The 457,737-nt window shown below is 71.2% G+C and carries 430 protein-coding genes, 3 tRNA genes, 2 pseudogenes and 1 riboswitch (1 of these 436 running past the window's edge); of the genes and pseudogenes, 170 read left to right on the forward strand and 265 right to left on the reverse strand.

What is annotated here, in order from left to right; all coding sequences use genetic code 11:
* The 3 genes in view from ASF37_RS01605 to ASF37_RS01615 are tightly spaced (at most 58 nt apart) and all read left to right on the forward strand, a layout consistent with a single transcriptional unit that may run on beyond the window.
* Positions 1–253, forward strand: the 3' portion of a protein-coding gene (locus tag ASF37_RS01605; protein ID WP_056578702.1) for a hypothetical protein. 143 nt of this gene lie to the left of the window's left edge; the window shows 253 of its 396 coding nt (coding positions 144–396); its start codon lies off the left edge, out of view; the stop codon is at positions 251–253.
* 37 nt (positions 254–290) lie between these two features.
* A complete protein-coding gene (locus ASF37_RS01610) occupies positions 291–662 on the forward strand; it encodes a DUF2256 and DUF3253 domain-containing protein (protein ID WP_056578705.1) in 372 nt (123 codons plus the stop codon).
* 58 nt (positions 663–720) lie between these two features.
* Complete coding sequence (locus tag ASF37_RS01615; protein ID WP_056578708.1) at positions 721–1,260, forward strand: hypothetical protein; 540 nt, start codon at positions 721–723, stop codon at positions 1,258–1,260.
* 1 nt (position 1,261) lies between these two features.
* Here the strand turns inward: ASF37_RS01615 and ASF37_RS01620 are convergent, their stop codons facing one another.
* Positions 1,262–1,909 carry a dihydrofolate reductase family protein gene (locus ASF37_RS01620; protein ID WP_056578711.1) on the reverse strand — a complete coding sequence of 216 codons (648 nt, stop codon included), beginning with the start codon at positions 1,907–1,909 and terminating at the stop codon, positions 1,262–1,264.
* A gap of 7 nt (positions 1,910–1,916) precedes the next feature.
* Positions 1,917–2,999: a hypothetical protein gene (locus tag ASF37_RS17320; RefSeq protein ID WP_162239930.1), complete on the reverse strand. Its 1,083-nt coding sequence runs from the start codon at positions 2,997–2,999 to the stop codon at positions 1,917–1,919.
* Here ASF37_RS17320 and ASF37_RS17325 point away from each other — a divergent pair.
* Positions 2,976–3,416, forward strand: a complete 441-nt coding sequence (locus ASF37_RS17325) for a hypothetical protein (protein ID WP_162239931.1) — start codon at positions 2,976–2,978, stop codon at positions 3,414–3,416. The genes ASF37_RS17320 and ASF37_RS17325 overlap by 24 nt on opposite strands.
* A gap of 376 nt (positions 3,417–3,792) precedes the next feature.
* On the opposite strand, the gene ASF37_RS01630 is transcribed toward ASF37_RS17325, so the two are convergent.
* The 6 genes from ASF37_RS01630 to ASF37_RS17685 form a co-directional block, all read right to left on the reverse strand.
* Complete coding sequence (locus tag ASF37_RS01630; protein ID WP_056578717.1) at positions 3,793–4,428, reverse strand: DUF4352 domain-containing protein; 636 nt, start codon at positions 4,426–4,428, stop codon at positions 3,793–3,795.
* A 223-nt stretch (positions 4,429–4,651) separates the two neighbouring features.
* Positions 4,652–5,386, reverse strand: coding sequence for a hypothetical protein (locus tag ASF37_RS01635; protein WP_156364771.1), 735 nt, complete (start codon positions 5,384–5,386; stop codon positions 4,652–4,654).
* A 20-nt stretch (positions 5,387–5,406) separates the two neighbouring features.
* On the reverse strand, positions 5,407–7,050 hold the full coding sequence (locus tag ASF37_RS01640; RefSeq protein WP_056578720.1) for an NERD domain-containing protein: 1,644 nt from the start codon (positions 7,048–7,050) through the stop codon (positions 5,407–5,409).
* A gap of 31 nt (positions 7,051–7,081) precedes the next feature.
* Positions 7,082–7,570, reverse strand: coding sequence for a hypothetical protein (locus tag ASF37_RS01645; protein WP_056578723.1), 489 nt, complete (start codon positions 7,568–7,570; stop codon positions 7,082–7,084).
* On the reverse strand, positions 7,567–8,799 hold the full coding sequence (locus tag ASF37_RS01650) for a hypothetical protein (protein WP_056578726.1): 1,233 nt from the start codon (positions 8,797–8,799) through the stop codon (positions 7,567–7,569). The genes ASF37_RS01645 and ASF37_RS01650 overlap by 4 nt, the downstream gene beginning before the upstream one ends.
* Before the next feature lie 94 nt (positions 8,800–8,893).
* Entirely contained in the window at positions 8,894–9,391 is a 498-nt protein-coding gene (locus ASF37_RS17685; RefSeq protein WP_056578730.1) for a helix-turn-helix domain-containing protein, read from the reverse strand.
* A gap of 74 nt (positions 9,392–9,465) precedes the next feature.
* Here ASF37_RS17685 and ASF37_RS01660 point away from each other — a divergent pair, with 74 nt between their 5' ends.
* The 10 genes from ASF37_RS01660 to ASF37_RS01705 all read left to right on the forward strand — a co-directional run bounded on the left by ASF37_RS01660 (position 9,466) and on the right by ASF37_RS01705 (position 20,576).
* Entirely contained in the window at positions 9,466–10,755 is a 1,290-nt protein-coding gene (locus ASF37_RS01660) for a VWA domain-containing protein (protein WP_162239932.1), read from the forward strand.
* Positions 10,756–10,796: 41 nt separating this feature from the next.
* Positions 10,797–11,330, forward strand: coding sequence for a hypothetical protein (locus ASF37_RS01665; protein WP_156368101.1), 534 nt, complete (start codon positions 10,797–10,799; stop codon positions 11,328–11,330).
* A 52-nt stretch (positions 11,331–11,382) separates the two neighbouring features.
* Positions 11,383–11,497: riboswitch (SAM riboswitch) on the forward strand.
* 30 nt (positions 11,498–11,527) lie between these two features.
* Entirely contained in the window at positions 11,528–11,833 is a 306-nt protein-coding gene (locus ASF37_RS01670) for a hypothetical protein (RefSeq protein WP_056578739.1), read from the forward strand.
* Positions 11,830–12,867, forward strand: a complete 1,038-nt coding sequence (locus tag ASF37_RS01675) for an N-formylglutamate amidohydrolase (RefSeq protein ID WP_082506334.1) — start codon at positions 11,830–11,832, stop codon at positions 12,865–12,867. Before ASF37_RS01670 ends, ASF37_RS01675 begins: the two co-directional genes overlap by 4 nt.
* 14 nt (positions 12,868–12,881) lie before the next feature.
* Positions 12,882–13,844, forward strand: coding sequence for an RNA polymerase sigma factor RpoD/SigA (locus tag ASF37_RS01680; RefSeq protein ID WP_056578742.1), 963 nt, complete (start codon positions 12,882–12,884; stop codon positions 13,842–13,844).
* Between the two features lies 1 nt (position 13,845).
* A complete protein-coding gene (locus tag ASF37_RS01685) occupies positions 13,846–14,370 on the forward strand; it encodes a hypothetical protein (protein ID WP_056578745.1) in 525 nt (174 codons plus the stop codon).
* A gap of 43 nt (positions 14,371–14,413) precedes the next feature.
* Positions 14,414–17,884: a bifunctional RecB family nuclease/DEAD/DEAH box helicase gene (locus ASF37_RS01690; protein WP_056578747.1), complete on the forward strand. Its 3,471-nt coding sequence runs from the start codon at positions 14,414–14,416 to the stop codon at positions 17,882–17,884.
* Positions 17,885–17,895: 11 nt separating this feature from the next.
* Entirely contained in the window at positions 17,896–18,417 is a 522-nt protein-coding gene (locus ASF37_RS01695) for a hypothetical protein (protein ID WP_056578750.1), read from the forward strand.
* 103 nt (positions 18,418–18,520) lie between these two features.
* Complete coding sequence (locus tag ASF37_RS01700; RefSeq protein ID WP_056578753.1) at positions 18,521–19,048, forward strand: hypothetical protein; 528 nt, start codon at positions 18,521–18,523, stop codon at positions 19,046–19,048.
* A 4-nt stretch (positions 19,049–19,052) separates the two neighbouring features.
* Entirely contained in the window at positions 19,053–20,576 is a 1,524-nt protein-coding gene (locus ASF37_RS01705; RefSeq protein ID WP_056578756.1) for an SIR2 family protein, read from the forward strand.
* A 3-nt stretch (positions 20,577–20,579) separates the two neighbouring features.
* Here ASF37_RS01705 and ASF37_RS01710 read toward each other — a convergent pair whose 3' ends face one another.
* A complete protein-coding gene (locus ASF37_RS01710; protein ID WP_056578761.1) occupies positions 20,580–21,251 on the reverse strand; it encodes an NUDIX hydrolase in 672 nt (223 codons plus the stop codon).
* Between the two features lie 99 nt (positions 21,252–21,350).
* Here ASF37_RS01710 and ASF37_RS01715 point away from each other — a divergent pair, with 99 nt between their 5' ends.
* From ASF37_RS01715 to ASF37_RS01725, 3 genes are all read left to right on the forward strand, one after another.
* Positions 21,351–22,202: an ARPP-1 family domain-containing protein gene (locus ASF37_RS01715; protein WP_056578766.1), complete on the forward strand. Its 852-nt coding sequence runs from the start codon at positions 21,351–21,353 to the stop codon at positions 22,200–22,202.
* A 23-nt stretch (positions 22,203–22,225) separates the two neighbouring features.
* Complete coding sequence (locus ASF37_RS01720; RefSeq protein WP_082506336.1) at positions 22,226–23,785, forward strand: ADP-ribosylglycohydrolase family protein; 1,560 nt, start codon at positions 22,226–22,228, stop codon at positions 23,783–23,785.
* 286 nt (positions 23,786–24,071) lie between these two features.
* Positions 24,072–24,410 carry a hypothetical protein gene (locus ASF37_RS01725; RefSeq protein WP_056578770.1) on the forward strand — a complete coding sequence of 113 codons (339 nt, stop codon included), beginning with the start codon at positions 24,072–24,074 and terminating at the stop codon, positions 24,408–24,410.
* A 20-nt stretch (positions 24,411–24,430) separates the two neighbouring features.
* Here the strand turns inward: ASF37_RS01725 and ASF37_RS01730 are convergent, their stop codons facing one another.
* The gene (locus ASF37_RS01730) at positions 24,431–25,951 is read right to left on the reverse strand and encodes a hypothetical protein (protein ID WP_156368103.1); all 1,521 of its coding nucleotides are present in this window, start codon (positions 25,949–25,951) and stop codon (positions 24,431–24,433) included.
* An 89-nt stretch (positions 25,952–26,040) separates the two neighbouring features.
* Between ASF37_RS01730 and ASF37_RS01740 the strand changes: the two are divergent.
* Positions 26,041–27,230 (forward strand): annotated as a pseudogene (locus ASF37_RS01740) (IS3 family transposase).
* An 87-nt stretch (positions 27,231–27,317) separates the two neighbouring features.
* On the opposite strand, the gene ASF37_RS01745 reads toward ASF37_RS01740, so the two are convergent.
* From ASF37_RS01745 to queC, 4 genes are read right to left on the reverse strand one after another with little or no spacing between them, the layout of a single operon-like run.
* Positions 27,318–27,884 (reverse strand): VUT family protein, encoded by a 567-nt coding sequence (locus ASF37_RS01745; protein ID WP_082506337.1) that lies wholly within the window; start codon positions 27,882–27,884, stop codon positions 27,318–27,320.
* Complete coding sequence (queD, locus tag ASF37_RS01750) at positions 27,881–28,255, reverse strand: 6-carboxytetrahydropterin synthase QueD (RefSeq protein ID WP_056578780.1); 375 nt, start codon at positions 28,253–28,255, stop codon at positions 27,881–27,883. Before queD ends, ASF37_RS01745 begins: the two co-directional genes overlap by 4 nt.
* Entirely contained in the window at positions 28,252–28,887 is a 636-nt protein-coding gene (queE, locus tag ASF37_RS01755; RefSeq protein ID WP_056578783.1) for a 7-carboxy-7-deazaguanine synthase, read from the reverse strand. The genes queD and queE overlap by 4 nt, the downstream gene beginning before the upstream one ends.
* Positions 28,884–29,582: a 7-cyano-7-deazaguanine synthase QueC gene (gene queC / locus ASF37_RS01760; protein WP_056579152.1), complete on the reverse strand. Its 699-nt coding sequence runs from the start codon at positions 29,580–29,582 to the stop codon at positions 28,884–28,886. The genes queE and queC overlap by 4 nt, the downstream gene beginning before the upstream one ends.
* Positions 29,583–30,134: 552 nt before the next feature.
* Here queC and ASF37_RS01765 point away from each other — a divergent pair.
* The 12 genes from ASF37_RS01765 (at position 30,135) to dpdD (ending at position 51,976) form a co-directional block, all read left to right on the forward strand.
* Positions 30,135–30,554, forward strand: coding sequence for a hypothetical protein (locus ASF37_RS01765; protein ID WP_156368104.1), 420 nt, complete (start codon positions 30,135–30,137; stop codon positions 30,552–30,554).
* Positions 30,551–31,687 (forward strand): DGQHR domain-containing protein DpdB, encoded by a 1,137-nt coding sequence (gene dbpB, locus ASF37_RS01770; protein ID WP_056578790.1) that lies wholly within the window; start codon positions 30,551–30,553, stop codon positions 31,685–31,687. The genes ASF37_RS01765 and dbpB (ASF37_RS01770) overlap by 4 nt, the downstream gene beginning before the upstream one ends.
* Positions 31,684–32,916: a tRNA-guanine transglycosylase DpdA gene (gene dpdA, locus ASF37_RS01775; protein WP_056578792.1), complete on the forward strand. Its 1,233-nt coding sequence runs from the start codon at positions 31,684–31,686 to the stop codon at positions 32,914–32,916. Before dbpB (ASF37_RS01770) ends, dpdA begins: the two co-directional genes overlap by 4 nt.
* Positions 32,909–34,012 carry a DGQHR domain-containing protein DpdB gene (gene dbpB / locus ASF37_RS01780; RefSeq protein WP_056578795.1) on the forward strand — a complete coding sequence of 368 codons (1,104 nt, stop codon included), beginning with the start codon at positions 32,909–32,911 and terminating at the stop codon, positions 34,010–34,012. Before dpdA ends, dbpB (ASF37_RS01780) begins: the two co-directional genes overlap by 8 nt.
* Positions 34,013–34,336: 324 nt before the next feature.
* Positions 34,337–37,528 (forward strand): protein DpdE, encoded by a 3,192-nt coding sequence (dpdE, locus tag ASF37_RS01785; protein ID WP_235499934.1) that lies wholly within the window; start codon positions 34,337–34,339, stop codon positions 37,526–37,528.
* A 1-nt stretch (position 37,529) separates the two neighbouring features.
* Positions 37,530–40,127 (forward strand): protein DpdF, encoded by a 2,598-nt coding sequence (gene dpdF, locus ASF37_RS01790; protein WP_082506339.1) that lies wholly within the window; start codon positions 37,530–37,532, stop codon positions 40,125–40,127.
* Positions 40,127–41,047 (forward strand): protein DpdG, encoded by a 921-nt coding sequence (gene dpdG, locus ASF37_RS01795; RefSeq protein ID WP_156368106.1) that lies wholly within the window; start codon positions 40,127–40,129, stop codon positions 41,045–41,047. Before dpdF ends, dpdG begins: the two co-directional genes overlap by 1 nt.
* Positions 41,044–44,100 carry a protein DpdH gene (gene dpdH, locus ASF37_RS01800; protein ID WP_056578808.1) on the forward strand — a complete coding sequence of 1,019 codons (3,057 nt, stop codon included), beginning with the start codon at positions 41,044–41,046 and terminating at the stop codon, positions 44,098–44,100. Before dpdG ends, dpdH begins: the two co-directional genes overlap by 4 nt.
* Positions 44,097–44,807: a hypothetical protein gene (locus ASF37_RS17040; protein WP_056578811.1), complete on the forward strand. Its 711-nt coding sequence runs from the start codon at positions 44,097–44,099 to the stop codon at positions 44,805–44,807. Before dpdH ends, ASF37_RS17040 begins: the two co-directional genes overlap by 4 nt.
* Positions 44,804–49,300: a protein DpdJ gene (dpdJ, locus tag ASF37_RS01810; protein WP_056578814.1), complete on the forward strand. Its 4,497-nt coding sequence runs from the start codon at positions 44,804–44,806 to the stop codon at positions 49,298–49,300. Before ASF37_RS17040 ends, dpdJ begins: the two co-directional genes overlap by 4 nt.
* Positions 49,297–49,821, forward strand: a complete 525-nt coding sequence (dpdK, locus tag ASF37_RS01815) for a phospholipase D-like domain-containing protein DpdK (RefSeq protein ID WP_082506342.1) — start codon at positions 49,297–49,299, stop codon at positions 49,819–49,821. The genes dpdJ and dpdK overlap by 4 nt, the downstream gene beginning before the upstream one ends.
* Complete coding sequence (dpdD, locus tag ASF37_RS01820) at positions 49,796–51,976, forward strand: protein DpdD (protein ID WP_156368107.1); 2,181 nt, start codon at positions 49,796–49,798, stop codon at positions 51,974–51,976. The genes dpdK and dpdD overlap by 26 nt, the downstream gene beginning before the upstream one ends.
* Positions 51,977–52,201: 225 nt before the next feature.
* Here the strand turns inward: dpdD and ASF37_RS01825 are convergent, their stop codons facing one another.
* Together ASF37_RS01825 and nrdR are read right to left on the reverse strand one after the other, a co-directional pair.
* A complete protein-coding gene (locus ASF37_RS01825) occupies positions 52,202–55,147 on the reverse strand; it encodes a vitamin B12-dependent ribonucleotide reductase (protein WP_056578823.1) in 2,946 nt (981 codons plus the stop codon).
* A 106-nt stretch (positions 55,148–55,253) separates the two neighbouring features.
* A complete protein-coding gene (nrdR, locus tag ASF37_RS01830; RefSeq protein ID WP_055967602.1) occupies positions 55,254–55,742 on the reverse strand; it encodes a transcriptional regulator NrdR in 489 nt (162 codons plus the stop codon).
* Between the two features lie 391 nt (positions 55,743–56,133).
* Here nrdR and ASF37_RS01835 point away from each other — a divergent pair, with 391 nt between their 5' ends.
* On the forward strand, positions 56,134–56,547 hold the full coding sequence (locus tag ASF37_RS01835; RefSeq protein ID WP_056578826.1) for a VOC family protein: 414 nt from the start codon (positions 56,134–56,136) through the stop codon (positions 56,545–56,547).
* A gap of 10 nt (positions 56,548–56,557) precedes the next feature.
* Here ASF37_RS01835 and ASF37_RS01840 read toward each other — a convergent pair whose 3' ends face one another.
* Both ASF37_RS01840 and ASF37_RS01845 read right to left on the reverse strand, forming a co-directional pair.
* Entirely contained in the window at positions 56,558–57,304 is a 747-nt protein-coding gene (locus ASF37_RS01840) for a type 1 glutamine amidotransferase (RefSeq protein WP_056578829.1), read from the reverse strand.
* A gap of 25 nt (positions 57,305–57,329) precedes the next feature.
* Positions 57,330–57,719 carry a LysM domain-containing protein gene (locus tag ASF37_RS01845; RefSeq protein WP_082480785.1) on the reverse strand — a complete coding sequence of 130 codons (390 nt, stop codon included), beginning with the start codon at positions 57,717–57,719 and terminating at the stop codon, positions 57,330–57,332.
* 377 nt (positions 57,720–58,096) lie between these two features.
* On the opposite strand from ASF37_RS01845, the gene lexA reads away from it, so the two are divergent.
* On the forward strand, positions 58,097–58,873 hold the full coding sequence (gene lexA, locus ASF37_RS01850) for a transcriptional repressor LexA (protein ID WP_055968558.1): 777 nt from the start codon (positions 58,097–58,099) through the stop codon (positions 58,871–58,873).
* A 99-nt stretch (positions 58,874–58,972) separates the two neighbouring features.
* Here the strand turns inward: lexA and ASF37_RS01855 are convergent, their stop codons facing one another.
* The 6 genes from ASF37_RS01855 to miaA all read right to left on the reverse strand — a co-directional run bounded on the left by ASF37_RS01855 (position 58,973) and on the right by miaA (position 68,174).
* The gene (locus tag ASF37_RS01855) at positions 58,973–60,886 is read right to left on the reverse strand and encodes a hypothetical protein (RefSeq protein ID WP_056578832.1); all 1,914 of its coding nucleotides are present in this window, start codon (positions 60,884–60,886) and stop codon (positions 58,973–58,975) included.
* A gap of 73 nt (positions 60,887–60,959) precedes the next feature.
* The gene (locus ASF37_RS01860; RefSeq protein WP_162239933.1) at positions 60,960–62,813 is read right to left on the reverse strand and encodes a carboxypeptidase-like regulatory domain-containing protein; all 1,854 of its coding nucleotides are present in this window, start codon (positions 62,811–62,813) and stop codon (positions 60,960–60,962) included.
* Positions 62,814–62,934: 121 nt separating this feature from the next.
* Positions 62,935–64,878, reverse strand: coding sequence for an ATP-dependent DNA helicase (locus ASF37_RS01865; protein WP_056578837.1), 1,944 nt, complete (start codon positions 64,876–64,878; stop codon positions 62,935–62,937).
* 81 nt (positions 64,879–64,959) lie between these two features.
* A complete protein-coding gene (hflX, locus tag ASF37_RS01870; protein WP_056578839.1) occupies positions 64,960–66,381 on the reverse strand; it encodes a GTPase HflX in 1,422 nt (473 codons plus the stop codon).
* The gene (gene dapF, locus ASF37_RS01875; protein WP_056578842.1) at positions 66,378–67,208 is read right to left on the reverse strand and encodes a diaminopimelate epimerase; all 831 of its coding nucleotides are present in this window, start codon (positions 67,206–67,208) and stop codon (positions 66,378–66,380) included. Before dapF ends, hflX begins: the two co-directional genes overlap by 4 nt.
* A gap of 9 nt (positions 67,209–67,217) precedes the next feature.
* Entirely contained in the window at positions 67,218–68,174 is a 957-nt protein-coding gene (gene miaA / locus ASF37_RS01880) for a tRNA (adenosine(37)-N6)-dimethylallyltransferase MiaA (protein ID WP_056578844.1), read from the reverse strand.
* 66 nt (positions 68,175–68,240) lie between these two features.
* Between miaA and ASF37_RS01885 the strand changes: the two genes are divergently transcribed.
* Positions 68,241–68,489 carry an antitoxin gene (locus tag ASF37_RS01885; protein WP_056578847.1) on the forward strand — a complete coding sequence of 83 codons (249 nt, stop codon included), beginning with the start codon at positions 68,241–68,243 and terminating at the stop codon, positions 68,487–68,489.
* A gap of 7 nt (positions 68,490–68,496) precedes the next feature.
* On the opposite strand, the gene ASF37_RS01890 is transcribed toward ASF37_RS01885, so the two are convergent.
* On the reverse strand, positions 68,497–69,177 hold the full coding sequence (locus ASF37_RS01890) for a hypothetical protein (protein ID WP_056578850.1): 681 nt from the start codon (positions 69,175–69,177) through the stop codon (positions 68,497–68,499).
* A 64-nt stretch (positions 69,178–69,241) separates the two neighbouring features.
* Between ASF37_RS01890 and ASF37_RS01895 the strand changes: the two genes are divergently transcribed.
* Complete coding sequence (locus tag ASF37_RS01895) at positions 69,242–69,811, forward strand: hypothetical protein (RefSeq protein ID WP_055967572.1); 570 nt, start codon at positions 69,242–69,244, stop codon at positions 69,809–69,811.
* Between the two features lie 27 nt (positions 69,812–69,838).
* Here the strand turns inward: ASF37_RS01895 and ASF37_RS01900 are convergent, their stop codons facing one another.
* On the reverse strand, positions 69,839–70,405 hold the full coding sequence (locus tag ASF37_RS01900; RefSeq protein WP_056578853.1) for an HhH-GPD-type base excision DNA repair protein: 567 nt from the start codon (positions 70,403–70,405) through the stop codon (positions 69,839–69,841).
* A 46-nt stretch (positions 70,406–70,451) separates the two neighbouring features.
* Entirely contained in the window at positions 70,452–71,090 is a 639-nt protein-coding gene (locus ASF37_RS01905; protein ID WP_162239934.1) for a TetR/AcrR family transcriptional regulator, read from the reverse strand.
* Positions 71,091–71,141: 51 nt separating this feature from the next.
* Here ASF37_RS01905 and ASF37_RS01910 point away from each other — a divergent pair, with 51 nt between their 5' ends.
* Both ASF37_RS01910 and ASF37_RS01915 read left to right on the forward strand, forming a co-directional pair.
* Entirely contained in the window at positions 71,142–74,042 is a 2,901-nt protein-coding gene (locus ASF37_RS01910; RefSeq protein ID WP_056578859.1) for an MMPL family transporter, read from the forward strand.
* Positions 74,042–76,120 (forward strand): YhgE/Pip domain-containing protein, encoded by a 2,079-nt coding sequence (locus tag ASF37_RS01915; RefSeq protein WP_056578861.1) that lies wholly within the window; start codon positions 74,042–74,044, stop codon positions 76,118–76,120. Before ASF37_RS01910 ends, ASF37_RS01915 begins: the two co-directional genes overlap by 1 nt.
* A gap of 126 nt (positions 76,121–76,246) precedes the next feature.
* Here the strand turns inward: ASF37_RS01915 and miaB are convergent, their stop codons facing one another.
* Positions 76,247–77,755, reverse strand: a complete 1,509-nt coding sequence (gene miaB / locus ASF37_RS01920) for a tRNA (N6-isopentenyl adenosine(37)-C2)-methylthiotransferase MiaB (protein WP_056554263.1) — start codon at positions 77,753–77,755, stop codon at positions 76,247–76,249.
* A 100-nt stretch (positions 77,756–77,855) separates the two neighbouring features.
* Here miaB and ASF37_RS01925 point away from each other — a divergent pair, with 100 nt between their 5' ends.
* On the forward strand, positions 77,856–78,167 hold the full coding sequence (locus tag ASF37_RS01925; RefSeq protein ID WP_056578864.1) for a hypothetical protein: 312 nt from the start codon (positions 77,856–77,858) through the stop codon (positions 78,165–78,167).
* Positions 78,168–78,242: 75 nt separating this feature from the next.
* Here ASF37_RS01925 and ASF37_RS01930 read toward each other — a convergent pair whose 3' ends face one another.
* Both ASF37_RS01930 and ASF37_RS01935 read right to left on the reverse strand, forming a co-directional pair.
* Complete coding sequence (locus ASF37_RS01930) at positions 78,243–78,665, reverse strand: VOC family protein (protein ID WP_056554257.1); 423 nt, start codon at positions 78,663–78,665, stop codon at positions 78,243–78,245.
* Between the two features lie 77 nt (positions 78,666–78,742).
* Positions 78,743–79,438: a DUF305 domain-containing protein gene (locus ASF37_RS01935; protein WP_055967540.1), complete on the reverse strand. Its 696-nt coding sequence runs from the start codon at positions 79,436–79,438 to the stop codon at positions 78,743–78,745.
* A gap of 122 nt (positions 79,439–79,560) precedes the next feature.
* Between ASF37_RS01935 and ASF37_RS01940 the strand changes: the two genes are divergently transcribed.
* From ASF37_RS01940 to ASF37_RS01960, 5 genes are all read left to right on the forward strand, one after another.
* Positions 79,561–81,120, forward strand: coding sequence for an LVIVD repeat-containing protein (locus tag ASF37_RS01940; RefSeq protein WP_056578867.1), 1,560 nt, complete (start codon positions 79,561–79,563; stop codon positions 81,118–81,120).
* Between the two features lie 222 nt (positions 81,121–81,342).
* Complete coding sequence (locus ASF37_RS01945) at positions 81,343–82,071, forward strand: amino acid ABC transporter ATP-binding protein (protein WP_156366949.1); 729 nt, start codon at positions 81,343–81,345, stop codon at positions 82,069–82,071.
* A gap of 58 nt (positions 82,072–82,129) precedes the next feature.
* Positions 82,130–83,008: a glutamate ABC transporter substrate-binding protein gene (locus tag ASF37_RS01950; RefSeq protein ID WP_235497756.1), complete on the forward strand. Its 879-nt coding sequence runs from the start codon at positions 82,130–82,132 to the stop codon at positions 83,006–83,008.
* Positions 83,009–83,092: 84 nt separating this feature from the next.
* Positions 83,093–83,737, forward strand: coding sequence for an amino acid ABC transporter permease (locus ASF37_RS01955; RefSeq protein ID WP_055967528.1), 645 nt, complete (start codon positions 83,093–83,095; stop codon positions 83,735–83,737).
* Positions 83,734–84,609 carry an amino acid ABC transporter permease gene (locus ASF37_RS01960; protein WP_056578870.1) on the forward strand — a complete coding sequence of 292 codons (876 nt, stop codon included), beginning with the start codon at positions 83,734–83,736 and terminating at the stop codon, positions 84,607–84,609. The genes ASF37_RS01955 and ASF37_RS01960 overlap by 4 nt, the downstream gene beginning before the upstream one ends.
* Positions 84,610–84,615: 6 nt before the next feature.
* Here the strand turns inward: ASF37_RS01960 and ASF37_RS01965 are convergent, their stop codons facing one another.
* A complete protein-coding gene (locus ASF37_RS01965) occupies positions 84,616–85,077 on the reverse strand; it encodes a hotdog fold domain-containing protein (protein WP_056578873.1) in 462 nt (153 codons plus the stop codon).
* An 82-nt stretch (positions 85,078–85,159) separates the two neighbouring features.
* On the opposite strand from ASF37_RS01965, the gene ASF37_RS01970 reads away from it, so the two are divergent.
* Positions 85,160–85,717, forward strand: a complete 558-nt coding sequence (locus tag ASF37_RS01970; protein ID WP_156368023.1) for a PadR family transcriptional regulator — start codon at positions 85,160–85,162, stop codon at positions 85,715–85,717.
* Positions 85,718–85,756: 39 nt separating this feature from the next.
* Here ASF37_RS01970 and ASF37_RS01975 read toward each other — a convergent pair whose 3' ends face one another.
* The 12 genes from ASF37_RS01975 to dapA all read right to left on the reverse strand — a co-directional run bounded on the left by ASF37_RS01975 (position 85,757) and on the right by dapA (position 97,089).
* On the reverse strand, positions 85,757–86,287 hold the full coding sequence (locus ASF37_RS01975) for a regulatory protein RecX (RefSeq protein ID WP_235499935.1): 531 nt from the start codon (positions 86,285–86,287) through the stop codon (positions 85,757–85,759).
* Positions 86,288–86,325: 38 nt separating this feature from the next.
* A complete protein-coding gene (gene recA, locus ASF37_RS01980) occupies positions 86,326–87,411 on the reverse strand; it encodes a recombinase RecA (RefSeq protein ID WP_056576972.1) in 1,086 nt (361 codons plus the stop codon).
* Positions 87,412–87,717: 306 nt separating this feature from the next.
* Complete coding sequence (locus ASF37_RS01985) at positions 87,718–87,912, reverse strand: DUF3046 domain-containing protein (protein ID WP_055968556.1); 195 nt, start codon at positions 87,910–87,912, stop codon at positions 87,718–87,720.
* Positions 87,913–87,994: 82 nt separating this feature from the next.
* Positions 87,995–88,495 carry a GNAT family N-acetyltransferase gene (locus ASF37_RS01990; protein ID WP_056576969.1) on the reverse strand — a complete coding sequence of 167 codons (501 nt, stop codon included), beginning with the start codon at positions 88,493–88,495 and terminating at the stop codon, positions 87,995–87,997.
* A 215-nt stretch (positions 88,496–88,710) separates the two neighbouring features.
* Entirely contained in the window at positions 88,711–89,007 is a 297-nt protein-coding gene (locus ASF37_RS01995) for a helix-turn-helix domain-containing protein (RefSeq protein ID WP_055967504.1), read from the reverse strand.
* Between the two features lie 53 nt (positions 89,008–89,060).
* Positions 89,061–89,573 carry a CinA family protein gene (locus ASF37_RS02000; RefSeq protein WP_056578880.1) on the reverse strand — a complete coding sequence of 171 codons (513 nt, stop codon included), beginning with the start codon at positions 89,571–89,573 and terminating at the stop codon, positions 89,061–89,063.
* Between the two features lie 10 nt (positions 89,574–89,583).
* A complete protein-coding gene (gene pgsA, locus ASF37_RS02005) occupies positions 89,584–90,222 on the reverse strand; it encodes a CDP-diacylglycerol--glycerol-3-phosphate 3-phosphatidyltransferase (protein WP_055967498.1) in 639 nt (212 codons plus the stop codon).
* A 29-nt stretch (positions 90,223–90,251) separates the two neighbouring features.
* The gene (locus ASF37_RS02010; protein ID WP_156368109.1) at positions 90,252–90,731 is read right to left on the reverse strand and encodes a hypothetical protein; all 480 of its coding nucleotides are present in this window, start codon (positions 90,729–90,731) and stop codon (positions 90,252–90,254) included.
* A gap of 8 nt (positions 90,732–90,739) precedes the next feature.
* Entirely contained in the window at positions 90,740–93,244 is a 2,505-nt protein-coding gene (locus ASF37_RS02015; protein WP_082481897.1) for a DNA translocase FtsK, read from the reverse strand.
* Between the two features lie 318 nt (positions 93,245–93,562).
* Complete coding sequence (locus ASF37_RS02020) at positions 93,563–94,261, reverse strand: sirohydrochlorin chelatase (protein WP_156364761.1); 699 nt, start codon at positions 94,259–94,261, stop codon at positions 93,563–93,565.
* A 209-nt stretch (positions 94,262–94,470) separates the two neighbouring features.
* Positions 94,471–96,150: a ribonuclease J gene (locus tag ASF37_RS02025; protein ID WP_056578886.1), complete on the reverse strand. Its 1,680-nt coding sequence runs from the start codon at positions 96,148–96,150 to the stop codon at positions 94,471–94,473.
* Between the two features lie 21 nt (positions 96,151–96,171).
* Positions 96,172–97,089, reverse strand: coding sequence for a 4-hydroxy-tetrahydrodipicolinate synthase (gene dapA / locus ASF37_RS02030; protein ID WP_056576962.1), 918 nt, complete (start codon positions 97,087–97,089; stop codon positions 96,172–96,174).
* A 162-nt stretch (positions 97,090–97,251) separates the two neighbouring features.
* Between dapA and ASF37_RS02035 the strand changes: the two genes are divergently transcribed.
* Positions 97,252–98,058 (forward strand): thioesterase family protein, encoded by an 807-nt coding sequence (locus ASF37_RS02035; protein WP_056578889.1) that lies wholly within the window; start codon positions 97,252–97,254, stop codon positions 98,056–98,058.
* Between the two features lie 43 nt (positions 98,059–98,101).
* Here ASF37_RS02035 and ASF37_RS02040 read toward each other — a convergent pair whose 3' ends face one another.
* Together ASF37_RS02040 and ASF37_RS02045 are read right to left on the reverse strand one after the other, a co-directional pair.
* Complete coding sequence (locus tag ASF37_RS02040) at positions 98,102–98,575, reverse strand: DUF2306 domain-containing protein (protein ID WP_056578892.1); 474 nt, start codon at positions 98,573–98,575, stop codon at positions 98,102–98,104.
* Complete coding sequence (locus ASF37_RS02045; protein ID WP_056578895.1) at positions 98,572–99,006, reverse strand: MarR family winged helix-turn-helix transcriptional regulator; 435 nt, start codon at positions 99,004–99,006, stop codon at positions 98,572–98,574. The genes ASF37_RS02040 and ASF37_RS02045 overlap by 4 nt, the downstream gene beginning before the upstream one ends.
* A gap of 97 nt (positions 99,007–99,103) precedes the next feature.
* Between ASF37_RS02045 and ASF37_RS02050 the strand changes: the two genes are divergently transcribed.
* Positions 99,104–102,070 carry an EAL domain-containing protein gene (locus tag ASF37_RS02050; protein ID WP_056578898.1) on the forward strand — a complete coding sequence of 989 codons (2,967 nt, stop codon included), beginning with the start codon at positions 99,104–99,106 and terminating at the stop codon, positions 102,068–102,070.
* Between the two features lie 25 nt (positions 102,071–102,095).
* Here ASF37_RS02050 and ASF37_RS02055 read toward each other — a convergent pair whose 3' ends face one another.
* The gene (locus ASF37_RS02055) at positions 102,096–102,599 is read right to left on the reverse strand and encodes a dihydrofolate reductase (protein WP_056576951.1); all 504 of its coding nucleotides are present in this window, start codon (positions 102,597–102,599) and stop codon (positions 102,096–102,098) included.
* An 8-nt stretch (positions 102,600–102,607) separates the two neighbouring features.
* Positions 102,608–103,420 carry a thymidylate synthase gene (locus ASF37_RS02060; protein ID WP_056578901.1) on the reverse strand — a complete coding sequence of 271 codons (813 nt, stop codon included), beginning with the start codon at positions 103,418–103,420 and terminating at the stop codon, positions 102,608–102,610.
* Positions 103,421–103,471: 51 nt separating this feature from the next.
* Here ASF37_RS02060 and ASF37_RS02065 point away from each other — a divergent pair, with 51 nt between their 5' ends.
* The 4 genes from ASF37_RS02065 to ASF37_RS02080 are packed head-to-tail and all read left to right on the forward strand — an operon-like array spanning position 103,472 to position 105,487.
* Positions 103,472–103,972, forward strand: a complete 501-nt coding sequence (locus ASF37_RS02065; RefSeq protein ID WP_055967467.1) for a hypothetical protein — start codon at positions 103,472–103,474, stop codon at positions 103,970–103,972.
* On the forward strand, positions 103,966–104,484 hold the full coding sequence (locus ASF37_RS02070; protein WP_055967464.1) for a GNAT family N-acetyltransferase: 519 nt from the start codon (positions 103,966–103,968) through the stop codon (positions 104,482–104,484). The genes ASF37_RS02065 and ASF37_RS02070 overlap by 7 nt, the downstream gene beginning before the upstream one ends.
* A gap of 44 nt (positions 104,485–104,528) precedes the next feature.
* A complete protein-coding gene (locus tag ASF37_RS02075) occupies positions 104,529–105,188 on the forward strand; it encodes an AzlC family ABC transporter permease (protein WP_235492948.1) in 660 nt (219 codons plus the stop codon).
* Positions 105,185–105,487, forward strand: a complete 303-nt coding sequence (locus ASF37_RS02080) for an AzlD domain-containing protein (RefSeq protein ID WP_055967458.1) — start codon at positions 105,185–105,187, stop codon at positions 105,485–105,487. The genes ASF37_RS02075 and ASF37_RS02080 overlap by 4 nt, the downstream gene beginning before the upstream one ends.
* 7 nt (positions 105,488–105,494) lie before the next feature.
* Here the strand turns inward: ASF37_RS02080 and ASF37_RS02085 are convergent, their stop codons facing one another.
* From ASF37_RS02085 to ASF37_RS02110, 6 genes are all read right to left on the reverse strand, one after another.
* On the reverse strand, positions 105,495–106,097 hold the full coding sequence (locus ASF37_RS02085) for an alpha/beta hydrolase (RefSeq protein WP_056554208.1): 603 nt from the start codon (positions 106,095–106,097) through the stop codon (positions 105,495–105,497).
* Entirely contained in the window at positions 106,097–106,846 is a 750-nt protein-coding gene (dapB, locus tag ASF37_RS02090) for a 4-hydroxy-tetrahydrodipicolinate reductase (protein WP_055967452.1), read from the reverse strand. Before dapB ends, ASF37_RS02085 begins: the two co-directional genes overlap by 1 nt.
* Before the next feature lie 9 nt (positions 106,847–106,855).
* Positions 106,856–108,067 carry a kynureninase gene (gene kynU / locus ASF37_RS02095; protein WP_055967449.1) on the reverse strand — a complete coding sequence of 404 codons (1,212 nt, stop codon included), beginning with the start codon at positions 108,065–108,067 and terminating at the stop codon, positions 106,856–106,858.
* A gap of 114 nt (positions 108,068–108,181) precedes the next feature.
* Entirely contained in the window at positions 108,182–110,434 is a 2,253-nt protein-coding gene (locus ASF37_RS02100; RefSeq protein ID WP_055967446.1) for a polyribonucleotide nucleotidyltransferase, read from the reverse strand.
* 266 nt (positions 110,435–110,700) lie between these two features.
* Entirely contained in the window at positions 110,701–110,991 is a 291-nt protein-coding gene (rpsO, locus tag ASF37_RS02105; RefSeq protein ID WP_055967444.1) for a 30S ribosomal protein S15, read from the reverse strand.
* 126 nt (positions 110,992–111,117) lie between these two features.
* Positions 111,118–112,092 carry a bifunctional riboflavin kinase/FAD synthetase gene (locus tag ASF37_RS02110; protein WP_235499150.1) on the reverse strand — a complete coding sequence of 325 codons (975 nt, stop codon included), beginning with the start codon at positions 112,090–112,092 and terminating at the stop codon, positions 111,118–111,120.
* Positions 112,093–112,205: 113 nt separating this feature from the next.
* On the opposite strand from ASF37_RS02110, the gene ASF37_RS02115 reads away from it, so the two are divergent.
* From ASF37_RS02115 to ASF37_RS02125, 3 genes are read left to right on the forward strand one after another with little or no spacing between them, the layout of a single operon-like run.
* Complete coding sequence (locus ASF37_RS02115; protein ID WP_055967441.1) at positions 112,206–112,505, forward strand: hypothetical protein; 300 nt, start codon at positions 112,206–112,208, stop codon at positions 112,503–112,505.
* 39 nt (positions 112,506–112,544) lie between these two features.
* The gene (locus tag ASF37_RS02120; RefSeq protein ID WP_056578906.1) at positions 112,545–114,002 is read left to right on the forward strand and encodes a cell wall metabolism sensor histidine kinase WalK; all 1,458 of its coding nucleotides are present in this window, start codon (positions 112,545–112,547) and stop codon (positions 114,000–114,002) included.
* On the forward strand, positions 113,999–114,658 hold the full coding sequence (locus ASF37_RS02125) for a response regulator transcription factor (protein WP_055968550.1): 660 nt from the start codon (positions 113,999–114,001) through the stop codon (positions 114,656–114,658). Before ASF37_RS02120 ends, ASF37_RS02125 begins: the two co-directional genes overlap by 4 nt.
* A gap of 734 nt (positions 114,659–115,392) precedes the next feature.
* Here the strand turns inward: ASF37_RS02125 and ASF37_RS02130 are convergent.
* The 9 genes from ASF37_RS02130 to rimP form a co-directional block, all read right to left on the reverse strand.
* Complete coding sequence (locus tag ASF37_RS02130) at positions 115,393–116,247, reverse strand: serine/threonine-protein kinase (RefSeq protein WP_056578909.1); 855 nt, start codon at positions 116,245–116,247, stop codon at positions 115,393–115,395.
* The gene (locus tag ASF37_RS02135; protein ID WP_055967432.1) at positions 116,247–116,696 is read right to left on the reverse strand and encodes a hypothetical protein; all 450 of its coding nucleotides are present in this window, start codon (positions 116,694–116,696) and stop codon (positions 116,247–116,249) included. Before ASF37_RS02135 ends, ASF37_RS02130 begins: the two co-directional genes overlap by 1 nt.
* A 110-nt stretch (positions 116,697–116,806) precedes the next feature.
* A complete protein-coding gene (locus ASF37_RS02140; RefSeq protein ID WP_055967429.1) occupies positions 116,807–118,039 on the reverse strand; it encodes a phosphatidylserine/phosphatidylglycerophosphate/cardiolipin synthase family protein in 1,233 nt (410 codons plus the stop codon).
* Between the two features lie 50 nt (positions 118,040–118,089).
* Positions 118,090–118,974, reverse strand: coding sequence for a tRNA pseudouridine(55) synthase TruB (gene truB / locus ASF37_RS02145; protein WP_056578913.1), 885 nt, complete (start codon positions 118,972–118,974; stop codon positions 118,090–118,092).
* Positions 118,971–119,432 (reverse strand): 30S ribosome-binding factor RbfA, encoded by a 462-nt coding sequence (gene rbfA / locus ASF37_RS02150; protein ID WP_055967423.1) that lies wholly within the window; start codon positions 119,430–119,432, stop codon positions 118,971–118,973. The genes truB and rbfA overlap by 4 nt, the downstream gene beginning before the upstream one ends.
* Before the next feature lie 86 nt (positions 119,433–119,518).
* Entirely contained in the window at positions 119,519–122,281 is a 2,763-nt protein-coding gene (gene infB, locus ASF37_RS02155; protein WP_055967420.1) for a translation initiation factor IF-2, read from the reverse strand.
* Positions 122,282–122,426: 145 nt separating this feature from the next.
* Positions 122,427–122,720: a YlxR family protein gene (locus ASF37_RS02160; protein WP_056576927.1), complete on the reverse strand. Its 294-nt coding sequence runs from the start codon at positions 122,718–122,720 to the stop codon at positions 122,427–122,429.
* Positions 122,717–123,904 (reverse strand): transcription termination factor NusA, encoded by a 1,188-nt coding sequence (gene nusA / locus ASF37_RS02165; protein WP_056578916.1) that lies wholly within the window; start codon positions 123,902–123,904, stop codon positions 122,717–122,719. The genes ASF37_RS02160 and nusA overlap by 4 nt, the downstream gene beginning before the upstream one ends.
* Positions 123,904–124,461 (reverse strand): ribosome maturation factor RimP, encoded by a 558-nt coding sequence (rimP, locus tag ASF37_RS02170; RefSeq protein ID WP_082480782.1) that lies wholly within the window; start codon positions 124,459–124,461, stop codon positions 123,904–123,906. The genes nusA and rimP overlap by 1 nt, the downstream gene beginning before the upstream one ends.
* A 106-nt stretch (positions 124,462–124,567) precedes the next feature.
* Between rimP and ASF37_RS02175 the strand changes: the two genes are divergently transcribed.
* Entirely contained in the window at positions 124,568–125,023 is a 456-nt protein-coding gene (locus ASF37_RS02175) for a hypothetical protein (protein ID WP_156366934.1), read from the forward strand.
* A gap of 10 nt (positions 125,024–125,033) precedes the next feature.
* Entirely contained in the window at positions 125,034–125,441 is a 408-nt protein-coding gene (locus tag ASF37_RS02180) for a DUF4439 domain-containing protein (RefSeq protein ID WP_056578919.1), read from the forward strand.
* 33 nt (positions 125,442–125,474) lie between these two features.
* On the opposite strand, the gene ASF37_RS02185 is transcribed toward ASF37_RS02180, so the two are convergent.
* Complete coding sequence (locus ASF37_RS02185) at positions 125,475–127,220, reverse strand: proline--tRNA ligase (protein WP_200931171.1); 1,746 nt, start codon at positions 127,218–127,220, stop codon at positions 125,475–125,477.
* Positions 127,221–127,297: 77 nt separating this feature from the next.
* Positions 127,298–127,660: a MauE/DoxX family redox-associated membrane protein gene (locus tag ASF37_RS02190; protein WP_055967404.1), complete on the reverse strand. Its 363-nt coding sequence runs from the start codon at positions 127,658–127,660 to the stop codon at positions 127,298–127,300.
* A 76-nt stretch (positions 127,661–127,736) separates the two neighbouring features.
* On the opposite strand from ASF37_RS02190, the gene ASF37_RS02195 reads away from it, so the two are divergent.
* On the forward strand, positions 127,737–128,027 hold the full coding sequence (locus tag ASF37_RS02195; protein WP_055967401.1) for a putative quinol monooxygenase: 291 nt from the start codon (positions 127,737–127,739) through the stop codon (positions 128,025–128,027).
* An 11-nt stretch (positions 128,028–128,038) separates the two neighbouring features.
* On the opposite strand, the gene ASF37_RS02200 is transcribed toward ASF37_RS02195, so the two are convergent.
* A complete protein-coding gene (locus tag ASF37_RS02200) occupies positions 128,039–128,926 on the reverse strand; it encodes a DUF4081 domain-containing GNAT family N-acetyltransferase (RefSeq protein WP_055967397.1) in 888 nt (295 codons plus the stop codon).
* A gap of 88 nt (positions 128,927–129,014) precedes the next feature.
* On the opposite strand from ASF37_RS02200, the gene ASF37_RS02205 reads away from it, so the two are divergent.
* Positions 129,015–129,503: a universal stress protein gene (locus tag ASF37_RS02205; protein WP_055967394.1), complete on the forward strand. Its 489-nt coding sequence runs from the start codon at positions 129,015–129,017 to the stop codon at positions 129,501–129,503.
* Between the two features lie 17 nt (positions 129,504–129,520).
* Here ASF37_RS02205 and ispG read toward each other — a convergent pair whose 3' ends face one another.
* From ispG to ASF37_RS02230, 5 genes are all read right to left on the reverse strand, one after another.
* Positions 129,521–130,672: a flavodoxin-dependent (E)-4-hydroxy-3-methylbut-2-enyl-diphosphate synthase gene (gene ispG / locus ASF37_RS02210; protein ID WP_055968544.1), complete on the reverse strand. Its 1,152-nt coding sequence runs from the start codon at positions 130,670–130,672 to the stop codon at positions 129,521–129,523.
* 2 nt (positions 130,673–130,674) lie between these two features.
* Positions 130,675–132,003 (reverse strand): RIP metalloprotease, encoded by a 1,329-nt coding sequence (locus tag ASF37_RS02215; protein WP_056578924.1) that lies wholly within the window; start codon positions 132,001–132,003, stop codon positions 130,675–130,677.
* The gene (dxr, locus tag ASF37_RS02220; protein WP_056554174.1) at positions 132,000–133,247 is read right to left on the reverse strand and encodes a 1-deoxy-D-xylulose-5-phosphate reductoisomerase; all 1,248 of its coding nucleotides are present in this window, start codon (positions 133,245–133,247) and stop codon (positions 132,000–132,002) included. Before dxr ends, ASF37_RS02215 begins: the two co-directional genes overlap by 4 nt.
* Before the next feature lie 66 nt (positions 133,248–133,313).
* On the reverse strand, positions 133,314–134,114 hold the full coding sequence (locus tag ASF37_RS02225) for an ABC transporter permease subunit (protein ID WP_055967388.1): 801 nt from the start codon (positions 134,112–134,114) through the stop codon (positions 133,314–133,316).
* Positions 134,111–135,037: an ATP-binding cassette domain-containing protein gene (locus ASF37_RS02230; RefSeq protein ID WP_055967386.1), complete on the reverse strand. Its 927-nt coding sequence runs from the start codon at positions 135,035–135,037 to the stop codon at positions 134,111–134,113. Before ASF37_RS02230 ends, ASF37_RS02225 begins: the two co-directional genes overlap by 4 nt.
* A gap of 131 nt (positions 135,038–135,168) precedes the next feature.
* Here ASF37_RS02230 and ASF37_RS02235 point away from each other — a divergent pair, with 131 nt between their 5' ends.
* Genes ASF37_RS02235 through ASF37_RS02245 form a run of 3 tightly spaced genes read left to right on the forward strand, consistent with a single transcriptional unit; the run spans position 135,169 to position 138,013 of the window.
* Entirely contained in the window at positions 135,169–136,329 is a 1,161-nt protein-coding gene (locus ASF37_RS02235) for a sensor histidine kinase (protein WP_235497746.1), read from the forward strand.
* Complete coding sequence (locus ASF37_RS02240) at positions 136,326–136,976, forward strand: response regulator transcription factor (protein WP_200931158.1); 651 nt, start codon at positions 136,326–136,328, stop codon at positions 136,974–136,976. The genes ASF37_RS02235 and ASF37_RS02240 overlap by 4 nt, the downstream gene beginning before the upstream one ends.
* 56 nt (positions 136,977–137,032) lie before the next feature.
* Complete coding sequence (locus ASF37_RS02245; protein ID WP_056578927.1) at positions 137,033–138,013, forward strand: SDR family NAD(P)-dependent oxidoreductase; 981 nt, start codon at positions 137,033–137,035, stop codon at positions 138,011–138,013.
* A gap of 725 nt (positions 138,014–138,738) precedes the next feature.
* On the opposite strand, the gene ASF37_RS02250 is transcribed toward ASF37_RS02245, so the two are convergent.
* Positions 138,739–139,179, reverse strand: a complete 441-nt coding sequence (locus ASF37_RS02250) for an AMP-binding protein (RefSeq protein ID WP_056578930.1) — start codon at positions 139,177–139,179, stop codon at positions 138,739–138,741.
* Entirely contained in the window at positions 139,179–139,913 is a 735-nt protein-coding gene (locus ASF37_RS02255) for an enoyl-CoA hydratase (protein WP_055967374.1), read from the reverse strand. The genes ASF37_RS02250 and ASF37_RS02255 overlap by 1 nt, the downstream gene beginning before the upstream one ends.
* A gap of 104 nt (positions 139,914–140,017) precedes the next feature.
* Between ASF37_RS02255 and ASF37_RS02260 the strand changes: the two genes are divergently transcribed.
* A complete protein-coding gene (locus tag ASF37_RS02260; protein ID WP_056554164.1) occupies positions 140,018–141,718 on the forward strand; it encodes a TIGR03767 family metallophosphoesterase in 1,701 nt (566 codons plus the stop codon).
* Between the two features lie 10 nt (positions 141,719–141,728).
* Here the strand turns inward: ASF37_RS02260 and rlmN are convergent, their stop codons facing one another.
* The 10 genes from rlmN to rpsB all read right to left on the reverse strand — a co-directional run bounded on the left by rlmN (position 141,729) and on the right by rpsB (position 154,891).
* Entirely contained in the window at positions 141,729–142,844 is a 1,116-nt protein-coding gene (gene rlmN, locus ASF37_RS02265; RefSeq protein ID WP_200931172.1) for a 23S rRNA (adenine(2503)-C(2))-methyltransferase RlmN, read from the reverse strand.
* Positions 142,845–142,920: 76 nt separating this feature from the next.
* Positions 142,921–143,919 carry a putative zinc-binding metallopeptidase gene (locus tag ASF37_RS02270; protein WP_056578936.1) on the reverse strand — a complete coding sequence of 333 codons (999 nt, stop codon included), beginning with the start codon at positions 143,917–143,919 and terminating at the stop codon, positions 142,921–142,923.
* Between the two features lie 53 nt (positions 143,920–143,972).
* Complete coding sequence (locus ASF37_RS02275) at positions 143,973–144,845, reverse strand: transglutaminase family protein (protein WP_056578939.1); 873 nt, start codon at positions 144,843–144,845, stop codon at positions 143,973–143,975.
* The gene (locus tag ASF37_RS02280; RefSeq protein ID WP_056578941.1) at positions 144,842–147,310 is read right to left on the reverse strand and encodes a circularly permuted type 2 ATP-grasp protein; all 2,469 of its coding nucleotides are present in this window, start codon (positions 147,308–147,310) and stop codon (positions 144,842–144,844) included. Before ASF37_RS02280 ends, ASF37_RS02275 begins: the two co-directional genes overlap by 4 nt.
* The gene (locus tag ASF37_RS02285) at positions 147,307–150,684 is read right to left on the reverse strand and encodes a DUF2126 domain-containing protein (protein ID WP_056578944.1); all 3,378 of its coding nucleotides are present in this window, start codon (positions 150,682–150,684) and stop codon (positions 147,307–147,309) included. The genes ASF37_RS02280 and ASF37_RS02285 overlap by 4 nt, the downstream gene beginning before the upstream one ends.
* 70 nt (positions 150,685–150,754) lie before the next feature.
* The gene (locus tag ASF37_RS02290) at positions 150,755–151,636 is read right to left on the reverse strand and encodes a phosphatidate cytidylyltransferase (RefSeq protein ID WP_056554150.1); all 882 of its coding nucleotides are present in this window, start codon (positions 151,634–151,636) and stop codon (positions 150,755–150,757) included.
* Positions 151,626–152,180 (reverse strand): ribosome recycling factor, encoded by a 555-nt coding sequence (frr, locus tag ASF37_RS02295; protein WP_200914550.1) that lies wholly within the window; start codon positions 152,178–152,180, stop codon positions 151,626–151,628. Before frr ends, ASF37_RS02290 begins: the two co-directional genes overlap by 11 nt.
* Entirely contained in the window at positions 152,180–152,959 is a 780-nt protein-coding gene (gene pyrH / locus ASF37_RS02300) for a UMP kinase (RefSeq protein WP_200914549.1), read from the reverse strand. The genes frr and pyrH overlap by 1 nt, the downstream gene beginning before the upstream one ends.
* Positions 152,960–153,068: 109 nt before the next feature.
* Entirely contained in the window at positions 153,069–153,884 is an 816-nt protein-coding gene (gene tsf / locus ASF37_RS02305; protein WP_055967346.1) for a translation elongation factor Ts, read from the reverse strand.
* A gap of 80 nt (positions 153,885–153,964) precedes the next feature.
* Positions 153,965–154,891 carry a 30S ribosomal protein S2 gene (rpsB, locus tag ASF37_RS02310; RefSeq protein ID WP_055967343.1) on the reverse strand — a complete coding sequence of 309 codons (927 nt, stop codon included), beginning with the start codon at positions 154,889–154,891 and terminating at the stop codon, positions 153,965–153,967.
* 333 nt (positions 154,892–155,224) lie between these two features.
* On the opposite strand from rpsB, the gene ASF37_RS02315 reads away from it, so the two are divergent.
* Entirely contained in the window at positions 155,225–156,151 is a 927-nt protein-coding gene (locus ASF37_RS02315; RefSeq protein ID WP_056578947.1) for a M23 family metallopeptidase, read from the forward strand.
* A gap of 1,126 nt (positions 156,152–157,277) precedes the next feature.
* Here ASF37_RS02315 and ASF37_RS02320 read toward each other — a convergent pair.
* The 14 genes from ASF37_RS02320 to ASF37_RS02385 all read right to left on the reverse strand — a co-directional run bounded on the left by ASF37_RS02320 (position 157,278) and on the right by ASF37_RS02385 (position 168,318).
* On the reverse strand, positions 157,278–158,189 hold the full coding sequence (locus tag ASF37_RS02320) for a tyrosine recombinase XerC (RefSeq protein ID WP_056554138.1): 912 nt from the start codon (positions 158,187–158,189) through the stop codon (positions 157,278–157,280).
* A complete protein-coding gene (gene dprA / locus ASF37_RS02325; protein ID WP_055967335.1) occupies positions 158,186–159,397 on the reverse strand; it encodes a DNA-processing protein DprA in 1,212 nt (403 codons plus the stop codon). The genes ASF37_RS02320 and dprA overlap by 4 nt, the downstream gene beginning before the upstream one ends.
* On the reverse strand, positions 159,394–160,971 hold the full coding sequence (locus ASF37_RS02330; protein ID WP_056578950.1) for a YifB family Mg chelatase-like AAA ATPase: 1,578 nt from the start codon (positions 160,969–160,971) through the stop codon (positions 159,394–159,396). Before ASF37_RS02330 ends, dprA begins: the two co-directional genes overlap by 4 nt.
* Positions 160,971–161,333, reverse strand: a complete 363-nt coding sequence (locus ASF37_RS02335) for a YraN family protein (RefSeq protein ID WP_055967329.1) — start codon at positions 161,331–161,333, stop codon at positions 160,971–160,973. Before ASF37_RS02335 ends, ASF37_RS02330 begins: the two co-directional genes overlap by 1 nt.
* 112 nt (positions 161,334–161,445) lie before the next feature.
* A complete protein-coding gene (locus ASF37_RS02340) occupies positions 161,446–161,754 on the reverse strand; it encodes a DUF2469 domain-containing protein (RefSeq protein ID WP_055967326.1) in 309 nt (102 codons plus the stop codon).
* Positions 161,751–162,491, reverse strand: a complete 741-nt coding sequence (locus ASF37_RS02345; protein ID WP_055967323.1) for a ribonuclease HII — start codon at positions 162,489–162,491, stop codon at positions 161,751–161,753. The genes ASF37_RS02340 and ASF37_RS02345 overlap by 4 nt, the downstream gene beginning before the upstream one ends.
* On the reverse strand, positions 162,488–163,168 hold the full coding sequence (gene lepB / locus ASF37_RS02350) for a signal peptidase I (RefSeq protein ID WP_235492941.1): 681 nt from the start codon (positions 163,166–163,168) through the stop codon (positions 162,488–162,490). Before lepB ends, ASF37_RS02345 begins: the two co-directional genes overlap by 4 nt.
* Before the next feature lie 56 nt (positions 163,169–163,224).
* Complete coding sequence (gene rplS, locus ASF37_RS02355; protein ID WP_055967319.1) at positions 163,225–163,575, reverse strand: 50S ribosomal protein L19; 351 nt, start codon at positions 163,573–163,575, stop codon at positions 163,225–163,227.
* 286 nt (positions 163,576–163,861) lie between these two features.
* Positions 163,862–165,118, reverse strand: a complete 1,257-nt coding sequence (locus ASF37_RS02360; RefSeq protein ID WP_055967317.1) for an ammonium transporter — start codon at positions 165,116–165,118, stop codon at positions 163,862–163,864.
* 191 nt (positions 165,119–165,309) lie between these two features.
* Complete coding sequence (trmD, locus tag ASF37_RS02365) at positions 165,310–165,993, reverse strand: tRNA (guanosine(37)-N1)-methyltransferase TrmD (protein ID WP_056554878.1); 684 nt, start codon at positions 165,991–165,993, stop codon at positions 165,310–165,312.
* A gap of 32 nt (positions 165,994–166,025) precedes the next feature.
* Positions 166,026–166,571 (reverse strand): ribosome maturation factor RimM, encoded by a 546-nt coding sequence (gene rimM / locus ASF37_RS02370; RefSeq protein ID WP_056578953.1) that lies wholly within the window; start codon positions 166,569–166,571, stop codon positions 166,026–166,028.
* 10 nt (positions 166,572–166,581) lie between these two features.
* On the reverse strand, positions 166,582–166,833 hold the full coding sequence (locus ASF37_RS02375; protein ID WP_055967311.1) for an RNA-binding protein: 252 nt from the start codon (positions 166,831–166,833) through the stop codon (positions 166,582–166,584).
* Positions 166,834–166,835: 2 nt separating this feature from the next.
* Entirely contained in the window at positions 166,836–167,336 is a 501-nt protein-coding gene (rpsP, locus tag ASF37_RS02380; protein WP_055967308.1) for a 30S ribosomal protein S16, read from the reverse strand.
* Positions 167,337–167,526: 190 nt separating this feature from the next.
* Positions 167,527–168,318: a crotonase/enoyl-CoA hydratase family protein gene (locus ASF37_RS02385; RefSeq protein ID WP_056578954.1), complete on the reverse strand. Its 792-nt coding sequence runs from the start codon at positions 168,316–168,318 to the stop codon at positions 167,527–167,529.
* Positions 168,319–168,378: 60 nt separating this feature from the next.
* On the opposite strand from ASF37_RS02385, the gene ASF37_RS02390 reads away from it, so the two are divergent.
* Entirely contained in the window at positions 168,379–168,738 is a 360-nt protein-coding gene (locus ASF37_RS02390) for an ArsC/Spx/MgsR family protein (RefSeq protein ID WP_056554126.1), read from the forward strand.
* A 9-nt stretch (positions 168,739–168,747) separates the two neighbouring features.
* Here ASF37_RS02390 and ASF37_RS02395 read toward each other — a convergent pair whose 3' ends face one another.
* Positions 168,748–170,658 carry an ABC transporter ATP-binding protein gene (locus ASF37_RS02395; RefSeq protein WP_235499937.1) on the reverse strand — a complete coding sequence of 637 codons (1,911 nt, stop codon included), beginning with the start codon at positions 170,656–170,658 and terminating at the stop codon, positions 168,748–168,750.
* Positions 170,655–172,388: an ABC transporter ATP-binding protein gene (locus tag ASF37_RS02400; protein WP_056578957.1), complete on the reverse strand. Its 1,734-nt coding sequence runs from the start codon at positions 172,386–172,388 to the stop codon at positions 170,655–170,657. The genes ASF37_RS02395 and ASF37_RS02400 overlap by 4 nt, the downstream gene beginning before the upstream one ends.
* A gap of 98 nt (positions 172,389–172,486) precedes the next feature.
* Here ASF37_RS02400 and ASF37_RS02405 point away from each other — a divergent pair, with 98 nt between their 5' ends.
* A complete protein-coding gene (locus ASF37_RS02405) occupies positions 172,487–173,293 on the forward strand; it encodes a hypothetical protein (RefSeq protein WP_056578961.1) in 807 nt (268 codons plus the stop codon).
* Here the strand turns inward: ASF37_RS02405 and ASF37_RS02410 are convergent.
* From ASF37_RS02410 to ASF37_RS02455, 10 genes are all read right to left on the reverse strand, one after another.
* Complete coding sequence (locus ASF37_RS02410; protein WP_056578964.1) at positions 173,277–174,125, reverse strand: MBL fold metallo-hydrolase; 849 nt, start codon at positions 174,123–174,125, stop codon at positions 173,277–173,279. The two genes, ASF37_RS02405 and ASF37_RS02410, sit on opposite strands and share 17 nt — an antisense overlap.
* Before the next feature lie 10 nt (positions 174,126–174,135).
* Positions 174,136–175,722 carry a signal recognition particle protein gene (gene ffh / locus ASF37_RS02415; RefSeq protein ID WP_055967288.1) on the reverse strand — a complete coding sequence of 529 codons (1,587 nt, stop codon included), beginning with the start codon at positions 175,720–175,722 and terminating at the stop codon, positions 174,136–174,138.
* A gap of 57 nt (positions 175,723–175,779) precedes the next feature.
* Complete coding sequence (locus ASF37_RS02420; RefSeq protein WP_056578967.1) at positions 175,780–178,059, reverse strand: [protein-PII] uridylyltransferase; 2,280 nt, start codon at positions 178,057–178,059, stop codon at positions 175,780–175,782.
* Positions 178,060–178,162: 103 nt separating this feature from the next.
* Positions 178,163–178,501: a P-II family nitrogen regulator gene (locus tag ASF37_RS02425; protein WP_055967282.1), complete on the reverse strand. Its 339-nt coding sequence runs from the start codon at positions 178,499–178,501 to the stop codon at positions 178,163–178,165.
* Between the two features lies 1 nt (position 178,502).
* Positions 178,503–179,771 (reverse strand): ammonium transporter, encoded by a 1,269-nt coding sequence (locus ASF37_RS02430; RefSeq protein WP_082480779.1) that lies wholly within the window; start codon positions 179,769–179,771, stop codon positions 178,503–178,505.
* A gap of 155 nt (positions 179,772–179,926) precedes the next feature.
* Positions 179,927–181,102, reverse strand: coding sequence for a signal recognition particle-docking protein FtsY (gene ftsY, locus ASF37_RS02435; RefSeq protein ID WP_055967280.1), 1,176 nt, complete (start codon positions 181,100–181,102; stop codon positions 179,927–179,929).
* Positions 181,099–182,739, reverse strand: a complete 1,641-nt coding sequence (cydC, locus tag ASF37_RS02440; protein ID WP_162239209.1) for a thiol reductant ABC exporter subunit CydC — start codon at positions 182,737–182,739, stop codon at positions 181,099–181,101. The genes ftsY and cydC overlap by 4 nt, the downstream gene beginning before the upstream one ends.
* A gap of 2 nt (positions 182,740–182,741) precedes the next feature.
* On the reverse strand, positions 182,742–184,400 hold the full coding sequence (gene cydD, locus ASF37_RS02445; protein WP_056578970.1) for a thiol reductant ABC exporter subunit CydD: 1,659 nt from the start codon (positions 184,398–184,400) through the stop codon (positions 182,742–182,744).
* A 6-nt stretch (positions 184,401–184,406) separates the two neighbouring features.
* Positions 184,407–185,447 (reverse strand): cytochrome d ubiquinol oxidase subunit II, encoded by a 1,041-nt coding sequence (gene cydB / locus ASF37_RS02450; protein ID WP_056578972.1) that lies wholly within the window; start codon positions 185,445–185,447, stop codon positions 184,407–184,409.
* Between the two features lie 25 nt (positions 185,448–185,472).
* A complete protein-coding gene (locus ASF37_RS02455; protein ID WP_056578975.1) occupies positions 185,473–186,891 on the reverse strand; it encodes a cytochrome ubiquinol oxidase subunit I in 1,419 nt (472 codons plus the stop codon).
* A 113-nt stretch (positions 186,892–187,004) separates the two neighbouring features.
* Between ASF37_RS02455 and ASF37_RS02460 the strand changes: the two genes are divergently transcribed.
* The 3 genes from ASF37_RS02460 to ASF37_RS02470 all read left to right on the forward strand — a co-directional run bounded on the left by ASF37_RS02460 (position 187,005) and on the right by ASF37_RS02470 (position 189,469).
* Entirely contained in the window at positions 187,005–187,385 is a 381-nt protein-coding gene (locus tag ASF37_RS02460; RefSeq protein WP_082481891.1) for a BlaI/MecI/CopY family transcriptional regulator, read from the forward strand.
* Between the two features lie 44 nt (positions 187,386–187,429).
* Positions 187,430–188,326: a M56 family metallopeptidase gene (locus tag ASF37_RS02465; protein ID WP_055967260.1), complete on the forward strand. Its 897-nt coding sequence runs from the start codon at positions 187,430–187,432 to the stop codon at positions 188,324–188,326.
* 72 nt (positions 188,327–188,398) lie between these two features.
* Entirely contained in the window at positions 188,399–189,469 is a 1,071-nt protein-coding gene (locus ASF37_RS02470) for a DUF222 domain-containing protein (protein ID WP_056578978.1), read from the forward strand.
* A gap of 230 nt (positions 189,470–189,699) precedes the next feature.
* Here ASF37_RS02470 and ASF37_RS02475 read toward each other — a convergent pair whose 3' ends face one another.
* The gene (locus tag ASF37_RS02475) at positions 189,700–190,983 is read right to left on the reverse strand and encodes a sensor histidine kinase (protein ID WP_156366933.1); all 1,284 of its coding nucleotides are present in this window, start codon (positions 190,981–190,983) and stop codon (positions 189,700–189,702) included.
* A gap of 71 nt (positions 190,984–191,054) precedes the next feature.
* A complete protein-coding gene (locus ASF37_RS02480; protein WP_055967252.1) occupies positions 191,055–191,666 on the reverse strand; it encodes a response regulator transcription factor in 612 nt (203 codons plus the stop codon).
* 109 nt (positions 191,667–191,775) lie between these two features.
* Between ASF37_RS02480 and ASF37_RS02485 the strand changes: the two genes are divergently transcribed.
* From ASF37_RS02485 to ASF37_RS02495, 3 genes are read left to right on the forward strand one after another with little or no spacing between them, the layout of a single operon-like run.
* On the forward strand, positions 191,776–192,816 hold the full coding sequence (locus ASF37_RS02485) for an iron ABC transporter substrate-binding protein (protein WP_055967249.1): 1,041 nt from the start codon (positions 191,776–191,778) through the stop codon (positions 192,814–192,816).
* 2 nt (positions 192,817–192,818) lie between these two features.
* Positions 192,819–194,372, forward strand: coding sequence for an iron ABC transporter permease (locus tag ASF37_RS02490; protein WP_235499938.1), 1,554 nt, complete (start codon positions 192,819–192,821; stop codon positions 194,370–194,372).
* Positions 194,363–195,361, forward strand: a complete 999-nt coding sequence (locus tag ASF37_RS02495; protein WP_200931159.1) for an ABC transporter ATP-binding protein — start codon at positions 194,363–194,365, stop codon at positions 195,359–195,361. The genes ASF37_RS02490 and ASF37_RS02495 overlap by 10 nt, the downstream gene beginning before the upstream one ends.
* Here ASF37_RS02495 and ASF37_RS02500 read toward each other — a convergent pair.
* Genes ASF37_RS02500 through ASF37_RS02510 form a run of 3 tightly spaced genes read right to left on the reverse strand, consistent with a single transcriptional unit; the run spans position 195,354 to position 199,658 of the window.
* The gene (locus ASF37_RS02500; protein ID WP_082480777.1) at positions 195,354–195,806 is read right to left on the reverse strand and encodes a thioesterase family protein; all 453 of its coding nucleotides are present in this window, start codon (positions 195,804–195,806) and stop codon (positions 195,354–195,356) included. The genes ASF37_RS02495 and ASF37_RS02500 overlap by 8 nt on opposite strands.
* Positions 195,803–199,399: a chromosome segregation protein SMC gene (smc, locus tag ASF37_RS02505; protein WP_055967241.1), complete on the reverse strand. Its 3,597-nt coding sequence runs from the start codon at positions 199,397–199,399 to the stop codon at positions 195,803–195,805. Before smc ends, ASF37_RS02500 begins: the two co-directional genes overlap by 4 nt.
* Before the next feature lie 58 nt (positions 199,400–199,457).
* Positions 199,458–199,658, reverse strand: coding sequence for a hypothetical protein (locus tag ASF37_RS02510; RefSeq protein ID WP_055967237.1), 201 nt, complete (start codon positions 199,656–199,658; stop codon positions 199,458–199,460).
* A 162-nt stretch (positions 199,659–199,820) separates the two neighbouring features.
* Here ASF37_RS02510 and ASF37_RS02515 point away from each other — a divergent pair, with 162 nt between their 5' ends.
* Together ASF37_RS02515 and ASF37_RS02520 are read left to right on the forward strand one after the other, a co-directional pair.
* Entirely contained in the window at positions 199,821–200,333 is a 513-nt protein-coding gene (locus ASF37_RS02515) for a PH domain-containing protein (protein ID WP_055967234.1), read from the forward strand.
* Complete coding sequence (locus ASF37_RS02520; RefSeq protein ID WP_055967231.1) at positions 200,320–201,741, forward strand: PH domain-containing protein; 1,422 nt, start codon at positions 200,320–200,322, stop codon at positions 201,739–201,741. Before ASF37_RS02515 ends, ASF37_RS02520 begins: the two co-directional genes overlap by 14 nt.
* Here the strand turns inward: ASF37_RS02520 and dusB are convergent.
* The 3 genes from dusB to ASF37_RS02535 all read right to left on the reverse strand — a co-directional run bounded on the left by dusB (position 201,682) and on the right by ASF37_RS02535 (position 205,376).
* Positions 201,682–202,863, reverse strand: a complete 1,182-nt coding sequence (dusB, locus tag ASF37_RS02525) for a tRNA dihydrouridine synthase DusB (protein ID WP_055967228.1) — start codon at positions 202,861–202,863, stop codon at positions 201,682–201,684. The two genes, ASF37_RS02520 and dusB, sit on opposite strands and share 60 nt — an antisense overlap.
* 517 nt (positions 202,864–203,380) lie before the next feature.
* Positions 203,381–203,962: a hypothetical protein gene (locus ASF37_RS02530; protein ID WP_055967225.1), complete on the reverse strand. Its 582-nt coding sequence runs from the start codon at positions 203,960–203,962 to the stop codon at positions 203,381–203,383.
* A gap of 25 nt (positions 203,963–203,987) precedes the next feature.
* Complete coding sequence (locus tag ASF37_RS02535) at positions 203,988–205,376, reverse strand: glycine--tRNA ligase (RefSeq protein WP_056554083.1); 1,389 nt, start codon at positions 205,374–205,376, stop codon at positions 203,988–203,990.
* A 156-nt stretch (positions 205,377–205,532) separates the two neighbouring features.
* Between ASF37_RS02535 and ASF37_RS02540 the strand changes: the two genes are divergently transcribed.
* The 6 genes from ASF37_RS02540 (at position 205,533) to ASF37_RS02565 (ending at position 209,960) form a co-directional block, all read left to right on the forward strand.
* The gene (locus ASF37_RS02540) at positions 205,533–206,546 is read left to right on the forward strand and encodes a metal ABC transporter substrate-binding protein (protein WP_056578981.1); all 1,014 of its coding nucleotides are present in this window, start codon (positions 205,533–205,535) and stop codon (positions 206,544–206,546) included.
* Positions 206,543–207,316, forward strand: coding sequence for a metal ABC transporter ATP-binding protein (locus ASF37_RS02545; protein WP_055967214.1), 774 nt, complete (start codon positions 206,543–206,545; stop codon positions 207,314–207,316). Before ASF37_RS02540 ends, ASF37_RS02545 begins: the two co-directional genes overlap by 4 nt.
* The gene (locus ASF37_RS02550; RefSeq protein ID WP_055968532.1) at positions 207,316–208,149 is read left to right on the forward strand and encodes a metal ABC transporter permease; all 834 of its coding nucleotides are present in this window, start codon (positions 207,316–207,318) and stop codon (positions 208,147–208,149) included. Before ASF37_RS02545 ends, ASF37_RS02550 begins: the two co-directional genes overlap by 1 nt.
* Before the next feature lie 8 nt (positions 208,150–208,157).
* Positions 208,158–208,547: a Fur family transcriptional regulator gene (locus ASF37_RS02555; protein WP_055967211.1), complete on the forward strand. Its 390-nt coding sequence runs from the start codon at positions 208,158–208,160 to the stop codon at positions 208,545–208,547.
* On the forward strand, positions 208,544–209,443 hold the full coding sequence (locus ASF37_RS02560) for a hypothetical protein (protein WP_056578984.1): 900 nt from the start codon (positions 208,544–208,546) through the stop codon (positions 209,441–209,443). The genes ASF37_RS02555 and ASF37_RS02560 overlap by 4 nt, the downstream gene beginning before the upstream one ends.
* 73 nt (positions 209,444–209,516) lie before the next feature.
* Positions 209,517–209,960: a GNAT family N-acetyltransferase gene (locus ASF37_RS02565; protein ID WP_055967205.1), complete on the forward strand. Its 444-nt coding sequence runs from the start codon at positions 209,517–209,519 to the stop codon at positions 209,958–209,960.
* Between the two features lie 3 nt (positions 209,961–209,963).
* Here ASF37_RS02565 and ASF37_RS02570 read toward each other — a convergent pair whose 3' ends face one another.
* Positions 209,964–210,725 carry a hypothetical protein gene (locus ASF37_RS02570; protein WP_056578986.1) on the reverse strand — a complete coding sequence of 254 codons (762 nt, stop codon included), beginning with the start codon at positions 210,723–210,725 and terminating at the stop codon, positions 209,964–209,966.
* Positions 210,726–210,737: 12 nt separating this feature from the next.
* On the reverse strand, positions 210,738–212,315 hold the full coding sequence (cimA, locus tag ASF37_RS02575; protein WP_156366932.1) for a citramalate synthase: 1,578 nt from the start codon (positions 212,313–212,315) through the stop codon (positions 210,738–210,740).
* 41 nt (positions 212,316–212,356) lie between these two features.
* Here cimA and ASF37_RS02580 point away from each other — a divergent pair, with 41 nt between their 5' ends.
* Positions 212,357–213,073, forward strand: a complete 717-nt coding sequence (locus tag ASF37_RS02580; RefSeq protein WP_156364757.1) for a hypothetical protein — start codon at positions 212,357–212,359, stop codon at positions 213,071–213,073.
* An 859-nt stretch (positions 213,074–213,932) separates the two neighbouring features.
* On the opposite strand, the gene ASF37_RS02585 is transcribed toward ASF37_RS02580, so the two are convergent.
* From ASF37_RS02585 to ASF37_RS02595, 3 genes are all read right to left on the reverse strand, one after another.
* Positions 213,933–215,381 (reverse strand): aspartate ammonia-lyase, encoded by a 1,449-nt coding sequence (locus ASF37_RS02585; protein WP_055967195.1) that lies wholly within the window; start codon positions 215,379–215,381, stop codon positions 213,933–213,935.
* A 153-nt stretch (positions 215,382–215,534) separates the two neighbouring features.
* Positions 215,535–216,632: a branched-chain amino acid aminotransferase gene (locus ASF37_RS02590; RefSeq protein WP_055967192.1), complete on the reverse strand. Its 1,098-nt coding sequence runs from the start codon at positions 216,630–216,632 to the stop codon at positions 215,535–215,537.
* Positions 216,633–216,717: 85 nt separating this feature from the next.
* On the reverse strand, positions 216,718–217,815 hold the full coding sequence (locus tag ASF37_RS02595; protein WP_056578989.1) for a 3-isopropylmalate dehydrogenase: 1,098 nt from the start codon (positions 217,813–217,815) through the stop codon (positions 216,718–216,720).
* A 541-nt stretch (positions 217,816–218,356) separates the two neighbouring features.
* On the opposite strand from ASF37_RS02595, the gene ASF37_RS02600 reads away from it, so the two are divergent.
* Positions 218,357–218,920 (forward strand): O-methyltransferase, encoded by a 564-nt coding sequence (locus ASF37_RS02600; protein ID WP_055967188.1) that lies wholly within the window; start codon positions 218,357–218,359, stop codon positions 218,918–218,920.
* On the opposite strand, the gene ASF37_RS02605 is transcribed toward ASF37_RS02600, so the two are convergent.
* Positions 218,901–219,575, reverse strand: a complete 675-nt coding sequence (locus ASF37_RS02605; protein WP_056578992.1) for a YitT family protein — start codon at positions 219,573–219,575, stop codon at positions 218,901–218,903. The genes ASF37_RS02600 and ASF37_RS02605 overlap by 20 nt on opposite strands.
* 260 nt (positions 219,576–219,835) lie before the next feature.
* Between ASF37_RS02605 and ASF37_RS02610 the strand changes: the two genes are divergently transcribed.
* Positions 219,836–221,266 carry a PLP-dependent aminotransferase family protein gene (locus ASF37_RS02610; RefSeq protein WP_056578995.1) on the forward strand — a complete coding sequence of 477 codons (1,431 nt, stop codon included), beginning with the start codon at positions 219,836–219,838 and terminating at the stop codon, positions 221,264–221,266.
* Between the two features lie 55 nt (positions 221,267–221,321).
* Here ASF37_RS02610 and ilvC read toward each other — a convergent pair whose 3' ends face one another.
* From ilvC to ASF37_RS02645, 7 genes are all read right to left on the reverse strand, one after another.
* Positions 221,322–222,347, reverse strand: coding sequence for a ketol-acid reductoisomerase (ilvC, locus tag ASF37_RS02615; RefSeq protein ID WP_055967181.1), 1,026 nt, complete (start codon positions 222,345–222,347; stop codon positions 221,322–221,324).
* A gap of 38 nt (positions 222,348–222,385) precedes the next feature.
* Positions 222,386–222,919, reverse strand: coding sequence for an acetolactate synthase small subunit (gene ilvN / locus ASF37_RS02620; RefSeq protein WP_055967178.1), 534 nt, complete (start codon positions 222,917–222,919; stop codon positions 222,386–222,388).
* Positions 222,919–224,706: an acetolactate synthase large subunit gene (locus ASF37_RS02625; protein ID WP_055967176.1), complete on the reverse strand. Its 1,788-nt coding sequence runs from the start codon at positions 224,704–224,706 to the stop codon at positions 222,919–222,921. Before ASF37_RS02625 ends, ilvN begins: the two co-directional genes overlap by 1 nt.
* 360 nt (positions 224,707–225,066) lie before the next feature.
* Positions 225,067–226,089 (reverse strand): hypothetical protein, encoded by a 1,023-nt coding sequence (locus tag ASF37_RS02630; protein ID WP_162239935.1) that lies wholly within the window; start codon positions 226,087–226,089, stop codon positions 225,067–225,069.
* A 130-nt stretch (positions 226,090–226,219) separates the two neighbouring features.
* Complete coding sequence (locus ASF37_RS02635; protein WP_056576807.1) at positions 226,220–227,680, reverse strand: SDR family NAD(P)-dependent oxidoreductase; 1,461 nt, start codon at positions 227,678–227,680, stop codon at positions 226,220–226,222.
* Between the two features lie 5 nt (positions 227,681–227,685).
* Complete coding sequence (ilvD, locus tag ASF37_RS02640) at positions 227,686–229,404, reverse strand: dihydroxy-acid dehydratase (RefSeq protein ID WP_056554059.1); 1,719 nt, start codon at positions 229,402–229,404, stop codon at positions 227,686–227,688.
* A 57-nt stretch (positions 229,405–229,461) separates the two neighbouring features.
* Positions 229,462–230,061 (reverse strand): hypothetical protein, encoded by a 600-nt coding sequence (locus ASF37_RS02645; protein WP_056579001.1) that lies wholly within the window; start codon positions 230,059–230,061, stop codon positions 229,462–229,464.
* A gap of 111 nt (positions 230,062–230,172) precedes the next feature.
* Here ASF37_RS02645 and ASF37_RS02650 point away from each other — a divergent pair, with 111 nt between their 5' ends.
* A complete protein-coding gene (locus tag ASF37_RS02650) occupies positions 230,173–230,772 on the forward strand; it encodes a Pycsar system effector family protein (protein WP_056576801.1) in 600 nt (199 codons plus the stop codon).
* Here the strand turns inward: ASF37_RS02650 and ASF37_RS02655 are convergent.
* Positions 230,766–231,446, reverse strand: coding sequence for a transcriptional regulator (locus tag ASF37_RS02655; RefSeq protein ID WP_056576798.1), 681 nt, complete (start codon positions 231,444–231,446; stop codon positions 230,766–230,768). The genes ASF37_RS02650 and ASF37_RS02655 overlap by 7 nt on opposite strands.
* A gap of 56 nt (positions 231,447–231,502) precedes the next feature.
* Between ASF37_RS02655 and ASF37_RS02660 the strand changes: the two genes are divergently transcribed.
* Both ASF37_RS02660 and ASF37_RS02665 read left to right on the forward strand, forming a co-directional pair.
* The gene (locus ASF37_RS02660) at positions 231,503–232,354 is read left to right on the forward strand and encodes a RimK family alpha-L-glutamate ligase (RefSeq protein ID WP_056554047.1); all 852 of its coding nucleotides are present in this window, start codon (positions 231,503–231,505) and stop codon (positions 232,352–232,354) included.
* A gap of 74 nt (positions 232,355–232,428) precedes the next feature.
* The gene (locus ASF37_RS02665; protein WP_056576792.1) at positions 232,429–233,325 is read left to right on the forward strand and encodes an alpha/beta fold hydrolase; all 897 of its coding nucleotides are present in this window, start codon (positions 232,429–232,431) and stop codon (positions 233,323–233,325) included.
* 12 nt (positions 233,326–233,337) lie between these two features.
* Here ASF37_RS02665 and ASF37_RS02670 read toward each other — a convergent pair whose 3' ends face one another.
* Genes ASF37_RS02670 through gatC form a run of 4 tightly spaced genes read right to left on the reverse strand, consistent with a single transcriptional unit; the run spans position 233,338 to position 237,364 of the window.
* Entirely contained in the window at positions 233,338–233,997 is a 660-nt protein-coding gene (locus tag ASF37_RS02670; RefSeq protein ID WP_056579003.1) for a vancomycin high temperature exclusion protein, read from the reverse strand.
* 39 nt (positions 233,998–234,036) lie between these two features.
* A complete protein-coding gene (gene gatB, locus ASF37_RS02675; protein ID WP_056576786.1) occupies positions 234,037–235,572 on the reverse strand; it encodes an Asp-tRNA(Asn)/Glu-tRNA(Gln) amidotransferase subunit GatB in 1,536 nt (511 codons plus the stop codon).
* Positions 235,569–237,065: an Asp-tRNA(Asn)/Glu-tRNA(Gln) amidotransferase subunit GatA gene (gatA, locus tag ASF37_RS02680; RefSeq protein WP_056579006.1), complete on the reverse strand. Its 1,497-nt coding sequence runs from the start codon at positions 237,063–237,065 to the stop codon at positions 235,569–235,571. The genes gatB and gatA overlap by 4 nt, the downstream gene beginning before the upstream one ends.
* Positions 237,065–237,364 (reverse strand): Asp-tRNA(Asn)/Glu-tRNA(Gln) amidotransferase subunit GatC, encoded by a 300-nt coding sequence (gene gatC, locus ASF37_RS02685; protein WP_055967141.1) that lies wholly within the window; start codon positions 237,362–237,364, stop codon positions 237,065–237,067. The genes gatA and gatC overlap by 1 nt, the downstream gene beginning before the upstream one ends.
* A gap of 89 nt (positions 237,365–237,453) precedes the next feature.
* Here gatC and ppk2 point away from each other — a divergent pair, with 89 nt between their 5' ends.
* Together ppk2 and ASF37_RS02695 are read left to right on the forward strand one after the other, a co-directional pair.
* On the forward strand, positions 237,454–238,350 hold the full coding sequence (ppk2, locus tag ASF37_RS02690; protein WP_200914534.1) for a polyphosphate kinase 2: 897 nt from the start codon (positions 237,454–237,456) through the stop codon (positions 238,348–238,350).
* 100 nt (positions 238,351–238,450) lie between these two features.
* Positions 238,451–239,179: a cutinase family protein gene (locus ASF37_RS02695; RefSeq protein WP_056554032.1), complete on the forward strand. Its 729-nt coding sequence runs from the start codon at positions 238,451–238,453 to the stop codon at positions 239,177–239,179.
* A 27-nt stretch (positions 239,180–239,206) separates the two neighbouring features.
* Here the strand turns inward: ASF37_RS02695 and ASF37_RS02700 are convergent, their stop codons facing one another.
* Entirely contained in the window at positions 239,207–239,452 is a 246-nt protein-coding gene (locus tag ASF37_RS02700) for a DUF1272 domain-containing protein (RefSeq protein WP_056554029.1), read from the reverse strand.
* Positions 239,453–239,454: 2 nt separating this feature from the next.
* Positions 239,455–241,644, reverse strand: coding sequence for an NAD-dependent DNA ligase LigA (gene ligA / locus ASF37_RS02705; RefSeq protein ID WP_056579009.1), 2,190 nt, complete (start codon positions 241,642–241,644; stop codon positions 239,455–239,457).
* A gap of 84 nt (positions 241,645–241,728) precedes the next feature.
* On the opposite strand from ligA, the gene ASF37_RS02710 reads away from it, so the two are divergent.
* The gene (locus ASF37_RS02710; protein ID WP_156364755.1) at positions 241,729–241,905 is read left to right on the forward strand and encodes a hypothetical protein; all 177 of its coding nucleotides are present in this window, start codon (positions 241,729–241,731) and stop codon (positions 241,903–241,905) included.
* Positions 241,906–242,635: 730 nt separating this feature from the next.
* Here ASF37_RS02710 and ASF37_RS02715 read toward each other — a convergent pair.
* Genes ASF37_RS02715 through ASF37_RS02725 form a run of 3 tightly spaced genes read right to left on the reverse strand, consistent with a single transcriptional unit; the run spans position 242,636 to position 245,950 of the window.
* A complete protein-coding gene (locus ASF37_RS02715; protein WP_235492938.1) occupies positions 242,636–243,598 on the reverse strand; it encodes a methionine synthase in 963 nt (320 codons plus the stop codon).
* The gene (gene mnmA / locus ASF37_RS02720; protein WP_056579012.1) at positions 243,595–244,704 is read right to left on the reverse strand and encodes a tRNA 2-thiouridine(34) synthase MnmA; all 1,110 of its coding nucleotides are present in this window, start codon (positions 244,702–244,704) and stop codon (positions 243,595–243,597) included. The genes ASF37_RS02715 and mnmA overlap by 4 nt, the downstream gene beginning before the upstream one ends.
* A gap of 28 nt (positions 244,705–244,732) precedes the next feature.
* A complete protein-coding gene (locus tag ASF37_RS02725) occupies positions 244,733–245,950 on the reverse strand; it encodes a cysteine desulfurase family protein (protein ID WP_056579015.1) in 1,218 nt (405 codons plus the stop codon).
* A gap of 62 nt (positions 245,951–246,012) precedes the next feature.
* Between ASF37_RS02725 and ASF37_RS02730 the strand changes: the two genes are divergently transcribed.
* Complete coding sequence (locus ASF37_RS02730) at positions 246,013–246,483, forward strand: DUF3995 domain-containing protein (protein WP_055967120.1); 471 nt, start codon at positions 246,013–246,015, stop codon at positions 246,481–246,483.
* A 27-nt stretch (positions 246,484–246,510) separates the two neighbouring features.
* Here ASF37_RS02730 and ASF37_RS02735 read toward each other — a convergent pair whose 3' ends face one another.
* The 5 genes from ASF37_RS02735 to ASF37_RS02755 are packed head-to-tail and all read right to left on the reverse strand — an operon-like array spanning position 246,511 to position 252,031.
* On the reverse strand, positions 246,511–247,626 hold the full coding sequence (locus ASF37_RS02735; RefSeq protein WP_055968522.1) for a cysteine desulfurase family protein: 1,116 nt from the start codon (positions 247,624–247,626) through the stop codon (positions 246,511–246,513).
* Positions 247,623–248,504 carry a carboxylating nicotinate-nucleotide diphosphorylase gene (nadC, locus tag ASF37_RS02740; protein WP_056554019.1) on the reverse strand — a complete coding sequence of 294 codons (882 nt, stop codon included), beginning with the start codon at positions 248,502–248,504 and terminating at the stop codon, positions 247,623–247,625. Before nadC ends, ASF37_RS02735 begins: the two co-directional genes overlap by 4 nt.
* Positions 248,498–250,045, reverse strand: a complete 1,548-nt coding sequence (gene nadB / locus ASF37_RS02745) for an L-aspartate oxidase (protein ID WP_056579019.1) — start codon at positions 250,043–250,045, stop codon at positions 248,498–248,500. The genes nadC and nadB overlap by 7 nt, the downstream gene beginning before the upstream one ends.
* A 1-nt stretch (position 250,046) precedes the next feature.
* Positions 250,047–251,351, reverse strand: coding sequence for a quinolinate synthase NadA (nadA, locus tag ASF37_RS02750; RefSeq protein WP_082506348.1), 1,305 nt, complete (start codon positions 251,349–251,351; stop codon positions 250,047–250,049).
* On the reverse strand, positions 251,348–252,031 hold the full coding sequence (locus ASF37_RS02755; protein ID WP_055967111.1) for an NUDIX domain-containing protein: 684 nt from the start codon (positions 252,029–252,031) through the stop codon (positions 251,348–251,350). Before ASF37_RS02755 ends, nadA begins: the two co-directional genes overlap by 4 nt.
* A gap of 104 nt (positions 252,032–252,135) precedes the next feature.
* On the opposite strand from ASF37_RS02755, the gene eis reads away from it, so the two are divergent.
* The gene (eis, locus tag ASF37_RS02760) at positions 252,136–253,266 is read left to right on the forward strand and encodes an enhanced intracellular survival protein Eis (RefSeq protein WP_056576760.1); all 1,131 of its coding nucleotides are present in this window, start codon (positions 252,136–252,138) and stop codon (positions 253,264–253,266) included.
* A 50-nt stretch (positions 253,267–253,316) separates the two neighbouring features.
* Here eis and ASF37_RS02765 read toward each other — a convergent pair whose 3' ends face one another.
* The 13 genes from ASF37_RS02765 to ASF37_RS02825 form a co-directional block, all read right to left on the reverse strand.
* Complete coding sequence (locus ASF37_RS02765) at positions 253,317–254,561, reverse strand: YeeE/YedE family protein (RefSeq protein ID WP_055967106.1); 1,245 nt, start codon at positions 254,559–254,561, stop codon at positions 253,317–253,319.
* A gap of 84 nt (positions 254,562–254,645) precedes the next feature.
* Positions 254,646–258,134, reverse strand: coding sequence for an error-prone DNA polymerase (locus ASF37_RS02770; protein WP_056579021.1), 3,489 nt, complete (start codon positions 258,132–258,134; stop codon positions 254,646–254,648).
* 24 nt (positions 258,135–258,158) lie between these two features.
* Positions 258,159–259,691 (reverse strand): DNA polymerase Y family protein, encoded by a 1,533-nt coding sequence (locus ASF37_RS02775; protein ID WP_055967101.1) that lies wholly within the window; start codon positions 259,689–259,691, stop codon positions 258,159–258,161.
* Positions 259,688–260,389 (reverse strand): hypothetical protein, encoded by a 702-nt coding sequence (locus tag ASF37_RS02780; RefSeq protein WP_235499939.1) that lies wholly within the window; start codon positions 260,387–260,389, stop codon positions 259,688–259,690. The genes ASF37_RS02775 and ASF37_RS02780 overlap by 4 nt, the downstream gene beginning before the upstream one ends.
* Before the next feature lie 64 nt (positions 260,390–260,453).
* A complete protein-coding gene (locus ASF37_RS02785) occupies positions 260,454–262,214 on the reverse strand; it encodes an ABC transporter ATP-binding protein (RefSeq protein ID WP_056579024.1) in 1,761 nt (586 codons plus the stop codon).
* Positions 262,211–263,197, reverse strand: a complete 987-nt coding sequence (locus tag ASF37_RS02790; RefSeq protein ID WP_055967095.1) for an ABC transporter permease — start codon at positions 263,195–263,197, stop codon at positions 262,211–262,213. The genes ASF37_RS02785 and ASF37_RS02790 overlap by 4 nt, the downstream gene beginning before the upstream one ends.
* Entirely contained in the window at positions 263,190–264,116 is a 927-nt protein-coding gene (locus ASF37_RS02795; protein ID WP_055967092.1) for an ABC transporter permease, read from the reverse strand. The genes ASF37_RS02790 and ASF37_RS02795 overlap by 8 nt, the downstream gene beginning before the upstream one ends.
* A gap of 147 nt (positions 264,117–264,263) precedes the next feature.
* Positions 264,264–265,889, reverse strand: coding sequence for an ABC transporter substrate-binding protein (locus ASF37_RS02800; RefSeq protein ID WP_055967088.1), 1,626 nt, complete (start codon positions 265,887–265,889; stop codon positions 264,264–264,266).
* A 204-nt stretch (positions 265,890–266,093) separates the two neighbouring features.
* Positions 266,094–267,041: an electron transfer flavoprotein subunit alpha/FixB family protein gene (locus ASF37_RS02805; protein ID WP_055967085.1), complete on the reverse strand. Its 948-nt coding sequence runs from the start codon at positions 267,039–267,041 to the stop codon at positions 266,094–266,096.
* Between the two features lie 17 nt (positions 267,042–267,058).
* The gene (locus tag ASF37_RS02810) at positions 267,059–267,841 is read right to left on the reverse strand and encodes an electron transfer flavoprotein subunit beta/FixA family protein (protein WP_055967082.1); all 783 of its coding nucleotides are present in this window, start codon (positions 267,839–267,841) and stop codon (positions 267,059–267,061) included.
* Between the two features lie 201 nt (positions 267,842–268,042).
* The gene (locus ASF37_RS02815) at positions 268,043–269,416 is read right to left on the reverse strand and encodes a hypothetical protein (RefSeq protein ID WP_056579027.1); all 1,374 of its coding nucleotides are present in this window, start codon (positions 269,414–269,416) and stop codon (positions 268,043–268,045) included.
* A 61-nt stretch (positions 269,417–269,477) separates the two neighbouring features.
* Positions 269,478–272,363, reverse strand: a complete 2,886-nt coding sequence (locus tag ASF37_RS02820) for a hypothetical protein (RefSeq protein ID WP_156368111.1) — start codon at positions 272,361–272,363, stop codon at positions 269,478–269,480.
* Positions 272,364–272,482: 119 nt separating this feature from the next.
* Positions 272,483–273,262 carry an enoyl-CoA hydratase/isomerase family protein gene (locus ASF37_RS02825; protein WP_082481880.1) on the reverse strand — a complete coding sequence of 260 codons (780 nt, stop codon included), beginning with the start codon at positions 273,260–273,262 and terminating at the stop codon, positions 272,483–272,485.
* A gap of 135 nt (positions 273,263–273,397) precedes the next feature.
* Here ASF37_RS02825 and ASF37_RS02830 point away from each other — a divergent pair, with 135 nt between their 5' ends.
* Both ASF37_RS02830 and ASF37_RS17410 read left to right on the forward strand, forming a co-directional pair.
* Complete coding sequence (locus ASF37_RS02830; protein ID WP_082506349.1) at positions 273,398–275,077, forward strand: maltotransferase domain-containing protein; 1,680 nt, start codon at positions 273,398–273,400, stop codon at positions 275,075–275,077.
* Between the two features lie 63 nt (positions 275,078–275,140).
* A complete protein-coding gene (locus tag ASF37_RS17410) occupies positions 275,141–276,019 on the forward strand; it encodes an NUDIX hydrolase (RefSeq protein WP_056579035.1) in 879 nt (292 codons plus the stop codon).
* Positions 276,020–276,023: 4 nt separating this feature from the next.
* On the opposite strand, the gene ASF37_RS02840 is transcribed toward ASF37_RS17410, so the two are convergent.
* From ASF37_RS02840 to ASF37_RS02885, 11 genes are all read right to left on the reverse strand, one after another.
* The gene (locus tag ASF37_RS02840; RefSeq protein ID WP_055967071.1) at positions 276,024–276,986 is read right to left on the reverse strand and encodes a hypothetical protein; all 963 of its coding nucleotides are present in this window, start codon (positions 276,984–276,986) and stop codon (positions 276,024–276,026) included.
* Positions 276,983–278,002, reverse strand: a complete 1,020-nt coding sequence (locus ASF37_RS02845; RefSeq protein ID WP_056579038.1) for a hypothetical protein — start codon at positions 278,000–278,002, stop codon at positions 276,983–276,985. Before ASF37_RS02845 ends, ASF37_RS02840 begins: the two co-directional genes overlap by 4 nt.
* Positions 278,003–278,076: 74 nt before the next feature.
* Positions 278,077–278,982 (reverse strand): tetratricopeptide repeat protein, encoded by a 906-nt coding sequence (locus ASF37_RS02850; RefSeq protein WP_056579041.1) that lies wholly within the window; start codon positions 278,980–278,982, stop codon positions 278,077–278,079.
* Positions 278,983–279,051: 69 nt separating this feature from the next.
* On the reverse strand, positions 279,052–279,606 hold the full coding sequence (locus ASF37_RS02855) for a PH domain-containing protein (protein WP_055967061.1): 555 nt from the start codon (positions 279,604–279,606) through the stop codon (positions 279,052–279,054).
* 5 nt (positions 279,607–279,611) lie between these two features.
* On the reverse strand, positions 279,612–279,770 hold the full coding sequence (locus tag ASF37_RS17415; protein ID WP_164468778.1) for a hypothetical protein: 159 nt from the start codon (positions 279,768–279,770) through the stop codon (positions 279,612–279,614).
* A gap of 76 nt (positions 279,771–279,846) precedes the next feature.
* On the reverse strand, positions 279,847–280,806 hold the full coding sequence (gene meaB, locus ASF37_RS02860; RefSeq protein WP_055967057.1) for a methylmalonyl Co-A mutase-associated GTPase MeaB: 960 nt from the start codon (positions 280,804–280,806) through the stop codon (positions 279,847–279,849).
* 31 nt (positions 280,807–280,837) lie between these two features.
* Positions 280,838–282,028, reverse strand: coding sequence for an acetyl-CoA C-acetyltransferase (locus ASF37_RS02865; RefSeq protein ID WP_055967055.1), 1,191 nt, complete (start codon positions 282,026–282,028; stop codon positions 280,838–280,840).
* A gap of 83 nt (positions 282,029–282,111) precedes the next feature.
* Positions 282,112–282,291: a hypothetical protein gene (locus ASF37_RS02870; protein ID WP_055967052.1), complete on the reverse strand. Its 180-nt coding sequence runs from the start codon at positions 282,289–282,291 to the stop codon at positions 282,112–282,114.
* Positions 282,288–282,929 carry a hypothetical protein gene (locus ASF37_RS02875; RefSeq protein ID WP_082506350.1) on the reverse strand — a complete coding sequence of 214 codons (642 nt, stop codon included), beginning with the start codon at positions 282,927–282,929 and terminating at the stop codon, positions 282,288–282,290. The genes ASF37_RS02870 and ASF37_RS02875 overlap by 4 nt, the downstream gene beginning before the upstream one ends.
* Before the next feature lie 193 nt (positions 282,930–283,122).
* Positions 283,123–283,431, reverse strand: coding sequence for a LysR family transcriptional regulator (locus tag ASF37_RS02880; protein WP_055967048.1), 309 nt, complete (start codon positions 283,429–283,431; stop codon positions 283,123–283,125).
* Positions 283,432–283,539: 108 nt separating this feature from the next.
* On the reverse strand, positions 283,540–283,878 hold the full coding sequence (locus tag ASF37_RS02885; protein WP_055967045.1) for a LysR family transcriptional regulator: 339 nt from the start codon (positions 283,876–283,878) through the stop codon (positions 283,540–283,542).
* Between the two features lie 90 nt (positions 283,879–283,968).
* On the opposite strand from ASF37_RS02885, the gene mce reads away from it, so the two are divergent.
* From mce to ASF37_RS02900, 3 genes are all read left to right on the forward strand, one after another.
* On the forward strand, positions 283,969–284,445 hold the full coding sequence (gene mce / locus ASF37_RS02890) for a methylmalonyl-CoA epimerase (protein WP_055967042.1): 477 nt from the start codon (positions 283,969–283,971) through the stop codon (positions 284,443–284,445).
* A gap of 136 nt (positions 284,446–284,581) precedes the next feature.
* A complete protein-coding gene (ccrA, locus tag ASF37_RS02895; protein WP_055967040.1) occupies positions 284,582–285,922 on the forward strand; it encodes a crotonyl-CoA carboxylase/reductase in 1,341 nt (446 codons plus the stop codon).
* A 273-nt stretch (positions 285,923–286,195) separates the two neighbouring features.
* Positions 286,196–287,359 carry a DivIVA domain-containing protein gene (locus ASF37_RS02900; RefSeq protein WP_056553974.1) on the forward strand — a complete coding sequence of 388 codons (1,164 nt, stop codon included), beginning with the start codon at positions 286,196–286,198 and terminating at the stop codon, positions 287,357–287,359.
* 336 nt (positions 287,360–287,695) lie between these two features.
* On the opposite strand, the gene ASF37_RS02910 is transcribed toward ASF37_RS02900, so the two are convergent.
* The 3 genes and pseudogenes from ASF37_RS02910 to ASF37_RS02920 form a co-directional block, all read right to left on the reverse strand.
* Positions 287,696–288,079 (reverse strand): hypothetical protein, encoded by a 384-nt coding sequence (locus ASF37_RS02910; RefSeq protein ID WP_156366930.1) that lies wholly within the window; start codon positions 288,077–288,079, stop codon positions 287,696–287,698.
* Positions 288,080–288,453: 374 nt separating this feature from the next.
* A pseudogene (locus ASF37_RS17545) lies at positions 288,454–288,532 on the reverse strand (Hsp70 family protein); the annotation flags it as partial.
* A gap of 39 nt (positions 288,533–288,571) precedes the next feature.
* Entirely contained in the window at positions 288,572–289,765 is a 1,194-nt protein-coding gene (locus ASF37_RS02920; RefSeq protein ID WP_056553965.1) for a 3-hydroxyacyl-CoA dehydrogenase NAD-binding domain-containing protein, read from the reverse strand.
* A gap of 82 nt (positions 289,766–289,847) precedes the next feature.
* Here ASF37_RS02920 and ASF37_RS02925 point away from each other — a divergent pair, with 82 nt between their 5' ends.
* Positions 289,848–290,243, forward strand: coding sequence for a lipocalin family protein (locus ASF37_RS02925; protein WP_055967022.1), 396 nt, complete (start codon positions 289,848–289,850; stop codon positions 290,241–290,243).
* Positions 290,243–290,920 (forward strand): endonuclease NucS, encoded by a 678-nt coding sequence (gene nucS, locus ASF37_RS02930; protein WP_055967019.1) that lies wholly within the window; start codon positions 290,243–290,245, stop codon positions 290,918–290,920. Before ASF37_RS02925 ends, nucS begins: the two co-directional genes overlap by 1 nt.
* Before the next feature lie 139 nt (positions 290,921–291,059).
* On the opposite strand, the gene ASF37_RS17425 is transcribed toward nucS, so the two are convergent.
* Both ASF37_RS17425 and ASF37_RS02940 read right to left on the reverse strand, forming a co-directional pair.
* Complete coding sequence (locus ASF37_RS17425; RefSeq protein ID WP_200931160.1) at positions 291,060–291,494, reverse strand: SSI family serine proteinase inhibitor; 435 nt, start codon at positions 291,492–291,494, stop codon at positions 291,060–291,062.
* Complete coding sequence (locus tag ASF37_RS02940) at positions 291,487–292,011, reverse strand: ferritin (protein WP_055967017.1); 525 nt, start codon at positions 292,009–292,011, stop codon at positions 291,487–291,489. The genes ASF37_RS17425 and ASF37_RS02940 overlap by 8 nt, the downstream gene beginning before the upstream one ends.
* Positions 292,012–292,066: 55 nt before the next feature.
* On the opposite strand from ASF37_RS02940, the gene ASF37_RS02945 reads away from it, so the two are divergent.
* Both ASF37_RS02945 and ASF37_RS02950 read left to right on the forward strand, forming a co-directional pair.
* Positions 292,067–292,366: a hypothetical protein gene (locus tag ASF37_RS02945; protein ID WP_156366929.1), complete on the forward strand. Its 300-nt coding sequence runs from the start codon at positions 292,067–292,069 to the stop codon at positions 292,364–292,366.
* A gap of 60 nt (positions 292,367–292,426) precedes the next feature.
* Positions 292,427–293,200, forward strand: coding sequence for an isocitrate lyase/phosphoenolpyruvate mutase family protein (locus ASF37_RS02950; RefSeq protein WP_056553954.1), 774 nt, complete (start codon positions 292,427–292,429; stop codon positions 293,198–293,200).
* Positions 293,201–293,254: 54 nt separating this feature from the next.
* Here ASF37_RS02950 and ASF37_RS02955 read toward each other — a convergent pair whose 3' ends face one another.
* Positions 293,255–295,246: a protein meaA gene (locus ASF37_RS02955; RefSeq protein ID WP_055967008.1), complete on the reverse strand. Its 1,992-nt coding sequence runs from the start codon at positions 295,244–295,246 to the stop codon at positions 293,255–293,257.
* Positions 295,247–295,352: 106 nt separating this feature from the next.
* On the opposite strand from ASF37_RS02955, the gene ASF37_RS02960 reads away from it, so the two are divergent.
* Positions 295,353–295,925: a cob(I)yrinic acid a,c-diamide adenosyltransferase gene (locus ASF37_RS02960; protein ID WP_055967005.1), complete on the forward strand. Its 573-nt coding sequence runs from the start codon at positions 295,353–295,355 to the stop codon at positions 295,923–295,925.
* Between the two features lie 173 nt (positions 295,926–296,098).
* On the opposite strand, the gene ASF37_RS17050 is transcribed toward ASF37_RS02960, so the two are convergent.
* The 27 genes from ASF37_RS17050 to ASF37_RS03090 form a co-directional block, all read right to left on the reverse strand.
* Positions 296,099–296,263, reverse strand: coding sequence for a hypothetical protein (locus ASF37_RS17050; protein ID WP_156364749.1), 165 nt, complete (start codon positions 296,261–296,263; stop codon positions 296,099–296,101).
* A gap of 164 nt (positions 296,264–296,427) precedes the next feature.
* The gene (locus tag ASF37_RS02965; protein WP_055967002.1) at positions 296,428–296,874 is read right to left on the reverse strand and encodes a DUF2550 domain-containing protein; all 447 of its coding nucleotides are present in this window, start codon (positions 296,872–296,874) and stop codon (positions 296,428–296,430) included.
* A gap of 35 nt (positions 296,875–296,909) precedes the next feature.
* Positions 296,910–297,284, reverse strand: a complete 375-nt coding sequence (locus tag ASF37_RS02970) for a F0F1 ATP synthase subunit epsilon (protein ID WP_055966999.1) — start codon at positions 297,282–297,284, stop codon at positions 296,910–296,912.
* The gene (atpD, locus tag ASF37_RS02975; RefSeq protein WP_056579051.1) at positions 297,284–298,726 is read right to left on the reverse strand and encodes a F0F1 ATP synthase subunit beta; all 1,443 of its coding nucleotides are present in this window, start codon (positions 298,724–298,726) and stop codon (positions 297,284–297,286) included. Before atpD ends, ASF37_RS02970 begins: the two co-directional genes overlap by 1 nt.
* Before the next feature lie 7 nt (positions 298,727–298,733).
* Positions 298,734–299,666, reverse strand: coding sequence for a F0F1 ATP synthase subunit gamma (locus ASF37_RS02980; RefSeq protein WP_056553950.1), 933 nt, complete (start codon positions 299,664–299,666; stop codon positions 298,734–298,736).
* A gap of 5 nt (positions 299,667–299,671) precedes the next feature.
* Entirely contained in the window at positions 299,672–301,312 is a 1,641-nt protein-coding gene (atpA, locus tag ASF37_RS02985; protein WP_055966991.1) for a F0F1 ATP synthase subunit alpha, read from the reverse strand.
* 59 nt (positions 301,313–301,371) lie between these two features.
* On the reverse strand, positions 301,372–302,172 hold the full coding sequence (locus ASF37_RS02990; protein WP_055966988.1) for a F0F1 ATP synthase subunit delta: 801 nt from the start codon (positions 302,170–302,172) through the stop codon (positions 301,372–301,374).
* Positions 302,172–302,711, reverse strand: a complete 540-nt coding sequence (locus ASF37_RS02995) for a F0F1 ATP synthase subunit B (protein ID WP_055966985.1) — start codon at positions 302,709–302,711, stop codon at positions 302,172–302,174. The genes ASF37_RS02990 and ASF37_RS02995 overlap by 1 nt, the downstream gene beginning before the upstream one ends.
* A gap of 22 nt (positions 302,712–302,733) precedes the next feature.
* Positions 302,734–302,946: an ATP synthase F0 subunit C gene (locus tag ASF37_RS03000; RefSeq protein ID WP_055966982.1), complete on the reverse strand. Its 213-nt coding sequence runs from the start codon at positions 302,944–302,946 to the stop codon at positions 302,734–302,736.
* Between the two features lie 77 nt (positions 302,947–303,023).
* The gene (atpB, locus tag ASF37_RS03005; RefSeq protein WP_082481874.1) at positions 303,024–303,830 is read right to left on the reverse strand and encodes a F0F1 ATP synthase subunit A; all 807 of its coding nucleotides are present in this window, start codon (positions 303,828–303,830) and stop codon (positions 303,024–303,026) included.
* Between the two features lie 137 nt (positions 303,831–303,967).
* Complete coding sequence (locus tag ASF37_RS03010) at positions 303,968–304,363, reverse strand: hypothetical protein (protein WP_156368112.1); 396 nt, start codon at positions 304,361–304,363, stop codon at positions 303,968–303,970.
* Positions 304,364–304,401: 38 nt separating this feature from the next.
* Positions 304,402–305,529 carry a glycosyltransferase family 4 protein gene (locus ASF37_RS03015; RefSeq protein WP_055966977.1) on the reverse strand — a complete coding sequence of 376 codons (1,128 nt, stop codon included), beginning with the start codon at positions 305,527–305,529 and terminating at the stop codon, positions 304,402–304,404.
* Positions 305,522–306,166 (reverse strand): L-threonylcarbamoyladenylate synthase, encoded by a 645-nt coding sequence (locus tag ASF37_RS03020; RefSeq protein ID WP_055966975.1) that lies wholly within the window; start codon positions 306,164–306,166, stop codon positions 305,522–305,524. The genes ASF37_RS03015 and ASF37_RS03020 overlap by 8 nt, the downstream gene beginning before the upstream one ends.
* Before the next feature lie 85 nt (positions 306,167–306,251).
* The gene (locus ASF37_RS03025; protein WP_056579055.1) at positions 306,252–306,737 is read right to left on the reverse strand and encodes a VTT domain-containing protein; all 486 of its coding nucleotides are present in this window, start codon (positions 306,735–306,737) and stop codon (positions 306,252–306,254) included.
* A 72-nt stretch (positions 306,738–306,809) separates the two neighbouring features.
* Positions 306,810–307,337: a hypothetical protein gene (locus ASF37_RS03030; protein ID WP_055966969.1), complete on the reverse strand. Its 528-nt coding sequence runs from the start codon at positions 307,335–307,337 to the stop codon at positions 306,810–306,812.
* Positions 307,334–308,425 carry an MCE family protein gene (locus tag ASF37_RS03035; protein ID WP_082480768.1) on the reverse strand — a complete coding sequence of 364 codons (1,092 nt, stop codon included), beginning with the start codon at positions 308,423–308,425 and terminating at the stop codon, positions 307,334–307,336. Before ASF37_RS03035 ends, ASF37_RS03030 begins: the two co-directional genes overlap by 4 nt.
* Positions 308,422–309,627 carry an MCE family protein gene (locus tag ASF37_RS03040; RefSeq protein WP_056576708.1) on the reverse strand — a complete coding sequence of 402 codons (1,206 nt, stop codon included), beginning with the start codon at positions 309,625–309,627 and terminating at the stop codon, positions 308,422–308,424. Before ASF37_RS03040 ends, ASF37_RS03035 begins: the two co-directional genes overlap by 4 nt.
* On the reverse strand, positions 309,624–310,688 hold the full coding sequence (locus ASF37_RS03045) for an MCE family protein (RefSeq protein WP_056579057.1): 1,065 nt from the start codon (positions 310,686–310,688) through the stop codon (positions 309,624–309,626). The genes ASF37_RS03040 and ASF37_RS03045 overlap by 4 nt, the downstream gene beginning before the upstream one ends.
* Positions 310,685–311,659: an MCE family protein gene (locus ASF37_RS03050; RefSeq protein ID WP_056579058.1), complete on the reverse strand. Its 975-nt coding sequence runs from the start codon at positions 311,657–311,659 to the stop codon at positions 310,685–310,687. Before ASF37_RS03050 ends, ASF37_RS03045 begins: the two co-directional genes overlap by 4 nt.
* Positions 311,656–312,660, reverse strand: a complete 1,005-nt coding sequence (locus tag ASF37_RS03055) for an MCE family protein (protein ID WP_056553934.1) — start codon at positions 312,658–312,660, stop codon at positions 311,656–311,658. The genes ASF37_RS03050 and ASF37_RS03055 overlap by 4 nt, the downstream gene beginning before the upstream one ends.
* Positions 312,657–313,886 (reverse strand): MCE family protein, encoded by a 1,230-nt coding sequence (locus tag ASF37_RS03060; RefSeq protein ID WP_056579059.1) that lies wholly within the window; start codon positions 313,884–313,886, stop codon positions 312,657–312,659. Before ASF37_RS03060 ends, ASF37_RS03055 begins: the two co-directional genes overlap by 4 nt.
* Positions 313,887–313,893: 7 nt before the next feature.
* Complete coding sequence (locus ASF37_RS03065; protein ID WP_056553928.1) at positions 313,894–314,733, reverse strand: ABC transporter permease; 840 nt, start codon at positions 314,731–314,733, stop codon at positions 313,894–313,896.
* Positions 314,730–315,581: an ABC transporter permease gene (locus tag ASF37_RS03070; protein WP_082481872.1), complete on the reverse strand. Its 852-nt coding sequence runs from the start codon at positions 315,579–315,581 to the stop codon at positions 314,730–314,732. Before ASF37_RS03070 ends, ASF37_RS03065 begins: the two co-directional genes overlap by 4 nt.
* A 198-nt stretch (positions 315,582–315,779) precedes the next feature.
* Positions 315,780–316,637 (reverse strand): peptide chain release factor N(5)-glutamine methyltransferase, encoded by an 858-nt coding sequence (gene prmC, locus ASF37_RS03075; RefSeq protein WP_369815216.1) that lies wholly within the window; start codon positions 316,635–316,637, stop codon positions 315,780–315,782.
* Positions 316,634–317,701, reverse strand: coding sequence for a peptide chain release factor 1 (prfA, locus tag ASF37_RS03080; RefSeq protein WP_055966941.1), 1,068 nt, complete (start codon positions 317,699–317,701; stop codon positions 316,634–316,636). Before prfA ends, prmC begins: the two co-directional genes overlap by 4 nt.
* 115 nt (positions 317,702–317,816) lie before the next feature.
* The gene (gene rpmE, locus ASF37_RS03085; RefSeq protein WP_055966938.1) at positions 317,817–318,023 is read right to left on the reverse strand and encodes a 50S ribosomal protein L31; all 207 of its coding nucleotides are present in this window, start codon (positions 318,021–318,023) and stop codon (positions 317,817–317,819) included.
* Positions 318,024–318,195: 172 nt separating this feature from the next.
* Positions 318,196–318,678 carry a glutathione peroxidase gene (locus ASF37_RS03090; protein ID WP_055966935.1) on the reverse strand — a complete coding sequence of 161 codons (483 nt, stop codon included), beginning with the start codon at positions 318,676–318,678 and terminating at the stop codon, positions 318,196–318,198.
* Positions 318,679–318,843: 165 nt separating this feature from the next.
* On the opposite strand from ASF37_RS03090, the gene ASF37_RS03095 reads away from it, so the two are divergent.
* Together ASF37_RS03095 and ASF37_RS03100 are read left to right on the forward strand one after the other, a co-directional pair.
* A complete protein-coding gene (locus tag ASF37_RS03095; RefSeq protein ID WP_055966930.1) occupies positions 318,844–319,029 on the forward strand; it encodes a DUF1059 domain-containing protein in 186 nt (61 codons plus the stop codon).
* The gene (locus ASF37_RS03100; protein ID WP_056579061.1) at positions 319,029–320,102 is read left to right on the forward strand and encodes an EAL domain-containing protein; all 1,074 of its coding nucleotides are present in this window, start codon (positions 319,029–319,031) and stop codon (positions 320,100–320,102) included. The genes ASF37_RS03095 and ASF37_RS03100 overlap by 1 nt, the downstream gene beginning before the upstream one ends.
* Before the next feature lie 48 nt (positions 320,103–320,150).
* Here ASF37_RS03100 and rho read toward each other — a convergent pair whose 3' ends face one another.
* The 5 genes from rho to ASF37_RS03125 all read right to left on the reverse strand — a co-directional run bounded on the left by rho (position 320,151) and on the right by ASF37_RS03125 (position 327,037).
* Positions 320,151–322,073: a transcription termination factor Rho gene (gene rho / locus ASF37_RS03105; protein WP_056579063.1), complete on the reverse strand. Its 1,923-nt coding sequence runs from the start codon at positions 322,071–322,073 to the stop codon at positions 320,151–320,153.
* Between the two features lie 186 nt (positions 322,074–322,259).
* The gene (thrB, locus tag ASF37_RS03110; RefSeq protein WP_055966921.1) at positions 322,260–323,150 is read right to left on the reverse strand and encodes a homoserine kinase; all 891 of its coding nucleotides are present in this window, start codon (positions 323,148–323,150) and stop codon (positions 322,260–322,262) included.
* A gap of 7 nt (positions 323,151–323,157) precedes the next feature.
* Complete coding sequence (gene thrC, locus ASF37_RS03115; protein ID WP_056579065.1) at positions 323,158–324,222, reverse strand: threonine synthase; 1,065 nt, start codon at positions 324,220–324,222, stop codon at positions 323,158–323,160.
* 13 nt (positions 324,223–324,235) lie between these two features.
* The gene (locus tag ASF37_RS03120) at positions 324,236–325,555 is read right to left on the reverse strand and encodes a homoserine dehydrogenase (RefSeq protein WP_055966917.1); all 1,320 of its coding nucleotides are present in this window, start codon (positions 325,553–325,555) and stop codon (positions 324,236–324,238) included.
* A gap of 81 nt (positions 325,556–325,636) precedes the next feature.
* The gene (locus ASF37_RS03125; RefSeq protein ID WP_082480766.1) at positions 325,637–327,037 is read right to left on the reverse strand and encodes an MFS transporter; all 1,401 of its coding nucleotides are present in this window, start codon (positions 327,035–327,037) and stop codon (positions 325,637–325,639) included.
* A 55-nt stretch (positions 327,038–327,092) separates the two neighbouring features.
* Here ASF37_RS03125 and soxR point away from each other — a divergent pair, with 55 nt between their 5' ends.
* The 4 genes from soxR (at position 327,093) to ASF37_RS03145 (ending at position 329,301) form a co-directional block, all read left to right on the forward strand.
* Entirely contained in the window at positions 327,093–327,533 is a 441-nt protein-coding gene (soxR, locus tag ASF37_RS03130) for a redox-sensitive transcriptional activator SoxR (RefSeq protein WP_056579067.1), read from the forward strand.
* A gap of 176 nt (positions 327,534–327,709) precedes the next feature.
* Positions 327,710–328,177 (forward strand): hypothetical protein, encoded by a 468-nt coding sequence (locus ASF37_RS03135; protein WP_156368113.1) that lies wholly within the window; start codon positions 327,710–327,712, stop codon positions 328,175–328,177.
* A gap of 81 nt (positions 328,178–328,258) precedes the next feature.
* Complete coding sequence (locus ASF37_RS03140; protein WP_235499940.1) at positions 328,259–328,990, forward strand: AzlC family ABC transporter permease; 732 nt, start codon at positions 328,259–328,261, stop codon at positions 328,988–328,990.
* Positions 328,987–329,301 (forward strand): AzlD domain-containing protein, encoded by a 315-nt coding sequence (locus tag ASF37_RS03145; RefSeq protein ID WP_055966904.1) that lies wholly within the window; start codon positions 328,987–328,989, stop codon positions 329,299–329,301. Before ASF37_RS03140 ends, ASF37_RS03145 begins: the two co-directional genes overlap by 4 nt.
* A 4-nt stretch (positions 329,302–329,305) precedes the next feature.
* Here ASF37_RS03145 and lysA read toward each other — a convergent pair whose 3' ends face one another.
* From lysA to ASF37_RS03160, 3 genes are all read right to left on the reverse strand, one after another.
* Positions 329,306–330,718, reverse strand: coding sequence for a diaminopimelate decarboxylase (lysA, locus tag ASF37_RS03150; RefSeq protein WP_369797011.1), 1,413 nt, complete (start codon positions 330,716–330,718; stop codon positions 329,306–329,308).
* Positions 330,715–332,379 (reverse strand): arginine--tRNA ligase, encoded by a 1,665-nt coding sequence (gene argS, locus ASF37_RS03155; protein ID WP_056579071.1) that lies wholly within the window; start codon positions 332,377–332,379, stop codon positions 330,715–330,717. Before argS ends, lysA begins: the two co-directional genes overlap by 4 nt.
* Positions 332,380–332,444: 65 nt before the next feature.
* Positions 332,445–332,837 (reverse strand): response regulator transcription factor, encoded by a 393-nt coding sequence (locus tag ASF37_RS03160; protein ID WP_156368114.1) that lies wholly within the window; start codon positions 332,835–332,837, stop codon positions 332,445–332,447.
* Positions 332,838–332,918: 81 nt separating this feature from the next.
* Here ASF37_RS03160 and ASF37_RS03165 point away from each other — a divergent pair.
* Positions 332,919–332,990: transfer RNA gene (locus ASF37_RS03165), tRNA-Arg, on the forward strand.
* A 31-nt stretch (positions 332,991–333,021) separates the two neighbouring features.
* On the opposite strand, the gene ASF37_RS03170 is transcribed toward ASF37_RS03165, so the two are convergent.
* The 3 genes from ASF37_RS03170 to ASF37_RS03180 form a co-directional block, all read right to left on the reverse strand.
* Positions 333,022–334,344: a cytochrome P450 gene (locus ASF37_RS03170; protein ID WP_056579075.1), complete on the reverse strand. Its 1,323-nt coding sequence runs from the start codon at positions 334,342–334,344 to the stop codon at positions 333,022–333,024.
* Between the two features lie 337 nt (positions 334,345–334,681).
* The gene (locus tag ASF37_RS03175) at positions 334,682–335,809 is read right to left on the reverse strand and encodes an EAL domain-containing protein (RefSeq protein WP_255353920.1); all 1,128 of its coding nucleotides are present in this window, start codon (positions 335,807–335,809) and stop codon (positions 334,682–334,684) included.
* The gene (locus ASF37_RS03180; protein ID WP_056576677.1) at positions 335,806–336,243 is read right to left on the reverse strand and encodes a DUF952 domain-containing protein; all 438 of its coding nucleotides are present in this window, start codon (positions 336,241–336,243) and stop codon (positions 335,806–335,808) included. The genes ASF37_RS03175 and ASF37_RS03180 overlap by 4 nt, the downstream gene beginning before the upstream one ends.
* A gap of 67 nt (positions 336,244–336,310) precedes the next feature.
* Between ASF37_RS03180 and ASF37_RS03185 the strand changes: the two genes are divergently transcribed.
* The 4 genes from ASF37_RS03185 to ASF37_RS03200 all read left to right on the forward strand — a co-directional run bounded on the left by ASF37_RS03185 (position 336,311) and on the right by ASF37_RS03200 (position 339,466).
* Positions 336,311–337,327 carry an LLM class flavin-dependent oxidoreductase gene (locus tag ASF37_RS03185; protein ID WP_055966875.1) on the forward strand — a complete coding sequence of 339 codons (1,017 nt, stop codon included), beginning with the start codon at positions 336,311–336,313 and terminating at the stop codon, positions 337,325–337,327.
* A gap of 88 nt (positions 337,328–337,415) precedes the next feature.
* Positions 337,416–337,790, forward strand: a complete 375-nt coding sequence (locus tag ASF37_RS03190; protein WP_056579077.1) for a hypothetical protein — start codon at positions 337,416–337,418, stop codon at positions 337,788–337,790.
* Between the two features lie 96 nt (positions 337,791–337,886).
* Entirely contained in the window at positions 337,887–338,930 is a 1,044-nt protein-coding gene (locus ASF37_RS03195; RefSeq protein WP_056579079.1) for an N-acetyltransferase, read from the forward strand.
* Between the two features lie 89 nt (positions 338,931–339,019).
* The gene (locus tag ASF37_RS03200) at positions 339,020–339,466 is read left to right on the forward strand and encodes an OsmC family peroxiredoxin (RefSeq protein ID WP_056579081.1); all 447 of its coding nucleotides are present in this window, start codon (positions 339,020–339,022) and stop codon (positions 339,464–339,466) included.
* An 18-nt stretch (positions 339,467–339,484) separates the two neighbouring features.
* On the opposite strand, the gene ASF37_RS03205 is transcribed toward ASF37_RS03200, so the two are convergent.
* The gene (locus ASF37_RS03205; protein WP_055966863.1) at positions 339,485–340,768 is read right to left on the reverse strand and encodes a glutaminase; all 1,284 of its coding nucleotides are present in this window, start codon (positions 340,766–340,768) and stop codon (positions 339,485–339,487) included.
* 131 nt (positions 340,769–340,899) lie between these two features.
* Between ASF37_RS03205 and ASF37_RS17330 the strand changes: the two genes are divergently transcribed.
* From ASF37_RS17330 to ASF37_RS03230, 6 genes are all read left to right on the forward strand, one after another.
* Positions 340,900–341,226, forward strand: coding sequence for a hypothetical protein (locus ASF37_RS17330; protein ID WP_055966860.1), 327 nt, complete (start codon positions 340,900–340,902; stop codon positions 341,224–341,226).
* A gap of 62 nt (positions 341,227–341,288) precedes the next feature.
* The gene (locus ASF37_RS03215; RefSeq protein WP_056579083.1) at positions 341,289–342,350 is read left to right on the forward strand and encodes a winged helix DNA-binding domain-containing protein; all 1,062 of its coding nucleotides are present in this window, start codon (positions 341,289–341,291) and stop codon (positions 342,348–342,350) included.
* Positions 342,351–342,531: 181 nt separating this feature from the next.
* Complete coding sequence (locus ASF37_RS03220; protein WP_055966855.1) at positions 342,532–346,314, forward strand: multifunctional oxoglutarate decarboxylase/oxoglutarate dehydrogenase thiamine pyrophosphate-binding subunit/dihydrolipoyllysine-residue succinyltransferase subunit; 3,783 nt, start codon at positions 342,532–342,534, stop codon at positions 346,312–346,314.
* A 3-nt stretch (positions 346,315–346,317) separates the two neighbouring features.
* Positions 346,318–346,494 (forward strand): DUF6104 family protein, encoded by a 177-nt coding sequence (locus ASF37_RS17430; RefSeq protein ID WP_156364744.1) that lies wholly within the window; start codon positions 346,318–346,320, stop codon positions 346,492–346,494.
* Between the two features lie 36 nt (positions 346,495–346,530).
* A complete protein-coding gene (locus tag ASF37_RS03225) occupies positions 346,531–347,262 on the forward strand; it encodes an AAA family ATPase (RefSeq protein ID WP_056579085.1) in 732 nt (243 codons plus the stop codon).
* Positions 347,255–348,388, forward strand: a complete 1,134-nt coding sequence (locus ASF37_RS03230) for an SLC13 family permease (RefSeq protein WP_056579086.1) — start codon at positions 347,255–347,257, stop codon at positions 348,386–348,388. Before ASF37_RS03225 ends, ASF37_RS03230 begins: the two co-directional genes overlap by 8 nt.
* 19 nt (positions 348,389–348,407) lie before the next feature.
* Here the strand turns inward: ASF37_RS03230 and ASF37_RS03235 are convergent, their stop codons facing one another.
* The 3 genes from ASF37_RS03235 to ASF37_RS03245 all read right to left on the reverse strand — a co-directional run bounded on the left by ASF37_RS03235 (position 348,408) and on the right by ASF37_RS03245 (position 351,176).
* A complete protein-coding gene (locus tag ASF37_RS03235) occupies positions 348,408–349,376 on the reverse strand; it encodes a zinc-binding dehydrogenase (RefSeq protein WP_056579088.1) in 969 nt (322 codons plus the stop codon).
* 21 nt (positions 349,377–349,397) lie between these two features.
* Entirely contained in the window at positions 349,398–350,597 is a 1,200-nt protein-coding gene (locus ASF37_RS03240) for an NADP-dependent malic enzyme (RefSeq protein WP_055966842.1), read from the reverse strand.
* A 129-nt stretch (positions 350,598–350,726) separates the two neighbouring features.
* The gene (locus ASF37_RS03245) at positions 350,727–351,176 is read right to left on the reverse strand and encodes a hypothetical protein (protein ID WP_056579090.1); all 450 of its coding nucleotides are present in this window, start codon (positions 351,174–351,176) and stop codon (positions 350,727–350,729) included.
* Positions 351,177–351,373: 197 nt separating this feature from the next.
* Here ASF37_RS03245 and ASF37_RS03250 point away from each other — a divergent pair, with 197 nt between their 5' ends.
* The gene (locus ASF37_RS03250; RefSeq protein ID WP_055966837.1) at positions 351,374–351,625 is read left to right on the forward strand and encodes a WhiB family transcriptional regulator; all 252 of its coding nucleotides are present in this window, start codon (positions 351,374–351,376) and stop codon (positions 351,623–351,625) included.
* A gap of 142 nt (positions 351,626–351,767) precedes the next feature.
* Here the strand turns inward: ASF37_RS03250 and ASF37_RS03255 are convergent, their stop codons facing one another.
* Positions 351,768–353,201, reverse strand: coding sequence for a sensor histidine kinase (locus tag ASF37_RS03255; protein WP_056553870.1), 1,434 nt, complete (start codon positions 353,199–353,201; stop codon positions 351,768–351,770).
* 77 nt (positions 353,202–353,278) lie between these two features.
* Between ASF37_RS03255 and ASF37_RS03260 the strand changes: the two genes are divergently transcribed.
* From ASF37_RS03260 to ASF37_RS17705, 6 genes are all read left to right on the forward strand, one after another.
* Complete coding sequence (locus tag ASF37_RS03260; protein WP_055968505.1) at positions 353,279–354,223, forward strand: DUF2785 domain-containing protein; 945 nt, start codon at positions 353,279–353,281, stop codon at positions 354,221–354,223.
* 10 nt (positions 354,224–354,233) lie between these two features.
* Positions 354,234–356,030, forward strand: a complete 1,797-nt coding sequence (locus ASF37_RS03265; protein ID WP_082506381.1) for an acetolactate synthase — start codon at positions 354,234–354,236, stop codon at positions 356,028–356,030.
* A 60-nt stretch (positions 356,031–356,090) separates the two neighbouring features.
* Positions 356,091–357,827, forward strand: coding sequence for an ABC transporter ATP-binding protein (locus ASF37_RS03270; RefSeq protein WP_056579092.1), 1,737 nt, complete (start codon positions 356,091–356,093; stop codon positions 357,825–357,827).
* Positions 357,824–359,641 carry an ABC transporter ATP-binding protein gene (locus ASF37_RS03275; RefSeq protein WP_056579094.1) on the forward strand — a complete coding sequence of 606 codons (1,818 nt, stop codon included), beginning with the start codon at positions 357,824–357,826 and terminating at the stop codon, positions 359,639–359,641. The genes ASF37_RS03270 and ASF37_RS03275 overlap by 4 nt, the downstream gene beginning before the upstream one ends.
* A 14-nt stretch (positions 359,642–359,655) precedes the next feature.
* Positions 359,656–360,006, forward strand: coding sequence for a thioesterase family protein (locus ASF37_RS03280; RefSeq protein ID WP_235499145.1), 351 nt, complete (start codon positions 359,656–359,658; stop codon positions 360,004–360,006).
* A 102-nt stretch (positions 360,007–360,108) separates the two neighbouring features.
* Positions 360,109–360,183 (forward strand): 50S ribosomal protein bL37, encoded by a 75-nt coding sequence (locus ASF37_RS17705; protein WP_369797015.1) that lies wholly within the window; start codon positions 360,109–360,111, stop codon positions 360,181–360,183.
* Between the two features lie 102 nt (positions 360,184–360,285).
* Here ASF37_RS17705 and rsrA read toward each other — a convergent pair whose 3' ends face one another.
* The 4 genes from rsrA to ASF37_RS03300 all read right to left on the reverse strand — a co-directional run bounded on the left by rsrA (position 360,286) and on the right by ASF37_RS03300 (position 363,061).
* The gene (rsrA, locus tag ASF37_RS03285; RefSeq protein WP_055966818.1) at positions 360,286–360,573 is read right to left on the reverse strand and encodes a mycothiol system anti-sigma-R factor; all 288 of its coding nucleotides are present in this window, start codon (positions 360,571–360,573) and stop codon (positions 360,286–360,288) included.
* Positions 360,570–361,289 carry a sigma-70 family RNA polymerase sigma factor gene (locus ASF37_RS03290; RefSeq protein WP_235497726.1) on the reverse strand — a complete coding sequence of 240 codons (720 nt, stop codon included), beginning with the start codon at positions 361,287–361,289 and terminating at the stop codon, positions 360,570–360,572. The genes rsrA and ASF37_RS03290 overlap by 4 nt, the downstream gene beginning before the upstream one ends.
* A 180-nt stretch (positions 361,290–361,469) precedes the next feature.
* Positions 361,470–362,201: an SOS response-associated peptidase gene (locus ASF37_RS03295; protein WP_055966815.1), complete on the reverse strand. Its 732-nt coding sequence runs from the start codon at positions 362,199–362,201 to the stop codon at positions 361,470–361,472.
* 209 nt (positions 362,202–362,410) lie between these two features.
* Positions 362,411–363,061, reverse strand: a complete 651-nt coding sequence (locus tag ASF37_RS03300) for a hypothetical protein (RefSeq protein WP_056579096.1) — start codon at positions 363,059–363,061, stop codon at positions 362,411–362,413.
* Positions 363,062–363,231: 170 nt separating this feature from the next.
* Here ASF37_RS03300 and ASF37_RS03305 point away from each other — a divergent pair, with 170 nt between their 5' ends.
* The 4 genes from ASF37_RS03305 (at position 363,232) to rsgA (ending at position 367,928) form a co-directional block, all read left to right on the forward strand.
* The gene (locus ASF37_RS03305) at positions 363,232–364,968 is read left to right on the forward strand and encodes a sigma-70 family RNA polymerase sigma factor (protein WP_056579097.1); all 1,737 of its coding nucleotides are present in this window, start codon (positions 363,232–363,234) and stop codon (positions 364,966–364,968) included.
* A gap of 86 nt (positions 364,969–365,054) precedes the next feature.
* Entirely contained in the window at positions 365,055–365,540 is a 486-nt protein-coding gene (locus tag ASF37_RS03310; RefSeq protein WP_055966807.1) for a DoxX family protein, read from the forward strand.
* 61 nt (positions 365,541–365,601) lie between these two features.
* Positions 365,602–366,879, forward strand: a complete 1,278-nt coding sequence (gene aroA, locus ASF37_RS17060; protein ID WP_056554836.1) for a 3-phosphoshikimate 1-carboxyvinyltransferase — start codon at positions 365,602–365,604, stop codon at positions 366,877–366,879.
* On the forward strand, positions 366,876–367,928 hold the full coding sequence (gene rsgA / locus ASF37_RS03320) for a ribosome small subunit-dependent GTPase A (RefSeq protein WP_056579161.1): 1,053 nt from the start codon (positions 366,876–366,878) through the stop codon (positions 367,926–367,928). The genes aroA and rsgA overlap by 4 nt, the downstream gene beginning before the upstream one ends.
* A gap of 6 nt (positions 367,929–367,934) precedes the next feature.
* On the opposite strand, the gene ASF37_RS03325 is transcribed toward rsgA, so the two are convergent.
* Positions 367,935–368,261 carry a hypothetical protein gene (locus tag ASF37_RS03325; RefSeq protein WP_056553857.1) on the reverse strand — a complete coding sequence of 109 codons (327 nt, stop codon included), beginning with the start codon at positions 368,259–368,261 and terminating at the stop codon, positions 367,935–367,937.
* A 114-nt stretch (positions 368,262–368,375) separates the two neighbouring features.
* Between ASF37_RS03325 and ASF37_RS03330 the strand changes: the two genes are divergently transcribed.
* The 4 genes from ASF37_RS03330 to arfB all read left to right on the forward strand — a co-directional run bounded on the left by ASF37_RS03330 (position 368,376) and on the right by arfB (position 371,098).
* Positions 368,376–369,317, forward strand: a complete 942-nt coding sequence (locus ASF37_RS03330; RefSeq protein ID WP_056553854.1) for an inositol monophosphatase family protein — start codon at positions 368,376–368,378, stop codon at positions 369,315–369,317.
* Positions 369,318–369,436: 119 nt separating this feature from the next.
* The gene (locus tag ASF37_RS03335; protein ID WP_056553851.1) at positions 369,437–369,868 is read left to right on the forward strand and encodes a CBS domain-containing protein; all 432 of its coding nucleotides are present in this window, start codon (positions 369,437–369,439) and stop codon (positions 369,866–369,868) included.
* Positions 369,869–370,065: 197 nt separating this feature from the next.
* A complete protein-coding gene (locus ASF37_RS03340) occupies positions 370,066–370,671 on the forward strand; it encodes a PadR family transcriptional regulator (protein ID WP_056576641.1) in 606 nt (201 codons plus the stop codon).
* Positions 370,664–371,098, forward strand: a complete 435-nt coding sequence (gene arfB / locus ASF37_RS03345) for an alternative ribosome rescue aminoacyl-tRNA hydrolase ArfB (protein WP_056553844.1) — start codon at positions 370,664–370,666, stop codon at positions 371,096–371,098. Before ASF37_RS03340 ends, arfB begins: the two co-directional genes overlap by 8 nt.
* Positions 371,099–371,124: 26 nt before the next feature.
* Here the strand turns inward: arfB and ASF37_RS03350 are convergent, their stop codons facing one another.
* Both ASF37_RS03350 and ASF37_RS03355 read right to left on the reverse strand, forming a co-directional pair.
* Complete coding sequence (locus ASF37_RS03350) at positions 371,125–371,412, reverse strand: hypothetical protein (RefSeq protein WP_055966789.1); 288 nt, start codon at positions 371,410–371,412, stop codon at positions 371,125–371,127.
* 115 nt (positions 371,413–371,527) lie between these two features.
* Positions 371,528–372,766: a Fic family protein gene (locus ASF37_RS03355; RefSeq protein WP_235492929.1), complete on the reverse strand. Its 1,239-nt coding sequence runs from the start codon at positions 372,764–372,766 to the stop codon at positions 371,528–371,530.
* A gap of 158 nt (positions 372,767–372,924) precedes the next feature.
* Here ASF37_RS03355 and ASF37_RS03360 point away from each other — a divergent pair, with 158 nt between their 5' ends.
* The gene (locus tag ASF37_RS03360) at positions 372,925–373,224 is read left to right on the forward strand and encodes a hypothetical protein (protein WP_056579099.1); all 300 of its coding nucleotides are present in this window, start codon (positions 372,925–372,927) and stop codon (positions 373,222–373,224) included.
* 45 nt (positions 373,225–373,269) lie between these two features.
* On the forward strand, positions 373,270–373,764 hold the full coding sequence (locus ASF37_RS03365; protein ID WP_056579100.1) for a DoxX family protein: 495 nt from the start codon (positions 373,270–373,272) through the stop codon (positions 373,762–373,764).
* Between the two features lie 38 nt (positions 373,765–373,802).
* Here ASF37_RS03365 and ASF37_RS03370 read toward each other — a convergent pair whose 3' ends face one another.
* Positions 373,803–374,807 carry a nitronate monooxygenase family protein gene (locus ASF37_RS03370; protein ID WP_055966782.1) on the reverse strand — a complete coding sequence of 335 codons (1,005 nt, stop codon included), beginning with the start codon at positions 374,805–374,807 and terminating at the stop codon, positions 373,803–373,805.
* A gap of 162 nt (positions 374,808–374,969) precedes the next feature.
* Between ASF37_RS03370 and ASF37_RS03375 the strand changes: the two genes are divergently transcribed.
* Positions 374,970–375,365 carry a nuclear transport factor 2 family protein gene (locus ASF37_RS03375; protein ID WP_056579101.1) on the forward strand — a complete coding sequence of 132 codons (396 nt, stop codon included), beginning with the start codon at positions 374,970–374,972 and terminating at the stop codon, positions 375,363–375,365.
* On the opposite strand, the gene ASF37_RS03380 is transcribed toward ASF37_RS03375, so the two are convergent.
* Complete coding sequence (locus ASF37_RS03380) at positions 375,362–377,596, reverse strand: MMPL family transporter (protein WP_055966778.1); 2,235 nt, start codon at positions 377,594–377,596, stop codon at positions 375,362–375,364. The two genes, ASF37_RS03375 and ASF37_RS03380, sit on opposite strands and share 4 nt — an antisense overlap.
* Before the next feature lie 91 nt (positions 377,597–377,687).
* Between ASF37_RS03380 and ASF37_RS03385 the strand changes: the two genes are divergently transcribed.
* Genes ASF37_RS03385 through ASF37_RS03400 form a run of 4 tightly spaced genes read left to right on the forward strand, consistent with a single transcriptional unit; the run spans position 377,688 to position 381,088 of the window.
* Positions 377,688–378,278 (forward strand): TetR/AcrR family transcriptional regulator, encoded by a 591-nt coding sequence (locus ASF37_RS03385; RefSeq protein ID WP_055966776.1) that lies wholly within the window; start codon positions 377,688–377,690, stop codon positions 378,276–378,278.
* A gap of 21 nt (positions 378,279–378,299) precedes the next feature.
* On the forward strand, positions 378,300–379,247 hold the full coding sequence (locus ASF37_RS03390; RefSeq protein ID WP_056579102.1) for a hypothetical protein: 948 nt from the start codon (positions 378,300–378,302) through the stop codon (positions 379,245–379,247).
* Entirely contained in the window at positions 379,244–379,528 is a 285-nt protein-coding gene (locus tag ASF37_RS03395) for a DUF2470 domain-containing protein (protein ID WP_056553826.1), read from the forward strand. The genes ASF37_RS03390 and ASF37_RS03395 overlap by 4 nt, the downstream gene beginning before the upstream one ends.
* A gap of 24 nt (positions 379,529–379,552) precedes the next feature.
* The gene (locus ASF37_RS03400) at positions 379,553–381,088 is read left to right on the forward strand and encodes an acyl-CoA carboxylase subunit beta (RefSeq protein WP_200931162.1); all 1,536 of its coding nucleotides are present in this window, start codon (positions 379,553–379,555) and stop codon (positions 381,086–381,088) included.
* A 93-nt stretch (positions 381,089–381,181) separates the two neighbouring features.
* Here the strand turns inward: ASF37_RS03400 and ASF37_RS03405 are convergent, their stop codons facing one another.
* From ASF37_RS03405 to ASF37_RS17065, 4 genes are all read right to left on the reverse strand, one after another.
* The gene (locus tag ASF37_RS03405) at positions 381,182–382,456 is read right to left on the reverse strand and encodes an RtcB family protein (protein WP_082506353.1); all 1,275 of its coding nucleotides are present in this window, start codon (positions 382,454–382,456) and stop codon (positions 381,182–381,184) included.
* Between the two features lie 53 nt (positions 382,457–382,509).
* A tRNA-Arg gene (locus ASF37_RS03410) sits at positions 382,510–382,586 on the reverse strand.
* A 38-nt stretch (positions 382,587–382,624) separates the two neighbouring features.
* A complete protein-coding gene (locus ASF37_RS03415) occupies positions 382,625–382,984 on the reverse strand; it encodes a WhiB family transcriptional regulator (RefSeq protein ID WP_055966767.1) in 360 nt (119 codons plus the stop codon).
* A gap of 161 nt (positions 382,985–383,145) precedes the next feature.
* On the reverse strand, positions 383,146–383,286 hold the full coding sequence (locus ASF37_RS17065; protein ID WP_156364742.1) for a hypothetical protein: 141 nt from the start codon (positions 383,284–383,286) through the stop codon (positions 383,146–383,148).
* Between the two features lie 166 nt (positions 383,287–383,452).
* On the opposite strand from ASF37_RS17065, the gene ASF37_RS03420 reads away from it, so the two are divergent.
* From ASF37_RS03420 to ASF37_RS03435, 4 genes are read left to right on the forward strand one after another with little or no spacing between them, the layout of a single operon-like run.
* Entirely contained in the window at positions 383,453–384,220 is a 768-nt protein-coding gene (locus tag ASF37_RS03420; protein WP_055966762.1) for a histidine phosphatase family protein, read from the forward strand.
* Positions 384,221–384,269: 49 nt separating this feature from the next.
* Entirely contained in the window at positions 384,270–384,830 is a 561-nt protein-coding gene (locus ASF37_RS03425; protein ID WP_055966760.1) for a DUF3090 domain-containing protein, read from the forward strand.
* The gene (locus ASF37_RS03430) at positions 384,827–385,633 is read left to right on the forward strand and encodes an SCO1664 family protein (protein ID WP_255353921.1); all 807 of its coding nucleotides are present in this window, start codon (positions 384,827–384,829) and stop codon (positions 385,631–385,633) included. The genes ASF37_RS03425 and ASF37_RS03430 overlap by 4 nt, the downstream gene beginning before the upstream one ends.
* Before the next feature lie 12 nt (positions 385,634–385,645).
* Positions 385,646–386,461, forward strand: a complete 816-nt coding sequence (locus tag ASF37_RS03435) for a hypothetical protein (protein ID WP_200931163.1) — start codon at positions 385,646–385,648, stop codon at positions 386,459–386,461.
* 4 nt (positions 386,462–386,465) lie between these two features.
* Here the strand turns inward: ASF37_RS03435 and ASF37_RS03440 are convergent, their stop codons facing one another.
* Positions 386,466–386,828, reverse strand: coding sequence for a VOC family protein (locus tag ASF37_RS03440; protein WP_056579103.1), 363 nt, complete (start codon positions 386,826–386,828; stop codon positions 386,466–386,468).
* Between the two features lie 130 nt (positions 386,829–386,958).
* Here ASF37_RS03440 and ASF37_RS03445 point away from each other — a divergent pair, with 130 nt between their 5' ends.
* Complete coding sequence (locus ASF37_RS03445) at positions 386,959–387,645, forward strand: SDR family oxidoreductase (RefSeq protein WP_055966754.1); 687 nt, start codon at positions 386,959–386,961, stop codon at positions 387,643–387,645.
* Between the two features lie 22 nt (positions 387,646–387,667).
* Here ASF37_RS03445 and ASF37_RS03450 read toward each other — a convergent pair whose 3' ends face one another.
* Complete coding sequence (locus ASF37_RS03450; RefSeq protein ID WP_056579104.1) at positions 387,668–389,605, reverse strand: primary-amine oxidase; 1,938 nt, start codon at positions 389,603–389,605, stop codon at positions 387,668–387,670.
* 213 nt (positions 389,606–389,818) lie between these two features.
* Between ASF37_RS03450 and ASF37_RS03455 the strand changes: the two genes are divergently transcribed.
* Positions 389,819–391,786 (forward strand): hypothetical protein, encoded by a 1,968-nt coding sequence (locus ASF37_RS03455; RefSeq protein ID WP_056579105.1) that lies wholly within the window; start codon positions 389,819–389,821, stop codon positions 391,784–391,786.
* Here ASF37_RS03455 and ASF37_RS03460 read toward each other — a convergent pair.
* Positions 391,744–392,442: a TetR family transcriptional regulator gene (locus tag ASF37_RS03460; protein WP_082506354.1), complete on the reverse strand. Its 699-nt coding sequence runs from the start codon at positions 392,440–392,442 to the stop codon at positions 391,744–391,746. The two genes, ASF37_RS03455 and ASF37_RS03460, sit on opposite strands and share 43 nt — an antisense overlap.
* 187 nt (positions 392,443–392,629) lie before the next feature.
* Between ASF37_RS03460 and ASF37_RS03465 the strand changes: the two genes are divergently transcribed.
* The 3 genes from ASF37_RS03465 to ASF37_RS03475 all read left to right on the forward strand — a co-directional run bounded on the left by ASF37_RS03465 (position 392,630) and on the right by ASF37_RS03475 (position 395,372).
* A complete protein-coding gene (locus ASF37_RS03465) occupies positions 392,630–393,742 on the forward strand; it encodes a ferredoxin reductase (RefSeq protein ID WP_056553808.1) in 1,113 nt (370 codons plus the stop codon).
* Positions 393,743–393,783: 41 nt separating this feature from the next.
* Positions 393,784–394,935 carry an acyl-CoA desaturase gene (locus ASF37_RS03470; RefSeq protein ID WP_082481862.1) on the forward strand — a complete coding sequence of 384 codons (1,152 nt, stop codon included), beginning with the start codon at positions 393,784–393,786 and terminating at the stop codon, positions 394,933–394,935.
* Positions 394,936–395,024: 89 nt separating this feature from the next.
* Positions 395,025–395,372, forward strand: a complete 348-nt coding sequence (locus tag ASF37_RS03475) for a DUF2200 domain-containing protein (RefSeq protein ID WP_056553804.1) — start codon at positions 395,025–395,027, stop codon at positions 395,370–395,372.
* 169 nt (positions 395,373–395,541) lie between these two features.
* Here ASF37_RS03475 and ASF37_RS03480 read toward each other — a convergent pair whose 3' ends face one another.
* Positions 395,542–397,281: a CocE/NonD family hydrolase gene (locus ASF37_RS03480; protein WP_056579106.1), complete on the reverse strand. Its 1,740-nt coding sequence runs from the start codon at positions 397,279–397,281 to the stop codon at positions 395,542–395,544.
* Between the two features lie 87 nt (positions 397,282–397,368).
* A complete protein-coding gene (locus tag ASF37_RS03485; protein WP_082506355.1) occupies positions 397,369–398,214 on the reverse strand; it encodes a sigma factor in 846 nt (281 codons plus the stop codon).
* Positions 398,215–398,324: 110 nt separating this feature from the next.
* Here ASF37_RS03485 and ASF37_RS03490 point away from each other — a divergent pair, with 110 nt between their 5' ends.
* Positions 398,325–398,567 carry a hypothetical protein gene (locus ASF37_RS03490; protein WP_055966737.1) on the forward strand — a complete coding sequence of 81 codons (243 nt, stop codon included), beginning with the start codon at positions 398,325–398,327 and terminating at the stop codon, positions 398,565–398,567.
* A 13-nt stretch (positions 398,568–398,580) separates the two neighbouring features.
* Here the strand turns inward: ASF37_RS03490 and ASF37_RS03495 are convergent, their stop codons facing one another.
* Positions 398,581–399,252, reverse strand: coding sequence for an NADPH-dependent F420 reductase (locus ASF37_RS03495; RefSeq protein ID WP_056579107.1), 672 nt, complete (start codon positions 399,250–399,252; stop codon positions 398,581–398,583).
* Complete coding sequence (locus tag ASF37_RS03500; RefSeq protein ID WP_082506383.1) at positions 399,249–400,367, reverse strand: LLM class flavin-dependent oxidoreductase; 1,119 nt, start codon at positions 400,365–400,367, stop codon at positions 399,249–399,251. Before ASF37_RS03500 ends, ASF37_RS03495 begins: the two co-directional genes overlap by 4 nt.
* Positions 400,368–400,678: 311 nt before the next feature.
* On the opposite strand from ASF37_RS03500, the gene ASF37_RS03505 reads away from it, so the two are divergent.
* A complete protein-coding gene (locus tag ASF37_RS03505) occupies positions 400,679–401,422 on the forward strand; it encodes a nuclease-related domain-containing protein (protein WP_235499941.1) in 744 nt (247 codons plus the stop codon).
* A 10-nt stretch (positions 401,423–401,432) separates the two neighbouring features.
* On the opposite strand, the gene ASF37_RS03510 is transcribed toward ASF37_RS03505, so the two are convergent.
* From ASF37_RS03510 to ASF37_RS03530, 5 genes are all read right to left on the reverse strand, one after another.
* Complete coding sequence (locus tag ASF37_RS03510; RefSeq protein WP_156368115.1) at positions 401,433–402,212, reverse strand: MFS transporter; 780 nt, start codon at positions 402,210–402,212, stop codon at positions 401,433–401,435.
* A gap of 48 nt (positions 402,213–402,260) precedes the next feature.
* The gene (locus tag ASF37_RS03515) at positions 402,261–403,427 is read right to left on the reverse strand and encodes an XdhC family protein (RefSeq protein WP_235499942.1); all 1,167 of its coding nucleotides are present in this window, start codon (positions 403,425–403,427) and stop codon (positions 402,261–402,263) included.
* A 2-nt stretch (positions 403,428–403,429) separates the two neighbouring features.
* A complete protein-coding gene (locus tag ASF37_RS03520) occupies positions 403,430–403,912 on the reverse strand; it encodes a (2Fe-2S)-binding protein (RefSeq protein WP_055966728.1) in 483 nt (160 codons plus the stop codon).
* A gap of 10 nt (positions 403,913–403,922) precedes the next feature.
* Positions 403,923–406,322 (reverse strand): molybdopterin cofactor-binding domain-containing protein, encoded by a 2,400-nt coding sequence (locus ASF37_RS03525; RefSeq protein ID WP_235499943.1) that lies wholly within the window; start codon positions 406,320–406,322, stop codon positions 403,923–403,925.
* A gap of 133 nt (positions 406,323–406,455) precedes the next feature.
* A complete protein-coding gene (locus ASF37_RS03530) occupies positions 406,456–407,043 on the reverse strand; it encodes an NTP transferase domain-containing protein (RefSeq protein ID WP_235499944.1) in 588 nt (195 codons plus the stop codon).
* Between the two features lie 161 nt (positions 407,044–407,204).
* Here ASF37_RS03530 and ASF37_RS03535 point away from each other — a divergent pair, with 161 nt between their 5' ends.
* Both ASF37_RS03535 and ASF37_RS03540 read left to right on the forward strand, forming a co-directional pair.
* Entirely contained in the window at positions 407,205–408,104 is a 900-nt protein-coding gene (locus tag ASF37_RS03535; protein ID WP_082481858.1) for a bestrophin family protein, read from the forward strand.
* A gap of 43 nt (positions 408,105–408,147) precedes the next feature.
* On the forward strand, positions 408,148–408,390 hold the full coding sequence (locus ASF37_RS03540; protein ID WP_056579109.1) for a hypothetical protein: 243 nt from the start codon (positions 408,148–408,150) through the stop codon (positions 408,388–408,390).
* Between the two features lie 20 nt (positions 408,391–408,410).
* Here the strand turns inward: ASF37_RS03540 and ASF37_RS03545 are convergent, their stop codons facing one another.
* The gene (locus tag ASF37_RS03545; protein ID WP_055966720.1) at positions 408,411–409,256 is read right to left on the reverse strand and encodes an alpha/beta fold hydrolase; all 846 of its coding nucleotides are present in this window, start codon (positions 409,254–409,256) and stop codon (positions 408,411–408,413) included.
* A gap of 167 nt (positions 409,257–409,423) precedes the next feature.
* On the opposite strand from ASF37_RS03545, the gene ASF37_RS03550 reads away from it, so the two are divergent.
* A complete protein-coding gene (locus tag ASF37_RS03550) occupies positions 409,424–410,323 on the forward strand; it encodes an ABC transporter ATP-binding protein (protein ID WP_056579110.1) in 900 nt (299 codons plus the stop codon).
* Positions 410,320–411,123, forward strand: coding sequence for an ABC transporter permease subunit (locus ASF37_RS03555; RefSeq protein WP_055966715.1), 804 nt, complete (start codon positions 410,320–410,322; stop codon positions 411,121–411,123). The genes ASF37_RS03550 and ASF37_RS03555 overlap by 4 nt, the downstream gene beginning before the upstream one ends.
* A gap of 89 nt (positions 411,124–411,212) precedes the next feature.
* Here ASF37_RS03555 and ASF37_RS03560 read toward each other — a convergent pair whose 3' ends face one another.
* Positions 411,213–411,869 (reverse strand): response regulator transcription factor, encoded by a 657-nt coding sequence (locus ASF37_RS03560; protein WP_055968473.1) that lies wholly within the window; start codon positions 411,867–411,869, stop codon positions 411,213–411,215.
* Positions 411,866–413,011: a sensor histidine kinase gene (locus ASF37_RS03565; RefSeq protein ID WP_056579111.1), complete on the reverse strand. Its 1,146-nt coding sequence runs from the start codon at positions 413,009–413,011 to the stop codon at positions 411,866–411,868. The genes ASF37_RS03560 and ASF37_RS03565 overlap by 4 nt, the downstream gene beginning before the upstream one ends.
* A gap of 137 nt (positions 413,012–413,148) precedes the next feature.
* On the opposite strand from ASF37_RS03565, the gene ASF37_RS03570 reads away from it, so the two are divergent.
* Positions 413,149–414,141: a hypothetical protein gene (locus ASF37_RS03570; protein WP_056579112.1), complete on the forward strand. Its 993-nt coding sequence runs from the start codon at positions 413,149–413,151 to the stop codon at positions 414,139–414,141.
* A gap of 122 nt (positions 414,142–414,263) precedes the next feature.
* Here ASF37_RS03570 and ASF37_RS03575 read toward each other — a convergent pair whose 3' ends face one another.
* Positions 414,264–414,839, reverse strand: a complete 576-nt coding sequence (locus ASF37_RS03575; RefSeq protein WP_056579113.1) for a DapH/DapD/GlmU-related protein — start codon at positions 414,837–414,839, stop codon at positions 414,264–414,266.
* 143 nt (positions 414,840–414,982) lie between these two features.
* On the opposite strand from ASF37_RS03575, the gene ASF37_RS03580 reads away from it, so the two are divergent.
* From ASF37_RS03580 to ASF37_RS03595, 4 genes are read left to right on the forward strand one after another with little or no spacing between them, the layout of a single operon-like run.
* Positions 414,983–416,020, forward strand: coding sequence for an alcohol dehydrogenase catalytic domain-containing protein (locus tag ASF37_RS03580; RefSeq protein WP_055966704.1), 1,038 nt, complete (start codon positions 414,983–414,985; stop codon positions 416,018–416,020).
* A gap of 22 nt (positions 416,021–416,042) precedes the next feature.
* The gene (locus ASF37_RS03585; protein WP_056576600.1) at positions 416,043–416,456 is read left to right on the forward strand and encodes a cupin domain-containing protein; all 414 of its coding nucleotides are present in this window, start codon (positions 416,043–416,045) and stop codon (positions 416,454–416,456) included.
* Positions 416,453–416,977, forward strand: a complete 525-nt coding sequence (locus ASF37_RS03590) for a cyclophilin-like fold protein (RefSeq protein WP_056576597.1) — start codon at positions 416,453–416,455, stop codon at positions 416,975–416,977. Before ASF37_RS03585 ends, ASF37_RS03590 begins: the two co-directional genes overlap by 4 nt.
* A 44-nt stretch (positions 416,978–417,021) precedes the next feature.
* Positions 417,022–417,897 carry a helix-turn-helix transcriptional regulator gene (locus ASF37_RS03595; RefSeq protein WP_056553757.1) on the forward strand — a complete coding sequence of 292 codons (876 nt, stop codon included), beginning with the start codon at positions 417,022–417,024 and terminating at the stop codon, positions 417,895–417,897.
* Between the two features lie 357 nt (positions 417,898–418,254).
* Here ASF37_RS03595 and ASF37_RS03600 read toward each other — a convergent pair whose 3' ends face one another.
* Positions 418,255–419,760, reverse strand: a complete 1,506-nt coding sequence (locus ASF37_RS03600) for a serine hydrolase (protein WP_200931165.1) — start codon at positions 419,758–419,760, stop codon at positions 418,255–418,257.
* On the opposite strand from ASF37_RS03600, the gene ASF37_RS03605 reads away from it, so the two are divergent.
* A complete protein-coding gene (locus ASF37_RS03605) occupies positions 419,759–420,616 on the forward strand; it encodes an alpha/beta hydrolase (protein ID WP_235499949.1) in 858 nt (285 codons plus the stop codon). The genes ASF37_RS03600 and ASF37_RS03605 overlap by 2 nt on opposite strands.
* A 28-nt stretch (positions 420,617–420,644) precedes the next feature.
* Complete coding sequence (locus ASF37_RS03610) at positions 420,645–421,691, forward strand: helix-turn-helix domain-containing protein (RefSeq protein WP_056553754.1); 1,047 nt, start codon at positions 420,645–420,647, stop codon at positions 421,689–421,691.
* 170 nt (positions 421,692–421,861) lie between these two features.
* Here ASF37_RS03610 and ASF37_RS03615 read toward each other — a convergent pair.
* Positions 421,862–421,938 (reverse strand) — tRNA-Met (locus tag ASF37_RS03615).
* A 110-nt stretch (positions 421,939–422,048) separates the two neighbouring features.
* On the opposite strand from ASF37_RS03615, the gene ASF37_RS03620 reads away from it, so the two are divergent.
* Positions 422,049–423,545: a serine/threonine-protein kinase gene (locus tag ASF37_RS03620; protein ID WP_056579114.1), complete on the forward strand. Its 1,497-nt coding sequence runs from the start codon at positions 422,049–422,051 to the stop codon at positions 423,543–423,545.
* A 16-nt stretch (positions 423,546–423,561) separates the two neighbouring features.
* Here the strand turns inward: ASF37_RS03620 and ASF37_RS03625 are convergent, their stop codons facing one another.
* Genes ASF37_RS03625 through ASF37_RS03635 form a run of 3 tightly spaced genes read right to left on the reverse strand, consistent with a single transcriptional unit; the run spans position 423,562 to position 426,258 of the window.
* Complete coding sequence (locus ASF37_RS03625; RefSeq protein WP_156368116.1) at positions 423,562–423,957, reverse strand: hypothetical protein; 396 nt, start codon at positions 423,955–423,957, stop codon at positions 423,562–423,564.
* A gap of 17 nt (positions 423,958–423,974) precedes the next feature.
* Entirely contained in the window at positions 423,975–425,162 is a 1,188-nt protein-coding gene (locus tag ASF37_RS03630; RefSeq protein ID WP_056553748.1) for a fatty acid desaturase, read from the reverse strand.
* 10 nt (positions 425,163–425,172) lie between these two features.
* Positions 425,173–426,258: a ferredoxin reductase gene (locus ASF37_RS03635; protein ID WP_156364740.1), complete on the reverse strand. Its 1,086-nt coding sequence runs from the start codon at positions 426,256–426,258 to the stop codon at positions 425,173–425,175.
* Positions 426,259–426,506: 248 nt separating this feature from the next.
* Here ASF37_RS03635 and ASF37_RS03640 point away from each other — a divergent pair, with 248 nt between their 5' ends.
* Together ASF37_RS03640 and ASF37_RS03645 are read left to right on the forward strand one after the other, a co-directional pair.
* Positions 426,507–427,328: an alpha/beta fold hydrolase gene (locus ASF37_RS03640; protein WP_056579116.1), complete on the forward strand. Its 822-nt coding sequence runs from the start codon at positions 426,507–426,509 to the stop codon at positions 427,326–427,328.
* 233 nt (positions 427,329–427,561) lie between these two features.
* Positions 427,562–430,957 carry a S8 family serine peptidase gene (locus ASF37_RS03645; protein ID WP_082506359.1) on the forward strand — a complete coding sequence of 1,132 codons (3,396 nt, stop codon included), beginning with the start codon at positions 427,562–427,564 and terminating at the stop codon, positions 430,955–430,957.
* A 3-nt stretch (positions 430,958–430,960) separates the two neighbouring features.
* On the opposite strand, the gene ASF37_RS03650 is transcribed toward ASF37_RS03645, so the two are convergent.
* From ASF37_RS03650 to ASF37_RS03675, 6 genes are all read right to left on the reverse strand, one after another.
* Positions 430,961–431,359, reverse strand: a complete 399-nt coding sequence (locus tag ASF37_RS03650) for a hypothetical protein (protein ID WP_056579117.1) — start codon at positions 431,357–431,359, stop codon at positions 430,961–430,963.
* Positions 431,356–432,111, reverse strand: a complete 756-nt coding sequence (locus ASF37_RS03655; protein ID WP_056579118.1) for a cyclase family protein — start codon at positions 432,109–432,111, stop codon at positions 431,356–431,358. The genes ASF37_RS03650 and ASF37_RS03655 overlap by 4 nt, the downstream gene beginning before the upstream one ends.
* 138 nt (positions 432,112–432,249) lie before the next feature.
* Positions 432,250–435,177: a UPF0182 family protein gene (locus tag ASF37_RS03660; protein ID WP_056579119.1), complete on the reverse strand. Its 2,928-nt coding sequence runs from the start codon at positions 435,175–435,177 to the stop codon at positions 432,250–432,252.
* A 63-nt stretch (positions 435,178–435,240) separates the two neighbouring features.
* Positions 435,241–435,804: a PPA1309 family protein gene (locus ASF37_RS03665; protein WP_200914528.1), complete on the reverse strand. Its 564-nt coding sequence runs from the start codon at positions 435,802–435,804 to the stop codon at positions 435,241–435,243.
* Positions 435,795–436,916 (reverse strand): PDZ domain-containing protein, encoded by a 1,122-nt coding sequence (locus ASF37_RS03670; protein ID WP_055966672.1) that lies wholly within the window; start codon positions 436,914–436,916, stop codon positions 435,795–435,797. The genes ASF37_RS03665 and ASF37_RS03670 overlap by 10 nt, the downstream gene beginning before the upstream one ends.
* Before the next feature lie 55 nt (positions 436,917–436,971).
* The gene (locus tag ASF37_RS03675) at positions 436,972–437,394 is read right to left on the reverse strand and encodes a molybdenum cofactor biosynthesis protein MoaE (RefSeq protein WP_055966669.1); all 423 of its coding nucleotides are present in this window, start codon (positions 437,392–437,394) and stop codon (positions 436,972–436,974) included.
* 108 nt (positions 437,395–437,502) lie between these two features.
* Between ASF37_RS03675 and ASF37_RS03680 the strand changes: the two genes are divergently transcribed.
* The gene (locus ASF37_RS03680; protein WP_056579120.1) at positions 437,503–438,972 is read left to right on the forward strand and encodes a zinc-dependent metalloprotease; all 1,470 of its coding nucleotides are present in this window, start codon (positions 437,503–437,505) and stop codon (positions 438,970–438,972) included.
* A complete protein-coding gene (locus ASF37_RS03685; protein WP_055966662.1) occupies positions 438,969–439,523 on the forward strand; it encodes an NUDIX hydrolase in 555 nt (184 codons plus the stop codon). The genes ASF37_RS03680 and ASF37_RS03685 overlap by 4 nt, the downstream gene beginning before the upstream one ends.
* Here the strand turns inward: ASF37_RS03685 and ASF37_RS03690 are convergent.
* Positions 439,477–439,968 carry a M48 family metallopeptidase gene (locus tag ASF37_RS03690; protein ID WP_235499945.1) on the reverse strand — a complete coding sequence of 164 codons (492 nt, stop codon included), beginning with the start codon at positions 439,966–439,968 and terminating at the stop codon, positions 439,477–439,479. The two genes, ASF37_RS03685 and ASF37_RS03690, sit on opposite strands and share 47 nt — an antisense overlap.
* A 484-nt stretch (positions 439,969–440,452) precedes the next feature.
* On the opposite strand from ASF37_RS03690, the gene ASF37_RS17435 reads away from it, so the two are divergent.
* The 3 genes from ASF37_RS17435 (at position 440,453) to ASF37_RS03700 (ending at position 442,905) form a co-directional block, all read left to right on the forward strand.
* Complete coding sequence (locus ASF37_RS17435; RefSeq protein WP_164468777.1) at positions 440,453–440,611, forward strand: DUF5679 domain-containing protein; 159 nt, start codon at positions 440,453–440,455, stop codon at positions 440,609–440,611.
* Positions 440,612–440,802: 191 nt separating this feature from the next.
* Positions 440,803–441,492 (forward strand): hypothetical protein, encoded by a 690-nt coding sequence (locus tag ASF37_RS03695; RefSeq protein WP_056579122.1) that lies wholly within the window; start codon positions 440,803–440,805, stop codon positions 441,490–441,492.
* 24 nt (positions 441,493–441,516) lie between these two features.
* Positions 441,517–442,905, forward strand: coding sequence for an AarF/ABC1/UbiB kinase family protein (locus ASF37_RS03700; RefSeq protein WP_082506361.1), 1,389 nt, complete (start codon positions 441,517–441,519; stop codon positions 442,903–442,905).
* Positions 442,906–442,960: 55 nt separating this feature from the next.
* Here ASF37_RS03700 and ASF37_RS03705 read toward each other — a convergent pair whose 3' ends face one another.
* Positions 442,961–443,608: a LysE/ArgO family amino acid transporter gene (locus tag ASF37_RS03705; RefSeq protein WP_056579172.1), complete on the reverse strand. Its 648-nt coding sequence runs from the start codon at positions 443,606–443,608 to the stop codon at positions 442,961–442,963.
* A 70-nt stretch (positions 443,609–443,678) separates the two neighbouring features.
* Here ASF37_RS03705 and ASF37_RS03710 point away from each other — a divergent pair, with 70 nt between their 5' ends.
* Positions 443,679–444,596 carry a LysR family transcriptional regulator ArgP gene (locus ASF37_RS03710; RefSeq protein ID WP_056579123.1) on the forward strand — a complete coding sequence of 306 codons (918 nt, stop codon included), beginning with the start codon at positions 443,679–443,681 and terminating at the stop codon, positions 444,594–444,596.
* Here the strand turns inward: ASF37_RS03710 and ASF37_RS03715 are convergent.
* Complete coding sequence (locus ASF37_RS03715; RefSeq protein WP_055966642.1) at positions 444,554–446,596, reverse strand: ATP-dependent DNA helicase UvrD2; 2,043 nt, start codon at positions 446,594–446,596, stop codon at positions 444,554–444,556. The two genes, ASF37_RS03710 and ASF37_RS03715, sit on opposite strands and share 43 nt — an antisense overlap.
* Positions 446,597–446,769: 173 nt before the next feature.
* Here ASF37_RS03715 and ASF37_RS03720 point away from each other — a divergent pair, with 173 nt between their 5' ends.
* The gene (locus ASF37_RS03720; protein ID WP_055966639.1) at positions 446,770–447,015 is read left to right on the forward strand and encodes a mycoredoxin; all 246 of its coding nucleotides are present in this window, start codon (positions 446,770–446,772) and stop codon (positions 447,013–447,015) included.
* A 179-nt stretch (positions 447,016–447,194) separates the two neighbouring features.
* On the opposite strand, the gene nudC is transcribed toward ASF37_RS03720, so the two are convergent.
* The 5 genes from nudC to moeZ form a co-directional block, all read right to left on the reverse strand.
* Positions 447,195–448,070, reverse strand: a complete 876-nt coding sequence (gene nudC, locus ASF37_RS03725; RefSeq protein WP_056579124.1) for an NAD(+) diphosphatase — start codon at positions 448,068–448,070, stop codon at positions 447,195–447,197.
* 32 nt (positions 448,071–448,102) lie between these two features.
* Positions 448,103–451,222 carry an ATP-dependent DNA helicase gene (locus tag ASF37_RS03730; protein ID WP_056579173.1) on the reverse strand — a complete coding sequence of 1,040 codons (3,120 nt, stop codon included), beginning with the start codon at positions 451,220–451,222 and terminating at the stop codon, positions 448,103–448,105.
* Between the two features lie 2 nt (positions 451,223–451,224).
* The gene (locus ASF37_RS03735; RefSeq protein ID WP_056579125.1) at positions 451,225–454,512 is read right to left on the reverse strand and encodes an ATP-dependent DNA helicase; all 3,288 of its coding nucleotides are present in this window, start codon (positions 454,510–454,512) and stop codon (positions 451,225–451,227) included.
* A 31-nt stretch (positions 454,513–454,543) separates the two neighbouring features.
* Positions 454,544–454,855, reverse strand: coding sequence for an MGMT family protein (locus ASF37_RS03740; protein WP_056553730.1), 312 nt, complete (start codon positions 454,853–454,855; stop codon positions 454,544–454,546).
* Positions 454,856–455,733: 878 nt separating this feature from the next.
* Positions 455,734–456,906, reverse strand: coding sequence for an adenylyltransferase/sulfurtransferase MoeZ (moeZ, locus tag ASF37_RS03745; protein ID WP_056579126.1), 1,173 nt, complete (start codon positions 456,904–456,906; stop codon positions 455,734–455,736).
* A 181-nt stretch (positions 456,907–457,087) separates the two neighbouring features.
* On the opposite strand from moeZ, the gene ASF37_RS03750 reads away from it, so the two are divergent.
* The gene (locus ASF37_RS03750; RefSeq protein ID WP_055966618.1) at positions 457,088–457,720 is read left to right on the forward strand and encodes a TetR/AcrR family transcriptional regulator; all 633 of its coding nucleotides are present in this window, start codon (positions 457,088–457,090) and stop codon (positions 457,718–457,720) included.
* Positions 457,721–457,737 lie beyond the last annotated feature (17 nt).

Consider the following 457,737-nt stretch of genomic DNA (forward strand, 5'->3'; position numbering starts at 1 on the left):
CTACACCTGGCACCCGGGCGATGGGACCTCCAAGACCACCACCAAGCCCGGACGCCCCTACCCGGCGAAGGACGTCACTCACACCTATCGCCGTGTGGCCGACGAGGTCCGGCCGCGGGTCGACACCACCTACTCGGTCCGATACCGGGTCGACGGCGGCGCCTGGACTCCCCTCGGCCAGACCCTGACCGCGACCGGCGAGTCCACGTCTCTCGAGGTCGAGGAGGCCGCCCCCGTCCTCGTCGCCCGCTGAACGGGCGAGAACGTCCCGGTCGACGGAGACTAGGACGGTGCCACCCGAACCGAAGACCTGCGCCTCCTGCGGACGGACGATCGAGTGGCGCAAGAAGTGGGAGCGCGACTGGGACCAGGTGCGCTACTGCTCCACCGCCTGCCGCAAGCGCGGGGTAACCAAGACCGACCAGGCATTGCAGGACGCGATCATCGAGCTGCTCGACCAGCGGGCGGCCACCTCGACGATCTGCCCGTCCGAGGCCGCGAAGCAGGTCGATCCCGACGGCTGGCGCGACCTCATGGAACCGGCCCGACGTGCTGCCCGCCGACTCGTCGACCAAGGCAGTGTCGAGATCACACAGGGTGGTCACGTCGTCGACCCGTCGACCGCGAGGGGGCCGATCCGGGTACGGAAGGCGCGCAGCTAGTCATCTCGTCGGCACCAGCCGACGGTCCGTCAGGACCGATCGTCTAACGTCGGCAGACGTGGCCAAGATCCTCCCCCAGTTCGCCCGGTGGACCCCCGTAGCACTCGACGTCCTGCGCGAGACCGCGTCGCGCTACGGCGCCGTGATCACCGTCTCCGACCTCGCCGACGAGGTGCTCAAGCGCACGCGTGTCGAGAGCCCGACGTCGCGCCGCACCTGGCTCGGTGACCTCATGGAGATCACCGCCCTCGCAGCTGCCCGCGCGGGCGACCCGCCGCTCACGTCTCTCGCCGTCCAGCGCGACGGCACGGTGGGCGACGTCTACGGTCGCGCCGTGCTGGCCGCGACCGGCGACGTCGTGAAGGACGTCGAGCAGCGCGCCGCCGAAGACCGTCTGCTCTGCTATCGGGCTCTCGCCACCGACCTGCCCGCCGACGGCGGCACTGCCCGCCCGGCCCGGGTCCGCTCCACGCGCGCAGCGTCCGGATCAACCACCACCGTCAAGCGTGCCGTGAAGCCGGAGGACCGGCCCGCGAAGATCTGCCCCACCTGCTTCATGGCGCTGCCCGCGACGGGCATCTGCGACAACTGCGACTAGCTCAGGGCGTCTTCTTCTCGAAGGTCAGGTGCGTGACGCCGCTCGGCGACGCGACGACCTCGACGTCGTAGTCGGCCTCGAGTCCCTCGAGACCGCTCCACAGGTGCGACCCGCGGCCGAGCACGATCGGCACCTGCACCACGTGCATGTGGTCGACGAGTCGCGCGGCGAGGAACTGCCGGACCACGTCGGCACCGCCGCCGATCCTGACGTCGAGGTCACCGGCCGCCTCCTTCGCGAGATCGAGCGCCTTCGCAGCGGACGCGTCGACGAAGTGGAACGTGGTCCCGCCGTCCATCACGATCGAGGCCCGCGGCCGGTGCGTAAGCACGTAGACCGGCGTGTGGAAGGGCGGGTTGTCGCCCCACCACCCGCGCCAGTCCGCGTCGTCCTGCCAGCCGGGCGGCCCAAACTTGTTGGCGCCCATGATCTCCACGCCGAAACCGTGCTCGTGCTGCTGCGCAAAGGCGTCGTCGATCCCCGTGCTGCCGGAATCGCCGCCCATCATCGCGGCACCGAATCGTGTTCCGAACATCCACGTGTGCAGCTGCTGACCGGCGTGCCCCATCGGCGTCTCGAGCGACTGCGGCTCCCCTGCGGCGAACCCGTCGAGGGAGATGGACAGGTTGTGGACGCGGACGCGGGTCATGAACCGATCATGGCCGCATCTCGTCGTGGAGCGCCACCCTCGACAGCTGCACCTGGGTGCCCCGTCGCCAGAAGTGCAGACGCCGCGCACTCGGGGTGTGCTGCTGCAGCGCCACTCGCCAGCAGTACTCCCCCGGATGCCGCTCCACCCACGGGTCGTCACCGCCGGGACCCATCCTCAGACGATGCATGTCGCGGCCGGGCAACGAGTCGGCGAGTCCGGTGAGCACGTGGACCACGACCTCAGCGACCTTCGATCGCGCCACCCCGTCGACCGACGCCAGGGAGGGGAGGAAGTCGGGCCCGAGCGTCCAGTCGTCCGGCAGCGGACGCTGCGCCTTCTCGGCAGCCGGTATCGCCTCGACCCACGCGAGGTACACGTCGTGACGGAACGCCGACTCCGCATCGATGAAGCGCTCCTCGCTGCTGGCCTCGCCCCGAGCCACGGACCTGGAACGCTGCAGTTTCTTGCGGAGGTCACGAGTCTCCGTCCTCTTGCGCTCCACCTCCCCCACCGCCCGGTCCCGCTCGTGCTCGAGCCGTTGAAGACGGGAGACGAGCTGAGCCATCTCTTGCCTCAGGGCGTCCACTTGCCGCTGGGCATGAGCACGCGCTGCCCGTTCCAGGTGCAGGTCCTTCCGAGCGGACGAGGTAGCCACCGGCTCGTCGTCGGGCGACGTCGACGGCGGACGGGTGACATCGACGGCGCCTCGCCGCCCAGGATCGAGATCGAGAGGGGACGGTCGAACAGGTGTGGGGACGTCGGCCGCCTCTGCGATGGCCCGTGGCGGTGTGCCTGCCGGTTCGAGCGCGACGACCGGCTCGACGTCGACCTGCGGTGGCGACCAGGGTGCGTCCGGTCCCGGCCGAGCGGCAGGCGCGGAATCCTCGACCGCGAGCCACGCAGGACCGCCCGGAAGCAGCGACGGAACCTCCCGCACCGGTTCGTCGTCGTCGACATCGACGAGCGAGAGGAGCCACCTTCCGGCGCGCACCACATGCGCCACCACCACCTCACCGACCGTCATCAGGTCGCGCGGGTCGTCCAAGGGATTGCCGGTGATGCCGTGGACCCCGATCTCGACGCGCACGCCCGGGTACGGCTCGACGACGGCGCGGTCGCGCCCCACGTCAGCGACACGGACCAGCACCGCGTCTCCAGGCGCGTAGTGCTCGAGCGCTTCGGTGGCGGGGCGTACCTGGTTGCGCACGTCGAGCAGACCGTCGGCCGTGACCCACTCGCCGGTGACCTCCTGACCAGGTCGCACGACCCGTTCGATCGGCACCCCAGGGACTGCGAGCTCCTCGCGCAGCGCTGCTCGGCCGAAGTCGCCCTCGACGATGCCTCGACCAGCCAGCACCCCGACGACACGTCCCGTGACGGTTCTGCGCTGCACGGCCCGCCGTTCGAGCAGACCGGCCTCGAGCGCAGCCTGCATGGCGTCGGCCTCGAGCAGAGCCTCGATCCGTGCGCCCTGGTCCGGGCCGAAGCACAGGTAGAGCCGTGACGAGCGAGGTCGCGACACCCACGTGAGATCGGTGGAGTAGACCCGTGCTGCGTCACCGTAGACCTGCGTCTCGGGCGGCAACGACGAGCTCAGCGCCCAGGTGACCTCCCCCGTGGGCACGACGTGGACCTCGGCGTAGTCACCGACGCCGGCAGCGACCTGTTCGGCATCGATCCACGGCTGGTCGCCACGTCCGACCCCGTTGGACACGACCACCACAGGATGGGTGCGACGCGCATCGAGCAGGTGGGAAGCGAGGTGCTGCGCAGCCTCACGCGTCTTGACGAACGTCACCGCACCCACGACTGCTCCCCTCGGTCGTTCCGGCCACCCTGCCACCGAGAGGTGACAAGGGTGGCCGGAACGGTTGACTCGGTCAGAGTCCGAGGTCGACGTACGCCTTGCCGCGACCGAACAGGTCGCTCACTTCGAGCTGTCCACCCTTCACTGCGGCCTCCGGGACGTCGAACACGAGGATGCCGGTCTTCGGGACGTCAGGCTGCATGTCCTCGAAGATCAAGGTCTCGCCGTCGTCACCGCTCGCCGCGATGGTGCCGTCGCTGTCCGTCGAGTACTTCTTGCCGTTGGATCCCACGAAGACCGCCGCGGAGTCGAGGAAGGTCTTCGTCTCGTCCTTCGTGTTCTCGATCGTGATCTCGACGATGACGTAGGTGCCGCCGGCCTCCTCGGAGAAGAACTCGCTACCGACGCTGCCCTGCGTCTTCGCGCTGTTGACCGTGTAGGTCGTGCCCTCGAGCTCGACCGACTCGCCGATGGCCACGGGGTCGGCCTGCGTCACCTTCGCGCTGTCGTCCGACCCGCCGGACCCGCCACCGCGGGTGGCTCCTTCCTCACCGCCGCTGCCGAGCGCCGCGGCCACGATGATCACGCCGACGACGATCGCGGCGATCCAGCGCTTCTTCTTGTACCAGGGCCGCGAGGCCTTCGCATAGGCCTTCGCCGCCTTGGCTGCGGCCTTCGGGTTCTGCTGCTCGTGCTGAGTCTCGGACATGGTCGATCCCCCGTCTTCGGTGATGTGGAGTCGTCACCGTAGGGCGGATCCGCCTGAGTTCTCAGCGATTCCTGTGGCTCGAAAGGACTAGCCGAACGGGCTGGATCGGATGGTCAAGACGCACATACGTGGCGTGCCACTCAGTCCCCTGATGACGGCTCATCGGAATCATCGAGACCTTCCGGTGGATGCGGAGTTGGATAGGGATCGACGAGCATTCGCCTCATCGACCGCCCAGACGTTTTGCGCCTTGTCTCTTCGGCTTACTGGGCTCCGGACTGTCCTTCTCGACCTGCTTCTCCAGCGCTGCACCCTTGAAGGCCGCCTCGACCAGGAAGGTTCGGAGCTCAGACTTCTGCACGCTGGCGCCCAGATTCAGTCCGGCCTTCTTGAGCGCCAGTGCGATCTCGCCGTCAAGCGAGAACTGGGACTCGCGGATGATCTCGATCCGGATGGTCCGTGCACCGTTGACCAGCACCGCGTCGCATGCTGACTCGAAGCCGGGCTCACCCGGATAGCGCAAGGGCCGGGGATCCACGGGCGAGCTTCCGGTGCCACGCTGCTCGTACGCAACCTTCCGCTGAACGGTCGAGCTGCGACGTAGCCCGAAGTTCAACTTCTTGATCGGGACGTTCAAGGACGACACTGACGTCTCGGTCCTCTCCTCGCGCGCGACGACTTCCGCTGCACCCAGGCTGTTCAGGACTCGCAGAGCTTCCTGCAACTTGTCCCGAGCCACCTGCTCGTCGTAGTCAGCGAAGGCGACCAGTACGTCCTTGCGGACGGGATGGCTCACGTAGACGACGTTCGCCAAGGCAGTGCCGTCCTGAATCTCGTACTGCGCCGATCGATCGATGGGAAGCAGCTCCAGACCGAGGTTGCGAGCCTTGCGGGGCAAGGTGTCTCCGAAGACGACCATCCGTTGGTCCTTCAAAGCGGCACGCAGATCTTCATTCATGGCTCGTCCCTCGTTCGGCATCACGGGTTTCCCTTGATCTTCTTCAGCACCGCAGGTCCCCCGACCGCCTCGATGTGCTCCGGGTCCCCGCACACGACGAGCAGGTCGCGGGCGCGGGACAGGCCGACGTAGAGCCGCTCCATGGCGCGCTCGCGGTCTGGCTGCTCGTTGAGGGCGAGCACGACGGCGGGGCGCTCGAGTCCCTTGAAGCCCATGACGTGCCCGTAGAACACCTGGTCCTTGTCCCAGAAGGAGTCCCAGTAGGCCTGCCAGCCGTCCTCCTGCCGTGCCTTCTGCTCGGGGTGGCGCGGGCCGGTGGCGACGAGCGCGAGATCCGAGGGCTGCCAGCCCTCCTCGAGCAGCTGCTCGACGACGTCGTCGGCGTGCTCGATGGCCTGCTCCCAGTCACACGGGACGAACCGCACCTCGGGACCGTCGTGCTGCGAGATGCGCATCTTGTTGGGCGCCATGGACGAGAACGTCGACGAGATCTGCTTGGTGTTGCGCAGGTTCTGGTCGAGCACGAGAGTCACGAGGTCGGCGGGCGGGCCGCCGAAGCGGGAGAACACCCGCTGGCCCTCGTCGGAGAAGACGTAGAGCCCGTCGTCCTCGTACTTCAGCGCCTCCATGACCACCGGCCACCAGAGGTCGGCGAAGTCCTGCGCCTCGTCGATCACGATCGCGTCGTAGAGGTCTGCCGTCGCCTGCTTGCCGGCGAGGTCGAGCATGATCTCCGGAAGCTCGACCTCCCAGAAGTTCGAGTCGTCGTCGCTTCCCTCGGGCGCGCCCCACTCCTGACCGATGCCGTGGAAGGTGCCGACGTACGCGGGCTGCTCGCGGTGGTCGAAGGTGGCCACGCGCCGCTGCATCCACTGGGAGAGACCCCGGGAGTAGCAGATGAGTGCGACACGCTTGCCCTGCCGCGCAAGACGACGCGCCTGCTCCACGGCCAGCCACGTCTTGCCGCTGCCGGCTCCCCCACGCACCTCCACGCGCGTGATGAGGCTCGTGACGTCGAGGATCCGACCTTGCTCGGCGCTGAGCCGCTCGACGACGTCGTCGCGCTCGGCGATCCGCGCCTCGATGGAGAGCTGACCTTCGCGCTGCGGGAGGAACCGACCGCTGAGTGCCGCGTGGATCGCGACGGCGTCGTCGACGTCGCTGGCCCGCTTGTCGTTGTCCTGCACGTCGAGCAGGCTCCGCAGCCGGTTGCCGATGTCGGCGAGGTCGCCCGCGTCGACGACCATCGACCGCTCGCACTCGGGGTGGGAGAACTTGGGGTCGACATCGCTCACCGGCAGCACGATCGCGTGCGCCCAGCGGATGGGCGTGCGACCGGCCCAGGCCATCGACTCCTCGACCCACTCCTTGAGGACGTACTTGTTGTTGAGTGCCTGCTCGACGGGACGGATCTTCTTCGGCGCCGGGTTCCACTCCTGCCACCACGTCTCGCCGTCGTGCCAGACCTTGTTGCCCTTGACCTCCAGGACGACGACGCCGTGCCCGTGCAGCACCACGGCGAAGTCGAGCTCGTGGTCTGCGCCGCGCTTGGTGAAGCGTTGGTTGGCGATGATCAGGTCGCGCTCCCCCAGCTGCGCGACGAGGGCGGCCCACACCCGCCGTTCCGAGGCGTTGACGAACGACGGCTCGGACGGCCAGGTCATGGGGGAAGTCGACGGCATGGGTCGGATCCTCTCAGCGTCCTGGATCATCGTCCAGGTCTTCCGGCGTGTCGATCCAGCGGAACCGACGCAGGTCCTCAGCGTCGAGCACGACGTCGCTCATCACCCGTGCACCCCACAGGTCGCGCAGCACCCGAACGATGCGGTCGACGCCCGCCTCCGCCCAGACCATCTCGACGTCGAGGTACCAGTTCGGAGAGGCGGTGCGATCGTCCGGATCCGGGCGCAGCCAGCCCATCGCGACGAGGAGGTGCTCCTCGGACGCGGTCCAGTGGTGCCCCTCGGGCAGGTAGGTGTTCGAGACGACCTCGCAGCGCAGCATCGCCGCGTCCCAACGGCACACCTGCACGTACTTCGGTGTCCTTGGAAGGTCGAAGTCGTCTCGCTCCCCCTCGTCGCAGTGGAGGATGAACGACCCGTCGGCCGGCAGCCGCCGCGCCATGTCGGCCAGAGAGGCCGCGAAGGACGCCCACGGGATCGCGGCGGAACGCCCCGTGGTCATGAGGCCTCCTGGCGCCGAGCCCCGTCCGCGGACTCGCCGAGGACGGTCTTCAGTGCGGTCACCGTCCGACGCCAGCGGCGCCAGTCGTGCATGTGCACCGCACGCATGGAGCCCTCGCTAGCTCGAGCAGCGACGAGCGCAGCGTCCCGTGTGAGCCTGGCAGTGCCCAGCCACGTCACCGCCACCGCGCGTGGCCCTGCAGCCTTCTCCAGCAGGGTCACGAGGTCCTCGAAGGGCAGGCGCGCTGCGTCCGCGACCAGCGCGGAGAGTACGGGGTCGACGGGCTTGAGCTTCGACTCGGGCTGAGGGAGACGGCGACGCTTCAGCTCGTCGTCGAGGTGGGCGAGCCGACCACGCAGGGTCGACAGGTGGCCGACGGCCTCGTGGAGGTGCTTCGCCACGAACGGATCGGCGTGGACCGCGACGACGGCGAGCAGCGAGTCGCGCTCGAGGAAGAAGCGGACCCGACGGTGCCGACGGCTCAACCGGTCGATCTCGCGGTGTGCCTTCTTGAAGCGCACCTCGGTCGCCAGGACGGTGTAGACCTCGACGAGCCCTCGACCCCGCGCCGACACGACCACCACCCCGCGGCGGTCCCGGATGCGGATGGATCCGTCGGGGGCCACCTTGAGCGGAGCGGTCACCCGCTCCTGCATCGTCACCTCGACGAGCTCCTGGAGGTGCTCGACCGACGTGGGCTCCGCGACGTCCGGGTGCGGCGGCGGGGCGAAGTGGACGTCGACGTCCTCGACGGGGTGGAGGTCGGTCCACTCGAGCAGCTCGGCCTCCTCGTCCTCCGCGAACGTGTCGAGGCCGAGGAACGCGGGCGACACCACGCCCCACAGCTCGTGCAGCACCACGGCTGCGGCGTGGGCCAGCCGATCGACCTCGCTCTCCTCGACCGTGAGCACCGGGTTCCCCCCGCCCTTAAGGGGCGCGAAGCCCAGCTCCGTCAGGCGTGCGGCGCCCGCCGGGCTCAGGGCGTAGGGAGGGCGGAGGTCGACGGCCTCGTCCTCCGCGTCCATCACGCTCTGCACCAGACCGAGGAACCGGACGCCGAGGTCGACGCTGACCTGCAGCGTGGGCGCGCGGGGGTCGTCGAGGTCGGGGTCAATGACGAGCACGTTGTCGTCGGGAGCCTCGATCATCCACTCGGCGAGGTCCAGCCGGAATCCCATCCAGGCGTTGTCGACCCACTGGTCAACCACCCGCTCCTCGTCACTGCTCATGGTCACGACCTCCGTCCCGCCGGCCCGTCGCCGACAGGCCCCACGCTAGGAGCGGACACCGACAGAAACCGATGCACCATGCATAGACAATCGATCAGGCCTCGCGCGAATGCTCCTCCAGCATGCGCTTCAGCACGAGCTTCTGCACCTCGCCGAGAGCGTCGAGACGCTCCTCCGGTGGCAGCTCCTCGATGAGGTCGACGGCCTGGCCGACGAGGTCTTCGCGGCCGGTGCGCCGGGGTGCTGACCGACGGGTCGGAGCTCCCCCCATTGGCACGTCATCGAGGGGCTCCATGGCAGAGACGACCTGACCCTCCCCCGACAACAGCGCAGCCTGAGCAGCCAGAGAGCGCTGGAATGACGGAGAGCTGATGTCATCGGGCGGAAGTGCGGCCTCGAGCGCCAACGGCTCGATGCCCAGCGCCTCCGCCAGCTGCGCCGCCGCCTTGCGCGACGGCTTGCGCAGGCCCGTCTCCAGCTGTGACACGTAGGGGTAGGACAACCCCGACCTCTCGGCCAACTGGGACCGCGACATGCCTTGCCGCTTGCGGAACTCCGCCAGCACTCGTCCGAACGAGGAATCCGTCGACATCTCGATGCTCCTTGCATAATCTGTCTGCAGTCTGCATTATGCTCATTGCACACCCTACCTGAGAGGAGATGATCATGAAGCTCTCGACACACCTGAGCCGCGATCGCTTCGACTGGATGCAGGACTCCCTGCGCCGTCGCGACCACGCCGTCATGCTCGTCCGCGTCGCCGGCACCCTGCCCGAGGGATACGCCGCCCGCCCCACCGACCGCGCCGCGTCGCACCTGGTGGTAGTGCTCGACCGCAGCGGCTCCATGTCCGGCGGACGTCTCGAGCACGCCAAGCGGGCGCTGGTCGACGTCGTCGGCAGGCTCTCCCCCGACGACTCGTTCGGGCTCGTCACCTTCGACAACCGGGTCGAGGTGGTGGTGCCCGCCGGACCGGTCACCGACCCCGCCGCCGTCATCCGGCACATCGAAGGGGTGCACGCCGGCGGCAGCACCGACCTCGGCGCCGGGCTGGTGCGGGGGCTGGAGGAGGCGCGCCGGCTCGACGTCGGGGCGGGCGTGCGGGTGCTGCTGGTCAGCGACGGCCACGCCAATGTCGGCGTCACGGACCCCGAGGCGCTCGGGGGGCGCGTCGGGGCCATGCGGGCACGCGGCATCACGACCTCCACGCTCGGCGTGGGGCTCGGGTACGACGAGACGCTGCTCTCGACCATCGCCCGGGCCGGTGCCGGCAACGAGCACTTCGCCGCCGAGGCCGACGCCGCAGCAGCAGCGATCGGCGAGGAGTGCGGGGAGCTGGCCGCCCAGCGGTTCCTGTCGGTCCGCCTCACCATCGCGGCTGCGTCCGGCATCCGCGGCCTCGACGTGGTCAACGACCTTCCCGTGGTGCCGGTGCCCGGTGGGATCCAGGTCGACCTCGGCAGCATGCGGGTCGACGAGACTCGCTCGCTCGTGGTCGAGTGCGCACCGCACCCGGCCACCCGGCCGGGGCGGCGGAAGATCGGGAAGCTTCGCGTCGACTACGTGCTCGCGGACGACCTGAGCGACCAGCACACGTCCACCACGGTGTGGACGCACGTGAGCCGGCCCGACGAGCGCGAGGCGGGCTCGGACCGCCAGGTGCTCGGCGAGTGGTACGTGCAGCGGGTGCTGCGACGGCGACGCAAGGCGCTGGCCCTGCTCGCCCGCGGCGACGACGTCCGCGCGGCTCGCGAGTTCGCGAAGCTGGCGACGCTCGCCCACTCGGCGGCGGCGAAGGTGCCGGCGGCGTTCCGTGCCGAGCTGCTCCGCGAGGCCCAGGAGGCCGAGCGGATGGCCGAGCCCGAGCTGTTCCTGGCGATGGCGCCGGACGACCGGCAGTTCATCAGCAAGAACATGACGGCCGATGGTGGTCGCCGTTCCCGGAGGCGCTCGTGAGCGCCGAGCAGACCGGCCCCGAGGGGCAGGAGGAGAGCCGCATGAGGCGAAAGGTGATCGTCGTGCTCGTCACGACGCTGGTGGTGGCACTCGTGGCCACGGGGACGGTGCTGTTCGTGCAGCACCGCGCCGAGGCCGAGCGCGTGGCGGCAGCTGCCGCCGAGGAGCGCGCAGCCGAGAAGGAGCGGCGCGAGGCGATCGCCGCGGCCCAGGCCGCGCACGAGGAGTGCGTGACCGCCACGGCCGACTACCTCGCGGCGGTGCAGGACATCGACGCCGTGGTCTCCGTCGGCGTCAACTACGAGGACTACAGCGACCTCGTGCGCGACGCTGCCATCTCCCAGCGGCGTCTCGGCGACGTCTCGGCGCGATGCGCCGGCGGTGTCGTCGAGCCGCTCGACGAGGCGCTCGGCGAGTACACGGACGCCTCGACGAAGTGGGACGACTGCATCTTCGACGACACGTTCTCGTGCGACGTCGACGACCTCGACCTCTCCAGCGGATGGCTGCTCGCCGGAGCGTCGCTGATGACGGCGGAGGAGTTCGTCGACGGTGCCGGCGGTGACACGGCGTGACCGCCTCGCACTCGGGGCAGCTCTGTCGGAGCCCGCGGCTAGCGTCGGAGCAGGTCAAGAGAGCCACCCACGCCTTCGGACAGTGGTGGCCGGCAACCGCGTCGCCCGACACGGTGCCTTCCGAAGAAGACCTGGGCTGCACCGTCCGGTGCGGCCAAGCGGGCACTCGCGGTGCCCCTGAGCCATCAGGAGGACCCATGGACGTCGATCTCGCTGCGTACGCGCACCACCTCGACCCGGACGACCTGCGAAAGCTGTTCCACCACGGTCACTGGATCCCGGTCCGCCGAGGCATCACCACGGCCTTCGTCGACCAGCACTACCCCGGTTGGTCCTGGAACGGGCTGATGGACCTACTGGAAGTTGCAGGTGTGGCCCACCGCCGAGGACCGGGCCTAGTGCACCCGCCCTACTGGCCCGACCGACTCGTCGCGAGCGTCCACGTGAACACCCCGGACGACTTCTGCATCGTCTGGATCGACGGGTCGGTGACGGTGCGATGAGCTTCCAGATCGTGCCGGGCGACCCGGCATCCACGGTCATCGTCCACGTGCCGCACGCCTCCCGCGAGATCCCGGACGAGGTCCGTGCCGGTCTGCTCCTGGACGACGAGGCCCTCGAGCGGGAGCTCGACGCCATGACGGACGCCTTCACCGACGTCGTCGCTCAGGTCGCCGCGGACTCCGCAGGGGTGCGCCCGTGGCTGCTCGTCAACGAGTTGTCGCGTCTCGTCGTCGACCCCGAGCGCTTCCCGGACGAGCGGGAGGAGATGAACGCGGTCGGCATGGGTGCCGCATACATCCGCACCTGCAAGGGCTTCAACCTCCGGCACGACCCGACCGGACTCGTCGAGACGTACTTCGACCCGTACTCCCGCGCGTTCGCGGAGCTGCTCGACGAGCGCATGGACGCCGTGGCCTCGGTGACGATCATCGACCTGCACTCGTTCCCCGTCGAGGCGCTCCCCTACGAGCTGCACCGCGACGGCCACCGACCCGAGATCTGTCTCGGCACGGACCCCTTCCACACCCCCCGTGCGCTCCTCGACGAGGCCCGCCGAGCCCTGTGGCCGGTGGGCGTCGAGGGCGACATCGCCGTCGACACGCCGTTCTCGGGCTGCTACGTACCCCTGCACGCCTACCGCCTCGACCGCATGGTGCAGGCGATCATGGTCGAGGTTCGGCGGGACCTGATCACACTCTCGCCTGCGGAGCGCGACGACCGAGGCATCGGCCGCGTCGCGCACGGCCTGGCCACGCTGATCGACCGTGCCGCCACCTTGGCACCGACCTTCGAGCACCCGCACGGGGAGAGCCTCGCCCGCGCGGTCGGCGTGTCCGACCCGTCGATGCTCAGCGACACGTTCCGCGTCCGCTTCGGAGGCGACCTGGCAGCGCCGCTCGAGGTCGTCGACCAGGGCGACCATCTGCTGCTGCGCTACGACGACATGACGTCGCGCCACCCGTACCCCATCAGCGTCCACGAGATCGAGAACGCCATCGAGCTCCTCGACGACCCCACGCTTCACACCGACTGACCCGGAGGTCCGCCATGAAGGCCATCCTTGATCCCTCGTCCCTGTCCGACGAGTACGCCGCCGTCCTCGCCCGTCTCGACGCGCTCGCCGCCATCACGGCCGAGTACACCGAGCGCCGCCTCCTGCTGGAGGGGCTGCTCGACGACGAGCGCCTCCCCGCGTTCATGGCGCACCCCTACGCCCTGCTCTCCGCCGAGGAGGAGGTCGAGCTGGCCGGCTACGTCGTCGCCGGACTGGCCGCCGCAGGTGACGTCGGCCCCGATGCCACCCGCGCCGTGCGGCTCGGCTCGCTGGCGCGCGAGCGGTTCGTCCTCGCCAATGTGCGCCTCGTGATCTCGATCGTGCGGGTGACGAACCGGGAAGGTCTCCCGTTCGACGACTGCATGCAGGCCGGGCTGATGGGGGTCATGCGCGCCGCCGAGAAGTTCGATCCCTCGTTCGGCACGAAGTTCTCCACCTACGCCACCTGGTGGATCCGCCAGCACGTGCAGCGCTCGATCGCCGACACGGCGCGCGTGGTCCGACTCCCAGTGCACGTCCACGAGGACCTGCGACCGGTCCGGGCGGCGCGGAGGGCGCTGCGCGAGTCCCTCGACCGCCTCCCCACCCTCACGGAGATCTCCGACGCGACCGGCCGCCCCGTCGCCAGGGTGGAGCAGGTGCTCGCGTTCGACCGCGACGTCATCGATCTCGACGCCGCCGCCGAGATCACCGGCGACGACGTCCGCTGGGCCCACCGCCCAGACGTCGACGTCGAGGAGTCGCTGGACCGCGCACGCCTGTGCGACCAGGTGCTCTCGCTCCTCACCGACCGCGAATCGGCAGTCCTGCGCCGCCGCTGCGGCTACGACACCGGTCGCGAAGAGACGCTCGAGGAGATCGGCCAGTCGTTCGGCGTGACGCGCGAACGGATCCGCCAGATCGAGGCGAAGGCGAAGCGCAAGATCGTCGAGGCGCTCGCCGAGCAGGCGGGCTGACGTGGCGGACACCGCGAAGCCTCTCTGGTTCCTCGACATCGACGGCGTGGTCAACGCGCTGCGGCCCCGCGACGGACTCTCTGCGACGAAGGCCCGCACCAGCGGCGAGACGTGGCCGATCCACTGGTCGGTCGAGGTGGTCCAGTTGATCAACACCTGTCACCGGTCCGGGTTGGCCGAGGTGCGATGGCTGACCACCTGGGAGCAGGACGCCCACCTCTCTCTCGCCCCGGCAGTCGGCCTCGACCCGTTCCCGTCCTACGACATCCCGAGCGGCAGCTCGCGCCACGGCTGGTGGAAGGCCGATGTCGTCGCTGACGTCATCGGCGCCGAGCGGCGACCGTTCGTCTGGACCGACGACGACCTCGCCCTCGAGGACGTCGCGGACGTGGTCGACCGTCTCGGGGTCGACCACCTCCTCGTCGCTCCAGACCCCGACCTAGGTCTCACGTCGGCTGATCTGCGTAGCGTCGTCGACTTCCTCTCCCGGTTCGCACCTGCGCGACCCTCAGGGCAGGCATCATGACCATCGTGGGCAGAACGTCCAAGATCAGTTACAGGGGGCTCTCATGGTGATGCTCGTCGACGACGGCTCGTTCGTCCTGAGTCCGTCGGACTTGACGGCGTCGGCCGGCTGCGAGTTCGCATGGCTCCGCACGGTCGACGTGCGTCGCGGCCTGGTGACTCCACCGACGAGCGAGCCCGACCTCATGATGGACCGGCTGGCCGAGCTCGGGGACGAGCACGAACGTCGCTACGTCGAGCAGCTCCGGTCCGAGGGCAGGAACGTGGTCGAGATCGCGCGTCCGGAGCCGTACGACCCCACGACCCTCGCGGCGGCCATGACGAAGACGCTGGAAGCGCTGGAGTCAGGCGTCGACGTCGTCGCGCAGGCCGTGCTGACCGACGGCGGCTTCGGCGGCCAGGCCGACTTCCTCGTCCGCGACGCCGACGGCCGGTACGAGGTATGGGATGCCAAGTTGGCCCGGCACGCGAAGGTGACCGCTCTGCTGCAGATCGCCGGCTACGCCGACCTGCTCGACCAGCACGGCATCCCCCGGTCGCCCATCGGACGCCTCATCCTCGGAAACGGCGAGTTTCACGACCAGGACCTTGACGACGTCGTCGCCGTGTACCGGCATCGCCGCAGCAACCTCGAGGCGCTCCTGCAACGCCACCTCGACTCGGGAGCCCCGGCCGACTGGAACGCGGCAGACATCGCGCAGTGCGGATCCTGCGAGCACTGCGCCCCTGAGGTCGAGGCTCATCGCGACCTGCTGCTCGTCGCTGGGATGCGTCGGTCGCAGCGTGAGTACCTGCGTGCGGCAGGCGTCGAGACCATCGATCAGCTCGCCGCGACGACGATCACCGTCCACGGACTGGCCGAACGCTCCTGGCAGAAGCTCCAGTCTCAAGCCGCTCTGCAGGTTGCGTCGGCGTCCGCCGACGGCGTGGTGCACCAGGTCTTCGACCCCACGCCCATCCAGCAGCTGCCCGCAGCCAGCGCGGGAGACATCTTCTTCGACTTCGAGGGAGACCCCCTCTGGGCCGACGGCACCAGTCACGACGCCGGACTCGAGTACCTCTTTGGGTGGGTCGAGGACGACGGAACCGCCGACGGCGCGTTCACCGGCCTGTGGGCGGACGACCGCGCCGAGGAGAAGGCAGCGCTCATCTCCTTCCTCGGCTTCCTCGAGGACCGGTGGACGCAGTACCCCGACCTGCACGTCTACCACTACGCGCCGTACGAGGTCACCGCTCTGAAGCGTCTGACCGCGCGACACACCGTCGGTGAGGACTTCCTCGACGAGCTGCTGCGGGCGGGCGTCTTCATCGACCTCTACGCGACCGTCCGGCAGTCGGTGCGCGTCTCCCAGCCGTCGTACAGCATCAAGTATCTCGAGCCCCTCTACATGGGCGAGTCGCTCCGAGGCGAGGTCTCGAACGCGACGGACTCGATCGTGCAGTACGAGCACTACCGAGTTCTGCGAGCTGACGGCAACGACGAGAAGGCGCAGGAGGTGCGCGCAAACGTCGAGGCCTACAACGCCTACGACTGCACGTCGACGATGCGGCTGCTCGGGTGGCTGCGTGACGTCGGCGGATGGTCGCCTGCAACACACGACCAGGCCTCCCGGTCGACCGACGACGAGTCCGCCGCACGGGAGACGACCCTCGGCGACGCTGCGGTCGTCGCGGAGAAGCTTCTGGCACACCTGCCCGACGCCGACCGCACCGCCGAGGAGCAGGCCGTCGCCCTGCTCGCCGCTGCGTTGGGCTACCACCGCCGCGAGAAGAAGCCGTCTTGGTGGGTGTACTACTCGAGACTCTCGGAGCCGGTCGACGAGTGGATGGACCTGCGCAGCACGCTCGTGGCCGAGGGACCGGTCGAGCTCGTCGAGGACTGGGCGCCGGTCAAGAACAGCGTCGGACGGGTGCTGCGCATGCGCGGACGGCTGGAGCCGGGAAGCACGATCGTCGAGGGCGCCTCCGTCGCTCTGTTGTTCGACGAGCTTCCTCCTGGCGTCGAGTTGGGCCCGGGCGCCGTGCGCGCATATTGCGGGAAGGCGGACGTCCTGTCTGTCGAGGCGGACCTCGACGGCGTTGTCGACGTGACGCTGCTGCACAAGCACGGCAAGTCGGTGCCGACGTTCTCCCAGCTCCCGATGGCGGCCGTGGAGCAGGGGTTCGTCCCCGACGGACCTCTGGAGAAGGTGATCCAGGCACTGGCGACGTCGATCGATCCATCCGCTTCAATCCCCCTGCCGGCGACGGCCGCTCTGGACGTGCTGGCCAGGCGGTCCCCCCGACTCGTCGACGGGACGTTCGTCGGCGGCCAGGCGACGTCCAGCGACATCGACCTCGTGCTCGACTCCATCCGTCGTCTCGACCATTCCTACCTTGCCGTCCAGGGCCCGCCCGGCACGGGGAAGACCTACCTCGGCTCCCAGGTCGTGCGGCGGCTCGTGGAGAGCAGGTGGAAGGTCGGCGTCGTGGCGCAGGGCCACACCACGGTCGAGACCTTCTTGCAGAAGACGATCGATGCGGGACTGCAACCTTCGTGCGTCGCGAAGGAGAACAAGAGCGGTGACACGTCCGACAAGCCCTGGACCGTGCTGAAGGACAAGCCTGGCCACGCCAAGTTCGCCGCCGAACAGGATGCCGGGTTCCTCGTCGGAGGCACCGCCTGGGCCTTCGCCAACGACAAGGCGTTCGACGCCGCAGAGCTCGATCTGCTCGTCATCGACGAGGCGGGCCAGTTCTCCCTCGCCAACACGATCGTCGTCGGTCGCGCCGCGAAGTGCTTGCTGCTGCTCGGCGACCCTCAGCAGCTCCCACAGGTGAGCCAGGGCACTCACCCCGAACCCGTCGACGGCTCCGCCCTCGCATGGCTCACGGAGGGTTCGGCGACGATGCCGCCGGAACGGGGCTTCTTCCTCACCAAGACCCGACGGATGCACCCGGTGCTCACGACCGCCGTCTCGCGCCTGTCGTACGCGGGTCGTCTGACGTCGGTCGCCGAGGTCACGACCGACCGAAACCTGCCGGGTCTTCACCCAGGCATCCACCCGATCCCGGTCGAGCACGTCGGCAACGGCGTTCACGCGGTCGAGGAGGCCGATGCGATCCTGGCCAGCATCTGCGAGCTGATGCGGCTTCGGTGGCAGCCCAGCCGATCATGGGGCACCAGGCCGATGCTCCCCCAGGACGTCATCGTCGTCGCGCCCTACAACAGCCAGGTCGCGATCATCCGACAGCGGCTCGACTCCGTGCAGCTCTTCGATACTCGCGTCGGCACCGTGGACAAGTTCCAGGGTCAGGAGGCACCCGTCGTGATGGTCTCGATGACTGCGTCGTCGCCTGCAGATGCACCGCGCGGCATGGACTTCCTTCTGAACCGCAACCGCCTCAACGTCGCCGTGTCTCGAGGTCAGTGGGCGGCCTACGTCTTCCACTCTCCTCGTCTGGCCGACCACCTGCCGACCACACCTGCCGGCCTCGCCGAGCTCGGCTCGTACCTCCGCCTCATTGCCGACTGAAGGAAGACAGCGTGCTCACAGTCGAACAGCTCACCTCGGCCACGCCCAAGCAACTCCTTGCCGGCTACGCGGCAGTTCTACGAGAGCTACGCTCACGCGAGATCGTCCGGACCAACAACGCGCCTGCAGGTGATTACGCCGAGTGGCTCGCTCAGCGTGTTCTCGGCGGCGTTCTCGCCCCCAACTCGGTCAAGTCCTACGACCTGACGCTCGAGGACGGTACGCGGGTTCAGGTCAAGGCTCGAGTCGTCGGTGATCCGATCAGTTCTTCCCAACGTCAGATGTCGCCCTTCAGATCATGGGACTTCGACCTGGGTGCGCTCGTGCAGCTTTCCGCCACCAACTACACCGTCGTGCGCGCCGCCCTCGTGCCAGCCGACGAGATCCGGAACCGAGCGACGTACCGCGCACATGTCAACGGGCACATCGCCTTCATGACGGAGGACCTCCTCGGCGCGCCCGGCGCACAGGACGTGACGAGGCCGTTCAACATTGCTGCCTCCGATCGAGAAGGCCCAGCAAGCGTCCGCTGATCAGACGCGCACACTGATCGAGGCACCCTGACGTTGCACACTCACGCGATCTAGCCGAAGGCGTGGCCGTCGAACTGGCCCAGTGTTCTGACAAGCTCGCGCCATGGAGACCCTCCGACATGTCTACAGCCGGCCGGACGCAGAGACGTTCGCGGAAGCACAGCGGGTGCAGGAGGTCAGCGACGCCCTGCTCGATCACCTGAACTTGACAGAAGCGCGGGATCTCCTGGACCGCGCGAACCTGCCGGGAATGTCGAGTGCCATGGTGCAAGCGACTTTCGATCGATTCTCCAGCGGGTTGGGGTTCACCAGTGAGGCAAAGGGACTCTTCAACGAGTACCCCAACAAGGCCCTTCGGCCTGATTTCTATCTCGACCTGGGTCGCACCGGCATCCTCATGGAGGTCGAGCGCGGAAAGACGACCACGAACAACATGGACCTGCTGGACATGTGGAAGACGCACCTCTGCACACAAGCTGACTACCTGTTCCTGATGGTTCCGCAGGCCCTCAAGCACAACCCGACGATGACGCCGAAGAAGGAGTACGCGTCGGTGATCAAGCGCCTTGGATCGTTCTTCATGCCGGGGAACGAGACCAATGTTCGCGAGCTCCACATCTTTGGATACTGAACCCGTGAGTCTTCACCGCGATGGTGAATCGCTCGCGTACGGAGGCGGTGCCGGCACCGGGCATCTCTTCATCGTGCACGGCCGCCTTGGCGACCTCACGTGCGACGCCGTCATCGTCACCAACGACGACCGTGGCATCCTCGGTGAGCATTGGCAGGCCGCCATCGGCGTCGAAGAGCAGACGCTCGACATGTCGACGGGCTGGACAAGGATCGATGCGGCCACGTATCCGGCGTTCGCGGTGAGCATCGAAGCCGAGTACGGGGTGGTGCTCGAGCGGATCGAACGCTGCTTGGGCGAGATCGCTCGGTACTTCGAAGGTCGTGAATCGAGCCGCGGGCGAGGCGCCCTGCCACTCGTCGTCTTGCCGGTCGTTGGCATCGGCGAGGGCGGTTTGAGCGACCACCGCGGAGATGTCGTCCGTGACCTCGCCGCCCATCTCACTACGGTGGCCGACGACCAGTGCATGGACATTGCTCTGGTCACGCCGGATCCTGCCGTCTGGTCGGCTGCCCAATACGCACGCCGAGGTTCGCCGTCTCCACTCCCCGCGGACCTCGAGGATCAGGCCAGACGGCTTGGCGATCTGGCCCGCCAGCGCCGGCTGGCCTTATTCATGGGAGCCGGAGTATCGATACCGAGCGGTCTACCGAGCTGGCACACGCTCCTGGAACGTTTGGCCGAGGAGTTCGACGTCGCAGAGGAACTCCGGTCCGCGAACGACTTCTCGTCGACAGACAAGGCCGGTCTCATCGAGAAGACCAGCGACGGTGGCTTCAAGGAGGTCGTGGCTACGCAGTTTGCTGGTGAACACCGGCCCTCTCTGCTGCACACCCTGATCGCAGCCCTTGACCCTCGAGAGGTCATCACCACCAACTACGACCTGCTCTACGAGAAGGCAGTCAGAGCGACCGGCCGCGGCATCGCGAGCGTCATGCCCTGGGAATCGGCCCTGGAGAAGCACCGGTGGATCCTCAAACTGCACGGCGACATCCAACACCCCAAGCAGATCGTGCTGACCCGCCACCACATGGTGCGATACGACGCGGCCAATCGTCCGTCTGCGTCGATGCTTCAGTCACTATTGCTGACGAGGCACACCTTGTTTGTCGGAGTCTCGATGACGGACGACAACGTGATCAGGCTGATGCACGAGGTCGATGAGTACCGCTCGGTGCACGAGGCCACGTCCTCCGAGACCTTCGGCACGGTCCTCGACGTTGCCGGCGACGTTTCTCGAGCCCGTCTGTGGAACGACCAACTGACCTGGCTCGATCTCGAGCATGCGAGTGAAGACCGCGGGACCCGAGTCCTGGAGTTGTTCCTCGACAGGGTCGCGCTGCATGCCTCCCAGGACTCATCCTGGCTCCTCGACGAGCGATTCGCCCCATTGCTCGGCGCCGACGACAAAGATCTCGCCCAGCGTGCACGCGATCTCTACGCCGACATCGCGCAGCGCGGAGGCGAGGCGTGGCTTCCGCTCGTGGAGAAGATGCGCGACCTCGGCGCGAGATCGGACCGTACCTGACCTTCAGCGAGACTCCAGTCGCGGCAATCTGACGTGCCGGGGCGTCTCGTCGATACCCGCGACCGTCCACGTCCGCGCCGGCCGCCCACCGCTGCTGCGCGACGTCTGACGTCCACCCTGGACGTGCGGCAGCAGCAGCGGCTCCATGCGTCGTCGGAAGCTGTCGCGTTGCAGCGATTCTCCTAGCACCGCCTGGTGGACCTCGCGCAATTCGGCAAGGGTGAACGGATCGGTGAGGATCCCGTCCGGGTCTGGTCGCAGTTCGTAGCGGAGCCGCACCCGCCGCACCGCCTCCTCGACGATCGCCGCATGGTCGAAGAGGAGTTCAGGGAGCTCCTCGACGGGGACGGTTCGCCCCTGAACCTGCCGCGTGGGCAGCACCACCGCGTGTCCGAGCGATACGGTCCAGCCGCGCGGATCGCGTCCCGGGGCGTCGAACACGCCGACCAGCTCGGGCCGACGTTCGCCGACGTCGACGGCAGCCTTGGTGCGCAACGCCGCGCTCAACGCATCGACCACAGACTCGCCCTGTCGGATGAACCGGCCGGGCAAGGCCATGCCAGCAGGGTCGTCCATCCGCTCCAGGACGAGGGCGTGCAGTTGCATTCCCTTCAGCGTCAGGACGGCGATGTCGACAGCGACGTTGGGTCTCGGGAAGCTCGCCAGATCGGTCATAAGGACCAACTTAGACGGTTTCCGCTGAAAGTGTCCGACGCGTGCCGTAGTCTCACGACATCGAGTTAGCGCAGTTACGCGCAAAGAGGAGATGGTGGCATGAGCGAGCTGCACGTGGGACACGGGACCACCCGGGACGCGATGACGATCTTCCCGATCTGGGGCGAGTTCACCTCAACGCTCTCGGGCACCGCCGACGTGGTGGTTGGCGAGTGCGCCAGAGGCGTTCAGGTCGGCACCCTCCAGGTCGTCAACCGCGGCGCGGGACCCGCTCTCCTGCTGGAGGGGCAGGTCCTCGAGGGCGGCTGGCAGAACCGGATGCTCGCCCGATCCGTCGTGGTCGAGCGCCACGCGCGGGCGGACGTCGACGTCGTGTGCGTCGAGGAACAGCGCTGGAACGGAGAACCGACGCACCGCCACGCCGGCCGACGCGCGAGTCTGCGGGTTCGCGCCGGTCTGCGACAGGACGCCGACCGCCAGTCCGCGGTCTGGGAGCGAGTTCGCCACTACGAGGACCGGCACGGCGCCACGCGCACGCGGTCGTTCACCGACCACGCTGACCGGCGCGCATCCCAGGTCGAGTCCCTGATCACCGATCTCCGCCCGCTGCCTGGTCAGATCGGCGTCCTCGTCGCCCTGGCCGGCCAGCCGACCGTGGCCGAGGTGTTTGGCAACGACCACCTCCTGCAGCGCGAGTTCGACTCGATCCTGCGGGCGGCCGCGCTAGACGCCCTCGACCTGGCGCCGACTCCCACCCCGTCACGACGCGCCCGCCGCTTTCTCGAACGGGCCGCGGTCACGTCGGTCCGGCGCTCCCGACCCGTCGGGGCCGGTTGGTCCGTCGAGGGTGCCAGCCAGTACGCCCAGATCAGCGGCCTCGACCACGACGACGGCGCCGTCCACCGGGTGCTCACCAACCCCCGCCACGAGCTCGCGCTCGCCGGTGCCTGAACCGCTCAGCGAAAGGACACGACATGACCCTCCACCTCACCCACGCCCAGGTCGACCGAGCCTGCGGCGTCATCCTTGGTGCCGCTGCCGGCGACGCTCTCGGCGCCGGCTACGAGTTCGGCTGCGCTTCCCTCTCTCCCGACGAGCCGCCACAGATGATCGGCGGCGGGCTGGGCAACTTCGCTCCCGGCGAGTGGACGGACGACACGTCGATGACGCTCGGCGTCCTACGCGTCGCGGCGACCGGCCAGGACCTTCGGGGCGACGACGGGCTCACGGCCGTCGCACGCGAGTTCTCCGCGTGGTTCGCGACCCACCCGCCCGACGTCGGCACCAACACCAGTGCAGTGCTGGGCGCTGCGGGACCCGAGCCGACCGGGGTCCAGATGACCGCGGCTGCCCGGGCCCGCCACGAGCGCACAGGGCGCACCGGCAGCAACGGGTCGCTCATGCGCACCTCCCCCGTCGCCCTCGCCTACCTGGACGACCCGGACGGACTCGTCGAGGCGGCGCGTGCCGTCGGCGGTCTGACCCACCCCGACCCCGACGCCCAAGATGCGTGCGTGCTGTGGTGCCTGGCGATCCGACACGCCGTCCTCACCGGCGAGCTCGACCTCCGCACCGGCGTCGCCCGCCTCCCGGAGGACCGGCGCGATCTCTGGTCGGAGCGCATCGACCGCGCCGAGTCGCAGCGCCCGACGACCTTCCGCCCGAACGGCTGGGCCGTCGCGGCGCTGATGGCCGCCTGGTCGTCGATCGTCTCGACCCCCGTACCAGCCGGTGACCGCTTCGCGTGCGAGCACCTCGTCGACGCACTCGGCACGGCCGTTCACGTCGGCGACGACACCGACACGGTCGCGTCCATCGCCGGAGCCCTGTTGGGCGCTCGCTGGGGCATGAGCGCGATCCCCGCCGCGTGGCGACGGATCCTCCACGGCTACCCGGGTCTGGACTCACGCGATCTCGAGCGCCTCGCGTTCCTGGCCACCCAGCGCGGCGGCACGGGCAAGTACGGCTGGCCGCTGGTCGAGCACATCGACTACGAGCCGCTACAGTACGGCCGCCCGGCGCTCGCGCGCCACCCCTTCGACGACCGCGTGTGGATGGCCTCGGCCACTGAACTCGACCGCCTCCCCGACGACATCGACGCCGTCGTCACGCTGTGCCTCACCGGCACGGAGCAGGTCCCGGACGACGTGGAGCAGGTGTCGTTCCGCCTGCAGGACCTCCCCGACCCGGCCGCCAACCCCAACCTCGACTTCGTCATCGTCGACGCCGCCCGCACCGTCGCGTCCCTGCGCTCAGAGGGGAAGACTGTGCTGCTGCACTGCGTCGCGTCGCACTCCCGCACCCCGACGGTCGCGATCGCCTACGCGATGACGCTCGGCGTCCCGCTGCATCAGGCCCTCAGCGAGGTCTGCGCCCCGCTCCCCTGCGCACGCCCGAATCGTGGCTTTCGCGCAGCCCTCGCGCGGCTCGACGAAGCAAGCACCCTCGGTCCCGAGGAAAGAACGACGAATTCGCCGATCCTGCACCCCCGTCCGAGTACGGTCTCGGTATCGATCTCGGGAAGGACCACCTAAGCAAGTCCTGCGAAGCGTCGGGGATGCCCCGGCCAGCGACAGCAAGCGCATCCCCACGTATCGGCGACTGCAGTCCAGGTACCGCGAGGTCCAGCTAAAGACCCCGGCCGGCCCGCACCCGAAGGACAGCCCGCTCGGGCAGCTACTCGTCTCCAGACGCCGTCTCGAGCAGCCGGACCTCAAGGTTTACGAGTGCGTTACCGCGCAATCAAGCTGGTTCTCGGTCACTTCTGGCTCGATTGAGCGCCTCAGTTTAACCGCGACCCATCAGCGCTGACGCAATGTCATGCTCGCCTGCCGGCTCGAGCAGCACGGCTCGGAGGGCCGGTGCCTGGTCGCCGTCGTTGCCCTGGCCGACGACATGGGTGCGGCCAAGGCGATCGACGGCGTGCGTGCCGAGATGGCTGCCAACCACCATCGGCGACTACTGAGCGTCTTGATCGAGAGCATCCTCGACGAGGTCGACGAGCTCGCGCCCGACCTGTCATCGTGGGCCACCAGCTTCCACCGCTGCTACGTCGACCGGGGCCTCGCCGCCTCGCATCACGCGTCGCACGATGAGGTCGGTCCCCGCTTCGGTCGCACTCTCGGGCAGACGGCTGCCGTCGCGCGAGCACAGAGCTAGGACAAAAGCGCGCCCGATCCTCAGAATCCGAGCAGCTTCCCTAATGCAGAGAACACGGAGTTGAACGCTCGCGCGACCGGATTCGCTGGGCCGTCCGAGTTCGACTTCTGCCAGAAGAAGGGCGCTTCGCCGACGAAGCGGTCGTCCACCAACGAGGTCTTGCCCCGCAGGTACGGCCAGAACACCTCAGTTCTGTCGACCCCCACCGTGAGACGGGTGTCGAACCCCATGACGAGATGCTGGTCCATACGTGACGACCCCCCGTCCGGATTCGTCGCATTGACGTCCCCGCTGCCCTCGACGATAAGGCTGCCAGTGCCGGAGAACAGGATGTATCGCACCTGCCATCGCGCGAGCGCAGTCAGGCCCCAACGCCATGCTGTTCGCAACTCCGGATCGCCCACCACTCCCACGACATGCTTCGGATGCATGACGAGCCCCGGGTGGTCGACGAAGTCGATGCGCATCAGGTAGCTATCTGGGTTGTCAGGCGTCGACAGTGTGGCGGACGTCAAGCTTCCGCCACCGGTCACTCGGCTCATGCTGTAGAGGCCAGCGCCAAAACTGATGAAGGGCGACGACCAGTCGTAGAGCAGCCTGCTCCGCACCTTGCCCTGCACTGGTCGCACGTGTTCGGACCGCGCCGTCATCACCTGTCCTTCGCCGAGCTGAACCTCGAGCGTGCGTTCTGCTGGCGCTAGAACCAATGCGGTGTCCTTCGCGGCCGGCTCGCTCCACAGATCGATGGGACGTGCTCTCGATCTCACGAGCGGCATCAGAAGGAAGTAGTTGAGGACCCTCAGGATCGGAGGGACGACGAGTACGAGGACGGCGATGGCTAGGAAGATCTTCCACACCCTCGACCATTGCGCGACTAGGAAACCTGCAGGAGTCGACTCCTTCTCCGCGAGACTGGCCTGCTCCGCGCGGAACTGCTGCAGCTGCTGCTCGGTGGAATCGATGTTGCGCTCCTCTGGCGTCGCGCGCCCACCCTCACGCAGCCGTTCAAGTTTCTCCTGGTTTGACAGATCCGGATCGCGAAGGGTCGCGGCGTCCTTCTGCGCCTCCCCGAATTTCGCCTCAGCATCATCCAGTGTCTTGTCAGCCTGCGCGACCGCGGCCCTCGCCGTCTTGCACGCATTCCCGGGCAGCGCCCACGCCACCACCTCACGGACAACGCCGCAGACATCGTCTTCCTTGTTCCGCAGACGCTCAAGATCGGCCTTGCGGTTCGCCACATCACGGCGGCCGTTCGCAACTTGGGCGTCAACCACCCGCTGCGTCGAGTCGAGCCCAGCATTCACCTTCGTCTCGAGGTCGTTCAGCCTGGTCTCCAGCGCGGATCGCTCTGCAGCAAGCTCTTCAGACCTCTCGCGGTCGGCCATCGCATCGCGAACGGAGGGCACAGCCACCTGGACAAGCAGCCACGCGAGGAACAGCGACAACATGACTGCGGCAATCAGAGCGACCGTCTTGAGGAAGAAACCGAGAACAACGGAAATGAGACGCACTTGCCGGATCGTAGTGGAGTCGGCGCTCACACCAGGCCCATCACACGAAGGGGGGCGTGATGCAGCGATAGGTGACAACTGACTTCTGGTGCGCAGCATCAGGAGGAGAGGATGTCTCCATGCCTGCTCCCTATCCGCAAGAGTTCCGCGATGACGTGGTCGCGGTCGCCCGTGGTCGAGATTCGAGGACCACGTTGAAGCAGATCGCTGATGACTTCGGGATCGCCGAGGCCACGCTCACGAACTGGCTGAAGGCCGCCGATGTCGCTGACGGCACGCGTCCAGGTGTGAGTGTCGAGGAAGCCGCCGAGCTCCGTGAGTTGAAGCGCCGCAACAGGTTGCTGGAGCAGGAGAATGAGGTCCTGCGCCGTGCCGCGGCCTACCTGTCCCAGGCCAACCTGAAAATGGGCGGCTCGTCAAAATGATCTACCCGCTCGTGAGCGAGCTGGCCGACGACGGGATCCCCGTCACGGTCGCGTGCCGGGTCCTGAAGCTTGCGCGTCAGCCGTACTACCGCTGGCTCGAGGAACCCGTCACGACCGCTGAGTGGGTCAAGGCGCACCGGCTCAACGCCCTGCACGACGCCCATGTCGAGGACCCCGCGTTCGGCTACCGGTTCCTCGGCCACGAGGCCAAGAAGGCGGGCTGGTCGATGAGCCGGCGCACCGCGTGGTCGTTGTGCTCGCAGGCGGGCATCCTGTCGGCTGCTCAACGTCGCCGCCGAGGCAAGGGCACCAAGGCAGGCCCGCCGGTCTTCGACGACCACGTGCAGCGAATGTTCACCGCCGATGCCCCGAACCGCGTCTGGTTCACCGACATCACCGAGCACTGGACCACCGAGGGCAAACTCTACTGCTGCGCGATCAAGGACGCCTGCGGACACCGAGTCGTGGGCTACTCGATCAGCGACCGGATGCCCGCCTCGCTCGCCGTCGACGCGCTCAACAACGCTGTCGCTCGCCGCAAGGCTGAAGGGCACGACGTCGCCGGCTGCATCCTGCACGCCGATCGAGGATCGCAATTTCGTTCGCGGAAGATGGGCCACGCGCTGAACCGTCACGGCATGGTCGGCTCGATGGGACGTGTCGGGGCGGCTGGGGACAACGCGGCCATGGAGAGCTTCTGGTCGCTGCTGCAGACCAACGTGCTCAACCAGCGCCGCTGGGCCACCCGACAGGAGCTCCGTCTGGCGATCGTGGTCTGGATCGAACGCAAGTACCACCGTCAACGCCCCCAGGACTCACTCGGCGGGTTGACCCCCATCGAGTACGAGGACAAGATCACCACCAACGCAGCAGCCGCTGCCTAAACAACACCTGTCACCTGCCGCTGCATCACGCCCCCTGTCACCTGCCGCTGCATCACGCCCGACCAGTATCCGGGAACTGCGTACAGGTCAGGACCGGCTAGACGAATACCGGCGCCATAGCCAGTACAGCGATAGAGGAAGGACCGTGGCCCACAGCACCTTACCGACAAACTGACCACCGACCGTCTCCAGAGTCAACGGGAACCCCGCGAGCGACAAGAACACGAAGGTGTCGATCGGCGCCGAGACAAGGTTTGACACGAGCGCCCCCTGAATGAACCCCTTGGCTCGCCTGATCGGTTCATAGATGACCAAGTCGACCAGTTCGGCGCTCACGAACGCGACCGTCGACGCAACGGCAAGGGCTGGCGAAGAGAGAGCCCACGATGTAACGCCGCCAATCGCAATCGCGGCGAGGGCCCACCCTCGGCCACCGAATCGGTGGACAAAGTCGCGAGCAAGGAGTGCGAAGCCAGCAGCGTACGTACCTGCCGTCACGAGCAGTCCAAAGCCTACAGACACGAGGCCGAGGCGTTCTGTGACTACGTTGGCAAGCACTACTGCCGCGATGTAAGCAGCAACAGCAACCGCCAGCGCGGCCGTCGACCTCTCAGCACTCTTTACCGATTGTTCCTGCTGGAGTTGTGTACTCATCGGGCCCCTCCTCGATAGATGCAACCGGAGGTGCAGGTCTCGCGGACCCGTACCTCCTTGAGGTTTGGCAGTTTCGGGACGAGGCGATCCCAGATCCACTTGGCGAGCACCTCGCTAGTCGGATTGTCGAGCCCGGCTACATCGTTGAGGTAGTGGTGATCAAGTTGATCCTCGAGCGGCTTGAAGGCGGCCTTAATGTCGCCGAAGTCCTGAACCCATCCGGTCTGCTCCCCCACCGGCCCAGAGACGTGGACGGCGGCGAGGTAGGAGTGACCGTGCAGCCGGGCACACTTATGGCCTTCCGGCACGTGAGGCAGCTGATGCGCGGCCTCGAAGGTGAACTCGCGGTAGATCTCAGATTCGTAGTTCATGGGATTCCTAGGTGCTTGTGGGTCTGCAGGCTGAGTTGCCAAAGCGGGTGGTCGAGACAGAATTTGACGGCCAGTTCCGTGTTGGCGGCAACGTCGGGGCCATCCATCGGCTGAACTCGGAAGCTCTCGAACTCAAGGTGCTCGAACGCAGTCGGGTCAACACCCCCCTGAGGCACTACGAACTTAAGCTCGTGGCCCTGTCCAACGACGAGTTGCGAACCGATCTTGGGACTCACGCAAAGCCAGTCGATGCCCGATGGCGGGGAGATTGTCCCGTTCGTTTCGACTGCGACGTAGAAGCCGAGTTCGTGGAGCGCATCCACGGCCGGCGCATCCAACTGAAGAAGCGGCTCCCCACCGGTGCACACGACCATAGGCCGGCCGCCACCGCCGGCAGGCCACTTTGCCGCGATCGCTGCAGCAAGTTCGTGGGCGTCCGCAAACTTGCCTCCGCCTTCCCCATCAGTCCCGACGAAGTCGGTATCGCAGAACTTGCAGACGGCGCGCGAGCGATCGGCTTCCCTACCAGTCCACAAGTTGCATGAGCTGAAGCGGCAGAACACGGCCGGGCGACCGGCGTGGGTGCCTTCGCCCTGCAGCGTGTAGAAGATCTCCTTGACCTTGTACGTCACTCAGTCCCCTCCTGATAGCGGACTGGGTCAGCGAGGCCCGCGTCCGCGAAACCGCGCAGTCGCAGGAGGCATGAGTCGCAGTGACCACATGCGCGCCCCTCCACGTCGGGGTCATAGCACGACAGTGTGAGCGAGTAGTCGACGCCGAGACGCATCCCAAGTTCGACCGTCTGCGCCTTCGTCAAATCGATGAGCGGCGTGTGGATCTTGACTTCGTTGCCTTCGACGCCCGCTCGAGTAGCCAGATTCGCCATTTGCTCGTAGGCCGCGATGTACTCCGGGCGGCAGTCCGGGTAACCCGAGTAGTCCAGCGCGCTGACACCGATGAAAATGTCAGTCGAGCCGATGACCTCGGCGTACGCGAGCGCGAATGAGAGGAACACGGTGTTACGCGCGGGGACATACGTGATCGGGATCTCGCTGTCCGAGAGTTCGTCCGCCGACCCGTGCTTCGGCACGTCTACGTCGGCGGTGAGCGCCGATCCGCCAAAGACGCGGAGGTCGATGTCACAGACCACGTGCCCCGCGGCGCCGACTCCGGCAGCAACCCGCCGAGCCGACTCAAGTTCGACCACATGCCGCTGGCCGTAGCGGAAGCTGATTGCGTACGGCTCGAAGCCCTGGTCCTTCGCGACGGCCAGGACTGTTGTCGAGTCCAGACCCCCACTGAGCAGCACCACTGCCTTGCGGCCCATCAGATCCACCTCTCCACTACGCGCCGGCCATGTGAGCTCCGAACGCGGAAACTGCAAGATAGAGTAGTCGCAACCTAACCGCAGTTTCACCTTCGAGGGGTCATGTCGCACCGAAAACTGACGATCGTGGTCACGTGCACAGACCGCAAAGTGGTTGCACCGCCCGAGACCTTGACGGCCAGCACCCTACCCGCCGGCACCGTCCGCGAGAGGGCTGCGGAGTGGCGTGCACGGTTGGAGGCCGAACCGCCGGTCGGGCGTCTGCTCGATCTCTATAAGGGCGAAACATGGACTCAGTCAAAACGCCTGGCAGCAACGGCTCGGTCCATGGGATGGGAGCCTGAAGTTTTCGTGGCGTCGGCGGGCCTGGGCTTGCGTCGTGTGGACGACACCGCCCCCAGTTACGCGGCGACCTTTGCTCGACGTCAGTCGGACTCGGTCGCCACGCGAACCAGCGATGCAAGGGCTTGGTGGGATCTCCTCCCTCACGGCAGCGAACCCGCCTCCGGCCGTCCGGCGATCTGGGTACTATCCGAGACTTACGCGTCTGCCATGTCGCAGCATGTGCAATCTCTCGACCCCGGACTCGCAGTGGTGATCGGCGGAGCAGCGGACACACCAGATACTTTGCGCGTAGCCTCCGATCGCAACCTGCGCGCAGCGCTCGGCGGTACCGTGTCTAGCTTGAACACCCGAATGGCCATCCGATGGTTGGAGTTGGCCGACGGCCAGTCGGTTACTTCGCACGTGGTGCGTCAGGCTTGGGCAAACTGGGCTCAGGACGCAAGCCAGGTCGAGCGCTACGACCGCCGTCCTGTCTCGGACGACACCATCCGCGTGCTGATTCGCGAGATGCTCGCTCAGCACCCGCGTCTGTCGAAGACCGGCGCGCTGAGGGACCTGCGTACATCGGGCATCGCATGCGAGCAGCGCAGATTCTCCGGACTATTCGAGGAAGCTCTCACAGCATGAGTGAACTGAAGTGGCTGGAACGACGAGCGCTGAAGGTGCTCCAAGGCGGAGACATGCCGCTGTACCTGTTCACGCTTGCTGCCGAAGAGATCGACCTCGTTGCCGACGTAGCTCGGATAGGCCGCGATGAGGCTGGGAGACTGATTGGCTACCAGCGGCCAGAGAAACAGAAGCACGTGAAGCAGATTCAGGAGTATCTGGACTCGGAGGATCCCTTGTTCCCAAACGGTCTGATCCTTGCCCTTCCGCCAGAGGTCCGGTGGAAGTCAAGTCGCGGGCCCTCAACGAGCGACGGTCTCGCTGTGTCCGGAACTCTGGAGATCCCGATCGCAGCAGACGTTGACGGTCCGCGTCCGGCCTGGATCGTCGATGGACAGCAACGCAGCTTGGCGCTCGCGCGGACCAAGAACCGCCGGCTTCCGGTCCCTGTCGCCGGGTTCGTCGCGCCGACACTGGAACTGCAGCGCGAGCAGTTCCTTCGGGTCAACACCGTGCAACCCCTCCCTACCGGCCTCGTCACCGAACTTCTGCCGGAGATTGCACGCGTGCCGTCGGCCCGCATGGCCACGCGCCAACTCCCATCAGCCCTCGTTGACATGCTGAACCAGGACAGTGAATCGCCATTCCAAGGGATAATCCGGCGGGCGTCCACGGCTTCCGACGACAAGAAGTCCACTTTCGTCACTGACACCAGCCTAATCGAAGCAATTCGCGAATCCATCGAGTCGCCCTCCGGCGTCCTCTTCCCCTACCGCAACATCGCCACCGGCACGACCGACACGGAAGGCATCCGGCGCGCGCTGATTGCCTACTGGGGAGCCGTCCACGATGTCTTCCACGACGCATGGGCGAGACCCGCAACTGAAAGTCGCCTGATGCACGGCGTAGGGATCAGAGCGATGGGTCGGCTGATGGACCGCGTCATGACGCACGTTCGCGACGACGATCCCAACGCCAGGTCGGCTGCAGAGGCGGAACTCACCCTCATCGTCAGTCATTGCGCATGGACCGAGGGGTCCTGGGAAGCGCTCGGGCTTGCGTGGAATGACTTGCAGAATACCCCCCGCCACATCAGCGCTTTGTCCAACTTCCTGGTGAGGACCTATCTCGCAGAGCGGACCCAGCGCCAGTGAAATTCTACTTCCCCGACAGTCAGGACCTCGTTAGCCCGACATACGACTTCCTGCGAGATGAATACGCGGCTCATAGGGTGCGCCTCCGAGACGACCAATACGCGCACGAGGTTCTAGACCAACCTCCTTACGACGGCATTCTCGTCAGCAAGTCGATCGTGGATGGATCAGTCAAGGGTTCGGGGAAGTACACAACCGCTCAGCGGGCTCGGCTTCACCGCATGGGCGTGCAACGATTCTTCCGGCTCCCACCTGGCGTCGAAGCCCTCGGCGATAACGGAGCGTTCAATTACATTGACGAACCGGTGCCCCCCGTCACGCCTGCAGAGACCCTCAACTTCTACGAAGAGTGCGGCTTTGATGCTGGGGTAAGCACCGACCATGTGGTGTTTGGATTCAGCGACATGTCTGAGGGTTCCGTTGAGGTCGATCCGGACTGGGAGGCCCGTCGACGGCTCACGCTGCGACTCGCCGAGGAGTTCATCGCATTGGCACTCGATCGGAAGAGTCCCGTCGAGCCCGTTGGTGCTGCCCAAGGCTGGAGCCCCGCAACCTACGCTCAAAGCGTCCTCGCGTTGCAAGACCTCGGCTACCGCCGGATCGCGCTAGGCGGAATGGTTCCGCTGAAGACGGGTCAGATCATCGCGTGCCTGGCCGAGGTTGCATCTGGACTCAAACCAGAGACTCAACTCCATCTTCTCGGCATCACCAGAATCGACTCCATGGACGACTTCTCGGCCCTCGGTGTGACAAGTTTCGACAGCACGTCTGCCTTCCGCCAGGCCTTCATGGACGATCGCAACAACTTCCACACAGCAAAGCGCGCCTACGTGGCGCTCCGCGTGCCTCAGGTCGATGGCAACCCCACGCTGAAGCGCGCGATCCTCGCCGGCACAGTCAGTCAGAGGGAGGCGATCGCTTCAGAGCGCGAGACACTCCGCGCTCTCCGTGCCTTCGACGGCTCTCCGCGTTCACAGAAGGTCTGCATCGACCGGCTGAGCGAGTACGAGAGCATCTGTCAGTCGAAGAAGTCGTACCTCTCTTCCTACGAGGAGACTCTCGCCGACGCTCCATGGATGCGTTGCATGTGCCGGGTTTGCAAGGAGCACGGGATCGAAGTCGCAATCTTTCGAGGTACGGAGCGCAACAAGCGCCGTGGATTCCATAACCTGTCCGTCCTCCGCGCAAAGATGGCGCAACTCAAGTCACACAGGAGCACTGATGGCTGACCGTTACGATCTGCGCCTCCCGGCGCTTCGCATCCGTCAAGGCGAACAGTTCATTTACGCGTTCGGCGTAGATGGCAAACGGATCCATGACTTCGCAACGGTGAGTCGGGTCCACCGTGATGACCGAGCCCTGCAGGGCTATCAACGCCCCGAAGTGCTCAATCACATCAAGGCAATCCGTCGCTACTTGGAGTCTTCGGGTGCCATGTTGCCAAACGCCATCGTCGTGGCGTTCGACGAACGAGTTCGGTTCGAAACGTCCGTTACCGCAAGCCCTGTGGAGTACGTGGCCGCGGGGGAACTAGTCATCCCCATCAACGAGTCCCTCCCCGAAGACGAGAAGCCGGCTTGGCTGGTGGACGGACAGCAGCGCAGCGCCGCGATCCGCGACGCGGACCTGGTCGAGTTTGGCGTCGCCGCCGTTGGCTTTATTGCGCGAGGCGAGGCGGAGCAACGAAGCCAATTCATCCTGGTGAACAATACGAAGCCGCTTCCCAAGGGCCTCATCCATGAACTGCTGCCGTCGACTCAGGGCCATCTTCCGCTTGCCTACGCAAGGAAGCAGTTGCCGGCAGAAATCCTCACACGGCTTAACATCGGCAACAAGGTCGCTGGCTCCCCCTTTAACGGAAGGATCTCGACTCCGACCGTTGCAGGCGGTTACATCAAGGACAACAGCGTCATGAAGATGATCGAGAACAGTCTCTACGAAGGCGCGCTGTACCAGTACCGGAACCCTGAGGACGGTAGCGGCGACGTCGAGGAAATGGTGGTGCATCTGAACTACTTCTGGAGCATCGTGAGGCTCACCTTCCCGACGGCTTGGGAACTTCCGCCGACGAAGTCGCGACTGACTCACGGTGCTGGGATTCAAGCGATGGGCTACGTCATGGATGCCCTAACTGATGGCGTGCCCGCTCATCGGCTTGTCGACATCAACCTGCCCGAAACCTTGCGCCGCCTCGCCGAAAACTGCGCATGGACGAGCGGCACCTGGGACCTCGGCGGTGAGCAAGTACGCCGTTGGAAGGATATTCAGAACACGCCGAACGACGTCAAGCTACTAACCAGTCACCTACTTCGCGCGCTGGGGTAAGTCTCGAGTTTCCCAAGTCTTCCAACTTCGAGTGGTGCGGCGACTACGATCTGTCAGGTGGTTGAAGCCGGGAACGCAAATGCTGTGGTCAACCCAGCTTGCCCGATCTGCGGGTCGGAGATGGTCGAAAGGTTGGCGTCGCGCGGGCGACGGGCTGGCCGCGCGTTCTGGGGTTGCTCGAGGTTCCCGATGTGTCGGGGATCGCGCAACTCAGACGTAACGTCGGCGACCTTGGAAGACCCGATCGCAGATTCAGCCACCGAACCCCGACTCGTAACTTCGCCTAGTGGTCGAGGTAAATCCCTGAGCCGGGGCGATTTGCTCGTGTCTTCCGCGAACTCGCTCGGCCCCGGGAAGCTCGTAGGCCGCGAGGGGGACGCTCTCGTACTCGAATACTTCGACGCGCCCGGCCCCGCCGCAATCGACCGCTACCGCGAATCAGTGCCCCGCGCCAGTCTGACCCGATTGACCCTTCTCCCAGAGCATCGCGTCTTCTGGCTTGCGAAGGACGGGCGATGGCGCTCCGGACGGATCATCGAGACGAATGAGCACAACGACATTCATGTTCGAGGACACGAATGGGAGGGCTTCGTTCCCGAGGAGCGACTCTATGTTCGCTGGAACAAGCCCCTGGCGGATCCGGCTGGATTTGGGGAAGCCGGCATGCTCGAGTCGCCGATGCTCGCCGAACTACGGCTCCCCTTCTTGCGCAGCATTCTTCGGCAGCGCTCTGCGGCTCATGGCATGCGGGCCGTGCTGTCGAGCTGCATCGAGCTTCACGCACACCAGGTCGAGACCGCCTGGCGCGTCCTGCAGGACCCGGTCCAGCGCTATCTCCTGGCCGATGAGGTCGGCCTAGGCAAGACCATCGAGGCGGGGATCGTCATCCGCCAGATGCTGCTGGACAATCCCACCCTGCGCGTCCAGTTGATCCTGCCTCCGTTTTTGGTCGATCAGTGGCAGCGAGAGCTGACGCAGAAGTTCCGCGTGCAGGACTTCACCCGGGCTCATGTCCGCCTCAGTCGCGATGATGAGCCGGCGGAGTGGGATGCAGCAGATCTCGTCGTAGTCGACGAGGCACACAACCTTGCACGAATGTCAGTCAGCAAAGATCCCGACCTCGCCCTCCGCTTCCAGCGGCTTCGTGAGATCGCACTTGCAAGTCCGCGCCTACTGATGCTCTCCGCGACACCAGCGCTGCATAACGAGGACGCCTTCCTCGCGATGCTCAAACTGCTAGACCCGGCGGTTTATGCCGACACCACTGCGGGAGAACTTCGATCGCGCTTGGAGGCTCGTGCGGGCTTGGGCCGGGTCTTTCTCGGGCTGCAACCCAGCCTCCCAGGGGTCCTTCTGAAGGGGCGCCTGACGGAGATCGAAGCCTCGTTCCCCGACGACGCCGAGGTCCGCGATCTGGTAGCGCGCGCCCGCGAGTCGGTGGCCACTCAAGACAGGGACGAGACGGCATCCCTGATCCAGGCGCTGCGCACGCACATTGCCGAGGTGTACCGCGTACACCGACGAATGCTCCGGACCCGGCGTACAACGGCGTTGGAGGGCACCTATCGGGTCTCTGGTCGTCGCGCGCCTGAGCCACTTCCCCTGGAGTCGACCCTGCGCGACGACGTTGCAGAGGCTCTCGACCGATGGCGGGAACAGGCTCTTGCGTCGGCAGAAGGCAACCCGGCAGCGATGACCCTAGCCGGGCGCGCATTCGCCGAGGCCGCAGCAGTGAGCCTAGACCCGAGCGCCCTGCAGAAGTGGGCACTGGAGCGGGCCGCTGCGCCGCTAGCCGCTGACGAAATCGCGGCGCTAAAGCGCATCGTGCAGGACGTGGCCTACGCGGACCGACGGGCAACCGTCAGCCGCCCGTTCGCTGACGCGCTCAGCGAGGTCATGACGTCCAACGAGCGTGCTGTCGTCTTCTGCCCCACAGCTGAAATGGCAACCGAACTGGCTGAGGAGCTCAAGGATCTCTTCGGCGCCAAGTCTGTCTTCTGCCATGTGACGACCCAAAGTAGCCAGGAGAACGACCGCTCGGTGCGCTCGTTCGAGGCGATCCATAATGCCGCAGTCATGGTCGCAGATTCATCGGCCGAAGAGGGTCGCAACCTCCAGTTCGCGGATGTTCTGGTGCATCTGGGACTTCCGGGATCAGCAAACCGTCTCGAGCAGCGCATCGGCCGTTGTGACCGGTGGTCGCCCGAAGGGTCCGGAGGGTGGCGGTCATATGTCGTTTCGGGACACGCGGATGACGCCTACTCCGGCGCCTGGGAGCGCATCCTCACGGACGGTTTCGGGATCTTCGACAACTCGGTCGCCAGCCTTCAGCAAGCCGTCGACAACGCAACGGACGAGGCGTGGCACATCCTCCTTCAAATGGGACTCGACGGTGTCCCCTCCGCGGTGGCGCGGGTTCGAGAGATGCTGGACGCGGAGATCGAGCGCGTCCGCGAACAGGACGCGCTCGACAGCCTGGAGACGAGCGTCGACGAGCGCTCCGTGTACGCGCGGATCGCGGACGTGGAATCCGATGCGTCAACATTCGCCAACGTGAGCGACAACCTTCTCGCAGCGAATGGCGCGGCGGGCAACCTTAGATTCGAGCGGAGAGGCCACCCTGCCACTGGCTTGGGCGGATACGAGTCGCTCGGCCGTCTGCCGGGGAAGCAAGCGCAGATTCCGCTGATCCCGGCATCGCGCCTCGTTCGCGACTTTCTTCCGTTGAAGGACCACGTCGGAACCTTCGTTCGAGAGTTTGCCCTCTCGAGCGAGGACGTCCACCTCTACCGCTACGGAGACCCGTTCATCGACGCCGTCAGCGACTTCCTGTGGCACGACGATCGTGGCCGAGCCTTCGGCATGTGGCGTTGGATGCCCGAATGGCCCCGTGAGGACACTCCGCTCTACCGATTCGACTACGCCGTCGAGGCGAACCCCCTTGATGTTCCCTCCTCAAGGGACCCGCGTGGTGAACTCGTGACAGTCAGTGCGGGCATCGACCAGCCCGCCTTTACGCGGCGGGCCGATGGGATCTTCCCTCCCATCATCGTCAGCGTCTGGATGACAGCCAGCGCGCAGGAGTTGACCGCGCGGACGCATCTCGACGCCCTCGACGCCCCATACGCGAAACCGGGCACCACTCGTGCCGGCGGCGACTACTCGCTAAACCGTGTGAGGATCCAGCACGCCTACGACCTCATTCCCGCACAACACTGGGGCGAGTCTTGGCGATCCGCGGAAAGAGCGGCTCAGCATCTCGTCCGCAGTCGCGAGGACGTTCGTTCGGCGGTCGAGCGAGCTTCTGCCATCGCCGATCGCGACGCGGCAACAAGGCTCTCCCAGTTGCGACTCCGAGCCATGCGCACTACAGGATCCGAACTCGTGCGTTTGCAGGAGGAACTCCATCGCGAGGAAGTCATTGCCCGCGCCATGTCCGCCGCCGTGACCGCGCCCTCACTTCGGCTTGACAGCACTGGGCTTGTGGTTCTCTCCGGCCGAGCACTGACGAGCTGACATGACGGATCAGTGGAATTTGGCGACAGCCAACTTGGCTGGAGCCACAAACAACCGCGACCTTCTCATCGGGCCCCACCGCCGACTGGTAGATGCATGGTTCTCAGATGTTCCGGGGCCCGAGATCGCGGGTGACGTTGCCGCGCTTCTAGGCCAGGTACTGCGTCATCGCCGAGGGACTACAGGGCATTCCAACAGCTACCTGATCCTTCGCCTCTACGACCGCGGCCTTCCGCTCGAGACGCTTTGCCGGGCAAACCTCGACGTCGCCACGTTCGGGCTGCACGAGCACCGCGTCACCCTTGGCCCAGACTGGGCGCCCGACTGGCTCCGCGGCGACGGGCGTTGGATCGATATGGCCTGCACAAGCCCCGACAATTTCGAAGGTCCGGAGGGCGTCGTATCCACCTTTGCCCGGCACGACATGGCAGTGCCGGTAGACCCGTCCGTGGCTGCGATTGCTGGGATTGACACCTACCGTTCGCGAAGCCAAGCGAGCGCCGTCCGGGCTGCTGCGCTTGCACCTGCAGGCAGCACACTCCACGTGGTCCTACCCACCGGAACAGGTAAGTCCTTGGTCGGCATCGCCCCTGGACTACTCGCTCGTACCGGCGTGACAGTCGTCGTGGTGCCGACCATTGCGCTGGCGCTTGACCAGGAGCGCCAACTTCATCAGCGGTTTCCAAACCAGGGCCTTCCTCAGGAATTGGCCTACTACGGCGATCGTGCCGCGACCGAAAAGGAAGCGATCAAGGAGCGCCTGCGCGAAGGGACGCAAAGGGTTCTCTACACCTCGCCCGAGGCTCTGGTCACCGGTCTGGCGCAGACTCTGCGGCGCCTGGCTGCCCGGGGCGAACTGAGCCACGTTGTGATCGATGAGGCGCACCTCGTACGCACCTGGGGCCTGAGCTTCCGACCCGAGTTTCAAGTCGTCGCCTCCCTGATCGCCGAACTGAGGGAGGTCGCCCGGGCTCAAGGGGTAGCACCGCCCCACGTAGAACTGCTGACTGCGACACTCTCCCGACAGGGCCTCTTGCTGAACGATGAACTGTTCGCCGGGGCCGACACTTCGCTGTTCGTAGGTTCCACGTACCTGCGCACGGAACTCCGTTACCTATTTGCGCCGCCCGTCCCTAACGAAGCGCGCCTCGACCGGGTTGTCGAAGCACTCCACCACCTTCCGCGGCCGGCGATCGTTTACACCACCAAGAAGGAGTCGGCCGACACGCTTGCAGTTCGACTCCGAGAGGCGGGATTTGGCCGCACGGCGGTCTTCCATGGCGATGTGCACGCGGACGACAGGCTCGAAATCCTGAGGGCGTGGTCTGGCGATGCTGGCCCAACGTCCGTCGACGTGGTCGTGGGGACCAGTGCGTTCGGGCTTGGTGTGGACCAGAGCGACGTTCGTTCTGTCATCCACGCCTGTGTGCCGGCCTCAGTCGACCGCTTCTATCAAGAGGTTGGCCGCGGTGGCCGCGACGGTCACGCAGCCGTATCGGCCTGGATGCCGAGCACCGCCGATGCCCAGGAAGGTCGCAGCATCGAGAATGCCACCGTTCTTGGCGATAAGAAGAGTTGGGGTCGATGGGACGCGATGCGTACGGCGCGCATCTCGGCGGACCCAACGCGCCGCGAACTCGTCGTGGACACCAGCACCGTCCCTCCCTGGCTCTCCCACGCCTCCGACAGCAACCAACTGTGGAACCGCAACACCCTGGTCCTGCTGCAACGGGCCGGGGTGCTCGACATTGTCGACACTCCCCCGCCGACCCTTGAGCGCGCCGAGTACGAATCTGAAGCCGATTGGCAGAAGCGAGTCGATACAGCCTGGTCCGCGTACGTGACGCGTGCGACCGTGCGCATCCGCTCGGGCATTGCGAATGTCGATGAGGCCACCGTCCTGCGTGCGATCGACAAGGTCCGACGTGAGATCCGTTATTCAGAAGCCGGCTCGCGCGACCGCATCGAGCGCATGTTCAGGCTCGATGAATGCTGGGGTTCAATCCTGAGCGAGGAATATGCGTACGACGAGGTGGGCGCGATGCGCGCTCACCAGGTGGTCGCACCCGCGTGTTCGGGATGTCCCGCTGCCGCGCATGTCCATGAGCCGTCTTTGCGGGCTGCACGACCAGTGGTGCAAGAAGCACCGCTCCCCCTGTTGCACCGCGGAGTAAGTCCCACGCTTGCGTCGATGGCCGCCAGCGGCCGGTCACTGGTGGTGACCTATCCCGAGGGAGATCTTCGGATCCACCTTGCCGAACTCGTCACAAAGGCAGTGACACACGGGGTCCGAGGAATCTTGGCATCTGCAAGTCTGACCGGCTTGCCCGCAGTGGTGGGGGCAGGTCGCTCTGCACCCGAGGGACTGGTCGCTATCGATCCGATCATCGCGGGTCCGCCCCGAACCTTCCCGATCCCCACGCTCGTCCTATTGGACCGGACCGATCCACCTCAGTTGAGTTGGCTTGCTGGGGAGGCGGGTTCCCTTCGGATCGTCGTACTCCCGGAAGACACGCCGGACCCTCAGTATCCGGGCCAACCCGTGAAGGCCATTCGCTTCCCGCATTGGACGCTGTCGTACTTCCTAAGGAGCCTTTGATGGCAGTACTCAACCCGCCGCGCACATTGCCAGGCCTCGGCCGCGCCATCGTGAACTACCTTCTCGACGCACGACGTTCGTCAACCGAGGACGATCTCGTTGCCGCCTTCAAACCGGAGGGGCTGAACTCCGGCAGCGAGGCCGCCGGCGGACTGAAGAACACGATCTCCTCCCTGCGCGCCATCAACGTGCTCGAGACGAATCCCGACGGAACTCTTCAACTAGGCGCTCAGGTTCCGACGCCGAAGGCACCCTTCGACCCTCCGGAGTTTCGACGACTCCTTCAAGCCCGCGTGTTCGACCTCGGCCGGGATGGCGATGTTTGGGCGACGCCGCTCGGCGATGGACACACGAGCGGCGCCCGTGACCTCAACCGAGCCCTGACCTGGGTGTTGGCACAGGACGCGTTGGGGCAACCGCTGTCGTGGACCGAGAATCTGCAAACACTCCAGCCTGAACAGTTCGGCACAACCGATCGTGAATCGTGGGCCATCGTCAATGACACGCGTTGGGTTGCTGCGTCGCGTTGGATTGTCGCGCTCGGTTTGGCGACCCCGTCAGTCATGAAGGACCGGACCGGCGTGGTTCCACTGCCGGTGCCCGCGGTAGAGGACGCCCTACGAGCGATGCCCGCCGAACGTCTCTCGATCCACGACCTGTTGGCACGCATCGGACAAGCGCTCCCCGTCCTTCATGGTGGGTCAATGCGGTTCGGACTCGTGGCCCTCCTTGGAGCCGATCCCGACCCAGGCATCGTCGCCGAGTGCGCGGACAGTTCAGTCGGACAGGCACTGCGCATCCTCGAGGAACGCGGACGGATCCGATTCGAGACGCTCCCAGACGCACAAGGCATCCGCCTGTCCCGTTTCGACGCCGCGCGCCAAACGCACGCCATCGTGAACCATGGAGGAAAGAAGTGAGTTGGCGCGGCAACCTCCCAGCGGCCTGCTGGGACGCACACGAGGCTTCAGCCATCATCCCTGTCGAGGCGGAAAGCACGTCGGACGGCGTCTTCCTTGCCACACACAGCACCATCCCCATCACGCAGCGCGATCAAGTAGACAGCGCCCGCGGCGGCGCCGTTGTTGACGAGCAAGCCCTGCTTCGCGCTGTCCAGGACCAGCCTGCGGACCAGCCGATCATTCCGATCCTGGGTAAGTCCGGTACGGGCAAGTCCCACCTCGTTCGGTGGCTGCGGGCTCACTTGGAAACCAAGGAATCGACCCGCCTAATCTTCGTGCCCAAGCACCGCATGTCCTTGCGCGGGATCCTCGAACTGATCCTTGAGCACGCGAGCGGCGAGCGAGCCGACGAACTCCGGACGAAGGTAGCGACCGCGGTCGATGCCGCCGCGGACGAAAAGACTGCGCAACTGAAACTGCGCAACGCCCTTGCGGTGAACATCGAGACGCGCGGCAACCGCACCGACGGCTCCCCCGAGGAGATCGAACTCCGGTCTTATCTCGCCTCTCCCGGTGGCCTTCCTGCCCTCTTTGGCGACGACGTCTTTCGGAGCCGACTGCTCGACCAGAACGGGCCAATCGCCCGCCTGGTGCGCGAAAAGTTGTCCGGGAAGGGCGACGAGGACAAAGAGGACGCCTTCGGGTTCACCCCCGACGACCTGAATCTTTCTGTGGACGACGTCAACCGGGCCGGCCAAGCGGCCCGCGAGGTCGCTGGAGCACTCACGAGTGAGCACTCGTTCCGTGAACTCGCCGCCAAGATGATCAACGAGCAACTCGGTCCATCTGTGAGCGAGGTCTTCGGCGTGGGCGGTGACGACCTCAAACAGATCCTCGTCGACGTTCGCGTCGAGTTGGACAAACAGGGCCTTGAACTGCTTGTGCTCATCGAGGACTTCTCGATCTTCCAAGGGATTCAGGGTGGCCTCATTGATGCCATCACGCTCATCTCGACCGAGGCGCAGAAACTCTGTCCAATGCGCGTGGTCATGGCCGTCACGACCGGTTACTTCATCAACCAGATGCCAGAGACGGTCTACACGCGGACGTACCGAGTGTTCGACCTCGACCTACCCGATGGAATGAACGCGTCCTTCCAGCCGACGGGATTCGCCAGCCGATACCTCAACGCTGTTCGAGTCGGGGCATCGGAGCTTGATGCAGCGCATGCACGCGAAGAGGAGGTGCCCAATGCGTGCGAGCAGTGTCCTGTCAACGCGGCATGTCACTCATCGTTCGGCCAGGTTGACGGTTACGGCCTCTTCCCGTTCAACCAAGCCGCCCTCGATCGTGCAATCAAGAGTCACTCCACCGACGGCAGCTTCGTCGCTCGCAACGTGCTGACGCGTGTCCTCCGCCCGGTCCTGCATCGTGACCAGGCTGAGATCAACAACGGTCGATTCCCGAGCGAAGGCTTTGCCAACGACTTCCGGGGCGGCGCAAGCGACCGCCTCACGAACATCGAAGACCAGTTCAAACTGCGGTCGCCCGGAGACGAGGAGCTTTCCGAGCGTCGCATCCGCCTCGTACGCTTTTGGGGCTCGGGGCCAGGCGCGGAGAATCTCGCTCCGACGATCCATGACGCCTTTGATGTCACACCGATCGACGATCTCGGCGACGCAAGACCACCTACTCCGGACTCCCGTCCGACGCTGCCCACCAAGCCTTCGGCTACCTCCACCCCGACTCCGCAGCCAGTCGCTCCGGACCCGCCGCTCGTCAAGGCTGTCGATGGCTGGCTCGCAACGGGCAACATCCTGCAAGGTGAGATCAACGATCTGCGAAACATCGTCTTCCAGGCGGTTCGACAGCGCCTCGCGTTCGAGGACGGATATGGCGGCGACAGCTTGTGGGGCAACGACAAGGCCCTCGCGCCAGGGTTCGAGGCGAAGATGGTCGAGTTCAGCCAAGCGAAAATCGCCGACGCTGTGTTACCGATGGACCGATCCAACCCCGACGACATGCGAGCCCTTCGCGCACTCGCGTGGGCAAATCATAAGAACAACTGGGCAGACGTGCCGGATGGAGAGCGACTGCAGAGGCTCACCGAGACTGCCATCGATAGATGGGCATCCAGAGTGGGCATCAAACTGCTCCCTCCGCAGCGCCCCGACAACGACACCGAGTTGGCTCGGCTCGTAGAAGTGCTCCTCAGCATCGCGCGAGGGCTCGGAATCGCCGACGCCTTCAAGTCGGACACCACTAGTCGGATCCGGGCCATGTTCGCCCCGGTCCCAGACCGCCCGGATCTCGAGTCGCGGGCCGGTCTCCGGGCCCTCCACAGCTTCCTGGAGGAAGGTGCTCGTAGCGGCAGCACCGTCACTCGTGTCGGCCGCGGCCAACTCCAGCAGCGACTGCTCCGGCACGCTTCATTCAGCCAAGGCTCCGGCAAGCCGCTTGCCTTGGACCTCAGCAAGGTAGCCAAGGTCGTCCGAAGTGGGGTCACGGGCGCACCCTGGCCGGCCTCGACGCCCGACCTGATCAGATCCTCGGTCTCGACAATCGAGGCGCGGCTCGCGTCGATCGACTCCTTGCACGCGGAAGCTTCAAACCTAGTACCCGATCTTTCCGACCTCGGAGGTGAGCTCGCCGACGTCGCCTCGGAACTTCTCGTCCTCGTCAACGAGCGCGCTGCCGCCGGTGCGCTGCCAGGCGGAATCAACCCTGCCGAACTCCAGGCCGCAGTCAAGTCCGTCAAGCCCGGTGACCAACGCAAGGTCGAGGCGGCCTTTGCCGAGCTGAGTCGCTGGGATCAACTCACACACGACGAGAAACTGAAGGTCCTCAACGGCGACTGGGATGAGCCCGCACGGCGAGTAGGTGCCTGGCTCCAGATGGCAAGGCAAACGGTCCGACTGCTTGAGCACAGCCTCGACAACGGCAGTCCCTCTGACGTCCAGCGCGAATACGCTGAGGCCCGTGACCAACTGGTCGCCGACCTCACGGCCATGGCCGACTCGATCTGTCCCCCAGCATGTGACGATTCGTCCGGAGCAGAGGAACTCGCATGACCCTGCGCAGCACAATCCAGGATCTGCGTGCCCACGCCGAAGTCGCCAATGACGAACACCAGGTCAAAGTCCGAACAGGACAATTTGCAGATCTCAGTGCACGCCTCGCCCCGGCGTTGGCGGAACTGCCCGCGCTCAACGTCGCGCTGAGTGAGGTCGCGCAACTCGATATCGACCTTCCGGCGGGCCGCGAACAGGACGCGGCCCAGGTGGCCGAAGGTCTCCGTGCGCTGGCAACCGAGGTGCCTGCTCTGGGAATGGATCAGAATCTCGACCTCGCCAAGGAACGTGTCCGGTCGGCGGAGAAGTACACCAGGGAACTACGCGCGGTCGTCGCCGGCGCGTGGCAGACGTATGTCAGTCAACCCCCGCCCGCGATCAACAGCGATCTCATTGACGCACTCGCGCAAGGTGGCGTCGACGTGGAAGAGCTTCGCAACGCGCTTGAGACCGCGCGCGCCCACTTGCTCGCCGTCACCTTCAGGCAGATCCCGGACCGCGGCGCGGTCCAGAAGTACCGTGACGCCATCGAGTCGATCCACCGCTGCGGCGAACAAGTCGGAGACGTCGTAGATCCAGATATCGCTGAGGGCATCGTTGGATCTCAAGAGCCACCTGGCGTCCCGCTCACATGGTTTACGCCAGAGCGTCTCGAGAAACTCCGGGCCCTCGGCATCGTCGATCGATTCCAGGTGAGGCTGCAATGAATCCGGTCCTGCTGACCCGAATCCTTGACCGGCTTGAGTCGCTCGAGGATCCACTCTTGTGCTGGGGCGTCGTCGACGGTGGTTTCAGCACAGATGAACTTCGCAAGGTGATCAGCGATGAACTCGCCGCAAGTCATGAGTGGGACCTGGGACCCGACGACATCATCGAGGCGATGACCACGCAGGCACTGCTGGTTCACGATTCCAGTTCGTCACCCGCGCGTTGGCGTACCCGCAATGGCGAGACCATCCGCTTGGTGGCGCGGCTCCGGCAGACCTTCCTCGGCCAGACCTGGCAATCCGGAACCAACCTGATCTCCGACTTCCGGTACGCACGCCGTCCCCGCTTCTATCCCAAGCGAGATCAGCCTTGGACCACTGCCGTCGACGGGGTCGTCGGCCCCGTCGATGCCTATCGCGATGTCCTCGGGGTCATGACTCAACGCGACGGCAAGCACGACCTCCTCGGTGGGTTCCAAGTCCGCGCTACGAGGCACATCTTGACCTCGTTGCAGAGTCAGACCACGACGGCCACTGTCGTAGCTGCTGGAACCGGAAGCGGGAAGACCAACGCGTTCTACCTCCCCGCCTTCAGCTATCTGGCCGGTATCACAGACCAGTCCGCGTGGACGCGCGCGCTAGCCGTATATCCCCGGACCGAACTACTGAAGGATCAGTTGGACACGGCGTTTGCCCACGCCTGCCGACTCGACGATCTGTGGAAGCGGTCCACTGGACGATCGATGACGATCGGCGCCCTCTACGGCAGCACGCCCACCAACGCTAAGAACGTACGGCTCCCCTATCGGGGTTGGGGAAAGCGCCCCCATGGCATGGCTTCCCCGCAGATGCGCTGTCCCGGTGATGGCGTCGGCCAATGTGGAGGCGAGCTCGTTTGGCCGAACGAAGACATCGATGCGGGGGTCGAGCGCCTGGTTTGCGCGAACTGCCGGCGCGCATTCGGGCAGGACCAGGTCGTCCTTACCCGGCAGTCCATGCAAAGCTCGCCTCCCGACCTGCTCTTCGTGACGACCGAGATGCTCAATCGCGGACTCTCCGATCTGAACCTCACACGGCCTTTGGGCGTCGACGTACCGGTCGGCAAGAAGCCTCGGATGATGCTCCTCGATGAGATTCACACCTACGACGGGACCACCGGCGCGCAGGCCGCCATGGTGCTCCGCCGATGGCATCACAGCGTTCAAGCCCCTATTGCGTTCGTCGGTCTTTCTGCGACTTTGTCGAACCCGATCCGCCACATGGCGGACCTGACCGGGGTCGATGACGACCTCGTCACCAGTATTTCGCCCGATGCCGAGGAGTTGGAGTACGAGGGCGCGGAGTACTTGCTCGCACTCCGCAGCGATCCCACCAGCGGCGCGTCCGTACTGTCCACGACCATCCAGACATCCATGCTGCTCCCGCGAGCGCAGGATGAGCCGGCGAGTCGGATCTCATCCGGCGTCTACGGAACAAAGGCCTTCGTCTTCACGGACGACCTCGATGTCACCAACCGTCTCTTCTCGTACCTCCTCGACGCGGAGGGGCAGCGGTACGCATTCGGAAAGCCCAAGTCGTTCAAGGCTCCTCTCGCATCAGTGCGCGCCAACTCCAACGGCGGCGATGTCACGCAACAGCGTCGGGCGGGTCAACTTTGGGATCTGCCCACTGCCATCGGCCACAAGTTCGCGGCTGCCGGCGAAGGCTTGCGAGTTAGTCGAACCACGTCCCAAGACTCGGGCGTTACCGCCGACAGCCAGTTGATTGTTGCGACCGCCTCACTCGAAGTCGGCTTCGACGACCCCGACGTCGGTGTGGTCATTCAGCACAAGGCGCCTCGCGGGGTAGCCGCTTTCCTTCAGCGGAAGGGTCGCGCGGGACGCAAGCGGACCATGCGGCCGTACACAGCAGTCGTGCTCTCCGACTACGGCCGCGACCGTGCGACCTACGAGTCGTGGGACACCCTGTTTGATCCCGTACTGCCTGATCTCGTGTTGCCCATTCGCAACCGTGCCGTACTGCGCATGCAAGCCACCATCGCGATGATCGATTGGCTAACGAGTCAACTTCGGCAGCACGGCGTGCCTAAAACGACCATCGGGTGGACCGCCCTTGGCCAGAAGCCGTCCGACAGTTTCGCCAAGCCGGGCCGCGAGACCCAACTCAAGGCCGTTGAGATCTTGAACGATGCTCTCCGCGACCCAGACCTTCAGCGAAGCCTGCGCGCGTGGGTGCAGAACGCACTCGGCCTGTCCGACTCAGAGGCAAACGAGGTCCTGTGGCATCCCCCGAGGCCACTGTTGCTTCAGGCGATTCCGACATTGCGTCGCCGCCTCCTCCATAACTGGGGAATGGCAGATGCCACCGTCATCCACGAGTTCCGCGATCTCATGGGTGGCAATCCCCTACCCGACTTCTTCCCGATGAACCTCTTCAGTGAACTCGCTCTGCCCGAGACCCTCGTAAGCATTCCGCCCCAGTCGGATCGGGAGACCGACCGCGAACTCCAAGCGATGGGTCTCGGCCAGATGCTCCGCGAGTACGCACCAGGTCGCGTCTCACGCCGCTTCGCCACAAGGAATCTCGACCACCGCCACTGGATTCCCGTTCCGATCGGCGTTGCTGAACCCGTGCTTGAACTCACAACGCTTCTGCCCGTGTTCGGGGTCGAGGAACCTTGCACCATCGACATCGACGGCACACCGACGATCACGACATTGGTACGTCCAGATCGGGTGTTGGTCGAACTACCGCCGAAGGCCGTGAAGGACTCGTCCAACGCAACGATGCAATGGCGGTCGCAGTTCATCGAGACGGGGAATGGCCTGATCATCCGCGTGCCAACGGCCGACCCTGTCGGGCGCCTGATCAAGGACGCTCGCTTCTTCCTGCATGCTCAGAACGCTCACGTCAACGTCCATCGTGCGGCAGTGAGCGCTGATGCCACGCTGAACCTCGAGGACGGCACTGAGCAACGTGTGCGATCGCATTTCGCCCTTCATGGCGAACCGGCAGCGATGGGCTCCACCTTTGACGTAGACGGGTTGCGCATCCGGGTCGACCTGCCGGCGGACATCGACATCCCTGCCGAGCACCTTCCGGGCCTGCGCAGTGCCTGGTTCAAGCACGTCCTGCTCAATGACGATGAGTTGTTGGGCTTCCTGAATAGCTTCCGGATCGACTGGCTGCACCAATGCCTGGAGGCCATGCTGCTCACCACGGCAGTTCGTGACCAGAGCACCGTCGCGCAGGCCTACGCATCGATCCACGAATCGTTCGACGACAAACTCGACGAAACCCTCGACGCCATGTTCAGGGCGTCGAGCGTGATCGAGTCAGAGTCCGCGGTGCTGTCACGCATGGGCGCCCGGCTCAAGGAGGCACTCAAGAACCCAGCCATTGCGTCCCGCCTCGACGCCTTGGCACCGCAGTACTGGTCTCCTGAGCCCACAGCATTCAATCGGTGGCTCCGCCAGCGGACGCTTTCGACGCTTGGACACGCGACTCTTGCTGCGGCCAGACAGATCTGCCCGGAACACGATCCTGACAGCGTCATCGTTGACGTCGAGCCTGGATACAACGCCGACGGCGGGCCGCGGACCGGCGAGATTTGGTTGTCAGAATCCTCGATCGGCGGTGGTGGATTCATCGAAGCCCTCGCAGCACGCGTACGCCCCGATCCCCGGCGGCTCCTTCGGCTCATCCTTCGAGCTACTCAGCCCAGCACGTACGAACTCGTTGACAGCCACCTTCAGCGGGTGATCGACCTAGTGACAATGGACGCAACTTGGTCCGGTCTCGTCAACGACTTTCGATCTGCGCCTGATCAGGCCACGCGCGTCGAGGCGCTCGGGCGGATCCGGGGCGGCCTTCGCCAATCAGGCATCTACGGCGCCGAACAGTCGGTCGTGTCATCGCTTGCGAGTCGCGTTCTGCGGCCAGGATCGACACCAGCGACGGACAGGGCGTTGTCCACTGTGACGACCGAGTGGAAGGCGGAAGAGCGGCGACTCGGTGTCGAGATCCCACCTCGTACCTGGGCGTATTTGATGCGCGCACGCGCCGACTTGGATCCTGGACTGGTCCTCGCGGGTGGAGGCGGCGAGCGCCAGCGAATGGATGCGGTCCAGAGCATGCTGTGGCCGCGTGGCTGGCAACTACGTGCGGAACAATTGAACGCGTGGAATCCGTTCGCCGAGAGCCTGCCCGCGGCGCCCGAGGTGCTGCGGTCTCTCGCTGCCGCGGGTGATCCCCCTCTCCCCCTCAGCGGCGACTTCCGTGCACGCGTCCGGCACGCCCTGGCGTCTACGGGCTCTGCACAGGTTCTAGCCACCCCGGATCAGGCCGGAGAACTTGCGGATCTGCTCGTGGACGTCAGCGTTGAGCCGGTGGTGACGGAATACCTCAATGTCTATCCGCGGGTTGTGGAGATCGACCACCGGGCGAACGGCGACGTCGTCGTCGCCCTCGAACTGGCCGAGGTGTCGGCATGAGACGGATTACGACTGGGGGTCGCGGGCAGACGCGGATTCTCAATGACCTCATGCAGAACCTGCTTGTCACAGAACTTCTGGTCCCTTCCGGACAACTGTGGGTCCTATCTCCCTGGATCTCCGATATTGATGTCATCGACAACACGGCGGGCCAGTTCAAGACCGTGCTGCCAGGTCTCCCATCACGAAGGATCCGCCTCACCGAGGTCTTGATCGAACTGGCCCGCCGTGGGAGCGACGTCCGCGTCCTGACTCGCGACGTCGAGAGCAACATCGTGGCGCGGCAGCGACTCGACAATGTCGGCGGTCTAGGCGCCAAACCGACGGTTCGAATCCATCCCAAACTCCACGACAAGGGCATCCTGGGCGACCGGTTCCACCTCCAAGGCTCGATGAACTTCACCTACTTCGGACAGGCCGTCAACGCAGAAGGCGTGACGTTGACGCGCGATCCCCACGCCATCGCGGAGACGCGGATCGCGTACAACGCTCTCTATGAAGGTGCCGGACATGCAGGATGACGAGTTCTTTGGCTCGGGCAACGACATCAAGCCCGCTCGCCTGCAACCGGAACACGAGACATCGATCGAGAACTGGCGCGATGCCATCCGACGCGGGCAGATCGCGTTTCTCCCGAGGTCGACCAAGGGCAACCTGTACTGGTACGCGTTCGCTCCCACGAAGCGAGAGCAGAGGGAACTGCTCACGCTTCTAGACGCCTGGGTAGGGCCAACTTTCAGTGACCTGCCGAGGAGCCGAGGGCGGCTCTACCCGCAGGATCCGTTTGACACGGCGCTGGCCGCCCAAGCCGTGCCGCCGCTTCGCTTCGAGGTGCTGCCTCGCGGCAACGGGACGGCTCGCGACGAGGTACGCCAAGCACTCCTCGTTCTCTCCAAACTGGTGTGGAAGCGTCCCCGCTCTGAGTTCGACGCCCCTCGGACCACGGTCGAGGTTCTCGACGACTTGGGCCACGCGATCGGTGCTCAGGATCGACGAATTGCCCTTGAATGCCTGCGTGACCTCGAAGCCTTCGCCGATCTCGACCACTCGAACCTCGCGTTCCTACGTTTGCGCGTTCACGCCGGGCTTGGCGACACGACCGCGATCTTCGCCGACCAGGACTTGGAACATGTCCTCCAACTGCGTCGCCCACTCGGGATCACTCGACTGCTTCAGAACGCTCTCTACGAACACTACCTAGAAGTGGCCGACGCAATTGGCGATGGAGCATCACTACTCGAAGCTGCCGACCAAATTCCAGCCGCCCTCCGGATGCTCACGGCAGGAGGCACGCCAGAAAGCCGTCCCGCGCTCGTCGTCGAGTTTGTGCTCTCCAAACTGAAGGGCGCCGCAACAGCCACGCTTCAGCGCTTGGCCGATGGAGCACAGTCCATTTCACCGGCGTTAGCGGACTCTCTCCGACTGATCATCTCGACTGAAGCCGGAACTGCTCAAGCGCCCGAGACAGAACCGTCGACGTCGAAGAACGTAGAGCCCCCCGACGAACTCCACCGACTGATCGAAGAAGGCGAGTTCGCCGCCGCGATCAACGCTGGTCTGGTCGGGACGCCGTCAACGGGTACGGCTGCCCTACTGCTCGGATGCATCCGGGAACTCGAGGACCCGAGACTCGCCGCTGGCGTCGCCGCGTTCGTGAAAGCTTCCGGACTTGAGGGAGAGGCCCTCGGAAACGACATCGTCGTCCGAGCCGACTTGGCCTGGCTCGCAGACTTTCTAACCCCGCAGCGGAACCTGGGATGGCTCGGATGGTTCGAGGCCCTCCGATCAAATGATCGTGTAGGGATGAACGCTGACTTCAGCATCAGCGCCGACTGGACGCCGCTTGACCATCCGACGGTGGCCGATCGCCTCGCCTCACTGGATGAAGAGACTCTTGCTCGACTCGGAGACCACGGCGGCGCGTTCATGGCCGCCCATTCATCGCTGTTCGCAGGCCCGGAGGGCGCCGAGTTGTGCGAACGGGTTCTGGCGGGCTTCGCTGTCAGCGAAAAGAACACTGCGGGTATCCGCCTTCAAACCGTTGCGCTCCATGAGTACATGGCGACTGCCGGTCCCAGTCCGGAACTCCTGGCCTCGTCCCTTATCTGGACAGAGGACATCCTTCGGGTCGGAACCTCGGCAGTCACAGCGAGCTGGACGGTCGATGTGCTCCAGGCTGCTACCGCCAGCCCACAAGCGGTCGCCCTCGATGCCAAAGCTAGGCTGTTTTTCGGTGCGCTGGACGTGCTGAGGCCGGTGCACTCCAGCCTGGGCCTCGCCGAGCTTGAAGGACTGCGGTTGGTCGCAGATGAACTGGCAACGGGCCTCCCCGACGACTTCCAGATCGATCCTTCGAACGCGGACCCGGCTGCGCCTTACCGGCACCTCAGGAACTCCGTCATTGTGCTGTACTCGCTAACCGAGTCCGCGACCACCCGGGCAGCTCAGGTGCTCAGACGCCTCTTGCCAGGCATCGACGTACGAACGAACTCAGAGCATGACGGCAGTCAGCAGTTGGCTGCCCTTAGTTCGAATGCTGATGTGTTCGTCGTAGTCGCCGCCTCGGCGAAGCACGCAGCCACTGATTTCATCAAGCATCACCGCGGTAATCGACCGATTGTCCAGGTCAACTCGCGCGGGTCTTCCGCGATCCTCCGGGAATTGGCGGAAGGTTGATGGCGAACCGGAGACGTCTCCCGCGAGCCACTGGATTGGGCGGCCACGACCTCTGACCGCTCGGCTTCGAGGAGGAAAAGATTCAGCAGCGCTGAACGTGCACCACCCTCGAGGTGCGCGGCTCGTCGAATTGGCCCTTCCCGAGGGTGCGGGAGCCGATCACGGCACAGCCAATCGTCGTTCCGCCTCGGGGGCGGACCTTCGCCCGCCCCCGAACGTCGCAATTCAGCTGCAGCCGCTGGTGCTGCCGCAGCCCTCGCAGACGTGGCAGGAGCCGGCGGGGCGCATCTTGGTGCCGCAGGTCATGCACAGGGGCGAGTCGACCGCGGAGCCGGTGATGGCCTCGAGGAGCTCGGCCGACGTGTGGGCCTGCTGGGGGGCGGGCTTGGCCGTGTCGGCCTGGGCCTGCTCGGCGGTCACGTCGTTCGACACCTCGACAGGCTCGGTGAGCGAAGAAGCCTCGGCGGTCGCGGCCTCCTTGAGCGTCTCCGGCTCGGTCTCGACGAGCTCGGCGGCCGTCGATCCCTTGCTGATCGGCTGGTGGCTGCCCGTGTCGAGGTAGCGCTGACGCTCGTCGGCCGAGTGGATCCCCAGAGCCGAGCGCGTGTCGAAGTCGATGTAGTCCAGCGCCAGGCGGCGGAAGACGTAGTCCATGATCGACTGCGCCATGCGGACGTCGGAGTCGTCGGTCAGACCCGCCGGCTCGAACTTGAGGTTCGTGAACTTCTGCACGAACGTCTCGAGCGGCACGCCGTACTGCAGACCGATCGACACGGCGATCGAGAAGGCGTCCATCACGCCGGCCAGGGTCGAGCCCTGCTTGCCCAGCTTGAGGAACAGCTCGCCCAGCTCGCCGTTCTCGTGCGCACCGGAGGTCATGTAGCCCTCGGCGCCGCCGACGCTGAACGACGTGGTGATCGACTGGCGCGACTTCGGCAGACGACGACGGATCGGCTTCTCGACGACGACCTCACGCACCTCGACAGGCTCGGTGGCCGAACCCTTGCTCGCGGCGCTCGTCTTGTCGTCCTGGCTCTTCTGCGAGGACAGCGGCTGGCCGACCTTGCAGTTGTCGCGGTAGACCGCGAGCGCCTTCAGGCCGAGCTTCCAGCCCTGGAAGTAGACGTCGGCGATCTCCTCGACCGTGGAGGTCTCGGGCATGTTGACCGTCTTGGAGATGGCGCCGGACAGGAACGGCTGAGCCGCAGCCATCATCCGCACGTGACCCATGGGCTTGATGGCCCGGTCGCCCACGGCGCAGTCGAAGACCTCGTAGTGCTCGGGCTTCAGGCCGGGCGCGTCGACGACGTGACCCTTCTCGGCGATGAACTCCATGATCGCCTCGATGGTCTCGCCGGTGTAGCCGAGCTTCTTGAGCGCGATCGGGACCGTCTGGTTGACGACCTGCATCGAGCCGCCGCCGACGAGCTTCTTGAACTTGACCAGCGAGAAGTCCGGCTCGATGCCGGTGGTGTCGCAGTCCATCATGAAACCGATGGTGCCGGTGGGCGCGAGCACGGACGCCTGGGCGTTGCGCCAGCCGTTCTTCTCGCCGATCTTCAGGTTGTCGGCCCACTGCTTGGTGGCCTCGCGCTGCACGGCGATGTCCATCGAGTGCAGCGTGCGGATGTCGTCGTTGGCGGCCAGGTGCTTGCGCATGACCCGCGTGTGCGGCGTGGCGTTCTGCTTGAAGCCGTCGTACGCACCGACGACGCCGGCCAGCTCGGCCGAGCGACGGTAGGAGGTGCCCGTCATGAGCGACGTGATCGAGGCGGCCAGCGCGCGGCCACCCTCGGAGTCGTACGCCAGCCCCGAGGCCATGAGCATCGCGCCGAGGTTGGCGTAGCCGATGCCCAGCTGGCGGTAGGCGCGCGTGGTGTCGCCGATCGCCTCGGTCGGGAAGTCGGCGAAGCAGATGCTGATGTCCATCGCGGTGATGATCAGCTCGACGCTCTTGACGAACTTCTCGACGTCGAACGTCGTGCCGTCCTCGGAGAGGAACTTCATCAGGTTGAGGCTGGCCAGGTTGCAGCTGGAGTTGTCCAGGTGCATGTACTCCGAGCACGGGTTGGACGCGGTGATGCGACCCGTCTCCGGCGTGGTGTGCCAGTCGTTGATCGTCGAGTCGTACTGGATGCCCGGGTCGGCGCAGGCCCAGGCGGCCTTGGCGACCTTGCCCCACAGCTCGTTGGCGTCGATCTCCTCGATCACCTCGCCGCTGGTGCGGGCCCGCAGGCCGTAGGAGGTGTGCTCCTCGACGGCGCGCATGAAGGCGTCGTCGACACGGATCGAGTTGTTGGCGTTCTGGTACTGAACGCTGGTGATGTCGTCGCCACCGAGGTCCATGTCGAAGCCGGCGTCGCGCAGGACGCGGATCTTCTCCTCCTCGCGCTCCTTGGTCTCGACGAACTCGACGATGTCGGGGTGGTCGATGTCGAGCACGACCATCTTGGCCGCACGACGCGTGGCGCCACCGGACTTGATGGTGCCGGCGGACGCGTCGGCGCCGCGCATGAAGGAGACGGGGCCCGACGCGGTGCCGCCGGAGGAGCGCAGCAGCTCCTTGGACGAGCGGATGCGCGACAGGTTGAGGCCGGCACCGGAGCCGCCCTTGAAGATCAGGCCCTCCTCGCGGTACCAGTTGAGGATCGAGTCCATCGAGTCGTCGACGGCGAGGATGAAGCAGGCGCTGACCTGCTGCGGGCTCGACGTGCCGACGTTGAACCACACGGGGCTGTTGAAGCTGAAGACCTGGTGCAGCAGCATGTGCGTCAGCTCGTGCTCGAAGACCTCGGCGTCGGCGTCGGTGGCGAAGTAGCCGTGCTCCTTGCCGGCCGCGGTGTACGTGAGCACGACGCGGTCGAGCAGCTGGCGCAGGCTCTGCTCACGCTCGGGCGAGCCGACGGCGCCGCGGAAGTACTTGGTGGTGACGATCGTGGAGGCGTTGACGCTCCAGAAGTCGGGGAACTCCACACCGCGCTGCTCGAAGACCGTCTCGCCGGTCTTCCAGTTGGTCTGCACGACGTCGCGACGCTCCCACGTCACGGCGTCGTACGGGTGCACGCCCTCGGTCGTGTACACGCGCTGGATGCTCAGGCCCTTGCCGGCCTTGCTCCCGCGCGTCTTGCCGGACTGTGCCCGGCCCGTCGATCCGTCGACCGTCTCCGTCATGTCGTGCTCCTGTGTCGCTGCTGGTGTGTGAAAGGTCGTGCGTCCCGCCCCGTGGCACGGGACGAGGTCGTTCAGGGTGCCGGTGCCGCCCGTGGGCGGCGGGTGGTCAGGGAAGCTGTCGTGCGGTGTGCTCGGCCAGCTCGCCGTCTGCGGCGCGGGCCATGAGGACGGCGATCTCGGCGGCGAAGTCGTCCACCGAGTCGAACGCCTTGTAGACACTCGCGAAGCGCAGGTACGCCACCTCGTCGAGGCTCTTGAGCGGGTCGAGGATGGCCAGGCCGACCTCGTGGGCCGCGATCTCGGCCGCACCGCTCTCGCGCAGTGCGTCCTCGACCTGCTGGCCGAGGCGTGCGAGGTCGTCGTCGGAGACCGGACGGCCCTTGCAGGCCTTGCGGACGCCGGAGATGGCCTTGTCGCGGTTGAAGGGCTCGGTGGCCCCCGACCGCTTGAGGACCGTCAGCTGCATCTGCTCGATGGTCGTGAAGCGCTTCTCGCACGCTCCGCAGACCCGACGACGCCGGATGGCGCCGCCCTCCTCAGCCACCCGGGAGTCGAGCACGCGGGTGTCGGGGTTCTTGCAGAACGGACAGTGCACGGTGCTCTCCTCTCGGGCTGATTTCTTCGCGGGATCTGGGGACAACCTGGGGATGCAGAGGTGGATGGCCCGGGATTCCTGTGGGTAAGTCCCCCGTCCCTGTGGGACTAGATGTGGAGAACTACATCGGTGTAATCACTAGATGTAGTGGCTACCGTACGCCTGCACACCAGGTCATGCAAGCAAGTCTGACGAGTTGCTCAGACAAATCTGAGAGCTCGATGTTTGCGCAGGTCAGCGGCCTCTCGAGTCACACGAGCCTCAGGTGTCACGGCGTGTCCCGGCGCCACCGAGGTGGAACCACCCCCTCCTCGACCAGGACGTACCCGGTCCCGAGGGGCTCTCACCGAAGCCTCTTCCTCTCAGGAACAAAAGGGAGCACGATGACCGCATGACCATGCGACTGAACCCCTACCTGAACTTCCGCGACGAGTCCCGCGAGGCGCTCGAGTTCTACCAGTCCGTCTTCGGCGGGACGATCGAGGCGATGACCTTCGGCGAGGCCGGCATGAGCGACGACCCCGCCGTGGCCGACCGGATGATGCACGGCCACCTCGTCACCGACGCCGGCTTCGACCTGATGGCCTCCGACACTCCCCCGGGCGGCGACCAGCCGTCAATGGGCACGGCCATCAACGTCACCCTCAACGGCGACGATCCCCGCATCCGCAACTACTGGGCCGGACTCAGCGAGGGCGCCGAGATCGTGGCACCGCTCGAGCGTGCACCGTGGGGCGACGAGTTCGGCCTGCTGAACGACCGCTTCGGCGTGGCCTGGCTGGTCAACCTCGCCGCGAGCCAGTAGCGGCCGACCCTCACACGGGGCGGGGCACCGCCACGCCGAGGTGGTCGAGCGCAGCGTCGACGAGCGCGAAGGCCGCAAGACGGCTGCGCGTCGCGTTCGCGAGCGCCTGACGCTTCAGCTCGCTGGGCTCCGACCCGCTCACCCGCACGAGGTCGGCGCTCTCGTCGACCCAGCGGCTGAAGGTCTCCGGAGTCACCTCGGGGTGGAACTGCCAGGCGATCACGCGGGCACCGAAGGCCTCGTCGACGAAGCACTGCGGGCCGAACCAGGAGCTGCCGATCACCCGCGCCGTGGGCGGCGGGCTCAGCACGTCCTGGTGGAACTGGCCCCACGGCCCCTCCGGGCAGAGGACGTCGTCGAGCGTGTCGACGCGGCGCCACCCGATCTCGGCACCGTCGCCGCGGTACGACGTGCCGCCGAGGGCACGGGCCACGAGCTGGGCGCCGTAGCAGATGGCCATCACGGGGACGCCGGAGCCGAGCGCCACCCGCACGACGTCGGACTCCGCCTCCACGACGTGGGCCCAGCGGGGCTCGTGCGCCGAGCGCTCCGAGCCGAGGCTGAGCACCAAGTCGACGCCGGTCGCCGACCACGGCGAGTCGATCGTGTCACGGTCGATCCAGGTCAGCTCGGCGCCGTGCTCACGCAGCCGCTCCGTGACGTAGCCACCGGAGCGGTCGGTGTCGTCGGCCAGCACATGCACCTGCAGAGGGCGGTCCGCCGGCGTCGGGCCCGGGTGCGTGGAGGCGTCGTTCATGCCCCCATGGTGCCGGACGGGCCCGTCACTCGTAGACGGGCACCGCGAGGTCGGAGCCGAGCTGCAGCGCACCGGCGCTCGGCAGCGAGTTCATGCGCATGATGTCGTCGACCGTGTCGCGCACGTCGCCCTCGGGGTTGGCGTCGGCAGCGATCTGCCAGAGCGTCTGCCCCTCCTGCACGGTGACGACCGTGGTGGCCGGGACCGCGCCGGCGTCGGAGGTGGCGACGGTGGACGAGCCGAGAGCGACGACCGTGACCGCCAGCGCCGCGATCACGGCGAGCAGGAGCACGAGGCGGCCCCGACGGGTCAGCCGGACCGCAGCCGGCTCGGTGGTACTGCGCGGCGCCGAGGCGATCCCGCGGGAGAACGAGGGGGCGAAGCGGCTGGTCTCGTAGACGGTGATGGTGCTCATGGTGACCTCCGGGGAAGGGAGAGGAAGGAGTCTTGGTGTGTCGATCGAGCACCTGTCGATGTCATTCGAACGTCGATGCTCCGGGGGCGGTGGTGCTCCGCGGATCCGACGAACAGATGTTCGATCGAACACGTGTACGACAGTAGGGGACGGCGCCGACAAAAGCAGCCCCCTTTCGAACAGGAATCCGAACAGGACGGTCACTCGCCTGCCATTCCAGCGAAAGAATCTTCGACACGGTGTTTGACTGTGACGCGTCGCACGCGCGTGACCGCTCCCAGGGCGTTTGCGGGACCGTCGAGCGCGCCGTTCGAACGCGCGACACGCTGTCGAACATGTGTTTGTAAACGTCCCCGCAGAGGTCTAGCGTGGGGACCATGAGCGACGACAGCACCCTCGACCCCTCCGCCGACGCGCCGCGTCGGGGCCGCCCGAAGGGTTCACGCAACTCCGTGCGTGAGCTGCCCGACGGTCCCGTCGACGAGATGACCGGCCTCACCGGCCGGCAGCAGAAGATCCTGCACTTCATGCGCGACCAGATCGAGCAGCGCGGCTACCCGCCCAGCATGCGCGAGATCGGTGGCGCCGTCGGCCTGGCCAGCACCTCCTCGGTCGCCCACCAGCTGCGGGTTCTCGAGCGTCTCGGCTACGTCAAGCGCGACCCGAACCGCCCGCGCGCGATCGAGATCTTCCTGCCCGAGGTGGTCAAGGCGCGGCGCACGCTCAGCTCGGCCGACGACTCCGAGGTCGACGAGACCGGCTTCGGCGACCAGCGCCCCGAGGCCACCTACGTGCCCATGCTCGGTCGCATCGCCGCAGGCGGTCCGATCCTCGCTGAGGAGCAGGTCGAGGAGATCTTCCCGCTCCCCCGCTCCCTCGTCGGCGACGGCACCCTGTTCCTGCTCGAGGTGCGCGGCGACTCCATGGTCGACGCGGCGATCTGCGACGGCGACTACGTGGTCGTCCGCCAGCAGCCGGTCGCCGAGAACGGCGAGATCGTCGCCGCCATGCTTGACGGCGAGGCGACGGTCAAGACGTTCCAGCGCAAGGACGGTCAGATCTGGCTGCTGCCGCACAACGACGACTACTCCCCCATCGACGGCAACCACGCCACGATCCTGGGCAAGGTCACCACGGTGCTGCGCCGCCTCTGACACCCACCGTCAGCGCTCATCACCCACGAGGCCCTCTCCCGTTCACGGGAGAGGGCCTCGTCGCGCGTCGGCGTCCGAGCGATGCCGGGCGAGCTGAGCTCAGCTGCGGAAGTTGAGCGTGCCCACGCTGTAGGACTTGCCGGCCGTGACCCGCTTGGTCTGCGTGCCCTTGTGGGTGCGGCCGATTCCGCGCCACGAGTCACCGTTGACCAGGACCCGGTAGTTGCCCGACGCGAGGCCGCGGATGACGAACCGGCCCGAGGAGCTCGTGTACGCCGAGCGCATCACGAGCACGCCCTGCGTGGAGTACACCGAGACCAGCATCTCCTTGTTGCTCTTGCCGCCGATCCGCGAGACCTTGCCCGAGATCGTGGCGCCCTTGCGCAGCCTGGAGGTGTTCGACGTGGCGTCGCCGTTGTTGATGGTGACGAGCTTGTAGTCACCGGCGCTCTGCGCCACGCAGGCGTCGCGGTACATCCAGCCCTTGTAGCCGCTCGGCGGCTTCTTGGCCTTGAAGCCGTAGCGGTACGACGTCTCGTACTCGGGGTAGGCGCCATTGACGGTCTTCCAGCGCTCGCTGCCGCGCTCGCCACCCTTGTGGTAGAGGTAGTTGTCCTTGTAGATGCTGGGGTACCAGGCAGAACAGCCCGTCCGTCGCCCGACCTCGACCCAGTACTTGCCGTTGCGCAGACCCTCGAACTGCTTGAAGCCCGAGGAGTTGGCGTGGCCGGCCGTGATGATCGGGCGGTCCAGGATCTTGGTGCCGGGCACGTACTCGCGGACCGTCGTCCAGGTGTCGTGGGGCTTGATCGACGACGTGTAGGTCGCGTCGGTGTCGAAGCCGAGCGCGTGCTTGCCGGAGTCGAGGTTGGCGGAGATGGTGGCCGACAGGCCGCCGGTGCCGTAGGAGATGAGGTCGTCGTCGCTCGCGGAGTAGGTGTACTTCGTGGCGGCGTTGCAGCTGGCGTACTGGCGCCCGCCCGTCGTGATGACGCCGGCCCGGTTGGTGCCCTCGTGCGAGACGAGGTAGCGCGAGTCGCCGTTCTGGCTCACCGGGAGGAACGTGATGTCGTAGCCGCCGGACCCCGACGTCGTGTCGGCGCCGTACTCGTTGGCACAGAAGGGCACGTCGAGACCGCGCAGGTCCGAGGCGCGCGTCGGCCGGGTGACGGGCGGGGCGATCACGCGCACGTCGGTGCCGGTGGACCCGGCCCCGCTGAGCGTGCCGGCGATCCGGCCGAACCGGAAGTCGGCCACGAAGTCGTTGTACTTGGTCACCGAGGCCGCGTGCGCCTCGCTGACGCGCTTGCCGCCGCCAGTGGGCCGTCCGTCGGTGCCACGCCAGAACCACTCGCGGACCGTGCCGTCGACCCGCGCCCGGATGCTCAGCCGGTAGCCGTAGGACGCGGCGTTGTTGGTGCCGAGCGAGACGGCACCGAAGTCGTAGGTGCCGTTCGACGCGACGTCGACGGTCTTGAGACGACGCGAGACGAGTCCGCTGACGTTCCAGCTGGTCACCTGCACGTCGGTCACCCGGCTGCCGAGGCCGGGGCCCGACACGGTGCCCTTGAGGTTCCGGCTGGCCTGGGTCCGCTCCAGCGTGATCGTCTTGTCACGCGCCGAGGCACCCGAGGGGTAGACCCGCAGCGTGCGCTCGAAGGTGGTCCCCTGCTGCCCGGGGGCGGACCCGAGGCCCGTGGGCGCGGTGTTGCCCTCGTCGCCCAGCCAGTAGACGGTGATGTAGCCCGCGCTGTTGCCCTTGATGCTGTACGGCCAGTTGACGTACCGGGTCTGGCCCAGGATCGCCGCACGACCGGAGCAGGTCTTCGACCCGTTGCAGCGCGCGTAGATCTTGACCGGACGGTGTCCGGCCGAGTTGGGCGAGCCGACGGCGACGATGTTCGACCGCGCCTCGATTCCGGTCGCGGCCTGGGCGGTGGAGGCGCTCAGCCCGACGAGGGCGCCCGTCGCGACGAGCACGGCAGACAGCAGGACGGCGGTACGACGGAACATCAATTCCCCGAGAACTTCGATGGCAGGACCGCTGCACTGTACCAAGCCCGGGCCTGGTAGCCCGGTTCCGTCGTCAGCCCTTGAAGCGCAGCGTGCCGGCCGAGACGTTCTTGCCCGCCTTGGCCTTCACCGACTTCTTGCCGGAGAACGAGCGGCTGATGCCGCGCCAGGAGTCCGCGTTCACGACGATCTTGTAGGAGCCGCTCGCCAGGCCGCGGATCACGAAGCCACCGCTGCGGCTGCTGTAGGCCGAGCGCAGCACCTTCTTGCCGTCGGTGGAGTACGCGGTCACGAGCATCTCCTTGTTGGACTTGCCGCCCACCCGGGTGACCCGCCCGGAGATGGTGCCGCCGCGGGGGTTCGTGACGTCGACCGTCCGGTCGCCCGCACCCACCGTGATCAGCACGTACTTGCCCGCGCCCACGGCCTTGCACACGTCGCGGTACATCCAGCCCTTGTAGCCCTTCGGGGGGTTCCGCTTCACGTAGCCGTAGCGGTAGGACGTGGAGTACTCCGGCACGCTGCCACCCACGGTCTTCCAGCGCTCACTGCCTCGCTCGCCACCCTTGTGGTACAGGTAGTTGTTGGAGTAGATGCTGGGATACCAGGCCGAGCAGCTGGTCCGGCGACCCACCTCCACCCAGTACTTGCCGGGGCGCGCGGCGAACGTCTTGTTGCCGCTGCTGTTGGCGTAGCCCTCGGCCACGATCGGCGACTCGAGGATCTTGCGGCCCACGGAGTACTCGCGCAGCGTGGTCCAGCGGTCGTGGACCGAGCCACCCTTCAGCGTGTTGCCGTTGATCGTGAGGCTGCGCTGGTCCGCCGACGTGCTCACGTCGCCCACCGGGAGCGTCTCGGATCCCGAGGGGAAGCCGAGCAGGTCGGACATGTCCCGCGTGTACTTGATGGCGGCCTGGCAGCTGTCGACGACGTTGCCCTCAGAGATGATCACGGCGCCGCGCAGTGCGCCGGCCGGCTCGAAGTCGACCATGTAGCGGTACCGCACCGCGTCGGGGCGCGGGACGAACGTGACCGAGTAGCGGCCGGCGTCGTCGGTGCGCACGCGCCCGAACTCGTTGGCGCAGTAGGGCACGTCGAGACCGCGCCGGTCCGACGAACGACTCGGGTAGGACGGCGGCGGGGTGAGCACGCGGACGTCCGCACCCGCCGAGCCGGTGCCCGTGAGGCGCCCGCTGACCGTGCCGTAGGCGAAGTCCGCCTGGAAGTCGCCGGCCTTCTGCACACGCACGACGGCGGCGTCGCGGATCCAGCCGCCACCGCCGTCGGCGAAGCCGGACCCTGTGGTGCTCCCCCGCCAGAACCACTCGCGCTCGGTGCCGTCGACCACGGCCGAGACGCTCAGGCGGTAGGCCGCACCCGGACTGTTGTTGCGGCCGAGGGCCGAGGAGCCGATGTCGAAGCGCCCGTCGGAGCCGACGGGCGCCGTGCTGACCCGGCTGCTGCGCAGGCCGCTGACGACCCACTTGGAGACCTGCAGGTCCTTGATGCGCGACGACGCGGGACCACGAACCTGGCCCTGGATCCGACGGCTGTAGATGCGCGGCTCGAGCCAGATCGACTTGCTCTTCTTGGACGCACCCTTGGGGGTCCAGGTGAAGGTCCGCTTGAACGCGTCGACCTTGCCGAGCTCGGTCGGCTGGGCCGCCGCCTTGTTCCAGTAGGCCTTCAGGTAGCCGCTCTTGCCGCCCTTGATCGAGTACGACGTGGTCTTGACCAGACCGCCCTGCACCAGCGTGGCCGTGCCCGAGCAGGTCTTGGAACCCTTGCAGACCGCGTAGAGGTAGAGGGGGTGGTGACCCGTCGAGTCAGGGCGCTCCACGGCCACGACGTTGGAGCGGACCTCCAGACCGGTGGCGGCCTGGGCCGTCGACGGCACCGCCACGACGAGGGTGGAACTGACGATCAACGCGACAGACGCGGCAAGACGGCGCATGGAGCCCCGAGCCCTTCATACGTGGGAATGACGGCTCAGCGTACCCCGCGCGGACCACGTCCGGGTGCCGACTGGGCGAACGGCCGACGCGTCGTCAGTCGTCGAGTCGACGAAGCGCCCCGAGCACGGCGTCGCGGTCGGTCGTGCGCCACAGCGGAGGCAGCGAGGCGGCAAGGAACGACCCGTAGCGTGCCGTGACGAGTCGGGGGTCGAGCACCGCCACGACGCCCCGGTCGGTGGTGCGCCGGATCAAACGCCCCGACCCCTGTGCCAGCAGCAGTGCGGCATGGCTGGCCGCCACGGTCATGAACCCGTTGCCGCCCCGCTTCTCGACCAGACGCTGACGGGCGCTCATGAGCGGGTCGTCGGGCCGCGGGAACGGGACCCGATCGATGATCACGAGCCGGCAGGTGTCGCCCGGCAGGTCGATGCCCTGCCACAGGCTGAGCGTGCCGAACAGGCTGGTGCGCTCCTCCTCGGCGAAGCGCCGCGTCAGCTCGGACAGCTGCGCGTCGCCCTGGCAGAGGATCTCGTGGTCGGGAAGGCGCGTGCGCACTCCCTCGGCTGCGGCCTCGGCCGCACGTCGCGACGAGAACAGCCCCAGCGTCCGTCCGCCTGCGGACTCCAGCAGGGCCGCGATCTCGTCGAGCTGGGCGTCGGTGATGCCGTCGCGACCCGGCGGCGGCAGGTGCTTGGCGACGTAGAGGATGCCTTGGCGTCGGTAGTCGAACGGTGAGCCGACGTCGAGGCCGGTCCACACCTCGGTGTCCCCCGGGCGGAGCCCGACGGCCGCGGCGACGGGGTCGAATCCACCGCCGACGGTGAGCGTGGCGCTCGTGAGCACCACCGTCTTCTCCTCGAAGAGCTTGTCGCGCAGGCTGGCCGAGACGTCGACCGGAGCGACGTGAAGCACCGGACCGCGGGTGTCGGAGAGCCACAGCACCTCCGTCTCGCGCAGGCTCGCCATGCGGTCGGCGACGAGACGCACCTCCTCGAGCCCGGCCTTCGCCTGCTGGCGGGAGGCGTCGGCCTCGCCGTCGGACTTCTCTCGCGGGAAGGCGGACAGGCAGGCGCGGGCCATGTCACGGACCCGCGCGAGCGCCTCGGCCAGCTCGTCGTCGAGCACGTCGATGCGTCCGACGTCGACGCGGGCCAGGGCGGCCGCCAGGGCGTCGGCAGCCTCGTTGAGGTCGTCGGTCTCCCCGTCGGTGTGGGGGCGGGCGCGCCGGGCGGCGCGCTCGATGCCCGCCGGGTCGAGGTCGGACGTGGCGGCCTGCGTGACGCGGGCGGCGAGCTCGTGCGCCTCGTCGACCACCACGGCGTCGTACTCGGGGAGCATCGGCACGCCGTCGATCGCGTCGATGGCCAGGAGCGCGTGGTTGGTGACGACGACGTCGGCGTGCTGGGCGGACTCGCGGGCCAGCTCCGCGAAGCACTCCGCGGCGTGCGGGCAGCGCGTGGCACCCACGCACTCGCGGTGGTTGACGCTGACCTGCCGCCAGGCGCGATCGGTGTGCGACGGCGCGGACTCACGGTCGCCGTGCGCACCGTCGCCGCTTCCCGGCTTGCCCGCAAGGTCCTCGGCCCACTCGCGCAGCGCCAGCACCTCGGCGCCGAGGCTTCCCTCGGGCAGGTCGACGAGAGCACCCTGCTCGTCGGGCACGCCCTCGCGCACGCGGTGCAGGCAGGCGTAGTTGGCGCGACCCTTCACGACGGCGTACGACGGCGTGGTGCCCATGGCCTCGCGTGCACCCGCGACCAGGGCCGGGAGGTCACGTTGGACGAGCTGGTGCTGCAGTCCGAGCGTCGCGGTGGAGACCACCACGCGGTCCTGGTGGAGCAGGCTGGGCACGAGGTAGCCGAGCGACTTGCCGGTGCCCGTCCCGGCCTGGACCAGCAGGTGTCGACCCGAGCCGAGGGACTCGGCGACGGCCTCCGCCATGGCCACCTGACCTGGGCGTTCCGTGCCGCCGAGGGCGCCGACCGCGGCGTGCAGGACCTCGCGGACGCTGGGCTCGGCGGAGGGGCTGTCGGACATGGTGGCGAGCCTAGACGGACGCCCCGCGCCGGTCCGGCCCCCGTCCACAGCCGAGTGCGCCGGCGCCGGCGTCGCCCGGCCTCAGAGCTCGTTGAGCTGGTGCGCGAGCTCGTCGGAGACGCGGGCGACGAGGTGCGTGCCGTCGGACGCGTGGTCGAGGGTCTCGATCTCGCCGGTCTGGTGCACGAGGCTGAGCAGGTCGCCCCGGTCGTAGGGCACCACGACGTCCACCCGGGCCTCCGGGCGAGGCAGGTCCGCCTCGACCGCCGCGAGCAGCTCGTCGATGCCCTGGCCCGTGCGGGCACTCACCAGGACCGCGTGCGGCTCGCGGGCGAGCAGCTGATTGACCATCATCGGGTCGGCGGCGTCGGCCTTGTTGAGCACGATGATCTCCGGGACACCGGTCGCGTCGATCTCGGCGAACACCTCGCGCACCGCAGCGATCTGCCCCTCGGGGTCGGGATGGGACGCGTCGACGACGTGGAGCACCAGGTCGGACTCGGCCACCTCCTCCAGCGTGGAGCGGAACGCCTCGACGAGCTGGTGCGGCAGGTGGCGCACGAAGCCGACGGTGTCGGACATCGTGTACACACGTCCGTCGCTGGCCTGGGTCTTGCGGGTGGTGGGGTCGAGGGTGGCGAACAGGGCGTCCTCGACGAGCACGCCGGCGCCGGTGAGCCGGTTGAGCAGGCTCGACTTGCCCGCGTTGGTGTAGCCGGCGATGACGACGGCGGGCACGGCGTTGCGCCGACGCTGGGCCTTCTTGATGTCACGCGTGGTGCGCAGCGCCTTGAGCTCACGGCGCAGCTTGGCCATCTTGGCCTGGATGCGGCGGCGGTCGGTCTCGAGCTTGGTCTCACCGGGGCCACGGCCACCGATGCCCTCACCGCCGGCGGCACGGCCACCGGCCTGGCGCGACAGGTTGCCACCCCAGCCGCGCAGACGCTGGGTCTGGTACTGCAGCTGGGCCAGCTCGACCTGCGCCTTGCCCTCCGCCGACTTCGCGTGCTGGGCGAAGATGTCGAGGATCAGGGCGGTGCGGTCGACGACCTTGACCTTGGTGCGGTCCTCGAGGTTGCGCAGCTGGCTGGGGGCGAGCTCGCCGTCGCAGATGATCGTGTCGGCGCCGGTGGCCTGCACCGCCGCCGTGAGCTCCTCGACCTTGCCGCTGCCGATGAAGGTGGCCGCGTCGGGCCGCTGACGACGCTGGAGCAGCGCGTCGAGCACCTCGGAGCCCGCGGTCTCGGCGAGCAGCTTGAGCTCGGCCAGCGAGTTCTCGGCGTCCTCGGCCGACCCGTCCGTCCACACACCCACGAGGACGACGCGCTCGAGCCGCAGCTGGCGGTACTCGACCTCGGTGATGTCCTCGAGCTCGGTGCGCAGACCGGCGACGCGGCGCAGCGACTGGCGCTCCGCCAGCTCGAGCCCCTCGTGGGCGCCCTCGGTGGCCCGCTGCGACTCCGCGTCGACGTCGGGTCCGGGGGTGGGGGTAGATCGACTCATGCCATCCATTCCATGTCGCCACGGGCGACGATCTCGGCGGGACCGGCCAGCAGCACGCGGCCGTCCGCGGTCCAGGTGACGCGGACCGTGCCGCCGGGCACGTCCACGCGATAGGTCGTGGGCAGGGTGTCGGCCTGCACCGAGGCGGTCGCGACGGCTGCAGCACAAGCACCGGTGCCGCAGGACCGCGTCTCGCCGGAGCCGCGCTCGTGCACCCGCATCGCGATGTGGTGGTCACCGCGGACGTCGACGAACTCGATGTTCACGCCGTCGGGGTACACCCGCGAGTCGTACTCGGGCTCGGTGAGCAGGGAGCCCGCGTCGTCGAGCCGGTCGACGAAGGCGACGGCGTGCGGGTTGCCGGTGCGGACGCCGACGGCCTCCCAGGCGCGCCCGTCGACGACGACCTTGCTGCCCTCGACGAACGTCGCGCCGCCCATGTCGACGACGTAGTCGTTGCCGTCGAGCGTGACGATCTTGTCGCCGTCGCGGGTGCCGACCACGACCGGCTCGCCCCCGGGCACGAGTCCTTCGTCGAGCAGGTGCCGGGCGAACACGCGGACGCCGTTGCCGCACATCTCGCTGACGGTGCCGTCGGCGTTGCGGTAGTCCATGAACCACTCCCCTGCGCTGGCGGCGGCCTGGGGCTCGTCGAGCGCGGCCGACCGCACCACGCGAAGCACGCCGTCGGCGCCGATGCCGGTGCGTCGCGCGCACAGCGCCGCCACGAACGCGGGATCGAGGTCGCCGTGCACCGTGCCGTCGTGGTCGGGGAGCAGGACGAAGTCGTTCTCGGTGCCGTGCCCCTTGAGCCAGGGGAAAGTCATGACACCAGTCTACGGCCGCGGGCCCGACGGATCCGCGGCGTCGCCGGGCTCCCCACCCCGTGCCACGTGGTCCAGCGCGCGGGCCAGCAGGTCGGGCTCGTCGTGGGGCAGCCAGTGCACCCGCGGGTCCTGGTGGAACATCCGGTCCTGTCGCCGGGCGAACGCGCGGGTGCCCCGCACGGTCTCGGCGCGGGCCTCCTCGTCGCTCGCCTCCCCACGCAGCATCGCGAGCACCTGCTGGTAGCCGATGGAGCGCGACGCCGTGGGCGAGCCGTCGATCCCGGCATCGAGCAGGCCGCGCACCTCCTCGACGAGTCCCTGCTCCCACATGGCATCGACCCGACGCACGATGCGCTCGTCGAGCACCGGACGCGGGACGTCGAGGCCGAGCAGGGTCACGTGTCGGTAGATCGAGCGGTGAGCCGGAAGACTCGCGACGAACGGTCGGCCGGTCATCTCGGTGACCTCCAGCGCGCGCACGAGCCGGCGGCCGTTCGAGGGGAGCACCTGGTCGGCAGCCTCGGGAGCCACCCGCCGCAGCTCGGCGTGCAACGCCTCGGCCCCCTCGGTCTCGAGCCGACGCTGGTAGCGCTCGCGCACCTCGGGGTCCGTGCCGGGGAACTCGAAGTCGTCGATCACGGCCCTCACGTACAGCGACGACCCGCCGACGAGCACCGGCGTCACGCCACGACGCAGACAGTCCTCGATCGTGGCGCGGGCGTCGCGCTGGAAGGTCGCCACCGACGTCGGCTCGTGCACGTCGAGCACGTCGAGCAGGTGGTGCGGGACGCCGCGCCGCTCGGCCTCGGTGATCTTCGCGCTGCCGATGTCCATGCCACGGAACAGCTGCACGGCGTCGGCGTTCACCACCTCGCCACCGAGGGCGAGCGCCAGGTCGACCGCCAGCGCCGACTTGCCCGACGCCGTCGGACCGACGACGACCACGATGCGATCGAGGCTGCTCACCCGTGGAGTCTTTCAGTAGCCTCGGGGCAAGCGGGGCAGTGCGCCCCTGGACCGAGGAGAGATCTGATGGGCTTCCTGGACAAGCTGAAGAAGAACGCCCCCGAGCTCAAGGCGAAGGCCGCCGAGCTGGCGAAGACCCAGAACGACAAGATCGACCAGGGCATCGACAAGGCCGCCGGTCTCGCCGACAAGGCGACCAAGGGCAAGTACACCGGAAAGATCGACGGCGCGGCCGGCAAGGCGAAGGACGCCGCCGACAAGCTCGCCGAGGAGGACCGGCGCGGCGGACCAGCCGGACCCCGCGGCCGCGCCTGAGCCTGCGCTAGGAGACATTCCACTCGGCGACGAACCAGCCGACGCCGAGCGGCGCGTCGTCGAGGTGCAGGCGGGCCTCGACCCCTGAGCCGTCGACCGGCGCACCCTCGGTGGCGTGCAGTCGAGCGGACACGGCGTCGCCCACCGTTCGCCATGCCTGTGCACCTGCGCACAGCAACGAGTCCGCGAGCTCGAGGTCGATGCCGCCCAGCGCATCGGCGTCACCGTCGGCCAGTGCCGCGGCGATCGTGGCGTCGAACGGCTCGGCCCGGTCGTCGAGGTGTCCGGGCGCCCGCTCGGAGCGCCTGGCCGAGCCGTCGGCCATGACCAGCACGGCGGAGTCGTCGAGGTCGGACGCGTGAACCTCGTGCACGTACACGCGCGAGCCCGTCCAGCCTGCTTCGTCGAGCAGCCACGCACCGACGGTGTGGGTCAGCCCGAGCCCGCCGTCGGGGCCGCCTGCGGTCACGTCGATCCCGTGCGGCGCCAGCGAGCCACCGGCTCGCTCGTCCGCCGGAGCCGGCGGTGCCTCGGACCCGACCACGAGCACGCGGGCCGGGGCGTCGTCGACGAGCCTGCGGACGGCCGCGAGCGCCTCGACCCGCACCGCGTCCATCTCGCTGACGTCACCGACCAGAGCACCTGCGGCGACCAGGGGTGAGCAGGGGCAGAACACGACGCTGGGCACGGGGCGAGCGTAGGCGGTGCGCGCTCGACCCGCCGGACGAGCGCCCCCGTGGCACCATGACCTGGTGCCCGCCTACCTGCCCGACGAGGACGCGTGGCGGTACGACCTGCCGCCGGTGTCTCCCGGGTGGCGGTGGATGGCTCTCCTGGCACCACTGGTGGCGCTCGCCGTGGCTGCGGCCGCCACGTTCTCCCTGCTGCACTCCCTCGAGGAGGACGAGCGCGGCTACCTCGACGACCCCGAGGTGACCGGCGTCGTCACCATCGCCTGCGCGATCATGACGTCGACCGTGGACGGACTCCGGGTCGGTGGGCCGCCGCGACGACAGGCCGCCGTGCTGGCCGACCAGAACCTCGCGGTCGAGCGGATGATCGACACGGTGCGCCGGATCGACGCCGCAGACCGTCGGTCCGACCGCCCACTGGACGCGTGGCTCGAGGACTGGGACAGCCTCCTGCGTGCACGTGACCGCTACGCCCGTCAGGTGAGCACCGGCTTCGACGCGACCTTCCGCGTGCCCACCGGACCCGACGACCGTCCGGTCGTCGAGCGGATGGACCGCGCCGCCGAGGGCACCTGCCGCGTGCCCGACGTGCTGGTCGACCCGTTCTCCGCCGGAGACCAGGACGTCTGACGCCGCAGCGCTCGAGCGTGCCCGCGCCTAGGCCTGAGCGGCCTTGGCCTCGGCCTTCTTGGCCTTCTTGAACTGCCGGACCTTCTGCAGCGAGTCGGCGTCCACGACGTCCGCGACCGAGCGGTAGCCCTTCTTGGCGTAGTCGCCCGAGGCCTTCGTCCAGCCCCGCGGCTTCACGTCGAGCTGCTTGGCCAGCAGGGCCGTGAAGATCTTCGCCTTCTGCTCGCCGTAGCCCGGGAGCGCGGTGAGCCGCTTCATGAGCACCGGCGCGCTGCCGACGTCGGACCAGATGCGCGAGGCGTCGCCGTCGTACTCGTCGACCACGACCTTGGCGAGCGCCTGCACGCGCCCGGCCATGGACCGGCCGTAGCGGTGGATCGCCGGCGGGGTGGCGCAAAGGTCGACGAAGGCGTCGGGCTCGGCGTCGGCGATGGCGGCGGGGTCGAGCGTGCCGAAGCGCTCGAGGATCTTGGCCGGCCCGCGGAACGCGTGCTCCATCGGGTACTGCTGGTCGAGCAGCATCCCTACGAGCAGCGCGAACGGGTCGTCGCTGAGCACGCGGTCGGCTGCGGGGTCCTGCGCGATCGTCACCATGCACCCATCATCCCAGGTCGAGCGGACCGCGACGGGGCGTGGCAGGTCAGACCGGCTCGGTGAGGGCGAGGAGCATCCGCGGCAGGGTCGTGCGCAGCGTGTCGATGTCGACCGGACGGTCGTCGACGAGCGAGCTCAGCACCATGGCGTCCCACATGCCCATGAGGATCACGCTGACGTCCTTGACGTCGAGGGTGAGGCGCAGTCCCACCGCCTCGAGCGCGACGGTGAGGACGTCGGAGATGCCGTCGATGACCTCGTGCCACCAGCCGACGAACACGTCGCCGCCGACGTCGCCGCGCAGTCCGCGCGTCTGCAGCTCGAGATGGAGCAGGAACATGTCGAGGTCCGGCGGCTGCAGCAGCACGAAGCGCTCGAGGATCGCACCGGCGGCTTCCTCCGGCTGCAGTCCCGCGAGCGTGGAGGGGTCGGCCGCCTCCTTCAGGGTCCGGAGGATGGCCTCCTTCTCGCGCATGACCAGGGCGACGACGAGATCGTCCTTCGAGTCGAAGTTGGAGTAGAACGCGCCGCGGGTGTAGCCGGCCTCCTCGCACAGCCGCTCCACCGAGACACCCTGCAGACCCTCGCGGACCAGGAGCGTGCGCGCGGCGTCGAGCAGACGCTCACGCGTGGCGGCGCGGCGGCGCGACACGGGATCCGGGCTCGAGGCAGACGTGGTGGACACGACACTCAGGATACATTGCTGTATCGGATACAGAAACGTATCGTTGCTCTCATGTCCACGTACCTCTACGAGCTGGGGCGCCGCTCGTTCGTCCACCACACGCGCGTCCTGCTCGCGTGGATCCTCGTGGTGATGATCGGCGCCGGCGCCGCCCTCACCCTCGGCGACGGCACGCGCGACGAGTTCGACATCCCCGGCTCGGAGGCCAACGACGCCTTCGCCGACCTCGGCCGCACCTTCCCCGAGCTGGCCGGCCTGTCCGCCTACGTCGTGGTCGTGGCGCCCGACGGCACCTCCATCGACTCCGAGCGGTCACGTGCCCTCGTGGAGCGGACCGTCTCCGACCTCGAGCGCGTGGACGGCGTCACCGACGTGACCTCGCCGTACGACGAGATGGCCCGCGACGCCTCGATCTCCAAGGACGACCGCGCGGCCCAGGTGCAGGTCCAGCTGTCGGGCGGCTTCGAGAACGTGACCGAGAAGCTGAAGACCGACCTGCAGGACACCGGCTCGAGCCTGGAGGACTCCGGCTACACGGTGGCCTTCGGCGGTGACGCCTTCTCCAACACCGGGCCCAAGCTCTCGATCATCGAGATCATCGGCGTCGTCGTCGCGCTCTTCGTGCTCTACCGGATGTTCCGCTCGTGGCGAGCGGCGTTCCTGCCGATCATCACCGCCCTCGTGGGCGTGATCGTGTCGATGGAGCTCATCTGGACGGCCACGGGCTTCCTGTCGGTCTCGTCGACCGCTCCCCTCCTGGCGCTCATGATCGGGCTCGCCGTCGGCATCGACTACGCCCTGTTCATCCTGTCGCGGCACCGCGAGCTGATGAGCGAGGGCGTGCCCGCGGAGGAGGCGGCCGCCCGGTCCGTCGCCACCGCCGGCTCCGCCGTGGTCTTCGCCGGCGTGACCGTCATGATCGCGCTCGTGGGCCTCGCCGTGGCACGCATCCCCTTCCTCACCGTCATGGGCATCGGCGGGGCGCTGGCCGTGGCCGTCGCGGTCGCCGTGGCGCTCACCCTGCTCCCCGCGCTGCTCGGCCGCGCCGGCGACCGCCTCAAGGCGAAGGAGGGCGAGCGTCCCCCGGGCGGGTTCTCCCGACGCTGGGTCCTGCTGACCACCAAGTTCCCGGCCGTGGCCATGGTGCTCGTGGTCGGCATCCTCGCCATCGCCACCCTGCCCGTGAAGGACCTGCAGCTGGCCCTGCCCGACAACGGCACCGAGCCGGTCGGCACGCCGCAGCGCGACTCCTACGACCTGGTCGACGAGTACTTCGGGCCGGGGTACAACGGGCCGCTGCTCGTGACCCTCGACGTCATCACCTCGCGCGACCCGCTCGGCGTCGTGGCCGACGTCGAGAAGGACCTGCGCGCCACGCCGGGCGTCGAGCAGATCGGCCTGGCCACGCCCAACCGGACCGCCGACACCGCCGTGGTGCAGGTGATCCCGTCGACCGGACCGGCCGACGCCGCCACGGCGGACCTCGTGGACCGGATCCGCGCCGAGGCGCCGGGCTGGGAGAAGGAGCACGGTGTCGCCGTGTCGGTCACCGGCCTCACCGCCGTCGGCATCGACGTCTCCGAGCGGTTGCAAGGTGCGCTGCTGCCCTTCGGCGTCCTCGTGGTGGGTCTGTCGGTGCTGCTCCTCATGGTCGTGTTCCGCTCGGTCCTCGTGCCGGTCAAGGCGACGTTGGGCTTCATCCTCTCCACGGGTGCGGCGTTCGGGGCCGTGGTCGCGGTGTTCCAGTGGGGCTGGTTCGCCGACCTGGTGCACCTCGACCAGACCGGTCCGCTCATCTCCTTCCTGCCGATCCTGCTGATGGCGGTGCTGTTCGGCCTGTCCATGGACTACGAGGTCTTCCTCATGTCGCGCATGAAGGAGGAGTACGTGCGCACCGGCGACGCCGACCGCGCCATCATCGACGGCTTCGTCGGCAGCTCACGTGTGGTCACGGCCGCGGCGGTGATCATGCTGGCCGTGTTCGCCGCCTTCGTGCCCGAGGGCGACGTGAACATCAAGCCGATCGCGTTCGCGCTGGCCATCGGTGTGTTCGCCGACGCCTTCCTCGTGCGCATGCTCTTCGCCCCGGCGGTCATGCGCTACGCCGGCGACCGGGCGTGGTGGATGCCTGCGCGGCTCGCGAAGGTCCTCCCCCACGTCGACGTCGAGGGCGAGGCCCTGCACCGCAGGGTCGAGCTGGAGTCCTGGCCTCGTCGCGACTCCACCGCGGCCGTCTCCGCTGCCGGGCTGACGCTGCAGACGCCGGAAGGCTTCGTCTACAACGACGTCACCCTCGAGGTGCCCGCCGGCGACTGGTTGGTCGTGCACGGCCCCAGCGGCAGCGGCAAGACCGCCCTGCTGCTCACGATCGCGGGCCGCATGGCGTTCGACGAGGGCCGGCTGCGCGTGGCCGGGCACCTGCTCCCGCAGGAGTCGCCGGCCGTCCGCGAGGCCGTGGCCCTCGCCGAGTTCCGCGACGTGAACGACCTCGACCCCAACCTGACCGTGGACCAGCACATCGCCGAGCGGCTCTCCATCCGCACGTTCGGGCTGTGGGTCTCGCGCTCGAAGGTGACACCCGTGCGGAACTCGATGAACCGCGCGCTGGAGGCGGCCCACGACGAGGCGGGCCTGCCCTTCCAGGAGGTCGCCGGCACGAGGCTGGTGTCCGAGCTGACCCGCCTGGAGCGCAAGACGCTCGGGGTCGTGCTGGCGCTGCTGGCCGACCCGCAGGTCGTGGTCGTCGACGACGCCGACGACCTGCGCGCCACCGAGCACATCGACCTGCTGTGGTCGACGCTCGCCCATCTTCTGGAGCACCGGTCGACGGCGCTCGTCGCGGGCGTCCAGGCCGCGTCGTCCGCCCCGGCCCAGAACACCTCGACACCCTCCCCCCGGCTCCACCTGCTGGAGCTCGACACCCGTCGCACCCTCGATGAGCTGATGATCTGATGTTCCCCTCCCCGTCCCTGCCCTGGTTCGAGCTCGCGCGGTTCCGCCGCAGCCGGATCACCCGCGCCGCCGTGCTCGCGGTGGCGATCGTGCCGCTCTTCTACGGCGCCCTCTACATCTGGGCGAACCTGGACCCCACCGGGCGGCTCGACAACGTCCAGGCCGCCGTGGTCAACGAGGACGAGATGATCGAGGTGGCCGGTCAGGACGGTGAGAAGCAGCCCGTCGCCGTCGGCCGCGAGCTGGCCGCGAACCTCATCGGTGACGACTCGAGGAACAACTACGACTGGCTGCTCACCGACGCGGCCGACGCCCGGGCCGGGCTGGCGGACGGCACGTACAAGGCCGTGCTGACCATCCCGAAGGACCTGTCGAAGGCGGCCACCTCCACGAGTGGGGACCCGTCCGCGGCGGTGCAGGGTCGGCTCGACCTCAAGACCAACGACGCCGTGAACTTCGTCAACGGCCAGATCGCCGACCGCATCCTCGACGCCGCCAAGTCGTCGCTCAACGCCCAGGTGACCGAGACGTACCTCGGCAACCTCTACCTCGGGTTCACCGACATCAAGGCGTCCCTGGAGGAGGCCGCCGACGGCGCCGGGCAGCTGGCCGACGGCGCCGGAGAGCTGACCGACGGCGCGAACCAGCTGAGCGACGGCACGGCACAGCTGGCCGACGGGGCCACGACGCTGGCGGACGGCACGCGTCGGCTCGCCACCGGGGCGAACCAGCTGGACGACGGCGTCGGACAGCTGGCGGGCGGTCTCGGAGAGCTCGAGGACCGCACGGCTCCCCTGCCCGGCCAGACCGAACGGCTCGCCGACGGTGCCGAGCAGGTGGCCACCGGCGTCGCCGGGTTCGACCGGATCGTGCAGCAGGTTGCGGGTGCCATCTCCGGCAGCACCGACGAGATCGACCAGCGCCTCGGGACGCTGGAGCAGAGCCTGCGCGACGCGGCCACCACGTGCCGCGAGAGCGGTGCACCCGCCGCGCAGTGCTCGGACCTCGACGCCGCGGCCGACTCCGCCGCCACGGCGCGCACCCAGCTCGACGGACTCGTCGGGCAGGCAGGGACGATCGGGGAGCAGTCGGCGGCACTGAGCCGGGGCGCTCGCCAGGTGGCCGACGGCAACCGCGAGCTCGCCGACAACGTTCCTGCCCTCGTCGGGGCGATCGGTGACGCCGCCGACGGCGCCGACCGACTTCGCTCCGGCACCTCCCAGCTGGCCGACGGCGCCGACGATGCCGCCACCGGTGCCGATCGCCTGGCCGACGGAGCCGGCCAGCTCACCGACGGGGCCAACCAGCTGGCCGACGGCGCGGGCGCGCTGCGCGACGGTGCACTGGAGCTGCAGTCGGGGCTCAGCGACGGCAGCGAGCAGGTCCCGGACTACACCGAGGACGAGCGCGACCAGCTGGCCAAGACCGCGGCCACACCGGTGACCGACGCAGCCGACCGTCTGAACAAGGTCTCGTCCTACGGCGAGGGACTCGCGCCCTACTTCATGGCCCTGGCGCTGTGGGTCGGTGCGATGTCGATCTACCTGCTCCTGCGGCCGCTCTCGGCGCGTGCCGTCGCCTCGGCCGCCGGCAGCGTGCGCACGGCCCTGGCCGGGTTCGTCCCCGGCGCCGCGCTGTCGCTCGTGCAGGCCGTGCTGCTGGTGGGCGTGCTGCTCGGGGTCGTCGGCGTCGGGGCCTCGCAGCCGTGGCTCCTGCTCGGTCTCGCCGTGCTCACCGGTCTGGTCTTCACGGCCATCAACCAGACGTTCATCGCCTGGTTCGGCGGGGCTGGACGATTCCTCGCGATCGTCTTCGTATGCCTGCAGCTCACGGCCGCGGGCGGCACGTACCCGATCGAGACCTCACCGTCGTTCTTCGGGTTCCTGCACTCCTTGCTCCCGATGACCTATGCGGTCCACGGGTTCCGGGCGGCCACCGCCGGTGGCACGGAGGGCGTCGCGTTCGACGCGTTCGTCCTCGTGGTCTTCGCACTGCTGGCCCTGGGTGCCACGGCGCTGGCGGCGAGGCGGCGGCAGCGGGTCTCGATCACGAGACTGCACCCGACCCTGCAGGTCTGACCGGTCTGCGAGGCACGGTGATCTCAGCCGCGCACGGGTTGCGACCCGTGCGCGGCTGAGGTCTTCGTGCGCCGTGCGAGATTCCCAGGTCGACTTGGAAATCTCGGGGCGGGAGTGCCGGAGGGGTCAGCGGGCGCAGGCGGGTGCGTCGGCGACCGGGAGCGGGGCCGGTACGCCCACGGCGGGCATGCCGAGGGAGACGGCGGGGCGCACCTCGGTGCGACCCTGACGGGCCTCCCACGCGTCGCCCGCGCGCGTGCGCCGGTACGACACCGGCTCGGCGTCGCTGACGAGGTGGTGCGGGGCGGCGTGCGTGACCGTGACCTCCACCAGGTCGCCGGGGCGCACGGCGTGGTCGCCGGGGACGAAGTGCACGAGGCGGTTGTCGCGCGCGCGGCCGGTGAGGCGCTTGGTCTCGTGGTCCTTGCGGCCACCGGCGGCGCTGTGGTCGGAGACGAGGAGCTCGACGGTGCGACCCTCGAGCCGTTGATTCTCCGCCCACGACGTCTCCTCGACGAGGGCCGCCAGGCGCATGTACCGCTCCTGCACGACTTCCTTCGGCAGCTGGTCGGGCAGCATCGCCGCGGGCGTGCCGGGGCGCTGGGAGTACTGGAACGTGAAGGCGCTGGAGAACCGGGCCTGACGTACGACGTCGAGCGTGTGCTGGAAGTCCTCCTCCGTCTCGCCGGGGAAGCCGACGATGATGTCGGTCGTGATCGCGGCCTCGGGCATCGCCTCACGGACCCGGTCGAGGATGCCGAGGTACTTCTCCTGGCGGTAGGAGCGACGCATCGCCTTGAGGACGCGGTCCGAGCCGGACTGCAGCGGCATGTGCAGCTGCGGCATCACGTTGGGCGTCTCCGCCATGGCGGCGATGACGTCGTCGGTGAAGTCCTTCGGGTGCGGGCTGGTGAAGCGCACGCGCTCGAGGCCCTCGATCTCGCCGCACGCGCGCAGCAGCTTGGCGAAGGCCTGGCGGTCGCCGAACTCGACGCCGTAGGCGTTCACGTTCTGGCCCAGCAGCGTCACCTCGACGACACCGTCGTCGACCAGCGCCTGCACCTCGGCGAGGATGTCGCCGGGCCGACGGTCCTTCTCCTTGCCGCGCAGGGCGGGGACGATGCAGAACGTGCACGTGTTGTTGCACCCGACGCTGATCGAGACCCAGGCGGCGAACACGGAGTCCCGCTTGGTCGGCAGCGTGGACGGGAAGACCTCGAGCGACTCGAGGATCTCGACCTGGGACTCCTCCTGCACGCGTGCGCGCTCGAGCAGCACCGGGAGCGACCCGATGTTGTGGGTGCCGAACACGACGTCGACCCACGGCGCCTTGTCGGTGATGGTGGTGCGGTCCTTCTGCGCCAGGCAGCCTCCGACCGCCACCTGCATGCCGGGGTTCTTGGCCTTGAGGCTCGCGGCGTGCCCGAGGTTGCCGTAGAGCTTGTTGTCGGCGTTCTCGCGCACGGCGCAGGTGTTGAAGACCAGGAGGTCCGGGATGCCCGCACCGTCACCGGCCTTCTCGTAGCCCGCCGTCTCCAGCAGGCCCGACAGCCGCTCGCTGTCGTGCACGTTCATCTGGCACCCGTAGGTGCGCACCTCGTAGGTCTTCGCCCCTGGCGACGTCGCTGCAGTCATGACCGCACGAGTCTACGGGGCGGGCACCGCGCCTCGTCCCGCACCGAGCCGTCCCGTGCGTTCGGCGGAACGACCGACGCATCTGCGGCACCATGGCGCCATGGGTCGTCTCAAGCGTCTGCTGCTCGTCGCTGCAGCACTGGCCGTCGCCGGATTCGTCGTGGTGGCGGTCGGGCAGAGCTCGTCCGACGCCGACGAGGCCGAGCCGTTCGGCTGGTACGCCTACCCGCCCTCCGGCACCGAGACGACGAACGACGAGGCGTCGGCCGCCTACTCCTCGAGCCTGCAGACCACACTCGACGACGAGCCACGCCTCGGTGCCGTCACCCTGGTCGGGTTCGGCCTCGTCGGCCTCTCGTTCCTCATGACCGCCGGCATCGTCGGCACGTGGGCCGCCCGGAAGCCTGAGTAGTCGTCCGCGGTTTCAAACCCGCGGCCTGGTCGATGCCGTGAGAGCACCCAACCAGCCCATCAGCCGGGGCCGCCGTCAGGCTGCAGGGGCAGTGATCTCCAGGGCGATGCCGTCGGGGTCGCGGAACTCCAGGATCAGCTGGCCGCCGAGGTCCTTGACGTCCTCGTGATCGATGCCGAGGTCGTCGAGCACCGCGACGGCGTCATCGAGGGCGGCGCGGTCCGCGACGGCGAAGCTGAGGTGGTCGAGGCCGGTGCGGTCCTCGTCGAAGGAGTCGTGCCCCGGAGCCACGGGACGCAGGCCGAGGAGACCGCCGGGGAACTGGTAGATCACGCCGCCGAAGAGGAACGCCAGCTGCTCGCGGGTCTCCTCGTCCGGGTTCTCCGGGAGCTCGAACGCCACGTCGAAGCCGAAGACGGAGTCGTAGAAGCGGCGCGAGGCGTCGATGTCGCGGACGGTCAGGCGGACGTGGGCGTAGTCGGTGGCGGCGATCGGCACGGGGTCTCCTCGGGTGCGGTGGGGTGTGCCTCCACGCTCACACGTCCCCTGCTCCCTCGCAGGCCGAGTCGACCCGCTCAGAGGTCGGCGAGGAGCTGACGCATCCGGTCGATCTCGGCAGTCTGGTCGGCCGCGATGCTCGTGGCCAGCTCGTTGACCTGCAGGTCCGCACCCTGACGGACGACGTCACCGACCATCTCGATGGCGCCCTGGTGGTGCATGACCATCAGCTCGAGGAACTGGCGGTCGAACTGCGCACCCTTCGCCCTCGCGAGAGCGGCCATCTGTGCCTCGCTGGCCATGCCGGCCATCTCGTGCACGTCGCCGCCGTGCGACCCGTGCCCACCGTGGCGGCCCATCGGGATGTTGCCGCCCTCGATCTGCTCCTTCGTGGGCGCGTCGAGACCCTGGTCGGTCAGCCAGCCCGCCATGTAGACGATCTCGGGACGCTGGGCGCCGTCGATGCGGTCCGCCATCGTGCGCACCGCCTTGCTGCCCCCGGCCTTCGGGGCGAGCTGCGCCATCTCGAGCGCCTGGGCGTGGTGCGGGATCATCATCTGCACGAACTCGATGTCGGCGTCGTTGGCCCGCGCCCGCTCGATCTCCGGGGCCTCGTCGAGCTCCTCGGAGTCCTCCCCCGGCATGCCGGGCTGGATGATCGTGCCGTCGACCTTGCGCGACGGATCGTCCCCGGAGCACCCGGTGGCGAGCACGGCAACGGCCACGAGCACGGCGGCTGCTCCGCGGCCGAACGTGGGACTCCGACGACGCATACGTGGTTCCTTCCCCCGAAGTGTCGCCGTCACGGGAACGTCACGAACGAGTCCGCGCGTCGCCCTTGTCGTCATGACGGCTTTCAGCGAGGATAGCCACACTTCGGGGGAAGGACACACCTATGCGTATCTCGCGCAGACGGGCCACCACGGCCCTGCTCGGAGCCGCCGCCACCGGCGCGCTCACCGCGGCACTGCTCTCACCCATGGCCGCCACGGCCGAGGTGCAGGCCCGCGACACCACGTCCGACGAGTGCGACGGCGAAGTCGTGCTGTCGGAGGCGGACCGCCTGGCAGGCAACTGCCTCCCGGGCAACGACACCGCTCGGATGAACGCCAGCGGCGCCGACCTGGCACCCGGTGAGGAGGCGAACAGCAAGAACGTCGAGCGCATCGCCGCCATCGCCAAGCAGGGCGCGTTCGCCACCGAGGACGCGCTCAACAGCGACCTCGCGTTCCAGGGCAAGTACGCCTTCGCCGGCAACTACAACGGCTTCATGGTCTACGACATCTCGAAGCCCGCGAGGCCGAAGGTCGTCACGCAGGTCGTGTGCGCGGGCTCGCAGAACGACATCTCCGTGTACGACGACGTGCTGATCCTCAGCACCGACTCCTCGCGCAGCGACGCCTCGTGCCAGAGCACCGCACAGTCGGCCACCATCAAGGACTCGTGGGAGGGCGTCAAGGTCTTCGACATCTCCGACCCGCGCAAGCCCACGTACGTGTCGGCCGTCGAGACACCGTGCGGCTCGCACACCCACACCCTGGCTCCCGGCAACGGCAAGCCGGGCAAGGGCAAGGGCGGCAAGCCGGGCAAGGGCTCGAAGAACGACCTCTACGTCTACGTGTCGTCGTATGCGCCCGATGCCGCGTTCCCCGACTGCCAGCCTCCGCTGGACTCCATCAGCATCGTCAAGGTGCCGCTGAAGAAGCCGTCGGCCGCGACGATGATCGCCCAGCCCGTGCTGTTCCCCGACGGAGGCAACCCGGCCGGCGGCTACTCGCGAGAGACCAGCGGCTGCCACGACCTCACGGCCTACCCGAGCAAGGACATCATGGCCGGCGCCTGCATGGGCGACGGCATCCTGCTCGACATCGGTGACCGTGAGAAGCCGAAGGTCACCGAGAACGTGCGCGACACCGAGAACTTCGCGTTCTGGCACTCCGCCACGTTCAACAACGACGGCACCAAGGTCGTCTTCACCGACGAGCTCGGCGGCGGCGGCGCGCCCACCTGCAACCCGACCGTGGGCGACACCAAGGGCGCGAACGGGATCTACGACATCACCCGCAAGGGCGACCTGGAGTTCAAGAGCTACTACAAGATCCCCCGCACCCAGGCGAACACCGAGAACTGCGTGGCCCACAACGGCTCGCTGGTCCCGGTGAAGGGCAAGGACATCATGGTCCAGGCCTGGTACCAGGGCGGCTGGTCGATGTTCGACTTCACCGACTCGGCCAACCCCAAGGAGATCGCCTGGCACGACCGCGGCCCCAACGACGCACAGCGTCTCGTGGTCGGCGGCCCCTGGTCGACGTACTACTACAACGGCTACGTCTACTCCAACGAGATCCAGCGCGGCTTCGACGTGTTCAAGGTCGACGACCGTCGGATCAAGGGTGCGGAGCGGGTGCGCTTCGACGAGCTGAACCCGCAGAGCCAGCCGCGGTACCGCGAGTAGGGCTCGATCGCACGACCGCGAGCCGGCACTCCCACCCTCGCGGCCCCGAGACGTCGGCCGTCGATGCAGCTCCCTGCGTCGGCGGCCGACGTGTGTTCCCGTGCGTCTTCCGGCGGTGTGTCCACGGCGTTGCCGCGTCCCCGGCGCAGGTGACGATTCGGTTGCGGACTTGCAAGGACGACCAAGGACGCCGATAGGTTGTCCCGCATGGCTGACACACCCATGGTGGCCATGCAGGGGGTCCAGAAGCACTTCGGCTCCTTGCATGTGCTGCAGGACATCGAGCTCGACGTCGCCCAGGGCGAGGTCGTCGTCGTGATCGGGCCGTCGGGCTCGGGCAAGTCGACGCTGTGCCGCACGATCAACCGGCTCGAGACGATCGACGAGGGCCAGATCCACGTGGACGGCCAGCCGCTCCCCGCCGAGGGCAAGGCCCTCGCGCAGCTGCGCGCCGACGTCGGCATGGTCTTCCAGTCGTTCAACCTCTTCGCGCACAAGACCGTGCTCGAGAACGTGACGCTCGGCCCCATCAAGGTCCGTGGCCAGGCCAAGGTCGACGCCGAGAAGCGTGCCATGGAGCTGCTCGAGCGGGTCGGTGTCGAGTCGCAGGCCAGCAAGCTCCCCGCCCAGCTCTCCGGTGGCCAGCAGCAGCGGGTGGCCATCGCCCGCTCGCTCGCGATGGAGCCCAAGGTCATGCTCTTCGACGAGCCGACGTCGGCGCTCGACCCGGAGATGATCAAGGAGGTCCTCGACACCATGGTCGACCTCGCCAAGGGCGGCATGACGATGATCGTCGTCACCCACGAGATGGGCTTCGCTCGCACCGCCGCCGACCGCGTCGTGTTCATGGCCGACGGACGCATCGTCGAGCAGAACACCCCCCACGAGTTCTTCAGCGCTCCGTCGTCGGACCGCGCGAAGGACTTCCTGGGCAAGATCCTCAACCACTGATCCACCTGTTCGAACCCAACCAACCGATCGAGGGGAAGCTCCCATGAAGGTGCGCAGCATGAAGCTCGCGGCAGTCGCCGCAGCGGTCGTCCTGGCCGCCTCGGCCTGCGGCAACGCAGGCGAGGACGACGGCACGGCGGCGTCCGGCAACGAGTACGAGGTCGTCGACAGCCCCGACTTCGAGGCGGGCTCGCGCATGGCCGAGCTGGCAGAGGCGGGCAGCGTCAAGATCGGCGTCAAGTACGACCAGCCCGGCGTCGGCTTCAAGGCCGCCGGCTCCGAGGCGCCCACCGGCATCGATCCCGAGCTCGGCAAGATCATCGCCGGCCAGCTGGGCATCGAGCCCGACAAGATCGAGTGGGTCGAGGCGATCTCCGACAACCGCGAGCCGTTCCTGCAGAACGGCACGGTCGACTTCGTCATCGCGTCGTACTCGATCACCGACGACCGTCGCAAGGTCGTCGGCCAGGCCGGTCCGTACTACGTCACCGGCCAGAGCCTGCTCGTCGCCGCCGACGACGACTCCATCAACGGTCCGGACGACCTCGAGGGCAAGAAGGTCTGCTCGGTCACCGGCTCCACGTCGATCAAGACGGTCGAGGAGGAGTACGGCGCGACTCCGGCCGGCTTCGACACGTACTCCGAGTGCGTCGACCAGCTGAAGAACGGCTCCGTCGACGCCGTCACCACCGACGGCGCGATCCTGCTCGGCTACGCCGCGCAGGCGCCCGACGAGCTCAAGGTCGTCGGTGAGCCCTTCTCCGAGGAGCGCTACGGCGTCGGCTACAGCAAGGACGCCCCCGAGCTGTGCCAGTTCCTCAACGACACGATCGAGAAGGCGTACGACGACGGCGACTTCGAGAAGGCCTTCGACGCGACGCTCGGCAAGTCGGGCAACGACGTGCCCGAGAAGCCGACGCTCGACGCCTGCGCCTGATCCGACCGACCGACCGGTCGCCGGGCCTCATCGCCCGGCGACCGGCCGACCATCCTGCGACTGTCGCTCGACGACGGAGGTGACGTGGAAGCCCTCAGCGAGAACTTCGGCCTGGTGCTCTCCGGTTTCGGTGAGACCTTGAAGCTGCTCGTCGCGTCCGGCGCGCTCGCGCTGGTGGTCGGCACACTCGTGGCCGTTGCCCGCGTGTCGCCGGTGCCGGTGCTGCGCGGCGTCGGGATCGGCTACGTCACCATCTTCCGCAACACCCCGTTGCTGGTGCTGATCCTGCTCACCTACTACGGGCTGCCCGAGGTCGGCATCGACTTCGGCTTCTTCGTCATGATCACGCTCGCGATGGGCCTCTACACGGCGGCCTTCGTCACCGAGGCGATCCGCTCGGGCATCAACGGCATCGGGCTCGGCCAGGCCGAGGCCGCACGGTCGATCGGGATGCCCTTCTCCCTGACCATGACGCAGGTCGTGCTCCCCCAGGCGTTCCGGCTCACGGTCCCGCCGCTGGCGAGCGTGTTCATCGCCCTGACCAAGAACACCTCGCTCGCCGCGGTGTTCGGCATCGCCGAGGCCACCTTCCGCATGAAGGGGCTCAGCAACGACTACGCGAGCGAGCGCATCGTCATCTTCCTCGGGATCGCCCTCGGCTACATCGTCATCGTCGAGCTGATCTCCTTCGGCGCGTCCCGCTTCGAGAAGGCCTGGAGGGTCGCATGAGCCAGGCATCCGTCCTCTTCGACGTCCCCGGACCGAAGGCCGCCCGCCGCTACCGGCTGCTGGGCATCGCCACGGTCGTCGGCGTCGTCGCGCTCGCCGCGCTGGTCGTCTGGAAGCTCTACAGCGAGAACCAGCTCACCGCCCAGCAGTGGGAGCCGTTCGTCACCCCGCGGATCGTCGACGTCCTCGTCCAGGGCCTCATCGACACCCTGCGCGCCGCCGGCATCGCCATCGTCGGGGCTGTCGTGTTCGGCGTCCTGCTGGGGGTCGGCAAGCTGAGCGACAGCCGGCTCGTGCGGTGGCCGTCGTGGACCGTTGTGGAGTTCTTCCGCGCGGTGCCGCTGCTGCTGCTCATCATCTTCGTCTGGGGGCTCGCGTCGTACCCGAACGGGGTGCTGTTCCCCCTCGTGATCGGCCTGATCCTCTACAACGGATCGGTGCTCGCCGAGGTCTTCCGCGCCGGCATCAACGCCGTGCCGAAGGGACAGGCGGAGGCGGCCTATGCGCTCGGTCTGCGCAAGAGCGCGGTCACGCGCATCATCCTGCTGCCGCAGGCCGTGAAGATCATGTTCCCCTCGATCATCAGCCAGTGCATCGTCGTGCTGAAGGACACCAGCCTGGGGTACGCGATCCTCGCGCCGGGCCTCACCGTGGCAGGTCGCTCGGTCTGGAACACCTTCGACAACCGGCTGGCCACCGCCATCGTGCTCGCAGTCGTCTACATCGCGATGAACCTGCTGCTCACCTGGCTCGGTGGGTGGGTGCAGCGGCGCTACATCGGTCAGCGAAAGTCGTCCGACCAGGTCGGTGGCGTCGTGCAGGACCAGCCCGACGGTGGTGCGGGCGGCACCGGCGCACCGGGTCCGGCCTGAGCCGGCTCAGCGCTTCTTGGGGGTGACCCAGAGGTGGATGGTGCCCTCGACCGTGACGGTGCCGTCCTTCAGCGCCGCCTTCACGCGGATCGGGACGTCGGGACCGTTGGCCCAGTCCTCGGGGCTGGACTCGGCGGTGCAGTAGAGGTCGCCGGCCGACTTCGCCAGGTACTTCACGTCCATGCCCTTGGGCAGCCAGCGGGAGTCGCTCGGGCAGGTGGCCTCGGCGAGCAGGCCCATGGCCGCCTCCAGACCGTTGCAGGCCGCGATCGCGTGCACGGTGCCGATGTGGTTCTGCACGCTGCGCCGCTTCGGGATCGTGATCTCGGCGAAGTGCGGCCGCATCTCGCGTACGGCCATGTGGATCGACGCGAAGTACGGCGCCTTCTGGCCGTAGAAGATGGAGAACAGTCGCTTCCCCTGCGGGAGGGCCGACATCTTCCGGTACACATCGAGGGTGCTGGGCATGCGCGTGAGTCTAGGACCCTGACAGCGTCGCTGTCTGCGTCGGCGCGGGCGATGTGGCGAACGGCTCAGTAGGGTGAGCGACGTGAACCTGTCGATGACCTCGTACGCCATCTTGGGGCTGCTGGCCTTCGACGGGGAGTCCGAGACCAAGGGCCTCACGGGCTACGAGCTGAAGCAGCGTGCCGACCGGACGCTGCGGTTCTACTGGACGTCGCCGGCGATGAGCCAGATCTACACCGAGCTCGACAAGCTGCTCCAGGGCGACCTGGTGCACGCCGTGGAGCAGACCGAGGGACGACGCACCACGCGCCGCTTCAAGATCAGCGACGAGGGACGCACCCAGGTGGAACGGTGGCTCTCCGCACCCGTGGACGACCCGTTCCCGGTGCTCAAGCACCCGGTGGCTCTGCGTCTGCTGATGGGTCGGCTCACCTCGACCGAGCACGTGCAGGAGATGCTCGACGACTACCTCGAGCGGCTCGCCGTGCAGCGCAAGGAGCTGGAGGCCGTGCGCGAGATGCTCGGAGACGTCGAGGAGCTCCGCTACGCGGCCCGCGTCGCCGACTGGGGCATGTCGTACTACGACAGCGAGAAGGACATCGTCGAACGGATCCGACGCGACGTGGAGGAGCGCGGCTGAGCCGCACTCCCCCACACCACACCCGTTGCCGCCACCAGCTCAGGTGGAGACGAGCGGCTCCACGTCGGCCTCGAGCTCCTCGCGGACCACGTCGAAGGCAACCTGGGGCGAGTAGCCCTTGCGCGCCAGCATGCCGGTGAGCCGACGGATCCGGGTGGTGTCGTCGAGGCCGCGCATGGAGCGCAGCTTCTTCTGGACCAGCCGGTGGGCCGCCTCACGCTCGGAGTCGGGATCGACGTCGGCCAGGACCTCCCGCGCGATCTCGTCGGCGATGCCCTTGCGCCGGAGCTCGAGCGCCAGCACCTTGGTGGCCAGGCCCTTGCTGCGCGAGCGCGACTCGACCCAGGCCCGCGCGAACGCGGCGTCGTCGATCAGACCGACCTCCTCGAACCGGTCGAGCAACCGCGTCGCGACGTCGTCGGGCACGTGCTTGCGCGCCAGCGCCTCGGCGAGCTCGGCCCGGCTGCGCGGCGAGTCCGTGAGCTTGTTGAGCAGGATGGTGCGAGCCACCGACTCGACGTCGGCATCGGGATTCTGCGCGGTGTCGCGCACCGGCTCGTCCGAGCCCACGGGCGGCTCCTGCCCTCGCGCCTGTCCCCCGGGCACGCTCAGAACTCCGTCGCGGGCAGGTCGATGTCGTCGTCGGCGACCTCGTCGTCGATCGTGGCGCCGACTCCCAGGTGCTCCTTGACGCGCTTCTCCAGCTCCTCGGCGAGGTCGGGGTTGTCCTTGAGGAACTGGCGGGCGTTCTCCTTGCCCTGGCCCAGCTGGTCGCCCTCGTACGTGTACCAGGCGCCGGCCTTGCGGACCATGCCCGTCTCCACGCCGACGTCGATCAAGCTGCCCTCCCGGCTGATGCCCTGGCCATACATGATGTCGAACTCGGCCTGCTTGAACGGCGGGGCGAGCTTGTTCTTGACGACCTTGACGCGTGTGCGGTTGCCGACCATGTCGGTGCCGTCCTTGAGCGTCTCGATGCGGCGAACGTCGAGCCGGACGGAGGCGTAGAACTTGAGCGCCTTGCCGCCGGTGGTGGTCTCGGGCGAGCCGAACATGACGCCGATCTTCTCGCGCAGCTGGTTGATGAAGATCGCCGTGGTGCCCGAGCCGTGGATGGCGCCCGTCATCTTGCGCAGGGCCTGGCTCATGAGGCGAGCCTGCAGACCGACGTGGCTGTCGCCCATCTCGCCGTCGATCTCGGCGCGGGGCACCAGGGCCGCCACGGAGTCGATGACGATGACGTCGATGGCGCCCGAGCGGATCAGCATGTCGGCGATCTCGAGGGCCTGCTCACCGGAGTCGGGCTGGGAGATGAGCAGCGCGTCGGTGTCGACACCCAGCTTGCGGGCGTAGTCGGGGTCGAGCGCGTGCTCGGCATCGATGAAGGCCGCCACCCCACCGGCCTTCTGGGCGTTGGCCACCGCGTGCAGCGCGACCGTGGTCTTGCCCGAGGACTCCGGACCGTAGATCTCGACGATGCGCCCGCGCGGCAGACCGCCGATGCCGAGCGCGATGTCGAGCGCCGTGGCGCCCGTCGGGATGACGTTGATCGGGACGCGGCCCCGCTCACCGAGGCGCATGACGGCGCCCTTGCCGTAGTTGCGGTCGATCTGGGCGATCGCGTTGTCGATCGCCTTCTCGCGCTGGTCGCTCGTGACGGCGGTGACGGGGGTCAGTGGTGCCTTGGAAGCCATGGGCTGGTCCGTTCTGCTCGGTGGGGGCCGGTCATCTGCGACGCTAGGGGCCGCCTCAGACATCTGGGGCCTCGTCGACCCCGCCTGTGGACAGCGACACACCTTCGCGTCAACCGTGTGGACAACGCTAGTACGAACACCTGTTCGATCGGATGCGACACGCCGTGTCGACCTCGTCGGTGCCGGCACGCTCACGACTCCGCCACGATCGGTGGATCCTCAACCGCGGAACGCCCGCTGTGGTTGAGGATCCACCGATGAAGCTCCAGATGTTGAGGATCCACCGATGGGGGAACGGGCGGGCGGTCAGCGCTCGCTGGCAGGAAGCTCCAGGCGGGCGTGCACGGCACGCCACACGGTCTTGGGGTCGACCCCGGCGTCGAGCGCCTCGCTGGCCGTGCGACCACCCAGGTCGGACATGACCTGCGACTCCGCCCACGAGCGGGCGTACGCCGGGCCGAGGTGGATCCGCATCCGCTCCCAGAACTCGCTGTGCCTCATCGCGGCCAGCATGCCACGGGGCGCACAGCCGTCGGCGACGGCCTCGGACGGACCTCGGAGCCGCTCGGGCCGTCCGCCGACCTCAGCCGAGCGCGACGATCGCGTCGAGCAGGGCGGGCTCGAGCGGCCGGTCCGCGTGCACGAGGCGGTCGAGGCCGTCGGGGAACGGGGCCCGGTGCACCAGCTCGAGCCCGGCGAGCTCGCTGACCCGGCCGGAGGCGGGGTTCGACGACAGTGACCGCGCCACGACGGGCCAGTCCTCGCGGGTGCGGTGCGCGGCGCCCACGCCTACGCTGGCCACCCACGTGCCGAGGCCGTGGCCCCACACGCGAGGCGCGAGGCGGAAGCCGAGGTTCCACCAGCCGTCGCGGGGCATGGCGCCTCCGGTGCCGACGACCTCGCCGGCCACCAGGACCGCCCACTCCCCCAGGCCGACGTCGCGCCAGTCGCGCTCCGCACGCTCCGCCAGACCCACGCTCTGCGAGCGGTCCGTGAAGACGCCCGCGGGCAGGTGCCGCCAGGTGCCGGGGTCGGAGTAGACGGCGTGGACGGCGTCGACGTCGTCGAGGACGAGGGGTCGCAAGCCCCAGTCACTGGGATTCACCAATACCCCCGCCTCGTCGTCGCTGGTCGTACGTCCGTGACACCGCGGGACGGGCCGTGCCTCGGTCCTTCGCTGCCGTCGGCCAGCATGCCAGGACCGTGACGCCGATCGCCTGGCAGGCTCGACCCCCACGCGACGTGAGGCCCCAAGCCGTCGGTCCAGGCTCGCCGGGCCCACGGTGTGGGGTCGGCGGGTCAGGCCGCGGAGACCTCGACCTCGCCGGGGGCGATGGACGACACGCTCGCGAGGTCGGTGGCCTCCTCGATGGCCAGCAGCGTGCTGACGTCGAGGAGCACCTTGCTCAGCGGCACCTCCAGGGCGGCGGCGAGGGCAGCCAGCAGCTCCGAGCTGGGCTCCTTCTGGCCGCGCTCGACCTCGGAGATGTACCCGAGGGAGACCCGTGCCTTGGCGGAGACGTCGCGGAGGGTGAGCCCCTGGGCCATCCGGCGGGCGCGCAGCACCTCACCGACCAGCTGCCTCATGGCCGTCATGGTCCACCTCCGTCCGCCGTGCTCCGTGAGAGATCAACGCATTCCTGCGAGGGTCAACGCGATGGGCTCGGGTGTGATTCCCGACTCTCTGGATCCAGCCTAGCGACCAGGTGCGACAGCGCCGCAGCGACCGTCGCCGCGCGGACCTCGTCGCGGTCGCCCGACAGCGCGAGCGGCACCGACACCTCCCGCGACCCCGGTCCGTCGATGCCGACGTGGACCGTCCCGGCGGACTTGCCCTCGCTCGGACCCGGCCCGGCCACGCCGGTGGTCGAGACGCCCCAGTCGGAGCCCAGCAGGTGGTGCACCGACGCGGCCATCGCGACGGCGACGTCGGGATCGACCGTGCCACGCACGGTCACCAGGTCGGGGTCGACCCCCAGCACGTCCGTCTTGACCTGCGTGGCATAGGCGACGAGACCACCGACGACCACGTCCGACGCCCCTGGCACGTCCACGAGGGCCGCGCACAGGAGCCCTCCCGTGAGCGACTCGGCCGTGGCGATCGTCTCGCCGCGCTCACGGAGCAGGCGCACGACCTCGACGGCGTCGGGGCCCGGTGTCACGACTCCGGGCTCACGACTCGGGGCTCGGGGCCGACGCCTTCGCGTCCCGCCGCAGCACGATCGCGTCGCGCACGTACTGCACCGCCGTGACGATCGTGATGGCCAGGGCGGCCGCCATGATCACGTGCGTCGCCCATCGCAGCACGTCGCTGGCGGTGTTGTCCCACAGCTCGAAGGGGAGCACGTAGCCGCCGATCGCGAGGGCCTGGAGCGTGGTCTTGATGCGCCCGCCCTGGCTCGCCGGCATCACGCCGTACTTCTTGACCACGAACCGCATGAGCGTGATGCCCCACTCGCGCACCAGCAGCACGATCGTGACCCACCACCAGAGCACGCCGATGATCGACAGGCCGACGAACGCCATGCCGGTGAGCGCCTTGTCGGCGATGGGGTCGGCGAGCTTGCCGAAGTTGGTGACGAGGTTGCGGCTTCGCGCGAGGTCACCGTCGATGCGATCGGTGATCATCAGCAGCGAGAAGGCCACGAACGCCCAGACCCGCGTCGAGACGTCGGACCCGTCCTGCGTGAGCAGCAACCAGCCGAAGAGCGGCACGCCGACGATCCGCAGGACCGTGAGGGCGTTCGCGATGTTCAGGTTGCTGGGAGCGTGCTCGGGCGTCGGATCGTGGCTGGCGTCGGCCGGCTGCATGCATGCCTCTCGGTGGCGGGGCGGACGTTTCAGTATGGAGCAGGGCTCCGGCGCCTGGCCACCTGGACCTCGGCCTCCTCGGCCGAGACGGTCGTGCCGAGGCCCAGCGGGGCGGTGTAGATCTTCTGGCCGTCGGGGCTCACGACCTTGACCCGCGCGTCGAGCAGCCCCTCGCGCGGCTCGACGCGGATGTCGGCCATCTCGCTCCACAGCAGCCCGACCCAGCCGTCGCCGTCGCGCATCCTCACCCCGTGGGCGTCCGCCACGAACAACGGGGTACGCGCGTCGCGGACGCCTTGCAGCACCGCGAGGGAGAGCAGCGCGAGCACCGCGGCAGGCACCCACAGCAGCACGTCGTCCCGGTCCCAGGCCAGCCAGGCGAACCCGGACGCGACCCCGAGCGCGGCCAGCCCCAGGAGCGCGAACAGGGCGATCCGTCGACGGATCTCGAACGGCTCGTCGGAGGCGGGCTCCCCGGATCCTGGCGCGTCGGCACGCTCGTCGACCATGGGCACGCTCAGCCGACGCTGATCGAGGCGAGGACGTCCTCGAGGTCGTCGGGCTTGATCAGCACGTCGCGGGCCTTGGAGCCCTCGCTCGGGCCCACGACGCCGCGGCTCTCCATGATGTCCATGAGCCGGCCGGCCTTGGCGAACCCGACGCGCAGCTTGCGCTGCAGCATCGACGTCGAGCCGAACTGCGTGGTGACCACGAGCTCGACCGCCTGGATGACCAGGTCCATGTCGTCGCCGATGTCGTCGTCGAGGTCGCGCTTGGCCTGCGCGGGTGCCGTGACGTCGTCGCGGTAGCTCGGCTGCAGCTGCTCCTTGCAGTGCTTGACCACCTCCGCGATCTCCGCCTCGGTGATCCAGGCGCCCTGCATGCGCATCGACTTGTTGGCACCCATGGGCAGGAACAGTCCGTCGCCCTGCCCGACGAGCTTCTCGGCGCCCGGCTGGTCGAGGATCACGCGGCTGTCGGCGAGGGAGCTGGTGGCGAAGGCCAGACGGCTGGGCACGTTGGCCTTGATGAGCCCGGTGACCACGTCGACGCTGGGTCGCTGGGTGGCGAGCACCAGGTGGATGCCGGCGGCGCGCGCGAGCTGCGTGATGCGCACGACCGAGTCCTCGACGTCGCGCGGGGCGACCATCATGAGGTCGGCGAGCTCGTCGACGACCACCAGGAGGTACGGGTACGGGGTGAGCACGCGCTCGCTGCCCGGGGGCACCTTCACGGAGCCGGCGCGCACCGCCTTGTTGAAGTCGTCGACGTGCCGGAAGCCGAAGTTGGCGAGGTCGTCGTAGCGCTGGTCCATCTCGCGCACGACCCACTGGAGCGCCTCGGCCGCCTTCTTGGGGTTCGTGATGATCGGCGTGATGAGGTGCGGGATGCCCTCGTAGGCCGTCAGCTCGACCCGCTTGGGGTCGACCATGATCATCCGCACCTCGTCGGGCGTCGAGCGCATCAGCAGCGACGCGATCATGGAGTTGACGAAGCTCGACTTGCCGGAGCCGGTGGCGCCGGCCACCAGCAGGTGGGGCATCTTGGCGAGGTTGGCGACCACGAACCCGCCCTCGACGTCCTTGCCGAGGCCGATGACCATCGGGTGGTGGTCGCCGCGGGCCTTGGCCGAGCGGAGCACGTCGCCGAGGGAGACCATCTCCTTGTCGACGTTCGGGATCTCGACGCCGATCGCGGACTTGCCGGGGATCGGGCTGAGGATGCGGACCTCGTTCGAGGCCACGGCGTAGGAGATGTTCTTGCTCAGCGCGGTGACCTTCTCGACCTTGACGGCCGGTCCGAGCTCGACCTCGTAGCGGGTGACCGTCGGTCCGCGGGTGTAGCCGGTGACCTGGGCGTCGATCTGGAACTGCTCGAGGACCTCGGTGAGCCGCTCGACGACCTCGTCGGAGGCCGCGGAGCGCGCCTTGTGCGGGCTGCCCTCGCGCAGGACCGTGGAGTCGGGCAGGGAGTAGACGACGTCGCCCGAGAGTGCGAGCTGCTCGGCGCGTGCCGGCAGCGGCTCCATGGGCGGCAGCACGACGTCGGTGGTGTCCTCGGTCTCCGGCGCGGCGTCGACCTCCATCGCACTCGCAGCCGCGGCCGCGGCGTCGGCCTCGGCCTTCTCGGCCTTGCGGCGACGTCGGGCCGAGACCTGGCGGTCCTCGTCGGGACCGTCGACGAGCGGGTTCTCGTACGGCTCGTCGGCCACGGTGCGGGGGTGACGCTTGCGCGGGCTCGCCTCCGGCTCCGCCTCGGCGTCCTCGACGTGACGTCCGAGGGCACGGTCGCGGGCCTCTTGCAGTCGCGTGGGCACGGCATGGAGGGGCGTGGCGGTGACGACGAGCAGGCCGAACAGGACGACGAGCACGAGGATCGGGGCCACGACGTACTCGGTGCGCAGCAGGTCCATGGGGATGGCGGAGAACAGGAACCCGACCGCTCCCCCGGCGTCGCGGACCTCGACCATGTCCTCCGGGCGCGGCACGCCGTGGGCGAGGTGCACGAGGCCGAGCACGCCACCGCAGATGGCCGACCAGCCGATGACCTGACGGCCCACGGGGCCGTTGCGGTCGGGGTGGCGCAGCGTGCGCCAGGCGATGACGGCGAACAGGATCGGCACGGCCCAGGCCAGCAGACCCACCGTGCCCGTGGTGGCGGCACGCACCGCGTCGGCCACCGGACCGGGGACCTGCCACCAGACGGCGGCGGCCACGACGATGGCGAGCGCGACGATGCCGAACCCGACGCCGTCACGGCGCTGCTCGGGCTCCAGCTCGGCCGCGGAGTGCCCGATGCTGCGCGCGACCGCGCCGACGGCTCCGGCGATGCCCAGCCAGACGGCTGCGCAGGCACGGGCGAGCCCGCCGAGCACCGCGGCCACGGGACCGGGTCCGGTGCGCCGCGGGGCAGGCTTGCGCGCCGCGGGCTTGCGCTTCGCGGTGCTGCGGGAGGCAGGCTTCTTGCGGGCCTGGCTGCCGGACGGCCGCTTGCGCGGCGGGGAAGACGTTCGGGTCGCCATGGCGAGAGCCTAAACCAGAAGTCGAGGGTCGGCGTGCACCCACGCCGTCGACCCGGCGGGGATTCCCGGCGTGCCAGACGTAGGTGTCGCACCGCATCGCGGCGTGGGAGGTAGCTGTCGCACCTGTCGAGACCGCCCTTCGGTGCGAGACCTACCTCTGACGGCGCGGATGCGTGCGTCACCTACCTCTGACGGCCCGAGCACGGCCCGAGCACGGCCCGAGGACAGCCCGGTAGAGCGGCCCCGCTCGAGGCCGGGGCAGCGCAGCCGCAGGTCGTCGCGGAGGCCGGAGGCAGCGCGGCCGCCGGACGACCGACCTCAGAGCGCTGCGACGCCGAGACCGAGGGCCTGGTGGAACCGAGCGAGCACGAGGTCGACGACCCGTCGGTCGGGCAGCCCGCCGTCGAGCACGGGTGCCGTCACCAGGTCGGCACCGCAGTGGCGCAGCATGTCGGCGTCGCGACCCGGGGTCAGCACGTAGGACGAGACCACCACCCGCTGGCCGTAGGCCCGCGCGATGTCGACGGCGTCGGTGAGCGGCGTGTCCTTCCCGCCGATGGAGCCGATGTGCACCGGCCCGCCCCACACGGCGCTGACCAGCCGCGCCATCCGGGAGTAGCCCGTGATCGCCGCGTCGTCATGGGCTCCGGAGACACCCAGGACGATCGTGTCGTCCTTGCGGGCCCCTGCCTCGATCAGTCGCTGCACGCACAGCTCGGCCAACGTCCAGTCCGGGCCGATCGGGTGCGCGACCACGAGGGACGGGTCGTGCCGGGAGGCGGCCGACAGCGCGCCCGCCACGGCGGTCCCTCCGGTCAGCGTCAGCGGCACCGCCACCCGCACGGGCGGCCACGCGTCGTCGAGGGCCATCAGGTCGACCGGGGTGTCGCGCACGTCGACCGACGGAGCGTCGCGTCGCACGGCGTTGACCAGGCCCTGGAGGGCCACCCGTTCGGCCGGATCGGCATGCCCGGATGAGCAGGCGAGCAACACCTCGTCGGACCTGCGTGACGTCACTGACCAACCCCCTCGTGCGGGGAGATCGGCGTACGGCCGGCACCGTCGTGCGTAACGACGCTGCCGGCCGCAACCGGTGTCCCACCACGGTTCGGCCCCGCGCCGAACTCTTGATGACGACGTTAGTCAGCGCGTGTTTCGGCACCACCGCCCACAGGTTTCACCTGCGTAACAGTCCGAAGGTCTTCGATCGGACCGGGTCGGACGGCTCAGGCCTCGAGCACGATGGGGATGATCATGGGCCGACGCCGCAGCTTCCGGCCGGCGAACGAGCCGAGCACACGGCGCACGACCTGCTGCAGCTGCTGCGTGTCGTGCGTGCCCTCGCGCAGCGCCTGCTCCACCGCGTCGACGATCTTGGGCGTGATCTCGTCGAAGACGGAGTCGTCCTCGGCGAGACCGCGCGCGTGCACCTCCGGGCCCGTGACGATCTTGCCGTTCGTGGAGTCGACCACCACGACGACGGAGATGAAGCCCTCGTCGCGCAGGATCCGACGGTCCTTGAGCTCGCTGTCGGTGATCTCGCCGACCGAGGAGCCGTCGACGTAGACGTAGCCGCACTCGACCGCGCCGACCACGGACGCGTGCCCGTCGACCAGGTCGACGACGTACCCGTCCTCGGCCAGCAGCACGTTCGGCACGCCCGTCTGCGTGGCCAGCGCGGCGTTGGCGTGCAGGTGGCGGATCTCCCCGTGCACCGGCAGCACGTTGGTGGGCTTGACGATGTTGTAGCAGTAGAGGAGCTCGCCGGCCGACGCGTGCCCGGACACGTGCACCAGGGCGTTGCCCTTGTGGACCACGCGCGCGCCGATCTTGGTGAGCCCGTCGATGACGCGGTAGACGGCGTTCTCGTTGCCCGGGATGAGCGAGGACGCCAGCAGGACCGTGTCGCCCGGCTCGAGGCTGACCTGGGGGTGGCTGCGGTTGGCGATGCGCGACAGGGCGGCCATGGGCTCGCCCTGGGAACCGGTGGACATCAGCACCATCTTCTCCGGCGGCGCGTCGTCGATCCGGTCGACGACGACCCCGTCGGGCACGTGCAGGTACCCCAGGTCGCGGGCGATCTGCATGTTGCGCACCATCGAGCGTCCGACGTAGGCGACCTTGCGGCCGTGCTTGGCGGCGGCGTCGAGGACCTGCTGCACCCGGTGCACGTGCGAGGCGAACGAGGCGACGATGACGCGCTGCGTGCTGGACGCGAACACCGCGTCGATCGCCGGGGTGATGTTGCGCTCGGCCACCGTGAACCCGGGCACGTCCGCGTTGGTGGAGTCGGTGAGGAAGAGGTCGACACCGGCCTCGCCGAGCCGCGCGAAGGCGCGCAGGTCGGTGATGCGGCCGTCGAGCGGCAGCTGGTCCATCTTGAAGTCGCCCGTGTGCAGCGCGACGCCCGCGGGCGTCTTGACCGCGACGGCGAGGGCGTCGGGGATCGAGTGGTTGACGGCCACGAACTCGAGCTCGAACGGCCCCAGGTGCAGCGTCTCGTTCTCGGCCACCACGTGCTGCGGCACGTCGCGCAGCCGGTGCTCGCGCAGCTTCGGCTCGACGAGGGCCAACGTCAGCCTCGAGCCGACCACGGGGATGTTCCCGCGCTCGCGCAGCAGGTACGGCACACCGCCGATGTGGTCCTCGTGGCCGTGGGTCAGCACGACGGCGACCACGTCGTCGAGCCGTTCCCGGATGGGGCCGAAGTCGGGCAGGATCAGGTCGACGCCCGGGTGGTGCTCCTCGGGGAACAGCACGCCGCAGTCGACGATCAGCAGCTTGCCGCCGAACTCGAAGACGGTCATGTTGCGACCGATCTCGCCGAGTCCGCCGAGCGGGGTGACGCGCAGGGTGTTCGAGCCCAGGGCCGGGGGCGGGCCCAGCTCCGTGTGCATGTGACTCAAGGAGTTCGTCCGTTCAGTCGATCAGGTCTGGTCGATCAGGTGAGAGGCGGCGAGGGCGTCGCGCAGCATGGCGACCTCGTCCTCCGTGGCCTCGGGCAGGGGCGCGCGGGTCGTGCGGTTGTCGAGCACGCCCAGGATCTGCAGCACGGCCTTGGCCGTGATGACGCCCTGGGTGACGGTCATCATCGCCCGGTCGATGGGCAGGAGCTGCCGCTGGATGGCGCGCGCCTCGTCGAGGTCGCCGGCGTCGACCGCGGCGACCAGGTCGGCGAGACGACGAGGCGCGGCGTGGGAGACGACGCTGACGATGCCGCTGGCTCCGTACGCGAGCCAGCCGAGGTTCAGCGAGTCGTCGCCGGAGTAGATCGTGATGCCGGTCTCGCGCATGAGCCACGCACCGCGGTTGAAGTCGCCGACGGCGTCCTTGACCGACAGCACGAGCGGGTTCTTGCGCAGCTCGACGTAGGTCTCGGTCGCCAGCATGACTCCGCTGCGTCCGGGGATGTCGTAGAGCATCACCGGGACGTCCTCGCCGGCCTCGGCCACGGTGTTGACGTGCGCGACGATGCCCGACTGCGGCGGCTTGGAGTAGTAGGGCGTGACGACCAGCAGGCCGTGGGCGCCGGCCTTGCGGGCCTGCTGGGCCAGCTGCACGGAGTGACGGGTGTCGTTCGTGCCGACACCGGCCACCACGGTGGCACGGTCACCGACGGCCTCGACGACGGCAGCCAGCAGCTGTCCGTCCTCCTCGACCGTGGTGGTGGGCGACTCGCCGGTGGTGCCGCTGACGACGAGGCCGTCGTTGCCGTGGTCGACCAGGTGCTTCGCCACCTTCTGCGCCGCAGCCAGGTCGAGGTCGCCGTCGGGCGTGAACGGCGTGACCATGGCGGTCAGAACGCGCCCGAACGGCGCGGCGTCGCTGGCGAGCGGGGAGGTCATGGACCGAGGTTACCGCTCGACGCTACGGGGTCCGGTCCGGCCCGCTGAGCACGCAGGAGGATGCGACCGGGTCGATCAGGTCGTCCAGGTGCCTCGTCGCGCGACGTCCACGTGCGGCACCGCGCGTGCGGGCCAGGCAGGGCGCGTCGCTACCGTCAGCCCATGACGACGTACGAGCTCGACCGTGCCATCGCCTCGACACCCGGCGACGACGGCCTGCGCCACCTCGTCCTCACCGCGGACTGGAACACCCCCAACGGGACGGCCAACGGCGGCTACGTGCTCGCCGTGCTCGCCCGCGCCGCGCTCGACGAGGCCGCCACCACCGCCCCTGGGCACCCTGACCTGCTCACCGTCTCGGTGAGCTACTTCAAGCCGCCGACGCCGGGCGATGCCGCGGTGGAGGTGACCACGTTGCGCGTCGGTCGACGCGTGTCGGTCCACCAGGCAGTGCTCCTGCAGAACGGCGCCACCGTCGCGCACGCGGTCATCTCCCTGCACGACTGGGACGCCGCCGGCTCGGCCGAGCACACGCCGCACGGCGCGCCCCCCGTCGGCGGGCCCGACGACGGCGTCGACGTCTCCGGGTACGTGCCGTCCGGGGCGGTCCCGATCGTCGACCGCTACGAGGTCCGTCTGCCCGAGGTCCCCGGCTGGCTGCGTGGCGAGCCGAGCGGCGATCCCGAGGCGAGCGTGTGGGTCCGCCCCAAGGACGGCCGACCGATCGACGCCGTCGCGGCCGCTGCCATCGTCGACGGCTACCCGCCCGTCACGGCCGAGCTCGGGCTCCTGGCCTCCGCCACCGTCCAGCTGACCGTGCACCTGCGCCGCCGCCCCGAGACGGCGTGGGCGCTGATGCACGTGACGACCCGCCACGTGGTGCACGGCTACCACGACGAGGACGTCGAGCTCTGGGACGACCAGGGCCGCCTCGTGGCACAGAGCCGCCAGCTCGCCGTCCTGTCCTGACCTTCGGGGCCCACGCCTCCGGCGTGGCTCTCAGTACTGGTTGTCAGGGCTGGGGCACGACGGCGGCGTCGACGACGCGCCCGACGCCGATGACCGCGGCCGCGGTCGCCAGGACGGCCAGACCCGCGACACCTGCGGTGACGGCGTCGTGCACCACGAGCTGCGGGATCGCGCGGTCCGGCACCGCCGCCGCGGCGATGCCGGCACCCACCAGCCCGATCCAGTTGCCCGTCATGGCAGACCGGTGGTCGCGGATACGACCTTGCCGTGCGCCGAGGATGCCGAGCGGAACCGTGACCAGCGTGACCACCGAGAGCGCGTGCAGGGCACTGAAGTGCCCGGGCCGGATCTCCTGGATCCAGAACGACGAGGCGGCCACGAACATCAGCGCGACGACCCACACCCGCCCGGCCACGCGATGCCCCTGGGTGCCGCGCGCGCCCCGGAAGAGCTGCCACGCCCCGACCAGGAGCGCGACGACGGCGGCGAAGGCATGGGTGGCGATCAGGGGTGTCATGACAGCTCCGGCTTCAGGAGGGCGAGCAGGGGGTCGGTGACCGAGCGCACCTGGTCGGCGGTGACGGTGGTCGCGGCCAGGAGCTGCTCGAACGAGGACTCCAGCAGCCGTCCCCCGTCGGCGACGAGCGTGGATCCCGCGTCGGTGAGCTGCACGACTCGACGATTGCCCGCCCCGTCCGTCCGGGTCGCGGTGACGAGCCCGGCCTCGACCAGCGACTGCACCATCCGACTGGCCGCGGGTGCGGAGACGCCACGGGCGCCGGCGAGCTCGACCTGCGTGGGCGCGCCGAGCACCTGGATCGTGACCAGGGTCAGGAACCGGCCGTAGCTGATGTCGAACGACTCGCCGAGCATGCGGTCGGCCGCGGCGTCGAGCGCCGAGACGAGAGTGTGCAGCCGGTAGGCCGGTTGCGTCGGGTCGTAGGCCACCCGACCATGGTGCACAGATTAAGTTACCTACGTCAATATGCAGTCGTCAGTGGTCTCAGGTCCACCACGTGACCCCGGCTCGCTCCTACCCTGAGCCATGACGAGGGACACCCGCGCCACGCCGGTCGAGGACCGACCGACCCTGCGCACCGCCGCCCCGTTCGTCGCGGTCGGCACGCTCGGCCTCCTCGGCCTCCTCGTACCGCCCCACCCGGAGTCGACGACACCCGTGCAGCCGTGGCACGTGGTGGCACTCTTCGCCGTCACCCTCGCGATCCTCGCTCGCAGCCTCACGTCGCCCGTACGCACCTGGGCCGATCCCGGTGCCCCGCTGTTCTTCTTCGTGGTGATCGCCGCCGCGCGCGAGGTCAGCGGCGGCGCCATGGGCGGCGGGGGCGGGCTCGTCGCGCTCCCCGTCCTGTGGTTGGCCCTGTTCGGTCGCCGCAAGGACCTCTGGCTCTCCGCCCTGGCCACCCTGGTGCTCTTCCTGGTGCCCGCACTGCTCATCGGCGATCCGCGCTACCCCACCAGCGGGTGGCGGATGGCCCTCATCTGGACGGGCGTCTCCCTCTTCATCGGCCCAGCCATCCAGGACGTCGTGCGCCGTCTCGCCGTCGAACGGCGCGAGCACCAGAAGGCGGCGGCCGAGGCGCGCGGCCTGCTGGGAGGCGCGCGACTGAGCAGCATGATCGCGACCGACCGCGCCGGGTTGATCACGTCCTTCGGCGTGGGGGCCGAGCACCTCCTGGGGTACCGAGCCGTCGAGGTCGTGGGACGCGTGAACGTCTCGTCGTTGCACGACCCGCAGGAGCTCGCGGCCACCGCGACGGCCCGCGACAGCGACCCGGGGCACGTCCTCGCCGAGCTCGCCGCCGAGGACGCGCCGAGCCAGGTCTGGACCTACCTGCGCGCCGACGGGACGAGGATCTTCGTGCGCCTCGCGGTCACCGAGCTCCGCCACGACGACGGCACCGTGGTCGGCTACCTCCACGTCGCCATCGACGCGACTGCCGCGGTCTCGGACCAGCGCCGGCTCGCGGCCGCAGAAGCCCGATGGCGCACGGTGATGGACCAGCTGCCGGACGCGACGGTCGTCGTCGTCGACCCGTCGATGACCATCGAGCTCGTCGCCGGGGCCGGGGCCATGCGTCAGGGGATCGAGGGCAAGGTGGGACAGCCGCTCGATGCCTTCTCGGGACCGGTCAACATGGCGATCTGGAACCGGCTCGTCCCGCTCGCCATCGACGGCACCACGTCGGAGGAGGACCTCGCGGCGACCCGCACCGGGGACGAGCACCACGTCGTCGTCACGCCCCTGGACACGGCGGACGGTCCACGCGCACTGATCGTGGCGCGCGACGTCAGCGCGGAGCGTCGGCGTGAGCGCGAGGTGGCTCGGGCCCGGGACCGCGCTGAGCACCTCTTCCTGGACGCGCCGCACGGCATCGCCGTCCTCGACGCCGACGGTGTCGTCCTCGAGGTGAACGGCGCACTCGAGCGGATGCTGCCGCTCCCCGCGGGAGCGCTCGTGGGCCGGAACCTCGTCGACCTCTCCCCCGACCCGGAGTCCAGCCGACGCCTCCTGGCCGAGCTCGACGAGAGCCCGGCGCGCCTCGCGACCACGTCGTGGACGTGGGAGTCCAACGACGACCACGTGGTCCACCTCTCCCTGTCGCTGGCACGACTGCGAGCCGACGAGGACACGTCGTCGGACGACATCATCGTCAACGTCGTCGACGTGTCGGACCGCCAGCGCTACGAGCTCCAGCTCACCCACATGGCCGACCACGACGCACTCACCGGTCTGGTGAACCGGCGCCGCTTCGACCGCGACCTCGAACGCCACCTCGTGGAGTGCCGCCGCACGGGGGCACGCGGCGCGCTCCTCCTGCTGGACCTGGACCACTTCAAGGAGGTGAACGACACGCTCGGGCACCGGGCCGGCGACGAGCTGATCTCCTCGGTCGCCGCGGTCCTGCGCCGCGAGCTGGGGGACGCGGACATCGTGGCGCGACTCGGCGGCGACGAGTTCGGAGTGCTCCTGCCGTCCGCGGGACCGGAGGAGGCGTCAGCGCTCGCGAACCGACTCGTCGAACGCATCCGCGACCACACGGCGACCCTCGACGGGACGCGGCGGCGGGTCACGGCCAGCGTGGGAGTCCTGCCGATCACCTACGCCGACAGCCTGTCCGGTGACGACGCCCTCGCGACGGTCGACATGCTCATGTACGACGCGAAGGACGCAGGCCGCGACCGGGCCGCCGTGCTCGGTGTCGCCCTGAACGAGGTCCCCCGTCTCGGGGCGCGACTGCGCTGGCGCGAGCGCCTCGAGCACGCGCTCGAGCACGACGACTTCGAGCTCCACCTCCAGCCGATCCAGCACGTCGCGTCGGGACGGATCACCGGCGCAGAGGCGCTGCTGCGCATGCGGGACCCCGACGGGGCTCTCGTGATGCCCGGCCGATTCCTCTACATCGCAGAACGTGCGGGTCTCATCGCGGCCCTCGACCGCTGGGTCCTTGCCCATGCGCTGCCGATCCTGACCGACCTGCAGCGGGTCCGGCCGGGCTTCGTGCTCGAGGTGAACGTGTCCGGGCTGACGATCGGCGATCCCGAGCTGGAACGGATGATCGTCTCGGCAGCCACCTCGGGTGCCTTCCCACCGCAGTCACTCGTGCTGGAGATCACGGAGACGGCGGCGGTCTCCGACCTCGAGAACGCGCGTGGTTTCGCCCGACGGGTCGCGTCGACCGGATGCCGGCTGGCCCTCGACGACTTCGGCGCGGGGTTCGGGTCCCTCTCCTACCTCAAGCACCTCGACTTCGACCTGCTCAAGATCGACGGCGAGTTCGTGGCCGACTCGCACCGCAACGGTGTCGACCGGACGATCCTGCGATCGGTGGTGGCCATGGCGAAGGCGCTCGGCAAGGAGACGGTCGCGGAGTTCGTGGCCGAGGGAGCCGTCCTCGACGTGGCGCGCGCCGAGGGCGTCGACTTCGCCCAGGGGTACGGGATTGGGCGTCCGGTCCACCACGACGACTTCGCGGCGACCTACCTCGACTGAGGCCCGGGGCCGACGGCGCGCCGGGTCAGGCGCGCACGTAGGTGACGATGTCGAACGGCACCCGCTCGGGCTCCGGTCCGACGTGCGGGACCCGGCCCGCCTCGTGCCAGCGCTCCCAGTCGATCCGCGGGAAGTACGTGTCGCCGTCCGGCGCCGCGGCCACGCGGGTGACCACCAGGACGTCGACCAGGTCGCGTTCGAGCGCCGCAGCGTAGACCTGGGCACCACCGACCAGGAACACCTCGTCGTCGAGCGATCGGGCACGGTCGAGCGCCTCGTCGAGGGAGTGCGCCACCTCGACACCCTCGGCGCTCCACCGCGGGTCGCGGGTGACGACGATGGTGGTGCGGCCCGGCAGCGGCCGGCCGATGGACTCGTACGTGGCCCGCCCCATGACCATCGGGTGGCCGAGCGTGAGCTGCTTGAAGTGGGCCAGGTCCTCGGGGAGCCGCCAGGGCAGGGCGCCGTCGACCCCGATCACCCGGTTGGCGCCCATCGCGACGACGAGCGTGGTGGTGGCGGTAGTCATGCGTGTGCTCAGACGGCGATCGGTGCCTTGATGCCCGGGTGGGGGTCGTACCCGGTGACCTTGACCGAGTCCAGGGTGAACCCGTCGATGCTCGTGACCGACGGGTCCAGCCACAGCTCGGGCAGGGGGCGCGGCTCGCGCTCGAGCTGCAGGCGGGCCTGGTCGAGGTGGTTGAGGTACAGGTGCGCGTCGCCGAAGGTGTGGACGAAGTCGCCCACCCGCAGCCCGGCGACCTGCGCGACCATGTGCGTGAGCAGCGCGTAGGACGCGATGTTGAACGGCACGCCGAGGAAGACGTCGGCCGACCGCTGGTAGAGCTGGCACGACAGGCGGCCCGGGCCCCCGTCGTCGGCCGGTGCGACGTAGAACTGGAAGAAGGCGTGGCAGGGCGCGAGCGCCATGGCGGGCAGGTCGGCCACGTTCCAGGCGCTGACGATGTGGCGCCGGGAGTCCGGGTCGGCCTTCAGCGACTCGATGACACCCACCAGCTGGTCGATCGTCTGACCGTCCGGCGTCGGCCACGAGCGCCACTGGTGGCCGTAGACCGGCCCGAGGTCGCCGTTCTCGTCGGCCCACTCGTCCCAGATGGTGATGCCGTTCTCGCGGAGCCACCGGGTGTTGGTGTCGCCCGAGACGAACCAGAGGAGCTCGCCGACGACCGACTTGAGGTGCACCTTCTTGGTGGTGACCAGCGGGAACCCGGCCGTGAGGTCGAAGCGCATCTGGTGCCCGAACACGCTGCGGGTGCCGGTTCCGGTGCGGTCGCCCTTTTCGACGCCCTCGTCGAGGATCCGGCGGACGAGGTCGAGGTAGGCCTGCATGCTCCGGAGGATACCCGCCGACGCCGACAGGTCCTGTGCGAAACTCTGGTCGTGCCCCTCGCCGAGTACGAGGCCTCCCCGCAGGAGGTCCGCCGCTTCGCCCTCCTGCAGATCGGTCTGACCGCAGGCTTCATGACGCTGATCTTCCTGGCCCTCGGCGGTACCGACGCCGATCTTCCGCCGTGGTGGCTGCTGGCGGCGCTGCTGCTGGTGGTCGTGGTCGCCGCCGTGCTCTCCGAACGAGTCTGGCTGCAGGCCTCCCCGCTCGATCCCGACGACGACCCCGACGACCTCGAGCGCCGCGCGATCGGCATCTACGCCGCGCAGACGGTGCGCAAGCTGATGTTCTGCGAGGCGTCCGTGCTGCTGGCGATCCTCGTCTCGTTCGTGGGCACCTGGGGCGGCTGGCCGATCCTGCTCGCCGGGGTCCCGGGCCTGTTCCTGCTGGGCTTCGAGACGTGGCCCGGCCTGCGCAACCTGACCATGACCGCCGCGATGCTCGAGGCCGAGGGCGCCGAGACACGACTCGTCGAGAGCTTCCGGTCGTGGTGACCGCCGACGTGAGCGTCCGGCTCGCCTGGCCCGACGACGTGGCGGCGATCGCGACCGTCCAGCAGGCCGCCTGGCGTGACGCCTTCGGGGACATGACCACCGTCGACGTCGCCCCGGCGTGGCACGCACTCCTCACGACTCCCCCGGACGCTCGCGCCCGGGTGCTCGTCGCGCTCGAGCAGGCCACGCTCCGCGGGGTGGCCTTCGTGCACCCCTGCCACGACCCCGACGCCGACCAGGTCGCCGACGGCGAGGTCGGCGAGCTGCTGGTCGACCCCGGCCACCGCGGCGAGGGTCACGGCTCGCGGCTGCTCCAGGCCGCCATCGACACGTTGCGCGCCGACGGCTTCGAGCGAGCCCGGTGGTGGCTGCCCACGACCGACGACGCCCTGCGAGCCTTCGTGGTCGGCACCGGGTGGGCCGCCGACGGGGCCCACCGTGAGCTCGCCGACGAGACCGGCGCCCACACCGTGAAGCAGGTGCGACTCGTCACCTCGTTGGTCGAGGAGTGAGCGACCGCTCCCCCGAACCACCCAGTGCCGCCCGTCGCCGAGTCGTGGCCGACTCCCTGGGGGTCGGCGTGGCCACCGGTCTCTACGGTGTCTCGTTCGGCGCCCTGGGCACCGCGTCGGGACTCAGCGTCCTGCAGACGTGCGTGCTGTCCCTGGTGGCCTTCACCGGTGCCTCCCAGTTCGCCTTCATCGGCGTGGTCGCGGCCGGCGGAGCTCCGCTGACCGGTGCCCTCACGTCCGTGCTGCTGGGCACGCGCAACCTGTTCTACGGTCTCAGCCTCGCCTCGATCCTGCGTCTCACCGGGGTGCGGAGGACCCTGGGCGCGCACCTCGTGATCGACGAGTCGACGGCCGTCGCCGTCGCCCAGCGCGACCACGTCCTCGGCAGGCTCGGGTTCTGGTGGACCGGCGCCTCGATCTACCTGTTGTGGAACCTGTCGACCCTCGCCGGCGCGCTCGCGGGCACCGCGATCGGCGACCCCCGCACCTACGGGCTCGACGCCGCGGTCGGCGCGGCGTTCCTGGCCCTGCTCTGGCCACGCCTGTCCGGAGCACTCGCCCGGGTCGTCGCGCTGGTCGGCGCCGGGGTGGCCCTGGGCCTGGTGCCGCTCTCCCCCGCCGGCGTGCCGATCATCGCCGGCGGCGCGGTGGCCGTCGCGGCAGGTCTGCTGCTGCGTGACCGGCTCGGACGGCCCGCGTCGTGAGCGCCACCTGGCTGGGCATCGTGCTCACGTGCGTCGGCTGCTACGCCCTGAAGCTCGCCGGGCTCTCGGTGCCGGAGCGGGTCCTCGAGCACCCCGCCACCCGACGTGCCGTCGACCTGATCCCGGTGGCTCTTCTCGGTGCCCTGGTGGCCGTGCAGGTGCTGGCCGACGGACAGCGCGTCGCCGTCGACGCGCGCCTGGCCGCCCTCGCCGTGGCGGCGGTGCTGCTGGTGCTGCGTGTGCCGTTCCTCGCCGTGGTGGGGGCAGCAGCCCTCAGCGCCGCCCTCCTGCGTCTGTAGCCCCGGGTCAGCTGACCACGACGGCGGCGACGTCCTCGGCGTGGTCCTCGACGACGGAGAAGTGGTCGGCGTCGAGCTCGTGCAACGTCGTGGGCCAGCCCGCGTGGTTCCACTGCCGGTGGACGGCGCGCACCTCGTCGATCGGTGTCCGCTCGTCACGCAGCCCGGTCACGAACGCGACCGTCGTCCCGCGCGCCACCGGTGGCGACGCCGGTCCGAGCATCGCGCCGCTGATCGGGTCGGCGCGAGGGAACGGAGCGGCGGCGACGCAGACCGTACGTGCGAGGCCGACCCCGAGCCGTCGCTGGTTCAGGGTGAGGCTCGCTGCTGCGACGCCCCCGCGGGACCAGCCGACGAGCACCAGACCGTCGGGATCGTGGTCAGCGGTCTCCCGGGCGAAGCGTAGGGAGGTCAGCAGGTCGGCGCGTCCGCCGTCCGAGGAGGTCACGTCCCAGTCCGGCGTGACGGTCCGGTGCCCGGACGTCGCCACGGCGGTGGCGAGTCGGGCGAGGGCGTGGCGCTCGTTCGGGCCGGAGCCGTGCCAGAGCAGGACGGTGGGACCGTCGCCGACGACGTCCGCCACCCGACCGGGCGCGTACGCGACCTCCATCAGTCGCCGAGGCCGAGGACCACGTCGAGACCGACGGTGACACCCGGCCGGTCGGCCACGTGACGCACGGCCGCCACCACGCCGGGCATGAACGACTCCCGCGTGGACGAGTCGTGCCGCAGGCTCAGGATCTCCCCCTCGCCGCCCAGGAGCACCTCCTGGGACGCGACGAAGCCACGCGAGCGCACGGCGTGCACCGTGATCCCGTCGACCTGGGCACCCCGAGCACCGTCGGGGTCGGTGGTGGTGGCGTCGGGGACCGGCGGCGAACCGGCCTCGGCGCGGGCGGCCGCGATCAGCTCGGCCGTGCGGACGGCCGTCCCCGAGGGGGCGTCGACCTTCGCAGGGTGGTGCATCTCGATCACCTCGACGGACTCGAAGAAGGGCGCGGCCGTGGCGGCGAAGCGCATGAGGAGCACCGCGCCGATGGAGAAGTTGGGCACCACGAGCACCGAGACCCCGGTGCGCTCGTGGACGGCCGTACGCACCGACCGCAGCCGCTCGCCGTCGAATCCCGAGGTGCCCACGACCACGTGCACCCCGCGCTCGATGCACCACAGGACCTGGTCGAGCGCCACGTCGGGCGTGGTGAAGACGAGGGCCACCTCGGCTCCGGACTCCCCCACCAGGTCGATGGAGTCGCCGACGTCGACCTGGGCGACGACCTCGATCCCGTCGGCGGCGTCGAGCGCCTCGACGGAGGTCGAACCCATGCGCCCACGGGCGCCCAGCACGGCTACACGAGTCATGACCTCAGGCTATCGAGCGAGCACGTCGCGCAGCACCACGAGCCCGGCGTGCAGCTCCGCGAACGACGTGGTGAGGGGCGCGAGCCCGAGCCTCACCAGGTCGGGCTCGCGGAAGTCGGGCACCACGCCACGGTCCACCAGCGCAGCCGTGACGGCGCGCGCGTCGGGGACCCGCACGGTCACGTGACCACCGCGACGTGCCGCGTCACGCGGTGTGACGACCTCGACCGGACTGCCGTCGGCGGCCAGCACGTCGAGCGCGTCGATCGCGAAGGACGTGAGCAGCACCGACTTGACCCGCACTGCGTCCACGCCCGCCTCGGCGGCCATGGCTGCACCCTCGCGCACCGCCAGCAGGCCGGCGACGTTCGGCGTCCCCGACAGCAACCGACGTGCGTCCACGGCGGGGCGGTAGTCGTCGGCCATGGCGAAGAGGTCGTCGGCGCTCCACCAGCCCGGCAGCGGCTGCTCGAGCACGGGGAGGTGGCGAGCCGCCGCGTACAGGAACGCCGGTGAGCCCGGTCCACCGTTGAGGTACTTGTAGGTGCAGCCGACCGCGAGGTCCACGCCCGCGGCGTCGAGCGCGGTGGGCACCACCCCGACCGAGTGGCACAGGTCCCACACGACCAGGGCACCGGCCGCGTGCACCCGGTCGGTGAGCGCGGCCAGGTCCAGCAGGGCGCCGGACCGGTAGTCGACGTGGCTCAGCAGCACGACGGCAGTGCGCTCGTCGAGCACGGCGTCCAACGAGTCGGTCAGGTCGCCCTCGGCGTCACGCTCGATCGTGACCAGCTCCATGCCACGGGCTGCCGCCACGTGCGACGCCAGGTAGCGGTCGGTCGGGAAGTCGCCGGCGTCGACGACGATCCGGCTGCGTCCGGGCACGATCGACGCCGCGGCGTGCAGGGCCTTCGCGATGCAGATCGACGTCGAGTCGGCCACCACCGTCTGACCGGGTGCGGCACCGACGAGGGCGCCCACCTCGTCGCCCACCTCGACCGGCAGCTCGGTCCAGCCCTCCGACCAGCCACGGATCAGACGGCTGCCCCACTCGTCACGCACGAACGAGGCGAGGCGCTCTCGCGTGCGCAGAGGCAGCCGACCCAACGAGTTGCCGTCGAGGTAGGCCACCATGTCGGCGTCGAGCACGAACTGCTGGCGGTACACGGCCAGCGGGTCGGCAGCATCGAGCGCGGCGGCGCGCTCACGGAAGTCGGTCATCTCGCGGATCGTCTCACGCCGAGGGCCGTGACCCCACCTCCCGGTCGACCGCCCGGACCGAACGCGACGAGGCCCCCACCCCCGAAGGGGTGAGGGCCTCGTGACGTGGACCGATCAGGCGTCCGTGGACTCCTCGGCGTCGGCCGGGGCCTCGTCGGTGGCGTCCTCGGGAGCTGCGTCCTCGGGGACGGGGATCAGCGAGATCTTGCCGCGGTCGCCGAGCTCGGCGATCTGGACCTGGATCTTCTGGCCCACCGAGACGACGTCCTCGACGTTGTTCACGCGCTGGCCGCCGTTGAGGTCGCGCAGCTTGCTGATGTGCAGCAGCCCGTCCTTGCCCGGCGAGAGCGCGATGAACGCACCGAAGTCGACCGTCTTGACGACGGTGCCGAGGTAGCGCTCGCCGACCTCGGGCATCGTCGGGTTGGCGATCGCGTTGATGGCGTCGCGCGCACGGTCGGCCGCACCGCCGGCCTCGCCGGCGATGTAGACGGTGCCGTCGTCCTCGATCGAGATCTTGGCGCCGGTGTCGTCCTGGATCTGGTTGATCATCTTGCCCTTCGGGCCGATGACCTCGCCGATCTTGTCGACCGGCACCTTCACCGTGATGATCTTCGGGGCGAACTCGCTCATCTCGTCGGGCGCGTCGATGGCCTCGGACATGACGTCGAGGATCGTCAGGCGCGCACCCTTGGCCTGCGTGAGGGCACCGGCGAGCACGTCGGCGGGGATGCCGTCGAGCTTGGTGTCCAGCTGCAGGGCCGTGATGAACTCGGGCGTGCCCGCGACCTTGAAGTCCATGTCGCCGTACGCGTCCTCGGCACCGAGGATGTCGGTGAGGGTGACGTACTCGGTGGCGCCGTCGACCTCACCGGAGATGAGGCCCATCGCGATGCCCGCGACCGGGGCGCGCAGCGGCACACCGGCGTTGAGCAGACCGAGCGTCGAGGCGCAGACCGAGCCCATCGACGTGGAGCCGTTCGAGCTCAGCGCCTCGGAGACCTGACGGATCGCGTAGGGGAACTCCTCCTTGGTGGGCAGGACCGGCAGGAGCGCGCGGCCGGCGAGCGCACCGTGGCCGATCTCGCGGCGCTTCGGCGAACCGACGCGGCCCGTCTCACCCGTGGAGAACGGGGGGAAGTTGTAGTTGTGCATGTACCGACGCGTGCTCTCGGGGCTCAGCGTGTCGAGCTTCTGCACCAGGTCGAGCATGTTCAGCGTGGTCACGCCCAGGATCTGGGTCTCGCCACGCTGGAACAGGGCCGAGCCGTGCACGCGCGGGATGACGCCGACCTCGGCCGACAGCTCACGGATGTCGGCGAGTCCACGACCGTCGATGCGCACCTTGTCGCGGAGCACACGCTGGCGGACGAGGCTCTTGGTGACGGCACGCAGCGCGGCACCGACCTCCTTCTCGCGACCCTCGAACTGCTCGCCGAGCTGGTCGAGCACGTCGGCCTTGATCTGGCTCTCGCGGTCCTCGCGATCGGCCTTGGAGGAGATCGTGAGGGCCTCGGCCAGCGGGCCGGAGGCGGCTGCGGCGACGGCGTCGTAGACGTCGTCCTGGAAGTCGAGGAAGACCGGGAAGTCCTGGACGGGCTTGGCCGCGGCCTCGGCGAGCTGCTGCTGCGCCTCGCACAGCTGGCGGATGAAGCCCTTGGCGGCGTCGAGGCCACCGGCCACGACCTCCTCGGTGGGCGCCTGGACACCGGACTGCACGAGGTCCCAGGTGTTCTCGGTGGACTCGGCCTCGACCATCATGATCGCGACGTCGCTGGAGCCGTCGGCCTGCGTGGCGATGCGGCCCGCGACGACCATGTCGAACACGGCGTCCTCGAGCTGGCTGTGCGTCGGGAAGGCGACCCACTGGCCGTCGATCAGGGCGACGCGGGTGGCGCCGATCGGACCGGAGAACGGCAGGCCCGAGATCTGCGTGGACGCGGAGGCGGCGTTGATGGCCAGCACGTCGTACGGGGTGTCGGGGTTCAGGGCCAGGACCGTGATGACGACCTGGACCTCGTTGCGCAGACCCTTCTTGAAGGTCGGCCGCAGCGGGCGGTCGATCAGGCGGCAGGTGAGGATCGCGTCCTCGCCCGGGCGGCCCTCACGACGGAAGAACGAGCCGGGGATGCGTCCCGCGGCGTACATGCGCTCCTCGACGTCGACCGTGAGGGGGAAGAAGTCGAAGTGGTCCTTGGGGTGCTTGCCGGCCGTGGTGGCCGAGAGCAGCATCGTGTCGTCGTCCAGGAACGCGGACACGGAGCCGGCGGCCTGGCGAGCGAGCTGACCCGTCTCGAAACGGATCGTGCGGGTACCGAAACGACCATTGTCGATGACGGTCTCGGTGGTGTGGATGGAGTCGGACATAGAAGTCCCTTCTCGCGACGGTCGTCGCGCGGTGGGACGAGCTCCGGACCTGCCGTGATGATGGCCTTCGGTCTTCGATCGAGGCCCGCGGCGCGGCGATCGCCGTCCCGAGGGCCACTACCGAGGACCGGACCCGACGTGGCGGCTCTCGTCCGTGGATGTGTCGATGTTCAGTTGTGGTGGGCGGTCGTCCAGGTCCTACGACCTGGGCGGGCCCGGATGCGGATCAGGCGGCCACCCCGACTGGGGAGACCGCCTGATCGAAGTCAGCGACGCAGACCGAGGCGCTCGATGAGCGAGCGGTAGCGCTCGATGTCCTTGGCCTGGAGGTAGTTGAGCAGCCGACGGCGCTGGCCGACGAGCAGCAGCAGGCCACGACGGCTGTGGTGGTCGTGCTTGTGCTCCTTCAGGTGCTCCGTCAGGTGCGAGATGCGCTCGGTGAGCAGCGCGACCTGGACCTCCGGGGAGCCGGTGTCGCCCTCGCTGCGGGCGTACTGCTTGATGATCTCGTCACGCGGCGTGCCGGCGACGGTGGGGGCAGCGGTCTTCTTCGACATTCTTCTCCTGGGAGGTCGTTGCACGGCGCTCCCGGGCATGTCCACCGGGGCTCTGATGATCCGTGGGCGTTGGTACGCCGCCTGCCAGGCTATCAGCGGGCGGCACCTCCAGGCGAATCGCCCGGGTCAGGACGGTCGAGCGAGCACGGCGCGGGCGGCGTCGACGTCGGCGTGCATCTGCTCGACGAGGGCCTCGACACCCTCGTAGGCCACCATCGAGCGCAGCCGCTCGACCAGCTCCACCCGGACGGTGCGTCCGTAGAGGTCGAGGTCGTGCCCGTGGTCCATCACGTAGGACTCGACCCGCCGCTCGGTGCCGGCGAAGGTCGGGTTGGTGCCGATGGACACGGCCGCCGGGTAGGCGGCGTCCCCGGTGACGAGGCGACCGGCGTAGACCCCGTCGGGCGGGACGCAGTACCCGGCGTCGACCGGGACGTTGGCGGTAGGGAAGCCGAGGTCACGGCCACGGCGGTCACCGGGGACGACCACACCGTCCACCTCGTACGGACGGCCGAGCACCGCTGCGGCCTCGGCGAGACGGGCCTCGGCGACGAGACCCCGCACCCGCGTGGACGACCAGGTGCCGGACCCGTCGTCCCCCCGCGCCTCGGCGTCCCCCACGAGCGTGAGCGCGTCGGCCGAGCAGCCGTGCTCGGCGCACAGCTCGCGCAGCACCTCCGTGGTGCCGGCGGCCTTGGCGCCGAACGTGAAGTTCTCCCCGACCACCACGTGACGGGCCCGCAGCTGCTCGACCACCACGCGCTCCACGAACTCGCGAGGTGACCAGGAGGCCATCTCGCGGTCGAAGTCGAGGACGCGGACGTGGTCGGCCCCGCGCACTCCGGGCGCCGGCTCGAGCAGCAGCTGCACGCGGCGCTCGAGCGACGTGAGACGGGCGGGGACCCGCTCGGGGGCGAAGACCGCGACCGGGTGCGGCTCGAAGGTCACGGCCACGACCGGCAGACCGCCGGCGACCTCGCGCGTCCGCTGCAGCAGTGCCTGGTGTCCTCGGTGGACGCCGTCGAACGTCCCGATGGTGACGGCGGAGTCCTCGGCGATCGGCGCGGTCGACGCCCCGCCCAGCTCTGTCCACGTGGCCACGCCAGAACTGTGCCACAGCGGCGCTCGCCGCACGCGTGCGCGGTGACGTTCGATGAGAGTTCTCTCATCGCCACCTCATCGTGGCGAGGTGCTCCGTGCGGCACAGTGTGCGCATGACGCGTTCCCGCCTCCTCGTCCCCCTCGTCGTGGGGGTCGCCTTCGTGCTGCTCGGCATCGTGGCGGCGCGCGTCGTGGCGCAGGACGACGCACCGGCCGGCGACTTCGCCCCCGTGACGGTGCCGACGACGAGCTCCACCCCGACCCCGACCCCCACGCCGTCGCCGACCCCGTCGGCGGACGACGACGACGATGACGACGACGACTACGAGCGCGTCCCCCAGACACCGCGCCCCATCGACGATGATGACGACGACGATGACGACAGGGACGACCGGGACGACGATGACGACTGACCTCCTTGCCCGGCTCCGCCGTGGACGCAGGAGCGACGCGTGGACGTGAGCCGCAGCCCCCGCTACTCCGTCCGCCAACGTCTCACCGCCGCCGTCGCGCTCCTGACGGCGGCGGCCCTCGTCGCCGTCGGTGCCACGCTCTTCGTGCTCGAGTCGCGCCGCATCGACCGCGTGATCGACACAAGCCTGGCCCAGGAGGTCGGCGAGCTGCGTCGGCTCCAGGCCGAGGGAGTCGACCCGGAGACGGGCGAACGGTTCGCCGACCCCGACCGCCTGATCGCGTTCTTCCTGTCCCGCAACGTGCCCGACGCCGAGGAGAACCTCTGGCAGTTCCCCGTCACGGGCAAGCCCACGTTCGTCGGCGAGGGCCAACGGGCGCTGCGCACCTCGCCGCGCTTCCCGGCCCTGGTCGAGCGGCTCCAGACCGCAGGCGGCGTGGCCGACCTGACCGTCGCCGACCGCGACTACCGCGTGGCGGTCCAGCCGGTGGAGCAGGGATCCGAGCGCGCCTCCTTCGTCGTCTCGCACGACGTGAGCGAGTCGCGCAACCAGCTGGACGAGCTGATGGTCACCTACGCCCTGCTCAGTGCGCTGTCGGTGGTGCTGATCTCCGCGATCGCGTCGTGGCTCGCCGGCCGACTCCTCTCCCCCGTGCGCCGCCTCCGTGAGACCGCGCAGGGGATCACCGAGGGTGACCTGAGCGGACGGCTCGAGGTGAGCGGCAACGACGACCTGAGCGAGCTGCAGCGCACGTTCAACGACATGCTCGACCGCCTGGAGGAGGCCTTCGCCAGCCAGCGTCGACTCCTCGACGACGCCGCGCACGAGCTGCGCACCCCCCTCACCGTCCTGCAGGGGCACCTGGAGGTCCTCGACCTCACCGACCCCGACGACGTGCGCACGACCCGCGTGCTGCTGCTCGACGAGATCGACCGGATGACCCGGCTCGTGAACGACCTCCTGCTGCTCGCCAAGGCCGAGCGTCCGGACTTCGTGCGGCTCGAGCGCACCGACGTCGAGGCCCTGACGGTCGGTGTGCTGGAGCGAGCCCGCGGGCTCGCGGAGCGTTCCTGGGTGCTCGACGGCGTCGCGCGCACGACGGTGGAGGTCGATCCACAACGCATCACCCAGGCGCTGCTCCAGCTGGCGGACAACGCCGTCCGCCACACGGCCGCCGGTGACGAGATCGGCATCGGATCGCGCCTGCACGAGGGGAACGTCGAGCTGTGGGTCCGCGACACGGGCTCCGGCGTCTCGCCCGCGCTGCGTGAGACGATCTTCGAGCGCTTCTCGCAGGGCGAGGACGAGCACGCCGGCTTCGGCCTCGGGCTCTCCATCGTCGCGGTGATCGCCCGGGCCCACGAGGGCCAGGTGGTGCTCGACGAACCCGGCACTGATGGGCCGAGAGCCGACGAGCACGGCACGAGCGACCATGGACCGACCAGTGGCACCGGCGCGACGTTCCGGCTGGTCGTCCCGGCAGGAGGACAGTGGTGAACCGGATCCTGGTGGTCGAGGACGAGGACCGCATCGCCTCGTTCGTCTCCAAGGGCCTCAAGGCCGAGGGGTTCACCCCCACGGTGGTCGCGGACGGCGTGAGCGGGCTCGACTACGCCCTCACCGGCCCGTTCGACCTGATGATCCTCGACATCGGCCTGCCCGGCCTGGACGGGTTCACCATCCTCGAGCGTGTGCAGGCCGAGCGCCCCGAGCTGCCGGTCATCGTGCTGACCGCCCGCGACTCGGTGACCGACACGGTCCAGGCGCTGGAGGGCGGCGCCGCCGACTACATGAGCAAGCCGTTCCGCTTCGCCGAGCTGCTGGCCCGTGTGCGGCTGCGGCTCCGCTCCCCCGCCCAGGCCGCCCCGGACGACGAGCTCGTGGCCGGCGACGTCCGGCTGGACCTGCGTCGGCGGCGGGCCTACGTCGGCGAGCGCGAGGTGGAGCTCTCGGCCCGCGAGCTCTCGCTGGCCGAGGTCCTCATGAGCCACCGTGGTCAGGTCCTGTCGCGTGAGCAGCTGCTCTCGCACGTGTGGGGCTACGACTTCGACCCCGGCTCCAACGTCGTGGACGTCTACGTCGGGTACCTGCGACGGAAGCTGGGTGCCGAGCTCGTCACCACCGTGCGGGGGCTGGGGTACCGGGTGGACTGAGGTCCGCCCGGCATACTGCGTCGCCGTGGCTGGGTCTTTCCGTGCTGCTGCGTCGCTGCCGCAGGGGCTTCGCTTGCTGCTGCGTCGCTGCCGTAGGGGCTTCGCTTGCTGCTGCGTCGCTGCCGTGGGGCCTTCACGTGCTGCTGCGTCGCTGTGGCTACGAGTGGGCGCGGTCTCCGAAAGGGCCTCGACCGGACCGGGGGTCTGGGCTCGGCTGGGTCTGCGGGGCGCGGCCACGATTCTTCTTCTGTGCGGGATACGCGCACGATTCTTCCTTCGCGTGGACCGTGCCTCGCGAAGGAAGCATCGTGGCGAGGAAAAGGGCCCCGTACGGGCAGGGATTCTCCCTTTTGGTGGACCGTCCCACGCAGAAGGAGAATCCCTGCCCATCCGTCGTGCACCATCGCCCGCGGACGCAGGGTTCTGCCTTCGCGTGCAGGACCCCGAACGATGCTGCGTTCACGACGGGATCCGGACAGGAACGCAGCATCCTTCAAGCTCTCACGCTCCAACGCAGAATCTTGCGTCCCCCGACCCGCGCTCCGAGAACTCACCCGTGCCCAGACCCGACCGCCGGTCGAGGCCCTTTCGGAGCGCAGGTCGACTCGCAGCCACAGCGACGCAGCAGCAGGACGAAGCCCCACCCAAGCGACGCAGCAGCGAGCGAAGCCTTAGCCGAGCGACACAACCGCAGGTCGAGACCCGGACGGACGGCTACGCAACGACGAAGAGGCTCAGCGCTTCAGCGTGAACCCCGACAACCGGGCGCTGGGCAGGCCGGCGATCATCGGCTCGAGGTCGTGCGCGATCTGCGTCGGCGTGGGGCGCGCCGCCGGGTCGGGGTCGAGGCAGCGGCCGATGAGGTCGGCGGCGCCCGGGTGCACGTGGGCGGGAAGCGGCTTCGGCTCGTCCTGCAGCTGGGCCCAGCGCGGGTCGCGGTCGAAGGCGCGGAAGCCGGCCGCGGCGCGGAACAGCGTGGCGCCGAGCCCCCAGACGTCGGCCGCGGGACCGACGGTGCCGCGCTCCCCCGGCAGGCACTGCTCGGGGGCCATGTACTCGTCGCTGCCGACCGCGTGGTCGAGGGCGGCGGCCTCGGAGGCGTCCAGGGCGACGGACAGGTCGATCAGCTGGGCCGGCGAGCCCATGATGACGTTGCTCGGCTTGATGTCGAGGTGGAGGACGTCCTCACCGTGCAGGTAGTGCAGCACCGACGCGAGCTCGAGCGCCAGCGGCAGCAGCTGGTGCTCGGGGACCGCACCGTGCTTGCCGATCAGGCGCGAGAGATTGGGACCGTCCACGTGCTCCAGCACGAAGTACGGCCGCTCGGCCTCGTCGTCGTAGGAGAAGACCCGCGTGATGCCCGGGTGCGCCAGCCGCGACAGCAGCCCGATCTCGCGGTCGAAGCCGGCGCGCGAGGCGGGGTCCTCCACGTGGCCGGGCCGCAGCACCTTGACGACAACGGGGGCGTGCAGGCGCTCGTCGAAGGCGAGCCACGCCTCGTAGACGGTGCCTCCCCCGAGGTCCTTCACGGCCGTGAGGCCGGGGGCGATCTCGTCGCCCCCGGCCATGCCCCAGCGGTCGTCGGACATCAGCTGTTCGTGTCGTTCGTCGGGGCGGTGTTCTTGGTCGGGGCGCTCGGCGCGGTGTTCTTCGTGGGCGCCGACTGGACCGTCTTGGCGGTGTTCTTGGTGGGAGCCGACTGCACCGTCTTGGCCGTGTTCTTCGTCGGCGCGGTGTTCTTGGTCTGCGCCGTGTTCTTGGTGTTGGCCGTGGGGGCCGTGTTCCGGGTCTGCGCGGTCTGAGCCGTGTTGGCCGTCTGCGCGGTCACCTGCGTGTTGAGGTCGTCGTCGCGGCCGTCGCGGTCGTCGTCATCGTCGTCGGCGGCCGGCACCGTCCACGAGGTGCTGGTGTCCTCGCGCTTGAGGGCGGGGTCGCGGTCGGTGTCGTCGGCGTTGGCCGCCGACAGGGCGAACCCGGCGGTGCCGAGGGCGAGGGTGCCGGCGACGGCGGCGATTCCGGTGCGGACTGAGAGCTTCATGGTTCCTCCTGGTGTCGATGTGATGCCCTCACTCTCGCCAGCGCCCGTGAGCCCTCCGTGAGACCCCGATGAGAGGACTCTCATGCGCGGGTCCGCACCGGTCACGCACCTCAGAGCAGGGGTCGCAGCGGGGTGAGCAGCAGCTCGCACGCCCGGGCCACGAACGGCCGCGACTGCCACTGCTCGAGGGTGAGCTCGCGGCAGTTCTCCAGGTCCGTCTCGAAGACCCGCTCGAGATGCTCGGCGAGGTTCGGGTCGATCACCTCGAGGTTGATCTCGTAGTTGCCCGTGAGGCTCAGTCGGTCGATGTTGGCGGTGCCGACCGTCGACCAGTGGCCGTCGATCGTCATGGTCTTCGCGTGCACCATCGCGTCCTGGTACAGCTGGATCCGCACGCCGTGCCTCAACAGCTCGCCGTAGAACCCGCGCGACAGCCAGTCCGCCACGACGTGGTTGCTGATCTCGGGCACGATGATCGTCACCTCGACGCCCCGTGACCGCGCGTCGAGGAGCGCCCGCAGGATGTCGTGGTCGGGGATGAAGTAGGCCGCCGTGATGTGCACGTGGTGCCGCGCACGGTCGATCGCCTCCAGGTACATCCCGCGGATCGGGAACACCAGCTGCTGCGGGACGTTGCGGTGGGCCCGCACCGTCGGCTCCCAGCTGGCCTCGCCCAGGGGCTCGATCCGCACCGGGTGGCGGTCGTTCCAGAAGTCGATGAACGCGTTGTCGAGGTCCCACACCGCGGCGCCCTCGACCTTCAGGTGCGTGTCGCGCCACTGCGTCGCGTAGAGCGACCCGACGTTGTAGCCGCCCACGAAGCCGACCTGGTCGTCGACGACGAGGATCTTGCGGTGGTCACGCCCCCACCGGCGCGGGTTGAAGGGCTGCAGCCCGGAGTTCAGGACGGGGAACCGCAGCACGTGCACGCTCGGCGGGAAGCGCAGGAAGGACCGCGGCACGACGAGGTTGGCGAACCCGTCGTAGATCACGTGCACGTGGACGCCTCGTTCGGCAGCGGCCACGAGCTCCCGCTTGAACTCGGCACCGACCTCGTCGGCCTTGAGGATGAAGGTCTCGAAGAGCACACGGGTCCGGGCGCCACGGATGGCCGCCAGCATGTCGGCGTAGAGGTCCTCGCCGTAGGTGTACGTGGTGGCGTGGTTCTCCTGCCCGACGGGCAGCGTCAGCGGCGCGACGGTCGGGAAGGGCTTCTGCCCGCCGGCGCGCAGGATCTTGCGCACCTTGGTCGTGAGCATCAGGCCCGAGACGATTCCGACGACGGAGAGGAACCAGGTCTGCAGGGGGCGCCAGAGGAGACCTCGGGTCGAGATGCGAGCCACGGCGTCACCCTAGGACATCGTGCGACCGACGCGTCCTCGTTCGGTGCCGCTCACACGAAGACGGCGACCGCCCGGGCGTCGGGGCCGCGCTGCTCGTAGAGCGCGAGGAAGGCTCCGTCGGGCGCGAACAGCGCCACCGGGCCGTCGTGACCGAGAGCCGTGCCGGTGAGCGCGCGCCCGAACCGCACCTCCTGAGCGGCGGACTCGTCGAGGTCGATCGACACGAACGCCGCCCGCGCCGCAGCGTCGAGATCCACGTGGGTCCACGAACGCTCGAGCTCCTCGAGCGTGCTGGCGACGTCGAGGCCGAAGCCGCCCACCCGGGTGCGCCGCAGCATGGTCAGGTGGCCGCCCACCCCGAGCGAGGCGCCGAGGTCGCGTGCGAGCGCGCGGACGTAGGTGCCGCTGGAGCACACGACCCGGGCGTCGACGTCGACCACGGGGGTGCCGTCGACGTCGACGTGGCGCACGTCGGTGACCTCGAAGGTCGAGACCGTGACCGGCCGCGCCGCCAGCTGGACGTCCTCGCCGGCCCGGACCCGCGCGTAGGACCGCTTGCCGTCGACCTTGATGGCCGAGACCGCGGTCGGCACCTGCTCGATGTCGCCGGTCAGCGGCAGCACCGCGGCCCGGACGTCGGCCTCGCCGATGCCGGAGGCGTCGACCTGCTCGAGCAGGTCCCCCTCGGCGTCGTCGGTCACGGTGGTCTGCCCCAGCCGCATCGTGGCGAGGTACTCCTTGTCGGCCAGCTGCAGGTGGCCGAGCAGCCGCGTCGCACGTCCGACCCCGAGCACGAGCACACCCGTGGCCATCGGGTCGAGCGTCCCGGCGTGACCGACCTTGCGCGTCCCGGCCAGGCGTCGGGTGCGCGCGACGACGTCGTGCGACGTCCACCCTGCGGGCTTGTCGACGACGACCAGCCCCGCGGGGCTCATGCGCGTCCGTCGTCCTCGTCGTCCTCGTCGGACGACTCGTCCGTGCGGGGCTGCTTGTACGGGTCGGGGTCGCCGGCGTACTGCGCGCCGGCCGACTCCGCGGCCACGCGCTCGTCGATCTCGCGCGCCCTGGCCAGCAGGTCCTCGATCTGGCGTGCCGTCTCGGGCACCGCGTCGAGGAAGAACTCGAGCGTGGGCGTGTGCCGCGTCCCGAGCTGCTTGCCGACCTCGGCCCGCAGGAGCCCGGTGGCGCTGCGGAGCGCGGCGCCTGTGTCGGCGATGGCCCGCTCGTCACCCATGACGGTGTAGAACACCGAGGCGTTCTGGTTGTCACCGGTGAGCCGGACGTCGGTGATGGTCACGAAGCCGAGACGCGGATCCTTGACCCGACGCTCGAGCATCTGGGCGATGATCACCTTGATGCGGTCAGCGAGCTGCTGGGTGCGCTGTCCGGCCATGATTCCTCCTCGTCCGGCACCCTCGTGCCGGGTCAGTACAGGTGCTGGGTCGGGCCCGACGGGTGTCGGGCCCGACCCGGGTCACCTCAGGCGCGCGGCTTCTCGCGCAGCTCGAACATCTCCACGACGTCGTCGATCTTGATGTCGCCGTAGCCACGGAGCACCAGACCGCACTCGAAGCCCTCGCGGACCTCGGACACGTCGTCCTTCTCGCGCCGCAGGCTCGAGAGGTCGAGGTTGTCGGCCACCACGGCACCGTCGCGCAGCAGGCGAGCCTTGGCGTTGCGCCGCAGCGTGCCGCTCGTGACCATGCAGCCGGCGATGTTGCCGATCTTGGACGAGCGGAAGATCTCGCGGATCTGCGCCGTGCCCAGCTGGACCTCTTCGAACTCGGGCTTGAGCATGCCCTTGAGGGCCGCCTCGATCTCGTCGATCGCCTGGTAGATCACCGAGTAGTACTTGATCTCGACGCCCTCGCGGTCGGCGAGCTCGGTGGCCTTGCCCTGCGGCCGGACGTTGAAGCCGATGATGACGGCGTTCGACGCGGCAGCCAGGTTGACGTCGGTCTCGGTGATCGCACCGACGCCGCGGTCGATGACCCGCAGGTCGACCTCCTCGCCGACGTCGATGTTGGCGAGCGCGTCCTCGAGCGCCTCGACCGAGCCGGAGCCGTCACCCTTCAGGATGAGCAGCAGCTCGTCGGTCTCGCCCTTCTCCATCGAGGACATGAAGTCCTCGAGGGTCCGGCGACCACTGCGCTTGGCGAGCAGTGCGTTGCGCTCGCGCGCCTCGCGCTTCTCGGCCACCTGGCGAGCCAGGCGGTCGTCGGCGACGACCATGAAGTTGTCGCCGGCGCCGGGAACGGCGGTGAGGCCGAGCACGAGCGCGGGACGCGACGGCGTGGCCTCCTCGATGTTCTCGCCGTGCTCGTCGAGCATCGCGCGGACACGACCGAAGGCCGGTCCGGCGACGAGCGAGTCGCCGACGCGCAGGGTGCCGCGGTGCACCAGCACCGTGGCGACCGGGCCGCGACCGCGGTCCAGGTGCGCCTCGATGACCAGGCCCTCGGCGTTCTGCGTCGGGTTGGCGCGCAGGTCGAGCTCGGCGTCCGCCGTCAGCACGACGGCGGCGAGCAGGTCCTCCAGGCCCGTCCCGGCCTTGGCCGAGACGTCGACGAACATCGTGTCGCCGCCGTACTCCTCGGGCACGAGTCCGTACTCGGTGAGCTGGCCGCGAGCCTTGGTCGGATCGGCGTCGGGCTTGTCGATCTTGTTGACCGCGACGACGATCGGCACGCCGGCCGCCTTCGCGTGGTTGAGCGCCTCGACCGTCTGCGGCATGACGCCGTCGTCGGCCGCGACCACGAGGATCGCGATGTCGGTCGCCTGCGCACCACGGGCACGCATGGCCGTGAAGGCCTCGTGACCGGGGGTGTCGATCAGGGTGATGCGACGCTCGTCGCCGTCGACCTCGGTGGCGACCTGGTAGGCGCCGATGGTCTGCGTGATGCCACCGGCCTCCTTGTCGACGACGTTGCTGGAGCGCAGCGCGTCGAGGAGCTTGGTCTTGCCGTGGTCGACGTGACCCATGACCGTGACGACCGGCGGCCGCGCGATGAGGTCGTCGTCGTCGCCCTCGTTCTCGCCGAACTCCAACGAGAACGACTCGAGCAGCTCGCGGTCCTCGTCCTCGGGCGAGATGACCTCGACCGTGTAGTTGAGCTCCTCGCCGAGCAGCTGCAGCGTCTCGTCGTTGGCCGACTGGGTGGCCGTGACGACCTCGCCCAGGTGGAACAGCACCTCGACGAGCGATGCCGCGTCGACGCCGATCTTGTCGGCGAAGTCGCTCAGCGACGAACCGCGGGTGAGACGGATCGTCTCGCCGTTGCCCTTGCGCACACGCACGCCGCCGATGGCGGGCGCCTGCATCTGGTCGAATTCCTGACGCTTCGCGCGCTTGCTCTTGCGTCCGCGTCGGACCGGGCCACCGGCGCGACCGAACGCGCCCTGCGTGCCACCGCGGCCACCGGGACGGTTGCCGCCGGGACGACCGCCGGGGCCACCGAAGCCGCCACCGCCGCCGGGACGACCGGCGAAGCCGCCGCCACCGCCACCGCCGGGACGACCGCCGGGAGCGCCGCCACCACCGGGTCGGCCACCGGGACCACCGGGACGGCCGCCGGGGCCGCCACGGCCACCGGGGCCGGGACGGGAGCCGGCCAGACCGGACTGCTTGGGCATCATGGCCGGGTTGGGACGCGGCATGCCCGGGCGACCGCCCGGCGCAGGAGCCGCTCCACCCTCACGGGCGGCCGGCGGGCGCGGGGGACGGTCCTGCTGCATGCCCTGGCGCGACGAGAACGGATTGTTGCCCGGGCGGGCACCGCCACCGCGCGGTCCCGGACGGGGTCCGGGAGCGGCCGGCTTCGGGCCGGGCTGCGCCGCAGGTGCCTCCGGAGCGGCCTCGGCCGCCGGGGCCTCCGGCTCGGCCGGACGACGCGGACCGGGACGCGGGCCGGGTGCCGGCGCGGCCTTGGGCGCCGCAGGGGCAGGAGCCTCCGCGGCGGGCTCGGCCGCAGCGGGCTGCTCGACGGGCGCGGGGGCCTCGGGGGCCTTGGCCTCGGCCTGGGCCGGTGCCTCCGGCTTGGCCGCAGGCGCCTTCTTGGCAGCCTTCTTCGCACCCTTGTCGCGCAGGGTGTCGCCGTGCTCCTCCTTGAGGCGGCGGACGACCGGCGCCTCGACGGTGGACGACGCGGACTTCACGTACTCACCCATGTCCTTCAACGTGGACAGGATGTCCTTGCTCTGGACTCCGAGCTCTCGTGCGAGCTCGTGGACTCTGACAGCCACTGTTCTCCTTCAGGGGGGTCCGCCCGCCCTGAAGGAGGTGCGGACCCTAGTTGACGTGCAGGCTCATCGGTTGGTTCTCATCGAGAGCTCATGAGCGGTTGCTCCGTTTTCGGGTCGTGGGGCCGGGTGGCCCCCTGGATCGGTGTCACTGGTGCATGGTGCGGTCGGCGACGGCGTCGAGCGGCGTCAGGTCGAGTGGTCCCTCCAGGCGGAGGGCCCGGCCGAACGCCTTGCGGCGACGTGCCAGCTCCAGGCACCGAGGGTCGGGGTGCAGGTGCGCCCCTCGCCCCGGCATGGACCGCCGTGGATCGGGCGTGACGACCGTGGTCGTCTCCCCCGGGACCGCGACGAGTCGCACCAGAGCGGTCACTGCGTCGCGCGACCGGCAGCCGATGCACGTGCGAGTGACCAGGGTCGAGTCTACCCCGTCCGCGCTCATGCTCCGTTCTCGGGCCTCGACGCACCGGACGGGCGCGCTGGCCCCCCGGCCACGGAGGGGTCCTCGGTGTCGGACCGGATGTCGATGCGCCAGCCCGTGAGCTTCGCGGCGAGGCGGGCGTTCTGGCCCTCCTTGCCGATCGCGAGGGAGAGCTGGAAGTCGGGAACGACCACCCTCGCCGCACGAGCCTGCTCGTCGACCACCGTCACCTGCTTGACGCGCGACGGCGAGAGTGCGTGACCGATGTACGCAGCCGGCTCGTCGCTGTAGTCGACGATGTCGATCTTCTCGCCGTGCAGCTCGTGCATGACGTTGCGGACGCGCTGGCCCATCGGTCCGATGCAGGCGCCCTTGGCGTTGACCCCGGCCGCCTTGGCGCGCACGGCGATCTTCGTGCGATGTCCGGCCTCACGGGCCACGCCCATGATCTCGACCGCACCGTCGGCGATCTCGGGCACCTCCAGCGCGAACAGCAGGCGCACCAGGTTCGGGTGCGTGCGCGAGACCTTGACCCGCGGCCCACGCATGCCCTTCTCGACCTCGTACACGTAGGCCTTGATGCGCTCGCCGTGGGCGTACTTCTCCTCCGCCACGCGCTCGGACGCCGGCAGCAGCGCCTCGACACGGCCCAGGTCGATCATGACGTCGCCGGGCCGGCTGCCCTGCTGGATGACGCCGGAGACGATGTCGCCGACCTTGCCGGAGAACTCGCCGAACTTCTGCTCGTCCTCCGCGTCACGCAGACGCTGCATGATCAGCTGGCGCGCCACTGCGGCGGCGAACCGGCCGAAGTCCTCGGGGGTGTCGTCGAACTCCTCGGAGAACCGTGGCGGGGCCGGGGCGGTGGTGGGAGCGGGGGCCGGCTGGGCAGCGACGGTCCCGTCCGTGTCGGCCGCTGCGTCCTCGGCCGCGCCCTCCTGCCCGGTCTCCGTCGAGGTCCCAGTGTCGGGCGCGGTCTCGGGCGCGGTCTCGGGCCGGGCCTGCGGCTCGGGCTCGAGTCGCTCCTTCGCCCACACGGTGACGTGGCCGCTCGCGCGGTCGAGCACGACCCGCGCGTGGGAGTGGGCGTAGGGCGTCTTGTGGTAGGCCGACAGCAGCGCTGTCTCGATGGCCTCGACGACCACCTCGAAGGAGATGTCCTTCTCGCGTTCCAGCGCACGCAGTGCGCTCATGTCGATGTCCATCAGGAGTCCTTCTCGCGGTTCCGGTCGGTGGGGCGTGACGTGCCGGGCCGGCCCTGCACCGGCCGTCGGGGCTGCTTGGAGCGACCCGTCGTGGGGGCCTTGGGGGCACCCAGCTCCGGCGTCACGAGGGCACGGGCGACCTCGGAGTACTCCAGACGGCGCTGCTGGCCCTTGACGGTGAGCTCGACGCCCGTGTCGTCGCTGCCCACGACACGCCCCGTGACGGAGGGACCGTCGTGAAGCGTCACCGCCACCAGCCGGCCGACGTTGCGCCGCCAGTGCCGGGGCTCGGTCAGAGGGCGGTCGAGGCCACGGGAGGTGACCTCCAGCGTGTAGGGCTCCTCGCCCATGGCGCTGCCCTCGTCGAGAGCGGCGGACACGACGCGCGTGGCGTCGGTGATGAGGTCGATCGGGACGCCACCGTCGGCGTCGACCGCGATCCTCAGGAGGCGCTTGGACCCCGAGCGGGACAGCTCCACCGCCTCCAGGTCCAGTCCGAGCGGCGTCAGCGCGCCTCGGACCTCGTCCTCCACGCGGTCGGCCTGCGGGTCCGCCATCTCGAGCAGCCTCCTGTGTTCTGTTGTCGACACGTCACGTGCGGCGAGCCGAGGGGACGGCCTGCCGCAGGCGACCACTCTAGCGGTCACGGACTAGGCTGCCGTGGTGGTCAGCCGTCGCGTCGTCGTGGGGTCCGGGCTCGCCGTCGTCGCGGCCGGGGCGGGCCTGCACGTGGCCGGACGCGACGACGACCTGCTGCGTGCACTCGGCGCCCGCCCGCACCCGATCCCGGACGCGTCGGACACCGCGCTGCTGCGGACGGCGGCCTCCGAGCAGGTCTCGCTGGTGAGCGCCGTCGAGCAGCTCGGCGGCGCCGACGAGACCCTGGTGGACGTGCTGCGCGAGCAGCTGGAGGCGCTGGGTGGCCCTCCGGGCGGCTCCACTCCCCCGGCCTCGGAGATCACCGGCGGCGGCGCCGCCGTGGCGCGTGCCGTCGCGGCCGCCGCGCGACGCCGCGAGTCCGACGCGTTGACGGCGGTCTCCCCCGACCTCGCGCGGGTGCTGGCGTCCTTGGCCGCCGGCCAGGCCCAGGTCGCCCGGACGCTCGGACGTCGGGGCTGAGGGCGCGACCATGAGCACTCCGTCCCCGGTCGGCGCCCTTCAACGGCGCCTCGCCCTCGAGCACGAGGCGGTCTGGCTCGCCTCGCTGGTGGCCGGTCGCTTCTCGGCCCTGCGCGACGCCTCGAGCGACGCCCTCGTCCGCCACCGTCGGTCGCGGGACAGCCTGATCGCCCGGGTCGCGGCGGCGGGCGCCACGCCGGTGGGCCCGCAGGCGTCCTACGGCACCGCACCGGCGACGGCCGACGACGCTCGGCAGCGTCTGGCCGACGTCAGTGACCGGCTGTGCACGGCCACCCTGCCGCTCGTGACGCTCGGCGGAGCCGGCGACCGCCGCGAGGCCCTGGCCTCGCTGCGTGCCTCCGCGCTGGAGGCCATCGACTGGGGCGCCTCCCCGACCGCGTTCCCCGGACTCGGCTGACCCGGCCCGGCGGGCTGTGGTCCGTCGGGTCGATCAGCGGCACACGGCGCGCAGCTCGTCGACGAGACCCGCGACCGGCACGTCGCGTCGTGATCCCGTCGCGCGGTCCTTCACCTCGACGACACCGTCGGCCAGACCCTTGCCGACCACCACGATCGTGGGCATCCCGAGCAGCTCGGCGTCCTTGAACTTGACGCCAGGCGAGACCTTGGGCCGGTCGTCGTGGAGCACGGTGACGCCGGCGGCCTCGAGGTCGGCGACCAGCCGGTCGGCGGCCTCGAACTGCTCGGGCTGCTTGCCCGCCACGACGAGGTGCACGTCGTAGGGGGCGAGCTCGCGGGGCCAGACGATGCCGATCTCGTCGTGCGAGCTCTCCACCACGGCCGCCACGGCACGGGAGATCCCGACGCCGTAGGAGCCCATCGTGACCGTCACGAGCTTGCCGTTCTCGTCGAGCACCTGGAGCCCGAGGGCCTGCGCGTACTTGCGTCCCAGCTGGAAGATGTGGCCCATCTCGATGCCGCGGGCCAGCTCGAGCGGCCCGGAGCCGTCGGGAGCCGGGTCGCCGGCGCGCACCTCGGCGGCCTCGATCGTGCCGTCGGGCGTGAAGTCGCGGCCCGCCACGAGATCGACGACGTGGGACCCGCGGACGTTCGCACCCGTGACCCACCGGCTGCCCTCGACGACGCGGGGGTCGACGAGGTAGCGGATGCCGCTCTCGGACTCCGCGCCCAGGGCGGCCGGACCGATGTAGCCCTTGACCAGGAGCGGGTGCGCGGCGAAGTCGTCCTCGGTGAACGGCTCGACCTCGGCGGGCGAGACCTGGGTCTCCAGGCGCTTGGGGTCGACCTCGCGGTCGCCGGGCACGCCGATGGCGAGCGGCTCGCGGCTGCCGTCGGGGTGCCGCAGCACCACCAGCACGTTCTTGAGCGTGTCGCCCGCGTGCCAGGGTCGGTCCTCGCGCGGGAAGTGCTCCTGCAGGTGCGCGACGAGCGTCTCGATGGTGGGGGTGTCGGGGGTCTGCTCGGCGTGCGCAGCGGGCGCGTCGTCGAGGGGCAGGGGGTCGGGCACCACGGTGGTGACGGCCTCGACGTTCGCCGCGTAGCCGCCGGGGGAACGCACGAACGTGTCCTCGCCGACCTCGGCGACGGCGAGGAACTCCTCGCTGGCCGAGCCACCCATGGCTCCGGAGTCGGCGTGGACGATGACGTAGTCCAGCCCCAGCCGGTCGAAGATCCGGACGTAGGCCTCGCGGTGGGCCCGGTAGCTGGCCTCCAGGCCGGCGTCGTCGACGTCGAAGGAGTAGGAGTCCTTCATGACGAACTCGCGTCCGCGCAGGATGCCGGCACGGGGACGCGCCTCGTCGCGGTACTTCGTCTGGATCTGGTAGAGGCTCAGGGGCAGGTCCTTGTACGAGGAGTAGAGGTCCTTGACCAGGAGGGCGAACATCTCCTCGTGCGTGGGGCCGAGCAGCATGTCGGTCCCGCGGCGGTCCTTCAGCCGGAACAGGTTCGGGCCGTACTCGACCCAGCGGTTGGTGGCCTCGTAGGGCTCACGCGGGAGCAGCGCGGGGAACCGCACCTCCTGCGAGCCGATGGCGTCCATCTCCTCGCGGACGATCTGCTCGACCTTGGCGAGCACCTTGAGCCCCAGCGGCAGCCACGAGTAGATGCCGGGCGCCACGCGACGCACGTAGCCCGCCCGGACGAGCAGCTTGTGGCTCGGGACCTCCGCGTCGGCGGGGTCGTCTCGCAGGGTTCGCAGGAACAGCTGGGACATGCGCATGGACCGACCCTATCGAGGGTGTCGGCGGTACCTCGCGCGCGAGGTGGCCCAGGGTGGGGCCAGGGCGTGTCCTAGCCGCGGGACGCCTTGAGCGCGGTGCGCACGAGCGGGGCCTGCAGCGGCAGACGCGCGAGGGTGCCGACCTTCCACCCCGTCGACGCGCGCCGGCTGCGCACCGCGTCGGCCGCCATCTGCAGGTTCGCCGGGAACACCCCGACGAGCAGCGCGGCCGATGCCGTCCCGCCCGCACGACGGGTGCGGGGGTGGACGAGCAGGGCCGCGCACGCGATCTCCACCGCGCCGGAGCCCAGGACGAGCTCGCGCTTGTACGGCAGGGGCCTCGGGACCATCGACTCGAAGAGTGCCGGCTTCACGAAGTGGGCGACCCCCGCGGCGGCGAGGAGTCCGGCGAGCGCCTTCACGTCACGATCCATGCCCGCACCCTAGCGAGGTGACGCGTGGAAGGATCGGTCCCGGCCCTGCCGACCCGACCAGCCCCAGGAGTACTCCATGACCGTCATCGCCACCCTCGAGCTCCGGCTGCGGCCCGACCGGCTGGACGACGCGCCGGCCGTCCTCGAGGAGGTCCTCGCCGAGACCCGGGCCTTCCCCGGCAACCACGGGGTCGAGGTGCTGACGGACGTCGAGGACCCCACGCACGTCACCGCCCTCGAGCGCTGGGAGAGCCTGGAGCACGACGACGCCTACCGCACCTGGCGGGCGGGCGACGGGCAGCGTCCCGCGCTGGCCGCCCTGCTGGCTGCGGCACCCGTGCTCACCCGGTGGAGCACGTCGAGCTGACTCCGGACGCCTTAGAGCAGGATCGAGGCGAAGGTGTCGACCTGGCGCATCCCGACGCGGTCGTAGGTGGCGCGAGCCGGGGCGTTGAAGTCGTTGACGTAGAGCGTGACGTCGGGTGCGACGTCGCGCCGGACGAGGCGCACCACGCCCGCGAGTGCCGGGGCTGCGATCCCACGGCCGCGGTGGTCCGGGTGCACCCACACGCCCTGGAGCTGGCACACCCCGTCGACCGCGGCCCCGACCTCGGTCTTGAACAGCACCTGGCCGCGCTCGATGATCGCGAACGCCCAGCCTCGCGCGACGAGCTGCCCGACCCGAGCCCGGTAGCCGACGCTCCCGCCGGCCTCCGGGTCGATCCCGACCTCCTCGCGGAACATCGCGACGGAGGCGGGGTACAGCGCGTCGACCTCGTCGATCATGACGTGGCGGACCCGCGGGTCCGCCGGCAGAGCGGGGTCGTGGTCGATGGCGAGGAACGGCTGGTCGGCCCGGACCGAGCGCGCCGGGCCCCACAGCCCCTCCAGACGTGACCACAGCCGCAGCACCGCCTCCTGGGGACCCACCAGCGAGGCACTGCGGCGTCCGCCGGGGCCCGTGTCGGCGGCCAGGAGGTGCTCGGCGAAGCCGTCGATCGCCACCGCGTCGGCCTGAACCGGGACGAGGTTGGCGCCACTGTGGCAGGCGGCGACGAGCACGCCGTCCCGGAAGCAGCCGAGGATCGACCCGCCGAGCAGCACGTCGCGCAGCCCGGTCTCCGCGACGCGGTGCCGGACGAAGAGGTTGGCTCGCGCGTCGCGGGCGGTGAGCCGCACGAGGTCGGGGACGTCACCGGGGGTCAGCGCTCGGACCACCTGGTCTCCAGGCCCGGCGCCGGCACGCGCGTCGACCAGCTGGGTCATCGCGCACCTCCGTCCGTCCGCAGCACGGCGTGCCGAGACCTCGTCAGCGTAGCGCCGGAGGTGATCCCACGCCGTCCTACGATGAGTCATGACGTCACCTGGTCCCCTCGTCGTCGGTCACGACGGCTCCCGCTTCTCCGACTCCGCCCTCGCCTGGGCGCTCGACCACGCCGAGGCCGCTGGTCTGCCCGTGCACGTCGTGCGCGCCTGGTCGATCTCCACCGCCGCGCGCCCGGCCGACGCCCGCCCCGGCTTCGTCCCGGGCGTCGACGAGCTGGGCCGCGCCACGCAGGCCGCGCTCGAGGCCGACACCGCCGACGCCCGTGCGGCGCACCCCGACGTGCCGGTCACCCTCGAGGCCGTGCACGGGCCCGCGGACGACACCCTGCTCGAGGCGTCGCGCGGCGCCACCATGGTCGTGATCGGCCCCCGCGGCCTGGGCGGCTTCGCCGGGCTGCTGCTCGGCTCGGTCAGCGACCGGCTGGTCCGACACGCGTCGTGCCCCGTACTGGTGCTGCGCGGTCAGGACGACGCCTCCGCGCCGCGGTCACGGCCGATCGACAGCGTGGTCGACTAGCGGCGGTCGTCCGGGCCTCAGCCCGACACGTCGACCGAGGCGGTGGCGCCCTCCACGGGCTCCATCGTCTCGGCGATGCGCATGGCCTCCTCGATGAGGGTCTCGACGATCTTGCTCTCGGGCACGGTCTTGATGACCTCGCCCTTGACGAAGATCTGACCCTTGCCGTTGCCCGAGGCGACACCGAGGTCGGCCTCGCGAGCCTCGCCCGGTCCGTTGACGACGCAGCCCATGACGGCCACGCGCAGCGGGACCTCGAGGCCGTCGAGCCCGGCCGTGACCTGCTCGGCCAGCGTGTACACGTCGACCTGCGCGCGACCGCACGACGGGCACGAGACGATCTCCAGCTTGCGCGGGCGCAGGTTGAGCGACTGCAGGATCTGGATGCCGACCTTTACCTCCTCGACCGGCGGTGCCGACAGGGAGACCCGGATCGTGTCGCCGATGCCGTTGCCCAGCAGGTGCCCGAAGGCCACGGCGCTCTTGATGGTGCCCTGGAACGCCGGACCGGCCTCCGTGACGCCGAGGTGCAGCGGCCAGTCGCCTCGCTCGGAGAGCAGCTCGTAGGCCTTCACCATGATCACGGGGTCGTTGTGCTTGACCGAGATCTTGAAGTCGTGGAAGTCGTGCTCCTCGAACAGCGAGGCCTCCCACACGGCAGACTCCACGAGCGCCTCGGGCGTGGCCTTGCCGTACTTCTCGAGCAGGCGCTTGTCGAGGCTGCCGGCGTTGACGCCGATGCGCAGCGAGACCCCGGCATCCTTGGCGGCCTTCGCGATCGCGCCGACCTGGTCGTCGAACTTGCGGATGTTGCCCGGGTTCACGCGCACGGCGGCACAGCCGGCGTCGATGGCCGCGAACACGTACTTCGGCTGGAAGTGGATGTCGGCGATCACGGGGATCTGCGACTTGCGCGCGATGTCGGGAAGTGCGTCGGCGTCGTCCTGGCTCGGGCACGCCACACGCACGATGTCGCAGCCGGCGGCCGTCAGCTCGGCGATCTGCTGCAGGGTGCTGTTGACGTCGGAGGTGAGCGTCGTGGTCATGGACTGCACCGACACCGGGGCGTCGCCGCCCACGTCGATCGAGCCGACCTTGATCTTGCGGGTCTTGCGCCGCGGCGTGAGGACGGGCGGCGGCGCCTCGGGCATGCCGAGCGATACGGGGATGCTCACGAGATGCTCACCGGGTTCACGATGTCGGCGTAGATCAGGATGACGCTCATGACCATCAGGATGCCACCCACCACGTAGGCGACCGGCAGCATCCTCGCCACGTCGACGTATCCGGGGTCGGGACGCCTCCGCAGCCGCGCCCAGCCCCGCCGGATCGCCTCCCACAGGGCGCCCGCGATGTGACCACCGTCGAGCGGCAGCAGCGGGATGAAGTTGAACAGCGCGAGGAAGAGGTTCAGCGAGGCGAGCAGACCGAGGATCCGCTGCGCCCGCTCGGACCACGTGGGTTCGTCGACGGTGACCAGCTCGCCGGCCACGCGGCTCGCGCCGACCACGCTGATCGGTCCGTCGGCCGGGCGCTCGGCACCGAAGGCGGCCTTGGTGACCTCGACCATCCGCACCGGGAGGTGGGCGATGGCGTCGGCCGTGGCCACCACCTGCTCACCCATCACCTCGGCCACGGTGCCGGGTCCCTGGCGTTGCATCGCCTGGGTGGGCTCCACGCCGAGGAACCCGACGCGCTCGGTGCGCTCGGGGTCGTCGACCGACGCCCGGGCCAGGACCGTGGTGGGCACCTCCGCGGCGATCTCGCGACCGTCCCGCTCCACGACGATCCGCGCCTCGTCGCCACCGTTGCCGCGGATGAGCCCCGAGAGCTGCTCCCACGAGGTGATCCGCTCGCCGTTGAACGAGACGAACCGGTCCCCCGGCTGGAGACCGGCCTGCTTGGCCGGCGTGACGGGGTCGGCGTCGGTGCACGTGCGACCGGCCTCGGCGTCGCTGATGGCACAGTCCGAGACCGCCGCCACGGTGGTGGTGGGGGTGAGCGCGCCGAAGCCCATGAGGACGACGGCGAACAGCACGACCGCGATGGCCACGTTCACCATGGGGCCGCCGGCCATCACGATGAGCTTCTGCCACCACGGCTTCTTGTAGAACAGCCGGTCGGCGTCGTCCTCGTCGACGAGCTCGTACTCGGCGTGGCGGGCGTCGCTCACCAGCTGGGTGAACAGGCCGGTGTTCGTGTCGCGGACCCGTTCGGGTGCCGTCGCTCCCCCGACGGGCACGTCTTCCTGCGAACGCCGCTCCGGCGGGAGCATGCCGACGAGCTTCACGTAGCCGCCGAGCGGGATCGACTTGATGCCGTACTCGGTCTCGCCGCGTCGGAACGACCAGACCGTGTTGCCGAACCCGACGAAGTACTGGGTGACCTTGATGCCGAACTTCTTCGCCGGGTACAGGTGGCCGAGCTCGTGCAGGGCGATCGAGGCGATGACGCCGAGGACGAAGACGACGACGCCGAGGGCGTAGACGAGCCCGGTCACGCGCGGGTCCCGCCCGGTGCTGTCACGGTGTTCGATCGCATGGAAGCTTCCTCCACCAGGGCCCTCGCCCGGTCCCGGGCTCGGGTGTCGGCCTCGAGCACGAGGTCGAGGGTCAGGTCGGCGTGGGCGACGTCGGGGTCGTCGAGGTGCTCGGCCAGGACCGCTCCCACGGTGTCAACGATGCCAAGGAAGTCCAACTCGCCGGCCACGAAGGCGTCGACGCACACCTCGTTGGCCGCGTTGAGCACCGCCGGCGCCGTCCGACCGTGCTCCCCCGCCTGGCGCGCCAGGCGGACGGCGGGGAACGCGATCTCGTCCAGGGGGAAGAACTCCCAGGCGGTCGGGGCGCTCCAGTCGCAGGCCCGGGCCGAGCCGGGCACGCGCTCGGGCCAGGCCAGCCCGAGGGCGATGGGCAGGCGCATGTCGGGCGGCGAGGCCTGGACCATCGTGGACCCGTCGACGTACTCGACCATGGAGTGCACGACCGACGACGGGTGCACGACCACGTCGATGCGGTCGAAGCCGATGCCGAACAGCAGGTGCGCCTCGATCACCTCGAGACCCTTGTTGACGAGCGTGGCCGAGTTGATCGTGATGACCGGACCCATGTCCCACGTCGGGTGCGCCATGGCCTGCTCGGGCGTGACGTCGGCCAGCTCGTCGCGGGTCCGCCCACGGAACGGTCCACCACTGGCCGTCACCAGGAGACGCTGGACGTCCTCGATCCGTTCGCCACGCAGGGCCTGCGCGATGGCCGAGTGCTCGGAGTCGACCGGAACGATCTGACCCGGTGCGGCGAGGGAGGTGACCAGGTCGCCTCCGACGATCAGGGACTCCTTGTTGGCGAGGGCGAGCGTGGTCCCGGTCTCGAGCGCGGCCAGCGTCGGCCTGAGCCCGACGGCCCCGGTCATGCCGTTGAGCACGACGTCGACGTCGGCCCGGGCCACCTCGGTGGCGGCGTCCGGTCCGGCGAGCAGCTTCGGGAGGCGGTGGTCGCCCTCGGACCACCCGCGTCGCTTGGCCTCGGCGTAGAGCGCCAGCTGCACGTCCTGGGCGGCGGTGGCCCTGGCCACCGAGACCAGCTCCACCTCGTGCCGGATCGCCTGGGCGGCCAGCAGGCCCGGGTCCGAGCCGCCGGCTGCGAGCGCCACCACGTCGAACCGCTCCGGGGCGGCCTCGACCACCTCCAGGGCCTGGGTACCGATGGAGCCGGTGGAACCGAGAATGGCGACACGCTTTCGCATGTCGCCATTCTCTCTCACCGGCACCGGGTGTCCCGCCCGGGCGCCGGAGGTCTCATCGCCGTCGGGTCACTTGACCTCGGACCGACGGATCAGCCAGATGCCCAGTGCCAGCGGGATCACGAACCAGATGACCCCGGACGTGCCCAGCTGTGCCCACTCCTCGCCGGTGAGGTTGCCCTCGAACAGCTTGCTCTGCGAGAAGTTGAAGTCGATCCACGGCTGCAGGTCCTTGAACCAGTCCTGGAACGCGGCCAGGATCCCGAACACGGTCGGCAGGACGAAGCCGTACACGAAGTAGCCGACGATCGCGGCGGGCGTGTTCCGGAACAGTGCGCCGAGGGTGAAGCCCAGCAGCAGGCCCAGGATGTTGGCCAGCAGGATCGTGAGGAACTGGGTGAGCGTGACGTCCCAGTCGGCGTCGATCCCGTTGATCGCGGCACCGGCGAGGTTGCCGACCGCGCCGATCGCGAAGGCCACCAGCACGGAGATGATGCCGACGAGCACCGAGGCGACGATCTTGGCGTTGATGATCGAGCCGCGGTGCGGCACGAGCGTGAACGTCGTCAGGCCGCTGCGCTGGCTCCACTCACCCGTGACGGACAGGATCGCCACCACCGGCAGGAGGATGCCGAGCGGCACGCCGAAGGCGGTCGCGAAGACGGCGTAGGAGATGACGCTGTCGGGAGCGAACGCGATCACCGAGACGGCCGCGATCAGCGACAGCACGACGATGCTGATCATCAGCCAGCGACCGGCGCGGGTGTCGAACATCTTGCGCAGCTCGACCCGGACGAGCCGGGCGAACGGGATGCCGGGACGGTCGGTGGAGACCGACGCGGGCAGCGGGCTTGCGGTGGTGGCGCTCATGCCACGCCTCCTTCGGTGGTGGTCTTCTCGCGCTGGGTCGAGGACGTGAGCTCGAGGAACATGTCCTCGAGCCCCGCGCCTCCGGCAGGCCGGAGCTCGACGAGGGCGACGCCGGCCGCGAGGGCGGCCTGGCCGACCTGCTCGGCGCCGACGGCGACCTGCAGGCCGCCCTGGACGGCGGTGGGCTGCTGCCCGGCGCCCACGAGCGCCTTCTGCAGCTGCTCGTCGTCGACCGAGTGGACGAAGGTGGAGTCCGCTCCGCCGCGTGCGCGGTGCATGAGCTCGTCCTTCGTGCCCTGGGCGACGATCTTGCCGTGGCCGATGACGATGATCTCGTCGGCGATGATCTCGATCTCGTGCAGCAGGTGCGAGCTCAGCAGCACCGTGCCGCCGCGGTCGGCGTAGTGGCGCAGCAGGCTGCGCATCCAGTGGATGCCGGCCGGGTCGAGACCGTTGGCCGGCTCGTCGAGGATGAGCACCTTGGGATCGCCGAGCAGCGCGTTGGCGATGCCGAGTCGCTGGCGCATGCCGAGCGAATAGTTCTTCACCCGGCGCTTGGACTCGGTGTCGCTCAGGCTGACGAGCTCGAGCATCTCGTCGACGCGGCTGCTGGGCAGACCCATGGTCAGGGCCGACAGGGTGAGGATCTCGCGGCCGGTACGGCCGGCGTGCTGCGCCGAGGCGTCGAGGAGCACGCCGACCTGCGTGCCCGGGTTGGGGATGTCGCGGTAGTCGACGCCGTCGATGAGGGCCTGGCCGACGGAGGCCGGGGTGAGGCCGGTCATGATGCGCATCGTCGTCGACTTGCCGGCACCGTTCGGCCCGAGGAAGCCGGTGACGGCCCCTGGGCGACAGGTGAAGCTGACGTCGTCGACGGCGGTGAAGCCGGCGTACGTCTTGGTGAGGTTCTGGACCTGGATCATGACCCCAGCCTGCCCGACGTGGTGCGTCGTGGGCATCCGCCACGCAGCCACGATCCGGTCGCCGAAAGTATGAGGCTCGCCGGCCGGGTGGACGTGGCACGGCCCGCACCCACGTCGGTAGCGTGACGCCGGTGAGCCCCCCGCCCCCGACCGTGACGCGATGGGGGCAGGTCTGGCGACTCCTGCTCGTGCTCGCGGTCACGGGCCTGTCGTGGGTCGAGCTCGCCCCGTGGCAGCTCGCCAACGCGCCCGGGTGGTTCGCTGCCGACATCGCGATCGGGGTGGTGAGCACGGTGGCCACCTTCCGGTGGCGGCACCGCTTCCCGGTGGCGACCGCGCTGGTCACCAACGTCGTGAGCATCGTGTCGTTCAGCTCCGGGGGCGCGGCGAGCCTCGCGCTCGTGTCGCTGGCCACGCGCCGACGCTGGCGCGAGATCGTCCCCGTCACGATCGTGGTGGCGCTGACGATCCCGGTCGTGGTGGCCATCAACCCGGTCCCGGGGCCCGACCCACGACTCGACGCCGCCGTGGTGGTCGTCGTCATCGGCCTCATGGTGGCGGTGGGGCTCTACGTCGGGTCGCGGCGTGAGCTGCTGGCCACGCTCCGCTCCAGGGCCGAGATCGCCGAGGCGGAGCAGGCGGCGAAGGTGGCGCAGGCCCGCGGCGCCGAGCGCACGCGCATCGCCCGGGAGATGCACGACGTGCTCGCGCACCGGATCTCGCTGGTCACCATGCACGCGGGGGCGCTGGCCTACCGGGACGACCTCCCGCCGGAGCAGGTGCGTGAGGCCGCCCGCACGATCCAGGAGACGGCCCACCAGGCCATGACCGAGCTGAGGGGTGTGCTCGGCGTGCTCCGCGACGGTCCCGGCGACGCGGCCCCCGAGCTGCCGCAGCCGTCCGCGGGCGACCTGCGGATCCTCGTGGAGGAGTGGGCGCGTGCCGGGATGCGCGTCGACCTGTCGGTGGACGGCGATCTCGACGACGTTCCCGACGCGGAGGGCCGCACGATCTTCCGCGTCGTGCAGGAGGGTCTCACCAACGCGCACAAGCACGCGACCGACACCGCCGTCACGGTGCGCGTGGAGGCCGAGGGCGGAGCGGGTGTGCGGGCCGTGGTGACGAACCCGCTGCGCGTCGGCACCACCCGCACCACGGCGCCACCACCGGGGGCCGGCCTGGGCCTGGTGGGCCTGCGGGAGCGGGTGGAGCTCGCCGGCGGTCGGCTGACGCAGAAGGTGACGCCCGACCAGCGCTACGTGCTCGAGGCGTGGGTACCGTGGCCGGCGTGACCCGGCTGCTCCTCGTCGACGACGACGCACTGGTGCGAGCCGGCCTGGCGCTCATGCTCGGCGGGTCCGACGAGCTCGAGGTCGTCGCCGAGGCGTCCAACGGCCGCGAGGCGGTCGCCCGGGTCCGCGAGGGCGACGTCGACGTGGTGCTGATGGACCTGCGGATGCCGGTGATGGACGGGATCGACGCGACCGCCGCGATCGTCGCCCTGCCCTCGGCGCCCCGCGTCCTGGTGCTGACCACCTTCGACGCCGACGACTACGTCGTGCGGGCACTGGCCGCAGGGGCGCACGGGTTCCTCCTGAAGGACACCCCGCCGGCGCAGATCGTCGAGGCCATCGCCACGGTGACCTCCGGCGAGCCCGCGCTGTCGCCGGCGATCACCCGTCGACTCATCGAGCAGGTGACGGACGGGTCGGGCGACGGCCGCGAGACGCGGGCCACGGTCCTGGTGGCGTCGCTGACCGACCGCGAGCGCGACGTGGCCCGGGCGATCGGGAGAGGCGCGTCCAACGCCGAGATCGCCTCGGAGCTGCACCTCAGCCTCGCGACCGTGAAGGCGCACATCTCCCACCTCTTCACCAAGCTGGACGCCGTGAACCGGGTGCAGGTGGCGATCACGATGCACGACGCGGGCCTCCTGTAGCGCACGGCACGTCGTCTGGAGGTGCCTGCAGCGATCCACCTCTCTAGCGTGGAGGCATGTCCTCGACGCTGACCGACCTGGCCGACACGATCCTCGACAAGACGGTGCTGCCCGGGTACTCCAGCATCGGACCGCGGCTGCGTCGTCGCTGGTGGCCGGCCGACCCCGAGCCCGACTCGCTCCGAGGTCGCCACGTGGTCGTGACGGGAGCGAGCGGTGGCCTGGGCGCCGCGGCGGCGACGGGACTCGCCGAGCTCGGCGCCACCGTGCACCTGGTGGGACGCAAGGCCGACCGCCTGGCTGACGCCGCCGGCGAGATCCGCCGCTCGCTGCCGTCGGCCGAGCTCCGCGAGGAGGTGTGCGACGTCAGCGACCTCGACGACGTGCGCCGCTACGCGGATCGTCTTCGGGCCGACCTCGGCGCGCTGCACGCGATCGTGCACGACGCCGGCGTCATGCCGACCGAGCGCACGGAGTCGGCGCAGGGTCACGAGCTGACGCTCGCCACGCACGTGCTCGGCCCGCTCCTGCTCACCGAGCTCGTCCGCCCGCTGCTCGAGGCGGCCGACGACGGGCGCGTCGTGTGGGTCTCGTCGGGCGGCATGTACACCGCCCCGCTCACGGCGGCACTCGTGGACGACCTGCAGTACCGCGAGGGCACCTACGACGGCGTGCGTGCCTACGCCCGCACGAAGCGGCTGCAGGTCGTGGTGGCCGAGCTGCTCGCCCAGCGGCACCCGACGCTGCCGAGCCACTCGATGCACCCCGGCTGGGCGCAGACGCCCGGCATCACCGACTCCCTGCCCGGCTTCGCCAAGGTCCTGGGGCCGGTGCTCCGCACGGCCGCCGAGGGCGCCGACACCATGGTCTGGCTGGCCGCGGTGCCCACGTCACGGACCGGGCAGGACGGGTTCTGGTGCGACCGCCGACGTCGCTCGCCGCACTACGCCCCGTGGCCGAAGGAGGACCCGGCTCTTCGGCGCCGCGTCTGGGACCGCGTGGCCACCTGGGCCGGACTCGACGTCGAGGGCTCCTGAGCGCTCCCCCTGCCGGTCGTCTCGACGGGATGTGGACGACCCGCCGCCTCCGCTGGGCCTGCACGCGCTGCTGCGTCGCTGTGGCCGGGTCATGCCTTGCTGCTGCGTCGCTGTGGCCCGGTCCTGCCTTGCTGCTGCGTTGCTGCGGCTGCGAGTGGACCTGCGCTCCGAAAGGGCCTCGACCGGCGGCGGGGTCCGGGCTCGGTCGGGCCCTCGGAGCGTGGCTCGGGGTGACGCAAGATTCTGCGTTCGTGCGTGAGAGGGCGAAGGATGCTGCGTTCGCTACGGGATCCCGTCACCAACGCAGCATCGTTCGGGCTTCCGCACGTGAAGGCAGAATCCTGCGTCCGCGGGGCGATGGTGCACGACGGTTGGGCAGGGATTCTCCCTTCTCGTGGACCGTTCCACGCAGAAGGAGAATCACTGCCCTCCAGGGCGCCATTTCGTCGCCACGATGCTTCCTTCGCGAGGCACGGTCCACGCGAAGGAAGCATCGTGCGCGGATCACGCGCAGAGGAAGAATCGTGGCCGCGCCCCGCAGACCCACCCGAGACCAGACCCCCGCTCCGGTCGAGGCCCTTTCGGAGAGCAGGTCGACTCGCAGCCACAGCGACGCAGCCGCAGGAGAACGCGAAGCCACAGCGACGCAGCATCGAGCGAACGCCCACCAGGAGCGACGCAGCAGTGAGCGAACGCCCAGCCGAGGCGACGCAGCAGCGGCTCGGTCAGAGCACGGGGCGGCGCTCCAGCAGCGGCTCGACCACGTCGGCCGCGTGCCGCAGGACCGCGTCGCGATAGCCCGCGGTGTCGTCGGCCAGGGCCATCGCGGCATCACCCGACCCGGCCTGCCGGACCAGGTCCAGCGGGTGCACGTCGTCGCCGACCCGCACCACGGGTCCGTCGTCGGAGGGGACCACGACCACCACGCCGTCGGGAGCGGGCAGGGCACCGATGCGGATGCAGGCGCACACCACGAGGACCCGGTCGACGTCGTCGACCTGGACGCCCACCTCGTCACCCGGACGGACGCCGAGCATGCCGAGTCCGGACGCGAGCGAGGCGGACCGCTCCAGGAGCCGGGCGAAGGTGAGACGCCCGGCTGCCGGGTCGTCCGCACCGCCGCTGACGACGTGACCGTCCAGCAGGTCGAAGCCGAGGCTGGCCATCAGCGTCCCCGGAACACGGGCGTGCGCTTCTCGGCACGCGCCTGGGCGGCTTCACGCACGTCGTCGCTGGCCCACACGTCGCGGAAGCTCTGCTCGATCGCCGCATCGTCGTGATGGGTGCCGTTGAGCACGAGCTTGTTGTGGGCGAGCGTGAGCGGCGCCAGCGTGGCGATCTCGTGCGCCCAGGCCAACGCGTCGTCGAGGGTCCCGGCCCGGTCGACCAGCCCGTGGGACAGGGCCTCGTCGCGGTCGATCAGCTCGCCGGCGAGCATCATCCGACGCGCCGGACCTGTGCCGGAGAGCGCCGCGAGCGTGCGGATGGTCCAGGCGTCCACCGCCATGCCGTTGCGCGCGGTCGGCACTCCGAACCGCGCGGTGTCGTCACCCACGCGCAGGTCGCACGCGATGGCCAGCTGCGTCCCCGCGCCGATGGCGGGCCCGTTGACGGCGGCGACGATGGGGACCGGCAGCAGCGCCAGGCCGTGCAGCATGCCGTACAGCGCCTCCAGGAACTCGTCCCCGTACACGCCACCGAGGTCGGCGCCGGAGCAGAACGCGGTGCCCTGACCGGTGATGACGATCGCCCGGGCTCCCCCGGCCGCCGGTCCGTCACCGACGGCGTCGCGTGCCGCCTCGTCGATCGCGCGGCACAGGTCGAGGTTCAGGGCGTTGCGACGCTCTTCGCGCTGCAGCTCCAGGACGACGACGTCGCCGTCGCGGTGGACTCCCAGCATGGTGCTCCTTCGGTCGGCTCGCGGCCACGCTACCGACCGCGCCGGCGTCGCTCCGCACGACCTGTCCGACGTGACCTGGAGCACATCGCGTCGTTGATGGGGACATGACGGTCACTCGTCGCGCCCTGCTGCGCTCCGGAACCCTGCTCGGCACGGCGGCCGTGGTCGGCCTGCCGTCGATCTCGCGGGCGGCGGTGTCGCCGGCCTCGTCGGCGGGCACCACGCTGGCGGGACGCCTCGTGCGCGGCACCCCCGGCCCCGGTGGGTACGCGCGTCTGGTGACGGCTGATGGGGAGCCGCACGTCGTCCGGGCCGATCTCGGGGCGACCCCGGGCGACGCGCGGGCCACCGGCCGCCAGGCCGTGGTCTCGTTCGTCCACCTCACCGACGTGCACGTGATCGACGCGCAGTCCCCGATGCGCGTGGAGTACCTCGACCGTCTCGACGACGCCTACTCCCCCGGAGACCCCACGCTCGGCGGGCTCCTCACGTCGAGCTACCGGCCCCAGGAGATGCTCACGGCCCAGACGAGCGACGCGATGGTCCGCGCCGTCAACGACGTGACCGCGGGACCGGTCACCGGCAGCCCGCTGGCGTTCGCGATCCAGACCGGCGACAACTCCGACAACTGCCAGTACAACGAGGTCCGCTGGAACATCGACGTCCTCGACGGCGGCCGGCCGGTCCGGCCCGACTCGGGCAACCCGAACCGGTGGGAGGGCGTGCACGACAGCGGCACGTCCGACACGCACTACTGGCACCCCGAGGGCGGGAAGAACGACCAGTACCGCTCGCGCTACGGGTTCCCGGCGAAGAACGGCCTGCTCGACGCCGCGCGCCGGCCCTTCACCCCCGAGGGTCTCTCGATGCCCTGGTACTCGGTGTTCGGCAACCACGACGGCCTCGTGCAGGGCAACTTCCCGCAGACCCTGCCCCTCGGCCTGGTCGGCACCGGCCCGCTCAAGGCGACCAGCCTGCCGCCCGGGCTGTCCCAGGCCGACGTCCTCGACGCGCTCCGTACCGCGAACGCCACGCCGCTGCTTGGAGCCCTGTCGTTGCTGTCGGCACGCCTGGTGTCAGCCGACCCGGCGCGCCGCTCGTTGACCCGCAAGCAGGTCGTGGACGAGCACTTCCGGACCAGCGGCGCCCCGGTGGGCCACGGCTTCACGGCGGAGAACCGGTCGAAGGGCACGGCGTACTACACGTTCGACCAGGGCTCCCTCCGTTGCGTCGTGCTCGACACCGTGAACCCCAACGGGTACGCCGACGGCTCCATCGACGCGGCGCAGGCGGCGTGGCTGGAGCAGGTGCTCACGGCATCGACCGACCGGTACGTCATGGTCTTCAGCCACCACACGTCGGCCACGATGACCAACCCGCTCGTGCTCACGGGCGGCGACGCGCAGGTCCGCGTGCTCGGTCCGGCCGTCGTCTCGACCTTGCTGGCGCACCCGAACGTGGTGGCGTGGGTGAACGGGCACACGCACAAGAACGCGATCACGGCGCACGCCCGCCCCGACGGCTCGGGCGGGTTCTACGAGATGAGCTGCGCCTCGCACGTCGACTTCCCGCAGCAGTCGCGACTCGTGGAGCTCGTCGACAACCGCGACGGCACGCTCTCGATCTTCACGACGATGGTCGACCACGCCGGAGCCGAGCAGCACTCCGGGCTCGCGAGCACCGTCGAGCTGGCGTCCCTCTCGCGCGAGCTCGCTGCCAACGACCCCCAGCAGCGCACCGCCGGCTACGAGGGCAAGGCCGCCGACCGCAACACCGAGCTGGTGCTGCCGAACCCGCTGGCCTGAGCCGCAGGAGTCAGTCGCCGGTGGCGGCGAGCTGGCCGCAGGCGGCGTCGATCTCGTCGCCGCGGGTGTCACGGATGGTGGTGCTGATGCCCCGGGCGTCGAGACGACGGACGAACTCGTCCATGTCCTCGTCGCGGGAGCGGGTGAACTGCGAGCCGGGGACCTCGTTGAGCGGGATGAGGTTCACGTGCACCCAGGCGCGGCCACCGTGGGCGATGAGGACGTCGGCCAGCTTGTCCGCGCGCCACGCCTGGTCGTTGATGTCGCGCATCATGGCGTACTCGATGGACACCCGGCGTCCGGTCACGTCGAAGAAGTAGCGCGCCGCCGAGACCGCGTCGTCGACGCTGTGCCGCGTGTTGATCGGCACCAGCTCGTCGCGCAGCTCGTCGTCGGGTGCGTGCAGCGAGAGCGCGAGCGTGACCGGCACGCCCTCGTCGGCCAGCTGGCGCATGCGCGGGGCGAGGCCGACGGTGCTCACGGTGATGTTGCGGGCCGACATGCCGAGGCCGTCGGGGGCGGACGACGTCATGCGTCGCACCGCACCGACCAGGGCCTTGTAGTTGGCGAGCGGCTCCCCCATGCCCATGAACACGACGTTGGAGAGACGGCCGGGGCCGCCCGCCACGAGCCCGTTCGCCATCGCGGCCGCGGCGTCGACGACCTGGTCGACGATCTCGGCGGTGCTCATGTTGCGCTGGAGCCCGCCCTGGCCGGTGGCGCAGAACGGGCAGGCCATGCCGCAGCCGGCCTGGCTGGAGACGCAGACGGTCGCCCGCTCGCTGTACCGCATCAGCACGGACTCGACGAGGGCACCGTCGAACAGGCGCCACAGCGTCTTGCGGGTCGCGCCCTTGTCAGCCTCCTGCGAGCGCACCGGGGTGAGCAGCGGCGGCAGCAGGGCCTCGGCGATCGCGTCACGCTGCGCGGCGGGGAGGTCGGTCATGGCCTCGGGGTCGCGCTGCAGCCGGGCGAAGTAGTGGTGCGCGACCTGCTTGACGCGGTACGCGGGCAGGCCGAGCTCCTCGGCCGCGGCCTTGCGCTCCTCGGCCGAGAAGTCGGCGAGGTGCCGCGGCGGCTTGCCGCGGCCACGGGGAGGCTCGAGGACGAGCGGCAGGGTCTTGATGGGCTCGCTCACCGGCCCATCCTCCCAGGCCGACACCAGCCGTGTCGAAACGTCGGACGGGGCGCGGCGACGCGGGTCAGGCGGCGGGCACGGGGTCCTTGGCGAGATCGGCCACGAAGTCGAGCTTCGTGAGCACCGGCTCCGGGATCACGAAGGGATAGAGGTCGTCGGCACCCATCGCCCGGTTGATCTGGTTCAGCGCCGTCGACAGGGGCACCCAGACGCCCCGGACCAGGTCGCTGAACAGGCTGAACGCCGTCGGGTCGACCGTCGTCAGCCCGTAGGCGCGGGCGGTCTCGACGGTGTCGCTGATGTGCATCCAGTGCGCGAAGGTCTCGGCGAAGTCCTCGAACGGGTGCATCGTCGCGTAGGTGCTGATGTAGGACTCCTGCCAGTCGTCGGGCGGGCCCTCGGCGTAGTGGCGGTCGATCTCGGCCTGGTAGTCCTTCGACTCGTCACCGAACAGCTCTCGGCACGCGGTCATGCGCTCGTCGCCACGGACCAGCACGGACTCGAAGTAGTGCCCCACCTCGTGCCGCAGGTGCCCCAGCATCGTGCGGTACGGCTCGGCCAGCTCGGCCTGCACCTTCTTGCGGTGCGCGTCGTCCCCCTCGGCGAGGTCGATCGTGATGACGCCGTCGGCGTGGCCGATGACCACGTTCTCCTCGACGCTGGACAGCATGTCGAAGCACAGGCCCTGCTCGGGGTCCTCGTCGCGCGTGGTGATGGGCAGGCCGCGCGCGTCGAGCTCCACCACGAGGCGACGCTTCGCGGCCTCGGCCACCGGGTACTGCGAGAGCCCCTCGAGGTCGTCGTCGGACGGTCGCGTGCGCGTGAGGTCGCAGCTGAAGCACTGACCGCCCTCGAGTCGCGCCAGCCACGTGCAGCCGGAGAGGTTGAGGTTCACGCACACGTGCCACACGAGACCCTCGGCGTCGACGTGGCGACCGTCCTCGTCGACGGGCACGATCTCGTGCTCGACGCGGGAGTAGCCGAGCGCGGTCCCGCACGAGACGCACACGGAGTTCTCGAAGAACAGAGGGTTGCCGCACACACGGCAGGAGAAGGCCTTCACCGGCCCCATCATCCGGGCCGCGGCCCGCCGGCGCACCTCGGGCCGGTGTGATCTCAGACCGGCACGACGTCGACGGCCACGCTGAGCGTCGACGTCTTCGCCTCCGTGAAGATGACGCCCTTCAGCGGCGGGACGTCGGCGTACTCGCGACCCCACGCGACGGTCACGTACCGCTCGTTGGCGGCCTGGTCGTTGGTGGGGTCGAGGGCGAGCCAGCCGCCGCCCGGCACCCACACCGCGGCCCACGCGTGCGTGGCGTCGGCGCCCAGGACCCGCTCCTTGCCCGGCGGCGGCTCGGTCGCCAGGTAGCCGCTCACGTACCGGGCGGCGAGCCCGTGCGACCGCAGGCACGCGAGGGTCAGCTGCGCGAAGTCCTGGCACACCCCTGCGCGGGCCTCCAGGACGTCCGAGATCGTCGTCGTCACGGTCGTCGCACCCTGCTCGTACGCGAAGTCCGCGTAGATCCGGTGCATCAGCTCCAGCGCCGCCTCCCCCAGCGGCCGCCCGGGACGCAGCGACTCGGCCGCGTAGGCGTGGGCCGCAGCAGGATGGTCGATCGAGGGCGACGCGAGCGCGAGGTCGATCGCCCGCCAGGCGTCCGGCACGTCACGGCGCTCGGTCGGCCGCGCCTGCTCCCACGGCACGGCCAGCGCGACGGGGTCCATCACCGGGACGTCGACCTCCACCACGCTGCGCGCCACCACCACGAGGTCACGATGGGCCTCGTCTAGCTGGAAGAACGTGGCGGTGTTGCCGTAGTGGTCGACGTCCGTGGCGAGGTCCAGCGGCGTGGGGTCGACGACGACCTCGTGCTGCTCGATGCGCTGCCAGGGCAGCTCGCGGGGGGTCAGGTAGCCGATGCCGTAGCTGCCGGTCACGTCGTCGTCGTAGGTGTAGGTGGTGCGGTGGGTGACGTCGAGCCTCATGCCGGCCCCCGTCCCGCCAGGCCGAACGACCGCGGGGCCGGCGCTGCGGCCAGGTGCATGGCCTCGAACGCCTCCGCGAAGCGCGACAGGTGCACGGCGACGGTGTCCAGGTGCCGCTCCAGGTTCGGCCGCGCCTCCCCCTCGATGGGCACGAGCGCCGCCGTGTCGACGCGGTCGAGCTCCTCGGCGAGGTCGTCGAGGAGCCGCTCGGGACGGGTCGATCCCGTCGAGGCGGGCAGCGCCGCGACGTGCCGCCGCAGCGCCTCGAGGTTGAAGCGCAGGGACCGCGGGTTGCCCGGGTCGGCGAGCAGCAGCTCGACGAGGGTGGTGACCCGCACGAACCCGCGGTAGCGACGACGATGGGTCACGGCGCTCTCGGTGGCCGTCAGAACCGCCTGGTGCAGGTGACGGTCGACATCGATGCCGCGGCGCACGGTGACCGAGCGACGCAGCAGCGCGACCACCTGCAGGCACCGCTCGAGGGAACGTCCCGCCTCGAGCACCTGCCACCCGTCGTCGTGGACCATGTTCGCCGTGGCGCCGTGCAGGGCGAGCAGACCCGTGAGCATGCGCTCGGCGCTCTCCGTGACCTGCAGGCTGTGGTCGTTGACGTCCAGCATCCCGGCGGCGCGCTCGGTGGCGCCGAAGGCGCGGAACACGTCGATGGAGAGCTGGTCGCGCACGCCCTGTGCCGCCGAGCGCAAGGCGGCGAACGACTGCGCCACGGAGGCCGGTCGCCCCGCGTCGAGCAGCACCGAGCGCAGGTCGGCGTCGATGGCCGCCGGGTCCGTGAGGTCGAAGGTCCCTGGCACCAGCTGCTGCAGCGCCGACCGAAGCACCCGCAGCGCGACGCCGCCGGCGCTGTACGGCCGGCTGCGGTAGTCCTCGGCCAGCGCGTGCGCGACCAGCACCAGCCGCAGGGTGTCCTCGGCGCGCTCGGCGTACCGACCGAACCAGAACAGGTCCTCCAGCACGCGCGGCACCGGCGGGGTGACGTTGCTCGACGACGTGACGGGCAGGACCTCGGCCAGGTGCTGGTCGGGGTCGTCCGCGCTCTCCTTGAGCACCCACACGTCCTTGCTCGAGACCGTGCGGCCACCCTCCAGCACCGAGGCGAGCCCGCCGAGCAGAGGTCGGTAGGAGGCGCCGTACCGCAGCGTGAACGCTCGCAGGGCCACCGACTGGGGCCTCACCGCACCCCCGGTGAGCCGGGGCGCCTGGGACCAGGCGGGCAGCTCCTGCGCGGCGAACCGGTGCGGTGCGGCCTCGACCTGTCGGAGCAGGTCGTCGGGACCGAGGTGCTCGACGTCGACGCTGCGGTCGATGGAGCGGACGGTCAGCTCGTCGACGTGCTTGCGGACGAACGCGAGCGACGAGGGATCCCCCAGCCAGTAGGTGGGGACCGACGCGAGACGGAGGGGCTCGTCGAGCAGCCGCTCGCACAGCTGCGACATGTACGGCAGGAGGGCGGGGTTCTCCAGCAGACCGGACCCGAGACCGTTGACGATGCGCACGTTCCCGCGTCGGACCGCCTCCAGCAGCCCCGGCACGCCCAGCTGGGAGTCGCCACGCAGCTCGAGCGGGTCGCACCAGGACGCGTCGACCCGCCGCAGGATCACGTCGACCCGCTCGAGTCGACCGAACACGCGCATCCACACCGCCCCGGAGCGCACCACGAGGTCGTTGCCCTGGACCAGCGGGAAGCCCAGGCTCGACGCGAGGTGGGCCTGGTCGAAGGCCGTCTCCGACGACGACCCCGGCGTGAGCACCACGACGCGCGGGTCCGCCACGTGGTCGGGCGCGGCCTGCATGAGGGTCGAGCGCAACGCCTGGAGGAACGGGCCCATCTGGTGCAGCCCGGCCTCGCGGTACATCTCGGGCAGCACCCGCGAGATGACGTGGCGGTTCTCCATCGCGTACCCGAGGCCCGACGGGGCCTGCGCGCGGTCCGCGACGACCATCCACTCGCCCGCAGGCGTCCTGGCCACGTCGGTGGCCGTGACGAGGAGCGGACGCGCGTCGGTGGAGGAGGCGCGGGCGGTCACGCGCAGGTAGCCCTGGTGGGCGTACACGAGCTCGGGCGGGAGCACGCCGTCGGCCAGCACCGTCTGCGGACCGTGCAGGTCGGCGAGCAGCGCGTTGAGCAGCTCGGCCCGTTGCGCGAGCCCGACCTCCAGCGGGGCCCAGTCCTGGGGCGAGAGCACGATCGGGAGCGGATCGAGCCGCCAGGTCGCGCGGGGCTCCCCCGGTCGGCGGTAGGTGACCCCGTCGTCACCGAGGAACCGGTCGATGTCGCGGTGCACCCGGCGCAGCTGGGAACCGGTGATCTCGAGGGCGCTCGCGGCGATGCTCCGCCAGGCGGGCCGCAGGGCGCCGTCGGCGTCGACGACCTCGTCATAGCGACCGGGGGCGGCGTCCAGGGTCGGTTGGCCGACTGCCGAGGCGTAGTCGCGCAGGACCGTCATGGCGATGTCGTCAGCCGCCCAGGGCCCGGCGCCCCCGCCGGGGGCACCCGGCGCAGGTCGAGCGTGTGGGGGTACTCGTCGCTGTGGGCGCGACGACCCGCCTCGACGAGCGCGCCGACGTCGACCGGGCCGGTGCCGGCCGGCTGGGTGACGAACCGGCTCGACCGACGCGCCTCGGCCTCCTGGGCGTTGACCGGCGGGTGGTCGTAGGCACGGCCACCCGGGTGCACCACGTGGTAGGTGCAGCCGCCGAGCGCGAGGCCGGACGCGACGTCGACGACCTCGAGGTGCAACGGAGAGTGCACCGGGATCGAGGGGTGCAGCGCCGACCACGGCTGCCACGCCCGGTAACGGACGCCCGCGTAGTACTCGCCGGGCACGCCGGTCGGGGTGAGGGGCACGGGAACACCCTGGCACGTGACGAGGTGGCTCGACCGCGAGATGCCGCGAACCGTCACCTGCAGCCGCTCCAGGGAGGAGTCGACGTACCGCGACGTCCCTCCGCCCGTGGCCTCCTCGCCCAGCACGTGCCACGGCTCGATGGCGCTGCGCAGCTCCAGCTCGACCGGGCCGGCGGGCGTGGCCACCTGGGTGAGGCCGATCCGCGGGAAGCGGAACTCCACGAAGGGGTCGAGCCAGGACCGCTCGAACGCGATCCCGTGGGCCTGCAGGTCGCCCACCACGGCGTCGACGTCGCGGATCGCTCCCTGGGGCAGCAGGAAGTCCTCGTGCAGGGCCGAGCCCCATCGCACGAGCGGATCGATGCTGGGCGACTCCCAGAACCGCGCCACGAGGGCCCGCACGAGCAGGGCCTGCACGAGCGCCATCTGCGGGTGCGGAGGCATCTCGAAGCCGCGCAGCTCGAGCAGCCCCAGGCGGCCGCGCGACGAGTCGGGGCTGTACAGCTTGTCGATGCAGAACTCCGCGCGGTGGGTGTTGCCGGTGAGGTCGGTGAGCAGGTGCCGCAGGGCGCGGTCGACGAGCCACGGGCGCACGGGCTCGTCCTTCTCCGCCGCCTCGGCGGCCAGGCGGTGCACCTCGGAGATCGCGATCTCCATCTCGTAGACCGCCTCGGGACGACCCTCGTCGAAGCGCGGCGCCTGGCTCGTCGGACCGATGAACCGCCCCGAGAACAGGTAGGACAGCGACGGGTGTCGCTGCCAGTGGGTCAGCAGGCTCACGAGGAGGTCGGGACGACGCAGGAGGGGCGAGTGCGCCGGGGTCGTGCCGCCGAGCGTGATGTGGTTGCCGCCGCCGGTGCCGGTGTGCTGGCCGTCGAGGTCGAACTTCTCCGTCGCGAGGCGGGTGCGCCGGGCGGCGTCGTACAGCGTGTCGGTCAGCGCGCTCAGCTCGGCCCACGAGCGGGTCGGGTGCACGTTGACCTCGATGACACCCGGGTCGGGGGTGACGCTCAGCTGGGTCAGGCGAGGATCCGGCGGCGGGCCGTAGCCCTCGACCACGACCGGTGTCCCGACGGCGACGGCGGCGGCCTCGACCACGTGCAGCAGGTCGGCGTAGTCCTCCAGCCGCTCGGTGGGTGGCAGGAAGACGTGCAGGACCTCGGCCCCGTCCTCGCTGCCGGGACGGACCTCGAAGGCGAGCGCCGTGGTGGGCTGCTCGTCGGGATCGACGACCACGACGTCGGGCACGCCGGGCACGAGGGTCGGTCCGGCCTCGAGGTAGGACGGATCGCCCGACGCCTCGGGGTCGGTCCACGTGATCGAGTCCAGCGGCAGGCGCAGACCGACGGCGGAGTCGCCGGGCAGCAGCACGAGCCGACCGCGCCGGAAGCGCCAGGCAGGGCTGCGCCACGTCTCCCCCGTCGCCAGCGGCAGCACCCACCCGGTCGGACGCGCCACGGCTGCGTCGAGCTCGGCCACGAGGCCGACGTCGGGGACCTGCTCCGCCCCGTCGGGACCGACGGAGTCCGGGCGGGGGCCGTCGGGACGCGACACGTCGTGCGCGAGCACGGCGAACGGGTCCTCCCACGCCGGCAGCACCTGCTCGGCCGGGAGCCCGAGCAAGTGCGCGACCTCGCGCGCCAGCCGCTCGGCCGTGCCGTGCTCGACGGCCTCGTTCTCGGCCCACGGGTCGCACAGCAGGTCCGGCTCGCTCCACAACGGCTCACCGTCGGTTCGCCACTGCATCGAGATCTGCCAGCGCGGCAGGGGTTCGCCCGGGTACCACTTGCCCTGCCCGCGGTGCACGAGCCCACCGGCGGCGTACACCTGGCGCAGACGCTCGGCGAGCTCGGTGGCGAGGGCGCGCTTCTCGTCACCGTCGGCGTCGGTGTTCCACTGCGCCGAGGTCATGTCGTCGACGCTCACGAAGGTGGGCTCGCCGCCCATCGTGAGGCCCACCTCGCCGGCGTCGAGCCGGGCGTCGACGTCGGCCCCCACCGCGTCGACGCGCTGCCACTGGGCGTCGGTGTACGGGAGCGTGACCCGGGGGTCCTCGTGGACGCGGGTCACCTCGTTGACGAACGAGAACTCCACCTCGGCCGGCTCCAACGCACCCGTGATGGGGGCGGCCGACGACGGGTGGGGCGTGGCCGAGAGCGGGATGTGGCCCTCCCCCGCGAACAGCGCCGACGTCGGGTCCAGGCCGACCCAGCCGGCGCCCGGCACGAAGACCTCGGCCCACGCGTGCAGGTCGGTGAAGTCCTCGGTGGCACCCGCCGGCCCGTCGAGGGCCTGCGCCGCGACCAGCGGGTCCGGGGCCAGCTGCACGAGGTAGCCCGACACGAACCGCGCAGCGAGCCCGTACTGGCGCAGCAACGACACGAGGAGCCAGGCACTGTCACGGCACGACCCGATCGCGCGCGTGAGCGTCTCGTCGGGCGTCTGCACCCCTGGCTCCATGCGCACGGTGTAGGCGACGTCGCGGTGGACGGCGTCGTTGAGCCCGGCGAGGAACTGCACGAGCGGCACGCCGTCGTCCGGGAGGTCCGGGAGGGTGTCGCGCCACTGGGAGACGACCGGTCCGGGACCGGCATCGGCCCCGCTCTCCCCGACCGGACGCAGGTAGGGAGCGAGGTCGGCCGCCAGCTGGGGCTCGTACGTGAACGGGAAGGTCTCGGCGTACTCCTCGACGAAGAAGTCGAACGGGTTGATCACCATGAGGTCGGCGACGAGCGAGACGTCGATGTCCAGCTCGGTGACCTTCTCGGGGAACACGAGCCGCGCCTGCCAGTTGCCGAAGGGGTCCTGCTGCCAGTTGACGAAGTGCTCGGCCGGCGAGACCTTCATCGCGTAGGCGTCGATGGGCGTGCGGCTGTGCGGCGCTGGACGCAGCCGCACGACGTGCGGGCCCAGGGCGACAGGGCGGTCGAAGCGGTAGGTCGTGCGGTGGCGGAGCGAGACCTTGATCGACATGGCGCAAGCCTGCCTCATGGCTGTTTCACGGCCGTGACGGCACCGACCCGGTTGCCCGGCCGGGCGTCGGTCAGGCAGGCGTGACCAGGTAGTGCAGGATCAGCCACGCGACGGGGGCGACGGCGATCAGGGAGTCCAGACGGTCCATGAGACCTCCGTGGCCGGGGAGCAGGTCGCCCATGTCCTTGATGCCGAGGTCGCGCTTGACCAGGGACTCCGACAGGTCACCGAGCGTGGCCATGACGACGCCGGCGACGCCGAGCAGGACGCCGACCCACCAGTCGCCGTCCAGCCCGAGCACCACGGTGCCGATGCCCGCACCGATGCCGAAGACGAGCGAGCCGGTGAAGCCCTCCCAGGACTTCTTGGGGCTGATGGTCGGGGCCATGGGGTGCTTGCCGAACAGGACGCCGGCGATGTAGCCGCCGATGTCGGAGGCGACCGTGGCCACGATGAACGCGACGATGCGCCAGGGTCCGTCGTCCTCGACGAGCATGAGCATGACGAAGACGCCCATGAGGTGCAGGTAGGACAGGCAGAACAGGCCGGCACTCGCGTCGCGCACGAAGCCGTCGGCGCCGTCGGAGAGTCGCCACACGAGGGTGCCGATGACGGTGAGGGCCATCGCGACGGCCGCGGTCTCCATGCCGCCGTAGTAGGCGCCGAGCAGCATGAGGGTGCCGCCGGTGAGCACGGGCAGGAACGGGACAGTGATCCCGGCCTTGCCGAGGGCCCTGGCCAGCTCCCACAGACCGACGCCGAGCGCGAGCACGACGACGGCGACGAACAGGTCCTTGAAGAGGAACAGCGACGCCACGACCGTGCCGCCGAGCGCGGCACCGACGGCGATGGCCGCCGGCAGGTTGCGCCCGGCGCGGCTCTTCTTCTGCGCCACCGCGGGGTCGGGCTCGTCCAGGGGTCCGTCCGTGGGGGCGGGCTCCTCAGACCTCAAGGAGCTCGGCTTCCTTGTTCTTGAGCATCTCGTCGATCTGGTCCACGTGCTGCTTGGTCAGCCCGTCGAGCCGCTTCTCGGCGCCGGTGTTGTCGTCCTGGCTGATCTCGGAGTCCTTCTCGGCCTTGTCCATGGCCTGCTTGGCGCTGCGGCGGACACCGCGCACGGCCACCCGGCCCTCCTCGGCCTTGGAGCGCGCGAGCTTGATGTACTCCTTGCGCCGCTCCTCGGTGAGCTCGGGCAGTGTCACGCGCAGCACCTTGCCGTCGTCGGACGGGTTGACGCCGAGGTCGGACTCGCGGATGGCCTTCTCGATCGCACTCTTCGCGCCCTGGTCGTAGGGGCTGATGATGACCGTGCGAGGCTCCGGCACCTGGAAGCCCGCCAGCTGCTGCAGCGGCGTGGGGGTGCCGTAGTACTCGGCCGTGATCTGGGCGAACATCGCCGGGTGCGCACGACCGGTGCGGATCGCGGCGAACTCCTCGCGGGTGTGCTCGACGGCCTTGTCCATCTTGCTGCCGGCCTCGCGCAGGGTCTGGTCGATCACGATGCGTCTCCTGTAGTCGTCCCGTTGAGTGGTCCGGTCCCACCGTGGACCAGCGTCCCGATCCTCTCACCACGCAGGACGCGGGCGATGTTGCCCTCGCCCTCCATGCCGAACACGATCATGGGCAGGTCGTTCTCCATGCACAGCGCGAACGCGGCCGCGTCGACCACCTTGAGGCCGAGGCGCAGGGCCTCGGCGAAGGTGATCTCCTCGAAGCGTCGCGCCGATGCGTCGGTGCGCGGGTCGGCGGAGTAGACCCCGTCGACGCCGCTCTTGCTCATGAGCACCGCGTCGGCCTTGATCTCGAGCGCACGCTGGGCCGAGACGGTGTCGGTGCTGAAGTAGGGCATGCCCGCACCGGCGCCGAAGATCACGACGCGGCCCTTCTCGAGGTGCCGGATGGCGCGCCGGGGGATGTACGGCTCGGCGACCTGCCCCATGGTGATGGCCGACTGCACCCGGGTGTCGATGCCCTGCTTCTCGATGAAGTCCTGCAGGGCGAGGCTGTTCATGACGGTGCCGAGCATGCCGATGTAGTCGGCGCGGGACCGCTCCATGCCGCGCTGACTGAGCTCGGCGCCGCGGAAGAAGTTGCCGCCGCCGACGACGATCGCCACCTGGGCGCCCTCGCGCACGGCCTCGGCGACCTGGCGGGCGATGGCGTTGACGACGTCGGGGTCGATGCCGATGCTCCCGCCACCGAAGACCTCGCCGGACAGCTTCAGCAGCACGCGACGGACGCCGGGACCTGGGGTCCCGGCGTCCGCCGTCGACAGCTCCGTGCTGCCGTGCACGCCACGGGGGTCGGCCGGGTCACCGTTCGTCTGGTGGATGCTCACGATGCTCCGGTCCTTCCTGTGGTCGTGCGTGGGTCGACTCCTGCGCTCAGGCGCCGATCTCGATGTGCGCGAAGCGCGTGATGCTCACGCCGGCGGCGTCGAGCACGGCCTTGACCGTCTTCTTGTTGTCGGTGACGGACGGCTGGTCGAGCAGCACGACGTCCTTGAAGAAGCCGTTGACGCGACCCTCGGTGATCTTCTCGATCGCCTGCTCGGGCTTGCCCTCCTCGCGGGCCGTGGCCTCGGCGATCTCGCGCTCCTTGGCGACGATGTCGGCGGGCACGTCCTCACGGGTGAGGTAGCGCGGACGCATGGCCGCGATCTGCATGGCGGCGCCGCGGGCGGCGTCGAGGTCGTCGCCGGTGTACTCGACGAGCACGCCGACGGCCGGCGGGAGGTCGCTGGCACGACGGTGGAGGTAGACGGCGACCTGGCCGTCGAACGCGGCCACGCGGCCGAGCTCGATCTTCTCGCCGATGACGGCGGCGAGGGCGCTGACGGTCTCCTCGACGGTCTTGCCGTCGTCGAGGGTCGTCTTGGCGAAGGCCTCGGCGCTCTCGGGCTTGCTGGCGTCGGCCGCGGCGGCCAGGCGCTCGGCGAGCTCGATGAACTGCTCGTTCTTGGCGACGAAGTCGGTCTCGGAGTTGAGCTCGACGATGGCGGTGCCGGTGTTGGCGACGAGGCCGGACGAGGCCTCGCGCTCGGCGCCGCGCTTGGCGGCCTTGGCCGCACCGGAGATCCGCAGGATCTCGACGGCCTTGTCGAAGTCGCCGTCGGCCTCGGTGAGGGCCTTCTTGGCGTCCATCATCCCGGCGCCCGTGGCGTCGCGGAGCTTCTTCACGTCTGCGGCAGCAATGGCCATGTGCGTGGTCTCTTCCCTGATCGTGGTGGTGGCAGGTGGTGGGGTCGGGTGCCGGGGATGGCCCGGCACCCGACCAGGGATCACTTGTCGGCGGGAGCCTCGGTGGCCTCGGCAGCGGGGGCCTCGGCAGCCGGAGCCTCGGTCGTCTCGGCAGCCGGAGCCTCGGCGGCGGGCGCCTCGGTGGACTCGGCAGCCGGGGCCTCGGCGGCGGGGGCAGCGGACTCGTCCTTCTTCTCGAGCAGCTCGCGCTCCCACTCGGCCAGGGGCTCGTCGCCACCGAGCTCGGCGCCGGCCTCCTCGTTGCCCGTCTTGGCGCCGCCGCGCTGCAGCAGGCCCTCGGCGACGGCGTCGGCGACCACGCGGGTCAGCACGCTGACCGAGCGGATGGCGTCGTCGTTGCCCGGGATCGGGTAGTTGACGTCGTCGGGGTCGCAGTTGGTGTCGAGGATCGCGACGATCGGGATGCCGAGCTTCTTGCACTCGTCGACCGCGAGGTGCTCCTTCTTGGTGTCGACGATCCAGACCGCGGACGGGGTGCGGGCCATGTCGCGGACGCCGCCGAGGGTGCGGTTCAGCTTGTCGTACTCGCGACGCATCTGGAGGAGCTCCTTCTTCGTGCGACCCGAACCGGCCACGTCGTCGAAGTCGATCTCCTCGAGCTCCTTCATGCGCTGGAGCCGCTGGTGCATCGTCTGGAAGTTGGTGAGCATGCCGCCGAGCCAGCGCTGGTTGACGAAGGGCATGCCGACGCGCTTGGCCTGCTCCTCGACCGGCTCCTGCGCCTGGCGCTTGGTGCCGACGAACAGGATCGTGCCGCCGCGGGCGACGGTGTTCTTGACGAACTCGTAGCCGGCATCGATGTAGGCCAGCGACTGCTGCAGGTCGATGATGTAGATGCCGTTGCGCTCGGTGAAGATGAAGCGCTTCATCTTCGGGTTCCAACGACGGGTCTGGTGCCCGAAGTGGACGCCGCTCTCGAGCAGCTCTCGCATGGTGACGACCGCCATGGTCGATTCCTCCTCTGGACGCACCGGCCCTGCGGCGGGTGGTCCGTTCCTGGTTGATGCACCGCCGGTCGGCGGTGCCCTGACTCCCGTGCCACGCGAACCAACCTGCGAGCAGGACCAGGATCGCGCCCGGCGTTCGGTCGACGAGCGACGTCACGACGGAGACGGGCGTGCGAATTTCACGTCCGAGGACGTGATGGGGTCAGTCTAGGACACCGGGCGGGAGAACGAGAAATCCACAGACCCGGCGCCGTGGGCACCTGCGGACGTCCCGTGTCCACAGGTCGCGACGAGGGCCTGCCGCGACGAGCGCCGACGGGGTTCGCTCGAGTCATGCCGGCCCGCTCCCCCCACCCTCGCCTCCTCCTCGCCGTCGGTGCTGCCGCCGCGATCCTGCTGTCGACGGCGACCGGTGTTGCACGAGCCTCGGACGAGGGCCCGTCGTGGTCGTGGCCGCTCGGCCAGCGGGTGGTGGGCACCGACTTCGACCCGCCCGACACCCCCTACGGTGCGGGGCATCGCGGGATCGACCTGCCCGGCTCCCCGGGCGAGCCCGTGCGTGCCGTGGCGGCCGGCCGGGTCAGCTTCTCGGGGACGGTGGCCGGCGTGGGCGTGGTGACCGTCGACCACGGGGGCGAGCGCTCCACCTACCAACCGGTGGAGCGGCGCACGGTCGAGCGTGGCGACGCGGTCGAGCCCGGCGAGGTCCTGGGTCGACTCGCGCCGGGTGGGACGCACTGCGCGAGCGCGTGCCTGCACCTCGGGCGACTGCAGGGCGAGCGCTACCTCGACCCGCGCGATCGGCTCACCGGCGAGTCGCGGTTCGTGCTCGTGGACCCTGACGCCCGACTCCCCCGGCCCCCGGCCGGCGCCCTCGGCTCGCTCGGCGACCTCGCCCGGCCCGTCGGTGGGCCGGTCACGTCGGCGTTCGGGATGCGTGTCCACCCGGTGACCGGCATCCGCAAGCTGCACGACGGCGTCGACCTCGGCGCCTCCTGCGGCACGCCCGTCCGAGCGGCGAAGGCCGGTACCGTCCGGTCCGCGGGGCGCGACGGTGCCTATGGACTCCGGGTCGTGCTGGACCACGGCGGCGGCGTGCGCACCGCCTACGCCCACCTGTCCTCGGCCTCGGTCTCGCGCGGCGACCGCGTCGATCCGCGCACCGTCGTCGGCCGCGTGGGCTCGACCGGCATGTCGACCGGCTGCCACCTGCACTTCATGGTGGTGCGCGGCGGGAAGCCGGTCGATCCGATGGGGTGAGGGGCTCTGCTCCCCGTTCGCCTGCGGCTGCGTTCTCTTGGGTGGGTCTTGGCTCGCTGCCGCGCTCCCGCGGATGGGTCTTCTCCTGTGGCTGCGCTCCCGCGGATGGGTCTTCTCCTGTGGCTGCGCTCCCGCGGGTGGGTCTTCTCCTGTGGCTGCGCTCCCGCGGGTGGGTCTTCTCCTGTGGCTGCGCTCCCGCGGGTGGGTCTTCTCCTGTGGCTGCGCTTCCGCGGGTGGGTCTTCTCCTGCGGCTGCGTCGCTGTGGGTGCGAGTCGACCTGCTCTCCGAGAGGGCCTCGACCGGCGGACGGGTCCGGGCTCGGCCGGGCTCTCGGAGCGCGGCTCCGGGAACGCAGGATTCTGCGTTCGTGAGGGAGAGGGCGAAGGATGCTGCGTTCTCTACGGGATCCCGTCACCAACGCAGCATCGTTGGGGCTTCAGCGCGTGAAGGCAGAATCCTGCGTCCACCGGGGGCGTCTCGTGNTGCTCTTCCGATCTGCTCCGGGAACGCAGGATTCTGCGTTCGTGAGGGAGAGGGCGAAGGATGCTGCGTTCTCTACGGGATCCCGTCACCAACGCAGCATCGTTGGGGCTTCAGCGCGTGAAGGCAGAATCCTGCGTCCACCGGGGGCGTCTCGTGCGTCGGGTGGGCAGAGATTCTCCCTACTCGTGGACCGTCCCACGACGATGGAGAATCACTGCCCCTCCGGGGCCCCTGGTCGTCGCCACGATTCTTCCTTCACGAGGCACGGAAGGTGCGCCGCCGGTCGGCCGGATCGGGCTCGCGGACCACGAGTCCGTGCGTCTCGAGCNCGGGTGGGCAGAGATTCTCCCTACTCGTGGACCGTCCCACGACGATGGAGAATCACTGCCCCTCCGGGGCCCCTGGTCGTCGCCACGATTCTTCCTTCACGAGGCACGGTCCACGCGAAGGAAGAACCGTTCGTGGATCACGCGCAGATGAAGAATCGTGGCCGCGCCCCGCAGACCCAGCCGAGACCAGTCCCAACGCTCCGGTCGAGGCCCTTTCGGAGACCGACCCGCCTGGGAGCCACAGCGACGCAGCCGCAGGTCGACGGCCGGAGGCGACGAGGCGGCCGCAGGACGCGTCGTCCTGCACCCGTGTCCTACGCCCGCGGGTGCGCCAACCGGTACGCGGCGCGCAGCCGCTCGGTGCTCACGTGGGTGTAGATCTGGGTGGTGCCGAGGGAGGCGTGGCCCAGCACCTCCTGCACGCTGCGCAGGTCGGCGCCGCCCTCGAGCAGGTGGGTGGCGGCGGTGTGCCGCAGGCCGTGGGGGCCGAGGTCTGGGGCGCCCTCGACCACTGCGAGCCGGTCGTGCACGATCTTGCGGGCCGCGCGAGGGTCGAGTCGACCGCCGCGGACGCCCAGCAGGAGCGCCGGCCCGCTCTCCGGGCCGACCAGCGTCGGCCGCCCGATGGTGACCCAGGCGTCGACCGCATCGGCTGCCGGAAGCCCGTAGGGCACCGAGCGCTCCTTGCGACCCTTGCCGAGGACGCGCAGCAGGCGACGGCCGCGGTCGATGTCGTCGATGTCGAGACCGCACAGCTCACCCACACGCACGCCGGTCGCGTAGAGCAGCTCGAGGATGGCCAGGTCCCGCAGGCCCACGGGACCATCGGTCTCGATCGCGGCCGACGTGGCGTCGAGGAGCGCCCGGACCTCGGTCTGGCTGAGCACGTCGGGCAGGGCGCGCTGCGAGCGAGGACTGGCGAGCAGTGCCCCAGGATCGTTCGTCGCGCGGCCGGTGCGCACCAGCCAGGCCGTGAACGAGCGGATCGACGTCGCGCGTCGGGCCAGCGTGGCCCGCGACCGGCCGAGGGTCTGCTGGTTGGCCAGGAAGCTGCGCAGCGCCCGCGTGGTGAGCCCCGACGGCTCGCCCACCCCGAGGGCCCGAGCGTGGTCGGCCAGGTGGCCTAGGTCGACGAGGTAGCCGCGGACGGAGTGCTCGGAGAGGTCGCGCTCGTGGCGCAGGTGCTCGGTGAACGCCTCGAGCGCGTCGTCCCAGGCTCCACTCATGGTCCCAGCGTGACGGGTCGGCGGGCCGCGATCGAGGCACCACGCGGGAGCACCAGCCACCGGTCCCCCACGCGGGCGCACCATCCCTGCCGCTCGAGACCCGCCAGCAGGTCCGCCACGTCGGCCCTGCTGCCTCGCGCGGCGACCGCGACGTCGGCGGTGCTGCGCGCCTCGGTGAAGGAGAGGGCGTCGAGCACCCGCCGAGCCAGCCCGCCCAACCGGTCGTGGTCGGTGTCGGACGGCCGGACCGGCTCGGGCACGTCGGCCGACACGCCGGCCACGGCGTCGAGGACCTCGCGGCCGTTCGTCACCAGGACCGCCCGCCCGTCGCGCAGCGCCTGGTGCACCCCGGCGGACTGCTGCGACGTGACCGGGCCAGGCACGGCCATCGTCACCCGCCCCAGGGCGTCGGCCCAGTTCAACGTGTTGAGCGATCCGCTGCGGCGGGCCGCCTCGACGACCACCGTGCCCACCGTGAGCCCGGCGATGATGCGGTTGCGGGTGAGGAAGCGTGACCGCATCGCGACCTGCCCGGGCGCTTGCTCGGAGACCACGAGACCGTCCTGGGCGATGCGCTGCAGCAGCGCGGCGTGGGTGCGTGGGTACTCGACGTCGGCACCGCAGGCGAGCACCGCCACGGTCGGTCGGTCCTGCACGAGGGCGCCGCGGTGGGCCGCGGCGTCGATGCCGAACGCCGCCCCACTCACGACCGTGCCGCCCTGGTCGGCCACGTCGGCCGCGATCTCGGAGGCGCAGTCGCTCCCGTAGGCCGTGCACGAGCGGGCGCCCACCACGGCGATGCCGTGCTCCACGAGCGACGCGAGGTCGCCCGGGCCGCGCACCCACAGCCCGAGCGGCGCACCGGTGCTCCCACCGAGGGGCTCCACGTGGTCGAGGTCGTCGAGCGCCGCGGGCCAGGCCGCGTCGCCGGGCACGACCCAGCGGAGTCCGTGCGCCTCGGACCTCGCGCGCGCACTGCTCACGGCTCGGTCCAGACGCGCGGCCCCCTCCAGCCAGGCGTGCGGGACCTCCAGCCGGGAGCGTCGGGAGCCATCACGGACCACCTCGAGGAGGCCCGCCGGGTCGTGCTCGCGCACCCACTGCACGAGGCGCGGGTCGCCGGGCTCCACGAGCAGGCTCAACGCCATCCGCGCATCGGCGTCCGTGGCGTGCGTGCCCCGCCGTGCGGGACGGTTCGCGGAGGTCATGGCGCCACCACCACGTCCCGCAGCAGGGGTCCGAGCGGGGTACCTCGGCGCAGGGCGAGCGCCAGCTCGACCTCCTCGACGTCGGGCCGCTCCCCCTCGCGCAGGTCGCAGACGCTCCAGGCGACGCGGAGCACCCGGTCCGCGGAACGGGCGGAGAGTCGTTGACCGCGCAGCTGGGAGTCCACGAGCCGCCTGGCCGCGTCCGTCGCCGGCCAGTGCTTGCGCAGGTCGACGCCGGGCACGTCCGCGTTGACCTGCCAGGGCGTGCCGGCCAGTCGTTCGGCCTGGCGGGACCGGGCCCGCGCGACGAGCGGCGCGAGGTCCCGCGTCGATCGGGCGTCTGAGACGCCGTGGACGAGCTCCGGCCGGGTCGGCGCGACGAGGGTGCGGTGAATGTCGATGCGGTCGCGCACCGGTCCGGAGATCCGGTCGCGATAGCGCCGCTGCATCAGCGGGGTGCACTCGCAGGGCTCGCTCACCGACCCGCCCTGTCCGCACGGGCACGGGTTGGCCGCCAGGAGCAGCTGGAAGCGGGCCGGGAACGTCGCGGTCTGGGCGGACCGCGAGACCACCACGTGCCCGCTCTCCAGGGGCTGGCGCAGCGCGTCGAGCACGTTCGAGGCGAACTCCGGCGCCTCGTCGAGGAACAGCACCCCGCGGTGAGCGAGCGACAGCGCACCGGGCCGGATGACCCGTTGGCCTCCACCGACGATCGCGACGGCGCTCGCCGTGTGGTGCGGGTCGACGAACGGAGGACGCCGCACGAGGGGGACGTCGGACGGCAGGACGCCCGCCAGGGAGTGCACCGCGCTGACCTCCAGCGCCTGGGGGCGGGTGAGGTCCGGCAGGAGACCAGGCAGCCGCTGGGCGAGCATGGTCTTGCCGATGCCCGGCGGACCCGTCATCAGCACGTGGTGGCCACCGGCCGCAGCGACCACCACCGCCGTGCGGGTGTCCTCCTGCCCGGCCACGTCGGCGAGGTCGAGACCGGCCACGCGGTCGCTGTAGGCGTGGCCGAGACCGTCGCCACCGTCCAGCGGAGGGACCGGCGGGTCGTCGGGCTCCTCCTGCCCGGTCAGCATGGCCACCACCTGGCGCAACGACCGCACGCCGACCACGCCGATGCCGTCGACCAGCTCGGCCTCGCCGACGTTGGACTCGGGCACGAACACGCGCTCGAACCCGGCCTCGGCGGCGGCGACCGTGGCCGGCAGGACGCCTCGCACCGCGCGGAGGCGACCGTCGAGCGCGAGCTCCCCGATGAACACCGTCCCGACGGTGGCCGCGAGCGGCACGATCTTCTTCTCGACGAACATCGCGAGGGCGATGGCGAGGTCGTAGTGGGACCCGGTCTTCGGCAGCGTGGACGGGGCGAGGTTGATCGTGACCCGCTGGTCGGGCCAGGACGCGCCGGAGTTGACCACCGCCGCGCGCACCCGGTCGCGAGCCTCGTTGACGATCGCGTCGGCAAGACCCACGACGACGGTCGACGGGAAGCCGTTGGCGATGTCGACCTCCACCTCGATCGCCCGCCCGGTGAGGCCGTCCAGGGTCACCGAGTGCAGGGCCGCCATCAGGCCACCCCGCTCACACGCTCGACGACCGGCCCGCCACGGCGTGGGATGCGCACGGACACGACGTCGATCCGCACGCCCAGCGGCTCCAGCCCGTGCGCCTGCAGCCAGGCCGACGCCGCGCGACGCAGCCGCTGCGCCTTGCGGCTCGAGACCGCCTCGAAGCCCGTGCCGTGCCGCTGGCTGGTGCGGGTCTTGACCTCGCAGAAGACGATCGTCGCACCGTCACGGGCGACGATGTCGAGCTCGCCCCACCGGCACGTCCAGCGGCGGTCGAGGATCGTCATGCCGTGGGACTCCAGGTGTCGCGCAGCCACCTGCTCGCCGTACTGCCCGACGGCGTCGTTGCGTGCGTAGGTCATGCCTCCAGCGTCGGCGGGACGACGGACCGGCGACAGGCCACGGGCGCAGGCTGTGGACGACGGTGCTCGAGCGTGCGACGTCCTGTGGACGGACCGCGAGCGCCGGCTCGGCTCAGCTCGACGGAACCTTGACGTCGGAGTCGGCCAGCTCCTCGACGTTGACGTCCTTGAAGGTGAGCACCTTGACGTTCTTGGCGAACCGCGCCGGACGGTAGATGTCCCACACCCAGGCGTCGTTCATGGAGACCTCGAAGTAGGCGTCGCCCGTCTCGGAGCGCACCTTCACGTCGACGGCGTTGCAGAGGTAGAAGCGCCGATCGGTCTCCACCACGTACTTGAAGATCTTCACGACGTCGCGGTACTCGCGGTACAGCGCGAGCTCGGCCTCGGTCTCGTACCGCTCGAGGTCCTCTGCGCTCATCTGCTCCCCATCGCCTCGTCGCTCGCCCGGACGGCACCGGACTCGATGACCGGAACACTACCGGCCGCCGGCACGCTGCCCGGCAGGCTCCACGAGCGGCGGTGGTGGTGGCTGGGCCCGTGGGTGCGCAGGGCCTCCACGTGCGCCGGCGCCGCGTAGCCCTTGTTCTCGTGCCAGCCGTACTCCGGGTGCTCACGCGCCAGCTCCACCATGAGCGCGTCACGTTCGGTCTTGGCGAGGATGCTCGCCGCGGCCACCGCCGCGCAGCGCAGGTCGGCCTTGATCGCCGTGACCACCGGCGGCAGCGGCACCTCCGCGACGTCGAAGAGCGAGGCCTGGTCCGGGACGCTCAGGTAGTCGTGGTTGCCGTCGAGCAGGACCAGGTCGGGCGGGGTCCCGACCTGCTCCAGCGCTCGTCGCGCGGCCAGGCGCATGGCCGCCATGATGCCGACGTCGTCGATCTCCGCGGGTGACGCGTGGCCGACGCCGTACCCGGCCCCGTGGGTGGCGGCCCAGCGCCGGATGCGGGGCGCGAGTCGGACGCGCGCGTCAGGGGTCAGCAGCTTGCTGTCGCGCACCCCCTGGGGTGCGGTGCGCGTGCTCGCGGTGATGGCCACGACGCCGACGCTCACCGGACCGCTCAGGGCGCCGCGGCCGACCTCGTCGGCGCACGCCAGCACGGTGCAGCGCTCGCGCAGGAGGCTGCGCTCGAGTCGGAGGGTGGGCCGACCGGTCACTGCGACGACGCGGGCTCGGACGGGACCTCGGCGAAGGCCTCGCTGCCCCGGATGAGACCGATCCGCTTCCACGGCCACACGCGGACCCACGCCTTGCCGACGACCGAGTCGACGGGGATGAAGCCGCCACCGGGGTCGCCCTGGTGCACGCGGGAGTCCGCGGAGTTGCCCCGGTTGTCGCCCTGCACCCAGAGGTGGTCCTTGGGCACCACGACGTCGAAGCGCGACTCGGCGTTGGCGCTCGGGTCCCTCAGGTACGGCTCGTCGATCGACACGCCGTTGACCGTCAGACGACCCTCGTCGTCGCAGCACGCCACGCGGTCCCCGCCGACGCCCACGACACGCTTGATGAGGTGGCCGCCCGTGGGGAACAGCCCGATGACCTCGAGCGCCTTCTGCGCCGGGTTGCTGGCACGGGCGGACTCGCTCTGGTCGAGCCATCCACCGGGATCGTCGAAGACGACGATGTCGCCACGCTGCGGATCCCCGGTCCAGTAGGAGACCTTCTGGACGAGGATCTTGTCGTTGACGAGCATCGTCGGCTCCATGGACTCCGACGGGATGTAGAAGGCCTGGAGGAAGAACGCCTTGACCACGACGGCCATCACCATGGCGGTGACGACGAGGAGGATGGACTCCTGCCAGACGGGGAGCTGGCGCTTCGTGGTCTCACTCACGACGTGAGCCTAGACGCAGCATCCTGGGCGGGCTCGACGGCCACGCGGGAGGACGCTCAGTCCTCGCGCTTCTCCTTGATCTTCGCGGCCTTGCCGCGCAGCGAGCGGAGGTAGTAGAGCTTGGCCCGACGGACGTCGCCGCGGGTGGCGACCTCGATCTTCTCGATGACCGGGGTGTGGAGCGGGAACGTGCGCTCGACACCGACGCCGAAGCTGACCTTGCGGACCGTGAAGGTGCGTCCGATGCCCGAGCCCTGCACCTTGATGCAGACGCCCTGGAACACCTGGACGCGCGAGCGGTTGCCCTCGACGACCTTGACGTGGACCTTGAGGGTGTCGCCGGCGCGGAACGCGGGGATGTCGTCGCGTCGCGACTCGGCTGCGACCTGGTCGACCAAGTTGGTCATGTCTACTCCTCGCCGGTGCCACAGGTCACCCACGGAAACGATGGTGAGAAAAGTCTTGGTGTCGTACCGGTGCTCGTCGACGGCTCCCCTGTGGCAGAACCGCGGTGCACCAAGGGACGATTCTGCCACAGCGGCCCGGCCCGAACGAAACTGGCCCCGACGAAGCCGGCCCAGCCGAGACCGGCCCTCGGTGGCCCGGGAGAACCGTGGCGCCCGGGATCGGCCCCCGGACGCCACGAAGGGCCCCTGCCCGAGCAGGAGCCCTCCGTGGGGTTCGGGTGACGACTCAGTCGAGCGCGTAGCCTTCCGAGCCGTGCAGCGCGGTGTCGATGCCGGCGACCTCGTCCTCCTCCGTCACGCGGAAGCCGATCGTCTTCTCGATGCCGAAGCCGATGGCGAAGGCCACGACGAACGAGAACACGATGATCGTGAGCGACGAGAGGATCTGGGCGAACAGCAGGTCGGTCTCGCCACCGAAGAACAGGCTGCCGCCGGTCAGGGCCTCCGAGCCGAACAGACCGATGTAGACGCAGCCGATGAAGCCGGCGACGAGGTGGATGCCCACGACGTCGAGCGTGTCGTCGTAGCCGAGCTTGAACTTCAGGTCGACAGCCAGGGCGCAGGCGACACCCGACACGATGCCGAGCACGATCGCCCAGAGGGGCGTGACGAAGGCGCAGGCCGGCGTGATGGCGACGAGCCCGGTCACGATGCCGGACGCCGCACCCACCGCGGTGGCCTTGCCGTCACGGAAGGTCTCGACGACGATCCAGCCGATCAGCGCGGCCGCCGGGGTGATGAGCGTGTTGAAGAAGATCAGCGACGTCTGGCCCTCGTCGGCGCCGTAGACACCGGTGTTGAAGCCGAACCAGCCGAACCACAGGATCGAGGCGCCCAGGAGCACCAGCGGCACGTTGTGCGGCTGGGACTCCTCCTTGGAGAACCCGAGCTTGCGCTTGCCGAGAACGAGGGCGAGAGCGAGGGCCGCAGCACCGGCGGACTGGTGGATGATCGTGCCGCCGGCCCAGTCGAGCGCCGCACCGAAGCCGAAGACGTCGTTGGCCAGCCAGCCGTAGAAGTTGCCGTCGGCGTCCACCCCGAAGAGCCAGCGGAACGTCGGGAAGACGACGAAGGTCGTGAACAGCCCGGCGAAGAGCATCCACGGCCAGAAGCGTGCCCGGTCGGCGACCGCGCCCGAGACGAGGGCGACCGTGATGATGCAGAAGGCGACGAGGAACGCGTGACCGCCGAAGGCGTTGGCCGCGTCACCGCCACCGACCCCCGACATCAGGTCCGACATGCCGAAGTCCTCGAACGGGTTGCCGAAGAGCTTGCTGCCGCCGCTCGTGCCGTTGCCGGCGATGCCCGTGCCGCCGTAGAGGACGTAGAGCACTGTGACCAGGGCGAGCGAGCCGAAGCTCAGCATCATCATCGAGATCGCGGACTTGGACTTGACCAGACCGCCGTAGAAGAACGCAAGACCCGGCGTCATGAAGATGACGAGTGCCGTGCACAGCAGCTGCCATGAAAGATCGACTGACATACCCACCTCGTTGTAGCTGGTTGAGTGAACATCGGCGTCCCACAGCCACGCTGCTGTTCTTGGAGGAGCCGCGTTCATCATGGGGCGGCAAGGTTTCCTCAACCACGCCCGGAATGTTTCACCTGCATGACGCCGGTGGCCCCCGTGTTAAATCCGGCGCACAGGGCCTCGTCGGTGGGTGTTCGACGTCGTCAGTCGGTCAGGAGATCGGGCCGACGCTCCCGCGTGCGGGCGACCGCCTGCTCGTGCCGCCAGGCCGCGATGGCCCCGTGGTGGCCGGACAGCAGCACGTCGGGCACGTCGAGACCGCGCCACGCCGCGGGCTTGGTGTAGACCGGGTACTCGAGCAGCCCGTCGTCCCCGTGGGACTCCTCGGCGAGGGAGGCGGGGTTGCCCATGAAGCCGGGGACGAGCCGCACGACGGCCTCGATGACGGCGAGCGCGGCGACCTCTCCCCCGTTGAGCACGAAGTCCCCGAGGGAGACCTCCTCGACGCGCCAGCGCCCGCGGGCGTGGTCGATGACCCGCTGGTCGATTCCCTCGTAGCGGCCACAGGCGAAGACGAGGTGTCGTTCGCGACTCAGGTCGTGGGCGAGGGACTGCCGGAAGGGCGTGCCCGAGGGCGTGGGCACCAGGACGACGGCCTCGTCGCTGGTGACGGCGTCGAGGGCCTCGCCCCAGGGCTCGGGGCGCATGACCATGCCGGCGCCGCCTCCGTAGGGCGTGTCGTCGACGGTGCGGTGGCGGTCGTGGGTGAAGTCGCGCAGGTCGTGGGTGCGGATCTCGAGCAGGCCGCTCGCGCGGGCCCGGCCGGCGAGCGAGAGGTCGAGGGCGTCGAGGTAGGCGGGGAAGATCGAGACGACGTCGATGCGCATCGTCGGGGCGACGCGGTCGCCCGGTCCCCCGCTCACGTCCCGTCGCCCACGTCCGGGGTGGCGACGGCCTGGGCGTCGGGGTCCAGCAGGCCCGGGACGTCGGCCAGCGCGACGTGACCGGCGGCGAGGTCGACCTCGGGCACGAGAGCCGTGACGAAGGGGACGAGGACGCCGCGGGCGCCGTCGTCGAGATCGACGGAGAGCAGGTCCTGCTCGGGCAGGTGCAGCACCTCGGTCACGATGCCGACGTCGACTCCGTGGTGGTCGTGCACGCGCAGGCCCACGAGCTGGTGGTCGTAGTAGGCGTCGTCCTCGTCGGGCTCGTCGGCCGGATCGATGTCGACCTCCAGCACACGACCGTGCAGCGCCTCGGCCGCCGTGCGGTCGGCGACCCCCTCCAGACGCAGCAGCAGCCGCCCGGAGTGGTTCCGGGCGGCTGCCACGACGACGGTGCGGTCGCCGGCCACGAGCGCCGTGCCCGGGGCGAACCTTCGCCCGGGCTCGTCGGTGCGGATGTCGACCGTCAGCTCACCCTTGATCCCGTGAGCCCGGCCGATCCGACCGACCACGACGCGCATGGTCAGGACCTCAGCGCTGGCGGTCGACGTCCACGAAGTCGATGCGGGCACCCTTGGTGCCGGCGACCGCTCCGCTGACGGTGCGGATCGCCGACGCGGTGCGACCCTGACGGCCGATCACCTTGCCGAGGTCGGCCGGGTTGACGCGCACCTCGAAGAGGTCGCCGCGCCGCGTCTGCTTCTCGCTCACGTCGACCTCGTCGGGGTGGTCCACGATGCCCGACACGAGGTGCTCGATGACCTCCTGCGTGCGACCGGCCATGCTCAGGCCTCGGTGCTCTCGGCGGCGTCGTCGGCCTTGGGCTCCTCGGCCTTCGGCTCCTCAGCCTTCTCGGCCTTGGGCTCCTCAGCCTTCTCGGCGTCGTCGGCCTTGGCCTCGTCGGCCTTCGGCGCAGCCTTCTTGGCGGCCTTCTTCTTGGTGGTCGCCTCGGTCTTCGGCTCGGCGTGCAGCTCCTTGAGAGCGGCGTCGAACAGCGCAGCCTTGTCGGCCTTCGGCTCCGGCGTCTTGAGGGTGCTGGTGCCACCGATGTCACCGGTGATCTTGAGGATCGCGGCGACGGCCTCGGTCGGCTGGGCGCCGACGCCGAGCCAGTACTGGGCGCGCTCGGACACGACGTGGATCGTGGACGGCTCGGTCTTGGGGTTGTACGTGCCGATCTCCTCGATCACGCGACCGTCGCGCTTGGTGCGCGAGTCGGCGACGACGATGCGGTAGAACGGGGTGCGGATCTTGCCCATCCGCTTCAGGCGAATCTTGACGGCCACGAGTGTGGTGTCTCCTCAGGTCTCTGTGGTGTGGTGACGCGCCGGACCGGGTGGGGTCACGATCCGGGCACGAAGCTGGTGGGCCCATGCGGCCGGGCTGAGAGGGTCCCGTCCGCGTCGGACACAAGCCGACATTCTGCCAGACGGGACCCGGATCGACCACATCGCCTCGCGAGTCGACCGGTCAGGCTCACGGCGGAGTCGTCGGATCGTCGAACGACCCGTGCCGTCCCGCCCCCGAGACGAAGCGCTCGGCACCCGCGACGGCCTCGGAGGCCACCACGGGCAGGCCGCCCGCGCCCTCGGCCCGCAGGGCCTCGCGGAGCGGCAGGTCCCACTGGGCGATCGCCGACGCTCGATCGACGCGCAGGCACTCCTGCGGGAAACGGGCGAGCTGCTCGGCCAGCTCGTGGGCGACGTCGAGGGCGCGCCCCGCGGGCACGACGCGGTTCACGAGCCCCATCTGCAGCGCCTCGTGCGCCTCGACGGCGCGTCCGGTGAGGATGAGGTCCATCGCACGGCCGTGCCCCACCACACGCGGGAGCCGCACGGTGCCGCCATCGATGAGGGGGACGCCCCAGCGTCGACAGAACACGCCGAGCACGGCGTCCTCCGCGGCGACCCGCAGGTCCGCCAGCAGCGCCAGCTCGAGCCCGCCGGCCACGGCGTGTCCCTCGATCGCGGCCACGAGCGGCTTGGTGAGCGCCATCCGCGTGGGACCCATCGGCCCGGCCCCGTCGGGGTCGAGCACGTGACGACGGTCGGGGTCGCCGACCGACGTCAGGTCGGCTCCGGCGCAGAAGCTGCCGCCCTCGCCGTGCAGCACCGCCACCGACAGCGCGTCGTCGGCCTCGAACGCCTCGAACGCCGACAGGAGCTCGGCGGCCATGGGGCCGTCGACGGCGTTGCGCACGTCGGGTCGGTCCAGGGTGATGGTGCAGACGTCGTCGTCGACGTCGAAGCGGACGGCAGCGGAGGACATGGCCCCACGCTAGCGATCCGTCGAGGTCGGCAGGAGGACCTGCGTGGCTAGGCTGCTCGCATGGCCGACGTCACGATCCTGCACAACCCCGCCTGCTCCACCTCGCGGCACGCGCTCGAGGCGGCAGCGGCAGCCGGTGTCGAGGTCGAGGAGGTGCGCTACCTCAAGGAGCCGCTCGACCGGGCCGCCCTGCTCGACCTGCTGGACCGCCTCGAGGACGAGCCGGCCGCCCTGGTGCGCAAGGACTCGTTCTTCAAGGACCAGGGGCTCGACCCCGCCGACTACGCCACGCCCGAGCAGGTCGCGGACCTGCTCGTGGAGCACCCCCGGCTCATGGAGCGCCCCGTGCTGGACCGCGGCGACCGGGCGATCATCGGTCGGCCGAAGAGCCGCGCCGACGCCTTCCTCCGCGAGGGCTGAGTCGTCCCCCTAGAGCGGTGTGCCGGCGAACTGCGCGGCGTAGAGCCGCTCGTAGGGTCCACCGGCGCCCACGAGCGAGTCGTGCGTGCCCTGCTCGACGATGCGGCCCGCCTCCATCACCACGATGTGGTCGGCGTCGCGGATCGTCGAGAGCCGGTGCGCGATGACGAAGGACGTGCGGCCCGCCCGCAGCTGCTCCATGGCCTTCTGCACCAACGCCTCGGTGCGGGTGTCCACGCTGCTGGTCGCCTCGTCGAGCACCAGGATGGCCGGGTCGGCGAGGAACGCGCGGGCGATGGTGAGGAGCTGGCGCTGGCCGGCGCTGACCCCGCCGCCCTCGTCCTCGATGACCGTGTCGTAGCCGGCGGGGAGCGTGCGCACGAAGTGGTCGACGTAGGCCGCCTCGGCCGCGGCCTGCACCTGCTCCTCGGTGGCGCGGTGCGCACCGTAGGAGATGTTGTCGCGGATGCTCCCTTGGAAGAGCCACGCGTCCTGCAGCACCACGCCGAACGCCTCGCGGAGCCGAGCACGCTCCATGGCGGCGACGTCGACGCCGTCGAGCGTGATGCGTCCGCCGTCGAGGTCGTAGAAGCGGAGCAGCAGGTTCGTGAGCGTCGTCTTGCCGGCCCCGGTGGGCCCGACGATGGCCACGGTCTGCCCCGGCTCCGCCACCAGGTCGAGGAGCTCGATGAGGGGGTCGTCGCCGTAGGAGAAGCTGACGTCCTCGAAGACGACCCGGCCACGCAGCGGGTCCGGGAAGGGCGCGCCGGGCGCGTCGGGCGCCTCGTGCGGCTCGTCGAGCAGCGCCAGCACCCGTTCGGCCGAGGCCATGCCGGACTGCAGGAGGTTGATCATGGAGGCCACCTGCGTCAGCGGCTGAGTGAACTGGCGCGAGTACTGGATGAAGGCCTGCACCTCGCCGATGGAGAGCGTCCCCGACGCGACGCGGAACGCTCCGATCACGGCCACGAGCACGTAGTTGAGGTTCGACACGAACATCATCACCGGCGCGATCACCCCGGAGATGAACTGTGCCTTGAAGGCGGCTCCGAACAGGGCGTCGTTGCGGGAGTCGAACTCCTCGCGCGCCTGCTGCTGCCGGCCGTAGACCTTGACGATCTCGTGGCCGGTGAAGACCTCCTCGATGTGGCCGTTGAGGGCACCGGTCGCCGCCCACTGGGCCACGAACTGGGGCTGGGAGCGCTTCATGATGGCGCGGGTGAGGACCACGGCCACCGGGACCGTCAGCACGGCGACGAGGGCGAGCAGCGGCGAGATCCACAGCATCATGGCGAGCGTCCCGACGACCGTCAGGACCGAGGTCAGCAGCTGGCTGATCGTCTGCTGCAGCGACTGCGCGATGTTGTCGATGTCGTTGGTCGTCCGTGACATCAGCTCACCACGTTCGTGGGCGTCGACGCTGGCCAGCGGCAGACGGTTGAGGGTGTCCTCGACCTCGCCGCGCAGACCGGCCACCGTGCGCTGCACGACGACGGTCGTGAGGCGTCCCTGCCACCACATGAACACCGATGCCACGACGTAGAGCACCAGCGCGCCGGCCAGGACCCAGGCCAGGGAGGTGAAGTCGATGCCTTCACCCGGTCGGAGGTCCGTGCCGCGCACGAGGTCGGCCATCCGGTCGTCGCCCTGGGCCTCGAGCCCCGCGACCACCTCGGCCTTGTCGGCGCCCGCCGGGAACTGGTCGGACAGGTAGCCGCTGAAGACGATGTCGGTGGCGTGGCCGAGGATCCGCGGTCCGACGACCGAGAGCGCGGTGGCCACCAGGCCGAGCAGCCCGATGGCCTGCACCAGACGACGGTGGAACAGCAGCCGCTGGACCATGCGCCCGAGGGTGCCGCGGAAGTCGCTGGCCTTCTCGTGGTTCATGGCTCCGCCCCACGCGGGACCGCGCCCGCTCACGCGGCCTCCTCCTCGGTCAGCTGCGAGAGGACGATCTCGCGGTACACGTCGCAGTCGGCCATGAGCTCGGCGTGCGTGCCAGTGGACACCACCGTGCCCTGGTCGAGCACCACGATGCGGTCGGCGTCGCGGATGGTGCTGACGCGCTGGGCCACGGTGATGACGGCGGACTCGCTCGTGATGGCACGCAACGCCCGGCGGAGCGCGGCGTCCGTGGCGTAGTCCAGCGCCGAGAACGAGTCGTCGAAGAGGTAGACCAGCGGTCGCTTGACCACGGCACGGGCGATGGCCAGCCGCTGCCGCTGCCCACCGGACACGTTGGTGCCGCCCTGGGTGACCGGGGCCTGCAGCCCGCCGGGCATCGCCTCGACGAACTCACGGGCCTGCGCCACCTCCAGCGCCTGCCAGAGCTCCTCGTCGGTGGCGTCGTCACGGCCGTAGCGCAAGTTGGACGCGACGGTGCCGGAGAACAGGAACGCACGCTGCGGCACCAGCCCGATGGCGGCCCAGACGGCCTGCGGCTCGAGGTCGCGCACGTCGTGACCGTCCAGGAGCACCGCTCCCCCGGTCACGTCGAACAGACGCGGCACGAGACTCATGAGCGTGGTCTTGCCGCTGCCGGTGGAGCCGATGATCGCGGTGGTCTCGCCGGGCCGGGCCACGAGGTCCACGTCGTGCAGGACGTCGACCTCGGCACCGGGATAGGCGTAGGAGGCGCCTCGCAGCTCGACCTCGCCGCGGACGACGTGCGCGGGCGTGGCGTCCGGGTCGACCACGATGCTGGGCTCGGTCTCGAGCACCTCGGTGATGCGCTCGGCCGACACCTCCGCACGCGGCCACAGCATGAGCATGAAGGTGGCCATCATGACCGCCATGAGGATCTGGATCAGGTAGTTCTGGAACGCCGTGAGGGTGCCGACCTGCAGGTCGCCCGAGGCGATCCGGTAGCCGCCGAACCACGTGGCCAGCACCACCGAGACGTTCATGATCAGCATGACGGTGGGGAACATCAGCGACATGAGCCGACCGGTGGCCACGGCGACGTCGAGGTAGGCCTGGTTGGCGTCGTCGAACCGCTGCGTCTCGTGCTTCTCCTTGACGAACGCCCGGATGACGCGGATGCCCTGGATCTGCTCGCGCATGACGCCGTTGAGGCCGTCGACGCGGTCCTGCATCTGGCGGAAGAGCGGCCGCATCCGACGGATGATCAGGCCCACGCTGATCAGCAGCGCCGGCAGCGCCACGAGGAGGAGTGCCGAGAGCTCGACGTCCTGGCGCAGCGCCATGACCACGCCCCCGACGGCCATGATCGGCGCGGTCACCAGCAACGTCAGGCCCATGAAGGCCAGCATCTGCACCTGCTGGACGTCGTTCGTGCTCCGCGTGATCAGGGTCGGCGCGCCGAGCTGGGCCATCTCGCGCGCGGCGAAGGTCTCGACGCGGTCGAAGACGGCGGCGCGCAGGTCTCGACCGAGGGCCATCGCCACCCGCGCTCCGACGTAGACCGCCACCACCGTCGCGCCGACCTGGAGGACCGTGACCAGCAGCATCGTGGCGCCCGTGCGCCAGATGAAGGGCACGTCCCCGGTGACGATGCCGCGGTCGATGATGTCGGCGTTCAGACCGGGGAGGTAGAGGTTGGCCACGGTCTGTGCCAGCTGGAAGACGAGCACGACCGCAATCGCTCCCCGGTAGGGCGCCAGGTACCGGCGCAGCAGGGGGATCAGCACCGTTGCAGGCTACAACCAGCCTCCACGTCCCCGAGCGTCGTGACGCGGGCGGCCAGCATGGGCCAGACTGTGGCTCCACGACGACCCCGGGGGGAACGATGAGGCGCACCACCGTCATGGTCCTGACCGCCCTGGTCGCGCTCGCAGGCTGCGGTCCCAGCCAGGAGGAGCAGGCCGAGGAACGCCGCGCCGCCGCCGAGAAGGCCGAGACGAAGCGGTTGCAGACCGACCTGGCCACCGCCGTGGACGCCGTGGCGAAGGAGAAGGACGCCAAGGGGCGCATGCCGCTCCCCGACGCGGTCGCCGCCCTCGAGGCGAAGGGCTACACGGCAGGATCGGTGCCGAGCCGGCCACTCGCGGGCACACCCGCGTACTGCGTCTGGCTCGTGGACCCCGACAGTGGTCGGTCGTTCGTCCACCAGAGCGCCGACGACGCCAGCGCCGAGGTGGACGAGGAGCCGACGTACTGCGAGCCGACGGTCTACCCGACCGAGGAGGCGCCCGCACCGACCTTCGGCAGCTCCCCCGCCGACCAGGAGGCGAAGCTGAGGAGCGAGCAGATCGGCGACTTCCTGCGAACGAACGCGACCGCCATCGCCGACCTGGTGGACGCGGTCTACATCGACGGGCCCGTCGGCGACGGCGCCGTCACCGCGGAGCAGAAGAAGGTCAGGAAGAAGAAGCTCGACGCGGTCGTCGAGGGGCTGGAGGACTTCGAGGCGGTCGGGGAGGAGCCGTCCGCGGGCTTCGGGTACGGGGTCGCGTTCGGCGACGAGGAGTTCTGCGTCTACACCTACCACCAGGTGAAGGACGGTCAGGCCTTCGTCCACCAGAGCCTCACGGACGAGACCACGCGCGCCGAGCCCGGCTCCACCACCTGCGACACGGTCACCGCCCTGCGCTGAGGCCGGTCTCCCACCGCTCGCCGTCCGTGCCCGGCCGCGCGCCGAGGTCGGCCAGGCGTCGCACCAGCTCGTCCTCCGGGGGGTTGTGGTGGCTGAGGTGCACGGCCACGACGTCGGTCGACGTCGTCACGGCGCCGACCTCGCGCAGCCGCTCGAGCAGCGACCCGAGCGTGCCGAGGTGCAGATGTCCCGAGCCGAGGTCGGCGCGGTCGCCGAAGGTCTCCTCCACCAGCACGGCGTCGTAGGCGGCGTCGCGGACCATCTCGAACCACGACGCCTCCCACGGTCCGGTGTCGCAGGCCCACAGCACCCGAGCACCGTCGGAGCCCGTGACGTCGTAGAGGACGGCGTCGCCCGAGGCCATCACCGTGTGAGCCGCGGACAGCACCTGCACGCGGATCGGCTCCCCTCCCCCGTGCGGGGCCGCGCCGAGGTCCAGCACGTCACCCGCGTCCACCGCGTGGAACCGCACGGTCGAGTCCGGCGCCACCCACCGGCGCGCCTCGTCGACGACGGTGGCCGGACCCACGACGTCGAGGGGCTCGTCGTTCACCCAGGACCGGAACAGCAGCAGCTGCGGCCCGAAGTGGTCGGCGTGGGCGTGGGTCACGAGGACGACACGCACGTCGGCGAGCGACTCACCGCAGCGCGTCGCGGCAGCGAGCACCTCGGGCCCGGGATCGAGCAGCACGGCGGTGCCGTCGACCCGGAGCAGCGCGCTGGTCTGACCACGCAGCACGCCTGCGGCACGCTGGGCCTCGCACGAGTCGCAGCGGCAGAACGCGTTCGGCCAGCCGTCGGCCGATCCCGTGCCGAGCAGGCGGAGGTGCACCTCGCTGGACCTACAGCAGGTCCCGCAGCTCCTTCGGCAGCTCGAAGTCCTGGTCGCCGCCCTGCTTGCCGAAGCCGAAGGCGTCGGCCCCGGTGGTCGTGGGGGCGTCCTTCGGCTGCGCGGCCTGGGCCCGCTTGGCGGGGTTGCCGGAGACGCGCTTGCCCTTCTTCTTGCCCTTGTTCTGGGGCTTCTGACGCGCACCGGCACGCTTGCCGGGCATGCCCGGCATCCCGGGGACGCCACCCATGCCGGGGACGCCTCCGCCCTTGGCCATCTGCTGCATCATCTTGCGCGCGTCGAAGAAACGGGTGACGAGCTGGTTGACGTCCTGGACCGTGGTGCCCGAGCCCTTGGAGATCCGGGCGCGGCGCGAACCGTCGATGATCTTGGGGTCGTCGCGCTCCTTGGGCGTCATCGACAGGATGATCGCCTTGATCTTGTCGAGCTCGCGGTCGTCGAAGTCGGCCAGCTGGTCCTTGAACTGACCCATGCCGGGCAGCAGGCCCATGAGCTTGGTCATCGACCCCATCTTCGACAGGGCCTCCATCTGCTTGAGGAAGTCCTGCAGCGTGAAGGTGCCGCCGAGCATGCGCTCGGCGTCCTTCTCGGCCTGCTCGGCGTCGTAGACCTTCTCGGCCTGCTCGATGAGCGAGAGCATGTCGCCCATGTCGAGGATGCGCCCGGCCATGCGGTCGGGGTGGAACACGTCGAAGTCGGTGAGCTTCTCGCCCGTCGACGCGAACATGATCGGTCGACCGGTGACCTGACGCACCGAGAGCGCTGCGCCACCGCGGGCGTCGCCGTCGAGCTTGGTCAGGACCACACCGGTGACGTCGACGCCCTCGTTGAAGGCCTCGGCGGTCTGCACGGCGTCCTGGCCGATCATCGCGTCGATGACGAACAGCACCTCGTCGGGCTGCACGGCGTCGCGGATGTCGCGTGCCTGCTGCATGAGGTCGGCGTCGATGCCGAGGCGTCCGGCGGTGTCGACGACCACCACGTCGTGCAGCGTGCGTCGGGCCTCGGCCACCGCGTCGCGGGCGACCTGGACGGGGTCGCCGTAGGAGCGGGTGCCCTCGGCTCCACCGTCACCTGACCCGGTGTTGCCCGCCTCCGGCGCGTACACCGTGACGCCGGCCTGCTGGCCGACGACCTGCAGCTGGTTGACGGCGTTGGGGCGCTGGAGGTCGCAGGCCACGAGCATCGGGCTGTTGCCCTGCTCCTTCAGCCAGCGACCCAGCTTGCCCGCCAGGGTCGTCTTGCCCGCGCCCTGGAGGCCGGCCAGCATGATGACGGTCGGCGGGTTCTTGGCGAACCGGATCCGGCGCGTCTCACCGCCGAGGATGCCGACGAGCTCCTCGTTGACGATCTTGATGACCTGCTGGGCGGGGTTGAGCGCCTTGGACACCTCGGCACCGAGCGCGCGCTCCTTGACGCGGGCGACGAAGTCGCGCACGACGGGCACGGCGACGTCGGCGTCGAGCAGCGCGAGGCGGATCTCGCGTGCCGTGGCGTCGATGTCGGCCTCGGTGAGACGCCCCTTGCCGCGCAGGTTCTTGAACGCGGACTGGAGGCGGTCCTGCAGGGTGTCGAACATGACGGCCAGCCTACCGAGCGGGTCGCGGCACCGACGCAGCCCAGTCCCGCCCGGCGCTCACACGAGGGCGTCGTCGACGGTGGCGCGCAGCTCCTGCGCCGCCGGCCCCGACAGGGGGTCCCCCGTCGCGTCGACCACGTAGAAGACGTCTCGGGCCTCGTCGCCGTAGGTGGACAGGTGCGCCGAGCGGATCGAGCACCCACTGCGGGCGATGGCGTCGCACACCGTCCAGACCAGGCCGCGACGGTCGGCGGCGCGCACCTCCAGCAGGGTCGCGGAGTCCGACGAGTCGGGCAGGACCCGCACCCGCGCAGCGACCCCCTCGACGGCGGTGAGGGTCATCCGGTCCTCCAGGGCGACCTCACCCTCGAGCACCGGGACCAGGCGCTCCCGCACCGCGCTGGCGAGCACGCCCCCGCGGGTGACCTCCCAGAGCGAGACGGCCGCATCCCCCTGCGTGACCACGCGGACGGAGCGGATGGCCAGGCCCTGCAGGGCGAGCCCGCCGGCGATGCGCGCCATGACACCCGGCCGGTCCCCGGTGACCACCGTCAGGAGCGACCCGCCCTGGTGGTCCTCGGCCGTCAGCTCCACGACGCCGTCGCCCGTGCGGGCCAGCACCTCGGGCTCGGGCAGGGCCAGGTCGGCGGGCCAGCCCTCGTAGTCGTCGGAGGCCACCGCGGGCACCGCGCCGGCCAGGTGGTCGCGGGTCTTGGCCACGAGCCCCTCCACGAGGCCTCGTCGCCACGCCGTCCAGGCCGTGGGCCCGGTGGAGCCGGCGTCGGCCTGCGTGAGTCCGAGCAGCAGGTCCAGGAAGGCGGTGTCGCCCACGATCTCCGCCACGTTCGCCGCGGTCGCCGGATCCTCGATGTCGCGGCGGGTCGCCACGTTGGTCAGCAGCAGGTGCCAACGCACGAGTCGTCCGACCACGTCGGCGTCCGCGTCGGTGAAGCCCCACCGGAGGGCGACCTGCTCGGCCATCGGGGCACCCACCTCGCTGTGGTCGCCCGGGCGGCCCTTGCCGATGTCGTGCAGCAGGGCGGCGACCGCGAGCAGGTCGGGGCGGTCGACGTCGCGGCGCAGTCCGGCGGCGACGACGCACGTCTCGACGCTGTGCCGGTCGACGGTGAAGCGGTGGACCGGCGAGCTCGAGCCGCGCAGCCGCACGTCGGCCCACTCGGGGAGCCACCGGTCGACGACGCCGGCGATGTCGAGCTCCTCCCACACCTGCACCAGCCCGCGCCCGGCCGTGAGCAGGTCGACGAGCGAGCGCGTCGCGGGCGCCGGCCACGGCTCCGGAAGGTCGCCGAGGTCACGGGCGAGGCGCTGGGCCGTGCCGGCGCCGAGCGGCAGCCCGGCCTTGGCGGCCGCAGCGGCGGCCCTGAGGGCGACCACCGGGTCGGTGCGAGGTGCGGCGTCGGCCGTGAGCACGATCTCGTCGCCGAGCCAGCCCACACCGGTGTCGACCTGGACGACGGCGGGCCCGGCACGACGGACGCCGGGGCGCGGCCGAGGACTGGTGCGCGGCACGAGCACGCCGTCGAGCCGACGCCACGTCACGTCGGCCACGTGCGCGATGCGCCGCCCGAGGTGACGCACGTGCAGGTCGAGCGCCTCGGGGTCCATGCCCACGGACGTGGCGACGGCGGGCACGTCGTCGACCACCAGCCGATCGGTCCGACGGCCGGTGGTGGCGTGCACGGCGTCGCGCACGTCCAGCAGCGCCGACCTCAGCTCCTCGACCTCGGCGTGCGGCACGTCGACGAGCCAGGTGGCCACGAGTGCCCGCAGGTCGACGCCGTCACGCAGTCCCCCACCTGACTCCTTGAGGTCGGGGACGGCGGCGTAGGCCAGCCACCCGAATCGCTCGATCCGCTGCTCCCGGCCTGCGCGGACCTCCTCCACGCGCGTGCGCGCCTCGCGTCGCCAGTCGGCCAGCACGTGGGACCGCAGGCCCAGCACCAGGCCCGCGTCGCCGGCGACGGCGCGGGCGTCGAGCATCCCCATCGCGGCGCGGTGGTCGTCGCGGGCCGTGGCCCGCATCTGCTCGGCGTCGCGCACGGAGTGGTCCAGCGGGATCTTCGCGTCCCACAGCGGGTACCAGAGCGCCTCGGCCACCTCGCGCACGCGACTCTCCGGCACCGCCGGGTCGTGGAGCAGCACGACGTCGAGGTCGCTCGACGGCGACAGCTCGCGCCGGCCGTACCCGCCCACCGCCACCGCGGCGAGACCGGAGGGGTCGGGACCGACAGCCGTAGCGAAGACGTCGGCGAGCAGCCGGTCTGCGTCGTCGGCCCGACGTCGCCGCTGCGTCGCCGTGCTCGGGGGGTGGCTCACGGGATCAGTCTCCCCGCCTCGGCGGGCGGCACGACGCAGCCCCCGACCGGGCGGGTCGGGGGCTGCGTGCGCACCGCTGCGGGCCCCGGGTCAGAGCACTGGGTCAGAGCGCGGCCTCGTCGGTCTCGCCGGTGCGGACCCGCACCACCGAGTCGACCGGGACGACCCAGACCTTGCCGTCGCCGATCTTGCCGGTCTGCGCGGCACCGGTGATCGTGCTGACCACGCTCTCGACGTCGGCCGCGTCGACCACGACCTCGAGCCGGATCTTCGGCACGAGCGTCACGTCGTACTCGGCGCCACGATAGACCTCGGTGTGGCCCTTCTGCTGGCCGTAGCCGCTGGCCTCGGTGACGGTCATGCCGGCGACGCCGGCGGCGGCGAGGGCCTCGCGGACCTCTTCCCACTTGTGCGGCTTGATGACCGCGGTCACGAGCTTCATCTCAGACTCCCGTCTTGAAGGGCGAACCACCGGATCCACCGGTGTAGTCGTACGCGGACTCGAGGTGCTCGACCTGGTCGATGCCGGCGACCTCGTCGTCCGGGTCGATCCGGAAGCCGATGGTCACGTCGATCAACTTACCGATGATGTAGGTGAGCACGAACGAGAAGACCAGGACGACGACCGCTGCGAGGACCTGCTTGCCGAGCAGCGCGGCGTCGCCGCCGTAGAAGAGTCCGTCGACCGGCGCACCGCCTCCGGTGGAGGTGGTGGCCAGGAAGCCGATGAGGACCGTGCCGATGAGGCCACCGACGAGGTGCACGCCGACGACGTCGAGCGAGTCGTCGATCCCGAGCTTCCACTTGAGGCTCACGGCGGCCGCACAGGCGATGCCGGCGATCAGGCCGAGCACGATGGAGCCGAACGGCGACAGCGCGCCCGCGGCCGGCGTGATGGCCACGAGACCGGCGACCGCGCCGGACGCGGCACCGAGGCTGGTGCCCTTCTTCTCCTTGACGAGCTCGTAGGCGAGCCACCCGGCGATCGCCGCGCCCGTGGCCACGGCGGTGTTCACGAAGGCGAGACCGGCCAGGCCGTTGGCACCGACGGCGGAGCCGGCGTTGAAGCCGAACCAGCCGAACCACAGCAGGCCGGCGCCGAGGAGCACGAACGGCAGGTTGTGCGGGCGCATCGGATCCCGCTTCCAGCCGGTGCGCTTGCCGAGGACGAGGGCCAGTGCGAGTCCGGCCGCACCGGCGTTGATGTGCACGGCGGTGCCGCCCGCGAAGTCCACCGCCTCCAGCTGCGTGGCGATCCAGCCGCCGTCGTCACCGAAGTCGAAGACCCAGTGCGCGACCGGGAAGTAGACGATCGTGACCCACACGACCACGAAGACGACCCAGCCGGAGAACTTGGCGCGGTCGGCGATCGCACCGCTGATCAGGGCGACCGTGATGATCGCGAACATGAGCTGGAAGCCGGCGAAGACGAACTCGGGGATGGTGCCGTAGGCGGTCTCGACGCCGATGTTGGTGAAGCCCAGGCGGTCGAACCCGCCCAGCCAGCCGTTGCCTCCGGGGCTGAACGCGAACGAGTAGCCGTAGAGCACCCACAGGACGGGGACGATCGCGAGAGCGGCGAAGCTCATCATCATCATGTTGAGCACGCTCTTGGCCCGGGTCATGCCGCCGTAGAAGAAGGCGAGTCCGGGTGTCATGAGCAGGACCAGCGCCGAGCTGGCCAAGATCCAGGCGGTGTCGCCGGTATCCATGGAACCTCCGAGTGGCTGAGGGGTGACGTGGTGGGACGGCACGCCGTGCGGCAGCGCCTGCGTCACACTGTGGAACGCCCCGATTACCTCCACGGCAGCGCCACGTTTCGCTCAGGTCACGAGATCGGCGGTCACGTTACGGGCGTGTTACCCGATCAGCCGAGCAGGGCGTCGACGAACTCGGCGGCGTCGAACGGGGCGAGGTCGTCGGCACCCTCGCCGAGACCGACGAACTTGACCGGGACGCCGAGCTCGCGCTGGACGGCCACGACGATGCCGCCCTTGGCCGTGCCGTCGAGCTTGGTGAGGACCACGCCGGTGACGTCGACGACCTCGCCGAACACCTGGGCCTGACGCAGGCCGTTCTGGCCGGTGGTGGCATCGATGACGAGCAGCACCTCGGTGACCGGCGCCTGCTTCTCGGCCACGCGCTTGACCTTGCCGAGCTCGTCCATGAGACCGGACTTGGTGTGCAGACGCCCCGCGGTGTCGATCACCACCACGTCGGCGCCGAGCTCGATGCCACGCTTGACGGTGTCGAAGCCGACGCTGGCCGGGTCGCCGCCCTCAGGGCCACGCACGACCTCGACCCCGACCCGCTGGCCCCACGTGCTCAGCTGGTCGGCGGCGGCGGCACGGAAGGTGTCGGCGGCGCCCAGCACCACGGTGCGGTCCTCGGCCACGAGCACGCGCGCGAGCCGCCCGACAGTGGTGGTCTTCCCGGTGCCGTTGACGCCGACCACGAGCACGACGCCGGGCTTGCCGTCGGCACCCGTGGTGGCGACGGCACGGCCGAGGGACGGGTCGACGAGGGCGATGAGCTCCTCGCGCAGCGCGGTGCGAGCGCCCTCGGGGTCGGTGATGCCCTCCACGCGGACGCGGGTGCGCAGACGGTCCACGAGCTCGGTGGTCGGGCCCACGCCCACGTCGGCGGCCAGCAGCGTGTCCTCGAGCTCCTCCCAGGCGGCGTCGTCGAGGTCGGCCCGGCCGAGCACCGAGAGCAGTCCGCGCCCGAGCGAGCTGTTGGAGCGGGCGAGCCGTGCGCGCAGCCGCACGAGCCGACCCTGCGCGGGCTCGGGACGCTCGACCGTGGTGGTCGGGGACGCCGATGCCTTCTCGTCGGCGGGCACCTCCTCGAACGGCGGCTCCTCGTCCTCGGACGGCAGGTGCGGCTCCGGGTGCTCCGGGTGGTCGATGACCTCCTCGGTGATCGCGTCGAGGTCGCGCGGTGGCGGCAGCTCGGAACGTCCGCGGCGGACGAGGAGGGCGGCACCACCGCCGAGGACGACGACGGCGACGGCGATGAGGGCGACGAGGAGCTCGGTGGTCACCCACCCACCCTAGAGGCGCCCCCCACCGGCGCGAGCGACGCGCCGAGGTCGAGCCGGTGGTCGTACCGGGCGACGACCTCCGGGGCGTGGGACACGATCACGAGGGTGTGCTCGGGAGCGAGGGCGTCGACGTCGTCGAGCAGGGCCCGGGCGGTGGGCGCGTCGAGGTGCTCGGTGGGCTCGTCGAGCACGAGGACCCGGTGCCCGGCGAGGAGCATGCGGGCGAGGGCGATGCGCTGGCGCTCGCCGCCCGAGAGCACGGCCCCGCCCTCACCGAGAACGGTGTCGAGACCGTCGGGCCAGGACGCGACGGTGTCGGCGAGCCGCACCCGACCGAGGGTGCGCCAGACGAGGTCGTCGCCGGCGGCGGGGTCGGCGACGCGCAGGTTCTCGCGCATGGTCGTGTCGAACAGCACGGCGTCCTGCTGCATCCAGCCGACGACGCCGCGCACCTGCTCCCGCGTGAGGTCGAGCAGGTCCGCACCGCCCAGACGCACCGTCCCGGCACGAGGCTCGACGAGGCGCGAGAGCGTGGCCGCGAGCGTGCTCTTGCCGACCCCGCTCGGTCCGGTGACCACCAGCACCCCGCCCTCCCCGACGTGGGTCATGACCCCGCGGACGAGGTCACGGTCCCAGCCGAGCGTCACGTCCTGCAGCTCGAGGTCGAAGCCCACGGGCGCCGCGTCCGCGACGGGAGCCGGCATCGGGTCCGTGGCGCCCTCGAGCGCGGCGAGGCGTGCGCGAGCGGCGGCGACGCGCGGGCGGAGGCGCTCGGCCTCGGCCACGGCGTCGAGCACGTCGACCAGCCCGATGGGTGCGAGCACCAGCACGCCGACGAGGGGTCCGGCGAGGCCGGCGTCGGCCGTGACCAGCGCTGTGGCGAGCACGCACGCAGCGCCGCCGAGCAGCACCACCAGCGAGCCCACACCGCCGGCCCAGGCACGTCGACGGTCCTGCAGGGCGAGCGCGTCGACCGCCGCGTGCACGGTGGCGTCGCGTCCCCGCGCGGACCCGTAGGCGACCAGGTCCGGTGCGGCCAGCACCAGCTCGGTGACGTTCCCGGCCACCGACGTCGCTGCGTCCGACCCCGACCCCGACCCCGTGCCGCCGTCGGCGAGCCGAGGGACGAGGACCCGCGCGACGAGCAGCACCCCACCGGCGTACAGAGCCAGCGCCAGCCCGGCGGCCGGGAGGACGACGGACACCACCCCCACGGTCACCGCCGATGCCACCACGGCCGAGATCCACGGCAGCCGCAGGCGCAGCAGGCCGTCCTGCACGGTCTCGACGTCGGAGACGACGGTGCGCACGACGTCGCCTCGGCGCATCGCACCGGCGGCGGGCATCGTGCGTGCCAGGGCACGGTAGGCCTGCACCCGGTCGTCGATCCCGCGGGCGAGGGCAGCGTCGTGCGTGAGGAGCCGCTCGGCGTAGCGCAGCGCCGCCCGGGCCACGCCGAACATGCGCACCGACGTGATGGCGACGATGAGGTAGAGGACCGGCGGCTGCTCGGCGGCCCGCACCACGAGCCACCCGGAGGTGAGCAGCAGGCCAAGGGAGCTCAGCTGTGCCGCCACGCCGAGGCTCGCCCCGAGACCCAGGTGCCCCCGGGGCGAGGCGATGAGCCTGCGCACCACGTTCACGAGGGGACCACCGTCGCGGACTCGGCGCTCGCCACGGTGACCCGCAGCTCGCGCGAGGCGGCGGCCACGGTCTCGGCGCGGTGCGCGACCACGACGACGGTGACGTCGCCGGTCTCCTGGAGCCGGCAGAGCGTGCCGAGCACGGTGCTCTCTCGGTGGGCGTCGAGGCCCGCGGTCGGCTCGTCCATGAGCAGGAGCCACGCGTCGCCCGCCCGGATGCGCAGCAGGGCCCGGGCCACCGCCACGCGACGCCGCTCACCGGCGGACAGGGACTGTCCCTGCTCCCCCACGTGGCGCTCGGCGGGAAGGTCGTCGGCGCCCGCGTCGTCGAGGGCCGCGCGCACCTGCGCGTCGTCGGCGTCGGGGTCACCGAGCCGGACGTTGTCGGCGACGCTGCCGGCGAGCAGGTGGGGGTCCTGCGGGACCCAGGCGACACGACGGCGCCACGCCTCGGGGTCGAGCTCGTCGAGCCGGTGCCGCCCCACCCGTACGGACCCGGCGGTGGGAGCGGCGAAGCCCAGCAGCACCGACAGCAGCGTCGACTTGCCGGAACCGGACGGTCCGGTGACCGCGACGAAGTCGCCGGGCAGGAGGGTGAAGGCCGGCAGCACGAGGGCCGGCTGCTCACGTCCGGGATGGACGACCTCGAGGGCCTGCACCGTGACCGGCGCCGGACCGTCCACCACGAAGTGGCCGGTCGCCCGGTCGGGCTGGGGGCCGTCGAGCAGCGTGAGCGCCTCGTCGGCCGCGGCCAGCCCCTGGGTGCTGTCGTGGAACTGGGTGCCGAGCCGGCGCAGCGGGAGGTAGGCCTCGGGAGCGAGGACGATGACCAGCAGACCGGTCCCCAGGTCGAGCCCCCCGCCGACGAGTCGCAGCCCGGCGGCGACGGCGACGAGAGCCACCGACAGGGTGCTGAACAGCTCGAGGACGAGTGAGGACAGGAACGCGGTGCGCAGCGACTCCATCGTGGCTCGACGGTGCCGCTCCCCCACGTCGCGCAGCCCACGGGCCGAGTCGCGACCGAACCCGGTCAGCACCGTCAGGCCGGCGAGCACGTCGGAGAAGTGCCGCCCGAGACGCTGCAGCTCACCCCACCGGTGGTCGAGCCGGTCGCGCGTCACGAGGCCCACGAGCACCAGGAACGTGACCACGAGCGGGAGCGTGAGCACGACGATGAGCGCCGAGAGGGGGTCGACCACCGCGAGCGTCAGGAGCACGGCCACGGGCACGACGGCCGTGAGCACCACCTGGGGCAGGAAGCGCGCCACGTAGCCGTCGAGCGCGTCGAGCCCGGTCTCGAGCAACGTGGCGACGCGCGCGCTCGACGGCGCGGCGCCCACCCGACGCTGGTCGAGCACGGCCTCGACGAGGTCGTGCCGGAGCCCGGCCTTCACGGAGGCGGCGGCGCGGGTGCCGGCCGTGGCCTGCGCCCAGGCGAGCACGCCGCGCGCGGCCACGACCGCGGCGAGCAGAGCGGCCCCGGCGGCGATCGCACGGGTCGACTCGCCCTCGACGAGACCGACCACGACGTCGGAGACCAGCCAGGCCTGGGCCACCACCGCGACGGCGGCGACGGACCCGAGCACGACGGTGGCGACGAGGAAGCGCCGCGCCGGCCGCGACCGGCGCAGGAGGCGGGGATCGACGGGACCCACGGCCGCTCAGCGCTCCCGACTGGGCTCGAGGTCCGGCGTGGGTGCGAGCACGTCGTCCGGGATGTGGTGCGTGCCGATGCGACGGCGGAACACCCAGTACGACCACGCCTGGTAGCCGATGACGATCGGCGTGAAGGCCGCCGCCACCCAGGTCATGATCCTGAGCGTGTACGGAGTCGAGGAGGCGTTGGTGGTGGTGAGGTTCCACGCGGGATCGAGCGACGACGGCATGACGTCGGGGAAGAGCGCCGTGAAGAGCATGACCGTGACCGCCGCGATCGACAGCGCCGTGCCGATGAACGCCCATCCCTCGCGCCGCGCCGAGGTGGCGGCCAGGGCCGCGACGAAGGCCAGGGCAGCCAGGCCACCGGCGATCCAGACCGCGAGGTCGCCGTCGCGGGCGGCCGTCCAGGCGATGAAGACCACGGCCAGCGCCGCTGCGACCACGCCGACGCGCAGGGCGAGCAGTCGGGCGCGGTCACGAATGTCGCCGACGGTCTTGAGGCCGACGAAGACCGCGCCGTGGACCAGGAAGACCGTGAGGGTCACCAGCCCGCCGAGCAGCGCGTACGGGTTGAGCAGGTCGAAGAAGGAGCCGACGAACTCCTTGTCGGCGTCGATGGGCACGCCGCGCACGATGTTGGCGAGGGCCACGCCCCACAGCAGCGCCGGCACGACGGACCCGATGAGGATGCCGACGTCGCAGCGTCGCTTCCAGATCATCGCGGGCCGCTTGCTGCGGTACTCGAGGGCCACGATGCGCAGGATGAGCGCGACGAGGATGAGGAACAGCGGCAGGTAGAAGCCGCTGAACAAGGTGGCGTACCACTCGGGGAACGCCGCGAAGGTCGCGCCGCCGGCGACCAGCAGCCACACCTCGTTGCCGTCCCAGACCGGGCCGATGGTGTTCAGCAGGACGCGGCGCTCCTTCTCGTCACGAGCGAGCACGGCGGTGAGCATGCCGACGCCGAAGTCGAACCCCTCGAGCACGAGGTAGCCGATCCACAGCACGGCGATGAGCACGAACCAGACGGTGGTGAGCTCCATGGTCGTCTCCTCCGGTTCCTGGTGGTCAGTAGGCGAACGCGAGCGGCGCGTCCGGGTCGTCGACGTACTGGGGCGGGTCGGCGTCGGGCAGGCCCTTGCGGATGTAGGTGAGCAGGAGCTTGACCTCGACGACGGCCAGGGCGCCGTACAGGGCGGTGAAGCCGATGAGCGTCGTGAGCACCTCGGCCGTGGTGGTGCCGGGCGAGACCCCGGCCGACGTCGGCATGAGGCCGAAGACCACCCACGGCTGGCGGCCCATCTCCGTGAAGATCCAGCCGAATGAGTTGGCGAGCAGCGGCAGGAACGGCAGGACCACGGCGGTGCGCAGGAGCCATCGGCCCTCGCTCGTCCCGACGCTGGGCATGCGGCGTCGACGGGTGGCCCAGAGCATCCAGGCACCGCCGGCCATCGCGAGCCCACCGGAGGTGATCATCGCGCGGAAGGTCCAGTAGGTCACCGGGATGTTCGGCGAGTAGTCGCCGGGGCCGTAGAGCTCCTCGTACTCCGCCTGCAGGGAGTTGATGCCGCGGATCTCCCCGTTCCACGACCCGGTGCCGAGGTACGACAGCAGGTGCGGCAGCTTGAGCTCGAGGACGGGCTCGCTGCCGTCGAGGGTGCCGACGGTGAGCAGCGAGAAGGAGGCGGGCGCCTCGTCCTCGTAGAGGCCCTCGGCGGCGGCCATCTTCATGGGCTGGACCTCGGTCATGACCTTGCCCTGGAAGTCGCCGGAGATCATGGTGCCGGCGCCGGAGACGAGGAGCACCACGGCGCCGAGCCGCAGGGCGGTGCGCCAGGTCTCGCGCTCGTCCTCGCGGTCCTTGCGGAACATCTGCCAGAGGGCGATGCCGGCCACGAAGGCACCGCCGACCATGAAGCACGCGAAGATCGTGTGCGGGAAGGTGACGAGCACGACCTTGTTGGTCAGCACGGCCCAGAAGTCGATGAGCTCGGCCCGCCCGACCTCCTCGTTCATCCGGAAGCCGACGGGGTTCTGCATGAACGAGTTCGCGGCGAGGATGAAGTAGGCCGACAGCACCGTGCCGATGGCGGCGAGCCACAGGCAGGCCAGGTGGAGCCCCGGCTTGAGCCGGTCCCAGCCGAAGATCCAGAGGCCGAGGAACGTGGACTCCAGGAAGAAGGCCAGCAGACCCTCGATCGCGAGCGGGGCGCCGAAGATGTCGCCGACGAAGCGGGAGTAGTCGCTCCAGTTCATGCCGAACTGGAACTCCTGGACGATCCCGGTCGCGATGCCCATCGCGAAGTTGATGAGGAAGAGCTTGCCGTAGAACCGGGTGAGCCTGAGGTACTTCTCCTTGCCGGTGCGGTGCCACGCGGTCTGCAGCATGGCCACGAGGAAGATCAGCCCGATCGTGATCGGCACGAAGAAGAAGTGGTAGACGGTCGTGATGCCGAACTGCCACCGCGCGATGTCGAGCGCTTCCATGGTCGCCTCCGCTCGCTGATCTACTACATCCTGTAGTAACTACTACCGAGCGTAGGACCTCGAGGGGTCCACCGGCAAGCCGAACTCCTACCGGGCGTAGTAGATTAGGTCACATGCCGCAGTCATCCCGTTCCCTCGGCTCCCTCGAGCGCTCCGTCATGGACGTGCTGTGGGGGGCCACGTCCCCGCTCACCGTCCGCGAGGTGCAGGACGGACTGGAGGCCTCGGGCACGCACGACCTCGCCTACACGACCGTGATGACGGTGCTCGACCGGCTCGGCACCAAGGAGATGGTGAGCCGCGAGCGCGACGGGCGCGCCTTCCGCTACACGGCGGCCCTCTCCCGCGAGGCGGCCACGGCCGAGGCGCTGAACGCCACGCTCGACAGCTCCGGCGACCGCACCGCGGCCCTGCTCCACTTCGCTCGCACCGTCGACCCCGCGGAGGCCGCGGCGCTACGGGCCGCGCTCGACGAGATCGACGCGGGCCGCTGACCGTGCACCCGCGACCCTGAACCCGCCTCCATGACCCCGCGACCATGACTCCGCTGCTCCTCGGCGCGATCGGCCTCGCGCTCGCCCTGCCGGTGCCCGCCCTCCTGTCGCGCGCCGCGTGGCCGCGACTCGCGCCGGCCGCAGGGATCGTGCTCTGGCAGTCGTTGGCGCTCGCCGCCGTGCTCGCCATCTCGGGGGCCGCGCTCTCCACGGCGCTGTGGCTCGTCACCGACGACGAGCCGACCTGGTGGCGGATCGCCCTCCACGCGACGCTCATGGGCATCGGCGTCCTGGTGTGGGCGCGCTTCTGGTGGGCGGCCTGGCAGGTCTGGCGCGAGACGTCGACCCGGCGCGCCCGCCACCGCGCGCTGGTGGACCTCCTCGGCGAGCCCCACGGCGCACTCCCCGCCGTGCGGGTCCTGACCGAGCAGACACCCGTGGCCTACTGCATCCCTCGCCTGCGCGACGCCCGCGTCGTGATCTCCAGCGGGGCCGTGGAGTCCCTCGACGACGACGCCCTCCAGGCCGTGCTCGAGCACGAGCGCTCGCACGTGCGCACCCGTCACGACCTCGTGCTCGAGGCCTTCGGCGTGCTGCACCGCGCGTTCCCCCGACCCCTGCGCACCGACGCTCCCCTGCGTCAGAGCCAGGTGATGGTCGAGCTCATGGCCGACGACGCGGCACGGAAGGTCACGGGCGACCCGCCCCTCGCCCGCGCGATCGTCGCCCTCGCCGGAGGCCCCACCCCGGCCGGCGCCCTCGGCGCGAGCAGCGACGCGCTCCTGCGTCTCGAGCGACTGCGCGACCCCGCCCCGACCCGGGCACGCCGAGCGTCGGCCATCGCGTCGATCGCGATCTCGGCGGTGGTGCTGGTCGTCCCGACCGTCTTCATCGCGGTGCCGTGGATGTACCACGCGGTCGAGGTGCTGCTCGAGCGGTGACCACGCGGTGCAACCGTCAGCGGCCCCGACCTTTCGAGCACGGTGTCGGAAGGCGCTTCTAGGGTCAAGGACATGGACGAGCTGGACTTCACCTTCGACGACACCGAGCTGGACGTGCCCTTCCGCACGGCCGGCGCGGAGACGGTCGACCGGGTGACGGTGCGTCGGCGAGCCCTCCACGTGCTCGAGGCCGAGCAGCTGGTCGACATGCTCGACTACGTGGAGTCCGCGCGGGCCGAGGGCGAGCAGTACTCGCGGTCCGCCGCACGCACGGCCGCCCAGGCAGCGGCGCACGACCTCTCGCTCGCCCTGGGAGTCGCACCCGGCACCGTGGTCGCCCGCCTGGCCATGGCCCGACGGGTCCGAGGCCGCCTGCCCGCGGTGTGGAAGGCGTTCCTGGGCGGGTCCGTCAGCCAGCACCACGTAGGCATCGTCGACGTCCAACTGCAGCGGCTCACCGAGCCGGACTCCCCTGCCGTCCTCGACGAGCGCATCGCCCGGTACGCGGCCGACCACACGGTGCCCCAGACGCGACGCTGGCTCTCCCGCCAGGTCGAGCGACTCGAGGCCGACGCCGCTCGCGAGCGGCACCGTCGTGCGCGCGCCGACCGCCACGTGCGGCTCAGCCCGGCCGGGGACGGCATGGCCTGGCTCTCCGCCCTGGTGCCCGAGGTCGACGGACACGCCGCCCTCCAACGCCTCGACACGGAGGCCCGTGGCATGAGCGCCGATCCCCGCACCCACGACCAGCGCTGCGCCGACCTGTTCACCGGGCTGCTGCTCGGCTCGCCGGACCCGGAGGCGGAGTCCGCCGGCTCCGACCGCGGCGGCGTGAGCACGGTCATCGGCATCACCGTCCCGGTCACCTCGCTCATGGGCCTCTCCGATGCCCCCGGCGAGCTGGCAGACCACTCGGCCTCCGTGCCTGCGGATCAGCAAACATGTGCGGGCGAAGCCCGCCAGCCGGGCCGCGGTGAGCGCCAGCGAGCCGCGGATCGAGCGCGAGGAACGAGCGCGGCCCGGGTAGCACCTGCTCGACGCCACCCACCTCGGCCGGTTCGCGCCGGAGAAGATCCGTACCGCCCTGTGGTTCCGCGACGGCACGACGAGCTTCCCGACCTCCGACGTCCCCGCCTCACGTAGCGACATCGACCACACCGACGCCTGGCCCGCACCCACGCGCGGCACGAACCTCGGCCCGATCCACCGCCGGGCCCATCGACTCAAGACCGCCGGCCTGTACCGACTCAGACGTCGCGGACGATCCTGGGAGTGGACCACCCGCACCGGACACGTCTATCGCTGCGACCCCGACCCGTTGCCCGTCGAGCAGTGGCCCGAGCTGCTGCCCGCCGTCTGAGTCAGGCCACGCCTCATTCCGGCAGGTCCGCCGGAAGCCACACCTCCAAGCACGACCCGTCGGCGCTGCCCTCGGCCGGCTCGAGCCGCAACGTCCCGCCGACACCGTGCACCTCGTGCGCGAGCAGGCGGAGTCCCAACCCGTGGCGCACCTCGGCGGGAAGCCCCACGCCGTCGTCGGTCACGGTCACGCGCACGCCGGGCACCGAGGAGTCGACGACCTGCGTCACCTCGACGGACGCCGATCGCGCCTCTGCGTGCCGCACCACGTTGCGCAGACCCTCCCGCACGACGCGGTACACGAGGAACGAGGCGTCGGCGTCGAGCCCCAGGCCCCCCTCCACCCGCACCGCCACGTCGAGTCCGACCTCGCCCGAGCCGCGCCCCAGCTCGTCGACCGCTGCCCGCAGACCCTCGGCGGACACGGCATCGGGAAACAGGTCGTCACCCACCGAACGCAGCTCACCGACGCCGTCGCGCAGCACCCGGGTGGCCCGATCCAGCGCGGCTGCGTCCGACGCCGAGAGCCCCCCACGATCGACGCTGTCCAGCACGAGCGCCGCACCCGACAGCTCCTGCACCGGGCCGTCGTGCAGGCGCTGCGCCATCCGGCGTCGGTCGGACAGGGCGTCGCGCAGCCCTCGCTGCGCGAGGCGCCGGCGGTCGGACTCCGCCGCACCCGCCCGTCGCGCCAGACCGACCGCCAACGGCAACGTCGCCACCGCGAACAGCAGCAGGGAACCCACGACCACCGGCAGCCACTGCCGGAGCAGCTCGCTCCGGCTCAACGCCATGGCCGGCGTCGGCAGGTACGCCTCGAACAGGAACGGGGTGCCGCGGCCGTCGCGGAACCCCACGGACACCTCGTAGGTCCCCTCCGGGTAGGGCTGTGGTCCTTCGGCCGCCGGCTCCACGCGACGCGCCACCGCCCGTCCCGACGCGAACAGGGCGTACTCCTCGCCCAGCTCGACCTCGGCACCCTGGTACAGGCGGTTGTCGGAGTAGACGATCCGTCCACGACCGTCACCGAGGTCGGCCCAGATCTTGACCTGCCGCAGCGCACCCTGGTCGACCCGGCCGAGGAAGGCGTCGTCGAGCCGGCCACGCTCGCCCACCGGGTCGAGGGCGTCGACACCCAAGGGTGCGACGTACTGCTCGGCCAGCGTGCGGGCGTCCAGCTCCGCATGGTCGAGTGCCTCCCGCGTGGCGATCCGGCCCGCGACCACGACGGCCACCGTCACCACGAGCACCAGCACGATCGACGCGCCCGCCACGTAGCGGACCACCGCTCCGCGCACGGGGCTCCCCTCCGCACCGAACGGGACCCGGGCCGTCCGCCCTCGCCGCCGCACCGTGCCGCCGAGCACCACTACGGCGCGCCGATCCTCAGGATGCCGCTGCGCGCCGCCATCACCACGGCGTCGAGCTGCGTGCGCGCTCCCAGCTTGGCGAGCACGTTCTTCACGTGGTCACGCGTCGTGTGCGGACTGATGCCGAGCGTGCGGGCGATGGCTCGCACGTCCGATCCCTCGCCGAGCAGCTCCAGCACCTCGAGCTCACGACGGGTCAGGCCGTGCTGCGGCTCCTGCAGCTGCACGAGCACCGGGGCGTCGGGGCGCGCGTCGCGCAACGCGGCCAGGAGCTCGGTCAAGGACAGCTCCTTGGCCAGCAACGCGGCCACGCCCACCGCTCGGGCCCGCTCCACCAGGTCCGCACGCGGGTAGGCGGTGAGCACGACCACGCGCAGCTCCGGTCGGGCGGCCAGCAGCTCGGCCGCGAGGTCGAGTCCGTCGCCGTCGGGCAGGCGCACGTCCACGAGCGCCAGGTCCGGGCGGAGCTCCGCGGCCAGCCGTCGGGCGTCCTCGACCGACGCGGCCGATCCGACGCAGCGCATCGTGGGGTCGCTCTCGAGCGCCACGGACACGAGGTCGGCGAAGACCTGGTGGTCGTCGACCACCAGCACCCGCTCGATGCCACCCATGCCGCCTCCTGACCCCCGGCCGATCAGACCCCCCTAGGTTAGGGAGTGACGGGCAGGCTCACCTTACTTAGGCTCACCTTGCTTCATCACTCCGACCAAGGACACCTGCATGCGCACCCCCCTCCCTCGTTCGCGGCACCGCGGCGCGCGCGTCGCGCTCCCCCTCACGGTCCTCGTGCTCGTGCTCTCCGCCTGCGGCGGCTCGAGCGACGACGGGGCCGACGACGACGGACCGCTCGTGGTCTACGTCGGCCGCGACGAGGCACTCGTCTCGCCGCTCGTCGAGCAGTTCACGAAGGACACCGGGATCGAGGTCGAGGCGCGCTACGCAGAGACCCCGGAGCTCACGGCCACCCTCCTCGAGGAGGGTGACGCCACCCCCGCCGACGTGTTCCTGTCCCAGGACGCCGGCGCCCTCGGCGCACTCTCCGAGGCGGGCCTGCTGAGCGACCTCGACGCGGACCTGACCGACAAGGTCCCGGCGTCCCTCACCTCCACCGACGGGTCGTGGGTAGGCGTGACCGGTCGCGCCCGTGTCATCGCGTACGACAGCGAGAAGCTGGACGAGGCCGACGTCCCCGACGAGGTCGCCGACCTCACGGACGAGGAGTGGAAGGGCCGCGTGGGCTTCCCGCCCGGCAACGCGTCGTTCCAGGCCTTCGTCACGGGCTTCCGCGTCTCCCGGGGCGACGACGCGGCCCAGGCATGGCTGGAGGGCATGGCCGCCAACGACTACCAGTCGTACGAGAAGAACGGCGCCGTGCTCGAGGCCGTCAACACCGGCCAGCTCGACCTCGGCCTGATCAACCACTACTACTGGTTCCAGACGGCCGCCGAGGTGGGTGCCGACCAGATGCGCGCGCAGCTGACGTTCCCGAAGGCCGGCGACCCTGGCGCACTCGTCAACGTCACCGGTGCGGGCATCCTGTCCGACCACGACGATGCCGCAGCGTTCGTCGAGTACCTCCTGTCCGACGCCGGCCAGACGTACTTCGTCGAGAACACCTACGAGTACCCGCTCGTGGAGGGCATCGACGCGCCGGAGGGCCTGCCTGCCCTGGCCGACCTCCAGGGTCCGGACATCGACCTCTCCGACCTGGCCGACCTCGAGGCCACGGTGCGCATGATCCAGGACGCCGGACTGTCCTGACCGTGACCTCGGACCGGACCCGCCCGGCGCACCGACCCCGCCCGCTCCTGCTCCTCGCAGCAGGAGCCGGCGGGGCCGTCGCCGCGCTCCCGCTCGGCTACCTCCTGGTCCGAGGAGCACAGATCGGGCCCGACGTCTTCGCCGAGACCCTGGGACGGGCCCGGACGTTCTCCCTGCTCGGCTCGAGCGTCGGCCTTGCCGCGGCGGTGTGCGTCACGACCCTGCTGGTCGGCCTCGCCACGGCGGCGGCCACCTCGACGGTGAGGTTGCCCGGCGGTCGCGTGTGGTGGGTGCTCGCGGCCATCCCGCTCGCGATGCCGTCGTACGTCGCGGCCTTCGGCTGGCTCACCACGGTTCCGGGCTGGACCGGCTTCTGGCCCTCGTGGCTCGTGCTGTCGCTCGTGTGCACGCCGTACGTCACGCTCCCCGTGGCCGCCGCGCTGCGTCGTGTCGACCCCGATGCCGCCGCCGTCGCGCGCACCCTCGGCCGACCTCCGTTCCGCGCCTGGACGGGCACCGTTCTCCCCCAGGTGCTGCCCGCGGCGGGAGCGGGCACGCTCCTGGTGGCGCTCTACGTCCTGTCCGACTTCGGGGCCGTCGCCATGCTGCGCTTCGACGTGTTCACCTTCGCCATCTCGCGCGAGTACGGCTCCTTCGTCGGCAGGGAGCAGGCCGTCGTCCTCGCGCTGCTCCTCGTGCTGCTCGCCCTCGGGACGGTGGTGCTCGAGCGGTCGGTGCGTGGTCGCGGTGAGCGATGGCGCACCGGACGGGGAACCGCCGCTCCACCGCGCGCGGTCCGGCTGGGGCCGGTGCCCACCGTCCTCGTGGCGGGCAGCCTGCTCGTCGTCCCCCTGCTGGCCGTCGGGGTCCCGATCCTGGCCCTCTTCAGACGTCTCGCCGCCGGGACCGCGCGCGCCCTCGACGTCGGCGAGCTGCTCTCGGCGATCCTCACCACGACCCTGCTCGGCATGGTCGCCGCGCTGGCCGTCGTGGTCCTCGCCGTGCCGGTCGGCGTGCTGGCGGCCCGGCACCGCGGCCGGCTCGTGGCCCTCGTCGAGAGCCTCGCCTTCGCCGGGCACGCGCTGCCAGGCATCGTCGTGGCCCTGTCGCTCGTGTACTTCTCGCTGCGCGTGGTCCCCGGGCTCTACCAGGGCGTCGTGGTGCTGGTTCTCGCCTACGTGGTGCTGTTCCTGCCCAAGGCCGTCGGCGCCACACGCACCAGCGTGGCGCTCGTCCCACCGGTCCTGTCGGAGGTCGCTCGCAGCCTCGGTCGGCACCCCCTGCCGGCCCAGGCCCGCACCACCGGTGTCCTCGCCGCTCCGGGAGTCGCCGCAGGTGCACTGCTCGTCATGCTGACCGTCATGAAGGAGCTCCCGGCCACGCTCCTGCTGCGCCCCACCGGTCTCGACACCCTCGCCACCGAGGTCTGGAGCCGCACGAGCTCGGCAGCGTACGGGGCCGCTGCTCCCTACGCGCTTGCCGTCGTGGCGCTCGCCGCGATCCCCGCGTTCCTGCTGTCCCGACCGACGTCCTGGGAGGCCCGCCGATGGGAATGAACGACATGGACCCCGTGGCACGCGGGCTCGTCGTCTCCGGCCTCGTCGCCGGGTACGACGACGCAGCCGTGCTGCAGGGCGTCGACCTCCGGGTGCACGCGGGGACCCTCGTCGCGCTCGTCGGGCCGAGCGGCTGCGGCAAGACCACCCTGCTGCGCTGCGTCGCCGGTCTGCACCCCACCCGCTCGGGGAGCACCACCCTGCTCGGACGACCGCTCGACGCACCCGGAGCGTCGGTGCCCACGCATCACCGGTCGATCACCCTCGTCCCGCAGGAGGCGGCGCTGTTCCCCCACCTCGACGTCGCGGCCAACGTCGGCTTCGGACTGCCCCGCGGGTCGCGCGACAGGATCTTTCACCTCCTCGACCTCGTCGGTCTCACCGAGCTGGCGCACCGTCGCCCGCACGAGCTGTCCGGCGGCCAGCAGCACCGGGTCGCCGTGGCGCGCGCCCTGGCACCGAGCCCTGCCCTCGTGCTGCTCGACGAACCGTTCTCCGCTCTCGACGCCCGCCTGCGCGACGACCTGCGCCATGAGGTGCGCGAGCTGCTCGTGGCCGAGAGGGCGACGGCCCTGCTCGTCACGCACGACCAGGCCGAGGCGCTCACCCTTGCCGACGAGGTGGCCGTCATGCACGACGGGACGGTCCTGCAGCAGGCCGAGCCCGAGGTGCTCTACCGCGAGCCCGAGCACGCGTGGACCGCGACCTTCCTCGGTGAGGCCACCGTGCTCGCCCAGGACGACCCGCTGGTCGCGGCCGCGACGATCGACGGCGACGACGGCACCCGGCTGGTCGTACGGCCCGAGCACGTGGTGGTCGACGAGGCTGCGACGCCGGCGGTCGTCGCGCGCCGCTCGTACCGCGGTCACGAGTGGCTCGTGGAGCTCGACCTGCCGGGCCGCCGGGTCCTCATGCGCACCGACGCCGCGCCGCCCCCGGTCGGTGCGACGCTGCCGGTACGGGCCACCCGCGCCCGTCGCGTCAGGTGAGCGGCTCGAGGACCGCGCGGACGACGTCTGGCACCGGGGTGACCGCGCGCTCGGAGCCGGTCACGTACACGTGGACGAACCGTCCGATCGCGGCCGGCTCGGGTGCCGCGCCCTGGAACAGGCCGATCTCGTAGACCACGCTCGACGTCCCCAGCCGGACCACCCGCAGGCCCACCTCGACGTCGCCGGGGAAGCGCAGCTCGCGCAGGAACCGACACCCCGTCTCGGCCACCACCCCGTACGCGTCCAGGGTGCGGATGTCGGTGCCACTCGCGTCGATGAGGTAGCCGTTCACCGCCGTGTCGAAGAACGAGTAGTAGACGACGTTGTTGACGTGCCCGTAGACGTCTTCGTCCTCCCACCGGGTGGAGATGCGACGCACGACGGGAAAATCATCGCGCCGTCGGGACCCGTCGTCGGCCGGTGCTCGATCTTTCTCGCTCACGCCATCTCGTCCTCACGCAGTCGCTGGCTGATCACCGTCGTCACGCCGTCACCCCGCATGGACACGCCGTAGAGGGCGTCGCCGACCTCCATCGTGCGCTTCTGGTGGGTGATGACGATGAGCTGGGAGTTGGCGCGCAGCTCCTCGTAGATCTCCAGCAGACGCCCGAGGTTGGTGTCGTCGAGCGCCGCCTCGACCTCGTCGAGGATGTAGAACGGGCTGGGCCTGGCCTTGAACAGCGCCACGAGGAACGCGACGGCCACGAGCGACCGCTCGCCACCGGAGAGCAGCGACAGCCTCTTGACTTTTTTTCCGGGCGGGCGCGCCTCGACGTCGATGCCGGTCGTGAGCAGGTCGTCGGGGTCGGTGAGCAGCAGACGGCCCTCGCCGCCGGGGAAGAGTCGGGAGAAGACCCCCTCGAACTCGCGCGACACGTCCGTCCAGGCCTCGCTGAAGACCTGCTGCACCCGCTCGTCGACGTCGGCCACGATGTCGAGCAGGTCCTGCCGGGTGCGCTTGAGGTCGTCGAGCTGCTCGGACAGGAACTGGTGACGCTCCTCGAGGGCCGAGAACTCCTCGAGCGCCAAGGGGTTGACCTTGCCGAGCATGGCCATGGCCCGCTCGGCGGCCCGCAACCGCTTGGTCTGCTCGGCCCGGTCGAAGGGCCGACCTTCCGGCTCGGCCTGCGGGTCGTCCGCGTCACCGGTGGTCGCGACGGCGTCGTCGGTGGCCTCGACCACCTCCGGGGCGGGGGGCGGCACCAGCTGGTCGGGACCGTACTCGGCCACGAGCGCCTCGACCTCGACGCCGAGCTCCTCCAGCGCGCGCGCCTCGAGCGCCTCGAGGCGGAGCCGCTGCTCGGCCCGAGCCATCTCGTCGCGGTGCACGGAGGTGGTGAGACCGTCGAGCTCCTCGGCCAGCGTCCGCAGCCGCGCGCGCACGTCGCGCAGCTCCGTCTCACGGCCCGAGCGCGACTGCTCGATCTCGGTCCGCAGCGCCGCCGCCTCGGCGATCGTGGTCTCGAGCCGGGCGAGCGCGACGTCGCTCACCGCCAGCACCGCGCGCGCCGTCTCGGCCTCGCGCAGCTGCTGCTCACGCCGCAACCGGGCCTGGATGCGCGCCTCGCGCTCGGCAGCCGCCGACGCCACCAGCGCACTGGCCTGGCCCTCGAGCGCGCGGGCCCGTTCCTCGTTCGTGCGCAGCGCCAGTCGCGCCTCCGTCTCGGTGCGACGCGCGGTCGACGCGACCTCGGCGAGCTCCTCCAGCGCCGAGGTGTCGGGTTCCTCCTCCGGCGCCTCCTCGGCCTGCGTGAGGCGCTCCTCGAGCTCGGCCAGGCCGCCCAGGTCGCGCTCGTGCGCCTCCTGGGCCGACGCGATCGCCGCCGTCAGCCGCTCGGCCTCGCCCTTGGCCGCGCGCGCCGTCGACCCGAGCTGGCCGAGGGACTCCGCGACGGCCGACATCTCCGCGTCGGACTCGTGCAGCTTCTCCATCGCCGCATCGACCCGCTCCTGCGCCGCTGCACGTTCCTGCGCGATGCGCTGCGCATCGAAGCGGAGCGTCTCCAGCTGTCGGTCGGCCTCGCCCAGCTCCTCGCGCGCCTGGTCGATGGCGGCCTGGACCTCGAGCAGGCTCTGCTGCGACGACGACCCACCGGAGGCGTAGTGCGCCCCGAGGATGTCCCCGTCGCGCGTCACCGCCGTGAGGTCGGGCGCCTGGGCGACCAGCACCTTGGCGGCCGCGAGGTCGTCGACGACCGCGACCTTGAACAGCAGCCGACGCAGCGCCGCGTGCAGGGTGGCGGGCGGGTCGACGACGTCGACGGCGTAGGTGGCACCGTCCGGCAGACCCGGCCACCCGGTGTCGTCCAGCTCGGTGTCACCGCCGAGCAGCAGCCCGGCACGACCGAGGTCCTCCGTCTTGAGCAGCTCCATCGCCGTGACGGCGGTGTCGAGGTGGTCGACGGCCACGGCGTCGGCGGCGGACCCGAGCGCGGAGGCGATGGCGGCCTCGAAGCCGGGGCGCACGGTGATGAGCGCGGCCACCGAGCCGAGCAGCCCGCTGATCTCGTCGGAGACCGCCAGCAGGGCACCCGCACCGTCCTTGCGCGCCAGGCCCACCTCCAGCGCCTCGACACGAGCGGCCAGACCTGCCTGCCGGCGGCTGGCCTCCTGCTCCACCGTCGTGACCTCGCGGGCCTTCGCCTCGGCCTCGGCCAGCGCGGCCTCGGCCGACTCGAGCGCCTCGTCGAGCCCGGACTCGCCCTGGCTCAGCCCGGCGATCTCGCTCTCGCGCATGGCGAACGCCTTCTGCGCCTCCTCGGACCGCTGGAGCGCCTCGTCGCGCGCCGAGCGCAGGCGGGCCACCTCCGCGTCGGCGGCCTCGGCGCGGCTCTTGAGCGCGTTGACCTGCCCGTGCAGGCGCGCGAGACCCTCACGACGGTCGGCGGCGGCCCGCAGCAGACCCGCGACCCGTCGCTCCTCCTCGCCGTAGGACGTCTCGGCCTCGCCCCGCGCCGCCACGGCGGTCTCGAGCGCGGCCCGCGCCTCGGCGACCGACGTCGTCATGGCCTGGTGCTGCTCCTCGACCCGTCGGGCCTCCGCCTCGAGCTCCTCGGGGTCACGACCGGAGGGCCGGTCGTCGGACTCCACGGCGGCCAGTCGGATCCGCTCGTTGGCGAGCCCGGCGGTGCCGCGCATGCGCTCGCGCAGCCCCGACAGCGCGTACCAGGTCTCCTGGGCGGCCGACAGCGCCGGCGAGTCCTCGCGCAGCCGGTCCTCGAGCTCGGTCTCCTGCTGGCGCGCGACGGACACCGCGTGCTCGACGGCCGACCGTCGCTGCTTGAGCGCGGCCTCGTCGGCCATCTCCTCGGCGATCGTGGACCGCGCGGTGACGATGTCGTCGGCGAGCAGGCGGGACCGCGCGTCGCGCACGTCGGCCTGGATGGTCACGGCACGCCGCGCCACCTCGGCCTGCCGGCCGAGCGGCTTGAGCTGGCGCCGCAGCTCGGTGAGCACGTCCTGCAGACGCGTCAGGTTCCCCTGCGTCGCGTCGAGCTTGCGCAGCGCCTTCTCCTTGCGCTTGCGGTGCTTGAGCACACCGGCGGCCTCCTCGACGAAGCCGCGACGCTCCTCGGGGGTGGCCCGCAGCACCGAGTCGAGCTGCCCCTGTCCGACGATCACGTGCATCTCGCGGCCGATGCCGGAGTCGCTCAGCAGCTCCTGCACGTCGAGCAGACGGCAACTGGTGCCGTTGATCGCGTACTCCGAACCGCCGTTGCGGAACATGGTCCGCGAGATCGTGACCTCGCTGTACTCGATGGGCAGTGCACCGTCGGTGTTGTCGATCGTGAGGACCACCTCGGCGCGGCCGAGCGGCGGGCGGCCGGAGGTGCCGGCGAAGATGACGTCCTCCATCTTGCCGCCGCGCAGCGACTTGGCACCCTGCTCGCCCATGACCCAGGCGAGGGCGTCCACGACGTTCGACTTGCCGGAGCCGTTCGGCCCCACCACGCACGTGATGCCGGGCTCGAGCTCCAGGGTGGTGCTCGACGCGAACGACTTGAAACCGCGCAGCGTGAGGCTCTTCAGGTACACGCGACCACCCTAGTGCGTCGTCGTGTCCCGCCCTCGGAGGCGAGCGAGGGTACTGGGATCAGCGCGAGAGCGGCTCGAGCAGGTCGCCCGCGGTCACCTGGTCGACCCGCTCGGACAGGGTCTTGAGCAGACCGTCGTTCTCGGTGTTCAGTCGCAGCACCTCGGCCTCGAGGTCGGCGACACGTCGGCGCAGCCGCGCGACCTCGTTCAGCTGGTCGAGCGTCGGTCCACCGACGAATCCGACGAGAGCCTTGGCCATGAGTGATCCTCCGCAGGAAGGTCGCGGCTCCGGCTCGAGTGCCGGGCGGCGGGACTGGGGTACAGCGGCGGCTGCGTCTGCCAGTGTCCCACCGCGACCGGGCCCGGGTCAAACCTCGGGCGTCCACCGGGACCCGCCCCGCGTGCACCTAGGCTGCAGGACGTGGACGCATCTCTCTTCCGGCCCGTCGCCGAGACCTGGCGTCCCGTCTCCCCTGCCCTCACGACGCGTCGCCGCATCGTGCTCGTCATCCCGCTCGTCGTCCTCGCCGTCCTGCTGGCCGCGGGTGCCGCGACGGCCACCGCCGTCGACGCGCACGTCCTCGTGAGCGTCGGGCTCGGGGCCCTGGCGGCGTGCGCCGCCGCGGCCGCCGCGACGACCTGGTGGTGGGCCGAGCGGAACCGTCGGTCCTGGGGCTGGGCGGAGGCCGAGGACGACCTGCTCGTCACCTCGGGCGTCATGTTCCGCCGACTCGTGGTGGTGCCCTACGGCCGCGTCCAGTTCGTCGACGTCGAGGGCGGGCCGGTCGAGCGACGGCTGGGCATCGCCCGCGTCTCCCTGCACACGGCCAGCACCGAGACCGCGGCCGTCGTGCCCGGCATCCCGGCCGACGAGGCGCGCCTGCTCCGCGACCGGCTCACCGAGCTCGGGCAGGCGCGCGATGGCGGGGTCTGAGCCCGTCGAGGCTGCCACCTCCGGCGACCCGGGCACCGCCCTGCCGACCGTCGGCAGCCGCACCCACCCCCTGACCGGTGCGGTGCAGGGCGGGCTGTGGGCCGGTGCCGCGGTGATCGCGATCGGCACCTCCTACCTCCAGGGGGACCGCTGGGACGGCGTGCCGTGGTGGGCCGCCCTGCTCGGCGTCCTCGGCGGAGGCCTCCTGCTCGGCCAGGCCGCAGGCTTCGTCTCCTGGTGGTTCACCCGCTACGTCGTCGACGACGACGAGGTGCGCATCGACAGCGGTGTCCTGAACCGTCGGTCGCGCCGTGCCGCGTTCGAGCGCATCCAGGCCGTCGACGTCGCCGAACCGCTCCTGGCCCGGGTCGTGGGCCTCGCCGAGGTGCGGATCGAGCTGGCCGGAGGGGACGAGTCCCGGCTCGTCGTCAGGTTCCTCCCGCTCGACCAGGCCCACGACGTCCGTCGACTGCTCCTGAGGCGGGCGCACGGTGGCGCTGCCGACGATGCCGACCCGGTCGAGGCGCTGGACGACCGCGACCTCATCACCCGGGTCACGCCGGAGCGCACGATGCTCGGCGCCCTCCTGAGCCTGGACCTGCTCACCGCGCTGGCGGCCGTCGCCGCGGTGGTCCTGGCCGCCATCGGCTTCGGCGCGCCGCTCGTGCTCCTCGGTGGCGTGCTCCCGGCGCTCTCCTGGGCGGTCCAGCTGATCTCGCGGCGCGTGGTGGCGGAGTGGGGCTTCACCCTCTGGCGCACGCCACACGGTCTGCGGATCGAGCGAGGTCTGCTGTCCCTGACCTCGCAGACCATCCCGTTCGCCCGGGTGCAGGGCATCGCCGTGGTCGAGCCGATCCTCTGGCGATCTCTCGGCTGGTGCCGTCTCGAGGTCGACGTCGCCGGAAGCGGCACCGGCGACGAGGCAGCCCGCGAGACCACCCTGCTGCCCATCGCGGACCGCGCCCTGGCCGCCGCTCTGGTCGACGAGCTCGTTCCCGAGACGGTCGTCGGCGAGGTCGACCGGACGGGGCCGGTCCGAGCGAGCCGGCGGTCGTGGCCCTTCGCACCGATCGGCTGGCGCTACCGCTGGATCGACCTGGGCCTGCGGCGCGCGACGTCGTCGACGGGGTGGTTGGCACGACGGACCAGCAGTGCCCCCCACGCCAAGGTGCAGTCGATCGCGCTGCGCCAGGGACCGCTGCAGCGGCGTCTCGGCGTCGCCACGGTCGAGCTGCACACGCCCGACGGACCCGTGGACGTCGACGCCCACCACCTGGCGGGACCCGTCGCCCGGGACGTCGCGCTCCGGGCGGTCGGTGCAGCCCGGTCGGCCCGGGCCGACGTCGGGTCAGCCGCCGCTCGTGGCGTCCTCGGCCGCGGGGTCGACGGCACCCACGACCTCGCGTGAACCGAGCCACCCGTCGGGCAGGGCCACCTTACGGGGACTGCCCTGACGACCGCGCGGCGTCCCGAGCTCGGAGACCGGGTAGGGCTCGTCGGGGTCCAGGTCGCCGAGCAGCCGGTCGAGCGAGGAGTACGACGAGACGCCGCCGAGCTCCGTCCGGATCCGCGAGCCCGCTGCGAAGCCCTTGAGGTACCAGGCGACGTGCTTGCGGAACTCGATGCAGCCGCGCTCCTCCCCCAGCCAGTCGCCCAGGAGCTCAGCGTGCCGCCGCATGACGGCAGCCACCTCGCCGAGCCTCGGCAGGGTCGGCGTGGGTGCTCCACCCCCGGGGTCGGCGCCGAGGGTGGCGGCGAGGTCGCGGAACAGCCACGGCCGACCCAGGCATCCGCGACCCACGACGACGCCGTCGCAGCCCGTCTCGGCCATCATCCTCGCGGCGTCGGTGGCCTCCCAGATGTCGCCGTTGCCGAGCACCGGGATGCCGACCGCGGCCTTGAGCTCGCCGATCGCCTCCCACCGTGCCCGCCCGGAGTAGTGCTGCGCCGCGGTGCGACCGTGCAGGGCGATGGCGGCGCAGCCCGCGTCCTCGGCGATCCGGCCGGCGTCCAGGTACGTCAGGTGGTCCTCGTCGATGCCCAGGCGGGTCTTCATGGTGACCGGCACGCCGTACGGCTGCGCCGCACGCACCGTCTCCTCCAGGATCCGTCCGAGCAGCCCGGCCTTCCACGGCAGCGCGGCCCCGCCACCCTTGCGGGTGATCTTGGGGACCGGGCAGCCGAAGTTCAGGTCCACGTGCTCCACGCCGTGGTCCGCACAGAGGATCTCGACGGCCCGGCCCATCACCACCGGGTCGACGCCGTACAGCTGCACCGACCGCACGGTCTCGTTGTCGGCGAACGTCAGCATCGACAGGCTGGTGGCGTCACCCTCGACGAGCCCGCGTGACGTGATCATCTCGCACACGTAGAGACCGGCGCCCTGCTCGGCGCACAGCCGCCGGAACGCCACGTTGGTGACGCCCGCCATCGGCGCCAAGACCACCGGGACGTCGACCTCGAGGCCCCCCAGGCGCAGCGCGGCGGGCTCGCGGAGTCCGGGCGCGGCGCTCGGGTCGGTGACGGTCATGAGGGTTCCAGTATCCCTGGTCGCCCTCGTCGCTCGTGCACGGGACAGCACTCAGGGTCGGCGTCCGACCGTCGCCGGACGCCGACCCTGGTGGGTTCCTCGTGAGCAGTGGCCCGGTGGGCCCGGAGCGGGAGTGGCTCCGTTCCCGGCGACGAGGGCGGGCGACGTACAGGCCGGGCGAATGGGAGAGTCGTCCGGCGCCGCTCGCCTGCCGTGGGCGTGTCCCACGAGGAGGCTCGAGTGGGGCCCTGCGTTCGACCCCGAGTTCAATTGTGCCAGGGGGCCGGGTGCCGCCACCCGAGGTCTGGGAGCACCGACGAGCTCGCCGCCGGTCCGGGTCGACGAACGTCGTCGATGCTCCCAGCAGATCTGCGTGCCCCTGGTCGACGCGTGATCCTCGTCCATCTTGAGCACACGGCACCCGACAACGGAACACCTCGCCGGAAAGAACTTCCTGAATGACAGAAAGAACATGAAAAAGTCATTCTTCCCACCGGTCGACCGCGACGGGTCCCCGTCAGGACGAGGCCTTCCAGCGCACCGCCGAGGAGGCGTCCGACGGCTGGAGGTCGATCGTCCGAAGGGTCTCCCCCTTCGGCACGAGGTAGATGAAGCACAGCGTGGCGGAGGCGCCGGACAGGAAGCGGCCCGGCAGCGCCGACGACGGGCAGGGCTCGAAGTCACCGACCAGCTCGCTCGCCGGGTACACCGTCTCGGCACTGGAGTGCGCCAGCACCGGCAGGGACGACCCACCCAGACCGGCCGGTCCGTCGTTGCGCACGGTGAGGTCGACGTAGTAGGGCGTCGCGGTCGAGCTCTGCTCGTCGAGGCTGAAGAACCGGAAGTCCTTGAGCGTGCCCTTGCGCACCTCGTCGACGATCACGGTGACCGCGCTCGCGGCACCGTCGCCGAGGTCCAGCACGACCGTCGCGGGCTTGCCGAGGGCGAGGGACGTGCCCGGCTGGGTGAGCGTGACGCCGGCCGGGACGTCGAATCCCTTCGGCGTGGGGACCGGCGGCGCCTCGTCCTCGGACGAGCAGGCAGCGGCCAGCGCCAGGACCAGGACGGAGGCGGCGACGGGACCGGTGCGCGTGCTCACGGGACGATTGTGGCCCTGGCGGGGTTCAGCACCCGGGCAGGCGCGCCGCGAGCCAGTCGCGCACCTGGGTCAGACCCACCCGCTCCTGCTGCATCGTGTCACGGTCACGGATGGTGACGGCCTGGTCGTCGAGGGTGTCGAAGTCGACCGTGATGCAGAACGGCGTGCCGATCTCGTCCTGGCGGCGGTACCGCTTGCCGATCGCGGCGGCGTCGTCGAACTCCACGTTCCAGAAGCCGCGCAGCTCATCGGCCAGCCCGCGGGCCGTGGGCGACAGCTGCTCGTTGCGCGACAGCGGGAGCACCGCAGCCTTGGCCGGGGCGAGCCGCGGGTCGAGGCGCAGCACCGTGCGCTTGTCCACGCCGCCCTTGGTGTTGGGGGCCTCGTCCTCGGCGTAGGCGTCGACGAGGAAGGCCATCATCGAGCGGTTGACGCCGGCCGCGGGCTCGATCACGTACGGCGTGTAGCGCTCGCCCGTGGCCTGGTCGAAGTACGACAGGTCCTTCCCGGAGTGCTCGCTGTGCGTGCGCAGGTCGAAGTCGGTGCGGTTGGCCACACCCTCCAGCTCGCCCCACTCCGAGCCCTGGAAGCGGAACCGGTACTCGATGTCGACGGTGCGCTTGGAGTAGTGCGAGAGCTTCTCGGCGGGGTGCTCGTAGAAGCGAAGGTTCTCCGGATCCACGCCGAGGCCGGTGTACCAGCTCATGCGCGTCTCGAGCCAGCGCTCGTGCCACTCCTCGTCCGTCCCGGGCTCGACGAAGAACTCCATCTCCATCTGCTCGAACTCGCGCGTGCGGAAGATGAAGTTGCCCGGCGTGATCTCGTTGCGGAAGCTCTTGCCGATCTGCCCGATGCCGAACGGCGGCTTCTTGCGCGAGGTGGTCATGACCTGCGCGAAGTTCACGAAGATGCCCTGCGCGGTCTCGGGGCGCAGGTAGTGCAGACCCTCCTCGGACTCCACGGGACCGAGGTAGGTCTTGAGCAGGCCGTTGAACATCCGCGGCTCGGTCCACTGGCCCTTGGTGCCGCAGTTGGCGCACACGAGGTCGCTCATGGACACGGCGTCGGGGTCGGCCAGGCCCTTCTTCTCCGCGTACGCCTCCTGCAGATGGTCCTGGCGGTAGCGACGGTGGCAGGAGAGGCACTCGACGAGCGGGTCGACGAAGGCAGCGAGGTGGCCCGAGGCCTCCCACACGGACGTGGGAAGGATGACCGAGGAGTCGAGTCCGACGACGTCGTCACGCCCCTGCACCATCGAGCGCCACCACTGACGCTTGATGTTCTCCTTGAGCTCGGTGCCGAGCGGCCCGTAGTCCCAGGCCGACTTCGTGCCACCGTAGATCTCGCCGCACTGGTAGACGAATCCCCGGCGCTTGCAGAGGGAGATGACGGTGTCGATGAGGCTCGTGGCCATGGTGAGGCGCTCCGTTCCGGCTGGGTGTCGGCGGGCCGTGCGCGCGTCCGTGGCCGCGCGCGCCCGAGTGGGCCTCAGCGTACCCACGCCGGTTGTGACCGGGTCGACACGGTGGCGATTTGACAATCGTTCCCGTGACTCTTGAGAATCGTTCTCATGACGTTCTCCCTCGTGCGCCCCGCCGTCCTGCTGTCGTCCTGTGCTCTCGTGCTGGCCGGGTGCGGCAGCTCCGGAGGGAGCACCGACGACGTCTCGGTCGTCACGTCGTTCTACCCCGTCCAGTTCGTCACCGAGCGCGTCGCCGGCGACCGCGCCGAGGTCACCAACCTCACGGCCCCCGGCGGGGAGCCGCACGACCTGGAGCTGAGCCCGCGGCAGGTCGCCGCGGTGCAGGACGCCGACCTGGTCGTCTACCAGAGCCAGTTCCAGACGGCCGTCGACGAGGCCGTCGAGCAGGCCGACCGCACCAAGGGCACCACCATCGACTCCGCCGACGGCGTCACGCTCATCGAGGAGTCCGAGGATGAGGCCGAGGGCGAGGACCATGCCCACGAGGAGGGTGACGAGCACGCGCACGAGGAGGGCGACGAGCACGCGCACGAGGAGGGCGACGAGCACGAGGGTCATGACCACGGCCACGACCACGGCGGGGTCGACCCGCACCTGTGGCTCTACCCGACCAACCTCGTCCCGGTCACCGAGCACGTGCGCGACGCCCTGGTCGAGATCGACCCCGACCACGCCGACGAGTACCGCGCGAACGCCGCCGCGCTCGTCGAGGACCTGACGACCCTCGACGAGGACCTGACGACCGGGCTCGCCGACTGCAAGGTCCGCGACATCGTGACGAGCCACGCAGCCTTCGCCTACCTCGCCCAGGCCTACGACCTGACGCAGATCCCGATCGCCGGCATCGACCCCGGCACGGAGCCGTCCGCCGCCCAGCTCGCCACGATCTCGGACCTGGTCAGGACCGACGGCATCACCACGGTCTTCACGGAGACGCTCGTGAGCCCCGCCGTGGCGAACACCGTGGCCCGCGAGGCCGGGGTCGAGACGGCTACGCTCGACCCGATCGAGGGACTCACCAAGGCGACGTCCGACGAGGACTACCTCTCGATCATGCGCACCAACCTCGCCACCCTGCAGAAGGCCAACGACTGCTCATGACACACCCTCCGCTCCTGATGCGTGGCGTGGACGTCACGCTCGGCGGGGACCCTGTGCTGCGCGACGTCGACCTGGAGGTCGCGCAGGGTGAGTTCGTCACGCTGCTGGGCTCCAACGGCTCAGGCAAGTCCACCCTCGTCCGCGCCGCCGTCGGGCTCGTGCCGTCGACCGGCACCATCGAGCTGTTCGGCGAGCCGCTCGACGGGTTCCACGGCTGGCAGCGCATCGGCTACGTGCCCCAGCGGTCGGCGGCCGTGGCGGGTGTCCCGGCCACCGTCCGTGAGGTCGTCGCGAGCGGTCGGCTGTCGCGCCGGCCCCGGTTCGGGCTGCCCCGTCGTCCCGACCGGGAGGCCGTGACGACGGCGCTCGAGAGCGTCGGGCTCGCCCACCGTGCCGGCTCCCCGCTCGTGGAGCTCTCCGGCGGGCAGCAGCAGCGGGTCTCGATCGCTCGGGCGCTCGCCGGGGAGCCGGACCTCCTGGTCATGGACGAGCCCACCGCAGGCGTCGACGCCCACCACACCCAGGACCTCGCGGGGCTGCTGGCCGATCTCGCCGCCGACGGCACCACCGTGCTGCTGGTGGCCCACGAGCTGGGCCCGATGCTCCCCCTGATCGACCGTGCGGTCGTGCTCGATCGCGGCCGGGTCGTCCACGACGGGCCCGTCGACGACCACGTCGCGGGGGCCCACCAGGAGCACCACGGCGACGCCCACCCGCACTCCGCCCAGCCCGGTCGCCTTCGACCCCTGCCCGAGGAAGGGGTGTGGTGATGCTCCAGATCCTCGACTACGAGTTCATGCGGCTGGCGATCGTCGCCGCCGTCTTCACCGGCCTGGCCGCTCCCGCCATCGGCACCTACATGGTGCAGCGCCGCCTCGCGCTGCTCGGCGACGGTCTGGGCCACGTGGCGCTCACGGGCGTGGCGATCGGCCTGCTCACCGGCACCGCGCCGCTCCTGACCGCCCTCGTCGTGGCGGTGCTGGGAGCCGTGCTCATCGAGGTGCTGCGCACGTTCACCCGCACGAGCGGCGACGTCGCCCTCGCGATGCTGTTCTACGGCGGCATCGCCGGAGGCGTGCTGCTGATCGGTCTCGCCGGCGAGGGTGCCGCCACGCTGAACCGGTACCTCTTCGGCTCCATCACGACCGTCACACCGTCCGACGTCACCGTCGTCTCGGTGCTGGGCGTCGTCGTGGTCGCCCTGTGCCTGGTGCTCTCGCCCCAGCTGTTCGCGGTCTGCCAGGACGAGGAGCACGCCCGGGTGTGCGGCGTGCCCGTGCGTCTGTACGGCGTGCTCATCGCGGTGCTCGCGGCGGCGACCATCACGGTCGCCATGCGCACCGTCGGGCTGCTCCTGGTCTCGGCCCTGATGGTGGTGCCGGTGGCCGCAGCGCAGCAGGTCAGCCGGAGCTTCCGCTCCACCCACCTGGCTGCGATGGCGATCGGACTGGTCACCGCGGTCTCCGGCGTGGTCGTCAGCTTCGAGGCCGACACCGCGCCCGGCCCGACGATCGTGCTCCTCGCCCTCGTGGCTTTCGCCCTCGCCGCGGTCCTTCGGGGAGTGACCGTCGGGCTCCGGCGCCGGTCGGTACGCTCGCCCTGAGGAGGACCATGGTCGACGTACGCAACACCAGGCAGCGCCGCGCCGTCAGCGCGGTGCTCGACGAGCTGGAGGGCTTCGCCAGCGCCCAGCAGATCCACGGCGAGCTGGGCCAGCGCGGCGAGAAGGTCGGTCTGTCCACCGTGTACCGCAACCTGCAGGCGCTTGTCGACGCCGAGCAGGTCGACGCCCTGCGTGGCAACGACGGCGAGGTGCTCTACCGCCGCTGCGAGGCCGGCGACCACCACCACCACCTGGTCTGCCGCTCGTGCGGTCGCGCCGTCGAGGTGGCCGGCCCCGCGGTCGAGTCGTGGGCCACCAAGGTGGCGTCGGAGAACGGCTTCACCGACGTCGAGCACACGCTGGAGATCTTCGGCACCTGCGCCGACTGCTCCCGGTGACCACGCTCCCCAGCACGACGCTCCCCGCCACGACGCTGCCTCCGGAGCGGTGGAAGCCCCTCGCACTGGCCCATCGCGACCGAGCTCGTCGTTGGACCGCGCCGCACCTGCTGCGACGCGAACGGCGTGAGCCGCACCCCGTGGTGGACTTCCTGTTCGAGTACTACAACCTCTCCCCCGGCCAGCTCGAGCGCTGGCACCCCGGACTCGGCACCGGACTCCTCCACGCCCCGACGCACGCCGCCCTCGGCGCCTACGTCACCCACGAGGGGGTGACGACCGTGGACGCGCAGCGCCTGACGTCGCGCGCGGCCGGCCTGCGCTGGACCCGCTCCCTGCTGGCGGCCACCCTCGACCGGCCGGCTCGGTGGGGCTGCTTCGGGCTCCACGAGTGGGCCATGGTCTACCGCGCCGAGCAACCGCGCCACGACCTCCCGCTGCGCCTCGGACGCTCCGGCACCGACGCGGTCGTGGAGTCCCACCCCCTCGCGTGCACCCACGTCGACGCCTTCCGCTTCTTCACGCCGCAGGCCGCGCCGCTGAACGCCCAGCACCTCGGTCGCGAGCACCAGCTCGACCAGGAGCAGCCGGGCTGCCTCCACGCCAACATGGACCTGTACCGCATCGCCTTCCGGCTGCTGCCGTTCGTGGAGTCGACGGTGGTGCTCGACGCCTTCGAGCTGGCCCTCGAGATCCGCGCGGTCGACATGCAGGCCTCTCCCTACGACGTGAGCGCCTTCGGGCTGGAGCCGATCGCGATCGAGACCCCCGAGGGGAAGGCGGAGTACGTGCGGCGTCAACGGGCGTTCGCCGACCGGGCCGAGCCACTGCGCCGGACCCTCCTCGACCACGTCGACCGGCTCCTCGCCCACCCCGCGCTCGACGCCCCGGACTAGGAGCCGCCACCCCCCTCCGTCGAAGCCACCACCGTCGCGGATCGACAGCCCTCGCCGGTACTAGGCTCATCGGGTGGCCGACCTCCCCATCATCCGCGCCGGTGACGCCCTGACCGCCGCGGAGGTCTACGCGATCTGGAAGATCCGCGACGCCGTCTTCGCGGTGGAGCAGCAGTGCGACGAGCCCGACGTCGACGGCATCGACCTGCTCCCGACGTGCACCCATCTCTGGTACGCCGACGAGGCCGGACCCACCAGCTACCTGCGGACCTACGTCACCGACGCGGGCGTGCGCAAGGTCGGCCGCGTGGCCACCCGCTCCGACAGCCGCGGGCAGGGCCTGTCGAGCCGGCTCCTGCGCGAGGTGCTCGACCGGTGGGGCGACGCCGAGATCCGGCTCGGCGCCCAGGCGTACCTGCACGACTGGTACGCCGGCTTCGGCTTCGAACGGTGCGGCGAGAACTTCCTCGAGGCCGGGATCGACCACGTCCCGATGCGCCGCGCGCCGGGTGCGTGACGCTCAGCCCACGACCGTGGAGTCGGCCACGACGGCGTCGAGCGCCTCACGGAGGTCGGCGCGCACGCCGTCGGCGTACTGGCGAACGGCCGCGCGCGCCGCGGTGTACTGCTCGGCGTACTGGAAGCTCCCACCCTGCCCGGCGTCGAGGCGGGCGGCGAGCCGTTCGGCCTCGGTGACCACGTGCTGCAAGGCGGCGCGCACGGCGTCGCGAGCGGGCGTGGCGGCCTCCGGCGCGTCCGTGGACTCGAACGTGGCGAGGGCCGAGCGCATCGGCGGCAGCAGCTGCGTCCGCAGCGGATCGCCGCTCGTGACGACGGTCGGCGGCGCGAGCTCGGCCGGGTTCAGGTCGAGGGCACGGTTCGCGGCCAGCACGAAGGACCGGGCGTCGACGGAGACGTCGACCACGTCGCCCAGCCGTTGCCACGACTCGCGCAGGGTCACCACGTCCTGGCGCGCTGCGGCGTAGGCGCTCGACCCCGACTCGCCGCGCTCGGGTGCCGACGCCAGCTCCGGCAGGTCGTCACCGCGTGCCTCGATCACCTCGGCGACGTCGGTCGGATCGGCAGCGTCCACGGCCTCCAGGTCCTTCACGAGCGCCGCACGGAAGCCGGCCGCCTCGCCGGCGTACTTCTGGGCGACGTCGTCGGCCCGCTTTACGTCCGCCTGACGGGCGCGGGCGTCGACGACGACGAACCCACCGATCACCAGCCCGAGGACGAGCGTCGGCGCGAGGACCAGCGCGAGGAGGCGGCCCCGGGTCACGCCGCTCGCTCCTCAGGCACTGCCGACCGGGACACCGTGGCGGCGCAGCCCGTACGTGAGGGCGTCGACCATGGCCTCCCACGAGGCCTCGATCATGTTGGCTCCCACGCCCACCGTGACCCAGGAGTCCTGACCGTCGGACGTCTCGATGAGCACCCGTGTGACGGCGTCGGTCCCGTGGCCCTGGTCGAGGATGCGCACCCGGAAGTCGATGAGGTGGAACCGCGCGACGTCGGGGTAGAGCTGCTCGATGGCCTGGCGCAGGGCGTGGTCGAGGGCGTTCACCGGGCCGTTGCCCTCACCGATGACGGCCAGCCGCTGTCCGGCCGCGCGGAGCTTGACGGTCGCCTCCGTGCCCCGGGCCGACTCGGCCAGCACGCGCCAGGACTCGACGTCGAAGTAGGAAGGGCGGCCGCCCTCCATCTCCTCGGCGAGGAGCAGCTCGAAGGACGCGTCGGCGGCCTCGAACGTGTAGCCCTGCTGCTCCATCGCCTTGACCCGGTCGGTCACCCGGGCGAGCCGGCCGGCGTCGGCAGCCACGTCGTAGCCGAGCTCGCGACCCTTGAGCTCGATGGTGGCCCGGCCGGCCATCTCCGAGACCAGGAGGCGCATGTCGTTGCCGACCAGCGCCGGGTCGATGTGCTGGTACAGGTCGGGGTCGACCCGGATGGCGCTGGCGTGCAGGCCCGCCTTGTGCGCGAACGACGAGACCCCGGTGTAGGGCTGACGCGCCGACGGCGGGTAGTTGGTGATCTCCGCGACGGCGTGGGCGATGCGCGTGGCGTCGGCGAGCGCGCCCTCGGGCAGCACGCTCATGCCGAGCTTCAGCTCGAGGTTGGCCACGGACGTGACGAGATCGGCGTTGCCGGTGCGCTCGCCGTAGCCGTTGATGCAGCCCTGGAGGTGCGTGGCACCGGCCCGCACGGCCGCCATCGAGTTGGCCACGGCGCAGCCCGTGTCGTTGTGCGCATGGATGCCCAGACGCGCCCCGACCCCGAGCGCGTCGGCCACGACCTCCTCCACCTGGTGGGGAAGCATGCCGCCGTTCGTGTCGCAGAGCACCACCACGTCGGCGCCGGCGCCCGCCGCCTCGGCGACGACCTGCAGCGCGTAGTCGCGGTTCGCCGCGTACCCGTCGAAGAAGTGCTCGCAGTCGACGAAGACCCGCTGCCCCTCGGCGCGCAGGTGGGCCACGGTGTCGCGCACCATGGCGAGGTTCTCCTCGAGGGTGGTGCGCAGGGCAAGCTCGACGTGACGGTCGTGGCTCTTGGCCACGAGCGTGACCACGGAGGCTCCCGAGTCCCGGAGAGCGGCGACGAGCGGGTCGTCGGCGGCGGCCACGCCGGCACGGCGCGTGGCGCCGAACGCGGCGAGCGTGGCGTTCTGCAGCTCGAGCTCCTTCGCGGCCAGCGCGAAGAACTCCGTGTCCTTCGGGTTCGAGCCCGGCCAACCGCCCTCGATGAACCCCACCCCGAGGTCGTCGAGGTGGCGCGCCACGTGCATCTTGTCCTGCACGGAGAGGTTGAGACCCTCCTGCTGGGCACCGTCGCGCATCGTGGTGTCGTAGACGTGGAACTCGTCGCTGATCACGCGCGCCAGTCTAGTCGGCGCCCGACCTAGGATGGACGGCTATGACCTCTCGACCCGTGCCGGTGCCCACCACGTGCGAGTGGATGTATGCGGTGATGACGCCGGAGCCCCTCGAGCACGAGGACCACCTGCCCCTCCCGAACGCGGCGCTCCTGCGCGCGCACGGGACCTCGCAGGTCGGCCTCGCCCGCCTCGAGCGGTGCCCCCACCAGGTCGTGCTGCAGAGCCAGGCACCGGTCGAGACCGCCGCCGCCGCAGCGCGCGACGCGCGCATCCAGGCCCTCGAGATGGCCGCCCGGCACGACGGTGTGGTGGTGGAGCTGCTGACACCGCGCGTGGTGGAGCTGACGAGCGAGCAGGTCTCCCTCGCGCACGCGGCCCAGTGGTACGTGCTGGACCACGCGGCCCTGCTCGACGGTGACCTCGTGACCGACGGACTGGCCCAGTTCGGCCTGCCCGAGGTCCGCGTGCGCGGCACCGTGCCCGACGGACGCGGCGCGGAGCGCCGCATCGACCGGGCCATGTCGAGCGCAGTGCTCGCCGGGCTCGTGCACCGGCTGATCGCGGAGTGGCCGGCTCAGGACCCCGTTGGAGAGGCCACGATCACGCTGAGCGACATCGCGTTCGGCCTGGGCGACCCGCAGGCGGACGTGACCCCACGCGACCGGGGCATCCGGATCTCCATCGACTACGTCCCCGACGACCACGTCCTGGGCGTCGAGCTGCTCGAGGACCCCGCGACGACGTTGTTCGTGTAGGTCGATCGCCCGCTGCGTCGCCTGCGAGGGCCTCGGCTCGCTGCTGCGCTGCCCGCGGGGGCTTCGGCTCGCTGCTGCGCCGTCTGCGGGGGCTTCGACGTGCTGCTGCGTCGCCCGCCGGGGCTTCGGCTCGCTGCTGCGCTGCCGCGGCTCGCGCCCCGATCGGTCTCCGAGAGGGCCTCGACCGGGCGGCTGGCGCGGGACGCGGTCCGGGTTCTCGGGCTGTGGCGGGTGCTGGTCGGACGCAGGATTCTGCGTTCACGCGTGGGGGACGCACGATTCTGCGTTCGCGTGTGGGGGACGCAGGATGCTGCGTTCGCGCGCTGGAAGTCGAACGCTTCTGCGTTCGNTCTGCGTTCACGCGTGGGGGACGCACGATTCTGCGTTCGCGTGTGGGGGACGCAGGATGCTGCGTTCGCGCGCTGGAAGTCGAACGCTTCTGCGTTCGTGTCGGGATCCGGTCGTGAACGCAGCATCGTGGCCGCCTGGCCGCGCGGGCTGGCATGGATTCTCCCTTCCCGTGGACCGGTCCACGAGAAGGGAGAATCCTTGACCCTGCGCCGTCGTCATCGGTGGATCCTCAACGTCTGCGGGCCGTCTGCGGTGGAGGATCCACCGATGGCACGCACGAACGAAGAATCCTGCGCCGATCACGCGCAAAGGAAGAATCGTGCGTCACCCGCAGCACCAGACCGGACCCCGAGACGCCGGACCAGCGCCCGCGCAGCCGTCCGGTCGAGGCCCTTTCGGGGGCCGACCCCGGCGCGAGCCGAAGCAGCGCACCAGCACGTCGAGACGAACCAGGCAGCGCAGCACCAAGCCCAACACGACTGCACGCAGCGCAGCCGCAGGACGTCTGTCAGGCGCGGGGCGTCAGGTTGGCGAGCACCTCGGGCTGCAGGATCGCGTGCAGCTGCTCCGGCGGGAGCAGCTTCTTCTCCAGCACCAGCTCGGCCACGCCGCGGCCGGTCGCCAGCGCCTCCATCGCGACCTCGGTGGCCGCGGCGTACCCGATGAACGGGTTGAGGGCGGTGACGAGGCCGATCGAGTTCTCGACCTCCTGGCGCAGCAGCTCCTCGTTGGCGGTGATCCCGTCGACACAGCGACGCGCGAGCACCAGCATGGCCTCGCGCATGCGGTAGATGCCCGACGAGAGCGAGTAGCAGATGACCGGCTCGAAGGCGTTGAGCTGCAGCTGACCACCCTCGGCCGCCATCGTGACCGTGACGTCCATGCCGATGACCTGGAACGCCACCTGGTTGACCACCTCGGGGATCACCGGGTTCACCTTGCCGGGCATGATGCTCGAGCCGGCCTGCACCGCCGGCAGGTTGATCTCGTTGAGACCCGCTCGCGGACCCGACGAGAGCAGACGCAGGTCGTTGCAGATCTTGCTGATCTTCACCGCGACCCGCTTGAGCACGCCCGACAGCTGGACGAACGCGCCGCAGTCCTGCGTGGCCTCGATGAGGTCGACGGCGCTCACGAGCGGCAGCCCGGTCATGCGCGCCAGGTGCTCGCAGGCGATGGGCACGTAGCCGACCGGCGCGTTGAGCTGGGTGCCGATCGCCGTCGCACCGAGGTTGATCTCGTGCAGCATCGCCACCGCCTCGGTGAGGCGGCTGTGGTCCTCGCCGAGCATCACCGCGTAGGTGGAGAACTCCTGGCCGAGCGTCATCGGGACCGCGTCCTGCAGCTGGGTTCGGCCCATCTTCAGCACACCGCGGAACTCCTCGGCCTTCGCGGCGAACGACGCCTGCAGCACGAGCATCGCGTCGAGCAGGGAGTGGGTCGCCAGGATGATCGCGATCTTGACGGCCGTCGGGTACACGTCGTTGGTGGACTGGCTCAGGTTGACGTGCTCGTTGGGGTGGACCCGGGCGTAGTCACCCTTGGTGTGGCCCAGGATCTCGAGCGCACGGTTGGCGATGACCTCGTTGGCGTTCATGTTCGTGGACGTGCCCGCGCCACCTTGCATGACGTCGACGACGAACTGGTCGTGCAGCTCCCCGGCCCTGATCTCCTCGCACGCCTGCTCGACGGCACGGAAGCGCTCGTCGTCGAGCAGCCCGAGCTGGTGGTTGGTGGTCGCGGCGGCCTGCTTGACCGCCGCGAGCGCCTCGATCAGGAACGGGCTCTGGCCGATCGGGATGCCGGTGATGGGGAAGTTCTCGGTGGCGCGCAGCGTGTGGACGCCCCAGTAGGCGTCGACGGGGACGTCGCGGTCGCCGATGAGGTCGTGCTCGCGTCGCGTGGTGCCGTCCGGTGCCGCCGGCTGCTCCGCAGCCCGGCTGGTCGAGAGCGTCATGTCGTCCTTCCGTCGCAGGGACGGGCCGAGGGTGGGGTCCGCCGCTGGTTCTCGTGGGTCACGTCGCGGGATCGCCGCAGGTGACCGTGGTCGCACCCATCTGACCAGAACGACCCCGGGCGCGCCAGCACCCGGGGTCGTGTCGTGCGCGGTTCAGTCTGTGACCGGGCGCATCCAGTTGTGCCGGTCCTCGGCGCGGCCGTACTGCACGTCGACGAGGGCGGAGCGGATGTCCAGGGTGACCTTGCCGGCCCCGCCGTCGCCGGCCACCGCCTCGCCGCCGTCCCACTTGAGCACGCCCACGGGCGTGACGACGGCAGCGGTGCCGCAGGCGAAGACCTCGGTGATGGTGCCGTCGGCGGTGCCCTCGCGCCACTCCTCGATGCTCACCCGACGCTCGACGACCTCGTGGCCGAGGTCGCGGGCGATCTGGAGGATCGAGTCGCGGGTGATGCCCTCGAGGATCGAGCCCGAGAGCTCGGGGGTGACGATCGACCCGTCGGACTGGACGAAGTACAGGTTCATCCCTCCGAGCTCCTCGACCCAGCGGTGCTCGACCGAGTCCAGGAAGGCGACCTGCTGGCAACCGTGCGCGGTGGCCTCCTGCTGCGGGAGCAGGCTCGCGGCGTAGTTGCCGCCGCACTTGGCCGCGCCCGTGCCGCCCGCACCGGCACGCGAGTACTCCGAGGACAGCCAGATGGAGACCGGCTCGACGCCGCCGGGGAAGTACGCACCGGCCGGTGAGGCGATGACGCAGTAGGTGACGTGCTGGCTCGGACGCACCCCGAGGAAGACCTCGGAGGCGAACATGAACGGACGCAGGTACAGGCTCGTCTCGCCACCCTGGGGCACCCAGCTGCGGTCGGCCTCGACCAGCGCGCCGATGGAGCCGAGGAACCAGTCCTCGGGCAGCTGGGGCAGCGCGAGTCGCTGCGCCGAGCGCTGGAGCCGCGCCGCGTTCTGCTCGGGGCGGAACACCCGGATCGACCCGTCGGCCCACGCGTAGGCCTTGAGCCCCTCGAAGATCTCCTGCGCGTAGTGCAGGACCGCGGTCGCGGGGTCGAGCTGCAACGGACCGTAGGGCACGACGCGCGCGTCGTGCCAGCCGGCCTCGGGCGTCCACTCGGTGAGGAACATGTGGTCGGTGAAGTGGTTGCCGAAGCCCGGCGAGGCGAGGATCGCCTCCCGTTCGGCGTCCGTCCGGGCAGCCTGGTTGAGCTCGAGGGTGCTGGCGAACGGTGCGGTGGTCATGCTGGACACGGTAGTCCTTCCGGGGTCGAGGGGGCACGGCCCCTCGGGGCCCCCGTGGGGTCCCCGACGGGGCTCGCGGTGGGGGTCAGCCCACCGCTACGCCCTCGGCCGCTGCCGCGCTGGCGCGCGCGGCGATGGCCTCCCCCACCTCCTCGGTGCTGCGCGGGGCGGCGTCGTGGGCACCCGCCCCACGAGCAGCGATGTCGGCCTCGACGGCCTGGCTGACCTGGTGGGCGGCCTCGGGGTGGCCGAGGTGCTCGAGCAGCAGCGCGCCCGACAGGATGGCCGCCGTCGGGTCGGCCTTGGACTGACCCGCGATGTCGGGTGCGGACCCGTGCACCGGCTCGAACATGCTCGGAGCCGTGCGGTCGGGGTTCACGTTGCCGCTCGCCGCCAGGCCGATGCCACCGGTGACCGCGGCCGCGAGGTCGGTGAGGATGTCGCCGAACAGGTTGTCGGTGACGATCACGTCGAAGCGCCCCGGGTCGGTCACGAGGAAGATCGTGGCGGCGTCGACGTGCAGGTAGTCGACACTCACCTCCGGGAACTCCCGGCCGACCGCGTCGACGGTGCGGCTCCAGAGGTGACCGGCGTGCACGAGCACGTTGTTCTTGTGCACGAGCGTGAGCTTCTTGCGCGGACGCGCCTGCGCTCGGGCGAACGCGTCTCGCACGACGCGCTCCACGCCGAAGGCGGTGTTCACGCTCACCTCGGTCGCCAGCTCGTGCGGCGTGCCCACGCGGATGGCCCCGCCGTTGCCGACGTACGGCCCCTCGGTCCCCTCGCGCACGACCACGAAGTCGATCGGTCCGCGGTCGGTGACCTGGGATCCGAGCGGCGTGGGAACGCCGGGGTACAGCGTGCTGGGCCGCAGGTTGACGTAGTGGTCGAGCTCGAAGCGCAGCCGCAGCAGCAGTCCTCGCTCGAGCACGCCCGACGGGACGCTCGGATCGCCCACGGCGCCGAGCAGGATCGCGTCGTGGCCGCGGATCTCCTCCAGCACCGCGTCCGGGAGGGTCTCCCCGGTGGCGTGGTATCGGCGCGCACCCAGGTCGTACTCGACCGTGTCGAACGACAGGTCGTGCTGGGCCGCCACGGCGCGCAGCACCGTGAGGGCCTGGGTGGTGACTTCGGGACCGATGCCGTCGCCGGGGACGACGGCGAGCGAGTAGGAGCGCGTCATGGCCTCATCCTAGAAGTCGCGTCTCATGATCTGAAACCGCGGTCCCAGAGGATGGACGTCGCGGAGCCGTCATCAGTTGTCGTCGGGACGCTCGGACGGCTCGGCGGCAGGGGTCACGGCGTCGTCGCGCAGGTGGGCGGGTCCCCACTCGATCGGGTAGCTGTTCATGGTCTCTCCTGAGGTCGTGCTGGATCGGACGGACGGGTTCCATCGAGACGATGGGCGGGTCCGGCACCGGTCCGACTGCTCCACGGGCGACGACATCCGAGGGTGATCGGATGGATCAGGAGAGGGAATCAGGTCGTGATCCCCGTGCGAGGCGATTCAAGCCTGCGGCGGAACAGTCGGGCCAAACGCCAAACTCCGCGGCAGGGTGGGCCCTACGAGGCCCTGCCGCGGCAAGCGATGACTACGAGCTGCTTCCGCATGATGGGACCAGGGTACGGCCAGCCACGTCGACCGCAGGGCAGGTTGCCCTGCGTGTCTCGCCCGATGAGACGGCGGAGGTCGGCGCCGCGCGCACGGGTGCCAGACTGGCGAGGTGAGCGCTCCTTCGCAGATCCCCGACCTCGTGGCGCGGTCGCTCGACCTCGCCCGGCAGCGGGGGTTCATCACGTCGACCCGCCACGAGACGGGCCGACTCCTGGCGGCGCTCGCCGCGTCTCGCGAGGGCACGCTCGCCGAGCTGGGCACCGGCACCGGCGTCGGCTCGGCCTGGCTGTCCAGCGGCGCACCCAAGGCCGCCAGGATCGTGAGCGCCGAGCTCGATCCCTCCCTCGCGGGCGACGTCCAGAAGATCTTCGCCGACGTCGACAACGTCGAGATCGTCGCGGGCGACTGGTCGACGCTCGAGCAGTACGCCCCGTTCTCGTTGCTGTTCGTCGACGTGCGCGAGGTCATGGAGCAGATCGACGTGCTGGCCGACCTGATGCAGCCCGGCGGCATCGTGGTGCTCGACGACTTCGTGCCGTCGGTCCACTGGCCACCGATCGTCGACGGTCAGGTCGACGTGGTGCGCGAGCAGTGGCTGACCGACGACCGGTTCGCCGCGGTCGAGCTGCTCATCGACGAGGGCGCGTCCCTCGTCATCGCGACACGTCGTTGACCGGTTCCGGACCAGGCGCCGAGGCGCCGGGCCGCTCGGGCCGGCGCACCTGCGTGAGCGGCAGGAACAGCTGCACCACGGGACCGATCGCGAGCGCGTAGAGCACGGTGCCGACGCCCACGGTGCCCCCGAGGACGAACCCGACCACCAGCACCGTGACCTCGAGGCTGGTCCGCACGAGCCGCACGCTGCGACCGGTGCGCCGCACGATCCCGGTCCAGAGTCCGTCGCGCGGCCCGGTCCCGAGGTCCGCCCCGATGTAGAGGGCCCCGGCGATCCCGTTGCCCACCACGCCGACGAGGAGGAAGCCGACCTGGACGCCGAGCGCGTCGGGCGTCGGGAGCAGGGCGAGCGTGACGTCGACGGCGATGCCGATCAGCACCACGTTGAGCACCGTGCCGATGCTGGGGCGCTGACGCAGCGGGACCCACAGGAGCAGCAGCACCGCACCCACCAGGATCACCACCTGGCCGAACGTGAGGGGCAGGTGGTGCGTCAGCCCTTCGTGGAACACGTCCCAGGGGTCGAGGCCGAGACCGGACTCCACCAGCAGGGCCATGGTGGCCCCGTAGAGCCACAGACCGATCACGAGCTGCACCATGCGACGCGTCATCCGCCGCCCTCGAAGGGCGCGAGCGAGGTTCACCGTGGCCATGAGCGCATCCTCTCCTGGTCGTCACTGACGAGCGGAGGCGGTCGCAGGCCGAGCCCGTCACCGGCCAGGACACGCATGCCGACCGCCAGCCCCAGAAGAGCCGACGGCACCAGGACGAGGAGGAGCCAGAAGGTGATCATGAGCCGAGCCTGGACCGCAGGTGGCCTGATCGACCAGAGCCACTTCGCGGATCATGGACGCAGCCACTCGAGGTCAAGTGGCCCTTTCGGTCAGGTCCAATCATCCCGCATGCTGGTGGTGTGGACCCCAGCACCTCCGCCTTCCGGCTCGCCGCCATGATCGGGACGTTGCCCGACGGACCGGCCTACCGGAACCTCGCGGATACGATCCGTCTGCTGGTCGTCGACGGCCGCCTGCTCGACGGCACCCGGCTGCCCAGCGAGCGCTCGCTGGCCCAGGCCATGGGGCTGAGTCGCACCACGACGACCCGCGCGTACGACGAGCTGCGTCGCCGTGGCGTGCTCCACTCCCGCCAGGGAAGCGGCAGCGTGCTCCGGGTGCCGACGAGCTCCACCACCGCCAGCAGCCTCATCGTCGATCCCGACGACCCCGACACCATCGCCCTGACCTTCTCCGCCCCCACCGGCCCGTCCGGCCTCACCCGGGCCTTCGGCGCCGCCGCCGAGCAGCTCCCGTCGCTCCTCACGACGTCGGGCTACCTGCCCGACGGACTGCCCGCGCTGCGCGAGGTGATCGCCGAGGGGTACGTCGCCGCAGGGCTGCCGACGGACCCGGACCAGGTCATCGTCACCAACGGGGCACAGGGTGCGATCTCGCTGATCGGTCGCACGTTCGGCCGACCCGGTGCCGGTCTGCTCGTGGAAGGCACCAGCTACCCGCACGGCGTCGAGTCGCTGACCGGCTTCGGCTACCGCACCACTCCCCTGCCCATCGGCGAGGACCCGTGGGACGCCGACGCGGCCGCAGCGGCCGCACCCCACGTGGAGGCCGCGTACCTGATCCCCGACTTCCACAACCCCACCGGTGCCGTCATGCCCGTGGAGACACGACTCCGGCTCGCCCACACGCTGCGCCGGCACCAGGTGCTCACGGTCGTGGACGAGTCGATGCGTCGGCTCGACCTCGCCGGGGAGGGGCTGCCCGCGTCGTACGCCGCGCACGACCCGGACGCGATCGTCGTCGACTCCCTGTCGAAGGTCCTCTGGGGTGGGCTGCGGATCGGCTGGATCCGCGCGCCCCGCCGTCACGTGACAGCCCTGCTCCAGTCGCGCATGCGCCACGACCTCGGCACCGCCGCGTTCGACCAGCTCGTGGCCGCCGAGGTGCTCCGCCACGACCAGCACCTGTTCGACGAGGCCGTGGTGCGACTGCGCCGACAGCGCGCCGCCATGGTCGAGGCGCTGGCCGCCCACCTCCCGGACTGGGACGTGCCCGTGCCGCCCGGTGGGCCGAACCTCTGGGTCGGCCTCCCCTCACGCTCGTCGAGCCGGCTCGTCGCCGCGGCCGCGCAGGAGGGGCTGCTGCTCACGCCCGGCCCTCGGTTCACGCTCGGCGCTCCCAGCGCCGGCGAACGTCGGCTCCGGCTGCCCTGCACCTCCGCCGAGCACGTGGGCGTCGAGGCCGTCCAGCGCCTCGCCAGTGCCTGGTCGGCCGTCGTCTCCGGTCGACGCTGCGAGCCGACCGGCACGAGGGTCGACCTCATCGCCTGACGCAGGAAGGCCCCCGTCCGAGGGACGGGGGCCTTCCTGCTGCGAGGTGGGGCGATCAGCGAGCTGCCGAACCCTCGACGTAGTCGTCGTCGGACTGCTTCCACGAGAAGTGGGAGCGCAGCACCTTGCCGGTGGCCTCGATCGGGTGACCGGCCTCCTGCTCGCGCAGGGCGAGGAACTCCGGGGCGCCGGCGTCCTGGTCGTCGATGAAGCGCTTGGCGAACGTGCCGTCCTGGATGTCGGCGAGCACGGCCTGCATGCGCTCCTTGACCGAGGAGTCGACCACACGCGGTCCGGAGACGTAGTCGCCGTACTCAGCGGTGTCGGAGATGCTCCAGCGCTGCTTGGCGATGCCGCCCTCCCACATGAGGTCGACGATGAGCTTGAGCTCGTGCAGCACCTCGAAGTAGGCGATCTCCGGCTGGTAGCCGGCCTCGGTGAGGGTCTCGAACCCGGCCTGCACGAGGTGCGACATGCCGCCGCACAGCACGGCCTGCTCGCCGAAGAGATCGGTCTCGGTCTCCTCGGTGAAGGTCGTCTTGATGACACCGGCGCGGGCGCCGCCGATGGCCTTCGCGTACGAGAGGGCGAGGTCCCAGCCCTGGCCGCTGGCGTCCTGCTCGACGGCGATGATGTCCGGGATGCCGCGGCCGGCGACGAACTCGCGGCGCACGGTGTGGCCGGGAGCCTTCGGCGCCACCAGCAGCACGTCGACACCGGCGGGCGGCTTGATGTAGCCGTACCGGATGTTGAAGCCGTGGCCGAACACGAGCGCGTCGCCGTCGACGAGGTTGGGCTCGATGGACTCGGCGTACACGTGACGCTGCACCTGGTCGGGGGTCAGCACGACGATGACGTCGGCCTCCTCGACGGCGTCGGCGACGCTGAGCACGCGCAGGCCCTCGGCCTCGGCCTTGTCGCGGCTCTTGGAGCCTTCGGCGAGGCCGACGCGGACGTCGACGCCGGAGTCGCGCAGGTTCAGGGCGTGGGCGTGTCCCTGGCTGCCGTAGCCGATGACGGCAACCTGCTTGCCCTGGATGATGCTGAGGTCTGCGTCGTCGTCGTAGAACAACTCGGCCACTGGTATCTCCTCGTGTCGTGGATGGGTTCGTGGGGTGGTCAGGCGCTCTGGTGGCCCGGCACCGTCCGCAGCGTGCGGTCGGTGATGGACCGTGCGCCGCGTCCGATCGCGACGCGACCGGACTGGGCGATCTCGCGGATGCCGAACGGCTCGAGCACGTTGAGCATGGCCGTCAGCTTGCCCGAGTCGCCCGTCGCCTCGATGGTGACGGCATCGGTGGACACGTCGACGACCTTGGCACGGAACAGCTGCACGGTCTCGAGCACCTGTCCACGGGTCTGCGCGTCCGTGCGCACCTTGATGAGCATGAGCTCGCGCTCGACCGCCGACGCCGAGTCCAGCTCGACGATCTTCAGCACGTTCACGAGCTTGTTGAGCTGCTTGGTGACCTGCTCGAGAGGCAGCTCGTCGACGTTGACGACGATCGTCATGCGGGAGATCTCGGGGATCTCCGTGGGCCCGACCGCGAGCGAGTCGATGTTGAACCCGCGCCGCATGAACAGGCTCGAGACGCGGGCCAGGACGCCCGGGGTGTTCTCCACCAGGACGCTGAGCGTGTGCTGCGTTGTCATCAGAGGTCCTCGTCGTCCCACTCGGGCGCCATGTCGCGCGCGATCTTGATGTCGTCGTTGCTCGTGCCGGCCGCGACCATCGGCCAGACCATGGCGTCGCGCTCGACCACGAAGTCGATGACGACGGGGCGGTCGGTGATCGCCATGGCCTCCTTGATGACGGTGTCGAGCTGGTCCTCGCTGTCGCAGCGCAGGCCCACGCACCCGTAGGCCTCCGCGAGCTTCACGAAGTCGGGGATGCGGCGCGCGCCGATGGACTCCGGACCGGTGTTGAGGTCGGTGTTGGAGTAGCGACCCTCGTAGAACAGGGTCTGCCACTGGCGCACCATGCCGAGCGAGGAGTTGTTGATGACCGCGACCTTGATGGGAATGCCCTCGATCGCGCAGGTGGCGAGCTCCTGGTTGGTCATCTGGAAGCAGCCGTCGCCGTCGATCGCCCAGACGACCGAGTCGGGCAGCCCGACCTGGGCGCCCATCGCCGCGGGCACGGCGTACCCCATGGTGCCGGCGCCTCCGGAGTTCAGCCACTGGCGCGGGCGCTCGAAGTCGATGAAGTGCGTCGACCACATCTGGTGCTGCCCGACCCCGGCCGCGTAGGTGGCGTCGGGTCCGGCGATGGCGCTGATCCGCTCGATGACGGTCTGCGGCGCGAGCCCCTCGGACGGCTTGTCGTAGCCGACCGGGAACCGGCCCTTGGTCGAGAGCATCCGCTCGCGCCAGGGTCCGTACTCCCCCTGCACGCCGGTCTCCTCGGCCTGCTTGCGCAACGTGACCACCAGGTCGGCGATGACCTCGCGGCAGTCGCCGACGATCGGCACGTCGACCTCGCGGTTCTTGCCGATCTCGGCCGGGTCGATGTCGGCGTGGATGACCTTGGCCCCGGGGGCGAACGTGTCGAGGTTGCCCGTGACCCGGTCGTCGAAGCGCGCGCCGAGCGAGATCAGCAGGTCGGACTTCTGCAGCGCTGCCACCGCGGCCACGGTCCCGTGCATGCCCGGCATGCCGAGGTTCAGCTCGTGGGAGTCGGGGAACGCGCCGCGCGCCATGAGCGTGGTGACCACGGGGATCTGCGTCAGCTCGACCAGCATGGCCAGCTCGGCCGCGGCGTCGGCCTTGATGACGCCGCCACCGACGTAGAGCACCGGCCGCTCGGCGGCCGCGATGAGCCGTGCCGCCTCGCGCACCTGCTTGCCGTGCGGGCGGGTCGTGGGCCGGTAGCCCGGCAGGGCGAGCTCGTTCGGCCAGTGGAACGTCGTCGCGGCCTGCAGCGCGTCCTTCGCGATGTCGACGAGCACCGGCCCCGGACGTCCGGTGCCCGCGATGTGGAAGGCCTCGGCGACCACGCGCGGGATCTCGGCGGGGTCGGTGACCAGGTAGCTGTGCTTGGTGATCGGCATCGTGATGCCGCGGATGTCGGCCTCCTGGAAGCCGTCGGTGCCGATGAGGCTCGACGACACCTGACCGGTGATCGCGACGACCGGCACGGAGTCCATGTACGCGTCGGCGATGGCCGTCACGAGGTTCGTGGCACCCGGGCCCGAGGTCGCCATGCAGACGCCGACGCGGCCGGTGACCATGGCGTACCCCTGCGCGGCATGCCCGGCGCCCTGCTCGTGTCGCACCAGAACGTGCCGGATGCTCGAGTCGAACAGCGGGTCGTAGGCAGGCAGGATCGCACCGCCGGGGATGCCGAAGATGACCTCGACGCCGGCGTGCTCGAGGGAGCGGACGAGGCTCTGCGCACCCGTCAGCGTCTCGGTGCTCGGCCTCGTGACCTGTTCCGTCATCGGTCGTTCCTCGCTTCGGTCCACGGTTCTCGGGTGTTCTGGGCTGGGTGTTCCGGGTGGTGGTCGTGCTGCCGCCGGTCGCTCGTGACGCCGACCCGACGGTGTCCTCGCATGAAAAAACCCTCCGGCCAATGATGGCGTACGGAGGGTGACGCGAGACGGCGGGTCGTCGCGTCAGACATCTACTACGAGCAGCATGGCGTGCACCGTCCCAGTCTCGCCCTCGCCCGGGGCGTGGTCAAGTACTGAGACGCGACGTACCAGCATCCGGACTGGTCCCTCTTCCGCCCACGGCCCGGAACCCCCGCCGGGCCCTCTTCCACCCACGGCCCGGAACCCCCGGCCGGGGGCGGCACCGCGTCAGCGGACCTTGCGCGTCGTCGTGCGCACCGTGGCCTTGGCGTAGCCCGGGGCGGTGGCGACCACGCGGACGCTCACCCGGTCACCGCGGAGCTTCTTGCGCAGCGTCAGGCGAGGGCTGGTCGTGGTCGCCACCCGACGACCGTCGGCGTACCAGACGTGGGTGACCTTGGTCCCCGGCGCGGCCCAGCACCGCGACCGACTGGCGACGAGGGTGCGGCCGACCTTGGCCTTGCCGGTCAGGGTGACCCGCGAGCACGGGGCGTTGCGGCCCTGCACGACCACCGCGGTGCTCGCGCTCGTGTCGTTCGACGTGGTCGTGTTGGGCAGGTCCACCCCGACGCGGACCGAGAGCGAGCGCCCGAGCTGCCTCGCCGTGGGCGCGAAGGTGCGATCCGTGGCCCCGGCGACGGGCCTGCCGTCGGCGAGCCACTGGAAGGTGAACAGGTCGTCGGTGACCGGCATCGGTCCACCGAACCAGTCGTCCTCGACCGTCCACTCCTGCGGGTCCGCCGTGAGGGTCCATCCCACCTTCGGCGTGCCCTTGACGTAGGGCCTCCAGGTGGCAGTGGCTCGGCGCGGGAGGTTGCTGCCGTCGAACCGGACGACGTCGAGTCCGTCGAGGTCACGACCCGCACGGACGTCCACGACCGTGGCCTCGTCCTCGCGCAGCGTCCCGCCGAGCCACATCGCGGGGATGCCCGACCTCTCCTCGGCCGGGACGGCGCGGATCCGGTAGCGGCCGTCACGGACGCCGGCCAGTCGGTAGGAGCCGTCGCTCGCGACAGCGGTGTCGACCTGGTCACCGGCACCGTCGACGGGGACGGCCGTGACCGTCCACGGCGTGGCGTCCCAGGCGCTGCCGTCGGCCTGGACGAGCCGTCCCGCAAGGTTTGCCCCGGAGTCGTCGGCCGCCGCGGGGCCAGCCACCAGCGCCACTGCCACGAGGACGGGTGCGACCACGACCACGACCATCCGACCCAGGCGTCCGACGCCCCGACCGAACCTCGACCTGCTCGACATGGCGGCCCTCCCCTGCTCTCCGCTCTTGGAGAGTAGGGCGCCCCAGGACGCTGACGCCGCTCCGCGGATCTTTCCGGGACCAAAGCCGGCGAAGTCCATGACCTAGGTCAAGTGGACCGTCCGGCCACGCTCACCAGGGTGAGACGTCGTAGTCCTTGAGGAAGACGCCGTGCACGTCCTCGCCCGCCTCGCCCCGCACGATCGGGTCGTACACGCGCGCCGCACCGTCGACCAGGTCGAGGGGAGCCTTGAAGCCTTCCTCCGCCAGGCGGACCTTCGTGGTGTGCGGCCGTTCGTCGGTGATCCAGCCCGTGTCGACCGCGGTCATGAGGATGCCGTCGGACTCCAGCATCTCGCCCGCGCTCGTGCGCGTGAGCATGTTGAGCGCGGCCTTGCTCATGTTCGTGTGGGGGTGCCCGGGTCCCTTGTACCGCCGGGAGAACTGTCCTTCCATCGCCGAGACGTTCACGACGTACGTGCGCCGCGCGGGAGAGGCCGCGAGCGCAGGCCGCAGGCGGCTGATCAGCAGGAACGGCGCCGTCTGGTTGCACAGCTGGACCTCGAGCAGCTCCAGCGCGTCGACCTCCGAGACGGTCTGCACCCAGCTGTTCGTGTCGACGACGTCGGGCACCAGTCCCCCGGCGTCGATCCGGCTGAGGTCGGCCGACCCCGCGGTGAGCGCTTGCTCCAGACGATGGGTCCGCTCGGTGAGCGCGTCCGCCGTCGAGGCGTCGCCGGCCAGCACGGGGTGCGACTCGACCGAGCCGACGAGTGCGGCGGGGTGCAGGTCGCTCGTGTGGCCGAACGTGACGAGCTCGGGTCCGCCTGTTTCGTAGGTCAGCCCGGGCGGGAGCGGGGCGTCCTCCGCCTCGGCCAGAGGACCGTACGCGCCCGGCGAGCGACGGACGGTCTGCGCCGCGTTGTTGATGAGGATGTCGAGGTGACCACGGGACGCGAGGTCGTCGGCCAGCCCGACCACCTGTGCCGGGTCACGCAGGTCGATGCCCACCACGCGGAGCCGGTGCATCCAGTCGGCGCTGTCGGGCAGCCCGGCGAATCGCCGCACCGCGTCGCGCGGGAACCGGGTCGTGATCGTGGTCTCGGCGCCGTCGCGCAGCAGCCGCAGCGCGATGTACATGCCGATCTTCGCGCGACCGCCGGTCAGCAGCGCCCGACGCCCCGTGAGGTCGGTGCGCGCATCCCGCTTGGCGTGGCTCAGGGCCGCGCACTCCGGGCAGAGCTGGTGGTAGAACGCGTCGACCAGCGTGAACTTGCGCTTGCAGACGTAGCAGCCGCGAGGCACCTGCAGGACCCCGGCGGTCGCTCCGCGGGCCGTGGACGTCAGGGCGATCCCGGCGGTCTCGTCGTCGATGCGCTGCGCCGAGCCCGTGGCGGTCCGCTCCACGACCTCACGATCGGCTGCGGCCGTCGCGTCCCGCGCCGCCTTGCGACGTTGCTTCTTGACGTCCTTGTAGAACCGACCGCAGGCACGACGCAGCGCGACGTACGACGCGTCGTCCTCGGTGAGGTGCTGCGCCTCACCGAGCACCTTCAGGGCGGTGGCGAGCTCCTCGTCGGTGAAGTCGGCCACTCCTGCTACCCGGTGACGGCGCCGTGCGCCGCGGAGCTGACCAGCTTGCGGTACTTGGCGAGCACGCCGGACGTGTACTTCGGGGCCATGGGCTCCCAGCCGACCTTGCGACGCTCGAGCTCGTCGTCGTCGATCTCCACCTCGAGGGTCCGGTTGGCGACGTCGAGCGTGATCGGGTCGCCGTCGGCCACGAAGGCGATCGGTCCACCGTCGACCGCCTCGGGCGCCACGTGCCCGACGCACAGGCCGGTCGTGCCGCCGGAGAAGCGGCCGTCGGTGAGCAGCAGGACGTCCTTGCCCAGGCCTGCGCCCTTGATGGCGCCGGTGATCGCGAGCATCTCCCGCATGCCCGGACCGCCCTTCGGACCCTCGTTGCGGATGACCACGACGTCGCCGGCGGCGATGGTGCCGTCCTCCAGCGCGTCCATGGCGGCGCGCTCGCCGTCGAAGACCCGCGCCGTCCCGGTGAAGACGTCGGAGTCGAAGCCGGCGCTCTTGACCACGGCTCCCTCGGGCGCGAGCGAGCCGCGCAGGATCGTGAGGCCGCCCGTCTTGTGGATCGGCGCGTCGAGCGGGCGGATGATGTCGCCGTCCAGACCCAGGTCGATGTCAGCCAGGTTCTCGGCCATGGTGCGACCGGTGACCGTCATGACGTCGCCGTGCATGAGCCCCGCGTCGAGCAGCGCCTTCATGATCACGGGGATGCCGCCGACCTTGTCGACGTCGTTCATGACGTAGCGGCCGAAGGGCTTGAGGTCGCCCAGGTGGGGCACCTTGTCCCCGACCCGGTTGAAGTCGTCGAGCGTGAGCGGGACACCGGCCTCGCGGGCGATCGCGAGCAGGTGCAGCACGGCGTTGGTGGAGCCGCCGAGCGCCATGACGACGGTGATGGCGTTCTCGAACGCCTCGAGCGTCATGATGTCGCGTGCGGTGATGCCGCGACGCAGCAGCTCGACGACGGCCTCGCCGGACTTCTCGGCGTAGTCGTCACGACGGCGGTCGGGCGCCGGCGGGGCGGCCGAGCCGGGCAGGCTCATGCCGAGCGCCTCGGCGGCCGAGGCCATCGTGTTGGCGGTGTACATGCCACCGCACGCGCCCTCGCCCGGGCAGATCGCCCGCTCGATGCGGTCGACCTCCTCGCGGGTGATGAGACCGCGCATGCAGGCACCGACGGCCTCGAAGGCGTCGATGATCGTGACGTCCTTGCCGTCGACGTTGCCCGGCATGATCGAGCCGGCGTAGAGGAACACGCTGGAGAGGTCGAGCCGGGCGGCGGCCATGAGCATGCCGGGCAGGCTCTTGTCGCAGCCGGCCAGCAGCACGGAGCCGTCGAGTCGCTCGGCCATCATGACCGTCTCGACGGAGTCGGCGATCACCTCGCGGCTCACCAGCGAGAAGTGCATGCCCTCGTGACCCATGCTGATGCCGTCGGAGACGCTGATGGTGCCGAACTCGAGCGGGTACCCGCCCGCGGCGTGCACGCCGGTCTTCACGGACTTGGCGAGCCGGTCGAGCGAGAGGTTGCAGGGCGTGATCTCGTTCCAGCTCGACGCGACGCCGATCTGCGGCTTCACCCAGTCGTCGTCGCCCATGCCGACGGCACGCAGCATGCCGCGCGCGGCGGTCTTCTCCAGGCCGTCGGTGACGTCGCGGCTGCGGGGCTTGATGTCGACGCCGGGCTCCGGCGTCGGGGCAGGACGGCTCTCGGGGGTCTCGCTGGGCATGGGCTGATCCTACGACCGGGGTCTGCGACCCCGTCCCCGGCTGCCACCGACACCCGGTCAGGAGGTCGCGGCGTCGGCGCGGGCGAGCAGTCGGACGGCCAGGTCGCGTAGGCGGTCCTCGTCGTCGCGACGCGCGACCTGCAGGCGAGCGCTCATGGCCTGGGGCGAGATGCCGAGCTGCTCGGCGGCTGCTCGCTGCGTGGCGTGGCGCCGCACCTCGTCGACCGCCTCCTGGCCGTCCGGCGACCGGTCCACGACGAGCCGGCCCAGCACCTGCAGGACGGTCTCGGCGTCGAGGGCGTCCTGGGCGTCGCGACCCTCACCCGCCTCCAGCGCCACGCCCGCGGTGCACCGTGCTGCTCGCTCGACCGCGATCCGAGCCGCGAAGAGCGCTGGACCCCGAGCGGCGCGGACCGAGGGCGGTGTCGGCGAGTCGACGTCCCCGACCCCCACCCCGATCCACCAGTGGCCGGTGCGGGCCACCTGGGTGACCACCTCGACCGCGACGTCCGGCACCGAGACGAGGCCCTGGACCTCGTCGCCCACGGTGCGCTCGAACGCGCGGACGGTCTCGGCGCCGGCGAGGAGGTCGAGGAGCCCCGGCACCCCGTCGTCGGACAGCCGGCTCCCCCGCTGGTCGATGGTGAGGGCGTACATGGATGCAGTCTATCAACCCATGAGCCTTGATTCATGTGAATCAAGCCCTGAGGCTTGATTATGCGGCGGGGTGTCGCCACCCCGTGGCACGATGGCGCGCGAGGAGATGCCATGACCGATGCGACCGACGACGTCAGCCGACGCCCGACCACCGGCGACGCGCCTTCGCCTGCGCCCGAGCCCGCCGACGTCACCGCGCCCGACCACGACAGAGCGGTCGGGGCCGGGCCGCTGGAGGTCGAGCTCAGCATCCTCGCCGAGGCCCGCAACGAGGTGGGCGCCGCCGACCACAAGGCGTCCATGGTGCTGGCCGTCCTCGGCATCGGCTTCGGTGCGCTGCTCGCGGGCCTGCTGGCCCGGGACTGGAGCCCGGCGGAGCTCGAGCCGTTCGGACGCGTCGTCTGGACCGTGGGCGCACTGCTCGCGGGCGGGTCCGTCGGTGCTGCCGCGTGCGCGGTCTGGCCTCGCTTCACCGTTCCCCCGCCGTCGGCGCACGTGTACTACTGGGGGCACGTGGCGGCCTTCGCCTCCCGTGACGACCTGGACGAGACCCTCGACGCCCACCCGCCGACGCTGCCCGCCCGCACCCGGCACCAGCTCTACGAGCTGTCGCGGATCGTGGCGCGCAAGTACCACTGGGTGAGGGTGGCGATGCGCCTCGCGGGCGCCTCGGTGCCGTTCTTCCTGCTCGCCGCCCTCACCGGCTACTGAGGGTCGGGGCCGGCCACCGCGCCCTGGAGCAGCAGCGCGTGGGCGTGCAGCACGGCGTAGGCGCCGCTGCGACGCAGGTTCTGCGAGACCGCGGAGGGGCTGATGCCCTCGCGCTCGGCCAGCTCGGCCTGGGTGCGCCCGTCGAGCACACCGCGCAGGAGGCGACGGGAGCGGACCGGCATGCCCGTCACGATCTCGTCGCGCAGCAGCAGGAACGCGTCGACGTACGCCTGGTCGGGGCGGTCCGGGTCGGCGGGTGCGTCCGGCGCGACGACGAACCAGGTGCGCAGCGTCCGGTCCCGCGCGGTCTCGCGGGCCTTCGCCTCGTCGATGGCGTCGCGTGCCGCCCACCATCCGGGGCCGTCCTGGAGCAGCCCCACCACACCCGTTCCCAGGTGCTGCACGGCCCCCACCCCGATCCCGGCCCGCGCATCGAGCGCCTCGGGCAGCTCCAGACGGAGCAGCAGGGTGGCCCGCAAGGCCTCCTCGACCGTGCGGTACCGGGCCTGGGCCTCATCACCCAGTGTCGGCTCGAGGGGTTGCTCGGCAGGTACCGCGTCGTTGACCGCCGCCAGGGCCTGCGTGAACACCCGGTGCACCCAGGCGCGATCACCGTGGCGACGCGACCCGACGAGGTCCACGATCACCGTCACCCGCGTGTGAACCTCGACCATGGAGATAAGCATATGCGTTCAGGTAAGACAAAACCTGGACCTGGCAGGATGGGGTGATGCGCATCGCTTGGGCCTGCGGGGCCGACTTCCGCGAGGTCGATGCCGACCTCCCCCTGCTCACCGCCGCCGTCGCGGAGGTCGGGATCGACGCCGAGACCGCCGTCTGGGACGACCCCGACGTCGACTGGGGCTCCTACGACCTCGTGGTCGTGCGCTCGTGCTGGGACTACGTACCGCGGCGCGAGGCGTTCCTCGCCTGGGCCGACAGCGTGCCCCGGCTGGCGAACCCGGCCGGCGTGCTGCGCTGGAACACCGACAAGACGTACCTGCGGCAGCTCGTCGAGGCCGACGTGGCCGTGGTCGAGACGGCCTGGTCCGTCCGGTCCGCCGAGGCGTTGCCCGAGGCCGACGAGTGGGTCGTGAAGCCGACCATCTCCGCCGGATCCGCCGACACGGCGCGCTGGAGCGACCCCGAGCGGGCCGTCGCCCACAGCCGCAGCCTGCTCGACGCCGGCCGGCCGACCATGGTCCAGCCGTACGTCGCCTCCGTCGACACCGAGGGCGAGACCGGTCTGCTGCTCTTCGGCCCGACGTACTCCCACGCCTTCCGCAAGGGCGCACTGCTCGTGGACGAGGGTGATCCACGCGGGCTGCCCGAGCTGAAGGAGGACATCGCGTCGAGGGACGCCTCACCCGAGCAGGTGGCCTTCGCCGAGCGCGCGGTGTCGGTGGCACGCGACCTGGTGGGCGACGACCTGCTCTACGCCCGGGTGGACGTGGTGACCGGACCCGACGGCGACCTGCGACTCATGGAGCTCGAGCTGACCGAGCCGTCGTTCTTCCTCGACCACACCCCCACCGGCGCGGCGGCGTTCGCGACCGCCCTGCAGGGTCGGCTCGGCGCCTAGGTGGTTCGGCCGCGAGGCACCGGTTCCGGCGAACGCGTTGCGGGCGGGGGCCGGAGGAGGCAGGATCGACGCCCGTGACCTCGACTCCCGGACTCGTGCGCTTCTACGACGTGACGAGTGCCGACGGCACGCGCCTGAGGGCCTGGACGAACGACGCCGACGGCCCCACCGTGCTCCTGTGCAACGGGCTGGGGACCAACCCCTACGCGTGGCCCACGCTGCTGCGTCCGGACTGCGGCGTGCGCGTCGTCTCGTGGAACCACCGCGGCGTCGGCGGGTCGGCCCGACCCAAGGACGGCCGGGTCGATCTCGACGCGTACGTGGAGGACGCCCTGGCGGTCATGGACCACGCCGGGATCGAGTCGGCCCCCCTGCTGAGCTGGTCGGCCGGGGTGACCGTGGCCTTCGAGCTGGCCGGGCGCCACCCCGACAGGGTGAGGGGGATCCTGGCCGTCGCGGGCGTGCCGGGCAACACCTTCGGCACGATGCTCGCACCGCTGCACGTCCCGCCCTTCCTGGCGCGCCAGCTGATGGTCGGCCTGGCGCGCATCACCACCGTGACCGGGCACGGCATCGCCCCCCTCACGACCCGGATCCCGTGGACGCGTTCCACCACCAACATCCTGCGTCGCACCCGACTCATCGACCCCGCGGCCGACACCGCGGAGCTGCAGGCGATGGTGAAGGAGTTCTGCACGACCCACCCCGCCTGGTACGCGAAGCTCGCGCTCGGCGTGGCCGAGCACTCCCGCGTCTCGCTCTCCTCGATCGACGTGCCCACCACGTTCGTCTCCGGCCGGTGGGACGTGCTCACGGGCGCCCGCGACATGTACACCGCGTCGCAGGCCGTGAAGCGCTCCCGCTACCGCGAGCTCGACGCCACGCACTTCATCCCGGTGGAGCAGCCCGAGGTCGTGCGCGAGGAGCTGCGGATGCTGCTCGAGCGCATCGACGCGCTGCGCGGAGCCTGAGGCCGCACCCGCTCAGGCCGGCTCGTCCGCCCACGAGGCGCGGCCGTCACCGGTGATGGGGATGGCCGGGCCCGGGGTGACCCGGGGCCGGAACGTCGCCTCGCCGAGGCCGCGGACGCGGGCGATCCACTCGCGCGCACGTCGACCGCCCTCGCTGACGACGTAGCCCTCGACGTCGAGACCGGCCGCGACGCCCAGGTCGACCGTCCGTGCCGCGTAGACGCCCTGGGTGACGACGATCGCGTCCTCGACCCCGAACACGTCTCGGGCGCGCCGCATGGTGTGCCACGTGCTGAATCCCGCGTAGTCGGTGAAGACGTCGGCCGCGGGCACGCCGGCCTCGAGCACGGCCAGACGCATCGCGTCGGGCTCGTTGTATGTGCTGGTGCCGTTGTCGCCCGACAGGAGGATCTTCTCGACGAGGCCCGCGTCGTGGAGGGCCACGGCAGCGCGCACGCGCTCCTCGACGGGCCGTCCGAGCGTGCCGTCCGGATAGACGCCGGCACCCGGCACGATCACGACCTGGGCCGGGCCGAGGTCGTCGACGTCACGCGTCAGGTCGCCGGAGGTCCGACCCACGACCACGAGATTCGCGACCACCACCGACGAGCCGACGAGCGCGGTGACGGCGAGACCCGCGATCCGGAGGACGCGCGACGTGGACCGGCTCACGGGCCGACGCCGTCCGGAGCGCTCGTCATCGTGACGGGCTCATCCGCCGAGCTTCTCGAGGATCAGCTCGCGCACGCGCCCGGCGTCGGCCTGGCCCCGCATCTCCTTCATGACGGCGCCGATGAGCGCACCGGCGGCCTGCACCTTGCCGTCGCGGATCTTCTGGGCGACGTCGGGGTTGGCCGCGATGGCGGTGTCGACGGCAGCACCGAGCGCGCCGTCGTCGGACACGACCTCGAGCCCGCGCGCGGTCACGACCTCCTCGGGCGTGCCCTCGCCGGCCAGCACGCCCTCCAGCACCTGTCGGGCGAGCTTGTCGTTGACGCGACCGGAATCGATCAGGGCCTGCACGCCCGCGACCTGCTCCGGCGTGACGCCCAGCTCGTCGAGGCCGGTGCCGGACTCGTTGGCGCGGCGCGCCAGCTCGCCGAGCCACCACTTCTTCGCCGACGCCGGGGTGGCCCCGGCCGCGACCGTGGCCACGACGAGCTCCAGCGCGCCGGCGCCCACGGTGTCGCGCATGTCGAGGTCGGTGAAGTCCCACTCCGCCTGCAGCCGCTTGCGTCGCTCGGCCGGCGGCTCGGGCAACGTGCCCCGCAGCTCGTCGACCCAGGCGCGCGACGGCGCGACCGGCGCGAGGTCGGGCTCGGGGAAGTAGCGGTAGTCGTCGGCGTCGGACTTGGGCCGACCCGGCGAGGTGGTGCCGTCGGACTCGTGGAAGTGCCGCGTCTCCTGCAGGATGCTCTGCCCGGCGTCGAGCACGCCCGCGTGCCGAGACACCTCGAAGCGCACCGCCCGCTCGACCGAGCGGAAGGAGTTCACGTTCTTGGTCTCGCTGCGGGTGCCGAGCGTGGACGAGCCAGTGGGCTTGAGCGACAGGTTCACGTCGGCACGCAGCGAACCCTGGTCCATGCGGGCGTCGGAGACGCCGAGCGCCACCATGAGGTCGCGCAGGTGCTGGACGTAGGCGCGTGCCACGAGCGGGGCCCGGTCGGCCGGCACCTCGATCGTGCGGGTGACGATCTCGATCAGCGGGATGCCGGCCCGGTTGTAGTCGAGCAGCGAGTGGTCGGCGCCGTGGATGCGTCCGGTGGCACCGCCGACGTGCAGCGACTTGCCGGTGTCCTCCTCCATGTGGGCGCGCTCGATCTCGATGCGGAACGTCTCCACCCCGCCGTCCGGCAGGGGCACGTCGAGGTCGACGTAGCCGTCGAAGGCGATCGGCTCGTCGTACTGCGACGTCTGGAAGTTCTTCGGCATGTCCGGGTAGAAGTAGTTCTTGCGGGCGAACCGGCACCACTCGGCGATCTCGCAGTTGAGCGCGAGCCCGATGCGGATGGCCGACTCGACCGCCTTGGCGTTCACGACGGGCAGTGCGCCCGGCAGGCCCAGGCAGACGGGGCACACCTGGGTGTTCGGCTCGGAGCCGAACACGGTGGCGCAGCCGCAGAACATCTTCGTGGCGGTGTTCAGCTCGACGTGGACCTCGAGCCCGAGGACCGGGTCGTAGCGCTCGATCGCCTTCTCGAACGGGACGAGCGCCGGTGTGGTCGTGCTGCTGCTCTGGGTGCTCATCGGGTCGCTCCTGCATCGATCTCGCTCAGCTGGGGGGCCGCGACGAGCCGCTCCAGGGCCGCCCCGACGTTGTACAGACGGTCGTCGGCCTGGGCCGGGGCGAGCACCTGCACGCCGACCGGGAGACCCGTGTCGCTCGCGAGCCCGACCGGGAGGCTGAGCCCCGGCACTCCGGCGAGGTTGGCCGGGATGGTGGCGATGTCCTCGAGGTACATGGCCAGCGGGTCGTCGCTCTTCTCCCCCAGGCGCCAGGCCGTGGTGGGAGCGGTGGGCGAGACCAGCACGTCGACCTGCCCGAACGCAGCCGCGAAGTCGCGCGCGACGAGCGTGCGCACCTTCTGCGCCGAGCCGTAGTAGGCGTCGTAGTAGCCGCTCGAGAGGGCGTACGTCCCGAGGATGATGCGGCGCTTGACCTCGTCGCCGAAGCCGGCGTCACGGCTGACGGCCATGACCTGCTCGGCGCTGGGGCCGTCGACGCCGTCGGGCGCGACGCGGACGCCGTACCGCATGGCGTCGAAGCGGGCCAGGTTGCTGGACACCTCGCTCGGCATGACCAGGTAGTAGGCGGCGATGCCGTGCACGAAGCTCGGGCACGAGATCTCGACGACCTCGGCGCCCGCCTTGGCGAGCAGCTCGACGGACTCGTCGAAGCGCTGCTGGACGCCGGGCTGGAAGCCCTCTCCACCGAGCTCCTTCACGACACCGATGCGCAGCCCGGCGACGTCGCCGCGGCGGGCCGCGGCCACGACGTCGGGCGTGGGCGCGTCGATGCTGGTGGAGTCCATCGGGTCGTGTCCGGCGAGCACCTCGTGCAGCAGGGCGGCGTCGAGCACGGAGCGGGCCATCGGGCCGACCTGGTCGAGGCTGCTGGCCATGGCGATGACGCCGTAGCGCGAGACACCGCCGTACGTCGGCTTGACGCCCACGATGCCGGTCATGGCGCCGGGCTGGCGGATGGATCCGCCCGTGTCGGTGCCGAGGGCCAGGGGCGCCTCGTAGCCGGCCACGGCGGCCGCGGACCCACCGCTGGAGCCGCCGGGGATGCGCTCGGTGTCCCAGGGGTTGCGCGCCGGCTTGTAGGCCGAGTGCTCGTTGGACGAGCCCATGGCGAACTCGTCGAGGTTGGTCTTGCCGAGGATCGGCAGACCCGCGGCACGCAGACGGCTGACGACGGTCGCGTCGTAGGGCGGGACCCAGCCCTCGAGGATGCGCGAACCGGCCGTGGTGGGCTGGCCGACGGTGTTGATGAGGTCCTTCACGGCCACCGGGACGCCGGCGAGGGTCGCCAGCTGCTCGCCCGCTGCGCGCCGCGCGTCGACGTCGGCCGCCGTGGCCAGCGCGCCCTCGGCGTCGACGTGCAGGAAGGCGCCGAGCCGCTCGTCGACATCGGCGATGCGGTCGAGGTGGGCCTGGGTGACGGCCACGGACGTGAGGGTGCCGTCGACGAGGCCGTCGGCGATCTCGGCGGCCTCGAGCCGGGTGAGGTCGCTCATCACTCCTCCCCGAGGATCTGCGGGACGAGGAAGCGCTGCTCCTCGCTCGCCGGGGCACCGGCGAGGGCCTCGTCGGGCGTCAGACCGGGACGGACCTCGTCGGCACGGAACACGTTGCTGATCGGCACCGGGTGGCTCATCGGCTCGACGTCGTCGGCAGCGGCCTCCTGGACGGCGGCGACGTGGTCGAGGATCGCCGGGAGCTCGGCGCCGAGCCGGTCCAGCTCGTCCTCGCTGAGCGAGATGCGCGCGAGGCTCGCCAGGTGGGCGACGTCCTCACGCGAGATGGCCGACGACATGCGTCTCCCTTGCAGGCTCGGGTGCGGGTACCGACCCATCGTAGTGACGTGTCACCTGGCGTTCACCACGCTCCCCTAGCCTCCCGCTCGTGATCGACACCGTGGCCGCCCAGCACCTCACCGACTTCACCGTCGACGACTCCGACGACGACGACCCCGTGCTCCTGGATCCCTCCGGCGTGCCGGTGGACACCTGGCGCGAGGGCTACCCCTACGGCGAGCGGCTCGACCGCACGACGTACGACCTGGAGAAGCGGCTCCTGCAGATCGAGCTGATCAAGCTGCAGCGCTGGGTGAAGGACACCGGGCAGCGGGTCGTGATGGTGTTCGAGGGACGCGACGCGGCCGGCAAGGGCGGCACGATCAAGCGGTTCACCGAGAACCTCAACCCGCGCGGCGCCCGCGTGGTGGCCCTCGTGAAGCCGACCGAGCGCGAGCAGGGCCAGTGGTACTTCCAGCGCTACGTCCACCACCTGCCGACGACCGGCGAGCTCACGTTCTTCGACCGGTCCTGGTACAACCGCGCCGGTGTCGAGCGGGTGATGGGCTTCTGCACGCCCGACCAGTACACCGAGTTCCTCAAGCAGGCGCCGGCGTTCGAGAAGATGCTCGTCAACGACGGCATCCACGTCGTGAAGTTCTGGTTCTCGGTCTCGCGCGCGGAGCAGCTGACCCGGTTCACCATCCGCCAGATCGACCCGGTGCGGCAGTGGAAGCTCTCCCCCATGGACCTCGCCTCCCTCGACAAGTGGGACGCCTACACCGAGGCCAAGGAGGCGATGTTCCGCAGGACGGACACGAAGCACTCCCCCTGGACCGTCGTGAAGAGCAACGACAAGAAGCGTGCCCGTCTGGAGGCCATGCGCCACGTGCTGCACCGCTTCGACTACCCCGGCAAGGACCACGAGGTCGTCCGCATCCCCGACCCGCTCGTCGTGGGCGCGGCGGCCGACCTCTTCGACCCGGACGACGCCGACGTGGACTGAGTGCCGCTCGTCGGTCGCGCCCGCTGGACAGGCGCGGCCGAGCCGTGGAAGGGCGGAGGCACCCGCGGATACCTCGTCGGCCGCCTGCCATGCTCGAGGGATGTCCCCCTTCTCCCGCCTGCTGCTGCCCCTGGTCGCCTGCGTCCTCGTGCTGACGGGGTGCTCCGCGGCCGGGAACGACGCACTCCCTGAGGCCACCGACGGGTGCCCCCAGGTGCAGGTCGTCGGGGTCCGTGGGCAGTCGCAGTCGCTCGACAAGAACCGTGGCCTGGGCACCGAGGTCGACGGCGTGGTCACCGACCTCGAGGAGCGGCTGGCAGCGAAGGGCGTGGACGACATCGACGTCGACGCGGTCCGGCACCGCAGCCGTGACGCCTCCGACGTCGACGTCTACGAGGCCGACGTCGACCAGGGCCGACGGCTGCTGGCCCGCCAGCTCACCGCGTCGGTCCGGGACTGCCCGGAGGCACGCCTGGCGGTCGTCGGCTTCAGCCAGGGCGCACAGATCGCCCAGGAGACGCTCGCCGACCGACCCGCCCTCGCCCGTCGCGTCGACGCGCTCGCGCTCATCGGCAGCCCGCGGCACGACCCCGACGCCCCGTTCATCCGCCCGGACCTCCCTGGTTCGGAGGCCACCCTCGACGGCAGCCTGGGCGCCGGTCCGGACCTCGGTGCGCTCGCCGACCGGACGGTGGATGCCTGCTTGACCCGCGACGTCGTGTGCGACGCCGACGGAGGTACCGACTACACCGTGCACAAGACCGGGTACGAGGACGCGGCCATCACGAGCCAGCTCGCCCGCGCCGTGCAACGCCTTCTGCTGGGCTGAGGCAGGACGTCCGGACGGAGGAGGTCGTCACGCTCGGGTCAGGCAGTCGGGCGCGTGCACCCGGATGGTCGAGGGCGGGTGCGCCGCGAGCCTTGAGGGCGACGGGACCGGCCGGCGGACGAGCTCGCCGCCGCAGTTCGGGCACGTGAGGTCGAGCCGGCCCTCGGCGCAGTCGCGGCACCACGTGCACTCGTAGGTGCAGATGAAGACGCCGCGGCTCGTGGGCGCGAGGTCGACGTCGCAGCACTCACAGCTCGGACGAAGCTCCAGCACGGTCAGGCCTCACCCTCGGTGTCCGGCGCGTCGGCCCCGTCCTCGTCGTTGGCACCGTCGTCCGCGTCGGCGTCGTCCTCGGCCGCAGGAGGCCCGTCGGCGAGCAGCTTCTTGAAGCCGTCCTCGTCGAGGATCGGGACGCCCAGCTGCTCGGCCTTCTCGGCCTTGGTGCCGGGGCTGTCGCCGACGACGACGTAGCCGGTCTTCTTGCTCACCGAACCCGACGCCTTGCCGCCGTGGGCGATGATCGCCTCCTTGACGGAGTCACGGGTGAAGTCCTGCAGCGACCCGGTGACGACGACCGTGAGTCCCTCGAGGGTGCGCACGATGCTGTCGTCGCGCTCGTCGGCCATGCGTACCCCCGCCGCAGCCCAGGCATCGACGATGCCGCAGTGCCAGTCGACGGTGAACCAGTCCACGACGGCGTCGGCGATCGTGGGACCGACGCCCTCGGCCGCTGCGAGCTCCTCGGCGCTGGCGGCGCGGATGGCCTCCATGGTGACGAACTCGGTGGCGAGTGCCCGCGCCGCGGTGGGGCCGACGTGGCGGATGGACAGGGCCACGAGCACCCGCCACAGCGGCTGGGTCTTGGCCTTCTGCAGGCCGTCGAGGAACTTGCGACCGTTGGTGGAGAGCACCGTGTCGTCCGGACCCAGCACCGGGGCGTCCGGCGCGCCGGCGGCGACCGCCTCCTTCTCCACCCTCTTCGCCGCTCGGCGGTACAGCGGCACGGTGAGCAGCTGCTGCTCCGTCAGGGCGAAGAGCCCGCCCTCGTCGACGAGCACCCCGGACTCGAGCAGCGCCACGGCGCCCTCCCAGCCGAAGACCTCGATGTCGAAGGCACCTCGGCCGCCGACGTGGGTCAGCCGCTCGCGCAGCTGCGACGGGCAGGACCGCGTGTTGGGGCAGCGGATGTCGGCGTCGCCCTCCTTGGCGGGGGCGAGCGGAGTTCCGCACGACGGGCACTCGGTGGGCATGACGAACTCGCGCTCGGTGCCGTCGCGCAGCGCGACGACGGGCCCGACGATCTCGGGGATCACGTCACCGGCCTTGCGCAGCACCACCATGTCGCCGATGAGCACGCCCTTGCGCTTGACCTCGTGCTGGTTGTGCAGGGTGGCCATCTCGACCGTGGACCCGGCCACCTTGGCCGGCTCCATGAGCCCGAAGGGCGTGACGCGTCCCGTGCGGCCCACGTTCACGAGGATGTCCTTGAGCCGGGTGTTGACCTCCTCCGGCGGGTACTTGAACGCGATCGCCCATCGCGGCGCGCGGGAGGTGGAGCCCAGGCGTCCCTGAAGCGCCACCTGGTCGACCTTGACCACCACCCCGTCGATGTCGTGCTCGACGTCGTGGCGGTGCTCGCCGTAGTGCTCGATGAACTCCTGGACCGCGTCGAGGCCGGTGACGACCCTGGCCCGGTCCGACGTAGGGAGTCCCCACGCCTTCAGCGCGTCGTAGGCCTCGGACTGCCGCTCGGGCCGGAAGCCCTCGCGGTAGCCCAGGCCGTGGCAGACCATGGACAGCGGCCGCGAGGCCGTGACCGAGGAGTCCTTCATGCGCAGGGTGCCGGCCGCGGCGTTGCGCGGGTTGGCGAACGGGTTGTTGCCGGCCTCGGCCCAGGCGGCGTTGAAGTCGTCGAAGGCCTGCGTGGGGAAGTAGACCTCGCCCCGGACCTCGACGTAGGCGGGCACCGGGAACTCGTCCGTCGCGGAGAGACGGTGCGGGATCGCCTTGATCGTGCGGACGTTCTCGGTGACGTCCTCCCCCACCCGACCGTCGCCGCGGGTGACACCGCGGGTGAGGACACCGTCCTCGTAGGTCAGGCTGATGGCGAGACCGTCGACCTTGAGCTCGCACAGGAACTCGGCCTCGCCCGCGCCGTCGCGCTCGAGTCGCCCGTACCAGGCCTCGAGCTCCTCGCGGCTGAACGCGTTGTCGAGGCTGAGCATCCGCTCGCGGTGCTCGTAGGCCTCGAACGACGAGGAGACCATGCCGCCCACCTGCTGGGTGGGCGAGTCGGGCGTGCGGAGCTCGGGCAGCTGCTCCTCCAGCGTCTCGAGCTCGCGCACGAGGGCGTCGTACTCGCCGTCGGAGATGGTCGGCGCGTCGTCGCGGTGGTAGCGCTGGCGGTGCTCGTCGACCTGCTCGGCCAGCTCCTTGTGCCGCTGCCGCAGGTCGTCGTCGCTCATGCGTCAGACGATATCGGCGCCCGCCGACACGTGCGCCGCGAGTCGCGGGGTGCATCGGTGTCGACGACCTGGCACGGTGGACGCATGAGCACTCGACGTCTCGTCCCGATCGTCCTCGGCGCTCTCCTCGTGGTGGCCGGGCTCGTGGGGTTCTTCGCCCTCGACGGGCTCACGGCCGACGTGGTGTGCGGCGTGGCCGTGGTCGTCGGCATCGCGGTCGTACGGCTCGGCAGTCGTCCGGCCCGCGACGAGATCGTGTGAGGCCCATGGTGCTGCGTCGCTGCGGCTGAACCTTCGCTGGTGCGCTTCCCCGGCTGGGTCTTCGCTCGCTGCTGCGTCGCTCCGACTGGGCCTCGACCTGCGGCTGCGTCGCTGTGGCTGCGAGTCGGCTCGGTCTCCGAAAGGGCCTCGACCGGCGGACGGGTCCGGGGTCGGTCGGGTTCTCGGAGTGTGGCTCGAGGGACGCACGATTCTGCGTTCGCGCGTGAGGGCTCGAAGGATGCTGCGTTAGCTACGGGATCTCGTCGTGAACGCAGCATCGTTCGGGTTGTTGTGCGCGAAGGCAGAATCCTGCGTCCAGCGGGGCTTCGGTACGCGGCGGCTGGGCAGGGATTCTCCCTTTGCGCGGACCGTTGCACGAGAAGGGAGAATCCCTGCCCTTCTGAGGCCGTCTTCGTCGCCACGACTCTTCCTTCGTGAGGCACGGTCCACGCGAAGGAAGCATCGTGCGTGGATCACGCGCAGAGGGAGAGTCGTGGCTGCGCCCCGCAGGTCCGCCCGGGTCGAGACCCACCGGTGCGGTCGAGGTCCTCTCGGAGACCGAGCCGACTCGCAGCCACAGCGACGCAGCAGCAAGCGGAAGCCCAGCCGGAGCCGCGCAGCCACAGGGACGTACCGACCCAAGCCACGCAGCAGCGGGTCGCACACAACCGCAGGAAGCGCACCCCCACGCGATGCACACAGGGGGTGGCCGCAGCGCCCTCGACGGTGGTCAGCCCGCGAGGGCGGCGAGCTCGGCCAGCACCTGGCGGGCGTGGGCCGGGGTGGCCCCGGCCAGGCCGCAGGACGGCGTCACGACCACCCGGTCGTGCCAGGCGTCCTCGGCGAAGCCCAGACGGTCGAACCACGCCTCCAGCGTGCGACGGGACGCGGCCGTGTCGAGCGCGGCGTCGGTCGACGGGAGGATCCCGGGCCACAGGTCCGTCCCCGCCTCGAACGCCTCGGCCCATGCGTCGCCTCCAGAGGGGGTGTCGAGCGACAGGTCGAAGGAGATCGCGTCGAAGCCCGCGCCGCGGAGCAGCGTGACGGGCAGGTCCGGAGCGCACGAGTGCACGACCGGGCTCGCTCCCGCCGCCCGCACCGCGTCGACGACGACGCGCAGCAGGGCGTCGGCCTCCGGCGGGTGCACGGTGCGGTAGCGCCCGAAGCCCGAGGAGGTGGGGACCTGTGCGGACAGCACGGCAGGGAGCATCGGCTCGTCGACCTGCAGCACCAGCTCGGCGCCGGGGAACCGGCGGCGCAGCGACGCGACGTGGTCGGTGAGGCCCGACGCGAGCGCGTGGGCGAGGTCGCGCCGTGCTCCGTGGTCCGAGAGCACCTTCTCCCCCCGCTGCAGCTCCACGGTCGCAGCGAGCGTCCACGGCCCGGCGACCTGCTGCTTGACGGCACCCTGTCGGTCCTGCGCCAGCTCCTCCACGACGTCGAGGTCCTGGGCGAGCAGCGACCTGGCGCGACGGTGGTCAACGCCCGACGCGTCGAGCAGCCGCCACCCACCGGGCTGCAGGTCCGCCCCCAGCCCCTCCAGGAACGCGAGCGAGCGGCCGATCATCTGCGCGCCGACGCCTCGCGCCGGCAGCTCGGGGACGAAGGCGAGGTCGTCGAGCGTGCCGAGCACGGCCTTGACCGACTCGGCGTAGCCCTCCCCCGGCATCGAGCCGACGCCCGTGGCCCTCACCGCACGGGCCCGGAGGGGATGCTGCTGCGGCTCGTCGCGGTGATCGTGGCCGACCCGACCACGCGGGTCCCGACGTAGACCACGGCGGCCTGGCCGGGGGCGATGCCCTCAGCAGGGTCGACGAGGTCGACGTGCACCCGGCCGTCGTCGAGCACCTCCACGACCGCCCGGTGCTCGGCACCGTGAGCGCGCAGCTGCACCGTGCACTCCAGCGGTCCGTCGGGCGCGGCTCCGCACCACAGCGGTCGGTCCGCCTCGAGGCTGTCGACGAGCAGGTGCTCGCGCGGACCGACGGTGACCGTGCCGGAGACGGGCTCGATGTCGAGCACGAAGCGCGGCTTGCCGTCGTCGGCCGGGACGCCGAGACGCAGGCCGCGCCGCTGTCCGATCGTGTAGGCGTAGGCACCGTCGTGCTCGCGCAGCACCGCACCTGCCTCGTCGACGACCACGCCCGGTCGCGGTCCCAGCTTCTCGGCCAGCCAACCGGCGTTGTCACCGTCGGCGACGAAGCAGATGTCGTGGCTGTCGGGCTTGGTGGCGACCTGCAGGCCGCGACGTGCCGCCTCGTCGCGGACGTCGGTCTTGACCGAGCCGCCGAGGGGGAAGTGCGAGTGACGCAGCTGGTCCTGCGTGAGCACGCCCAGCACGTAGCTCTGGTCCTTGCCGGCGTCCTCCGAGCGGTGCATCTCGACCGTGCCGTCGGTCGCGGTGCTCAGCTGCGCGTAGTGCCCCGTCACGACGCCGTCGAAGCCGAGCGCGAGGGCGCGGTCGAGCACGGCCGCGAACTTGATCTTCTCGTTGCAGCGCAGGCACGGGTTGGGGGTCCGACCCGCGGCGTACTCGGAGACGAAGTCGTCGACCACCTCGTCGGCGAACTCGGCGCTCATGTCCCACACGTAGAACGGGATGCCCAGCGCGTCGGCGGCACGTCGGGCGTCGCCGGCGTCCTCGATGGAGCAGCACCCACGGGCACCGGACCGGTACGACCGGGGGTTGCGGCTCAGGGCCAGGTGCACCCCGGTCACGTCGTGGCCGGCGTCGACGGCACGCGCGGCCGCCACGGCCGAGTCGACACCCCCGGACATGGCCGCGACGAGGCGGGCCATCAGCGGGCCTCCGTCGTCGGTCCGGACATCAACGGCTCCGCACGAGGGAGGCGCGGACGGCACGCTCGTGCACCTGGGGCAGCACCGCGAGCAGCCGGTCGACGTCGGCCTCGGTGCTGGTGTGGCCGAGGCTCAGCCGCAGCGAACCGCGAGCCGCGGCGTCGTCGTAGCCCATCGCGAGCAGCACGTGGCTGGGCTGGGGAACCCCGGCCTGGCAGGCGGATCCGGTGGACACCTCCACCCCCTGCGCGTCGAGCAGCATGAGCATCGCGTCGCCCTCGCACCCCGGGAACGTCACGTGCGCGATGTTGGGCAGACGGTGGTCCGGCCCGGACTCCGGGTCCCCGTTGACGATCGCGTCGGGAACGATTCGCCCGATGCCGTCGACGAGCCGCCGCCTCAGTCCCTCGATGCGTGCCGAGACCTCGGCCTGGCGCTGCACCGTCAGCTCCAGCGCCCGGGCGAAGGAGGCGATGAGCGCCACGCCGACGGTGCCCGAGCGGAGGTCACGTTCCTGGCCGCCGCCGTGGACCAGCGGCACCGGCGTCACCTCGCGTCGCACGACCAGGGCCCCGACGCCGACCGGACCCCCGAGCTTGTGGGCCGTGACGGTCATGGCGTCCAGGTGCGAGCCGGCGAAGTCGAGCGGGAGGTAGCCCGCTGCCTGGACGGCGTCGCTGTGGACCGGGATGCCGTGCTCGCGAGCCAGGGCCACGACGTCGGCCACGGGCTGGATCGTGCCCATCTCGTTGTTGGCCCACATGGTCGTCACGACGGCCACCGACGCCGGGTCGGACTCGATCTGACCGCGCAGGGCGTCGACGACGACCCGGCCCTGGCGGTCCACGGGGGTCGTGTCGATGCGGGCGCCCTCGTGCGCCGCCAACCAGGTCACGGGGTCGAGCAGGGCGTGGTGCTCGATGGAGCTGAACAGGACGCGGTCCCGCGCCGAGGACTCGTCGTGCCGCGCCCAGTACAGACCCTTGATCGCGAGGTTGTTGGCCTCCGTCCCACCGGACGTGAACACCACCTCGCTGGGCCGTGCGCCGAGACACTCGGCGATCACCTCGCGCGACTCCTCGACCACGCGCCGGGCCGCCCGACCCGACGTGTGCAGGCTCGACGCGTTGCCCGTGCGGGCGAGCTGGTCGGCGAGCACCGCGGCGGCCTCGGGATGCATCGGCGTCGTGGCCGCGTGGTCGAGGTACACGGCGTCGAGGCTCGAGGAGGGATCGGACGAGGTCATGGCTCTCCCAGCGTAGTCACTGGCCCCGAGGCCGGCAGGTACGCTCCCGTCGGGGGTGGTCCATGAGCACCGTGCAGACGTCGGCGCCACGTGGGTGGCTGGTGGTGGCCACCGTGCTGGGGGCGGCTCACGCCGGGATCAGCCTGCTCTGGCTGCTCGGCTCGACCTGGCTGCTCGACACGGTCGGCGAGCCGTTCGTGTCGTGGGGCACCGACCGGGGCGCCGGCGTGCTCGCGGCGCTGGCTGCGGTCGTGGTCGCCAAGCTCGTCGTCGTGGCGCTGGTCGCCGTCGCGGTGCTGCACGGCCGGTTCCGCCGCCCGGCCGCCCTCGCCACCGGGGCGCTGCTGGTCTACGGGGCACTCATGACCGTCGGCAACGCGGCCGTGGCCCTCGACCTGATCAGCCCCTCCGACAGCGCCGACCTCAGGGCGATCCGCTGGCACGCTGCGCTCTGGGACCCGTGGTTCGCCCTCTGGGGCGCAGCCGGACTTCTCGCGCTCCGGGCGACACGTCGCTCCCGCACCACGACCTGACGCCCGAACCGAGGGTCCGGCCCGGGCTCACCCGACGACGTCGACCAGGGCGTCGGCGGTCTCGGCGAGCTGGTGGTCGGTCACCGCCACCCCGAAGGTGAAGCGCAGCGCCGTCTGCGCCACCTCGCGCTCCAGACCCATGGCCGTCAGCACGTGGCTGGGCTCGTCGCTGCCCGCGTGGCAGGCCGAGCCGCTGGAGCACACGATGCCGCGCCGCTCGAGGTCCAGCAGGACCGACTCCCCCGACCGGCCGGGCAGCACGAAGGACGCGTGGCCGGGCAGCCGCGACGTGGGGTGGCCGGTGAGACGCGCACCGGGGACGCCGGCCAGCACGGCCGCGACGAAGCGGTCACGGCGCGCCGCGACCTCCTCGGCCGTCGACGGGCCGCCACGAGCCAGGCGCAGGGCAGCAGCCAGACCCACCGCGCCGGGCACGTCCTCGGTACCTGACCGTCGCCCGTCCTGCTGACCTCCGCCGTGCACGAGCGGCTCGAACCGCGTGCCCCGCCGGACCCACAGCACGCCCGCGCCCTTCGGACCGCCCAGCTTGTGGGCCGACAGGCTGAGCGCCTGCACGTTCAGCCGAGTGACGTCGACGTCGAGCCAGGCAGCCGACTGCACGGCGTCGGTGTGGAACGGGACACCACGCTCTGCGGCGACGGCGGCCAGGTCCGCGACCGGCTGGACCGTGCCGACCTCGTTGTTCGCGTGCTGCACGCTGACCAGGGTCGTGTCGTCGCGCAGGGCGGCCGCAAGCACGCCGGGGTCGACCGCGCCGTGCTCGTCGACGTCGAGGAGCGTGACGTCGTACCCGATGCGTCCTAGCCAGAGCGCCGACTCCAGCACGGCCGGGTGCTCGACCGCGCTGACCACGACGTGCCTCCCCCGCGGCTGCGCCAGGCAGATCCCCTTCACGGCGGTGTTCGCGGACTCGGTCCCACCCGACGTGAACGTGACCTCGCCCGGCCGCGCCCCCAGCGACACGGCGACGTCGGCGCGAGCCTGCTCGAGCCCGGCACGAGCCGCCTCCCCGAGCTCGTGGTGGCTCGACGGGTTGCCGAACGCAGGCCCGAGGTACGGGCCCATCGCGGCGAGGACGTCGCGGCGCAACGGTGTCGTGGCCGCCTCGTCGAGATAGATCATGGTGCTGTTCCAGCCGCCCACGGCCCGGCACCCCCGCCGGGCGCGACGTCGAGGTCCAGCCCCAGGTCGAGCGCGCGGACGGAGTGCGTTAGCGCCCCGACGCTGATCACGTCGACCCCCGTCCGTGCGACCTCGCCGATCGTCTCGAGCGTGATGCCACCGCTGGCCTCCACGATCGCGCGGCCGGCGACGAGAGCGACTCCCTCGCGCAGCTCGTCGAGGGTGAAGTTGTCGAGCATGATCGTGTCGACCCCACCCGCCAGGACGGCCTCCACCTGGTCGAGCCGGTCCACCTCGACCTCCACGTGCATGGTGTGCGGGAGGGTCGCGCGCGCCGCCCGGACGGCCGCCGTGACGTCCGGGACGAGCGCGAGGTGGTTGTCCTTGGCCATCACCGCGTCCGAGAGCGAGAAGCGGTGGTTGTGGCCGCCCCCGCAGCGCACCGCGTGCCGCTCCAACGCGCGCAGGCCAGGCGTGGTCTTGCGCGTGTCGACGACGCGCACGTCGGTGCCGGAGACGGCCTCGACGTAGCGCGAGGTGAGCGTGGCGATCCCGCTCATCCGCTGCACCAGGTTGAGCGCGACCCGCTCCCCCTGCAGGACCGCCCGCGCCGGGCCCTGCACGCGCGCCAGGACGTCGCCGGCGGCGAACCGTTCACCGTCGGCCACCAGCAGCTCGACGACGACCCGGGGGTCCACGGTCGTGAACGTCTGCCGGAGCACGTCGGTACCGGCCAGGACGCCCGGCTCCCGCGCCACGACGGACCCGCGCGCCACGGCCTCGGCCGGGACGAAGACCTGGGACGTGACGTCGCCGAAGGGCGCGTCCTCCGCGAGCGCCATGTCGACGACGCGCTGCACCTGCTCCCGGCTCAGCACGGCACCGACTCCCGCGCCCCGGCGATCAGCAGGCGCGCCGTCGGGAGGACGACGGCACTGTGCCGGGCCTGCGTCGGGTCGGTGCCGGGGGCGTCGGTGCGGTGGTGGCCGCCCCGCGACTCGCGTCGTGCCAGCGCCGACGCCACGACGGCCGCGCCCACGACGTGCAGGTTCGCGTCCTCGACCGCCTTCACGTCGGCACCCGGCGGGACGGCGCCGGCGCCGATCAGCGCCGAGGCCCGCTCGAGGCCCGCCGCGTCCCGGCTGAGGCCGGCGGTCTCCCACAGCAGCTGCTGCAGGTCGGCGCGCTCGAGCGGCTCGGTCGTGGCCGCCGACGGCACCTCGACCGGTGCGGCCCACTCGGCGTCGAACGTCTCCTGGGGCGCCGCACCGAGGACGGCCTCGACCACACGCCGACCGAAGACCGCACCCTCGAGCAGGGAGTTCGAGGCGAGCCGGTTCGCACCGTGCACACCGGTGCAGGCCACCTCGCCGACGGCGTACAGACCCGGCAGCGACGTACGCCCCCACAGGTCGGTCCGGACCCCACCCATGAAGTAGTGCGCCGCGGGCGACACGGGGACGGGCTCGGCCCCCCAGTCCAGCCCGTGGGACCGGACCATGGCGTCGATGGTCGGGAACCTGCGGGCCAGGAAGGCGGTCCCGAGCGCCGTCGCGTCGAGCAGGACGGGCAGGCCACCCTGGCGCGCCATCTGCGCGGCGATCCCTCGAGCCACCACGTCGCGCGGGGCGAGCTCGGCGTCGGGATGCACGTCGGTCATGAACCGGTGGCCGTCCACGGAGCGCAGCACCGCGCCCTCGCCCCGCACCGCCTCGGACACGAGCGGGCTGCCCGGCACGGCGAGCGCCGTGGGGTGGAACTGGTAGAACTCCAGGTCCGACGCGACCGCGCCGGCCCGCAGCGCCATCGCCAGACCGTCACCCGTCGCGACCGCTGGGTTGGTGGTGAAGGGGTAGAGCTGCCCCGCGCCCCCCGTGGCGAGCACCACGGCGTCGGCGGGCAGGACCGTGCCGTCGAGGAGACGCAGACCGCAGACCCGTCCCTGCGTCAGCTGCAGGTCGACGGCCAACGTGTGCTCGCGCACCTCGATGCCGGCGGCGCGGACCCGCGCCACGAGCGCCTCGGAGATGGCCGCGCCGGTGGCGTCGCCCCCTGCGTGGAGGATGCGCGCGTGCGAGTGCGCAGCCTCCAGGCCGCGCGCGAGGTCGCCCGCGTCGACGTCGAACAGCACGCCCCGGCGCATCAGACCCGCGACGGCCTCGGGACCGTCGGCGCACAGCACCTGCACGGCGTCGTCGTCGGAGAGTCCCGCACCTGCCGCGAGGGTGTCGGCCACGTGCGAGGCGACCGAGTCGCCCGCATCGGTCACGACCGCAACGCCGCCCTGGGCCCACGCCGTGTTGCTGGTCCCGAGGGCGGCCTTGGTGACGAGGGTGACCTCGACCCCGTCGCGGGCGTCGGCCTCCAGCGCAGCGGTCAGCCCCGCCACGCCACTGCCGACCACGACCACGCGGGTCATGTCAGGCGTCCTTCGGGAGTGCGGCGAGCATGCGCTCGAGGGCGACCTTGGCGTGCGTCGCGACCTCGTCGTCGACGACGATCTCGTTGCGCACCTCGCCCTCGAGCAGGCCGTCGAGGACCCACGCCAGGTAGCCGGGGTGGATCCGGTACATCGTCGAGCAGGGGCAGACCACGGGGTCGAGGCAGAAGATCGTGCGGTCGGGGTGCTCGGCGGCGAGCCGGTTGACCAGGTTGACCTCGGTGCCGATCGCGATCACGTCGCCCGGCTCGCTCGCGGCGACGAACTTCCGGATGAAGTCGGTGGAGCCGGCCGCGTCGGCGGCGTCGACGACGGGCATCGGGCACTCGGGGTGCACCACGACCTTGACCCCGGGGTGCTCCGCGCGCGCCTTCTCGATCTGCGCGACGGTGAACCGCTTGTGTACGGAGCAGAATCCGTGCCAGAGCAGCACCTTCGCGTCCTGGAGCACCTCGGCGGTGTTGCCGCCGAGCGCCTTGCGCGGGTTCCACATCGGCATCTGCTCGAGCGGTACGCCCATCGCCTTGGCGGTGTTGCGGCCGAGGTGCTGGTCGGGGAAGAACAGCACCCGGTGCGCCCGCTCGAACGCCCACTCCAGCACGGTCGACGCGTTGGACGACGTGCACACGATGCCGCCGTGGCGTCCGCAGAACGCCTTGAGGGCGGCGGAGGAGTTCATGTAGGTGACGGGGAGGACGGGCAGCTTGCCGTCGGCGTCGGGGCCCATGCCCGTGACCGGGTCGGCGTAGAGGGCCTCGAGCTCCTCCCACGCCCCTTCGACGGAGTCCTCGTCGGCCATGTCGGCCATGGAGCAGCCGGCGGCGAGGTTGGGCAGGATCACGCGCTGGCCGGGACCAGCCAGGATGTCGGCGGTCTCGGCCATGAAGTGCACGCCGCAGAACACGATCGTCTCCGCGTCCGGACGGGTGAGGGCGGCGTTGGCCAGCTGGAAGGAGTCACCGACGAAGTCGGCGTGCTGCACCACCTCGTCGCGCTGGTAGAAGTGCCCCAGGACGACCAGCCGGTCCCCCAGCGCCTCCTTGGCGGCGCGGATGCGCTCGTGCAGCTCCGGCTCGGCCATCCGCTGGTAGGCCGCGGGCAGCTGACCCGGACGTACGACCGGCTCGGGGATCGTGTCGCCCTCGGAGGCCCCGGGGCCGTAGCCCGGGACGAGGTCGAAGACCCAGGGGCCCTCGGCCAGCTCGGTGTCGCACGAGTCGGCCGGGCGGGCCGAGATCGCGTCGTGGACGGAACCACCGGGAGCGGGGACGAATGAGGTGGTCATCGGTTCTCCTCGAGGTGTCCGGCGCGTCGGTAGAGCGCCGGAGGTCGGTGGCTCGTACCCGTCAGGTGCGAGCCGGTGGGGACGACGGTGCCGCTCGCCAGGACCTGGCGGCGAAAGTTGGCGGGGTCGAGCGGCCGGCCGAGCACGGCCTCGTGCACGGCACGGAGGTCCGCCAGCGTGAACTCGGGCGTGAGGAACGCGAAGGCGATCGGCGAGTAGGTGATCTTGGCCCGCAGCCGGTCGAGCGCGTAGCCGAGGATCGCGTCGTGGTCGAAGGCAAGTCCCTCGACCTCGTCGGCCACGACCCACTCGACGTTCTCGCCGTCGGTGGCGCGCGCGTCCTCGTCGGGGCGCACGAGCGCCCAGTAGACGATCGAGACGACCCGGTCGGCCGGGGACCGGTCGACCGCGCCGAAGGAGTACAGCTGCTCGAGGTACCCGGGCGTGAGTCCGGTGGTCCGCTCCAGGGTGTGCCGCGCCGACGCGGCGAGGTCCTCGTCGGGCTCGAGCGGGCCGCCCGGGAGCGCCCACAGGCCTTCGTACGGCTCGCGGATCCGCCGCACCAGCGGCAGCCAGAGCGTGGTGCTGCCGGTGGTCGGGTGCGGACGCAGCGCGAAGATCACCGTCGAGACGGCCAGGCTCACCTGGTCGCTCGCGAGCAGGTCCGGTGTCGTCGTCATGGTCCGCCTCCCTTCAGGTACTTCTGACCCTAAGCCCCTCTTATGGTCAGGTCAACCCGAAGTCGGTGTGGTGTGCGTCCCTGGGGTGGGGACAGGATGAGTGCATGGAGATCCGCCGCCTGACCGACGACGACACCGCAGCCATGCGTCCCTTGTTCGTGGAGGCGTTCGGGGCGTTCGACCCCCCGGAGCCGCCGGTCGCGATCCACGCCCCGGGCAAGACCTGGTGGGGTGCGTTCGTCGCTGGACGCCTCGTGGCCACCGCGCTCGACCGTGCCTACGACTCGTGGTTCGGGGGCACGCTGGTGTCGACGGCCGGCATCGGCGGGGTGACGATCACGGCCGAGCACCGCGGCAGCGGCATCCTCACGCCGCTGCTGACGACGCTGCTCGACGCCGCGCGGGAACGTGGCGCCCTGGTCTCCACCCTCTACGCCACCTCCCCCGGCATCTACCGGCGCCTCGGGTACGAGAACGTCACCACCCTCGACGACGTCCGCGTGCCCACCGGGGCGCTCGCTGCCGGCGGCACCACGTCGGTGCGCCGTGCCGACGAGTCCGACGCCGAGGCCATCCGTGCCGTGCACGACCGGGTCGTCTCTCGCGGCAACGGCCCGCTCCAGCGTCGTGGACCCTTGTTCGCCGAGGCCCCCACGCTCCGGGTCAGCGGCGTGACCGTGGCCGAGCGCGACGGCGTGGTCGTCGGCTACACGTCGTGGGACCGCGGTCGTGGGTACGCCGCCGACGGCGAGCTGCGGGTGTGGGACCTCGTGGCCGACGACGAGGACGCCCTGCGCTCGCTCATGACGCTGCTCTCGACGTTCGGGTCGGTCACGCCGAACGTGCTGCTCCGCTCCAGTGGCATCCCGGCGTGGCAGCACCTGATGCGGGTCGCGCACCCCACCCCCGTCACGTCGACGCCCTACGCCCTCGCCGTGCTCGATCCGGCGGCCCTCGCGCTCCCTCGCGTGCATCCCGGCATCGGCGCGCGCCTGCCGTTCGTGGTCGAGGGCCGACCGCACACCCTCGTCCTGGCCGACGGTTCGGGTCGGCTCGAGGACGGCGACGGGAGCGGCCGCTCGTTCACCCGCGGTGGGCTGGCCCTGACCTTCGCGGGGGCGCAGACGTCGGCGGCGTTGCGCGCCCTGGGCCACGTGGGCGGTGACGACGCCGACGACGTCACGTGGGACCTGCTGTTCTCACGCGGGCCGGTGACGGTGCACGACTACTTCTGAGCACCCGGCCGTCGGGCTCGTCGAGGCGCCCTGCGCAGGGAGTCCCTCAGTCAGCAGACCCCGTCGTACCGCTTCGGCACGTCGAGGCCGAAGTACGGCCGCAGGCGCAGGCCCACCCAGGTGCCGGCGAGCGCGACGAGGCCCCAGATCCAGCCCGACAGGCTGCCGGTGGAGATGCCACCGAGGTAGGCGCCGATGTTGCAGCCCGACGCGAGCCGCGCACCGATCCCCAGCAGGACGCCACCGATCAGCGAGGCCAGGACCTGCCTCGTCGCGAACCGGTGCCGCAGGGAGTAGGTACCGGCCAGCGTCGCGGCGAGGGCGGCCCCGACCACGATGCCGATGTTGGTGAGCGAGTTCTTGTCCGCGAGCACCGACCCCGAGAGCTGGGCGGCCTGGTCGGGCTGCTGCCAGAAGGTCCAGGTCTCGGGGTGGGCCCCGACCAGCTGGAGGAGCTTGGCGCCCCACAGCGCGAACGCACTGGTGATGCCCCAGATGCCGCCGGAGACCCACAGCACGCCGGCCGCGAGGACGGCCAGCACCACCGCGCCGACGTACGGCGACCAGGAGCCGCGCACCACGCGTGCCGCACCCTGGGCCGTCGGAGGCGGCGAGGTGGGCGGCGGGTTGCGACGGGCCTGCACGACCCGGGTCCCCCACACCACGAGCGCGAGCGCTCCGATCGTGAGCACCCACGCGCCCAGGTAGCCGACGTGGTCCTGCAGGACGATGGGGTCCCACGCCGGCAGGTCGTCGACGAGGTCGTACTGCCACGTGTAGAGCACCGACCCGACGACGAACCCGAAGAGGGTCACGAGGATGCTGCTCTGGCCCGACCCGACGGCGAACAGCGTGCCCGACGCGCACGCGCCGCCCAGCTGCATCCCGATGCCGAACAGGAACGAGCCGAGCACGAGCCCCACGCCGATCGGGCCCTCGACGCCCGCCGGGGTGGTGCCGAACAGCCCGGACCCTGACGCGAGCAGCAGAAGCCCCAGTGTGGCCGCCGTGCCGAGGAGCAGCGAGTGCGCGCGGACGCCCGCCCCGTTGCCGACGGCGACCAGCTGGCGCCAGCCCGACGTGAAGCCGAAGCGCGCGTGGAACAGCGCCGCTCCGAGCCCGAGACCCAGCGCGAGCAGCACGGCCTTCTGCGTGCCGTGCTGGGTCTGGACGACCGCGAGCAGCACGACGGCGAGCACCCCGGCGGCCACCGCCGGTCCGCGCTGCAGTGGAGGTGCCGGCGGCGCGGGTGGGGTGGGGACCCGGGTACGGGCGGGGCTGAGGAGGGTGGCCATGTCCTCGACGCTACGTCCGGCGGAGTCGACCGCCGGTCGGTTCTCGCTCCCTGAGATCGCTCGGCAGGGCCGACGTGACGTCGATCACCGGAAGTCGCGGGACCGGTGAGGACCGATGGTCGAGGCCGCCTCGGGGTACAGCACCTCCACCCGCTCGATCCGCTCGGCCCGCAGGTTGGTGGCACCCTCCACGTTCTCGACCACACCGCGCACGACCACGCCCGCCGCGTTCTGCAGGACCCGCCGGTGCCGCTTCCAGACGTCGGCGAAGACCACCACGTTGAGCATGCCCGTCTCGTCCTCCAGGTTCAGGAACGTGACGCCCGAGGCGGTGTAGGGGCGCTGCTTGTGGGTGATCAGCCCCGCCACCCGGACCCGACGCCCGGTGCCCAGGTCGGGGCAGTCCTGCACCGCCAGCACCTCCTCGGCGCGCAGCAGCGGTCGCAGGTGCACGAACGGATGCTCCGTGGGCGAGATGCGGGTGGCCCACAGGTCGGCGGTGGTCAGCTCGACGTCGCTCATGCCGGGCAGCATCGGAGGTGGCGCCTGCACCGCCGTGCCCGCCAGCAGGTCGGGGGCGTCGGTGTAGCCCGCGTTCCAGAGCGCCTGACGGCGGCTGATCCCGAACACGTCGAACGCCCCGGCCGTGGCGAGGGCCTCCATCTGCGGGACCGACAGCCCGGTACGTCGCACGACGTCGGCCATGTCGACGAACGGACCGTCGGCTCGCGCCGCCACCACCCGCTCGGCGTCGGCCTCACCGATGCCCTGGACCTCGGTGAGGCCGAGGCGCACGGCGTGGTGGCCGTCGCGGCGGTGCCCGGCCAGCCGCGCCTGCAGCTCCGTCCGGCCCTCGGTGTCGTCGAAGTCGCCTGCCGGCGGCTGCACCCGGTGCGTGCACCCGTCGAGGCCGGTGCTGGTCCGCCGCCCACGGCCCGGCGCGTCGTCGATGACCTCCAGGTCGGCATGGACCTGTGAGCGGGCGATGCAGGGCCGCCGCGCCTCGACGCCGTGGCGCCGCGCGTCGGCGGTGAGGGACTGCGGGGAGTAGAAGCCCATCGGCTGGGAGCGCAGCAGCGCCGCGAGGAACGCCGCCGGCGCGTGCAGCTTGAGCCAGCTGCTGGCGTACACGAGCAGCCCGAAGCTCAACGCGTGGCTCTCGGCGAAGCCGAAGTTCGCGAACGCCTGGATGCGGGCGTAGATGCCGTCGGCCACCTCCCCCGTGATGCCGTGGCGCTCCATGCCGGCATAGAGCTTCTCCCGCAGCCGCTCGATGCGCTCGGTGCCGCGCTTGGACCCCATGGCCCGACGCAGCAGGTCGGCGTCGTCGCCCGTGCAGTCACCCACCGCCATGGCGATCTGCATGAGCTGCTCCTGGAACAGCGGCACCCCGAGGGTGCGCGCCAGCACCGGCTCCAGCAACGGGTGGATGAACTCGACCGGCTCCTTGCCCGTGCGGCGACGGATGTACGGGTGCACGGCGCCGCCCTGGATCGGACCGGGCCGGATGAGCGCGATCTCGATGACGAGGTCGTAGTACGAACGAGGACGCAGACGGGGCAGCGTGCCGATCTGGGCACGGCTCTCGACCTGGAAGACCCCGACGGAGTCGGCCAGGCAGAGCATGTCGAAGACCGCCGGCTCCTCCTTGGGGATCGACGCGAGGTCCCACTGCTCCCCCGTGTGCTCGGCGAGCAGGTCGAACGTGCGCTGGATCGCGCCGAGCATCCCGAGGCCCAGCAGGTCGAACTTGACCAGACCCATCCACGCGCAGTCGTCCTTGTCCCACTGCACGACGGTGCGCTTGTCCATCCGCGCCCGCTCGATCGGCACGACCTCGCCCACCGGGCGCTCGGTGAGCACCATCCCGCCGGAGTGGATGCCCAGGTGCCGCGGGGTCTTCAGCAGCTGCTCGGCGAGCTCACCGACCAGCGGTGGCAACGGGCTCTCCTCGGGCGTCTCGACCGCACGCCACGACTCGATGCTCTTGCTCCACGCGTCCTGCTGGCCCACGGAGTAGCCCAGCGCCTTCGCGACGTCGCGGACCGCCGAGCGCGGTTGGTAGCTGATGACGTTGGCCACCTGGGCGGCGTTGCGGCGTCCGAACGTGTCGTAGACCCACTGGATCACCTCCTCGCGGCGACCTGCGTCGAAGTCGACGTCGATGTCGGGCTCCTCGTCGCGCGTGGCGGCCAGGAACCGCTCGAACGGCAGGTCGTAGAACATCGAGTCGACGGCCGTGATGCGCAGGGCGTAGCAGACCGCGGAGTTGGCCGCAGAGCCCCGGCCCTGGCACAGGATCCCGCGCCGCCGGGCCTCGGCCACGATGTCGTGGACGATGAGGAAGTAGCCGCAGAACCCCTTGGCCTCGATGACCGCCAGCTCCTGGCGCAGCCGCTCCTCGGCGCGGTCGCGGTCGTGGGCGTACAGGTCGTCGGCGCCCCGCCTCACCAGCTCACGCAGCCACTCCATGGGGGTGTACCCGTCCGGGACGTCGGTCTGCGGCAGCCGCGGCGCCGCACGACGCAGGTCGAAGGCAGCGCCCCGGGCCACCTCGACCGACCGCGCCACGGCTCCCGGGTAGCGCGCGAAGCGTGCCTGCATCTCCTCGCCCGAGCGCAGGTAGGCCTGCCCGGAGGCGGCCAGCCAGCCGTCCATCTCGGCGAGGCTGCGCCGGGCGCGCACGGCGGCCATGGCCTGGGCCAGCCGGGTGCGCGACGGCACGGCGGCGTGCACGTTGCCGGTGGCCACCACCGGCAGGGCGTGCTCGACGGCCAGGGCCGCGAGCACGTCGTTGGTGGCCGAGTCGGTGGGACCGCCGTGGTCGGTGAGCTCGACGTCGACGGCGTCGGCACCGAACAGGTCGACCAGCCGTCCCAGCGCGCGCGACGCATCGGCCGGCCCACCGGTCGCGAGCGCCTGCCGGACGAAGCCCTTGCGGCAGCCCGTGAGCACGTGCCAGTGCCCTCGGCCCTGCTCGGCGAGCCGCTCGAGGTCGTAGACCGGCCTGCCCTTCTCGTCGCCCGCGAGCTGCGCCTCGGTGATGGCCGCGGCCAGCCGGTGATAGCCCTCCACCCCTCGGGCGAGCACGAGCAGGTGGCTGCCCTCCGGGTCCGCGGCACCCAGCTGGGGCGCGGTCAGGCCCAGCGACAGCTCGGCCCCGAACACCGTGTCCAGACCGGGGTGCTCGGCGGCGGCCTCGGCGAAGCGGGCCACGCCGTAGAAGCCGTCGTGGTCGGTGAGCGCGAGCGCCTCCAGCCCCAGGGAGCTCGCCTGCTCGACCAGCACCTCCGGTGCACTCGCGCCGTCGAGGAAGCTGAAGTCGCTGTGGCAGTGCAGCTCGGCGTACGGGACGGTATCGATCTGCCGCCCACTCCCCGGCGCATCGGGTGGCGCCTCGTACCGCGCCCGCTTGCGGCTGAACGCCGGCCCGTCTCCCCCGTCGGGGAAGCGGCCGTCGACCGGGTCGGGGCGCAGGTCGTCGCGGCCCTCGCTCGGCAGCGCGTGGGCGGGCCGGCCGGAGAGCCGGGCCTCCAGCTCGCGCCACGGGACGTCGGGGTTGTTCCAGCCCATCAGCGCTCCACGGGCTCGTGCACGTCAGTCATAGCGGGCCTCGGTCCACCAGGTGCCGTTCTCGACGACCATGAGCCAGGCCGTGCCGTCGACCCCGACCACCTGGAAGCGCGCCACCCGACGGGCTGCCGCCTCGTCCCACCACAGCTCGTCGACCGGCCACGGGCCCGCCCAGGACGCCACGGGACGCCAGTCCTCGTCGCCGGCGGCACGGAACCGGACGGGGTCGCAGCTGATCGCTCCCCGCCCGTCGACCCCGACGACCCGGTCGCCGGGGCCGACCACCTGGGCCGGACGCGGTGACGCGTACACCGTGGCCGGTGCCGGCGGTGGCACGGAGCCCGGCCAGGGAGCCCCCACGGCACGCGCCGGCTGGGTCTGCTCGCCCCACGGCGCGAGCAGACGCCGGGCCGACGGCGAGCGGCCACCCTGCACCCGGGCGGCGAGCACCCCCTCGTGACCGACGAGACCCTGCACCCGGGCGATGCCGCGCTCGACGCGGTCGTCCTCCTGCGCCGTCGCCGCACCCCGGCCACCGGGCCCGAAGAGGGCGGGTGCGTGCTCGCCGACGGGCGCGACGCTCTCGGGCACGAGCCGGACCGCGCCGACCGGTCCCGGCAGCGGACCGCCCTGCAGCTGCCAGCGCACCCGGTCGACGACGTCGACCGCACCGAACCAGCGCGGGTGGACCCACCGACGGGTGGACGCCACCTGGTCGTCGACCTCCACCTCGATCCCGAGCGCGGTGCACACCAGGCCGTGGTCGGCCAGGCGCGCGACGAACCGTTCGGCGATCGACCGCAGGCTGAACGCCACCGTCTCGGAGCTGGAGACCGGCGGCTCGAGGGTGAGGATCCCGCCCAGCTCGGGAGGCACCTCACGCCGGGCGAGGAGCCGAGGGTCCTGGCCCGAGGCCAGGCGGTGCAGGAGGGCACCGTGGGTGCCGAACCGGGTGTGCACGTCGGACGCGGGCAGGGCCGCCAGGTGCGCGAGCGTGGTCAGGCCCATGCGACGCAGCAGGCTCACCACCTCCGGCGCCTCGAGCGTCTCGACCGGCAGCGGAGCCAGGAACGCGGCGTCGGCACCGGGCTCGACCACGTGGACCCCTTGCGGCACCGCACGGCGGGCGGCCTGCTCGGCCGCGAAGAGGCCGTCGGCCACCCCGAGCCGCACGTCCCACACCGCCAGCGAGACGACCCGCTCGGCGACGACGGCCGCCGCCTCCTCCTCACCCCCGTAGAACCGGGCCGGCACGGGCAGCGCGCACAGTCCCGGCCGTAGCGGCGTGACGGCGGGGCTGAGCTCCTCGACGCCCAGCAGCACCTCCTCGAAGGCCCGGGCCTCGACCTCCGGGCGGTGGTCGGCGAGCGCGAGCTCGGGGCACCGCGCCTGCGCGTCACGACGCCGCATGCCGCGGCGCACGCCCTCCACCCGGGCGGCGTGGTTGCAGGCCAGCACCTGGCCGCCGTCCATGACCGCGCCGGGGACGTCGCGCGGCAGGTCCGGCAGAGCGGCCCGCACGGGCCAGTCAGGGCACCAGAGCACGAGCGTCCTCATCCTGCGCTCCTGACGAACGCGGGGCTCCTCACGATGGCGGGAACCCCGGTGGCCGGGGGCGCCGCGAGCTGTGGGCGCACAGGTCGCACGGTCAGGTCGTCGGCCGGCAGGAGGAGGTCGCGGGTCCGACTCGGAGCAGTGCCACGGTGCACGGTCACGGTGGCCTCACGCGCCCTCAGGTGGCCGTAACCCGCCCCCACCCCCGCCCAGCGCGTGGTCGCGAGGGTGAGCCGGGCGTCGCACCGGGGCCAGACGCCCCACGGCACCAGCACGCAGCCCTGCTTGCGCAGCCGGGCACCGAGGCGGGCGGCGTCGCCCTCACCGACGGCGGACGGCGGCCGCACCACCACGAGGCCGACGACGTCGACGAGGGCGGCGGTGACCTCCAGCCACCGGTCCTGCGGGTCCGGCACGAACACGGTGCGGTGCGGGTCGACCCCCATGGCCACGGCGGCCTCGACCCCGAGGTCGGGCGCGCCCACGACCGCGGACCACGTGCCGGCCGCCGACGGGCCGGCCATGAGCAGCAGCGCGAGGCTGGCTGCGTCGACGCCGTAGACCCCACCGGTCTCGAGGCTCAGCAGGCCTTCGAGGGCCGGGTGCGTGGGCACCGCCTGCCGTGCGGGCGCGCCCTGCATCCGCTCGACCTCGCGCCGCAGCTCGGCGACGACCTCGAGGGCTGGACGGGCTGCGGACACCTACCCATGATCGAACAGATGTTCGAACGAGTCAACCTGGTCCCACCCCCGAGCCGTCACCGGATCAGGCGTCGCCCGCCTCCACCACGCCGAGCGGGATCGACCCGCCCGGGATCGCGTCGAGGAGCATCCGCGTGTAGTCCTGCTGCGGGTTCTCGAACACGTCGGTCACGCTCGACTGCTCGACGACCTGGCCGTTCTGCATCACCAGCACGTGGTCGGCGATCTGCCGCACGACAGCGAGGTCGTGGGTGATGAACAGGTACGACAGGCCCAGCTCGCTCTGGAGCTCGTTGAGCAGGTTCAGGATCTGCGCCTGCACCAGCACGTCGAGCGCCGAGACGGCCTCGTCGCAGATGACCACCTCGGGGTCCAGGGCGAGCGCCCGCGCGATGGCGACGCGCTGCCGCTGCCCGCCGGACAGCTCGTTGGGGTAGCGCGTCATGACCGACGCCGGCAGCGACACCTTGTCGAGCAGGTCGCGGATCTTGGCCTCGCGCTCCTTGGAGGTGCCGATGTCGTGGAGCCGCAGCGGCTCCTCGATGGACCGGTAGATCGAGTACATCGGGTCCAACGACGCGTACGGGTTCTGGAAGACCGGCTGCATCTGCCGCCGCATCGCCAGCTGCTGCTTCTTGGACCGCAGGCTGGTGATGTCGACACCGTCGAACTCCACCGACCCGCTCGTGGCGTCGAGCAGGCCGAGCACCATGCGAGCCACGGTGGACTTGCCCGAGCCGGACTCCCCCACGATGGCGGTCGTGGTGCCGCGCTCGAGCCGGAACGAGACCTGGTCGACCGCCGTGAAGTCCGTGGACTGACCGGGGCGGCTGCCGCGGATCTTGAAGACCTTGGTGAGGTCCTTGGCCTCGATGATCGTGCTGGACCCCTCACCGAACTCGCCGGAGTCCGTCGCGACCTCGGCCGCGATCTCGGCCGCGGTCTGCACCGCCTGCTCGCGCACCTCGGCCCGCGCCTGGACCGACGAGAGCCGCTGCGAGGCGAGCGAGGGGGCCGAGCTCACGAGGCGCTTGCTGTAGGGGTGCTGGGGGTTCTGCAGGATCTCCAGCGCCGGGCCCGACTCCACGATCTGGCCGCGGTACATGACCACGAGGTGGTCGGCGCGCTCGGCAGCCAGACCGAGGTCGTGGGTGATGAGCAGCACCGCGAAGCCGAGCTCGTCGGTGAGCCGGTCGAGGTGGTCGAGGATCTGCTTCTGCACGGTCACGTCGAGGGCCGAGGTGGGCTCGTCGGCGATGAGCAGCTTGGGGCGTGCCGCGAGGCCCATGGCGATGAGCGCGCGCTGGCGCATGCCGCCGGAGAACTCGTGCGGGTACTGCCGCGCGCGTCGCTCGGCGTCGGGCAGACCGGCCTCCTCGAGCAGCTCGACCACGCGTGCGTCGGCCGCCTTGCCCTTGGCCACGCCGTTGGCCTCGAGCGACTCCTTGATCTGGGTGCCCACCCGCCACAGCGGGTTCAGGTTCGACATCGGGTCCTGCGGCACGAGGCCGATGGACGACCCGCGCAGCGCGATGATGTCGGACCGCTTGGCGTGGGCGATGTCCGTGCCCTCGAACAGGATCTGGCCACCGGTGATGCGCCCGGTCCCCGGGAGCAGGTCGATGATGGCGTGCGCCGTCGTCGACTTGCCCGAGCCGGACTCGCCGACGATGGCCACGGTCTGACCGGGGTAGACCGTCAGGTTCGCGCCGATGACGGCGGGGACGATCGTCTTCTTGTCGGCCTCGAAGCCGACGTGCAGGTCCTTGACCTCGAGCAGCGGCTGCTCGCTGGAGGGGCGACCCTCGGGGTTCGGGTTGCTCATCGCTTCTTGGCCTTCGGGTCGAGGGCGTCGCGCACGGCGTCGCCGAGGAGGATGAAGCTGAACACGGTCAGCGCGAGCGCGCCCGCGGGCCAGAACATGGTGCCCAGCCGCTGCCCGGCCCGGACCTGGTTCTGCGAGGCCGCGATGTCGTTGCCCCACGAGACGATGCTCGTCGGAAGGCCGAGGCCCAGGAACGACAGCGTGGCCTCGGCGACGATGAAGATGCCCAGCGAGACGGTGGCGGTCACGATGACCGGGGCCAGCGAGTTGGGGATCACGTGCCGCACCAGGTTCCGGCGCGGCGTGGCGCCCAGTGCGCGCGCAGCGTCGACGAACTCCTGCTGCTTGGTCTCGATGACCGCGCCACGAGCGATACGGGTGACCTGCGGCCAGCCGAACAGGCCGAGCGCGAGCACGATCGCCAGGACCGAGCCCCAGAAGCCGCGGTCGGGCCACACGTTGTTGAGGGCCGACAGCAGGACGATGGCGGCGAGCAGCAGCGGGATCGCGTAGAAGACGTCGGCGATGCGCGAGATGAGCGAGTCGAAGAACCCGCCGTAGAAGCCCGCGACCGCGCCCGTCACCAGGCCCAGCAGCGCGACGATGAGCGTGGTGAACACGCCGACCGCCACGGAGGCACGCGCCCCGTAGATCATGCGCGAGTAGACGTCGCAGCCCTGTCGGTCGAAGCCGAGCGGGTGCCCGGGCTCGCCGACCGCCAGGCTCTTGCCCGTCTGGCAGAAGCTCGGGTCGTTGCTCGTGAACAGCCCGGGGAAGGCGATCACGACGGCCAGGAAGACCAGCAGCGCGGCCGAGACGTAGAACAGCGGGTTCTTGCGCAGCTGCTTCCACGCCTCCTTCCACTGGCTCTCCGGCGGCGCGGTGGTGTCGAGTGCACCCACGTCGTGCAGGGGCGTGTCCTCCAGCCGGGCGAGGTACCGCTCCTGGCCGGGTCGTATCTTGGGCGAGCGGCCGTCAGGCATAGCGGATCCTCGGGTCGAGCAGGGCGTAGAGCAGGTCCACGACGAGACTGGTGACGACGTAGACGAGCACCATGATGGTGACGACGGAGACGATCGTCGGGGTCTCCCCGCGTCGCACGGCCTCGAAGGCCAGGTTGCCGACGCCGGGGACGTTGAAGATGCCCTCGGTCACGACCGCACCGGCCATGAGGCCGCCGAGGTCGGCGCCGAGGAAGGTCACCACGGGGATGAGGGAGTTGCGCAGCACGTGGCGCCGGTTGACCTGGCCGTCGGGCAGGCCCTTGGCACGGGCGGTGCGCACGTGGTCGGCCGTGAGGTTCTCGATGACCGAGGTGCGGGTCAGGCGCAGCACGTAGGCGAACGACACGAGTCCCAGCACGATCGCCGGCAGCAGGAGCTCCTGGAAGGTCGCCTGCGAGCTCACGAGCGCCGGTAGCGCCCCCAGCTTGATGCCGACGAGCAGCTGCAGCACGAAGCCGAAGACGAAGATCGGCACGGCGATGACGAGCAGCGAGACGACCAGCATCGTGGAGTCGAACAGCTTGCCGCGCCGCATGCCGGCGTAGAAGCCCGCGGCCACGCCGAGCACGGCCTCGATGACCAGGGCCATGAGGGCGAGCTTGATGGTCACGGGGAAGGCACGCTGCACCAGGTCGATCACGGGCTGGCCGCTGAACGCGGTGCCGAAGTCGAGGGTCAGCGCGCCCTTGAGGAACAGCAGCCACTGCACCAGGAACGGCTTGTCGAAGTTGTACTGCTCACGCAGCGCCTGGTAGGTGCCCTCGGGCACCGGCTTGTCGCCGAACAGGGCGACGATCGGGTCTCCCGGTCGCAGGAACACCATCGCGTAGATGAGCAGCGTGGCTCCGAGGATCACCGGGATCGCTTGGAGGAGACGCTTGCCGACGTACCACCACATGGGCAGAACTCCTTGTCTGAGGGGGCGGCGACACCGCGACCCGCCACGACGATACGCCGCGGGCGGAAGCGCCACCGAGGGACCCGGACACACCTGTGGGGCAACACCTGAGGTGTTGCCCCACGGGTGGTCGTGCGGGCGCCGGAGCTACTTCTTGGTGATGAGGTGCAGCTCGGGCTGGTTCTGCCAGTTGAACTCGACGTTCTCCACGTTCTTCGACGCGGCAGCGGCGACGTTGGAGTACCAGAGCGGGATGGCGGGCAGGTCCTTGAAGAGGACCTCCTGGGCCTGCGACTGAAGCGCGTAGCGCTTGTCCTCGTCGGGCTCGCCTGCGACCTGCTTCATGAGGTCGTCGAACTCGCTGCTGGAGTAGTCACCGTCGTTCGACCCGGCCTTGGTCTGGTACAGCGGGGCCAGGTAGTTGAAGATCGACGGGTAGTCGGGCTGCCAACCGGTGCGGAAGGCGGTCTTGATGGTGCGGTTGGTGACGTCGGTGCGCAGCTCGTCGAACGTGGCGTAGCCCTTGGCCTTGGCGTCGATGCCGAGGTTGTTCTTGAGCTGGTTCACGACGGCGTCGACCCACTCCTTGTTGCCGGGACCGTCGCTGTTGTAGGAGATCGTGAACGATCCCTCGAACTCGGCGATGTCGTCGGCCTGGGCCCACAGGTCCTTGGCCTCGGTGGCGTCGAACTGCAGCACCTCGCTGCCCGGGATCTCCTTGTCGAAGCCGGGCATGACCGGAGCCGAGAAGTCGACGGCCGGCGTGCGGGTGTCGTCGAAGATGTTCTTCGTGATCTCCTCGCGGTTGATCGCCTTGGAGATGGCCTGACGACGCAGACGGCCCTCGTCGTTGGTGCCGAAGCCGGCCAGGCTCTCGGGGATCGTGACCGAGCCGAAGACCGAGCCGGGCTCGGAGATGGCCTGGACGCTGTCGTCGGACTGGAACGTCGACAGGGCGCTCGGCGGCACGGCGTCGAGGACGTCGAGGTCACCGGTCTGGACGGCCGTGTAGGCGGTGTCGGGGTTCGTGAAGAACTTCAGCGTGACGCCACCGTTCTTCGGCTTGCGGACACCGTCGTAGGAGTCGTTCGGGACGAGCTTGATCTGGACGTCGTGCTCCCACGCGCCCTTGCCGTCCATCTTGTACGGGCCGTTGCCGATCGGGTCCTCGCCGTAGGCCTTGATGTCGTCGAAGGCCGACTCGGGCAGCGGGTAGAACGCCGAGTAGCCCAGACGCGCCGGGAAGTCGGCCTCGGGCTGGTTCAGCTCGATCGTGAAGGTCTTCTCGTCGACGACCTTGAGGCCCTCGAGCGTCTTGGCGGTCGGCTTCTCCTCCTGGACGGCGTCGAAGCCCTTGATCGGGTAGAAGAAGTAGCTGTTCAGCTGCTTGTTGGTGCTGAGGGCGCCGTAGTTCCACGCGTCCACGAAGGAGTCGGCGGTGACGGGGGTGCCGTCGGAGAACTCCCAGTCCTTGAGCTTGACGGTCCAGGTGACGTTGTCCTCGGACTCGATCGACTCCGCGACCTCGTTCACGCTCGAGCCGTCCTTCTGGTACGAGACCAGGCCGGCGAAGAGCAGGTCGATGGCGCGACCGCCACCGGTCTCGTTCGTCGAGGTGGGGACGAGCGGGTTCTGGGGCTCGGTGCTGAAGTTGGTGATGACCGAGTCGGTGGACCCGGAGTCGTCACCGCCCCCGCCACAAGCCGCCAGGACGAGGCTGCCCGCGGCGAGCAGGGCTACGCCCGCGACGCGAGTACGTCGGGAGAGACGCATGGATTCCTCCTGTGAAGATGGGTGCACGCAGGCGCGTGCGCCCCTATTGCTATCACCGCGACAGGGCCGCACGACAGAGCCGGACGACGTCTTAACCAACTTGGAACCTGATCCCGATGGGCCATTCCCCCTGGCTCGGTCGGACCATGGGACGCACGAGGGCCCCGGACCGTGTGGTCCGGGGCCCTCGTGGCAGGAGTGCGATCAGCCCTTGCGCTGGGCGATGCCCTCGGTGGCCTGCGGCAGGACCGTCTTCAGGTCGCCGACGACGCCGAAGTCGACGAGCTCGAAGATCGGCGCCTCGTCGTCCTTGTTGACCGCGACGATGGTCTTGGACGTCTGCATGCCGGCGCGGTGCTGGATGGCACCGGAGATGCCGTTGGCCACGTACAGCTGCGGCGAGACGGTCTTGCCCGTCTGGCCGACCTGGAAGCTGTGCGGGTACCAGCCGGAGTCGACCGCGGCGCGCGAGGCGCCCACGGCGGCACCGAGGCTGTCGGCGAACGCCTCGACCTCGGTGAAGTCGCCACCGGTGCCACGGCCGCCGGAGACCACGATGGCGGCCTCGGTGAGCTCGGGACGGCCGGAGGCGGCCTTCTCCTTGGTGGAGACGATCTTGGCGCCCTTGGCGGCGTCGGAGACCTCGACCGTGACGGCCTCGACCGTGCCGGCGCCCGAGGCGGCCTCGGGGGCCACGGAGTTGGGCTTGACGGCGATCACCGGGATGCCCTTGGTGACCTGGGCGTCCACGGTGAAGTTGCCGGCGAAGACCGACTGCGTGGTGGTGACGACGTCGCCGTCGACCTTCACGTCGACCGCGTCGGTGATGAGACCGGACTCGGTCCGCAGCGCGACGCGGGCGGCGATCTCCTTGCCCTCCGTGCTGGAGGGGACCAGCACGGCCGAGGCGGAGGAGTCGGTGACGATCTTGGTGAGCGCCTCGGCCTTGGGACCGACCAGGTACTCGCCGTAGACGGCGTCGTCGAGCTGGTAGATCTTCTCGGCGCCGTGCTCGGCCAGCGAGCCGGGGACGTCGGCGCCGAAGACGACGGCCGACGGCTCACCGATCTTGCGGGCGATCGTGAGGAGCTCGAGGCTGGGCTTGGTGGCGTTGCCGTCGACGACGTCGACGAGCACGATGACTTCGGACATGTCTCTGCTCTCCCTGCTCAGACGAACTTCTTGGAGGCGAGGAACTCGACGAGCTTGGAGCCGCCGTCGCCCTCGTCGGTGATGATCTCGCCTGCGGTGCGCGGCGGGCGGGGCTCGGTCGAGGCGACCTTCGTCCACGCGGCGTCGAGGCCCACGTCGGACGCGTCGACACCGAGGTCGGACAGGTCCCACTCCTCGACCGGCTTCTTCTTGGCCGCCATGATGCCCTTGAAGGACGGGTAGCGGGCCTCGCCGGTCTGGTCGGTCACGCTCACGACGAGCTTGCCCGTGCCCTGGACCTCCTGCGTGGCGACGTCGCCGTCACGCTTGATGGTCACGGTCTCGCCGTCGACGGTGATCTCGCCGCCGAGGGTGACCGCGGGCAGGCCGAGACGCTCGGCGACGAGCGTCGGGACGACACCCATGCCGCCGTCGGTCGATGCCATGCCGAAGAAGACGAAGTCGTACTCGAGCTTCTCGAGGGCCTTGGCCAGCACGAGCGACGTGGCGAACGCGTCGGAGCCGGCGATGGCCTCGTCGTTGACGTGCACGCCCTTGTCGGCGCCCATCTGCAGCGCCTTGCGCACGGCGTCGGCGGCGTCGTCGGGGCCGACGGTGAGGACGGTGACCTCGCCGTCGCCCTCCTCGACGACCTTGAGGGCCTGCTCGACGGCGTACTCGTCGAGCTCGGACAGCAGACCGTCGACGTTCTCACGGTCCACGGTGTTGTCGGACGAGTCGAAGGTGCGGTCGGCCGTGGCATCCGGCACGTACTTCACCGCGACGACGATGTTGGTCACGAGGACCCTCCTGTGGTCGGGGACGCGACGCTCGGCGTCGCGTGGTCGGGAGGTCCACCTTCCCACGTGGAGCTCCACGTGGTGAGGGCAGCCTTGCGTCGCAGGTTACCGGCGGGTTACAAGCGCGGCCACCCACACCGGCAATGGCGTCGGTCACATCGCTGCACGCCGCGTCGCCCGCGGTGCCGGCCGACCGCCGGCTCAGGCGTCGCGGCGGGAGAGCAGCGACGGCGCAGCCACCCCGACGATGAGGTAGACCACCGAACCGCCGCCGTAGGCGACGAACGCCTCCTTGGCCGCAGCGTTCTCCCCGGAGAAGGCGACCAGGCCACGCAGTGGTGCCGTGAGCGGGTCCGCGACCACGGCGACCGCCCGGAGCACACCGGCGTCGGCGTCGAAGCCGAAGGCGACGAGGAGGGCGGCGAGCGCCAGCAGCACCGAGGCCACCAGTCCGAGCACGCCGATCGCCACGCCCACCAGGGACACCACACGCGCCGGTCCGAAGGAGGAGGACTCCTGCGGCACCGACGGCGGCTCCGGCACGCTGTCGTCGATCTCGCGGGCCGGCGCCTTCTCGGCCCGACGACGCCGGGCCGCCTCGCCCTTCTCGGCGCGGGCCCGCTCCTTCGCCTCGGCCTTCTCGCGGCGACGCGCCACGGTGGCTGCCGCCGCTGCTCGGCGGTCGTCACCTCGACCGCCGCGGTCCACCGGTTCCTGAGAGGTGTGCTCGGACTCGCGCGCGTCGGCACGGGCGTCCTGGGCGTCGGCCTCGGTGACCTCGGTGGCCTCGGTGGCCTCGACGTCCTCGGTGGCCTCGAGGTCCTGGTGGGCGGCACCGACGGCGTCGAGGAGGGCCGTCTCCGCGGCCAGGTCGGCAGCGGAGCCGTCCTCGGACCGGGTCGTCGTCGACTCCTGCTCCGACGTGCCGTCGCCCGGCATCGGGTCCTGCGCGTCGGGGTCCTCGGGCGCAGCGTCCTGGTCCGCGACGTCCTGGGACGTGGGGGCGTCGGCTCGAGCGGTGGTCGGGCGTCCGGCCAGGGCGGCGAGGGCCGCGGCCTTGCTCTTCTCGCGGCGCTGAGCCTTCTGCTCCGCCGCCGCGCTCTCGGCCTGGCGACGTCGGTCCTGCTCGACCCGCGCGGCCGCGGCCTGCTCCTCGGCGAGCTGCCTCGTCCGCTCGTCCTCGACCTCCTGCGCCGCCCTGCGGGCCTCGGCCTGCTCGGCCTCGCGCTCCTTGGCCTCCGCCCGCTCGGCCGCCTCACGATCCTTGGCCTCGGCGCGCTCGCGCCTGGCACGATCCTTCTCGGCCTTGGCGGCGGCTCGCTGCTCCTCACGGGCTCGGCGCGCGGCAAGACGCTTCTCGGCCTTGGCCTGCTTGGCGGCTCGGCGCCGGTCCCCCGCGTCGCGGCGCGCGTGGTCACCGGGCTGGTCCTCCAGCTCGGCCGCACCGTCGTCGGACGAGCCGCCGTGCGTCGCAGCGATCCACGCGAGCGAACCCGGCACGAGGTCCTCGTAGGACCGCGTCGGGCGCGCGTCGTCGGTCGCAGGCGTCGCCTGCGCAGGCTCCGGGGTCGCCACCGGCTCGTCCTCGGGCGTGCTCGCCTCGAGTCCGGCGACGATCGCGCCGGCGGTCAGGTACTCAGGATCGGCGGATGACCCTTTTTTTGGTCGGGGGGACGGATCCCCCGGTCCCGTCGCTCACCTCCGGGGGGGTCTCGGTGCCCACGGACGGCTTCTCGTCCACGAACTCCCCCACCGACGGTTCCGAGAGGCTCTCGGAGAACGTCGGGGTGGCCTTGGCCGACTGGTTGGCCGCCACGATGTGGGACTGCGCCACCCGCTCGGCCTCGGCCTCGGCCGCCGCGACCCATTCCATGGCCGTCGCCTCGGCCTCGGCCAGCTTCTCCTCGGCGGCCGAGCGTGCGGCCGCCACGGCCTGGCTGAGTCGCTCCTGCGCGTCGCGCTTGGCCTGCTGGACGACGCGGTCCGCCTCGGCGCGCGCCTCCTCGATCCGTCGCCGCGCGTCGTCGTCGGCGCGCTGCGCCACGGTGCGGGCCTCGGCCTCGGCCTGCGAGAGGCGGTCGGCCGCCTGCTGCTCGGCCTCGGCCAGCTTGCGCTCCGCGGTGACGCGTGCCTGCTCGGCCTCCTCGGCCTGACGACGCGTGGCCTCCTCGCGAGCGGCTGCGGACGCCCGCGCGGCGTCGGCCGCCTCGGCCGCCACGCGCTCGGCCTCGGCCTGGGCGTTGCGGACGCGCTCCTCCGCGACCCGCTCGGCCTCGGCCAGCTGCGCGGTGGCCTGGTTGCGCTCCTCCTCGGCCTGGCGTGCGAGCTCGGCCACCTCGGCGGTGACGCGCTCCACGTGGGCCCGGGCCTCGTCGCGCTCGCGGGCGAGCTCGGTCGCCGCGAGCTCGTGCCGCTCGGCGGCCTCGGACGCGAGGCGCTCCGCCTCCGCCTTCGCGGCGGCCAGCTGGTCGCCGGCCGTGCGCTCGGCGTCGGAGAGCCGCACGGCGATGGCGACGCGCTCGGCCGCCACCTCCTGCGCGTACTTCTCCGCCTCGGCCTTCGCGGCGGCCACGTGCTCGGCCGACGTCCGTTCGGCATCGGCCACGACCTTCTCGGCCTCGAGCCTCACCTGCTCCAGCTTGGCCTCGGCCTCGGCACGCTCCTTCTCGAGCTGCTCGAGGGCCGCTTCGCGATCCCTCCGGGCACCCTCGGCGAGCTTCTCGGCCTCGGCACGGGCCTCGCTGATACGACGCTCGGCGTCCTGCTCGGCCGCGGCGAGCCGTCGCTGGGCGGCGTCCTCGGCGTCACGCTCACCCTGGGCGAGTCGTTCGGCCGCCTTGCGCGACGCCTCCTCCTCGGCGGCGGCGATGCGCCGCTCGGCCTCGGCCTTGGCCTCGTCGAGCCGCTCCTGCGCGGCCCGCTCGGCCTCGGCACGGGCGACCTCGACGCGCTCGTCGGCCTCCTTCTGCAGCTGCTCGATCTTCGCCGACGCCGCCTGGCGCTCGCGCTCGATCTCCGCCGTGACGCGATCGGCCTCCTCGCGTGCGGCGCGGACCCGCTCCTCCGCCGCCTGCTCGGCTGCGCGCAGTCGACCCTGCAGCACCTCACGCTGCTCGGCCTCGTCGGCGCGGATGCGAGCGGCCACCTCGGCGCGCTCCCTGGCCGCCTCCTCCATGAGGCGAGCGGCCTCGGCGCGCGCGGCGCTGACCCGCTCCTGGGCCGCGGCGCTGGCGGCAGCCAGCTTCTCGGCGAACGTGCTCGGAACCGCGGGCGGGGCCGGGCTCGCCACCGCAGCAGCCTCCGGTGCGGACGTGGTCGGCGCGGGGTCCTCGGGAGCGGGCGACTCGAGGCTCTCCGTCGCGGCGGCAGGAGCCTCCTCGGGCTCGTCGGCGGCCACGGGGCGGTCCTGCGGCGGCTCGACCGGCTCCGAGAGCGCGTCGACGTGGTCGTCGGTCGGGACCTCGGACGTCGGCTCGGCGTGCTCCACGACGGTCTCGTCCGGCGTGCTCTCGGGCTGTGTGCTCTCGGGCTGCGTGCCCTCGTGCGGCTGGGCCGCGACCGACTCGCTCTCCTCCGCCTCCGCAGCGGACTCGGTCTCGACGTCGGGGCTCGTCGCCCCGTCCGTCGCGGTCTCGGCAGGTGGCTGCTCGTCGGGCGCGGACTCGTCGGCCTGAGCGCGCTCGGGCTCGGCGCGCTCGGGCTCGGGGACCGCGACACCCTCGGCATGCGACGCCGTCACGGACTCCTTCGTGCCGGAGGCCTCGACCGGGTCGGCGTCGGCCGGTCGGTCGGTCGCGGCGGGCGTCTCCGGCTCGGCGAGGCTCGCCGCGGTGGGCGGCATCCACCGCCTCGTCTGCGGCTGCTCGACCGCTTCGGCCTCGGGAGCGGCGGAGGCGGGAGCCTCGGGCTCGACGGCGGCCGGATCGTCCGTGTCGTCCAGCAGCGCCGCATCGATGTGCTCGTCGTCGTTCGGGACCCGACCGGTCAGGGCGTCCGCGACCGTGGGCCGGGCCTCGGGCTCCGCCGGCGCCGCGGGGACCTGCGGCATCTCGGCGGTCTTCTCGGCCTCGGGCACCTGGCTCGCCGACCCGGCCTCGACAGCGCCGGTCTCGACGGGCGGAGTCTCGACGGGCGGAGTCTCGGCGGCTTGGGCCTCGACGGGCTCCGGAGCGGTGGGCTTGGGCTCCTGCTGCGCCGCCTCGGCCGGCTGCTCGGCGTCGAGCGCCTCCTCGGCCGTGCGCAACGCCGGCTCGACCGAACCGTCCTCGGAGCGGCGTCCGCGACGGGAGGCGCTGAACGCCCGTGCCGCGTTGCGCTCGCTGCGCCGCTTCTCGGCAGCCACCTGACGCGCGGCGCGCTGCGCTGCCCGCTTGCGTCGTCGGTCGTCCGCGGACCCGGAACCGCCCGCGTCGCTCGTGTCGGCGGCGTCGTCGCCGTCGGACTGCGCGAGCATGTCCGCCGCGACCTTCAAGGGGTCGGCACGCCGACGATCCTGTGGCTGGTTCGACCCTGAGTCGGTCATGACTCCCCTTCTTGGCGACACGGCGGCACGTCGCAGCACAGTATGCCCCATGCGCCTCTCGAGCCACGGACGTTTCGCGGCGATGTCGAGGCGTGAGACCTCGGACCGTCCCGTCCGGGTCAGGAACCGCTGAACGTGGCCTTGCCGGGACCGTTCTCGACGAACGAGTCCATGCCGGCGCTCCGGTCGTCGGTGGCGAAGAGGCCGGTGAACTCGATCCGCTCGATCTCCAGCCCCGTCTGCAGGTCCGTCTCCAGGCCGCGGTCGATCGCGCTCTTGGCCGCCCGCAGGGCCAGCGCCGGGCCTCCGACGAATCCGCGCGCCCACGCGAGCGCGGCCTCGAGCACCTCGTCGGCCGGGAGGACGCGGTCGACCAGACCGATGCGCAACGCCTCCTCGGCACCCACGAACCGTCCGGTGTAGACGAGGTCCTTCGCGATCGAGGGACCGACGAGGCGCGCCAGCCGCTGCGTCCCACCCGCACCCGGGATGATGCCGAGCAGGATCTCGGGCTGGCCGAGCTTGGCGTTCTCCGCGGCGAACCGCAGGTCGGTGGAGAGGGCGAGCTCGCAGCCTCCGCCGAGCGCGAAGCCCGTGACGACCGAGACCGTCGGCTTGCCGATGCTCGCCACGGCCCGCGTGAACTCCTGCAGCAGGTGGCCGTGGGCGACCATCTGCTGGTAGGTCATCGCCGCCATCTCCTTGACGTCGGCGCCCGCGGCGAACACCTTGGGGCCTCCGTGCAGCACCACCGCGGCGACATCGTCGCGGGTGTCGGCCTCACGGGCCACCTCCACCAGCTCGCGCTGCAGCTGGGCGTCGAGGGCGTTCATGGGCGGACGATCGAGTCGGATCACGCCGACTCCGTCGGTCACGTCGAGCTGGACGAGCTGCGTCACGCTGCTTCCTTCCGTCGGGCGACCACCCGAGGAAGGGGCCGCTGGTCCGTGGCCGCGAGCATAGGAGTCGTCGCGACCCGGGGCGGCATCGGGGGAACACGCCCGAAAGCCGCACGCACGCACTAGCGTGGGTCCATGGTCGCTCGGGTTCCGGTGCTGGAGGTCCGTCCGTGCCTGGACCGCGGCCGGTTCCCGGCCAAGGTCGTCCCCGGCGAACCGTTGCGCATCGAGGCGATCGTGCTGCCCGACGACCTCGAGGTCGGCGCCGCCGTGGTCCTCACCGACCCCGAGGGGAAGACGCGCGCCCCCGTGCCCCTGCGCCACCTCGGCGACCACCTGTGGTCGGCAATCGTCACCACCGACGTCGTCGGGGACTGGACCTACCACGTCGAGAGCTGGCAGGAGCCGCTGCGCAGCTGGGCGGCTCGCGTCGTCTCCGACATCGACGGCGGCGCCGACGCCGAGAACGTCCTCGCCCACGGCAGCGCGCTCGTGCTCGGCATCGGCGACCGCGATCCCGCCGCGCTGCAGGTGGCCGAGGACCTCCTCGACGACGCCGCACCGGCCCACGAGCGGCTGGCCGAGGCGCTCGCCTACGTCGCGTCCCTGCCCGACGAGATCGGTCGGCTGCACGTCGACAGCACGGATCCACTGCCGTTGCGCGTCGATCCGGAACGAGCCCTCGTCGGCGCCTGGTACGAGCTGTCCCCCGTGTCCACGTCCGACCTGGCCACCGTCACGGAGGAGCTCGCACGGGTCGCCGCCCTGGGCTTCGACGTGGTCCGGCTCCCTCCGCTGCACCCGTCCGCGTCCGCCAACCCCTGGGATGCCGGACCGGCCACCGGGGAGCACACCTCGGTGGATCCTCGCCTCGGCACCGTGGACGAGGTCCTGGAGCTCGTCGAGCAGGCACACCACGTGGGCCTCGAGGTCGCCCTCGAGCTCGCCTGGACCATCTCGTCGTCCCACCCGTGGCTCGCGCAGCACCCGAGCTGGTTCGTCCCCGCCGGAGACGACACCTGGCGGTTCGACCACGACGGGGACACCGGTGCCACCTATGCCGCGGTCCTCGACATGGTGACCACCTGGATCGGCCGGGGCATCAGCGCCTTCGTGGTGCAGGACGCGCACCGCTGGCCGCTGGCGCTGTGGGAGCAGCTGCTCCACGACGTCCGGGTCGCGGCCCCCGACGTGGTGCTGGTGGCCGAGGGCGATCCGTCGCCCGCGCAGGCGCACGCGCTGTCGCTCGTCGGGTTCCACCAGACCACCCCGCCGCTGCACCGGGCCCTCGGCGTCCACGACGTCGAGGAGGTCCTCACCGGGATCGGCCGCGGGTCGGTGACCCGCCCGCAGCTGCTGGCGTCCACGCGCCACCGGCGCTCGTCGGCCCTCACCGGCGGATCCGCGGCCACCTTCCAGGCCTGGGCCGCCGTCGCGGCGCTCGGCGGACCCGCCTGGGGAGTCAGCAGCACCTTCTCCCCCACCGACGACCCCGCCGACGAGACGGTCGCCGCGTTCCTCACCCGCCTCAACGAGCTGCGCCGGTCCCACCCCGCCCTGCGGTCGCGTCGTGGACTCGAGCTGCGACCGGTGCACCACGCCGGGGTGCTGGCCTTCAGCAGGACCTGCGCCGACGACGAGGTGCTCGTGGTGATCGACCTCTTCCCGGCCTTCTCCAAGACCGTGGGCGTGCAGACCACGCTGACCGGCAGTGACGGCCGGCTGCAGGACGAGCTCGACGGGTCCTGGCACGCCGCGGAGTCGATCCTGCTGGACCTCGAGCACCCGGTCCGGGTCCTCACGGGCCGGCGGTGACGCTCGCCCACGACGGCCGACGTCAGCGATGACGGCCGCACAGGCTCCGCGTACGGTGGCGGCGTGAGCACCATCCTGCGAGACGACGACCTCGTCCTCGAGCCCACGAGCGGATCCGACGGACTCCGCGGCTGGGCCCTGACCATCGACGGAGATCGTCTCGGCACGATCGCGCTCCTCGACGAGGGCCGTGGGGTGGGCTCGGTCCGCTGGAACACCGGCACGGGTGACGGTGCGCTCGGTCTCGCGGTCCGCGCCCTGCGCCTGGTGCTCGAGCACGCCTTCGGGGACCGGGGGCTCCTGCGGGTCGAGGCCCGGGTACCCGTGGACCGGACCGAGGACGTACGAGCGGCCTCGATCAGCGGCCTGCGCCGCGAGGGCATCGCTCGGGGAGCGGGCGACGCCCCCGACCGCGCGCTGCTCGCCCGGCTGCACGACGACCCTCCGGCCACGAGCCGCGAGGGCTTCATCGCCCTGCTCAACGCGGGTCTGCCCACCAAGCGGGTCATCTCCCAGGGCCTGCTGCGCGACCCGCAGGGACGCGTGCTGCTGTGTCGACTGACCTACAAGCAGGAGTGGGACCTGCCGGGAGGGGTCGTCGAGGTCGGCGAGTCCCCCGCCGACGGCCTCGTGCGCGAGCTCGAGGAGGAGCTGGGCCTCACGGTGCAGGTGCGCGACCTGCTGACCGTCAACTGGTTGCCCGCCTGGCGCGGCTGGGACGACGCCTGCATCTTCCTGTTCGACCTCGGCGTGGTCGACACGTCGTACGTGGACGACATGGTGCTGCAGCCCACCGAGATCGTGTCGGTGCACTGGTGCGACACCCAGACGGTCCACGACAAGGCGACCGCGGCCGCGATCGAGCTGCTCGACGCGGTGGCCGGCGACGACCTCGCGACCTACCGCGAGGCCCCTCTCGCTCCCGAGCCGCCTGCCGTCTGACCCGTCAGGGCCCCTGGGCCTCCACGACGCCGCCGTACTGTCCGATGACCCTCGGCTTGCCCGACCCGCCGGGGATCGAGACGAGCACCTGGTGCAGGTAGCGCAGGCTGCCCGACGAGGACAGTCCCGACTCCAGCAGGGCCTTCTGCGGCGAGTCGTCCGGCCACGTGACCCGGACGCCCTCCCCCACCTCGTAGGAGTCGACGCGCTCGAGGGTCGCGAACACGAGCGCACCCCCGTCGGCGGTCCGCAGGACGTGCCGCACCTCCTGCGCCGACCACGTCTGCGTGAACGACACGTCCTCGAGCGAGGCGTTGCGCTCGGCCGCCGCACGCATCTGCTCGATGAAGTCGTCCTGCTCGAGCGACGAGGCCGCGGGTGAGGCGGGGTCCGCGAGCACCGCGGCGTAGCGGTCGGCCGCCTCCTGGGGCGACATCGACATGCCGGTGGCGCTGTCCGGCGGCACCACGAGCTGGACCCCGTCGCGCTCGCGCAGGTCGGGCAGCTGCGTCGTGAGCAGCGTCTCCGGGCTGGCGACCAGGAACCACGGGTCCACGGCCGAGGCGCGCTCGAAGATCTGCACCCGGTTGACCTCGGCCGCGCGGTCCTGCACCTCCACCATGAACCACAGGGGGTAGGCCGTGAACCGGGGCGTGGCCAGGCGCACGACGTCGTTGGAGGCCGAGTCGCCACCCACGGCTCGCGCCAGGCGCTGCGCCACCTCGAAGGACCCGGTGTCGATCGCCAGCACGGCACCGCTCTCCACGGTCGACAGCGGCTTGGGGTCGAGCAGCTCGGCGGCGGTGTCGCGCACCTTCTCGTAGCGGGCCAGCACCGCGTCGACCTCCCCGGCGTCGACCGGGACCGTGGACGGGGGCGCGTCGCCGCGCTCGCGCGGGAGACCACAGGCCGCGAGGACCAGCAGCGCACAGACCAGCGCCACGAGGAGCCGTGAGGACCGCCTCATCGCTCGTCCTCCTCGTCGACGACCTCGTAGTCGGCCAGCTCGTCGGCCGAGACCTCGTGCTCCACGCCGTCCTCGTCGACGAACACGTAGACGACGTCCTGGACCGGCGTCGGTGCGGGTGGGTCGGCCATCGGCGTCGCCGGAGCCGGAGCCGGAGCCGGAGGAGTCTGCTCGCCAGACGCCGCCTCGACCGGACGGTCCACGGTGGAGGAGTCGGGCCCGGCGGCCTCCGCAGTCGGCACGTCGTCGCGCCCTGCCTGCTCGGCGAGGTCCAGGCGGGCCTGGAGACGTTCTGCCTCGTCCTCGGAGATCTCGTGCTCCACGCCCCGTTCGTCGACGAAGACGTAGACCACCTCCTCGACCTCCTCGACCTCCTCCTCCCCGCCCGAGGCACCGGGCGCCGCGACCCGCGCGGGAGCGAGTGCGGTGTCGCGCCGCAGCAGCACACCCACCCACACGAGTCCGGCACCGACGAGCACCGCACCGAGGCCCAGCCCGAAGCCGCCCTTCACGCCGTAGGCGAACGTGACGGTGAGTCCGGAGAGGTCCGAGGCCCCCACCGCGAGCACGGCCACGGACACGGACTCGTCGGGCAGGCTCGCACTGATCGACGCCCCACCGAGACCCGCCGACTCCGCGATCCACCAGTCGAGGGCCGTGGGCGCACCGGGCAGCGCCGGGTCTCCCTCGACCTCCCGCGTGCGGACCGTCCACGGCACCCGGAACGACGTCACCTCGAGCCGCTGCGTCCGACTCACGTAGTCCTGCACGTCCACCGTGTTGCCGAGGCCGACGAACACCGGCTTGTTCACCGGCACCTCCACCAGCACGTCGACCTGGAGCCCGCGGTAGGAGACGACTCCGGGGGCGGTCACCACGGCGGCGGCATCGGTGTCGACCTCGTGCGGACCCGTCGTGAACCGGCTGTCCGGACCGAGCACCACGACGACCGCGAGGCCGGCGACGGACAGGAGCACACCCACGACGAGCGCCGGCCAGGCCAGCCGTCCGCCCATCGTCGCTCTCCTCGCTGCGGCCACGCCTGTCGCCGCCGTCGCCGCACCCTAACCCTCCGGGTGCGTCCGCACCGTCAGAAGAGGGCGGACGCGAGGGCGCGTCGCGCGTCGGCCACCCGTGGGTCGTTCGATCCCACCACCACGAACAGCTCGAGCAGACGCTCGCGGATGCGGTCGCGGTCGTCGCCCTGCGCCTGGCGCACGAGCGCGACCAGACGGGCGAAGGCGTCCTCGACGTGGCCACCGCTGACGTCGAGGTCGGCCACCAGCAGCTGCGCGTCGAGGTCGTCGGGCCGGTCGGCCGCGGCTGCGCGAGCAGCCTGGAGGTCGGCGTCCTTCGTCCGGTCGAAGAGCTTGACCCCGGCCAGCCGCTCGGCCACCTCGGCGTCTCCGGGGTGCTGGGCCTTGAGTCGTTCGTACTCGGCGATGGCCGTGGTGGTGTCGCCTGCCGCGAAGGCGGTGTCGGCCGCGGCGAAGCGCGGGTCCTCGGCGGGCTCGGCCTCGACGTCCCCCGCCGCGTCCGGCGCGGCGACGCGTCCGGACAGCCCGTTCTGGACCGCGACCGCGACCAGCTGGTCGAGGTACTGGCGCACCTCGGCCTCCTCGACCGCACCCTGGAAGAGCGGGACGGGCTGGCCCTTGACGAGACCCACGACCAGCGGGACGCCCTGGGCCTGCAGTGCCTGCGCGATGGCGGGGTTGGCATCGGCGTCGACCCTGGCCAGCAGGGCGCGACCCTCGAGGCCGTCGACGGCGCGTCCGACGACGTCGACGAAGTCGCGGCTCTGGGGTGCGCGCGGCGACCACAGGGCCAGGACCACGACGTGCTGCATCGAGGCCTCGAGGGCGACGGTCTGGAAGTTCTGCTCGGTCACGTCGACCGCGTACCCGCCTGCGGCACCCGACGGTCCTGCAGCCGGGGACGGCGGGGGCGACGCCAGGGCGGACAGGTCGATGGCACCGGGACGCGAGAAGGTCATGGACCCATCCTAGGAAGTGGGGCCAGCGTCCTCACGCACCCCACGTCCCCAGGCCTCGGTCCTCGGGCCTCAGCGGCCGTCCTGCGCCTGCCGCTCGAAGGCCGTGCGCGGGCCGCGCAGCCCGGAGCGCTGGACGACCCGCTGGATCGTCAGGTCGCGAGCGTCGGGATCGCCGATGAAGCGGATGTCGCGCAGGCCCTGGGCCTGGGCGGCCGACTCGAAGACGAAGTGCCCGTAGCCGAGCACCCGCCCCACGAACGGCTTCTCGACGGTGATGTCGAGGATGCGGGTGATGGGCATGGTGGCGATGCGCACCGAGAACACGCCCGAGGCGCGGAAGACCCGCATGTTGGTGATGACGAAGACGTCGCGGTGCTCCTGGAGCACCAGGTAGCCGGCGTGCAGCAGCACCCCGACGCCGAGCAGGATGAACAGCCACCCGATCTGGATGGGACCGACGACGGCCAGCACCCACAGCAGCACGGCACCGAGGGCCTCGGCGGCGGGACGCAGGTAGACGACCGGGTGCTTGCGGACCAGGTCGATCACGTGCTCGCCCTCGTCGAGCAGCAGGTGCCCCTCGACGTCCTGCTCGGGAAGTCGCGCCAGCAGGGCGGCCAGCACGGGGCCTACCGGGTCAGCTCGTTGAAGAAGATGAAGACCTGGCCGAAGGCGTTCATGACGGCCTCGACCGCGCCGGAGACAGCGTCGGCCGCGCCGGCGGGCGCGGTCAGCAGGTAGTAGACCACGAACGCGGCGACGAGGAGCACCAGGAGCTTCTTCAGCACGCGAACATTCCTATCGCACTCGACCGCCCGTCAGCGGCAGGCGCGCCCGGGTGATCGCTGAGACTGTCGACACGCCTCAGCGGACGACGTCGAGCAGCACGTCGGCCGCGGCGAACGGGTCCTGGTCGCCGGCCAGCACGGCCGCGGCGAGGTCGTCGAGGCGCTCGTCTGCGCCGACGTGCCCGAACCGCTCTCGCAGCTCGTGCAGGGCGACCGCCTCGATCTCACGGCGCGTGCGGGCGAGCCGGCGTCGGCGCAGCCCGCCCGAGGACTCCTGGTGCTCGCGGTGCCGCTCGATCTCGGCCACGACCTCGTCGATGCCCTCACCACGCGAGGCCACCGTCAGGGTGATGGGTGGCTTCCAGGCGCCCTCGGGACGCTCCGACATCGCGATGACCGAGCGCAGCTCGCGCCGGGTGGACTGCGCACCGTCCCGATCGGCCTTATTGACCACGAAGATGTCACCGACCTCCAGGATCCCGGCCTTGGCCGCCTGGATGCCGTCGCCCATGCCGGGGGCGAGCAGCACCAGGGTGGTGTCGGCGAGCCCGGAGACCTCCACCTCCGACTGTCCGACCCCCACGGTCTCGACCAGCACGACGTCGCAGCCGGCGGCGTCGAGCACGCGCAACGCGTGCGGCGCCGCCCACGACAGGCCGCCGAGGTGACCACGGCTGGCCATGGAGCGGATGTAGACGCCGCTGTCGGTGGCGTGCTCGCCCATGCGGATGCGATCACCCAGCAGCGCTCCACCGGAGAACGGGGACGTCGGGTCGACCGCGAGGACACCCACGCGCTTGCCCTGGGCACGCAGAGCCCCGACCAGGGCTGCGGTCGAGGTCGACTTGCCCACACCGGGCGACCCGGTCAGGCCCACCACGTGGGCGCGGCCCACGAGTGGGGCGAGCGCCGCACTGACCTCGCGCAGCGCGGGCGACTCGTCCTCGACGAGCGAGATCAGACGCGCGACCGCCCGCGGCTGCCCCTCCTGGAGCCGCGCGACGAGGTCGGCGACGTCGGGAGTGGGGGCAGGCACGGGCGGTCGGTTGCGCTGGTGAGGGTGACCGTCAGGCGGACGGCACGGTGATGAGCAGGGCGTCGCCCTGGCCGCCGCCACCACAGAGCGCGGCAGCGCCGAGCCCACCGCCGCGTCGCTTCAGCTCGAGCGCGAGGTGCAGCACGATGCGCGCGCCGCTCATCCCGATCGGGTGCCCGAGGGCGATCGCACCGCCGTTGACGTTGACGATGTCCTCGGAGATGCCGAGCTTGCGGGCCGACTGGATGCCGACGGCCGCGAAGGCCTCGTTCAGCTCGACGAGGTCGAGGTCGGCCGCGGTCCTGCCCTGCTTCGCAAGCGCCTTCTCGATGGCGTTGGCCGGCTGCTCCTGGAGCGTGGAGTCGGGGCCGGACACGTTGCCGTGCGCGCCGATCTCGGCGATCCAGGTGAGGCCGAGCTCCTCGGCCTTGGCCTTGCTCATGACCACCACGGCGGCGGCGCCGTCGGAGATCTGGCTGGCGGTGCCGGCGGTGATGGTCCCCTCCTTGTCGAAGGCGGGGCGCAGTCGGCCGAGGGACTCGGCCGTGGTGTCGCCCCGCACGCCCTCGTCGGCCGAGACGACGACCGGGTCGCCCTTGCGCTGCGGGATCTCGACGGGGACGATCTCCTCGTCGAAGACACCGTTCTTCTGCGCCGTGGCCGCGAGCTGGTGCGAGCGGGCTCCGAACGCGTCCTGCTCCTCGCGGGTCAGTGCGTCGACGTCGGCGTTGCGCTGCTCGGTGAGCGAGCCCATGGCCTGGTCGGTCAGCGCGTCCCACAGGCCGTCGTACTCCATGTGGTCGAGCATCGTGGCCTTGCCGTACTTGGTTCCCTCGCGCGAGCCCGTGAGCAGGTGCGGCGCCTGGGTCATCGACTCCTGACCGCCGGCCACGACCACGTCGTACTCACCGGCGCGGATCAGCTGGTCGGCGAGCGCGATGGCGTTGATGCCCGACAGGCAGACCTTGTTGATCGTCAGGGCCGGCACGTCGAGCGGGATGCCGCCCTTGAAGGCAGCCTGCCGCGCGGGGACCTGGCCGGCTCCGGCGCCGAGCACCTGGCCCATGATCACGTAGTCGACCTGGTCGCCGGAGATCCCGGCCTTCTCGAGCGCGCCCTTGATGGCGAGGCCACCGAGGTCGGATCCGGACAGCGTCTTGAGGCCGCCGAGCAGACGGCCGATCGGCGTGCGGGCGCCGGCGACGATCACGGACTGGGTCATGGGGTTGCTCCCTTGCATGGACACAGGTGGTGGGGTGCCCGTCACTGTACTCGCGGGTCACTTCGCCCAGGAGCGGATGTGGGTCACGTCACCCGGGGCCGCGCCCAGGTGAAGAACAGCACGCCCAGCACCACCAGCACCGCGAGGGCCAGGCCGGCCTCGAGGGGCCCGACCTGGCGCTGCAGCCCCGCACCGGCGAGCGCCGTCGGGAGGAGCAGGACCACCAGGGCAGCCAGCAGGATCCCCCAGCGGCGCGCCGTCACGAGACCCCCGAGGTCGACCAGGCGTAGGTGCCGTTGGCGTAGGACCGGATGACATTGGTCGGATAGGTGGTCTGGACGCAGCCGTACTTGAGCACGCAGTTCTCGAAGCGCCCCTGCCGGTAGTGGTAGAACGCGCTGCGCGGGTGGCCGTCGTTCGCTCCTGCGTCGTAGAAGTACCGGTTGGACGCCACCTGGCCGCGCCAGTACTGGAACGCGTCGGCCTCGGAGACGAAGAAGCCGTTGCTGCCACCGGCGTGGATGTGCTGGGTCGACCTGGTCCAGCACCAGCGGGTCCACGTGTTGTAGCGGTAGGCCGTCTTGCCCGTGTACGTCGTCGCGCGGTTCGAGATCGTCACCTTGCGACACCCCGAGCCGGTGCTCGACCCGCCTTTGCCCGACCCCTTGACGGCCGACGGGCCGTCGGGGGCCGTCGCTCGGCTCGCCGTGGCGGTGATCGGGGTGGTGACGGTGGAGATCGGGGTGCCGTCGAGCGCCGAGAGCTCGTCGACGACGTAGTCACCCTCGGCGGTGTCGACGACCCAGAGGTCACGCGGCACCGGACCGGGGTCCTCGGAGGCCGACGCGGCGACCGGTGCCGACGCCATCCCCGCCACGCCCAGGATCGTTGCCGTCACCATGGCGATCACGCCCCTGGCCGTCGCGATCGACCCCGACCCCGCCATCGACCCCGTCCTCGTCATCGACCCCGTCATCGAGCTCGCCCTCGTGACCGACCCTGCTCGCCTCATGTCGTCCCCCTCGTCGGCCGCCGCCGTCTCGTGTCGCGTGGGACGAGACTCTCGGGAGCGCCGCGGCGCCGACCACCCTTCCTCAGACTTCGTGCGGGAGGTGTTGACGAGGAGCGCTGCCACCGGGTAGTGCGCCGCGAGCCACCGGCCCGCGCTCGGCGACACCACCGAGCTCCTCGGCGGCCGCCAGGATGAGCCGCGCGATCGGCACGGCCCGACGTCCCTCCTCGGTGAGGCGCACCCCGGCGCCCTCGCGCCGGACGAGGCGGACACCGCACTCGCGCTCCAGGGCCTGCAGGTGAGCACTCACGGCCGGTGCCGAGAACCGCAGGACCCGGGCGGCGTCGGTGATCGAGCCGCTGCGCTCGACCATCACCAGGGCGCGCAGCATCCGTAGATCGAGATGCACCCGGACCAGCTCCCCCCCGCAGGCGCGACGTACGTGCCCGACGCTCGACGACGCGTCTGCCGACAGCCTCGCGGCGTGGGAGTGGGCCGATCAACGAACCTCACGATCTCTGTGGTTGCTCTTGATCGACGACGGTCCAGGCGGTATGACACCGCTGCGGCTCGGGCTCGCGCGCCGACCGAGCCGCTCCAGCTCGACGGCCGCGGCGAGCATGAGGCGGGCGATCGGCACCGCCCTGCGCCCCTCCTCCGTGAGTGCCGTGCCGGCCCCCGTGCGCTCGACCAGACGCACCCCGCACTCCCTCTCGAGCGCACGCAGGTGCTCGCTGACCGCGGCGGGCGAGAAGGCCAGGCCGTCCGCTGCGCGGGTGATGGAGCCGCTGGCCTCGACCATCACCAGGGCACGCAACATCCGCAGCTCGATGTGCACGTGACCTCCGACGGGTAGGGGAAATCGACCATACGTGCGATCTCCGACGGGCCTCGGCGGGCGACACGGACCTCCCCTACCCTGCTTCTCATGACCACCTCGACCCCTCCGTCGGACGCCCCCGCCGACGCCACCGTCCCCGAGCACCTCCTCGTCGCCATCGACCACGTCGGCATCGCCGTGCCCGACCTCGACGACGCCCTCGCCTTCTACTCCTCCGTCTTCGGGCTCCGGTCCGTGCACGAGGAGGTCAACGAGGAGCAGGGTGTCCGCGAGGCGATGCTCGCCGTCGGCGACTCCGGCTCCTGCATCCAGCTGCTGGCCCCGCTCAACGACAGCTCCACGATCGCGAAGTTCCTGGACCGCAACGGCCAGGGGATCCAGCAGCTCGCCTACCGCGTGCTCGACATCGACGCGGTCTCGGCGATCCTGCGCGAGCGCGGCGTCCGGCTGCTCTACGACCAGCCGAAGCGCGGCACGTCCGACAGCAGGGTGAACTTCGTGCACCCCAAGGACGCCGGCGGCGTGCTCGTCGAGCTGGTCGAGCCGTCCTCGACGTCGCACTGAGCCCGAGGCCCGCGTCTCGGGCGTGACCCGACCCACACTCCCGAGCCGGGACGCAGAACGCTACGGATCGGTAACATCGCCGAAACCCCGACCCAGCGCCGGACCGAGCGCCGGAACACCCCACCCTGGAGGCCCCGTGCAGCACATCCTCGATGCGATCCTCGCCGGAGACACGGCGAGCGAGGACTTCGCCCACCTGGACATCCCCGACCACTACCGCGCCGCCACCGTCCACAAGGACGAGGTCGACATGTTCGAGGGCGTCGCCAGCCGCGACAAGGACCCGCGCAAGTCGATCCACGTCGAGGACGTCGCGCTCCCCGAGCTGGGTCCGGGCGAGGCCCTCGTGGCCGTCATGGCGAGCGCCATCAACTACAACACCGTCTGGACGTCGATCTTCGAGCCCGTCTCCACGTTCGGCTTCCTCGAGCGCTACGGCCGACTCTCCCCGCTCACCAAGCGCCACGACCTGCCGTACCACGTGGTCGGCTCCGACCTCGCCGGAGTCGTGCTGCGCACGGGCCCGGGCGTCACCCAGTGGAAGCCGGGTGCGGAGGTCGTCGCACACTGCCTCTCCGTGGAGCTCGAGGACCCCGCCGGCCACGACGACACGATGATGGATCCCCAGCAGCGCATCTGGGGCTTCGAGACCAACTTCGGCGGACTGGCCCACATCGCCCTGGTCAAGTCCAACCAGCTGCTGCCCAAGCCCGACCACCTCACGTGGGAGGAGGCCGCCTCGCCCGGACTGGTCAACGCGACCGCGTACCGCCAGCTGGTCTCCAAGAACGGCGGCAACATGAAGCAGGGCGACAACGTGCTGATCTGGGGCGCCTCCGGCGGCCTCGGCGGCTTCGCCACGCAGTACGCCCTGAACGGTGGCGCCAACCCGATCTGCGTGGTCTCCAACGAGGAGAAGGCCAAGATCGTCCGGAGCATGGGCGCCGAGCACGTCATCAACCGGTCCGAGGAGAACTGGAAGTTCTGGAACGAGGAGGGCACCCAGCAGAACCCGAAGGAGTGGCAGCGCCTCGGCAAGAAGATCCGCGAGCTCACCGGTGGCGAGGACATCGACATCGTCTTCGAGCACCCGGGTCGTGAGACCTTCGGCGCCTCGGTCTACGTCACCCGCAAGGGCGGCACCATCACCACCTGCGCGTCGACCACCGGCTTCATGCACGAGTACGACAACCGCTACCTGTGGATGAACCTGAAGCGGATCGTCTCGAGCCACTTCGCCAACTACCGCGAGGCGTACGAGGCCAACCGGCTCATCGCCCAGGGCAAGATCCACCCCACGGTCTCGCGCACGTACACGCTCGAGGACGTGGGCCAGGCCTCGCTCGACGTCCACCACAACCTCCACCAGGGCAAGGTCGGCGTGCTCACCCTCGCCCCCGAGGAGGGGCTGGGCGTCCGCGACGAGGAGTTCCGCGCCAAGCACCTCGACGCCATCAACCGGTTCCGCGGCATCTGACGCAGGACCGACCAGCACCACCGCTCGACCGAGGGGCCCGGACGATCCGTCCGGGCCCCTCGGCACGTCCGCGTCCTTGGCGTGCCGGTTCCTTCGGGGTTGGGCGCCGCCCGGGGCGTGGGGACGCCGGACGAGCGTCCGGCACGCGGTCGCGGCAGCGCGGGGGCGTCGGCCCACCTGGGTATGGTGGGTCCCACCGCGAGCGAAGTCGACGCGACGTCGTCCGATGCAGGCTCGCGCACCAGTCGATCCAGCCAGAGGGAGTACCGCGGCATGTCCGAGGAGCAGTCCGGATTGTCCATCTTCGACGCGGCACGCAAGTCCGCCGAGGTCTCGTTCCCCTTGGCCCGGCGCGGCGGCTACGACAGCGACGCGGTCGACGCCTGGGCCCGCACCCAGTCCGCCGAGCTGCAGAAGGCCGCCGACGCGGTCCAGTCGCTGCAGGAGGAGAACGACGAGCTGCACGACCTCGTCGAGCAGCTGCGCGAGCGGGTCGAGGCCATCGACCGGCCCACGTACTCCGGGCTCGGCGGGCACGCCGCCCAGCTGCTGCAGCTGGCCGAGCAGGAGGCCGACGAGGTGCGCTCGCGTGCTCGCCGCGAGGCCGACGAGGTGCTGAAGGTCGCCGAGGAGGAGGCCGCCCTCGTCCGCACCGCTGCGGCCAAGGAGGCCGAGGACCTGCGCACGCGCGCGGTCAGCGAGCTCGAGGAGAAGCGGCGCGAGCTGCTCACCGAGGCCGAGGCCGGCCGTGCCGACGCGGCTGCACACGCCGACGACGTGCGCGCCCAGGCCGACCGCGAGGCCGCCCAGATCCGTCTCGCGGCCGAGCAGGACGCCCAGAACATGCGTCTCGGCGCCACCCGTGAGGTCGAGCAGGCTCGCGCGGCCGCCGACCGGGAGGTCACCGAGGCCCGTCGCGTGCTGGCGGTCGAGAAGGAGCGCCTGGCTCGCGAGGCCGCCGAGAACCACGCTGCCGCCACCGAGCAGACGTCCAAGCTGGTCACGGACGCCGAGACGCGTGCCGCGGCCGCCGACGAGCGCGCCCGAGGCCTCATGAGCAAGGCCAACGCGGCGCGCGAGTCGGCCAGCACGGACGCGTCGTCGATCGTCGACAACGCGCGCAAGGAGGCGGCCGCCCTGGTGGCGAACGCCAAGGCCGAGGCCGACCACCTGCGCGCCTCCGCGACCACCGACGTGGAGCGCGAGACCCGCTCCCTGCGGACCGAGGTCGAGGACCTGCAGCGTCGACGCGAGGGGATCCTGGCGCAGATGGGTCAGCTCCGCGACATCGTCGCGTCCTTCGCGGGCGACTCGGCGGCGAGCACGGCGTCCGCGTCCGCCCCGCAGGGGCGGGCCGACGAGCCGGCACCGCAGGACGCCTCGGACGAGGACACGGGCGACACGGACGACACCGTCGAGGCTCCTGCGGCCCGCTGATCGACGACCCCTCGCCGGTCCGGGCCACCCGGGTCCGGCGAGGTTCGCGCGGGTCAGGGTTTGCGGAGCCAGCAGGCGGTGTGCCAGTGCCGGCGCTCGTCGACGGCTGCCGCACTGAGCAGCGGCTTCTCGACGGGCCAGACCACCACGTGAGGGGTCCCGGGCGGGATCGGACGGTGGCAGTCGGGGCACGTGTAGCTGCTGGTCGCACCGGCACCCGTCAGGCGTCGCACGTGCCAGCCGCCGTCGGCCTTCGGCTCGACAGGGGGTGAGCCGGCCGACGGTGGTCCCGGCCGGGGTCGTCGGGGCGGCCGTCGTCTGGACACCCGGGTGACCTTATCGTCCGGCGACGTCCTCGACGCAGTAGGAGCGGAGCCAGCCCTCCCGGTGGGCGGCGACCTCGAGCGCTCGGTCGAACACGACGACCTCGGCCTCCCCCGTCATCCGCTCGACCACGACGACGTCGGTCAGCCGGGGCGCCGAGCTGCACACGAGTCCCTGCTCCGTGAGCCGGGCGACGAGCGCGGTGGCCGCGGAGGACATCTCCCGGTCACAGGGAGCGGCGCCGCAGCGCATCACCTGCTTGACGTCCTCCGTGGCCGCCGGCGGGTCGACCAGCTGCTGGACGACGCCCAGGGCCGGCAGGAACGAGAGCCCGAACGACAACGCCGCGATGCGCACGACCCGACTCGCCTGCTGGGCGGTCTGCATCGTCGACACGGGGGCTCCGGATCCGTCGGCCCCCGAGGCGACGGCCGGATGACCGCCACGCCCACCTCAACGAGCGGGTGGGGTCGGGGTTACCGCTCAGCGGCAGTAGACGACCGTGCGATGCGTCATGCCGACGCTCGTGGCCACGACGTCGGCGAGCGAGCTGAGGGTGGCGCCGCCGCGACCGTCGTCGACGGCCACCACGTCGCTCAGTCGTGGCGTGCTGGTGCAGTGCATCCCGAGCGCCTGCTGCGACTCCACCAGCTCGGCGAGTGCCGGCGCCATGGCGGGACAGCCCGCGACGGCGCAGACGTCCTCGTCCGTGGTCCCGTACCCGCGGTCGAACGCGTGCAGCGACACGAGCGTGAGCACGGCGGCCGCCACGCTCACGATCTCACCGGCCTCCTTGGTGGCCTGGCGCTGGTGGTCGTTGAAGTACGCGGGCACGGTGATGACCGCGTCGGCGGGTTACCCCGGGCGCCCTCCTCTCGTCGGATCGGTTCAGTAGGTGTGGAAGCCCTCGCCGGTCTTGCGGCCGAGCTTGCCCTCGGCGACCAGGCGCTCCAGGGTCGGCGCGGGCGTCCAGCCCTCGTGACCGAAGGTGGACACCAGCGTCTGCTGGATCGCCAGCGAGACGTCGTTGCCGACCACGTCGAGCAGCTCGAACGGACCCATGGGGAGCTTGGTCTCCTTGAGCGCGGTGTCGATCTCCTCGAGCGAGGCCTCACCGGACTCGTGCAGCGTCACGGCGTCGTTGAGGTAGGGGAACAGCAGCGCGTTCACGATGAACCCGGCGCGATCACCGCAGGAGACCGGGTGCTTGCCGACGTCGAGGCACAGGGCCTTGACGGTCTCGGCGACCTCGGGCGAGGTCGAGTCCGCGGAGACGACCTCGACGAGCTTCATGACCGGGGCGGGGTTGAAGAAGTGCATGCCCACGACGTCCTGCGGACGCGAGGTGGCCTCGGCGCACGACGCGATGGAGAGCGACGACGTGGTGGTCGCGAGGATCGCCCCGGGCTTGGTGATGCGGTCGAGGTCGCGAAAGAGCTCGAGCTTCACGTCGAGGTCCTCGGCGATGGCCTCCACCACGATGTCGACGTCGTCGAGCGCGTGCCGGTCCGTCGCGGCGGTCAGCCGACCGATGACGTCGGACTTCTCGTCCTCGGTGAGCCGTCCCTTGGCGATCGCCCGGTCGAGGTTCTTCTCGATCCGGGCCTGGACGGCGGCGACCTTGTCGTCGGAGCGACCGACGAAGACCACGTCGTGCCCGGCCTTGGCGAAGACCTCGACGATGCCGGAGGCCATGGTGCCCGTGCCGACGACACCGACCTTGGCGACCGGGTGGTGCTTCTGGGGGGCCGCGTCGGCGCCCGCGTCGGCGGCGGCCTCGAACGTCTCGGAGGACTCGGCGAGCTTCACCAGCACGGGAGCCGGCTCGTGGAGCGGGTCACCGGTGCCGGCGTGCTGGGCGCGCAGGCCCTCGACCACGGTGGCGGCACCGAGGGCGTCGACCAGGGCCAGCGGGCCGATCGGGTAGCCGCAGCCGAAGCGCATCGAGGCGTCGATGTCGTCCTTGGTGGCGTAGCCGCTCTCGTACATGGTGGCGGCGTGGTTGAGGTACGGGTACACCAGCGTCCGGGCGATCTCGGCGCCGCGGTCGTCGGCCGTGAGACGGTCCACGATCTCCTGCATGCCTACTCCTAGGTAACTTCGGGGTCGTGACACACTAGCGTCCGATCCGCACCAACGGGAGGGCTGTCACATGAATCGTCGTATGAGCCTGGCCACGGGCGTCGCCGCCCTCGCGCTGAGCACCCTCGCCGCCTGCGGGTCCGACGACGGACCGGGGACCCCCGACGGCTCCTCGCCGTCCCCGTCGACCTCCGCCTCCGCGTCCGAGTCCCCCACGGCGGCCGAGCCCACCGGCGATCCGGCCGACGCGGCCGACCTCGCCGGCACGTGGCGCGACGACGAGGCCGACTGGACGGTGACCTTCAAGGCCGACGGCACGTTCTCCGAGGACTTCCAGGGCGTGCCGGAGTTCCGGACGGGTGACTACGAGGTCGCCGACGGCGTCGTGACGCTGCAGGGTGGCGACGGCAACGACGACGAGGGCACCATCAAGGACGGCACGCTGGTGTTCAAGCTCGGGACGTTGGTGCGTCAGTAGTGCGTCTGGTCGTCGCACGCTGCCAGGTCGACTACGCCGGGCGGCTCACCGCACATCTGCCCATGGCCACCCGGGTCATCATGGTCAAGGCCGACGGCTCGGTGCTCGTGCACTCCGACGGTGGCTCCTACAAGCCGTTGAACTGGATGAGCCCGCCCTGCAGCCTCAAGGAGGGCACCGCCGACGACGGTCGCCTCGAGTGGGTCGTGCAGGCCGGCAAGACCGACGACACGCTGCGCATCCTCATCGACGAGGTCGTGTCCGACTCCAGCCACGACCTGGGCGTCGACCCCGGCCTGCGCAAGGACGGCGTCGAGAAGCACCTGCAGGAGCTCCTGGCCGAGCACACGAGCACCTTCGGCGTCGGCATGTCGCTCGTGCGCCGTGAGTTCATGACCGCGATCGGACCGGTCGACCTGCTGTGCCGCGACGACGCCGGCGCCGCCGTGGCCGTCGAGATCAAGCGGCGCGGCGACATCGACGGCGTCGAGCAGCTCACCCGCTACCTCGAGCTGATGAACCGCGACCCGAAGCTGCGCCCCGTGCGCGGCATCTTCGCCGCCCAGGAGATCAAGCCCCAGGCCCGCGTGCTCGCCGAGGACCGAGGCATCGAGTGCGTCGTCGTCGACTACGACGCCCTCCGCGGCATCGACGACCCCTCCCTGCGCCTGTTCTGAACGCTCCCACCGTGTGGGGCTCGGCCAGCGACGCCAGCATGGGCCGAGCGAGCGCCGGCGAGTGACGGCAGGCGCCCGGGCAGAGCCCGGCAGCCGTGAGGAACGAACGGCTGGAGCGGCGAGGAACGAGCCGCGCGCCTCATTGAAGGGGGACGTCGAAGAAGGTGGTGCCGAGGGTCTCCCAGCGGTCGACCTCGCAGCCGTTCTCGCGGGTGAAGGTGGCATCGACGTCGGCGCCGTCGACCGTGCCCTTCACCGTGGCGGTCTGGGGGCCGCCGTAGATCATCGTGCAGACCTGGTCGGCCGGCACGGGCTCGAGGACGTCCGCCCCGGCCGACGCGAGCGCGGCGCACGCCTCCTGGGCCTGGGGGTGGTCGCCACCCACCGGGTCGCACTCGAGGGTCATGACGTTCGGCTCGGCGTCGGCGTCGGTGCGCACCTCGATGGTGATCGACGTGGCCGCGACCGAGCCGTCGCCGGCCTCGGCGTCCGTCCCGGGCTCGTCGTCGGAGCCCTGGCCGCAACCGACCAGGAGTGCCACGACGAGGACGAGGAGCGGCAGGGCCCTACGCACCGGCGATCCTGGGCGCCGTCGGGTCGGAGGACTCCCCCGTGTCCTCGCGGGCGACCCAGTCCTCGATGCGGTCGACGTCGTCCTTCGCCCGCGTGACCACGGCCAGCAGGTCCCCCATCTTGGCGACCTCCTCGACCTGCTCGCGGATGAACCACTGCATGAACTGCTCCGACGCGAAGTCGCCGTCGGCCCTCGCGATCCGGGTCAGCTCGTTGACCTGCTCGGTGACCTTCTTCTCCTGCTCGAGCGCAGCGCGGACCGGCTCCACGACGTCGCCGAACTCTCCGACCGGCGCAGGCAGGGCAGGGATGTGCGGCGTCTCGCCGGCGTCCAGCAGGTACTGCACCATCATCATGGCGTGGTCGCGCTCCTCGGCCGCCTGGTCGTAGAAGAGCGCCGCCATCCGCGGCATCGTCTGGGCGTCGTAGAACGCCGCGATCGCCACGTACTGCTGGTGCGCCCCGAACTCGTGCCCCAGCTGCTCGTTGAGCTTCTCCACGAACGCCTGTGACGTCATCGTCGTCCTCCATCGTCGCCGGGTGACCTCATGGGCCCGATGCTACGGTCTGCTCGTGTCCAAGGAGCCGAAGCGCAAGTGCTGCGTCAGCAAGAACCGCTGCAAGCGCTGCCCGATCCGGATGCTCAAGGAAGGCACCCTCCCCGACGGCTACGGCGTGAAGAAGAGGCGGCTCGTCCGTATCGGCGCCGACGGCACCGTCGTCCCGGTGGAGAAGAAGGACAAGAAGTCCAAGAAGGGCAAGAAGGGCAAGAAGTCCGGGTCGAAGAGCACGAAGTCCCAGGGCAAGAAGTCCGGCTCCAAGAACGCGAAGACGCCGGGCAAGAAGGCCAAGAAGCACGCCCTCGCCGCCTGAGTCCGTCCCGGGGCGAGATTCGTCTGGTGGGTCCCGACGTCGTGCCCTAGCGTCGGCGTCATGGACCTGAAGACACGCGCCCAGACGCTGCTCGACCTGCACACCGCCCCGGAGCTGCTCACCGTCGTGAACGTGTGGGACGCCATCACCGCCCGCATCGTCACCGAGGTCGAGGGCACCAAGGCCCTCGCCACGGCGAGCCACTCCATCGCCGCGTCGCACGGCTACGAGGACGGCGAGAACATCCCGGTCGACGAGATGATCGCCGCCGTCGGGCTCATCGTCGCGAACACGCACCTGCCGGTGACGGCCGACCTCGAGGCCGGCTACGGCGACCCCGGCGAGACCGCCCGCAAGGCGATCGGCGTGGGCGCGGTCGGTGCCAACCTCGAGGACCAGGTGAAGCCTCTGGCCGAGGCCGTGGCCGCGGTCGAGGCCGTCGTGAAGGCCGGTGAGGCCGAGGGCATCCCGTTCGTGCTGAACGCCCGCACCGACGTCGTCGCGAAGGCCGGCGACCGTCCGCACGACGAGGTCATCGCCGACGCGATCGAGCGCGGCAGGGCCTTCATCGAGGTCGGCGCGCCGATCGTCTTCGTCCCGGGCCCCCTCTCGGAGGACGACGTCAGCGCGTTCGTCGACGCCTGGGGCCCGCAGCGGCTCACCACCATCGGCTACCCGGGGTCCATCCCCCTCGCGCGCCAGCAGGAGCTCGGCGTCGCTCGCGTGTCGTACGGCCCGTTCACGCAGTCCGTCGCGCTCATGGCCCTGCAGGACCTGACCCGTGACATCCAGTCCGGCGGCGCGCTGCCCGAGGGCTTCCGCGTCCTCAACTGACCCACGGACGACGAAGGGCCCGGGACCGTGTGGTCCCGGGCCCTTCGCGCGCGGTCAGGCCTCGAGGCCCTTGGCCTTGCGGATCTCGTCGACGATGCGACCCATGATGTCGGTCATGCCGAAGTCCTTCGGGGTGAACACCGCGGCGACGCCGTCCGCCTCGAGACGACGACCGTCGGAGTCGGGGATGATGCCACCGACGATGAGGGGCACGTCGTCCATGCCGGCCTCGCGCATGCGCTGCTGCACGTCGGGCACGAGCTCCATGTGCGACCCCGACAGGATCGACAGACCCACCACGTGCACGTCCTCGGCCACGGCGGCGGAGACGATCTGCTCGGGAGTCAGCCGGATGCCCTGGTACACGACCTCGAAGCCGACGTCGCGGGCGCGGACGGCGATCTGCTCGGCCCCGTTGGAGTGGCCGTCCAGGCCCGGCTTGCCGACCAGGAAGCGCAGCCGGGTGCCGAGCTCGTCACCCGTGCGCTTGACCTTCTCGCGCACGGCGGTCAGCTCGGCGCCGGCCTCCGCCACGCCGACGGCGCCGGACACGCCGGTGGGTGCCCGGTACTCGCCGAACACCTCGCGCAGCGCACCCGACCACTCCCCCACGGTCGCACCGGCCCGCACGGCCGCGAGCGTCGCCTCCATCAGGTTCGTCTCGGTCTTGGCCTCGGACTGCAGCCTCTCGAGAGCCGCGTCGACGGCACCCTGGTCGCGCTGCTCGCGCCATGCCTGCACGTCGGCGACGGCGTTGGCCTCGGCCTGCGGGTCGGCCACCATGATGGCGCCGTCGAGGTCCGCGGTCAGGGGCGACGGCTCGGTCTCGACGTAGCTGTTGACGCCCACGACCTTCATCTCGCCGGACTCGATCTTCGAGCGGCGGGCGGCGTGCGAGGCGACCAGCTCGGACTTCATGTAGCCGGACTCGACGGCCGCCACGGCACCGCCCATGGCCTGCACGCGGTCGATCTCGGCCTGCGCACCCTCCACGAGCTCGGCCACCTTGGCCTCGATGACGTGCGAGCCCTCGAAGATGTCGTCGTACTCGAGGAGGTCGGACTCGAAGGCGAGGACCTGCTGGAGGCGCAGCGACCACTGCTGGTCCCACGGGCGGGGCAGACCGAGCGCCTCGTTCCAGGCGGGCAGCTGCACCGCCCGGGCCCGGGCGTTCTTGCTGAGCGTGACGCCGAGCATCTCGAGCACGATGCGCTGCACGTTGTTCTCGGGCTGGGCCTCGGTGAGTCCCAGGGAGTTGACCTGCACGCCGTAGCGGAAGCGACGCATCTTGGGGTCGGTGACGCCGTAGCGGTCGCGGGTGATCTGCTCCCAGAGCTGCCCGAAGGCACGCATCTTGCAAGTCTCCTCGATGAAGCGGACACCGGCGTTGACGAAGAACGAGATGCGCCCGACGGTCTTCTCGAAGTCGGCGTCGTCGACCTGGCCGGAGTCCTTCACGGCGTCGAGCACCGCGATGGCGGTGCTCAGCGCGTAGGCGATCTCCTGCGTGGGCGTGGCGCCGGCCTCCTGCAGGTGGTAGCTGCAGATGTTGAGCGGGTTCCACTTGGGGATCGTGTTGACCGTGTAGGCGATCATGTCGGTCGTCAGCCGCAGCGACGGGGCAGGACCGAAGACGTAGGTCCCGCGCGACAGGTACTCCTTGATGATGTCGTTCTGGGTCGTCCCGGCGAGCGCCGACGGATCGACGCCCTGCTCCTCGGCGGCCACCTGGTACATGGCGAGCAGCCACATGGCGGTGGCGTTGATCGTCATGGAGGTGTTCATCTCGCCGAGCGGGATGTCCTGGAACAGCCGTCGCATCGATCCCAGGTGCGGGATCGGGACGCCGACCTTGCCTACCTCGCCGCGCGACAGCACGTGGTCGGGGTCGTAGCCGGTCTGGGTGGGCAGGTCGAAGGCCACCGAGAGCCCGGTCTGGCCCTTCGCCAGGTTCTTGCGGTACAGCGCGTTGGACTCGGCCGCCGAGCTGTGTCCGGCGTACGTGCGCATCACCCAGGGACGGTCGGGCGCAGACTTGTCAGGCATGCCGGTCAGGTTACCGCGCCGTAACGTGACGCGGCAGACTCTGTGAGCCACGCGACCCGCCTCAGGTGGCCCGGCCGTCCCGAGCGACACGCCCTAGGGTGAGGTCATGGTCAACCTGACACGGATCTACACCCGGACCGGCGACGACGGCACGACCAACCTGGTCGACTTCAGCCGCACCTCGAAGAACGACCTGCGGCTCGTGGCCTACGCCGACGTCGACGAGGCCAACAGCCAGCTGGGGCTCGCCCTGGCGTTCGACGAGCTGGACGACGAGGTGACCGCGGTCATCCGGCACGTGCAGAACGACCTGTTCGACGTCGGTGCCGACCTCGGCGCTCCGGTCGTGGAGAACCCCGAGCACCCGCCGTTGCGTGTCGAGCCCGACTACGTCGACCGGCTCGAGGGTTGGTGCGACCAGTACAACGACCGGCTCGAGAAGCTGCGCTCGTTCATCCTGCCCGGCGGCACCCGCTCGGCATCGGCCCTGCACGTCGCGCGCACGGTGACCCGGCGCGCCGAGCGATCCGCATGGGCCGCGATCGAGGTGCACGGCGACACGATGAACCCGTTGACGGCCCGCTACCTGAACCGGCTGAGCGACCTGCTGTTCATCCTCGGTCGCTACGCGAACCGCGAGGCCGGCGACATCCTCTGGGTGCCCGGCGGCGAGCGCTAGCGAGCTGCCCGACCGCACAGCGGCGAGCGCTGGCGAGCCTGCCCGACCGCACAGCGGCGAGCGCTAGCGAGCCCGCCCGACCGCACAGCAGCGAGCCCCAGCGAGCCCGTCGGAGACGCAGATCGCCGCCGTCCACGCGGGACGACGGCGATCCGGTCACGTGCTGGTGGGGGTCACTCCCAGTCGATGGCTCGCTGGGTGGTGACGGTGCCGCCGGACTTGACCTTGGTCACCTTCGTGACGGAGGACGTGGAGTCGACGTCAGCCTGGGCCGGCGACGACAGCGGCAGGAACGCGAGGGCCGACGCGAAGGTGGCGACGACGATGCGCTTGGTCATTCGGTTCATGGGGCTACCTGTTCCATCGGGGGACCCGGTCGACCGGGCATGGTCCATCGGGACCATGGTCCCGTAGTCCTCGGGAGATCGTCAATCGAAACGCCGAAAACCGATCCACCTCGTTCTCGCACATGGTGGTCGCTGGCCCTGCGTGCGGGGAGGAGCTAGAGGACGGTGCTGACGCGCTGCCCGGGGGGCGAGGCCTCGAGCCAGGCCAGCAGCCCCGTCAGGGCCGCCGGGGTCAGGGCGAGCTGCTGCACCGGTGTCGGGTTGCGTGTGGTCACGACCACGTGCCCGTCGTGGACCGCGTGCACCTCACCGCCCACGGGGTCACGACGACCGTCGACGGCCATGGCGTCCCGCGAGAACCGGTACGCCGGACGCAGCCTCAACGAGAAGGTCCGGTACCACTCCAGCGTGCTTCCGCGGTACACCGCGAGGCCCAGGGTCCACCCCTGGGCCGACGCGCCGTCCCGCTTGTTGATGCTGAGGTCGAAGGCGCCCAGCGTGCGCGCCAGGTACCGACGGCGCAGCACGAGGACGGCCAGCAGGACGACGGTGAGGGCGATCGCGGCGAGGACGAGGTCCACGGCCCACAGCCACAGCGGCACCCCGCCCTCCCTCCTCCGGCAGACGGCCGAGAACCCTAGGCCAGCTCGATGCCGCGGAGCTTGGCCTCGGCGCGCTGGACGGCCGCGTCGTCGTCGTCGGACCGCGCCTGCTCCAGCTCGGCCTGCACCTGGTCGCGGTCGAGCTCGGACACCAGGTGGGTGTCCTCGCTCAGGATCGAGACGCGGTCGTCGGCGACGGACAGGAACCCGTCCTCGACGACCGCGACGACCGTCTCGCCGTCGGCCTTGATCTTGACCACGCCGGGCACGAGCACCGACAGCAGCGGCGCGTGCCCGACGAGGACACCGAGGTCACCCTCGACGGTGCGGGCGACGACCTCGTGGGCCTCCCCCGACCACACCACGCGGTCGGCGGCGACCAGCTCGACCTGGAGCGTCGTGTCCGCCATCAGGAGTTCTTCTGGATCTCGGCCCACTTCGCATCGACGTCGTCGAGACCGCCGCACATGAAGAAGGCCTGCTCGGCCACGTGGTCGTACTCACCGTCGCAGATCTTGGTGAAGGCGTCGATCGTCTCGTCGAGCGGGACGGTGGAGCCTTCGATGCCGGTGAACTGCTTGGCCACGTAGGTGTTCTGGCTGAGGAAGCGCTGGATGCGACGGGCGCGCGAGACGATCGTCTTGTCCTCCTCGCTCAGCTCGTCGACACCGAGGATGGCGATGATGTCCTGGAGCTCCTTGTTGCGCTGCAGGATGCCCTTGACCCGGTTGGCCGTCGTGTAGTGGTCGTCGGCGATGTAGCGCGGGTCCAGGATGCGCGAGGTGGACGTCAGCGGGTCGACCGCGGGGTAGATGCCCATGGAGGCGATCTCACGGTTGAGCTCGGTGGTGGCGTCCAGGTGCGCGAACGTGGTGGCCGGGGCCGGGTCCGTGTAGTCGTCGGCCGGCACGTAGATCGCCTGCAGCGACGTGATCGAGTGACCACGCGTGGAGGTGATGCGCTCCTGCAGCACGCCCATCTCGTCGGCCAGCGTCGGCTGGTAGCCCACGGCGGACGGCATGCGGCCGAGCAGCGTGGAGACCTCGGAGCCGGCCTGCGTGAACCGGAAGATGTTGTCGATGAACAGCAGCACGTCGCGGTTCTGGACGTCGCGGAAGTACTCCGCCATCGTCAGGGCCGACAGCGCCACGCGCAGACGCGCTCCGGGCGGCTCGTCCATCTGGCCGAAGACGAGGGCGACCTTGTCGAGGACGTCGGCCTCCTCCATCTCGGCGATGAGGTCGTTGCCCTCGCGGGTGCGCTCGCCGACTCCGGCGAACACCGACACGCCGTCGTGGTCCTTGGCCACACGGGCGATCATCTCCTGGATGAGCACCGTCTTGCCGACGCCGGCGCCGCCGAACAGGCCGATCTTGCCGCCGAGGACGTAGGGCGTCAGCAGGTCGATGACCTTGATGCCGGTCTGGAACATCTGCGTCTTGGACTCGAGCTGGTCGAACGCGGGGGCCTTGCGGTGGATGCCCCAGCGCTCGGTCGCCTCGAACGTCTCGCCCTCGGGCATGTTCATGACCGCGCCGGTGGTGTTGAACACCCGGCCGAGCGTCTGGTCGCCGACCGGCACCGAGATCGGCTCGCCGGTGTCGGTGACGACGCTGCCGCGCACGACACCGTCGGTCGGGCGCAGGCTGATGGCGCGCACCAGGCCGTCACCGATGTGCTGGGCGACCTCGAGGGTGAGGGTCTCCTCGCTCCCGGGGATGCTGGTCTCCACGGTGAGCGCGTTGTAGATCTCCGGCATCGAGTCCGACGGGAACTCGATGTCGAGGACCGGGCCGATGACCCGCGCGACGCGACCGGTGGTCGTGGTCTTCTCTTCGGCAGTGGCAGTCATAGCTCTCTCACTCCTGACCAGCGGTGGCGTCGGCGAGCGCGTTGGCGCCGCCCACGATCTCGCTGATCTCCTGGGTAATGCCGGCCTGGCGGGCCTGGTTGGCAATGCGGGTGTACTTCTCGATGAGGTCCTGCGCGTTGTCGGTCGCGGACTTCATGGCCTTCTGGCGGGCGGCGAGCTCGGAGGCGGCCGCCTGCAGCTGGCAGTAGTAGATGCGGCTGTTGACGTACTTCGGCAGCAGCGCGTCGAGGACCTCGTGGGCCGAGGGCTCGAACTCGTACAGCGGCAGCAGGTCCGACTCCTCGGGAGCCTCCGTGCCCTCGACGACCTCGAGCGGGAGCAGACGGATGACGTCCGGCTCCTGCGTGAGCATCGACTTGAACCGCGTGAACACGATGTGAAGCTCGTCGACGGCGCGGGACGGGTCGATGGCCTCCTCGTCCGTCTCGTCCTGGGCGAACAGGCTCGTGAGCGCGTCGCCGATCTCGCGGGCGTTGGCGTACTCCGGCTTGTCGGAGTACCCGGTCCACGACGAGACGAACTCGCGCTGGCGGAAGGAGAAGTACGTCACGGCCTTGCGACCGGAGAGGTAGAAGTCGACCTCCTTGCCCTCGGACCGGAGCTTCTCGGTGAGCCGCTCCGCCTCCTTGAGGACGCTGGAGGAGTACGACCCCGCGAGGCCGCGGTCGCTCGTGATGACGAGCACCGCCGCCCGCGTGGGGTTCTCCTTCTCGGTGGTGAGCGGGTGGTCGACGTTGGAGAACGTCGCCACCGCCGACACCGCCCGGGTCAGCTCACGGGCGTACGGGGCCGCCGCCGCCGCGTGCTGCTGCGCCTTGATGATGCGCGAGGCGGCGATGAGCTCCATGGCGCGCGTGATCTTCTTGGTCGCCTGGGTCGACCTGATCTTCGCTCGTAGCTCTCGTACCGACGCTGCCATGTGGGTCAGCCCCGCTTCTGCTTGACGATCTGCTCCTGCTCGACGTCCTCGTCGTCCAGAGCGTCGAACTCCTCGCGACCGACGGAGATGCGTCCGCCCTCGCTGGTCTCGAACTGCTCGAGGAACGACGTGTACGCCGACTCCAGGGAGGACGCCGTGTCGTCGTCGAACTTCGCCGTCTCGCGGATCGTGGTGAAGATGCCCTCGTGCGAGCGCTTCACGTAGTCGAGGAACTCCTCCTCGAAGCGGCTGATGTCCTCGACGGGGACCGGGTCGAGCTTGCCCTGGGTTCCGGCCCAGAGGGAGACGACCTGCTGCTCCATCGGGAACGGGGCGTACTGACCCTGCTTGAACAGCTCCATGAGGCGCTGTCCGCGGGCGAGCTGGGCCTTGGACGCGGCGTCGAGGTCGGAGGCGAACATGGCGAACGCCTCCATGGCGCGGTACTGCGCCAGGTCGACCTTGAGCGAGCCCGTGACCGCCTTCATCGCCTTGGTCATGGCCGCACCACCGACGCGCGAGACGGAGATTCCGACGTCGACGGCGGGGCGCTGGTTGGCGTTGAACAGGTCCGACTGCAGGAAGATCTGGCCGTCGGTGATCGAGATGACGTTGGTCGGGATGTAGGCCGAGACGTCGTTCGCCTTGGTCTCGATGACCGGAAGACCCGTCATCGAGCCGGCGCCCAGCTCGTCGTTGAGCTTGGCGCAACGCTCGAGCAGCCGGCTGTGGAGGTAGAAGACGTCTCCGGGGTAGGCCTCGCGGCCCGGCGGACGACGCAGCAGCAGCGACACCGCACGGTAGGCCTCGGCCTGCTTGGAGAGGTCGTCGAAGATGATCAGGACGTGCTTGCCCTGGTACATCCAGTGCTGGCCGATGGCCGAACCGGTGTACGGGGCGAGGTACTTGAAGCCGGCCGAGTCCGAGGCGGGGGCCGCGACGATCGTCGTGTACTCCAGCGCACCCGCGTCCTCGAGGGCGCCGCGGACGCCGGCGATGGTCGAGCCCTTCTGACCGATGCCGACGTAGATGCAGCGGACCTGCTTGGTCGGGTCGCCGCTCTCCCAGAACTCCTTCTGGTTGATGATCGTGTCGATGGCGATCGCCGTCTTGCCGGTCTGGCGGTCACCGATGATCAGCTGGCGCTGGCCGCGACCGATGGGCGTGAGCGAGTCGATGGCCTTGATGCCGGTCATGAGCGGCTCGGAGACCGACTGACGCTGCACCACGTTGGGGGCCTGGAGCTCGAGGGCACGACGGCCGTCGGTCTCCACGTCGCCCAGACCGTCGATCGGCTGGCCGAGCGGGTCGACCACGCGGCCGAGGTAGCCGTCGCCGACGGGCACGGAGAGCACCTCGCCGGTGCGCTTGACCTTCTGGCCCTCCTCGATGCCGGAGAAGTCACCCAGGATGACGACACCGATCTCGCGGACGTCGAGGTTCAGCGCGAGGCCGAGCGTGCCGTCCTCGAACTCGAGCAGCTCGTTGGCCATGGCCGAGGGCAGGCCCTCGATCCGTGCGATGCCGTCGCCGGCCTCGGCGACGATGCCGACCTCTTCGGTCTTGCTGGCGCTCGGGGAGTAGTCGGACACGAACTGCTGCAGCGCGTCGCGGATCTCCTCGGGACGGATGGAGAGTTCCGTCATGTCTTCTGCCTGCCTTCTGTGGGTCTGGTGGCTGGGTGGTGCCGGATGATCAGGGGACGTCAGCCGGCGAGCTGCCGGCGGGCGGCCTCGAGTCGGCTGGACATGGTTCCGTCGACGACCTCGCCCTCGACGGAGACGGCGATGCCTCCGACGACCGACGGGTCGACCACGATGTTGAGGTGGACGTCGCGTCCGTACTTGCCGGCCAGGGCGGCCGCGAGTCGGGAACGCTCGTCGTCGGACAGCTCGTAGGCCACGCGCACGACCGCGACGAGGCGGTCGCGACGCTGGGCCGCCACCTCTCCGAACGCGGTCAGGACCTTCTCGAACGACCCGGTGCGTGCCACGACCGCCTGCTGCGCGAGCTCGAGGGTCTCGGTCGAGACCTTGCCCTCGAAGATCGAGGCCAGCAGGGACGCCTTGGCCTTGGCCGGGACCGAGCGATCGGCCACGACGCCACGGAGCTCGACGTCGCCGGCGACCGTGCGGCCGAGCTCGAACAGCTCGGTCTCGACCCGCTCGAGGTCACCGGCGGCGTCGGCACGCCCGACCAGGGCGGCCGCACCGGCGGTCTCGAGGGCGTCGGCCAGGTCACGCCCGGCGTTCCAGCGCGACGCCGCCGCGGCCTTGACCACGTCGAGGGTCGCGCCGTCGACCTGCGAGCCGAGCACGGTGGCCGCGAGGCCAGCCTTGGCCTCGGGCTCGGTCGACGGGTCCGTGAGCACGCGGCGCAGCGCCGGGTTGGCGTCGAGCAGCGCCACCACCCCGAAGAGCTGGCTGCCGAGCGCCGCCGAGGAACCCTGGGCCGACTCGACGGCCGACAGGACCTCGTGCTGGGACCTCGCGGAGATGCCTCGCATCAGTTGGCCGACCCCTCCAGCTCCGTGATGAAGCGCTCGACGGTGCGACGCTGACGCGCCTCGTCCTCGAGCGACTCACCGACGATGCGTCCGGCGAGGTCCGTGGCGAGCGAGCCCACCTCGGCCTTCAGCTGGGCGAGGGCCTGCGACCGCTCGGCCTCGACCTGCGCGTGCGCCGTGGCCGTGATGCGGGCGGCCTCGTCCTGGGCCTGGGCCCGGAGCTCGGCGATGATCTGCGCGCCCTGCTCCTTGGCCTCCTCGCGGATGCGCGAGGCCTCGTGCCGGGCGTCGGCCAGCTGGGCGTTGTACTTCTCGAGCGCGGCCTGCGCCTCCTTCTGGGCAGACTTGGCCTCCTCGATCCCGCCCTCGATGGCGGCGGTCCGCTCGGCGAACGCCTGCTCGAAGTTGGGCACGACGAACTTGCGGACCAGCAGGAAGAGGATGCCCAGGACGACGAGGCCCAGGACGATCTCGGGCAGCTCGGGGACGAGCGGGTTGTGCTCCTCGCCCTCTGCTGCGGCGACCAGGATCGCGCTCATGGTGAATCTCCCTTAGCGAGGATCAGTTGTAGCCGAAGACGAAGGCCAGGGCCAGCGCGATGATGAAGAACTGCTCAGCGAGGACGAAGCCGAAGATCGCGATGCCCTGGAGCTTGCCCTGCGCCTCGGGCTGACGGGCGACGCCCGTGACGTAGGCGGCGAAGATCAGGCCGACGGCGATGGCCGGGCCGACAGCGGCCAGTCCGAGGCCGACGGTGGCGATGGAACCAGTCATGACGGTTCTTTCCTTTCGTGGTGACGCAGGAGGCGTCGGGTGCGGGTCGAGAGGTGGTCAGGTGGTACCGAGCGAGCTCAGTGCTCGTCGGCGATCGCGCTGCCGATGTACATCGCGGTCAGCAGCGTGAAGACGTAGGCCTGCAGGAACATGATCAGCATGTCGAGGAAGCTGACCCCGATGCCGAGCAGGAAGGACACGATCCCGGCGGGGATGCCGATGGCGGCGTTCGCGTAGTCGGTCACCAGGTACGCGGCGCCGAGCGAGAACAGCAGGATCAGCAGGTGCCCCGCGAACATGGTCGCGAAGAGTCGCAGCGCGAGCGTGAACGGTCGCACGATGATGTTGGAGAGGAACTCCAGCGGCACCAGGGCCAGCAGGATGGGGCCCTTGGCCCCGGCCGGCACGGTCTGGTGCTTGAGGTAGCCGAAGAAGCCGTGCTTGCCGATGCCCGCGACGTTGTAGATCAGCCAGGTCACGAGGGCCAGGGCCACCGGGAAGCCGAACTTCGACATCGACGGGAACTGGATGACCGGGATCACGCCGTAGAAGTTGTTCACCAGCACGAACAGGAAGACCGTGAACAGGTACGGCACGTACTTCATGAAGTCCTGGCTGCCGATGTTGTCGCGGGCGATGCCGTTGCGGATGAAGCCGTAGACGTACTCGCCGGCGAACTGCAGTCGGCCGGGGACCACCGCGGCCTTGCGGCTCGTCGCATACGCGAAGCCGAAGACGATGACGATGGAGAAGACGAGGAAGAGCTCGGGCTTGTTGACCTCCCAGCCGCCGATCGTGAACGTCGGCGGGAGCAGGAAGCTCCCGGGGCCGGGCTGCGGCGGGCCGTCAGCGGCAGCCGCCAGGGCGGTCGAGGCGAGGGTCACTCGGTCACCTTTGTCTCATGGCGCGGTCGATTCCGACTGGGAAGTCGGCGATCCGGCATACGGCCAGCGTCATCGTTCACGTCGTGACCGACCGGGAACCGGCTGGGCTTCGACGCACTCGAGAGGCTACCAGGAGGTCACGACGGGGTGTCGTCCAGGTCATACGTGAGGACTCGACGGCGGCGGAACGCCCGGACCTGCAGGGCCGTCCACACCAGGCTGCACACCACGGCGGACAGGCCGAAGGCACGGCGGTCGACGTGCTCGGCCACCCCACCGACGTCGAAGAGCAGCAGCAGCACCGCCATGGCGGCGAACGCCTTGACGAGGAAGAACAGCACCGCCGCGGGCAGGGCGAGCACCGGGCTCGAGCGCGCGACCGGGTTCATCACCAGCGGCGTGGAGCCGAGGAAGGCCACCACCACGATCCCGGCGAGGAGGGCGCCGAGCACCCCCGGCCACCCGTGGGTGGCGCCGGCGACCGTCGCGCACAGCAGCACGGCGACCACCATCGGGACCGCGACGGGGACCACCCGCCGGACGGTGGGCCGTGGGTCCGGAGCCGAGCCGCTCACGTGCGGTTCCACACGCGACCCTCGAACCGAGGCAGCACGAAGGCCGAGGCGGCCGTGAGCAGGGCGAGCACGACGAATCCGACGATCGACTGCCACCCGCTGAACAGGCTCACCACGACGCTGCCGAACGCCACGAGCCCGGCCGCCGCGTACATGAGCAGCACGGCACGGCGGTGCGAGTGGCCGATCTCGAGCAGCCGGTGGTGGATGTGCATCTTGTCCGGGCTGAACGGGGAGCGCCCGGCCCGGGTGCGGCGCACCACGGCGAGCGCCAGGTCGAGGAAGGGGACGAGCAGGATCGCGAACGGCAGGAACAGCGGCAGCAGGGCGGGCAGGAAGCTCGCCGCTCCCCCGCCCACGCCCTCGGAGAGGCTCGTGGCCGGGAACTGGCCCGTGAGGCTGATCGAGGAGCAGGCGAGCATGAAGCCGATGAGCATCGAGCCGGAGTCGCCGATGAACATCCGGGCCGGGAAGAAGTTGTGCGGCAGGATCCCGATGCACGCCCCGGCCAGCGCCGCGGTCAGGAGGGCGGCGGCGATGGCGCGCGTCTCGCCGTTGACCACGGCGAGCGAGAACGCGTACGAGAAGAACGCGACGGCGCCGATCGCGACCATGCCGGCAGCGAGGCCGTCGAGGCCGTCGACGAAGTTCACCGCGTTGGCCGTGGTGACGATCAGCAGCACCGTGAAGATGATCGACTGCGCGTTGTCCAGACCCAGGTAGTTGTTGTAGAGCGGCAGGTACAGGAACTGCACCCCCATGGCCACCACCACGACCCCGGCGAGCACCTGGCCGGCGAACTTGCTGAGGGCGTCGAGCTCGAACAGGTCGTCGATCACGCCCACGACGCAGATCACCGCTCCCCCGACGATGACCGCCTGGGCGTCGCCGAAGACCGCGTCGTCGTTGCGCGACAGGAACGGCAGGTGGGTCGCCACGAGGTAGGCCGACACGAGCCCGCCGAGCATCGCGGGGCCGCCGAAGTACGGGGTGGGGATGGCGTGGACGTCGCGGTCGCGCACGCGGGCCACGGCCCCGAAGCGCACCGCGAGCATCCGCGCGATCGAGGCGAGGAGGTAGGTCACCCCGAGGGCGACCCCGAAGACGACGAGGTACTCACGCACCGAACGGCTCCACGGTGTTGTTGTAGCGGTGGAGGACGTCGAGGGTGACCGGTCCCTCGCGCAGGATGCGTGGCGAGCTGCCGGTCACGTCGAGGATCGTGGAGGCGGTGCCGCCGGGGCTGGTCCCGGCGTCGAGGTAGACGGCCACCGCGTCGCCCAGCATGCGCTCGGCGTCGTCGACGGTGACGGCGGCGGGCTCGCCGGTGAGGTTCGCGCTGCTCACCGCGAGCGGGCCCGTCTGCTTGAGCAGCGTGAGCGCGACGGGGTGGTCCGGCATCCGCACGGCCACGGTGTGGTGCGTCTCGCCCAGGTCCCACGTGAGGGACGGCTGCTGACGGCAGATGATCGTGAGCGGCCCGGGCCAGAGCTCGGTGGTCATGGACCGGAGCCATCCGGGGACGTCGGTGGCGAGCGCCTCGAGGGTCGTGGGGGCGCCCACGAGCACGGGCGGAGGCATCTGCCTCGTCCGGCCCTTGGCGTCGAGCAGGCGCTGCACGGCCTCGGGCGAGAACGCGTCGGCGGCGAGCCCGTACACCGTGTCGGTGGGCACCACGACCAGCTCACCGGACTCGAGCACGCCCTGGGCGGCGTCGATCCCGGTCTGGCGTGTCTCCTCGTCGGCGCAGTCGTACCTCACCGGGACACCCTAACGGCCGCGCCAGCGCCGACGCAGCGCCCACGCGGTCTGCCCACGCCGTCCGACACGCCGTCTGCCCAGGGCCTCACAGCACACCGTGGATGACGAAGGCGATGGCGAGGAACTGGATGGTCCGACCCAGGAAGACCATGGCGAGGAAGACCCAGAGCCGCTGGCGGGACAGCGGGGCGAGCAGCGTCACGACCGCGAGCGGCGGCACGGCGGCGAGCGCCGACAGGAACACCGTGGCCGCACCGGCCACGGGGCGGTCGAGCCAGGTGAGCAGGAGGTCGCCGGTACGGCGCAGCCACGCGGTCACCCGGTTCCGCGGCGGTCGGCGCTCGGCCTGCTTGCGGTAGCGGGCGGACCCGGTGCGCACCAGCTGGAACACGATCGCCTTGCCGACCACCGTGCCGACGCTGAGCGTGAGGATGACCAGGGCGAGGTCGAACCGGCTGTCGACGAGGGCGCCGAGGCTCAGCACGTAGATCTCGGCGTTGAGGAACATCGGCAGGATCGCCGAGCCCACGCCGAAGGCGAAGGCGGCCGCGTGGACCAGGACGACTGCCATGGTCCGGGAGCCTATCGGCAGGCGGACGCCCTGCGAGCACACCCGTCGCCGAGGACCTCCCGGCGCGCCGGGTCAGCGCAGCACGACGTCGCCCACCAGCCAGGCACCGTCCTGGCGGACCATGGTCATGACCACCCGGCTCCGCTCGGTGCGCTGGGTGCCGTCGCTGCCGCGGGTGATGGTCTGGTCGACGAACAGCAGCACCTCGACCTCGTCGGCGGAGACGGCCCTGCCGACCGCCTCGACGACGTCGCCGACCGCACGGGCCTCGACCCGGCGCGCCACCTGGGCGACGGGCTCGTTCGCCTCGGCGTACTCCCGCGCGAACTGCGGGGTCGCGCCGGTGCGCGCCCACGCCGTGTCGGCGTCGAAGGTCTCGCCGGTGTAGCTCGTGAGCTGGACGGCGCGGTCGCGCGCCACGGCCGTGGCCTCCGCCGCGGCGTCCGCACGCTGCTGTGCCGAGCGACCGGACAGGACGAGCCACGCCGCACCGACGACCGAGGCAAGCAGCGCCACCGCCAGCGCGAGGGCCACGACACGCACCCGCCGGTCCCCGCCCGACGACAGGCGTTCCACGGCACTGCCGCGCGAGGTCGTCACCGTCGGTCCTGCGGCAGGGGCGCGTTGGACGACCCGCGCTGCTGGCCCCCGAACGTCGTCGGGCACGAGCGGTCCGGATCGATCGGCCGGCGCTCCGCGTGCTTGGGGCTCGGGTCGGCGACGCCGTAGGAGCACACCCCACCGGGCGAGACCAGCATGTTGGTCTGGAGTCGCCCGCCCTTCACGGCCTCGGCGAACCGGTCGAACCCGCTGGGGAACACCCGGAGCAGCTCGCGCAGGTGCTGGTCGCGCGGGATCGTCATGTCGGCGAAGACGATCATCTCGTCGAGCACCCGCGGCAGCTTGAGCGCGACGAGCGACGTGAGCTCCCTCAGGTCCTGGACCCGCGCCGGGAGGGTCTCGATGCTGGTGCGGAGGGTCGGGTCGTAGTCGGCGAGCCAGGCGGTGAACGACTCGGCGGACCGCGCGAACTCGCGGAACTCGTCCTCCACGTCCACCCCGGTCCGCAGCACCGTGCGTCCGTTGACCAGGAGCCGCTCGGTCTCCGGCCACGTGCGGTCGAGGGTCTCGACGATCCGCGAGCCGGAGTCGAGGACACGGCGCAGGTCGTCGGGGTCCTCGAAGGCCACGCGCAGCTCCCGCAGCGTGGTCCGCAGGGCGGCGGTGTCGACGTCGGACATGAGGTCGTCGACCGAGCGCAGGGTCTGTGCGACCGTCGTCGGCGTGGTGGTCGCCGACGCCGCGATGCGGTCGCCGTCGTCCAGCCACGGTGCGCGGTGCTGCTCCGGCTGCAGGTCGAGGAACTGCTCACCGGCCGGGGAGAGCGAGCGCACGACCGCCCTGGCCGTGGCCGGGACCTGGGCACCGGGGTCGAGCGACAGGGTCGCGACGGCTCCGGACCCCTGGGCGCGGACTGTGTCGACCTTCCCGATGCGCACCCCGCGATAGGTGACGCCCGACCCTTCGAACAGACCGCCGGTCGTGGCGAGGTCGACCTCCACGCGATCCTGGCGCTGCCCGACCGTCCCGCCCAGGACGGAGGTGTAGAGGTGCATCGAGACCAGGACCAGCACGGCGAGCAGCGCGAACGCGCTCGTGCGGTACCTCATGGGCATCGGACGGCTCATCGCGCGGCTCCCAGCAGTCCGTCGAGACCCAGTCCGGTGAGACCGCCGCCGCTCGAGGCGTCGGCGCCCGATCCCGAGGAGGCGCCGCTCGGGGGCACGATGCGGCCGAGGCCCGGGAGCGACCCGACCAGCGACTCGATCCCGTCGACCAGCCCGTCCCCGGACAGCCCGTCCGTCCCGGGGGTCTCGATCCGCGGCAGGTCGAGGTCGCCCACCCCTGGCAACGACGGCAGGCCGACGCTCACGGAGGTCTGGAAGTACAGGTACGTGTTGAGGTACTCCGCCGGCACCGCCTCGTCGATGAGCCTCGAGAAGCCCACGAGGGTCCGCAGGCCCGGCTCGAACTCGTCCGCCGTCGTGTTGAGCGACTCGAACACCGGCCCCGCCTGGGCGAGCACCGTGGTGAGGTCGTCGCGCGAGCGGCCGACCACGTCCACGACGTCGGCGCCGAGCCGGTCGATCCCGCTGAGCAGGTCCACGAGCTCGTCGGTGTTCTCCCGGACGACCTCGGCGGCCGGGCGAAGGTCGGTCAGGGCCGCGTCGACCACGTCCTCGCGCTCGTCGAGGACTCGCGAGACCTCGGCCAGGGCGGTGAGGGCGGCATCGAGCTCGTCGTCGGAGGCGTTGAGGGCCGACGCCGTCCCCGCCATCCTGCGCAGCGCGGTGCGCACGGCCGGTTCGCGGCCCCCGAGTGCCGCGTTGGCCTCCTCGACGATGGTCTGGACCTGGCCGAGCCCACCACCGTTGATGAGCATCGAGGCGGCCGACATGGTGTCCTCGATGGTGGGCGCGCTCGACGCGTCGCCCGCGGCCAGCACGGAGCCCGGCGCCAGGAACGGACCGTCCGCGCCCTCCTCGCCGACGTCGACGAAGAGCTCACCGAGCGGCGTCGTGGCGCGCAGCCGCACCGTGGTGCCCTGACGGAGCCGACGGTCCGCGAGCACGTCCATCGTGACGCGGGCCCGGAAGTCACGGACCGAGATCTCCCGCACGCGCCCGACCAGCACACCGCCGCTCTTGACCGGCGCGCCGACCGCGAGGTTGAGCGCGTCGTCGAACTCCGCCGACAACGGGTAGGAGTCGCCGCCCAGTCGGCTCCCGGGGAGCGGCAGGTCCGAGGCCGTGGTGCTGCACCCGGCCAGGGCCACGGCCAGCAGCACGCCCACCACGGCACGGCCCAGGCGGCGCGTCGAGGAGGTCATCCCTCGCTCACCCCCGCCAGCGTCAGCAGGACGGCCCACAGCGGGAGGTCGAGCAGGCCCAGTCGCTCGCACGCGTCCTGCGGCGCGCGCTCGCAGAGGTCGGCGACCACCGTCCTGCCGGGCACGAGGTCGAGCGGACGGGTGCGGAAGCTGAGCCGGTCGTTCTCGTCGATCGCCCGGACCAGGTTCTGCAGCATGAGCGGGCCGGTGTCGAGGAGCTGCTGGTACTCGGCCTGGTGGTCGGCGAGGTCCTGGGCGAGCGCCACGAAGTCGTCCATCTGCGAGCTGATCCGCCCGCGCTGGTCGCGCACCACGATGCCGACCTCGCGCACCATGGCCGTGACGGCGTCGAACGTCGCCTCGATCGACTCGTGCTGCTCATCGAGCATCGTGGTGGCCTCGGCGACCTGGTCCACGAACTGCCGGACCACCTGGTCGTCGTTCGCCACCGCCGTCGTCAGCTGGTCGAGCCCGGTGATCGTGCCCTCGACGTCGCCCAGCTGGGCGTCGATGGTGCCCAGCACGTCGGCCATCCCGGCCAGCCCGTCGCGGATCGCGCCACCGTTCCCGTCGAGGTTGGCCGCCGACGACGTCAGCAGGCCGTTGAGCGCGTCCCCACCGTCCGCGCCCAGGGCCGACGACGTGGACTCCAGCGTCGAGAGCAGCTCGTCGAACTCGACCGGTGTCCGCGTCCGTTCCAGGGGGATCACGTCGCCGTCGCCCAGCGTCGCTCCGTCGCGGTAGACCGGTGTGAGCTCGACGTAGCGATCCGTGGCGACCGACCGCGACACCACCACCGCGGCGGCGTCGGCCGGGACGTCGATCCCGTCGTCCAGACGCAGGGTGACGTCGACGTGCCCGCCGCGGGGGCGCACCTCGACGACCTCACCGACCCGCACCCCCAGCACGCCGACGTCGTTGCCCTCGAAGAGTCCTGCGGCGTCGCGCAGCTGCACGGTCACGGTCCGGCCACCGGAGCCGACGCAGCTCGAGAGCAGCGGGGCCACGAGCGCCACCACGAGCACGGGCAGGAGGGCCCGCCACCACCGTCGGGTCCTCATGAGCACTCGTCCGGGCTCGCGAGGCACGCGAGGTTGTCGTTGATGGCGACCGGCACGTGCAGGTCGAGCCAGGGTCCGTTGCCCGAGGCGTTGGCGACGTACTTCGTCATCGTGGCCAACGACGACAGGGCCTTCGTCACGTCGTCGCGGGCGTCCTCGAGACCGTCGAGAGCGGTGGTGAGGTCGCGCAGCATCGGGTCGAGGTCCTTCTCGGTGTCGTCGAGCAGACCGCGCACCTGCACGGCCATGCGCAGCGCGTCGGACAGCATCTGGTCGATCACCTCACGACGGGAGGTCAGCTCGCCGAGCACGAGCGTCGACTGCTCCAGCAGGTCGAGCACGGCGTCGGCGTTGCGGTTGAGCGTGCCCGTCACGTCGTTGCTGGCCGCCAGGAGACGGGACAGCTGGTCGCTGCGCCGCGACGCGACGCGCGCGAGGTCGGCCACGCCCTCGACCGCGGCCCTCGTCTCGTCGGGGGTGCGACCGAGCACGTCGGCCATGACGTTCATGGAGCGGGCCAGACCCTCGGCGTCGAGCGTCTGCAGCGCGTCGGTCGAGGCGTCGACGACGTCCTGCAGGTTGTAGGGCACCGAGGTCCGCGCGAGCGGGATCCTGGCGTCGGCGAGGTCACCGGTGCCGCGCGGTGCCACCTCGAGGAAGTGGCTCCCGAGCAGCGTCGCGACCTTGACGACGACCCCCGTGGACCGACCGAGCCGCACGTCGCGGTCGGCGGTGAAGGTCACGACCACGCGATCCTTCGCCAGTCGGATCCCGGTCACCTCCCCCACGCCGACGCCGGCGACCTGGACCTCCTCGCCGACCCGCAGGCCGGCCGTGTGCTCGAGCTCGGCGGTGTACGTGCGCTGGCCGAACGGGATGACGCTGAGCGCCAGGACGAGCAGGCCGAGGACCCCCAGTCCGACGACCCCGACCATGCCGACGCGGCGTGCGTGCGTCCGTCGATCGCTCATCGGCAGACCTCCGAGTAGGGGCCGTCGGTGGAGCCGAGGTTGATCAGCTCACCACCGACCTCCACCCCGAGGTTGCAGATGTACATGTTGAGCCAGGTGCCGTAGGACATCGGTCGGGCGAACGCGCCGGTGGCGGTCGGCACGGCGGCCAGCATGGTCTGCAGCTCGCCCATGTTGTCGGCGAACAGCGCCGCGGTGGTGCGCAGCGCCGTCGTCACCCGGGCGACGTCGGGGCGGGTGTCCTCGACGAGGTCGGCCGTGACCCGGGAGAGCTCGGAGATGCCGTCGATGGACTCACCGATCGTGGTGCGCTGCTCGGCCAGGCCGGTCATCAGCGCCCGCAGCTCCCCGACCGTGGCGGTGAGGTCGTCCTCGCGGTCGACGAGGTTCTCGAGCACCGGGGTGAGGTGGGTGAGGACGTCGGTGACGACCGCGTCCTTGTCGGCAAGGTTGCGCGTGAGCGTCGCCGTCTCGTCGAGCAGGCTCTCCACCGTGCCGCCCTCCCCCTGGAGCACCTTGACCACCGACTCCGCGAGCTGGTTCACGTCCTCGGGCCGGAGCGTCTCGAAGAGCGGCTCGAAGCCGTTGAGCAGCGCGGTGAGGTCGAAGCCGGCGCTCGTGCGCGACGTCGGGACGACGCTGCCCGGCTCCAGGGCCGTGCCCCGCTCACGGCCGGGCAGCAGCGCCAGGTACCGCTGGCCGAGCAGGTTCTGGTAGCGGATCACCATGCCCGTGGTGTCGGTCAGACGCTGCCCCTCCCCCACGGACACCCGCACGCGGGCGGTGTCACCACCGACGAGCTCGATGCCGTCGACGCGACCGACCCGGACACCGGCGGCGCGCACGTCGTCGCCGACGCGCAGCCCGCTGACCGAGGTGAAGTCCGCCACGTAGGTCCGGGTGGTCCCCTCCGTCCTGTTCAGCATCGTGTTCGCGAGCACCACGAGGACGAGCACGCACACGGTGGCGAAGGTGACGAGCTTGACGACGGTGGCCCTCATCGGTCGCCGCCCTCCAGGTAGGGGCGCCCGAGGAGCTCGGCGACACCACCCTGGGGGGCGGCCTCCAGCTCGTCGAGCATGTCGCGGAGCTCGGCGACCAGGGCGTCGTCGGCGGGCGTCGCGGTGTTCGTGCCGCTGCCGGTCGAGCCCGGCGTGCCACCGCACCGCGGGCCGCGGGCCGTCCCGTAGGTGGGGCAGTCCGACGCGGTGTACGGCGCGTCGTCGCCGGTCTTGATGAAGACGTTCGTCGACATGTAGGAGCCCTGCGAGAACGTCTCGGCCTGCTTGGCGGCGAAGTCGACGAACGAGGTGAAGCTGTCGGGCAGACCGGCGCGCTCGTCGTACATGGCGTCGACCACGACCGCGGCACCGTCGAGCGCCTCGACGAACGGGTCCCCGACGGCGTCGAGCGCCCGACGCCCCTCGCCCACGAGGGCGTTGCTCCCGGCGAGGAGCGTGGTGAGCTGCGCCCGCTTCTGCACGATCGTGCGGCTCGTCACGAGCGCGTTGCGCGTGGCGTCGAGCAGCTGCGGCGACGTCTCGGCCAGCGTCGTCATGTTCTGCGCGAACAGCTCGAGGTCCTCGCGCAGCAGCGGCAGCCGGGGCTCCAGGCGGCCGAGGTAGCCGGAGACCGTCTCGATCGTGCCGCCGAGCTGGTCGCCGCGGCCGTCGAGCGCCGTCGCGAGCGCACCCAGGGTGGCCGACAGCTCGGCCGGCTCCACGGCGGTGAGGATGCGGTAGGAGCTGTCGAGCGTGTCCTGCAGCTCGAGCGTCTCGGCGTCCCGGGCCTGCTCGATGGCGGCACCGGCTCGCAGGGCGCCGCGCTCGCTCCGGGGTCGGACCAGGTCGACGTAGGTCGTGCCGAACACCGTGGCGGGCAGCACGCGCGCCGTCACCTGCGCCGGGACCTCACGTGCGTGCCGCTCGTCGATGCGCAGGTCGATCCGCACCGAGGGGTCGGCACCGTCGGCCGTCGTGCCCGGCTCCTGGGTGATCGAGGTGACGCGTCCGACGATCACGCCGTCGAGCTTGACGTCCGAGCCCGGGACGAGCGACCCGCCGGCGTCGTCGACGAGGGCGTGCGCCGTCGTGTCGTCCGCCAGGGCACCTCGCGACACCGCGGCCAGGGCCGCGCCCACGAGCACCAGGAGCACCACGAGCACGAGGCCGCGGCGCACGAGGACCGCGCGGCCGGGGTCGTCGGGATCGATCGTCGTCAGGTCCATCGCCGCATCACCCCGCGATCCGGACGCCGGGGTCGCCGCCCCAGAAGAGCAGGGTGAGCACCATGTCGAGCAGGACCACGACGACGATGCTGGCCCGGATCGCCCGGCCCGTCGCCTCGCCGACACCCTGCGCCCCACCGCTCGCGGTGAACCCGAACCAGCAGTGGATGAGCGTCACGGCAGCGGCGAACACCAGGATCTTCACGACCGACAGCAGCACGTCGCGCAGGGCGACGAACGAGGTGAAGTAGTGCTCGAACGTGCCCGGCGGTTGTCCGAAGATGAACGTGACGGAGAGCTGGGTCGCCAGGTACGAGCCCGCCAGCCCGATCAGGTAGAGCGGAAGGATCGCCGCCATCGCCGCGACGAGCCGGGTGGTGACCAGGAAGTGCAGGGGCGGGACCGACATGACCGCGAGGGCGTCGATCTCCTCGTGCACCCGCATCGATCCGAGCTGTGCGGTGAAGCGACAGCCGACCTGGGCGGCCAGGGCGAGCGCCGCGATGAGCGGGGCGAGCTCGCGCGTGTTCACGACCGCGGACACGAAGCCGGTCAGAGGTGCCAGGCCGATGGTCTCCAGCCCGTTGAAGCCCTCGATGCCCAGGGAGGTCCCGGCCGACAGGGACAGCAGCACCATGACGCCGACCGTCCCGCCCCCCACCAGCAGCGCACCGGTCCCCCAGCTGATGTCGGAGAGGATCCTGAACGTCTCGAGCCGGTAGGTGCGCAGCGTCGCGGGGATCGCCCCCACCACCTTCGCGACGAAGGTCAGCTGGGCCCCCATCAGCTCCAGCGCGTTCCCCGGCGCCGCCATGGCGCGCCGGCCGGCGCGTTCCAGGCCGCTCATGCCATCCTCTGCGGCACGAGCATGACGTAGCCCTGGGTGATCACGACGTTGACGACGGCCAGGGCGATGACGCTGATCACCACGCTGGCGTTGACGGCGTCGGCGACGCCCTTGGGGCCGCCCTGCGCCGACAGACCCTTGTGGCACGCCACGATCGTGGCGATGAAGCCGAAGATCGCGGCCTTGGCCTCGGCGAGCAGCAGGTCGGAGGGCTGGGCGAAGCTCGTGAAGGACCCGATGTAGGTGCCCGAGCTGACGTCGCCGGACCCGACGTTGAGCGCGTAGCCGGTGGTCATGGCGGTGGCGGCCACCACCACGTTGAGGAGCAGGCCGACCGTGACCGCTGCGACCATGCGCGGTGCCACGATGCGCTGCGTCGGGTTGAGTCCCATGACCCGCATGGCGTCGATCTCCTCGCGCACGGTCTGCGAGCCGATCTGGGCACAGATGGCCGAGCCGACGGCTCCGGCCATGAGGAGCGAGGTGACGAGCGGCGCGCCCTGGCGGAGCACGCCGATGCCGTTGACCGCCCCGGAGAACGAGACCGCACCGATCTGCGACGCGACCGCACCGACCTGCACCGCCACGATCACGCCGAACGGGATCGCGACGAGGATCGTCGGCAGCAGGGCCACGCGCGTCATGAACCAGGCCTGCTCGACGTACTCGCGCCAGGCGAACCGGCCGCGCAGGATGTCGACGACGGCGAAGCGCAGGGACCCGAGGCCGAGGAGGATCATCTCGCCGAAGGTCTCGAGGCCGGCGTTGCCGGAGGCACGCAGGCCCGTGGCGGTGCGCGCCAGGCGTCCGGAGGCCGCACCTGGGGGCACCGACGTGTCCGCGCTCATCCGACCTCCCTCACCGCCGCAGATGATACCTGTACGAAGGTACTAGTTCAGGGCCTCTCGGGGAAGAGAACGAGCCAGGAAGGCGTGGGTCACGTCACACGGCCCGGCGCAGCGGACCGTTCGGACGGTCGCGGACGGCCCCCACGGCAGCGCACGGGACCCGCGGCGACGGCGGGAGCGCCGTCGGCGGGGCGAGCCTCAGGGGCGACGGGCGGTGAGGAAGCGGGGCCGGTCCGCGAGGTCCACGTGGTCACGCACGTCGGACCAACGTCCGGCGAACACACCGGGGGCGGACTCGCCCTGCGCGTCGGCGTGCTCGGCCCCGACCGAGCCACCCGGGCGCAGCAGCCGCCACGCGGCCTGCTCGAGCGCACGCATGGCGTCGAGACCGTCGTCGCCCGACCACAGCGCGAGCGACGGGTCGTGGTCGCGCGCCTCGGGGGCGACGCTCTCCCAGGCCTCGAGCGGGATGTACGGCGGGTTGCAGACGACCACGTCGACGGTGCCGTCGAGGTCCGCGAACGCCTCGAAGGCGTCCCCGAGTCGAAGGTCGATGCCGGTGTCGCCCAGGTTGCGCTCGGCCCAGCCGTGGGCGGCCTCGTCGAGCTCGACGGCGTGCACCCGGGCCCGCGGCACCTCGTGCACGATCGACAACGCGATGGCGCCCGAGCCGGTGCAGAGGTCCACGACCACCGGCGGCTCCTCGCGTGCGGCGACGACGGCGGCCGCCTGCTCGACGGCCCACCCCGCGAGCAGCTCGGTCTCGGGACGGGGGACGAAGACCCCCGGGCCGACCTCGAGGTCGACGTAGCGGAACCCGGCCGAGCCGGTGAGGTGCTGCAGCGGGACCCGCCGGGCCCGCGCCTGGACCATGTCGCGGTACACCTGCGCCTGGGGACCCTGCGGCCGTGCGGTCAGGAGCAGGCCGCGTGGCGTCCCGGTCACGTGGGCGAGCAGGATCTCGGCATCGACCCGCGGCGACGCGACGCCTCCGGCCGTCAGCGTGTCCGTGGCCTCGTCCAGGAGCCGCTCGGCCTGGCTGCGCACCCGGCTCACGCTCTCGTCCCGTCGACCGACTCGAGTCGTTCGGCGAGGTCGGAGTCCACGAGGGAGCCGATCACGTCGTCGAGCGCGCCGTCCATCACGGCATCGAGGTTGTAGGCCTTGTACCCGGTGCGATGGTCGGAGATCCGGTTCTCGGGGAAGGTGTAGGTGCGCACCCGCTCCGAGCGGTCCATGGTGCGGATCTGGGACCTGCGGGCGTCCGAGGCCTCGGCGTCCGCTGCGGCCTGGGCCGCCTCGAGCAGCCGCGCCCGGAGGATCCGCAGGGCCTGCTCCTTGTTCTGCAGCTGGCTCTTCTCGTTCTGGCAGCTCACCACGAGGCCCGACGGCAGGTGGGTGATGCGCACCGCCGAGTCGGTCGTGTTCACGCTCTGACCACCCGGGCCGGAGGACCGGAAGACGTCGATGCGCAGGTCGGCGTCGTGGATCTCGACGTCGACGTCCTCGGCCTCGGGCAGCACCAGGACGCCGGCCGCCGACGTGTGGATCCGTCCCTGCGACTCGGTGACGGGGACGCGCTGCACGCGGTGCACCCCGCCCTCGAACTTGAGCAGCGCGTACGGTGCCTGACCGGGCTCCGGGGTGCCCTTCGCCGCGACCGAGGCGGTGACCGACTTGTAGCCACCGAGAGCGGACTCCGTGGCGTCGATGATCTCGACCCGCCAGCCCTTGCGCTCGGCGAACCTGGTGTACATGCGCAGCAGGTCGGCGGCGAAGAGTGCCGACTCCTCGCCACCCTCCCCGCCCTTGACCTCCAGGATCACGTCCTTGCCGTCGGCGGGATCCCGCGGGACGAGCAGGCGCTGGAGCCGCTCGGCGAGGGCTGCACGCGTCGCCTCGAGCTCGGCCGCCTCGTCGTCGAGCTCGAGCTCACGCGCGGCCTGCAGGTCCTCGACCGCCTGCTGCCACTCGCGGTAGGTGCCCACCACGGCGCCGAGCTCGGCATACCGCCGGCCGACGCGCTTGGCACGGCCGGCATCGGCGTGCAGGGCGGGATCGGCCATCTGCCGCTCGAGCTCGGCGTGCTCGGCGACCAGGCCCTCGACAGCCTCGAACATGGCGATCCTCTCGTGCCCTCGGCGTCTCGACGACGCGTCCGGTCCCTGGGCCGGCGGCCCTGGGACGACGACGCCGACCCGTCCCTCGAGGGATCGGGTCGGCGTGTCGGAGGAGCTACTTCTTGCCGTAGCGCTTCTCGAACCGGGCCACGCGGCCGCCGGTGTCGAGGATCTTCTGCTTGCCCGTGTAGAACGGGTGGCAGGCCGAGCACACGTCGGCACGGAGGGATCCCTCGGTGGCGGTGCTGCGGGTGGTGAACGAGTTGCCGCAGGTGCAGGTGACCTGGGTCTCGACGTACGTGGGGTGGATGTCGCGCTTCATGATGTCCTCTCGTCGGTACTGGGTCGGACCGCGGCGCGGGCCGTGAACCAGGACCAAGGCTGGATTCTGCCAGGGGCACCCTGGTCAACCCAAATCGTGCCCCGTCTGTTCCCCACCCCGATGCCCGTGACCGGCGCGCCGCGCCCGCCGGTGCGTGGGGTGGAGGACCCGCTCAGGAGGCGAGCAGGGCCTCGATGTCGGAGGCGATCTTCTCGGGCTTGGTGGTCGAGCCGTACCGCTTGACCACGTTGCCCTCGGTGTCGATGAGGAACTTGGTGAAGTTCCACTTGATCTTGTTCCCGGCGAACCCGCTCTTCTCGCTGCGCAGCCACTGGTAGAGCGGGTGCGCGTCGTCGCCGTTGACCTCGACCTGCGAGAACATCGGGAAGCTGACCCCGTAGTTCCGCTCGCAGAAGGCGGCGGTGTCGTCGTCGGAGTCGGGGTTCTGCCCGCCGAACTGGTCGCACGGGAAGCCCAGCACCACGAGGCCGCGGTCGGCGTAGCTCGCGTAGAGCTCCTCCAGGCCGGCCAGCTGTGGTGTGAAGCCGCACTGGGTCGCCGTGTTCACGACGAGCAGCACCTTGCCCCGGTAGTCGGCGAGCTCGCGCGGGGTTCCGTCGATCGCGTTCGCGGTGAAGTCGTATGCAGTGGTCACGCGCTCATCCTAGGTTCACGGCCCGAGCGCCGCAGGAGTCCTCGATCCTGCACACACCTCCTGATCCCGCGAAAGCCCGACGAGGCGGCGCACCCCGCCCTACGATGTCGGCACGGCGGTGGATGGGGAGCCATCCAGCAGGGACGCCGGGACGAGGGAGTCGTCATGAAGTCGTTCGCCTGTGGGGACGTCGTCCCCGGGTGCACCGCCCGGTGGGAGGAGCCGTCCGACGAGGCCGTCCTCGCGCGCGTGGCCGACCACGCTGCGGCGGTCCACGGCCTGGTGGAGGTCCCGGCCGAGCTGGTCGCGGCGGTCCGGGCCTCGATCCGCACCACACCCGCACCCGTCTGATGTCCGTCGCACCCTGGGTCGTCTCGACGCCCCAGCGGATCGATGCCGACGTCGCCTTCAGTCCGATCCTCGACCTCGCGCGCGGCGTGGTGGCCGGCTACCAGACGGTGGCCTCCCCGGTGGGCGCACGCCGGTCGCAGGACGTCGTCGACGACCCGTGCTCGATCATGACCGCCGCTCTCGCGGCCGCGGCGACGTTGCCCCCCGACACGTTCCTGACCGTCCCCCTGGGGCTGGGCGACGGGGGCCCCGGCGACCTCGACGACCCGGCGCTCATGTCGGTCCTGACGTCACGCGGCGACCTGTCCGGCGTGGTGCTGGACCTGCGCGCCGTCCCCGAGGACGTGGGCGCCGCACCGACAGCCCGCCTCGAGGGTCTGCGCGAGGCGGGCGCCAGCGTGGCGCTCGGGGGCGAGCAGGCGGCCCAGCCCACGCTGCGCAGCGTCATCCGCTTGCGTCCCTCGATCGTCCGGCTCGGCCGCGCCTGGGTCGAGGGGATCGAGCACAGCGCGGAGAAGCGGGACGCCATCGAGGTGACGGGCACCATGGCCGCCCAGCTGGACGCCTGGCTGCTCGCCGAGGGGGTCAGCACGGCCGCGGAGCTCCGCACCCTCTCCGAGCTCGGCGTCCCGCTGGCTCAGGGATCGCTCGTCGGCCCGGCCCGACGGGTGTGGCAGAGCGCCGCGCCCCAGGCTCATCGAGCCCTGCCCCGGGACCGGGCACCGGCCGGGGACGGCGTCCTTCGCGACCTGGTCCGCCGTGCCTACACGACCGACGACGTCGGCTCGGCCCGATCGGTGCTGGCGGAGACGGTCGGCTTCGAGGTCGTCGTCGCCGTCGACGAGCACCGGCGTCCGCACGCGGTCCTGATCAAGGACGACCACGGGCGGTGGCAGTCCAGCGACGTGCTGGCCGTGCACGTGGACACACCGCTCGGCGACGCCGTCGCCCGGGCGATGGCACGCCCGCGCAGCACCCGGTTCGGGCCGCTGGCGTGCACCGACTCCGCGGGCGGGTTCCTCGGCGTCCTCCACCTGGAGGACCTCATGACCCACCTGGCCGGCCGGGCCTGAGCGGGCTCGCGGACGCGTCCGCGAGCCCGCCCGACCGACGACCGGTGCTCAGGCCAGCGGCGTGCGCGAGAGCTGGAGCAGCAGCTCCCCGTTGCTCCCGGTCGCACCGACCCGCTCGGCCACGGCGTCGAGGGCCTCGCGCGGCTCGCGACCGGCCAGGGCGCGACGCAGCCCGGCGACGATCTCGAGCTCCTGCGGGTCGAGGAGCAGCTCCTCGTGGTGGGTCCGCGAGGCGATGACGTCGACGGCCGGGAAGACCGTCCCGCGGTCGTCGACGACGAGCCGCAGCGTGCTGTTGGCCGCACCGTCGAGCTCCTCGAGCACCGTCTCGTCCACGGCCGAGCCGGTCTCGACGAGGGCGGTGGCGACGATGGTGAGCGATCCACCGTCCTCGGCGTTGCGGGCGGCCCCGAAGAGCGCCTTGACCGGGTGCAGGGCCGACGCGTCGACGCCCGCGGTCACCCGTCCGGAAGCCGGCGTCGCCTGGTGGTAGGCGCGACCGAGCCGCGTGATGGAGTCCAGCAGCACCACGACGTCGTGACCGAGCTCGACCAGACGCTTGGCCCGCTCGACGGCGAGCTCGGCGACGATCGTGTGGTCGGTGGCCGGCCGGTCGAAGGTGGAGGCGATGACCTCGCCCTTCACCGCACGCTGCAGCTGCGTGACCTCCTCGGGCCGCTCGTCGACGAGCACCACCATGAGGTGGCACTCGGGGTTGTTCGTCGTGACGGCCTCGGCGGCCGCGCGCACGAGGGTGGTGCGGCCGGCCCGCGGCGGCGCGACGACGAGGCTGCGCTGACCCTTGCCGATCGGCGCGAAGAGGTCGACCAGCCGCGTCGTGGCCAGCGTCGGGTCGGTCTCCAGGCGCAGACGTTCGTCGGGGTGCACCGGGGTCAGACCGGCGAACTCGACCCGGCCACGAGCGTCCTCCAGGGGCATCCCGTTGACCGTGTCGACCCGCACCATGGGGTTGAACTTCTCCTTGCGCTCCCCCTCACGGGGCTGGCGCACCTGACCGGTGACGGCGTCGCCCTTGCGAAGACCCCACTTGCGCACCATCGACAGCGACACGTACACGTCGTTCTCGCTGGGCAGGTAGCCCGTGGTGCGCACGAAGGCGTAGTTGTCGAGGATGTCGAGGATCCCGGCCGCGGGGACCAGCACGTCGTCGTCGGCGTAGGTGGGCTCGCCGTCGGCGCCTCGGCCGCCACGGTTGCGGCCGCGTCGGTTGCGGCGGCGACCACCGTTCTCGTCGTCGACGTCGTTCTGGCCCCGGTCGTTCTGGTTCTTGTCGTTCTGGCCCCGGTCGTTCTGGCCCTTGTCGCTCTGGTTCTTGTCGTTCTGGTTCTTGTCGTTCTGGTTCTTGTCGTTCTGGTTCTTCGCGCCCGGGTTCTTCGGTCCGCCGGAGCGCTGGGCATCGTCCTGGCCCTGCCCGCGGCCGCCCTGCTTGGGGCCGTCCTGGTTCTTCTGGCCGTCGTTCTTCTGCCCGTCCTGGTTCTTCGGGGCGTCCTGCTTCTTCGGGGCGCCCTGGGCCCGCTGGCCGTCGCGCTTCCTGCCGTCCTGGTCCTGGGGAGCGCCCTGTTCGTGGGGGGCATCGCCCTGAGGGGCGTCGTCCTGACCACGGCGGTCCTGCTCCTCGGTCGGCGTCTGCTCCGTCGCGGGCTCACGGCGCGCACCGGCCCGGGTCCGCGGTCCGCGCTCGTCCTTCGCCTCGACTGCGGGAGCCTCGACCGGTGCGGCCTGGACCGCGCTGGTGGCCGTCTCGCCACGGGCCTGCTTGATGGCGTCGATCAGCTCGCCCTTGCGCAGCTTGGCGGCGTCGGCGATGCCGAGACCGGACGCGATCTCGCGCAGCTCGGCGAGCACCTTGCCGCCGAGCGCGCCGCCCGCACGGCGGGCGGGCTTGGTGGTCGGTTCAGCCGCGGCACCGGAGGTGTCGGGCGCAGCCTGGTCGTTCGGGGAGTCGGTCACGTGAGAGCTTCCTGGGTGGGAGGGGCGCCGGGCACTCTCCCGGCGAAGACCGGGGCACCTCGGCCACCCGCCGACGGCGGGTGATCGAACAACGGTGTCGGGGAGCGGACTCCACACCGACGATCGTCACTCTAGCAGCGCTGCCGGTCCCCGGCGTCCTGCCCCGATCACGCGCTCCCGTGCGGGTCAGGGGGCGTCGACGACGTGCGCACCTCGGTCCGCGACCTCGACCTCGAGCACGCGCCAGCCGTCGGGGCAGGCCTGGGCGACACCACGCGCGAAGGCGAGCACGGTGGGCCCGGCACCCGAGATGACCGCCGGCACACCGTCGACGCGCAGGCTCCGCACGAGCTGGTAGGAGTCGGGCATCGCGGACGCCCGGTACTGCTGGTGCAGGAGGTCCTCGGTGGCCGCCGCGAGCCGCTCCGGGGCCTGGGTGAGCGCCGCCACCAGCAGGGCCGCACGCCCCGCGTTCGCGGCGGCGTCGGCGTGGGGCACGGCGTCGGGCAGCAGGCCGCGAGCCGCCTCGGTGGACACCGGGCTGTCCGGCACGAAGAGGGTGACGGGGACCGCGACGTCGAGGCGGAGCGCCTCGGCGGCGAACCCCTCCGTCCAGGCGATCGTCAGGCCGCCCAGCAGCGCGGCCGCCACGTTGTCGGGGTGACCCTCGAGGTCGTGGGCGAGCTGCAGCGTGGCCCGGTCGTCGAGCACCTCGACCCCCTCGACGAGGGCCTTCGCCAACACGATGCCGCCCACGATCGCGGCGGACGACGAGCCCATCCCGCGTCCGTGGGGGACCACGTTCCGGCAGGTGAGTCGAAGGCCGGGACGCCTCAGCCCCATGAGGTCGAGCGCGGCGTCGAACGACCGGACGACCAGGTGTCCCGCGTCGCGGCTCACCTCGTCGGCACCCTCACCCTCGACCACGATCTCGAGGGCGTCGCCGGGCAGCACCTCGGCGGTCAGCTCGTCGTGCACGTCGAGGGCCAGGCCCAGGGCGTCGAAGCCCGGCCCCAGGTTGGCGCTGCTCGCCGGGGTGCGCACGGTCACCGGGCGGTCGACGAAGGGTGAGGTCATCGCGCCCTCAGGCCAGGCCGGCAGCGGCGGCGGCGTCGTGCACGTCGGCGTCGATCACGGAGTCGACCACCGAGCCGACGCCGGACAGCGCCGTCTCGACGTCCTTCAGGCCGTGGCCCGTCACCGTGACCGTGATGGTGAGACCCGGCTCGATCTCGCCCGCCTCGGCGGCGGCGAGGAGACCGGCGACGCCCGCGGCCGACGCCGGCTCGACGAACACGCCGTCCTGCGAGCCGAGCCTGCGCTGCGCGTCGAGGATCTGCTCGTCGCTCACGGCGTCGATGCGACCGCCGGAGGAGTCCCGAGCCGCCTCCGCGAGGTGCCACGACGCGGGGTTGCCGATCCGGATGGCCGTGGCGACGGTCTCGGGGCGGGGCACCACCGCACCGCGCACGATCGGTGCGGCGCCCTCCGCCTGGAAGCCCCACATGCGGGGGCGCCGCGTGGCGAGGCCGGCGTCGGCGTACTCGGTGAAGCCCATCCAGTAGGCGGAGATGTTGCCGGCGTTGCCGACGGGGAGCACGTGCAGGTCGGGGGCGTCGCCGAGCACGTCGACGATCTCGAACGACGCCGTCTTCTGCCCCTGCAGACGCACCGGGTTGACCGAGTTCACGAGGGCGACCGGGTACTCCTCGGCGAGCCCGCGCGAGAGCTGGAGGCACTCGTCGAAGCCCCCACGGACCTGGATGACCTCGGCGCCGTGCATCACCGCCTGCGCCATCTTGCCGGTGGCGATCTTGCCGTGCGGGACGAGCACGATCGGGGTCAGGCCCGCACGCGCGGCGTAGGCCGTCATGGAGGCCGACGTGTTGCCGGTCGAGGCGCACACCACGGCCTTGGCGCCCTCACCGACGGCGACCGAGATCGCGGCGGTCATGCCACGGTCCTTGAAGGACCCCGTGGGGTTGTCGCCCTCGACCTTGAGCCAGACGTCGCCCTTGACGAGCGCCGACAGCCAGGTGGAGTGCACGAGAGGTGTCCCGCCCTCACCCAGCGTGATCACGGGGGTGTGCTCGTCGACCGGGAGCCACTCGCGGTACTCCTCGACGACTCCACGCCACGGCTGTGCCATCAGTGTGTTCCCTTCACTGGTCGAGACCCTCCACGCGCATGACCGAGGTGACGTCGCGCACCATGTCGAGCGCGCGCACGGCCTCGACCGTGGCGGCCAGGGCGGCGTCGTCGGCCTCGTGGGTCACGATGACGAGCTGTGCGTCGGACCCGTGGCCCTCCTGGCGGACCGTCTTGATGGAGACGTCGAAGCCGGCGAACGCGTCGGCGACGGACGCGAGCACGCCTGCGCGGTCGTCGACGTCGATCGACACGTGGTAGCGGGTGCGCGCCCGGCCGACGTCGAGCACCTCGAGGTCGGCGTGGGAGGTCTCGCCCGGGCCGTGCACGCCCTGGCGGCGGTTGCGCGCCACCGAGACGACGTCGCCCAGGACCGCGCTCGCTGTGGGCGCTCCCCCGGCCCCCGGGCCGTAGAACATCAGACGTCCGGCCGACTCGCTCTCCACGAACACGGCGTTGTAGGCGCCGCGCACGCTGGCGAGCGGGTGGCTCTTCGCGATCATCGCGGGGTGGACGCGCGCCGAGACGGCCGGGCCGTCGGGGGTCTGGATCTTCTCGCAGATGGCCAGGAGCTTGACCACGCAGCCCATCTCGTCGGCGGAGCGGACGTCGCCGGCGGTCACGTCGGTGATGCCCTCGCGGTGCACGTCGCCGATGGTGACGCGGGTGTGGAAGGCCAGCGAGGCGATGATCGCGGCCTTCGCCGCGGCGTCGAAGCCCTCGATGTCGGCGGTCGGGTCGGCCTCGGCGTAGCCGAGCCGCTGAGCCTCGTCGAGCGCCTCGGAGAAGCCGGCCCCGGTGGTGGTCATGGCGTCGAGGATGAAGTTGGTCGTGCCGTTCACGATCCCGAGCACCCGCTCCACGGCGTCACCGGCCAGGGACTCCTGCAGGGGGCGGACGATCGGGATGGCGCCGGCGACGGCGGCCTCGAAGGCGATGTCGCGCTCGGCCTTCTCGGCGGACTCGAACAGGTGGGCCCCGTCCTCGGCCAGCAGGGCCTTGTTGGCCGTGACCACGGAGGCTCCGTGCTCGAGTGCGGCGAGGATGAGCTCGCGGGCCGGCTCGATGCCCCCGATCACCTCGATCACGACGTCGAGGTCGCCCCGAGACACGAGCGCGAGGGCGTCGGTCGTGAAGAGGTCGGTCGGGAGGTCGAGGTCGCGGTCGCGCCCGAGCCGCCGGACGGCGATGCCGACGAGCTCGATCGGCGCACCGATCCGCCGGGCCAGCTCGTCACCGTCGCGGGTCAGCAGGCGTGCGACCTCGGAGCCGACGACGCCGCAGCCCAGCAGGGCGACCTTGAGGGGTCGGACGGCGGCGGGTGCGGTAGTCACGCGGACAGCCTATCGGCGCCGCACCGCGCCCCGGGCCGCAGTGGGTCGCCGTGAGACCCGACCCCGCACGGACGGCCCCCGTCAGGAGGTGAAGCCGCGACGCAGGACCACGAGGGCGGCGACCGCACAGCCCACCGGGACCACGAAGGCCGCGAGCACGGCGGCGCCCACGCCGTGGACCACGACGGACGCGAACACCGCCGACCCCAGCGCCAGCGCGGTGGACTCCGCGACGGAGTCGCTGGTCTGCAGCGACGCGCTGCTCGATGCCTGCTCCCCCGGCGCCGACCGCGCCAGGACCTCGGTGACGAACGACGTCATCGCCGCACCCATGCCGAACCCGCCCACGGCCCAGGCCGCGACCACGAGCACGACCGGGACCTGCGGCAGCAGCACGAGGGGCACCGCCAGGATGCCCAGGCAGATGGCGCCGGCGCCGAGAGCGGCCCGACGCTGCGTGGTCGCCAGGAAGGGACCGAGGCGCTCAGGACGCGAGACGGCCCACGCGCCGGCGAACCAGGTGAAGGCGGCCACGGACAGCACGGCGCCTGCCAGGCCCACCGGCACGTCGTGCAGGTCCACGAGGGCGAGCGGCACGTAGACCTCGGCGGCGAAGTAGGCCGAGGCGAGCAGGGACCTGGCACCCATGAGCGACGGCAGGCCCCGTCCGCCGGTCCAGGTCCGTGGCGGGACGAGCTGCCGGACCGCCCCCGCGAGCAGCACCGCCGAGCCCACGAGCAGGCAGGGCCACCACGTGACCGCGCGCTGGCCGGCGACGGAGAGCAGGAGCACCGCACCGCCGGCCGTCGCGGCGGCCGCCACCGGGACACGTCGTGCGGCCGGACCGGCCCGGTCGGGGGTCTCGACGGCTCCACCGAGGTCCCGGACGGGCCGCCAGGCGACGGCGAGGCTCACGACCGCGAGGGCCGGGGCCATCAGGAAGACGGCACGCCAGCCGAGCAGGTGGGCGAGCCCTCCCGCGATGGCTGGTCCGACCACGGCCGGCAGCGTCCATGCGCTCGTCATGACGGCGAGCGCCCGGGGCCGCAGGTCGACCGGGTAGGCCCGCGCGACCACGACGTACAGACCGACGCCGATCGCCCCCATTCCCAGGCCCTGGACGGCGCGTCCGACGAGGAACCAGGTCATGGTCGACGCCGTCCCGCACGCGAGGAGCCCGAGGGCGAAGACCGCCACGCCCCCGGCGAGGGCCGGGCCGGGGCCGGAGCGGTCGATCCACGGCACCGCGACGGTGCGCGACAGGATGCTCACGGCGATCGGCGCGGCGAAGGCGACCGCGTACGCGCCGAGCCCGTCCAGGTCCCGTGCCACCTCGGGCATCACCGTGATGACCGCCAGCGACTCGAAGGCCACCAGGAACGCCAGGGCGAAGAGCCCGACCGTCGTCCGGCCCAAGGGCCCCGTCCACAGCGCGACGGGCTTCCCCGTCGGCGCTCTCCCCACCCCTGCTCCGATCGCCATGCCCTGATGCAACAACCTCGAGTATGGTTGAGGTCAAGCCGAGCGAGGAGACCCTGTGCGCCCGACCGACCAGCTCACGCCCCAGGAGGTGTCGCAGCGCTCCGGCGTGGCCGTGTCGGCGCTGCACTTCTACGAGTCACGTGGACTCATCAGCGCCACGCGGACGAGCGGCAACCAACGGCGCTACCGGCGCGAGGTCCTGCGTCGCCTCGCCTTCGTCCAGTTCTCCCAGCGGCTGGGCATCCCCCTCGCGGAGGTGGGTGCGGCGCTCGAGACCCTCCCGGCCGACCGCACGCCCACCAAGCGGGACTGGGCGCGCCTCACCGCCCGGTGGCGCGAGGACCTCGACCGACGGATCGAGCGCCTCCAGCGCCTGCGCGACGACCTCGACGGCTGCATCGGCTGCGGCTGCCTGTCCCTGCGCAGCTGCGCCGTCTACAACCACGACGACGAGCTCGCCGGCCTGGGGTGCGGACCGCACCGCGGTCTCGTGTGACCGACGCGGGCCCCGCCCCCGATCCAGTCCCCCACTTCCCCCCATCGGTGGATGCTCAACCGCAGGTCGACGTCTGCGGTCGATGATCCACCGATGCGGGCCCTGATGGTGCGGATCCACCGATGGCTCCGCACGATCAGGCCCGACGCCGTCCCGCGGTCGCCTACTCTGTGCGCGTGTCCTCTCGATCCAGCCGCCTGAAGCGTCGACTTCGTGGGCTCGGGGCGATTCCCCTGGTGGGTCTCGCGACCATCGTGGTGGTCGCCGTGATCCTGGTCTGGGCGGTGCTCGACGTGCGGTCACTGCTGGCCGACCGCCCGGCCACCGTGGCCGCCCCGGCGCAGGACACGACGGGGACCCGGGAGGCCACCACCGCGGTCCAGGTCGCCGTCCGGGTGACGTTCTCGTCGGACGGACCGTTCACCGCCACGGTCGTGGACGCCGCGAAGAAGGAGCGGACGTTCACCTCCGCCGGCGAGGACGTCGTGTTCACCCGCGTCTACGAGGGAACGGGACCGTACGTGTTCGCGAGCGCCCAGACCTCGGCCGACGCCACGATCCGCTGCCGCATCGACGTCGACGGCCGCAAGGCGTCGTCGAACGAGGAGTCCGGGCTCTACGCCCAGACCATCTGCGCCGACTGACGGCTCGCCGCGACCCGATGACAGACTGACGCGGTGACCCCGGCCGAACGGTCCTCCTTCCGAGAGGGCCTGAGACTCGGCGTGCCGTTCGGACTCGCCTCGTTCCTGCTGTCGATGTCGTTCGGCGTGGTGGCCCGAGAGGCCGGCTTCAGCCTGGCTGCGGCCGTCGTGATGTCGCTGGTGGTGTTCGCCGGGTCCGCCCAGTTCGCGGCCGTCGCCGTGATCGCGACCGGTGGCGGGGCCGGCGCGGCGGTCGCCGCAGGCACGCTCATGAACTCGCGGTTCCTGCCCATGGGGGTGGCGCTCGCACCGTCACTGCCTGGCCGCGCCTGGTGGCGCGGGCTGCAGGGCCAGGCCGTCGTCGACTCGTCGTGGGCGGTCGCCGCCCGCGGGGACGGGACGTTCGACCGCTGGCGGCTGTTCGGGACGACGGCACCCCAGCTGGTGGCCTGGCAGCTCGGCACGGTGGTCGGCGCGTTCGGCGGCGACCTCATCGGCGACCTCGAGCGGTTCGGGCTCGACGCGATCTACCCCGCGTTCTTCCTCAGCATCCTGCTGCCGGAGCTGCGTGACCGGAACCGGCTCGGCGTGGCCGTCGTCGGCGGGCTGCTTGCCCTCGCCCTCGTGCCCTTCGCCCCGCCCGGGGTGCCCGTGCTGGCGGCCGGGCTCGCGGCCCTGTGGGGGCTGCGCCGTCGGGATCAGGGCCGTCGGGATCAGGGCCCTCGGGATCAGGGCCCTCGGGATCAAGGCCCTCGGGATCAAGGCCCTCGGGAGCAGGGCCCCCCTGGCCCGGACCTGCAGGACCCGGCATGAGCACGGTGTGGTGGACGATCCTCGGTCTCGCCCTGGCCACGGCCGCGGTGAAGGGCGTCGGACCCGTGCTGCTGGGCGGGAGGGACCTGCCGGAGCGGTTCACGGGGGTCATCGTGCTCATGGCACCCGCCCTGCTCACCGCCCTGGTGGTCACCAGCGTGCTCGCCGACGGCGACCGGTGGCACGCCGGCGCCGACACCGTCGGGGTCGCGACGGCCGGCGTGGCGGCCTGGCGCGGCGCGTCGGTGATCACGACCATCGGCATCGCCGTGGTCCTCACCGCCCTGCTCAGGCTCGCGGGGCTGCCGTAGCCACTCAGCCGACGTCGAGCGTGAAGAGGTCGTCCTCGGTCTCGCGGCGCAGCACGAGGCGAGCCTCGCCGTCGCGGACGGCGACGACGGCCGCCCGCGGCACGTGGTTGTAGTTGCTGGCCAGCGATCGGCAGTAGGCGCCGGTCCCGGGCACCGCCAGCAGGTCGCCAGCAGCGACGTCGGCCGGGAGGTACTCGTCCTTGACCACGATGTCGCCGCTCTCGCAGTGCTTGCCGACGACGCGGCTCAGCACCGGGTGCGACGTGGACCGACGCGACGCGAGGGTGCAGGAGTAGTCGGCGCTGTACAGCGCGGGACGGATGTTGTCGCTCATCCCGCCGTCGACGGCCACGTAGCGACGCGAGGCGCCGCCGTCGAGACCGACCTCCTTGGTGGTGCCGACCTCGTAGAGCGTGAACGTGGACGGGCCGGCGATGGCCCGGCCGGGCTCGATCGAGATGCGCGGGACCTCCAGACCCATCGCCGCGCACTCGTCGTCGACGATCTTGAGCAGGCCGCCGGCGAGGTCCTCGGGCGAGCGCGGGTCGTCCTGGGTGGTGTAGGCGATGCCGAACCCCCCGCCGAGGTCGAGCTCGGGCGGCGTGACGCCGAGCTCGGTGGCGATCTGGGCGTGCAGCCGCAGCACGCGCCGCGTGGCCACCTCGAAGCCGTCGGTGACGAAGATCTGCGACCCGATGTGCGAGTGCAGGCCGAGCAGCCGCAGGCCCCCACCCTCAGGACGCTGCGCCGAGAGCACACGACGGACCGCGGCGAGCGCGGCACCGTCGGCGATCGAGAAGCCGAACTTCTGGTCCTCGTGCGACGTGGAGATGTACTCGTGGGTGTGGGCCTCCACGCCGGCGGTGACGCGGACCATGACGGCGGCCTCGCGCCCGGTCTCGGCGGTCAGCGCCTCGAGACGGTCGATCTCCTCGAGCGAGTCGACGATGATCCGCCCGACCCCCACCTCGAGCGCACGGCGCAGCTCGGCGACCGACTTGTTGTTGCCGTGCAGGCCGATGCGGGCCGGAGGGAAGCCGGCGCGCAGCGCGACCGCGAGCTCACCCCCGGTGCAGACGTCGAGGTTGAGGCCCTCCTCGTTCACCCATCGGGCGGTCGCGACGCAGAGGAACGCCTTGCCGGCGTAGTAGACGTCGGCGTCGGGGAACGCATCGCGGAACGCCCGGGCCCGGGCCCGGAAGTCGTCCTCGTCGATGACGTAGAGCGGGGTCCCGAACTCCTCGGCGAGGTCGGTGACGGGCTCCCCCGCGACGGTGACCACGCCGTCCACCTTCGACACGTTCTGGGCCCACAGGTGCGGGACCAGCGCGTCGGCGTCGTCTGGCTTGCGCAGCCAGGCGGGTCCGCGGTCGCCGGCCTGTCCGTGCAGGGCGCCTGCCTCGTGGGACCTCATCACATGCGCTCCGGGGCCGAGACGCCCAGCAGCGCCAGACCGTTGGCGACCACCTGGCGCGTGGCGTCGACGAGGACGAGGCGCGCGCGGTGGACGTCGCTCACGTCCTCGTCGCCCTGGGGCAGCACCCGACAGACGGCGTAGAAGGCGTGGAACGCCGCCGCGGTCCGCTCGAGGTAGCGAGCCACCCGGTGCGGCTCCCGCAGCTCGGCGGCGCGTGCCGCGACCTCCGGGAAGCTGGCGAGCGCCCGCAGGAGGTCACCCTCCTTCTCGTGCTCGAGCAGTCCCGGGTCGAACCGGTCGAGCCCGTGCTCGATGCCGAGGTCGGTGGCGTTGCGCAGGATGCTCGACAGGCGGGCGTGCGCGTACTGGACGTAGTAGACGGGGTTGTCGTTCGTGGTGCTCGCCCACAGGTCCAGGTCGAGGTCGATCTGGGAGTCGGTGGAGTACCGCGCCAGCGCGTACCGGGCGGCGTCGACACCGATGGCCTCGACCAGGTCCTCGAGCGAGATCACCGTGCCGGCCCGCTTGCTCATCCGCAGCGGCTGGCCGTCGCGCAGCAGGTTGACCATCTGCCCGATGAGCAGCTCGAGGTTGACGCCCGGCTCGTCACCGAAGGCCGCGCACATGGCCAGCATCCGGGAGACGTACCCGTGGTGGTCGGCGCCGAGCATGATCAGGCACCGGTCGAAACCGCGCTCGCGCTTGTCGAGGTAGTAGGCGAGGTCGCCGGAGATGTACGCGGCCTGCCCGTCGGACTTGACGACCACACGGTCCTTGTCGTCGCCGTAGTCGGACGTGCGCAGCCAGCGGGCGCCGTCGCGCTCGTACATCTTGCCCAGCTCGTCGAGGCGAGCGATGGCGCGATCCACGGCACCGGACTCGTGCAGGTCGTTCTCGTGGAAGTAGACGTCGAAGTCGACGCCGAAGTCGTGCAGCGACGCCTTGATCTCCGCGAACATCTGGTCGACGCCCTCGGCGCGGAACAGCTCGACGGCCTCGGCGTCGGGGAGCGAGGCGGCGTCGGGGTGCTTGGCGACGACGTCGGCGGCGATGTCGTGGATGTACTGGCCGCCGTAGCCGTCCTGCGGTGCGTCCTGTCCGCGGGCGGACGCCAGGAGGGACCGGGCGAACCGGTCGATCTGTGCCCCGTGGTCGTTGAAGTAGTACTCGCGGGTGACGTCGGCGCCGGCGAAGGAGAGGAGTCGGCCGAGCGAGTCGCCCACGGCGGCCCAGCGCACGCCGCCGATGTGGATCGGCCCGGTGGGGTTGGCGCTGACGAACTCGAGGTTCACCTTCTGGCCGGCGTAGAGGTCGCTGCGGCCATAGGAGGCTCCGCCCTGCAGCACCTTCTCGGCGACCTGTCCCTGGGCGGAGGCGGCGACCCGCAGGTTGAGGAACCCGGGCCCGGCGACCTCGGCCGCGCTGACGCCGTCGTGCTCGGCAAGGACGGCGGCCAGGTCGGTGGCCAGGTCGCGCGGGTTCAGCCCGGCCTTCTTGCCCAGCTGCAGCGCGATGTTCGTGGCGTAGTCGCCGTGCTCCTTGACCTTCGGACGCTCGACGCGCACCTGTGTCGGCACGCCGTCGGGCAGGCTCAGACGACCCTCGTCGGCGAGCCGGGAGAGGGCGGACACGATCACGTCGCTGAGCTGCTCGGGAGTCACCCGGCCAGCCTATCGAGCAGCGACGCCCCGCCGCGCCGCGGGAACGACCCGCAGGTGCGGCCCCGTCAGTCCTGCGCGCGCTGGCGGATGACGTCGCGGACCGTGGCCACGAGGAAGTCGGGGTCGAAGGGCTTCGTCACGTAGGCGTCGACGCCGGCCTTGACGCCCCGCTGGACGTCGGCCGGGTGGTTCTGGGTGGTCACCATCACCACGCCGAGGTGCCGCAGCCGGGGGTCCGACCGGATGGCGTGCACCGTGCTGACACCGTCCTGCCGCGGCATCATCACGTCGACCGTGATCACGTCGGGGAGGGTCCCTCGGTCGGCCGACTCGCGCAGCTTCTCCAGGCAGTCCAGACCGTCGACCGCCTCCTCGACGTCGAACCCGGCGAGCTCCAGGTTCGTCCGGATGAGGAACCGGATCGACGGCGTGTCGTCGGCAACCAGGACGGTGGGCACGGGTCCCACGGTATCGGCCGTGCGGTAGGCTCACACCGCACTCGGCCAGATCGGGTTCCGCCCTCGCGCGGTACCCATCAGGCCCCCGTAGCTCAGGGGATAGAGCGCCGCCCTCCGGAGGCGGAAGCGGAGGTTCGAATCCTCCCGGGGGCACTCGTGCGTCGTGGCCGCAGCCTCGGCGCACTCACGGTGCGAGCGTGGCCGGGAGCGTCGCGTAGCCCCGCAGGATGCGGGTGGGTCGGCGGGTGGCACCCGGCTCGAGCCGTAGGTCCGGGAACCGCTCGAAGATCGTGCGCAGGCCGACCTCGCCCTCCATGCGGGCCAACGCCGCTCCGAGGCAGTAGTGCCGTCCCGAGGAGAACGACACGTGGTCGCCCGCGTTGGCACGGGTCACGTCGAAGCGCGCCGGGTCGGCGAAGACCTCGGGATCGCGGTTGGCACCGGCCAGCAGGGTGGTGACCATCGAGCCGCGCGGCACTCGCTCGCCGGCGATCTCGGTGTCACGCGCCGCCATGCGTCCGGTGAGGAGCACCGGCGGGTCGTGGCGCAGGGCCTCGTCGACGGCGTTCGGCCACACGGTGGGGTCCTCGCGCAGCACGGCGAGCTGGTCGGGGTGGTCGTGCAGCAGCCGGATCCCGTTCCCCAGCAGGTTCACCGTCGTCTCGAAGCCGGCCGCCAGCACCAGCCCTGCGGTGGACTTGAGCTCGGCGTCGCTCAGCACCTCCCCGTCGTCGTGCGCGGTCACCAGCTGGCTCAGCAGGTCGTCCCCGGGCTCTCGGCGCACCTTCTCGATGTGCTGCTCGAGCCACCGGTCGAACTCGGTCAACGACGACTCGACCCGACGGAAGACCGACCACGACAGCCCGAGGTCGAGCGAGGGCGCCGCGCCGGTGCCGAAGCGCAGGACCCGGTGCTGGTCCTCCCTCGGCACACCGAGGATCTCGGCGATCACCGTGACCGGCAGCTGCGAGCAGTAGGCCTCGACCAGGTCCACGGGCCGGGTCGGGTCGAGGCCGTCGAGCAGCTCGTCGGCGATCTGCTGGGTGCGCTCCCGCAGACCCTGCACGGCCTTCACCGAGAAGACGCGGGTGACGAGCTTGCGGTACCGGGTGTGGTCCGGCGGCTCGGTGACCAGGAGCGACGGCGGGGTCAGCGGGCCGAGCGGCGCCGACCGGAAGGCCCAGCCACTGACCTTGGCCAGCGGTCCGCCCGGCCCGAAGTCGATGCCGGTCCGCATGTCGGGACTCGTCAGCACCTCCTTGACCACCGGCTGCGTGGCCGTGACGTAGGCGAACCTCGCGCGGTGCAGCGGTCCCCCGGCGCGGATCTGGTCGAACAGCGCGAAGGTCTCGGCCTCGTCGGACGCCTCGATCAGACGACCGTGCAGGTCGCCCCGCTTGGACGAGCCACGGATGGCAGCCCTGGGCAGGGCGTGCCCGAGGCCCCACCGCAGGGTGCTGGCCGCGCGGGCCCCCGCCTGCGACCTGATCTGGTGCTGGATCGACATGCCGTCTCCTGTCGTGCCGTCAGCGTCGGATACCGCGAGTATCACCACTCGTGGACGCGTGCGCTCCGTCGGCGCGCCTTCTCGAGCTGCGGCGGGTCTTCCACGTGAGAAATGTAACTCTCGGTGACATCCTTGCGACAGAAGCCCTCACGCAGGCTCGGAGGCCCTAGTGTCAGCCCCGCGCCGATCGCTTCATCCCCTGGTAGCGGCCGGTGGCAGCGCCCCTGCTCTCGTACAAGGAGAGCAGGGGCGCCCACGGGCTCACGTGGGTGCGAGCCCGCTTCGAGGATACGGACGTCCAACTTCTCCGCTCGTCGGCGACGGCAGGAGCCCAGCGCTACAGCTCGCGCACCACGTGGGTGATGCCGAGCTCCTCCATCCAGGCGAGGTCCTGGTCCGACGACACCCCGAGCGCGACGGCGTCGGCCTCGATCTTCGCGGCCAGCGTCGCGATCGACTCCACCAGCACCCGTCGACTCGGGTCCTCGGAGAGGCCCTGGACGAGGGAGGCATCGATGCGGATGACGTCGGGCGAGAGCAGCAGGATGTGGCGCAGGTCGGCCGACCCGTCGCCGACGCGGTCGACCGCGACCCGGGCCCCGAGCAGACGGAGCGGCTGCAGCAGGTGGGTGAGCTCCTCGTAGTCGTCGATCTTCTCGTCGACGTCGAAGCGGAGCATGAGCCGCGAGGGCGGCATGGCCGAGATCAGGGCCTGGAACGCCGGATCGCGGAGCGCCTCGGCCGACAGCGAGGTGCTGACCACGGGGACGGTGGAGTCCTCCACCGCCGCAAGGGTCTGGGTCAGGACCGACAGCTCCAGCTCGACCCCTCGACCCAGCTCGCGGGCCTCGGCGAGCCGACGGCGGAACGGCACCCCGTCGCCGAACCGGGCGACCGCCTCGTGGCCGACGACCGCCCCGGTGGCGACCTCGACGACGGGCAGCAGGTCGATCGTCGTCCCGGCCTCGAGCGCCTCGTCGACCGTGGCGGCGAGGTCGCGCAGCCTGCCGTCGACCTCCTCCTCCACCTCGATCAGCCGCATGATGAGCACGGCCGTGGCCCGCAGGACCTCCGCCTGGGCGGGCGACAGGTCGGGGCGTGGCTTCCGCGAGAACGCGCAGAGCGTCCCGAACAGCTCCCCGCTGCGGCGCATCATCGGCACGCCCACGTAGGCGCCGATGCCCAGGTAGGAGGTGTGGAACGCATCGACGGTGAGCGGGTCACGCGACGTGTCGGGGACGACCTCCTCGAGCTTCCCGCTCGTGATCATCTCGCAGTACGTGCCCTCGTACGGCTCGTTGAAGCCGATCTCGATGGGCAGGTCGACGTCGGAGACGAGCGCCCGGAACGTGCGCCGGTCACCCTCGATCTCGCTGATGAAGGCGACGTTGAGACCCAGCTCGCGGCGCACCAGCTCGACCATGGACGTCGCCGCCGTCCGTGCATCCGATCGTGTCTCGCTCACACACCACGCCCATCCGTGCCCCGAACCGTGACGCCCATCATCGCAGGTGCGGACTCCACGAGGTCAACCGCGGACGAACCGCTCCACACGACCTGCTGCACCCGCACCACGGCGTCGCGGTCGAGCGGCCCGCGCACGTGGGGGAAGAGCACGTCGTCCCCCACGCCCGGCGGCGGCACCGGGACGGCCGCCTCGCGCACGACGGGAGCCCGCAGTCGGGACTCGTCCAGGTGGAGCACCAGCAGCGGACGCGGCGCATCGGAGTAGAACGCCGTGGCGACCGCCAGCGTGGTGGCCACGTCGGGCGAGCAGTGCACGAAGCCCTCGGTCTCCAGCGACGCCGGCGCGTAGGGGCGGTCGGGCTCGGCCGTCCAGTCGGAGGCGGGAACCAGGTGCAGGAGGCCGGTGGGAGCGGTGTCGTCGGCTGCGGTCACGAGGACATCGGACCATGACCATCGATCACGAGGGAATGTCGGGCCGGTCCCGATGCTTGACGTGGGCATGAAGAACATCGGCTTCCTCTCCTTCGGGCACTGGTCGGACTCGCCGCACTCGGCCACGCGCAGCGCCTCCGACGTGCTCCACCAGTCGATCGAGCTGGCCGAGGCCGTGGAGGACCTGGGTGGCGACGGGGCCTACTACCGGGTGCACCACTTCGCCCAGCAGCTCGCGTCGCCCTTCCCTCTGCTGGCCGCCGTCGGCGCGCGGACGAGTCGGATCGAGATCGGCACCGGCGTCATCGACATGCGGTACGAGAACCCCCTGTACATGGCGGAGACCGCGGGGGCGGCCGACCTCATCAGCGACGGTCGGCTCCAGCTCGGCATCAGCCGCGGATCACCGGAGCAGGTGATCGACGGCTACCGCTACTTCGGCTACGTGCCGAGCGAGGGCCAGAGCGACGCCGACCTGGCACGCCAGCACACGCAGGTGCTCCTCCACGTGCTGGAGGGCGAGGGCTTCGCCGAGCCGAATCCGCGTCCGATGTTCCCCAACCCTCCCGGCCTCCTGCGCCCCGAGCCGCACTCCCCCGGCCTGCGCGACCGCATCTGGTGGGGCGCCGGCAGCCGAGCGACCGCCGAGTGGACCGCGCAGCAGGGCATGAACCTCATGAGCTCCACGCTCCTCACCGAGGACACCGGGGTGCCGTTCCACGAGCTGCAGGCCGAGCAGATCCAGCGGTTCCGCGACGCGTGGAAGGAGGCGGGGCACGACCGCGAGCCGCGCGTGTCGGTGAGCCGCAGCATCTTCGCCCTCGTCGACGACCGTGACCGTGCGTACTTCGGCGGCTCGGGCGGGGACGACCAGGTCGGCTACATCGACGGTGGCCGCGCACGATTCGGCAAGACCTACGCAGCCGAGCCGGACCAGCTCGTGGAGCAGCTGCGCGAGGACTCCGCCGTCGAGGCCGCCGACACCCTGCTGCTCACCGTGCCCAACCAGCTGGGCGTCGAGTACAACGCCCACGTGGTGGAGAGCATCCTGAAGCACGTCGCGCCCGAGCTCGGCTGGCGCTGAGCGAGCCTTCCGAGGCCGTCGCAGTTCGGTGCCGACGAGCGACCTGCGGATCCTGAGAAGCACGTCCACCCGTCGCTACGCTTCCGCCGTGGACCTCGACCTGCCCGCCGAGGACCCGCTCGTCCCCGACGTCGAGGCGGCGCTCGACGTTCGCGCCACACGCCGACCGTTGATCTCGCCGTACCTGCGTCCATCGAGCCCGGTGGCCCTGTGGCTGTGCGCGTGCGTCAGTGATGCAGCCGCGCCGACCTGGGTGATGTGGCTGGAGACTGTCGGCGTCGCCTGGAGCCGCGTGCCCACCGGCGTCGACGAACGAGCGCTCGTGGACGCGAGCCGATGGACCGGCGCTCACGTCGATCCGGCTGAGGTGCTCAGCTGGTTGGAGTCGCGGGCCGCTCTCCCCGGCGACCAGGTCGAGATCTCGGTCGTCGAGCTCGTCGAGCAGGCGCTGCGTCCCTCCTGACCGCTTCGTCGAACGCGCCGTGCGCACGAACGCAGAATCCTGCGTCACCTTGGCCCCGTGCGCGCCGGACGGCGGAAGTGGGAGACTCGTGTCTCGATGAGCCCAGCCGACGAGAACGTGCCGCCCACCGAGCCCGACGTCCCCGAGCTGCCTGCGCCATGGGTCGCCCGCGTCCCGACCTACGGAGACGTGGAGGCCCTCGTCGCCCTGCGCCACCTCGACGAGCTCCAGGGCACGGGCGAGGCGCACGTCGACCCGGCGGGCATCGAGAACGAGGTCGCCGGACAGGCGTCGTGGACCCGACGCCAGCTCGTCGCCGTGGGTGACGACGACGTCCCGCGGGCCTGGATCACGGTGCACGACCGAGCGGCCGGGCGTGCGCTCGTGTGGGGCTACTTCGACCGCGACGTCGCCGAGGTCGACGAGATCGCCCGCCTCTTCTACGCCTGGGCCGAGGACGTCGCGACCCTCATGGCACGGATCCGCGGCATCACCGAGACCCGGCTCGACGAGAGTCCGTTCGGCGGCGACACCCGGCAGGCGGGCTGGCTGCGCGACGCGGGATACGCCAAGCGCCGCACCTGGCTGCACATGGAGCGCCCGGTCACGCCGGAGGACGCAGAGCTCGAGCCGCGCGAGGGCGTGCTCGTGCGCACCGTCGAGAAGCACGAGAACGGGTTCCCGGTCGCCGCGGACCTGCAGACCGTGCACCACATGCTCGAGACGTCGTTCGAGGACCACTTCAACAACTACCGCGAGTCGTTCCCGGAGTTCGTCCAGCGCATGCGCGAGGAGCCTGGGCACCGCTGGGACCAGTGGTGGCTGGCCTACGTCACCGACGAGGACGGTGAGCAGGTTCCGGCCGGCACCGTGGTCTGCTCCGTGCTGCCCGGCAAGGACGGCGGACCCGAGGGCTCGTACGTCGAGTACATCGGCGTCAACCGGCACGCCCGGGGACGCGGCGTCGCCAAGTCGCTGCTCGCAGCCGTCATCAGCGACGCCGCCCGTCGCGGACGCAACCGCGTCGGCCTCGAGGTCGACGACGACTCCCCCACGTCGGCCGACCAGCTCTACCTGTCGCTCGGCTGGGAGACCGACTACGTGACCGACTCGTGGTTCAAGGACCTCACGCTGGAGTGACGCCCGAGGAGCGGATCGGCTTGCGTCCCGCCACGACGACCGTAGCGTCGACCTCGCAAGCACCAGCACCCGATGCAAGGGAGTCACCCATGCCCACACGCTCCGCACGCACCGCCTGGAACGGCGGATTCGAGGACGGTTCCGGCCAGGTCGAGCTCAGCAGCTCCGGCCTCGGGACGTTCGAGATGTCCTTCCCGAAGCGCTCTTCCGACGACGGGGGCGGCGCGACCAACCCCGAGGAGCTCCTCGGCGCCGCGCACTCGGCCTGCTACACGATGCAGCTGACCGCACTGCTCGGCCAGAAGGGCGGCACCGTCCACTCCATCGAGACCAAGGCCGACGTCTCCCTCGGGAAGGACGACGCCGACGGCGGCTTCAAGATCACGAAGATCGCGCTCACCGTCCGCGGTGAGGTGGAGGGAGTCGACGAGGCCGGGTTCCTCGAGGCGGCCGAGGAGGCCAAGACCGGTTGCCCGCTCAGCAAGGCGCTCGCGTCGGTCGAGGAGATCACCCTCGACGCCGCACTGGAGTCCTGAGCCGCCAGGCAGCCCGCGCTAGGAGCGCACCGCGGTGGCGACGTCCTCGAACGACTCGGGGACGAAGCCACCGCGGGGCTGCTCACCTCGCACGATCTCCCCGTCGCCGGTCTCGGGCTCGCCCAGCACCCTCGACGGATCGACGATCCGCACCGGGTGCCCGTCCTCGTGGAGACGCCGGATGCCCTCCAGCACCATCCGTCGGGCGATGTCGTTGACGTGGTGGACCCGGTCCAGGTCGACGACCACGACGTTCGTTCCTCCCGGCTCCTGCTCGAACGACCGCAGCACCCGCTCCGCCTCCACGAATCGAAGGTCGCCGGCCACCTCCTGCACCGGGACGCCGCCCTCCACGTAGCGTCGCGCGACCGACCGCGCACCCTCGGCCGCATCCATGAGGTGCAGGCCCATGTCCTGGTTCAGCCGTCCGAACACCTTCACGCCGCGGGTGCTGTTCCCGTGGGCGTCGAGACGCGGCGAGAACACCGCGATGCCCAGCTGACCGGGGAGCACCCCGATGAGTCCGCCCGCGACGCCGCTCTTGGCCGGGATGCCGACGGTGGTGAGCCAGTCGCCTGCCGCGTCGTACATGCCACAGGTGGCCATGACGCTCAGGACCTGTCGGTTGACCGCCTGCTCGATGAGCTGCTCGCCGTCCGGCGAGCGCCCACCCGATGCCAGCACGGCGGCCATCCGGGCCAGGTCCTCGACCGTGACCGCGGCCGAGCACTGTCGGGTGTACCCACGCACCACGTCCTGCGGCTCACCCTCCAGGGTGCCGACCGTCCGCAGCATGTAGGCGATCGCCATGTTGCGGTCGGCCGTGGCGAGCTCGGACTCGAAGACCGCCTCGTCGACGTCGAGCCGGCGCCCGGCGAGGCTCGAGTAGAGGTCGAGGATGCGACCCGTGCGCTCCTCGTGACCGGCCCCCTCGACCAGGGAGTGCGCAGCGATCGCACCGGCGTTGATCATCGGGTTGCGTGGGTGTCCCGAGACCGGGTCGAGCGAGATCTCGTTGAACGCGTCGCCCGACGGCTCCACGTCGATGTGCCGCAGGACCTCGTCGAGACCACGGTCGGCGATCGCCAGGGCGTACGTGAAAGGCTTGGAGATCGACTGGATCGAGAAGGCGACGTCCGTGTCGCCACGGCTGTAGACCTTCCCGTCGGGCGTCGCGAAGGCCACGGCGAACCGGTCGGGGTCGGCGTTCGCGAGCTCGGGCACGTAGTCGGCCACCGCCCCACCGTCCTTGCCACACGAGTCGAGCAGCTGCGCCATGTACTCCTCGATGGGGGTCCGCATGCCCCGATGCTGCCATGCCTCGCAGCGGGTGCCGGAGCCCCGGTTCGGTCCGTGCGGCGCACCGGCACGGACCCCATGCCCTAGCGTCGTGACCACCACGGCAGCAGCCGCGACGCCATCGGGAGGAACCCATGCACGCACCGAAGACCACCGCCATCACGACCGCGCACGATGCGGACCGAACCTTCGGCGCGCTCGTCGAGACGGTCGAGTCCGGCTCCTACACCCTCACCACGCGCGACGACGCGTCGCGCACCATCGCGTTCACGAGCGGCAAGACCGCCTTCTCCTGGGGCCACGAGTACCTGGCCACCGTGACCCCGGCCGCCAGCGGCGCGAACCTCGAGGTCGTCGCCGGCGGCCTCGACGACAAGCCCAAGGCCCTCCTCGACGGCCGCAAGAACGTGAAGGCGGGGGCCAAGGTCGTCGAGGCCGTGAAGGCCGTGCTCGGCGACTGACGCGGGACGTCGGAGCGTCTTCGAGGGACAGTGGTGTCCGCGCCCGGTGTCACGATGGCCTCGTGCGCCAGTCCCTCGCTCCCTACCGCCTGCGGTCGCAACGACTCGTGGGACCCGGCCTGCCCGATCCCGTCGCGGTCGTGCGTCACCTCGGCGCCGTGCAGTCGCAGGAGCACACCACGGCGCCGTGGAGCATCGGGCGGCGGTGCGGCGCCACGCTGACCCAGGTGCTGGACGCCCTCGACGTCGGCCGGGTCGTGCGGACCCACGCCCTGCGCACGACCTGGCACCACGTGCACCTCGACGACCTCCCGCTCGTCGTGGCGGCCGCGGGCGACCGCGTGATGGCCCAGGTCGTCCCGCACGTCCGTCGTCAGGGTGTCGACGAGGCGACCCTCGTGGCCTCGAGCGAGGTGGTCTCCGCCGCGGTCCGGGACACGCCGGGGTGCACCCGCGACGTCATCGCCGACCGCCTCGCCGCCGCGGGTCTGCCCGCCCGGGGCGACGTCCTGGCCCACGTCGTGATGGCGGCGGAGCTGCGGGGGGAGATCGCGGGTCGGCGCGACCCCGGCACCCAGCACCGCTACCACCCCGTCGTCCTCACCCCGTCCCCCCTCGACGCCCAGGCAGCCCGGGCGTGGCTGGCCGCCACCTACGTGCGCGGACACGGGCCGGCCGGTGCCGCCGACCTCGCCTGGTGGTCCAGCCTCACGCTCACGCAGGCGCGGCGCGCCCTCGTCGACGCGGGCCTGCACGAGGTGCAGGTCGCGGGTCGCTCGCTGTGGACCGACGTCGATGCCGGCGCCCTCGAGTCCGAGCGCGTCGACGTCCCGCCGGTGCTGCTGCTCGCGAACTTCGACGAGCTGATCTCCCACGCGCGCGACGGCGACCTGCGGGCCGAGGTGGGTCCCCGCTACGACGACGTCCTGGGTGGGGTCGGGATCCTGGTCCTCGACGGTCGCCTCGCCGGGAGCTGGAACCGCTCGGTGAGCGCGGGTCGGCTCGAGGTCACGGTGCGGACCGACGCGTCGCTGTCGCCGCGACACCGCTCGGCCCTCGACGAGGAGGCGCAGGCCCTCGCCACCTTCCACGGGCTCGCCGAGGCCCGCGTCGCGGCGTCCTGAGCCTGCGCCGAGCACCGTCTCGAGGCTCGCGAAACGCTGCGCCGTCGACGTCGCCGTGGCACGGTGAGAGCACGGCTCCGCGGTGGTCGAACCGGGCGTTCGGCGTCGGACCCTCCGCGCTACCCTGGAGCCGCACCGTGTCCAGTGCGCAGGGAACCAACCGGAAGAGGCGATCGAGGCCGTGGCCGAGTCCTCACATGACCCGTCAACCCCCGATTTCGGGACGAACCAGTGGCTCGTCGAGGAGATGTTCGACCAGTACCGGGCCGACCCCTCCTCCGTCGACCAGACCTGGGTGACGTTCTTCGAGGAGGGCGACGGAGCAGCGCTGGCCGCGAGCAACGGCAGCGCCCCGTCGGCCAACGGCAGCACGGCCACGAAGTCTCCCGCCGCGAAGGCCGAGCCGGCCCCGAAGGCGCAGCCCGCCGCCGAGAAGCCCGAGCCGGCCCCCAAGGCGCAGCCCGCTGCCAAGAAGGCCGAGCCCGCCGCGGAGAAGCCTGAGCCCGCCAAGAGCGCCGAGCCGGCGAAGAAGGCACAGCCCGCCGCCAGGAAGGCCGAGCCGAAGGCTGCGGCGTCCGCGGCGCCCACCCCGTCCGGTCCGGGCGAGGTGCAGCGCGTCCCGCTCAAGGGTGCGCCCGCGCGCACCGCGGCCAACATGGACGCGAGCCTCGAGGTCCCTACCGCCACGAGCGTGCGGGCCGTCCCCGTCAAGCTGCTCTTCGACAACCGCGTCGTGATCAACAACCACCTGGCGCGTGCCCGCGGCGGCAAGGTCTCGTTCACCCACCTCATCGGCTACGCCGTGGTCAAGGCCATCGCGTCCATGCCGGAGATGAACACCGGCTACGACGTCGACGAGAAGGGCAAGCCGGTCCAGCTCAAGCCCGAGCACGTCAACTTCGGCCTGGCGATCGACACCAAGAACGCCAAGGGCGAGCGTCAGCTGCTCGTGCCGTCGATCAAGGCCGCGGAGACCATGACCTTCGCGCAGTTCTGGCAGGCCTACGAGGCCATGGTCAAGAAGGCGCGCGACGGCAAGCTCGAGGTCTCCGACTTCCTCGGCACCACCGTCAGCCTCACCAACCCCGGCGGCATCGGCACCAACCACTCCGTCCCCCGGCTCATGAAGGGCCAGGGCGTCATCGTCGGCGTCGGCTCCATGGACTACCCGCCGGAGTTCCAGGGCGCGTCCGAGCACACGATCGCCAACCTGGCCGTCAGCAAGATGATGACGCTCACGTCCACCTACGACCACCGCGTCATCCAGGGCGCGCAGTCCGGTGAGTTCCTGCGCCGTCTCCACCAGATGCTGCTGGGCGAGGAGGGCTTCTACGACGAGATCTTCCGCGCGCTGCGCATCCCGTACGAGCCCATCCGCTGGGCCCAGGACATCGCCGTCAGCCACGACGACGAGGTGCACCGCCAGGCGCGCGTGCTCGAGCTCATCCACGCGTTCCGCGTGCGCGGCCACCTCATGGCCGACACCAACCCGCTGGAGTACCGCCAGCGCAGCCACCCGGACCTCGACACCGCGTCGCACGGCCTCACGTTGTGGGACCTCGACCGCGAGTTCGCCACCGGCTCCTTCGCGAGCGGCAGCGGCAAGCGGTTCATGAAGCTGCGCGAGATCCTCGGCGTGCTGCGCGACTCCTACTGCCGCTCCATCGGCCTGGAGTACATGCACATCCAGGACCCGGGCGAGCGCCAGTGGCTCCAGGACCGCATCGAGGTCGGGCACACCAAGCCTCCGCGCGAGGAGCAGCTGCGCATCCTGCTCAAGCTCAACCAGGCCGAGGCCTTCGAGACGTTCCTGCAGACGAAGTTCGTCGGGCAGAAGCGCTTCAGCCTCGAGGGTGGCGAGACCACGATCCCGCTGCTCGACGAGATCTGCGAGGAGGCAGCCGGCGACGGCCTCGAGGAGGTCTGCATCGGCATGGCCCACCGCGGTCGCCTCAACGTCCTCGTGAACATCGCGGGCAAGAGCCCCGGCACCGTCTTCCGCGAGTTCGAGGGCAACATCGACCCGCGCACCGTGCAGGGCTCCGGCGACGTCAAGTACCACCTGGGCGTCGAGGGTGAGTTCCGCTCCGAGCACGGCGACACGATCAAGGTCTCCGTCGCGGCCAACCCGTCGCACCTCGAGGTCGTCGACCCCGTGCTGGAGGGCATCACGCGCGCCAAGCAGGACCGCCTGAACCGTGGCGCCGAGTTCCCGGTGCTGCCGGTGCTCGTGCACGGCGACGCCGCGTTCGCCGGCCAGGGCGTCGTGGCCGAGACGCTCAACCTCTCGCAGCTGCGCGGCTACCGCACCGGCGGCACGATCCACCTGATCGTCAACAACCAGGTCGGCTTCACCACCAGCCCGTCGTCGTCGCGGTCCTCCACGTACTGCACCGACGTCGCCCGCATGGTGCAGGCGCCGATCTTCCACGTCAACGGCGACGACCCGGAGGCGTGCATCCGCGTCGCCGACCTCGCCTACGAGTACCGCAAGACGTTCAACAAGGACGTCGTGATCGACCTCGTCTGCTACCGCCGTCGCGGTCACAACGAGGGCGACGACCCCTCGTTCACCCAGCCGCTGATGTACGACACGATCAACGCCAAGAAGTCGGTGCGCAAGCTCTACACCGAGGCGCTGGTCGGTCGTGGCGACATCACGATCGAGGAGGCCGAGGCGGCCCTGGCCGACTACCAGTCGCAGCTGGAGCGCAACTTCGCCGACGTCAAGGAGGCGTCCTCGGGCGAGCTGGAGTACACGCGGACCCCCGACTACCCCGAGAAGCCCGAGCAGGCGGGTGCGCTCGAGACCGCGATCACGCCGGAGACCATGAAGGCCATCTCGTCGGCCTACACGTCGGTCCCCGACGGCTTCACGGTGCACCCGAAGGTGCTGCCCCAGCTCCAGCGACGCGCGCAGTCCATCGAGACCGGCCCGATCGACTGGGGCACCGGCGAGATCCTCGCCATGGGCTCGCTGCTGCTCGACGGACGCCCCGTGCGCCTCGCCGGCCAGGACTCGCGCCGCGGCACCTTCTCGTCACGCTTCGCCACGATCATCGACCGCAACGACGCGAGCGAGTGGACCCCGCTGGCCCACGTCGGCGACGAGCAGGCGACGTTCTACATCTACGACTCGCTGCTCAGCGAGTACGCCGCGCTCGGCTTCGAGTACGGCTACTCGGTGGCCCGCCCCGAGGCGCTCACCATGTGGGAGGCGCAGTTCGGCGACTTCGTCAACGGCGCGCAGTCCGTCATCGACGAGTACATCTCCTCGGGCGAGACGAAGTGGGGCCAGAAGTCCGGTGTCGTGCTGCTGCTGCCGCACGGCTACGAGGGCCAGGGCCCCGACCACTCGTCGGCACGCATCGAGCGCTTCCTGCAGCTCGCCGCGAACGACGAGATGACGATCGCCCAGCCGTCCACGTCGGCGTCGTACTTCCACCTGCTGCGCCGTCACACGCTCGAGGGCCAGCACCGCCCGCTCATCGTGTTCACGCCCAAGCAGCTGCTGCGCCGCAAGTCCGCGGCCTCGCAGCCGGACGAGTTCACGTCGGGCCAGTGGCGCCCGGTCATCGGCGACGACGCGGTCGACGCCGAGAACGTCGACACCGTGCTGCTGTGCTCGGGCCGGATCTCGCACGACCTGTTCGAGGAGCGCGCCAAGCGCGAGGGCGACAACCCGACCACGGCGATCGTGCGGCTCGAGCAGCTGTACCCGCGTCCGGTGGAGCAGATCAAGTCCGAGCTCGCCCGGTTCAGCGGCCTCAAGGCCGTGCGCTGGGTGCAGGACGAGCCGGCCAACCAGGGCCCGTGGCCCGACGCGGCGCTGCACTACCCCGAGGCCGTCGCGTCCGGCTCGCTCACGGTCGTCTCGCGTCCGGCGTCGTCCACGACGGCGGTCGGCTCGAAGGCGCGGCACGACGTCGAGCAGCGCGAGCTCATGGACGCCGCGTTCGCCTGACCCGTGTACTTCACCGATCGAGGCATCGAGGAGCTGGCGGCCCGCCGCGGCGAGGAGGACGTGTCCTTCGCGTGGCTGGCCGACCGGCTCGTCGAGTTCGTCGACCAGCACCCCGACTTCGAGGTGCCGGTCGAGCGGCTGGCGACCTGGCTGGCCCGCCTCGACGACGACGAGGACTGAGCGCGACGTGTCGGTGCAGGCTGCCAGACTGAACCAGTGAGGTTCGACCAGCCACCCGTGGTGCGCGTGAAGCCGGAGCGTCACGGCGACGGTCCTCCCCTCGAGCCCTGGCTCCTCGACGTCCCCGCGGTGCAGCAGGTGCTGCGCGACGGGCTCGACCTCGCGCCCGGCGTCACGTTCCTCGTGGGCGAGAACGGGGCCGGCAAGTCCACGCTCGTCGAGGCCGTCGCCATGGCCTACGGCTTGTCCCCCGAGGGCGGGAGCACGCAGGGCTGGCACCGCACCCGACCGAGCGAGTCCGCGCTGCACAACGAGCTGACGCTCCAGCGCGGCGTCGGCACCGGCAGCTGGGGGTTCTTCCTGCGCGCCGAGACCATGCACGGCTGGTACACGTACCAGGAGGGCGTGGGCGGACACGACCTGCACGCGATGAGCCACGGCGAGTCGTTCCTCGAGGTGCTGCGCCGGCGCTTCGACTCCCCCGGCTTCTACTGCCTCGACGAGCCCGAGGCCGCGTTGTCGTTCTCCTCCAGCCTCACGCTGCTGCGCACCCTCCACGACATCGCCGAGGGCGGGGGCCAGGTGCTGTGCGCGACCCACTCGCCGATCGTCGCCTCGCTGCCCGGCGCCCGGGTGCTCGAGGTCGGTCCGTGGGGACTGCGCGAGACCACGTGGGACGACCTCGACCTGGTGCACCACTGGCGCGCCTACCTCGCCGCGCCCGGGCGATACCTGCGCCACGTCCTGGCCGACGACGACGATGAGTGAGTCGCCGGCGACCTCGCGCACGCGGCGGCTGCTGACCGCCAACCCGTTCCTCACCGCGACGGCCGCCCTCGCGCTGCTCACGTGCGTGCTCGTCCCGCCGAGCCGGGAGTACCTGGACTACCCGGAGTACCGCACCCTGGTCTGCCTGTGGTGCTTCCTCACCGTCATCGGTGCCCTCGACCGCACCCACCTGGTCACGGCCGCGGCCCAGGGCGTGGTCGCCGTCCTGCGTACCCGACGCGCGCTGGTCCTCGGACTGGTGCTGCTCACGATGGTCGCCTCTATGCTGATCACGAACGACATGGCACTGCTGACCCTCCTGCCGCTCAGCCAGCTGGCCCTGCGCGCCACCGGCGACGATCGTCACCTGGCCTACGTGTTCGTCCTGCAGACGGTCGCCGCGAACCTCGGTGGGATGATCACGCCGTTCGGCAGCCCGCAGAACCTCTTCCTCTACCAGTACTTCCACCTGTCCGTCGGCGAGCTGGTCGGCGTGATGGTCTGGCCGTTCGTGGTGTCCCTGGTCCTCGTGGTGATCGCCTGCCTGCTGGTGCCGAACGCCCCGATCTCCCCGGTCACCGACCGCACGTCGGTCCGCTGGCGCCCCGCCACCGTGCACCTCGTCCTCTTCGTCGTGGCGGTCGCGATCGTCGTCCGGGCACTCCCCGTCTGGGCGGGCGTCGTCGTGGTGGCGGTCGTCGCGGTCCTCGACGCACGGGCTCTGCGCTCGGTCGACTACGGACTGCTGGCCACGTTCGTGCTGTTCTTCGTCTTCGCCGGCAACCTCGAACGGGTGCCCCAGGCCAGCGGCTTCCTGCAGGACCTGCTCCAGGAGCACGTTCTGCTCTGGGGCGTGGCCGGCAGCCAGCTCGTCTCCAACGTCCCCACGGCGCTGCTGTTCGCACCGTTCACCGACGACTGGCGCGCCCTGCTGCTGGGCGTGAACATCGGCGGCGTCGGCACGATCGTGGCGTCGCTGGCGAGCCTGATCACGCTGCGCCGCTACCAGCAGCTCCGGCCCGACGGCACGCGCGCCTTCCTCGGCCTGTTCACCGTGGTCAACGCGCTGTTCCTCGTGCTGCTCCTGGGAGCCACGGGCCTGCTGCTCGCCGCCGGGGTGCTCTGAGCCGACCCCGGCGCCACGGTCAGAGCGTCAGGACGATCTTGCCGAACACGTCGCCGTCGACCACGCGCTGCAGCCCCTGGGCCGCGTCCGCCATCGGGATCTCGCTGTCGATGAGCGGCCGGGTGCCGGTCACGTCCATGAACTGGGCCAGGGCGTGCAGCTCGTCGCGCGTCCCCATGGTCGAGCCGTGCACGCGCATCTGCTGGAAGAAGATGCGGGTCAGCTCGGCCGCCTTCGGCGCGTCGCCCGACGTGGCTCCGGAGATGACGATCGTGCCGCCCGGACGCATCGACTTGATCGAGTGCGACCACGTGGCGGCACCGACCGTCTCCATGACCGCGTCGACCTTGGCGGGCAGACGGGCACCGGACTCGAACACCTCGTGCGCACCGATCTCGAGCGCCTTGTCGCGCTTGTCCTCGTCACGGCTGGTGGCGAACACCCGGAACCCGGCCGCGCGGGCCAGCGTGATCACGGCGGTGGCCACGCCTCCGCCGGCACCCTGGACGAGCACGGTGTCGCCCTGCTTGAGACCGGACTGCGTGAACAGCATCCGGTAGGCCGTCAGCCACGCCGTCGGCAGGCACGCGGCCTCGGCGAAGGACAGACCCGCGGGCTTCGGCACCACGTTGCGCGCGGGCACGGCCACCTTCGCGGCGAAGGTGCCCTGGTGGCGCTCGGACAGCAACGACCGCTTGGGGTCGAGCGTCTCGTCGCCCCGCCAGGAGGGGTCGCTGATGACGGCGTGCACAAGGACCTCGTTGCCCTCCTCGTCGAGTCCCGCGGCGTCGCAGCCGAGGATCATCGGCAGCGACTCCTCGCGCAGGCCGACGCCCCGCAGGCTCCACACGTCGTGGTGGTTGATCGACGCGGCCTTGACCGTGACGGTCGTCCAGCCCTCGGGGACATCGGGGTCGGGACGCTCCCCCACCACGAGCCCGTCGAGCGGGTTCTCGGGGTTGATCTGACCTGCGTAGACGGCGAACATGCGACTCCTCGGGTGGACGGATCAGTAGGGACGGCGGGCGAGGCCCTCGCGACGGGCCGTCTCGGTGACCGCTCGGGTCACCACGTCGGCGACGCGCGGGTCGAACGGCGACGGGATCACGTAGGACTCGCTCAGGTCGTCACCGACGAGGTCGGCGATGGCGTGGGCGGCCGCGAGCTTCATGCCCTCGGAGATCGCCGTGGCACGGACGGCCAGGGCGCCCCGGAAGATGCCCGGGAAGACGAGCACGTTGTTGATCTGGTTCGGGAAGTCCGACCGCCCCGTCGCCACGACCCGGGCGTGCCGGTGGGCGACGTCGGGGTGGACCTCGGGGTTGGGGTTCGCCATCGCGAACACGATGGCGTCCGGCGCCATCCGGGCGACGTCCTCCTCGGGGACCGTGCCGCCCGAGACGCCGATGAACACGTCGGCCTTCTCGAGCGCGTCGCCCACCGTGCCGGGGCGGGCCCAGTCGGCCGTCTGCTCGGCCAGCATCTGCTTGACGCTGTTCAGGTCGTCGCGGCCCGGGTGGATGACACCCTGGCGGTCGACGACGCTGATCCGGTGCACCCCGGCCGACCGCAGGATCTGCGTGATGGCCACACCCGCGGCTCCCGCACCGGAGATGACGACCTTCACGTCCTGCATGTCCCGGTCGGTGAGGCGGACCGCGTTGATGAGCGCGGCCAGGGTCACGACCGCGGTGCCGTGCTGGTCGTCGTGGAAGACCGGGATGTCCAGCTGCTCGATCAGGCGACGCTCGATCTCGAAGCATCGCGGGCTCGAGATGTCCTCGAGGTTGATGCCGCCGAACGTCGGGGCCAGGCGCACGACCGTCTCGACGATCTCGTCGACGTCGGTGGTCGCCAGCGCCACGGGGATCGCGTCGACGCCGCCGAACTGCTTGAAGAGCACGGCCTTGCCCTCCATGACGGGCATGGACGCCGCCGGCCCGATGTCACCGAGCCCGAGCACCGCCGTGCCGTCGGTGACCACGGCCACCGTGTTCGAGACCCAGGTGTAGTCGTGGGCCATGTCGGGGTCGGCCGCGATCGCCTCGCACACCCGGGCGACGCCGGGCGTGTAGGACAACGACAGGTCGTCGGCGTCGCGCAGCGGCACGGTCGACGCCACCTGCATCTTGCCGCCGCGGTGCAGCGCGAAGACCGGGTCGTCGGGATCGAACGCCTCGAACGGCGTGCTGGTGTCGGGGGCGACCATGGCGGTTGTCTTCTCTTTCGAAGGGGGCAGGATCTCGCGGAACGAGCGTCGACGCGGCCCGCGACCGGTAGGTGCACGGCGGGCCCGCGGACGCGGGGAGACGGCAGGTGATGCCCGCCGACGAGTCTCTCACACGGGGTCGTGGCCTCCGAGAGCCTGGGTGACCGGTGGGGACACGAGGCAGCCGAGCGCGACCAGGGCGCCGACGGCCATGGTCGGGGTGATCCACGCCGCGTCCCCCCGGAAGTTGAAGGAGAGCACGAGGCACAGCAGTTGGGAGAAGACCAGGAAGCCCCGCGGCCAGGTCTGCCCGGCCAGGATCCGCACCACCGCGACCAGGAGGAGCGCGCCGAAGGCCCCCAGGAACCCGGCCGTGCTCACGCCCAGACCGACCCGGTCGGCCTCGACGGACCGCAGCTCGAGCGCGGCGATCGTCAGCAGGCCGAGCGCCTGCGCGGACACGACGGCACCGGCCACGGCCAGCAGCGTCCTGGCCCTGCCGCGCGGCGCGGCGGAGGGCTGGCCGGGCGAGGACGCCGACGGCTCGTCCGCAGGTGAGGGATCGGGGTTCGAGGTCACGGCACCAGGGTAGGTCCGGCACCCCGGTCCAGCCCGCGAGGCAACTGGTATGACCTGTGTGACTGACCCGACACGGACCCGCCGCGCAATCCCTTGTGCCCAGAGGATTTTGTTGAAACGATGAAGTGAACGCGCACGCCGGTCTCGCCGGCTTTTTTTCGTGCGTTCGCACTCACACAAGGGAAGGAGCTGTCGTCATGGACTGGCGCCACCACAGCGCATGTCTCGATGAAGACCCCGAGCTCTTCTTCCCCATCGGCAACACCGGCCCCGCGATCCTGCAGATCGAGGAGGCGAAGGTCGTCTGTCGCCGCTGCGACGTCCGTGAGCAGTGCCTGCAGTGGGCACTGGAGTCCGGTCAGGACCACGGCGTCTGGGGAGGCATGAGCGAGGACGAGCGTCGTGCCCTCAAGCGTCGCAACGCGAGGGCACGCATCCGCACCGCCTGAAGTCGTTCCACGCAGCACGCGTCCGAACCCCGTACCCGCGTCGGGTACGGGGTTCTCGGCGTCCGGGCCCCTGGCCTGGTTCCCGGGGCCGACGCGGGACGGTCCGGCCCATCCCTGTCCGCCCGTCGCCCGTGGCCGTCGGTCAGAGCGAGATGCTGATGGTCACCGTGGCGCCGCGGCCAGGCCGTGTCTCGAAGCCCAGCGTGCCGCCCAGCTCGGACTCGACCAGCGTCGACACGATCGACAGGCCGAGGCTGCGCGTCGGGTCGAAGTCGGCCGGCAGACCGGTCCCGTCGTCACTCACCCGCATCCGCACCCGTTCCCGGATCCGGTTGACCGCCACCGTCACCCGACCCGCGCCGCCCGGGAAGGCGTGCTCCGCCGCGTTCTGCACCAGCTCGGTCAGCACCATCGCCAACGGGGTCGCGACCTCCGCCGGCAGCAGGCCGAAGCTCCCGATGCGCTCCGCCCGGACCTGGGGCCCGCCGACGTCGAGCACCGAGCGCAGCAGACGGTCGGCGATGTCGTCGAAGGCCACCGTCTCCTCGAAGCCCTGGCTCAGCGTCTCGTGCACCAACGCGATCGACCCCACCCGGCGGACGGCCTCGTCGAGCGCCGCCCGCGCCTCGGGCACGTCCATGCGTCGGGCCTGCAGGCGCAGCAGCGCCGCGACCGTCTGGAGGTTGTTCTTCACCCGGTGGTGGATCTCGCGGATCGTCGCCTCCTTGGAGACGAGCTGCTTCTCCCGCAGCCGCAGCTCGGTGACGTCGCGCAGCAGGACCACGGCGCCGTCACGACCGGTCCCGGGCGCGGTCAACGGGATCACGCGGAGGAGGAGCGTGGCCTCCGCGCCCGAGACCTCGGCCTCGGCCGGCGACGATCCCCCCAGGGCCGCGGCGGTGCTCAGGTCCGTGGGCGTGCGCCCCACGCACGCTGCCGTGACCTCCGCCAGGTCCGCACCCTGGAGGGCCCCCGTCAGACCGAGCCGACGGTACGCCGAGTGCGCGTTGGGGCTCGCGTACTGCACCGTGCCGTCCGCCGTCGTGCGGATGAACCCGTCGCCCACCCGCCACGCGTCGGCCAGCTCCGACCGGGCCCCGGGCGTCGGGAACTCCCCCCGCCCGATCATCGAGACGACGGTGTCGGCCGCGGCCCGGTAGGTGACCTCCAGCTGGCTCGTGGCCCGCGCGTCACCGCCGCTGCGCAGCGCCAGGACCGCGATCGTGCGCTCCTCGCGCCGGACCGGGACCACGCGCACGTGCACACCGTCGGCCACCGCGGCGTCGTCGTCGTCCTGCGCGCCCTCCCCGGCCAGCACCCGCGCCGCGGCCGGCGACCGCTCCCCCGGCACGAACGTCCCCGTGACGTCCTCCAGGAGCGTCGTCGCCACCGTCGTGGGACGGATCTGGGCCACCGCCCACAGACCCTTGGACTCCGCGTCCGGCACCCACAGCACGAGGTCGCCGAAGGAGAGGTCGGCCAGGATCTGCCAGTCCGCCACGAGAGCCTGGATCCACGCGACGTCGTCCGGACCCAGGGTCGTCTGCGACCGGATGATGTCGTCGAGGGTCGGCACGCGCCCAGCCTATCGACGGCAGCGGGCCGACCGTCCCTTCCGCCGGTCGCTCCAGGACGTCTGGCACGATGAACGAGATGTCCGAGGCCTACTGGCAGTCCGTCATGAAGACCGGCATGCAGGTGCCGCTCGACCGCTCCCTGGACGAGTCCACGGTGGAGCTCGTCGAGATGCTCGGTCACCCCAATCCGCGGCTGCGTGAGGACCTCGCCTACCCGCTCCTCACGACCTGGATCGCCAACGGCGTGTACGACGGCCTGCTCGCCGGCCTGGGCGACGGGGTCGCGCCCGGGCTGCGGTACGGCCTCGGCCACGACGGCGACGTCTCCGTCATCCGCCGGTCCTACAGCGCCCTCATGCTCGCCGAGATCATCGGGCGGGACAACGACGAGCACCTGCTCCCCGCCACGACCGTCCTCGGGTGGGGCGACCTCGCCACCAGCTGGTACGTGCGCGAGCTCGACCACCGCGGCTGGATCCCCGAGCAGGGGTGGGCCCACGCGGTCGCCCACGGCGCCGACCTGCTGGCGGCCCTCGCCCGTTCCCGCCACTTCGGCCGTCTCGAGCTGACCGTCCTGCTCGACGTCATCGCCGACCGCGTGCTGACCCCCACCGCCTACGGCTGGCGCCACGGCGAGGACGACCGGCTCGCCTACGCCGTCATGACCCTCCTGCACCGCAACGCGCTCGACCCCGGCATCGTCGAGCCGTGGCTCGCCCGGCTCGGCGCCGGCATCAAGGCACCACGGACCCGCGGCCACCTCGACGACGAGTGGCCCTCCCCGACGGCCAAGAACGCGTCGTCGTTCCTGCGCGCCCTCCACCTCCAGCTGGCCCTCGGCGTGCAGGGACGCGCCGACCTGCGCGGCGACGCCGAGCTGTTCGCCGAGCAGCCGGCCCATCGGGCCGACCTCCTGCTGGCCGTGCTCGACCAGATCCGCGGCGAGAGCCCCTGGCTCTACCGACCCACCACCCGGGCCCGGCCCGTCGACGGCCCGGCGGGCGACACCCCCGTGCAGTAGCGTGCGCCGCATGTCACAGAACGACGGCACCGCAGGGACCCCCACCGAGACCGGGAACGACCAGAGCGCCGACGAGGTGCGCTCCGCGCCCAGCGCCGACGAGGTGCGCTCCGCGCCCAGCGCCGACGAGGTGCGCTCCGCGCCCAGCGCCGACGAGGTGCGCTCCGCGCACGGGGGCGTGCACGCGCTCGAGGTCGCCCGCGCCCACGGCGTCCAGGCCATGTTCACCCTCTCCGGCGCCCACGTGTTCCCGATGTACGACGCCGCGGTCACCGCCGACGACCCGATGCCCATCATCGACGTCCGGCACGAGCCCACCGCCGTGTTCGCCGCCGAGGCCGTCGGCAAGCTCACCCGCACCCCGGGCCTGGCCGTCCTCACGGCTGGACCCGGGGTCACCAACGGCGTCAGCCCGGTCGCCCAGGCCCACTTCGCCGGCTCGCCCCTGGTCGTGATCGGCGGTCGTGCACCGGAGGCCCGCTGGGGGATGGGCACCCTCCAGGAGCTGGACCACCCGCCGATCTTCGAGACGGTCTCCACCTGGGCCTCCACCGCCCGGACCGTCGGCGACATCGCCCCCACCGTCCACGAGGCCTTCACCCGCGCCGGGTCCTCGCACCGCGGCCCCACCTTCGTGGACGTGCCCATGGACGAGTTCTTCAACTCCGGCCCCGTCACGGCACAGCCAGGACTCCAGCGGGCCCGGATCGAGCCGGACCCCGACGACCTCGCCCGCGCCGGTCGCCTCCTGCAGGAGGCGCGTCGCCCGGTCCTCGTGCTCGGCACCGACGTCTGGGCCGACGGTGCCGAGGAGGCCGCTCAGCGCTTCGCCGCCGAGACCGGCATCCCCGTCATCGCCAACGGCATGGGTCGCGGCATCCTGCCCGGCGGGCACGGCCAGCTCGTCACGAAGGCCCGGTCGGCGGCCTTCAGCGGCGCCGACCTCGTGGTCGTCGCCGGGACCCCGCTCGACTTCCGCCTCGGCTACGGCGTGTTCGGTGGCAAGGACGGCGCCACCCCGGCGCGCGTGGTCCACCTCGCCGACTCCCCCGCCCAGCTGTCCACGCACGCCACGCTCGCCGCCTCCGCCTCGGGCGACCTCACCGTCGTCCTCGACGGCATCCTCTCGGCCCTGCAGTCCGCCCCCGGTGCGCGCCCGGACTGGACGCCGTGGCTGACCGAGCTGCAGGACGTCGTGGCCGCTGCCGCCGCACGCGACGTCGACCTCCTCGGCTCGCAGAGCGACCCCATCCACCCCGCGCGCATCTACGGCGAGCTGCTCCCCCGCCTGGCCGACGACGCCGTGGTCATCGGCGACGGCGGTGACTTCGTGTCCTTCGCCGGGAAGTTCGTGGAGCCGCAGCGCCCCGGTGGCTGGCTCGACCCAGGGCCGTACGGGTGCCTCGGCGCGGGCATGGGTGCGGCCATGGCCGCCCGCATCACGCGGCCCTCCAGCCAGGTCGTCGTGCTGTTCGGCGACGGCGCTGCCGGCATGTCGCTCATGGACGTCGACACCCTCGTCCGTCACGACCTGCCGGTCGTCATGGTCGTGGGCAACAACTCCGCCTGGGGGCTGGAGAAGAGCCCCATGCAGATGCTCTACGGCTACGACGTCGCCGCGGACCTCGCTCCGAACACGCGCTACGACCAGGTCGTCACGGCGCTCGGCGGTGGCGGCGAGATGGTCACCGACCCCGCCGAGATCGGTCCGGCGATCGACCGGGCGTTCGCGTCGGGCGTGCCCTACCTCGTCAACGTCATGACCGACGTGTCGGCGCAGTACCCCCGCACCACCCACGGCGTCTGAGGTCGGCGCGGGACCCGACCGGACCGCCGCGTCCCGCGCGGGTGAGGGTAGCCTCACCTCGTGGCGAGCACGAGGACGCAGGTCGAGGCCCCTGGGACGGGTCCGGACGACCGCACCCCGCCCGACGGGGCCGGCGCACTGCTGCGTCGGAGCGTGCGACGCCAGGCCCGCCGGCTCGTTCCCGGCTACTCCCTGCTCGTCGTCTGGCAGCTCTGCGAGACCCTCGTGCCGGTCGTCATCGGCCTGGTCGTCGACCAGGCCGTGGACGGCGGCACCCTGGGTGACCTGGCCTGGACGCTCGGCGTCCTGGTGGCCCTCTTCCTCGTCCTGAGCAACGGCTACCGCTACGGCGCCCGGTTCATCGTGCGCGGCATCCAGACCGAGGCGCACCTGCTGCGCGGGGAGGTCTCCGCCCACGTGCTGCACCCGCGCGGAGCGCGCACCGACCGGCTCGCCGGCGAGACGCTCTCGATCGCGACGTCGGACGCCGAGCTCGTCCCCTCCGTGCTGCACCAGCTCGGCTACGCGCTCGCGTCGCTCGTCGCCGTCGTCGCGACGGCCGTCTACGTCCTGTCCGTCGACGTCGTGCTCGGTCTGGTGATCCTGCTCGGCGTGCCCGGCGTCCTGCTGGTCATCCAGGCGCTCGCCCCCCTCGTGGCCAGGCGCACCCGCCGCCAGCAGGAGAGCACCGCGTCCGCCTCGGGCGTGGCCGCCGACGTGCTGACGGGACTGCGCCCGCTCAAGGGCATCGGCGGTGAGGACGTCGCTCTCGGCCGGTACCGGTCCGCCAGCCGGCAGGCGAGCAGCGACACCATCGCCGTCGCGCGCTCCTGGGGCTACCTGGCCGGACTCACCACCGCACTCAGCGGGATCCTGCTGGCCGTCGTCGCGGTCGTGGCCGGCGAGCGCGCCCTCGACGGCACCATCGGTCTCGGTCAGCTCATCGCGCTCGTGGGCCTGACCCAGTTCCTCGCGGAGCCGATCCGCGGCCTGGGCGACGTGAGCGCGCAGTTCGCGGCGTCGCGCGCCTCGGCCGGACGCATCGTGGAGTTCCTGAACACCCCCCGTGTGCTCGCCCCCGGCGGTCGCGGACCGTCCGAGGACCGTCCCGGCCTCGTGCTCGAGTCGGCCGTCGTGGGACCCCTGCGGGGGGTGGACCTGCGGACCTCGGCCGACGAGCTGGTCGCCGTGAGCATCGACGACCCCGCCGTCTCCGACACGCTCATGGCCGTGCTCACGGGCGAGGTCACGCTCACGTCGGGCCGGGCGCGACTCGGCGACGTCGACCTGCACGAGCTGTCCGTCGAGGGTCGACGCTTGCACCTGCTCGTCGCCTCGCACCACTCCGGCGTCTTCGAGGGGACGCTGCGCAGCACGGTCGACCCCGGCGGCGAACGCACCGACGCGGACCTCGCGCCCGCCCTGGCTGCGTCGGCGGCCGACGACGTCGTCCGCCTGCACCCCGACGGACTCGACCGCGCCGTGCGTGCCGCCGGCTCGAGCCTGTCCGGCGGTCAGCGGCAGCGCCTCACCCTGGCCCGGGCCCTCGCGACGGACCGTCCGGTCCTCGTGCTGCAGGACCCGACGAGCGCGGTGGATGCCGTGACCGAGCAGAACATCGCCCGCGGCGTGCGCCGGCTGCGTCGAGGACGCACCACCCTCGTCATCACCTCCAGTCCCGCGCTGCTCCAGCACGCCGACCGCGTCGTGGTGGTGCGCGACGGACGCGTCGTGGCCGAGGGCACCCACGCCGACCTCGTGCGCGATCCCACCTACCGAGCGGCGGTGGACCGATGAGCACGGACGAGGCGACGAACGTCCACCTGCTGCCGGTCGCCGACGCACGAAGCACGACGGCCGTCGCGTGGCGACTCGTGCGCGCCCGTCGGGCGAGCCTGGCGCTGACGATCGCCTCGTTCCTGCTCACCGGCTTCGCCGGGGTCGTGCCCGTGCTGATGATCGGCCGGATCGTCGACGCCGTGCGCGAGGACGGGACCCTGCGCGAGATCGTCGTCGCCGCCACGGTGATGGTGCTCGCCGGTCTCGTCGCCGGACTGTTCTCGACGCTGTCGTCCGCGGCGCTGGCGCAGGCCGTGGCGCCGGCCTTGGCCGAGCTGCGCGAGGACGTGCTGGACCGTGCCCTGCACCTGGAGTCACAGCGGATCGAGCAGGCAGGCATCGGCGACGTGCTGAGCCGTGTGGGTGACGACGTCCGCAAGCTCACCGAGGCGCTCGACGAGGCCATCCCCCTCCTGCTCGGCTCGCTGTCCGCCATCGGCTTCACGGTCGGCGGACTGTTCACGCTCGACTGGCGCCTCGGCCTGGCCGGTCTCGCCGCCGCGCCCTGCTACGTGCTCGCGCTCCGCTGGTACCTGCCCCGCTCGATCCCCTACTACCGCGCCGAGCGAACCGCCGAGGGTGCGCGGGCCGAGGCGCTCATCACCGGGGTGCGCGACGCCGCGACGCTGCGGGCGTTCGGCGTGGAGCGCATCGCGCTCGAGCGGATCGAGCGCCGCTCCGCCGCCGCCGTCGAGATCACCATCGACGTGTTCAGGCTCTTCACCCGCTTCGGCGCCCGGATGAACGGGTCGGAGTGCGTGGGCCTGGTCCTGGTGCTGGGCACCGGGTACCTCCTCGTGTCGAGCGGTGCCGCGAGCGTCGGCGACGCCACCGCCGCTGCGCTGTTCTTCCATCGCCTGTTCAACCCCATCGGGGCGGTGCTGTTCGTCTTCGACGCCGTGCAGGCGAGCGGAGCGGCGCTGGCGCGGCTGGCCGGCGTCGTCCTCATCGCGCCGCGCGACCACGCCCCCGTGGACGTCGGCCCCGACCCGACGTTGCGGCTCACGGGTGTGCACCACGCCTACGAGGAGGGCCGTCCGGTGCTCGCACCGATCGACCTGGAGGTGCGCCCCGGGGAGCGCGTGTCCGTCGTCGGGGCCACCGGCGCCGGGAAGACCACTCTCGGGGGGATCGCCGCCGGGACCCTCTCCCCGAGCGGCGGCAGCGTCCGACTCGGCGCCCTCGACATCACCACCGCCGCCGAGACCGTCGTGCGCCGGCACGTGGCGCTCGTCTCGCAGGAGGTCCACGTCTTCGCCGGCACGCTGCGCGACAACCTCGTCCTGGCCGACCCGCACGCAGACGACGACACGCTCTGGGCGGCGCTCACCGCCACCGAGGCAGCGGCCTGGGCACGGACGCTCCCCCACGGCCTGGACACCGTGGTGGGCGACCTCGGCCACCCCCTCACCCCGGCCCAGGCCCAGCAGCTCGCCCTCACCCGGGTGCTGCTGCTCGACCCGCAGGTGGTCGTGCTCGACGAGGCCACGGCGGAGGCAGGGTCGTCCGGGGCCCGTGAGCTCGAGCAGGCCGGCGAGGCCGTCACCCGCGGACGCGCCGCGCTCGTCATCGCCCACCGGTTGAGCCAGGCCCGCACGTCCGACCGGGTGATCGTGATGGAGCACGGCGCTGTGGTCGAGGAGGGGCCCCACGACGACCTCGTGCGGGCCGGCGGGCGCTACGCGGCCCTCTGGTCGGCGTGGTCGGACGCAGGAACCGGGGACGTCGGGCAGGCTGGGTGGTCCCCCGCCCGTGACCTGGAGGACCGATGACCCGCAGTGCATCCGTGACCCACACCGTCGGCGACGCCGACACGGCCGCCGCCCTCGGCAGCGGTGACCTGCCGGTGCTGGCGACGCCGCGCGTCCTGGCCTGGCTGGAGGCAGCGACGTGCGCGGCCCTGGACCTCGACGACGGCCGCACGAGCGTGGGCACGAGGGTCGAGGTCGAGCACATCGCCGCCAGCCCCGTGGGGGCGACGATCACCGCCACGGCCGACCTGGTGCACGAGGACGGCCGACTCCTGCGCTTCCGGGTCGCCGCCCACGACGGGCACGGGACGCTCGTGGCGCACGGCGAGGTCCGTCGCGTCGTCGTGGACCGCGCGCGCTTCCTGGAACGAGTGCCCCGACCCTGAGCGACCCTGACCCGTCGCCCTCGGTCCCGGGCCGCGGACCACGTTCGCAGGCGAGCGGGACGATGTGGGACGATGGACGCTGAACGTCTGAGGAGGACCATCATGGGCAAGACCGGCCGCAAGCGCCGCGCGCGTCGCAAGAAGGGCGCGAACCACGGCAAGCGCCCCAACGCGTGACCTGACGCTCCTCGCGGAGCGCACAGACGATCGAAGCCCCCGTCCGGTGACCGGACGGGGGCTTCGACGTCGCCGGGACCGACGCCGCGGTCGGTGGACCGGTCAGGTCTGGCGGTACTCGGAGATCTGCACCTGCACGGTGCGGATCGAGAACAGCACCTTGTCGCGCAGCGGCTCGGGCGCGACCTCGCTGCACGAGCGCGACACCAGCGACTTCACGAGCCGCTCGAGGTCGTACTCGGTGAGGCACTCGCTGCAGTCGTCGATGTGGGCCTGGATCTCCGCGCAGCTGGCGCTGTCGATCTCGCGGTCGAGGAACAGGTAGAGGCTCTCGAGTGCGGTCTCGCAGTCAGGGCCGTCGCAGCCGTCGGCGGTGAGGTCGTCGCTCATGAGTCGCTCACCCCGCTCACGGCCATGCCGCGGTCGCGGGCGTAGTCGGCCAGCAGCTCACGCAGCTGACGGCGTCCGCGATGCAGACGGGACATGACGGTGCCGATGGGCGTGCCCATGATCTCGGCGATCTCCTTGTAGGGGAACCCCTCGACGTCGGCCAGGTAGACCGCGTAGCGGAAGTCCTCCGGCAGCGCCTGCAGCGCATCCTTGACGTCGCTGTCGGGCAGCCGCTCCAGCGCCTCCATCTCGGCCGACTTGAGGCCCGAGGACGAGTGCGCCTCGGCGGCGGCGATCTGCCAGTCCTCGATCTCGTCGGTGACCTGCTGCGGCTGACGCTGCTTCTTGCGGTACGAGTTGATGTAGGTGTTGGTGAGGATCCGGTAGAGCCAGGCCTTCAGGTTGGTGCCGGGCTTGTACTGGTGGAAGGCGCTGAACGCCTTGGCGTACGTCTCCTGCACCAGGTCCTCGGCGTCCTGGGGGCTGCGCGTCATGCGCAGACCAGCGGAGTAGAGCTGGTTCAGGAACGGCAGGGCCTCGGCCTCGAAGCGAGCCTGTCGCTGCTCCGGCGTCTCCGTGGCGACGTCGACGTCGCTGTAGTCGATGGCGACGGCTCCGTCGTGGCTGCCGTCCTCGACGGTCGAGGTGGCGTCGACGGACCCGGCGTCGGACGCGTCCGACGTGGGCGGGGGGGTGGTCTCGGGGGTGTTCGTCATCGTGCTCCAGCCTACTCCCGACGTACGACGTCCGTCGTCCGAGCGGGGGCCGCGAGCGACCGGACCCGTGGTGGTGGGGCTGGCGAGGGTGCGTTCAGGGCACGCGAGCATGTCGACCTCCTTCGTGAGGTGGAACGACGTGGCCGTGGGCTGTATTCCGAACCGTGCGCCGCGCAGGGCCTACTCGGCGGGAAGGGGCTCGACGAGCTCGGGGCCGTTGTTGCGGACGTTGTTGACCTGGGTCGTGACGGGCCAGGCGTCGAGACGTCCCGGCGTGGCCGGCACCAGCAGGTCGAGCAGCTCGGCCGCCGGCCGCTCCACCGGGCTCAGCCACGTGTCGCGGACCTCCGGCGCCACCAGGAGCGGTGCGCGGTCGTGGAGCATGCCGTCGCCGCCCTCGGCGCTCGTGGTGAGGATGGTGAACGTCACGAGCCACGGCTCCTCCGCCGAGGACCGCCAGAACTCGTAGAGCCCGGCCAGGCCCAGCACCTCGCGGCGGCCGTCCTGCTCGCCGGAGGTGATGTAGAACGGCTGCTTGGGCGCCTTCGGGCCGTGGCCCGCGTACCACTCGTAGTAGCCGTCGGCCGGGACGATGGCACGCCGCCGCGCGAAGGCACGCCGGAACGACGGCTTCTCGGCCACGGTCTCGGACCGGGCGTTGATCATCCGGCTGCCGATGGAGCGGTCCTTGGCCCAGCTCGGCACGAGACCCCAGGTGGCCGCCAGGAGCTCACGCCGCGGTGGCGCCGACTCCTCGGCGTCGTCCCGCGCCCGGCCGATCACCACCGGCGCCTGCTTGGTGGGTGCCACGTTCCAGTCGGGCGGCGGCAGCTCCGCACCGTCGGCCAGACGGGCCGCGAAGGCGTCGTCGAGGTCGCTCGAGGTCCGGGTGGTCGCATACCTGCCGCACATGGGGCCAGCCTTCCACGCCGCACCGACGGTGCGGTGGGACCGGGATCGATCGAGCCTCCCGGCCCCCGTTCTGCGTTGTGACACGCGTTCTGGACAGTTGCGGGTCACGTGGAGCCCGATCCATGCCCCGGAGGTGTCCGAAACGGAGTGACGGCCCGGCACCCCCGCCGGGCCCGACGCAGCCCTGGTGCGTCGGGTCCGGACGGGTGTCAACGCGCCAGGGCCTGCAGGAGGCCCGGCAGGTCCCCGGCCGTGGGCGGAAGCTCCTCCACCCACAGCCGGGGCGCACTCCCGCCGTCCGGCGTGCGCCCGAGAAGCACACCGACCAGCGCGAGGGTCGTGGCGTGGGCGCGCTCGCGCGCCGTCAGCACCACGAAGCGGCTCGACCCGACCCGGGCCACGGTCTCGTCGCCCGGGAAGACCGATCGCAGGACCTGCCCGACCTCGACGGCCCGCAACGAGGCCTCCAGGGGCGAGCGTCGTCGGTCGTCGGACGGCTCGACCACGACGAGGACGTGACCGTCGCCGGCGCGCTGCTCCTCGACAGCGGCGGCGCGGTACACGTCCCCCAACCTGCTGTGCAGGTGGGGCACCGTCGACAGCGACGTCAACGGGTCCTCGCACCCTGCGTCGTGCACGCGCCCGAGTGCGCGCTCCGCCCAGGCGAGGCACGCAGCCCGCACCGACGCGTGTCGGGGGGCTCCGTCGAAGGCACGCTCCACGAGATCGATGACCTCGTGGAGCGGGGACCCGTCCGCCGCTGCACTCGCTCCCACCACGTGTGCAACGGCGTCGACGTCGGCCCGACCGTCGCGAACGGCCTCGACCAGCGACGTCGCTGCGTGCTGGGTGTCGTCCATGACGGTCCTCCTCTCGTGTGCGGTGACCATGGGACGGCCGGGGGCGGTGATCGTGACGGCGATCGGCGGAACTTTCTCGACGCGGGTCCGGGGCCCCGACCGGGCGGGCGTGACGTGCAGGAACGTTCCTCGTTGGACCCCGTGGGAGTGCAGACGAGGGAGCCGAAGCGATGGACGACCTGATCGAGACGACGCAGCAGCGCAGCGACGCGCAGCTGATCGCTGCCGTGCGTGCCGGCGACACCGCGGCCTACGGTCTGCTGTTCCAGCGGCACGCGGCCGCCGCGACCCGCCTCTCCCGCCAGCTCCTGAGCACCGGCGAGGCCGACGACCTCGTGTCGGAGGCCTTCCTGAAGGTGCTGAGCCTCCTGCAGGACGGCAAGGGTCCCGACGAGGCCTTCCGCGCGTACCTGCTCACCGCGGTCCGGCGTCTGCACGTGGACCGCATCAGGGCCACGACCCGCACCCGTCCCACCGACGACGAGCACGTGCTCGACCGGGGTGTGCCCTTCGACGACGCCGTGAGCGCCGCCTTCGAGAACGACGCCGCCGCGCGCGCCTTCGCGTCGCTGCCCGAGCGCTGGCAGCTGGTGCTGTGGCACCTCGAGGTCGAGGGGCAGAAGCCCGCAGCCGTCGCACCGCTGCTCGGCATGAGCCCCAACAGCGTCTCCGCCCTGGCCTACCGCGCACGGGAGGGCCTGCGGGCCGCGTACCTCGAGAGCCACGCGGCAGCCACCGCCGACGAGGCCTGCCGCGCCGTGACACCGCTGCTCGGCGGTTTCGTGCGCCAGACGCTGTCGGCCCGCGACACCGCGAAGGTCGACCGGCACCTCGACGGGTGCCGACGCTGCACCGGCGTCCACCTCGAGCTCGTCGAGGTCAACCAGAACCTGCGCGGTCTTCTCGCGCCCGCCCTGCTCGGACCCGCCGCCGCGGGCTACCTCGGGGCGACCGGGACGGCCGCCGCCGCCCTGGGGGCCGGGGGGATCGCGGCGGGAGGCGTCTGGGCGACGGCCGGCACGGCGGCCGGGGGGTCGCTCGCCGTCGGCACCACCGCGGCCGGCGGCGGGTTCGCCGCCGCGAGCGGCTACGCCGGGGCGACCATGCTGACGTCGGCGATCGTCTCGCAGGTCGCCCGGGTGGCTCTCGTGCCGGCCCAGGCCGCCGCCGCGACGGCCGTCAGCGCCGGGACGCCCGCCGTGGTCGCGACCACCGTAGTCACCGGGGCCTTGACGACCGGCATGGTCGTCGGCGGGACGGACCTGCTCACCTCGGCGCCGCCCGCGGTGGTCGCCTCGCCGAGCCCGTCCAGCCCCCTGGCGCCGGAGTCGACCGCGGCGCCCACCACCGAGCCGACGCCGGAGCCCACCACCGAGCCGACGCCGGAGCCCTCCGCGGAGCCCACCCCGGAGACGCCGGTCGAGACGACGCCGCCCGCACCTACCCCGGCCACCGCGGACGCCTCCGCCTCTCCCGACCAGCCCGTCTCCGAGCAGCCGGTCGTCACGCCCGCGCCGCCGCCGGTCACGCCCACCGACTTCTCCCTCGGCGCCGCCACGGTCACGAACGACTCCACCCTCCTGCAGCGCCGCGTGGTCGTCCCGATCGCCGCCGACGGCGGCAGCAACCCCGTGGCGCGCACCGTGACCATGACCGTGTCGTTCGACCGGACCGTGAAGTTCCGTGGGATCCCCGGCGACGGGTGGGCGTGCGACGCCACCCGCAACCAGCGGCTCCGCACGCTCCGCTGCAGCGCCACGCTGCCCGCCGGACAAGGCGGCTCGTTCCCCTTCAAGGTCATCGGCGCCCGCCCCGCCGCCACCGTCACCGTCACCGCGCCCGACGATCCCCGCTCCGACAACGACACCACCACGTTCCGGTCCACGGGCTGGCTCCTGCCGATCTGATCGAACCGGTCCGTCGCCTCGAGCGCGCTCGGGCCCGCTCGCGCGCTGACGTTGTGGAACTCGCCGACGTTGGCATGATGGGAGCCATGACCGTCCTGCGCACCATCGCCCGTCCCCTGCTCGCGTCGATGTTCGTGTACGGAGGTGTCAACGCGCTGCGCAACGCCCCCGCCATGGGCCCGAAGGCCGAGCCCGTGGCCGACGCGCTCGGCAAGGCCGCGCCGCAGCTCGCGACGTCGCCCACGAACCTGGTGCGGGTCAACGGCGCCGTCCACGTGGTCGCGGGCACCGCGCTGGCCACGGGTCGCTTCCCCCGGCTGTCGGCGTTCGTGCTGGCCTCCACCCTGGCACCCACGACGGCCGTCGGGCACCCCTTCTGGAACGAGACCGACCCGGCGTCGCGCCAGAACCAGACGGTGCACTTCCTCAAGAACCTCTCGCTCATCGGCGGACTGCTCATGAGCACGCTCGACCCCGACCCGCACAAGAAGTTCATCGGCACCCGCGCCAAGAACCGGGTCGTCGACGCGAAGGGCGTCGTCGTCGAGCGCATCGACGACCTGCGTCCCTGAGCCCGAGACGTCTGGCCCGAGACGTCCGGTCCGGCGCGCCGGTTCACTACAGTGGGGCGTGATGAACGCCCCGCTGCCCTGGCTCGCCCCCACCCGTGAGAGTCCTGTCGACGCGCAGGTGCTCGTCCCCGGCTCCAAGTCCCTGACCAACCGTGCGCTCGTGCTGGCCGCGCTGGCCGACGGCCCCTCGGTCATCACCCGTCCGCTCGGCTCCCGCGACACGCAGCTCATGGCGGCGGCCCTCGGCGCCCTCGGAGCCGGCGTCGAGAAGGACGGCATGACGTGGCGCGTCACGCCGGTCGACCGCACCCGGACCGGCTCGACGGCCGTCGACTGCGGTCTGGCCGGGACGGTCATGCGGTTCGTCCCACCGCTCGCGGCCCTCGGCTCGTCCGCCGTCACGTTCGACGGTGATCCGCACGCGCGACGGCGACCGATGGGTCAGACGATCGCCACGCTGCGCGACCTGGGTGTCCGGGTGGACGACGGCGACCGCGGCTCGCTGCCCTTCGTCGTCCACGGCACCGGCGCCGTGGCCGGTGGGCCTCTCGTGGTCGACGCGTCGGCCTCGAGCCAGTTCGTCTCCGCGCTGCTGCTGGCCGCGCCCGCCTTCACCCAGGGCCTCGACCTGCAACACCGGGGCGCTGCCCTGCCCTCGCTCCCCCACGTGGAGATGACCGTCACGGAGCTGCGCCGACGCGGCGTCGAGATCGACGACTCCTCCCCCGACCGGTGGGTCGTGAGCCCCGGTCCGGTGCGCGCGCTCGACGTCGAGATCGAGCCCGACCTCTCGAACGCAGGGGTCTTCGTGGCGGCGGCGGTCGCCACCGGCGGCTCCATGCGGGTCCGCGGCTGGCCCGAGCAGACCCAGCAGGCCGGCGACGCGTGGCGCGAGCTGGTCGTGGCCTTCGGCGGCACCGCCGAGCGCGACGGCGCCGACATGGTCTTCCGCGGCGGTCCCTCGATCAGCGGGGTCGACCTCGACCTGCACGACGTCGGCGAGCTCACCCCCGTGGTGGCTGCGCTCGCCGCTCTCGCCGACGGCCCGTCGCGACTGCGGGGGGTCGCGCACCTGCGCGGCCACGAGACGGACCGGCTCGCCGCGCTGGCCACGGAGCTGAACCGGCTCGGTGGCGACGTCTCCGAGACCGACGACGGGCTCGAGATCCGTCCGCGCCCCCTCCACGGCGAGATCTTCGAGACGTACGACGACCACCGCATGGCGCACGCCGCCGTGGTCCTGGCCCTCAAGGTCCCGGAGCTGTTCGTGGAGAACGTCTCGACGACCGTGAAGACCTACCCCAACTTCGCGCCGGTGTGGGAGCGCCTGGTCGCGTGAGGCAGGACGACGAGCACGCCGCGTTCGAACGACCGCGTCGCCGCACGCGCCCTCGCACGAAGGACCGACCCAACTACGACGACGCGCCCCTGGCCCGTGTAATCACGATCGATCGTGGCCGCTTCACGTTGCGTCTGCTCGATCCCGACCTCCCGCCGACCGCCGGTCTCGTCACCGCCATGAAGTCACGCCCCATCGGACGGCAGGGCGTGGTGGTCGGCGACGAGGTCAAGGTCGTCGGCGACGTGAGCGGCGCCGACGGGACGCTGGCCCGCATCGTCGAGGTGCTGCCCCGCCGCACCGTGCTGCGCCGCACCGCCGACGACGACGACCCGATCGAGCGGGTGGTGGTCGCCAACGCCGACCAGCTCGTGGTGGTCACCGCCCTGGAGGACCCTCCGCCGCGACCCGGCCTCATCGACCGCTGCCTGGTGGCGGCGTTCGAGGCCGGCATGGAGCCGCTCGTCTGCCTCACCAAGTCCGACCTCGGGTCGCCCGACGAGATGCTGGCGCTCCTGGAGCCCCTCGACGTCCGCACGGTCGTCACGCGGCGCAGCGGCACGGGCCCGGGCGACGACGAGCGGGGCGACGGCATGGAGAGCCTCGACGAGCTGCGCGAGGCCCTGGCCGGCCGCGTGAGCGTGTTCATCGGTCACAGCGGGGTGGGCAAGTCGACCCTGGTCAACGCCCTCGTCCCCGGGACCGGCCGCATCACCAGCCACGTCAACGAGGTCACCGGCCGCGGTCGTCATACGTCGACGTCGGCGCTGGCCATCGAGCTGGAGCCCACCGACGGCGGCGACGGTGGCTGGATCATCGACACCCCCGGCTTCCGCTCGTTCGGTCTCGCGCACGTTCAGGTCGACGACGTGCTGCGCGCGTTCCCCGACCTCGACGACGCGACCCGCGACTGTCCTCGCGGCTGCACGCACGCGGCCACGGAGCCCGAGTGCGCGCTCGACCTGGCGGTGGCCGCCGGGACGCTGCCCACGGCCCGGGTCGAGTCCTTCCGCCGCATCGTCGCGGCCAAGGACACCACGGCCTGGTGAACGGGCTCAGAAGCTCCCGAGCCAGAGCGCGATGACCACGCCGACGGTGGCGGCCACGAGCTCCAGCACGGCGACGCGCCGCATCCAGCGGCGTCCACCGGAGAGCACGAGGACGAGGGCGGGGAAGCCCCACGAGATCGCCGCACCGGCGAGCATGAGCAACGCTCCCTGGCTCTGCTCCTCAGGGCTCGGCGACTCCCCGAACAGGCTGAGTCCGGTGACGAAGCCGAAGAAGCCGAGCCACGGTCCGAACGGCCACAGGAGCAGCAGGACGACGGAGACGGCGAGGCCGGCGCGACCGGGCGACGCGGCCCGGGACGTCGAGGGGTCCATCGGGCCACCGTACGTGCCGCGCGTCCGCTCGACACCTCGCCGCGCGCAGGCGCGACGTGCGGCAGCACCCCGTGCCTCCCCCACCCCGGCGAACCACGCCGTTACCCTGCGAGCATGACGCACTCCTGGAACGACGACGTGCGGCTGGCGCACGTGCTGGCCGACTCCGCCGACAACCTGTCGATGGACCGGTTCGGCGCGATCGACCTCGAGGTGTCGACGAAGCCGGACATGAGCTACGTGACCGAGTCCGACCAGGCGGTCGAGGAGACCATCCGACGCATGCTGAAGTCCTCCCGCACCCGTGACGTGGTGCTCGGCGAGGAGCAGGGCGAGCAGCTGGGCTCGACCGGGTCCCAGGAGCGCCGGTGGATCATCGACCCGATCGACGGCACGTCCAACTTCGTGCGCGGGGTCCCGGTGTGGGCCACCCTCATCGCCCTGGAGGAGGACGGCGAGATCGTGGTGGGCCTCGTCTCGGCGCCGGCGCTGGGCCGACGCTGGTGGGCCTCGAAGGGCGCCGGCGCCTACACCGGCAAGTCGTTCATGCACGCCCGCGAGATCCGCTGCTCGCAGGTCTCCGACCTGTCGTCGGCGTCGCTGTCGTTCAGCTCGGCCCCCTCGTGGGAGGACATCGGCAAGGGCGAGGCGTTCTGGGCGCTCGCGCGCCGGTGCTGGCGGACCCGCGGCTACGGCGACTTCTGGTCGCACATGCTGGTCGCCGAGGGAGCCGTCGACATCGCGGCCGAGCCCGAGCTGAAGCTGTGGGACATGGCCGCCCTCGACGTCATCGTGCGCGAGGCCGGTGGACGGTTCACGTCGCTGGACGGCTCCGACGGCCCGTGGGGCGCGAACGCGATCTCGACGAACGGCCGCCTGCACGACGCCGCCATGGCCTACCTCGGCCACTTCCCCGACGCCGAGGACACCGACCTCGACGGCGTCGAGGACGATGACGCCGAGGACGATGACGCCGAGGACGCCGGCGGCGGCACTGCCGGCACCGTGCGCCGCCTGGACTTCTCGCGTCCCTGGGGCTCGCCCGACGCACCCTGACCTCCGCGGCCGGTGGAGGTCCGGCGCCCTTCGGCGGCCCGGTCCCGGCGCACGCCGTCGAGGGTGGCGGCCTGCGGTGTGACCCGCGTTACACTGGCGTGGAGTCTCCAGGAGGCACCATGCGAGTCAGCGACGTCCTGTCCTCCAAGGGCAGCGCCACCGTCCACACGATCGCGCCCGAGGCCACGGTCTCGGACCTGCTCGAGGCGTTCGCGACGCACGACGTCGGCGCCCTGGTGGTGAGCGAGGACGGCTCCACGATGGTCGGGATCGTCTCCGAGCGCGACGTGGTGCGCAAGCTGCGCCACGTGCCCGACGCGCGGTCGGCGACCGTAGCCTCGATCATGACCACCGAGGTGCTCGTGTGCTCGCCCGAGGACTCGTTCGGCTCCCTCATGGCCACCATGACCGAGCACCGCGTGCGCCACGTGCCGGTGGTGGTCGACGACCGGCTGGCGGGCGTCCTGAGCATCGGCGACGCCGTGAAGCACCGGATGGAGCAGTTGGAGTTCGAGCGCGACCAGCTGAGCTCCTACGTCGCGGGCGGCTGACCGACCCCTGCCGTCACGCGGCCGCCGAGCCCCGAGCCCGGCTCCGTCGTCACGCCCCCGCCCTGACGGACCGTGCCCGGCCGGCGTCCGGCTGGACAGGTGTGGGTTGACGTCGATACGTTATCGATATATCGTTGACCTATCACCAACCGATCGGCCCGTGATCCGGCGTCGATCGAACGACCGAGGAGGCTCCCATGAGGAACCACGATCACCACCACAGCCCCGACCGCCGCCGTGAAGATCCGCGGGACCGGCGTCGGGGTCGCCGCGGCCCCGGACCCGACTGGAGCCTGGGCGGCCCGCCACCCTTCGGCGCCGACCCGTCCACGGACGGGCCCGGACGCCGGGGCCGACGCCAGCGAGGCGGCGACGTCCGCGCCGCCGTGCTGCTGCTCCTGGACGAGCAGCCACGCCACGGCTACGACCTCATCACCGAGATCGGCGCCAGGAGCGACGGGAGCTGGACACCCAGCCCCGGCTCCGTCTACCCGGTGCTCCAGCAGCTGGAGGACGAGGGTCTCATCGAGATCGAGAAGGTCGACGGTCGCAAGACCGCGAGCCTGACCGAGACCGGACGGGCCCACGTCGAGGAGCACCGCACTCGGCTCGGCACTCCCTGGGAGGTCCGAGGAGGACGCCCGCAGGCAGCGCGCGAGCTGCGCGAGTCGCTCGGCAGCTTCATGGCCGCGTGGCAGCAGGTCGTCCGCACGGGCGACGCCGCACAGCACCAGAGGACGATCGCGGTCGTCGACGACGCCCGCAAGGCGCTCTACCGCGTCCTCGCCGACGACGATGCCTGAGCACGCCCCGGGCCGTCACGACCGGTTCCGGGTACCCGACGACGAGCTGCGCTGGAGGTTCAGCCGTTCGTCGGGACCCGGTGGTCAGCACGTCAACACCAGCGACACCCGTGTCGAGGTCAGCTGGGACCTCGCCTCCAGCTCGGCGCTGTCGGCCACCCAACGCGCCCAGGCGCTCGAGCGGCTGCGCACGCGCCTCGTCGACGGCACGCTGACGATCGCCTCGTCGCAGTACCGCTCGCAGCACCGCAACCGCGAAGCCGCTCGCGTACGGCTGGAGCAGGTCGTGGCCGCCGCGATCGTCCCTCCACGCCCCCGCCGCGCCACGCGGCCGACCCGCGGCTCGCAGCAACGCCGCATCGACGCGAAGAAGCGCCGGGGCGACGTCAAGCGCGCACGCCGTCGCCCCGGGCCGAGCGACGGCTGAGGCGTCCCGCCCCGGCGGGGCGTCCGTCAGTCCGGCTTCTCGACGTCGGCCTCGTGCGTGGCACCCGCGCCCGGGGGCGTCTCGGTCTCGCCGTCCTCGTCGCCGCTGTCCGCCGACTCGTCCGCGTCGCCCTCCCGATCGGGATCGGCACCGTCGACACCCTTGACCCCCTCGGGCTGGTCGACCTCCGGCGGGGAGGGCACGTCGGGGGCCAGCGACCCCTCCGAGGGCTCCGGGACGTCGGGACCGGGCGGGTCGTTCGGCACTCCGGGGTCGTCGGCGTCGACCTCACGGCCTGGCTGGTGCTCGCTCATGCGTACCTCCGTCGTCGGGTCGTGCGTCCGGATGCGCCACGGACCCGGCCGTCGAGGCCGGGCGGCACCCTTCCGTCCATCCTGACCGCTCAGCGCGCCGCACGCGACCGGAGGCTCAGCGGTCGCGCAGACGGCTGACGGCCACGATCCGGTCGTTGAGGTCGGTGAGCTCGTCGAGGATGTCCCGAGCCGACCACACCCGGTCCGCACCGCGGCCCGAGACGCGGTCCGTCACCCCTCTGCTCGCAGGCACCAGGACGTCGGCGGCGCGCAGCACGTCCACGGCGGCGGCGCTCTCCTCGAGGTCGAGGTCGAGCCGCTCGGCCAGCTCGGTCACGGTGACGGTGGGGAACTCCGGCAGCGAGACGAGGACCCGGTGCACGGGCGAGCCGCGGCGCACCGGACCGAGCCGCTGGTCCCAGTCCTGGCGGATCTCGTGGAGCGCGGTCGCCGTGCGCCGGCTCTCGTGGGTCGCCACGATGACGGCACCGGTGAGCATCGCGATGATCGGGCGCGCCTGCCCCTCGCGGTAGTCGCCGAGCGCGTCGAAGTACTTCTCGCGATGGGCGACGAGCGCCGACGCGATCGGCACGGTGAGGTGCGTCGTGACGCGTCGGCGGCGCAGCACAGCGTGGATCAGGGTGCGACCGATGCGGCCGTTGCCGTCCACGAACGGGTGGATCGACTCGAACTGGGCGTGCGCGACGGCGGCCTGCACGAGCACGGGGACGTCGTCGCGGTTGGCGAACGCGAACAGGTCCTCCAGAAGCTCCGGCACGAGTGCAGGGGGCGGAGGCACGTAGAGCGCGTTGCGCGGCGTGTAGTCGCTGCCGCCGATCCAGTTCTGCACCGTGCGGAAGCGACCGGCGTTGTGCTGCTGGTCGATGCTGCGCCGGAACAGGACGGCGTGGGCGTCCTGCATGGACCGCTGTCCCAGCACGCCGCTCACCTCGGCCTGCGTGATGATGCCGGTGAGGGCGTCGGTGGCAGCCGCCATCGACACGGCGGAGGCGCTGGAGCGCGCGCCGAGCACGGCCTTGCCGTAGTCGGCCAGGCTGGCCTCGATGTTCTCGATCTTGGAGGACGCGACCGACTCCGTGCGCAGCAGCAGCCGGTTGAGCGCCCTCAGGCGACGCCCGTGGCTGCCGTCGAGCTGGCGCAGGCCCGCCAGGGCGTTGGCCATCGACGAGGCGAGCGGCCGGTCCGCGTCGTAGTCCGCCCCAGCGATCCGCGGGGGCTCACGCACCTCGATCTCGCGCAGGAGGCGGTCCGCCCGTGGCCCACGCTCGACCTGCTGGCGCCACGGCACCACCACCCGTGCGTGCGGCTCCCAGTCCGGCTCGGCCTCGTCCACACCCCCAGTCTCCCAAGGCCGCCTCCCACCGGGGTCCATCGGGTCGATGACGCCGCACCACGCACAGGTCCTGAACTTGTTCATCTCGGCGTGCGACTGAACAAGTTCTGTCCTACTTTGGGAGTCCCTTCCCGATCAGACCCCAGGAGCACACGATCATGTCGAGCGCGGACGCCCTCACCGCCACCGTCACCTTCCACCTCGTCCGAGACGCCGCCGCCCTGCGCGCCGTCGTCGAGGCGATCGGCGCACTCGACCGACCGGGCCTGCGGGCGCTCGGCAGCACGACGGGGCACGGCCACGTCGTCGCGATCGAGTCCGACAACCTGGCCGATGCCATCCGTGGCCGCGGCATCGTCCGGCTCGTCGATCCCCGGTCCCGACGGCTCGACCACGCCCAGCCCGAGGTCCTGGACGGGCGCGGCGCCGCGCCCGTCGCCGCCGGCCTCGCCGGCTGACCTCCCTACTCGCCGAGCGAGCCTCGCGGGCGGCATCATCGGGACATGGACCTCGACGTCGCCTCCGCCCTGCTCCGCGCCACCCTCGGCGCCGTCTTCGTCGCGCACGGCTGGAACCACGGCTTCGGACCCGGCGGGCTCGACGGCACCGCCGGCTGGTTCGACAGCATCGGCCTGCGTCCGCCGCGCCTGCAGGCCGCCGTGTCGAGCTACCTGGAGATCGCCGTCGGGCTCGCCCTGCTCGCCGGCCTGGCCACCCCCTTCGCGGCGGCCGCCGGCGTCGGGATCATGACGACGGCGTTCGTCACGGTGCACCGCCGGAACGGCTTCTTCATCATCAAGGAGGGCTACGAGTACGTGCTGCTCGTCGCCGTGGCGCTCACGGCGCTCGCCACGCTCGGGCCAGGCCGGTGGTCGGTCGACCACGCCGTCGGCACCGTGGCCGACGGCTGGCCGATCGGGCTGGCCGTCCTCGGCGTGGGGATCGCCGGCAGCGCCGCGATGCTCGCGGTGTGCTGGCGACCACCCGCCGCCGACTGACGGGTGGGCTCGGGTGCCGGGTCGGACCCGGAGCCGGATCAGGCGGGCGTGAGGCTGAGCTCGCGCCGGCCGTCCCACACCGGGGCCGCCAGCGCCTCGTCGTACTCGGCCCGCAGCTGCTCCACGAGCGCGGACACCGACTGGCGCCGACCGATGGCGCCGATGCCCTGGCCCGAGCCCCAGATGTCGCGCCAGGCCTTGGCCTTGGGCTGGCTGTCGTCGCCCCCGGTCCCGAAGTCCATCGCCGACGGGTCGGACTCCGGGAGCGCGTCGGGGTCGAGCCCTGCCGCGACGATGCTGCCGCGCAGGTAGTTGCCGTGGACCCCGGTGAAGAGGTTGCTGTAGACGATGTCGGCCGCCGAGGAGCCCACGATCATGTCCTTGTACTCCTGGGCCGCGTTCGCCTCGTCGGTGGACAGGAACGCGCTGCCCACGTAGGCGAGGTCGGCGCCGGCGACCTGGGCCGCCAGGATCGAGCGTCCGTGGGCGATCGCGCCGGACAGCAGCACGGGTCCGTCGAACCACTGCCGGATCTCGCGGACGAGCGCGAAGGGCGACTGCGTCCCGGCGTGGCCACCGGCCCCCGCGGCCACGGCGATGAGGCCGTCCGCCCCCTTCTCGATCGCCTTGTGCGCGAAGCGGTCGTTGATGACGTCGTGCAGCACGATGCCGCCGTAGGAGTGGATCGCCTCGTTGACGTCCTCACGAGCGCCGAGCGAGGTGATGACGATCGGCACCTGGTGGTCCACGCACTGCTGCAGGTCGTGGTCGAGCCGGTCGTTCGACCGGTGCACGATCTGGTTCACGGCGAACGGCGCGACCGGCCGGTCGGGGTGCGCGGCCGCGAACGCGTCGTTCTGCTCGTTGATCTGGCTGAGCCAGTCGGTCAGCAGCGACGCCGGGCGCGCGTTGAGCGCGGGGAACGAGCCGATCACGCCGGAGGTGCACTGGGCGACCACCATCTCCGGGCCCGACACGATGAACATCGGGGAGGCCACGACAGGAAGGGCCAGGGGTCGGCGCAGGATCTCGGGCAGGGCCACGGCGGGTCTCCTCGTTTCGTCCGGAGCGAGCATCGATCGGGTGATCGTCTCGCGTACTATGCAACTCATTGCATAGTCTGGGCCACAGCCTAGCGTGGCTCCCGAGCCTCGTCATGCCGAGGTGAGGCAGACCACAGCGGCACCTCGACCACAGGAGGAACCATGACCGACCCCCGTCCCGCCCCGGTCCGGGCCTGGCACGACGTCGTGCGCACCCAGGACCTCGACCGGCTCGACGACCTGCTCGCCGACCACGTGGTGTTCCGCTCCCCCGCCGTGCACACGCCCCAGGAGGGCAAGGCGCTCACCACCGCCTACCTGACCGCGGCACTCCTCGTCCTCGGCCCGGGCCTCACCTACCACCGCGAGCTCGTCGGCGAGGACTCCGCGATGCTCGAGTTCACCACCGTGGTCGGCGGCAAGCAGGTGCACGGCATCGACCTGATGCGTTGGGACGGCGAGGGGCGACTCGTCGAGTTCACCGTGATGGTGCGTCCCCTGCAGGGCCTCACCGCCCTGGTGGAGGCGATGGGCGAGGCCCTGCAGCGTCGTTCCTAGCGCTGGGGCGCCGACTCCCGCTCGGCACGCAGCCGAGCCGTGAGGCCCTCCCCCTCGATGTCGAGGTTCGGCAGGCTGCGGTCCAACCAGCGAGGGAGCCACCACATCCGCCGACCGACGATCGACATGAGGGCCGGCACCAGCAGCATCCGCACCAGGAACGCGTCCGCGAGCACCCCGATCGCGAGCGCGAAGCCGATGGTCTTGATGATCGGGTCCGACCCGCCGACGAAGCCGGCGAACACGCCGATCATGATCAGGGCCGCTGCCGTCACCACGCGAGCACTGTGCTGGAAGCCGACCACGACCGCCTCGCGCGCCTCGCGTCCGTGCACGTACTCCTCGCGCATCCGGGAGACGAGGAAGACCTCGTAGTCCATCGCCAGGCCGAACAGGATGCCCGTCAGCAGCAGCGGGAGGATGAAGACGACGGGCGCCTCGGTGTCCAGGCCGATGAGGCCCTGGAGCCAGCCCCACTGGAAGACCGCGACGGTCACGCCGAGCGAGATGCCGACCGATGCGAGGAAGCCCACCGTGGCCTTGAGCGGCACGAGCAGGGACCGGAACACGAGCACCAGCAGCAGGAACGCGAGACCGACCACCACCAGGAGGTAGGTGGGGAACGCATCGGCGAGGGTGTCGGCGATGTCGACGCCCGCGGCGGTCTGGCCCGTCACGTAGGCCTTCGCACCGGAGTCGCCCAGGTCGGTGAGCCTCTCGCGCAGGTCGGTCACCAGGTCCTTGGTGGCCTGGTCCGAGGGCCCGCTCTCGGGGACGACGGTGATCACGGCGAACTTGAGCTGCTTCAGCATGCCCTGGTACCGCGCCACGGCCTCCGGGTCGTCCGGGTCCGTCAGCGGAGGCACCACGGCGGCGACGTCCTTCTCCACCGAGCCGACGGCCGCGAGCGCCGTGTCGACCGCGGCGGTCGGGTCGGACGCCCACTGGGTGTCGACGACGACCGTGAGCGGCCCGTTCGCCCCGGCACCGAAGCTCTCGGAGATCCGGTCGTAGGCCTGGCGCGCCTCGGTGCTGCGCGGCTTCGTGCCGTCGTCGGGCAGGGCCAGCTGCATGGAGGCGACCGGCACCGAGAGCACGACGGCGGCGGCCAGGCCGAGCACGAGGGCCGGCCAGCGGAAGCGGGTCACGAGCTCGACCCAGCGGCGGCCGTTGGTGCGGACGCCGTCGCTCTCGGTGTCGCGCTGCTTCAGACCGGGGATCCGCCCCGAGGTGACCCGACGTCCCGCGAACGAGAGCAGGGCCGGGAGGAGGGTCAGGGCGATGAGCACCGCGAGGGCCACCGTGACGGCAGCCGCCAGACCCATCTGCGTGAGGAAGGAGATGCCGGTGATGGACAGACCGGTCAGCGCGATCACGACGGTGAGGCCGGCGAAGACCACCGCGGAGCCGGCGGTCCCGGTGGCGATCGCGGCCGCCTCCTCGTGGCTGCGACCGGCCTGCACCTCGTGCTTGAACCGCGACATGATGAACAGCGCGTAGTCGATCCCCACGGCCAGGCCGAGCATGCTGGCCAGCGCGGGGGTGACGGAGGACAGCTCGACGAAGCCGGACAGCGTCGTCACGCCCAGGAGTCCGATCCCGACGCCGACGACCGCGGTGAGCAGCGGCATGCCGGCGGCCACGAGCGAGCCGAAGGTGATGAGCAGGACGACGAACGCGATCACGATGCCGACCGCCTCGGCGAGGTGCCCGCCGCTGGTGGTCACGCCCGTCGCGTCGCCACCCACCACGGTGGAGTACCCGTCGCCCTCCAGCGCCTCGGCGGCCTTCTGCAGCGCACCGCGATCGGCGTCGGTGAGCTCACCGGCCTGGCGGTCGTAGGTCACCGTGGCGTACGCGGTACGACCGTCCTGGGAGACCGTTCCCGACGTGTAGGGCTCGGCCACCGCGGCCACGTGGTCGGTCTGGGCGACCTCGAGCGCGGAGGCGAACGCCTGCTTCGCGTCCGCGTCGGTCATCGATCCGCCCGAGGGAGCCTGCGCCACGATCCGCGCGATCGCGCCGTCGGTCGAGGCGTCGGGGCTGCGGTCCTTGATCAGGTCGAACGCACGACTGGACTCGGTGTTGGGCAGCTCGAAGGAGTTCGACGTCGGCCCCGAGAGGGTGAGGGCCCCCACGCCGCCGAGCGCGAGCAGCGTGACCCACACGCCGATCACCCGGAACCGTCGCCGGAAGCTCCACCGACCGAGCCGGTACAGGTGCCAGGCCATGAGCGCCCCTCTCTCGGGCGGGGCCCGAAACCTCGTACTGAAAGTTTCTCCCATCTTCGCACGAACACCCGGTTCGGGCTATTCTCCTGCCATGGGGCTGCGTGAGATGAATGCCACACGGACGCGAGAGCTGCTCGCCGAGACCGCGATGGCCCTGTTCGTCGACCGCGGCTACGACGCCACGACCATGGAGGACGTCGCGCACGAGGCCGAGGTCGGCATCTCGACCGTGTACCGCTACTTCCCCTCGAAGGAGCAGCTCGCCACGGCGTTCCTCGGCGACCCCGGTCTCATGGCCGACGCGTTGGCCGCCCGTCCGGACGACGAGGACCCGGAGCTCTCGCTCGGCCACGCCCTCACGGCCTTCCTCGAGCACACTCGACGCGCCAACCGACACGCCGACCGGTTCCAGGAGCTCGTCGCCACCAACGCACGGGTCCGCGGTCGTGTCATGGAGTGGCTCGCGGAGTCCCAGGAGCGACTGTGCGAGGCGCTGGCCGCACGTCACGGGGTCGAACCCGACGACCTCGCCGTGGGCGCCACGGCCTGGCTCGCGATCTACGTGCTCCTCAAGACCGACGAGCAACCCGGGGACGGACGGACCGCGAGCGAGGTCGGACGCGACGTGATGCGGCGTCTGGCCGCAGGACCCCTTCGCGCACCGCTCGCCCCCGACGCCTGACCGGTTTGGCACGATCGATCCGTGACCACGCCCCAGACCGGTGGAGAGCCCAGCCTCCCCGAGGACGCCGCGCCCGGCCCGGCGCAGGACGCCGTCGCGCTGCTGCTCGATCAGTGCGCACGGACGTCGGCAGGACGACACACCGATCCCGCGCTCGTGGCCGCCGTCGTGGGCGTCGAGCGAGTGGCGGACCTCGTCGGGTCCCGCGACACGCAGACGCTGCGTGCCGCCGTGACGGACGGTCTGGCGGGGCCGCGGGACTCCGACCTCGGTGCGCTCCTGGTCCAGCTCCGACAGTCGATCGCCCTGGCACTCTCCAGGCCCGGCCCCGACTGGAAGGCGGACGCGACGATGCTCAATCCCGCCACGGGCGGCCATCACGTCGCCACCGACCTGGACGTGCTCCGCACCGCGACCCGGGCCGCGACGCTGTCGTACGGAGCAGCTCCCTACTACCGGGACCGCTACGGTCGCCGCGGCGCGCAGTTCTCGGTCTCGGACTCCGCCTGGATCGCCCACCTGGCCGATGCGCCGCGCGAGACGGCGGCGCACCAGGTGACCTGGCTCAGCACCATGCTGACCCACCGCGGCATGCCGACCTGGCTCATGGAGCGCCACCTCGCCACGATGGTCGACCAGCTCGGCGGGGCGGGGCTCGCGGTCGGCTCCCTCCCCCACGCGCTCACCGTCCTCGAGGCCCGTCGACGCGCCGCGGTGGACGACGACCTGCTGGAGCAGGCGGAGACCTGGGTCCGGGAGACCGTGGTCGCATCGCCGACGGCACCGACCGGGCGGCTGGTCGCGGCGGCGGTGGCCGACGTCCGGTCCGGCGTCGCCCCCAGCTCCGCTCCCCTGATGGACTGGCTGACCCACGAGGACCGCACGGACACGGCCGACGCCTCCGCCCTGCGCCTCGTCCACGACAGGGTCGCGGCTGCTGCCGGGACGAGAACAGGAGAACTCCCATGACCGCCTTCGGACCCGAGGTCGTGGCGGCGGTGCTCGAGCACATGAACGCCGACCACCGCGACGACAGCCTCACCATCGTGCAGGGCCACGCCGTCCGGCGCGCGACGTCGGCGACCATGACCGGGCTCGACGCCGACGGAGGCGACTGGAGCGCGGTGGTCGACGGCGTGCCCGTTCCGGTGAGGGTCCCCTGGACCGAGCGCGCGGTCGAGCGTGCGGACCTGCGACGCGAGATCGTGCGTCTGCACGACGCAGCACGCGAGCGGCTCGACGCCGGCTGAGCCGTGGTGGGGCAGGATCGGGCCGTGGACATCCGACCCGAGCTGCTGGAGCTGCTGGCCCGACGCGCCCTCACCGAGGACGCGGCACGCCCCGAGGCGGTGGAGCGGCTGCACGCGCGCGGCGGGCGCACGGCCCGCGAGAACGTGGCCGCCCTCGTCGACCCCGGCAGCTTCGTGGAGTACGGCCGCTTCGTCACGGCGGCGCAGAGCGACCGCCGCAGCGACGACGACCTGCTCGACCGCACCGTCGCCGACGGGATCGTCGGCGGTCTCGCCACGGTCGACGGCCGAGCCTGCGCCGTGCTGTCCTACGACTACCTCGTGATGGCCGGCACCCAGGGGATGCGCGGCCACGCCAAGACGGACCGGCTCCTCGACGTCGTCGCCCGGCTCGGCCTGCCGACGGTCTTCTTCGCCTCGGGCGGCGGGGGCCGGCCGGGCGACACCGACATCCCCCTGGTCTCCGCGCTCGACGTGACCACCTTCGCCGCGTGGGCCAGGTTGTCGGGCCGGGTCCCCCGCGTCGCCGTGGTCGACGACAACTGCTTCGCCGGCAACGCCGTGGTGGCGGGCTGCGCCGACCTGGTGGTCGCCACGTCCCGCGCATCCCTGGGGATGGGCGGTCCGGCGATGATCTCCGGCGGTGGCCTCGGCGAGGTGGCCGCGGCCGACGTCGGCCCCCTCGACGTGATGACGGCGAACGGGGTGGTCGACGTCGTGGCCGACGACGACGAGGCGGCCGAGGTGGCTCGCGACCTCCTGGGCTACTTCCTGGGTCCCCGCCAGGACTGGTCCGCCGCAGACCAGACCCTGCTGCGGGACGCGGTGCCCGAGGGCGAGCGACGTGCCTACGACCTGGCGCCGATCCTCGAGACGATCTTCGACGACGACAGCGTCCTGCCGCTGCGGCCGGGCTTCGCCCCCGAGCTGTGCACGGCGCTGGCCCGCCTGGAGGGGCGCACGGTCGGCGTCCTGGCCAACGACACGCGGCACGTCGCCGGGGCCGTCACCGCCGACGCCGGCGACAAGGCGGCCCGCTTCCTCCAGCTGTGCGACGCGCACGGGTTCCCGGTCGTCTCGTTCGTCGACACCCCCGGGATGATGGTCGGCCCCGAGGCCGAGCGCACCGGTCTGGTGCGCCACACGTCGCGGCTCCTGGTGGCCGGGGCGTCGCTGCAGGTGCCGATGATCGGCGTGGTCCTGCGCCGGGCCTACGGCCTCGGCGCGCAGGCCATGCTCGGCGGAGGACTGCACGAGCCGCTCATGACCGTGGCCTGGCCCGGAGCCCACCTCGGCGCCATGGGGCTCGAGGGAGCCGTGCGGCTGTCGATGCGCAAGGAGCTCGAGGCCATCGAGGACGAGGCGGAGCGTGAGCGCACCGTGCGCGAGCTGACCGCGCTGGCGCAGGCCCACTCCGGAGCCCTGAACGTCGCACGGCACGCCGAGCTCGACGACGTGATCGACCCTGCCGAGACGCGGGGGTTGCTGGTGCGGCTGGTCGACGCGGCTGTGCGCGACGGACGGCTCGTCGGGTCGGGACGCACCGTCGACACCTGGTGACGGCGGTCGTCGCGGCGAGCTCGGGTCGAGACCCCGGGGCCGACCGGTCCGATGCCGGCCGGCCCCTGCGCTCGCGTCCGCCGGCGGCGTGGCTCAGCCCTTCACGCACAGCAGCGTGGTGAGCCGCGCCTCGACCGACACGAGGTCGGTCTGCGCCGCGATGACGGACTCGAGGTCCTTGTAGGCCGCGGGGATCTCGTCGAGCACCCCCGCGTCCTTGCGACACTCCACCCCCGACGTCTGGCGGGCCAGGTCGTCGATGGTGAAGGTCTTGCGGGCCCGGGTGCGCGACATCGTGCGTCCCGCCCCGTGCGAGGCCGAGCAGTAGCTGCGCTCGTCGCCGAGCCCCCGCACGACGCACGACCCCGTCCCCATCGACCCGGGGATGAGCCCCAGGTCGCCGCGGCCTGCCCGGATCGCTCCCTTGCGGGTGACGACCAGGTCCACGTCGTCGTACCGCTCCTGCGCCACGTAGTTGTGGTGGCAGGAGATCTCGCGGTCGTACCCGACCTCGCGGCCGGCGCGACCGAACCAGGTCGAGACGACCTCGCGGACGAGCGCCATCATGACCGCGCGGTTGCGGGCCGCGTAGTCCTGCGCCCAGTACAGGTCGCGCAGGTACGCGTCCATCTGCGGGGTGCCGGCGAGGAACACCGCGAGGTCGCGGTCGGGCAGGTCCAGGTTGTGGTCCAGACCCTTCGCGGCCGCGATGTGGCGCTCCGCCAGCTCCTTGCCGATGTTGCGCGACCCGGAGTGCAGCATGAGCCAGACGCGCCCGGTGTCGTCGGACGTCACCTCGATGAAGTGGTTGCCACCGCCGAGCGTGCCCATCTGCTTCATGGCCTTGGCCTCGCGGTCCTGCACCGCGTCGTGGAGCCCGCGGAACCCCGCCCAGAAGCCGCGCCAGTCCCAGGCCGTCCCGCGCCCGTCCGTGCGTCCCCGGCCGAGGCCGAGGCGGTCGACGTCGGGGGCGACGTCGTGGGCGTGGAACCCGACCGGGACCGCGCGCTCCACCGCGTGGCGGAGCGACCGGAGGTCCTCGGGGAGGTCCTCGGGGAGGTCCTCGGTGGTCAGGTCGGTGCGGACGGCGGTCATGCCGCAGCCGATGTCGACGCCGACGGCCGCCGGCGACACCGCGTCACGCATCGCGACGACGGAGCCGACCGTGGCGCCCTTGCCGAGGTGCACGTCGGGCATGACGCGCAGACCGTGCACCCAGGGCAGCCGCGAGATCGTGCGGAGCTGCTCGAGCGCTGCGGGCTCGACGTCCTGCGGGTCGGCCCACATGAGGGTGTCGGCGACGGCGCCGGGGAGCGTCGTCGGGAATCCGGAGGCGTCGGCTCCGGGGGTGCTCGTCGTGGTGGTCATGGTGGTTCGCCTCCTTCGGCGGTGGTGAGGTGCTGGTGTCCTGCTGGTGGTGCTGGTCTCCCCGGGACGACTCGAACGTCCGACGTCCCGGCTCGCGACCGGGCCCTCTCTCCAGCTGAGGTACGGGGAGGTGGCGGGCCGCGACCCGACGACGTGGTGCAGACGTCGTCAGGCCGCGGCCGTCTTCCTGGGCCTGCCCCTGGTGGGGACCGCGTCCAGGGGGGTCCCCTCGGCGAGGAGGACACCGCCCCACACGCCGCTCTCGGCGCGTGCGGTCCCGAGGCCCAGGCAGGTGTCCCTGAGCGCACACGGCGCGCAGACCGCCTGCGCCGCGGCGAGCCGGGCGTCGTCGGTCGGGAAGAAGAGGTCGGGGTCCTCGTCCTCGCACGCCCACCCCGTGACCCCGTGGCGGGGCGTCGGGTGCGCGAAGGCCGCGACCACGCCGTGCGTGGTCAGGACCGACGTCGCTGCGGACTCGGTGCGCAGCGACACGGTCCTGGCCCGTGTCCTGCGGTTCTGTGTCGTCATGTGCTGCCACCTCCTCGGTGGTCTCGGGTGTCGTTCAACTGTGGGAATGGGGATGGAAGGGGGATGGGGTGCGGGGACGGAGCGGTCCGGACATGCAGAAGGGCCGCCCCGGCGAGTCCGTGCGACTCGTGGAGCGGCCCTGTGCCGGGTGCGGGTGGCACCTAGGTCACGGGTCGCTCCTGGAGCAGCTCGTCGTTCTCGGGTCGCTGGATGGACGGCATGCCCTTCACCACGACGGCAGCACCGAGCACCCGGACGGCCGAGGGGCCGAACGAGCCGTGGCTGCTGCGGTACGTGGTCATGGAGGGTCCTGGTGCGAGGTGGTCGGTGCGACGCCCGGGTGAGCGTGCAGGACCACGGTAGAGGTCGGCGTGCACAGCCGCCAAGCGATTAACGCCCCCTACCGACGACACCGTCCGACGACCGGTCCGTCGGGCCGGGTCGCGCCCCCGCGCCTAGGCTCGAGGCATGGCCACCCTCGTCCTCGTCCGGCACGGTCGCACCACCGCCAACGCCTCGGGGGTGCTCGCCGGCCGCACGCCCGGCGTGCTCCTCGACGACACGGGCCGCGAGCAGGTGGCGCGCACCGGCGAGAGGCTCGCCGTCGTCCCGCTCGCGTCCGTCGTCTCCAGCCCCATGGAGCGGTGCCGTCAGACGAGTGCGGCGATCCTCGAGCGGCAGTCCGGCTTCCCCGCCGCGCCCGTCGAGGACGCCATCAGCGAGTGCGACTACGGCGACTGGCAGGGGCGACCGCTGAAGGAGCTGGCCAAGGAGCCGTTGTGGTCCACGGTCCAGTCCCACCCGTCCGCCGCCGTCTTTCCCGGCGGTGAGTCCCTCCCGGCCATGCAGGCGCGTGCGGTCGAGGCCGTGCGGCGGATCGACGCCGAGGTGGAGGCCGAGCACGGCGCGTCCGCGGTGTGGGCCGCCGTGAGCCACGGAGACCTCATCAAGGCACTGCTGGCCGACGCGCTCGGCATGCACCTGGACCTGTTCCAGCGCATCCAGGTGGACCCCGCCTCGATCTCGATCGTGCGCTACACCACGTCGCGGCCCTACGTGCTGGCGCAGAACACGCACGCCGGTGACCTGGGATGGCTCGTCCCGAAGAAGCAGGAGACGTCGACCGACGCGGTGCCCGGCGGGGGTGCCGGGCCCGGCAGCGGGCAGAGCGCGGCCGCCGCTCCCGAGGACCTCGACGACGGTCCCGCCGAGCTGGCCGGGCCCGGCCGGTCCTGACGTCGTGCCGCACCCAGCGACGTCTGGGGTCGGACCCTAGAGTGGTGGCATGGCCACCATCGTCCACGGATTCGACTGGCCCGACCGCTTCGTCGTCGGGACCGTCGGCACCCCCGGCTCCCGCACGTTCTTTCTCCAGGCCCGCTCCGGGGCCGACCTCGTCAGCGTGGCGGTCGAGAAGGAGCAGTCCGCTGCCCTCGCCGACCGCATCGACGAGGTGCTCGACGAGCTGATGGCCGAGGACGGCAACCCGTTCTCCGTCCCGACCGTGGCGCCCGACGGGCTGGCCGACCACGAGCCGCTCGACGAGCCGGTGGCGGAGCAGTTCCGTGCCGGTGCGATGGGGCTGGGCTGGGACCCGTCCACGGCCCAGATCGTGGTCGAGGCCTTCCCGGTGCTCGACGTCGAGGCCGAGGCCGACGAGGACGGCGTGGTCGAGATCGATCCGCCCGAGGCCCTCGTCGTGCGCATCCCCGTCGGCAGTGCGCGGGCGTTCGCCAAGCGCACCCGCGAGGTCGTGTCGGCCGGGCGGCCGCTGTGCCCCTTGTGCCAGACGCCGATGGACCCGTCCGCCGACCACGTCTGCGAGCTGCCCGACGAGTTCCGGTGAGCGACGCCACCTCCGTGGACGAGCCCTGGGCCGAGGAGACCGACCTCCTCACCGGTGAGCTGGTGCTCACCGGCCGCGTGATGCCGGCGTCCAACGCCACCTTCGTGGGCACCATCGGAGACGTCGACGTCGTCTACAAGCCGGTCTCCGGCGAGCAGCCGCTGTGGGACTTCCCCGACGGCACGCTCGCGGAGCGCGAGGTCGCCGCCCACCTGGTCTCGGAGGTCACGGGATGGCAGGTCGTCCCGCTCACCTGGCTGCGCGACGGACCGCACGGCCCGGGCATGGTGCAGCTCTGGCAGACCGTGGACCCCGCGCAGGAGGCGGTCACGATCGTCCCGGCCGGCACGCTGCCCCCGGGCATGCTGCACGTGTTCGACGGGTACGACGGACGCGACAGGCGTGTCTCGCTCGTCCACGAGGACACCCCCGCCCTGCGGCGCATGGCCGTCCTCGACGTCGTGCTCAACAATGCCGACCGCAAGGGCGGGCACGTGCTGGAGATGGCCGACGGACACCGGCACGGGATCGACCACGGGCTCACCCTCCACGCCGACCACAAGCTCCGGACGGTCCTCTGGGGCTGGCTCGGGGAGCCGCTCGGCGAGCAGGAGCTCGACGGCGTCCGGCGCGTGCGCGCGTCGGTCGACGACGAGACCGACGGCCTCGGCGCGGTCCTGTACGACCTGCTGAAGGTGGCCGAGGTCGAGGCGCTCGCCGCACGCTGCGACCTCCTGCTGTCCGAGGGCACCCTGCCCGCCCCGTCGGGTCCCATGCCCGCCGTCCCCTGGCCCCCCTTCTAGGAGGTGGCTCCCGTGGAACCTCGCCCTGACACGCTGCTCGTGGGCTGCGGCCGGCTCGGCGCCGACGTCGGCCTGCGGCTCGCCGCCCTCGGCCACCGGGTGGCCGGCATCCGTCGCAACGCCGACCTGGTCCCGGCACCGATCGTCGGCGTCGCCGCCGACCTGGCGCAGGGGACGCCGGACCTCCCTCCGCTCGACCTCGCGCAGCTCGTGGTCGTCCTGACCGCCCGACCCCGCACCGAGGAGGCGTACCGCGCCACCTACGTCGATGGGATGCTGCGGGCGCTCGACGCCGTGGAGGCCCAGGGGGCGCTGCCGCGTCGCGCCGTGCTGGTGTCCTCCACCGGGGTGCACGCCGACGCCGACGAGGTCGTCACCGAGGACACCCCACCCGATCCGGGCGACGGACCCAGCAGGATGCTCCTCGAGGCCGAGCGGCGCTTCGCCGAGCGTCTGCCCACCGGCACGGTGCTGCGTCTCTCCGGGCTCTACGGGCCCGGGCGCGCCCGCATGGCCGACCAGGTGCTCGCCGGGGAGGTCGGCGACCTCCACCGGTGGACCAACCGCATCCACCGCCACGACGCCGCCACTGCCGTGGTGCACCTGCTCACCCGCGTCGACGACCCGGCGCCGGTGTACCTCGGCACCGACGACGAGCCCGCCCTGCGCGGCGACGTCGCCGCCCACCTCGCCGGTCTGCTCGGCGTGGACCCGCCCGCCGCGGTCGACCCGGCTCGGGGTCACGGCAAGCGCATCTCCAACGCGCGGTTGCGTGCCGCGGGCTGGATCCCGCGGTACCCGACCTTCCGAGAGGGCTACACCGCCTGAGTCGTCAGGCTTGCTGGAGCTCGACGCGGTTGCCGAACGGGTCGAAGGAGTGGAACCGCTCGACACCCGGGATCTCGCCGTCCGAGCGCACGCACGCGTGACCTGCGGCCTCCAGGACGGCCTCGACCGCGTCGAGGTCGTCGACGAGGAAGGCCGGGTGCGCCTTGCGGGCCGGCGCGAACGGTTCCTCCACCCCCAGGTGCAGGACCGCCGAGCCCGACGTGAACCAGCACCCGCCCCGGGCGGCGAGCACGGGCGGCTTCGTCTCCTCCGTCATGCCGAGGAGCACGCCGTAGAACCCCCGGGCCGCGTCCTCGCCCCCGGTGGGGATCGCGACCTGCACGTGGTCGAGTCCGATGATCGCCATGCGCCCTCCCGATGGTCCACCGCTTCGCCGCCACCATCCTGCCCGACGGTCCGGCGGCGCTCGACCTGCCGTGCCACGTGACCCGTCCTAGCGTGGAGGGGTACCCATCCCCACGCTCGAGGAGCCTCACGTGACCACCATCGCCATCGTCGGAGCAGGACGCGGACTGGGAGCGGCGGTCGCCCGTCGCTTCGGCCGGGAGGGCCACGCCGTCGCGCTGCTGGCCCGCAACGCCGAACGCGTCGACGCGCTCGCCGCCGACCTCCGGGCCGAGGGCATCGACGCCCGCGGCTGGGTCACCGACGTACGCGACCCCGACTCCCTCGCCCGCGCCCTGGAGCAGGCCAACGAGACGCAGGGCCCCATCGAGGTGCTGCAGTACAGCCCACTCCCCCAGAAGTCGTTCCTGCGGCCGCTGCTGGAGACCACCGTGGACGACGCGCGCGGCGCGATCGAGTTCTCCGTCTACGGCCCGCTGGCCGCGGTGCACTCGGTGCTGCAGAACATGCGGTTCGTCGGGAAGGGCACGGTGCTGTTCGTCAACGGCGGCACCGCCGTGCGTCCCGCGCCGAAGTTCGCCGGCACCTCGCTCTCGTTCGCCGCGCAGTCGGCGTACGCGCAGATGCTGCACGACACGCTCGCACCCGAGGACATCCACGTCGCCCAACTGGTGATCCCCGGAGCGATCGAGGAGGGTCACCCGCAGAAGGACCCGGAGGTCCTCGCCGAGACCCTCTGGTCGATGCACACCCGCCGCGACGAGTTCCGCGTCTTCGCCACCGAGATGGACGACGAGGTCAGGGAGACCGCCACCTGATCCCGCCTCGACGAGCCGCCGTCTAGTGGCAGTGCGAGCCCTGTGAGGACGCGTCGCCCTCGGCGTGGCACGACGACGACGTCGCCGGCTCGACGTCGAGCGAGGGGTTGCGGTCGAAGAACCCGACGGGCTTGAGCCAGAAGGAGACGATGTCGGCCGGCATCACGGGCCAGTCCTCGGGGCGCGTGATGTGGTGGATGCCGAAGACGTACCAGAGCACCACGTCGGTGTCGGTGGTCGAGCGGCCCTGCTGCACCCACTCGGGCAGGCCGTGGTCGTCCTTGCTCTGGTTGACGAACTCGCCCGCGGGCCAGCGCTCGTCGGCGTCGTGCGGGGTCACCCACACCGTGTGGCCGATCACCTGGGCCCGTTGGAACACCGGCGACTCCGGGTGGAAGAACGACGGGATCGCGCCGCCGGGCACCAGCTTGTAGGCGACCGGGGTGCCCAGGCCGTTGAGCGACCGCTCGTTGACGACCTTCCAGGCCCGCTGGCTCTCCCACCTGAAGTCGTCGTGACCCTCGACGGCGATCGGCGTGCTGACCTGCTGGATGCCGAGACCCAGCGGGTTCTCGGGTCCGATGGGGTCGATCACCGTCTCGCTGCGCTGCACCGTGTTGGTGCGGCCGTCGGGCTCGAGGTCGAGCCGCGCGACGAGGAAGTGCTGGTGGTACGGCGCGTACGTCCGCTCGTCGACCAGGGTGCCGTGCGGGTGGGCCTGGCCCTCCTCCACGTGCGTGACGACCATGATGCCGGTGGCGCGCACCTCGCACTCGATGTTGCCGTCCTCGTAGAACCGCCAGTAGACGATGTACTCGTAGTTGGCGACGGTCACGTGGAACGAGACCACGAACCGGCGCTGGCGGCGGACCTCGGCGCCGGAGTCGTGGTCGACGTGCTTCCAGCCGATCGCACTGTCCTCCTCGTGCAGGCAGATCGCGTTCGTGATCGTGTACGGCTCGCCCGCGCTGTCGTGCATGACGGCGTCGAGGTAGCGGATCTCGCCCAGGCAGTCGCAGCCGAGCTCGAGCGACTGGGTCATGAAGCCCAGTCCCCACTCGCCGATGTCGAAGGCGGTGCGCCGGTAGTGGTCGACGCTCGGGTCGCGGTAGGGGACGACCATCTCGGCGAAGCTCAGCTGGTGGGCCACCTGGCGCGTGCGGCCGGCGTCGTCGTAGGTGACGGCGTTGATGGTCATGCCCTCGCGGTGGTTGAACCCGACCCGCATGGTCCAGTTCTGCCACCGCAGCTCGTGCCCGTCGACCTCGAAGCCGATGCCCTCGGGCTGGGTGATCTCGAGCGGCTTGCGCGGCGGCCGGTGGCCCTTCAGCCGGTCGGGCACGTGGCGAGGCACGTACTCGCCCATCACGTCGGGCCGCGACACGGTGTGCGTGTCCTCGATCGCCAGGAGCTCCATCGTGTTGATGTCGATCACGCAGTGCAGGCCGTTCACGGGACCGGCGTAGGGGTTGGCGCCCTCGGCGGCCCTCACCCAGGTGTCGGACCAGCCGATGCGCCGGTCCTTCCACTGCTCGGGCATCACGGCGTCGCCGTAGGTCCAGGTGTCCATGAAGACCAGCGAGAGGTCGGTGATGCCCCGCTTCGCCAGCGCCGCGATCACGTCGGGGTGGGCGCGCAGGGCGGCGTCGGCCTCCTCCCACTCGTCCACGGTGAAGTTGGCCTGCACACCCGGCACGTGCTCGAAGCTCAGCACGGCGTCGGCGGAGAGGTCGACCCGGCCGCGGAAGGTCCGGTTGGTGGCCTGCTCGAGGCAGAGCACCTCCACGACCCGGGCGGGGACGGTGCCGTCGGCGGCGTAGATGTCGAGGTCGGCCTTGGCCGGCTGGAGTCCTTCGATCGAGCAGTAGCGCCATCCCTCCCCCACGCCGTGCTCGGCGGAGAGCAGGGCCGTGGTCGCGCGGAACTCGTCGGACGTGAGGGGATCAAGCGGATGGGTCACCTGCTGATCATCTCCCTCTCGGGGGGCACCTGACCAGGATCTCGTGGCGATGTCACCGGATCGTCACGGATCCCGTGCTCGCCGAGGGGGCTGCGCGACGCCGCCGGCCGGGCCCCTGGGCCCTCGACACGACGCGGAGCCCGGGTGGATCCAGGACCGATGCGGGACCGCGGGCCCTCCGTGACGGGCCGGGACGGGACCTAGGTTCCAGGTGTGTCGATCTCGGGCCCTCGCCGCCATGTCCTGCCAGCCTTCCTCCAGCGGGCCACCGCACCTCCCCCGCGCGCACCGCGCGGGCAGGGGACCCTCGAGGTCGTCGGCGTCGTCGTGCTCGCCGCGGTGCTGGTGGGTGCGGGCGTCACCGCGGTGCACGCCAAGGCACCCCAGGTGACCACCACGGTCCGGTGCGCCATCGCGAAGGTCCTCGCGGCGGCCGGGGGCGGCGCGGCCTGCGCCGACGGCGAGCAGCCGGGCGGGGACGGTGAGCAGCCGGGCGAGGGCGGCGACCAGCCGGGTGGTGACGACCCGGTCGATCCCGACACCCCGATCCTCAACCCGGAGGACCCCTCCGACCCGCGCTGCAAGGACGCGCAGCCGCCGAGCGGACCCATCGACGGCGAGCACCCCACGCTCGTGCAGGTCGGCTGCCGCAACCTCTACGTGCCCGAGGACTGCCAGACCGAGTGGGACGCCTACCGCACGGCGACGGAGGGCGCGGCACGCGCCAAGACCGCCGGAGCACTCGGCACCTGCGTGGGAGACACGTACGACCGGATCGAGCCGCCGTGCGTGACGTCCTCCAACAGCGAGGTCGACCGCTCCGAGGTCCGCATCCTGTTCGTGAAGTTCGGCAGCTCGGACGGCATGCTCGTCGAGGACCTCGGCGACGGAAGGGTCCGGGTGCACCTGCTGGAGGGCACCGAGGTCGGCGGCGAGGTCTCCGGCAGCGGCAAGGGCATCGACTTCAGCGTCGGCGGTGTCACCGGGTACGAGAAGGGACAGACCTACGAGTTCCACGACATGGAGAAGGCCCAGGAGTGGCTCGACTGGTACCAGCAGTACCGGACCATCGACGCGAACGTCCAGGGCCTGATGCAGACCAGCACCATCTGTCCCCGACCCGGGCAGTGCCCACCGAACCCGTACCACGTGCAGCAGGCGCAGAAGCTCATGGAGCGCAAGAAGGAGCTGCAGGAGACCGAGCCGGAGCACCACGACCTCGCGACGTCGTCGGTGCGGTCATCCAAGGTGAAGGTCTCCGGCGGCGTCAGCTTCCCCATCTCCACGTCCAAGGGCAAGGGCTCGGGAGGCATCACGCCCGGCATCTCCGGTGACTACACCGGCGAGGTCCAGGTCGAGCAGCGCGACTGGGCCGACGGCAGCTTCACGGCGTCGTACAAGTCCACCGACCTCGGCGGCTTCCTCATCGGCGTGAAGGCGGGCGGCAAGGCGACGAAGGACAAGAAGGGCGGCAAGGACGGCGAGCAGGAGGACCGCGGCGGGGCGAAGGGCGGCGACGCCCTCGGGGCCGAGTGGGCGGGCAGCTCCTCGACGTCGGTCACCTGGGGGCCGGACGGCAAGCTCGGCAAGCTCATCGTCACCCTCGACGACCAGGCCCTCGACAGCATCAACCGCGCCGGCATCGACCTGTCCGTCGCCCTGCCCTACGGGTTCGGGCTCAGCGGCGCCTACGAGACGAAGAGCAAGGAGGGCAAGGCCACCGTCACCGAGATGATCCTCGACTTCGACCAGCACCCGGAGCTGCGTGACGAGCTGGGCCCCCGGATCGACGAGATGTTCCCCCGCGACAAGGACGGGAACCTCGAGAAGGGCGACGTCGACGTCGAGTTCGACGACGAGGTCGAGCAGACCGACGGCGGCGACCCCGTGCAGGACGTGCTCGACGAGAAGGCGAACGTGCGAGACCTGGAGTACGACGTGGCCGAGACCGAGGAGACCGGCTCCGTCGGGGTGGACTTCGTGGGCATCGACCTGTTCAAGGCCTCGTGGAGCCACGTCGAGTCCCAGAAGGACCTCACGGGGTCGTCGTTCGAGATCACCGACGTCACGGGCACGCGGCAGACGGTCAGCCCGGCCCCCAAGTGCAAGGCGCTGCCGTTCACCCAGCCCGACGACTACTACACCGGCGAGTTCTCCGACCCGCCCGTCGCCCGGATCTGAGCGCTTCCGCCCCGGTCCTCGGGGCGGGAACGCCAGTGGATGGCGCCGATCGACAGCATCCGCAGCTGCGTGGTCGTCATCAGGGCGACCTCGCGGTCGAAGGCGGCGGTCCGTGGACCCTGCAGGAGCCGTTCGGCCGCCGCGACCATCGCCGTGACGATGAGGTCCGCCGAGGTGCGCAGGTCGTCGTTCGACCAGTGCACGGCGCCGGGCAACCTGGCGAAGTCGGTGGCGATCTCGGCCTCGAACAGGTCGAGCTCGTGCCGGATGGCGGCGCGCACCCCGGGCACGCCCCCCACTCGTTCACGGCTGATGAAGCCGAAGTGCGCCGGGTCGGACCGGACACGCTCGACGAGGACGTCGACGGACTGGCCGATCACGCCCCCGACCGACGGCGCCGCGCTGCGCACGTCGCGGATCATGCGCCGCAACGACGAGAACGACTCGTCGACGAGGGCCAGGCCGAGGTCCTCGGCCGAGACGAAGTGCCGGTAGAACGCCGTGGGGGCGATGCCCACCTCGCGGGCCACGTGCCGCAACGACAGGGCCGAGAGAGAGCTCTGCTCGGTGAGCACGAGGGCCGCGTCGAGGATGGCGCGACGGGTGCGCTCCTTGCGCTCGGTGCGCGTGGGCAGGGCGTCGGGCTGGTCCTCCATGCGGCCGAGCGTACCTGTGTCGGTGGACACGTGACCACCGTTGCCCCCGCCTGACCTGCGCAAACACGAGACGTGCCTGCCGTCACAGGGGCAACACGTTGACATTCGGAGTGTCACATACCGACAGTTGGTGGACAGGTGTCCACTAACGCACCTCGACCCGACCCCGAACTGCGAAGGACCGACCATGACGGCGACCGCCACGACCGGCCTCCCTCCGCTCGCCCAGCGCGTGCTCGGCTCGCGCCTGCTCGCGTCCCTGACGTCTCCGCACGGCGTCGACCACTACCTGCGCCAGGTCAACCCCATGTGGGCCGCGACCGACGTGCGCGCCCAGGTCGTGGACGTGAAGCGCGAGACGGACGGCGAGCACCCGGTCGCCACGCTCACGCTCGAGCCGACGAGCACGTGGCGCGGTCACCGCTCCGGCCAGTACGTCCAGGTCGGACTCGAGATCGACGGCCGCCGCACCACCCGCTGCTTCTCCATCTCCTCGGCCGCGTCGCTCCCCGGCGAGCAGTTCACGATCACCGTGCGCGCCCACGAGGAGGGCGTCGTCTCCAAGCACCTCGTGCGCGAGGCCCAGCCCGGCCTGATCCTCCACCTCAGCCAGGCCGAGGGCGACTTCACGATGCACGAGAGCGCCGCGACGCCGACCAACAACCACCTCGTGATGATCTCGGGCGGCTCCGGCATCACCCCGGTCATGTCGCACGTGCGGACGCTCCTGCGCGACGGGTACGACCACCACGCGCAGCGCAAGGTCACGTTCGTGCACTACGCCCGCTCCCCCGAGGACCAGATCTTCGCCGAGGAGCTCGCCGAGATCGCCGCCAATGACAACGGCGTCACGGTGCACCTGCGCTACGGGCCCCACCTGTTCGACCCCGAGGAGCTGCGGCTCATGGTCGGCGACTTCACCGACCTCGACACGTGGGTGTGTGGCCCGGCCGGGCTCGTCGAGCTCGTCCAGGAGGCCTACGGCGACTCGCCGCGCCTGCGGCTGGAGTTCTTCAAGCCGCCGGCGTTCGCCCGCGAGGAGGACGCCGAGGGCACCGTGGCGTTCAACGTCGCCGGCTCCACCGCCGCGAACGACGGCTCGAGCCTGCTCGAGCAGGCGGAGGCCGCCGGCCTGACGCCGGAGTTCGGCTGCCGCATGGGCATCTGCTTCTCGTGCGTCTCGCGCAAGACCGAGGGCACCGTCCGCAACATCCTCACCGGCGAGACGTCGTCGCTGCCCGACGAGGACGTCCGCATCTGCGTGTCCGCGCCCGTCGGCAGCTGCGCCGTCGACCTCTGACCTCACGACCCGCCTCCACGACCTCGTCGAAAGGAACCGCCATGACCACGATCCCGTTCGTCCCCCGCCTGAAGAAGTCCAGCACCCGCGCCTCCGCCCCCAAGGTCCCGAACCTCACCCCCGAGCAGCTCGAGGACTTCGGCAACGAGATGGACGCCCTGCGCCAGCGCATCCTCGCCGACCTCGGCGAGGAGGACGCGACCTACATCCGCAACGTCGTCAAGCGCCAGCAGCAGCTCGAGGTCGCCGGTCGCGCCCTCTTCTACGTGCCCCCGGCCTGGCCGCTCGCCGTCGCCGCGCTGAGCCTCTCCAAGATCCTCGAGAACATGGAGATCGGCCACAACGTCATGCACGGCCAGTACGACTGGATGGGCGACCCGAACCTCAGCTCGCGCATCTACGACTGGGACAACGTGTGCCCCGGCGAGCAGTGGAAGTACAGCCACAACTACATCCACCACACGTTCACCAACATCCTCGGCAAGGACCGTGACATCGGCTACGGCATCCTGCGCATGGACGAGGACCAGCCGTGGCACCCGTACTACCTCGGCAACCCGGTCTACGCCGTGCTGCTCATGCTGTTCTTCGAGTGGGGCGTGGCGATGCACGACCTCGAGGTCGAGAACATCGTCAAGGGCAAGCGCAAGATCGAGGAGAACGCGCACATGCACTCCGCGATCATGAAGAAGGTGAAGAAGCAGGCCCTGAAGGACTACCTGGTCTTCCCCGCGCTCACCGGTCCGCTGTTCCCGCTGACCTTCGCCGGCAACGTCACCGCCAACCTCATCCGCAACGTGTGGGCCTTCAACATCATCTTCTGCGGTCACTTCCCGGCCGGCGTCGCCACCTTCACCGAGGAGGAGTGCGAGGACGAGTCGCGCGGGCACTGGTACTACCGTCAGCTGCTCGGCTCGGCCAACATCAGCGGCGGCGACCTGCTCCACATGCTGTCGGGCAACCTGTCGCACCAGATCGAGCACCACCTGTTCCCCGACATCCCGGCGCGCCGCTACCGCGCCATCTCGGTCGAGGTCCAGGAGATCTGCGAGCGCTACGGCATCGAGTACAACACCGGGCCGCTGCACAAGCAGCTGTTCAGCGTCGCGAAGAAGATCTGCCACTTCGCCCTGCCGGACCGCAAGCCGAAGGCGACCGAGCCCGAGCGCGTGGACGTGCCCGCGGCCGCCTGACCGTTCCCCCACACGACGCCGTCGCCCCACGTGGGCGGCGGCGTCGTCGTGTCGGCCCGCCTGTCCTTGCTGCGGTCTACGCTGCGGGCATGGCACACAAGATCGCGTCGATGCCGTTCGGCTCGGTGTACCCGCACTACGTGACGAAGGTGGAGAAGAAGGGCCGCACCGTGGCCGAGCTCCACGAGGTGGTCACGTGGCTCACCGGCTTCGACGACGACGCGATCGCCCAGCACCTCGCGTCGGGGACGACGTTCAAGGAGTTCTTCGACCAGGCTTCGCTGCACCCGAACGCCTCGCTGATCACGGGCTCGATCTGCGGCGTGAAGATCGCCGAGATCGAGGACCCGCTCATGCTGCGGGTGCGCTACCTCGACAAGCTCGTGGACGAGCTGGCCAAGGGCCGCCCGATGGAGAAGGTGCTGCGCACCCCCTGACGCCGCACGGGGGTGGCGCCCCTGTCCCACCCGCCGGACGCACGATTCTGCCTTTGCGCGCGAGACGCCGAACGATGCTGCGTTCGTGACGGGATCCCGTCGCGGACGCAGCATCGAACCGGCCTTCGCGCGGGAACGCAGAATCCTGTGTCGTGGCGCGGGCGACCCGCTACCGCAGGGCGGCCGCCAGGTCCGACTCCGGCACGGTCGGGAGCATGAGTCGAGAGCCCGACCCCTTGCCGATCGTGACGGTGTTGAGGGCGGGGACCGACGGGAGCGACAGCGCCGACTGCCCCACGAGGGAGACCTGGATGCGGTGACCTGCCTTGAAGCGGTTGGCGATCGGCCACAGCTCCACGTGGTAGTCGCGGGCGACGCCGGGGAGCGCGAGCCTCGGGTTGCCGTAGTCGCCGTAGGGCTGCACCAGGTTCCCGTCGGAGTAGAGCGACTTCTCCTCGACGACGCCCGGGAACGCCGAGCTGAGCCGTCCGACGGTCATGGGGTGGGTCGTGCCGTCGGGCCAGACGTCGGAGACCACGGCCCAGATCGGCGTGGAGACGCCGGTGGTGGAGAGTCGGACGTCGAGCGTGCCCGGACCGATGGCCGTCACCGACTCCTTCAGCGGGGCCGACGTGAAGGTGAGCCCGGTCAGGTTCGTCAGCTTCATGTCGGTCAGGAACGGGATCCACGTGGTGAGCTGGTTGAGCGGTGCGCCCAGCGTCGAGATGGTGTGCGGATCGACCTGCGTCGGGAGCGACGTGAAGGCGGCGTACGACTGCCGACTCGTCGTCGCGTCGGGCTCGATCGTCAGGCTGCCGTCCTTGGGCGAGGCGCTCGTCCCGGCTCGCTTCGCGGACAGGGAGAGCGGCGTCCACGACGTTCCTGGCAGCGGCCACGACGACCCGTCGTAGCGGAGGAACTGTCCGTCCAGGAACTGCTCACGACCGCCGTCGGCCACGAGCATCTGCACCGCCGGCTCGTCCTCCACGCCGTTCTGGACGCCGAGCACCCATCGGTCGAGCCACTTGTCGATCTGCGCGGCACCGTGGTCGGTCCCGCGTGGGGCACCGTCGTGGGCACCGACCACGAGCAGCTGCGCCGGCGTGCCCTGCGCCTGCAGCTGCTGGAACGCCTGGTAGTCGCCGCGCGGCTCGACGTCGAAGACGCCGTCGATGAGGAGCGTGGGCACCTCGTTCGCGTCGCCGCGGAACCCGCGCTCCTTCCAGTAGGTGTTCAGCGTGGGGTTGAGCAGTCCCGCACTGAGTCCGGAGCCGAGCAGCCCGAGCACGGTCTCGGTGCCGGACAGCGGGTCGCGGGAGAGACGCTGGTCGGCCTGGACGAGCGCGAGGCCGCCGATGGCCGAGAGCACGGCGAGTCCGGGGACCGAGTTGGGGACGCCGCCGGGGACCAGCAGGTCGCGGTACAGCTCGAACGTGCCCGACCGCATGACGGCGGCCTTCACGCACGGCAGCTCCTGGTGCTGGGAGTTGAAGTAGGTGATCGCGCTGGCCGAGAACCCGACCACGGCGAGACGGCCGTCGCTCCAGGGCTGGGAGCATGCCCACGCGAGGGTGTCGCGCACGTCGCGCTGCGTCTTCGGCCCGAGGACGTCGAACCCACCGCCGCTGTCACCCGTGCCGCGGATCTGGACGGTGAGGAAGTTGTACTCCTCCCCCACGCTGAAGCTGGCCCCGCGCTCGCCGTAGGGCGTGAACTCGACGACCGTCGGTCGCGCCTGCAGGGGCGCTGCGCCGCTGACCGCCGCTGCGAGCGAGGCCCCGGTGCTCGTGCTCACGCGCACCTTCGTGGTCTCGCGCTCCCCGTCCGCGGCGTGCGCTGGTGCGCCGAGCGCTCCCAGCACGAGCGCGGTGGAGGCGGCGACGAGCAGCGACCGGGAACGAGTGACCATGGAAACCTCCGGATAACTGGTGCGTCCGTACCAGTAAGGGACTGGTACGTGTGTACCACTTCCCCGTCGTCCTGCCAAGACCTTGGCTCAGATCAGGTCCCCTGCCGCGCGACGTCGCACGGCGGTCAGGACCTCGGCCTCCGCGCGGAACACGATGCCGTGGACCCGACCGTCCTCGATCGTGAAGTCGAAGGCGACCTTCGCCTCACCGCGGTGGATCCATGCAGCGCCGGGACGGTCTCCGACGAAGACCGGGAAGGCGGCGTGCGCCCCACCCCGGAAGAAGCCCGCGACGTCGCCGGCGCCGTCGAGCCGACTCGGCGTGCCCAGGGCCACGGCCGCGGCGTCGCCCTCCACGACCACGCCTGGGGCGAGCAGCTCGAGCAGCCGCTCGAGGTCTCCCTCCTTCGCCGCCGCCATGAAGGCGTCGACCACCTCCCAGGCGGCGAGCCGATCCTCCGGCACGGGCGCGCTCACCTTCGCCCGTGCTCGCGAGGCGAGCTTGCGCGCCGCGGCCGGGGTCGTGCCGAGCATGGCGGCGATCGTCGCGAAGTCGAAGGCGAAGCTGTCGTGCAGCACGAACGAGACCCGCTCGGCCGGGGTGAGCCGGTCGAGCACCACCTGCAGCGCGACCCCGACGGTGTCGGCGAGCACCACCTCGTCGACCGGGTCGGCCACCGTGCCACCCGGGCCGACGTCCTCGACGGGGATCGGCGTGCGCGCTCGGAGCCGGTCGAGGCAGAGTCGTGACGTGACCGTGGTCAGCCAGCCCGGCAGGTTGTCGATCGACTCCTCCGTGCCATGCAGACGCAGCCACGCGTGCTGGACCACGTCCTGCGCGGCGTCGTGGTCGGAGAGGATGCGCGCAGCCAGCCGCAGCAGCCGCGGGCGTTCGGCCTCGAAGGCGGCGGTGAGGATGTCGTCGGAGGGCACGTCGTCACACTTTCGTCGTCCGGATCGTCACCACCATGACGCACGCCGGACCGAGCGTGTGACACGACGACCCACTTCCCCGGCGGGAGGTGCTGCGAAAGGATGGACCCATGAAGAGCATGACGTGCCAGGACCTCGGCGGACCGTGCGACCTCGTGCACTCCGGGGAGACCGCCGACGAGGTGATCGTCGCCCAGGACGCGCACCTGAAGGAGCGCGAGAAGGCGGGGGACGCCGCCCACCAGCCCGCCCGTGACGACATGAAGGGTCGCTGGCGCCGGCCCCGCAAGTCGCTCGGCTGGTACAACGACGTGAAGAAGCGGTACGCCGAGCTGCCCGACGACCCCGCCTGAACCGACCCGAACGTCAGGTGCGGGCGGCCACGACCTCGCGGCCGCGGGTGGATTCCGCGAAGCGCGCCACCATCGTCCGCAGCTCGTCGGCCCCGACGTTCGCGCCGAACGGCTCGGTGCCCGGCTCCAGCCGGACTCCGTCGGCCAGTCCGCCGATGACGACAGGGTCGAAGCCCAGGTCGTCGACCAGTGCGGCCATACGGGAGACGGCGTCGGCGGAGTCGCCGGCGACCGCGATGGCTCGACGTCCGGGCGCACCTGCGGGCAGGGCGCCGTCCTCGAGGTCGTGGTAGCCCATGTGGTTGAACGCCTTGACGACGTCGGCACCGGCGAGGAACGCCTGCACGATCTCGCTCGTGGACGTGCGGGGGTCGGTCAGGTCGTCGCGCACGCCGTCGACCTCCCACCAGTAGTTCATGGCGTCGACCACGACCTTGCCGACGAGCGCGGCCACCGGGATGGACCGGTACTTGCCGAGCGGCAGGGCGAGGACCACGAGGTCGGCCCTGGCCGCGGCGTCGGCGGCGGTCGTGGCCACGGCGCCGGGCGCGAGCACGTCGACCGTCAGCTCGATGTCCTCGGCAGGACCCGACCCCGCGACGAGGACGTCGTGACCGGCCGCGACGGCGAGCCTTGCCAGCACCGTGCCGACCTTGCCGGCGCCCAGGATGCCGACGGTGGTCACGCCTGCACCCCCGCCGGAACCACGGCGTCGGCAGCGAGCAGCTCGCGGACACGCGGGATGACCTCGGTGCCGTAGAGCTCGACCGAGCGCAGCCGGTCGGCCGCCGGCGTGGAGCCGGTCGTGTAGATCATGTCGAAGCGACCGACCCCCAGCGTCCTGATCGCGGCCGCCATCTTGGTCGCGACCGTCTCCGGGGAGCCCAGGTAGAGGGAGCCGTGCTCGATCTCGCGCTCGTAGTCGCGCGGTGTGACCGGCGGCCAGCCGCGGTCGCGGCCGATGCGGTCGCGCGACGCCTTGAAGTGCGGCCAGGCGATCTTCGCGGCGGCCGCGTCCGTGTCGGCCACGAAGCCCGGCGAGTGCATCCCGACCGGGTGCGCCGTGGTTCCGAACTTCTCGGCAGCCCGGCGGTACAGGTCCAGGTAGGGGGCGAAGCGGTCGGCCGGTCCGCCGATGATCGCGATCATGAGCGGCAGGCCGTACTTCGCCGTGCGGACCACGGACTGCGGTGACCCACCGACCCCGACCCAGGTGTCGAGGCGTCCGGAGTCGGTCTTGGGGTAGACGTCGGCGTCCGCGAGGGCGGCGCGCGTGCTGCCGCTCCAGGTGACGGGCTCCTCCTTGAGCAGCTCGGCGAAGAGCTCGATCTTCTCCTCGAAGAGCGTGTCGTAGTCGGCGAGGTCGTAGCCGAACAGCGGGAACGACTCGGTGAACGACCCACGACCCAGGATCACCTGGGCGCGGCCGTTCGAGAGCGCGTCGAGGGTGGCGAACCGCTGGAACACCCGAACCGGGTCGTCCGACGACAGGACGGTGACGCCCGAGGCGAGCGTGATGCGCTCCGTCCGGGTGGCGATGCCGGCCAGCACGGTCTCCGGGCTGGAGATCGCGAAGTCGGACCGGTGGTGCTCACCGAGGGCGATCACGTCGACGCCCACCTGGTCGGCCAGCACCGCCTCGTCGACCACCTGACGGATCGCGTCGGCATGCGAGAGCAGCTCACCGTCCGCGCCCTGGGGGATGTCGCCGAAGGTGTCGAGCCCGAAGACGACGTCATGGGTCGCCCCGGCGCTCGAGGAGGTGCTCGACGTGATCGCGTCGTGGGAGTGGGTCGTCATGGCGGCCGCCTTCCGGTTCGAGGCCAATGTAGTTCAACGTTCATCTACTTCAAGGTCCGACCCTCCCCCACTATTCCCGGTCGCATCGTGCGAACGCCTGCGGCCCGACCGCGACCCGTCGTACCGTTCTCGTCCATGCCGAGCGATGGGAGTGGCTCATGGCATCAGGTGACGTCGTCGCGGGCAGGCACCGTGCGTCGACCAGCGACACCGACAAGCGGATGCGCCTGCGCTACGCAGGGACCTGCAGACTGTGCGACGCACACCTGTCGGCGCGCGAACCAGCGATCTACGAACGGTCCAGCAGGACCGTGCGCTGCATCGACTGCTCGGCCTCCGGACCGGCGCAGCCGCCGGCCGTGGCGGCGGCTGCGGCCCCGCCAGCCGCTCAGGACGTCGAACCGTCCGACGTCGCACCCGGATCGGCCGGTGCGTCCGCACGCCGTGAGCACGAACGCCGCCGGTCCAACGACGAGAAGCGACTGCGCGAGCGGTGGGGCCGGCTCGGTGGCCTGGCGGTCGCACTGTCGAGCGAGCCCCAGAGCACCGCGGCCTGGTCCAAGGGCGCCGTGGGCGAGGAGCGTGTGGGCAGGATGCTCGACGACCTCGCCGACCGCGGCGTGCTCGCGCTCCACGATCGTCAGGTCCCCGGGTCCCGCGCGAACATCGACCACCTCGCCGTCACGGCAGCGGGGATCTGGGTGATCGACGCGAAGCGCTGCACCGGGCGACCTCGACTCAGGGTCGAAGGGGGCGTGATCCGTCCTCGCGTCGAGAAGCTGTACGTGGGGAGCCGCAACTGCACCCGTCTGGTCGACAGCGTGCTGAAGCAGGCCAGCCTCGTCCGCGATGTCGTCGGCGACCAGGTTCCCGTCCACGCGGCCCTGTGCTTCGTCGAGGCCGACTGGCCCCTGATCGGGGGCGACTTCGTCACGCGCGACGTACGGGTGGCGTGGCCGAGGCGGCTCTCCGCGGCGCTGACGAGCGACGCCGGTGCCCCGATCGACCAGCACCACGTGCGGCGCCGGCTCGCGGAGGTCTTCCTTCCGGCCTGACTCTCAGGACTCAGGCGTCAGCGGGCCGTCGAGCGACCAGGGCGGCCGTCACGACGACGATCACTGCGGCCGCGACCAACGCGGCCACGAGCACTCCCGTGGTGCCGTCGGCGTTGCCGGTGACGGCGATCCCGACCATGGCCCAGGTACCGGCCGCGGCGTACGCCACGATGCCACCGGTCCGCACGAGCACGGCGAGCAGCACGACGGCGGCGACGGCCAGCACGACCAGCTGCCAGGGCAGCTCGTCCGCCTCGACGAGCCCGGCGTCGACCATCGCCGTCGAGACGTTGAGGAAGAACGCGGCGGTGACCCAGCCGGCGTAGAGACCCACGGACGCACGCGTGAGCACGGAGAACCACCCCGGCTCGAACGTCGAGCGCGCGGTGGTGAGCACGGCATCGATCGCGGCCACGAACATCACGAGCAGCGCACCGGCGGTCGCCAGGCTGCTGTCGAGTCCCGCCAGCACGATCCACACCGCTCCGCCGAGGTACAGCACCGTGAGATCGACCTGCAGACGTCGAGGAACCGCGTGCGCACCCCTCACCAGCACGACGACGGACTGTGCGATCGCGAGGGTGTAGATGACGCCCCAGATGGAGAACGCCCAGCCGACCGGGGTGATCAGCAGCTCCGGGCCCGACCCGGCTCCGGGCGAGCTGCCCGGTCCGTTGATCGTGACCACGGGTGCCACCACCTCGAGGATCGCCGCCGCCAGGACCGTGAACGCCAGCCAGCGCTCCCCGCCGTGAGTCGTCACCGACCTCGTGTCATTCGTCGTCACCATGTCTCGACAGTACGGACGAATCGAGGGTTCAGCGCGTCGTGCGCACGCTCAGGGCCGACCTACCGATACCGGTCCGGACGGGCTTGGAACGCTGGCATCGGCGTGGATCGGCCCGTCCATCTGGCCGAGCCGGCGACCGCTGCCGCCCCGACGCACGGCCACCAGCTCCGCTGCGATGCTGAGCGCCGTCTCCTCAGGCGTCTGGGCACCGAGGTCGAGTCCGAGGGGCGAGCGCAGTCGCGCCAGCTCCGTCTCCGTGACGCCTTCTTCGCGCAGCCGCCCCATCCGCTCGTGGTGCGTGCGTCGCGAGCCCATCGCCCCCACGTACCCGACGCGGGGCAGGCGCAGTGCCTGCTGCAGGACGGGCACGTCGAACCGCGCGTCATGAGTCAGCACGCAGACCGCCGTCCGCGCATCGACACGACCCGCCGCCGCCTCTTGCTCGAGGTAGCGGTGGGGCCAGTCCACGACCACCCGGTGTGCCTGCGGGAAGCGCTCGGCCGTGGTGAAGACGGGGCGCGCGTCACACACCGTGACGTCGTAGCCCAGGAAGCGGCCGGCGCCCGCGAGGGCACCGGCGAAGTCGACGGCTCCGAAGATCAGCAGACGCGGGGCGGGTGCCCACACCTGCACGAACGCTCGGACACCGGTCTCGAGCAGCGAGCCGTCCGCACCGCAGTGCACCTGGCCGGTGGCACCCGTCGACAGCATCGCCCGCGCCCGGTCCACGAGCGTCCGCTCGAGGTCGGGACCCAGCGTGGTGCCGTCGGGGACCACGTCGGGGAGCACCACGATCCGCGTGCCCACGGCTTCGGGGTCCGGATGCTCCAGCACGGTCACCAGGGCCGAGGCGGTCCCGGCGGCGGCGCGCTTCGCGAGCTTCTCCAGGTCGGCGGCCTCGTCGAGCCGCTGCACGAACACCTCGATCCGTCCGCCGCACGTGAGCCCGACGTCGAACACCTCGTCGGCGGCGAAGCCGAAGGTGCGCAGGCTGGGCGCACCCGTGGCCAGGGTGTTCTCGGCGAGGTCGAACACGGCGGCCTCCACGCAGCCGCTGGAGACCGACCCGGCGACCTCCCCGTCGGCCGAGACCACCATGGCCGCACCAGGGAGTCGGGGAGCCGACCCCGACGTGCCCACCACCGTGGCGAGGGCCACGGGTGAGTCTTGCGCCCAGCGAGCCGCGCTCGCGAGGACGTCGTCCGCGACGGCCACGGCTACCGCATCAGCTTCTCGCCGGCGCGCACGGCCTCGCGGATGCGCGTGTACGTGCCGCAGCGGCAGACGTTGCGGATCGCGTCGAGGTCGTCGTCGGTGACGGCGCGGCCCTCGCGCTTCACCTTCTCGACCAGCGCGACGGCCGCCATGATCTGACCGGGCTGGCAGTAGCCGCACTGCGCGACGTCGCGCTCGACCCACGCCTGCTGCATCGGGTGCAGGTCGTCACCGGGCGTTGTGTCGGCGAGTCCCTCGATCGTGGTCACCTCGTCGGAGGCCGAGAGCTTGTCGACCGGCACGGCGCAGGGGTTGAACGCCTTGCCGTTGAGATGCGAGGTGCAGGCCTTGCAGACGTTGATCCCGCAGCCGTACTTCGGTCCCGTGACGCCGAGGACGTCGCGCAGCACCCAGAGCAGGCGCACGCCCTTCTCGACCTCGACGGTGACCTTCTCGCCGTTGAGCTGAAAGCTGTAGCTGGGCATGAAGGGCTCCTCAGGAGACGAAGTCGAGGCCGTTGGTCGGCGACGCGGGGACGGGTGGGACGAAGGACTTGGGCTCGAAGTGGAGCGGGTCGCGGAAGTTGATCGGGAACTCGGTGGGCATCTTCCCGGTGGCCCTGGCGTAGGCGCACGCGACGGCCGCGGCCGAGGCGGCCACCCCCGCCTCGCCGATTCCGCCGGGCTCCGTGCTGTCGGACTCCATGACCTCGCAGACGAACTCGAGCGGGGTGTTCCACTGACGGGTGTAGGCCGAGTTGTCCCAGCTGGCCTCCAGGAAGTGCCCGTCGACGAGGTGGTTGCCGTAGGTGAGGACCTGTGACATGCCGTCGCTGAAGCCACCCATCATCTGGGCCTCGATGCCGAGCGGGTTGATGGCCAGGCCGCAGTCGACGACGATCGTCGCCTTGGTGACCCGGGGTCCGGTGACCGCGTCGCGCACCTTCCGGTTCACCGTCTGGGGCCGGCAGTCGAGCTCGACCACCACGGCGGTCGCGCCCTTGTACTCCTTGTGGATCGCGACACCCTGGGCCGTGCCGGCCGGCATCGACTTGCCCCACTCCCCCAGCTCGGCGGCACGGTCCAGCACCCGTCGGACGACGCCGCTCTTGGTGTACTGACGCCGGAACGCGACCGGGTCCTTCTTCAGCCGGTTCGCCAACTGGTCGACGATCAGCTCGTTCGCCACCCGCACGTCGGGCGAGTAGATGTTGCGCACGGAGCTGGTGTTGAACCGGGTGAAGTCGTAGTTGGTCTCGTTCAGCAGCTGCGTGGTGACGCCGAAGTTGTACGGGATCTCCTGCGTGAGCAGGAAGATCGTCTCCGAGAACCCCAGGTTCGCCAGGCCGGTCGGCAGGGCCGCGACCTCCGCGGTGAGGCGTTCACCGAGACCGTGGGTGAAGTCGCAGGTGACCGACGTGTGGCGCTGCTCGAAGGTCGCGATGCTCTCGCCCAGCACCGTCGCCCGCACGCGCGACGTCGACATCGGGTGCACCCGACCCTGCCGCGGCTCGTCGGCGCGGTGCCACATGAGCTTGACCGGCACGCCGAAGGCCTTGGAGACCTCCGCGGCCTCGATGGCACCGTCGCTGAACAGCTTGCGGCCGAACGAGCCACCGCCGGTGACGACGTTCACCTTCACCTTGCCCTGCGGCAGACCGAGGACCTTGGCGATCTTGGACTGCGCGTCGATGGGCGACTTGAGGCCGCTCCAGATCTCGGCGGAGTCCTTGCGGACGTCGGCGATCGCGCAGTTCGGCTCGAGCGCGGACCCGCTGCGGAAGTGGAACGTGAAGCTGCCCTCGACCGTCGTCGCCCCGAGGGCCGGCACGGCGAGCGGTAGCTCGGCGGCCTTGAGCTCGGCCAGGATGTCGTCGGCCTTCTTGCCCGGCACCGTGCCCTCGCTCCACTCGACGTCGAGGGCGCGGACGGCGTCGATGCACTGGCCGAAGGTCTTGGCGCGCACGGCCACGCCCGTCGGCACCACGCCCACGTGGGTGACGCCGGGCATGGCCTTCACCTCCGCGGCGTTGCGCACGCTCTTGGGCTTGCCATTCAGGTCGGGTGCCCGGCACACCATGGCGGGCAGGGCGTCGGGGACGTCGAGGTCCATCGCGAACTTCTTGCGCCCGGTCACGGCGTCGACGGCGTCGATGCGGCGTTGCGGCGTGCCGACGACGGACCGCTTGGGGGCGTCGTCGAGGTCGACCTCCACCTCCTTCGTGGTCGGCGAGGCGGCCTTCGCCGCGGCCTGGCCGTACGTGACGGACGAGCCGAGCGAGTCGAAGATCGCGCCGCCCTTGGTGGTGAGGCTGCTGACCTGGGCACCGAGCAGGATCGCGGCGGCGTCGAGCAGGGACTTGCGGGCCACCGCCGCGGCCACCCGGATGGGCGTGTAGGTCGAGATCGTGGTGTTCGAGCCGCCGGTGAGCTGGTTGAACAGCAGCTCGGGTCGGGCGGGGGCGAGGGTGACGTTGACCCGCTCGAGCGGCAGATCGAGCTCCTCGGCGATGATCATGGCCGTCGAGGTGGTGATGCCCTGGCCGACCTCCATGCGCGGCAGCGCGAAGGTGGCGTCGCCCTTCTCGTCGATCTCGATGGCGATCAGGTTCGACGTCGGGAGCGCACAGTGCGTCAGGAAGTCGTTGAGGTCGTAGATCTCGGGGATCTGCGGCACCGACGGCAACGGCAGGGCGGCTGCCGGCGACGCGCCGAGGCCGAGGTCGGCGGCGACCACCAGTCCGGCGCTGCCGAGGACGTAGCCGAGGAAGCGTCGACGGGTGGTCCGACCGGGCGGCGCCGGTCGTGCCGCTGCATCCGGTTCCTGAGCGTGCGGTTCCGGGGACTGCGGGGTGCGGTCGTGGGCGGACGGGGACAGCTCGTGCGGGACAGTCACGGGTTCACACTTTCGTCGGGGCTCTGGGGGGGCTTTGAACGAAGGCGGGGGAAGCATCACCGTGACACAGGTCACCGCACCGCGCAGATCAACCTGCGACCGGATCTCACGAATCGGACCGATCGGACCGGTTCTACGCGTCGAGGCCCGATGCCGTGTCGACGTCACGGCCGCCCGCGAGGTCGCCGCACTCCACCTCCGCGGCACCCCGGGACCGCAGGTACTCGCGCGCGCCCGCGTCGCCGCCCGCGGACGCGACGATCCCGGCCCAGTGGTCTCGACCGACGAGCACCGGGTGGCCGGGACGGGACGAGTAGCTCGCCCGCGCGAGAGCCCCTGTCCAGACCCCCGTCGCCGCGAGCCGCCTGACCACGTCGGGTCCGACGTCGGGCAGGTCGACCAGGTGGATCAGGACCGCCGTCGCCGTCGAGTCCTCCACCGACCGCAGCCCTGCACGCAGCGAGGCCGACATGCCCTCGTCCCAGCGGCGGGCGACGACGACGTCGGCGTCGTCGGGCACCAGGGCTCGCGCCTCCTCGGCCGCGGCCCCGAGGACCACGGTGACCGTGCTGCATCCGCCGTCCCGAAGCACCCTGACCGCACGCTCGACCCACGGCACGCCGTCGTCCCCGCGGACGAGGGCCTTCGGACGTCCCATCCGACGGCCGGCGCCGGCCGCGAGCAGGAGACCGTGAAGTCCGTCCGGCTCGTCGTGGTCCACGCGTTCCTCCTGTCGTGACCGCCCTGGTGCCGGCCGACGGTACGGGCGCGCACGGCGATCGGCAAGAGCAACGAGCGGACGCGAGTTCCCGTTCTGCGGTGTCATGTCTCTCACGTCGTCGCAGCCGTGCGTCGTGGGGATCCGTCGGTCACGCTGGCGTCATGATCACGTCGCGCCTGCCGCGGTCGGCGTCCGTCTGGCGGCCGCTCCTCGTCCCCATGGTGGTCCTGCTGACGTGGGACGTCGGCGTCACGATCGCCTTCCAGGCGGGCTGGATCGAGTTCCGTGGCATCACCATCCAGTACACGCTCTACGGCACGGCCATCGCCCTGTTCCTGGGGTTCATGGTGAACGCGGCCTACGCCCGCTGGTGGGAGGCGCGGACCCTGTGGGGCAGCATCGTGAACCACTCGCGGAACCTCGCCCGCGAGGCCACCACGCTGCTCGACCCCCTGGTCCCCGGCGCACGACCCGAGCTCGTCGACGAGATCGTCCGGGCGCAGATCGCCTACGTGCACTCCCTGCGGACCTCGCTGCGCCAGCAGGACGCCCCGGCCGAGATCGACGCCTACCTCGCTCCCGACGTCGCGGTGCGGGTGAAGAGCGCCAGCAGCTCCCCGACGGCCACCCTGTCGCACATCGGCCGGCTCGTGGCCGACGCACGGCGTCGGGGCATGGTCGACGACATCGCCCGGGTGCAGGTCGAGACGACCTTGAGCACCCTCACCGACGCCCAGGGCGGCCTCGAGCGCATCAAGAAGACCCCGCTGCCGGTGCAGTACCGGTTCCTGCCGTCGTTCTTCGCCCGCGCCTTCTGCGTCATCCTGCCGTTCGCGATCTACAAGGACCTGCAGTGGTGGACGCCGATCGGGTCCGGTCTCGTCGGCATGATGTTCCTGCTCGCGGTGCAGGTCGGTCGCGACCTCGCCGACCCCTTCGTCGACCGCGTCCACGACGTCCCGATGACCGCCATCTGCCGTGGCATCGAGATCGACCTGCTCGAGATGATCGGCGAGGATCCGCCCGCCGCCGTCACGCCGGTCGGGCAGGTGCTCTGGTGAGCGAGGCGTCGGCCGAGGCCTCGACTCCTGCCAGACTGGGGCCATGACCTCCGAGGACGATCCCGATCCGGGTCCCGACCGCGACCCGGACGTCGATCAGGACGAGGAGTCCGACAACAACATCGCGATCGGGCTCGCCCTCGGCGCGCCGCTGGGCGTCGCCATCGCTCTCGTCACCGACAACTGGGGCCTGCTCGGCATCGGCATCGCCCTGGGCCTGCTGTTCGGCGTAGCGATGGGTCGCTCGGGCGACGACGACGAGGAAGAGGGCTCAGCAGACCGGTAGACCGACGGCCGAGCATCGCCTCAGTGGGCGTCGATGAACTCCCGCAGCACGCGTGCGAAGCGGTCCGGGTCCTCCAGGTGCGGGAAGTGTCCCGCCCCCTCGAACATCTCGACGCGGCAGTCCGGCAGCTGCGCCTCCACGCTCCGTGCGTGCGACGCGGGAATCATCCGGTCCTTCGACCCCCACACGACCATCGTCGGCACGGGCAGCGCGCCGTCGAGGTGGTCGTGGGCGCTGATGCTCTGCCCCCCGATGTCGATGACGGCGCGCGTGGTGGACAGGAACGCGCGTCGGCTCTCCGCGTCCTGCAGCGAGCTGAAGCCGCGCCAGACGGCGCTGACGTCGGCGCCGGGCTTCCACCCGACCTTCGACGCTCCCCGGCCCAGCGCCTCGACACGGGACAGCACCGGCGCGGACGCGACCACGCTCAGCACCTGCGCGGCGCCCGGCAGGGTCGCGGAGCGCAGCAGCACGTTGACCTCGCGTCCCAGGCCGCCGCTGGAGACCAGCACCAGGCGCTCGACCCGCTCGGGGAAGAGGTAGAAGAACTGCATCGCGATGCCGCCCCCGAGCGAGTGACCCACGAGCGTGACCCGGTCGACGCCGAGATGGTCCAGCAGGTCGCGGAGAGCCGCGGCGTGCGCGCTGAGCGAGTAGTCGCCGAGCGGCTTGGCCGAGTCCCCGTGCCCGAACAGGTCGGGCACCACGACCCGGTGGTCGTCGTCCATCCGGTCCACCAGGTGCTCCCACTGCCGCTGCGACCCCAGGATCCCGTGGATGAACAGGACCACCGGGCCGGAGCCGGTGTCGACGTAGGAGAGGTCGTGGCCGTGCAGCCGGACGGTCTGCGGCTTCATGCGTGCCATGGGTCCACCACGATCGGGTCGTCGGACGGGACGGACCCACGGTAGGCGCACCCCGACGGTCATGCGCACCGAACCTCGGGCACGGTCACCGACTCGTACTTTCGGTCAGGTCAGGACTGGCCGTCGAACCGATACGCGCAGGGCGCGGGGCGGCGAGTGTTGACGGCATGATCACCGTTGAGTCCCTGACCCGGAGGTATGCCGGCTTCACCGCCGTCGACGACGTCTCCTTCACCGCCCGGCCCGGCCGCGTGACCGGCTTCCTCGGTCCGAACGGCGCGGGCAAGTCCACGACCATGCGCGTCATGGTCGGTCTGACCGCCCCCACGTCCGGCTCCGCCACCATCCACGGAGTCCGGTTCGCCGACCTGCCCAACCCCGGCCTGGAGGTGGGCGTCCTCCTCGACGCCTCCGCCCAGCACGCCGGCCGCACCGGTCGCGACATCCTCACGATCGCCGCAGCCACCATGGGCCTGCCCCGTGCTCGCGTCGACGAGATGCTCGACCTGGTGAGCCTGAGCTCCGTCGAGGCCGAGCGCCGGGTGCGCCACTACTCGCTCGGCATGCGCCAGCGGCTCGGCATCGCCACGGCCCTGCTCGGCGACCCCTCGGTGCTGGTCCTCGACGAGCCCGCCAACGGGCTCGACCCCGCCGGGATCCGCTGGATGCGCGACCTGCTGACGGACTTCGCCGGCCGCGGCGGCACCGTGCTGCTGTCCTCGCACCTGCTCCACGAGATCGAGGTCGTCGCCGACGACCTCGTCGTGATCGGCCACGGCAGGATCGTCGCCGCCGGCCCCAAGGAGGAGCTGCTGGCCGAGGCCGGGACGCTCGCGCGGTCGCCGTCGCCACGCGATCTCGTCCGCGCGCTCGAGCGGGCCGGGATCCCCAGCACCCTCGCCGGTGACGGCTCGGTGCGCACCGATGCCGACGCCGCCCGCGTCGGGGCCGTGGCCGCGGCCGCCGGCGTCGCCCTCACCGAGCTCCGGTCCGCCGAGGGCGCCAGGCTCGAGGACATGTTCCTCTCACTCACGGCCGACACCCAGCGCGAAGGAGCTGCAGCATGACCGCCACCATCGTCTCCCCGGCCGCCACCCCGGCCCGCCGGAGCGTCCGACCCATCCCCGCACACCGACTCGTCACGGTCGAGCTGCGCAAGATGTTCACGACACGCTCGGGATTCTGGTTGCTCGTCAGCATCGGCATCCTGTCGGTGGTCTCGGCCGGGTCGGTCGTCGTCGTGGCGCCGGACAGCGACGTCACCTACGAGAGCTTCACGCGGGCGAGTGGATTCCCGATGTCGGTGATCCTGCCGATGATCGCGATCCTGGCCGTCACGAGCGAGTGGAGCCAGCGCAGCGGGCTCACCACGTTCACGCTGGTGCCGCACCGCGGCCGCGTGATCGGCGCCAAGGCGGTCGCGACCCTCCTGGTGGGCGTCGGTTCCGTGGCCATCGCCTTCGCGGTGGGAGCACTCGCCAACGTGGGCGGCTCGGCCCTCGCCGGGGTCGACACCGCGTGGAACGTCTCGTGGGTCATGGCCTCCCAGATGCTGCTCTTCAACCTGATCGGCATGGCCGTCGGCTTCACCCTGGGTGTCGTGCTGCGCAGCTCCGCGGCCGCGATCGTGGGCTACTTCGTGGTGTCCTTCGTCCTGCCGGGCGTCCTGCTGCTCCTCGCCCAGGTGCGCCCGTGGTTCGCGGACCTGCAGCCGTGGGTCGACTGGAACGACACGCAGGTGGCGCTCCTGGAGGGCGCCATGGACACCGGCGAGGAGTGGGCCATGCTCGCCTCGACCACGACGATCTGGATCGTCCTCCCGCTCCTGGTCGGACTGCTCACCTTGCGCCGCTCCGAGGTCAAGTAGGACCTGGCCCGAACGCGTGAGAACGCCCCCGCCGGACCCGGCGGGGGCGTTCGGCGTGCCCGGCACTCGTGGCCGAGGGCGGCGGTGCGCTAGTCCCGGACTCGGCCGGTCTCGTAAGCCCACATTGCGACCTCCACCCGGTTCCGGGCACCGAGCTTGGCCATGAGGCTGCCGATGTGGGTCTTCACCGTGCTGAGGCTGATGTGCAGCTCGCCCGCGATCTCAGCGTTGGTGCGACCTCGCGCGATGGTGAGCAGCACCTGCTCCTCGCGTTCGGTGAGCGGGTCGATGGGCTGTGCGGGAGGGATGGCCCGACCGGTGCCCGCGAACGTCGACAGCAGCCGGCGGGTGATGCTGGGCGAGATGAGCGAGTCACCGCGGGTGGCTGCACGGATCGCCTCGCCGAGCAGCTCGGGGCCGGCGTCCTTCAGCAGGAAGCCGGTGGCACCGGCCGACAGCGCCCCGTGCACGTACTCGTCGAGGTCGAAGGTGGTGATCACGACGACGGCGACCGGGTGCTGGACGCCCGGCCCGGCCAGCAGGCGGGTCGCCTCGACGCCGTCGAGGACGGGCATACGGATGTCCATCAGGCACACGTCGGGACGGAGCTCGCGCGCCAGTCGTACCGCCTCCTGGCCGTCGCGCGCCTCCCCCACGACCTCGATGCCCTCCAGCGTGCCGAGGATCAGGCACAGTCCGGTCCGCACGAGGTCCTGGTCGTCGGCGACCAGCACCCTGATGCTCATGCCGACCCCTGCCGCGGCAGCGTGGCGCTGACGGCCCACCCGCGATCGAGGCAGGGGCCCGCCTCGCACGTGCCGCCCAGGAGCAGGGCGCGCTCCTTCATCCCGGTGAGCCCGAACCCCGTCTCGGGACCGAGCTCGGCCGTACCCGGGTCGCCGTCGTCGCGGACGACGAGGCTGATGGTCGAACGGTCGCCGGCGACGCGCACGTCGACGACGGTGGCGTTCCGGGCGTGCCGGAGCGCGTTGGTGACCGCCTCCTGCGCGATGCGGAAGACGGCGGCGTCGATGGCCGACGGCAGCGCCGCGACGTCACCGGACACCCCGACCTCGACCCTCGGTCCCGCGGGCGAGGCCCCGGAGAGCCGGTGGAGGTCGGCGACGCCGGGCTGCGGGGCGTAGTCGACCGGAGCCTCGTTGCGCAGCACGCGGACCATCGTCCGCATCTCCGCGAGCGTGCGCGAGGCCTCTTCCTCGATGACCTCCAACGCCTCGAGCGGCGCCGACGGGCTGGTCGCCGCTAGAGCACGCCCTGCCTGGGCCTGGACGGCGATGGCCGAGACGTGGTGCGCCACCGTGTCGTGCAGCTCCCGCGCCAGCAGGACGCGCTCCTGCGACTTCACCTGCTCCACCCTCCGCTCCCGTGCGCCGTGCTGGGTGCGGACGGCCCACCCCAGGGCGAAGGAGGCGACGAGGACGCCGATCCCGCCGACCGCGTCGGCCATCCCGGTCCAGCTGGTCAGGACCGCCGTCGTGGCCGCGCCCAGGATGACCGCCAGCCCCGCGACCGCCTCCCGCCCCGAGCCCCACCGGAAGAGCGAGTAGGGCAGCAGCAGGACGTAGAGCATCGTGTAGACGTCGAGCGTCGGTGCGTCGGTGACGAACAGCCCGACCTGGAGCACCGCGACCACCCCGAAGACCGTCCCGACCACGGCCAGCGGGTGAGTACGACGCCACAGCAGCAGCGGGGCCAGTCCGAGCGTCACCACCATCGACAGCACGGGCAGCGTGAGGTCCTCGCGCAGCAGGCCCTCCAGCACCCCGAAGAACGCGATGGAGCCCAGCAGCGCCCAGTCGCGCCACACCCGCGCCGGGGGCGCCGCGGGTCGGGACTCGGCCAGGACGGACTGCAGTGGGTGGCTCACAGACTCAGCGTAGGGATCCGGGGGCGGCAGCGGACCGTCCGAAAGGTTGAGCCGACGTCATCAGGTCTGCGGGATCGGTCCGCTCGTGCTGGGATGGGAAAGGAGTCCCTCAGCAGACCTCGACGACCGGAGATCACGTGTCACCTCGTCCCCGTTCCTCCCGTTCCCTCCGCTCCCGCGTCGCGGTGGGCATCGGCGCGATCGCGCTGGCTGCCACGCCCGCGCTCGCCGCTCCCGCTGCGGTGGCCAGCGAGCCGGGCCAGCACGGCGCCCGCCAGGCGTTCCCCGACCGCATCGAGCTGCCTGACAACTTCCAGCCCGAGGGCATCACCATCGGTCCCCGAGACCAGGCCTACCTGGGCTCGCGCCTGGACGGCGACATCCTGCGCGCCGACCTGCGCACGGGCCGCACCACGACGATCAGCCAGGGCCCTGGCACCGCGTCGGTCGGCCTGAAGATCGACCAGCGCGGCCGCCTGTTCGTGGCCGGCGGTCCTTCCGGCACCCTGCGGGTGGTCGACTCGCGCTCCGGCGCGCTGCTGCGCACCTACCAGCTGGCCACGGGAGAGTCGTTCGTCAACGACGTGCTGATCTCGGGCGACACGGTGTGGGTGACCGACTCACGCCGCGCGACCCTGTTCCGCCTCGACCTCGGCCGAGGTGGCGCGCTACCCGCTGCAGCCACCGCGCTGCCCCTGACCGGCGACTGGGTCCAGGCGCCGCCCGGCACCAACGCGGCGAACGGCATCAGCGACACCCCCGACGGCTCGGCCCTGCTCGTGGTCAACAGCTCCGACGGCGGCCTCTACCGGGTCGACCCGCGCACCGGTGCGACGACGAGGGTCGACCTCGGTGGCGCGACCCTGACCAACGGCGACGGCCTGCTGCGCGAGGGACGCACCCTCTACGCGGTGCAGAACCGGCTGAACCAGGTCGCCGTGGTGCAGCTGTCACGCGATGATCGCTCCGGCACCCTCCGGAGCACCATCACGAACGATGACTTCGACGTCCCGACCACCATCGCACGCGCGGGCCGCTCGCTCTACCTGCCGAACGCGCGGTTCAGCACGCCGCCGACCCCCACCACGGAGTACTGGATCACGCGGGTCGACGCTCCCCGCGGTCGCTGACCGGCAGCACGCGACCCCGGGCGTCGCGGGGCACCACCTGATCGTCGACGGCCCCGGCAGACCATCCGGGGCCGTCGACGTTCTCGGGCCCGAGGAGACCAACGGGACCGCTGAACCTCAGGTCAGGCCTGGTAGCCGGTGGGCCTGACCACCCGTGCGGGGACGCCGGCCACGATCGTGTCGGCGGGCACGTCGCGGGTGACCACGGCGCCGGCGCCCACCACGGCCCCGTCGCCGATCGTGACACCGGGCACGACCGTCACGCCGGCCCCGAGCCAGACCTTGCGCCCGATCACGACGGGTGCCGGCACCATCGAGGCTCGGAGCGCCGGGTCCATGCCGTGGTCCAGCGTCGTCAGGGTGCAGCCGTGGCCGATGAGCGAGCCGTCCCCGATGGTGATGCCGCCGGTGTCCTGGAAGCGGCAGCCGATGTTGATGAAGACGTCCTTGCCGAGCGTCAGGTTCTTGCCGAACTCGCTGTAGAACGGCGGAAACACGACGACCGAGTCCTCGACCGGGCGGCCCGTGAGCCGGGCAAGCAGGTCCCGGACCTGCTCCGGCGTGCGGTAGGCGCCGTTCAGCTCTGCGATGACGGCCAAGGCCTCCTGGGAGGCACCGTGCATGAACTGGTGGTGCTCAGAGCCACCGATGATCTCGGCTCCGCTGTCGACGTGGTCGAGGAACTGCTTCAGGTCCATGACCTCGAGCCTGCCCCGTGCGGCCGTGTCGGAGAACGCCTCAGGGGGGTGCTGTCTGTACCCCCGACAAGACGGACCTTCCCCACGCACCAGGTCCGCGCTCCACTGGGATGGAACACCCACCGACCAGAGAAGGACATCCGATGAAGGCGACACTCATGCACGGCGCCGGCGACGTGCGCATCGAGGACGTGCCGGACGCGGCCATCAAGGCGTCGACCGACGCGCTGGTCCGCATCACGACCTCCTGCATCTGCGGCAGCGACCTGCACCCCTACGGCTCCATGCCGGCCAACGGCAGCCCCGCCCGCATGGGCCACGAGTTCATCGGCGTCGTCGAGGACGTCGGGTCGGCGGTCACCACCGTCACGAAGGGCGACCTCGTCGTCGCCCCCTTCGCCATCTCCGACGGGACCTGTGAGTTCTGCCGCGAGGGTCTGCACACCTCCTGCATCCACGGCTCGTTCTGGGACACCCTCCCCGACGAGGGCGGGCAGGCCGAGGCCGCGCGAGTGCCGTACGCCGACGGCACCCTGGTCAAGCTTCCCGTCGCGCCCGACTCCGCACTCATGCCGTCGCTGCTGACGCTGTCGGACGTGCTCGGCACGGGCCACCACGCGGCCGTCGCCGGCGGTGTCACCCAGCGCACCAGCGTGACCGTCATCGGCGATGGCGCCGTCGGGCTGCTCGCGGTCCTGTCGGCCAAGCGCCTCGGCGCTGAGCAGATCATCCTGATGGGTCGTCACGAGACGCGCACCGACCTGGGCCGCGAGTTCGGAGCCACCGACGTCGTCGCGACCCGCGGAGAGGAAGGCATCGCGGCCGTGCGCGACCTCACCCACGGCCACGGCACCCACGTCGTGCTCGAGGCGGTCGGCCACATGCCTGCCTACGAGCAGGCGGTCGGCGTCGTCCGGCCCGGCGGCACCATCAGCCGCGTCGGGGTGCCGCAGTACGAGGCCGCCCCGGTCGGCTTCGCGAGCCTCTTCGGAGGAAACGTCCGCCTGACCGGTGGCCCCGCTCCGGTGCGCGCCTACATCGAGGAGCTCATGCCCGACATCCTCGACGGCACCATCGAGCCCGGCAGGGTCTTCGACACCACCACGGACCTCGACGGCGTCCCCGACGGCTACCGCGCCATGGCCGACCGTCGCAGCCTCAAGGTCCTCGTCAACCCCTGACCCTCCCGACGCAAGGAACATCATGCAGATCACGCGCAGCAGCCTCGCCACCGCCAAGGGACCCGCCGACTGGTTCACCGGCGACGTCTACATCGATCCCGTGGCGGCGGCACCCCCGCCGTCCCGCGTCTCGGCGAACCTCGTGCACTTCACGCCTGGTGCCCGCACGCACTGGCACCGCCACCAGCTCGGCCAGACGGTCTTCGTGACCGAGGGAGTCGGCCTCTGCCAGCGCCGTGGGGGACCGGTCGAGGTCATCCGTCCCGGCGACCGCGTGCTGTTCGAGGCCGACGAGGAGCACTGGCACGGTGCCGCGCCGAGCCGGCTGATGGTGCACCTGGCCATCAACGAGGCCGACGACGACCACGACGTCGTGCACTGGCTGGACCCGGTCACCGACGTCGAGTACCTCGCAGCGCCGGAGCAGCAGCGATGAGGCTGTCGCTCGTGCTGCTGGTCGCCGGGGTCCTGACTGCGTGCTCGAGCGCGGAGGGCCCGGCCTCCCCGTCGTCCACCCCGGCCCCGTCCACGAGGGCACCCTCCGGCGCGCCGTCGGGGGCGACGTCGGGGGCGACGTCGGAAGCCGAGGAAAGCGGGACCCGGATCCGTATCGAGTTCGCCGGTGACCAGGTCGAGGCGACCGTGCTGGACACGCCGGTCGGCCGCGACCTCGTCGCGCAGCTGCCGCTGGAGCTCGACATGAGCGACCACGGCGGCGTCGAGAAGACCGGTCCCCTGCCGCGGGAGCTCTCGACCGACGGGGAACCCACCGGCGCCGACCCGGACGTGGGCGCACTCGGCTACTACGCCCCGTACGGCGACCTCGTCCTCTACTACGGCGACCAGTCGTACTTCGACGGCATCGTGGTCCTGGGCAGGATGGGGAAGGGATTCGACGCGCTCGGCCGCATCGACGGAAACGTCAGCGTGCGTGTCGAGGCCCTGGACCAGCCGTGACCGGATGCGGGGAACGCCCTCCCGCGTCGGCGTACGGTGGGCTGGTGGACAACCGTTCCGACATCAGGGAGTTCCTCGCGACCCGCCGCGCCCGGCTCACGCCGCCCGAGGTGGGCCTGCCTGACGCCGGCCGGCGTCGCCGGGTCCCAGGTCTGCGCCGAGAAGAGGTCGCCGTCCTCGCTGGAGTGAGCACCGACTGGTACACGCGGCTGGAGAAGGGTCACATCAAGGGCGTCTCCGAGGACGTGCTCGATGCCGTGGCGCGAGCACTGCGGCTCGACGCGGCCGAGCGGACCTACCTCTTCGACCTCGCCCGCGTCGCACGCGCCCGTACGAGCGCGCCGCGGCCCAAGGCACGCCATGAGGTGTCGACCGAGGTGCAGTGGATGCTGGACTCGATGTCAGGATCCGCTGCGTTCGTCGCCGACGGGCGGCTGGACATCATCGCCTCCAACCCACTGGCGCGAGCGCTCTACTCACCCGTCTTCGAGCACGACCCCGCACGGCCGAACATCGCGCGGTACCAGTTCCTGGATCCGTCGGCCACCGAGCTCTTCCCCGACTGGAACGGCGCCGCGAACGTCACGGTCGCCCTCCTGCGCACCGAGGCGGGTCGCGACCCCGAGAGCAAGACGATGCGCGAGCTGGTCGGTGAGCTGTCGACCGTCAGCGAGGAGTTCCGCACGCGATGGGCCTCCCACGACGTCAGGCTGCACGTCGCCGGCCGCAAGCAGTTCAACCATCCCGCGACGGGGGTCATCGACGTGGCCTACCACTCCATGAACCTGTCCACCGAGGGCGCGCGACTGCAGGTCATGACCGTCTACACCGCCGAACCGGGGAGCCCGTCGGAGGAGCGACTCAGGCTCCTCGCGAGCTGGGGCGCCAGCACGACCGCTCCTTCGTCGACGCGGCCCTGAGGGCGTCTGACAGCAAAGCGCAGCGCGACCCAAAGGGGTCCGCGCAGCACGTCTCGACATGGTCGACGGCCTCGAGCCAGCGCCCGTAGCCACCGGCACGCGTCCTACTGACGAGGGACGGCCGCGCGTGACGAAGGCCCCGTCACCGTCTCGGTCAGGGGACCTTGTCGCGGCACCGGGGAAAGGGTGCGTGACGGCGCCTTCCCGCCACGAGTCACCGCCGTGGATCCTGCACGCCACCGAGGGCACCACCGGCTCCGTGAAGACGCACAACGTGAACTGACGACCGAGACCGGTCGATCGGCGCACCAGGCGTCGACACCCTCGTTCGTCACCGAGAACGTCGGACTCGAAGGCTCAGAGAGCAGCGTAGAGCGCCTCCTCGAAATCCACGTACATCTTCCACGCGTCGTCTTGGGCGATGAACGGCAACGAGTTCGTGTAGATCGAGGCGGCGATGCCGGTAGCGCGGTCGATGAAGAAGTGAGTGTTGAACAGCCCCGCCCAGGCACCGGTGCCGGCTCTGCGCCGTCCGGGAACGTCCTCGGTGTTCAGCAGCAGACCGTAGCCCCACTTGTAACCCCGGCCGGCGTACATCGTGTCGGTGATGGCAGGGTCCGCAGTCGGGATTTCGGCCGGGAAGTCGATCTCCCCGATCTGGTTGCTGAAGGCGGCGTCGACCGTCGCCTGGCTGAGGATGCGGGCGCCGTCGAGCTCACCGCCGCGCAGGAGGGCTCGCTCGAAGCGGATGTAGTCGCGCGGGGTGGAGTACAGCCCGTGTCCCCCGGCATACCACTCAGGCGACTGGTTGAGGATCTCGCCGGCTGAGACCCATCCGCCGTCCTCCCCCCGCACATGCACCGTCACCGCGTTGGCGTAGCGGGCCTCGTCGAGGATGAACGCGGTGTCCGCCATGCCGAGTGGGCCGGTGATGTTCTCGCGGATCACCACGTCCAGCGGCGTCCCCGCGACAGCCTCCACGACGCGGCCGAGCCAGTCAGTGTTGATGCCGTAGACGTACTGCGTGCCCGGGTCAGCCACGAGCGGGGCGTTGAACGCCTCCATCGTGCCGGGGACGACGTTCGGCACGCCAGTGGCCGCCTCGTACGTGACGAGCTGGTCGTTCCAGAACCAGTAGCCGAGACCCGAGGTGTGGGTCACCAACTGGTGGACGGTGGCCTTGCTGGCGGGATCACGGAGGATCGGCTCGTCGCCGTCGAAGCCATCGAGCACCTTGACGTCGGCGAACTCCGGCACGTACTGCTCGACGGGAGCGCTCAGGTCGAGCTGGCCGCGCTCCACCTGCTGCAGGGCGGCAGTCGTCGCGACCATCTTGGTCATCGACATGATGCGGAAGTGCGTCGACGTCGTCACCGGGTCGTCGGACTCGCCGGCGATCCGGACACCCGCACCGCCCTCGTAGAAGACGCCGTCGGCGTCCGCGGCGATGGCCGCGACGTGCGGCACGGCACCCCCCTGGACGGCGTCCTGCAGCACCCGGTCGATGCCGCTGCCGTCGATGTTTCTGGTCATGATGACCTCCAGTTGGTTCGGGTCCACGGTGGCGTCGAGGACGGTGTCCCCCGTCACACTTGCCGGTCGGCGGCGCGATCGGAACCGACAGCGCGACGCAGATCGGCACCCCGGGCCCGCCAGGTGGCGGGCCAGCCCCTCGTCATCCGCCGAACCATGGCCAGCGACCTCGCGTCGGGGGTAGCCTCCGTGCAACACGACCAGGAAGGAGACGGTGATGCCAACCTCTGGCTTGGCACGACCGGCCTTCGATCCCGAGCTGAAGGCGGGGCTCTCGGTGGTGGGTGGCATGTTCCCGCCGACGATCACCCCGGACTTGATCGACTTCATGCGTACGTCCTATGCGTCCCCACCGCTGGGGGACCTTCTCCGCGACCGCGGCATCGAGCGCCAAGACCACACGTGCCGCGGCCACCAGGGGGACCCCCTGGAACTCTCGGTCCTACGGCACCGTGCCGCGACCGGCCGCGTGCCCGTCGTGGTCTATGCACATTCGGGTGGACTGATGTTCGGAGACCGTTTCAGCGGCATCGACCTCGTGCTGGACTGGGTCGACGAGCTGGGCGCAGCGCTCATGACCGTCGAGTACCGCCTCGCGCCGGAATGCCCTGACCCCTACGGCCGGGAGGACATGTATCAGGCGTTGCTGTGGCTCGCGGACCACGCCGAACAGCTGCAGGTTCGCACCGACCGCATCATGGTGGCGGGGGCAAGTGCCGGCGGCGGCTTGGCTGCGGGTCTTGCCCTGGCCGCTCGCGACCGGAGCGGACCCAGCCTCTGCGGGCAGGTGCTCGACTACCCGATGCTGGACGACCGGTGCAGCACGCCCTCGACCTCACAGTTCGATGGAGTCGGGGTGTGGGACCGGATCAGCAACATCACCGGTTGGGACGCGCTGCTGGGGGATGCCCGAGGGTCGACGACGGTCTCGCACTACGCTGCCCCGTCCCGCGCCACGAACCTCGCCGACCTCCCCCCCGCGTTCATCGACGTGGGCGCGGCGGAGATCTTCCGCGACGAGGCGATCGACTACGCCAACGGCATCTGGCGCGCAGGGGGCGACGCCGAGCTGCACGTCTGGTCAGGCGCCTTCCATGCCTGCGACATCTTCGCTCCTCACACGACCGTGGGCCGCAGCATGATCGCAGCCCGGAACTCGTGGGTGGAGAAGATCCTTGCCGACTGACCACTCCCGACCGGCGGAGGCGAGCTAGGTGCAGGAGCTCCTCGGGCGCATCGCGCGGCTCGACCCGAGTGCGAGCCTCGGCCTGCGCGTCATCGCCTGCTTCGACGAGCTCGTCGTGGGCAACGTCAACACCCGAGCGCTCCTTGCCGCCGCCGCTTCCCTCGCCGCTTGCCCGGCCGGCTTCCGCCAGCGTTCCCCCGCGCGGACCATCCGCATCACCCCCGACGGACACCACGTGCCATCGGGGGCGCCCCCTCCCTCACCTCGTCCGGAGATGGTCTCCGCACCGGCGGGCGACCTGGAGGTCTGGCTCGAGCGGGAGGGGGCGGCACAGCCGAACGACGCCATCATCCTGGAGCGCCTGGCCTTGGCGGTGCGCATCCGTCACGGGCACGGGCGCCGCGAGTTCGACAACCGTCGGCACTTCGGGCTGCTCGTCGACGAGTCGGTCACGGAGAACCAGCGCTGCGTCTCGGCCACCGCCCTCGGCTTGAACATCGACCGTGACTACCGCGTCGCGGCCGCACCTCTGTTCGCCGTCTGGGACGCTCATCCCTCCGGACCCGAGGACGTCGTCCCGACCCGTTTCGGACCCATCCACGCAGTGGTCGTCCCGGCAGACGCCGGCTCCGTGGCGGCCAGCCCCTGCGGCGTCGGGTCCGCTACCCGACCCGTCGACCTGCACCGCTCGTTCCGCACCGCCCTCGTGGCCCTTCGGCTGTGCGAGCCACCGACCACGGGCCTGGTGCACGCCGACGACCTCGGCGGCCTCGTCGGCCTGCTGGCGGACACTGGTGACACCACGACCAGCCCAGACGTCGAGCGCCTCGCCACCGTCCTGACCCACCCCTGGGGACTGCCCACCGTCCAAGCCATCATCAGCACCGGCACCGTCCGCCAGGCCGCGCGCGCGGCGGGCGTCCATCACAGCACCATGCAGGACCGCATCGACACCATGGAGCAGACGCTCGACTTCGACCCCCTCGACGGCTTCGGCCGGACGCGGCTGGGCACCGCGCATCTCATGTGGCGCCTGCGCACCTCCCACGTGCTCGAGCTGCCGCCCCCTCACTGACCCCGGTCCTCCAGCCGCGGACGGCATCGGCACTGCCTCGCCGAGGGGAGAGCACCGCCCCTGGTGTCGTCGAACGTCAGGGCTACGGCTCGATGTCGCGTCCACCCGGCGAGAGATCGGCTGCGCATGGCGAAGGCCCCCTCACCGTCTCCGGTCAGGGGGCCTTCTCGTGGTAGCGGGGACAGGATTTGAACCTGTGACCTCTGGGTTATGAGCCCAGCGAGCTACCGAACTGCTCCACCCCGCGTCGCACTCAGTACTTTACGGCACGGTGAACGCCGATCCAAATCGGGGGGTGCGGTCTCGGGTCGCCACTCTCGTGATCGCCTCGTACCGTGGGGTGCGGAAGGAGGCGACGTGATCGCAGATCGCTACGAGCTCGACCGTGAGATCGGTCGGGGCGGTGCCACGAGCGTGTGGGTCGCGCACGACACCGTGCTCGGTCGTACCGTCGCGCTCAAGCGCCTCGGTCACGCGCCCGGCTCCTCCGAGATCGATGCCGCCCGTGCCGAGCGCGAGGCGCACCTCGCCGCGCGCGTGCACCACCCGAACATCGTGGCCGTCTACGACATCGCCGACGACGACGAGCACACCTGGCTCGTCATGGAGTACGTCGACGGACCGACTCTCGCCGACCTGTGCGACGGCATGCCGCTGGAGGCCGACCGCGCCGCCCGCCTGCTCGCCCAGGTTGCCGATGCGCTCGCCGCCGCGCACGACGCCGGCATGATCCACCGCGACGTCAAGCCCTCCAACGTCTTCGTCGCCGACGGCGACGTGGCCAAGCTGGGCGACTTCGGCATCGCGCGCCGCGAGATCGACGAGGCGCTCACGCGCACCGGCCTGATCACCGGCTCCCCGGCCTTCCTCTCCCCCGAGATCGCCCGCGGGCGCACCGCCACCACGGCGAGCGACGTGTGGGCCTTCGGGATCACCGCGTTCCACGCCGCCACCGGGTCCCCGCCGTTCGACGTCGCCGACGACGACCCGATCACGGCCGTGCAGAAGATCCTGGACTCGGCCACGCCGATCCTCCCGGCCGACCACCCGCTGGCTCCGGTCGTGGCGGCCACCATGCAGCAGGAGCCCGACGAGCGGGCCTCGATGCGCGAGGTGGCCGGCCTGCTGCACGACATCGTCCACCCCGGCGCACCGCGCCGGTCGGCGCTGGCCGACCTTCTGATCGACCACGTCTCCCGCGACGACTTCGCCGACGACCAGCCGCCACGCCTCGCGCCCGCGAGCGTCGCGCCGGTTCGGTCCACGGATGCCGCGGAGCTCACGGCGCCGCCCGACTCGACCGTCCGGCGCGACCCCCACGCCACCCGGGTCACGCCGCTCCCGTCGCCCGAGCAGCCGAGCCGGGGCTCGCACGCCGCTCCCCCGCCGATGTGGCGCGACCGCCGCTTCGCCCTCGCAGCCGCAGCCGCCGTCGCGGTCCTGGCCTCGGCGGTCACGGGCGTGGCCATCACCTCCGGCGGTGACGACGGCTCCAGCACCGTCGCCTCGGCCGATGGAGGCGAGGGCTCCGGTGGGGAGTCGACGTCGCTGGCCGAGCGGCTCGAGAAGTTCGCCAACACCTACGTCACGACCGCCGCCGGCGACCCGCGCAAGGGCTTCGAGCTGCTCACCACCGAGTACCAGCAGGCCAGCGGTGGGCTCTCCGGCTACGAGAGCTTCTGGAGCAAGGTCGAGGACGTGCGCGTCGAGCGCGTCTCGCCCGATCCCGAGGCCATGCGCGTCACCTACATCTACTCCTACCTCTACGAGGGCAGCCGGCGCACCGAGACCGTGACGCTCCAGCTCACCAAGGACGGCTCCAGCTACCTCATCGACGGCGCCGAGTCGATCTGAGGCCCGCTGGGCACCCTTAGGGCTCGAGCGTCTCGCGGGCCAGCACCGAGTTGGGCCGGAACGACACCGGCTCCCCCCGCCGCGCGGGCCTGACCAGGTCGAATCCCGCCGTCGTCACGAGCACCCAGCGTCGCGGACGCTCCGGGCGGCCGAGTCGCTGACGGACCTCGCCCGCCACCTCCCGGGCACACGCCTCGTGGCAGGGCGGGAACGCGAACTCACCGTCGAGCGCCTCGTCGGACGAGCCGACGAATGCGATCGGTCGAGCCAGCGTCGACCCGCACACCCCGCAGATGCGGCTCAGGGCGCACCGGATGGCGCGCTTCTTGACCACCTGGTCGTGCGAGCCGACACCCGCGTCGTCGACGCAGGCGAACGGCAGTGCCGCGCCGTCGACCACGGGGCCTCTCACGACGACCGTCGGACCGCTCACTGGGCAGCGGCGGTGCTCGTCCACCGCCCCAGCTCGTGGCGACGGCCCGGACGCTCGTCGTCGCGGCGACGCCCACGCGGGACCGGGGGCGGCGTGGCGTCGTCCTTGGTGCGGCGGTTGGGCAGCGACAGCTTCATGATCGTGCGCAGCACCTGTCCGTACTGACGGTGCAGCGGACCGGTCGTGTACGGGATGCCGTAGCGCCCGCAGATGTCCTGCACCTTCTCGGAGATCTGCGCGTAGCGGTTGCTCGGCAGGTCGGGGAACAGGTGGTGCTCGATCTGGTAGCCCAGCTGCCCGCTCATGATGTGCAGCAGCTTGCCGCCCTGGAAGTTCGCCGAGCCGAGCATCTGGCGCAGGTACCACTCCGCGCGCGTCTCGTCCTCGAGCTCCTCCTCCGTGAAGTGCACGGCCCCGTCGGGGAAGTGCCCGCAGAAGATGATCATGTACGCCCACACGTTGCGGATGATGTTGGACGTGAAGTTCGCCGTGAGGGTGCTCATGAACGCCGGGCCGGTCAGGGCCGGGTACACGACGTAGTCCTTGAGCGCCTGCTTGCCGACCTTGTCGCCGATCTGCTTGAGCTGACGCTTGAGCAGCTTCGGGTCCTTCTCGCCCTTGCGGATCGCCTCGATGTCGAGGTCGTGCAGGGCCACGCCCCACTCGAAGAACATCGCCAGGAGCGCGTTGTAGATCGGCTGCCCCAGGTTGTAGGGCGTCCACTTCTGGTCGCGGCTCATGCGCAGGATGCCGTAGCCCACGTCGTTGTCGTGGCCGAGCACGTTCGTGAACTGGTGGTGGATGTAGTTGTGCGAGTGCTTCCACTGCTCCGCGGGCTGGGTGGTGTCCCACTCCCAGCTGCTGGAGTGCACCTCCGGGTCGTTCATCCAGTCCCACTGGCCGTGCATCGTGTTGTGGCCGATCTCCATGTTCTCCAGGATCTTGGCCGACGACAGCAGTGCCGTGCCGAGCAGCCAGGCCGGCGGGAACATGCTGGCGAACAGGGTGATGCGCCCGGCCGCGGCGAGGCGACGCTGCAGCGTGATGATGCGCATCACGTAGTCGCGGTCGGCCTGACCGCGATCGGCCTCGACCTGGGCGCGGATCTCGTCGAGCTCGCGCCCGATCGCCTCCACCTCCTCGTCGGTCAGGTGGGTGTACTCGCGGACGTCGGCGTAGGCCATGTGTCTCTCCTCAGATCTTGAGCGTGCAGTCGGTGGCGGCGACGCTGATGCAGGTCTGCACGTACTCGCCCTCGGTGTGCTCGTCGCCGCTGCGCAGGTCCTTCACGCGACCGGACAGCAGCGGGACGTCGCAGGTGTGGCAGATCCCCATGCGGCAGCCGAACAGCATGTTGACGCCGGCCTTCTCGCCCGCCTCGAGCAACGTCGTGGCCCCATCGGCCTCGATGCTCTTGCCGGTGTCGCCGAAGGTGATGGTGCCGCCCTCGGCGTCGGTCTCGGTGGCGCCGAGCGTGAAGCGCTCGACGTGCAGCTCGTCCTCGCGGCCGAGCTTCTCGTAGTGCTCGACGATCGCGTCGAGCATGGGCTGCGGACCACACGCCCACGTCTCGCGCTCCGCCCAGTCCGAGCAGATGTCGCCGAGCTGGTCGGGGGTCAGGAAGCCGTCGGTGTCGGTGAACCGCTCGTAGAACGTGAACGACTCCCGCTTCTGGGCCAGCTCGCGCAGCTCGTCGAGGAACATCATGTCGTCCTCGTCGACCGCGGAGTAGGCGAGGAAGACGTCGGGCATGGAGTCGCGGCGGTCGAGGGTGCGCAGGATCGACATCACCGGGGTGATTCCGCTGCCGCCCACCACGAACAGCACGCGCTCCGGCGGCGGGTCTGGGAGGACGAAGTCCCCCTGCGGCGACTCGAGCCGCACGATGGTGCCCGGCTCGAGCCCGCTCACGAGGTGCTCGGACAAGAAGCCCTCGGGCATCGCCTTGACCGTGATGGCCACCGTGCCCTCGGAGCGGACCGGGGCCGACGACAGCGAGTACGAGCGCCAGTGGAAGCGGCCGTCGATCTCGACGCCGATGCCGATGTACTGGCCGGGGTGGAAGTCGAAGGACCAGCCCCACCCGGGCTTGATGACCAGGGTCGCCGACCGCTCCGTCACCTGCTCCACCCGCTCCACCCGGCCGCGGAGCTGACGTGCGGACCACAACGGGTTGATGAGCTTGAGGTAGTCGTCGGGGTGCAGGGGCGTCGTGAGCGCCTTGCCGACGCTGCGCACCCGCCGCAGCACCGGCGACTTCTCGATCAGTGAGTCAGCCACCTCGGACCTGCCTCCCCCGCACCTCGCGGACGCCAGTCGATCGACGCACTGTGGTGTGCGTCACGGCGAGCGTACGTCCGTTCCGGACGACGTGCGCGTCTTCGTCGCCGACCCGTCCCACAGAGTGAGAACACGAGTTACCACGTGCACGATGAGAATGTGCACGTTCGAGTTGCGACGATGAACGCACGAGCAAGAATTGAACACGTTCAGAGCGCACGATCCCCGACACCCACGGAGGCACCAGCATGAGCACGCTCGAGTCCAACGGCATCCAGATCGAGTACACCGACCACGGCGGCGACGGTCGACCGGTCGTCCTGATCCACGGCTGGCCCCTGAGCGGCGCATCCTGGTCCGAGCAGGTACCCGCCCTGACCGCCTCCGGCTACCGCGTCATCACCTACGACCGTCGTGGGTTCGGCGCCAGCGACAAGCCCGAGACCGGCTACGACTACGACACCTTCGCCGAGGACCTGGCCGGGCTGCTCGAGCAGCTCGAGGTCACCGACGCCACGCTCGTCGGCTTCTCGATGGGCGGTGGCGAGGTCGCCCGCTACCTCGGCGCCCGCGGGTCCGAGCGCATCCGCTCGGCCGTGTTCGCCGGAGCCGTCCCGCCGTTCCTGCTCAAGACCGACGACAACCCCGACGGCGGCCTCGCCCAGGAGGACGTCGACGGCATGAAGCAGGGCGTCGAGTCAGGCCGCGAGGCGTTCCTCGACGGGTTCACGACCGACTTCTTCAGCGCGAACGGTGAGCTCAAGGTCACCGAGGAGCAGCGCCAGGAGGCGATCGCCCTCGTCGAGCCCGCCAGCACCACGGCGATGCTCGGCTGCATCGACGCCTTCGGCACCACCGACTTCCGGGCCGACCTGGAGAAGATCGACGTCCCGGTCCTGGTCGTCCACGGCGATGCCGACGGCATCGTCCCCTTCGAGGTCTCCGGCAAGCGCACCGGCGAGACGGTCAAGGACGCCACCGTCCACGTCGTGGCCGACGGCCCGCACGGGTTCAACGTCAGCCACGCCGACGAGCTCAACCGCGTGCTCCTGGAGTTCCTGCAGCGCTGAGACCCGCAGGACCCCGCATCCGAAGCCCCTTCCGTCCACACGGGAGGGGCTTCGTGCCGCCTGCGGACCATGGTGACGATCCGGTGAAGTGCCGTTGCGAGCGCCAAGTGCCTCTGGCGCACCCGGCCGTCCGGGGTGAGACTGGGCAGGCACGTCGCGCCCCACGGGCAGACGTGCCTCGTCCCACGGGGGGACGCCGGGCCTCGGCCCGGATGTAGAGAGGACGCACCACCTTGCGCACACGTCGCACACCTCTGCTCCGAGCAGGAGCAGCATCCACCATCGCCCTCGCCCTCGCCGTCACCTCGGCGAGCACGGCGGGCGCCGCCACCGACGATCCACGGGCCAAGCTCGACAAGGCTCCCGAGCGGACCGTCCAGACCGACGAGGTGAAGGACGCTCCCGCGTCCGACAAGCTCGGCCAGGCCGACCGCGAGCTCCTCGCCGACGCCCGCAGCGACGGCGCGAAGCGCGTGACCGTCATGATCGCTACCGAGCGCAAGGCCACCAAGGCCGTGGTCGACTCGTTGGAGTCCGCCGGCGCCTGGGTCGGCCGGGTCGACGACAAGCTCGGCTACGTCCGGGCCAGCGTCCCCACCTCCCGCGTCGAGAAGGTCGCCGCGCTCTCCAAGGTCGACGCCGTCGACCTCGACGAGACCATCCCGATCGACGACCCGCAGCCCGGCAAGACCTCCACCGCCGGCTCCGCGCCGTCCACGGCGCCCGGCAAGGGCACCCCCGACGCCAACCCCTACATGCCCACCCGTGAGACCGGCACCGTCGACTTCAAGAAGAAGAACCCGAGGTACGACGGCCGCGGCGTCACGATCGGCGTCATCGACTCCGGCGTGGACCTCGACCACCCGGCCCTGCAGAAGACGACCACCGGCGACCGCAAGATCGTCGACTGGGTCACCGGCACCGACCCGGTGCTCGACAGCGACGGCACCTGGCGCCCCATGGTCACCGAGGTCAGCGCCGCTCCGACGTTCTCCTACGCGTCGGCCACCTGGACCGCGCCGCGCTCCGGCGACTTCCGCGTCAGCCGGTTCAGCGAGAGCATCACCGCCGGCAGCGAGCCGGGCGGCGACGTGAACCGCGACGGCGACACGACCGACCAGTTCGGCGTGCTCTACGACACCTCGACCAACGACATCTGGGTCGATGCGAACCAGGACCGCACCTTCACCGACGCCGAGAAGATGCGCCCCTACAAGGAGGCGTTCCAGGTCGGCCACTTCGGCACGGACACGAAGGGCACCGACGTCGTCGAGTCCATGCCGTTCGTCGTCGAGTTCCGCGAGGACGTGAGCCTCGCGCCGTACGGCCTGCCCGGCACGGCCGACTTCGTCAACATCGGCATCGTCGAGGACGCCCACGGCAGCCACGTGGCCGGCATCGCCGCCGCGAACTCGATGTTCGGCGGCGACATGGACGGTCAGGCCCCCGGCGCGAAGATCGTGTCGTCCCGTGCCTGCACGTGGGGTGGCGGCTGCACGTCCGCGGCCCTGCTCGACGGCATGGTCGACCTCGTCACCAACCGCGGCGTCGACGTGGTCAACATGTCCATCGGCGGGCTGCCGGCGCTCAACGACGCCAACAACGCCCGCGCGACGGTCTACGACCGGCTCATCGACGACTACGGCGTGCAGCTGTTCATCTCGGCCGGCAACAGCGGCCCGGGCCTCAACACGATCGGTGACCCGTCGGTCGCCGGCAAGGTCGTGAGCGTCGCCTCCTCGATCTCCAAGGAGACCTGGAAGTCCAACTACGGCTCGGTCGTCTCGGCGCCGCTGGCCCTGCACCCGTTCTCGTCGCGGGGACCGACGGAGTCCGGCGGCTTCAAGCCGAACATCTCCGCACCTGGCTCGGCGATCTCGACGGTGCCGCAGTGGCTCAAGCAGCCCGACCTCGCCGAGGCCGGCTACACGCTGCCCGTCGGGTACGCGATGTTCAACGGCACCTCGATGGCGTCGCCCCAGGCCGCCGGCGCCGCAGCCGTGCTCCTGTCGGGGACCTTCGCCAAGGAGATCCCCGTGACCCCGAAGCGTCTGCGCGACGCCCTGTACAGCGCGGCCAAGCCCTTCAAGGGTGAGTCCGTCGCCGGTCAGGGCACCGGCCAGCTCGACGTCGCGGGTGCCTGGAAGCTGCTGCAGAAGAAGGCGACCACGGCTGACTACACGACCGACGCACCGGTCTGCACCCCGCTGTCGGACTTCCTGGCCAAGCCGGGACGCGGGACGGGCGTCTACAACCGCTGCGCCGCGGGTGAGGGCGGACAGGTGCTGAAGAAGGCCAAGGCCTACACCGTGAAGGTCACCCGCACGTCGGGCACGGCCAAGTCGGTCAAGCACCGGGTGAGGATCGTCGGCAACGACGGCACCTTCAAGGCGCCCAAGACGATCTCGCTCGCCAAGGGCAAGGCCGCCACGCTCAAGGTCACGGCCACCACGAAGAAGCAGGGTGCCCACGCGGCCATCGTCGAGATCGACGACCCGGCCACCCCGGTGGTCGACCACCGCGTGATGGTTACGGTCGTGCAGTCGTCGGCCCTGGCCAAGCCTGCGTTCTCCCAGGAGAGCCGCGGCACGGTCGAGCGGAACCGTTCCACGTCGTACTTCGTGACGGTCCCCGAGGGCTCGAAGGCCCTGCAGGTGAACCTGTCGGGCATCGCGACCCGCAGCCAGACGCGGTTCATCGCGATCAACCCGTACGGCGTGCCGGTCGACTCGACGGCGTCCACCGCCTGCTACACCAACTTCAGCGACGCCAAGGCCTGCAAGCCGACGTCGCGAAGCTACGCCGACCCGCTGCCGGGTGTGTGGGAGATCGAGGTGGAGTCGCGCCGCACGTCGCCGCTGCTCGAGAACCCGTTCACGCTGACGGCCGCGGCCCAGGGCATCACGGTCGAGCCGGCAACCCAGGACGTCGCTCCAGCGGCCGACGGTGGCCCGATCGACCTGGCCTGGACGCTGAAGAACGAGTTCGGCGCCGTGGCGGTCACCCCGCGCGGCGGCGACCTGGGCAGCGCCCTGTCGGAGCGCAAGAGCATCGACGACGGTGACCAGCAGTCGTACGAGGTCGAGGTGCCCGAGGGTGCCTCGAGCCTGACGGCGACGATCGGCAGCACGTCCGACGCCGGTGCCGACCTCGACCTGACGGTCCTCGGACCCGACGGCTCGCAGGCCGGTCAGTCCGCCGACGGCGACTCCGAGGAGTCGGTAACCCTCGAGGCGCCCGACGCCGGCACCTACACCGTCGTGGTCGACGGCTACGCGGTGCCGACCGGCACCACGGAGTACGACTACCTCGACGTGTTCTACTCCGGCGGCCTCGGCACGCTCGACGTCGACGGTGGCGAGCTCCAGCTGGCTCGCGGTGCCACCGCGGAGGTGACGGGGTCGCTGACCGCGACCGCGGAGCCCACGAACGGGCGTGTCCTGTTCGGCGAGATGCAGGTCGTCTCGTCCGAGGGCGCGGTGCTCGGCAGCGGGTCGGTGCGGGTCACCGGCTCGGAGCCCGAGCCGACACCGTCACCGACGCCGTCCGCCACGGGCTCGACCGCTCCGGCGGCACCGGCGACGGCGCAGCCGCTGAAGCCCAGCCCGGGCACGGCCGAGCAGGAGTAGCGCTCAGCCCCGCTCGACCTCGACGACGACGAGCACCGGTCCCTGCTGGCAGGTGGTGGTCGCGTCGGGGTCGGGCCGGCCCTTCACGGTGACGCGGTCGCCGGCCTCCAGGCCGGCGACCGCACCCGTGAGCACCCAGGTCCGTCCGGCAGCGGCCAGCGTGAGGCACCGGTCCTCGGGGGACCGCTCGACGACGCCGGTGACGCGCTGGCTGCCACCCGGCGGCTTCGCCGTGAGCGTCGGGTCCTCGGGGATCGGCGTGGTGGGACCCCTCTTCCCGGGAGTCGTCTCCTCGGGGACCGGGTCGTCGGGATCGGTCATGGAGCATCCCGCCGGGACGAGGACGATCCCGAGCACGCCGACCGCCAGCCCGGCGCGGGCGAGCCACCCGTCGATCGTCACGGTCTCGCTCTCGGCACCAGCGCGAAGACTCGAGCCGGGAAGCCCGAGCCGCCCTGCGGCTTGGGCCACGCCGCCACGACGAGCGCCCCGGCCGGCGGAACCTGGTCGAGGTGCGCCATGAGCTCGATCTGCCAGCGGTCCTGCTGCAGCAGGTACAGCTCGAGGCCGTAGTCACCGGCCGACGTGGAGCTGCCCGGGTCGGTGTCGGTGGTCTCGTGGCCGACGGCGGCCACCCCCACCCGCTCGACCAGGTGCTCGAGCACCTCGCGCGACCATCCCGGGTAGTGCGCCACGCCCTCCTCGTCGCGGTTGGCCATCGCGTCGTCGTCGGGCCACCGGCGGTGCCAGTCGGTCCGCAGGGCCACGAACGAGCCCTCCGGGACCGGGCCGTGCGCGGCCTCCCAGGCCTCGACGTCCTCGAGCCTCACGACGGTGTCGGGGTCGTCCACGACCCGCTCGGAGACGTCGATGACGACGAGCGGCAGGATCATCTGCTCGACGCCGATGAGGTCCAGCGTCCGCGCACCGTCGACGAAGTGCGAGGGCGGGTCCACGTGGGTGCCCCACTGCCCCACCAGCTCGTAGCGGTGCACGGCGAACCCGTCCCGCTCGACCTCGAAGACCTGGCTCCGCTGCTCGTCGGGGAAGACCGGGAAGTGCGGCTGGCCAGGATGGAAGGCGTGGGTCAGGTCGACGGACGCGCACTCCTCGCGCAGCCGGGCGTGCAGGTCCCACCACGGATACCGACTCATCGGTCCAGCCTCGCACGACAGGTCCCTCGGTGCCAGGCGCGAGGGCGGTCGGCTCGGGCTGCCGTCGACACACCGACGCACACCCCACGCACGGGACGACCCCGGGGCCCGCACGGCGGGCCCGGGGTCGTCTCGTCGTCACTCCTGGTTGCCGAGCGCGTCCTGCGCGTCCTGCACCGCAGCGTTCATCTGGTCGATGCGGCGCTGGTACTCGGCGAGGTCGCCCTCCTCCAGAGCCGTCTGGGCGGCCGAGTAGGCGGCCGAGGCGTCCTCGAGGTACTCCTGCGTGGTCTTGCCCTCCGTGGCCGGGGCGTCGCCGCCCCCGCCACCGGCGCCACCGCCGGCCTCATCCTCGTCCGGGTCGGGCACCGAGCCCGCCTCGAGACCGAGGGCCACCCTGAGCGCCTCGTCGAGGTTCTGGCCGAAGCCGACCTCCTCGCCGAAGGACGCCGCCACGAACTGCAGCACCGGGTAGGTGCCCTCGCTCGCCTGGCGCCGGATGTAGACCGGCTGGACGTAGAGCATCGCGTCGCCGACCGGCAGCGTGAGCAGGTTGCCGTTCAGGACCGTCGCGTCGGACTGGCGGAACTGCAGCAGCGCCTGCGTCACGCCACGGTCGGAGCTGAACTGGTTGGCGATCTGGCTCGGGCCCGGCACCTGCGTGTCGGACGGTAGCTGCAGGATCTGCATCGTGCCGTAGTCGTCGCTGGTCGCCTCGGAGTTGACCGACATGAACGCCGCCAGGTTCTGCCTGCTGTTGGGCAGGTAGACGCTCGTCAGCGAGAACGCGGGGTCCTCCGTGCCGGGGCGCGTCGTGGTGAGGAAGTACGGCGGCTGCTGCGCGCGCGTCTGGCCCGACGGCGTGGCCGGGTCCTCCGGCACGCGCCAGCGCTCGCCGTCCTCGTAGAAGGTCTGCGCGTCGGTCACGTGGTAGCGCTCGAGCACGTTGCGCTGGACCTTGAACAGGTCCACCGGGTAGCGCAGGTGCTCCAGCAGGCCCTCGCTGATCTCGGACTTCGGCTCCACGACACCGGGGAAGACCTTCATCCAGGTCTTGAGCACCGGGTCCTTCGCGTCCCACTGGTACAGCTTCACCGAGCCGTCGTAGGCGTCGACGACGGCCTTCACGGAGTTGCGCATGTAGTTCACGTTGTCCGTCGGCAGCGCCGCCTGCGCCGACCCCTGCGTGAGGGTGTCGTCGGTGGCCGTCCGCAGCGAGCGCCGCTCGCTGTAGGGGTAGCTGTTGCTCGTCGTGTAGGCGTCGACGATCCACACCACGCGGCCGTCGACGACGGCCGGGTAGGTGTCGCCGTCGACCGTCAGCCACGGCGCGACCTTCTCGACCCGGTCACGCGGGTGACGGTCGTAGAGGATCTTGGAGTTCTCGTTCACGCGGTTCGACAGCACGATGTTCGGCTCGGCGAACTTGAACGCGTACAGCGCCTTGCGGAACAGGTTGCCGACCGGCACGCCACCCTCGCCGTCGTACGTGTTCTGCGTGGCGTTCTCGGCTCCGTCGTCCTCGCCGGCCCCACCGCCGCGCGGGATGTCGACCTCGATCGGGTCGGCACCGTCAGGCCGTCCGACGATGGAGTACGACGGCGAGTTCTCGCCGAAGTAGATGCGCGGCGGCACCTCGGTCTCGATCTCGCCGACCGGCGGGATGTCCTTCTGCACCCACACGGGCTCGCCCTGCGCGCCACGCTGGTTGCCGCGCGCGGCGATGATGCCGTAGCCGTGGGTGTAGACCGTGTGGTCGTTGGCCCAGTTGCGCTGGGAGTCCTGCAGACCGTTCAGGAACAGCTCGCGGGCCGCGATGATGACGTCCTGCGGCGTCTCGTCGTCACCCAGCTTGTAGCGGTCGACGTCGAGCGTCTCGGGGACGGTGTAGTAGCCGCGCACCTGCTGCAGCTGCTCGAACGCCGGCGAGATGAGCGTCGGGTCGAGCAGTCGCGTGCTCACCCGCGACTCGGCCGAGGCGTTCAGCTCCTGCGGGGTGAGCGTCGTGGTGGCCGTGTAGTCCTCGGTCTCCACGTCGGCGATGTCGTAGGCCTCGCGGGTCGCCTCGATGTTGCGGGCGATGTACGGGCCCTCCTTGTCCGGCTCGGACGGGCGGACCTGGAAGGACTGCATGACGTAGGGCCACACGCCGCCGATGAGCACCGACGTGAGCAGCAGCAGACCCAGACCGACGCCCGGCAGCACCCAGGACTTGACGAAGGCCGCGGCGAAGAACAGCAGCGCGCACACGATCGCGACGCCGATGAGGATGTTGGCCGCCGGGATTCGCGCGTTCGCGTCGGTGAAGCCGATGCCGCTGAACAACCCGGAGTCGCCGACCGCGAGGTTGTAGCGGCCGAGCCAGTAGCCGAACGCGCGCAGCAGCACGCCGAAGCCGACGAGCACCGCCACGTGGACCTGCGCGGCACGGCTGAACTTCGGACCACGACCGGCGAACCGGATCCCGCCGAAGACGTAGTGCACGAACACCGTGACGAGCACGGCCACGACCACGAGCGCGAACAGGAAGGAGGACAGGAAGTTGAACCACGGCAGGTCGAAGACGAAGAAGCCGATGTCCTTGCCGAAGTGCGCGTCCTTCTCGCCGAAGGCCGTCCCGTGCCGCCACATCTGGAACGTCTCCCACCGCGACGAGGCCACCGACCCGGCGAACACGGTGAGCACGAGCGCCAGCACCACGAGGGCGGCGCGCTTCACCGGGTTGAGGGTCTGCTGGTACCGGAAGGCCGGGTCGTCACGGCGCATCGGGACCGAGTCCGGGCGCAGCCGGTACGCCAGCCAGGCGTTGGCCGCGACGACGAGCCCGAAGAACAGGCCGAACACCGCGAAGAGGCCGACGCGGTTGAGGATGATCGTGGTGAACACCCGCGAGTAGTCGACGGACGCGAACCAGAGCCGGTCGGTCCAGACCGTGGTGAAGATCGAGCCGAGGAAGAGCAGCGCGGCCAGGGTGACCAGGGTCGGCACCAGGACCTTGCGGCGTCGGTCCACGCCGCCGGGCGTCGGCTCGGGTCTCGGGCGGGGTGTTCCGAAGATGTCGCTCACGGGGCTCCAGGTCTGGGGTCCGGGGGTGGGGAAGGCGGTTCGGGGGTGGGCTCAGAGCCTACGTCAGGCACTCGCATCCAGGGTCCGGCGCAGTGCGTGCACCAGGCCCGGCACGAGGTCGGGCCCCTCGAGCAGCGGGGCGTCGTCGGGGGTGCGAGCACGCACCGCGCTGTGCCCACCTCCCTCACGGTCGACGGCCGCCACGAGCCGGACGTCCTTGCGCTCGGGATGCTGCGCCACCGCCTCGACCAGGGCGTCGGGGTCGTCGGGCAGGTCGGCCTCGGCCTCCGGGGGCAGCATGATCCGTTCGACGACGACGGCACAGCCGTCGACGGCGTCGGGCCACTCGATGCCCTCGAGCACGTCCTCGAGGGGACGACCGTCCTGCGGGAGCTCCTGCTCGATGGTCGTGAAGCCGTCGGGCGCGTCGCGCAGTGACACGGCGAGCTGCTCGGCCAGACCCGGCTCGGCCTCGACGAGGGCCGCCGTGCGCACGAGGGCGTACATGCGCGCGGGCTGGTCCCAGCCGTCCACGGCCACGTGTGCCTCGACCTCGAGGGCCACGAGGCGCAGCGGGGTCGAGGGCAGGGGCTCACCGGACGACTCCGGCGGTGGGGTCATCGACATGAGGCCACCTTCGCATCGGGATCCTCGGCGAGGGCCTCCAGGTCGGCGACGGCCTCCTTGAACGACGAGACCGAGACCAGGCGCAGGCCGTGGTCGGACCCGCGCGTCGCCTCCTCGCAGTTGCTCTTCGGCACCAGGAAGATCGTGGCGCCGGCCGCGGCCGCTCCGGCGATCTTCTGCTGCACTCCCCCGATCGGCCCGACCGTGCCGTCCGGGCTGAGGGTCCCGGTCCCGGCGATCGTGCGCCCGCCGGTGAGGGAGCCGGGGGTGAGCTGGTCGTAGATGGCGAGCGCGAACATCGTGCCGGCGCTCGGGCCGCCCACCTCGTCGCCGACGTTGTTCGAGACGTCGATCGGGAAGTCGTAGCGCGTGCCGAGGCTGACGCCGATGCGCGGGATCGCGGGATCCTTCGGGTCGGGGCGCGTGGCGAGGTCGAGGGTCCGCTCCTTGCCGTCCCTGACCACGTCCAGACGCACCGTCTCGCCGGGCTCGACCCGACCGACGGCCTCCACGACGGCCGTGGACGTCGGCGTCTCGCGGCCGTCGACGGCCGTGATCTCGTCCTCGCTCTCGAGGACACCGGCGGCCGCGCCGTCGTCGGCGACGTCGACGACCGCAGGCTCCTCGCCCACGGTGTAGCCGGCGGCGCGCAGGGCGACCACGAGCGAGCTGTCCTTCGAGCTCGTCAGCTGGGCCTGGCCCTCGCTGCGGGAGGCCTCGTCCGACTCACCGTCGGGGTAGACCACGTCGCGCGGGACGACCGCGATGTCGGGCTTGACGTACGCGCTGACGACGTCGCCGAGCGTGAGCCGGCTGTCGGCGCGGGTGACCGAGACGGTGGTGAAGTCGAGCGACCCGTCGACGGGATAGGTCTTGACGCCCTTGCCGAAGGTGAACATCTTCTCCCCGCCGATCTCGCCGAACGTGTCGAAGGCGGGACCGGGACGCAGCGTCACGTAGGGGGCCGGCAGCAGGAAGGCCACGCAGGTGAGCGCCACGAGGCTGACGCCGGCGACCAGCATCGTCGCGTAGCGACGGCCGAGGCGGTGCGCGGCATCCTGCTCGGGGTCGGCGCCGGGCGCCGCGTCGTCGGGTCTCACGTCCTCGGCCACGGCCCCACCCTAGGGTTCAGCGGCAAGCGCAGCAGATCGAGACGGGCCGCGACGATCAACAGGCCCCGACCCACGTGGCGTCGCCCGCGCCGAAGGTCTGGTGCTTCCACACCGGGACCTCGGCCTTGAGCTCGTCGATGAGTCGGCGCCCGGCGGCGAAGGCCTCTGCCCGGTGCCCGGCCGAGACCGCCACCACGACGGCCAGGTCCCCGATGGCGAGGTCGCCCACCCGGTGCACGGCGGCCACCGCGACGACGTCCTCCTCGTGCGCGACGCGCTCCGCGACCTCGCGCAGCTGCTGCACGGCGCTCGGGTGCGCGGAGTACTGGAGGGCTGCCACGTCGCGACCGTCGTCGTGGTCGCGGACCGTGCCCACGAACAGCGCCACCCCGCCCGCGGCGGGATCGCGCACCGCCTCGAACACCTCGTCGAGGCTCAAGGCGGTGTCGCGGACGTCGACGAGGCGGACCGAGCTCATGGACCCACGGTAGTGCGGTCCGCCCGAGCACGCCGACGGCCCCGGACCTCGAGACCACACCGCTGCGCGAGACGTCGAGGACGTGGGCCCTCTCGATACCCTGGCGTCATGGCCGACCATCCTGACGACCGCGACGACGCCGACGAGGACCCGCGGGACCCCCAGCCCGACAGCACGCCCGACGGCACGCCTGGCGGGGCGTCCAGGCAGCCCCGCTTCGGCCCGGAGCCCACCGGCCCCGGCTCTCCTGATCCCGGTCCTGCCGGCCAGAACCCCTTCGCCGGGACCCCGCTCGAGCAGATCTTCGGTGCCCTCGGCGGATCGATGGGCGGTGCTCCGGGTGCGGGCGGCCCGGCGGCCGGCTTCGGCGGCCAGACCCCGGACCTGAGCGCGCTCTTCGGCCAGATGCAGCAGATGTTCAGCGGAGCGGGATCGGACGGGTCCGTCGACTTCGGCACCGCCCGCGACGTGGCGCGCAAGGCCGTGGCCGCCGCCGGCCCCGACCCGGCCCCGCACGGGGGCCAGGTGGGCGCCGTCGCCGACGCGGTGCGCCTGGCCGAGTCCTGGCTCGACCGCGTCACCGACGTCCCCGCCGCCGCCACCTCGTCCGCCGCCTGGAGCCGCGCGGAGTGGATCGAGGCCACCGGCACGTCGTGGCGTCGCCTCGTCGAGCCGATCGCCGACAACGTCGTCGGCGCGATCGGTCAGGCCATCCCCGAGGAGGCCCGCGCGATGGCCGGACCCCTCATCGGCATCCTCAACCAGGCCGGCAGCGCCATGTTCGCCCAGCAGATCGGCCAGGGGCTCGCCGGACTCGCCACCGAGGTCCTGTCGTCCACCGACATCGGTCTGCCGATGGGCCCCCGCGGCGTGGCGGCCGTGCTGCCGCACAACGTGGCGGCCTTCGGCGAGGGCCTGGAGCACTCCCCGGCCGACGTGCTGCTCCACGTCACCCTCCGTGAGTGCGCGCACCACCGTCTGTTCGCCCACGCACCGTGGCTCGAGCAGGCCCTGGTCGGCGCGATCGACGAGTTCGGCAGCGGCACCCGGATCGACGTCGAGGCCATCGAGGCTCAGGTGCGCGAGATCGATCCCACCCGGCCCGAGGCGATCGCCGAGGCCATGCAGGGTGGGCTGTTCGAGCCCAAGCGCACGCCCGGCCAGCAGCACGCCGTCGATCGGCTCGAGACCTTGCTGGCCTTCGTCGAGGGCTGGGTCGACGAGGTCGTCGCGCAGGCCGCCGCCGACATGCCGTCGGCCCCGGCCCTCGCCGAGGCCGTCCGACGTCGTCGCGCCACCGGCGGGCCGGCCGAGCAGACCTTCGCCTCCCTGGTGGGGCTCGAGCTCCGCCCCCGGCGACTGCGCGACGCGGCCAACCTCTGGGCCGCCGTCCGCGACCGTCAGGGACCGGCGGCTCGCGACGCGGCCTGGACCCACCCCGACCTCATGCCCACGGCGGCCGACCTCGACGACCCGCTGGGCTTCGCCAGCGGCGAGACGGCCGACGACGGCTTCGACGCGGCGCTCGACGAGCTGCTGTCGCAGGAGCCCGACTCCTCGCCCGACGACGAGCGGTGAGCCTGCACACCAGCGCCGTCCACACCCTCGAGGCGTGGACGGCGCCCGACGGCGACCAGGAGGCGCTCCGCCTGCGGTACCTGGAGCACCTGGCGACAGCACCCGACGGCATGCTGCGCTCGTGCCGCCCCGACCATGTGACCGTGAGCGCCCTGGTGATCACGGCCGACGCCGAGCGCGTGCTGCTCGTGCGGCACGCCAAGGCCGGGTTGTGGCTGCAGACCGGCGGTCACTGCGAGCCGGAGGACGTCGACGTCGTCGGTGCCGGCGCTCGTGAGGCACTCGAGGAGACCGGCATCGAGGGGCTGCGGCTGGATCCCGTCCCGCTCAGGCTGTCGCGCCACGCCGTGCCGTTCTGCTCCCCCGGCGGACACCACCTCGACGTGCAGCTGCTCGCCGTGGCGCCGGTCGGGGCCGAGCCCGTGGTGGCCGAGGGCGAGGACCCGGTGCGCTGGTTCGGCGTGGACGAGGCCGTGGAGCCGACCGACGCCGACACGCTCGCCCTCATCGCTGCTGCCAGGACACGCCTTCGAGGAACCCCTCGGCCTTGACCGCGTGGGGGTAGCCCTCGAGGAGCGCCCAGAACCGCCGTGAGTGGTTGGCCTCCACGAGGTGCGCGAGCTCGTGCAGGACCACGTGGTCGACGACGTAGTCGGGCATGTCCCGGACCCGGTGGGAGATGCGGATGGCCCCGGTGGACGCAGTGCACGAGCCCCAGCGCGTGCTCTGGTTCGTGACCCACCGCACCGACGTGGGTCGGGCACGGCCCTCCAGGTACCGCTCGGAGAGCTCGAGCGCCCGCGTCATGAGGGCGGCGTCGCTGCGCGGTGACCGCTCGGCTCGGGCGTCGAGGCGCGCGACGAGACGGGCCACCTCCTCGCGCTCCTGCTCGGGGGTGAGGTGCGCCGGCACGAGCACGATCGTCCGGTCGCCGTCGCGGTACGCCTGGATGGTCCGCCGACGTCGCGCACTGCGCCTGATCTCCACCTCGCCCACGTCGAGCACGGTAGGGCACGACTCCACGGACGAGGATCTTTCCGTCCACAGGACCCCGGCCGCTCGCGTGGGACTCCGCGCAGGTCAGAGGGCTGGGCCGGCGGCTCGCCACCGGTACGTGCACCGTCCGACGGCGGTCTGTCCACCGGCCGTCCACACCCCTCTCCGGCGATCCCCACACGTTCCCCACAACCTTGTCCACAGGAGTGGACAACCAGTTCCGCAGATCGGTTGACGCCGACTCCCCCGACCCCTACGTTGTCCCTCAGCCGGGCTCCCGAACACGGTCCGCAGGGGAAGGCAGACCCCCTCGGGAGCCCGGCTGCTCCATGTCCGCCTCCGCCCCCCGCGAGCCCGGTTCGAAACCCGCCCCGGCGCCACCGTCCAGGCCCGCCGGGGACTCGCCCTGGCTGCGACCCGAGGCTCCCGGACCGAGTGGCCGCTAGAGTGCGTGTGACGAGCACCACACCCACGGGAGGCAGCCATGTCGGAGACCTGGAGCGGCGAGTTCTACTGCGTCAAGTGCAAGGACAAGCGCGAGGCCACGGGCGACGTCGTCGTCAGCGAGAAGGGCACCCGGATGGCGAAGGGCACCTGCCCGGAGTGCGGCACCAAGCTGAACCGCATCCTCGGCAAGGCCTGAGCCGAACCCTGCGCCGGCTCGGCCGCGTCCGCTGTGGACGTCGGCCTCGTCAGGTCCGGGTGCGCTCGGCAGGCTGGGGCCATGCAGCTGCGGCCCGTCCTGCCTCCCGGTGGCGACGTCGTCCGTCGGGACGCCCGCACCCTCGTGGTCGGTGGGCGGCCGGTGTCCTGGTTCCCGACCGGCCCGGACTCGTGCAGCTGCTGCGCCTGCTCGACGGGCGCGGGCTCGACGCGCTCGCCCGCCTGGCGTCGGAACGGGTGCCCGAGCTCGTCGACGACGTGACCGCCGTGGTCAACGAGCTCGTGGCGCGAGGAGCACTCGACCCGCACCCGCCCACTGCTCCCCCGGCACTCACGCTGCGCGTGCAGGCCTGGGGCGGCAGCCAGAGGGCGGCGGCTCTCGTCCGGACCGCCCTCGACGACCTCGGACTGCGCCCCGACCCGTCCGACGCGTCGGCGCTCCTCGTGCTGGTGGCGGCGGGCGAGCCGCCGCGCGGCTGGGTGGCGCGCGCCGTCGAGACCGGCGTGCCGGTCCTCCCGCTCGTGCTCGGTGACGACTGGGGGCGCCTGGGTCCGCTCACGCTCGCCGGTCGCACACCGTGCCTCGGCTGCCACGACGCGGCGCGTGCCGCGTGGGACCCGGCGTGGCGTGCCACGCTCCCCCAGCTCGGCCGGCCCCTCGTCCCGGCTCCACCACCTCGTCCGGCCACGAGCCTGGTGCTCCGGGCCGCCGCACTCGCGGCCGAGCAGACCCTCGCGTGGGCCGAGCGCCGTCGGCCCGAGACGGTGGGAGCGGTGCTGCACCTCGGTGGCAGGCGGCTCGAGCACGAAGCCGTCCTCGTCCACGAGGGCTGCACGAGCCTCCTGCACCGGGCCGAGTGAGGACGATCGACCTATCCTGAGGTCGTGACCCATGACGAGGACGAGGTCGAGCCCACCGACGGTGGTTCGAGCCGACGCTCGCGCTCGTCACTGCCTGTCGGTGCCTTCACGCGTGGGGCCAGGCTCGCGGCCCTCCCCGTGGGCTTCGCGGGGCGGACGGCCCTCGGCGTCGGACGTCGCATCGGCGGTGCTCCCGCCGACGCCGTGGTCACCGAGGTGCAGCGCCGCACCGCTGAGCAGGTGTTCACCGTGCTCGGTCAGCTCAAGGGCGGGGCGATGAAGGTCGGCCAGGCCATGAGCATCTTCGAGGCCGCCCTCCCCGAGGAGATCGCCGCGCCCTACCGCGAGACCCTCACCAAGCTCCAGGACGCCGCGCCGCCGATGCCCGTGGCCGTCGTGCACCGCCAGCTCGTCGCCGAGCTGGGCGAGGACTGGCGGGAGCGGCTCGTGGAGATCGGTGACCAGCCGGCCGCGGCCGCGTCCATCGGCCAGGTGCACCGCGGGCGCTGGCACGACGGCCGCGAGGTCGCCGTCAAGATCCAGTACCCGGGTGCGGCGAAGGCACTGCGGTCGGACCTGCGCCAGCTCTCGAGGATCTCGCGGCTCCTCGGTGTCCTCGCACCGGGCATCGACGTCAAGGCCCTCCTCGCCGAGCTGGAGGAGCGGGTGGTCGAGGAGCTCGACTACCGGCTCGAGGCCACGGCGCAGCAGCGCTTCCACGAGGAGTACCGCGACGACCCCGACCTCATGGTCCCGGCCGTCGTCGACGGCACCGAGCGCGTGCTCGTGAGCGAGTGGATGGAGAGCACGAGCTCGCTCGCCGAGCTGATCCGCTCCGGCAGCCAGGCCGACCGCGACCTCTACGGTTCGCGGTACGTGCGGTTCCTGCTCGCGAGCCCCGATCGCGTGGGCATGCTGCACGCCGATCCGCACCCCGGCAACTTCCGGATCCTGCCCGACAGGCGCCTGGGGATCGTCGACTTCGGTGCGGTCGCCCACCTCCCCGACGGGCTCCCCCGCGCCCTGGGACCGCTGCTCACGGCCGCCGTCTCCGGTGATGCCGAGGCGGTGACCGACGGTCTGCGCGGCGAGGGATTCCTGCGGCCCGGCACGAAGATCGACCCCGAGGTGATGGCCGCCTACGTCGCGCCGTTCGTCGAGCCCGCCGTGGCCGAGGAGTTCACCTTCTCGCGGGCCTGGCTGCGCGACCAGGCCACCCGAGTGGGTCTCGGCGGCGAGGGCATGTCGACGTCGCTGAAGATCAACCTGCCGCCGGAGTACCTGCTGATCCACCGGGTGTGGATCGGCGGCGTCGGCGTGCTCTGCCAGCTCGGTGCCACCGCCCCGTTCCGCTCGATCCTGGAGGAGTCCGTCCCGGGGTTCGTCCCCTCCTCGTGGGCACCGCCCGAGTGACCGGGCCCGGTCGACCCGGCTCGGCCCCACCGCCCTGAGGGATCCGTTCGACCCCTCAGCCTCCGACGACCAGCGTGACGGCCAGCACGAGCACCAGGCAGGCGATCACTCCGTCGAGGATCCGCCAGGCCCTCGCGTCCCGCAGCCATCGGCCGAGGTGCCGCGCCCCGTACCCGAGGCCACCGAACCAGAGCACGCTCGCCGTCATCGCGCCGACCGCGAACCAGAGGCGGCTCCCCCCGTGGGAGGCGGCCACCGAGCCGAGGAGCACCACCGTGTCGAGGTAGACGTGCGGGTTCAGCCACGTCAGCGCGAGGGCGGTCGCCGCCACGCGGGTGGCGGAGGAGCGGACCTTCAGCACCCCGGGGGCCCGGTCGGCGTCCGAGGACGCCGCTCCCGCGCCGACCTCGAGCGCCTCGCCGCTCGAGGACAGGGCCCGCCGTGCCGCGAGGACCGCGTACCCCGCCAGGAAGGCCGCGCCACCCCACCGCGCTGCGTCGACGAACCACGGCACGGCGTCGACCACGCGACCGAGGCCGGTCACGCCGACGCCGATGAGCACGAGGTCGGAGAGCGCGCACACGGCCACCACGAGGCCCACGTGCTCGCGGCGCAGGCCCTGGCGCAGCACGAACGCGTTCTGTGCGCCGATGGCCACGATGAGCGCGAGCCCGGTGCCGAGTCCCGCGAGAAGGCTGGTCATGACGTCCACGCTAGGGAGGATCGATCCTCAGGTACAGCGAAGAATCCTGCAGTGTCATTAGACTTGCTTCATGTGGACCGACCCCGTGGCCGCCTGGACCGTGGCGGCGGTCGTCGACGCCGGGACCTTCGACGCCGCGGCGCGTCAGCTGCACGTGACCCCGTCGGCGGTGAGCCAGCGGGTCAAGGCGCTCGAGCAGGCGCTCGGGCAGAGGCTGCTCGTCCGTAGCACTCCCGTCAGGGCGACCGATGCCGGCGAGGCCGTCCTGCGGTACGCCCGTCGTGTCGCCCTGCTGGACCAGGACGTCGCGACCGAGCTCGGTCTGACCGGCCCACGTCGACCGCACCTGGCGGTGGCCGTCAACGCCGACTCGCTGGCCACCTGGTTCCTCGATGCCCTGGCCGCGTTCACCGCCTCGCACGAGGTGGAGGTCGAGCTGCACCGCGAGGACCAGAGCCGGACCGCCGGGATGCTCGAGGACGGCACGGTCGTCGCGGCGATCACCGCGCAGAGCGACCCCGTTCCCGGGTGCCGTGTCGAACCGCTCGGTGCGATCGAGTACCGCGCCATGGCCGCGCCGTCGTGGGTCCGACGCTGGGCGCCGGACGGCGTCGACGCCGCGGCCCTCCGGCAGGCCCCGCGCGTCGACTACGACCGCACCGACACGCTCCAGCGGGACTGGCTCACCACGCGTGACGTCGATGCCGATGCCACGCCGCGCCACCTGGTCCCCTCGTCGCACGACTTCACCCGCGCGGTCGCGCTCGGCCTCGGCTGGGGCTTGGTGCCGCGACAGCACGCGCGGGAGCACCCGCTCCTGGTGGACCTGGGCGGTCCGACGATGCGCACCGTCCTGTGGTGGCAACGGTGGCGCACACCCTCGGCACTGCTCGACGGGCTCACCGACGCCGTGGTGGGGACCGCTCGCTCGACCCTCGCGCTCGGCTATTCCGACGCGCTGAGCACCGCCAGCACGCCCTCGCCGTAGCGCTCGCGCTTGGTCTGGCCGATGCCGGGGATGCCCACGAGTCCGCGCTCGTCGCGCGGGCGCAGCTCCACCAGCGCGAGCAGCGTGGCGTCGGTGAACACGACGTAGGCCGGCACCTTGGCCTCGGCCGCCTGCTCGCTCCGCCACTGCTTGAGCCGGTCGAACAGGGCGCGGTCGGCCGGGTCGAGCGCCTCGAGCTCGGTGTTGGTGCGCTTCTTGGGGCGCGGGCCCACCGTGCCGCCGCGGGACGGGTGGTCCGGCGGCAGCAGAGGATCGAGGAAGCGGGTGGGCTTGCGGCCCTGACGTCCGCCGGGCTTGCGGGCCCGCGACCAGGAGATCGTCAGGTGGCGGCGTGCGCGGGTGACGCCGACGTAGAACAGTCGGCGCTCCTCGGCCACCCCCTCGGGCGTGTCGGCGTGGACGATCGGGAGCATGCCCTCGTGCATGCCGACGCAGAACACGGCATCCCACTCCAGGCCCTTCGCGGCGTGGAGGGTGGCCAGCGTGACGCCCTCGGCCGTGGGTGCGTGCGACGCCTGGGCACGTCGTTCGAGGTCGGCCAGGAGATCGGCCAACGTGGCGTCACCGCGGGCCTCGGCGAGGTCGTCGGCCATGGTGACGAGCGCGTGCAGCGACTCCCACCGGTCGCGGGTGGCGCCGCTGCCGGACGGCGCCGTCTCGGTGTGGCCCATGCTCGCCAGCACCGCGCGCACCTCGTGGCCGAGACGTCCGTGGTCCGGTGACCCGGCATCGGTGGTGGCGTCGGTGCCGTCGTCGCCGGCTCGCGCCGCACCGCGCAGCAGCGTGACCGCCTGACGGACCTCGGCACGCTGGAAGTACCCCTCGACCCCGCGCAGGGTGACGGGGATGTCGCGCTCGCCGAAGGCCTCCTCGAACGCCTCGGACTGCGCGTTGATGCGGAACAGCACCGCCATCTCGCGGTACGGCACGCCCGAGCGGTGAAGACGCACGATCTCGTCGGCCACCGACGCGGCCTCGCTCGGCTCGTCGTTGTGGCCGAGGTAGCGGACGGGCTCCGCTGGCGCGGCCTGCGACTGCAGCGGTCGGCCGTGCGCCTCGCCCGCGGCCCCCTGGAACACCGCGTTCGCGACGGCCACCACCTGCGGCGTGGAGCGGTAGTTGCGCACCAGCTGGATCCGCTCGGCGTCGGGGTAGCGCTGCGCGAAGTCCCCGAGGATGCGCGGCGAGGCGCCGGCGAACGTGTAGATCGTCTGCCGCGGGTCACCCACGACGCACACGTCGTCGCGGCCACCGAGCCACAGGTCGAGCAGCGTGGACTGCAGCGGGTTGACGTCCTGGTACTCGTCGACCACGAACCAGCGGTACTGCCGTCGGACCTGGGCGGCGATGCGCTCGTCGTCGGCGAGGATCGCCGCGGTGATGAGCAGGATGTCCTCGAAGTCGATGCGCCCCCGCTCGCGCTTGACGTCCTCGTAGGCGCTCATGACGGCCGCGACGCGGGTGGGGTCGAGGTCGGCGACCTCGCGACCCCGGCGTCGTGCGACGTCGGGGTAGTCGGTGCCACGGACGTTGCTGACCTTGGCCCACTCCACCTCGGCAGCGAGGTCGCGGATGACGGCGTTGTCGGGGCGCCGGATGCCTTCGCGGTTGGCGGCCTCGGCGACCAGACCGAACTTGGAGGCGACGATCTCGGGGAGCTCGGTGCCGTAGACCTGCGGCCAGAAGTAGCGCGCCTGGCGCAGCGCGGCCGAGTGGAAGGTGCGCGCCTGCACCCCCGGCGCCTGCAGCTGCGCGAGGCGACCCCGCATCTCGCCGGCGGCGCGGGTCGTGAAGGTCAGGGCCAGCACCTCGGTGGGCACGTACAGGCCCGTGGCCACGCCGTAGGCGATGCGGTGGGTGATGGCCCGGGTCTTGCCCGTGCCGGCACCGGCCACGATGCAGACCGGCCCCCGCAGCGCGGTGGCGGCGGCCCGCTGCTCGGGGTCGAGGTTCTCCAGGAGGTCCTCGGGGGTGGGCAACGCACGCTCCTGCGGGTCGGTCGATGGTCGGTTCGGTGTGGTCGAGCTGGTGACGTCGAGCGGGTCGCTCGCGGGAGCCGGCGACCGCGCTCGCCACAGTGGGGAGGTGGAATGTCGCGGGGCGCGAGATCGTTGACTCGACAGGACCACCCTAGACGTCACAGGAGACAACGATGACCGGCGACTTCACCCTCTACTCGACCCCGTGGTGCGGCTACTGCCACCGCCTCAAGTCGCAGCTGCAGCGCGAGGGCATCACCAACTTCGCCGAGGTCGACATCGAGGCCCAGCCCGAGGCCGCAGCGGTGGTCGAGAAGGCCAACAACGGCAACCAGACCGTGCCCACGCTGGTCTTCGCCGACGGCACCGCCCTGACCAACCCCTCCGTCGCCCAGGTCAAGGCCCAGCTCGGCGTCTGAACCACCCCTGACTGCTCCTCGAAGCCCGAGCGGGCCACGAACCGACCCCACGGCGCGCGGCAGCGCGACGAGCAGGGCCGCGCGTCAGCGCGGGGAGCGATGGTGGCGACACCCGCGAGCCCTGCGAGCGGAGTCGCGACCGTTGCGCGCGGTTGCCGGCCGCGTGGGGTGTCGGCCGGTCAGAACCAGGCAGCCGGCAACGGCCCCTGGTACCACGTCTCGATGAGCCAGCTCGAGATCGAGACGCCGCTCGGAGGCAGCAGCAGCGTGCCGGCCTCACCCTGGGCGCGCAGCTCCTCGCGCGTGACCCACTGCGCCGCGCCGAGCTCCACACCGTCGACCTCGATGTCCGTGGTGACGGCCTTGGCGAAGAACCCGAGCATCAGGCTCGCGGGGAACGGCCACGGCTGGCTCCCGCCGTAGGCGACCTCGCCGACGACCACGCCGGCCTCCTCGTGGACCTCGCGCCGCACGGCGTCCTCGAGGCTCTCCCCCGGTTCCACGAAGCCCGCCAGCGTGGACCATCGCCCCTCGGGCCACGTCGCCTGGTGGCCGAGGAGGGCCCGGTCCCGGTCGTCGGTCACCAGCATGATCACGGCGGGATCCGTGCGCGGGAAGTGGTTCGTCCCGCACTGGGTGCAGTGCCGCAGGTGGCCCGCGGCCTGGACCTGCGTGGCCCCGCCACAACGGGGGCAGAAGGGGGTGGCGGCCAGCCACCGGGCCATGCCCACCGCGTGCACGGCCACCGACAGCTCGTCGGCGCTCAGCAGCGGCGCCAGCACCCGGACGCTGACCGGCACCAGGTCGGCGGGGACCCGGTCGACCACGACGGCTGCGCGGCGGACTCCGTCCTGCTCACCCAGGAAGATCCACGTGCCGTCGGGCGCCTCGTCGCGCGGGAGCCACCGCAGTGCGGGCCCGTCGACGGTGGCCACGTGCTCGCCGCCGAGCACCAGGACCTCGACGTCGGGGCCGTCCCACGCGTCGTGGGCACGCAGGTGGCCGGCACGGTCGTGGCGGGCGCGGTCGAAGGCGAACGGTGCGGGATCACTCACCCCGACAGCCTAGGTGGGGTCGGCTCGGCGGCTCACACGCCAGGCGCGAGGAGCGTCTCGAGCGCAGCGCGGTCGAGCAGCTCCTCGGGCGCGAACCGCACGACCTCACCGAGTCGCACGTAGTAGAACGCCCCGGACACGCGCGCCGGGTCGACGTCGTGCAGCTCGGCCCACGCCAGCCGGTAGAGGCTGAGCTGGAGCGGGTCGGCGTCGGCCCGCCGGTTGGTCTTCCAGTCCACGACCTCGAAGCCGGGGCCCTCGGGGGTCGACGTCGAGAACACCGCGTCGATCCGCCCCACCACTTGCTGACCGCCGAGCAGCAACGAGAAGGGCGCCTCGACCGTGTGCGGCGTGCGCTGGCCGAACGGTCCGGCCTCGAACAACGCGATGACCTCGTCGAGCTCGGCGTCGTCGCTGATCTCGACGTCGCCCTGTCCGGGCAGGTCGGCGGGGTCGAGCAGCGGCTGCTGGCCGTAGTGGGCCTCGATCCACGCGTGGAACCGGGTGCCGAAGCGTGCGGCGGCCGAAGGCCGTCGAGGCATGGGCCGTGCGAGCGAGCGCGCGAACGCCGACTCGTCGTCGGCCAGGGCCAGCACGGCGGTGGCCGAGAGCGTGGGCGGCAGTGGCACCGGCCGCTCCGCCGACGCGGCCGCGTCGGCCTCGGCCAGGAGCAGGTCGATCTCCTGGGACAGCTCGGCCACCCGATCGCCCGGGACGGGGAGCTCGGCCGTCGGCTCGGCGGACGAGGCCAGCACCACCTCCACCTCGCGGGCCAGCGCGCGACGGCCGTCGACCGGTGGCGGCTCCACCGGCCAGGCGATGCCGTCGGACAGCACGAGGTGGGGGTTGGTCTCGTCGTCGGGGGGCGGATCGGCCCAGACCAGCGGCTCGACCCCGAGGCCGGCCAGGTGGTCGCGGGTGCGCACCAGGAAGTCCGACGGTCCGCGCGGCTTCTTCTGCGTGCGCCCCCACCAGTGACCGCTCACGACGACCCGCTGCTTGGCGCGCGTGTACGCCACGTAGCCCAGCCGGAGCTCCTCCCCGAGGGAGTCGGCCTTGCGTCGCGCATCGAACTCCTTGCCCGCGGCCGGGGTCCACTCCGCCAGCGGAGCGAGCGAGCCTGCGTCGCCGCGCAGCGGGTACGGCAGGACCGAGCCGTTGGTCAGCCAGCTGGACCGACCCCGTCCCGAGGGGAACACCCCGTCGCTCACGAGCGGCACGAACACCGCACCCCACTCCAGGCCCTTCGCCCGGTGGATCGTGAGCAGCTTGACGGAGTCGGACTCCGAGGGGGTCGTGACGTCCATGCCCTCGTTGAACTCGTTCTCGGCCTGGAGGTAGGCCACGAGTCCGGTCAGCGACGCGTAGCGGTCGCTCGCGGCGTAGTCGGCCACCGCGTCGAGGAAGGTGGCCAGGTTGTCGGAGGCACCCTCGACCTCTCCCGCCTCGAGCTCGATGTCGAGGTCGAGGGCACGCACGGCTCGGCGTGCCAGGTCGAGCAGCGGCTCCCCGACGTGGGACCTGACCCGGTGGACCACGCGCGCGAGGTCGGCGAACCGGTGGCGCGCACGCGGGTCGTACGGCAGGTCGCCCGGGTCGTCGAGGGCCTCGGCCAGCGCCACCACCTCGGTGGGGTCGGTGCCCTCGACCGCCCGGGCGAGCTCCTGCGCGAGGGTGCTGTCGTCGTCGCGACCCAGGGTGCGCCCGCTCAGCGAGGCGGCACGACGGCCGAGCAGCGCGAGGTCGCGCGGGCCGATGTTCCAGCGCGGCCCGGTGAGCAGGCGCAGCAGGGCCGGGTTGGCGGTGACGTCGTCGACGACCTCCAGCAGCGACAGCACGTCGAGCACCTCGGGCTGGGCCAGCAGGCCGGAGAGGCCCACGATCTCGAACGGGACGTGCGCGTCGCGCAGCGCCTTGACGATCTCGCCGTTCTCGCGGCCGACGCGGACCAGGACCGCGATGTCGCTCCAGGCCCGGCCACCCTCGTGCTCGGCGACGATCTCGGTGACCATGGCGGCGATCTCGTCGTCGACGGTGCCGTGCAGCGCGACGTCGACCCGGCCGGTCGTCGTCGCGGCCGACGTGAGCGGCTGGACGACCGACGACGTGGCGTAGAAGGGGGCGGCGAGGTGGTTCGCCGCGTCGATCACCTCCGGCGGGCAGCGTCGGGTCTCGACGAGGGAGAACTGCCGTCCTCGCGACCCGTCGGCCGCCGGGAAGTCGTCGAGGAACTCCTCGAGGTTGCCGGCCGCAGCACCCCGCCAGCCGTAGATGCCCTGCGCGGGATCACCCACGGCGGTGACGGGCAGGCCCGCGAAGAGCGCCGTGAGCAGGTCGCGCTGCGCGACCGAGGTGTCCTGGTACTCGTCGAGCAGCACGACGTCGTAGCGCTCGCGCAGCGCCTGGCCCACCTCGGGCAGCGCGGCCAGCTGCGCGCCCCAGGCCATCTGGTCGGAGAAGTCCATGACCCCGTCGTCGGCCTTGGCGGACCGGTACGCCTCGACCAGGAGGCTCAGCTCGGTGCGCTTCTGCGCCGCCACGGCCGCGTCGCGGAGCAGGGCCGGCTTGCCGACGGCGTCGTACTCGGCGATGACGGCCGCGTCGTGGTCGCGCAGCTCGGCCGGATCCACGAGGTGCTCCGAGAGCTGGGCGTCGAGGGACATGACGTCCTGGACGAGCGTGGGCAGGTGCGTGCTCACCCTCTGGAGCGGTCGGTCGTAGGTGCTGACCACGCGTGCCGCCCGCTGGAAGCGCGAGGCGTCGGTGACGACCCGCAGGTCGGGCTCGACGCCCAGGCGGAGGCCGTGCTCGGCGATGAGGGAGCCGGCGAAGGCGTGGTAGGTCGACGCGGTGGCGTCGGCCCAGGGCTGCTGCGGGTCGTGCGGCAGGTGCTCCAGGTCGGCCCGGATGCGCTGCCCCAGCTCTGCGGCCGCCTTGTTGGTGAAGGTGAGCCCGAGGATCCGCTCGGGCGCGATGCCGACGTGACCCACGAGCCAGAGCACGCGCGCCGCCATGACGGTGGTCTTGCCCGACCCGGCGCCGGCGATGATCGCGCCCGGGCGGTCGAGCCCGGCGGTGATGGCGTCGGCCTGGGGCTGCGAGAACGGGATGCCGGTGAGCTCGCGCAGGTGGTCGATGTCGCGGACGAGCATGGTCACGACGACTCCCCCTCCTCGGCGGCAGCGCGCCGGTGCTCACGGACCAGGATCGACGCGCCGGCGTCGTGGGCGGGACAGACCCGGGTGAACTGGCAGTACCCGCAGCCGCCGGTGGCCTCGGTGGCGGCGACCTCCTCGTGGACGAGCGTGTGGACGCTGCGACGCAGCTGCTCGACCGCGAAGAACGGCGCGTCGGACGGCGCGTCAGCGGGTGGGGGAACCTGCTGCTGGACCTTGGTGACGCCCCGGCTCTCCTGGCGCAGCTGGACCAGCTCGGCCCCGGCGGGTGGCGCGTCGCCGGCCAGGTCCCGGGTGGCGCCGTGCTGGACGACCAGCTGGTACAGGCCCAGCTGGGGGTGCTCGGCGAGCTCGTCGCGCGACGGCGAGCCCTTGCCGGTCTTGAGGTCGACGACGTGGACCCCGTCGGCGGACCTCTCGACGCGGTCCATCGAGCCCTTGAGCGCCACGGCGCGCCCCTCGACCTCGATCTCGACCTCGAACGGGTGCTCCGCCGCCAGCACGTCGCGCGGGTTGTCGCGGTGCCACTGGACGAAGCGGCCGAGCGCCTGCACCGCCTCGCCGCGTTCGCGCTCGCTGATCCACGGCGGGAGGTCGAGCTGGGCCCAGACGTCGTCGAGGTGCGTGGCGAGCTCGTCGGCGTCGGGCTCGCGGCCCGAACGCACGACGTCGGCGGCGATGGCGTGCACGATGGAGCCGAAGCCCTGCGCACTCGTGGTGGCCTGCGCGCCGTGGGCCTCGTGGTCGAGGAACCACCGCAGCGGGCACTGCATGAGGGCCGAGACCTGGCTGCCCGAGAGCCGCAGGGGTTGGTCGTCGGGACGCCACGGAGCGTCGGACTCGGTGCGCTCGGCCAGGCCCCACCAGGCGGACGGGTGCGCCGAACGACCGGCCGGGTGGGTGGACAGCCGAGCCAGCTGCTCGGCCACGCGTCGACGCTCGTCGGGGTCACGGGTGTGCTCGCCGATGCGGCGCAGCTCGGCCACGGCCGACCGCAGCGACAGTGCTCGGCGCGGCCGGTGCTCGGCCGGCGGAAGGGTCCGCGGGGCCGGGCGGGCGCTCGGGTCGTCGGCTGCCGACAGGTGCGCGTGCAGCTCGCCGACGAAGCGCGAGGGCTGGTCGCCCTCGTCGGAGCCGCTGGCGACCGCCGTGACCACGAGGTGCTCGCGCGCGCGACTGCACGCCACGTAGAACAGGCGGCGCTCCTCGGCCACCGCCTCGCGCACCGACGGGTACGGTCCGAGGCCATCGCGGGTCAGGCGGTCGGGCTGCAGCAGGCTGCTGCGCAACCGGGTGTCGGGCCACTCGCCGTCCTGCACCCCGGCGACGACCACGAGGTCCCACTCCAGGCCCTTGGAACGGTGCGCGGTCATGAGCTGGACCCCCGACACGAGGTCGGTCGCCCCGGTGAGCGTCCCGGCGGGGATCTGCTGGGCCTCGAGGGCGCGCACGACCTCGCGGACGCCGCGGTGCGCCTGGCGCTCCTCGGCCCGGGCCGCCTCGGCGAACAGGGCGCACAGCGCGTCGAGGTCGTGGTGCGCACGCGCCGCACCGTCGCCGCCGCCCTCGGCCTCGGCGCGCAGGCGGGCCGGCCACGACGTGCCGTCCCACAGCTCCCACAGCACCTCCTCGGCCGAGGCGCCGCCGCGCACGAGGGCGACGGCAGAGGACAGCAGTCGGGCCACGCGACGGGCGGCTTCGACGGCCGACGCCGCCGGGCCCTCGACCACCAGGGTGTCGAGCAGGTGGGGGTCGGCCAGCGCCTCGGCGAGCAGCACTCGCGACGCACGGGGCGAGCCGTTGCGGGCGGTGTCGTCGGTGCGCAGCACCCGACCGAGCCGACGCAGCGCGGCGGCGTCGAGACCGCCGAGAGGTCCGGTGAGCAGCGCCGTGGCGGCCTCGGGGTCGAGGGCGTCGTGGTCGATGAGGGCCTGGGCGGCGTGCAGGCCGGCCAGCAGGGCACGCACCGCCGGCTCCACGGCCAGCGGGAGCTCGTCGCCCGCCACGTCGACGGGGACGCCTGCGGCGCTGAGCGCCCGGTGCAGCCGGTCGAGGTGCGGGGCCGACCGCACCAGGACGGCCATGCGCTCCCACGGCACCGGCGGCTCGGCCGCCAGGTGGGCCTCGCGCAGCAGCAGTGCCACGTGCTCGGCCTCGGCCGTGGCCGACGTGAAGGTGCGCACCTGCACCTCGCCCGTGCGCGACGGGTCGGTGGCCGGCGACCGCAGGGCCTCGAAGCGGTCGGCGTCGAGCGCTCCGAACACCCCACGGTTCTCGACGACCGACCTGACGGCATCGGCGATCGCCGCGCCGTAGCGGTTGGTGCGGGCCAGGGTGAGCGCCGGGGCCGGCCCGCGGACGGTGGCGAACCGCTCCCCGAAGTCGAGCGTGCCGCGCACGTCGGCCCCACGGAAGCCGTAGATGGACTGGTAGGGGTCACCGACCACCACGAGGTCGCGGCCGTCGCCGGCGAGGCGCCGGAGCAGCTCGACCTGCAGGGGGTCGGTGTCCTGGAACTCGTCGACCACCACGAGCCGGAGCCGACGCCGCCAGCGGTCGCGGCACTCCGGGTCGCCCAGCAGACGGACCGCGTGGTGCACGAGGTCGGTGTGGTCGATGGTGCCCTCGAGAGCGGCCACACCCGTGACCTCGTCGAAGAACAGCGACGCGGCCACCCAGTCGGGTCGGCCCGCCGCACTGCCGATGTCGTGCAGGTCGACCGCGTCGAGTCCCTGCGCCCGCGCCGCGGCGAACAGGCGCTGGAGCTCGGTGCTCATGCCGCGCGTGCGCAGCGCCTGGCGCAGCGGGACCGGCCAGCTCTCGGGGTCGGTGCCGTCGAGCAGCTCGGCCAGCCGGGCGTCGTGCTCGGGTGCGCTGAGCAGGGTGACCGGCCGACGGAACTCCTCGAGGTCCTGCTCGGCCCGCACGAGGGCGTAGCAGAACGCGTGGAAGGTCATGGCCGAGGTGGCGGAGGTGGTGCGGGCCAGCCGGCGCCCGATGCGGGCCCGGATCTCCTGCGCGGCGGCGCGGCTGAAGGTGAGGACGAGCACCTCGTCGGCGCGGACCGCACCGGACTCCACGCGCTGGGCCACGAGCTCGACCAGCGTCGTGGTCTTGCCGCTGCCGGGGCCGGCGAGCACCTGGAGCGGCCCGCCGGTCGTGGCGACGTGGTCGAGCACGGCCTGCTGGCTGGGGTCGAGCACCACGGCGGGACCTGCCGACGCCGGGCCCCCGGCGCGCTGCAGGCGGTACTCGGTCGTGGTCACACCACCATCTGAGCAGAGACCACCGACACGCTCAGACCGTGCCCTCCGGATCGACGTCGGTCCACAGCGCCTCGGCCATGTGCACCCGGCCGTTGCGCACGGGCGTACCCTCGTCGGCCCAGTGCGCCTGCGCCTCGATCATGAGCGGCGGCACCATGGTGCCGTCGGCGCGTGGGACCCGCCACCAGCAGACGGCATGGCCGTGCGCCGACATGATCCGCCCGACGTAGCGCGGCCCGTAGCCGCCCGCGAGCAGCTCCGCGACGCGCCCGTACGGCAGCACGCGACCCGGCGGGATCAGCTCCACCAGGCTCAGCACGCGCTCGACGTAGGCCTCGTCCATGGGTCGATCATCGCCGACGTCGGGTCACGATCGGCCTGCGGCTTCGTCGGTGCGGCTGGGGCCCGACCTGCTGCTGCGTCGCTCGAGGTGGGTCTTCGGTTGCTGCTGCGTCGCTCCGGCTCGGTCGTGCCTTGCGGCCGCGTCGCTGTGGCTCGTCGTCGACCTGCGCTCCGAAAGGGCCTCGACCGGCGGCGGGGTCCGGGCTCGGGTCGGGCTCTCGGAGCGCGGCTCCCGGTGACGCAAGGTTCTGCGTTCGTGCGTGAGGGGTCGAAGGATGCTGCGTTCGTGTCCGGATCCCGTCACCAACGCAGCATCGTTCGGGGTTCTGCACGCGAACGCAGAATCCTGCGTCCGGCGGGGGNGGGGTCGAAGGATGCTGCGTTCGTGTCCGGATCCCGTCACCAACGCAGCATCGTTCGGGGTTCTGCACGCGAACGCAGAATCCTGCGTCCGGCGGGGGGTACGGCGAGGCGGGTGGGCAGGGATTCTCCTTTTGCGTCGGACGGTCCACGAGAAGGGAGAATCCCTGCCCGTACGGGCCCCTTTTCGTCGCCACGATGCTTCCTTCGCGTGGCACGGTCCACGCGAAGGAAGAACCGTGCGTGGATCCCGCACAGATGAAGAATCGTGGCCGCGCCCCGCAGACCCAACCGGGTCGAGACCCACCGCTGCAGTCGAGGCCCTCTCGGAGACCGACTCCACTCGAAGCCGTAGAGGCGCAGCACCGACGCCACTGGAAGCCCCAGCAGCGCAGCACCGGACCCGCTCGAAGCCGCCCGCACCTACCCGACGCCGGCGTCGGGCCCCCCGACGCGACGAAGCCGCGAGGCGAGCACCCGAAGGCGCCCGCCCCGCGGCTTCGCCACGGGTCCAGCAGGTCAGTAGGTCGGCTGGCTCGGGTCGATCTGGTTGACCCAGGCCACGACGCCGCCGCCGACGTGCACCGCATCCTTGTAGCCGGCACCCTTCAGCACGGCCAGCGCCTCGGCCGACCGCACGCCCGACTTGCAGTGGAGCACGACCTGCTTGCCGTCGGGCAGCTCGGAGAACGCCTTGCCGTTGAGGAAGTCGCCCTTCGGGATGAGGACCGAGCCCGGGATGTGGTTGATGTCCCGCTCGACCGGCTCGCGCACGTCGACGAGCACGAAGTCGCGGCCACCGTCGGCGCGCTCCTTCAGCCAGCCGTCGAGCGTGCCCACGGAGATCGTCGAGTCCGCTGCCGCATCGGCCGCCTCGTCGCTGATCGCACCGCAGAACGCCTCGTAGTCGCTCAGCAGTTCGGTGGGCAGCACGCCGTTCGGGTCGCGCTGGACCTTGAGCGTCGTGTACCGCATCTCGAGCGCGTCGTAGACCATAAGGCGACCGATGAGCGGGTCGCCGATGCCGGTGATCAGCTTGATGGCCTCGGTGACCATGATCGAGCCGATCGACGCGCACAGGACTCCGAGCACTCCGCCCTCGGCGCACGACGGGACCATGCCCGGCGGCGGCGGCTCGGGATAGAGGTCGCGGTACTGCGGACCCTCCTGGGCCCAGAACACCGACACCTGGCCCTCGAAGCGGTAGATCGACCCCCACACGTAGGGCTTGCCGAGAATGACCGCGGCGTCGTTGACCAGGTAGCGCGTGGCGAAGTTGTCGGTGCCGTCGACGATCAGGTCGTACTGGGCGAAGATGTCGAGCACGTTGTCGGTGTCGAGCCGCTCCTGGTGCACGACGGTCTTCACGTACGGGTTGACCTCGGCCACCGACTCCGCGGCACTCACGGCCTTGGGCCGGTCGATGTCGGACTGGCCGTGGATCACCTGACGCTGCAGGTTCGACTCGTCGACCACGTCGTCGTCGATGATGCCCAGCGTGCCGACGCCGGCAGCGGCCAGGTAGAGCAGGGCAGGGCTGCCGAGACCGCCGGCTCCGATGACCAGCACCTTGGCGTTCTTGAGCCGCTTCTGCCCGTCCATCCCGACGTCGGGGATGATCAGGTGCCGGCTGTAGCGGCGGACCTCGTCGATGGTGAGTTCGTCGGCGGGTTCCACGATGGGGGCGACCACGGCTGCTCCTCGCAGGGACGGTGATGGGGGTACTCCCGGCTCAACGCCGGGCGTGTCCTCCATTGTTCCCCCGCCGACGTCGACCGCAGGGTGCCGTCCGCCCCCTGGGACGCGCCGTCGTCGCGGCGACGCGCGGAGCGCCCCGACGGGCCCGCGTGGCACGGGGCACTAGGCTGACCGGGTGAGCGAGACCCCCACCCTGCGCCCGCGCGCCGGCCGACTGCCGCGACGCGCCCGACGCGCCCAGCTCCTGGAGGTCGCCCTCGAGGTCTTCGTCGAGCAGGGGTACCACGCCGCGTCGATGGACGAGATCGCCGAGCGTGCCGGAGTGTCCAAGCCGGTCGTGTACCAGCACTTCCCCGGCAAGCTCGACCTCTACCTGGCCCTGCTCGAGAGCTCGTGCGACGAGGTCGTCGACGAGGTCAAGCAGGCGCTCGCCTCCACGCAGGACAACCGTCGTCGCGTCGAGGCCACGATGGAGCTCTGGTACCAGTACGTCGCCGACCAGGGTGCCGCCTTCCGGCTCGTGTTCGAGTCCGACCTCACCAACGACCCCGACGTCCGCGAGCAGGTCGACCGGGTCGTGCGCGAGTCGGCCGTCGCGATCGCCGAGGTGATCCGCGAGGACACCGGCCTGCCGCAGGAGGCCGCGTACCTGCTCGCCGTCAGCCTCGTGGGCATGGGCCACGTCGGCGCCCGCAACTGGCTCTCGGAGTCGTCGGCACTGTCCCAGGAGGACGCCGTGCGGCTCGTCGCCGGGCTCGCCTGGCGCGGCATCGGCGGCTTCCCCCGAGAGACCAACGACCCCGCCTGACGCGGCACGGCCCACTC

This window comes from Aeromicrobium sp. Leaf289, from assembly GCF_001423335.1.
Lineage (GTDB): Bacteria > Actinomycetota > Actinomycetes > Propionibacteriales > Nocardioidaceae > Aeromicrobium.

Bases quoted from the DNA above. Each gene is read 5' to 3' on its own strand.
- ASF37_RS01965 (WP_056578873.1), bottom strand. From the start codon at position 85,077: ATGCCCAGCACCCTCGATGTGTACCGGAAGATGTCGGCCCTCCCGCAG.
- ASF37_RS03420 (WP_055966762.1), top strand. From the start codon at position 383,453: ATGGCCACCCTCGTCCTCGTCCGGCACGGTCGCACCACCGCCAACGCC.
- ASF37_RS02485 (WP_055967249.1), top strand. From the start codon at position 191,776: ATGCGCACCCCCCTCCCTCGTTCGCGGCACCGCGGCGCGCGCGTCGCG.
- ASF37_RS02190 (WP_055967404.1), bottom strand. From the start codon at position 127,660: ATGGATCGTGACGTGAAGGCGCTCGCCGGACTCCTCGCCGCCGCGGGG.
- ASF37_RS03545 (WP_055966720.1), bottom strand. From the start codon at position 409,256: ATGGCACGCATGAAGCCGCAGACCGTCCGGCTGCACGGCCACGACCTC.
- ASF37_RS02775 (WP_055967101.1), bottom strand. From the start codon at position 259,691: ATGAGGACGCTCGTGCTCTGGTGCCCTGACTGGCCCGTGCGGGCCGCT.
- ASF37_RS03540 (WP_056579109.1), top strand. From the start codon at position 408,148: ATGACCTCCGAGGACGATCCCGATCCGGGTCCCGACCGCGACCCGGAC.
- ASF37_RS01650 (WP_056578726.1), bottom strand. From the start codon at position 8,799: ATGAGCAGTGACGAGGAGCGGGTGGTTGACCAGTGGGTCGACAACGCC.
- ASF37_RS01900 (WP_056578853.1), bottom strand. From the start codon at position 70,405: ATGGTGACGATCGCGCAGGACCCCGCAGCCGACCGCGTGCTCAGCGAC.
- ASF37_RS03510 (WP_156368115.1), bottom strand. From the start codon at position 402,212: ATGGTGACGACGAATGACACGAGGTCGGTGACGACTCACGGCGGGGAG.
- ASF37_RS03330 (WP_056553854.1), top strand. From the start codon at position 368,376: ATGACGCACTCCTGGAACGACGACGTGCGGCTGGCGCACGTGCTGGCC.
- ASF37_RS03275 (WP_056579094.1), top strand. From the start codon at position 357,824: ATGAGCACGGACGAGGCGACGAACGTCCACCTGCTGCCGGTCGCCGAC.
- ASF37_RS03325 (WP_056553857.1), bottom strand. From the start codon at position 368,261: ATGGACCCCTCGACGTCCCGGGCCGCGTCGCCCGGTCGCGCCGGCCTC.
- ASF37_RS01620 (WP_056578711.1), bottom strand. From the start codon at position 1,909: ATGACCCGCGTCCGCGTCCACAACCTGTCCATCTCCCTCGACGGGTTC.
- ASF37_RS02845 (WP_056579038.1), bottom strand. From the start codon at position 278,002: ATGGGCGGACGGCTGGCCTGGCCGGCGCTCGTCGTGGGTGTGCTCCTG.
- ASF37_RS03655 (WP_056579118.1), bottom strand. From the start codon at position 432,111: ATGAGTCGGTATCCGTGGTGGGACCTGCACGCCCGGCTGCGCGAGGAG.
- ASF37_RS03640 (WP_056579116.1), top strand. From the start codon at position 426,507: ATGAGCACGCTCGAGTCCAACGGCATCCAGATCGAGTACACCGACCAC.
- ASF37_RS01825 (WP_056578823.1), bottom strand. From the start codon at position 55,147: ATGACGGAGACGGTCGACGGATCGACGGGCCGGGCACAGTCCGGCAAG.
- mce (WP_055967042.1), top strand. From the start codon at position 283,969: ATGACCACCTCGACCCCTCCGTCGGACGCCCCCGCCGACGCCACCGTC.
- ASF37_RS02765 (WP_055967106.1), bottom strand. From the start codon at position 254,561: ATGGCCACCCTCCTCAGCCCCGCCCGTACCCGGGTCCCCACCCCACCC.
- ASF37_RS02185 (WP_200931171.1), bottom strand. From the start codon at position 127,220: ATGTCCCAGCTGTTCCTGCGAACCCTGCGAGACGACCCCGCCGACGCG.
- ASF37_RS03185 (WP_055966875.1), top strand. From the start codon at position 336,311: ATGAAGAACATCGGCTTCCTCTCCTTCGGGCACTGGTCGGACTCGCCG.
- ASF37_RS01865 (WP_056578837.1), bottom strand. From the start codon at position 64,878: ATGTCCGACAGCCCCTCCGCCGAGCCCAGCGTCCGCGAGGTCCTGCAC.
- ASF37_RS03055 (WP_056553934.1), bottom strand. From the start codon at position 312,660: ATGAGGGCCACCGTCGTCAAGCTCGTCACCTTCGCCACCGTGTGCGTG.
- ASF37_RS02465 (WP_055967260.1), top strand. From the start codon at position 187,430: ATGACTCCGCTGCTCCTCGGCGCGATCGGCCTCGCGCTCGCCCTGCCG.
- prfA (WP_055966941.1), bottom strand. From the start codon at position 317,701: ATGTTCGAGGCTGTCGAGGGCCTGGTCGCCGAGCACGCCGAGCTCGAG.
- ASF37_RS02990 (WP_055966988.1), bottom strand. From the start codon at position 302,172: ATGCGAGGCATCTCCGCGAGGTCCCAGCACGAGGTCCTGTCGGCCGTC.
- ASF37_RS02245 (WP_056578927.1), top strand. From the start codon at position 137,033: ATGTCCTCGACGCTGACCGACCTGGCCGACACGATCCTCGACAAGACG.
- ASF37_RS02470 (WP_056578978.1), top strand. From the start codon at position 188,399: ATGGACGAGCTGGACTTCACCTTCGACGACACCGAGCTGGACGTGCCC.
- ASF37_RS02710 (WP_156364755.1), top strand. From the start codon at position 241,729: ATGAGCACTCGACGTCTCGTCCCGATCGTCCTCGGCGCTCTCCTCGTG.
- ASF37_RS02010 (WP_156368109.1), bottom strand. From the start codon at position 90,731: ATGGTCGACGAGCGTGCCGACGCGCCAGGATCCGGGGAGCCCGCCTCC.
- ASF37_RS02695 (WP_056554032.1), top strand. From the start codon at position 238,451: ATGTCCCCCTTCTCCCGCCTGCTGCTGCCCCTGGTCGCCTGCGTCCTC.
- ligA (WP_056579009.1), bottom strand. From the start codon at position 241,644: ATGAGCGACGACGACCTGCGGCAGCGGCACAAGGAGCTGGCCGAGCAG.
- ASF37_RS03730 (WP_056579173.1), bottom strand. From the start codon at position 451,222: ATGCTCGTCCGCGACATCGACCACCTGCGCGAGCTCACCGGCATCCCG.
- ASF37_RS02540 (WP_056578981.1), top strand. From the start codon at position 205,533: ATGACGTTCTCCCTCGTGCGCCCCGCCGTCCTGCTGTCGTCCTGTGCT.
- ASF37_RS02480 (WP_055967252.1), bottom strand. From the start codon at position 191,666: ATGGGTGGCATCGAGCGGGTGCTGGTGGTCGACGACCACCAGGTCTTC.
- ASF37_RS01715 (WP_056578766.1), top strand. From the start codon at position 21,351: ATGAGCGAGCTGCACGTGGGACACGGGACCACCCGGGACGCGATGACG.
- tsf (WP_055967346.1), bottom strand. From the start codon at position 153,884: ATGGCCATTGCTGCCGCAGACGTGAAGAAGCTCCGCGACGCCACGGGC.
- ASF37_RS03300 (WP_056579096.1), bottom strand. From the start codon at position 363,061: ATGGACGACACCCAGCACGCAGCGACGTCGCTGGTCGAGGCCGTTCGC.
- ASF37_RS03290 (WP_235497726.1), bottom strand. From the start codon at position 361,289: ATGACGAACACCCCCGAGACCACCCCCCCGCCCACGTCGGACGCGTCC.
- ASF37_RS02340 (WP_055967326.1), bottom strand. From the start codon at position 161,754: ATGAGCGCAGAGGACCTCGAGCGGTACGAGACCGAGGCCGAGCTCGCG.
- ASF37_RS02955 (WP_055967008.1), bottom strand. From the start codon at position 295,246: ATGCCTGACAAGTCTGCGCCCGACCGTCCCTGGGTGATGCGCACGTAC.
- ASF37_RS02275 (WP_056578939.1), bottom strand. From the start codon at position 144,845: ATGAGGCTCGACGTCACCCACCGCACCACCTACACCTACGACGACGAC.
- ASF37_RS03350 (WP_055966789.1), bottom strand. From the start codon at position 371,412: ATGAGCGAGCACCAGCCAGGCCGTGAGGTCGACGCCGACGACCCCGGA.
- rsrA (WP_055966818.1), bottom strand. From the start codon at position 360,573: ATGAGCGACGACCTCACCGCCGACGGCTGCGACGGCCCTGACTGCGAG.
- ASF37_RS02535 (WP_056554083.1), bottom strand. From the start codon at position 205,376: ATGGCCACGAGCCTCATCGACACCGTCATCTCCCTCTGCAAGCGCCGG.
- trmD (WP_056554878.1), bottom strand. From the start codon at position 165,993: ATGCGCATCGACGTCGTCTCGATCTTCCCCGCCTACCTCGACGCCCTC.
- ASF37_RS03195 (WP_056579079.1), top strand. From the start codon at position 337,887: ATGAGCCCAGCCGACGAGAACGTGCCGCCCACCGAGCCCGACGTCCCC.
- arfB (WP_056553844.1), top strand. From the start codon at position 370,664: ATGCCTGAGCACGCCCCGGGCCGTCACGACCGGTTCCGGGTACCCGAC.
- ASF37_RS02035 (WP_056578889.1), top strand. From the start codon at position 97,252: ATGACGACGTACGAGCTCGACCGTGCCATCGCCTCGACACCCGGCGAC.
- ASF37_RS01945 (WP_156366949.1), top strand. From the start codon at position 81,343: ATGGTGGCCATGCAGGGGGTCCAGAAGCACTTCGGCTCCTTGCATGTG.
- ASF37_RS01745 (WP_082506337.1), bottom strand. From the start codon at position 27,884: ATGAGTACACAACTCCAGCAGGAACAATCGGTAAAGAGTGCTGAGAGG.
- ASF37_RS02800 (WP_055967088.1), bottom strand. From the start codon at position 265,889: ATGCGTCTCTCCCGACGTACTCGCGTCGCGGGCGTAGCCCTGCTCGCC.
- rimP (WP_082480782.1), bottom strand. From the start codon at position 124,461: ATGGCGGACCCGCAGGCCGACCGCGTGGAGGACGAGGTCCGAGGCGCG.
- ASF37_RS02960 (WP_055967005.1), top strand. From the start codon at position 295,353: ATGGTCAACCTGACACGGATCTACACCCGGACCGGCGACGACGGCACG.
- ASF37_RS02585 (WP_055967195.1), bottom strand. From the start codon at position 215,381: ATGACGCTCTCGACCAGCCGGGCTGCGGAGCAGCCGGCGGCACCGGAC.
- ASF37_RS02545 (WP_055967214.1), top strand. From the start codon at position 206,543: ATGACACACCCTCCGCTCCTGATGCGTGGCGTGGACGTCACGCTCGGC.
- ASF37_RS17685 (WP_056578730.1), bottom strand. From the start codon at position 9,391: ATGTCGACGGATTCCTCGTTCGGACGAGTGCTGGCGGAGTTCCGCAAG.
- ASF37_RS01725 (WP_056578770.1), top strand. From the start codon at position 24,072: ATGCTCGCCTGCCGGCTCGAGCAGCACGGCTCGGAGGGCCGGTGCCTG.
- ASF37_RS02100 (WP_055967446.1), bottom strand. From the start codon at position 110,434: ATGTCCGACTCCATCCACACCACCGAGACCGTCATCGACAATGGTCGT.
- ASF37_RS02940 (WP_055967017.1), bottom strand. From the start codon at position 292,011: ATGACGTCACAGGCGTTCGTGGAGAAGCTCAACGAGCAGCTGGGGCAC.
- ASF37_RS03585 (WP_056576600.1), top strand. From the start codon at position 416,043: ATGCAGATCACGCGCAGCAGCCTCGCCACCGCCAAGGGACCCGCCGAC.
- ASF37_RS03205 (WP_055966863.1), bottom strand. From the start codon at position 340,768: ATGCGGACCCCCATCGAGGAGTACATGGCGCAGCTGCTCGACTCGTGT.
- rbfA (WP_055967423.1), bottom strand. From the start codon at position 119,432: ATGGCCGGACAGCGCACCCAGCAGCTCGCTGACCGCATCAAGGTGATC.
- ASF37_RS02360 (WP_055967317.1), bottom strand. From the start codon at position 165,118: ATGTCAGTCGATCTTTCATGGCAGCTGCTGTGCACGGCACTCGTCATC.
- ASF37_RS02225 (WP_055967388.1), bottom strand. From the start codon at position 134,114: ATGAGCGCCACCACCGCAAGCCCGCTGCCCGCGTCGGTCTCCACCGAC.
- ASF37_RS02520 (WP_055967231.1), top strand. From the start codon at position 200,320: ATGGCGGGGTCTGAGCCCGTCGAGGCTGCCACCTCCGGCGACCCGGGC.
- gatB (WP_056576786.1), bottom strand. From the start codon at position 235,572: ATGAGCACCCAGAGCAGCAGCACGACCACACCGGCGCTCGTCCCGTTC.
- ASF37_RS02785 (WP_056579024.1), bottom strand. From the start codon at position 262,214: ATGAGCAACCCGAACCCCGAGGGTCGCCCCTCCAGCGAGCAGCCGCTG.
- ASF37_RS03395 (WP_056553826.1), top strand. From the start codon at position 379,244: ATGACCGCCTTCGGACCCGAGGTCGTGGCGGCGGTGCTCGAGCACATG.
- ASF37_RS02015 (WP_082481897.1), bottom strand. From the start codon at position 93,244: ATGGCGACCCGAACGTCTTCCCCGCCGCGCAAGCGGCCGTCCGGCAGC.
- ASF37_RS17330 (WP_055966860.1), top strand. From the start codon at position 340,900: ATGCACGCACCGAAGACCACCGCCATCACGACCGCGCACGATGCGGAC.
- thrB (WP_055966921.1), bottom strand. From the start codon at position 323,150: ATGACCTCACCCTTCGTCGACCGCCCGGTGACCGTGCGCACCCCGGCG.
- ASF37_RS02135 (WP_055967432.1), bottom strand. From the start codon at position 116,696: ATGAAGCTCTCAGTCCGCACCGGAATCGCCGCCGTCGCCGGCACCCTC.
- ASF37_RS02040 (WP_056578892.1), bottom strand. From the start codon at position 98,575: ATGACACCCCTGATCGCCACCCATGCCTTCGCCGCCGTCGTCGCGCTC.
- ASF37_RS03630 (WP_056553748.1), bottom strand. From the start codon at position 425,162: ATGGCCTACGCCGACGTCCGCGAGTACACCCACCTGACCGACGAGGAG.
- nadA (WP_082506348.1), bottom strand. From the start codon at position 251,351: ATGACCACCTCATTCGTCCCCGCTCCCGGTGGTTCCGTCCACGACGCG.
- ASF37_RS02555 (WP_055967211.1), top strand. From the start codon at position 208,158: ATGGTCGACGTACGCAACACCAGGCAGCGCCGCGCCGTCAGCGCGGTG.
- ASF37_RS03460 (WP_082506354.1), bottom strand. From the start codon at position 392,442: ATGGAGGACCAGCCCGACGCCCTGCCCACGCGCACCGAGCGCAAGGAG.
- gatC (WP_055967141.1), bottom strand. From the start codon at position 237,364: ATGTCGTCGGCCATCTCGCGTGAGGACGTCGCCCACCTGGCGAGCCTC.
- ASF37_RS02850 (WP_056579041.1), bottom strand. From the start codon at position 278,982: ATGACCTTCTCGCGTCCCGGTGCCATCGACCTGTCCGCCCTGGCGTCG.
- dbpB (WP_056578790.1), top strand. From the start codon at position 30,551: ATGAGTGAACTGAAGTGGCTGGAACGACGAGCGCTGAAGGTGCTCCAA.
- ASF37_RS03415 (WP_055966767.1), bottom strand. From the start codon at position 382,984: ATGACGACACAGAACCGCAGGACACGGGCCAGGACCGTGTCGCTGCGC.
- ASF37_RS03600 (WP_200931165.1), bottom strand. From the start codon at position 419,760: ATGAAGTCGATCAAGTCCGGGGTGATCGTCGGCGGGAACATGCCACCC.
- ASF37_RS03740 (WP_056553730.1), bottom strand. From the start codon at position 454,855: ATGGACGAGGCCTACGTCGAGCGCGTGCTGAGCCTGGTGGAGCTGATC.
- ASF37_RS03065 (WP_056553928.1), bottom strand. From the start codon at position 314,733: ATGAGCGGCCTGGAACGCGCCGGCCGGCGCGCCATGGCGGCGCCGGGG.
- ASF37_RS02770 (WP_056579021.1), bottom strand. From the start codon at position 258,134: ATGGGCTGGAACAACCCCGACGTCCCGTGGCGCGAGCTGGAGGCCCGG.
- ASF37_RS02425 (WP_055967282.1), bottom strand. From the start codon at position 178,501: ATGAAGCTCGTGACCGCGGTCATCAAGCCGCACAAGTGGGAAGAGGTC.
- ASF37_RS02230 (WP_055967386.1), bottom strand. From the start codon at position 135,037: ATGATCCAGGTCCAGAACCTCACCAAGACGTACGCCGGCTTCACCGCC.
- ilvD (WP_056554059.1), bottom strand. From the start codon at position 229,404: ATGCCCAGCGAGACCCCCGAGAGCCGTCCTGCCCCGACGCCGGAGCCC.
- ASF37_RS01700 (WP_056578753.1), top strand. From the start codon at position 18,521: ATGGAGACCCTCCGACATGTCTACAGCCGGCCGGACGCAGAGACGTTC.
- cydB (WP_056578972.1), bottom strand. From the start codon at position 185,447: ATGGAGCTCACCACCGTCTGGTTCGTGCTCATCGCCGTGCTGTGGATC.
- ASF37_RS01665 (WP_156368101.1), top strand. From the start codon at position 10,797: ATGAGGCGAAAGGTGATCGTCGTGCTCGTCACGACGCTGGTGGTGGCA.
- ASF37_RS03550 (WP_056579110.1), top strand. From the start codon at position 409,424: ATGATCACCGTTGAGTCCCTGACCCGGAGGTATGCCGGCTTCACCGCC.
- ASF37_RS01845 (WP_082480785.1), bottom strand. From the start codon at position 57,719: ATGAGCACCATCACCGTCTACGAGACCAGCCGCTTCGCCCCCTCGTTC.
- hflX (WP_056578839.1), bottom strand. From the start codon at position 66,381: ATGAGTCGATCTACCCCCACCCCCGGACCCGACGTCGACGCGGAGTCG.
- ASF37_RS02495 (WP_200931159.1), top strand. From the start codon at position 194,363: ATGGGAATGAACGACATGGACCCCGTGGCACGCGGGCTCGTCGTCTCC.
- ASF37_RS01885 (WP_056578847.1), top strand. From the start codon at position 68,241: ATGGGCTTCCTGGACAAGCTGAAGAAGAACGCCCCCGAGCTCAAGGCG.
- ASF37_RS01660 (WP_162239932.1), top strand. From the start codon at position 9,466: ATGAAGCTCTCGACACACCTGAGCCGCGATCGCTTCGACTGGATGCAG.
- ASF37_RS01950 (WP_235497756.1), top strand. From the start codon at position 82,130: ATGAAGCTCGCGGCAGTCGCCGCAGCGGTCGTCCTGGCCGCCTCGGCC.
- ASF37_RS03560 (WP_055968473.1), bottom strand. From the start codon at position 411,869: ATGAGCATCAGGGTGCTGGTCGCCGACGACCAGGACCTCGTGCGGACC.
- ASF37_RS02590 (WP_055967192.1), bottom strand. From the start codon at position 216,632: ATGACCACCGCACCGTTCGCCAGCACCCTCGAGCTCAACCAGGCTGCC.
- ASF37_RS02925 (WP_055967022.1), top strand. From the start codon at position 289,848: ATGAGCCTGGCCACGGGCGTCGCCGCCCTCGCGCTGAGCACCCTCGCC.
- ASF37_RS02880 (WP_055967048.1), bottom strand. From the start codon at position 283,431: ATGCTGCGCGCCCTGGTGATGGTCGAGCGCAGCGGCTCGATCACCGAC.
- ASF37_RS02595 (WP_056578989.1), bottom strand. From the start codon at position 217,815: ATGACGCGCTCCTACTCGCTCGCCGTCGTCCCCGGCGACGGCATCGGT.
- atpA (WP_055966991.1), bottom strand. From the start codon at position 301,312: ATGACGGAACTCTCCATCCGTCCCGAGGAGATCCGCGACGCGCTGCAG.
- nadB (WP_056579019.1), bottom strand. From the start codon at position 250,045: ATGACCCGCGTGGTCGTGGTCGGCAGTGGCGTGGCGGGGCTGACCGCT.
- ASF37_RS01720 (WP_082506336.1), top strand. From the start codon at position 22,226: ATGACCCTCCACCTCACCCACGCCCAGGTCGACCGAGCCTGCGGCGTC.
- ASF37_RS01835 (WP_056578826.1), top strand. From the start codon at position 56,134: ATGACCATGCGACTGAACCCCTACCTGAACTTCCGCGACGAGTCCCGC.
- dpdD (WP_156368107.1), top strand. From the start codon at position 49,796: ATGAAGGTGCCGGACATGCAGGATGACGAGTTCTTTGGCTCGGGCAAC.
- ASF37_RS01915 (WP_056578861.1), top strand. From the start codon at position 74,042: ATGTTCCCCTCCCCGTCCCTGCCCTGGTTCGAGCTCGCGCGGTTCCGC.
- ASF37_RS01840 (WP_056578829.1), bottom strand. From the start codon at position 57,304: ATGAACGACGCCTCCACGCACCCGGGCCCGACGCCGGCGGACCGCCCT.
- dpdJ (WP_056578814.1), top strand. From the start codon at position 44,804: ATGAATCCGGTCCTGCTGACCCGAATCCTTGACCGGCTTGAGTCGCTC.
- ASF37_RS02390 (WP_056554126.1), top strand. From the start codon at position 168,379: ATGGCCGACGTCACGATCCTGCACAACCCCGCCTGCTCCACCTCGCGG.
- ASF37_RS02455 (WP_056578975.1), bottom strand. From the start codon at position 186,891: ATGGAAGCGCTCGACATCGCGCGGTGGCAGTTCGGCATCACGACCGTC.
- ASF37_RS03580 (WP_055966704.1), top strand. From the start codon at position 414,983: ATGAAGGCGACACTCATGCACGGCGCCGGCGACGTGCGCATCGAGGAC.
- ASF37_RS02830 (WP_082506349.1), top strand. From the start codon at position 273,398: ATGGTCGCTCGGGTTCCGGTGCTGGAGGTCCGTCCGTGCCTGGACCGC.
- ASF37_RS02580 (WP_156364757.1), top strand. From the start codon at position 212,357: ATGACCTCTCGACCCGTGCCGGTGCCCACCACGTGCGAGTGGATGTAT.
- ASF37_RS03040 (WP_056576708.1), bottom strand. From the start codon at position 309,627: ATGACCTCCTCGACGCGCCGCCTGGGCCGTGCCGTGGTGGGCGTGCTG.
- ASF37_RS03480 (WP_056579106.1), bottom strand. From the start codon at position 397,281: ATGGTCACTCGTTCCCGGTCGCTGCTCGTCGCCGCCTCCACCGCGCTC.
- ASF37_RS03145 (WP_055966904.1), top strand. From the start codon at position 328,987: ATGAGCACGGTGTGGTGGACGATCCTCGGTCTCGCCCTGGCCACGGCC.
- ASF37_RS02085 (WP_056554208.1), bottom strand. From the start codon at position 106,097: ATGGAGGTCGCGTACGCGCCCGGTCGGGTGGCGGACGTCGTCGGCGAC.
- ASF37_RS01925 (WP_056578864.1), top strand. From the start codon at position 77,856: ATGGGTCGTCTCAAGCGTCTGCTGCTCGTCGCTGCAGCACTGGCCGTC.
- ASF37_RS03490 (WP_055966737.1), top strand. From the start codon at position 398,325: ATGAAGAGCATGACGTGCCAGGACCTCGGCGGACCGTGCGACCTCGTG.
- ASF37_RS02055 (WP_056576951.1), bottom strand. From the start codon at position 102,599: ATGACTACCGCCACCACCACGCTCGTCGTCGCGATGGGCGCCAACCGG.
- ASF37_RS02805 (WP_055967085.1), bottom strand. From the start codon at position 267,041: ATGTCCGAAGTCATCGTGCTCGTCGACGTCGTCGACGGCAACGCCACC.
- mnmA (WP_056579012.1), bottom strand. From the start codon at position 244,704: ATGGCCCGCCTCGTCGCGGCCATGTCCGGGGGTGTCGACTCGGCCGTG.
- ASF37_RS02200 (WP_055967397.1), bottom strand. From the start codon at position 128,926: ATGACCCAGCTGGTCGACGCGCGTGCCGGCGCCGGGCCTGGAGACCAG.
- ASF37_RS03360 (WP_056579099.1), top strand. From the start codon at position 372,925: ATGTCGAGCGCGGACGCCCTCACCGCCACCGTCACCTTCCACCTCGTC.
- ASF37_RS03095 (WP_055966930.1), top strand. From the start codon at position 318,844: ATGAAGTCGTTCGCCTGTGGGGACGTCGTCCCCGGGTGCACCGCCCGG.
- ASF37_RS01935 (WP_055967540.1), bottom strand. From the start codon at position 79,438: ATGCGTCGTCGGAGTCCCACGTTCGGCCGCGGAGCAGCCGCCGTGCTC.
- ilvN (WP_055967178.1), bottom strand. From the start codon at position 222,919: ATGACAACGCAGCACACGCTCAGCGTCCTGGTGGAGAACACCCCGGGC.
- ASF37_RS03230 (WP_056579086.1), top strand. From the start codon at position 347,255: ATGAGTGAGTCGCCGGCGACCTCGCGCACGCGGCGGCTGCTGACCGCC.
- ASF37_RS03575 (WP_056579113.1), bottom strand. From the start codon at position 414,839: ATGGACCTGAAGCAGTTCCTCGACCACGTCGACAGCGGAGCCGAGATC.
- ASF37_RS01670 (WP_056578739.1), top strand. From the start codon at position 11,528: ATGGACGTCGATCTCGCTGCGTACGCGCACCACCTCGACCCGGACGAC.
- ASF37_RS03070 (WP_082481872.1), bottom strand. From the start codon at position 315,581: ATGAGCGCGGACACGTCGGTGCCCCCAGGTGCGGCCTCCGGACGCCTG.
- ASF37_RS02550 (WP_055968532.1), top strand. From the start codon at position 207,316: ATGCTCCAGATCCTCGACTACGAGTTCATGCGGCTGGCGATCGTCGCC.
- ASF37_RS17050 (WP_156364749.1), bottom strand. From the start codon at position 296,263: ATGACCAAGCGCATCGTCGTCGCCACCTTCGCGTCGGCCCTCGCGTTC.
- ASF37_RS01995 (WP_055967504.1), bottom strand. From the start codon at position 89,007: ATGACGGCCATGAGGCAGCTGGTCGGTGAGGTGCTGCGCGCCCGCCGG.
- rpmE (WP_055966938.1), bottom strand. From the start codon at position 318,023: ATGAAGCGCGACATCCACCCCACGTACGTCGAGACCCAGGTCACCTGC.
- dpdF (WP_082506339.1), top strand. From the start codon at position 37,530: ATGACGGATCAGTGGAATTTGGCGACAGCCAACTTGGCTGGAGCCACA.
- dbpB (WP_056578795.1), top strand. From the start codon at position 32,909: ATGGCTGACCGTTACGATCTGCGCCTCCCGGCGCTTCGCATCCGTCAA.
- queD (WP_056578780.1), bottom strand. From the start codon at position 28,255: ATGAACTACGAATCTGAGATCTACCGCGAGTTCACCTTCGAGGCCGCG.
- ASF37_RS02875 (WP_082506350.1), bottom strand. From the start codon at position 282,929: ATGGTGACGGCAACGATCCTGGGCGTGGCGGGGATGGCGTCGGCACCG.
- dxr (WP_056554174.1), bottom strand. From the start codon at position 133,247: ATGCGAAAGCGTGTCGCCATTCTCGGTTCCACCGGCTCCATCGGTACC.
- ASF37_RS02260 (WP_056554164.1), top strand. From the start codon at position 140,018: ATGACGGTCACTCGTCGCGCCCTGCTGCGCTCCGGAACCCTGCTCGGC.
- ASF37_RS02385 (WP_056578954.1), bottom strand. From the start codon at position 168,318: ATGTCCTCCGCTGCCGTCCGCTTCGACGTCGACGACGACGTCTGCACC.
- ASF37_RS03100 (WP_056579061.1), top strand. From the start codon at position 319,029: ATGTCCGTCGCACCCTGGGTCGTCTCGACGCCCCAGCGGATCGATGCC.
- ASF37_RS03425 (WP_055966760.1), top strand. From the start codon at position 384,270: ATGGCCACCATCGTCCACGGATTCGACTGGCCCGACCGCTTCGTCGTC.
- ASF37_RS01765 (WP_156368104.1), top strand. From the start codon at position 30,135: ATGTCGCAGCATGTGCAATCTCTCGACCCCGGACTCGCAGTGGTGATC.
- rpsB (WP_055967343.1), bottom strand. From the start codon at position 154,891: ATGGCGGTCGTCACCATGCGAGAGCTGCTCGAGAGCGGCGTCCACTTC.
- ASF37_RS01690 (WP_056578747.1), top strand. From the start codon at position 14,414: ATGGTGATGCTCGTCGACGACGGCTCGTTCGTCCTGAGTCCGTCGGAC.
- ASF37_RS02060 (WP_056578901.1), bottom strand. From the start codon at position 103,420: ATGCAGGCCTACCTCGACCTCGTCCGCCGGATCCTCGACGAGGGCGTC.
- ASF37_RS02650 (WP_056576801.1), top strand. From the start codon at position 230,173: ATGACCGATGCGACCGACGACGTCAGCCGACGCCCGACCACCGGCGAC.
- ASF37_RS03200 (WP_056579081.1), top strand. From the start codon at position 339,020: ATGCCCACACGCTCCGCACGCACCGCCTGGAACGGCGGATTCGAGGAC.
- ASF37_RS03680 (WP_056579120.1), top strand. From the start codon at position 437,503: ATGGCCGACCATCCTGACGACCGCGACGACGCCGACGAGGACCCGCGG.
- ASF37_RS02900 (WP_056553974.1), top strand. From the start codon at position 286,196: ATGTCCGAGGAGCAGTCCGGATTGTCCATCTTCGACGCGGCACGCAAG.
- ASF37_RS01710 (WP_056578761.1), bottom strand. From the start codon at position 21,251: ATGACCGATCTGGCGAGCTTCCCGAGACCCAACGTCGCTGTCGACATC.
- dapB (WP_055967452.1), bottom strand. From the start codon at position 106,846: ATGACTCGTGTAGCCGTGCTGGGCGCCCGTGGGCGCATGGGTTCGACC.
- ASF37_RS02725 (WP_056579015.1), bottom strand. From the start codon at position 245,950: ATGACCTCGTCCGATCCCTCCTCGAGCCTCGACGCCGTGTACCTCGAC.
- ASF37_RS02285 (WP_056578944.1), bottom strand. From the start codon at position 150,684: ATGTCGATCAAGGTCTCGCTCCGCCACCGCACGACCTACCGCTTCGAC.
- ASF37_RS02460 (WP_082481891.1), top strand. From the start codon at position 187,005: ATGCCGCAGTCATCCCGTTCCCTCGGCTCCCTCGAGCGCTCCGTCATG.
- rpsO (WP_055967444.1), bottom strand. From the start codon at position 110,991: ATGTCGAAGAAGACCGCTGCCCCCACCGTCGCCGGCACGCCGCGTGAC.
- ffh (WP_055967288.1), bottom strand. From the start codon at position 175,722: ATGTTCGACACCCTGCAGGACCGCCTCCAGTCCGCGTTCAAGAACCTG.
- ASF37_RS03000 (WP_055966982.1), bottom strand. From the start codon at position 302,946: ATGACTGGTTCCATCGCCACCGTCGGCCTCGGACTGGCCGCTGTCGGC.
- ASF37_RS03605 (WP_235499949.1), top strand. From the start codon at position 419,759: ATGCGTACGTCCTATGCGTCCCCACCGCTGGGGGACCTTCTCCGCGAC.
- ASF37_RS03710 (WP_056579123.1), top strand. From the start codon at position 443,679: ATGTGGACCGACCCCGTGGCCGCCTGGACCGTGGCGGCGGTCGTCGAC.
- ASF37_RS02660 (WP_056554047.1), top strand. From the start codon at position 231,503: ATGCGCATCGCTTGGGCCTGCGGGGCCGACTTCCGCGAGGTCGATGCC.
- gatA (WP_056579006.1), bottom strand. From the start codon at position 237,065: ATGAGCGACCTCACCCGGCTCGAGGCCGCCGAGATCGCCGACGGCCTC.
- ASF37_RS02205 (WP_055967394.1), top strand. From the start codon at position 129,015: ATGACGTCACCTGGTCCCCTCGTCGTCGGTCACGACGGCTCCCGCTTC.
- ASF37_RS17435 (WP_164468777.1), top strand. From the start codon at position 440,453: ATGTCGGAGACCTGGAGCGGCGAGTTCTACTGCGTCAAGTGCAAGGAC.
- ASF37_RS02250 (WP_056578930.1), bottom strand. From the start codon at position 139,179: ATGGCCAGCCTCGGCTTCGACCTGCTGGACGGTCACGTCGTCAGCGGC.
- thrC (WP_056579065.1), bottom strand. From the start codon at position 324,222: ATGGCACAGCCGTGGCGTGGAGTCGTCGAGGAGTACCGCGAGTGGCTC.
- rimM (WP_056578953.1), bottom strand. From the start codon at position 166,571: ATGCGCGTCGTGGTCGGTCGGATCGGCCGGGCTCACGGGATCAAGGGT.
- ASF37_RS03380 (WP_055966778.1), bottom strand. From the start codon at position 377,596: ATGGCCTGGCACCTGTACCGGCTCGGTCGGTGGAGCTTCCGGCGACGG.
- ASF37_RS02795 (WP_055967092.1), bottom strand. From the start codon at position 264,116: ATGTGGTGGTACGTCGGCAAGCGTCTCCTCCAAGCGATCCCGGTGATC.
- ASF37_RS03335 (WP_056553851.1), top strand. From the start codon at position 369,437: ATGCGAGTCAGCGACGTCCTGTCCTCCAAGGGCAGCGCCACCGTCCAC.
- ASF37_RS02430 (WP_082480779.1), bottom strand. From the start codon at position 179,771: ATGGATACCGGCGACACCGCCTGGATCTTGGCCAGCTCGGCGCTGGTC.
- ASF37_RS02630 (WP_162239935.1), bottom strand. From the start codon at position 226,089: ATGTCGAGCAGGTCGAGGTTCGGTCGGGGCGTCGGACGCCTGGGTCGG.
- dprA (WP_055967335.1), bottom strand. From the start codon at position 159,397: ATGACCTCCGCGAACCGTCCCGCACGGCGGGGCACGCACGCCACGGAC.
- dpdK (WP_082506342.1), top strand. From the start codon at position 49,297: ATGAGACGGATTACGACTGGGGGTCGCGGGCAGACGCGGATTCTCAAT.
- ASF37_RS03440 (WP_056579103.1), bottom strand. From the start codon at position 386,828: ATGGCGATCATCGGACTCGACCACGTGCAGGTCGCGATCCCCACCGGG.
- ASF37_RS03385 (WP_055966776.1), top strand. From the start codon at position 377,688: ATGGGGCTGCGTGAGATGAATGCCACACGGACGCGAGAGCTGCTCGCC.
- ASF37_RS03125 (WP_082480766.1), bottom strand. From the start codon at position 327,037: ATGGCGATCGGAGCAGGGGTGGGGAGAGCGCCGACGGGGAAGCCCGTC.
- ASF37_RS01630 (WP_056578717.1), bottom strand. From the start codon at position 4,428: ATGTCCGAGACTCAGCACGAGCAGCAGAACCCGAAGGCCGCAGCCAAG.
- ASF37_RS01680 (WP_056578742.1), top strand. From the start codon at position 12,882: ATGAAGGCCATCCTTGATCCCTCGTCCCTGTCCGACGAGTACGCCGCC.
- ASF37_RS03375 (WP_056579101.1), top strand. From the start codon at position 374,970: ATGACCGACCCCCGTCCCGCCCCGGTCCGGGCCTGGCACGACGTCGTG.
- ASF37_RS02655 (WP_056576798.1), bottom strand. From the start codon at position 231,446: ATGGTCGAGGTTCACACGCGGGTGACGGTGATCGTGGACCTCGTCGGG.
- ASF37_RS03240 (WP_055966842.1), bottom strand. From the start codon at position 350,597: ATGGTCGCCCCCGACACCAGCACGCCGTTCGAGGCGTTCGATCCCGAC.
- ASF37_RS03045 (WP_056579057.1), bottom strand. From the start codon at position 310,688: ATGAGGACCCGACGGTGGTGGCGGGCCCTCCTGCCCGTGCTCGTGGTG.
- ASF37_RS02865 (WP_055967055.1), bottom strand. From the start codon at position 282,028: ATGACCCAGTCCGTGATCGTCGCCGGCGCCCGCACGCCGATCGGCCGT.
- dusB (WP_055967228.1), bottom strand. From the start codon at position 202,863: ATGACCGTCACCGACCCGAGCGCCGCGCCCGGACTCCGCGAGCCCGCC.
- ASF37_RS03025 (WP_056579055.1), bottom strand. From the start codon at position 306,737: ATGGCAGTCGTCCTGGTCCACGCGGCCGCCTTCGCCTTCGGCGTGGGC.
- ASF37_RS02180 (WP_056578919.1), top strand. From the start codon at position 125,034: ATGAGCACTCCGTCCCCGGTCGGCGCCCTTCAACGGCGCCTCGCCCTC.
- ASF37_RS02255 (WP_055967374.1), bottom strand. From the start codon at position 139,913: ATGCTGGGAGTCCACCGCGACGGCGACGTCGTCGTCCTGGAGCTGCAG.
- ASF37_RS02625 (WP_055967176.1), bottom strand. From the start codon at position 224,706: ATGACGGAACAGGTCACGAGGCCGAGCACCGAGACGCTGACGGGTGCG.
- dapA (WP_056576962.1), bottom strand. From the start codon at position 97,089: ATGACCTCCCCGCTCGCCAGCGACGCCGCGCCGTTCGGGCGCGTTCTG.
- dapF (WP_056578842.1), bottom strand. From the start codon at position 67,208: ATGACTTTCCCCTGGCTCAAGGGGCACGGCACCGAGAACGACTTCGTC.
- ASF37_RS02920 (WP_056553965.1), bottom strand. From the start codon at position 289,765: ATGCAGGAGATCGTGGACCGTCTCACGGCCGACGACCGCGGCGCCGAG.
- ASF37_RS01910 (WP_056578859.1), top strand. From the start codon at position 71,142: ATGTCCACGTACCTCTACGAGCTGGGGCGCCGCTCGTTCGTCCACCAC.
- miaB (WP_056554263.1), bottom strand. From the start codon at position 77,755: ATGACTGCAGCGACGTCGCCAGGGGCGAAGACCTACGAGGTGCGCACC.
- queC (WP_056579152.1), bottom strand. From the start codon at position 29,582: ATGGGCCGCAAGGCAGTGGTGCTGCTCAGTGGGGGTCTGGACTCGACA.
- ASF37_RS03555 (WP_055966715.1), top strand. From the start codon at position 410,320: ATGACCGCCACCATCGTCTCCCCGGCCGCCACCCCGGCCCGCCGGAGC.
- ASF37_RS01675 (WP_082506334.1), top strand. From the start codon at position 11,830: ATGAGCTTCCAGATCGTGCCGGGCGACCCGGCATCCACGGTCATCGTC.
- ASF37_RS03170 (WP_056579075.1), bottom strand. From the start codon at position 334,344: ATGTCGATCCAGCACCAGATCAGGTCGCAGGCGGGGGCCCGCGCGGCC.
- truB (WP_056578913.1), bottom strand. From the start codon at position 118,974: ATGAGCCCCGCGGGGCTGGTCGTCGTCGACAAGCCCGCAGGGTGGACG.
- ASF37_RS03535 (WP_082481858.1), top strand. From the start codon at position 407,205: ATGATCACGTCGCGCCTGCCGCGGTCGGCGTCCGTCTGGCGGCCGCTC.
- ASF37_RS03365 (WP_056579100.1), top strand. From the start codon at position 373,270: ATGGACCTCGACGTCGCCTCCGCCCTGCTCCGCGCCACCCTCGGCGCC.
- ASF37_RS03720 (WP_055966639.1), top strand. From the start codon at position 446,770: ATGACCGGCGACTTCACCCTCTACTCGACCCCGTGGTGCGGCTACTGC.
- ASF37_RS03675 (WP_055966669.1), bottom strand. From the start codon at position 437,394: ATGAGCTCGGTCCGCCTCGTCGACGTCCGCGACACCGCCTTGAGCCTC.
- ASF37_RS02605 (WP_056578992.1), bottom strand. From the start codon at position 219,575: ATGGCCACGGTGAACCTCGCTCGCGCCCTTCGAGGGCGGCGGATGACG.
- ASF37_RS02050 (WP_056578898.1), top strand. From the start codon at position 99,104: ATGACGAGGGACACCCGCGCCACGCCGGTCGAGGACCGACCGACCCTG.
- ASF37_RS03305 (WP_056579097.1), top strand. From the start codon at position 363,232: ATGGACGACCTGATCGAGACGACGCAGCAGCGCAGCGACGCGCAGCTG.
- ASF37_RS02735 (WP_055968522.1), bottom strand. From the start codon at position 247,626: ATGATCTATCTCGACGAGGCGGCCACGACACCGTTGCGCCGCGACGTC.
- ASF37_RS02645 (WP_056579001.1), bottom strand. From the start codon at position 230,061: ATGTACGCCCTCACCATCGACCAGCGGGGGAGCCGGCTGTCCGACGAC.
- rplS (WP_055967319.1), bottom strand. From the start codon at position 163,575: ATGACCAACTTGGTCGACCAGGTCGCAGCCGAGTCGCGACGCGACGAC.
- ASF37_RS03500 (WP_082506383.1), bottom strand. From the start codon at position 400,367: ATGACGACCCACTCCCACGACGCGATCACGTCGAGCACCTCCTCGAGC.
- ASF37_RS02405 (WP_056578961.1), top strand. From the start codon at position 172,487: ATGAGGCGCACCACCGTCATGGTCCTGACCGCCCTGGTCGCGCTCGCA.
- ASF37_RS03035 (WP_082480768.1), bottom strand. From the start codon at position 308,425: ATGAGCCGTCCGATGCCCATGAGGTACCGCACGAGCGCGTTCGCGCTG.
- ASF37_RS02970 (WP_055966999.1), bottom strand. From the start codon at position 297,284: ATGGCGGACACGACGCTCCAGGTCGAGCTGGTCGCCGCCGACCGCGTG.
- ASF37_RS02995 (WP_055966985.1), bottom strand. From the start codon at position 302,711: ATGAGCGCGATCCTGGTCGCCGCAGCAGAGGGCGAGGAGCACAACCCG.
- ASF37_RS03340 (WP_056576641.1), top strand. From the start codon at position 370,066: ATGAGGAACCACGATCACCACCACAGCCCCGACCGCCGCCGTGAAGAT.
- ASF37_RS02950 (WP_056553954.1), top strand. From the start codon at position 292,427: ATGGACCTGAAGACACGCGCCCAGACGCTGCTCGACCTGCACACCGCC.
- ASF37_RS03665 (WP_200914528.1), bottom strand. From the start codon at position 435,804: ATGTCGATGACCCCACCGCCGGAGTCGTCCGGTGAGCCCCTGCCCTCG.
- ASF37_RS03470 (WP_082481862.1), top strand. From the start codon at position 393,784: ATGACCACGATCCCGTTCGTCCCCCGCCTGAAGAAGTCCAGCACCCGC.
- ASF37_RS03465 (WP_056553808.1), top strand. From the start codon at position 392,630: ATGACGGCGACCGCCACGACCGGCCTCCCTCCGCTCGCCCAGCGCGTG.
- ASF37_RS03520 (WP_055966728.1), bottom strand. From the start codon at position 403,912: ATGCCCAGCTACAGCTTTCAGCTCAACGGCGAGAAGGTCACCGTCGAG.
- ASF37_RS01960 (WP_056578870.1), top strand. From the start codon at position 83,734: ATGAGCCAGGCATCCGTCCTCTTCGACGTCCCCGGACCGAAGGCCGCC.
- ASF37_RS02160 (WP_056576927.1), bottom strand. From the start codon at position 122,720: ATGAGCGCGGACGGGGTAGACTCGACCCTGGTCACTCGCACGTGCATC.
- ASF37_RS17065 (WP_156364742.1), bottom strand. From the start codon at position 383,286: ATGACCACGTACCGCAGCAGCCACGGCTCGTTCGGCCCCTCGGCCGTC.
- ASF37_RS01985 (WP_055968556.1), bottom strand. From the start codon at position 87,912: ATGAGGCACAGCGAGTTCTGGGAGCGGATGCGGATCCACCTCGGCCCG.
- ASF37_RS02755 (WP_055967111.1), bottom strand. From the start codon at position 252,031: ATGACGACGACACCGGACCTGCTCGCGAGCGACCAGGTGAGCCTGGCC.
- ASF37_RS02330 (WP_056578950.1), bottom strand. From the start codon at position 160,971: ATGGCGGCCCTGCACTCGGTGACCCTGGACGGCCTCACCGGGCGGGCG.
- ASF37_RS17040 (WP_056578811.1), top strand. From the start codon at position 44,097: ATGACCCTGCGCAGCACAATCCAGGATCTGCGTGCCCACGCCGAAGTC.
- recA (WP_056576972.1), bottom strand. From the start codon at position 87,411: ATGGCTTCCAAGGCACCACTGACCCCCGTCACCGCCGTCACGAGCGAC.
- lexA (WP_055968558.1), top strand. From the start codon at position 58,097: ATGAGCGACGACAGCACCCTCGACCCCTCCGCCGACGCGCCGCGTCGG.
- ASF37_RS02115 (WP_055967441.1), top strand. From the start codon at position 112,206: ATGACGCGTTCCCGCCTCCTCGTCCCCCTCGTCGTGGGGGTCGCCTTC.
- ASF37_RS03590 (WP_056576597.1), top strand. From the start codon at position 416,453: ATGAGGCTGTCGCTCGTGCTGCTGGTCGCCGGGGTCCTGACTGCGTGC.
- ASF37_RS02840 (WP_055967071.1), bottom strand. From the start codon at position 276,986: ATGAGGCGGTCCTCACGGCTCCTCGTGGCGCTGGTCTGTGCGCTGCTG.
- ASF37_RS03475 (WP_056553804.1), top strand. From the start codon at position 395,025: ATGGCACACAAGATCGCGTCGATGCCGTTCGGCTCGGTGTACCCGCAC.
- ASF37_RS02820 (WP_156368111.1), bottom strand. From the start codon at position 272,363: ATGACCGACTCAGGGTCGAACCAGCCACAGGATCGTCGGCGTGCCGAC.
- ASF37_RS03250 (WP_055966837.1), top strand. From the start codon at position 351,374: ATGGACTGGCGCCACCACAGCGCATGTCTCGATGAAGACCCCGAGCTC.
- ASF37_RS01640 (WP_056578720.1), bottom strand. From the start codon at position 7,050: ATGACCTGGCCGTCCGAGCCGTCGTTCGTCAACGCCTCGGAACGGCGG.
- ASF37_RS02320 (WP_056554138.1), bottom strand. From the start codon at position 158,189: ATGAGTGGAGCCTGGGACGACGCGCTCGAGGCGTTCACCGAGCACCTG.
- kynU (WP_055967449.1), bottom strand. From the start codon at position 108,067: ATGACCGACTTCCGTGAGCGCGCCGCCGCGCTCGATGCTGCCGACCCG.
- ASF37_RS02375 (WP_055967311.1), bottom strand. From the start codon at position 166,833: ATGGCCGGTCGCACGCAGGAGGTCATCGAGCACCTCGTGTCGGGCATC.
- ASF37_RS01940 (WP_056578867.1), top strand. From the start codon at position 79,561: ATGCGTATCTCGCGCAGACGGGCCACCACGGCCCTGCTCGGAGCCGCC.
- ASF37_RS01645 (WP_056578723.1), bottom strand. From the start codon at position 7,570: ATGACCACGGGGCGTTCCGCCGCGATCCCGTGGGCGTCCTTCGCGGCC.
- ASF37_RS03405 (WP_082506353.1), bottom strand. From the start codon at position 382,456: ATGACCACCACGACGAGCACCCCCGGAGCCGACGCCTCCGGATTCCCG.
- dpdG (WP_156368106.1), top strand. From the start codon at position 40,127: ATGGCAGTACTCAACCCGCCGCGCACATTGCCAGGCCTCGGCCGCGCC.
- ASF37_RS03310 (WP_055966807.1), top strand. From the start codon at position 365,055: ATGACCGTCCTGCGCACCATCGCCCGTCCCCTGCTCGCGTCGATGTTC.
- ASF37_RS01635 (WP_156364771.1), bottom strand. From the start codon at position 5,386: ATGAATGAAGATCTGCGTGCCGCTTTGAAGGACCAACGGATGGTCGTC.
- ASF37_RS03260 (WP_055968505.1), top strand. From the start codon at position 353,279: ATGTCCGAGGCCTACTGGCAGTCCGTCATGAAGACCGGCATGCAGGTG.
- ASF37_RS03265 (WP_082506381.1), top strand. From the start codon at position 354,234: ATGTCACAGAACGACGGCACCGCAGGGACCCCCACCGAGACCGGGAAC.
- ASF37_RS03705 (WP_056579172.1), bottom strand. From the start codon at position 443,608: ATGACCAGCCTTCTCGCGGGACTCGGCACCGGGCTCGCGCTCATCGTG.
- ASF37_RS01855 (WP_056578832.1), bottom strand. From the start codon at position 60,886: ATGTTCCGTCGTACCGCCGTCCTGCTGTCTGCCGTGCTCGTCGCGACG.
- aroA (WP_056554836.1), top strand. From the start codon at position 365,602: ATGAACGCCCCGCTGCCCTGGCTCGCCCCCACCCGTGAGAGTCCTGTC.
- ASF37_RS02790 (WP_055967095.1), bottom strand. From the start codon at position 263,197: ATGCCTGACGGCCGCTCGCCCAAGATACGACCCGGCCAGGAGCGGTAC.
- pgsA (WP_055967498.1), bottom strand. From the start codon at position 90,222: ATGCAGCCGGCCGACGCCAGCCACGATCCGACGCCCGAGCACGCTCCC.
- ASF37_RS02315 (WP_056578947.1), top strand. From the start codon at position 155,225: ATGCCGGCCCGCTCCCCCCACCCTCGCCTCCTCCTCGCCGTCGGTGCT.
- ASF37_RS03295 (WP_055966815.1), bottom strand. From the start codon at position 362,201: ATGTGCGGCAGGTATGCGACCACCCGGACCTCGAGCGACCTCGACGAC.
- nusA (WP_056578916.1), bottom strand. From the start codon at position 123,904: ATGGACATCGACATGAGCGCACTGCGTGCGCTGGAACGCGAGAAGGAC.
- ASF37_RS02335 (WP_055967329.1), bottom strand. From the start codon at position 161,333: ATGACCTACGCACGCAACGACGCCGTCGGGCAGTACGGCGAGCAGGTG.
- ASF37_RS03235 (WP_056579088.1), bottom strand. From the start codon at position 349,376: ATGTTCGCCGTCTACGCAGGTCAGATCAACCCCGAGAACCCGCTCGAC.
- atpD (WP_056579051.1), bottom strand. From the start codon at position 298,726: ATGACTGCCACTGCCGAAGAGAAGACCACGACCACCGGTCGCGTCGCG.
- ASF37_RS02280 (WP_056578941.1), bottom strand. From the start codon at position 147,310: ATGACGGTCCTGCGCGACTACGCCTCGGCAGTCGGCCAACCGACCCTG.
- eis (WP_056576760.1), top strand. From the start codon at position 252,136: ATGGAGATCCGCCGCCTGACCGACGACGACACCGCAGCCATGCGTCCC.
- ASF37_RS02730 (WP_055967120.1), top strand. From the start codon at position 246,013: ATGAGCACCGTGCAGACGTCGGCGCCACGTGGGTGGCTGGTGGTGGCC.
- ASF37_RS03050 (WP_056579058.1), bottom strand. From the start codon at position 311,659: ATGAGCGATCGACGGACGCACGCACGCCGCGTCGGCATGGTCGGGGTC.
- ASF37_RS02980 (WP_056553950.1), bottom strand. From the start codon at position 299,666: ATGGCAGCGTCGGTACGAGAGCTACGAGCGAAGATCAGGTCGACCCAG.
- ASF37_RS03060 (WP_056579059.1), bottom strand. From the start codon at position 313,886: ATGGACCTGACGACGATCGATCCCGACGACCCCGGCCGCGCGGTCCTC.
- ASF37_RS02130 (WP_056578909.1), bottom strand. From the start codon at position 116,247: ATGTCCGACGACCGCTGGGGCATGGCCGGGGGCGACGAGATCGCCCCC.
- ASF37_RS02510 (WP_055967237.1), bottom strand. From the start codon at position 199,658: ATGGCCAAGGCTCTCGTCGGATTCGTCGGTGGACCGACGCTCGACCAG.
- ASF37_RS02195 (WP_055967401.1), top strand. From the start codon at position 127,737: ATGACCGTCATCGCCACCCTCGAGCTCCGGCTGCGGCCCGACCGGCTG.